Source organism: Veillonella parvula DSM 2008 (assembly GCF_000024945.1).
Taxonomy (GTDB): Bacteria; Bacillota; Negativicutes; order Veillonellales; family Veillonellaceae; genus Veillonella; species Veillonella parvula.
The window spans coordinates 697,843-1,159,215 of record NC_013520.1 but is presented as its reverse complement, the minus strand read 5'-3'; the positions used below and the strand labels follow the sequence as shown (position 1 = coordinate 1,159,215).

The following is a 461,373-nucleotide window of genomic DNA, read 5'->3' as shown; positions in this document are numbered from 1 at the left end:
GAGCGGGAGTTGCGCAAGAATAATGCATTAGATTTTGATGATCTATTATTAGTAGCCGTTAAATTATTACAGTCTAATGCAACTGTTCTTGATAAATATAGTCATCGTTTCCGTTATGTCATGATTGACGAGTATCAAGATACAAACCATGCACAATATTTATTGGCGAAATTATTAGCTTCACATTGGAAGAATATTGCCGTCGTGGGTGATGCTGATCAAAGTATTTACGCTTGGCGTGGCGCTGATATTCAAAATATCTTAGATTTTGAAAAGGACTATCCTAATTGTACATCTATTAAATTAGAGCAAAACTATCGTTCTACTAAGATTATTCTCGATGCAGCCAATGCTGTTATCGATAATAATGAAGGTCGCCCAGAGAAAAATCTTTGGACCGATAAAATAGAAGGCGCAAAAATTCAGCATTTTACGGCTCAATCCGAACATGAGGAAGCAGCTTTTATCGGTGACACAATCGCTAAAAAACATGATATTCACGATGTTCCATATGGGGATATGGCCATTTTATATCGTACAAACGCCCAGTCTCGTGTCCTTGAAGAAGCACTTATTAAGCGGGCCTTACCCTATACGATGGTAGGGGGCACAAAGTTCTATGATCGTAAAGAAATCAAAGACGTTTTAGCTTATTTACGCGTATTATACAATCCCTTTGATGATTTGAGCTTATTGCGCATCATTAATGTGCCAAAACGGAGTATTGGGGCCACTACAGTTGCTAAACTACAAGACTATGCTCGTGAAAAAGGAACGTCTTTGTTTATGACGCTTACGCAGTTACACTTAATTGATTCTATCAAGGGAAAAACTAAAGAAAAGTTAGAAGAATTCGGTATTCTCATCTTTACTCTTGTTTCTGAAATGGAAGATAAAACTGTACTCGATATCTTAGAGTCTATTCTAGATAGAACAGGTTATTTGGCACAATTAGAAGAGAGTACAGACCCACAAGATCAAGCTCGTGCTGAGAATATTGGTGAGCTTTTATCTGTGGCAAAAGACTTCCAAGATACAAATCCATCTGGTACTGTAGAGGACTTTTTAGAGCAAGTAGCACTTGTTAACGATGTAGACTCCTTCGAACAAGAAGAGGCTAAAGTGACATTGATGACATTACATGCTGCAAAGGGTTTGGAATTTCCTATCGTATTCTTATGTGGGTTGGAAGAAGGTTTATTCCCTCATAGTCGTACCTTGATGAACCCTGAAGAAATTGAAGAGGAACGTCGTCTTGCTTATGTAGGTATTACGCGTGCTGAAAAGGAATTATATATTTCTAATGCCACTACTAGAACCGTATTTGGCCGTACTAGTAGTTATTTACCATCTCGATTTATCGATGAAATTCCCGAAGAATTAGTAGATGGCTTACGTGCTAAGCGTAAAGTGCCTGACGATATTAAACGTCATGTACCCCAACATATGAGTGTTACTAGCCGCCCTGTGACGAAGCCAATTGTTCGTAATGAAGTAATTGCCGACTGGAAGGTGGGCGATACGGCTATTCATAGTAAATGGGGTAATGGTAAAGTAATCAACGTAACTGGTGAAGGGGCGGGTATGAAATTGACTATCGAGTTCCCTACACAAGGTGTACGTGTCGTAATGGCAAAATTTGCGCCTGTTAAAAAGGGATGATTCATCTAATTACGTTTATATTTAAATAGAAAACACATACAATCATATAACTAAATATATTTGTGTATAAAAGGGTGTAAAATGAATCCGAAAGATAGAATTAAAGAGTTGCAACAGGAGCTTACTCATGCGCAGTATTTATACTACGTAAAAGATGCTCCTACTATGAGCGACTTTGAATATGATAAAAAATATCGTGAGCTTGTGGATTTAGAAACAGCTCATCCTGAATATATTGTGCCATCTTCTCCAACACAACGGGTCGGTATGAAGGTAGAAGGCTCTTTTGAAAAGGTCGTTCATGGACGTCCTATGTTAAGCCTCAGTAATGTATTTAATGCTGATGAAGTACGAGCATTTGGAAATCGTGTAGAAAAGGAACTTGGCCATAAGCCATCTTCGTATGTTGTAGAACTAAAAATCGATGGCTTAGCGGTTAATTTACACTATGAAAATGGTATGTTTGTCCGTGCTGTTACGCGTGGTGATGGTCGCGTTGGTGAAGATGTAACAGCTAATGTACGTACCATTAAATCTATTCCATTATTTTTAGATAATGCGCCTGAGTTTATTGAAGTTCGTGGTGAAGCGTATATGCCTCATAGTGAATTTAAACGTATTAATGAAGAACGTGATGAAGAAGGTCTCCCGACCTTCGTAAATCCTCGCAATGCTGCAGCAGGTTCCTTACGACAACAAGACCCAGCTATTACTGCTAACCGGAATCTTGCATTTTTCGCATATGCTATAGGTTCTGAAGTGGGAGCCAATATTCATAGCCAAGAGGAATTGCTTAAGAGCTTAGAGAACTTTAAGTTCTCTGTAAATCCTCATTATCGTGTATGTAAAACAATTGATGAAGTAATTGAAGCCATTGATTATTGGGGTGATAAACGCCATGAACTTCCATATGATACAGATGGAATGGTTATTAAGGTAAATAACTTTGATGATCAAGAGGTTCTTGGTAGCACTGCAAAGGATCCTAAATGGGCCACTGCATACAAGTATCCACCGGAAGAAGTGGAAACAATCCTAAAAGATATTACAATTAATGTAGGCCGTACAGGTGTTCTAACACCTATTGGTGAGCTTGAATCCGTATTTGTATCTGGCACAAACGTAAGCCGTGTCACATTACACAACCAAGATTTCATCAATGAAAAAGACATCCGTATTGGTGACCACGTTATCATTCACAAGGCGGCGGAAATCATTCCAGAAGTTATCCGTGTTGTTCCTGAAAAGCGAAATGGCTCCGAAATTCCTTTTACAATTCCTAATACATGTCCTGTATGTGAATCTCCTGCAGTTCGTCGTGAAGGAGAAGCGGCAGTGCGATGTACGAATAAACATTGTCCAGCCATTGAAAAGGAACAAATTATCCACTTTGCCTCTCGTGATGCTATGAATATCGATGGCCTTGGTCCTAGTATCGTAGAAAATTTAATCAACAACAAGTTAATTACAAATGTGGTTGATTTATATCACTTAACTGTGGATCAACTTGTTACGATGGATCGTATGGGTAAAAAATCTGCAGAAAATTTGGTGAAGGCTATTAATGATTCTAAATCACGCGGTTTGGATCGAGTCTTATATGGTTTAGGAATCCGTTTAATTGGCTCCAAGGCTGCTACCACTATAGCTAATGTGGTCAAATCTATGGAACGGTTCATGACCATTACTAAGGATGAGCTAGTTGCAGTTGAAGAAATCGGGCCCACAATGGCAGATAGCATTATTGAATATCGTCAAGATCCATCACATGTGGCAATTATTGAAGGCTTAACTCAAGCAGGTCTTAAGATGACCGTAGATGTAGTAGAAGCTGCAGGCAATCAATTGGAAGGGGAAATTGTCGTTCTCACAGGCAAACTTGAGGTGATGGGACGCACTGAAGCGGGTAAAATCCTTGAAGCTCATGGGGCTAAGGTTACTGGTTCCGTTTCTAAGAAGACAACACTCGTCGTAGCTGGAGAAGATAGTGGTAGTAAACTCACTAAAGCAAATGAATTGGGTATTCGTGTGTTAAACGAAGAAGAGTTCGTAGAGCTATTAAAAGAACTCGGAGAAGATATTTAATTTTTGATGGGCCCCGTTTTATTAGCATTAATTAGTAAAAAAAGGAATTACTATACCTGATTGCTCCGTCCTACGTAAAGCCGCTGTACAGGTATAGTAATTCCTTTGAAAATAATACATCTATGCTTTATAATAAGTAATTATGAAAGGATGTGTTCCGATGAAAATCAGCCAAGAGGAAATAAAAAAAATCGCCTTGCTTTCACGTTTGGAAGTTAAAGAAGAACATATGGCACATGTAGAAAAAGAGTTGTCCGACATCTTGACCTATGTTGCTGAACTAGATGCATTAGAACTAGATGGTGTTGAACCAATGGCTCATGCTGTACCTTTACACAATGTATTTAGAGAGGATGAAAAGAAACCATCCCTTGATCATGAGTTAGCTTTATCCAATGCTCCAGAAGCAGAAGATGGGTACTTTAAAGTGCCTCGTGTTGTACAAGAATAGGAGATTTTGCTGTGTCGACAATTCATGAATTACATAAAAAACTTGTGAATAAAGAAATCAGTGCCGTTGAATTGACGAATGCTGTTATTGCTCATAAAGCTAAAGTGGAACCGACTGTGCATGCGTACTTGTCAGATTCTCATGACCGTGCTTTAACTATAGCTAAGGTTGTAGACGAAGCAATTGCTAAAGGTGAAGCGATTTCTCCATTAGCTGGTATTCCTGGTGCAATTAAAGATAATATTTGTATCAAAGACGAACTCGCAACTTGTGCGTCTAAAATGTTAGAAAACTTTGTGCCTCCATATAATGCGTCTGTTATCGAGCGCTTACAAGACAATCATTATATTAGCCTTGGTAAACTTAATATGGATGAATTTGCTATGGGCGGTTCTACAGAGAATTCTGCATTAGCAAAAACGACTAATCCATGGAATATTGACTGTGTACCGGGTGGTTCTTCTGGTGGTAGTGCAGCTGCTGTTTCCAGTGGTTCTGCAATTTGGGCTCTCGGTTCTGATACAGGTGGCTCCATTCGTCAACCAGCCTCTTTCTGTGGCGTAGTAGGTTTAAAACCAACCTATGGTAATGTATCCCGTTACGGCCTTATTGCTTTTGCATCTTCTTTAGATCAAATCGGACCTGTTACACGGGATGTAACGGATGCTGCATTGGTATTGAATGCTATTTCTGGTTACGATGCAAAGGATTCTACATCGATTCCAGGTGCTCGTGTGGATTACACTACAGCTCTTGTAAATGATGTAAAAAATCTTAAAATTGGTGTGCCAAAAGAATTCTTTGGTGAAGGTCTCAATAGTGAAGTTCGCAAAGCTATGGAAGAGGCTATCGAAACATATAAAAAATTAGGTGCTGAAATCGTTGAGATTTCCTTGCCTAACTCTAAATATGCGTTGTCTGCATACTATATCATCGCATTGGCAGAGGCAAGCTCCAACTTGGCTCGTTATGACGGCGTAAGCTATGGTATGCGCGTACCTGCAGATAATCTAGTAGACATGTCTACTAAAACTCGTACAGAAGGTTTTGGCCCTGAGGTACAACGTCGTATCTTGTTAGGTACTTATGTATTGAGTGCTGGTTACTATGATGCTTACTATTTGAAAGCATTAAAAGTCCGCCGCCTCATTAAAAATGAATTTGATGAAGCATTCTCCAAAGTGGATTTGATTTTAACACCAACGGCACCTAATACGTCTTATAAATTTGGTGAAAAAGCAAATGACCCATTGGCAATGTATTTAGAAGATATCTGTACGGTACCAGCAAACCTTGCAGGTATTCCAGGCATTAGCATTCCAGCAGGTATGAGCAACAGTAATTTGCCAATCGGCTTACAATTGCTTGGACCTGCTATGGGTGAAGAAACATTGTTACGTGCCGCTTTCACATTTGAACAAGCACGTCCAGACTGTCAATTAGTAGCACCAACTGGGGAGGTTTCTCTATGAGTAGTAAATACGAAACAGTCGTTGGTTTAGAGGTTCATACAGAGCTTAAGACTAAGTCTAAAATCTTCTGTGGTTGTACCACTGAATTCGGCGGTGATCAAAATACACATGTATGCCCAGTGTGCCTTGGCTTACCTGGTGCAATGCCTGTGTTAAATAAACAAGTAGTAGAATTTGCTATTAAAGTAGGTTTAGCATTGAATTGTGAAATCCTTAACTTTAACAAATTTGACCGTAAAAACTACTATTATCCTGATTTGCCTAAAAACTATCAAACATCTCAATATGATTTGCCAATTTGCTTAAATGGTCATTTAGATATTGAGGTTAATGGTGAAACTAAACGCATCGGTATTACCCGTATTCATATGGAAGAGGATGCAGGTAAACTCGTCCATAGTGGCAACACTATTTCCGACTCTAAATCTTCTAATGTTGACTACAACCGTACGGGTGTACCTCTTCTTGAAATCGTATCTGAACCAGATATCCGTTCCGGTGCAGAAGCGAGAGCATACGTTGAGAAATTACGTTCTATTTTGCAATATTTAGAAGTATCTGACGGTCGTATGGAAGAAGGTTCTTTGCGTGGTGACTGTAACGTATCCGTACGTTTACGTGGCACTACAGAATTTGGTACACGTACAGAAACTAAAAATGTGAACTCTTTAACTGCAATTCAAAAAGTTGTTGAATATGAAGCATTGCGTCAAGCTAAGTTAATCGAAGCTGGCGGCAAAGTAGATCAAGAAACACGTACTTGGGATGATGCACAAGGTATCACGCTTGGGATGCGTAAAAAAGACGAAGAAAACGATTACCGTTACTTCCCAGAACCAGATTTGGTACCAATCGTAATTACAGATGAAAAAATCGAAGAAGTACGTCGTGCACTGCCAGAATTACAAGATGCTAAGATTGAACGTTTTGTATCTGAATATGGCTTGTCTCGTGAAGATGCAACTATTCTTACTGTATCCCGTAAAACAGCGGACTTCTTAGATGCTACTGTAAAAGCGGGTGCAGATGCTAAGACTGTTGCTAACTGGATGCTTGGTGACTTGTCCAAGATGATTAATGAAAGCGGTTTAACATTTGCTGAATCCAAGGTAAGTCCTGAAAACTTGGCTGGTATGATTGCCCTAATCGACAAAGGTACAATTTCGGGTAAAATTGCGAAAAAAGTTATCGTATCCATGTGGGAATCCGGCAAGGATGCTGATACTATTGTAAAAGAGGAAGGTCTAGTTCAAATCACAGATACTGGTGCTATTGAAGAAATTGTTAAGCAAGTTATTGCTAATAATCCACAACCAGTAGCAGACTTCAAGAGTGGTAATGGTAAGGCTATAGGCTTCTTAGTTGGTCAAGTTATGAAGGAATCCAAAGGCCGAGCTAATCCTGGAATGGTAAATGAATTACTTAAAAAATTCTTAAATGACTGATATGAGTGTTAATATATATTAGCATTAATCAATATTAAAAAATACAATCCCTTCAGATATATGAGTTTATATCTGAAGGGATTTCTATTTGCCATTATGATGGTAAAATATGGTATAATAAATTGTATAAAATTTATTATTATTTGTTCATATAAAGGAAATACATATGAATGATCAACACAATATAAACAATAATCAATATACATATAGAAATGGTCAATCAGATGATACTTATAGTCGCAGTACTTATTCTGGTGAACCTAATACACGCGTATTATCCGATGATGAGAGACGAGAATTTGATGGTGTAACTATTGAAGAGGTAGGCGATTCCGTCCATGTAGATTCAACGCCAACCAATATCAATGACGAGCAACAATATTACGATGAAAACAATCAATATGAACCGAAAGTTAAGGTGTATAGCTTTACTAGTACAAGCTGGCTTAGTCGAATTGTCTTGTTTATTGTTTTAGCGATTATTTTGGCAGCTGTCGTATTCTTTGGTAGTGTCATTCTTACGGTAGTAACTGTTGTTATTTTAGTGGGTGCTATTATTTCTATTATCTTTAGTCTCTTTTAATGGTATAATACATATATTATGACTAGACGGTGGCTGAGTCATTCGATGATTTAAAGGGGACCTATGAACGTAGTTTTATCCACATTAAATTCAAAATTTATACATTCTTCTCTGGCTTTGCGTTATCTCAAAGCTTATGGGCAGGCTCACGGACAGGCATACGATATAGTAGAATATACTATTAATATGCCTGTTTTACATATTCTTAGTGATATTACAGAGCGCAATATTGATGTATTGGGCTTTGCTTGCTATATCTGGAATATCGAGATGACTTTACATGTAGTAGACATGGTGAAAGCTGTGCGACCAGATATTAAAATTATTTTAGGTGGGCCGGAGGTGTCTTTCACAGCCGATGAAATCTTAAATCGTTGTGCTGCGGTGGACTATGTCGTACAAGGTGAGGGGGAAGAAGCTTTTTATCAACTTATTAGTGCACTAATCGCTGGCAAGGATGGCTTAGAAGAGCAGATTCCTGGCGTACGTGGTCGCCACATTTCTGGCCGACTCCTGGGCTCTACTGATACGGTGGAGGTAAAAGATCTTAGTACCATACCATTCCCTTACGTAGAAGAGGATATGATAGATTTAGAACATAAAATCATCTACTATGAATCCTCTCGAGGGTGCCCATTCTCTTGTCAGTACTGTTTATCTGGCAATAAAAATACAGTTCGCTTTTTCCCGCAGGAAAGAACTTTTAAAGAACTACAGTGGTTTATCGATCATAAGGTAAAACAAGTTAAATTTGTTGATAGAACTTTTAACTGTGCGCCACATCATCATCGACCTATGATGGAATTCATGCGTGATGCTGATACGGAGACGAATTTCCATCTAGAAATGGAACCAGAGCTAATGACGAAATGGGAGACAAATATTCTCTGTGAAACACCACCAGGCCGTATTCAAATTGAGGTAGGGGTTCAAAGTACACATAAGAAAACCTTGGATGCTATTAATCGATATAATGATTGGCCGTATATTCAAAAGGCTATTCGTCCTATTATTGAAGCAGGCCGAACTCATGTGCACATGGATTTAATTGTAGGCCTGCCTTACGAGAATAAACAACGATTTGGATTATCCTTTAATGATCTTTTTAGTTTACAGCCACATGCGTTACAAATTGGTTTTTTAAAACTGTTAAAGGGTTCTGGTGTACGCCGTATGGAAGAGTATCAATACATTAGTGATCCCTTAGCGCCATATGAGGTATTAAGTACTCACGTGCTTCCTTATAGAGATATACGCTTCTTAAAACACTTTGAAGATGTCTTTGAACGCTTTTATAATAGTGAACGATTTAGAACTGTGTTTGGCTATATTGGTAGTAAGCTTATAAAAGAACATACTGATACATCTATAACTGGGGAAAATACAGAAACTAATCATGTACCACCTATGAAAAAGTACGATCCATCTAAAGTGGAGATAAAAAAAGATGCCTTTTCCTATTTCTGTGATATGACACAGGCTTGGCTCGATGCGGGTAATCATAAGATTAATTTAAAAGATATTGACCAAATTGAGTTCTTGTATAATTTCTTCTTAGCTAAAGGCGATACAGTGGCTGCCGAATTATTACAATATGATACACTCGTTAGCTATCGCGGTAAGGTTCGCAGTGAAGCTGTTGGTTTACCGAAGCAGACAAAGGAACTTTTACAAGAAGGGGAAGCATTCTGGCGCAATGAAGAAATTGCATCTCAATATATTCCAAACTATACATTTAAAGAGTGGCGCAAAATTCGCCAACAATATGTAGAAATGCCTATGTCTAAGGACACGGCTAAAGTGTTAGGTATAGAGAATGTACCAAATGTACCTTTTACAGTTGTAATCGACGTAAATAAAGAGGTAAAACCTTTTATACGTCCTGAAATAGAGGCTTGTTAATAGTATAAGAAAATAGTTAGCTAATTTATTGTTAGCCATAAAATACGTAATCTATGATAGTAGAAGTATTATATAACAAGCGATGATTGGTTAGTTTAATAGGAGTGTTATGACCGATACAACGAGACCAAAACGATACCGCATGGTATCTAAATATTATAAAGAAACCTATGGGGAAAAGGTTTATAAATTGCCTGTAGCATTACCATTGACTTGTCCAAACCGAGATGGTTCAGCTGGTGTTGGAGGCTGTACCTTTTGTGGTGAAATTGGGGCGGGCTACGAAAACCGTCCTGTGTGGATGACGGTACGCATGCAATTAGAGGAAAACATTGCTCACATAGGCCCTAAGTATAAGGCTAAAAAATTTATTCCTTATTATCAAAATTTCAGTAATACATACTTGAGTCTTGATGATTTTAAAAGCTATATGGAGCAAGGTTGCATTGACGAAGCCGTGGGCATTGCTATTGCAACGAGACCTGATTGTATTGCCGATGAATACTTAGAAATATTGGCGGATATTAGAGATCGCTTTCAAAAGGATATTTATATTGAGTTAGGTCTTCAAACGGTTAACTATGAGACATTAGAGAAAATTAATCGCGGTCATGATTTAGCTGAGTTTATTGATGCCGTATTACGGATTAAGCGCTATGGATTTAACATAACAACTCATATGATAGTTAATTTACCATGGGATACCATGAAGGATACTATTGAAGGGGCTCGCATTTTGTCAGCCCTTGGTGTAGATCAAGTTAAATTACATGCGTTGTATATCGTTAAAAATACATTGATGGCCAAGTGGTATCAAGAAGGTCAGTTCACCTTAATCAGTGCTGAAGAATATGCTGACCGGGTTGTTAATTTTGTACGTCATTTACACCCTGACATTGTATTGCAGCGCCTTGTAGGTAGAGCGCCTGAAGATAATACGCTTTTTACAAATTGGTCCATTGGTTGGTGGCGCGTACAAGATTTAATTGATGATAAGCTAGACGAACTGGATGCACATCAAGGTGATCTATGTGATTACCTAAATGGTAAAGCAGTTCGTAAATTTATAGATTAGGAGGTTGTATGAGCGAACAAATATTTACATTTCCTACATATGACCTAGCACAATCCATACTAGGTCAACATAATCGATATTTACATATGATGCTTGAGGTCATCTCCGCCGATGTAGTAGCTCGAGGTGATACGGTAGTTATCAAGGGTGATGAGGACCAAGTTAATGCCCTCTATCGTACTCTTGAAGAATTAGTATTTCTCTATCGTGAAGGCAGTACGATTACTGAGTCTCAGGTGCGTATTGCGGCTAAACTTGTCGCTAATGGTAAGGCTGATGCTGTACATAATATGTTTGAAGATACCTTATCTGTTAATATGCGTGGCAAAAATATTACGCCTAAAACGGAAGGCCAAAAATACTATGTAGACAGCATTCGTAAAAATACCATTACTTTTGGTATTGGTCCTGCTGGTACAGGGAAAACGTTCTTGGCGGTAGCTTTAGCTGCATTCTATTTAAAAAACCGTAATGTGGATAAAATCATTTTGACTCGACCTGCCGTAGAGGCTGGTGAACGATTAGGCTTCTTACCGGGTGAATTACAAGACAAGGTAGACCCGTATTTGAGACCTCTCTATGATGCATTACATGAAATGTTTGGAATCGAGCAAGTACAACGTTTTATGGAACGAGGAACAATTGAGGTCGCACCTTTGGCATATATGCGTGGACGCACATTGGAAAATGCCTTTGTCATTCTTGATGAGGCTCAAAATACGACGGCAGAACAGATGAAAATGTTCTTAACCCGTTTGGGTAATAATTCTAAAATGGTTGTAAATGGTGATAAAACGCAAATCGATTTACCAGCACGCATAGTATCAGGCCTTGGTGAGGCTGAAAAGGTATTGCGTCATGTGCCGGGTATAAATATGGTGTACTTTAGCGATCAAGACGTAGTTCGTCATGACTTAGTAGGTCGCATTGTAAAAGCATACGATGCGTACCATGAGCGTAAATTAGTGGGTGAAACTACAACGACTGAAGCACCTACAGAGAATGTAGCGAAAGGGTAACTATGTACATACATATTAGCTATGATGAAGGAATTGAAGAGGATTCTAATATAGAGGCCATTATCCGTAAGGTTTGTGACGAAGTGAGTCGCGTATATGGTCTCGAAGAAGATGAAATGAGTATTTTGCTGTGTGATAATGCAAAGATTCATGAACTTAATAAAGAATATCGCGGTATCGATAGACCTACAGATGTATTGTCCTTTGCTCTTAATGAGGGGGACGATTACGAAGGTAGTGAAGAGGAACATCATTTACTAGGGGATATGATTATATCCTTGGAGAGAACTCGTGAGCAGGCTATCGAATATGGACATAGTTTTGAGCGTGAGTTAGCATACTTGACGACTCATAGCTGTTTACATATCTTAGGCTATGACCATATGAACGACGAAGAAAAAAAAGAGATGCGCACAGAGGAAGAATTTATCCTAGGTAATCTCGGTTATGTGCGGGAGGATGCACCATATAATGAATAACAAGGAACATTTTAAATCAGGCTTTGTAGCCGTTGTAGGTCGCCCAAATGTTGGTAAATCTACCTTAATTAATGCTTTAATTGGTGATAAGATTGCTATCGTATCCGATAAGGCTCAAACGACTCGCAACCGTATCATCTGCGTATATACGGATGAATCCAAACAAATCGTATTTATGGATACACCAGGCGTTCATAAGCCAAAACATAAGCTAGGCGAATTCATGGTAGATGCTGCTATCGAGTCTTTAAAAGAAACGGAAGCCGTTTTATTTGTCGTAGCAGGCAATGAAAAACGTGGCCCTGGGGATAACTTCATTATTGAACAATTAAAACGAGTAAAAGTTCCCGTATTTTTAGTGGTCAACAAAATTGATACACTCAAAAAAGAAGAGCTTTTAGAAGCAATCGTTTCTTATCAAGATGCATATCCATTTGCAGGTGTAATTCCTATTTCTGCAAAAGATAAAGAGAACTTATCTGAAATTCTTAAGGTTCTAGAAGAAACATTGCCAGAAGGTCCACAATATTTCCCAGAGGATATGATTACGGATCAACCGGAACGCCTTATTATTTCCGATATCGTTCGTGAAAAAATCTTGTTAGCTACACGAGATGAGATTCCTCATGCTATTGCAGTAGACGTAGATGAAATGAAAACACGTGATGATGGTACTACCTATATCCGCGCTACAATTTACTGTGAAAGAGACTCTCAAAAGGGTATTATTATTGGTAAAAAAGGTGCTTTGTTAAAACAACTTGGTGCTGAAGCGCGTGCAGATATTCAAAAACTATTGGCTACAAAAGTTTACTTAGACCTTTGGGTTAAAGTTAAAAAAGATTGGCGAAATAAATCTGGTATGTTATCTGAACTTGGTTATAGAAAATAATTTGATATAATAAAAAGATAATAAGTATTTCCATAATCATATGAAAGGAATAAAGATGGATAGTGTAGATGGCCTGATACCCGTCGGGTTTGGTCTGTTATGTATTTTTCTAATTAACTTTTTTGTGGTTGCAAAGTTCTCCTTTGCCCGCCTTCGTAAAGAACATGTGGAGGATATGGATATCCTCTTAGAAAAGGATAGAGAGTTTTTATTAAAACTCTATCAAAATCCAGAGTATTTTCTAAATACTACACAGTTTTTGATTCTATTCTTTATCTTGGCTCTTGCAGGCACTGGTACCTTTGTATTCGATAATATCGTTGATCGTTTAGTGGCGGTTCTTAATATTCATAGTACCTGGATGCATTTGGGACTAGATGTTATTTTATTGCTATTAATTAGTTTAATCGTCTTAATCTTCGGCGAAATTGTACCTAAAGCATTAGGCTTATCCTTCCCTACGAAATACGTGAATACCTATAGCCGTATCGTGGTGGCTGCCGGTCGCTTGGTATATCCTTTTATTTGGATTGCTAGTAAAATCTCCAATGTTATTCTAGGCTTTTACAAAACAAAATATTTGACGGAGCTAGACCTTGTGTACTCTGAAGAAGAAATTCGTATGATGATTTCTCGAAGTCACGAGGAAGGGCAACTGGACCAAGTAGAGTCTGAGTTAATCGATAATGTCTTTAACTTCGTAGATCGCATGGCTAAAGAGGTTATGGTCCCTCGTCAAGATGTAGACTGCGTATTCGTTGAGGACGGTTACGATGAAGCTATGAAGGTTATCCGCTCTAAAGTACATACACGTTATCCACTCTGTGTAGAGGATAAGGATCACATTATTGGCCTTGTTCATATTAAAGATTTAATGGAACGCCCTAATCAAGCCCGTAAAGATTTGCGCAATATTAAACGAGATATCCTTACTGTTCCTGAAGTAATGAAATTATCTACCTTGTTGCAATATATGAGAACGCGCCGTATTTATCTAGCCGTTGTAGTAGATGAATATGGTGGCATGGTTGGTCTCGTAGGCTTAGAAGATATTATCGAAGAGTTGGTTGGGGATATACAAGACGAGCATGAGCCGCATTTACCGGCTACGATGTCCTATGCAGATGGTTCCTTTGAGTTTGATGGCAAGGTCCTCGTAGACGAAGTAGAAGAGATTATGAATATTGAAATTGATAATTCTGATTCTGATACGATCGGTGGCTATGTCTTTGGTTTATTAGAACGTACACCAATCGTAGGTGATACGGTGGATGCTCATGGTTATACCTTTGAAGTTACGCAAATGCAAGGCTATCGTATTTCTCGCATTAAAGTAACACCTATACCAGTAGAGGAACCAACGGAAGAAGAAAATGAAGAATCTTAATGGTGGTTTTAATACGCCAGCCATCGTCATAAGTCGAAAAAAGTATAAGTTGTATTCCGTATTTACGTTTATTACGCCTAGCTTGGGACTTATTAAAGCATCGATTCCACATAAGCGAATGATGACGATGCGTAACAGTTCCTATTTACGTCCATTTAGTGCCATGTATATTACAGTCGTACCTGATGGGGAATATGTTAATGTTACGCAAATTGATGGCTCCTATGTGGTGGAGTCCTTAGATGTAAACCTCGATAATATTGCTTATGCAGCGGTAGCGAGTGAGCTCATTCAAGAGTTATTTGCCATGTATGACGTAGACCGTAAGGTCTTTGATACGGTAGTAAATTACTCCAAGCAAATTCGTCGTCGCAATGTACAATTGGGAACGATAATGCTCGGATGGCAATTATTATCCCTCGCAGGAATTGTGCCTAGTGCTAATGCTTTTAGCCATCAAGATGGAATTGATCCATTTTGGATGCAGGTGAGAGAATCAACAAGTCTTACTATTTCGCCCTCTGTAAAAGCCGCATTACCTCAGATTCTTGCTTACCAGTGGGGCGAAGATACGCCTATAGAACTTCCTAAAACAATATGGAAGGAACTAGAAAAATTGCTATTTGCATACTGTGAGCAAGAAATAGGTAAGCCGTTACAAAGTGTTAAATTTTTGATGAGTATATAAAGATTTAATATATTTATTAAAAGAATTAATATATCTTTTGCTTATAATATTTTTTTCTTAATATTAAACCACTTGTCTAATAAAGGTCTTACAAATCTTTTTAAGTCAGGTGGTTTTCTTATATAGAAAAAAAGCAATTTGATACATCCACATTTATCTTATTTATGAGTTAGAAATATTAATTCAAAAAGTTTATACTACATACATAAGTTAGTTGTTTAATTGAATCTATAAGAATCTGTGTTGATAGAGTCTTTGTTTGAGACTCTATTTTTGTTTTTATACAGAATACTATAGAGTATAGAAAAATAATAAAGGTTACATAAGTTATGAATTTGGTAGAGTATTTAACGAGTCTTGGTAATATAGCAGTTGCCTTGTCAGGCGGAGTGGATTCATCCTACTTAGCATATGCGGCCAAACAATCTGGTATTCCATGCAAGGCATATACTGTGAAATCTCAGTTTGTTCCACAATTTGAATTAAATGATGCCAAGAAAATTGCAGAATTTATAGATATTCCCTTAAAAATAATAGATATTGATGTACTTGAATATGACGATATAACGAGTAATCCAAGTAATCGATGCTATTACTGTAAACATCATGTGTTTTCAACTATAAGTGAACATGCTAGACGTGATGGATTTACTATTTTATGTGATGGTACTAATGCTAGTGATGATGTAGATAATCGACCAGGAATGAAAGCTATTGCAGAGCTATCTGTTAAATCACCTCTGCGAGAATGTAATCTAACAAAGTCTATGATTCGAGATTTAGCTTATAAAGCTGATTTGTTTACTTGGGATAAACCATCTTATGCTTGTTTGGCTACAAGATTTCAACCAGGACAACAAATTACTATTAATGATTTGATTCATATAGAACAAGCTGAGGGATATCTTTTCTCGCTAGGATTATCTGATTTTCGAGTTCGTTTGATTGGAAATAATGCTAAAATTCAGGTTCCAGAAAATCAAATAGTTATAGTTATTAAAAATAGGAGTGAGATTCTCACATATTTTAAATCTATGTTTAGTGATGTTGTATTAGATTTAGAGGTGCGTTCATGAATGATAATATTAGAACTCTTTTAGAGCAAGTAAAGAATGGCCAGGTAGATGTGGATGCAGCCTTATTAAAGCTAAAGATAAAACCTCTAGAAGACTTAGGATTTGCTCATGTTGATCTTCATCGTCAAATACGACAAGGTGTTCCAGAGGTTATATATGGTGCCGGTAAAACTACAGAACAAATAATTGGCATTATCTCCTCTATGTTATCTTATGGGCAAGAGCAAATATTGCTTACACGTTTAGCACCGAATGTGGCCGCAGAGGTTCAAGAACAGCATCAATTGACCTATATAAATGCTGCTTATATTGGTTATATTGGAGATCTTCCAAGTCAAAAAACTGAATCCGCTATAGCAGTTATTACTGGTGGTACAAGTGACTATAAGGTTGCCGAAGAATGTGCTATTACGGCAGAGTTTTATGGTAATACCGTTCATAGAATTTATGACGTAGGCGTTGCGGGTATTCATCGATTATTACAACATTTAGATACTATTATGTCTGCAAAAGTTATCGTTGTCATTGCTGGCATGGAGGGGGCTTTAGCTAGCGTAGTTGGGGGACTTGTGGATGTGCCTGTCATTGCCGTACCTACCAGTGTTGGGTATGGAACAGCCTTTGGTGGCGTTACAGTGCTACTATCAATGCTTAATTCCTGTGCCAGTGGAGTTACGGTTGTCAATATAGACAATGGATTTGGTGCTGCCTATACGGCAAATATGATTAATCATATAGGTGAAAATAAATGAAACGATTATTTTTAGATTGCCAAATGGGCATTGCAGGAGATATGTTGACTGCTACATTACTCGGTTTAGTAGATAATCCTCAAACATGGATAAATCTACTAAATCAAATAGGAATACCTGATGTTACTTACTCACTAATATCTAAAGAAGATAAGGGAGTAAAAGGCTATCGCGTCGTGGTTACCATTAATGGTATAGAAGAATCTGAAAACCATAAAGGTAGTCCTAATGATCAGTATCATGGTGATCATCATAATAGTAATCATCATAATGGTCATCACCATCATGGTACTTATCATAAATACGACAAATATAATGAGATACATACGTATGGAGAGCATGCTCATAGTGAAGAGCATATTCATGGTAGAGGCCTACAGGAGGTAACAAATATAATTAATAGTTTATCTATTTCTGATGTTTGTAAACAAAATGCTATAAGCGTATATCATTTAGTAGCTCAAGCGGAGGCCAAGGTTCATAAATCGACAGTGACACAAATTCATTTCCATGAGTTGGGCATGCTCGATGCTATTGCAGATATTGTGGCCGTTTGTGTACTTTTAGAGAAATTGAAGTTTGATGAGATTATTATATCGCCTATACATGTAGGTACTGGAACTGTTCATTGTGCTCATGGAGAACTACCTGTACCTGCACCAGCAACGATGGAGTTATTAGCTGGCATTCCAATGTACGCAGATTATCAGATTAAGGGTGAGTTATGCACGCCTACAGGCGCTGCATTAGCAAAATATTTTGGTACATCATTTAGTATAATGCCTGTTATGACACCAACGATAGTTTCTTATGGATTTGGGACTAAACAATTTGAAAGACCTAATTGTATTCGCGCCTTTGTAGAAATGATAAATGATTCTGAAGATTCAATTATTGAAATGTCTTGTAATCTCGATGATATGACACCAGAAGAAATTGGTTTTTGTATAGAACAGTTACTACTTTCACCAGCACTAGAAGTGTTTACAACACCGATTATGATGAAAAAACAACGTCCAGGCACAATGCTAACTGTTCTATGTAAGGTTGAAGATATTGAGATCATACGAAATTTAATTTTCAAGCATACTACTAGCCTTGGTATTCGATACTATCGATGTGAACGATATATTTTGAATAGGTCTATAGGAGAAATAGACTGGGAAGGTAGTACGATTGCTTTTAAAAAAAGCAGTGGCTTTGGTGTAATAAGAAATAAATATGAATATGATTCATTAGCTGCTTTTGCTAAGCGTAATGATATGAGTTTATTAGACCTTAAACGACAATTGGGTAAGAAGGAGGATTGATTTGTCGTAGCGATCTATTTATAGTTTGGTAGTTTTTAGTTAAGGAGTGATTTTCATGAAAACATTTAAAGTACCCTATTCAAAAGGTTTTGTAGATATCAATATTCCTGATCAAAATATAGCAGGTATATTAGAATCTAAAGCACATTCTTATAAGGCTGAGCTATCACAAGAAGCATTAGTAGAACATGCGCTAGATAACCCTATTGGTAGCCAACGCTTAGAAGAGTTGGTTAAGGGGAAATCCAACATGGTCATTATTACAAGTGACCATACGCGTCCAGTACCTAGTAAAATTACGATGCCAATTCTACTTCGCCGTATTCGTGAAGCCAATCCATCTATCGATATTACCATTTTATTGGCAACTGGTTTCCATCGTCCTACTACTCATGAAGAAATGGTAGATAAATTTGGTCCTGAAATCGTAGCGAATGAAAAGATTGTAAATCATATTTCTGGCGATGCTAGTCAAATGGCAAAAATTGGTGTATTACCATCCGGTGGTGAGTGTATTATCAATAAACTAGCTGTAGAAACTGAGCTATTAGTTTCTGAAGGCTTTATTGAACCACATTTCTTTGCTGGTTTCTCTGGTGGTAGAAAAAGCGTATTACCAGGTATTGCTTCCGAAGTGACTGTAATGGCAAATCACTGTGCCGAATTTATTAACAGTCCTTATGCTCGTACAGGTATTATCGAAAATAATCCAATTCATAAGGATATGGTATACGCTGGTCGTACTGCGAAATTAGCTTTTATTTTAAATGTAGTCATTGATGCAGAAAAACATATTATCAATGCCTTCGCTGGTGATATGGAAGACGCTCATGAAACTGGTTGTGCTTTTGTGTCTGAATTAGCAAGTGTGAAAGCTGTACCAGCAGATATCGTCATCACTACAAATGGTGGTTACCCATTAGATCAAAACGTATATCAAGCTGTAAAAGGTATGACCGCCGCAGAAGCAACTTGTAAAAAAGATGGTATTATTATCATGATTGCCGCATGTAATGATGGACATGGTGGGGAATCTCTATACGAAAATCTTAAAAATGCGAAAACACCTCGTGAATTACTAGATCGCATTGCTAAGGTTCCTCGTAATGAAACAATTCCAGACCAATGGGAAATGCAAATCTTGGCTCGTATTTTAGATCAATTTACAGTTATTGTTGTAACAGATCAATGTGATCCTAAGATGCTTACAGATATGCATTTGCAACATGCTGATACATTCGATGAAGCATTGAATAAAGCTTTGACATTAAAAGGTAAAGATGCAAGCATTACAGTCATTCCTGATGGTATATCTGTTGTAGTAAAATCTTGATTTATATCAGTAGATTGAATTATTAGATTGTATTTTAGAGGTTAATTTATAAACCACCTATCTTTTATAGGTGGTTTATATTTTTATCTATATAATTATAATGATTTATTCAATTAGAATGCTAAAAACTATATACAGTAAAATTAATATATTTTATTTAAAAGAGAGTTTTAAATATTTACTTAATGATAGAATTAGAGCGTATTAAAAATTGTTCTAATTAAAAAGGTTTAGTTTTATACATAGATATAAATATAAAGTTGACTCTATAAATATAGATTATATATAATAAAATAATATTTATAGCATATTTTATAGGAGGTCATTATGCAGCTTTTGGGAAATCTCAAAATACATTTTCTAGCGCTTGTATTAACTGTAGTTGCTGAATTTATAGGCATAAAAAAACTAGGTCCTGTTGTATTGTTGCCATTATTGTACACATTGATTCTAGGTTTATTAATTTCTATTCCTAAGTTTAAAATTCTTACGATTAAACAGATGGAAAAATCTGCCGATTATATCGGTATTGCCGTTATGATCTTAATGGTAAAAGTAGGACTTGGTATTGGTCCAAATCTCGGTATTCTTACAAGTGCTGGCTGGGCATTGTTATTACAAGAGCTTGGTCATTTCTTTGGTACTATTGTATTCGGTTTACCGGTAGCTTTATTAGTAGGTATGCGTCGTGAAGCAGTAGGTGCTTGTTACTCTGTAGACCGTGAGCCGAATGTAGCGATTATTATCGATAAATTTGGCTTTAGCTCTCCTGAGGGCCGTGGCGTTATGGGCATGTACATCTGTGGCGTTCTTATCGGTGCTATGTGGTCCTCCGTATTGGCTGGCATGTTGGCACAATCTGGTTGGTTTCATCCATTAGCATTAGCTATGGGCGCTGGCGTAGGTAGTGCTAGTATGATGGCGGCAGCTACGGCTCCAATCATTGCAGTATATCCAGATTATGAACAACAAATTATGGCTCTTGCTGGGGCTGCAAACTTGTTGACTACCGTTCTAGGCGTATACTTTGGCCTATTTGTTTCGTTACCAGTTATGGAGAAAACATACAATTTCTTTACAGGCCGTACCCGTGAACAAGATTTAGCAGAGGAGGCAGCACATCATGAGTAAAAGTGAAAAATTAACACAATTTGTCATCGTTATTTGTATCGCTGCTATCATCACTGCAGTAGGTAACGTAATGGATGGTAAACATCTATTTAGCGATAGTTTAGTTGGCGTAGCTATCTTGGCAGTTCTTGCTACAATTGGTGCTTTAATCTCTAACTTGCCATATGCTAATAAATTACCTATGGTATTCTGGGTATCTTTAGTTGGTGTTATTGCATCATTACCAGGTATGCCTGGCCAAGAATGGATTATTGCTAAAACTAGTCAAGTTACATTCCTTGCAACAACAACACCTGTACTTGCTTATGCTGGTTTATCCTTAGGTAAAGATCTTGGTGCATTCCGTCGCTTATCTTGGCGCATTATTCCTGTTGCACTAGCTGTAACAGCAGGTACTTTCATCTGTGCAACAGCATTAGCCCAATTAGTACTTCATTTAGAAGGTTTAATTTAATACTAAATCATAATGTTAGATGTCTAAATTATGTTAAGATATAATTATAGATTTATATTTTATAAGATATCTATATATCATGATGACATGATCGACCGTATTTTATACGGTCGATTTTATAAAGGAGATATTATGAGCCGTATAACAAAGGAAGAAGTAAAACAACGTGTTTGTAAAGCTATTGTTGATGCACAACCGCGTTTACGAGAACTAGCAGAATCTATTATGGCTGAACCAGAATTGGGTTTTAAAGAGGTAAAAACCTCTAAAAAGGTTCAAGATATGTTTGATGAACTTGGCATTTCTTATACTACTGGTCATGCACTGACAGGTGTAAAAGGTAGAATGAAAGGCCGTGATAGCAAATATACGGTTGCCATGGTGGGGGAATTAGATGCTATTCTCTGTCCTCGCCATCCTCGTGCCGATGATTTAACAGGGGCTGCTCATTGCTGTGGTCATAATGTACAAATTACCAATATGTTTGCCGTAGCTATTGGCCTACAAGCTGTGATGGATGAGCTTGCTGGTGATGTCGTATTATTTGCTGTTCCTGCAGAGGAAATGATTGAAATTGATTACCGCAATAAATTGCGTGAGCAAGGAAAACTCAAGTATATGGGCGGTAAACAACAGCTTATCTATGAAGGTGCTTTTGACGATATCGATATGGCCATGCAAATGCATGTAGAGACAGCCAAAACACCAGCTGGTGAAATGGGGCTTGGTAGTACCTCCAATGGTTTCGTATCTAAACTGATTGAATATCACGGCAAGGTAGCTCATGCAGCTCAAGCACCTCATGAAGGTATCAATGCTCTTAATGCTGCTTTGATGGGTGTAATGGGGGTTAACTCTATTCGTGAAACTTTCAAAGAAAGCGATTATTTCAGATTCCACCCAATCATTAATCAAGGCGGTACATTGGTAAACTGTGTGCCTGATTATGTTCAAGTTGAAAGTTACGTGCGCGCCTCTAATATTGAAGCTATTGTAGATGGCAATCATCGTGTAAATCGTGCCCTAAAGGCAGGTGGTGATGCAGTAGGGGCCACATGTGTTATCAAGGACCTCCCTGGTTATTTACCGATGCGTAATGATGAACGTATGAATGCTCTATTGCGAGAAAATTCAAATCCTATCTTTGGTGAAGCCAATGTATACCAAGGTCCACATATTACAGCTAGTACAGACATGGGCGACGTATCTCACTTGATGCCGGTTATCCATCCATGGGTTGGCTGCATTAGTGGTGTATTACACAGTGCAGAATATGAAATCTCTGTACCTGATGTAGCGTATATTAAAACAGCACAAGCCTTGGCTATGACCATCGTAGACTTACTATACGATGACGCAGCAGGCGCTAAAGATGTATTAGACCACTTTACACCAGCCTTAAATAAACAAAGCTATATTGAACTCTTAGATCGTATTGCTAAGGGTGAATAAAATAAACCACCTATCGAAGATGAATTGATTATCTTTGGTAGGTGGTTTTACAGTTTAAACTCTCTATTGACTATCAAAATAAAAACATAATGAAATATAAAACAGGTTTATATTTTATTACAAAAGGAGAAATATGAAAAAGAGAGAATTATTATTCTGTCTAAGTTTAGTGTGTATGGTACCAATACATATTTTGGGTGCTAAACCTATTGATACTCAAGAACAACTAGATAGAGCGAGAGAACAACAACTAGCGAGAGAGGCGCGGCTTGGAGAGGGACGAATTACAGTACAAACAGGTGGAATAGATTTTTCATCTGGTTCTTTAACATCACAAGATGGTTATACAGTACCGGCACAACAGCCAGCACATGTAGAGCCATCTTTTTTTGTATCTCATATCCGTGTTGTTGAAGAACCTATTAGTCAGTCTGCAGAATTAACATATAGTAATATGATAAATACTACTATGGATCAGACGACATTTGTGGATAATAGTTCTGCAGTAAGTGTACGATTAATTAAAGGTCCATTGTATTATGAAGCACAAAAAAAGAAGATACAATTAGATGTGCCTAACGAGTTTACGTTTCTACGTAAAACAATTAAACCATTTGTAAATCGCAAACTTACAGTTGAAGATGTAAATAGATTATCTACTAGCTTAAATACTGCACTTATAGAACATGGATACGTCACGTCTCGGATTGGCATTCCATCCCAATCATTAGCTTCAGGTAATCTACAATTTAATTTACAACTCGGTCGCGTAGAGTCAGTCTTATATAAAACGTATGCACAACCATTGACATGGCAAAATGCATTTCCTATTCGTGAAGGGGATATCCTTAATATTCGAAATATAGAACAGGGTATCGAGCAAATGAAGCGAATTGGCTCTCAAAATGTGTCTGTTGAGCTTGAGCCAGGAACAAAACCGTTAGCTACGAATATTGTACTTGAAACTACTAAAAAAACACCAATTCACGGAATGATATCTATAGATGATTCTGGACTAAAAGATACTGGTAAACTACAGTGGACGGCCGCAATTGGAGTTGATAGGGTATTTAATGCTAATGATTCATTAAATTTAAGTATTAATCGAGATGCTGCTCAAGATGGTGAACGAAAAGGTAGTCGAAACCATACTATTTCTTATTCAATACCTAGAGGGAAGGATACCTTTAGTATTTCCTATAGTGATATGAAATATCATCAAACGATTAATTCTATGGCTACTCCATTTATTAGTTCTAGTCATGCAAAGGCTGTAAGAGGTTCGTGGAATCATGTATTTCATCGAGACCGAACGATTAAACGTAGTTGGGATATTATTATCAGCAAGCGTAATGCTAAAAATTATATTAATGATGTAGAAGTTGCTGTACAACGTGCTAATACAGCTTCTTTAGAAGTAGGTATATCAGAACGAAGATATATTAAGCAAAACACGTTATATTCTAGAGTGGCTATTAAACAAGGGGTTGGTTGGTTTGGTTCACAACCTGAATATGGTAATGGAGCACCTAGCACTCGATTTACACAATTTTTAGTAGATGTGGATTATCAAATTCCACGTATATGGGGACATAGACCAGCAAGTATCACTACATCTTTCCATGGACAATGGACATTAGGGGATAAACGTTTATTCTCTAGAGATATGATTAGCCTTGGTAATCGATATACTGTACAAGGATTTGATGGTGAAAATACACTAATGGCTGAAAGTGGCTGGTATATGCGTAATGAGGTTGCTAGTTACATCCCTAAATGGAAATCAAGTGTTTATGCTAATATTGATTTTGGCGCCGTATATGGTCCAAGTACGGAGGTATTAACAGGAAAATTTATTGTTGGAACTAGTCTTGGGATGAGAGGGCAATTTAAATCTGGATTATTCTATGATGTATTTGTTGGAGCTCCTTTATTTAAACCAAGTGGTTACAAAACTGATTCTATAACCGCAGGTTTCCAAGCAGGTGTGCGGTTCTAATATAGTATACGTATTAATTGAGAGAGTAAATATGAAACAAAAACGATTACAATATAAAATAGCAGTATGGCTTACTATGGGTTTAATGATCGTTGATCCTTTAGTCGTACCGTTTGTATATGCAGAAAATCCTATAGAGGTAGATCGAAATGCGCCACATGAAAGACAAGCCATGATCGGACAAGCTGCTAACGGTGTCACATTAGTAAATGTCGTTGGCCCTAGTGCTGGTGGAGTATCTAGAAATGATTATACTAACTTTAACGTACCACAAAATGGTGTAATTCTTAATAACTCTTACCAAATGTCTAATACTAAGCTTGGTGGTTATGTACCTGGTAATGCTAATATGATGCGTGGCTCTGCCAATGTCATTGTTAACGAGGTTACTTCACACAATGCAACTAATATGAACGGGTTTATTGAGGTAGCAGGTCACAAAGCTTCCGTAGTTATAGCAAATCCTAATGGTATTACTGTAGATGGTGGTGGATTTATCAATACAGATCGAGCAGTATTAACTACAGGTAAACCTGAATATGATTCAGCAGGAAATCTAAACTCATATCGTGTAGAGCGAGGAACTGTTGCTATTAATAGAAACGGTCTAAATGCCAAAGATGCTAACTCGCTACAAGTTTTAACAGAAGCAGCAAGTGTAAATGCTGGAGTTTGGGCAAATTCGATTGAAGCTCGCACGGGTAAGAACAAAATAGATGCTAATACATTAGACACACAAAAACTTGGTAATTCTAACAATATTGGCTTAGATGTATCTGCAATTGGGGGAATGTATGCAAACTCTATTACTCTGAAAGGAACCAATACTGGTCTTGGGGTAAATGTTAAAGGTGTAGTGAGTTCTTCACAGGCCTCTAGTATTACTAGTGATGGTCAAATTGTAGTTGATGGTGGTGTTACAAGTAATGGCAATACTATTTTAGATGGCCAAAGTATAGCAATTCATTCAAATGCTGTAGTACAAGGAGATTCTTCTACAACTGTATATAGTCAAGAAAAGGTAAACAATAGTGGTCTTGTAAACTCTGGAAATACTACAACTATAAATGCTAAATCTATAGATAATCATGAAGGTGGACGTATTTATGGTGATACAGTAGCTATTAAAGCTAATATAGTTACAAATCATACTAATAGTGAAATAGAAGAACGCTATCATAAAGCTGGTAAAGAGCTAGAAAAGGCAAAGAATGAACTTGATGCCGAATGGAATGCTGATATATCTAAATATAAGACCAAGCCTGAGCTAGAGGAACATCGTCAACGGATTAAAGATTTAACAAAAGCGTATGATGATGTACAAGAGAAGGTTACTGCTATTAAGGTAGAACTAGATTCTCATAAGTCTGGTGTAATTGCGGGTCGTAATCACGTTAATATAACTTCAGATACAATAGATAATACTGGTAAAGGTCTCATTTATAGTGGTGGAACTATGGACCTTATTGCTAAAGATGGTATTCACAATAAAGGGGCGACCATTAAAGCGACAAAGTCTATTAAACTAGATGCTCCTACAGTAGAAAATAATAAAAATGTTGCATTAGGTGTAAAGCGTGTTTCAGATGGCATTACTAAAAATCCAGATAAAATTAAAGTTACTCATCCACATCATAAATTAGAAGGACAGGTATTTGATAAGTCTGAGTTCCCATATGCTGATGATTCAAGTGGTTATGGTGTAGCACATATCAAACCAGTTAAAACGCCTGAAGATGAAGCCTATAATAAGGAAATGAATAAGAATGAGAACCGAATAAATCAGTTTACAATCATTAGAAGTGAAGCCGAACAAACTCACAAAAAGGTTACTAATGATGATCCAGGTATCATTAGTAGTGGTGGTGATTTAATAACTAGTGGTATACTTTATAATGATAATAGCAGAGTGATTTCAGGAGGAACTTTTAAGACAAATGGCTCGATACAAAACATATCAGATATGATTAGTGATAAGACTTTTATTACTGGCACTACTCAAGAAAGTAGAACAGAAAAGAAAAGGAAACGTCACGGTTATAGAAGTAAACGTATACGTGTTTGGGGCCCTGAAGTCTTTATGACACCATCGATTACTGAAGAAAATGTAAAACCAATTGGTACTATTAAAGAGCATGCTGAAGATAGAGTATCTAACGCAACTATTAAAAAGGTTAATGATAGTTTAGATCCCTATGGTCTGGGTGGGGGCAAAGGTAAAGCAAGTCAAACCATAAATGGTTTATCGCTACCAACAGAGGCACTATATCAAATTCATCCTGATATTACGGCTAATGCTTTGATAGAGACTGATCCTGCTTTTACTAATCGAAAGAATTTTTTATCATCTCAATTTATGATTGATGCCTTGGCAAATAATCCTGAAAGAAGATCCAAACGCTTAGGTGATGGATTCTATGAACAGCAACTTATTAATGAGCAAATTGTATCAGCTACAGGTAAACAATATTTAGAAGGTTATACAGATAATGAAGCTGAATATAAAGCTTTATTAGAGGCTGGTGTAGCTTTTGGTAAAGCTTTTAAATTAACACCTGGAATTGCTTTATCTAAAGAACAAATGGACGCTATAACAACAGATATGGTTTGGTTGGAAACTAAAACCGTTATAGTAGATGGAAAAGCGCAACAAGTTTTGTATCCTAAAGTGTATTTAGCCAAACAGTCTGCTAAATCTATGGATACAATGGGGGGAATTATAAGTGGCAAAGCTATCGTTAGCAATGCTAATACAGATATTCTAAATCAAGGCATTATGACTGCAGATACAATTGTATTAGGGGCTCTTGATGTAGAAAATACAGGGCGTATAGATGGACGTACAGTTACTATTAAAGCATCTCAAGATGTAATAAATACTGGTAATATTCATGGTGATAAACAAGTTTATATTAATGCTGGCCGTGATATTAATGTAGGTACTCAGGTAGATAGATTACAACATCAAGATGTTGTTGGTCGTCAAGGTACTATAGGTGTAGGAGAAAAAGGTGATTTAGTTTTATCTGCTAAACGAGATATTAACCTTAAAGGAGCTATTGTTCATACTGGAGATAATTCCAAAGTAAGTATTGATGCTGGTCAGAATATTAATGTAACAACAGAGGCATTATCTGCTAAAAAGGATATGACGGTTAATAGTGATAATTATAATCGTACTGACCGCCGTACAGAATTAGGTACAGCTATTTTAAGTGATAGCAATGTTACTTTACGAGCGGGAAATGATGTAAATATCCGTAATGGTATTGTTAATAGTGAACATGGCTTAACATCAGTTGAAGCGGGAAATGATGTTACTATCACTAATGGGAAAAGCTATAGCCGTGATGAATATGGTCTAAAGTATAAAGAAAAAAGTTTACTATCTCGTACAACTAATATCATACGTACAGATCACGAACACACAGGTGTGCTATCTTCAACTATTGGTGGCGATACGATTAATGTGAAAGCTAATCGTAATGTTTCGGTAACAGGTTCTAATATTTTAGGAACAAACGATGTATTAGTATCTGCGGGGAATGATGTGCGTACAGATTCAGGTGAAGAAACACAACGTGATGATGTATATCAATATAGTAAAAAATCTGGATTAATGGGTGCTGGTATAGGATTTACTATAGGTAGTAAAAAAGTGACTGATACAACAGATGGAAGGTATATAAATCAAGTTGCAAGTAACATTGCCTCCTCAGATGGAGAGATTAATGTTAAGGCTGGTAATGCAATTCATAGTACTACGACAAACTATTTTAGTAATCAACCTGCAGACCTTTCTGCTCAAAATGTAACTGTTGATGGGAAGCATAATACTGTACATATAGTTCAAAGTCACGAGGAGAAGCGTTCTGGTCTTACTGTAAGTGTTGGTGGTCAGATTGTTAATGAATTAAATAATGTTCAGCAACTTGGCAAGCGTGCTAACTCTAGAAAAAATAGCAACTTATCAACATTAGAGTATCTTGAGGCTGCAAATACTTTAAAACATGCTTATAATGATGGGACTTCTTATAAAAATGCTAAAATAGAAAAGCTTTTAGAAAAAGAAAAAGATATACTTGCTAAGGCTGATGAACTTAATAAAGCATATCAGGCAGAACATCCTGAAGAGAAAAATGCTATGCATCCAGATGTTAAAACTGCGATCAATAATATAAATAATAGAGCTAAAAAAGATCGTTTACTCAATGTACAAGTTGGTATTGGTTCGAGCAAATTCAAACAGCTTAGTGAACTTAAGCAAGAGAATTATATAGGTAGTTCTATAGGTAGCAAAAATAAAGTAAGTATTACTGCGAATAGTGACAATAGCGATAAAGGCAATATTCAGATTACAGGTAGTGTTATAGAGGCTCCAGAGGTTAATTTAAATGCAACAAATAACCTAAGTTTAGATGCAGGAACAAACTCTTCGGTACAACATGATACATATACAAGTTCTGGGTGGTCTGTTGGTGCTACAGTTAGTCCTCATGGTAATGGTGTTATTGGTTTAGAAGCTAATGTGTATAAAGGTAAAGAAAATGCATTAGAGACAACCAAGACACATACTGGAACTGTTATTCGTGGTAACCAAGTCAATACTATCTCTGGAAATGATACAGATATTATTGGTTCTAAGATCATCGGTGACAGTGTGTCTACAAAAGTTGGACATGATTTAAAAATTGAAAGTTTACAAGATACGAATGACTACCATAAAGTAAGTAAAAATAAAGGTATATCTGTATCCTATGGAATGAGTGGTCCTGCGAGAGTTGGATTTGATAATTCGAGAGGCACGACAGACAGTCACTATGCAAGTGTTACAAACCAGGCTGGCATATATGCAGGTGATGGTGGATATAATGTACAGGTAAATAATGCAACTACACTTACAGGTGGTATAATTAAAGGTAGTACTGATATATCTAAGAATAAATTATCCTCTAACTCTTTATCAATGAATGATATTCATAATGAAGCATCCTATTCAGCGAAGACATCTGGGTATAGTTTATCAACTACTAAACGCTCTAAAAATAATCCAATAGGTATTACTGGTAGCCCTAAAATGGGGATTCCTGTAAAAGGTAATTCTAAATCAACTACTCATTCTGCTATCAGTAAAGGTATCATCGAAGTTGCTGAGAAAGAATCTTTAGAAAAGATTAATCATGATACAGAACAAGCACTTAATAAATTAGCACCAATTTTTGATAAGAAAACAGTAGAAGAAAAACAAATTCTATTAAATAAGCTTTCTGAACATGGATATAAGTTAATTGGAGACGTAAGTGTACATCAACAAACGAGATTACTTGATAAAGCAGTGAAGGCAAAAATGAAAGGCGAAAATGCTAAAGCGGATAAGTATTATCAAGAGTCGAAAAAATGGGGGGATAATGGTATATATAAAATAAGCTTACATGCTAGCTTAGGAGGTTTTTTATCTAATTATTCAGGAAGTAATATTATTTCTGGTGTTAAAGCTTCTGCCGTGAATGAAAGTTTACAAAGTTTTATTAATAAATCCACTAATCCGGAATTTAGAAAAATTATAAGTTTAGTCATTGGTAAAGTTGTCAGTGGAGATACTGGCGGTGCTTTAGCAGAAAAGGCGACTACTTATAATTGGTTAGAGCATCAGAATCGTCAAGATTTAAATTATGATATTTCCCAACTGTTATTTACTAATGCTTATGGCTATGATGAAGATACACGGTGGAGTAAATTAAGAGAGAAGGTTGCTTATTATTATGCTTTAATGGAATATGAACGTGACTATCATGATTATTATGATTCTGATAATTTAGTACATACAACGGACGGAGGCCATATAGGAGAACCTTATTATACAGATGAATCTTACTCAGCATTACTTAATAATTTATTTGCGTATGTAGTAGGTAGTGACCCTAATAATATCAATTATTATACGCATTTAAAAGAGTATTATTATAATAAATTTGTTAGTGAAGAAAAATATATTCAAGATAAGGGCTATAATGTTCGCACTTATGATGCTGGATGGCAAGAAGATGATGGACAATATTATAATAAACTTATAAATGGTGGTACTGTACTAAATGGACGTTTTAGAGGTAAGCAACTTGAGCTTGAGGGATATCCTACAGTTTTAGGTGACGATGGACAAACTTATTATACTTTGGATGAGAATGGAAGACCTTGGTATAACCCTAATCCTAGTAATGAGGTGAAAATACAACTTTCTAAAGAAAAGCAACAATTATTAGTAACTCAAAGATTACATAAAATTAATGAAAATAGTAAGATTGAGAGTAATAATGAAAGTTATACTGTTCAAGATGGAGAAAAAGCTCTTGAATCGTTGTATAATCAAATTCCTAAAATTAGAAAGCAATATAATGGAGCTGCGGAAGCTACAGAAATATTTTTATATGCCGGGGATAAGAGCGATTTAATTGGTAAGTATGGTATAGTTGATGTCAAGGGTTCTACTAATGATATTCAAACTGTTGTCATAGATAAAGATAGTGTATTAGGACAAACAATGGTTCCCTCAGAACGCATGAAATTAGATGCTATCGTTGCATTTATGACTATCTTAAAAGAAAAAGGTATAAATATAGATAATACTGGTCAAAGCACTATTAATAGTCATCTTGGAGTACAAAGTGTTAATCAGTATTTAACTGTTGGAACATATCTTATTAGTCCACGTGTTTTTTATGATGAATATAATGATGTATATTATGGAACAATGATAGTTGCAGATAGATGGGATAATGGTGGTAAATTGGCTAAATTAGGCATAATAAGTTTTGGTGAATATAATAATCCTATTCATAATGCTTATGTTATTCAGGTGACTAATTTGCGTAAACCGTATAATAATGAGGTTCATGACATTCCGTTTTCAGTTAGTGGAAGAGCTGTTAGAGAAAGATTATAAAATGAAAAAAAAATATTTATATTATATATTTATTTCTATAATAGTAATATTAATCTTATATATCTTAGGTTATTCTTTTAGATATCAGTGGTTTATAAACTCTATTGTTGATCAAAAATATAAAATAGGATTAAATCGAGATATTAAAGGTTTTGCCGCTGAATACCCTTATGTTTATACATATGGAGATTATGGAATTTTAATTATTAATACTCTACCTAACGGTAGTATTAAGATTTTACCGAATTATAAAGGTTTTACCCATATAGATGGTGCTTATAGTATTGATGATAGCAGTATATATAGCCTCCAAAAAGTATATGGTGATAGACTATATATTTATTCCTCTATTGATGATTTTACAGAAGATGAACAATTAATTATAGATGAAATAACAAATAAACAACCTAAGAGATTTGATAAAAATGATTGGCTTTATAAATCTATTTAAATAAAAATGCTCAATGAAAATAAATTAGAAATTTTATAATAATTATTTTGTTTAATGGATTTGACATTAATCCCTCTGTATTGCTACAATATTGTGTATAATATATGCGATGAAGCAGAGTAGTAAACCTCTCTAGCGAGTGAGGATGGTGTAAGCTCACATTTGGTTGAAGGCGCTGTAGAGCATTGGCAGGAACGCAGGTATCTGTTAGTAAAGGCCAACATAGAAAAAAGAGGGCGCAAGCCAAATAGGGTGGAACCGCGGGTATACTCGTCCCTGTAACGTTTTTCGTTACAGGGACTTTTTTGTTTGTAACGAAATGGTTGATTTTATGTCGGTTGTGTAAAGTGGAGGCAGCAATGACATTTCAAGAGATTATTTTAAATCTACAAAAATTCTGGAGCGATCAAGGTTGTATCGTTCAAAATCCATATGACATCGAAAAGGGTGCAGGTACAATGAACCCTGCTACATTTTTGCACGCTATTGGTCCTGAACCATGGTCTGTATGTTATGTAGAGCCTTCTCGTCGTCCAGCAGACGGTCGTTATGGTGATAATCCTAACCGTTTGTTCCAACATCATCAATTCCAAGTTATCGTGAAACCATCTCCAGATAATATCCAAGAATTGTACTTACAATCTTTGGCTGCATTAGGCATTCACGCAGAAGACCACGATATCCGCTTTGTTGAGGATAACTGGGAATCTCCAACATTGGGCGCTTGGGGCCTTGGCTGGGAAGTATGGCTCGACGGTATGGAGGTAACTCAGTTTACATATTTCCAACAAGTTGGCTCCATCGACTGTAAACCAGTTTCCGTAGAAATTACATACGGTCTAGAACGTTTGGCTATGTACATTCAAGGCGTAGAAAATGTATATGACCTTAAATGGAATGAAAATGTTACATATGGTGACGTTTGGCATGCTAACGAAGTTGAACAATCCGTATATAACTTTGAATTAGCTGATACAGATATGCTTTTCAAATTGTTTGATATGTACGAAGCAGAAGCAAAACGCGTTTGCGGTGCAGGTTATGTATTACCAGCTTACGACTATGTATTGAAATGCTCCCACACATTCAACTTGCTTGATTCCCGTGGCGCTATTTCTATCAGCGAACGTACAGCTTTCATCGGTCGCGTACGTGCATTAGCTCGTATTTGTGCACAACAATACCTTGCTAAACGTGAAGAATTAGGTTTCCCACTTTTGAAAGGAGATAAATAAGATGGCAAAGGATTTATTATTTGAAATCGGTGCAGAAGAAATTCCTGCCGGCTTTATGCCAAATATCTTAGGTCAATTGAAACAATTGGCTGAAACAAAATTAAATGATGCCCATCTTCCTTTTGAAAGCATCGCAACATACGGCACACCACGTCGTTTGGCTCTTATCGTTAAAGGTCTTGCTGATACATCTGCCGAAATCAGTGAACGTCATAAAGGTCCATCTGCGTCCATCGCTTATGATGCTGACGGTAATGCTACTAAAGCGGCTATCGGCTTTGCTCGTGGTAAAGGTCTTGATGTAGCAGATCTCGTTGTAGAAGATGGTTATATTTACGCAGAAACTAAAACTGCAGGGGTTCCGGCAAAAGATATCGTTACAGAAATGTTGCCTCAATTGATTACAGGCCTTAACTTCCCTAAATCTATGCATTGGGGGAATTTAGATGCTAAGTTTGTACGTCCAGTACGTTGGCTTGTAGCATTACTTGATGAAGACGTAATTCCTGTAGAATTTGCTACTGTTCAATCTGGTAATGTAACACGTGGTCATCGATTCTTAGGTGCTGATGAAATCACTATTAAAAATGCAGCATCCTATGTAGACACATTAAAAGAAAACTTTGTTATGGTCGATCAAGATGCTCGTCGCGAATTGATCTCCAAACAATTACATGATATGGCAGCTTCTAAAAATGCATCCATCGTTTGGGATGATGATTTGTTAGAAGAAATCAACTATCTTGTTGAATGGCCTACAGCATTGTGTGGTGGCTTTGAAGAGTCCTACTTGGCACTTCCAGATGCAGCTATTATTACACCTATGAAAGACCATCAACGTTACTTCCCATTGGTTGACCAAGACGGCAAATTGTTGCCAATGTTCTTAACAGTTCGCAACGGCTCCGATCATTCTATCGAAGTAGTTCAAGCTGGTAATGAACGTGTATTGCGTGCACGTCTTGATGATGCTAAATTTTTCTTTAACGAAGACCGCAAGAAACCTCTTATCGACCGTCAAGATGGTTTGACTAAAATTGTATTCCAAGAAGGTCTTGGTAACTTAGCAGATAAAACTGAACGTTTACTTAAATTGGGCCGTGTGTTTGGTGAAGAATGTGGCTTGCACGAAGATACAGTTGTTGTATTGGAACGCGCTACAGAGCTTGCTAAGACTGACCTTACTACAGGTATGGTTACAGAGTTTACTGAATTACAAGGTGTAATGGGGAAAGAGTATGCTTTACTTGATGGTGAATCTCCTGAAGTAGCAGAAGCTATTTTTGAACAATATTTACCTCGTTTTGCAGGTGATGTATTGCCTCAAACGGAAGCAGGTAAAGTATTGTCCATCATCGATAAAGTAGATAATATCGTAGCTACTTTCAGTCGTGGATTAATCCCTACAGGCTCTCAAGATCCATATGCATTGCGTCGTCAAACAATTGGTATCTTGAACATCTTGCTTGGTAGCGAATGGAATATCAGCTTGCGTCCAATCTTCAAAGCATCTATGGAATTGCTTAATGTGCCAGCTGAAAAACAAGAAGAATTACTTGGTCAAGTAGAGGAGTTCTTCACACTTCGTTTGAAAAATATCTTCCTTGATCGTGAAGTTCCTCATCATGTAATCGACTTGTTGTTGTCTAACAATGAATTATCCGTTGCTGATGCTGAAGGTCTTGTAAATGCATTGTTAGCAAATCGCATCGATGAAAACGTTGAACTTGTTCAAGCTTATACTCGTATGTACAATCTTGTAAAAGATGTGGAATATACTGGTGTTAATAGCGATTTGTTGAAAGAAGATGCTGAAAAAGAATTGTTCGAAGCTGCTTCTAAAGCATCTGAAGCAAGTAGTGCTGCTTGGGAAGCTGGCGATTATGATGCAGTCGTGGCAGTTCCAGCTACTTTAGTTCCAGCCATCAACAAATTCTTTGAAGATGTAATGGTTATGGATAAAGATGAAGCTATTAAAGCTAACCGTTTACAACTCGTTCGTTTAGCATACAGTGTAATGGCTATTATTGGAGATATTAGCTCATTAAAATAATATATTATAGTAAAAATTTAAATTTTTACTATGATATACAAGAGAAGAGGTACCATGCGTACCTCTTTTTTGCTTTTACGAAGAATATGCAAATTTTATGCAGGATTTTTAGAGACTATAGCGAATACTTTATAATATACAAAGTTGTATGAGGAGATAGATGATTATGAATCATGATGAATTATATAAAGCCTTATGTAAGGTGCCAAGCGGCAAAGAAAAGTCTCGTGATAGAATTATTATTGAATTATATATGCGTTCTCAAGGAGCATCACAAAAGCAGTTAGTAGATGCTCTAAATATGCGTCCTGCTACTGTGTCGGAGCAGACAGACATACTCATTGAATTGGGATATGTTACAAAACATATTGATTATATGGACAAACGTATATCTGTAGTTACTTTAACAGATGAAGGGAAACGGTTAGGCAAATCTCTTTTACATACATATAACGAATTTCTTAATGTAATGTTCTCTGATTTATCGGATGAAGATCAGGAGAATTTATACCGCTTATTAGGTAAGTTAAAACGACCAATTATACGTAAATAATACGTAAATATTTGGATTATTAAAATAATATAGAAAATACTTGCTAACAGTACGTGATTTATGATACTATATTGCTGTTAATTTGAGACAGTCCGCTGCCTATAAGGTGTAGGTATTGAATGTCTGCAAACAGGAGGAAACAATGAACATTATTAACGTACTTGAACAAGAACAACTTCGTACAGACATCCCTACATTCCGTGCTGGTGACACAGTTCGTGTACACGTAAAAGTAGTGGAAGGTACTCGTGAACGTATCCAAGTGTTCGAAGGTTTGGTAATTAAACGTCAAAACGGTGGCGTACGTGAAACTTTTACAGTTCGTCGTATTGCATCCGGTGTAGGTGTAGAACGTACATTCCCACTTCATAGCCCACGTTTAGCTAAAATCGAAGTTATGCGCCGTGGTGTTGTTCGTCGTGCTAAATTGTACTACTTACGTAACCTTACTGGTAAAGCTGCTCGTATTCGCGAAAAACGCTAATGTTCATAAAAGGCTGCCGTTGGCAGCCTTTTATTTTTGCTAAAATTAGATATGAATAGTTCTATTTCATTATTATCTGAATTAAATTATTATAATAGAGAAATATAGAGCTATAAAAGATAGATAAAAATATAAAACATACATATAAATATAAATATAAAATATACTAAGTATTTCTAAGAGTTTAAGTATCTCTAAGAGATGTATATGAGTATGTAGAAAGGAAATACTATGGCAGATTCACCTATCGTACATTGGTTCCCTGGTCATATGGCGAAAGCCACACGTATGATTACGGAGTATATCAAAAAGGTAGACGTAGTTATTGAGTTACTAGATGCGCGTATTCCTCGTTCTAGTGCGAACCCAGTCATCACAGAACTCGTTGGTCAGAAACCTCATATCGTACTGTTAAATAAAGTAGATTTAGCAGATCCTAAAGCTACAAAGGAATGGACTGAGTTCTTTACAAAACAAGGCATCACCGTATTGGCTATCGATTCTAAGTCTGGCAAGGGTAATAAGAAGTTAATATCCACTGTAGAGCGTTTGAGTAAACCTATCATCGACCGTTGGGTTGCAAAAGGTATTCGTAGCCGTTCTGTACGTACTATCATCTTAGGGATTCCTAACGTTGGTAAATCTACATTGATTAACTCTTTAGCTGGTTCTGCTGCAACGCGTACAGCTAATAAGGCAGGTCATACACGTGGTCAACAGTGGGTTAAAATCGGTAAAAATCTTGAATTGCTTGATACACCAGGTGTATTATGGCCAAAATTAGAGGACCAACGTGCCGCGGCTCGCCTCGCTATGACAGGTGCCATTTCCGATGATGTTTATGATTTAGAGCATGTTATAAAACAGCTATTAAATTACTTATTGACGAACGCGCCAAATATTTTGGTAGAGCGTTATAAATTAAAAGAAGAAGAGATGACCGATGTTGATACGATTCTTGAAAGCATCGGACGTCGTCGAGGTTGTCTTGTAAGCGGTGGCATTGTAGATTTTGACAAGGCTCGCCGTATTATCTTGCAAGACTACCGCAATACTAAGTTAGGTACAATTACTCTCGATCAAGTTGATGAAGAACCGTACTACCCTGCAGATGGTGAGGAGAGTCATAATGGATAAGGATGTATTTTCTAAGTTAAAAGTAGCAGATATTAAAGCTCTCTTTGAAACTGAACAAGCCTTAGAGATTTTGTCTTTTGCTCAAGAGGATACACGTAGTTCTGTACAGAAATTGGCTGCGTCTTATATTAAGCGCCAAGAAAAAGAGTTAAAAGAACAGCAACGCCTCATGGGTATGTATGACTATGAAGGCATGTTCTACGATCAAGGTATCTATCATGTGGCTGGCGTCGATGAAGTGGGGCGTGGTCCTATTGCGGGGCCTGTTACGGTAGCTGCTGTTATCTTGCCACCTATGACATTAATTCCGGGGCTCAATGACTCTAAAAAACTAACAGAGGAAAAACGGGAAGCACTCTATGATATCATCATGGACGAAGCCGTTGCTGTTAGCTGTATTTCCTACGGCCCAGAAAAGATTGATGAGCTAAATATCTATGAAGTAACGCGACAAGCGATGTATGAGGCTATTCGTACGCTCAGCGTACCAGCTGAAGCAGTAGTGGCTGATGCCATGAAATTGCCTGATTTAACGATTCCTGTTGAATCCATTATTAAGGGCGATAGTAAAAGCGCTAATATTGCTGCTGCATCCATCATTGCAAAGGTTACGCGAGATCGATATATGAAGAGCCTTGATGATGAGTTCCCTGGCTATGGCTTTGGTATTCATAAAGGTTACTATACGGAATTACATAAAGAAGCTATCGAGCAACAAGGGGTAACACCGCTTCATCGTAAGAGCTTTGAGCCTATTAAATCTATTGTGCGTTGGGTTAAACCTGAGTAATTTCTAAGTATTTATTATGGATAATAAATTTATTTTATGATTAGACTATCAAGTTAAGTCCTATAGTTGTATTAGTTTTATTCGTATTATCACATTATAAATTGCATATAGTTCATAACTGTAAAGAGGTTCCTAATAGTCACCTATGTGAATATTAGGAACCTCTTTTGTATTTACTTTTACATCTTACGTATCTTACTCTACAAGTAAGTATTACCTGTTGAAAGATTAATATAGTGTAGATATTAAAATTCTATGAGTTATTGTTGCAGATACACCTTATTAGGAGGTATATATGAAAACGATTAGTACTGGTAAAGCATTTAATGAACTCGATTCAAAAGAACTGGGCAAATGGGGAGAACGAGTAGCCACTAACTATATTGAAAAAATAGGACTTACAGTAGTAGATACAAATTATCGAACGCGGTTAGGAGAAATTGACATCATTGCTAAACGTGATTTAGTCTATCATTTTATAGAGATTAAAGCTCGCCGAGGTATGCAACATGGACTAGCACGTGAGGCAGTTACCAAGAAAAAACAAAAGCATATTAAACGAGCTGCCATGTTGTTTCTATATGATCTAAATCAAAAAAAGCGCCGTTGGAAGGAAATATCCTTTGATGTAATAGAGGTGTATTTACACGAGGACTTTCAAAGTTCTATTCATTATTTACCACAGTGCTTTTAGTGAGGTCAGTTTATGTACGCAAAATTATATGGAGCCACCTTGCACGGCATTGATGGATGCATCATTACTGTAGAGGTCGATATATCACAAGGTTTGCCGGTTTTTGATATCGTTGGACTACCTAATCAATCTGTTAAAGAAGCTCGTGAACGTGTACGAGCGGCCATTAAAAATAGTGGATACGAATTTCCAATGAGACGCATCGTAGTCAATTTAGCTCCGGCTACAATTCGTAAAAGTAGCGCTGGACTCGATTTAGCTATTGCTTTAGGGGTTCTGCTTGCATCAGGACAGATAAAGGGGCGTAAAGCTAAAATTTCGGCTTTATTTGATAAGAGTTTGTTTATGGGAGAGTTAGCGTTAGATGGTTCGGTATTACCAACCTTTGGGACTCTAGCTATGTCGCTAGCAGGATTAGATGCTGATTATTCAAAAATTTATACAAGTATTGCAAATGTTAAAGTGCTACAGTCTATTCCTAATTTAACCATATATGGTGGATCATCACTACAAGAAATTATTACTATTTTAGAGGAACAAATTAAGCCAAAGGTAGTTGATAAAAATAAACAAATAAGTATCAAAAAAGAAAAAGTAGATAAACACAATGCCAATAAATCAATTCTAGGGTCTTTAGAGTCTATGCCATTAACTGGAACCAATGAAAATCTAGATACAATCAGTAAACCGCAAGTAACTATGATTAGTAATAATTGTGTTGATACGTCTGTTACGGATGAAAGTACAACTATAAAATCTAATCAAACATATACAGTTGATTTTGGCGATGTACAAGGTCAAGAATTAGGAAAACGAGCAATGCTCATCAGTGCTGCAGGTCATCATCATTGTATTATGATAGGACCTCCAGGTGGGGGTAAAACGATGATGGCCGAACGATTGCCGACCATATTGCCTTCTATGACTTGGAATGAAATCGTTGAAGTGAGTCGCATACAAGATGTAATAGGTTTACTCGGTGATAATGGGCTAGTTACATCTAGACCTTTTAGACATCCTCATCATACGGCAACTTTGGCTAGTATGGTCGGTGGAGGGATACAGGGGCGCCCTGGAGAGGTAACACTAGCTCATGGAGGCGTATTATTTATGGATGAGGCACCTGAGTTTCAACGTCAGGTAATTGATGCATTACGACAGCCACTAGAGTCTAGGACTATTACTATAAATCGGGCTCAAGGAAATTATATATATCCAGCTAATTTTATTTGTATTCTTGCGGCAAATCCTTGTCCTTGTGGTTATTACCATGATCCCCATAAGGAATGTGTCTGTACAGAAACGATGGTTAAAAATTACCAGCAACGGTTATCAGGGCCGATTATGGATCGTATTGATTTACATATTCCCGTTGAGAGACCGACCCTTGAACAGCTGTTAGATACATCAACTTCAAATATGACGAGTGAAAGTATGAGACAACAAGTTATCATGGCTACTGCTATGCAGCAAAAACGATTTGAAGGTTTTGACTTTAATTCGAATGGAGCAGTTCCTCATAAGGCAATTAGTGAACTATGCAATATTACAGATAAGGCCTGGAGTGTTTTAGGCAATATATTTGACCATTTTCATTTAAGTGGGCGAGCTTTTGATCGCATATTAAAGGTGGCTCGTACAATTGCTGATTTAGAAGAAAATCCAAAAGTAGAACCACATCATATTTCTGAAGCAATGTTATTTAGAACTGGCAAATAAAGTAATTATCTTATAAATTTAGTAGTTGTTTATTTGCCAAAAATAGTTGTTTAATTCTATATAAAACTAAGGCTTATATACATAGAAAGAATTACTAGGTGTTTATATGATTAGATACGATGACAATATTTATATTGCAGGATTACAAAGCTTATACAATGTTGGAGCCACATATGTAAGGCGATTTATAGAGGATTTTGGATCCCCTTATGATGCTTGGCAAGCCGTTAAGAAGGTTGAAAATTTAAAGCCTTATACACATATTTCTACCGCTGATAAACGTGCTATAGCATCATCGGCTAAGGATGAAAAGTTAGATTATATAATTCATAAAATAGACGAATATAAGATGGATGTTACTACCTTTTTAGATAAAGATTTTCCATCTATTTTGAACCATATTTATAATCCACCGGCTATATTGTTTATGCGAGGTAATAGAGTACTTTTAGATAAACGGCTAAATCGGATTGCTCTTGTAGGGGCACGGCGCTGTTCATTATACGGACGCAATGTGGCGAGAATGCTTGGTAAAGAGCTCGGTAAATACAGCACTATTATTGTCAGTGGAGGCGCACGAGGTATTGATACACATGGTCATGAAGGCCTTCTAGCTAGTCAGGGGTATGGAATCATTGTTATGGGATGTGGTTTAGATATTACCTATCCTCGAGAAAATGCAAAATTATTTGATCGTATGTTACAAAATAATGGGTTACTTCTATCCGAATACCCGCCGGGTACACCGCCGTCCGCAAAACATTTCCCAGCACGGAATCGTATTATTAGTGGATTATGCAGAGGTGTTATCGTAGTGGAGGCCAAGTCCAGTAGTGGTTCTTTGATTACGGCAGATATGGCGGTTAGTGAAGGTCGAGATGTATTTGTGGTACCATGTAATCTATTAGACCATACGGCTGATGGAAATAAATTTCTAATGAGAAATGGTGCATATGTACTTACTGGGTATGAGGATATAGTTGAACAATATCATTTAACATTGCGGGAATATTTTTCTAGTGAACAGAAACTTTTACCAACAAAAAATAAGGAAAATAAAGGTGTAAAAGATAGTGTAAAAATAGGGAATCATAGTCAAAGTGTTGATAGAAAAGGGTGCTCTATGTTAAGCTTTAATGTGGATAGGAGTGTAATATTGAGTGAAATACCTCATGATCGATGTATTACGGTTAGTGATATTTTGAAAGCGACTCGTATTCCATTACAACAACTACAGCCCTTATTACTAGAGTTAGAAATGGAAGGGGCTATAGAGAATCATCCGCCGAGAGGCTATATTAATATGACTAGGAGTGATATACTTGTCCATTAAACGATCTATCGTTATTGGCGAGCCGAAAGCAGCTAGTACTAGTAAAGACACAAAAAAGAAAAATACTAAGAAAGAAAGTACTACGATAAAGCGTAAGGTAGCTAAAGAATCCTTAACGCCTATGGGGATTGTACGGGATAAATCCGTACTACAAACTTCAGTGCCACCGGAGCAACGGGAACCACGTGTATATAATCCTGATGGCAAAGTTTTGGTTATCGTAGAGTCTCCTGCTAAATCTAAAACAATTGAAAAATTCTTAGGTCCTAACTACGTTGTAAAGGCGAGTATGGGCCACTTACGAGATTTGCCAAAGTCTCAAATAGGCATCGATATAGAGCATGATTTCACGCCGCGCTATAGTAATTTGGTAACACGTAAAAAGGTTATTGATGAACTAGTTTCTTATGCTGATGAAAGTAGTGCCGTATTACTCGCAACTGACCCTGACCGTGAAGGGGAAGCTATTTCTTGGCATTTAGCGTACATTCTAAATGTAGATCCTACGTCTACATGCCGTATTACGTTCAATGAAATCACTAAAAATGCTGTAGCAGAGGCTTTGGATTCTCCACGTACTATCGATATGAACATGGTAGATGCCCAACAAGCACGCCGTGTATTAGACCGTATCGTAGGTTATAAATTGAGTCCTTTGTTATGGAAAAAGGTTTGCAAAGGCCTTAGTGCAGGTCGTGTGCAATCCGTTGCAGTTCGCCTTATCTGTGAAAGAGAGCGCGAAATTCAAGCTTTCGTACCACAAGAATATTGGACTATTGAAGGCAATTTTGAAACGCCTAAAAAAGAGGCTTTCATAGCGGAATTAACCCATATTAAAGGTGAAAAAATCGATATTACTACTGAAAGTGATGCACAAGCCATAGTTGATGCTATTGGCAATGAAGATGCAGTAGTGACTAATATTGAAAAGCGCAAGCGTTCTCGTAAAGCGGTACCTCCATTTACAACATCTACCTTGCAACAAGATGGTGTGCGTAAATTGAACTTTGGTGCTAAGCGTACGATGATGATTGCTCAACATTTATATGAAGGTTTAGAAATTGGCTCCTATGGCCACGTAGGTTTGATTACATATATGCGTACAGACTCTACGCGTATCTCTAAAGAGATGCAAGCCATGGCTAAGGACTTTATTCTTCGCAATTATGGGGAAGACTATTATCCGTCTAAACCAAATGTGTACGGCTCTAAGGGTTCTGCACAAGATGCGCATGAGGCGATTCGTCCTACATCTCTCGAGTTAACACCTAAAATGGTGGAACCATTCTTGAGTCGTGATGAGCTTAAACTATACACGTTGATTTGGAATCGTTTTATGGCGAGCCAAATGGCACCGCAACAAAATGAATCTACAACGATAGAGTTGAATGTTAAAAATGACTACACATTTAAAGCTACTGGATCTCGTGTTATCTTCCCTGGTTTCAGTGCCGTTTATGAAGATGCGAAAAAAGAGGATGTACCTCAGTTGCCAGCTCTTAAAAAGAATTATGCTGCCCATACGGTAGAGGTATTGCCTGAACAACATTTCACACAACCACCTCCACGTTACTCCGAGGCGAGTCTTATCAAGACATTAGAAGAACTCGGCATTGGTCGCCCTAGTACATACGCACCAATTCTAGATACTATCGTAAGCCGTAACTATGTGGAAAATACGAATAAACAATTCGTGCCTACAGAGCTAGGCTTTGTGGTGGTAGATTTCTTGATTACATACTTTGAAAAAATCATCAATACTGGCTTTACCCGTGATCTAGAAGAAGAACTAGATGCTATTGCGTCTGGCAAGGATACGTATGTAAAAGTATTATCTGATTTCTACGAGGTCTTTGCGCAAGAGCTAGAAGATGCAAGTGACGTAGACCGCATTGAAATTGCATCTATGGAAAGTGATGAAATCTGTGAACTTTGCAATAGCCCAATGGTATATAAATTTGGTCGCTATGGTAAGTTCTTAGCATGTTCTAACTTCCCGGAATGTAAAAATACTAAACCTATTACAGTAGGAACTGGTGTAACATGTCCTAAATGTAAAGAAGGGGAAATCGTAGAACGTAAGTCTCGTCGCGGACGCATTTTCTATGGCTGTAATCGATACCCACAATGCGATTTTACACTATGGGATAAGCCAACTCATGATTTCTGTGAAACATGTGGTTCTATAATGGTTGAAAAGACATATAAAAATGGTACAGTTAAAAAGTTCTGTTCCAATGAAACTTGTCCGACTCGACCACCAAAGAAAACAAGAAAGAAAAAGAGCGAAGCTAGTGAAGAACCTGTAAAAGAATCTAAAAAGTCTAGTAAAGCTAAAAAAGAGGAAACTACAATTGAATCATAAAAATGTTATCGTTATTGGTGCAGGCCTTGCAGGCTCTGAAGCGGCTTGGCAACTCGCTAACCGAGGCATTTATGTAGACTTATATGAAATGCGACCTGTTAAGAGTTCTCCGGCGCATCAAACAGATCAATTTGCGGAGCTTGTATGTAGTAACTCGTTGCGCGCTGGTAATATTGAAAATGCGGTAGGTCTTTTGAAAGAAGAAATGCGTCGACTTGGTTCCATCATTATGGAATGTGCCGATGCAACTGCTGTTCCTGCAGGTGGCGCTTTAGCCGTTGACCGTCATTTGTTTAGTGAAATGGTGACGAAGAAGGTAAAGAGCCATCCTAATATTACAGTTCATCACGAAGAGGTAACTGAGATTCCTATAGAGGGAACTGTTATCTTTGCTTCTGGTCCACTTACGTCTGTAGCATTAGGAGATAAGATTAAGGCCTTAACTGGTGAAACAGGCTTTTACTTCTACGATGCTGCTGCACCTATTGTAACGGCTGAATCCTTAAACTATGATAAAGTTTTTGCTGCTTCTCGTTATGATAAGGGCGATGCGGATTATCTTAACTGTCCTATGACCGAAGAAGAATATAAAGCGTTCTGGCATGAGCTTACAACGGCTGAAGCCGTACAACCAAAAGATTTTGAAAAGGAAATCTACTTTGAAGGCTGTATGCCCGTAGAAATTATGGCGAGCCGTGGGGAAGATACATTACGTTATGGACCATTAAAGCCTGTAGGCTTAGTGGATAAACGTACCAATGAGGAATCTTACGCAGTGGTACAATTGCGTAAGGAAAATAAGGAAGGCACCATGTTTAACTTGGTAGGCTTCCAAACTCATTTAAAATGGGGCGAGCAAAAGCGTGTATTCGGTATGATTCCAGGCCTTGAAAATGCCGATTTTATTCGTTATGGTGTTATGCATCGCAATACGTATATCAATTCTCCTGAGTTGTTAAATCATGCATTCCAGCTTAAAAAGGAACCGCGTTTATTCTTTGCTGGTCAAATGACTGGAGTTGAAGGTTATTTAGAATCTGCTGCTAGTGGTCTAATGGTAGGCCTACAAGTAGACCGTTACTTAGAGGAACAACCATTTATTGAATTTCCTAAGACGACGGCTATCGGTTCCCTTAGTCACTATATTTCTAACTACGAAGGCTCTAATTTCCAACCGATGAATGTCAACTTTGGCATTATGGAGTCGTGGCCTCAAAAAGTACGTAAGAAAAAAGAAAAAAATGCACTGATTGCAAATCGTGCATTAGAAGAACTTGATGCTCTAAAAGCTAAAGAAAATTTATAAGAAATAGCCTTATAGAAAATAGCCTTTTAAGAAATAGTTTTATTTCAAAAAATAGTAAAAGTCCTACATTCAATGGTAAAACCAATGAATGTAGGACTTTTCTTTTTATATGTAATTTATTTACGCTTTTTAGTTTTAACTGTTGGCTCTGTAGCAACAATTATTTTTTGATTTTTCTTTTCTAGATAGCCTAGGTAGATAAATACACAGATGCCCACAATGATTGCTACAAGACTTGTCATTTGAGCAGATTTTAAACCTAATGTTAGATTTACATAATCGCCACGCAAGAACTCTAAGAAGAAACGAGCTGTAGAGTAGAGAATAGCGTATAGGACAAATACTTGACCTTTAGCATGTTTGAAAGATCCAAATAATAGAAGGGCTACAAAGATGAGAATATCAATTTGACCTTCCCATACTTCGGCAGGCCAAAGCGGCTGATTACCGTAGGTGCGATAGGCAAGGGTACTTTCAGGATAGATAATACCATAATTACCACCTGTAGGATGACCGAAAGCATCACCGTTTAAAAGGTTTGCCATACGGCCTACCGATTGAGCTAAAATCAATGCAGGGGCAAATAAATCGGCAAAAGCCCAAAAGTCAATTTTGTTTTTACGAAGATACCAATAGCCAGCAATTGTGCCTAGTACCACGCCACCTTGAATGGCCATACCTCCTTGCCAAACAAAGGGAATTTCTAATAAATGATTACCGTAATAATCCCAATCAAAGAAGAATACGTCCCATAGACGAGCACCGATGAGACCAGCTACGGCTACAGTAATGGAAAAGTCGATGATGTGTTCATGCCAACCGCGGCCATCCTTTTTCAAAAGTACATAGGCAACAGAGGCACCACAAATGATAGCCAAAGCTAACATGGTACCATAGGCTCTAATAGGGAAGTCCCCTATGAAAAATAAATATTGATGCATACAAAACTCCTTATGTGATAATTTTTTATTAGTACATAGATTAAATTATAAATTACATATATCCTTCATGCAAGAAAAGAGATGAACTATATATAATATGGTATAATATAGAGATTAGTATTGTATCCCAGTATGGGACCTAGAATTAGGAGAGTACATGATTCATAAATCTACTATTATAAAATCGTTAACAGCTTTAGTAATGTCTGCATTATCAAGTACATTCGTACAAGCAGAGGTATTGGTACCATTAGATCAATTTTTAGCCACTACTACACGTCATTACGAAGCAAATCAATATAAAACAGCATATACAGTATATGTTCCACAAAGTGAATTGCAAGGTGATACGGTTATTTTAAATCCTGCAGCCGTAGGTGAACCTGTTAAATTGCCCATTACTAAAAAAGATGGTATATCCTATGTAGATATTGAGTCTGAGCCAGCTATGCTGGGTGTTAGTTATACAAAAAATAATGGTCAACTTATTTTAGGACCTGCACCAGAAGCATCTACGGTGAAAGCACCTTATACATTGCAAACACCATTGGCTTGGGCTTTTGATCCATGGACAACAGAGGGAATTCCGTATCAGGCAAAACTCAATACGAGTGGTGATAATATTATTTCTCCAAGTTGGTTTAAATTGCATAGCTTAGGTTTAGAAGCAAGTTCAAATGTAAATATTGATTATGTGAAAGTGTATAAGGATAAAGGCTATCATATTTGGCCGTTGATTACTAATCGTTTTGACTCTAATTTTACAAGTGGTATTCTGGCGGATCAATCGGTATGGAAGAAATTTGCTCATAATCTTGTTCAATATGCCTATATATATGGGTTTGATGGTTATAACTTTGACTTTGAAAACATTGATTATGCTGACCGTGATCGTTTAACAACATTTGTAGCATATTTGTCTAATCATTTACATCAGTATAATATTAAAACTTCTATTGATGTGACTGGCTATTCTGATAGTCCAGAATGGTCATTAGTGTATAACCGTAAAGCTTTGGCAGATAAAGTAGACTATGTAGTTCTTATGGCGTATGACGAAACTTGGGCTAAGAGTACTACTGCAGGTCCTGTTGCAAGTTATCCTTGGGTTCGTAGCCATACAGAAAGAATGCTATCTGAAGTTCCTTCTCAAAAGTTAATATTAGGCGTACCATTCTATATGCGCTTATGGCATGACACGAATGGTTATGCTAAAAGCGAAACATTGGCTATGAAGAATACAAGTAATTACTTTGCTAATTACAGAGATAAAATGACTTGGGACGATCGATTAAAGTTATACTATTTATCTATTCCAACAGCTTCTGGTTCAGATCGTATTTGGTTTGAAGATAATACATCGTTAGGCTTAAAACTTGATCTGGTAAAAGAATTACACCTTGGTGGGTTTGCTGCATGGCGTAAAGGGTTTGAAGATTCTTCTACGATTACTATGATTCAAGAAAAAGACTTAGGACGTGGTATTCCTAAATCTTCTACAGCAGTTGTTCCTGAACCTGTAGTTCAAGAAGCTAAACCATTAACAAAGCTTGAACAATACAAATTACGCTTAGAAGAAAAAGAAAAAGAAAAAGCAGCTAAAGCGGAAGCAAAACGGAAAGCTAAAGAAGAGAAAGAGGCTGCTAAACGCAAAGCAAAAGAAGAAGCTGAAAAAGTAAAAGCTGAGAAAAAACGCTTAGAAGAAGAGGCTAAAGCTAAAAAAGAGCATAATAAACAAACAGTTAAAGAGCAAAATGATTTATATACTAGTTATAGTTCGAATCAAAATACAAGCCCTAAAAATGATTTAACAAAAACTATTCAAGTCGTAAAACGCTAGTGTTTGACTGCTTTTACAGTACGTAGTAAAATAAAAACATTAATTATAAAATGGCAACTTATGAGGTTGACCATATGAGGAGGCCCCTACATGAACGAAAAATATGTAGCCCAAGATATTGAAAAAAAGTGGCAACAGTATTGGGAAGATAACCATACGTTTAAAACAGAATATGATGAATCTAAAGAAAAATACTATGTATTAGAAATGTTCCCGTACCCATCTGGTAATTTACACATGGGTCACGTGCGTAACTATTCCATCGGTGATGTAGTAGCTCGTTTCAAAAAAATGAAGGGCTTCAACGTGTTGCATCCAATGGGCTGGGACTCCTTTGGTATGCCTGCTGAAAATGCGGCTATCAAACATGGTATTGCACCTAAAACATGGACTCTTGATAATATCGAGAACATGAAATTACAACAAAAAGCTCTTGGTTTGTCCTACGATTGGGATCGCGAAGTAGCAACATGTAAAGAAGATTACTATAAATGGACTCAATGGTTTTTTGAACAGTTCTATAAAAAAGGCTTAGCGTACAAAAAAGAAGCTAAAGTAAACTGGTGTGAAACTTGTCATACTGTATTGGCAAACGAACAAGTCATCGATGGTGCTTGCTGGCGCTGTGATAACCCAGTTGAGAAAAAAGACTTGTCTCAATGGTTCTTGCGCATCACTGAATATGCAGATCGCTTGTTAACTGATTTGGATACTCTTGATCACTGGCCACAACGCGTTAAATTGATGCAAAAGAATTGGATTGGCCGCTCAGAAGGTACGGAGTTTTCCTTTGAAGTACCTTCTATTAATGAACGTGTATCTGTGTATACGACCCGTGTAGATACAATTTATGGCGTAAGCTATGTAGTACTGGCTCCTGAACATCCATATGTAGAACGCATTATTGAAAACGCTCCTAATAAAGCTGAATTAGAATCTTTTATTACACGTATGCGGAATATGAGCGATATTGACCGTACATCTACAGAGGCACCTAAAGAAGGTATGTTCACAGGCTCTTATGCAGTAAACCCTATGTCTGGCGAACAAGTTCCAGTTTGGATTGCTAACTATGTATTAGTAGACTATGGTACAGGCGCTGTAATGGGTTCTCCTGCACATGATGAACGTGACTGGGAATTTGCTCATAAATACGATTTGCCAATTAAACAGGTTGTAGCTTGTGAAGGCGAAGAATATAGCCTTGAAAAATGGCAAGAATGGTACCATGAAGATGGCATTCTAGTTAACTCTGGCGATTATAACGGCCAAACATCTGCAGAGGCTCGTAAAAATATTACAGCTGCTCTTAATGAACGCGGTATTGGTGAAGGTAAAGTAAACTTCCGCCTTCGTGACTGGTTGATTTCTCGTCAACGTTATTGGGGCGTGCCAATTCCTGTAGTATATTGTGAAAAATGTGGTGAACAACTCGTTCCTGAAGAACAGTTACCAGTACGCTTGCCAGAGAATGTTAAATTTGAATCTGGTGCCGTATCTCCATTAGCTACATCTGAAAGCTTCCTAAATACTACATGTCCTAAGTGTGGTGGCCCTGCACGTCGTGAAACAGACACGATGGACACATTTATCGATTCCTCTTGGTACTTCTTGCGCTATACAGACGCTAAAAACGACCAAGCTCCATTCGATAAAAAAATTGCTAATTACTGGATGAATGTTGACCAATATATCGGCGGCATTGAACATGCTATCTTGCACTTGTTGTACTCTCGATTCTTTGTGAAAGTTATTCACGATTTAGACCTTATCGAAGCTAATGAACCATTCCGCGGCTTATTGACGCAAGGTATGGTTCTTAAAGAAGGCAGCAAAATGTCTAAATCTAAAGGTAATGTAGTTTCTCCTGAAGAAATTATCAATACCTATGGTGCAGATACTGCTCGTTTGTTTATTCTATTCGCGGCTCCTGTCGATCGTGACCTTGATTGGTCTGATCAAGGTGTTGAAGGCTCTTACCGTTTCTTAGGTCGTGTATGGCGTATCGTTGATACGTATAACGAAGAGGCTAAGAAGAATGTAACTGGTGAACTTACAAAAGACGAATTCGCTTTGCGTCGTGAGTTACACCGTGTCATCAAAAAGGTTACGGAAGACTTAGATAATAATTTCAACTTTAATACAGCAATTTCTGCAATCATGGAACTTGTAAATGCTATGTACGCTTATAAGGACAAAGCAGAGACTATCAATAGCGCATTAGCAAATGAATTGACTCGTTCCTTATTGCTTCTTTTAGCGCCATTCGTTCCTCATATTACAGAAGAGTTATGGCATGAATTGGGTGAAACTACATCCATTCATACTGAAAATTGGCCTGTATACGAAGAAGCTGCGCTTGTAGTAGACGAAGTAGAAGTAGTATTGCAAGTAAATGGTAAAGTTCGCGATAAACTTACTGTTTCCGTAAATATTACGAAAGAAGAATTAGAAACAATGGCTAAAGAGTCTAGTCGTGTTCAAGAGTTTACAGAAGGTAAAAACATTGTAAAAGTTATTTATGTACCAGGTAAACTTGTAAATATCGTTGTTAAATAAATATAAATGATGATATTTTTGGTTAATAATGTAAGCCCCCAACTACATAGGTAGATGGGGGCTTATTTTTAAGAGAGGTAACTATGGCAAAACGTAACGATTATATTTCCTGGGATGAATACTTCATGGGTGTTGCCATTTTAGCGGCACAGCGTTCTAAAGATCCAAACACACAAGTAGGTGCCTGTATTGTGAGCAATGATAATAAAATATTGTCTATTGGCTATAATGGGATGCCATTAAATTGTAGTGATGATGATTTCACATGGGAACGCGATACGGCGGATGATAATAAATACTTTTATACCGTTCATAGTGAACTGAATGCCATACTTAATTATCGGGGCGGTTCTTTAGAAGGTTCTAAAATATATGTAACACTTTTCCCTTGTAATGAATGTGCGAAAGCCATTATTCAAAGTGGTATTAAGGCCGTTATCTATCGTGATGACTTATATAAGGATACGAAAGAGGTAAAAGCTTCTAAACGAATGTTGAAAACCGCAGGTGTAGAAATTATTGAATACAAGCCTACAGGCCGCACTTTGAATATCACATTGTAATGTAATAAAAATTTAATTGCTTTTAAAATCCCCTATATACAGTTGTATATGGGGGATTTCGTTATCTTTTATTTATGTTTATACTTGTAAGCGACCATCGATCATGATGTCTACTTCTTGGCCATCACGTGTATAGCCTTTGATATTCATATGTTCATGACCAATCATAAAGTCTACATGTGTTAAAGAGTGGTTCAAACCACGTTCTTTTAATTCGTCGTCAGATAAACCATCACTGTTTTTGAGGCATGTAGGGTAAGAGGCTCCAATTGCTAGATGGCATGATGCATTTTCATCAAATAATGTTTCATAGAAGATTTGATTAGATTGGCTGATTGGACTAAAATGATCAACTAATGCAACTTCGCCAAGGTAGTGTGAGCCTTCATCTGTCTCAACTAATTCTTTTAGTACTTCATAACCTTCTTTTGCAGTGTATTCTACAATTTTACCTTCTTTGAAAGTGAAGGAGAAATCAGAAATCGTATTGCCATGATAAATTAAGGGTTTTGTGCTATATACAATGCCGTTTACACCATTGTACTGTGGTGCAGAGAAAATTTCTTCGGTAGGAATATTAGCATTGAAGATAGTACCATCTTTAGACGCTTCTTCACCGCCTTGCCAAATATGACCTTCTGGTAATTCTAGTAAGAGGTCAGTACCATTTTCACAAGTGTAACGTAATGCTTTTAAGTCTAGTTTATTAATTGCTTCGCGACGACGGCGTAATTTAGCCATGTGGTGACGGTATGTATCCTTTGCCTCAATGCCTTCGATGCGACAAAGTTTAAGCAAAGTTGCCCACAATTGGTCGATTTTTTCTTCATCGGTACCTTCATAACCGAGTGAATCTGCCCATAAAACAGTTGGCACAGAAGCAACGCACCAAGTAACAGAAGAATTCATAATGGCTGTGTGATAGAAGGATAAGGCTTTGTTTAAATTACGTGACTGTAAAGAAATACGTTCTGTCGGGATGCCAGCAAGGGCTTTAGGGTTGGCACTAATTAAAGATAAGAATGCCGCTTTATCATCGATGTATTGTTTGTAGAATTCAGGAATCCAGTTAGCAGGTTTTTCTAAGACTGTTTCTTTGGCATGTATTAAACGTTGACGTGCAATAGGTGAACAGCGCCAGTTGAGAACAACCTCTTTAGCCCCCAATTGATAGGCTTCTTCTGTAACGATAACTGCAAAGTCTTTATTTTCCACATCAACAGAAATAACTAAAGTTTGATCTTGTTGTAAATTTACGCCGTATTGTAATAATGTACGGGCATATTTTCTTAATGTATCTTGATTCATTGAGTCTCCTTATATTCGACATCAATTATAAAACTCCTGCTTGTGTGACCAATAGAGTCAACGGTAGGAGTTTACTTTTATATTGGAAAATCCTTTAGTAGGAGGTGCATTATGAAAGTAAAATTGAAGCCATATATGACAATTATATTAATCCTATGTGTTTTAGTAGGAATTTATTTCCTATGGCCTATTATAACAGATGAAAGCGATTCTGTCCTAGCTGAAGGAGCAATAGATGGAAATTCTTCTATATCAACTGTTGAACAAACATCCAACAAACCTATAGCTTATATTACGGGCGCCGTAGTTTCACCTGGTTTATATGAGTTTGAAAGTAGTGCTACTGTAGGTGATGTAGTTAAGTTAGCAGGTGGGTTATTACCTTATGCTGATGTAGAATCAGTCAATATGGCAAAGTCGGTTAATGCGGGAGATCATATCCACATAGTATTTAACTTCCATGGTAATCCAGAGGTTTTATTGCGCGGTAACAAAATTAATATCAATACGGCAACTGCAAAGGAATTAGATTCATTACCAGGTATTGGTCCAGCTATGGCGAAGAAAATTGAAGAATATCGTTCGCAAAAGGGTCCCTTTACATCCATTGAAGGTATTAAGGGGGTGAAGGGCATTGGTGACGGAGTATTTAAGAAGATTAAAGACAAAATTACAATTTAATCATCAAGATAGCAAGAATGATGAACCCTTTTTTGATGCAAATGATGTTAATTGGAACACTAAGGTTTTAACCCATAGTCAATGGGCACATACTATATTGGGTTCTATAATTATGGGTACAATATTAGGCTATGGTCAGTATTATCCTGTACTTATGCAGATGCACTACATCTTTGCTATTGGGTTAGCTATTATAGTTGTGGGTATTTTCAAAGCATTACAATCGTCTGAAAGATGGCATTCACTTAGCAAGTTAATCATCTTAGTCTTTGTTTTAGTTGGTTTATCTTATTATCAAACAGATTTACAAATTATTAATTATAATAGCTATACATCATACTATTTACAGCAAGAAGGAGAATATCTAGGTACTGTTGTATCATCCCCTGAAATAGTAAATCTAGATGGACAGGAATATTACAAATATAATGTTACTCTTCATGGATTATATCCTTATAAAGATACCGCAAAAAACTCCTATATAAAGGCTCAAGGACGTTTACAAGTATACTCTAAGGTATCAGCTACAAATAACAAAATAAGATTGGGAGAACAAGCCATTATTGAAGGAACTCCAAAGCCTTTATTTCTAATTGAAGAGGAAGGTCGGATCAATCTTCGAGGCAGATATATAAGTTCTAACACAAGAGGACGAATCTACGATGGAGTTTATCGACCTGCCAGTGCTAAAGATTTACAAACATTTTCATATAAAGAGAGTATTTATGAAGAAATATATAGGAGAAGTTTATATCTATGTGGTCAAATACGAGAATCTATAGAAAAGAATATTGCTAGTAATCTAGATGGACCACAAAAGGTATTAGCTCAAGCGTTAGCTTTAGGTGGTCATTATAGTGAACTAGGAGAAGAACGGATGAAAGATTTTGCTTATACTGGCCTCATCCACATTCTTTCTATATCTGGCTCGCATATTGCTTTATTATTAGCTTTAATTTATGGTCTAGGAAGGCTTGTTAAATTACGGAAGCGTACATGTTTAATTTGGGGTATATTAGTAGCTTGTATATATTGCTGTATCGTTGGTGGAGATGCACCAGTTGTACGTGCAACGATGATGAGTATACTCATGTGCATAGCTTATGTTAAAGGGCGATTATATCAAGCTAAACAAGCGTTATGTATATGCGCTATTTTATGTATCATATATGATCCGTTCTCCTTATTTGATGTAAGTTTTCAACTATCCTTCGGGGCGACTTATGGTTTACTCATATGGGGAAAAGTATTATATGAACGGATACAATGGTTACCAAGATGGATAAAAACACCTTTTGTATTATGTGTATCCGCACAGTTACTCATATTGCCATTACAACTCTATTATTTTCACTATATTAGCATTGCTAGTTTGCTAGCAGCCTGTATAGTAGCGCCCCTATTAGATATATCCATAGTTTTAATTTTTGTAAGTACTTTAGTCAGTTACGTATTCCCTATATCGTTAATATGGTCTTTAGTAGATCTACTATTGCGAATATCTTTATATTTAAATCATGTCTTAGGACGTAGTTATAGTCTACTTTGGCTTGGTATGATGCATCTTTATTGTGTTTATATATATTATGCTCTATTAGGTTTGTTTACGTATTTTTTGACACATAAGAATAAGTATACTGTATATATAGTGATGTCCTTATTATGTATAGTTGCAACCTTTGGTGCTTCATACTATGTGACTCAGCATCACAAGGACACAATAATCCATTATATTCCTATGAAACAGTGTAATGTGTTACTTTGCATAGACCCAAACCATAGAGGAGCATATCTATTAATCGATGCACCAGATTATATTAAAACTATACCTAATGAAAGACTTATTAATCAGGCCATAAGGGCATATGGTGTAAAGTCTAAAGATGTAAAAGTTGAGTACTTTCATAGTAACAGTTCTGTACAGGTGGTATATAAAAATGGTATGAACCAAATCGTCGTATATAATGGACAAAGTAGAGAAAAAAATCTAAAATTAAATGATAAGACTAATGTGTTATATATAACGAGTCGATCCAGTGTAATGAATGAAATAGGGCGTATTTCACCTCATAGTACAATTCTATTTGGCAGTCCCCACGGTGCGTTACGCGATGTGGATCCATCAACAGAACATATGTATATAATGGGATACGGCTATATCAAAGATATCTATCTGTGAAAGGAGAAAACATGGCACATATTCAACTCATTTATGGCGATGAGCCACAATTAATTGAAGAAGAAAAACGCAAATTTTTAAGTGCCTATCCAGACCTTCCAGTGACCGTATTAGACGATGAGGCGGGCCCACAGAAGATTAGTGAAAAGCTCTGTGAAGATTCACTCTTTGGAGATCAAAAGGTATTCTGTTTAGTTAATTTGCCCATTATTCGTAAAAGCGGTAAAAATAGTGATGCTTGGGTCCCATTATATGAGCTCATCATGGAATATAATGGGGATAATCCAATTGTTTTGATTTATCATAACATGATAGATAAACGAATCAAGCAGAATAAAGAGCTTTTAAATAAAATATCGAATCGTGAATGCAAGCGCCTTGAAGGGGCAGACCTTGTGATGTGGATTCGTCAATATTGTACATTTAATGGATTTAAAATGACTCCTGATGCACAAGAATATGTAGCTCATCTCATCGATTTGTGGCAAGATGTACCGGTTTCATTTATGAAAACCGAATTTGACCGTTATTTTTTACAGATAACAGGTGATAAAGTCATTACGAAAGAGTTCCTTGAAGAGAATGGTAGTGACTATGGTGCTAAAAATATTTTCACCTTTAAAGAGGCTTTGTTGAAACGAGATATTGATACATTGCTTGAATTATTTCCGTTTATGTTCGGCTATAAAGAATTAGATCGTGCTATGAGCTATATTGAGGGGCAGTTACGTTTGCAGCTACTGGTTAGCGAATGTCGCCAAGCGGGAATGTCTGTTCAAGCCATACAAAACTTATGTAAGGACCATGATTCGTCATTTAAACCATATCCGATTAAGTTGGCTTACGAAGCAAGTCCTAGAATTTCAGTTAAGGCCTTGCGAGCTTTATTAAAAGGGCTCTATGAGATTATTTTAGATAGTCGTAGTAGTAAGGGCGATATTTGGCGATTTAGAGATTTATGTATTACCTATTGTGGGTATAAAGGATAAAAATGAAAGTACGTTATCGTGTTGTACCAAAACGGAATAAGAAATCATCTTTCTATGTGAACTGTCATAGCCAACATGTGACGATTCAAGCAGCGGACTCTGCATTTTCCACATTGCTTAGTCTACGTGAAAGGTTGTCTGCATGGTACAAGGAAAAAAATATCTCTTTTGATGATATTCCAACAAATACAGATTCAGCTTGTTGCTTTGCGTGGAAGATAGATACTGAAACGGGTGAAGGGTTAGATACCTATTATTATGGCGGTGGCTGTGGTGCTGGTGAATGGATTGAAGCGGCTGAAGCACAACGTGAAGCTGAAGAGGCTAAAAATCAAGTACCTAGAGGTAAGTCTTTTGCAGGTTATGATCAACAAGATGAATATGATGATGTAGACGAAGATGATTTTGCCCCATTTGTAGAAGCTGTTGAATTAGGCTATTTCAACAATAGTCCAGTTGTTGTGTCTCGTTCTAATCATACGGCTGCCGAATCTAGCAGTAGCGATACTATCGCATCTGTGAGCAGTACACCTAAAGCAAGCAAAGGCTTTGGACCTAAAAAAACTACAAAATCTACGGCTAAAGGAAGTGAAGGGGATGGCAAATATCCTCGTCGTGCACCAAAGGATGCACCTACTGATGAAGGCATGATTTTAGGGCCAAAAATTCAAGGGGTCACCTCTAAAATCATGGGCACCGTGGATACACCTAGTGTAATTTTTGAAGGTGTCTTTGTAGGTTTAGATAAACGTGATACTAAGACTGGTAAAAGTATCGTTAATGGCAGCATTGTAGATGATACAAACAGCATTAAATTTATCAAGTTTACGAATAGCCCTGAAGAAGGGGATGCGCTACTTAAACAATTAAAAGGCTTACAACGCGTTCGTGTACAAGGTAGTGTCAACTTTGATGATCGTTTTGATAAAGATTATATCTTATCGATTCGCAGTATTGAAGCAGTGGAAACTACAAGTGTAGAGCGAACTGAAAACCGTCCAGATTCTCGTGTAGAGCTTCATTTACATACTAAGATGAGTGATAAAGATGCTCTCGTATCTGTTAAGGATTTATTTAAAACAGTTAAAAAATGGGGTCATCCTGCGGTTGCTATTACTGATCATGGTGTTGTACAAGCCTTTCCTGAAGCGCAAGCCCTTGGCAAAGAGCTAGGTGTTAAGGTTATCTATGGTGTAGAAGGTTATCTTATTGAAGATGAAACGGTAACAAAAGATGAGGAACTTGTACTAGATAAAAAGAAGAAGAAGGAAAAAGATAAACGCTATCATATTATTTTATTAGCTAAAAATATGGTTGGTTTGCGTAATTTATATAAAATGATTTCTATTTCTCACCTTGAACATTACAAGGTTCGTCCTCGTTTGCCTCGTTCCGTTATTGAAGAACATCGTGAAGGTATTATCATCGGTTCTGCTTGTGAAGCAGGGGAACTTATGCAATCTATTGTTCGTGGAGCTACAAAAGAAGAGCTTTTGGAAATAGCATCCTTCTACGATTATCTTGAAATTCAGCCACATACTAACAATATGTTTTTGGTTCGTAAAGGTCTCATGCCAGATGAGCAAGCCCTCATCGATATGAATAAGACCGTTATCGAATTAGGGGAAGCCTTGAATAAACCTGTATGTGCTACTTGTGACGTTCATTATTTGACACCAGAAGAGAAAATATATCGTGAAATCATGCTAACTGCATGTGGATATCCAGATGCAGACGAACAACCAGATTTACATTTACGTACTACAGATGAAATGCTTGCGTCATTCCCTTACTTAAGTGAAGAGAAGCGATACGAAGTAGTCGTTACCAATACACGTGCTATCAACGACAGCATTGAAGATATTAAACCAGTTCCTGATGGGACCTACTCACCTAAGATTGAAGGTGCTGACGAAGCTTTCACAGAAATGTGCTATAGAAATGCGAAGGCTATTTACGGTGATCCATTGCCGCGTGTCGTACAAGAGCGTCTCGACTATGAACTAGATTGTATTATCTCCAATGGTTATGGTGTATTGTATTATATCGCTCATAAATTGGTAAAAAAATCTCTTGATGATGGGTATCTCGTAGGTTCTCGTGGTTCCGTAGGATCTTCCTTTGCAGCAACCATGTCTGAGATTACAGAGGTAAATCCATTACCGCCACATTATGTATGTCCTAACTGTAAATATTCAGAATTTTTTGAAAAGGGTGAATATGCAGGGGGCTTTGACTTGCCTCGTAAAGATTGTCCTAAGTGTGGTCATGCGTTACAAACAAATGGTCACGATATTCCATTTGCAATTTTCCTTGGTTTTGAAGGTGACAAGGTTCCAGATATTGACCTTAACTTCTCCGGTGATTACCAAGCAAAAGCTCACAAATATACGGAAGAACTATTTGGTCGTGACAATGTATTTAAAGCCGGTACAATTGGTACTATAGCTGATAAAACTGCTTTTGGTTATGTTAAAAAGTACGCCGAAATTAGAGACATTCAAGCCCGCAATGGTTTCTTTGAACATTTAGCAAAGGGCTTTACAAATGTGAAGAATACTACGGGACAACACCCTGGTGGTATTATGGTATGCCCTCGAGATATGGATGTGCATCACTTTACGCCCATACAACATCCAGCGAATAAAAAGGAAAGTGGCGTATTAACGACACACTTTGATTATCACTCCATCGAAGGTCGTATGACTAAGCTTGATATTCTGGGCCATGATGATCCGACCATTATTCGTATGCTAGAGGATTTGACAGGTATCGACGCCAAAACAATACCATTTGATGATCCAAAAACATTGAGCTTGTTTTCCTCTACAGAGGGGATTGGCTTAACACCTGAACAATTGCAAGGTGACCAAGTAGCTAGCTTAGCTGTTCCAGAATGTGGCACGAAGTTTGTACGGGGCATGTTGGAAGACTCTCGTCCGCAAACCTTCTCTGACTTAGTACGTATCTCTGGTTTCTCTCATGGTACGAATGTATGGCTCGATAATGCGCAAGACCTTATTAAAAATGGTACTTGTAAGTTGAATGAAGCTATTTCAACTCGTGACGACGTAATGAACTTCTTGATTCATCGCGGCATGGATAGAAAGCATAGCTTCTTTGTAATGGAAAACGTGCGTAAAGGTAAGGGGATCGAAAAACGAAATAAACAAGGACAAGCTACGACGGAATTTGAAGCAGAAATGCGTGAAAATAATATTCCTGAATGGTTTATTGAATCTTGTAAAAAGATTTCCTATCTATTCCCACGGGCCCATGCGGTAGCTTATGTAATGATGGCTTTCCGTATTGCTTGGTTTAAGGTATATCATCCATTGGCATTTTATGCAGCTTACTTCTCCATTCGTGCGAAAGCCTTCGATCTACGAATCATGACAGGGGACCTCAAAACACAATTGACCGAGTTTAACCGTATCAAGGCTCTTGATCGTGCTGCCAGTCCTAAAGATAAGGACCTTATGAGTGCCTTGGAAGTATCTATGGAGATGTATCAACGGGGCTATCGTTTTATTAATGTAGATATTCAACATTCCGAAGCTAGACGCTTTAGTATTAAGGATGGCGCTTTATTGCCACCATTCTTAGCTATTGATTCTCTAGGTGAAACAGTGGCTGATGCTATCGTCGAGGAAAGAAATGAACGTCCATTTACATCTTTAAAAGACTTACAACGCCGTTGTAAAGTATCAAATACCATCATTGATCTTATGAAAGACCTCAAATGCTGTGGTGAACTACCTGAAGATGAACAAATGTCACTCTTTGGGGCATAATTTAATACAAAAAATTACTAAATACAAAGTAAGCACTATACACCTAAAAAGGTATATAGTGCTTATTTTTATGTAATTTGCTACAATATATTTAAGATATGTCTTTGATACTAGGGAGTGTTGAAATATGATTGAGCAACTTCAAAATCATGCTGATGAGATAGAATTTTGGGAGATTGAACCTGAAGATACTATTGAATTAGAAGAATCAGATATTCCAGGTGTATACATTAACGAATTCATGGAATATGTAGATGAAGAGGGGAATGTACTATCTCCATCAGAGGTCGATGCGATACGGTATAAAGACGATTATGAGGACGATTATTATAGATAGAAATAGTTAATGTGTTATATGTATATTGAATCGAGTTGGTGAATTATGAGAGTTCCAATATATGAAGCTTTCGCACACTATAAAAAGAATGAAGAGCTACCTTATACAGAATATTTTAGCTTGGGATTTTTTTCTGATATATCATTAGCTGAAGAGGCTCTAGTTGAATCTAAAATATTGTCTGGATTTTCTAAGTTAAATGATGATTCCTTTTCCATAAAAACTCACTATTTAAATGATTGTTCTCATATAAGTAATCAAGTTAGTTATGAAATAATAAATAATAAAATTTATGGTGTTTGGTATGATTACGATATAAATTCATATTATTCCAGTTCTGGATACATAGGTTTATTTAGCACTTTAGAATATGCAGAGAAAGCATTAAAGTGGTATAAGACCTGGGATATATTTAAAGTATATGGTTTAGATTGTTTAGGAATTGATACGATTACTCTCAATTTAAGGGGCTGGACTGAAGGTTTTATAACAGTATATGATTAAAATTATGCAATAAAAGAGGTATCATCGAATGATGACACCTCTTTTTGAAAGTTTTGCAGTTTATTTATTTTGGCAGATTTTGCAAATTTTGCAATATTAGTATAGGGATTTATATTTCATCCAGTTTGTTTTGGCCATTTCTTTAAGTTCTGTACCACGGCCATCAAGGATTGCATTGATTAAATATTTGCTGAAGCCTTTAGCTTGTTGGTAAGCGATTTTAGGTGGCATAGCAAGTTCTTGTTTATCTACGCGAACGTTAACGATGACTGGACCATTATGGTTAAGGGCTTCCGTGATTTTTTCATCAACTTCGCTAGAGTTATGAATGCTAACCCCTTTGATACCAGCAGCTTCAGCAAGTTTACCGAAATCTGGATTTACAAAGTCTGTAGCGTAGTCTAGATAGCCGGAAGCTTTCATTTCCATAGCGATAAAGCTAAGTTCTTCGTTATTGAATACAAAGATTTTTACAGGTAAGTTAAGTTGTTTTAATGTTAACATTTCGCCCATCATCATTGTAAAGCCACCATCACCAGAGAGGGAGATGACTTGACGGTTAGGACATGCATTTTGAGCGCCAATAGCATGCATCATAGCATTAGCCATGGAGCCGTGGCTAAAGGATCCTAAAATACGGCGTTTACCATTTGTTTTTAGATGGCGAGCAGTCCAAATAACTGGAGTCCCTACGTCAAAGGTAAAGATCGCGTCTTCTGCTGCTAGTTTATTGAGGCGATTTACGAAGTATTGAGGATGAATTGCTACACCATCTGGCTCGGCAACGGCATAACTATCTAAATCACCTCTAAATTTAGTGTACGCTTTACGCACTGTGTCGATAAATTGAGTATCACCACGTTGGCCTACAAGAGGTAATAATTCTTTTAATGTATCTTTTACAGTGCCAATAATACCTTGGGTGAGTGGAACACGACGACCTAATGCACTAGGATCTCTATCTACTTGTATTACTTTCGCATTTTCTGGATAAAATGGACGGTAAGGGAAGTCTGTACCAAGCATTACCAATGTATCACATTGTTCAATAGCACGGTAGCCAGATGTATAGCCTAATAGGCCAGTCATACCTACATCATATGGATTATCCCATTCAACCCATTCTTTACCTCTGAAAGCATGTACAACCGGTGCTTGTAAGCGTTTTGCTAATTCTACCACTTCGTCATGGGCACCTTCACAGCCGGCACCACAGAATAGGGTAATACGTGTGCCTGTTTCTAAATGAGCAGCCATTTCTTCAATATCTTCTCGTTGTGGAACAATATGAGGTAAACGAGGTGGGGTCCATACAGGTAATTCGTCAATTTCCATTTCCATAACGGCAACGTCCCCAGGAAGAACGATAACTGCAACATCTTGGTTACCAACAGCAGCGTTCATAGCACGGAATAGAATTTCCGGCATTTGTTTAGGATTGGATACAAGTTCGCAGAAACAAGAACATTCTTTGAATAGATTTTCTGGATGTGTTTCTTGGAAATAGTTCAAGCCTACTTCAGATTGAGGAATGTGAGAAGCAATGGCCAATACTGGAACACGATTGCGATGACAGTCGAAGAGACCATTAATCAAGTGTAAGTTGCCAGGACCAGAGCTACCAGCACATACAGTTAGTTTATGAGTTAGGGATGCTTCTGCACCGGCAGCAAAGGCTGCTGTTTCTTCATGTCGTACATGTTCAAAAGCAATTTTACCATTGCGGCGTAAACTATCATTTACAGAGTTTAGACTATCTCCAGTGATACCGTAAATGCGTTCGATGCCCGCATTGGCTAAGACTTCTATAAGTACATCAGAAATTCGTTTTTTTGCCATATTATCACCTATATTTAATAATTACTATCATTAAAATATGGTTATTCAAACCATATATACTATATTAGACTTGTTTAACTTGTAATTATGTGATAAAAGTTACTATTTACTGTATACATAGTTTATATATGTTTATATTAAAAGTAAATATATATTATTTTTTATATTGTTCTAGTATTTGTGTTCTAAAAATTATATTTTAATTAAATTATTTAATATTCTTTCTCAATACAAAACTCTTATTCTTGCATAACATTAATAAAAGTGTTACTATTAATTCATAAACAAAATAGATAAGTCTTTGGGGATAGGTGAAATTCCTTACCGGCGGTAAAGTCCGCGAACCTTTTTGGTATGAATCGGTGCAATTCCGATACCGACAGTAGAGTCTGGATGAGAAAAGACGAGGCACATTTTTTGTGCGCATTTATGATGACCCAAGGACTATATAATAGTCCTTTTTTTATTGAGGTGATATGGTGGATGACGTAGTATATATGAAGCGCGCCATTGAACTGGCAAAATTAGCCACAGGTCACACCTCACCAAATCCTTTGGTTGGTGCTGTTGTGGTAAAAGATAATACAATAATCGGTGAAGGTTATCACCATAAAGCTGGTACAGCTCATGCTGAGGTGCATGCACTAAATCAAGCAGGTGATAATGCCAAAGGTGCTACTTTATACGTAACATTAGAGCCATGTTCTCATTATGGAAAAACACCACCTTGTGCGCTTCGTATCATTGAGGCTGGCATAGCTAAAGTAATAGTAGGTAGTACAGATCCAAATCCACTAGTTTCTGGAAAGGGAATGGAGTTACTTCGTGAAGCAGGTATTGAGGTTGTTTGCCCCGTATGTAGTGATGAATGTGCTGAACTAAATGAGCATTTCTTTACCTATATACAGACAGGTAAGCCTTTTGTCACTATAAAAAGTGCTATGTCATTAGATGGGAAAATTGCTACATCTACTGGACAATCTCAATGGATTACAAATGAGTCCTCTCGTCGCGATGGACATGTGTTGCGTGCCACGCATGATGCCATGCTCGTTGGAATTGGTACAATTTTGGCAGATAATCCACAGTTAAATTGTCGTTTAACGGATAGTGAATTATCAGATGCGTTATTAGATAAAAGCATACTTGATGAACCGATTACGATTCATCAACCAGATGTAATTATCTTGGATAGTCTAGGTAGAACGCCTACTACCAGTCAGGTTTTTGACGTAGAAAATCGCAAGGTGCATATCTTAGTATCTAAAGGTTGTCCAAAAGAGCGAATTCAGGCTTTAGAAAACGTAGGTACCATTGTTACTGTAGTAGAATCTATTTCTACACGTAAAAGTAAGAGTACTGACGTTGTTATCGATATTAAGAAATTATCTATCGATGATATTCTTACAAAACTAGGTGAACTAGGTTACACATCTATTCTTGTTGAAGGTGGATCCGCAATTATCAGTTCTTTTGTGGAAACTATGAACTTTGATAAGGTCGTAACATATATTGGAAATACTATTATTGGTGGTAACGATGCTACACCAGCTGTAGGTGGCCGTGGTTTTGAAAGTTTAGAGGCTTCGCCGCAATTAACTTTTACCAAGACTAAAGTATTAGATAATAACATTCGCATTGAAGCATATCGTCAAGGAAGGAGGGGCGCTTATGTTCACGGGAATCGTTGAAGAAATTGGCCGCGTCGAGAACATTAAAAAGGGCCCTAAATCCTTAACCATAACAATTCGAGGAGAAAAAATTTTTAGCGATTTAAAAGTTGGTGATTCCGTAGCTGTTAATGGGGTGTGCTTGACGGCCACAACGATTGGCAATAGTATATTTACAGCGGATGTGATGCCAGAATCCATTAAGATGACTACGTTTACTAATTTGAAAGTCCATCAACCAGTCAATTTAGAGCGAGCTATGCTTGCGAATGGTAGATTTGGTGGTCATATTGTGGCGGGCCATGTAGATGGTACAGGTCGTATTATTAATCGTGAACAAACCGATAATGCCATTATCTTTACTATCGAGGCTCCAAAATCCGTTATGGATTATGTTATCTATAAGGGCTCCATTACCATCGATGGAATTAGCCTCACAATTATGCGACGAACAGAAAGTAGTTTTTCCGTCTCTATCATTCCTCACACTTTGAGTGAAACTATTTTAGGTTTTACTCATATTGGAACAGAGGTCAATTTAGAAACGGATATTGCTGGACGATATATTCGTCATTTTATGAATCTTGGTAGTGAACCTACCGAAGAAAAGCCTAAAAAATCTATGCAATCCCTCTTAGTAGAGAATGGATTTATATAAGTAAGGAGCGTTCCTATGAGCGAACAATTACATTCTATTAATGAAGTCTTACAAGACCTTAAAACTGGTAAACCTGTTATTATCGTTGATGATGAAAGCCGTGAAAACGAAGGTGATCTTATCATTGCTGCAGAGTTTGCGACGCAAGAAAACATTAACTTTATGGTTAAATACGCCCGCGGTATCGTATGTACGCCTATGCGCCGCGAAGCGTTAGAAAAACTTGGCATTCCTGCAATGGTTACCAAAAATACTGATAACCATGAAACTGCTTTTACTGTGACTGTGGATCATGTAGATACTACAACAGGCGTATCTCCTGCAGAGCGTGCTTATACAATTCAAAAACTATTAGATCCTAATGCGAAACCTCAAGATTTCCGTCGTCCAGGTCACGTATTTCCACTTGTATATAAAGAGGGCGGCGTATTGGTACGTCAAGGTCATACTGAGGCATCTATCGACCTTTGTCGCCTAGCAGGGTTACAAGAGGCTGCCGTTATTTGTGAAATTACTAAAGACGATGGCGATATGGCCCGTTTGTCAGATCTTATGAAATTTGCTAAAGAACATGATTTAAAAATTGCTTCTGTGGCGGAACTTATTGAATATCGTAAACAACATGAAGATATGGTTGAACTTGGTGCATGCTCTAAATTACCTACTAAGTTTGGTGATTTTAGTATCTTTGTATTTAAAAATGAATTAGATCATAAAGAGCATTTAGCTATTGTCAAAGGTGATGTTCAAAATTGTAACGATGTACTTGTACGTATTCACTCTGAATGTTTGACAGGCGATGTATTTGGTTCTAAACGCTGTGATTGTGGCGAACAATTAGACAATGCTTTACGTGCTATTGAAAAAGAAGGCAAAGGCGTTGTAGTATACATGCGTCAAGAGGGCCGAGGTATTGGGCTGACTAATAAAATTAAAGCCTATGCATTACAAGAACAGGGCCTTGATACGGTAGAAGCAAATGAACAATTAGGCTTCCCTGCAGATATGCGTGAATATTCCTTAGCGGCTCAAATTATTCGTTTCTTGGGTATTAAAAGCATCCGCTTATTAACTAACAATCCCGAAAAGCGTCATGGCTTAGAACATTGGGGAATTAATGTAACTAGTCGTGTACCACTTATTATTGCAGCAAATAAATTTAATGCAGGCTATTTGAAAACAAAAGAAGAAAAAATGGGTCATATGTTAGAAGACTAATAATGGTCTATCTTAAATTTAGAATGTTTTTATCACACATAGAAAATCTATGTACGGAATATAGGAGGTCATCATAATGGTAGTTCAAGAAGGTAATTTGTTAGGTTCTGGTAAGAAATTCGCTATTATCGGTTCTCGTTTCAACGAGTTCATCACATCTAAATTAATCGGTGGTGCTGAAGATTGCTTACTTCGTCACGATGTAAAAAAAGAGGATATTACTGTAATCTGGGTACCAGGAGCTTATGAAATTCCTTTGATTGCTAAAAAAGCAGCTTTATCTGGTCGTTATGATGCAGTTATTTGTGTAGGTGCAGTTATCCGTGGTGCCACTACTCATTATGATTATGTATGTAACGAAGTAGCTAAAGGGATTGCTCATGTATCTTTGGAAACCGGTATTCCTGTTATGTTTGGTGTAGTGACTACTGAAAACATCGAGCAAGCTATCGAACGCGCTGGTACAAAAGCGGGTAATAAAGGTTATGATTGTGCTATGGGTGCAATCGAAATGGTTAACCTTATCGATCAAATCTAAGAATTGTATATATAACACTCAGTATCTCATGATACTGGGTGTTTTTATATCATCGAAAATATGTTCTTTTAAATTTAAATCAGACTAGACGAACATATATTCTCTATTATTGAAAGTTAAATATTTGACATGATATACTATATAAGCAATATAAATGTAATATCTTATATAAAATAAGTAGAAATAAGGAATGATAGAATGGATTATATAAAACGTTTTACAACCCGAGAAGGGGTTCGTATGTCTTTAGCTGTAACAACCGATACAGTTGAAACAGCTCGTGTACGTCATGATTTATGGCCTGTAGCAACAGCTGCTTTAGGTCGTGCTATGACGGGAGCTATTTTATTAGCTGGTGATTTTAAAAACCATGAAAACGTAAGTCTTCGTATTAAAGGTGATGGTCCACTAGGTGTAGTTCATGTAGATGCATTCTCTGATAATACGGTTCGAGGCTATGTAGACGAGCCACATGTTGATGTACCTTTAAAGCATGCTGGTAAGCTTGATGTTGGTGCTGCCGTAGGTCATAATGGGGAAGTACAAGTTACGCGATTTACACAATTGGCGCAAGACTATACTTCTACAAGCCCGATTCAAAGTGGTGAAGTAGCAGAGGATTTGGCATATTATTTATATGCATCTGAACAAGTACCGTCAACGATTAGTTTAGGTGTATTAGTAGATCCAGATTACCATACAGTTGTAGCTGGAGGTTTTATCGTACAAGCCTTACCGGATGCTACAGATGAAGCATTAGCACAAGTAGAAAAGAATATTAATGAACTTGGTCCTATTACAGAATATTTGAAAGCAAATCCAGATGGTAAAGGTCTTATGGAACGCGTTCTCGATGGTTTAACTGTGAATCAAGTATATAATGAACCAATTCATTTCCAATGTCGTTGTGGTCGTGATCGCTTTGCCAGTGTGCTAATGACATTACGTGAAGAAGATAAGAATGCTATTTTGGAAGATGACGTAACAGAGCTTGTTTGCCATTATTGTAATGAAAAATATCATTTCACACGTGAAGAGTTACAAAATATGTTCACCTCAAAAGGTCCAATTCAATAAAAACTTTATAATATGTAGAAAAAATACAGGCTACTAGGTTTTTCCTATAGCCTGTTTTTCTATTCTATGAGAAAATAAAAGATAGAGTTATTAATAATAGGAGGTCACAATGAGTGCAATTGGCGTAATTGGTGGTACTGGTGTTTATGATCCGTCCATCTTTGAAAATATTCATGAAGAATCCTTAATGACACCATATGGTGAAATAGATTATGTACAAGGTACATACCATGGGAAAACTGTAATTTTTGTTGCTCGTCACGGCAAAGATCATACAATTCCTCCACACAAAATTAACTATCGTGCTAATATTTGGGGCCTCAAAAAACTAGGCGTTACATTTATTATCTCCACGACAGCAGTAGGTTCTTTAAATGAGAACTTTAAGCCAGGTCATTTCGTGTTGACTGACCAATTCTTAGATTTCACAAAGAACCGCATCACTACGTTTTATGAAGGCGGGGACCGTCCAGTGGCACATCTTGATGTAACAAATCCATACTGCCCTGAATTACGTAATATTCTTCAAAAGGTAGGTACGGAACAAGGCCTTACGATACACAATGGCGGTACCTATGTATGTACTGAAGGCCCTCGTTTTGAGACTCCTGCAGAAATCAAAATGTTCCACATGCTCGGTGGCGATACAGTAGGTATGACTAATGTACCAGAAGTAAACCTTGCTAATGAAGCTGAAATGGCATATGCTACGATTTCTATGATTACCAACTATGCAGCAGGTATTTCTGAATCTGCTTTGACACATGCGGAAGTTGTAGAAATGATGGGCAATATGGCGGCCCAACTAAAATCTCTTATCTTAGGTGCTATTGATGCAATCGATGTGGATGCTCGTTATGATGCTCATAATCGCATGCATGAATATGGTGGTTTTAAACTATAATCAACTCATAATGATACACAATAGTTCATCGAAGGAGAAGTTATGATTAATATTGAATGGCGTAAAGATACGCTGGTACTATTAGATCAAACTAAATTGCCTACTGAAATTACATACGTTCACTGTACAGATTGGCGCCAAGTGGCCGAAGCTATTAAAATGCTTCGCGTTCGTGGCGCACCTGCTATTGGCGTAGCTGCTAGTTATGGTCTCATTTTAGCTGCTATGGAAGCAGGACGTTTAGAGGCGCCATTTAGTGAACAACTTACAAGCTTATATGAGTTTAGTGAGACCTTAAAAGAAACTCGCCCTACAGCAATCAACTTAGCTTGGGCTGTAGATCGTGTCATTTCTCTTGTGAAAACTAATGTTGACAGTATGTCCTCAATGAGTGAAGTAGTAGACCTCATTACAAAAGAGGCTATTATCATTCACGAAGAAGATGTGTCTTTGAATAGACGTATGGCCGAAGCAGGGGCTACATTATTTGAAGGTAAAAAGAATATTCGCATCTTAACTCATTGTAATGCTGGTGCACTAGCTACAGGTGGTCTAGGAACAGCACTTGGTGTTGTTCGTAAATTACATGAAAATGGACAATTGGAACGCGTGTATGCTGATGAAACACGTCCATTATTACAAGGTGCTCGACTTACAGCCTTTGAACTTCACGAGGATGGTATTCCTATTACTCTTGAAACAGATAATATGGCAGCCTATGCGATGCAACATGGGTTAATTGATGCTGTTATCGTTGGTGCTGACCGCATCACTACAAAAGGGGATGTAGCCAATAAAATTGGTACCTATGGTGTGGCTGTACTAGCTAAATTCCACAATATTCCGTTCTATGTAGCCGCTCCTTATAGTACATTTGACTTTATTCTGGAAAATGGTGGAGATATTCCTATTGAGATGCGCAACGATGATGAAGTATCTGCTTTACACGGTGTTCAAACAGCCCCTAGTGGTATTGATGTACTTAATCCTGCATTTGATGTAACACCTCATGAACTTGTAACAGCGATTATCACCGAAGAGGGAGTATTGACTCCAAATTATGAAGAGTCAATCGATAAGCTACGCCAGATTGTAGAATCTAAATAGTCTATTATCTTAATGATTAGCTTATTAAGCATTCTATATATAAGAAATATATTATCTATATAATTAAGTATCTACAATGATATTAACAAAATTATATAGTATCAATAAATCTAAGTAGATTTACTATCAACTATTTATTTTATTGTATCTACTTGTATGAGTAAAAGGAGATATTATGCAATCTTTAATTAGAGACATAAATTTAGCAACAGAAGGCCGTAAAAAAATTGATTGGGTTTCTAACTTTATGCCTACCTTAAATACATTAGGCGATCGTTTTGAAGCTGAACAAACTTTTAAAGGCCAAACAATTGTTGTTAGTGTCCACTTGGAAGCAAAAACAGCATACCTCGCGACTGTATTAAAACGCGGTGGTGCAGATGTAATTGTAACGGGCTCCAATCCGTTGTCTACACAAGACGATGTAGCTGCAGGTCTTGTAGATATGGGTATTACTGTATATGCTTGGTATGATTGCACAGATGAAGAATATTTTGATTTCCTTCATAAAGCACTTGATCACAAACCACATATCATCATTGATGACGGTGGTGACCTAGTAAACTTGTTACATACTACACGCCAAGACGCTAAAGAACGTCTTATCGGTGGTAGCGAAGAAACTACGACAGGCGTACATCGTTTATATGCATTAGAGAATGCTAAACAATTAACATTCCCTATGATTGCAGTAAACGACTCTTACTGTAAATATCTTTTCGATAACCGCTACGGTACAGGCCAATCCGTTTGGGATGGCATCATGCGTACCACTAACTTGACTGTAACAGGTAAAAATGTTGTCGTTGCGGGTTATGGCTGGTGTGGTAAAGGCGTTGCTATGCGTGCTAAAGGACTTGGTGCCCATGTATATGTAACTGAAGTAGATCCAATTAAAGCAGTTGAGGCTGTATTTGATGGATTCAAAGTGTTACCTATGATTGAAGCTGCTAAAGTGGGCGATATCTTCTGTACTGTAACAGGTTGTAAAGATGTTATCGTAAAAGAACATTACGAAGTGATGAAAGATAAAGCAATCATGTGTAATGCAGGTCACTTCGACTGCGAAGTAAACGTAGCTGAATTAGCTGACCTTGCTGTAAGCCATGAGCGCGTTCGTCAAAATATCGAAGGCTATACTATGGCTGATGGCCGTAAACTATATGTATTGGCTGAAGGTCGCTTAGTTAACCTTGCAGCTGGTGATGGTCACCCTGCAGAAATCATGGACTTGTCCTTTGCTATGCAAGCCCTTGCTGCAGAGCATATCTTAAAAAACGGCAAAGAAATGGAGTCAAAAGTATATGTATTGCCTCATGAATTAGATGTGGAAATCGCTAAACTTAAATTGAACTCCATGGGTTATGATTTAGACTCTTTAACACAAGAGCAAATCGACTACCTTACAAAAGTAAACTAATACGTATTGAAATATAATGGTTTTTGGAAAAGATTTTGTATCTAAACTATTACTAGCTTTCAAATTAAACTAATATAACCGAGCTATTATGGCTCGGTTATACCTATGAGGGAAGACTATGTCTGATTTATTGATTACTCATGTAGACGTCCTCACTGATGAGGGTGTTCTAAAAAATCATGCCATTGAAATCAAAAATGGTTATATTACAGCTATTTTAAACGATAGTGAAGCTACAAAAGTAAAAGATTCTGCTAAAGAAGTGTTAGAAGGTAAAGGCCAATTGGCTGCGCCAGGTCTTATAAATACACATACCCATATTGCGATGGGCCTCTTTAGAAACTATGCAGATGATCTTGAGCTTATGGAATGGCTTGAAACAGCTATTTGGCCCACAGAAGCAAAGTTAAACGACGATTATGTACGTCATGGAACACAACTTGGCATTGCTGAAATGTTACGTACTGGTACCACAACTTTTAGCGACATGTATTTCTTTATGAATACTACAGCTGAGGTGGTAAAAGAAACAGGTATTCGCTCTGTACTGTCCCGTGGCTTAGCGGGTGTATCCCCAACAGCAGATCAAGCATTAGTTGAAAATGCTGACTTATTCCGCACGTGGAATGGCTTTGATAATGACCGCATCAAAGTATTGCTTGGACCACATGCACCATATACTTGCCCTGATGATTATATGGAAAAGGTGATTGCCTTATCTCATGAATTAAATTGTGGTATTCATATGCACTTGTCCGAAACAAAAGGAGAAGTGGAGAATGTTATGAAAGCTACTGGTAAGACACCAATTGCGCACATGCATGATTTAGGTTTATTCTGGAATACTACCTTAGCCGCACACTGTGTTCATGTTACAGATGAAGATATGGCTATTATGGCTGAAAATAATGTAGCAGTAGCTCATAATCCACAATCGAACCTTAAATTAGCCAGTGGTATTGCGCCAGTGCCTGAAATGATTGCCAAAGGTATCACTGTTGGTCTTGGTACAGATGGCTCCGCTTCTAATAATAATGCTGATATGCTTGAAGAAGTACGTCTTGCAGCAACATTACATAAAGCACGTCTTTATGATCCAAAGTCTATTCCTGCTCAAGCAGCATGGAACATGGGCACTGTAGAAGGTGCAAAGGCGTTGGGATATACAGATCTTGGAGTACTAGCTAAAGGCTATCGTGCAGATATCGTGTTATATGACGTATCTGGTATGCACTGGATGCCTCGTTACAATGATTTAGCAGCTCTTGTATACTCTGCTAATAGCTCCGATGTAAACACTACAATCGTAGGCGGTAAAGTTCTTATGAAAGACAAAGAATTGCTTACTATTGATGAAGAAAAACTTCGCGCAGAAATCACTAAGGCTCAAGCGTATTTCAGTAACTAATATATTAGAAAAAAACTATATCTGTAATTGATTAACTTCTTGTTGTCTATTGTAGTACTATTTAGGTTTGTATTTATATAATATAAGTTTGTATACGAGGTACTGCTATGCTAAAAAGAATACTTCAATACCTTTCACTCTGTATCGTGCTAGTTAGTTTATTTATATTAGCTGGTTGTAGTAGTAATAGTGCGTCTTCTCAGTCTAAAGGACCTGAAGGGGAATGGATTGCTTACTCAGGCTATACCGTTCAAAATGTAGTGAGTGCTGTAGACACACCAATTTTTATCCTTAATGTAAAGGCTCGTAACGATAGTAAGACGATTTATACAGCAGATATGAAAGCCTATAACTATCAATATACAACACCTGAAAAGAGACCTGTTATTGAATCTACCCAAATGGTAGGGGATATAAAGGAAGCTCGTCTAAATTATATTACGGCCCTTACACTTGTAATGAGTGCTAATGATATAGTTGGTAATTCAGAGAGCTCAAATCCAAATACAATCAAGATGGATATTAGGGACATACCAAATACTGATCTTATTTATGATTCAAAAACAGATACTATTAAATTTTCGGATCAAACTTTTAAACGTGTGAGCGATACGAATAATTTACGAACATTGGCTGATGCGTATAAGAAGGATCTTCAAGTAGCCTCTAATAAATATTTAGAAGAGGTTGGTAATGCAGCCAACCCTAAAACAAAATTTATAACAACCTATAGCTTTGACGACTCTATCATCAAAGACAATAAGAAATAATAAATAAAAGAAAACCCACTCATTTTATGATATGTTCCTTTACTAAATAACTAATAAAGGGGTACATATTATATGGAGTGGGTTTATTTTATAATGTTTTACTATAAATACTATTTTATTACTTTCACCAAGAACATTGGTACAGGAATATAAAATTCATCTTCTTCGCTGTAAATACGAGGGCCTACTGTGGGATCAATTAATACAGAGCTAGCACCTAATTTAGTGAGCAGTTCTTTATCCCATTCTGGTCGTGTATAAGAAGAAATCTCGAGCATATGATAAATGGTGTGACATCGTTCTTTTAATTCCTTACTAACATGTTCGTGAGCATGATGAACGGATTGCGGTAAATCATGGTGATTACGAGCATGTTCCGCATCATAATTGAGAATTAAACCACCTGAGCGAATAACGCGTAACCATTCGGCATAGGCTTTATCTGGATGAGGTAAGTTCCACGTCACATTACGAGCTACAACGATATCAAAGGTATTAGTATCAAAGCTAAGATTTTCTGCATCCATTACGGAGAAAGTTGCATCACAATCTAGCGACTGTGCTAGTTGATTCGCTTCATCTATCATATTGGGCGTAATATCAATACCATGCACTGTATGACCTAGTTGAGATAGGATGATGCTGAAAAATCCAGCTCCACAACCAATATCTAATATACGTAAAGATCTATCAGAATCAAATATATGACTTGTTAATTCGTCTATCCATAATTTTAGTTTTGGACTTTCCAATTCTTTAGCGCGTAAAGCACCAAAATCTTTAGCCCGATCTGTCCAATAGGATGTAATAAAGTCTTTATCATCCTTCATAGGGTGATTGCGTTCAAAAATATCGTTCATATTTTACTTCTCCTCATATTCTATAGTATTTATAGTATCATAAAATAATAACGAACTATACAGCAAAAATCACATTAATTCCATAAATACTAACTATGAGGTATGATATAATACTTCTATGTTTTATTTTAAGGAAAGGGCAGGGCTATGATATTACAGACTGGACAACGTACAGATATTCCTGCTTTTTATGGCCAATGGCTAATCAATCGTGTCCGTGAAGGGTTTGTAGATGTTCGTAATCCATATAATCCGCTACAGGTGACTCGGTATCCTATTAATCAAGAGGTAATAGATGGCATTGCATTTTGTACTAAGAATCCTTTACCATTTATTCCACTACTAAATGAAATTGTTGACTACAGACAATACTGGTATATGACAATAACGCCTTATGGAACTGATATTGAGCCCTATGTACCACCTTTTGCTTCTGTTATAGAGGGATTTAAACACATATCCAAACTGCTTACGCCACAATCTATGGTATGGCGCTATGATCCTATCATTTTAACCAATGAGTATACAATAGATTTTCATTTTGAAAGCTTTTATATAATGGCCAAGTCCCTTAAAAATTATACAGATACTGTTGTTGTAAGCTTTTTAGATATATTTGATAGGGTGGCTCAGAATTTTCCAGAAGGATATAGACCAAGTTTAGATGTTCAAACTAAGATCATTAAAGAATTTGTTTCCATAGCTCATTCCAATCATATGAGTCTTAAAACCTGTGGAGAAGGGGGTATCTTTAAAGAACTTGGTGCTGATACAGCGGGGTGTCTTACCTTAGATTGTTATGAAAGAGCCTGGAATATAAAATTAAAAGCACCAAAACGAACTCCAGCACGATCAGAATGTAATTGTTATTTACATGGTGATATTGGTGCCTACGATAGCTGTAGCCACTTTTGTCGTTATTGTTATGCTAATACTAATCAAGCGGTGGTTCGATATAATCGTTTACATCATGATCCAAATTCTAGCTTACTTATTGGAAGACTTTCAAAAAGAGAAATTATCAAAGAAAGTACGGAGAAGAGCTGGATTGTAGAGGAAACTATAACACAAGATAGCTTATTTTAAGCAAAATTACTAGAAATTACTAAATTAAATGAATTGACTTACCGTGTAAAATAGATACCAAAGGGGTTGTCAAGAAGGAATCTCAGGAATATAAGAGAGTGTAAATGTATTTTTGTTTAGTTTAAAAGGAGGTGCATTTATGATAACGTATAAGAAAGATAGTAAAGATAATTTACAATCATCTGACTCATCTATGCCCGTGTTAGCAATGTGTTACGACTTTGATAAGACATTAACCCCTGACGATATGCAGGCACAAGGTTTCATTCAATCGGTAGGCTATAACGAAGAGCAAATCAAACAATTTTGGCATGAATCAAATCAATTGGCTAAAAAACATGATATGGATAATAACTTAGCCTATATGTACAAAATGATTCAAGAAGCAGTAGGCCATTTCTATGTAACAAAAGATAAGCTCATGGAATACGGCAATCAAGTAGAATTATACGAAGGGGTACGGACTTGGTTTGAACGCATTCGTCAATATGGCTTAGAACAAGGCGTTAAGATTGAACATTATATTATTTCGTCTGGCTTAAAAGAAATGATCGAAGGCACTGAAATGGCAAAAGAGGGGGCTTTCACCAAAATCTATGCCAGTGCATTTATGTTCGACGATAAAGGTGTCGCTGTTTGGCCTGCACAAGCCATTAACTATACGAATAAGACACAATTTTTGTTCCGCATTCAAAAAGGAATTCTCGATATTAATGATACTGGTGTTAATGATTACATTAAGCCTGAAAATCAACGAGTCCCATTCCGTAACATGATTTATATTGGGGATAGCGATACAGATATTCCTTGTATGAGTCTTGTGAACGCTAATGGGGGCCATTCTATAGGTGTATATGATCCATTTAAGAAGGATAAAGAAAAGGTATATAAGATGATGCGTCATCATCGTATCCGTTATTATGCACCTGCAGACTATTCTAATGGTTCAAAACTAGATACATTAGTAAAGCAAATTATTCGTAAAACTGCAGCCTACGAAGTATTAGAAGGCGAATATATTCATTGTAAATACGAAGCCGAGGAGTAATATGGAACAATCTAAATTAACTAGCGAATGGATTCAAACCTTTAACCGATTAGGTTCTGAAGGTAAATTAAAACCTACCGTACCATATCATGATTTATTTAACCGAAAAGAGTTAAAAGGGTTTCCGTTACATACATTACCTATGTGGACGGTAAATTTTCCAACAGGATATATTACGTGTTGTGATCCTCTAGTAACATTGCCAAGCAAACCAGATACATATCTTAGACAGGTAACACCAGGTACGTATCTGTTAGAGACTAAGATAATCGAAATGGAACCAAATGAATATCGTTATGTAGCTAGTCGAGTTGTTTTTAGTAGCAATGAACCTGTATACTATGAATTAGCATTAAAAGGAACTGAAGACTTAACCGATTTAGATGATGGAGATACCTATATTGGGTTTCCTGTAGATTCAGGTTTAGCTACAATTGTAGATGCACAAACAATTGAAACATATAATAAGTTTTATGAACAATGGCATATAAACTATCCTGAAAAAAATATCTACGATGATTACTATAGTGATTTATTCCAATTAAATGCTATGGCATATCCACAATACCAACGTTCTAAAGGAGATTGGATTAACTTTACAATTCCTGATACGGAATTGACAGTACCGATGATTCAATCTGGGTTTGGCGATGGTTTATATCCAGTATACTGGGCATTTGATAAAGATGGCCAAATTTGCCAAATTATTATGGAATACATAGATTGCAGCGAAGCATATGAGTAATATATTAGCGCTGTAGTGAAGAAATTAACTAGATATAACTGAATATATAAAAATAAGGCGCTTAGTATAACTAAGCGCCTTTTAATATGATCGTATTATATTTTAAGATTTAAATACCAAAAGTCCAGTTTACTAATACGCGAATGATACTTAAACTAAGAATAATTTCAGCAAGAAATCTTAAAGAACTCTCCATGCCATTACCTAAATGTTTTAAACCGCCAATTTTGGCTTTACTTACAATATCACACCAGCACATATAATTCCTCCATAATAGTATGAGTAAATTAGATAATTTATATTACTATTTTACAATCTAATTCTAAAGATTTCAATATACAGTATTGGTTTAATAGTAAGTTTTTATTAGACAGTTATAATATGTAAGCGTATATAAAGGAATCGTTTAATTAAAAGAGTTAAATATGGTATTATAAAATTAATTATTATTGTGTTGTATAATATTATGGAGAGATATATGAGAAAATTTATATTAGGATTAGCTATAGCATTGGCTGCATGTAATATAACATCTGCAAAAGAATATATTACATTAGAATCCCCAACTGGTAATACTATCGTCGATGAAAAAGGGACTTGGATACTTGGTCCTTATGATAATTTACATGTAGAATATATAGACGAATATAATAATAAATACGTATATGGATCATTTTATGAAAATGGACAAAAGCGGTATGTAAACTTAGTTGAATTAGCCTATTTACCAGCAGGCTATGAATATCAATTTGATTATGATTTGGCTAAGGCATTGACTAATGGAGGGTTTAAACTAGTTAATTCCAATGGTACCTATGCTATTAATGATGTAGTAAATCAATATAGTACGATAAATGAAAATTTAATATTGGGAAAGAAAGGTGACTATTGGTATCTATATAATAAAACTAATGGTGTTCAAATTATGGGAAATCCTATAAAGGATGGTTGGGATAATATTGAATTTTACTGGTCAAAAAATGACAAGAAAAATTTATTTGAAATATATACTGCGGATGATTATATTAAATTTGTTACTGAAGAGGGCATTTTACTGACTGAAAATGAAGCACTAAATCTTATTCATACACATGACTATGAAAAGTCAACAACAGGGGCTGGACAAGGGACGAATGGATATTCAGATGAAAGTCTATATAGTAGAAAACCATCAGATACTTATCAATTATTTACTCAAATAGATAAAAAAGGAAATACTTTGTATGGATTGAGAACGAGTGAGAATGAAATAGTAATTCCTGCGAAATATAAATCTATACAACATCTAGGTAAAGAATTTTCTTATTTTATTGTATCTAATGAAAAAAATAAGTATGGTATTATTGATTCCTTAAATCAAACTGTAGTTGCAATGAACTATGATTCTTATGAAAGATTAAGTGATCGTAGTTTTGTATTAAAGGATTCGATTGGAAGCCATATATTTAATGCTGAGACGGGTGTTTTATTTGATGTGGTGTATGATAGTATAGATACATCTAAGCCTAATTATGTATTAAATAAAGTTACGACAGCAACTTATGATAAGACAAAATATGTGATTGCCACAAATTCAGTTTATAAACTATTCGAATTACCACATTTTGATGACGATATAACCTCATTTTATAAAGACTTATTTGTTTATAAGTCTGATAGTAAATATGGTCTAATGGATTATAAAGGCCATATAGTCGTTGAACCTAAATTTGATAAGATCACCATAGATGAACCATTATTAGCTGCATATATTAAAAAAATAGAATCCGTTGATAAATAATGAGTATGTATCTGGTTATTTTTAGAAGTAACTTACATAAACTAGCTTATAGGAATATAGGCTAGTTTTCTTTTGTCATTAAATTACTTCCGATAACGATATATTATCGGAAGTAATTTAATGTCAAAAATTGGGCCTAAATGGCCCAATCCCTTGTGTTATATAGTTTTTTGCTTATTTACGTTTAAATGTGTATGGTTCGTATTCTACATCATTATGGCGGTTAGTCCACCAGTTCCAGCCAATTCTTGCTAATTTCCAGGCAATAAATCCTACGATGATCCCTAATACTAGACCTGTTAATACATCTGTTGGATAATGCGCAAATAAGTAAACTCTAGAGAATGCTACTACTATTGAACCTAACAATGCTAAAATCCCTAAATATCGCTTCTGAGGCGCTATTTGAGTTAAGCCTAGGTAAATCGTCATAGATGATGCAAATGAACCAAAACTGTGGCCTGATGGGAATGAATAGCTTGTAGCTTTTGGTAGTGCAGATTCCAACGGCACCGTTACATTTGGAAAATCAACAAATGGTCTTAATCTCGCTACATTTGGTTTTAAACCTTGGTCGCCAATTATAAATACAAATCCTAAGGCAATAATAATTGCCACGCCTAAAACGCGGTATTTTTTTTGTAGCATTAATAATAATGCTATAATAATCCATAATGCGCCATTACTTGTAATTTTTGAAATAAATGCCATAATTGGTGTTAAAAAACTATATACAAAATGTTCATGTACATAGAAAATTAAAGAGTGATCAAATTGTAAAATTGTGTCCATAAGTTCCTCTTCCAGTCAACTTTTTTCTAAATGATAATTATTGAGAATGTCTTATTATGCTTTTTATTTTAATAATTAATCTATACTAATTTATTTACGTATATAATGATTTCTCATTTACAGCCCAAATAATAGCCTAAACTATTTATATACAATGGTCAATAGTTTAGGCTATATTTCATAAAAGCTATAGTTATGATTTCTTTTTATCTGTTTTCTTAGGTGGCACTTCAGGTGTTGCAGGCATTGTAATAATCGTATCTACAGGGTCATATACAGACTCAAAGGAATCAGTTTGAGTAACCCAGTTACCATATGTAATGGTTCTATACGTATTCATTTTTAAGCCTACATGGCCCTCTTGTACCTCTTTTTCTTTTAAAGATGGATCTACCTTAGTTATTGTTTTATTTGGAATCTCACCATAATCGCCTACAGAGATAGATACATTTTTTGGTTTATCTTCAGCTGTACCTATAATGTAAATAGTTAACGTACCATTATTCATAACACTTAAGATATAAATAGAATGTTGGTACGGATTTCTAAACTTAAAGTCTAAATAGCCCCAAGCTACCGTAGCATCTCTACCAGCTTGAATATATCCAACTGGTTCAAAATGAGGTGTACGTTCAACAATATTCATACCAGATAATAAAGCTGTATTAAAAATAGTAGAACTCACTTGGCAAATACCGCCACCAATGCCTGGAACTAATTTGCCATCAATCATAACAGGCGCATCATCATAGCCAGCTTCTGCAGTACGTTCGCCTACTACATCGTTAAAGGAGAATTGTGCACCGGGCTTAATAAGTGTACCATTTATCTTATCAGAAGCTAATTGGATATTATGTGTTCTGCTTTCATTACTTGGATTATACTCCGTTGTGAAAGATGCTAATACAGTATTTAAAGGTTTTAGATCAGTATTAGTAACTTTTACTGTATTCTGCGTAGTAAATACCATAGAAAGTGAATTTATACTATCGCCAGATTGTAAATCATCTTTCAGCTTTTTGAGGGTGGCATCGATATCAATACGTTTGCCTTCTTTTGACGGATGTATTACTACTTGTCCATTTTCAACAGTAAGATAGGCATCATGACCAGGTGTATCTATTGTTTTTGCTAACTCAGTGAGATATGTTTTACCCTTTACTTCGTCTAACTTATATTGTGGTTTAAAATGATGACCATAAAATAAACCATTAAATCTATGTGACAATACTGTCCACATATCATCCTCATAGCCGTATGTGGAAATAGCTTTTACCATAGCCTCTGTATCGAATTGAATACCTAAATCATGATATGTGACTTGTTGTTTTTTATTATTTCCCATATCGATAGATATAGTCTGAGGTATCTTATCATTCACCTCTTGTAAACGTGCTTGTAATTCGTTCTTTGGTGTATTTGATAGATCTGTATCATTATAATATACACCATAAGAAATATTTTCTGTTGGAATGTATGAGCAACCACTTGTACCCAAAAGAACAAGTACTGTTCCTACTAATATGTATTTCTTCGTCATGTATTCGTAAACGCTCCCGAATAAGTTATTATATTCTCTAATTATAGCATATAAAGATCTAATCTATGGTACAATTATATTGATATTTTATGGGTAAGGGTGAATTATGTCAGAGTCTAAGAAACAACAAAAGCATTTTTATTTGCGCAATAATGATGCGCTTATGAATAGTACAAAGTTGTCTATGAAAGCAAAACAAAGCATATTGTTATCTAAGGCTGAGAATACTGTTGATGCTTACGAATCGGATTGGGACGATTTCGTAGATTGGTGTACTTATCAAAAGGTATCTTATTTTCCAGCTACACCAGAAACAATAGTAAATTATATTAACGATCTAGCAGATTATGCAAAGGCAAATACAATTTCACGTCGTATTAGTGCAATATCTGAAAATTTTAATGCTTCTGGCCAAAGAGATAATCCATGTATGGCTCCTATCGTTAAACAGGCCTTACGTGGTATTAGACGATTAAAAGGTACATTCCAACAAGGAAAAACCCCAGTTTTGTTAGAAGATATTGAAGATATTATAGACTGTATGACTAAGCTAGATGTGCCGGAACTTCAATTATTGCGCGATAAAGCTATTCTTTTGATTGGCTTTATGGGTGCTTTCCGGCGCAGTGAGATTGCAGCTATTACAGTAGAAAATCTTCAATTTTCACCACAAGGTGTTGAAATCTTTGTAGCATCCTCTAAGGCCGATCAAGAAGGTCAAGGTGCAGTGGTAGCTATCCCACATTTATCTGGTTCTCCGTTAGATGCAGTACGAGCCTTACAACAATGGTTACGTGCTTCTGGTATTACTGAGGGACCTGTATTTAGAGGGTTTACAAAAAATATGTCTTTACGTAAAACAGCTATATCCGATAAGATGATTGCAGAAATCGTAAAGAAATATATTTCTCTTATTGGTCTAGATCCGACCATGTATGGCGCTCATAGTTTACGTCATGGCTTCGCAACGACTGCAGCAGCTTATGGTGTTGAGGAACGTAATATTATGCGACAAACTCGCCATCATAGTGTTAATATGGTTCGTCGTTATATTAATGAAGCAAATAAGTTTGTAGATAATCCTATCTCTACAATTTTTGAAAAGCGATTTAGATAACAATCATAAATCAGTTGATTTAGACAATAACTATAAATCGTTTAATAACATACATTAGATAACAAAAAGCAGCTATCTCTGTTAGAGTAGCTACTTTTTTGCGTGGGATTAACCCATATATATTTAGTTTTGAGCCACATAGTCCAAAGCTCTAACTGGACTATCAATTTTTTTAGCTGGCACTTTTAATACTGTACCAGGTACAAGCGCTCCGGAATCGCTAATATTGTTAAGTTCCTTCATGGCATATACCATTTCACGAACATCCATATCTTTATGAGCTGTACGTGCTGCAATGTCCCACATTGTATCGCCTACTTGAACCTTTACCTCACGTACATTATATGTATTTACCTCTGTTGCAGGATTTGACATATTATAACCAAATAATACTGTTAAGCACATTCCTACCATCATCAATATATTTTTCATCTCATACCTCACATTTACATCGAACATAATATCTGAGAACATTTGTTTGTTTACATGCTTATAATAGCACACGAACGAATGTTCGGTCAAGTGTTTTAGAACAAATGTTTGCAAAAACTTTTAAAATTGCCTATAATAGGTATATAAGTTAAGTAAATATCTTATATTTTTATTATATAGTACATTATGTGGTAATTTTTACGCATATATTGACATTAATCTGACATTAGATTGACTTTGGAGGTTTATCGTGAGACGCCCTGCTACAGATATTAATACAAAACAGCGCCGTATATTAGACTTTATAAAAGATTCATTACATAATGAATATCGTTGTCCTACAGTTCGTGAAATCTGTACACATGTAGGGCTAAGTTCCACTTCTACTGTTCAATCTCATTTGAATGCGCTAGAAAAATTTGGCTATATTAAACGTGATCCAAATAAAAATCGTGCTATTACCGTTTTAGAAGATACTAAACCTTCTATCTCAGTAACTGGTAATGAAACGTCTAGCTCTGATAACTTTGAGTTTTTAGGCGCAGGTCTTAAACAAGTACCTCTTATCGGTACTGTACAAGCAGGTATGCCTATTACTGCTGTGGAAAACTTAGAGTCCACGCTTACATTGCCAGTTCAATTGACTGGTGATTCCGATTGTTTCTTACTTCGTGTTCAAGGCGAATCTATGATGAATATCGGTATGTATGAAGGTGATATGCTCATCGTACGCCATCAAAATACAGCTAATAATGGCGACGTAGTTGTAGCACGTATCGATGATGAAGCTACAGTAAAACGTTTTTACAAAGAAAATGGTCACATTCGTTTGCAGCCTGAAAATGATGATTTTGATCCAATTATTGTAGATGATTGTCATATTGAGGGCCTCGTAATCGGTCTAGTACGAGATAGAATATAAACAAAAGAACGGCAACATATTGTTGCCGTTTTTTTGTTACATGTATAAAGTTTATTTTTAATGTAAACTATTTTCTCTCCGTAGAGTAGCAAAAATAGCACCTGATATATTATGCCATACACTAAAAATCGCCCCTACTAACGTTGCTAATGGATTTAATGCAAAATTTGTTGCTGCCAATGTTACGGCTAAACCACTATTCTGCATTCCTACCTCTATTGCTAGCGCTGTAGTTTTATCATATCTTAATTTAAGCAGTGCTCCTACACCTAAGCCTAGTAGTAGACCTAGTATATTATGTATACCAACAACAATAAGTGTTTCAAGTCCAGAAACCAATAGTTTATCCTTGTTGATAGCAATAATGGCTGCTATTAATAGTATAATAGCTATCATTGAGAAGATAGGACTAATACTAGTTAAAGTATTAATATGTGATTTACATACATATTGGATTACTGCACCCAATAAGATTGGCACAATAATAACTTTTACCATAGTAATCATCATAGGTAGTACTTGAACATCTACCCATGCGCCACCGATGTATAGGATTAATAATGGTGTAACTATGGGAGCTATTAATGTTGAAGTAATTGTCATTCCTACAGATAAAGGGACATCACCATTGGCAATATAGGTTATAACATTACTGGCTGTTCCACCAGGACAACAACCTACTAATATAACACCAATAACAATATCCGGTGATAAGGTAAATATATGGCAAATTCCCCAAGCTAATAGAGGCATTATTGTATATTGTGCAAGTACACCAATACAAATATCTTTTGGATGTCTAAGGATACTACATAAGCTTTCAAACTTAATAGTAAGCCCCATGCCAAACATGGCTATACCAAGTAAGAATGGTGTATAAGCGATTGCCCAAGTAAAGTATTCTGGTACTATATAGGCAATACATGAAAAGCCTAGGATTATAAAAATTAAGTATTTGGAAAGGACGTTGTTGAGTGTAAGTAAATGATTCATAACTTCTCTCCTTATTTTGGATCGTATGAGAAGTTATCGATAAGTCGTGTAGAACCAATATATATAGCCATAGCCACTAATACTGGGGCAGTAACCTCTTGTACAGGTTGCATAGTCTTAGCATCAACAACTGAAATATAATCTATTTTAGCAAGTGGTTCGGTTTGTATTATTTCTGTCATAGTATCAATAATATATTTAGCAGGACAACCATATTGTATAGTTTGTTTTCCTAATTGAATAGCTTTATACAATATGGTAGCGGCTTTCCGTTCTTTACTAGATAAATATGTATTACGAGAAGATTTTGCTAAACCATCTTCTTCACGAACAATGGGAACGCCAATAATATTGACAGGAAAATTTAAATCAAAGACCATTTTACGTATAATAGCTAATTGCTGTGCGTCTTTTTCACCAAAATACGCATTTGTTGGTTGAATAATATTAAAGAATTTTGCCACCACAGTGCAAACGCCTTTAAAGTGAATTGGTCTGCGAATACCACACAATGTATCAGATAAATCCGCAATGTTTACAAATGCCTTTTTATCTTGGTACATTTCCTCCGGATTTGGAGCAAAAATAAGATCGACACCATGTGATTCACATAACTTTTTATCGCTATTAATATCACGAGGGTAAGTACTTAAGTCTTCATTTTCTCCAAATTGAATAGGATTTACAAATATAGAGACAATGACCTTATCGTTATTTTTTCTAGCTTGATCTATTAATGCAGCATGTCCTTCATGTAAGAATCCCATGGTTGGTACAAAACCAATTGTGTAACCTTCTTTTCTCCAGCTATTTACTGTATTCCGTACATTTTCGATAGTTGTTATAAATTCCATTATATTCCTCCGTTATATTGTAAATACGAAGATAGTCTCCTATACAGTCTACTGTAATTCGATCAATGACAATTATTTTTGATCAACTAATAAACCATGTTTCTCATAGTTTTTTATATGACTTATCTTGTTATTGTTATCTACAAATACAACGAGAGGATTATGGCTCTCAACTTCGCTTTCATCAAGCTGTGCATAACACATGATAATTATCTTATCATGTACTTGCACATGTCGTGCAGCAGCACCATTTAAACATATAACACCACTACCTGCTTCTCCGGCAATAGTATATGTACTAAAACGTGCTCCATTATTGATATTTACAATTTGAACTTGTTCATATTCTCGTATTCCGGATGCATTCAATAAATCTGTATCAATTGTAATGCTCCCTACATAATCAAGCTCTGCTTGTGTCACAGTAGCTCTGTGAATTTTACCTTTTAACATTGTTAGTATCATGCTAAACTCCTTGTGTTTTAAATGTACCCGCCATATTGGTCGGTTCGAACTTTCACAATTTGTCTGTTTATCATGAATTAACAGTAGACTAGAGTATAGTTAAAAATACTATCTCCAGAGAAATTATACCATAATTATAAATTTTTACATTAAAATACAATTAATATAATACAAATAATGTCACTCTAATCAAAAATAACAGTAAGATTGTATTATAAAATAAAAACCAGTAGCTACAATGTAGTTACTGGTTTTTATTTTATACTGATATTTTATTTTAGATATTCTGCTAATGCTTTATCAATATATGCTGCTTCATCAGCCGTCGGTTCACACATTGGTAAATTAAATTTTCCCACAGGTAAGCCAATTTTACGGGCTGCATATTTGACAGGAATCGGATTTGTGGTGATGAACATTGCTTTTATGATTTCTGATAAGGCTTGATGAATACGAATCGCTTCGTGGTTATGACCAGATTCATAAGCTTGAATCATAGCATTCATATCTTTGCCTGCTACATGAGATACTACGGATACTACCCCACATCCTCCAATAGAAAGCATCGGTAATGTAAGACCATCATCCCCACTATATACCATGAAATCATCTCCAGGCATTAAGCGCTTAATTTCAGAAGCAATCATCAAATTACCACTTGCCTCTTTAATAGCACAAATATGTGGATATTCGTTATGTAGTTGAACTAAGGTAGTTGGGAAAATACCTGTCCCCACACGACTTGGAACATTATACACCATGATTGGCAATGTAGTAGCTTCTGCAATAGTTTTAAAATGCAAATATTGACCTTGCTGGTTAGGTTTATTGTAATAAGGTACTACAACTAGCAAACCATCGATACCATCGATTTTAGAGACTTCCTTTACAAAGTCTGCAGAAGCTTTTGTATCGTTACTGCCTACATTGGCAATAATCGAACCTTTATGTCCACATTCTTTTGCAATCGCATTAAATAGAGCTAATTTTTCGTCTCTAGACATAGTTGGGTTTTCACCCGTTGTACCACAAACTACAAGACCATCAGAGCCATTATCTAACAGATAATTGGCGATATCTATACAATTTTCAATATTTACAGATCCATCACTATTAAAGGATGTCACCATAGCTGTTAACACTCGACCAAAGGTTTTCATATATATCCTCCCCTTGATAGATTAAAATGCTTGTTTTTCCACCAAGTACTCAGCAATTTGCAACGCATTAAGAGCTGCACCTTTACGAATTTGGTCCCCTACAATCCAGAAGTTCATACCGTTGTCATTGTATAAGTCTTTACGAATACGACCTATTTCACAGTCGTTTTGATTAGATGTATACAATGGCATAGGGTAAATTTGTTCAGCAGGATTATCTTTAACTTGTAAACCAGGGAATTTTTCACATGCCGCCTTGAAAGCCTCTACAGATACAGGTTCTGCTGTTTCTACCAAGACAGATTCAGAATGAGAGCGATATACAGGAACACGAACTGTAGTTGGAACTACTTGAATAGTTTCGTCATGAAGAATTTTTTGCGTTTCGTAAACCATCTTCATTTCTTCTTTAGTATAATCATTTTCTAAGAACACATCAATTTGTGGCAATAAGTTGAATGCTACAGGATAGTGTTTAGGAGCAGAGCCAGTTGGCAACAGATTTGCTGTCATTTCTTCGCCTGCAGTATATTGTTTTACTTGATTTTCAAGTTCTTCAATACCTTCTTTACCTGCCCCAGATACAGCTTGGTATGTGCTTACAATTACACGTCTAATAGGAGAAATATCATGAAGCGGTTTTAAACCTAAGCTCATAATGATTGTAGAGCAATTAGGATTTGCGATGATACCTTTATGTTTCAAAATATCTTCTGGGTTAACTTCTGGTACTACGAGCGGAACTTCAGGATCCATACGGAATGCACTAGAGTTATCGATTACAATAGCACCGCGTTTAGCGGCTTCAGGCGCTAATGTTTTAGATATAGAGCCACCTGCAAATAATGCAATATCAATATTATCAAAAGATTCAGGTTTTGCTTCTTCTACAATATATGTTTTACCATTCACAGTAAGTTCTGTACCTGCAGAACGAGCGGAAGCTAATAGTTTTAAGTTTTCATAAGGAAAGTTACGTTCTTCAATAAGTGTAATAAATTCAGCACCTACTGCACCAGTAGCACCTAGAATAGCAACATTAGGTTTTTTCATTGATACATCTCCTTGCACAAATATTATAAATAATGTTCTAAACCGTATGTTAAGCCAGTTTTAGAACTAATTTTTTTACATGCTAATACTACGCCTGGCATAAAAGATAAACGGCTTAAGCTATCATGACGTATGGTTAATGTTTCATTATAACCACCAAATAATACTTCTTGATGAGCCACATAACCTGGAAGGCGTACACTATGAATTGTTACATCGTCAACCTTAGCACCACGAGCACCTGGTAAGCTTTCACGAGTCAAATCCTCATCAGCAGTTACCTTAGCAGCTTGTTTAGCATCGTTAATCAATTTAGCTGTTAAAATAGCTGTGCCAGAAGGCGCATCGTATTTGTGATTATGATGTAATTCTATAATTTCTACATTAGGGAAATATGGAGCGAGCTCTGCAGACACTTTCATCATCATTACCGCCCCAAGAGAAAAGTTTGGCGCCACTAAACAATTTGCTTGATTGGAACGACCTATTGTATCAAGTTCATCGCGTTGTTCTGCGGTCAATCCTGTAGTACCGATGACAACATGGATCCCAGCAGATAACATTTTTTTCGCGTTTTCATAAATAACAGCAGGATTAGTAAAATCTACAATAACATCAGGTTTATTTGTATCTAACACCTCATCGATGGAGGCATTCATCTTGATACCTAATTGTTTGATTCCTGCTACAGAGCCTACATCTTCCCCTGCCTTAGTTGGATCAATACCACCAACTAATGTTAATTCAGGATCATTATGTACTGCTTTAACTACTTCACGACCCATTTTGCCGCCAGCGCCATTTACCATTACTCGAATCATATATACCTCCAAAAAAGCCAGTGGATGCATCCACTGGCCTTATAGATTATATAGCTATATATACTCTTACGAAAAGCTCAATGATAGCACTCCACCAATACAAGATTGATGACAGTTGTCTATCTATTAAATAGACAACCAGAACGATGAGTCGCAATCATCGAACTTCGGCAAGCATCCCTTTTATCATGGATCAATGCATGCCTACTCCTCATGATTACTCTTAATACTCGCACCTCTATCAATATATTCATTTAACACTATTAGTATAAGTAATTATGCGATTTTAGTCAATTAAAATGGTCAATAAGTTCTTTCGCCGCCGCAAGTGCTGTAGCAGACATTCCCTTACCAGACATCATAGACGCGATTTGTGTTACTCGTTCTTCCTCATTTAAGACTACTAATGTAGAGATTGTACGATCATCTTCCTCGATTTTAGATAGATGATAGTGTTGTTTCGCAATACTTGCAGTTTGAGGCAGATGGGTAATACAAAATACTTGATTTGTTCTAGATAAATTAAGTATTTTTTCTGCCACCTTAAGTGCTATATCACCGCTGATACCAACGTCAATTTCATCAAATACCATCGTTTTAAAAGCGTCACTGCGGAATACTGATTTAAAGGCTAATGCAATGCGAGCTAACTCACCGCCAGATGCTACTTTATGTAAAGGTAATAACTGTTCCCCTTTATTTGCGGAGAATAACATTTCAATAGACTTTGCACCTAATGAGGATAATTCAGTTCCCTCTTCAATATGAAATTGAATATCCCCTTTGGGCATTCCTAGATCCATTAATTCTTGATGTAAGGCCGTAGCAATCTCTTTTGCATTTTTTTGACGTACCTCGTGTAAAACTGTTAACGCTTCTTCTGCTGCCCTTTTTGCTTCTTCAAGACGTGTTTCTAATTCATCTTGAGCAAATACAAGGCTTTCTAGTTCTTCTAAACGAGATTGCGCCTTTTCTTCGTATGCTAGAATATCTTCTACGGTTTCACCATATTTTTTCTTTAAGCTATAAATTGTGGTATCTCTGTCTTGGCAATACTTATAACGTTCTTCATCGTAGCTGATAGTATCCCTGTAACGATCTAAAGACTGTGCAGCTTCTTCTAGTTGGAAATAAGCAGAGTCCACCATTTCTGAGACTTCTTTTAACTCACTGTCATATTTTATTAGATCATTAACCTCTACCTTAATCGAGTTAATCATATCAAGTAATGGTTGACGTCCATTATAAAAAGCATCATAACAAGAACCTAATACCTTATCGATATGTTCAAAACTGTCTAGACGCTTAAGTTCTTCAGCAATAGTTACATCTTCACCAACACTCAGACCAGCATCTTCAATTTCGTCGATTTGGTATCTAAGCATATCAAGCTCCCGGGCTCGCTCAGACATATTTTCTTGTAAATGATCTACATCTTGTTTTGCTTTCTTATAAATTTTATACGCATCAGTATAAGCTTTATAGGCTTCTTTTCCTTCTTTATTAAAAGTATCTAAATATTCATGATGTGTATCAGTGTCTAGTAAACGTTGGTTGCTATATTGTCCGTGAATATCTGCTAAGTATTGACCAATCTCCTTTAAAGCTTTTAAAGGTATTGGTTGATCATTAGCCAATATACTAGATTTGCCATTACGATTAAAAGATCTAGATAGAATTAACTGGCCTTCTTCTATCATGATATTTTTAGACTCTAATAGGTCTTGAATACTTTGGTGATTAGCAATATCAAATATTCCATCAATAACAAAACTATCTTTACCGTGACGAATAAACTCGCTACTTGCGCGTTCTCCTAATAGGATACTAAAGGCATCCATAAGAATGGATTTCCCTGCCCCAGTTTCGCCGGTAAAGATAGTAATGCCATCATTAAATGAAATATTCATTTGCTCAATCAACGCAAAGTTGCGAATGCTCATTTGCGTTAACATATTATTAGTCCTTCATTAAATCTTGAATTTTCGCTAAAATTGCTGGAACTTCAGCTTCGGATTTTGCAATTAACAAAATAGTATCGTCCCCTGCTAATGTACCAATAATTTCAGTCCATTTTGCATGGTCGATAGAAAATGCTACAGATTGAGCAGAACCAGGGATTGTATGTAATACAACTTGGTTTAAACTGTGATCAACCTTAATCAAAGAATCTTGGAATAGTCGGTTAATACGGCTACGAGATAAAACTACATTTTCCTCTGGAGATAATGCATAACGATAATGTCCATCGCCTGTAGGAATTTTGATTAACATTAATTCCTTAATATCACGAGAAACTGTAGCTTGTGTAACTTCAATACCTTCTTCTAGTAAAGCCGCAGCTAATTCCTCTTGTGTTTCAATCGCCTTGGACTGCACGATCTCTTTAATTTTGTTATAGCGATAGCGTTTCATTTTGAACTCCCTTTTTTAAACCTTGCACATAAAAGAGAATAGTATCTTTCTGATAATATTATACCATATATTCATAATTAATATATGGTATAAATCGCATATATTATACGTCTTATGCATATTATATTAATATTTAAAATATTGTTAATATTCTATATATTGATAACGTACAAATTCATAGCTCATAAGGTTCATCTATTTATAGGGAATTAATAATTTAAAAATAGAAAAATATACATGTATAATTAAAATCCCCTATAAAGGGGAGTTTACTAACTGAGTATGAGTTTTATTCATAATGAATAAAGATATATTTCGTTTTATCGTTTTTGCAATATAAATAACTCAGGTGGATTATGTATTTGGTTCATCGGATGCCAATGGCATACATTATATATTTTCTGGTCTAAATCTGTTAAATACGATTTAAGAGACTGCATTTCTTCAAATCCCTCTGTTGTTCCAGGGTAAGCAACTATTGTAATAACTCCAGACTTGGAAAGTTTTTGTAAACCTTCATTTATGGCATCAATGGTTTGGTGCGGTTTTGTTACAACTTGGTGATCTCCTCCAGGTAAATATCCGAGGTTAAAAATCATTAAATCAATAACTTCATCTTTTAATTGATGAGCTACCGCCAAATCATGAGAGTCATGAATAAACGTTAAACTTACTTCTGGCGCAATATCATTTGATTGTAAAAGCTCCTTGCTAGTTTTAATAGCTTTCATTTGAATATCAATTCCATATAGATGGCATGCTTTTTGTGCCCGTTTAGAAAGGTATAAAAGATCATGGCCATTACCACATGTAGCATCTACTACCACTTTGGCATTTTCCATGCATCGATCCCAGATTAAATGTTGGAATTGAACAGCATTGTTAATGTTAATCACAAAACCACCCCACTTGAGATTTGGTTATAACAATTCATCTCGACGAGATGCTAACTTTTTAAATAGAGTACCAAAGAAACATTGATCCTTGAATCGTACAAATAAACAATATACAGGGTTAGAACTTATATGTAAGGTTTCTTTATTTGTAAAAGTATAGTCAAATGTACCATCAATACAAATATGTAATTGTGGTTCTCTTTCCGGCATTGTAATTTGAATCGTATCATGTTCCTCTAAAACAAGGCTTACACCTTGAATTAAATGTGGTGCTACTGGGGTGACAATAATTGATCGATTATCTGGTTTCATGATTGGACCACCAGCCGATAGATTATAGCCGGTAGAACCTGTAGCAGAGGAAATAATTAAACCATCCGATGGATACATTTGCGTGTGTTGATTATTTATGGACATATTAACTCGAGCCATTTTAGCAGGCTCAGCACGAGTGATAACAATTTCGTTAATAATAGGAACTAGTTCTTCCTCTTTACCCTCATGACGTTCTATATAAGCATATAAATGTCCACGCTTTTCAATATTATAATCACCATTAGCAATACGTTTAATATGACTTTGCATTTGATGAATTTCAATTTGATTTAAAAAACCTAGTTCGCCAAGATTAATACCACAAACAGGTACATTATATGGATAAATTTGTCTTGCAAGATGGATGATGGTACCATCACCACCAAAACTAAAGGCAATATCGATTTGTTTGAAGATTTCTGGGCGACTTAAAATATGAGTTTCAGGAATCTTAAGTACTCGTGCAGGTGCATCTGATTCGAGATCATCTGGCAAAAATACTTCGATACCTTCATCTTTACAAATATGTGCAGCCATTTTTAGAACTGCCATAATATTGCTTTTCCCCATATTGGGGAAGAATCCGATACGCATAGTAATCTCCTATAATGAATGGGCTTCTGCAACCACTGTATCAATCAAAGTATCATCAATGGTTAAGGCCCCTTCTTCGTACTTTTTAAAATAACCTAAAAACTCTATATTACCTTCCATACCTTTAATTGGTGAGAAAGTTAAGCCATGTGTATACAATCCACAATCATACGCAACGTGTAGAATACGATGTAAAACTTCTTTATGGATTTCACTATCTCGCACTATACCGCCCTTACCAACATTTTCTTTACCAGCCTCAAATTGTGGTTTTATTAAGGCCACAAGTGAGCCCGTATCTTTTAATAAATTAGTAGCTACTGGTAAAACTTTGTCTAAAGAAATAAATGCTACATCAATAGAAATAAAATCAACAAGTTCACCTATTTGTTCAACAGTAACTGTACGGATATTTTGTTTTTCCATATTGATTACACGTGAATCTTGGCGTAATTTCCAAGCTAATTGATTATATCCTACATCGATGGCAAAGACCTTAGATGCACCGTTTTGTAATGCGCAATCTGTAAAACCACCTGTACTAGCTCCTATATCAATCATCACAGTCCCATGTAAATCGATAGGGTAAGTTTGAATAGCCTTTTCTAATTTAAGTCCTCCACGACTTACATAAGGTAAAGTATTGCCTTTTACAATAATATTGGCATCCACAGGAATCTTGGTGCCTGCTTTATCTATACGTGTAGTATCCATAAATATAAGGCCCGCCATAATAGCTGCTTTTGCTTTTTCTCTACTTTCAAAAAGGCCTCGATTAACGAGGAGTATATCTAATCGTTCTTTATTGCTCATATTACACCATGATAAATACAATAAAACTGAATAAAGGCCACAAGAATACCGAGAATTAAACCACCAAATACTTCGATAGGTGTATGTCCCAACAACTCTTTTAATGCTTCTTTACGTGTAATGACAACAGGTATATTCTTTTTGGTAAAATAATCTACAATTTGATTAAGTATTTGAGCTTGTCGTCCTGCCTCTAATCGTACACCAGACGCATCATACATAACAACAATTGAAAATACTAAGGATAATATAAATAGATCCGTTACACCATTTTTAAGGTAAATCGCTGTTGTTGTAGCAATTACAAATGATGTATGTGAACTTGGAAAACCACCAGATCCAACAAGGCGCTCTGGTCGGAATTTACCATGTCTTAAGAGTTGCCATACAAATTTGATAGCTTGAGCCGTAAACCAGCCCCAAAATGCAGCTTGTGCGATATAATTATGTGCTATTTGTGGTAATATATCAATCATTGTTTATACCTTCTACAGGTAATACCCATTAATTCGTACGTTCTAAAAGATAATCAATTAATGCTGATAGTATAGTTGTATCATAAGAAACCAAGTTTAACGCATCATGAGCTTGGCTACCTACTAAGTAGGCTTGATGTTTTGCTTGCTCTAAACCTAGTAAAGATACATAGGTAGATTTATGTTGGCGAATATCACTACCGGGTGTTTTTCCTAATTCTTCAATAGTACCGGTTACATCTAAAATATCATCAGTAATTTGGAATAATAATCCCAGGCAATTAGAATATTCCATAAGGGCTGTTCGCGTAGTCTTATTAGCACTTCCAAGAATAAGACCTAATTCTACAGAAGCGTTAAATAGTGCACCTGTTTTACCAGTATGTAAAACCTTTAATTCTTCTAAAGGAATATGTTTGTCTTCGCTGAGCAAATCAAAGGCTTGTCCCCCAACCATACCTTCAGGGCCAGCCGCAGTAGCAACACATTTTATAGCATCTAGTTTTTGCTGTGCACTAGCAACTGTATTTGAAGTCATCAATTGAAAGGCATATGTTAATAATCCATCACCGGCTAAAATAGCAAGTCCCTCACCGTATACTTTGTGATTGGTCAAATTACCTCTGCGATAATCATCATTATCCATAGCTGGTAAATCATCATGAACTAATGAATACGTATGGATACACTCCATAGCACATAGAAATTCCTTATAATCAGCTGGCTCTTTATGAAGCATTTCCAACACAGCCTTAGTTAAAATAGGTCGTATTCGTTTGCCACCTTGCATTAAACTATAATTCATAGATTCATAAAGTTGTTCAAATTCTTGATTTGGGCTATTAAGTACTTCGCCTAACCATTGTTCAATATTTTGTTTGCTAGATGCTAAATAATCTTTGAACATAGAATCTCCTTATTCGCTGATGCGGACTTCTTCGATAATTTGTTGTACTTCATCTTCAACAGAGTCAAGCATATCAGCACATTCTTTTACCAAAGTTAAGCCCTTTTTATATTGTGATAAAAGCTCAGAAATGGTCATATCCCCATCGTCTAATTGCTTAACAATATCTTCTAAGGCCTTATATTTTTTCTCATAACTTTTTAGTGATGCGGCCATCCTTGTGCGCCTCCTTTACCGTAGCAGTAATATAACCATCAGCTAGTGTAACTCGTATATCGTCATTTGGTTGTAATTGGGCAACCGATGTAATAGGTTTGTTATCATACTCAACCTTTGCAAAACCTTTAATCATCATTTGTAATGGATTTAGCGACTCTAACTGTTGTGCCAATAATGCTAAGCTATGTCCCTCTGCATTACATCGTTCTTTAGTTGCATTAGTTAGAGTTTGTGAAAGCTCTTGTAAGTGTGATTTTTGCTTATGTAAAAACTGCAGAGCTGGAATGCCAAGTTTTCGATTAAAGAGCAATGTTAAATCTGTACGTTTTTGTTGTAGTGTATAGCGTATATATTCGTGTAAATACTCTTCTTTTTCTGTCAGCTGATCTTGTAATGTAGTAATTGGAAGTACTGCCATTTCTGTAGCATGGCTAGGCGTAGCCCCGCGTGCATCAGCTACATAATCACATAAAGTGTAATCTGTTTCATGACCTACCGCCGAAATAATCGGTGTATGAGCATTATAAATTGCCTCTACAACAGCTCTATCATTGAAACACCACAAGTCCTCCATAGATCCACCACCACGACCAACGATGATGACATCAATATCTGGATCAGCATCTGCCGTAGCAATTCCTTTTGCTATAATTGGGCCTGCGGTACTACCTTGTACAGGAACGGAAAACAATTTAAATTGAACTAGTGGATTGCGTTGTTTACTAACATGTAGAATATCATGTAATACAGCACCAGATTGGGATGTAACAATACCAATGCAACTCGCCATATAGGGTAAACCTACTTTATGGCTATCATCAAAGTACCCCAAAGCAGTTAACTCTCGTTTTAGAGCGTCAAATTCAAGCTGTAACGGACTTTTAGCACCTATCTGCATATCTGATGCAATGAGATTTAAACGGCCAATTTTATTGTAAAAGTTAACAGATGCTTTTACAGTTACTAATAAACCATTTTGAATGGCATTAGCTAGTCCCTTTTGCATGACTGTACTAGACCACATTGTCACATCAATAGCAGATTCCTCATCTTTTAAAGAAAAATACATGTGACCACTACTATGACGTTTTGCATTAATAATGGTACCACTTACATATACATTCTTTAATAGATATTCACGATCTAAGGTACGTTTTATGAGATTGTTTAATTGTGTAATGGTTAATACATTCACGATTATCCTCTAGATTCTTGTAAATAAGCAGCACCAAAAGCATTACCTGTGGCATTATCAACAGAGAATTGTGGCTGCGCCACATGTAATTGGAGATGATTTCGTTTACAATAGGTTTCCATCCGCTTACGAAGTAAACTATTACTTATCACACCACCTACAGCAATGAGTGCACGTACAGATTTCTCTTTAGTATGATAAGTAATCATTTTTTCTAGAGCATTTCCAATGGAAGTAAAAACAGCTCTAGCTAACTTAGATTTATCTATATCACTCATAGCGTTATTTATACGCCGCATAGCAGCACTACAAGGACCGGCAAAGCTAATCCATCCGTCTTTTACAGATGATGGCAATGGTTCATATTCTGTAGTTTGTAATGCTAAAGCCTCTAAATGTTTACCTGCAGGAAATGGTAAGCCCAATGCGACACCTATGCGATCAACATATTGCCCCCCTTGTAAATCTTTAGAACCACCAACGATGTGAGATTCAAAAATACCGTTTCCTTGATAATGGCAATATACTAGTTCTGTCGTGCCACCTGATAGATGTAATGCCAAAAATGGCTCATTAGGAATATTTTTTAAATCCCTCAAAGCAGCTAATATATGATTCTCTTGATGTGCAAAAATATGTAAAGGCACATTCATAAGATGACTCAAGGTTTGCCCCTGTCCTAACCCAACCATAAAGGCAGGCATATAAGAGCGTTCTTCACGGCGCGGAAAGCCACTAACACCTATACCGCTAATTGGTACCTGAGGCAACTCTGACATTAACTTAGGCAATGCCTTTGTATGCTGAAAGACCATATTTGATTGTTGTAGTCCTCGCTCACCTAGTTTTACCTCTAAGATTTTACGTGCTTCCCCTACTATGTGAAAGTCGTTATCTATAATGGCACAACTTGTAGTGTAACAACTAGTATCAATGCCTAAGTAATATCGTTTCATTATTTACTCTTATTATATGCGTCTAAGATTGCATTAATTAATTTATAAGATGCATCAGAGCCAAACTCTTTAGCTAATTGAATGGCTTCATTAATAGCAATAGATGGCTCTAAAGGTTCCACTTTATTGTTCATTTCCCAAACAGCAATACGTAAGATAGAACGATCCACCTTATCTAAATTTGCTACTTTACGAGATTTACAGAATGGCTGTAATGTAGCATCAATTGCTTCAGCGTTTGATAGTACACCCTCTATAATACTATTTGCATATGCCTTATCCATTGCTTTATGAATGTTTCCTTCGGGAAATTGAACATCATTTTGATCAGTATGAAATTCATTGGCATATAACATTTGGAATGCGTATTGACGAGCCTCTCGCCGATTTCGCTTAGTTACCATGTAAAACTGGCTCCTTTTCTTTTACAATACCTTCAATATGCACATCAACCTTAATATGATTAAGATCTAGCATATTTTTTAAGGTTTGTTTGATTTCTAATTGCAATTGTTTCGATAATTCAATGAGATTATATCCATACAATGCTTTAATATAAATATTAATTTCAATAAAACCTTTACGATGCTTTACATTGATACCAGGTAAGCTACGCTGACCAAAAGCATGGGTAATACCCTCTACCAACTCATCGTAAAAGCGTGGGCTTAAAGAATGAATACCAGGAATGGTTCCTAAAGTTTTTGTTGCTACATCAATGATGACAGAATCTGCAATATCAATGGTATCCGTGTCTAAACCATAATTTAATTGATTATCTGAACTCATAGAGATACCTCCTATGGCTGTTGAGGTGTTACTAAATCATCGAAAATAATGTCTTGTACAACTACATCAATAGTTTGAACCTCAATTTCTGTATAAGAGACTAAAGCAGTTTTAATGCGCTCTTGTAGACGTAAAACAACATCAGGAATACGATATCCATACTGAATGCACACATATAGTGTTACTGATATTGCTCCTTCATCGTTAAAGGATATCTTAACACCTTCATGATCGGATTTACGCCTAAAGAAAGTATTAACGCCATCATTAAAGGTGGAACTCATATGATGAATTCCCTTTGTGTCAAGCGCTGTCATTGTTACAATTGTAGCATACACATCATCGTTAATCTTAATTTTACCAGACTCTAGTTCAGTATTTTTCTTGGTCATACTGGCCTCTTTCAAAAAAAGCACCTGTCCCTATATATAATTACATAGACGACAAGTGCTTACAGTGCAAATGTTACGATATATGGGGAATAAGATTCCTTGAAAAGATCTTGCCCCAATACATATCAATGAGTATTAGGCACGTTCAATGTATTGTCCTGTACGGGTATCAATACGAAGTACATCATCTACTTCAATGAAGAGAGGTACTTTTACAGTATAGCCTGTTTCTAATACGGCTGGTTTATTACCACCAGTTGCAGTATCGCCACGGATACCAGGATCTGTTTCAACTACGCGAAGTTCAACAGCTACAGGTAAATCGATACCGATTACGATACCTTGGAAGAACATGATGGATACTTCCATATTTTCAAGAAGGAAGTTTTTAGCATCACCTAATTGTTCAAGGGTAAGTTCAACTTGATCATAAGTTTCGTTATCCATGAATGTATAAGAGCCATCAGATTCATATAAGTATTGCATACGACGACGATCAACATGTGCTTTAGGCACTTTTTCACCTGCATTAAATGTACGCTCAACTACAGAACCAGTTTGCAAGTTTTTCATTTTAGTACGTACGAATGCAGCACCTTTACCTGGTTTAACGTGTTGGAAATCAACTACTTGCCATACATTACCGTCAATTTCAACGGTTACACCTGGACGAAAATCATTACTGGAAATCATCTAACTCTTCTCCTTCTAAATACCTATTTCAATTAACTCTTTTGGACTATGTGTCAACACCTCATAGCCGTCAGATTTGACGATGACACTATCCTCTATTCTCAATCCGATAGTACCTGTTATATAAATGCCAGGTTCTACCGTAATGATCATATTTTCTGTAAATACCGTATCGGATTTAGTATTGGCTACTGGTTCTTCGTGAATCTCAAGACCTACGCCATGTCCAGTACCATGATTAAATTCCTTGGTATATCCATGTTCTTTAATATAATCACGACAAACTGCATCAAGTTCTTTACCAGTAATACCAGCCCGAACTGCAGCTACGCCACGTTTTTGTGCTTCTAAAACTATACCATACAGCTTCTTTTGTAATTCAGAGGCAGACCCCATTACAATAGTTCTAGTCATATCAGAATGATAACCCTTATATACTGCACCAAAGTCAAAGGTAACAAAATCACCTGCTTCAATGACCTTATCACTGGCTACACCATGAGGCATACTAGAACGATTACCAGAAGCAACAATGGTTGCAAAGGAAGGTTCCTCTGATCCACGTTTTAACATTTCTGATTCTAATATAATGCGCGCTTCATTTTCTGTCATCCCTACCTTTAGTTGTAGTAGCAAGGCAGCAAAAGCATCATCACCAATTTTAGCAGCTTTACGCAATAAGTCTAATTCGTCTTCACGCTTAACCGCACGTAGTTTTGCAAAATTGATAGATGTAAAATTAAAGCGTTCATCTAATGTATCACATAAAGTTTCATACGTATCCACAGGCATTTGTTTGCCTTCTATACCGAATAAACCTTCGTGAATATGATATTCATTGAATATATCTACAAGAGTATCCATAACAGTTGTTTCATATTGAATAACTGTGTACCCTTCACATTGTTTTGTTGCTTGTTCAGTATATCTGAAGTCAGTAATCATAAAAGCTTTATCTTGAGTAATGATAGCAAAGCCTGTAGTACCAGTAAAGCCTGCAAAATAATGTAAATTTATAGGGCTTATTAAAATGACGCCTGTTAATTCTTGCTCTTTAATATACTGTTGTAGCAGATTTAATCCATTCATAATCTTGCTCCTAGTCTATAAAGTACAATTAATCTTACCATAAAATGCCTATATTGAATAGAATTTTATGCTATTTTTTAAAGCCCTCTATCTGTTCAACGGTCAATTCCATTGCAGAACCAACCTCTTCAATGCCACTTAAATCAATATGACCAATCGTAAGACGTTTCAAATATGTTACAGTACCACCTGCAGCACCAATCATGCGCTTAACTTGATGATACTTGCCTTCTTCAATCGTTACATGTACTGAATGTAACGATACAAATTCAATTTCTGCCGGTTTACATTGCGTACCATCTCCAAGAAGAATTCCCTTTTTAATACGTTGTATACCTTCATCAGATAGCGTTCCTTCAAATTCTACGTAATAAATCTTAGGCACATGTTTATTACCATTGATGATAGAATGTCCCCACACACCATCATTAGTTAATAATAAAAGTCCTTCTGTATCCTTGTCTAATCTGCCTACTGGAACAACTCCCATTTTTATGAATTCTGGAGGGAGTAAATCCATAACAACAGGGTGATTAGAATCTTCTACCGCTGTAACATAGCCCTTTGGCTTATGAAATTTTACATAATATAGTTGAGTAGTACTAACAACCTTACCATCAACAGCAACTATATCAACATCAATATCAATGTGAGTATCTTTTTTCGTTGTTATACTACCATTGATGGTAACCCTTCTATCCTTTATGATTTGATGGACTTCTTTTCGACTACCATAAGCTTTATTGGCTAATAATTTATCTAGTCGCATTATGCATGACCTTGTAATATATCTACGTGTGCTGTATCATTGAGCAAGTTTAAAATATTATGATCAAATTCTCCCATGCCATTATAGAATATACGATTAATTGCTGTATTACCTTGACTAAAATTCCAACAATGACTAATGGAAATATCTAATAATTTACACAATAATGTTCGTATAGTTCCACCATGACAAGCAATGAGAAGTGTTTCCTCCTCATTATTAACATTGATAAATTCCTCTAGACCTGCCCATGCACGGTCTTGTAAATTCTTAAAGCTTTCACCATTAGGAACCTTAACTAGATGTGGTCGCAAATACATTTCATCTATCAAACCAGGCCAACGATCTTCGATATCTGAAAATAGCATAGCTTCCCAATCGCCAAAATTAAGTTCTCGTAAGCGTTTATCTACTGTTATAGGAGTAGTACGTTCCCCGCGAATGACTTCAGCTGTAACTAAAGCACGACTCAAATCACTAGATAATATGCGATCAAATTTAACATCTTTAAGAGCCTGACCACATGCCTTTGCTTGATTTAAACCATTTTCATTAAGTGGAACATCTGTGATGCCTTGGTATTTTCCCATTTTGTTCCAATCAGTTTCACCATGGCGCACAATATACAATGTCTTCATAGTCTTCCTATACTTTCAAAATATCTGTTAATTTTTCTACTAACTTAACATTAGTATCATGATCTTTAATTGCAACGCGAACCCATTGATTATTTAATCCCATATAAGAATCACAGTTGCGAACAATCATATTATCTTTTTTAAGAGCTTCATTAATCGACGCTGCTGTTATTCCTTCTTGCTCAATGTGGAACAACATAAAATTAGCTGAAGGCGGATATACAGTAATACCATCTATAGTATCTAATGAGTTATGCATAAAAAGTTGCTCTTCATGTAATACTTGTTTTGTTCGTTTCACATACTCTACATCATTCAAAGCCGCCTCTGTATAGGATTGAGCTAATGTGTTAACAGACCAAGTGGGAATAAAACTATTTAGTTGCTCAATGATAAGGGGATTGCTGAAAGCAGCGCCAATTCGTAGCCCTGGCACGGCATAGAATTTTGTAAAAGAATGAACCACGATAATATTATCAAACTCGTTAACTAGGGAGCGCATGGAGTATTCATTATCTTGTAATGTGTCGTTACCAACAAAATCGATAAAGGACTCATCTATAACAAGTAAACTATTAGCATCTTTCAGCATGCTTGCAATAGTACGAATATGGTTTTTATCAAGTAACGTACCATCTGGATTATTGGGATTACCTAGAAATACAATAATACGACCATCTTGCCCCTTTAACTCAGCTGCAAAAGTTTCTAATGCTAAATAAGGAACCTCAAAATAAGGTTTTCCATGTTCATCTTCCCGTGGTCGATAATAAATATCGCGTACTGGAATTCTACTTGCTTCTAAAGCTGCTTTATATTCAGAAAAACCTGGTGCGGGAACAAAAGCGCCCGTATAGCCAGGTAACCGACAAATTGCATATAATAGCTCTGCTGCTCCATTGCCAACTACAATTTGATTTTTATTCATACCATAGATATCAGCAATGGCATTTAATATATCATCATTTGTAGCATCCGGATAATGTGATATATATCGCAATTGAGATTCTAATGCAGATAAGCCACGTTGGCTAGGGCCTAGTGGATTAATATTAGCACTAAAGTCAATAACATCGTATGGTTCAATTCGTTGTTCATGGGCAAACTGAAAGATATTGCCCCCATGTATTTTAGACATACTATTCTCTTTCTATGAAATACTTTATCGTTTGATATAAGTTAATCCTTCATTCGTAGTTTCAACCGTATCTACATAGGTTAATTGTGGCAACTTACGCAAAATCTCATTCTTACAATCATCAATACGACCATAATCAACGGGGAATAATAGTCCCATAATGGTTCCGCTATGAGCGATGATTGTTCCCACACTATTATAAGAATTACCTACATCGTGAAAGTCATATAAATTAGGTTTATATAAAATACGCTGATTGCCAAAAGCACTTAATGTAGCAGCTTGGCCTATGAGCTTTATATCATGCGTTATAAGACCCTGTTTAAACAAATCAAAGGATTCTTGTATAATAGATTCTTTTTCTAAAATTTTATTTTGTAAATCTGCTTGTTTATTAAAGCTAACTGTATCAATGCTACCGCCTTCGTCAAAAACGAGGATTTTTAAAGGTGGGCACATACCTAATGGCTTAGAGATAGTCCCTTTAATATAATCAAACTGAGTTACACCTTGATAAAAAGAGGCATCTGTAGGCTCTACAGATAGACAAATTTGCTCAAGTTCTTTTAATGATAAATCATAGTCCATGGCCAAAGCTGTAGCCATAGCTGTTACAGAAATATCTGCCGAACTTGAAGCCATGCCTTTTCCTTGCAGAATATCGGATCTTACATACACAGGCGGGCAAATTTGATTTTTATTTTTTTGTTGGACCAATTCTTGTACTAATTTACGAGCTTGTGCAGATTTTGGTTGAAGTGCACAAAATTCTTTAGAAAAAGGTTGTATTACATTACTCAATGCGTAGGAGTATCGATTAATTGGACATGTCACTAAAAATGACTGACCATCAATAGAACCTTGTAGAAATTCCCCACATGTACCTGGGGCTCTTACATAATAGGTCACATTAAACTCCTTTCACATCAAATAAAGTATACGTTCTAAAAATATTAAAATTTTGAAAATCAAAAATTTAGAGTTAGAACATAGTTGGATTATTAACTACCGTAGCTGATAGTATAGATAAAATTATGCTATATACCAATATCAATAATACTTCAGTTACTTCCACAACAAATCCATATGTATCACCAGTAGTGCCACCTAACGCTTTTACAATATAGCGGTTTAATAATCGGTTAATAATATACGTAATAATCATGCTAACAATATTGATTTGGAAGATACCTATAGTAGCATATACTAACACACCTAATCCTACCAAATACCCTACATCAGGTACAGCAAAAATTGCATAAGCACCATATAAAAGTGTATATAATACGAAACCGATTAATAGTAATAGAATAGGCATAAAAAACGTAGATATTGTGTTATAAGTAATAACATGTTTAGGTGCTAAGTTAGCAAATGCAGCCCCCATCCCTTGCTCTCTAGCATATGGATAGGATCGAATACTAAAAACCATAGACCAGCGGCTCATTAAAGGCATCATAATGAGTGCCATAGGAATAAATTCAGCCGATGGAATCGAAGCTAATAATTGCCATTTCAAAAGTGTAACAAATACAAAAGCAACAACTCCAAAGGAGCCTATACGACTATCTTTCATGATTTCTAGTTTACGTTCTCTTTCACGGCCGGAGAACAAACCATCGCTTGTATCCATCAAACCATCAGCATGAAGGCCACCAGTTATTAAAAACTCAGCCACAACGATAATTAACATCAATGGCATAATCGGAATAAATGGCGACAATACGCCATATAATATAGCTAATATGAGACCAATAATAAGGCCCACATAAGGAAAGGCTACTACCGATTTACCAAAGTCCTCTACAGACCATTCAGTTTGATTTACAAGTTTTAAACGCGTTAAAAATTGTAGTGCTATAAAAAAAGGTGTCATTATACATTCATCCCATAGGTAATGACTGTACTAATGATGACCATTAGTATAGTCGTAACATACATCATATAAATAGTTCGTGTAATATGGTTGCGATTCAACTTTTCAATAGGGTCACCCATATATTCGCGAAAAGTCATTTTTTTGAAATATTGATTGTAACCACCTAAGCGAATATGTAAAGCTCCTGCAACTGGTGCTTCTGCGTAACCACCATTAGGGCTTGGATGTTTCTTAGCATCGCGCAAACCAATTTGGATCGCTTTTTTAGCATCAAAGCGTAAAAAGAATGCAGAAATTACAATTAATACAAAGGTAATTCGGGCAGGAATCCAATTTAATATGTCATCAAAGCGTGCAGCTACGCGACCAAAGTACAAGTACTTTTGATTCTTATAGCCTAACATAGAATCCATAGTATTAGCAGTTCTATAAAGAATAGCCCCCATAGGGCCACCGATAATAAAAAAGAAAAAAGGTGCAATGATACCATCTACCGTATTTTCCGCAATCGTTTCTACTGTAGCACGAGTGATTTCACTTTCATCTAGGTCTTCAGTATCACGTCCCACAATCCAGGATAAACGTTTACGAGCTTCTACGATATTACCTTGTTTTATTAACTGACTAATCGTAAAACCTGCGCCAGCCAATGAACGTGGAGAAATGGCGATGTAGAGGATCACTACTTCGAAAGCATAGTATACCCATTCGTCTACTACTCCACCTAGCCATAACAATAAAGATACTATGATATATACCGATATAAGAATTAAACCTACTGCAATACCACCGTACCACAATTTCTTCGTATCATTATCAGTGTCCTTATAAAGAACGGCTTCAAAAAAAGATATTATACGTCCAATAATGGCCACTGGATGATATTTACTATTAGGATCTCCAATAATTAAATCCAATAAAAATGCTAAAACTGGTATACACACAAAGTTATACTTCGAAAACCAGTGAAAAAATGTTAAATGTTCCATATATCTCCTCTACTATCCCAAAGTAGACATAATATAGTCCATATCTAAATGTTCCTCCACAATATCAGCTAAGCGATTATATGCTGTATTTTTATGGTCAAAATAATGGAATACTACATCTAATGGTTGTAATCCCTTACGTTCACGTAATTGATTGATAATAAATCGTCTAAACTCGTCATTATCAAATACACCGTGAATATATGTACCCATTACCTGATGATTGCCATCAATAAAACCATCAATAACATTGACAGCCTCTTCACTGCGACTTGTAATTGTAAAGCAACGAGACACTGTATCTGCTAGTGGTGTAGTATCCCCCATATGAATTTCATAGCCTACTAATTTTTCACCCCTGAAAGTACCATTTAAGAACTGTAAATTAGATACATTGAATTGTACTTGATGGGTAGTTTTTTGAGCCTTCATAGTCGTGGAGGATTCAACAAGGCCAAGTCCTTCAATTTCCTCGATATCACCTTCCATATGATGCGGATCATAAATAGTTTTACCTAACATTTGGTTACCGCCACAAACACCGATAACAGGTGTACCTTGAGCAGCCAATTTTTTGATTTCATCAGCAAAGCCTGTATCGCGTAAATATGTTAAGTCAGCCAATGTATTTTTAGAACCAGGTAATATAATTAAATCTGGTGTACCGATAACATCTCCAGGACCTACAAAACGGACAGATACATCTGGCTCATAATTAAGTGCATCAAAGTCTGTAAAATTAGAGATTTTAGGTGTTTGCATAACTACGACCTGAATATCTTTAGTCCCACTATTGCGTTTGTTCTCTAATGCAACAGAATCTTCTTCATCAATATCGAGGTTTTCAATGGCAGGAATAACTCCTACCACTTTTTTACCTGTTTTTTCTTCAATAAATGTAAGAGCTGGTTCTAATAGTTTGATATCACCACGGAATTTATTGATAACGATACCTTTGATAAGATCGCGTTCTTCTGGTTCTAATAGTTCTAAGGTACCAACAATGGACGCAATAGCACCACCTCGGTCAATATCTGCAATGAGAAAAACTGGAGCTTGAGTCATCTTGGCAATACGCATATTTACAATGTCATTTGCTTTTAAGTTAACTTCTGCAGGGCTACCAGCACCTTCGATAACCATCATATCAAAATTTGAATCTAAGAAATCGATAGATTCTTTAACCTTATCTAAAGCGGTTAGAGAATATTTAGTATGATATTCTTTAGCACTATATACACCAACAGGTTTTCCCATCAATACAACTTGAGACGATTGATTGCCTGTAGGTTTTAATAAAACAGGATTCATTTGAACTATTGGATCAATACCAGCGGCTTCGGCTTGAGCGACTTGAGCACGACCAATTTCATCGCCCCATTTTGTCACATAAGAATTGAGAGCCATATTTTGTGCTTTAAAAGGAACGGTCTTAAAACCTTTTCTATAAAAAATACGGCATAATGCAGTACAAAGAATACTTTTACCTACATTAGAACTCGTTCCTTGAAACATTATTTTCTTAGCCATTTATATGAACCTCCTGTGATTTCAATTCAATGGTAACACCACTAATTGTTAAATAGAGTTTATCTGCAACAGAAGCTACTGCTCGATTCACACGACCAGCAATATCTCTAAAATATCTAGCCAATTTATTATCCGGCACAATACCTAACCCAATTTCATTGGTCACAAATATAACTGTTTTACCTTCACATGATTGTATCGAGTCTAATAAAGTGTCTAATTCTGAAAGTATTGTCTGTTCTAACCTATTAGCATCTTCTTGACCACGAATGGAGCCATGAGCCATCATGTGATTGGTAGTGAACATGGTTAAACAATCTATAAGAATTACATCTGCTGATTGACTGATATTTTCCCATTCATCAGCTAAATGTAAAGGCACTTCAAAATTATTCCATATTTTTCCTCGTCGCTCTTGATGTTTTTTGATGCGATCCACCATTTCTTCATCAAAAGCTTGGCCCGTAGCTACATAAGCTTTTGGCCCCTTTGTAGCCAATGCTAAACGTTCAGCAAATTCACTTTTTCCACTGCGTGCCCCACCGGAACACAATATAATTTGTGATTTCATAATGCACCTATACAAGAATTTATAATTTCAGTATCATTATAAGTATAACAAAGGAGCGATACTATGGAAATTATGAATATGAAACTAAAAATGATGGCTACTTTATGGGATAACACATATCGTGTTGCCATCGATGACGGGCAAGGTAAATATATTGGTACTGCACGAGTAGTAGTAAATGTTCCGCTACCACCAGAAGCCTTACCAGAAAATGCACCTCAAGTTGAAGCACAACTCTTAGTATTAGTTGAAGACTTTGATTTCGGCGCTGATAAAATTATAAACTTTGAAACAACATTAGCCAATCTATTAAGAGAAAAATTCCGTTATGAAATTCCTCATATCTTTTTCTACTATCCTAGTCCTCAAGATGTTTTAAACCAAACAATTTCACAATAAGGTCTATAACGAGCAAAAAGCTATGTAAAATACATAGCTTTTTTTGTTTATTCTGCTCCAAGTTCTTCCTCTACACGACACAAGATAAAGCAAAGGTCGGATAGACGATTTAAGTATTTTAAATTAGATTCGTGAACACTTTCACCAGCGTCTAATACCCGCCATAAAGCGCGTTCCGCACGTCGAGTAATCGTTCTAGCTACATGTAAGTAAGCAGAAGATTGTTTTTCACCGGGAATAACAAAACTAGATAAAGGTTCTAATTTTGCATCAAAGCGATCTATAACTTTTTCTAAATGCTTTACATATTGCTCAGTAATTACCGGAGCGGCATTTAAACTTGCAATATCAGCCATTAATGTCCATAAGTTGCGCTCAATATCGTATAATTCAGCAGAAACACGTGGATTTTCAGCATAAGCGCGAGCCAATCCTAAAAAAGCTTGTAATTCATCGATTGTACCATAAGCTTCTACGCGTAAAGATGATTTCTGTACACGTTCGCCCGTGTATAAACCAGTTGTACCAGCATCACCTGTTTTTGTATAAACGCTACTTGCCATATGATTACCTCCTATAGATAACATGGATGTAGAAATAAAAGCTAAAGAATCCCAACCTTGAGATTATTTGTATTCAGGGAACCAAAGATGAATTTCACGAGCAGCGGCTTCTGGAGAATCAGAAGCATGTACTACGTTAGCATCCATTGTTAGGGCATAGTCACCACGAATACTACCAGGGGCAGCATCTACAGGATTTGTTGCTCCGTTTAAAGCACGTACGGATACAATTGCGTTCTCACCAGCTAACACAAAAGCAAGAACTGGGCCTGATGTAATAAAATCAACTAATTCACCAAAGAATGGCTTTTCCTTATGTTCTGCATAGTGTTCTTTCGCTAATTCACGAGGTACTTGTAAGAGTTTTAATGCTTTAACAACAAGGCCTTTACGTTCATAACGGCTAAGGATTTCACCACTTAATTGACGTTTAACTGCATCTGGTTTAATTAAAACTAATGTTTCTTGCATGATACCCTCCAGTAGATACTAATTATAATATTGCCTTTTCTTTATACTTTGGATTCATAGCTTGTTTCTTTAACTTTTGAATACGTTCTTCCGTGCGAGGATGTGTACTAAAAAGATTGCTCAAGCTTTCACCAATTCCCATCATAGGGTTAATAATAAACATATGGGCTGTAGCATTACTTGCATTAGGCAATGCACCATGTTTAGAGTAGTAGTCAATTTTTGCAAGTGCAGAAGCCAGTGCTAATGGATTGCGACACATATCTCCGCCCCCCTCATCAGCTAAAAACTCACGAGTACGGGAAATACTCATCTGAATAAGACCAGCTGCGATAGGTGCAATAATGATTGTACCAAGAAGCGCCAAAGGGTTAGTACCTTCTCGATCATCGGAACGCCCAAATATGGCAGTAAATTGAAGTATATTGGCTATCATAGAAATAGCACCAGCCATCATAGCTGCAATTGTACTAATCAATGTATCTCGATTCTTAACATGTGTTAATTCGTGTGCAAGCACACCTTCTAATTCTTCATCAGTTAATAGACGTTGGATACCTTCTGTAACAGCAACTGCTGCATGACTAGGATTTCTACCTGTTGCAAATGCATTCGGTACTTCACTGGGAATGATATAAACCTTTGGCATTGGTAAATTACCATTTTTAGCCAATTGCTCTACCATTGCATATAGTTTTGGATTAGACTGTGCAGTAACAGGTTGAGCATTGTATTGGGCTAAAACGATTTTATCGCTGTACCAATAGGACATAAAATTCATACCCATGGATATGACAAACATCATAATCATACCGCTTCTGCCGCCAATCATATCACCAATAACCACTAAAATGGCTGTTAGCGTCGCTAATAAAAGTGTTGTTTTTATATTGTTCATAGTTTCCTCCAATTATTGTTATGGACTATGCCTAACACTATAATTATACCATAAACTATATAATTAACGCTCCAGTTGTATCAGCTTCTAAGCAATATATTTTATTTTCAATCTCATTTGCTGTGAATACGGTCCCCATAGCCTTTGCTACCTCTTGTACATGAGTTTTATCAACATAGGCAATCAGAGTAGAACCCGATCCACTGATAGTAGCACCGTAAGCTCCAGCAACTTTTGCGGCTTCAAAAACTTCATCACAATGAGGGATCAATATCTTACGATAAGGTACATGCAAGTTGTCATCTAAGACAACAGATAAATTACTTAATTGATGCGTAATTAAGCTTGTTACAAATAATGAAGCATGACTTACATTTTGTACAGCTTCTTTAAATGGAATATGATTTGGTAGCACAGAACGAGCATATTCAGTAGATACCATGACTTCTGGTACTACAACAGCAAAATGTAGCTCCGGAGGAATAGAAATGACCGTGTTTAGTACCTTATTTTTTAAACCTGTAGCACAACATAAATTTCCGTAAATAGCTGGCGCTACATTATCTGGATGACCTTCCATACGATTTGCTATAACAAGTAACTCTTCTTTTGAAAGTGGATGCTTTACCAATGCATTTGCCAGTAAAAGCCCCCCTACGATAGCCGTACTACTACTACCTAGTCCACGAGATGGAGGAATTAAAGTTTCAGATGTTATATGACCATATCGAATTGGTTCTTGCGCAGTAGCAAAAACTTGATCCATAGCGAAGCCAATTAGATTCTTTTTAGGATCTTCAGCGCGTAAAATATCTGCGCCAAAGCCTTCAAAAGTATATGTATATTCTGTAGCATTTTCATCTGGTGTAAAGCTAAATATATTATAAAGATTAAGTGCTAATCCTAAGCAATCAAAACCTGGGCCACAGTTTGCACTAGTAGCAGGTACTTGTACACGAACAGTATTCATAATTAAGCTTCCATAATACGAATAACACTATTAACAGCCTTAACGGAACGCAAGCTATTAAAAGAGTCTATAAGATTTAAAATATAAGATCTTGGGCATTTAGATGTAACAATGGCAAGAACTGCAGTTTCTGGATCCATATTTCGTTGAACGATGGATAAAACAGAAATCTTTTGTTCTGCTAATTTTGCAGAGATTTTTGCTAGTACACCTGTTTTATTATCTACTGCTAAACGCAAGTAGTAGCTAGATTGAATTTTACCTGGAGAATAAATATCTTTTTGATCGTAATAGAACGGTTTCAAACGACCAGTTTCGTTATAAGAGACATTCTTTGCCACTTCCATAATGTCAGATACTACAGAACTACCTGTCGGTAAGCTACCTGCACCACGACCATATAACATGACATCGTCGATACCATTCCCCTTTACATAAATCGCATTATAGGATCCGCGAACAGATGCCAATGGATGTGTCGTAGGAATAAATGCAGGGTATACATTTAGAGATAATCCTTGAGCAGTTTCTTTGGCAATACCTAATAATTTAATATTGTAACCAAACTCTTTCCCAAATTTTATATCTTCAGTATCAATACAAGTAATACCTTCTACAGTTACATCTTCAAAGAAAATACGACGGTTAAAACTAATAGATGCAAGGATTGCCAATTTACGAGCTGCATCAAGGCCTTCAACATCAGCTGTTGGATCTGCCTCTGCATACCCCAAATCTTGTGCTTCTTTCAATACATCTTGATAGCTTAAACCTTCTTCAGACATTTTAGTCAAAATAAAGTTTGTAGTACCGTTCATAATGCCAATGATTTCAGTAATACGATTACCGGCTAACGATTCATATAATGTGCGGATTATAGGAATACCACCTAAAACAGATGCTTCAAAACGTAAGTCTACCCCATTTTTACTCGCTAAGTCTAATAAGTATGGACCAGCTTCTGCTAATAAATCTTTATTTGCAGTTACCACATTCTTCTTAGCTTTTAAAGCACCTTCTACGCAATCCTTAGCAAAGTTTGTACCACCCATCAATTCCACTACCATTTGGATGGAATCGTCTTTTAACACTTCATCAATATCAGTTACATATTTAGCTGTTTCTGGTAATGTAATATGACTATATTTTTCTGGATTTCGTACATAAATTTTTGAAATTTCAACATTGACACCTGTACGATTTTTAATTAATTCAGCATTGTCTTGCAATAAGTTAAAAGTACCTTGTGCAACAGTACCAAAACCTAATAAAGCAATTTTTATAGTGGTCATAATCGTCCTACTCTCTTAATTAGCCTATGCTTGGCCTAAAATTTCTACCTTGATAATACCCTTCATAGAGCGAATATCTAGCAATAAATCTTCTAATGAACCTTGTAAATCCTTGGTTTCAAAAGATATGCTACTATTCGCAATGCCTTGTAATGGAATATCTTGATTAATCGTTAAAATACTACCGTTACGTTCAGCAATGGCTTTCAAAACGCTTGATAACATACCAGATTCATTTGACATAGAAACATAAATACTAACAATTTTCCCTTGAGCAATTTCAAAAAATGGAAAAACATAATCCTTATATTTATAATACGCAGATCGACTTAAATCCATTTTTTCAACTGCTTCGTTAATTGTTTTAACCTCACCTAGTTTTAGAATTTCTTTTACTTTTATCGTCTTTTTTATAGCCTCTGGTAAAATATCTTCTTGAACCAGATAAAATTTATCTTTTTTTGGTTTAGACATAGAGCACACTCCCTTATTGTTTTCTCGAAGTTTCTTGGGCAACGAATTGTCGTCCATATAATGTTAATACTGCATACATACCGATGAAGAATGGCATATACTCAGCCACAACACGCCATCCTACAGCGATGATGCCCACTGTTCCATTAGGTACAAAGGCACTAAATAATACTACAAATAGACCTTCTGCAATGCCTGTTCCCCCTGGGGTTGGTGCAAAATACAAAATAAGATTTAATAAAATCATGCGATCTAAAATATCGATAATAGGAATATCTGGTGTGAAAGCATACATTAAGGCGGGTGCAATACAATATAAGCATAATAAACTCAAACCAGATTCAATAAAAACTATTAAAGATTGGACAGGTTGTTTATAAAGTAAACCAAGACCTTGATTTAGTGTTTCTAATTTAGAAAGCCAATCTTTAGTGTTATGTGCTTTAAATCGTTGTGCTAGATTATAGACAAATTGACGCATATACTTAGTCTGTAATATATAAGTTCCCACTAAGGTCGCTATAACAGCAAGCACGGCAAAAATTAAAAGCATATCACGAGAGATATATGGAATTTCAATAGCATCTCGTAAGAATACTAAAGGCAGCATAATGACCAAAAACATAATGGAAAATACGGTACGTATTAATACAATCGGTGTACCTTTAGATATGGGGACGCCATAACTTCTCAACACCAGTACTTGCGCGACAGCCCCCCCGCTAGCTCCAGGTGTCAACATAGCCATAAAATAATTACTAAAAATAACTCGTAGCACTGCTCGTATCGATAACTTGTAACCACCAATTTTTACGAGCCTTTGAAGTCGTAATCCATCAAAATACATACCTGCTACTAAAGCAACTAAAGCTAATAATAAAGAAATACTATTAAAAGATGATATGGCTTTCAATGCATCTAAATCAATAGTATAGTAAATAATACCAATTGATACAGCCAATAACAAGAGAAACATAAAGATGCCTCTCTTCATCATTTTACTCATACCAAGTCTCCATAATTAATGAGCTCTATATCATGTTGACTTATATATAATCGCGTATGACTGGAACAGAGTGCATGCAACTCATCTTCCCAATGATAACCCCAATTATAAAGCTTACTAAGAATACTACTATTACTACCTGGGTGAACCATCAATTCATGGGTACCAGAATTTTTATTTACCGCTTTTAATATACCCATTAAAGATTTCTGGTTTATATGACCTCCATTTGCCATGCCCCAAAAATATTGGGTTGTAGTCATACAATTATTTCGTATGATTGGTCGCGCATTAGCCGCAACCGTTGATAAACCAACTTTACCAAGAAATCGAATTGGGGAATACATATAATTCATAAAACCAGTAGACTCATCGGGTATACGTATAGCATGTATACCAAAGGATTTTGCCTGTTCAATCACAATTGGCAATACCGTTGGTAACACATGCAAATGTTGATGTCCATCAATATGAGTTACCCTTAAGCCGGTATCCATTATTTGAGCTATTTGTGCATGAATCTCTTTACGTAATTCACTATAATTGATTTTGCCAGAGTAAATACGTTTAATAAATTCTACATAGTTCTCTGGAAATACACCTTCTGGTGTGAGAAGTGATGAAACTTCTGATGGATCACATACTGGTTTGACCCCACCCACCAAGGTAATATGAATACCAATGCCCAACTTAGGGTTTTGTTTTGCCATACTTACGGCTTCTGTAAAAGCTTCTCCTCCTGCCATTAAAGAGGTACTGGTAATAATACCTCTACGGTGACCATCAATAATACCAGCATTAACTGCACTATGAAGGCCAAAATCGTCTGCATTTACAATTAATTTGGACATAGTTATCTTCCTTTTCATGAAAAAAAGGGAGAACTTTGTTCTCCCACAAAGGATATATGTTATTGTACCAAATACACAACTAAAAAATCAATACAAAAGCCCTCTACTTGTATACTAGTAGAGGACTTTTTATAAGGTCATAAATTTTTATCATATATACTAAGACATTAATTGTTCTTGTACTTTATACATACATAATGCAGCAGCTACGCTTACATTTAAGGATTCCATATCACCATACATAGGAATCATAATACGATTTGTACATAGATTCATAACCTCTGGTGTTACGCCATTCCCTTCGTTTCCTAATACTAGCATAGTTCGCTTAGCATAACGTACAGTATGATAAGGATTGGAATGTTCTAAAGCTGTTACATAGCTAGTCATATTAGACTCGGTTACCATATCATGTAACAGAGTTAACGTAATGTCTTCATATAAAGGTATTTTATGTAAGGCGCTCATGGTACTGCGGACTGTCTTGTCATTAAAAGGGTCCACAGTTCCTTTCATCAAAAATATCCCTTTAACACCTGCTGCAACAGCAGTACGAATAATGGTACCTAGATTGCCGGGATCTTGAACACCATCTAATGTAATATATAAACCATCCACAATAGAAATTGATTCAATATCATATGTAGGCTTTGATACAATAGCAACTACACCTTGTCCATTTACGGTATTATCTACTTTATCAAACACTGGATCTTGTGCGATATATTTAGGTACAGATTGAACAGTATCTAAGTCTAATAAATCTAATATATTTTTATCTTGCGCTTTAGATTCACGTATAACGATTGTTTTTACTGCACCCATAGCTGCAATATCTCGAATAGAGCGAATGCCTTCAACGATGTACTCTCCATTTTTTTGGCGATTTTTACGTTGCCTTAATGAGATAATTCGCTTAATCGTTTTATTATCTTTAGATTGGATAAATTCCATACTAACTCCCACTGTGTTGATTATTCCATAGATTATAAAAGGCCCCTTTTAAGTTAATGAGTTCATCAAAAGATCCTTTTTCTATTATTTTACCATATTCCATATACACTATTTTATTGGCATCTTCCACTGTTGAAAGACGATGAGCAATACTTACGATTGTTTTACTACCTCGAATACTTTCAATACTTGCTTGAATTTGTTTCTCCGTATGACTATCGATATTAGCCGTTGCTTCATCTAGCAATAGAATAGGTGTTTTTTTAATCAAGGTACGGCCAAAAGCCAATAATTGTTTTTGTCCATCAGATAATAAGGAGCCTAAATAACCAACCGGTGTATCATACCCTTCCGGAAGTTGTTCAATCATAGCATCCAAATTAACTTGTTTTGCTGCATTGACAATTTCCTCATTGGATATTGATGTATCAAAAAGTGTTAAGTTATCTCTAATGGAGCCCTTAAATAGATAAGCTTGCTGAAAAACATACCCCATTAAATGACGAAGTACAGAACTGTCATATTTAGCAATATTTATACCGTTAATATAGATTGCCCCTCTTGTTGGTTTGTAGACTCCCATCAACAATGATAAAAGTGTTGATTTACCACTACCAGAGGGACCTACAATCCCTATGAATTCTCCAGCCTTAATATTTAATGTAAAGTCTTCTAGCGCATAAATATCGTTATTATTATAGGAAAACCACACATGCTCAAATTCAATGGTCTCTATATGTTTAAATTCATCAGGAACTTCATCAGCCATCTGACGCTCTTCTTCCTCTAATAAGGGAACTAATCTTTCAGCACCAGCTAGTGCACTTTGTAGTGAGTTATATTTATCTGCAATTTCCTTTAATGGTTGGAAAAATCGGTCCATATATTGGATAAAGGCAAATACTGTACCAGCGTCAGCTACAGAGTCTATTAAATTCGTAGTTGTAAAAATAACAATTAACGCAACAAAGAATAGACCATCTACGAGTGGTCTAAAAATAGAAAACGTAATAACTTCAAAAAGACCTGCTTCTAAGAAACCTTTATTAACAGTATTATAACGTTCCTCAATGGCTTTTTCGCCACCATAGGATTTTACGATTACAATATAATTTAACAGTTCCTTGATACTCGCATTAGATGCAGCTACAGAGCGTCTTACCTGACGAAATGCTTTACGGGAAAACTTTTGAAACACCCAAATAATTCCACCCATTATAGGTAATAAAATTGTCATGATAATAGCTAGGGGTACATTAATAGCATACATAAATCCTAATATACCAATAATCATCAAACCGCTACTAGCTAAATTCAAAATTACATCTGTATATAATGTACGTAATGACTCTACATCATTAGTGATGCGAGTTACCCAATTACCGATTGGCAACTTATAGAATTCATCATGTGGTTTATTAAGAATCTTTTTAAAGACAATACTACGAATATTATAAATTATTTTTTGACCAAAACTTTTTAAAAAGTAATTCTCTACAAAAATAAATAAAACACTACCAATTATAGTAAGTCCATACATTAGAGCATAGTATTCAATAACAGCGATATCATTAGTGGCAAAGCCAAGATCGATGACTTGCTTTGTTATATACGGTCGTAAAAGTAATAATACTAAATTTCCTGCTAGCGCAACCGTTGCTAATAATAGAATACCTAAATAAGGCTTGATGTAGGCAGTTATATAGGAAAATAGAGCCCAGTCATTTCTTAGATTACGCTTCTTCATGATGGGCCTCTCCTTTCTGCGCTTCATATAAGGTGCGGTATAAACCATTGTTAGCTAATAATTCTTTATGAGTACCTTCTTCTACGATACGCCCCTCATCGAATACTAGAATTTTATCTGCTTTCTCTACAACCTCTAATCGCTGTGAAATACATAAAATTGTTTGTTCTTTTACATTATGTAATGTATTTAAAATAGTTGTAACTGTTACTGCATCTAAAGCAGAAAAACAATCATCTAGCAATAAATATGGTGCATTTTTATAAAAGCCGCGAGCCATATTGATTCGCTGCTTTTGTCCACCTGATAAATCATGACCTTCTTCAGCGAGCTCATGTAAATCATCATTTAACAAATCGCCTAAATCTCTATATAAGTCTGCCTTTTGTGCCGCAACCTCTACAGTTTCATGCATAGGTAAAATTTTACCAAATTTAATATTATCTGCAATGGTCGTACTTAAAAGGTAAGATTGTGTTGGCACATAAGCAATTGAGTTTCTAAGTTTTGATAAAGAAACAGCAGCTAAATCTTGATTACCAAAATAAATGGACTGTTTCGGACATTCTTGTAATCCAATAAGCAATTTAAACAATGTACTTTTACCAGAACCAGGTTTGCCAACCAAACCAATAAAAGAACCTTTCGGTATTGTCGTTGTCACTTGAGATAATGCATGGCCTTTAGAGTTTTCATAATTAAAATCTAAGTATCGGATGTGAATATCTTCAAGTGGCAATACCTCATCGGTATCATCTATTGTTTCAATGGGCAAATGCAAGAAATCCATGATACGATCTAAAGAAGCAAGACCTTTTTGTACAATAGAAATAAGGCCCCCAAAGCCTATTAAAGGCCCTACAATTAACATTATAAAAGAATTGATTGTAACAAATTCGCCTATAGTCATTTTACCTTCTACAGCTAAATGTCCACAAATAAAAATACTAATACTGATACAGATAAAGGGTGCAATCCTTGTTAACGGTGTTAATATTGCATCTAGTAGTGCAACATCCATATTCTTCTTATAATTAAGTTTATTTATTTTTTCAAAAGAATTAGATATAATGCTTTCACGATTAAAAGCGCGAATAACATCCATCCCTTGAAATAGCTCTTGTCCAAACTCTGTTAAATCGCTATAAGTAGCTTGTGCACTACGTTGTTTAATACGTAGCTTTCTGCCTAGTACAAATATAGCCACAATAATTAAGAATACAGGTGTCATAATTTTAAAAGCTAATACAGTATTAATCTTTTGAATTAATATTATGGAGCCCACAACGGAGTAGAAAATAATATCCACTACAATCATTACACCTAGACCAAGGGCAACACGTAACGATGTTACATCGTTAGTCATGAGCGCCATAACCTTACCAGGTCCATTAGCCTCATAGTATGTTGTTTTTACTTGTAATGCTTTACTACACAAAATCTCACGAAAAAGATACTCCATGCGACGAATAGATCCTAATAGGGTTCTACGTGAAATAACTTTCAAAATAGTGATAATAATAAATAATAAAATAAAATAATAAATATAAGTAACTAAACCTTCCTTATTATTGCTCAATGTATCTATAGCATTGCCAATGAATTGAGGAACAAATAAAAAAGCCACATCAATTGCCATCAACATAGTTAAGCCAATGGCATAGATCCAGCCTTCACGCCGGAAAAACTGCATAAATAAATCTATTGGTTTCATAGGTCCTCTCTAATATATTCTATTAAGTCTAATTAAAATCATTGCCTATATAATCATTAGTATTAGTATTATTATATTGTAATTGAATTTGAATCAATACTGTAAAAGCTAAATCAACAAACTTTATTATGTTAACTTTACTCTTTATAGTATACACATTTTTTATAATACATTAATACACCTATAAGTATAACAGTTAGATTAAATATTTTTATCACAGCAGCAGTTGTATTTAAACAATATAAGTTAAATGACCTCTTTAAATTTTAATGGTAATCAATCTTAAAGTTTTTTCTAAATTAATACTATATCGAATTTTTTAGTTTACTTATAGTAATGTAAATGTTATACTATGCATATAAAGAAATTTTATCTTACATAATTAGAATTAAAACTCTTAGGAGGAATAAAACATGGAAAAACGTACTGGCGTAGTAACATTTGCAGGTGGCCCTATCACATTAGTTGGCCCAGAAATTAAAGTAGGTCAACAAGCTCCAGACTTCACTGTATTGAGTAATGACTTGCAAGCTAAAACTTTAAAAGACTTCGAAGGTAAAGTAAAAGTTATCTCCGTTGTTCCTTCCCTTGATACAGGTGTTTGTGATGCTCAAACTCGTTGGTTCAACCAAGATGCAACAGCTCTTTCCGAAGATGTAGTCGTATTGACAATTTCTATGGACTTACCATTTGCTCAAAAACGTTGGTGTGGTGCTGCGGGCGTAGATAAAGTTATTACTTTGTCTGACCACAAAGATGCTTCCTTCGGTGAAAACTACGGTTTCTTGATTGAAGAGCTTCGTCTTTTAACTCGTGGCGTTGTAGTAATCAACAAAGATAACAAAGTAACTTATGTTGAATATGTACCAGAAGTAACTCAAGCAGTTAACTTTGATGCTGCATTAGAAGCTATTAAGGCTGATATCTAATCTTAAGATTTTGCTAATAGCTTAATATAGAGATAAAAAGACCGTACGGTGTACGGTCTTTTTATATGTCCTATTGTAAATTATTATTTTATTTGGAGTATGTATGTGGATTCGTATTTCTCAGCTTATTTTAACCATTAAAAATATTGCACTTATTGGTGTTGGCATTGGTTTATGCATTGCTTTAATCAATAGTTTAGTAAACTTTGGTTTTATTGCATGGGCCAATATTCAAGGCTATAGTACTTATTCATTATTGATTGAAGAGATAATTACCTTCTTTCTCTACTTTGAATTTATTGCACTCATAATTAAGTACTTTAAGAATAACTTCCATTTTCCTCTCGATTTCTTCTTATATATTGGCATTACCGCCATTGTTCGTTTACTAATTATCGATCATGAATCAGCTTTGGACATGTTATTATGGTCTATTTCTATTTTAGTTCTAGTTTGTTGCCTAGTACTGGTAGAAAAATTTCTTAATAACAAATCGTAATAGCATAAAAGAGACTCTACACATCAGTAGAGTCTCTTTTATTTTAACACTATCAACTAGCATCTTAGAAAATATTTTTAGCGTAATTAGCGTACTTAGTTTCTAATTCTTCCATTTTATCATTCATTTCGATTTGTAATTGGGATGCTAAATCATATTCACCATCATTAAGTGCATCGATTAAACGAGTGAATAAGGATTTACGATCGTCACTATCTTTAGCAAGGTAGAAACGTAAGTCATTAACTTCTGCAAAGCGTTTATCATCTACACTATTTCGGCTATCAGTATGAATTGCAACCATGCTACGAACTGTATCCAAATTATTTGGAATTAAGCGATTAGCCAATACTAGTTTCCAACGTTTAAGAATGGAGGCAATAAAGGAGTCCATTAAATCTTTAGCAAATGCATTGCCTTGAGCCAATGTTTCTACTAATTCAGGATTATTTTGGTAACCCTTTATGTTTTCCCATACAGTAGCTGGAGCAACACCAAACATTTGATTACGTTCTTCTTGTGTGAAATCATCAAACACATCTTTTTCAGTACGGTATGCACGATTTGTAGCAAGATAATCAGATGTTTCACCTACTTCTTTGGAAAGCTCTGCTTCCAATTGAGCTTGTGTTTTACCAGATGTAATGGCATATTTCATACCATCAAATGCAGAAATAAAGATCAATGCTAAAGCAGTATATGTATTGGTGTAAGGATTTGGAGAACGCAATTCATAACGTGTCGCCATAGGATTATCGATATCTCGAATTAAACCGCAAAGGATTGTACGGTTACGGCTAGGTTCAGATGGATCAGTACCTAAAGATGTAACAATACATACTGGCGCTTCAAACCCAGGTTTTAAACGATTTAAAGAATCTGTTGTAGAGCTGATGAATGGATTAATAGCTTCATAGTGTTTTAAAAGTCCCATAATTGCACCAATGCCTAAAGAGCTAGCAGATTCTTTTCGCATATCTTCTGGGCTAAATAAGTTAACAACTTTACCAGATTTTAATTTAGCCATAACACCAAAATGAGTATGTTCACCAGAACCAGCTACACCAATTATTGGTTTTGCATTAAATGTTACATCAAGACCATTTTCACGGAATACTTCACGAACAATAATACGAGCTTGTAATTCATTATCTGCTGTTTGTAATGGATTATTTGAGAATTTCCAGTCGATTTCTAATTGTTCTAATACAACTGCTTCATGACCATCTTCATCAAGTTTAGCTTTAACGCCACCTACTTCTTTATGACCCATTTCAGCAACCATACCATATCTATCAAGACGTTCAACAGCTTGTTCTAAAGCAGTGCGAACTGTACCATGAGTACGTTGCCAGTATTGTTCTTGTAATTTTTGGGATACGGATAATTCTTTTTTTGTAACTGTTCTAGATGGAGTTTTTACCCAGAATTCTAGTTCTGTTGCAGATGTGAAAATGATATCTACAACTTCATCAGCTTTCACATGCGGCATACCAGGTAAGCCATGTTCTTTAATCAAAGCCAATAATTCAGCACGAACATAGTCGCAGCTGCGTTTTAAAATAGAACGAGAATCTACATAGCGATAGTTATGCATCAAGAATGCAGGAATACGAAGTGTACCAGTTGGTAAGCCTGTAACAGGATCAATATTTTCGTAGTTGTAATCAACAAACCAGTTTACACTTGGATCGCCCCACATATCTACACGAGCATTATTTAATGTAGCAATATTTGTAAGTACTACAGAGGAACCATCTGTTTGAACAGCACGACCTTCAAAGAAAGATTCGTAGTCATCGAAGAATGCTGACATAGGAATCTTTTCATCAGTATCATTACCTGCTAAGTCAATACCTACAAGAGATACGAACTTGATTTCAGGATGTTGTTCTAATAATGCAAGAACCCCTTCTTTCCCATATTGACCCGCTGGAATGTAATATAATAATTCGTTAGTTGTCGACATATTTGTTCCTCCTAAAAGAAAAAGACTCCAACAAATAAATATATAAATCTATATATCTAAAGTGGAGTCTTCGTTGACCAATTATTTTATTGAGTTCATATTATCATATGTTGAAAATATATGTCAATAACTTTCTATAGAATTTCATTATGCTCTTAAAGTTACATCTAACACACCTATTACTATAAAATATAAATCAATTAGTATATATAAAATAGTCGTTGATATCTATTTATATTATCCAAGTAATTCTTTAACAATGTTATTAACAATCTTACCATCTGCACGCCCTTTTGTTTTTGGCATTACATGTTTCATAACATTACCCATATTTACGTTATCACCACATGCAGCAATGGCTTCTTGTACAATTATACGAATTTCATCTTCTTTCAATTGCTCTGGTAAGTATTTTTGCAATACAGCCATTTCTTCTTTTACATGACTAATTAAGTCCTCACGGCCTGCTTTTTCAAATTCTGTTAAGGAATCTTGACGAGTTTTCATTTCCTTAGCTAAAATGCCAAAAATGTCAGCATCATCTAGCTCAATTTTGTCATTGATTTCTGTATTTTTTATGGCACTATTGACCATACGAATTACAGATAACGCTGTTTTACCTTCTTCACGAGCTTTCATAGCTGCTTTCATATCTTCCTTTAATTGATCTTTTAAACTCATATTTCCTCCTTATGTATATAATAAAGAAACCCTAATTCTGGATTTCATAAAGCCATGAAAAGGCAGAATTAGGGTAATCATCTTATGCTCTGAATTTGCGTTTTCTTGCTGCTTCAGATTTTTTCTTTCTTTTTACGCTTGGTTTTTCATAGTGTTCGCGTTTTCTTACTTCAGACAAAACACCCGCTTTTTGGCAGGAGCGTTTGAATCGACGAAGAGCACTTTCAAGCGTTTCGTTTTTACCGACTTTGATTTCAGACATCTATATCCCTCCCTCCAAAAATAATCTCGGGAAGTGCTGATAATTTACATACGCACATATAATATTATATGTATAGGTATAGATGTTGTCAATATTTTCAAGTATATTTTATAGGTTTTTTAATGAGTATTATAAAAAGAATACATAATACTCAAAATTAGGCTTCTGGCCAGCCCATTTCTTCTCCACCTAAAAGGTGTGCATGCATATGGAATACAGTTTGACCGGCTTTTCCGCCAGTATTAAAGATCAAGCGATAACCATCTTTAGAAATACCAAGCTCTTTTGCTACATCACGAACAAATGGCAATAACCCTTCAACATAATCTGCATTCTTTTCATTAAGATGTGCAATATTAGACACGTGATTTTTAGGTACGATTAATACATGAACTTTTTTTACAGGTTGAATATCATGAAAAGCATAGAATTTATCATTTTCTAACACTTTTTTAGACGGAATTTCACCATTGATAATTTTGCAAAAAATGCAGTCACTCATAATCTAACTCCTTACTCAATAATTAAATAATTATCTTCTAAACCTACAACAGTTCCACCAACGAGATCACCAATTTTACGTGTCCCATCAGACTTAACTTTACCATTTATATATTCATTTGTTAAGCCCATGTAGTATCCATTCTCTTCCTTTTCGATGAGAATCTCACCAGGCTTACCAATGCGAGATTTTGCGTATCTTTCATAACCAGATTGGCTAAGACCATTTAAAAGTGCTACACGAGTCTTCTTAACAGCTTCTGGTACTTGATCCGCCATAGTGGCTGCAGGTGTACCCTCACGAATAGAGTATGGGAAGGCATGAATGTGCGTAAATCCAATTTCACGTACTGTATTCAATGTTTCTTCGAAGTCTTCATCAGTTTCTTGAGGGAAACCAGCAATAATATCAGTTGTAATTGATAAATCTTTAATACGAGAACGTAAACTTGTAATTAAATCTTTATATTCTTGTAATGTATAATGGCGTTTCATTAACTTTAATACGTGGTCAGAACCAGCTTGTAGAGGTAAATGTAAGTGTGGACAAACACGTTTATTCGTAGCCATTAATTCTACTAACTCATCAGAAACCTCTACGGATTCAATGGAGCCAAAACGAATGCGGTATAAATTAGGAATCTCTAATAAAGCTTTTACCACATCAGCTAATGTTGGACGACCTGGTAATTCGACACCGTAATTACCCAAATGTATGCCAGTTAATACGATTTCATGGAATCCATGATCTACTAAACGTTTTGCCTCCTGTACAATATCATCAACTTTACGAGATTTTAATTTTCCTCGAGTATAAGGAATGATACAAAAGGCACAATAGTTATTACAACCTTCTTGAATTTTCATGAAAGCACGAGTTTTGTCAGATTCATTACCAAATAACGGCATTTCCTCGAAGTTAGATTCCTTCATGATATCCCGAACAGCATTAATTTGTCGTTCTGTAGATTCTAATTGCTCTACTAATTCAACAATTTTAGAGCGATTATTGGTACCAATAACGAGATTAACACCATCTATAGCAGCAATCGCATCTGGATCAAGCTGAGCATAACAACCAGTTACAATAACATAGGCATCTTCATTTTGACGTTTCGCCTTGCGGATTAATTGACGGGATTTCTTTTCCCCCATATTCGTTACAGAACACGTATTAATTACATATATATCAGCTTTTTCATCGAAGTCTACCGCTTCGTAATTATTTTGTAAAAATAAACCTTTCATGGCATCTGTATCATATTGGTTTACGCGACACCCTAAGGTTGTAAAAGCAACGGTTTTCATTGCACCTCTCTATTCTTATTTAATTTATAATTCTAATTCATATTGAATCATCGCTAACGATCCAATAGCAGCAGTTTCAGCCCGCAAAATTGTATTTCCTAGCGATACTGATTTTCCACCATATTTTATAATAGCATTGATTTCCTTCTCTTGATAGCCCCCTTCAGGACCTATACAAATTAAAACATCAGTTACAGACTTATCGGAATGCAAAGTTTTAAGTACATCTTTGATAGTCTGCCCTGCTTCATTTTCATAGGCTACCAACTTCAACGCCTCAGATTCAATGTCTAATGCTTGTAAAAGCGTCTCTCCTACTACGAGTGTAGGCAAGTGTTTTCGTCCACATTGTTGAGCTGCTTCTAGCATTATTTTTTCCCAACGATTTACTTTTGATTGAAGCTTTTTTTCATCATATTTAGCTACGCAGTTAACTGTGGGCACAAGATAAATTGTATCCACATTTAACTCCGTCGCCTTTTGTAGAACCCACTCTAGTTTTTCACCTTTTAATAAGGATTGAACCAGGATAGTACGATAAGATGCTACATTTTCTTCTACATATTCAATCAGTTTTGCTTGCGCTTTACCATCTACTTCTGCTGTAATTTGATATATACCACAACGGTTATCGCTGCCGGTTACAGTTATGGGCTTCTCCATATTATGGCGGAATACATGTAGTACATGATGGGTCACATCTTTTGGTAATTCTATTATTTCATCTAATGGTGTAGGAATAAAAATCTTTTTCATCGTTTTTCTAGCGCAAACGTATGCCAAGGCCCTGCGACGCGCTCCTCAATAATATGCCAATGAGCCTCAATATATGGCATGATTTCATCATAACGATCATCAATAATGCCACTAATAATCAAAATGCCCTTATCATCCAGTTTCTTACCAATTTGAGGTAATAGTATTTTAAGCGGATCTACTGTTAGATTAGCTAAAATTAATTGGGCAGTACCATTGAAATCACTATCCAAATTACCACAAATGATTTCAGCAGATACATGATTATTATCACAGTTAATTCTAGCTTGATTTGCAGCATACTCTTCTATATCTATACCAACTAAATTTTTAATACCTAAATGGGCTGCTACTAATAAAAGAATACCTGTGCCAGTACCAATATCCAAACAAGTAACTGTATCAAGATCCATAGATTTACTATAGGATTTTAATAACTCTGCACAAGTCCGTGTTGTCTCATGAGACCCGGTACCAAAGGAAATATCTGAATCGATTTCAATAATAGTTTTATTATCTACATTATTGTATTCCTGCCATGCTGGTTTAATGACTAAGTTAGGTAAAATTTCTGTAGGTTCAATATACTGTTGCCAAGAGTTTAACCAAGTTGACCCATCAAGAATATCTGTATCTATTGATATAATCTTAATATTATCCTCTGTAAGGCGTTTTTCTAAATCCGCCTTAATCATATCCATATCGAATGATGAATCAGCGTACATAGTTAATTTTATTAAATTAGGCTGATTTTCAACATCTTCTTCTATAATCCCATTGTCTGTATAATCATCAAAAAGAGTAGTCACCTCATCGGTGGCTACTCTTTCACAGACAACGGAAATTTCTATCCATTGCATATATGCTCCTTTATAGGGAATGTGATGGAACAAACCATTCCTTCACATGAGCTGTTCATTTTGTTAAACAGTCCTTGATTTTTTCAAAGAGACTTTTACTCACTTGTAAGTTATTAACGTCTTCATTACTTTCATTTGCAAAGCGTAGCAATAGCTCACGTTGAGTATCTGTCAACTTCTTAGGCGTTTGGACAGTTACCACAATATGTTGGTCACCCCTTTGGTTAGGGTTACGCAAATATGGAATACCTTTGCCCTTTACGCGGAATGCCGTTCCCGTTTGAGTACCTTCCGGAATCTTTAACTCTACTTTACCATCTAAGGTGTTAACTTGTATAGTCGCACCAAGAGCAGCTTGAGCAAAGCTAATATTTACACGGCTAATAACGTCATTACCATTTCGTTCAAATTCCTTATGCGGACGAACAAAGATATATACATAAAGGTCCCCTTTAGGGCCGCCTAAAATACCAGGTTCCCCTTCATTAGCTACACGTAAGCGAGATCCGCTATCTACACCAGCTGGAATCTTAATGGAAATCTTCCGTTTCGCCAACATTTCGCCAGTACCACGACACTTTGAGCAAGGTTTTTCAATGCTTTTACCCGTACCATGACAGCGAGAACAAGTGCGAACGGACTGCATACGTCCAAATGGAGTATTTTGAATAACCGCTTCTTGACCAGAACCATGACAGTTTGGACAAGTATCGACACGAGAGCCTGGTTCACCACCAGTACCATGACAGTGATCACATTCTTCATGACGATGCACTTCAATTTCCATAGATTTACCAAAGGCTGCATCTTCAAAGGAAATATCGATATCTTCACGCAAGTCATTACCTTTTTGAGGGCCTTGTTGGCGTCCACCACCAAACATGCCACCAAAAATGTCGCCAAAGATATCACCAAAGCCTCCAGCTTGACCACCGAAACCGCCGAAGCCACCTTGGAAACCACCGGCACCAGCGCCGCCTCCTTGTTTGAAGGCGTCGTGGCCGAATTGGTCATATTGAGCTTTTTTAGTTTCATCAGACAAGACTTCGTAAGCTTCGTTAGCTTCTTTAAACTTTGCTTCAGCTTCCTTTGGATTGTCTTTATTTACATCTGGGTGGTATTGGCGGGCCTTTTTACGGAAGGCTTTTTTGATTTCATCTTGAGAGGCATTTTTACTAACCCCTAGGATGTCATAATAATCTCGTGCCATTCGTTACCAACCCTTCTTATTTCTTGTCGTCATCCACTACTGTGTAATCAGCATCAACTACATTGTCATCAGATTTTGTTTGTTGTTGACCTTGATCTGTAGCACCAGCTGCTTGTTGAGCTTGTTGAGCTGCTGCATACATTTGTTCTGCTAATTTATGTAATGGTTGTTCCAAAGCTTCACTATCTTTTTTGATGTCTTCGATATTGCTAGCTTCGATAGATTTTTTCAATTTATCTTTCGCTTCTTCTACTTCTTTCATCAAAGCAGCATCGCCTTTACCTTCAAGGTCTTTCAATGCTTTCTCAGCTTGATATACTAAGGAGTCCGCATTATTTTTAATGTCTAATTCTTCTTTTCTAGCTTTATCTTCCGCTGCATGAGCTTCAGCTTCTTTAACCATGCGGTCGATTTCTTCTTCTTTCAAGCCGCTAGAAGAAGTAATGGTAATTTTTTGTTCTTTTTGAGTACCCAAATCTTTAGCTTTTACATGTACGATACCATTAGCATCGATGTCGAATGTTACTTCGATTTGAGGAACCCCACGAGGAGCAGCTGGGATACCATCCAAGTTGAAACGACCCAATGTTTTATTATCTGCTGCGAATTCACGTTCACCTTGTAATACATGGATATCTACAGATGGTTGGTTATCTGCGGCAGTAGAGAATACTTGAGATTTAGATGTAGGGATTGTAGTGTTACGATCGATAATACGTGTGAATACGCCACCCATTGTTTCGATACCAAGGGACAATGGCGTTACGTCAAGTAACAATACGTCTTTAACTTCACCTACTAATACGCCACCTTGAATAGCAGCACCAATAGCTACACATTCATCAGGGTTAACATTTTTAGTTGGTTCTTTACCCAATACTTTTTTGATTGCTTCTTGTACAGCTGGAATACGGCTAGAACCACCAACTAACAATACTTTATCGATATCGGATGCAGATAAACCAGCATCGCTCATAGCCTTACGAGTAGGTTCAATAGTTGCTTGTACTAAGTCAGCAGTTAATTCTTCAAATTTAGCACGAGTTAATGTTACATCCAAGTGTTTAGGGCCTGTAGCATCAGCTGTAATAAATGGTAAGTTGATATTTGTGCTAGCTACACCAGACAACTCAATTTTTGCTTTTTCAGCAGCTTCTTTTAAACGTTGATCAGCTAATTTATCATTGGACAAATCGATACCAGTTTCTTTTTTGAATTCTTCGATAAGGTAGTTCATAATACGTTGGTCGAAGTCATCCCCACCAAGGTGGTTATTACCAGATGTTGCTAATACTTCAAATACGCCATCGCCAAGTTCAAGGATAGATACGTCGAATGTACCACCACCAAGGTCAAATACAAGAACTTTACCGTCTTCATCTTTATCTACACCATATGCAAGAGCAGCTGCTGTAGGTTCGTTGATGATACGAAGTACTTCAAGACCTGCAATAGCGCCAGCGTCTTTTGTAGCTTGACGTTGAGCATCTGTAAAGTATGCAGGAACTGTAATAACAGCTTGTTTTACAGGTTCGCCCAAGTAAGCTTCTGCGTCAGCTTTGATTTTTTGAAGAATCATTGCAGAAATTTCTTGAGGAGTATAAGATTTACCTTCTACAGTTACTTTGTAGTCTGTACCCATGTGACGTTTAATAGAAATGATTGTATTTTCTGGGTTGGATACAGCTTGACGTTTAGCCAATTGACCAACTAAACGTTCTCCATTTTTTGCGAATCCAACAACGGAAGGAGTTGTACGTGCACCTTCTTGATTTGTAATAACCGTAGGTTCGCCGCCTTCCATAACAGCAACACAAGAGTTTGTTGTCCCTAAATCAATACCAATTACCTTTGCCATAATATATACCTCCTAAAACTTTATAATCTATTCAACAACTTTTACCATTGCTGGACGTATACAACGACCATCAACAGTATAGCCAGTTTGCAATACTTCACACACCGTATCGGATTCATATTCATCTGACGGTACACGCATAATCGCTTGATGGAAATTTGGATCAAATGGTTGCCCCACAGCCTCAATAACCGCTAAACCATGTTTAGATAACATAGCCATCAAATTTTGATGAATCATAATGAATCCATCGAGGAATACTTTTGCTTCCCCCTCTGCAGGACTTTGAACAGCCCGTTCAAAGTTATCCAAGACAGGAAGAAGGTCTGTTAATACATCCCCTTTTACATATCCTGCAAGTTGCTCTTTTTCCTGATTAGTACGTCGTTTGAAGTTTTCAAAGTCCGCTTGTAACCGTTTATAGCGATTATCAAAGTCGGCTTTAAGTTCTTCTAACACTTGAGCAGCATCAGCCACAGCTTCTTCAGTTTTTTCAACAGTTGGTTCCTCTACATTCGTAGTATCCTCTGTTTCCTCCACTGTTTCTTGTTTAATGTCTTGTTCTTCAGCCATTATATGCCCTTTCTGTTTTGTTCTTTTACCATAGTTTCCATTATATGTTTCATATGGGACAACATGCCGATGATACGTCCGTATTCCATCCGCGTTGGACCAAGAATAGCAAGAGTTCCAATAGGCTGATCTTGATTCGTAAAATCAGCTTGTACCACACTCACTGAATGTAGCGCTTCAGTTTCATTCTCAATACCAATCTTGACCTTAACAGGTGTTGGAGAATCATCTTTTAATAGCTGTCCTAATTGATTTTGTTCTTCCACTAAGGAAAGCAAGGGTTGTACCTTCTCAACAGACTTAAACTCTGGTTGATTTAACAACTCTGTGGTACCTACCGAATAGAACAACTTACGTTTATTAATAGCTCGTAATAATGTCTCCGAAAGGATTAATAAAATTCCCTGTGGTCCTTCCATATGGACCAATATAGATCCTAAAGCCTCAGCCGTTACATGACCAATACTTACATTCTGTAGTGCATTGCTAAATTGTATGGCTAAACTCTGTAAAAGCTCTGGTGAAACGCTTTCACCAAAGTACATCAATTCATTATCGAGTGCTCCTGTTTCAGTAATAACTACCATAATGGCTTGATGACTATCTAGCGGTAATACATGAATGTATTTGATTAATGCTCTATCATGGGCTGGTGCTAAGAATAAACTCATGCTATGACTTACCTGTGAAAGTAGTTTAGCCATATTGAGAAAGAGTTCACTCGTTGATCCATTGGAACGTTTCCATAACATTTCAATTTTTTCAGCATCCTGTAATGGAACAGGTTGTCGACTCAGCATAGAATCAACATATAAGCGATAGCCCTTAGCTGAAGGAATACGTCCAGCCGATGTATGAGGTTGCTCTAAATAGCCTAATTCCTCTAAATCGGACATTTCGTTCCGCACCGTAGCAGGACTGATGCCAAGATCATAATTTTTAGCAATCGTTCGAGATCCTACAGGTTCTGCGGACTTAACATAGTCTTCAATTATGGCTCGCAAGATGCGCTGTTTTCTTTCATCCATAATGACACCTCTTGTTAGCACTCATAAACTTTGAGTGCTAATCGCATGTATAATATTATCATATTCAAAAAAAATGTCAAGCAGAAAAATCCTTAAAAAGTCAAATAATATCTATTTAGTCAAAAAGACAATTCAATATTTTTAATTAATTGGTCAAAAAATCAAAGTACAAAAATAAGAAAACACTTATACTATCTACATTTATGACATATCCCAAAATTTAAAGATTAGAATATGTTGGTCTAATAAAATTTCTATTATTAAAACCTGAAATAGTATAAGTGTTTATATTTGTAATAATTTTATTATAATTCTATTGTTAATGGACTCTTAGTTAGAATACTTTTTGGGCCCTGACTATTTACAGACTAAAACCATAAATCAATAAGTACTAGAAATATAATAATTTATAGTTCTATACCTTCTAATGGATTACCAAGTCGTTCTAACAATTGTCCCATACGTTCACGAGGTTCCCCATGTTCCGCATACCAATCAATCAAAATGTCTACAGCTTTTTTAGATTGCTCAATAGTTAGTTTTCTTGCTAAAATTTTTCCTGCTTCTGGTCTCATGCCTGTATTACCGCCAACAGCCAACATAAAACCTTGAGATGTACCAATAAAAGCAATATCTTTCACCATCGCATCAGGGCAGTTACGTCCACATCCACTGATGCCAATCTTGCACTTATGAGATGTTTTTCGGCCGTAGTGTTTTCTCTCTACATAATCAGCCAATTCTTTAGTTTCCATTTGTCCATTTTTACAATGGCCTTTACCTACACAGGCAATTAAGGAATTAACACCTCTATGAATAACAGTTGTCACGCCATCAGGCAATTCAGAAATTAGCTGTTCCTTATCATCTTTTTCAATACCTGTAATTTGTATACCTGTTACAACATGGCGAAAGGATCCGCCATATTTTTCAGCAAGTTCTATGCATGCTTTCATTTGATCTAAAGTAAATTCATTATGTAAACCGTGTAATATTACAGATGTCTTCATCGTTCCTCCTCAAATCTAGCATGCTTATTCATCATCATCCTATTTATACTAACATATTAGATTTTGAGAAACTGTGAGAAATTACTCACGAATAAATTGACTAAATACATAGTTTCCATGCTTGGCACCTTCAGCGGTTAAATGATAACTTCCACTTTGATATTCTAATAGATCTTTACTAACTAAATCCTCTAAAGTAGTACCAAATAAATTATGGACAGATACGCCAAATTTATCTTCAAATTTTCGCTCATCAAGGCCCCATTTAGTGCGAAGAGCTAAAAAGCAAAAATCCTCTTGAGCTCGCTCTAAAGTAATCGTCTCCGTATCAATAGTAGGCATAATATATCTGTCAACGGATTGTATATAGGGCATTACATTACGATTATTACTACGGCGTACTCCGTCATAGAAGGAATGAGCACCAGCACCAAAGCCTAAATAATCTACATAGTGCCAATATTTTAAATTATGACGGCTATAGGAATTAGTCTTGGCGAAATTTGAAATCTCATATCGTTCAAAGCCTAAAGCTTTTAATCCGTCCATCATCATGTCATACATGGATTCATCAATGGTTTCACTAGGAATAGAAATAAGGTTCTTTTGTACTAAATGATATAGATACGTTCCTACCTCAACTTGAAGTCCATACGTTGAAATATGATTAATCGGTAAGTCTTTTACAATATCTAAATTATATTGAATATCCTCTAATGTTTGTCGTGGCAAACCATAAATCAAATCAATATTGATATCAGTAAAGCCCGCCTCTTTAGCATCATAAACGGCTTGTTTTGCCTGTTCTCCGTTGTGACTACGATGAAGCATGGTAAGCAACTTATCGTCAAATGTTTGAACACCAAAGCTAATACGATTAAAACCAAGTTTAACTAATTTCGTTAAGTAATGTAAATTTACTTCCCCAGGATTCGATTCAATAGTCATATGACAATCGTCAGTAATTGTAAAAGTATTTTTAATTTTATCAAGAATCATCTGTAGTTGTTGAATCGATAATTCTGTAGGCGTACCTCCACCAAAATAAATTGTATCAATAGCTTTAGATGTAGACTCTGGATGTTCAGAGACCCATAAATCGATTTCTTGAACTAAAGCATATACATAGGTTTCGTAATAATCTTGTAAATTTTGATAAGCAGGAAAATCACAATACATACATTTCTGTTTACAAAAAGGGATATGGACATACAACCCCATATCCCTCAGTGTAGACAGATTCAGAATATCAGAATCTGTTTTCATTTTATTAGTCCTCAACCTTGAGAATCGCCATGAATGCTTCTTGCGGGATCTCTACGGAACCGACGGACTTCATGCGTTTCTTACCGGCTTTTTGTTTTTCAAGTAATTTACGCTTACGAGAAATATCACCACCGTAACATTTTGCCAAAACGTCCTTACGCCAAGCTTTTACAGTTTCACGAGCCACAATTTTTGTACCTACCGCCGCTTGAATTGGAATTTCAAACATTTGACGAGGAATCAATTCTTTCAATTTCTCAGCTAATGCACGTCCACGTGTAGCTGCACGGTCCTTGTGTACAATAATGGACAATGCATCTACAGGATAACCATTTAAGAGAATATCCATCTTAACCATTGGAGATTGTTTATATCCAATCAATTCGTAGTCAAGAGATGCATACCCCTTTGTAGCAGATTTTAATTTATCAAAGTAATCATAAATGATTTCACTCAATGGCAAGTGATAAACGACAGATACGCGTGTTTCATCCAAATATTCCATAGATTGATATTCACCGCGTTTATCTTGAGATAATTCCATGATAGTACCAACAAAATCTTTAGGTACAATTGTAGTCGCCTTTACATAAGGCTCTTCAATGTAATCAATTTCTGTTGGAGGTGGTAATTTAGCTGGATTATCGACTTCGAGCATTTCCCCATTTGTTTTGTACACTTTGTAATTTACCGATGGAGCCGTCGTAATAAGCGTCAAGTTATATTCACGTTCTAAACGTTCTTGAATTACATCCATATGCAAAAGACCGAGAAACCCACAACGGAAACCAAAGCCCAATGCCAATGATGTTTCTGCTTCATATTCTAAGGCAGCATCATTAAGCTGTAACTTTTCTAATGCATCCCGAAGGTTTTCATAATCTTTAGACTCTGTTGGGTAAAGGCCACAGTACACCATAGATACAGCCTTACGATAACCAGGCAATGGTTCTGATGCAGGATTATTAGCTAATGTTACAGTATCGCCTACATGGCAATCTTTTACATTTTTGATGCTAGCTGCAATACAACCTACTGAGCCACATGGTAATTCTTGCACAGGTACAAGATTTGGAGTAAAAATACCGAGTTCTGTAACATCAAAGTCCTTTTTGTCATGCATCATGCGAATTGTATCTTTTGCTTTTATGGACCCTTCTTTTACACGGACATAGGCAATAGCACCTTTGTACGCATCAAAACGGCTATCAAAAATCAAGGCTCTTGTTGGTTCATCAGATTTATCTGGTGGTGCAGGAACTTTATTTACAATAGCTTCTAAAATATCAGGAATACCGATACCTGATTTGGCAGAGCATAATACAGCATCAGATGCGTCTAAACCAATAATATCTTCAATTTCTTGTTTAACGCGATCAGGATCTGCTGACGGCAAATCAATCTTGTTAATAACAGGAATGATTTCAAGATCATGTTCTAAAGCGAGATATACATTTGCCAACGTTTGTGCTTCTACACCTTGAGCAGCATCGACCACAAGTAATGCCCCTTCACAGGCTGCAAGAGAACGAGATACTTCATAGCTGAAATCGACATGGCCCGGAGTATCGATGAGATTCAAAGTGTATTCTTCACCGTCTTGAGCTTTGTACAAAATGCGAACAGATTGTGCTTTAATAGTAATGCCTCGTTCACGTTCAAGGTCCATGGAGTCCAAAACTTGAGCCTCCATTTCACGTTTTTGTAATGTGCCAGTATATTCAATTAATCTATCGGCAATGGTTGATTTACCATGGTCAATATGGGCTATAATACAGAAGTTTCGAATCTTTTTCGTTGACATACTATGTGAACAAGTTCAAAGAACTTGCATTCTCCTTTCTAACATACGCGATCGATAACAGCACCTCCCAATAATTGAGTGCCATTATAAAAGGCTACAGACTGACCTGGGGTAATAGCCCGTTGTGGTTCTTCAAAAATAACCTCCATTGTATCGTCATCTAAAATACGTGCTGTGCAAGGAGAAGGGTTAGCTGCATAGCGAATTTTGCCTTCTGCCTTCAATTCCTTATGAATTGTATCATCTAAGAAGTTATAGAACTTACAAATCATACGATTTGTAAAGAGACGTTCATTAGGACCCACGATGACCTCATTACGATCCCCATTAAATCCAATAACATATAAAGGGTGTTTATAAGCAATACCAAGGCCTTTACGTTGACCAATCGTATAATTAAATAAGCCGTTGTGCTTACCTAATACCTCACCATCTTCGGTAACGATATTACCAGACTCTGGCTTACCCTTCATTTCTTCTACCACAAGCTTTTGATAGTTCCCATGAGGCAAGAAACAAATATCTACGCTATCTGGTTTTTTAGCGACTGGCAAATCATATTCAGCAGCTAATTTACGTGTTTCAGTCTTACATTGACCACCTAATGGGAACATAAGATGACTCAAAATACGTTGGTTCATATTGTACATAACATAACTTTGGTCTTTTGTAGGATCAACACCTTTATGTAACTCATATAGACCTGTTTCTTCATTGTAATTTACTTGTGCATAATGACCAGTTACCATATGTGTGGCACCTAATTCAAGAGCACGATTGAGCATCAAGTCAAACTTGATGTTCTTGTTACAAAATACACAAGGATTTGGCGTACGACCATAGGCATATTCTTTTACAAAGTAATCTACTACGTTTTCGTAGAATACATCACGAGCATCGATAACATGATGCTCGATACCAAGAAAATCACACATCTTCTTAGCATCAGTTACGGCAAGAGGCACCTCATCATAGGGCGTACCACTCACCCATAACCATAGGGTAATACCAAATACTTTATAGCCTTGTTTTAATAGCATTGCAGCAGTTAAAGAACTGTCTACGCCGCCACTCATAGCTACAGCGATAACTTTTTCCATACTTTCTCCTTTTAATGATCTCTTGATCATAAAACTAATCAGGGTGAAAGCCTGACGTGTAAAACACTAGTTCGGTGTAAAAGTCCGAGTAGTATTGCTATAAAATTATAGCAACTTATATTATAGCCTAGAAATAGGTATATTGAAAAGATTTGAAATAAAAAGAATCCCTTTCACAAAAGAAAGAGATTCTAAATATTATCTATGTTTTAATAGTTCTTCAGCAGCTCCTAAAATACCAAGCATGGAATGCTCAAACACTAGGCCACCCTGCATGAAAATTGTATACGGTGGACGTACAGGACCATCGGCACTGAGTTCAATAGAGGAACCTTGTACAAAGGTACCACCAGCCATGATGATTTTATCTTCGTACCCAGGCATATCCCCAGGAATAGGATGTACGTGAGCATCTACAGGAGAATAGGCTTGCATACCTACACAGAAATGCTCCATTTCTTCCCCATTTTTCAGATTAATGGCTTGAATCAAATCATAGCGATCAGCATTTACCTTAGGGAATACATCATAGCCTAGTAACTCACCTACAGCAGCCGTATATACAGCACCTTTAAGAGCTTGTAATACTACGTGAGGTGCCATAAATAAACCTTGGAAGAACAAGCGATAACCAGGAGCATATGAACCCATATGATCGCCAAGTCCAGGAGCTGTCAATTGATATGCTGCATCCTCTACAAGGTTTTCTCTACCAACAATATACCCACCAGTTGGTGCTAAACCGCCACCTGCATTTTTAATGAGAGAGCCAGCCATAATGTCAGCACCAGCTTCTAATGGTTCTTGCAGCTCTGTAAATTCACCGTAACAATTATCTACGAAACAAATCGTTTTAGAATTTTTAGCTTTTACAGCATCTACAATAACCTTAATATCTGCAATAGATAATGGTTCACGTGTGCTATAGCCTCGAGACCGTTGAATGACTACTACCCGCGTATTATCGTTAACAGCGTTAGCAATAGCTTCAACATCATAAGTATTATCTTTCAATGGTACCTCAGTATAGGTAAAGCCTTTTTCTACTAAAGAACCACGCACTTCACGAGATGAACCGATAACAGATTGCATCGTATCGTAAGGAGCCCCAACAGCATAAATAAATTCAGTACCTTTAGAACCATTGCCCATCAAAGAAATTAACGTCGTTGCTAATGCATGTGTACCAGAAACAAAGTGCGGCCGTACAATAGCCTTTTCACCTTTAAATACATAGGCAAATACTTCATCTAATTTCTCACGGCCTACATCGTTATAACCATAACCAGTTGTGCCCGTAAAATGATAATCAGATACTTGGCACTCTTTAAATGCTTCTAATACCTTTTTTGTATTTTCCAATGCAATAGGTTCAAACTTTTTGAATTCAGGTTCAGCCATTTCAAGGGCTTTACTGCGTATTTCTTCTAATGTCATGCTATTCCTTCTCTACGGATTAAATCCATAGCTTTATTAAATATAAAATCTTTAGATGTATTGCTATCAATATGTATCCATTCTATATATGGCATACGTTTATACCATGTAATTTGGCGCTTAGCAAAATGACGTGTATTCTTCTTAATTAAGTCACGACACTCATCTAATGTTATATTGCCATTTATATAGTCTACAACCTCTTTATAGCCAATACCTTTAAAAGCTTGGCAATCTGGATTCACTCCAGATTTTATGAGTTGTTCCACCTCTTCAATCAAACCTGCATCAAACATCATATCAACGCGTAAATTAATACGTTCATATAATTTATCACGATCTCTTATGAGACCGATAACAGGTCCTTTATAGGATACACCATTTTTTGTCTGATTTCGCAACGAATCTACATCACCATGATGCAATATCTCAATAGCTCGATACAAACGATGTTTATCGCTATATTGTATCTCTATATTATGCTCTTTACCTAATGTGAAAGCATAGTTTCGTAAGCCTTCAATACCTTTTGTACTATAGAGCTCATCGAGTTCTGCTCGCAAATATTCGTCAGGTTTAACATCATTAAAGTTGTAGTTCTCCAATAATGATTGGACATACAGGCCTGTACCACCAGACAGAATAGGAAGAATATTTCTATCTTTTAATCTTGCAATTATTTCTTTAGCTTGATCTTGAAAAATAGATACCGAATATGAATCATTTGGTTCCAGTATATCGATGAGATGATGTTTCACCCGATTAAGTTCATCCACCGATGGTTTAGCGGTACCAATATTAAGTTGTTTATAAACCTGATAAGCATCACCAGAAATAACCTCAGCATGCAGCTGTTCTGCTAGGTCCAAGGTAAGATCTGTTTTGCCTACCGCAGTAGGTCCAACGATGGTAATTAAGGGATTCACAATAACTCCTTCATATATACACCATAGCCTATGCGGCTATATTTTCCTCCTACCCATTTATGAGGTGGATATTTCTGAAAGACAGAACTAAATGGTCGTTCTTTAATGATAACACCATAAGAGGCAACACGCATAGCTTCCTCCATAATTTTATCATCAATATGACTTTCCACAGTATGTCCACGGAGTGGTTTAAATTGAGGACTATCCTCTACAGGGACCTCAAACATGGGGTCAAAATAAATAATATCTACACTTTCATCTGGTAGATTAGGTACATAATTTTCAAAGGTATCATAACTTACCTCAATACGACGTAATGCGTCCGTCACACTTTTCACATTATGCGAATAATGAGCTAAACCATAAGATGTGGCAAGCCATATAGGTAAAGAACCTTCTAGGCCTTTTATTTTAGCCTGAGGAAAAGCATAGCTCACCACGATACTGTCACTGCCAAGACCAATTGTACAATCAAGAAACGAAAATTCTTTTTTATCAGTTATTTCATTAGTACATAGTATTGTCTGAACAGCATTAATTAAATAATCTCCTTCTCCACGTTGCAAACGTAGTATACGTAATTGAGCCATGGATAAATGAAAGCTATGTTGCTGATTATCAGGAAAATGAATAGTTAAGCCATTACCAGAAAGAACCGCAATGTAATCACATAGATGTGCGTCAAATAATGCTGGTATAGATAATTTTCCTCTTTTTATATAAGTCATATGCATAGAGGAAGCCAACACTTTGGCTTCCTCTTGAATGGCCTCATTAGATTTTTGGGCTGTAGTTAATATATTCATGTTAAGACCGTAAGAATAATTTACCTAATTCATCAGGTGTAAATTTGATTATCGTAGGACGACCATGAGGACATACATATGGTTTTTCGGTACTAAATAAGTCCTCAATTAAAGTAGTCATTTGATACATATTTAAATTATGACCTGCCTTGATTGCCCCTCTGCAAGACGCATAGGCTAACATTTCATGTCGTAATTGAGCCTTAGTAGGCTGTTGATGATCATGTAAGTAAGAGAATACATATTGGAGAATTTCAAAAGCTTTTGACTCTACCAAATCTACAGGAGCTCCTACTAATTTTATCTTAGTAGGACCACCCAGCTCTACATCGAAACCAAGATCAAGTAATATTTCTCGTTCTTCCTCTACTAAATTCATTTCATCATCTGTGGCCTCATTATATTGAGGAACCAAAATAGATTGCATAGGAATCGATTCAGAAGACTTACACAACTTATCATAACGCACACGCTCATGCGCCGCATGTTGGTCTATGATATATAGATCATCACCTTTTTTTGCTAATATATAACAAGATGCAACTTGCCCCATTGGTAAAAAGCCCGAGTTATGAATTGTACGCTCTTCTACCTCTTCGTTACGAATATCATGAGACAAGGATTTAAACTTCTCTACATCTTCCGTAGTATAACTAGTGTATGCAGTAGGAACAGCTTCAAAACTTTCATCTACAAAAGAGGATTGTTCATAAGTAGCCTTAGGTGCAGGTGGTGTATACCCCTTAGTTTTAAGGTTTTCCACAAACTGCGAAGTTTCACCGCGCATGACTTCATAGCCTTTTGTACGGCGTCCACCAAAAACCTTATCATAATCTATAGCTGTTGCTATATGTTCAGCAGACTGCATCGAATCGTGTACAACAGTAGGTGTTTGATAAGAATCATAAGTAGTATTACCGGCTAAGGATGTACTATTAGAACTAAAATTCTTAATATTACTATCACTATTACTAGCAATATCATTACCATATTTATCGGATATATTATCAACTGTACCAGTCATATAAGATGATGACTCTCGTTCGTATCTCTCATGGAGTGGATTATTTAAAGCATTTAAGATACCGTGATATACGGCTTTAAATATAATCTTATCATCTGAGAATTTAACTTCACTCTTGCGAGGGTGTACGTTTATATCAACCATTCTCGCAGGCACAGTAATATTTAGTACCACCAAAGGATGACCATTTTTCGGTAATAGTGCATGGTATGCATTATCGATAGCCTTCATTATGGTTTTATCAGAAATCACTCGATTATTGACGATAATGGTCTGCCATATCCTTGTACTTTTAAGAAGTGTAGGCTTACTCACTACGCCATCGATATAGATAGAATCACTTTCATAGGCAACAGTAAAAATATCATCTTTAGTTTTATATCCATATAGTGCAGCTACAGTATCACTAATATCGCCATTTCCTGGTGTAATAATAGCTACCCGATCATCGATGATAAGCTTAAAAGAAATATGTGGATTACTTAGAGCTAATTTCCCTACAATATCTTGAATTTTAGAGGCTTCTGTACGCTCCGTCTTTAAAAATTTACGACGAGCCGGCGTATTATAAAATAAATCTTTAATTTCGATAGTTGTACCAGGTGCCGCACCATAAGGAATGCAATCGGTAAAAATGCCGCCATCAACAGTAATACGAGTCCCCAAATCAGAGTCTGCTTTACGAGTAATCAAAGAGAAATGAGATACAGAGGCAATACTAGCCAAGGCCTCCCCACGGAAGCCTAGGGACGCAATATCAAAGAGGTCCTCTACTTGTTGAATTTTAGAGGTTGCATGACGTAGAATCGCCAAGCGAGCATCTTCCTCCGTCATACCGATACCATTATCAGTAATCCGCATATAGGCCACACCGCCTTCACCAATTTCAACCTCAATATTAGTGGCAGACGCATCAATAGAGTTTTCTATGAGCTCTTTAATAACTGATGCGGGACGTTCAACGACTTCACCGGCAGCTATCTTATTGATTGTCGTTTCATCCAATACGTGAATGGTTGCCATTATTTCCCGCCTCCTTTACGAGCCTCCTCTTGTAGTTCATATAATTTATTTAATGCTTCAATTGGAGTCATACTCATTACATCGACTTCCAATAAGCTATCTACTACGGAATGTGTAAATAAATTGCCTAGTGGGGAATCACTAACTTGCTTAACAGCTGTTTTTGCTACATTAGTAAGTTGAGCCCCCATAACTCGATTATTTAAATCACTTGCATCGTGACTTTGATCTTCCAACGATTCCAAAATCACTTCAGCTCGTTTTAATACAGAGTTAGGTAGGCCCGCAAGTCTAGCAACATGGATACCATAACTGCGATCTGCACCACCTTTAATGATGCGGCGCAAGAAAGCAACATCCTTCCCTTTTTCTTTAACTGCAACGGTATAATTTTTTAATTTACTATAGCTTTCTTCTAAGCAAATCAATTCATGGTAGTGCGTTGCAAATAAAGTCTTGCTATGAATATGCTTGCAAATATGTTCCACTACGGCTTGTGCAATACTTAAGCCATCAAAGGTACTCGTCCCCCGACCAATTTCATCAAGAATAATCAAGCTATTGTGAGTAGCATTCTCTAAGATATAAGCTACCTCTTTCATTTCCACCATGAATGTACTTTGTCCAGTAGAAATATCGTCACTAGCACCGACACGTGTAAAAATACGATCCACAGGTGAGATAGATGCCTCACGAGCGGGAATAAAGGAACCAATCTGTGCCATAATCATTAAAATAGCCGCTTGACGCATATAAGTAGACTTGCCTGCCATATTAGGGCCTGTAATGAGTAAAAATTCTTCTTCATCATGATTTAAAACGATATCATTTGGTACGAATACCTCACGTTTTAAGAACTTTTCAATAACAGGATGACGACCATCGCGAATATTGATTTGACCATTCATTACAATAGTTGGACAAATATAGTTTTCTTCGTATCCAACTAATGCTAATGAGCATAATACATCAAGGTCTGCAAGAGCTCGAGCCGTTTCTTGTACCGCTTTGATAACGAGCTTAATATCATTACGCAATTGTTGATATAGTTCGTGCTCCAACGCAATGATTTTATCTTTTGCACTGAGAATTTTAATTTCAAACTCTTTCAACTCAGGTGTAATATAACGCTCAGCATTGGCCAAGGTTTGTTTTCGAATAAAATAATCTGGCACTTGTTCTGATTTACTATGTGATACCTCAAAATAGTAACCAAACACTTTATTATAACCAGTCTTAATTTTTGAAAGCCCTGTAGCTTCTTTAATATCCGCTTCCATCTTGGCGAGCCATTGCTCGCTATTAGTCGCTAAAGAACGTAGCTCATCTAAATCAGCATTAAAGCCATCTTTAATAACTCGACCATCTTTTAATGTCAACGCTGGTTGCTCTGCAATAGCACGACATAATAAGTCATAAATATCTTTATGATCATGAATGCGTTCATTAATCGACGTTAAAGCTAGACTTGAACATGTACTTAATACATTCTTAATATCCGGTAAAACTGCTAATGACTCACGAAGAGCTGTTAAATCTCTTGGAGATACAGATCCGGTTTCAACACGGCCAACGATACGTTCAAAATCGTAAATACAATCTAAAAAGCTTTGAATATGAGAGCGTTCAGCACCGCGTGTAATGAGTTCTGCCACGGCCGCTTGGCGACGTTGAATTTGATTTACATCAGTTAACGGGCTTTCAAGCCATTGTTTTAAAAGGCGTGCCCCCATTGGTGTCAACGTACGATCTAGCACATCAAGTAAAGTACCTTTTTGACCACCATCACGTAAATTGTGAGTAATTTCAAGGTGACGCAAAGAAGATGTATCAAGAATGAGGCGATTACCTACACTTAATTGATGTACATAGTTGATATGAGAAATTTCAGACTTAATTATATCTTCTAAATATAAAAGCATATAACCTAAAGCTTCCCATACGTCCTCTTCCATAAGGCCTAAATCACCAAAATGAGTGACAGCTTTTTCAGATACTTCACGCTGTGTATAGTAGGTAGAAAAAGGAGAAAATACGACATTACTAAATTGGTTTTCAATAAAATCTCGAATATCTTGCGGTAATATCGTTCCTTCAGGCAATATGATTTCACTTGGTCGATACATGCTAAGTGCATCGTACATATCACTGCGTTTTTCACAATTTGTAATGCGATGCCAAATAACTTCGCCTGTAGATACATCGGAAAACACAAGAATCCACGCATCTTTTACCATATAAAATAATGATAAAAAGTTATTTGACCTTGCATCGTTGCCATTCTCCGTCATCACCGTCCCCGGTGTAATGACTTTTATAACATCGCGCTTAACGATGCCCTTTACCGCTTTTGGATCCTCTAATTGCTCACAAATAGCAACCTTATACCCCTTTTTAACGAGCGTTTCAATGTAGCTTTCAGCAGCATGAAAAGGAACGCCACACATCGGTGTGCGTTCCTCATCTCCTGTAGGTCGACCTGTTAAGGTAATATTAAGTTCACGAGATGCAACTAAAGCATCATCATTAAATAATTCATAAAAGTCACCTAAGCGAAAGAACAGTAATTCTTCAGAGTATCTAGATTTAATATCTAAATACTGCTCCATCATAGGTGTTTGCTTTTTACTCATATTCACCTCATATATTATGAGTCATATCACAGATTCCGCTTATATTCGTATATACCCATGCGGTTATTGAACAAATATATGAACGGATACAACAATTTATAAACAATAGGCGCTAAGGACAACATACTTCTTGTAAAATTAATCAGTCCAGTTTGTTTAAGTTTAGGATTCATAATTACAATTTCATGACCATCCTTAGTTCCCCATTGAAAAGTAACATCCATCTTACTGAGCATATCATGTTGTTTACTACGTTTTGCCACGTAAGGAGAAATCATATCAAGATATAAGGTAAATTCTTCAAAAGAATCAGTCAGTAAGCCTAAGAATTGCTTCATTTCATCCAGTGTAAGATACATAACTACCCCTTCACTAACAAGCAATAGTTTTCGGCCATTTATCTCAATATTTTTAGTCCACAATTCATCAGTTATAGAGCTCACTACGTTATGTACTCGTTCATGAGGCTCAAAAAATTGTGAACGTGCCTCAATCACTCCGGCAAAATCGATATTATACCAATCAATATAACCGTTGTCGACTCGATAAAACATAGTATCTAAACCAGCACCTAATGATACGACGATACAATCTGGATAAAGAGATATAAACTTTCGTATCTCATTATCGATAACTTTAGCCCGTCCTAAAATGCCATAATAGGACATCTTAACATCTTTAAATTGATCAAAATCATACTCAATCTGATTTATAATCTCCAAGGATTTTTTATCCTTCAAAACGGATTGTTCAGACTCGTAATCTTTCGCTCTCGCATATAGTGTCAATAATGCCGTTTCGCCTACAGCGTTTAAATCAAGTTTCATAGTTACACCTTCTTTGTAGAAATACAAAATGTAAATGGTGTTCATACCTATGAATGTCTTCAAAATACAACTTTTATATTATTCTATTATTATAACACATATGATTTCTAATCAGCATCTATGGTAAAAAAGAACATCGCCACCACATGTTTAGCAAACTAATTTTAGATAAAAAATCTAACCTTAGAGTTAACATAATAGTGACGAGTTCTTTTTTGATTCTAATAGTTTATTTTAAAATACTACCATAACAAACCCATGTTTGAGCTTTATCGATATGAGCTGGTACAGTTTGACCAATTGATAGGGAGTCATCCTTAGGGAATAAAACCATTTTATTACCAGATGTACGACCGAACCACATATCTTCATCACGAGGACTTGGTCCCTCTACAATAATATCAAATACTTGTCCTTCCATAGGTTTATTTAATTCATAAGAGATTTCATTTTGTACATCCATCAATGTTTGTAAGCGAACGCGCTTAATCTCTTCTGGAATTTGATCATCCATAGTTGCTGCTGGCGTTCCAGATCGCTTAGAGTAAATGAACGTATACGCCATGTCATAACGCACATCTTTTAATAATTGTAATGTAGCTTGGAAATCATCTTCGGTTTCTCCTGGGAAACCTACGATGATATCCGTAGTCACCACCACATCTTTTATTTTTTCACGGCAATAAGAAAGCAATTCTTTATAATGCTCTACCGTGTAATGACGATTCATTTTCTTTAAAATACGATTGGAACCAGATTGAATAGGTAAATGTAAATGCGTCACAATATTGGATGACCTACCAAGAGCATCAATCATAGACTTACTCATATCTTGAGGATGACTTGTCATATAGCGAATACGTTCTATACCAGGAATACCATCAAGAGCATCAACTAATGTACCAAAATCTGTACCATCTTTAAAATCTAGGCCATAAGAGTTTACATTTTGCCCCAATAAAGTGATCTCTTTAAATCCTTTAACCCCTAGGTCTGTAACCTCTTTAACAATGGCCTCTACAGGTCGGCTAATCTCTCTACCACGTACATGGGGAACAATACAATAGGTGCAAAATTTATTACAGCCATTCATAATAGGTACCCATGCATAAAAAGAGCCATTTGGTTTTGCCTCTAATTCAGGTAATACAGTGTTATCCATATCTACGCTGATTTGATGCGTATGTCCATGTTGTACTTCTTCAATCATCTCGTTAATATGTTGAATATTATGAGTGCCTAATACAATATCAATATGAGGAGCTCGTTTAAACATTTCTGCTTGATTTTTTTGAGCCATACATCCTGTGACGGCGATAATCAAGTTTTTATTATTACGTTTTAGTCTTTTTAGCTCACCTATACGCCCATAAACTTTAGTTTCTGCATTTTCACGCACTGCACAAGTATTTAGCAGAATTAAATCTGCAGTTTCAACATTCTCTGTTGGTATATACCCAACAGATTCCAGCTGATGCGATAATCGCTCAGAGTCGGCAGTATTCATTTGACAACCATAGGTGTAAATATAATAAGACTTCATTCTAACTCCTACACTTTAACAATCTTACGTTTTGTTTCAATAATATTCTTAACTTTAATAGACATGCGTTCAATAGACATGCCGGTAATATATTCAATTTCATTGCGAACAGATTTTTGTACCTGTTGCATCAACGGTTTAACAGGATATCCATGTTCAATAACTACAGCCATATCAACAACAAGACCGTTTTGACCTTTGTCGCTTTTTTTAAAAGAAATTATACTGGTCTCATCGACACCAGCTACTTTTTTTAACCCATTTCTAATCAATTTAATAATTACTTCATCGTCAAAAGTGAGTCGACCATAGTAGCTAAAAGCAGGACGTACAACAGAACGTTCAAATCCTTCAGAACCAATTTGACCTAAGGTATCTTGATCTTGTTTTTTCAAAGTCCTGCGGCGCCACATGGTTTTGATTGGATCGATCAAATACCCCCTAAAGTGTGGCTTTAATTCCATAGTCGGCACAGGAATTATATGTTTACCCTCTTTAAGACGTGCATGTTGTGCCTTTTCAATTTCCTTAGGTGTTGCAACATCTTCTATACGAATATATCGATCAGGTTCTTGTAAGCCTAAAGCTTTAGTAATCTTCTTAACCATATTATCAGAAGTGCCGATAATCATAAGCTTATTAGGTTTAATCTTATCTAATTGTTCTCGTACGGATTTAACTTGTACTTCGTCTTGAAAAATAGCACGACGAACAGCTTTTAAACGACTAGACTCTTTTTTTGCAGAAAAGCCAGCTACAATTTTATTATCATGAATCAAAATACCATCATCGATGATACATTCAATTTTATTTTCATGAGCAACTACGAGGGCACGATGACTTTTACCTGTGCCACTACTACCAACAAATGCAACGACTTCCATAGCCTACCTCGTCATTTATAACAAACTAATAAATTCTGATACATCCTTACCAGATACTAAGTAATCACCAAATCTATCAGGTTTCTTGCCTACAATACCATGGTAATCAGAACCACCAGTAATAAATAGCTTATGCTTTTTAGCGAATTCTTTATATCGCTCCACATCATCATCATTATGCTTTGAGTGATATACCTCCATACCATCAAAATCATAATCTAACATTTCCAACACATATTCATCACTGGTAACCAATTTAGGATGAGCCATAACAGCAAGTCCTCCAGCTTTATGTATAATATCAATAATATAAGGAACCTCTACTTTTACCTTAGGAACATAGCAAGGACTATTTTTTCGAAGAATACCTTTAAATACATCATTAATATCCTTGGCATAACCACCATCAATTAAAAGTTTACCAATATGTGGGCGACCATAAGCTTTAGTATCAGGAAATTGTTTAATGAGCTCTTCTTTTGTAATATAATATCCTTCATTGTTACAACGACGAATAATTTCATCGATACGTTCTTCACGTTTTCCTTTAAAAAACGTAATAAAATCGATTAAATCTTTATTATTTTCATCAAAACAATATCCTAAAATATGAATTGACTTATCTTTATAATCAGCACTAAATTCACAGCCATTTACGATTTTAATAGATTCATTAGGATCTAACTCTTTTTGAGCAACACGCAATGCTTGAAGACCGTCTATTTCATCATGATCGGTTAAAGCCATCATAGATACATTACAGTCTATGGCATGTTGCAATAGATCTTTAGGTGTTTCAACACCATCTGAAAAGATGGAATGCATATGAAAATCTACAAGCATATAGCACCTCCATTCCAAATATTCTATCATTTAATTATGACTTATTTAATCTATTAATTCAAGTTTAGAAAGAAAAATTGCGACCCTAATGAACTTTCACTAGAATCGCAATTCTATTATAAGTCTTGAAGCAATTCTGTTACTTTATCAGCTACAGAATCAATAGCACATGGAAGAGCTTCTCCAGACTTACGGATTTGAATTTCTACTTCGTTATTCTCAAGAGTATTTTTACTTACTGTAATGCGAAGTGGATAACCAATCAAATCAGCATCTTTGAACTTAACACCTGCACGATCTTTACGATCATCTAACAATACATCTACACCAGCATTTTGTAATGCAGTATAAATAGTTTGACTGGTAGCCATTAATGCTTCGTCTTTTGCATTAATTGGGACAATAACTGCTTCAAATGGAGCAATAGAACGTGGCCAAATAATACCATTTTCATCGTGATATTGCTCAATAGCAGCAGCTAGTGTACGAGATACACCGATACCATAGCAACCCATAATCATTGGATTAGGACGACCATTTTGATCTAAGAATGTAGCTTGTAATGCTTCAGAATACTTTGTACCCAATTTAAATACTTGACCCACTTCGATGCCTTTAGCATGTTCTAAAGCGCCACCACATTTAGGACACACATCGTCCTTCGTGATCAAACGAATTGGAGCAACAATAATGTCTTCTACATTAAAATCCCGTTTTGGATTGATATTAACATAATGAGCATCTTTTTTATTAGCACCACCACAAACATTGTAAGTTTCCATAACAGATTCATCAACAACGATAGCAAATTCATCTGTTTGTTGTAATCCTACAGGACTGATAAAGCCAGCTGTTAAACCTACTTTTTCCAATTCTTCAGGGGTAGCCATCTCAGGCTCTACAGAGCCAAGTACGGCATGTTGTACAGCGACTTCATTTACTTCATGGTCACCACGAACAATGGCTAATACCACTTTACCATCAATAGAAAATACCACCGCTTTAATAGTTTTATGTAATGGTAAATTTAACATGTCTGCCACAGCTTCAATAGAACTCGCATTTGGTGTATCCACAACAGATAACTCATGAAGAACTTCTTCGTCTTGCTTCATGATACCAGGCTTGCCGATTTCAATGTTAGCTGCATAATCACACTTAGTACAATATACGATATCAGCTTCACCAGCTTCAGCAATGGCCATGAACTCATGCGTACCACTACCACCGATGGCACCACTATCAGCCTCTACTGGGCGGAATGTAAGACCACAACGTGTAAAAATACGTGTATATGCATCGTACATAGATTTATAGGATTCATCTAAACCCGCTTCATCTATATCAAAAGAATAAGCATCTTTCATAATGAATTCACGGCTACGCATCAAGCCATAACGTGGACGGCGCTCATCACGGAATTTACTTTGAATTTGATATAAGTTGACTGGTAATTGACGATATGAGTTAATCTCATTTTTAACGAGGGTTGTAATCATCTCTTCATGTGTTGGTCCTAGACAAAACTCATTATCATGACGATCATTGATACGCATCATTTCTGCGCCATATGCATTCCAACGGCCAGACTCTTTCCAAATTTCTGCAGGCTGTAAAATTGGCATCATAATTTCTTGAGCACTAGCACGATCCATTTCTTCACGTACAATAGCTTCAATCTTTTTAATACTTTTCCAACCCAATGGTAAAAAACTATATAAACCATTTGCAGTTTTACGCATAAAACCAGCGCGAAGCATAAGCTGTTGGCTTACTACATCAGCGTCAGATGGAACCTCACGCAATGTAGGTGCATATAATTTAGTGGCTAACATAAAGACTCCTCATCTAAATTTTCTAAATATTGGTCAATTTCTCTAAACAATGTATCTACTAATTCAGCTTCTGGTACAGTCTTAATAACTTTCCCTTTACGGAAAATAATACCTTGACCATCACCACCAGCAATACCAAAGTCGGCCTCACGCGCTTCCCCTGGACCATTTACAACACACCCCATAACGGCAACCTTAATAGGCGCTTTTATGGATGCTAGACGTTCTTCTACAATACCAGCCATATCAAATAAATTTACTTGGCAACGACCACATGTAGGACAAGATATCATAGTGGCCCCAAAATTTCTTAATCCTAAGCTACTTAAAATACTTCTACCTACTTCAATTTCGTGAATTGGATCTCCAGTTAAGGATACCCGTAATGTATCACCAATGCCATCGAGCAATAATGCACCAATCCCCATAGCAGATTTAATAGTGCCTTGTTTAATAGTACCAGCTTCTGTTACACCTAAATGTAACGGATAAGGAATCTTATCAGATAACTTACGATATGCTTCCACCATTAGAGGTACTTCCGTTGCTTTAATGGATAATTTCATTTGACGATAATCGAGTTTTTCTAAAATTCTTACGTGTTCTAAAGCTGTTTCAACCATACCATCCGCTGTAGGATGTCCTCCATGAGCATCGAGAATATGCTTTGGTAAAGAGCCTGCATTAACACCAATGCGAATTGGGATTTGTTTAGGTTTTGCCTTTTCAATAACGGCTAAAACCTTATCTTCACCACCAATATTTCCTGGATTAATGCGCAATCCATCAACATTATTTTCAATAGCTTCTAAAGCTAATCTATAATCAAAGTGAATATCGGCGATCAAAGGAATTGAAATGCCCGCTCTAACAGCCTTTAAAGCCTTTGCAGATGCCATTGTAGGAACGGCGACACGAACCAGTTCACAACCAGCCTCTGCTAAATGATTAATTTCTGCAATTGCCTTCTCTGTATGTACTGGATCCGTAGTAATCATAGATTGAATACTTACCGGTGCATAATCGCCGATTTTAACTGTACCTACATAGATACCATTTGTTGGTTTACGTACAATCATTGTAATCTCCCATCTGTCTTATAGTAAACGGAAAATATCCTGCGTTGTTACATATAAGAATAATGCTACCATTAAGGCAACCCCAACCATTTGTATATACATAAGAGCTTTAGCAGGTAATCTACGGCCTGTTATAGCTTCCGCCAAGATAATAATCAAGTGACCACCATCTAAAACAGGTAATGGTAAAAGATTAATAACCCCTAAGTTAATACTAAGGAATGCAGCAAAACTTAATAGTGGTGCAAATCCTGATTGTGCAATAGTACCTGCCATTTGGGAAATTCCTACTGGACCAGATAATTCGGCTGCTTGTGTGCCACGAATCATATCGTAAATCCCACTGACCATAGCAACAATAGTTTGCCCCGTCCGACTAACAGCAAGGCTCAAAGATTCACCAATACTATAAGTTTCACGAGTAAAGCTAGGGTAGATGCCAATCTTAGGACTATCTTGTTCCATTTTAGGTATTACCGTAGTCTCTATAGTTTGTCCTTCACGCTCTACAACAACAGTTACACCATGGTTTGCTGTGCCTTGTAAGCTAGGACGAATATCATCCCAAGTACTAATTTTTTTACCATCAATCGTAATAATTCTATCGTTAGCTTCTAAATGAGCCTGTTCTGCAGAACTACCCGCAATAATGTTACCAATTACAGGTTCATTTGTATATGTAAGATTTCCTACAGTCACATTTAGGCCAAAGAAAAGTACAATGGCTAATATAAAGTTAAATACAGCCCCTGCAGAAATAACAATAAATTTTTTCCACGCAGGTTTATTATAAAAGGAGCGCTCATTAAGAGGCTCGTCAGGTGTCATACCAGCAATACGATTAAATCCTCCAAGAGGAATTATACGAATAGAATATAAAGTTTCCCCTTTTTGTACTTTAAATATGGCTGGACCAAAACCTATAGCAAATTCATCAACTTGCATACCTGACATCTTAGCTGTAATAAAATGGCCTAATTCATGAATAAACACAATTAAACCAAATACAAATATTGTGGCTAATGCCGTAATCATATATTCTCCTATAACATCAACGATGTTGCCTTTTCACGGGCCCATCTATCGATGGATAATAAATTATCTAATGTAAAATCATCTTCTGGTCCCATAGATTCAAGAACAGAAGTAACGACTTTATAAATATCACCAAAGGCGATTTTATCTTCTAAAAAGGCATATACTGCCGTTTCATTAGCTGCATTAAATACAGCAGGTTTAAATCCACTAGCACGTCCCACCTCATACGCAAGTCGAAGTGCAGGAAAATCGTCATACCGTGGAGGTAAAAACTCCAAATGTAGTGCTTGACTAAAATCAAGATGATTCATACTTAAAACTTCACGTTTGGGATACGTCAAAGCATATTGAATGGGCTCGCGCATATCTGGATTACCCATTTGCGCTAATATCGCACCATCCTTCATACGTATCATAGAATGAACAATACTTTGAGGATGTACTACTACATCAATATGATCAAAATCAAAACCAAATAACCAATGAGCTTCTATTACCTCTAAGCCTTTATTGAATAAAGAGGCAGAGTCTATAGTTATTTTATTACCCATATTCCAGGTAGGATGTCGCAAACAATCTGCAGCAGTTGCAGTTTGAATTTTACTAGAATCCCATGTGCGTAAAGGTCCACCAGAAGCAGTGACAATTAAAGAATCAACATTATCACGTTTCTGTCCTTCTAAGCACTGAAATATAGCACTATGTTCACTATCGATAGGTAGGATTTGCACGCCATGTTCTTTAGCTAAAGCCGTAATTAATGGACCTCCAGCAACAAGAGTTTCTTTATTAGCAAGACCTATAGTTTTCCCTTGTTTTATAGCTTCCACTGTAGGCTCAATTCCCGCAGCACCTACAATAGCAGTAACAATCATTGTTGCTTCTTGAATTGTAGCTGCTGCAATGAGGGCTTCCTTACCACCTATCAATTTTGTAGGACCTGTATAGCGTGCTTGTAATTCTTTGAAAGCACCTTCATCTACAAGACCAGCCACCAAAGGTTTATATTCTTTAATCTGATGTTCTAAGAGGTCAATATTATGATGTGCCACTAAGGCAAGCACCTTGAATTGATCTGGATGTTGAGACACCACATCAAGCGTCTGTGTACCGATTGAGCCAGTACTGCCGATAATACTTAGGTATTTCATAAGTGTACCTCTATAAAATTAGTACGAAAATAGCAATATATATACTAATGTAATGGGAGCCGCAAATAATAAACTATCAAAGCGATCCAATACACCGCCATGACCTGGTAATAATGTACCAGAATCTTTTACATTACATAGTCGTTTAATCTTTGATTCAAACAAATCACCTAATGGTGCTAATATACCGCTAATCATACCTACATGGATTCCCATCCACCAAGGAATGCCAACGATATACGAAAATACTGCACCTGTAAGGATACAGCCGATAAATCCACCAATAAAACCTTCTAGTGTTTTATTAGGACTAATGGATGGTACTATTTTACGTTTACCAAAAGCTCGACCTGAAAAGTATGCAAAGGTATCGCTAGCCCAAGTAGTAAACAATAATAACCAAAGTGTAATAGTGCCCCAGTTATATAGTTCAAAAGGCATTGATAAATCCATGTAAATTGAGTCATGACGAATCAAGAGTAATGAAGTCATACCCATACCAATATATAATAAACCAAATACACTAAAGGATACACTAGACATCGAGTACTTACTTTCACCAAATGTACACAACATATAATTGGCAAATAAACTTAATACTAAAATAGCTATAGCTATAATATACTGATGACATGCAAGAGCAATCATTAGCAATAAAATACTAATATATCCCCATATAATGGATATCCGAACACGTTTAGCTTTACCAAGTAATACAAACTCACGCCACCCTAATAAAGCTAAAAGTGTAATTAGCACATCATATACTAATCCACCAAATGTAATGGCCCCTAAGGCAATAATAAAACCAATAACAGCGGTAATAACACGTGTTTTTAACATTTTTTATTCCTCATCACATAAGCCACCAAATCGGCGTTCTCGTTTCTGATATGCCGCCACAGCTTCAAGTAAAGTTTCCTTAGTAAAATCTGGCCAATGCAAATCGGTAAACCAAAATTCAGCATACGCTAGTTGCCATAACAAAAAATTACTAATTCTAAAATCACTACTAGGACGAATTAATAAATCTACATCACTAAACTCTTTAGTGAATAATTGAGAACTTACATATTCTTCAGTAATTTTGTCCATTGTAATAACGCCATCCGCAACGGATTTTACAATGTCGCGGATAGTTCTAACTATTTCATCACGCCCACCATAGTTAATCGCTAACTGTAATGTGAGGCCTGTATTATTCTGAGTTAATAATTCTGCATCTTGAATGATTTTTTGTAGGTTTTCTGAAAGCCCTCCAATAAAACCAATAAATCGAATGCGTACATTATGTTCATGCATATACTTAACATTATTATTTAAGTATTCTTTTATAAGAGACATAAGTAAAGAAACTTCCTGTTCAGGACGTTTCCAGTTCTCCGTGGAGAAACCATATACCGTAAGAGCTCTAATTCCGATCTCATCTGCGGCCATAACAATTTCTTTTAATACATCTGCACCAGCACGATGCCCCATGGAGCGCGGCATGCCTCTGCGTTTAGCCCATCGTCCATTACCATCCATAATAATAGCAACATGTTGTGGAATTATATTACGATCAATGACAGGCGTATCAGAACGTTTACGGTTAAATAATTTCTTTAGCATAGTCTACCTCGATAGAATTTCCGAAGTCGCTGGCAATCATTGGTCTATATAGTAGTATATGTAAGCACTCATCAACCTTTGTAATACGTGCCACATAAAATCCTTTATCTGAAATTTCAAAGAAGCGATTAAAGGATCCACCAATCATTACCTTAAAAGGAATGTGGGCAGCCTGCAAACGAGACTTTGCAAGCTGCCATGGTATTCCAATAAGGCTATTAGAATCAAACATTATACTTCTAATACGTCCTTTTCTTTTACTACTTTTAACTCATCGATTTGCTTAACTTTAGCATCGGTAAGCTTTTGGATTTGATCTAAACCGTCTTTAGCATCATCTTCAGTAATCGTTTTAGCTTTCTCTTCTTTTTTTAATGCTTCATTTACATCGCGACGAATGTTGCGCACTGCAACTTTTGCATCTTCAGCCTTTTTATGAACTACTTTAACGATTTCTTTACGACGTTCCTCAGTTAATTGAGGAATACTTAAACGAATTTGTGCACCATCATTACCAGGGTTCAAACCTAAATCAGATTGTAAAATTGCTTTTTCAATAGCACCAATCATTGTTTTATCCCAAGGTGCAATCACAATCATGCGAGGTTCAGGCACGGAGATATTCGCAACTTGATTAATGGGTGATGGACTTCCATAGTAATCAACCATTACTTTATCAAGTAGTGCTACACTAGCACGGCCTGTACGAATAGATGCGAATTCATGTTTTAAAGCCTCAATAGACTTATTCATGCGGTCTTCTGCTTGTTGTAACAATTCTTTAATTTCCATATGAATTATTCTCCTCGAACAATGGTCCCTATTTCTTCACCTTTAGCAGCTTTTGTAATATTACCAGGAATATCCATGCTAAATACAATAATAGGAATATTGTTATCTTTACATAAAGTTGTAGATGTAGCATCCATTACTTTTAATTCTTTTGTGATAATCTCGTTATATGTTAATTCATCAAATTTAACAGCATTAGGATTTGTCTTAGGGTCAGAATCATATACGCCATCTGCAAATTTCTTTGCCATTAAAATAGCATCGGCTTCAATTTCAGCGGCCCGTAATGCAGCTGTTGTATCTGTAGAGAAGTAAGGTTTACCAAGGCCAGCACCGAAGATAACGATACGTTTTTTTTCTAAATGACGAATAGCGCGACGACGAATATAAGGTTCTGCAATTTCTTGCATTTCAATAGCTGTTTGAACACGTGTATCTACACCAGCTTGCTCTAATGCATCTTGCAATGCTAAGGAGTTCATCACTGTTGCTAGCATCCCCATATAGTCAGCAGTAGCACGATCCATACCTTGATTGCTACCAGCTAAACCTCTCCATAGGTTACCGCCACCAACAACAATCGCGATTTCTAAATCAGTGGATTTTGCTAAAGCAGCAATTTCTTTTGCAAATTCTTCGACAACATCAGGATTAATACCAAAACCTTGTTCACCTGCTAATGCTTCACCACTCAACTTTAAAACAATACGTCGAAACTTTCTTTTTGCCATATTTTTACTCCTCTATTGCAAAATAAGAGAACACTGTACGGTGTTCTCTTATTGTTTATTAATTATTTACCAACAGATGCCATTACTTCTGCTACGAAGTCATCTTGGCGTTTTTCAATGCCTTCACCTAAACCATAGCGAACAAAACGACGTACGTTGATGTTTTCACCGATTTTTGCAATACTTTCATTAATGATGTCTGTAACAGTTTTATCGCCATCTTTAATGAATACTTGTTCTAATAGGCAATTTTCTTTATAGAATTTTTCAATACGACCTGCAACCATTTTTTCTAAAACAGCTTCAGGTTTTGGTTTACGACCAGCTTTAACGTCTTCTTCAGCTTCTACTTTAGCTTGTTCCAATAATACTTGTTTTTCGTGTTCAATGACTTCAGTAGGAACTTCTTCACGGTTCAAGTATGTAGGATTTACAGCTGCAATTTGCATTGCGATGTCGCGTGCTAAATTTTGGAAATCATCAGTTTTTGCAACGAAGTCAGTTTCACAGTTAACTTCCACTAAAACACCGATACGACCACCAGCATGAATGTAGGATTGTACTACACCTTCAGCTGCAATACGACCTGCTTTTTTAGCTGCCGCAGCCAAACCTTTTTCACGAAGAAGGTCAACCGCTTTATCGATATTACCATCAGTCTCAACCAATGCTTTTTTAGCGTCCATCATACCTGCGCCAGTCATGTCGCGCAATTCTTTTACCAAAGCAGCAGTAATTGCCATTATTATGTTCCTCCTAGTATTAATTAAGGTAAGGATATAGTCCTTACCCCAATTATATATGTTATAGATTTATCTTTCAAATGCTAATCAAATATATTAATTAAGCACGACCATCTTGAACCATTTGAGCAGAATCTGCAACCATATGATCTACAGCTTTTTGCGCTTTAACACTCATGCCTTCTTCCGCTTCACGTTTTGCATACGCAACATCAACAACTTTATTTGTACCAGCTTTCACGGCCACATTTTCTTCGAAGGATTCGCCTTGACGACCTTCAAGAACAGCGTCAGCCATTTTACCAGCCAACAATTTAACAGCGCGAATAGCGTCATCATTTGCTGGGATTGGGAAATCAACTTCGTCTGGGTCGCAGTTAGTGTCAACTGTTGCAACTACAGGAATACCCAATTTTTTAGCTTCTGCAATAGCGATTTTTTCTTTTTTAGGATCTACTACGAAAAGAGCGCCTGGCATTTTAGGCATATCTTTGATACCGCCAAGGTATTTTTCCAATTTATCCATTTCATGACGAAGACCGATAACTTCTTTTTTAGGCAATACTTCGAAAGTACCGTCTTCTGCCATAGCTTCCAATTGTTTTAAACGTTTAATACGAGTTTCAATTGTTTTGAAGTTAGTCAACATACCGCCCAACCAACGTTCGTTAACGAAGAACATGTTAGCACGGATAGCTTCTTCTTTAATAGCTTCTTGAGCTTGTTTTTTAGTACCTACGAACAAGATTACTTCGCCTTGGGAAGCAACTTCACGCAAGAAATTGTAAGCTTCTTCTACTTTTTTAACTGTTTTAGACAAATCAATGATATAAATACCATTGCGTTCAGTGAAGATGAATTTCGCCATTTTAGGGTTCCATCTTCTAGTCTGATGACCAAAGTGTACACCAGCCTCTAATAATTGTTTCATTGATACTACTGCCATTGTGGCACCTCCTGTTAATTAACCTCCGCCGCTTCATCCTTCGGGTCACCCAAAATTAGGCACAGTACCGAAGTCCACTGACGTGCATATTTTTCATACCTAATAATTCTAACAAAAAATCATGGCAAAAGCAAGCAAGGAGTGAGGAATTCTTTAAGTATTCCTCACTCCTTATTTTAAATACATTCTCTTTCTTATTGATGTACGATCTTATGTTCAAATTTGAATTATAGAATATTATGAAAATATTTATTTAATTATTGCGAATGGATTCAATCATACTTGCACGATCTTCAACACCAAATACTGCAGAACCAGCAACTAAAACTGTAGCCCCTGCCCTTTTAATCGGTACACAAGTAATATCGTTAATACCACCGTCCACCTCAATGACTGCCGTTGAATTGTCTACTTCTTCTAACAATATCTTAGCTTGTTTAACTTTTTTTATGGCATTCTTAATAAAAGATTGTCCTCCAAATCCTGGATTCACAGACATAATTAAAATCATATCTAAATCTGCAGCTACATCTTCTAGTAGAGATACAGGTGTACTAGGATTCAATGCTACACCAGCCTTCATCCCACACTGCTTGATATGTTGAATCAAACGATGCATATGAGGTACAGTTTCTTGATGAAAAGTAAAATATTCTACACCAATTTTTGCAAATTCTTCTACATAATCACCAGGATTAGTAACCATCAAATGCACATCAAATGGTAATTTTGTATATGGACGAATGGCTTTCACAATGGGAGCACCAAAGGTTAGATTAGGAACAAAGTGTCCATCCATGATGTCGATATGTAATAAATCAGCCCCCGCTGCTTCAATAGATTTTAATTCCTCGCTTAACACCGCAAAATTTGCGGAAAGCATAGATGGTGCAATTTTTATCATATTAAAACCTCTTTCGTTGACTTTCTATATCATTACGTATAGACATATAAGCATCATATCGTCCTTGATGAATATGACCAGCTTCTAGAGCAGCTTTAATCCCACAAATGGGTTCATGTTCATGATAGCAAGGACTAAATTTACAAGTATCAACATATTCACCAAATTCTGGGAATAATGTAGGCAATCTTTCAAGGGAAACATCATTAAATTCAATAGCACTAAATCCAGGTGTATCCATGATAAAAGAATCTGCATCTAAACTATATAAAGAAGCGTGACGAGTGGTGTGTTTGCCACGTTTAATCTTATCACTTACCTCCCCAGTCTGGAAGGCGAATTTTGGGTCTACTGCATTTAAAAGACTACTCTTACCAACACCAGATGGACCTGCAAAAGCTGTTACCTTATGTTGAAGCACATGACGTAAATCATCGATGCCTGTCATATTATATGTGGATGTCATCAAAACCTTATAACCAATTGATTTATAAAGATCAACCATAGTTTCCGTCTCTGAATCCATCAGGTCACATTTATTGATACATAGCACGATAGGTATATCCGCATGTTCAATCATAACGAGCATTTTATTAAGTAATAGCTCATTAATATCTGGTTCATGGGCAGCCACAACTAATACAACTTGGTCAATATTAGCTACTGCTGGACGTACCATCGAATTATGACGTCCATGGATGGATTCAACGAACCCATCCTCCGAAATCGTAACGCGGTCACCCACAAGTAAACTATAACGACCTTTCTTAAGTCTGCCACGAACCTTACATTCATGAATGGTGCCCGTATCATCTTGTACATAAAAGTACCCATTCATATTTTTGACAACAATGCCTGTAATCATAGTACCTCTTATAATGCAGTTTCTTGCACTAATGCACCATTGAGGTATACCTCAATACGTACATTACCTACACCGGACACTTTTCGAACAATACGATCTCCAGGTTTATTGGTATCATCATAAATTACTGCGGAACCTTCATCATCTTTTACGACAATTTTAAGTTCTTGATTTTTAGAACCAGCTGGTACAGTAACATCTATAGTACCAGTTGTTTTATTACCACTGTTTCCATCTTTTTTATCAGATTTCTTTTTATCATCTTTGAACTCAGTCGTAAGATTTAATGTGGAGCCTTCGTCAATTTCATCGCCAGCTTTAATGCTTTGCTCTATAACCACAGATTTTTCTTCCACAGATCCAGATACTTGGTTTACACCTAGTTGAATATTACTCAATGTATCACGAGCATCTTTTAATGTCATACCAACAAGATTAGGTACTTTGACTTTCTTAGCCTTCGCTTTATTTACAACGAGATCAATTGTTGTCCCTTTAGACACTTTAGAATCTCCGGAAGGACTCTGAGCAATGATTACACCATCTTTTTTACCATCTACAGATTGCTGTGTTATTTTCCCCACAACTAAACCTAAATCTTTAAGTCGTTGACGGGCTTGATCCACAGTTAAATCAGTTAAATCTGGCACCGTAATATCGCCTACACCTTTAGAAACCACAAGATGGATTGTTCGTTGCTCTTTAACCTTCTCTCCAGCTCCAGGAGTTTGAGAAATAACTTGACCAGCTGGCACATCTGGATTTGTGACTTCACTTGTAGACACACGCAAATGTTTATCTTCTAAGATATTTTTTGCTACAGAAACTTGTTTGCCTACCACATTAGGTACATCTACTGTTGTATTACTCCAGAAATTACCGTAGCTTAAGAAAGCACCTAAAAATGCTACTAAGAAAATGACAGCAGCACCTAGAACGATGTATTTTTGTGGAATCGATGCAATTTTACTTAACATACTCTTCTTTTTACCCTCTTCTTTTCGTTCTTCTTGAATCGTACTAAGATCTTCAAGTGCTTCAGGATCAACAGCAGGAATCATTTGTGTAGCAAAGTCATATGGTTCATGACGTTGTGTTTTGCCCATCGTAAAACCTTGAGATAATCGCAAATCACTGATCATATCAGAGATAGAATCAAATCGATCAGCAGGATTTTTAGATAATGCTTTCATAACAACAGCTTCTAAAAGCGGAGGAATTGATGGATTATATCGTGTTGGAGGTTCTACCTTCTCACGAACATGTTTTAATGCTACCGCAATTGGCGTTTCCCCTTCAAATGGTACACGACCTGTAAGCATTTCATACAATACGACACCCAGAGAATAGATATCTGTATTGCCGTCTACCGGTTTACCACTAGCTTGCTCTGGTGATAAATAGTGTGCTGAACCCAAAATCGAATTCGTATACATAACTGTGTTAGTTGCATTTATTGCACGAGCAATACCAAAGTCAGTTACTTTAACGCGCCCCGTATTGGTAATAATAACATTATGTGGCTTTATATCACAATGAACAATGCCCATTGTATGCGCGTGTTCTAAGCCTTCAGCTATGGCGATAGTAAATTTAACAGCCTCATCTATGGACAGTCTTCCATGACGAGTTATATATTTTTTTAAGGTTTCACCATCTACATATTCCATGACAATGTAATGTAGATTTTGATCAAAACCTACATCATACATATTTACAATATTTGGATGATTTAATTTACCTGCCGCTTGTGCTTCTCGTTTAAATCGAGTCACAAATTCGTCATCATTTGCAAAATTAGCATGCAATACTTTTATTGCTACTTGTCTACCTAGTAAGGTATCTTCTCCAAGGTATACATCAGCCATTCCACCAACGCCAATTTTATCAACAATTCGGTAGCGGTTATCTAGAAGTATGCCTTTTATATTCATAGTACTCATTATTTCTCCATTTCTAGATTAGATTGTTCCCACCACAATGGTCACATTATCTCCTGCTCCGACTTCATATACAGCTTCCATCAATGATTCAATAACCAACATATCATCATCCGTTGATTGTAATGCAGAGGCAATTACATCATCGGATACATAGCCACTTAATCCATCAGTGCAAAGTAAAATACGATCACCGGGAAGAATAGATTCTACGCCACTATCAACCTCTAAGATTTCATCAACACCAACTGCGCGAGTTAATAAATTCCGTTGAGGGTGATTTAGCATTTCATCCTTTGTAATCTCTCCAGCTGTTAATAATTCTTGTACCATAGAATGATCCGTAGTAATTTGTCGTAAATGACCATCTCTATATACATACAAACGACTATCACCAACACTTGCCCAGTAAAGTTGATTACCATTTATAGCTGTAACTACAGCGGTAGTACCCATACCAGCAAGACGTTCTTCACAAGCAACGCGATTTACAATACGTTGATTAGCGTGAATAATAGCATCACATAAGTCTTGTTGACCTATCGTTTCAAGGGAGGACAAATATTCTTTTATTTCATCTACAGCATAGGTACTTGCAATTTCACCACCGCTATAACCACCCATGCCATCAGTAACAGCACAAATATGGCCATCAATGAAGAAACGGTCCTCGTTACGCTGGCGCACAAGCCCAATTTTACTTAAACCAACAAAATTATTCATGATTCTCCTTTTTCCGACCATGAGCAGCCTTTAACTGCCCACATGCGGCTTGGATTGCATCGCCCATTTCCTTTCGTACCGTTACTGATACACCATAGGAACTGACGATGTCTTTAAATGTATTCATATTCGTAATAGATGGTTTATATAATTCAATATGTTCATTGCCATTAACTGGGATCAAGTTAACATGACAATTTGGGAAATCTTTACAGATTTTCCCCAAAGCATGAGCCTCATCCATAGATGCATTTACAGAATCTATAAGAATATACTCAAAGGTAACACGACGCTGTGTCGTATTATAATAGTATTTTACCGCATCTAAGACTTCCGTCAATTCATAACGTGCCCCAACGGGCATAATACTACGACGAACTTCATTATTTGTAGCATGTAATGAAAGTGCTAAGGTTATTGGCAAAGCTTCATCAGCTAATTTATAAATATTAGGAACCCAACCACAAGTGGAAATCGTCATCTTACGATAACTAATATTACAAATCATAGGATCATGTAGTAGTTGTAATGCTTGTAATACATTATCATAATTTTGTAACGGCTCCCCTGCGCCCATAACGACAACAGAATGTATTTCCTCTTTAGTAAGAGCCCCAAATATGACAACTTGTCCAATAATCTCAGCGACTGTTAAATCTCTGTATAAGCCACCTTGTGTAGAAGCACAGAATACACATCCCATAGCACACCCCACTTGAGAGGAAACACATACAGAATACCCATAGTGTTGCTCCATCAAAACTGCTTCCACACGACTTTGATCTGTCATCTCTACAAGAATTTTGCGAGTCTTTCCATCAGGAGCAATAGACTCTGTAATTAATGTAGGTAAAGAAATAACACAATTATCATTTAGCCATTGACGCAAGTCTTTCGGAAATTGTGTCATGTCTTCAAAATCAAAAATATATCTATGATAGATATAGTCAAATAACTGTTTCGCTCGAAACTTTTGTATATTATGGGTCTTAAAGATAGATTGTAATTCTTCTAAAGACTTACCCAATAATTCTATCATGGTGCTCCATTTCTTATATTATGATAAGCGTTTCATGCGAGCCATAAAGAAACCATCCATATGATCTCGCGGTGGATAGGTTGTAATCATACCATCTATAGCTTGTGGTGCCCCTTTATATGATACAGGATCGATGATAAAGTTCTTATGAATTGCCAAGAATTTATTTAGAACAGCTTCATTTTCACCACTATTCATAGTACATGTGGAATATACTAAATATCCATTAACCTTAACCATTTTAGAAGCTTTTTCTAATATTTCAAGCTGTAACGGCGGCAACTCAATAAGTAAAGACTCTGTTTTACGCCAACGCATATCTAATTTCTTTTGTAATATACCTAGACCAGAACAAGGAGCATCAACTAAGACGCGATCAAATTGTTCTTTCCAATTATCAGGTAGATAACGACCATCTTGAAGCTTAGTAGAAATAATAGATACACCTAATCGCTCAGCATTTTGATTAATCAGTTCTAATTTATGGTCGTAAATATCACAACTCATAATAGCTCCTGTATTGTTCATAAGACTTGCCATATGCATAGACTTGCCACCTGGTGCAGCACAACAGTCTAAGATACGCTCTCCTGGTTGAGGATCCACCACATGGGCTACTAACATAGATGCTTTATCCATAAAAGTAATATGACCATCTAAAACAGGTTTGGCTTTTTCTAAATGACCTTGATGTCCATCAATATAAACTACTTCAGGAATATATGTATCCTGTTCTACAATCCAATCTAAATCTTCTAATTCTTTTAAACAATCCTCAATAGATACTTTCACTGTATTTATGCGAGACGTCAAACGAGGTTGTTCATTAAACCAAGCACAAAGATCTACGGTCTTATCTTTTCCCATTTCTTTTATCCAAAAGTTGACAAGCCATAATGGTTGATTGTAAATAAAGGAAATTTCTTCAGCTTCGGACTTAGCTAGTTCACCGATAGAAATGCTATCACTTTCACGTAAAACCGAACGTAAAACAGCATTTACAAAACCAGATAAACCTCTAGTTAGCTTTTTGGCAAGTTTAACAGATTCATTAACAGCCGCACTTTCAGGAACCTTATCCATATAGATAATTTGATAAATACCAAGTCTAAGAATTTCCAGAACCATAGAAGATAGTTTCTTTATGGGGCGCTTTGCAAAGAAAACAATAATAGCATCCAAGTAATTTTTTCTACGAATGACTCCATACACAAGTTCAGTAAAGAATCTTCGATCTAAATCGGATAGATGATATTTCTGTAAATACTCTTGCAACTTTATATTTGCATAAGCACCATTGCGATTAATTTCACTCAATGCTTTTACAGCGAGCAATCGAATATTTTGTTGTTGATTAGTCTTTACCTCTATCATTACTATTCCTACCAATCAATTGTTCTACTACTGCTCGAACACGTTCAGAATCGACTGTTGTATTACAACATGGCCCATTAGGACGTTCATTTAATACCCCAATAACTGGGATGGGAAATACATCAGCCATTCCACTTGCTAAATCTCGTTCGCAAGCTATTGCTACAATAGCTTTTGGGCGTGCTTCCTTTACCTTCATCCGCGCTAAGGTGCCTCCAGTGACAACTATAAATTGACAACCATAGTCCTTAGCCACTTGCAACAAATTACCAACCTGGCATCGCCCACACTGCTTACAATTATATACATCATGTGTAACCTTATGAACACACGAACTTTCTTGTAAACAGTGAGGAGTTAATAATAATATACGTTCTGGATCTACCGTATACATATCTAACATTACTAAATGATTGATTAAATCAATCATAGACTGGCGGAGTTGATCCTTAGTAACCCCTCTCACCTTACCAATCGCCAAAGTTAATGGAAATAATCCATAAATAAACTGATTGGCTAGTCTTAAAACAATAGGATGTAACCGTATAATACCTGTGCTAGCAACAATTAAAGATAAGCACAAAATCCATATAATAGCAATAAGTATAGATATAACTACACTACTTATAATTGATGCAAATGGATGCAATTGTAAAAGTCCTGGTTCTAATATATACATTAGAAAGGCTAGTACTGCTGTGAGCAAAGCACATGTAATAGTTGATAAAATCAAGTATAACGGATACGTTTCGTACTGCTTATATTGAGTCCCCAAAAACGATACCTTCCTTTATTTGATGACCATTTATAAAATCAATTGCAGAAATGCGTTTTTTATTTTCTGGTTGGACTTCTGTTAATAGAATTATATTTCCATCACCACAAAATACACCTAAACCGGCTATTTTAGATACGATTGTACCAGGCACAGTTGTGGCTGATATAGCAATTGGTACATGTTTACCATGAACATCTATCAAACAGTGAGTCGTATCACTGGGAACCACTTCTCCAGACCATACTTTTAAACGTTTTCCATCGAGATATGTATAACATCCAGGTGCTGGATTAAGTCCTCTAATAAGGTTTGCAATTTCATTAGCCGGCTTAGACCAGTCGATCTGCCCCATTTCCTTTGTAATCTTAGTAGTATGTGTAGCCATTGTATCATCTTGTGGTGTAGCCACAATTTCTCCATTAACCCAACGAGTTAATACAGGTACTATAGTTTCACCCCCCAGTACAGCTATACGTTCAAATAACTGTCCTGTCGTTTCACCGGGTAAAATATCTGTCTCCACAATGTCGATGATATCACCTGTATCAAGTCCATCATCCATATGCATTATGGTAACACCCGTTTTAGAGTCTCCATTAAGAATTGCATAGTGAATTGGCGCAGCGCCTCTATAACTAGGTAAAATAGAGGCATGAACATTAATACAACCATATTGCGGCAATCGAATAAGCCAAGGAGGTAAAATTTTACCATACGCAATAACAATCACTACATCTGGTTGTAATGCTTCTAATTCGGCTCTCACTTGTTCATCACGCAAAGTGACTGGTTGATATACAGGCAAGTCATGCTCTAAAGCAGCTACTTTTACAGGGGGCATTTGAACTTGTTTACCACGCCCTTTTTGTTTATCAGGCTGGCAATACACACCGACAATAGAATGACCAGCTTGAATCAAAGCCTCTAAGGTAGGCACAGAAAAGTCTGGTGTCCCCATAAAAACGATGCGTAATTGTTTATTATCAGACAATTTCTTTCTCCTCTGGATGATCAGTAATTAATCGTAAGTTAGTTGCTTTTTCAATAAACAAATGACCTTCCAAGTGATCAATTTCATGTTGGAAAATACGCGCCAAAAAACCTTCAGCTTTTATAGTTACCTTCTTATTATGTGGATCAATACCTTTAACGGTGACTTTATTAAATCGTTCCACATCTCCGAAATATCCTGGCACACTTAAGCATCCTTCAGGTCCAACTTGAGAACCTTCAGCATGAGTGATTTCAGGGTTAATTAGCGCAATAAGACCACTACCAGATTGGTCATCTACAACGATAATACGTTTAGCTACAGCCACTTGAGGTGCTGCAAGACCAACTCCTTCAGTCTTATACATAGTTTCAGCCATATCATCGATAAGGACTCTAAGTTTTTTATTAACATGTTCTACAGGTTCCGCCACTTGTTTTAAAACGGGATGACCTGCTTTCACAACATCTAATACAGCCATTGATACTCCTACACTACACGGGATCCACGTCAATCAGCAGTCCTTCTTGCGTGAAAATCCATGAGTTATATATATATTCTTTCAAATTTGTTAAATCTGTACCGCGAATCATAATAGCTAAACGATACATATCGCGCACTTTTTTTATAGGCGCTTCATAAGGACCATTAATCAAAATATCCTGATTTCCTTTATAAGACTCCAAGTCATCGACAATACGATTTGCTATAGACTCTAATGTTTTCATATCTTGATGACGCACTACCATATGAATCATTTCGCGAAATGGAGGATATCCTAAAGCTTTACGATTTTTAATTTCTTCATTGTAAAAGCCTATATAATCATGAGCCTTGCTCTTTATTATAGCATAATTTAAAGGATTATATGTTTGTATTACAACGCTACCCGGTTTTTCACCCCTACCGGCACGTCCAGAGGTTTGAGTAAGTAAATCAAAAGTTCGTTCTGAAGCTGTATAAACAGGAATATTCAAAACTGAATCGGCTGTTAAAATACCAACAGCTGTTACATCTTTAAAGTCATGACCTTTAGATACCATTTGTGTTCCCAACAAAATATCGTATTTATGAGCCCCAAAGTCATGTAAAATATCTTCTGCTAATTGCTTATTTTTTGTCACATCTTGATCAAGACGAGCAATGCGGGCCGATTTAAAGTGACGACGTAACTCTTCCTCTACCTTTTGTGTGCCTGAACCAAAAAACTTAATCCTCTTACTATTACATTTGGGACAAACAGTTGGAATTGGTTCATGATGTTCACAATAATGACAACGCAATTCTTCACCAGCTTGGTGATAAACCATAGCTACATCACAATGAGGACACATAATAGTTTCCCCACAATCCCGGCACATAACAAAAGTACTATAACCGCGTCTATTTAACAGAATAATCATTTGATTATGCTCATCCAATGTATGTTGAATTAAGCGACTCATGGCATCAGAAAAAACGGAGTAATTTCCATGAAGAATTTCTTCCTTCATATCTACTATAGTAACCTTCGGCATAGGTTGCTCAAAAATGCGATTTGGCAACTCTAGTAAATGATACTCCCCTTGCTTAGCTTTATAGTACGAAGTAACAGATGGTGTAGCAGAACCTAAAATAACGGGACAACCATGTGCCTCAGCACGCCACAATGCCACGTTACGTGCATGATATCGAACCATATCCTCTTGTTTATAAGATGGATCATGTTCTTCATCGACCACAATAAGGCCGATATCCTCAGCTGGCGCAAATACGGCAGAACGAGCGCCAATAATAATGTGACTATCCTTACGACGCAAACGCTCCCAATTATTGTTCCGTTGTTGTACCGTCAATTTACTATGAAATACTACGACTTCGTCACCAAAAGTTTCTACAAATCGTCTCACAATTTGATCAGTCAATATAATTTCAGGTACTAAAATAATAGCCGTCTTATCCTGACTAATACATTTTGCTGTAGCACGTAAATATAATTGAGTCTTACCACTACCAGTGACACCATGAAGTAAAAAGGTTTTATGTTCATGGCTATTCATTGCAGCTTGTATTGGTCCATATACAGCTTGTTGAGCTTCAGTAAGAGGAATATTAACTTCTTCTGTTAAAAGCTCATCAAATGTTGTTTTTGTGGCTTTAAAACGAGCTTCAACGACAATACCTTTAGCTTCACTCACTTGTTTAATGACTATACGAGAATAGCCTTTAGCTAGCAGTAATGCCTTAGATGCTCCGCCCACTTCAAGTAAGTATTTTGCTAATTCTCGTTGTTTCTTTTTCCGTTCACTAAATTGTGCCACCGAAAATTCTGGCATAACTACTAACCATTCTTCCTTTGGTGCCTCGTAAGATTTTAATGTCTTATTCACTGTAAACAATCGCAATGCATCGCCATAAGAGAATAAATAATACTCATTTAGACGACGGGCCGTATCCATCATTTCCGGTGTAAACCAAGGTTCACTATCTAATACTTGCACAATATTTCGTAAAGTGAACTCTGGTGGCTCAACTAACTCGTCGTAACCAATAAGAATGCCTTCTTCACGACTATGTCCTAAAGGAATGAGTACGCGCGTACCAGGTAAAACATTACCAAACTTTTCAGGCATTAAATAGCTCAAAGGTTTATGAAGTTGTTTGGCTGGTCTGTTAATTATAACTTGTGCTACGCGCATACATTATTTCCTTTCGTTTATTATAAAAGGTCTCAGTAGAAATTCTACCAAGACCTTTTGTATTATAAGCCAGCTTCTTCTTTTAGAATTTGTGCTTTATCTGTACGTTCCCAAGGTAAATCCACATCAGTTCTACCAAAGTGACCATACGCTGCAGTTTTGCGATAATGAGGCTTTAACAAATCAAGCATTTCAATGATTCCTGCTGGACGAAGGTCGAAATGTTTTTTAACAAGCTCTTGAATTTTTGTTTCCTCTATGCGACCTGTACCAAAAGTATCAACTAAAATAGATACAGGATGAGCAACCCCAATTGCATAAGCAACTTGCACTTCACATTTATCAGCAAGACCTGCTGCTACAACATTTTTAGCTACATAACGCGCTGCGTATGCTGCAGAACGGTCCACTTTAGATGGATCCTTACCAGAAAATGCACCGCCACCATGACGGGCCATACCACCGTATGTATCTACAATAATTTTACGGCCAGTTAAACCAGCATCACCATGAGGGCCTCCAATTACGAAACGACCAGTTGGATTGATGAAGTATTTAGTATTTTCATCAACGAATTCAGCAGGCAACGCTGCGTCAATTACATAACGCTTCAAATCGGCTTTAATTTGTTCTTGGGTCACTTCAGGGCTATGTTGCGTAGAAATAACAATTGTATCAATGCGCTTAGGTTTACCATCAACATATTCTACAGTAACTTGAGTTTTACCGTCTGGACGTAAGTAAGTTAAAGTCCCATCCTTACGAACTTCTGTAAGTCGACGAGATAAACGATGTGCCAAGGAAATTGGCAAAGGCATGAGTTCAGGTGTTTCATTAGATGCATAGCCAAACATCATACCTTGGTCACCAGCACCGATTTTATCAAGCACTTCACCATTGCCATCTTTTGATTCAAGTGCTTCATCAACGCCCATGGCGATATCCGCAGATTGTTCATCGATGGATACAAGTACACCACAAGTATCACAATCAAAACCAAATTTTGCACGAGTATAACCAATTTCACGAATTGTATCACGTACGATGCGAGGAATATCAACATATGTATGAGTAGAAATTTCACCTACTACATGAACTAAACCAGTAGTAACTAAAGTTTCACAAGCCACACGAGCAGTTGGATCCTTTTCAATAATCGCATCCAAAACAGCATCAGAAATTTGGTCAGCTATTTTATCTGGATGGCCTTCAGTAACAGATTCAGAAGTAAAAAACATATGTTTTTCAGCCATTTTATCCTCCTAATACGAAAAAAAGTCTCTCATGCACTCATGAGAGACCCTCCCATCTAACGACATTTGTCATAGGAATTAGCACCTTTTCCGCTTGGAATGGTTGCTGTAGCTTCACAGGGCCTATCCCTCCACTACTCTTGATGAGTTACAAAAATATTATAGTGTATTTACAGTGAGAAAGCAAGTCATTATTATACCTCTCTTGCCTCTTTTAAAGCTAAATCATGTTCGACCTTATGAAGGGCACTTTCAAACTGACGATACATATGATGACGGCCCAGAATATCCAAGAAATCAGATTTATACATCTCTCTACGTATATCGTAACTCACATCACTAAGCAAAACTTCTATGCCTCTTTTTTGAAGTTCTTCAATAATACCTCGTAAAATACGTAAACCCGTTAAATCTACAAATGGTACTTTTACAAAACGAATGATTAAATATTTAGGATCTTTATGTATAGAGTTTAACGCTCTATCAAATGCACTTATAGCACCAAAGAATAATGGGCCATCTACAGTGTATACCATTATTTCTGGATGGATTGTAATCTCATGCCTAATCTGAGCTGATAATTCGGCACTACTTGCTTCATGCACATCAATTGTATTAACCATTTTACGCATAAACTGCAACACTGCAAGTACTACACCTACATTTACAGCTACTACTAAATCCGTAAAAATAGTCAGGAAAAAGGTAAGCAATAATATTATTTGATCTGGACGAGGTGCGAGAATAAGCATTCGTATAAAACGTGGTACATCACTCATATTGTAGGCTACTACAAATAATATGGCTGCCATAGATGCCAACGGAATATACACTGCATATGGGGCTAAAAATAAAAGAATGGCACCTAATGTAATGGCATGAACAATACCTGCCACCGGAGAATTACCACCTTGACGAATATTTGTGGCAGTTCGCGCAATAGCACCGGTTGATGCAATTCCACCAAACAATGGCGCAAATATATTAGCTAATCCTTGTCCAAATAATTCAGTATTAGATTCATGCTTGGTTCCACTCATACCATCAGCAACAACTGCAGACAATAAGGATTCAATAGCGCCTAGCATGGCAATTGTAAAAGCCGGCCCGATTAAGGATAAGATTTTATCAAAACTCAATTTTGGTACAGAAAATTCTGGCAAACCTTGAGGTATGCCACCAAATGCACTACCAATGGTTAAAACCGTAGGAAATTGGTAGATGGCTTGAATAACCGTAGCAACAATCATAGCTACAATGGGAGCTGGAACTTTATTAATATATGGGATTTTAGGTGAAACTAACAGTAGACTTAAGCTTAAGATCGCAATCCCCAATGTAGGTAAGTCAGAGTATGGTAAGGACTGAATCATAGCCCATAATTTTTCATGGAAATGAGCCATATAAGGCAACGATGGAAATCCAAAGAAATATGGCCATTGCCCCACCCAAATTGTAACACCAATACCCGCTGTAAAACCCATAATAACAGGTGTGGGTATAAACCGAATGACGGTCCCTAACTTTGCAACACTCATTAAAACCAGAATAACCCCTGCCATCATGGTCGCAATTTGTAAACCTTCAAAGCCATAATTGACAACGATACTGCTCAATAGAACGATAAATGCCCCTGTAGGGCCCGCAATCTGAACAGGGGAGCCACCAAACAAGGATACAAATATACCTGCAATGATTGCCGTATAAATGCCCGCCTGCGGTGTAACTCCACTAGCAATAGCAAAGGCCATTGCTAAAGGAAGAGCCACAACCCCTACGACCAATCCAGCAATAATATTATTACTCCATTTTCCTTTTCCTAATGAGCCGTCTAAATATGCTTTTTGTATAGCAAACATGTAAAAAAAATACACCCTTCTTAAAACAACACACACAAGAATTAATTTATGTCAGCTTTGTTTGCTACTAAATCAATAACTTCTATAAGGATATGTCGAGCAAGATCAGATTTTTTCATATTAGGCATTTCTTTAGGCTCTTTATCAGGATATAAAAAATAGCCTTCATTTGTATCTACATTAAAACCTGCATTCGATTTGCTTACATCATTGGCTACAAGCATATCTAGATTTTTTTTAGCCACTTTATCCTGACCATACTTGATTACATGTTCTGTTTCTGCCGCAAAACCAACAAGAATTTGATGACTTTTTTTAGAGCCCAACCCTTGTAGAATATCTGGATTTTTTACAAGTTCTATGGTCATAGACTCCATTTTTTTTATTTTTTGCTCTGCTTTATGAAGGACTCTAAAGTCAGAAACAGCGGCAGCCATAATAACTACATTAACATCATTAAAACGAGCTTCAACAGCCTCCTGCATAGATACCGCGGAATCTACAGAAATAAAGTCTACGCCATTTGGTATAGGCAAGGATGTGGGAGCACTTACTAATATCACCTTAGCCCCCATGCGTGCAGCCTGTTCTGCAATGGCATACCCCATCTTACCGCTAGAACGATTTCCAATATACCGAACAGGATCAATACTCTCCTGTGTTCCGCCAGCTGTAACAAGTATAGTAGTACCTTCAAGCTCATTGGTGCTGCACATTTTAGCTTCTAGCCAATCCACAATTGCTTCGGGCTCCGGTAAACGTCCTACACCAGTGATGCCACAAGCTAACCAACCTTCTGCAGGGTCCATAATATGGTAGCCCAAAGAACGTAATCCTTCTAAATTGCGTTGAGTAATAGGGTTATTATACATTTCTGTATTCATAGCAGGACAAAGGTACTTAGGTGCTGTGGTGGCCATAATTGTTGTAGTTAACATATCATCAGCAATGCCTGCATAAATTTTTCCGATCACATTTGCTGTTGCAGGCACAACTACATATGCATCTGCCCAAGTGGCCAGTGCAATATGTTCTACATCCCACTGATGAACTTGTTCAAACATGTCTAAAGCTACAGGATGTCCACTAATTTCACCAAATGTTAAAGGTGACGCAATATGCGTTGCATTTTGTGTCATTACAACCTTTACTTCAGCACCTTTTTTACGAAGTCTGCTTACCACTTCAATTGCCTTATACGCTGCAATACCTGCAGATACTGCGACAATGATATGTTTTCCGCGCATGTTCTTCTCCTTTTAAAAATTCCTTGTATCATTGATACAAGGAATTGATTTTTTATTTAATGCCTTCTTTAGTGCGTTTATATGTCACTTCACCTTCAGCAATTTCATAAAATGCCAAAGATACAGGCTTGTCAGTCGCATGTGTAGATTCTGCTAAGCAAGGTTCGCCATCTGTTAATTCGCGAGCGCGTTTAGCCGCTAAAGTCACCAATGTATATTTGCTATCTACTTGGCTTTCCAATTTTTTTAATGGAGGTTTTACCATCATACTATCACTTCTCCTTAGACTCTTGATATTGTTTATAAATATATTGAATTTGCTCTTTATTACGACTAATCTTACAAGACTCAGCTCGCAAGATAGAGGCAACCTTTTCAGAAGCCTCTGCTAAATCATCATTTACGACGATATAGTCATAACGATGAGCTAAGGCTAATTCTGAACAAGCCAATGACAATCGTTTATCAATGACTTCTTTAGCATCTGTGCCACGATTATGTAAACGTTCAGATAACTCCGATAGTGACGGCGGTACAATGTAAATAAATACAGCATCGCTAAAACGTTCCTTAACCTGCATAGCGCCTTGAATATCGATTTCTAATAGTACACTTTTCCCATCATCTAATAAATCCATTACATGCTGTTTTGGAGTACCATAGTAATTATCATATACCTTAGCATATTCTAAGAATGCGTCTTCACTAAGCAAAGACTCAAATTCCTCTTTAGAGCGGAAGAAATAGTTAATTCCTTCCCTTTCACCCACACGTGGAGCACGGGTTGTCATAGAAACGGAATAAACTAAATTAGGCATTTCTTTACGAATATTCGCACAAATCGTACCTTTACCTGCGCCAGATGGCCCGGATATAACGATTAATAATCCTCTGTCTGACATATGCACTCCTATGATTCCACTGTATCTACATCCACATCATGTTGCACAAGTCGATGTGCTACGGTTTCAGGTTGAATTGCAGATAATACAATTTGACCACTATCCATAACTAATACAGCACGTGTCTTACGACCATATGTGGCATCAATGAGCAATCCCTTATCTCTAGCATCTTGAACCATCCGCTTTATAGGGGCGGATTCAGGACTAATAATAGCCATAACACGGTTAGCAGATACCATATTACCAAAGCCTATATTCAGTAATTGAATACTCATTCATAGACCTCCTATTACTCTACATTCTGTACTTGTTCTCTAATTTTCTCTAACTCACATTTAAGTTGAACCACAAACTCAGTAATAATCGAATCCATTGCTTTGGAGCCAATTGTATTTACCTCACGATTCATTTCTTGCAAAATAAAATCAATCTTACGACCGATTGAATTTGTATCTGCAAGTGTATTTTTTAATTGTACCACATGAGAGGTAAATCGGACAATCTCTTCCGTAATATCCGTCTTATCAGCTAATAGAGCAATTTCTTGTATAAAACGATCTTCACTAATACTCGCTTCTAAAGAAATTAAATATTCCTGAATCTTAGTTTTTATATGCTCCCGATATGCTTCTACAGCACCAGCTTTATTAGTGTCTATTTTAGTAATTATATATTCAAGTGTTCCGATACGTTCTAATAAATCCTGATTGATATGTTGACCTTCCGCAGTTCGCATTGCTATTAAAGCATCTAATGCTTGAGTAGTTGCTTCTTTTACAATATCTGAAAGTACCTCTTCAGCAATTGGTGTATCTTGTTGTTGAATCCATTCGTTAGAAATCGAATTTACAGCTTGTAAAGGTACCTTTTTGGGGTTATCATAGAACTCCTCTTGTACCAATAACTCTTGTATCTGCTTTCTCAATACACTATTAATAGTGAAAGTTTTAGGTCGCTCTCCTGCATCTAGAATAGAAACTGATACCTCAACCTTACCACGAGTAATGCGATCTTGTATCATTCCACGAATAATACTTTCAAAAGGATTCATTTGTTTTGGACTACGAATAAATAGATCCAAGAAGCGTGCATTTACGGACTTAATTTCTACAGTACAGGTAATACCATCTTTGGTTGCTGTGCCAGAACCAAAACCGGTCATACTTTTCATAAGTCATCCTCCTTAGTAGTTTTTATTATTGTACCACGAATTACACAATCCGTGTTAAATACTAAGAATTATATGTACACTATGGTATACTAAACTATACTTCTAAATATATTTGAAAGGAGTACTATGAATTTAGACGGACTCACCATGTCTGTACTTGCTAAAGAAATAAACGAGCGATTACAAACAGGTCAAATACAAAAACTATATCAAATAGATAAAACTACATTATTATTTAAAATTCGAGCACTCAACGAAGACCAAAACTTGATCATTACCGTAGGTGCTACACCAGCAATGTATCTTAGTCAACCACTGCAAGATTTACCAAAAGAACCAAGCTCACTTTGTATGTTTTTACGAAAGCATATTGAAGGTAGCCGCATTGTAAAGGTGGAACAAATCAATGGCGACCGAATCATGTGCATCCAAACGGATAAACTTGAAATGGACGGTTCCATTACGAGTACATATATTTATGTTGAATTAATGGGCAAATATTCCAATTGTATTTTTGTACAAGACGGTATTATTTTAGAATCTTTAATTCACGTCTCTCCACTCATGAACCGTGAACGTTCTATTAGTCCAAAGCTACAGTATGATTTACCACCAAATGCTAATCGCGTAAGTTTAATGGACTTTGATAATAATGAAATAAAAAATCTACTTACTTCCTTTGGTAATGGCTCCGTGCAACAATCTATTCGATCTATCTTTAACGGTTTTGGTAAACCTTTATTGGATGAACTTTTATATATTTCCAATCTAAGTGGTGAAGAAATCATAACCGATTTAGATACTTTCCAACTAGATACACTTGCTAAAGCCTTGTACGACCTCAAGGTAAAACTCCAAAATAGCAAAGGTTTGTTTACTTTAGTCAACGATAACAATAAAAAAGCTTACGCAAGTATTTTATTACATAACTATAAGGTATTAAAAGAATACAACACTATTTCTGAAGCCTTAGAAGAATCCATTCATAATACAAAAGCAATTCATACAGCTGATAAAGAGTTAGAAAAAATCTTAACAGCAGCCATCAAAAAGGAAGAAGGTCGCCATCAAAAGATCAAAGATGAATTAGAAGATACTAAGAAAATGGAAACCTATAAATTATATGGTGATCTTCTAATGATAAATGCACACCTTCAAGTGCAATATGAGCCTTCTATTGAATTGCAAAATCTTCTTTCCGAAGAAAACGAAATCTTAACGATTCCTTTAAAGCCAAACTTAACGATTGTGGAAAATGCACAATGGTATTATAAGCTTTATACAAAACTAAAAAATCGTATGGTTAGCGGCGAGTACCAACTCAATGCTAGTACCACAAAACTAGCATACTTACAATCCATTCTGTACAGTATCTCTTTAGCCACCACTCGTGAAAGTTTAGAAGAAATACGCAAAGAATGTATGGATGCAGGCATTATAAAAAAATCAAAAAAACCATTATCTTACAAACTAGGTAAATCTAACTACATTCACTTAACAATTGATGAAGGTGAAATATTTATCGGTCGTAACAATCAGCAAAACGAATATTTAACACACCGATTTGCAAAGCCAACTGACATTTGGTTCCATACACAAGATATCCAAGGTTCCCACCTTATTTTAAGACTCAATGTTGAGCCAGACGATATGATTTTATCTAAAGTAGCACAATATGCAGCCTACTTTAGTAAAGCTCGTGATACTAGTAAGGTCCCGGTAGATTATACATACATTAAAAATATCAAAAAGCCACCTGGATCTCCTTTGGGATTTGTTATTTTTAATACCCATCAAACTATGATTGTGGAGCCTAAAAAACCAGAAAACTATAGAGAATGATAAAAGCGAAGGTATCCCTTCGCTTTTATTTCTGGCTTATTATTTTGCTCACATTATTTTTTACATATTAATCTGAAATTTGATATTACTTATCTTAAATTTTCTATGGACTTTAAAATATAAAAAGAGGCTAGATATAATATGATATCTAGCCTTTGTTTAAACTATTGATTTTCTTCTGTACGTTGTTCAGTTTGTTTCAAACTTTCACGATTTTGACGCAAGCTTTCCAATGTTTTCTCCAAGTTGTTTTCAACATATTTAAGAACATCACCAGCATATTGAATAGAGCTAGCTTTCAGCTCATCAGAGGATTGATTTGCTGCATTAATAATTTGATTAGCTTGTTCTTGAGCTTGTTTTACAAGTTCACTTTCAGCTGTCAATTTAGCAATGTAGTCTTTAGCTTGATCGATCAAAGTTTCAGCCTGACGTTGAGCATCAGCTAACACTTTATCTTTATCTGCTACAATACGACGAGATTCTTCAAGTTCCAAAGGTAAGGATTCCTGAATAGAATCAATAATACGCATAATTTCGTCTTCCTCAACCATACGTTTTGTAGTCATAGGAATACGGCTGCTAGATTCAATAAGAACCTCTAAATCTTCTAATAATTTTTCTGTTTTCATACAATTCACCCCTATTTATTATGGACCGTATTAAAGCGTTCTTCAAGTTTTTCCTTAACATCATCCGGAACAAGACCATCTAGCTTACCACCAAATTTAGCTAGTTCACGAATACCCGTGGAGCTGACAAAAGAGTATTTGTTATTTGTCATAATAAATACTGTTTCAATGTCATCATCCAAATATTTTGCAAATAATGCGCGCTGAAATTCATATTCAAAGTCGCTCAATGCACGTAATCCTCGAATAATAATAGTAGCATTCTTGGATTTAACATACTCATTGAGCAAGCCACCTGTACAATCAATTTCAACATTAGGAATATGTTTGACAGAATTTCGAATCATCTCAACCCGTTCTTCCATAGAAAATAAGGAATTTTTATTCGGATTTGAGCTGACAGCAATGATTAATTTATCAACCAATCGGCTGCCCCGTTCAAAAATATCAACATGTCCATTAGTAACTGGGTCAAAACTACCCGGACATACACCTATACGCACAGGTTTAGCTCCTTTCGGCTGTCTTTACAAAATAGGAAACTACCGTATAACCAAATTTCTGTTCTTTTATACATTCCCATAATTCTGGTAAGGTAAAAACCTCATCCTTATGATGTTCTAATAATAAAACACCTTCAGGTTTTAACAAATCATAGTTTACAACCAAATCTATGGTATCTTGTATAAATCCATTATCATATGGCGGGTCAGAAAATATATAATCGAACTGTCGCCCTACCATATAATTTTTTAATTGTGAAAGTTTCCTCGGAATAATTTCTAACCGATCATCCACACGACAATGTTTAGCATTCTCTAAAATTAGTTTTCCCGTTTTAAAGTCCACTGCTACTGCATGTGCTGCACCACGACTTAAGGCTTCAATTGCTACTGCACCAGTGCCAGAAAATATATCTAGTACATCAGAACCAAATATACCTCTATTTGCTAATACATTAAATACACTTTCACGAACACGATCAAGTGTAGGTCTAGTATCTAATCCTTTAGGTGCTTTTATAACATGTCCCTTAGCAGTTCCGCCAATAATTCGCATACAACCCTCACAAGATTATACTCATTAATTATAGTATATAAATAACCAAATTAAAAGTATCTTTTATTTATGATACTTCAATTTTAATATCACGCCCCATCAACTCAGCTAATGCTATGGATGGAGATTTTTTTTCGTATAAAACCTCATATAAAGCCTTCGTTATAGGCATTTCAATTTGATGTTTACAAGCCATTTTATAAATAATTTCTGTTGCGAAAAATCCTTCTACAACCATATTAGTATGATCAACAATAAAATCCATCGTCTTACCCTCGGCTAGTTTTTGACCAGCCGCACGGTTACGACCATGTGGGCTCATACAAGTAGCAATCAAATCCCCCATACCAGCAAGACCAGCATAAGTTTCTTTTTGGGCCCCTAAGGCCACCCCAAAGCGAGTCATCTCATGAAGACCACGTGTTAATAGTAAAGCCTTACAATTATCCCCTAAAGCTAAACCATCTGCAATACCCGCTGCAAGGGCAATGATGTTTTTCGTGGCTCCTGCTAGTTCAACACCAATCATATCAGTATTTGCATAAATTCTAAAGTTTTGACTACATAATGCCTTTTGCAATGTTGTAGCCACTTCTAGATTCTCTGTACTCAACACAGAGGCAGCAGGCAAATTACGCCCAATCTCTTCTGCATGATTAGGTCCAGACAAAACCGCTAAATTACACCCTATGGTAGCAAAAACCTCTTTCATCACAGTCGTCAAAAGTTTCCCACTGCTTCGTTCTACACCTTTTGAACATAGAATATAGGCTTGATTTTTATGAGCATACGGTTTAATAGCCTCTAAACTGGTACGTACATGTACAGAAGGAGTAACCATTAATACCACTTCAGCATTACTAATACAAGCCTCTAAATCAGAACTATATTGTAATTCTTCTGGAAGTTTTACACCTGGTAAATAGTCTTTATTCTCTAAGTCTTTTGCAAGTTTATCCGCAAATTCTGGACGACGACAATATATAGTTGTAGTATTTCCAGCTAAAACGGATTTAATAGCAAGGGCCGTCCCCCAACTACCAGAGCCGATAACAACAACATTCATTCTTTAATCCTTTTTAATACGCTCTACTTTTAACTCGTTTCCAGCAAGTAGACGCTTAATATTATCCCAGTGACGTACAATGACAAACAAAGCTGCTAACCCGCCAAAGCCAACAAACCAGAAGGATTCTCCAGTGAAATACATCAGTACTGGTACTAATGCAGCGGCAATGATAGAGCCTAAAGATACAAGTTTAGTGAAGTATACGATAACACCCCATACCAAAAAGCAAATCAATGCTACTATTGGAGAAAGTGCAACAAGAACACCTAAACCCGTGGCAACACCACGACCACCCTTAAACCCCAGGAAAACAGACCAGTTATGTCCCATCATCCCAAGAATACCACCTAAGATCATAAACATAGGCCCATAAGGTGAGAGTAGCACAACTCCTGCTGCCCCTTTTAAAGCATCACATAAAAATACAGGTAAGGCTGCTTTAAGTCCGATAACTCGATATATATTAGTAGCGCCAATATTTTTAGAGCCATATTGTCGTACGTCTGTATTAAAGAAAAGCTTACCTATAATTAATCCACTAGGAATTGATCCGATAAGATATGATAATACAGCATATACAATAATCATAATATCCATTAGTCTTCATCATCCCGTTTCTTGCCACGTAATACTAAACGAATCGGAGTTCCTTCAAAACCAAAGGACTCACGCAATCGATTCTCTAAGAAACGCATATAAGAGAAGTGAATTAGCTCTGGTTCATTTACAAATAAAATAAATGTAGGCGGCTTAACACTAGCTTGCGTCATATAATAGATTTTTGGAATTCTACCATTGCGAGATGGTACAGGATTTACGGTTTGTGCATCTTGTAATAATTGATTTAACGTCCCAGTAGATACACGGCGGTATTGTTGTTCAGATACAAACTTCAACATATCAGCTAAACGGTGAATACGTTGCTTAGTTAAAGCAGAAGCAAACAGGATAGGTGCAAACTGTAAAAAACCTAATTCATCATAAATATCTTCAGTAAATCGCAATGTTGTTTTGTCATCTTTTTTAACAAGATCCCATTTATTCACAACAATGACTACGCCTTTACCCGCTTCATAAGCATAACCTGCAATTTTTTTATCTTGTTCTGTAACACCATCTTGAGCATCTAGTACAAGAACTACAATATCAGCACGATCTACTGATCGCAAAGATCGGACAATACTATATCGTTCAACGGCTTCTTCGATTTTAGACTTACGACGCATTCCCGCCGTATCAATAAGTACAAATTTTTGGCCCTCATGAGTCCAATACGTATCAATGGAGTCTCGAGTAGTACCTGCTACATCAGATACTATTACACGATCTTGTCCTAATAATGCATTAGTCAAAGAAGATTTACCTACATTTGGACGACCAATAACGGCAACATGAATAGTATCTTCATCATCTACATTAGTGCCAACTGGTGGAAAATGTTTAACAGTATCATCCAGCAAATCACCTAAATTCATAAGATTTTTAGCGGAAATGCCAATGGGGTCTCCCAAACCAAGATTGTAGAATTCATAAATATTCGGCTCTTGATTTACACTATCAATCTTATTAACTACGAGTACAATAGGTTTTCCACTAGCTCTAAGAATATTTGCAACTTCTTCATCAGCAGGTACAATACCTTGTTTACCATCGACGACAAATAAAATTACATCCGCTTCTTCAATAGCTAATTCAGCTTGTAATCGCATCATCTTAGGAATAACATGACTATTTTCAGTAATGAACTCGATACCACCAGTATCGATCATTGTAAACTCACGATTTAACCACTCTGCATCGAAGTAAATACGGTCCCTTGTTACCCCCGGAATATCTTCAACGATAGAGATACGTTTATTAACAATGGCATTAAAAAGTGTAGATTTACCTACATTTGGACGGCCTACAACAGCCACTAATGGTTTTGCCATAGTTTCACCTCATTATCTAATCTAATACATTACTATATTTTATCATATTCTAAGTAAAGTACGCAAAAAGGCTAACCAAGGAAACCTTGGCTAGCCTTTTATTAGACAATGAATTATTCAGCGTCTTCTGCAGTTTCTTTTGATTCCATCAACTCAGTCAAAGCCAAACCCAATTTCTTTTCATCTTTGTTAAGAGAAATGATTTTAACTTCAACTTCTTGACCACGGTTCAAGTAATCTTCAACTTTCGCATTACGTTGTTTTGTAATTTGGGAAATGTGAAGTAAACCTTGGATGTCGTCATTAACAGCTACGAATGCACCGTAAGCTACTAAACGAACAACTTTGCCGTTAATAACATCGCCAACATGCAATGTTTCTTCAGCAACGTCCCATGGGCTCTTAGATAAAGCTTTTAAGGACAAGGATAATTTATTGCTTTCAGCGTCGAAGGATTGTAATTTAACTTCGATTTCTTGGCCAACGGAAAGAACATCTTCCACTTTTTTGATTTTTTGCCAAGAAATATCGGAAATGTGAAGTAAACCTTCAATACCGCCGATATCTACGAATGCACCATAAGGCATGATTTTACGAACGATACCTTTATAGTTTTCGCCAACGTTGATATTTTTCAATGCTTCAGCTAATTTAGCTTGACGTTCCACTTCCAATACTGCACGACGAGAAAGAACCAAACGGTTTTTCTTTTCATCGATTTCAAGTACTTTAGCTTCAAATTCTGTACCAACCAAGTTGTCCAAGGATTTCACGAAATGAACATCACCTTGGGACAATGGAATGAAACCACGAAGGGATTTAACTGTTACTACTAAACCTGCTGGGATAGCATCAATACCTTTACATACGATAGCTTCATCTTTTTCTTGTGCTTCGATAACATATTGCCAATCTTCATCTTTAGCCAAGCGAGTCATGGAAAGATAAATAGGATTATCTTCTTTGATGTGATTCATGATAACTGCTTTAATTTCATCACCATTTTTTAACACATCTTTGGCAGATTCTGGTGCTGGATAAGAAATTTCAGTTCTGTTCAAAATGGCTTCAGTTTTGTAGCCAAAAGATACATAAGCTCGTTCATCTTCGACTTGAACTACTGTACCTTCTACAACGTTCCCTTTCTTAAATTCTTCTTGACCTTCGGCTGCTAATAATTCTGCAAAATCTTTCATTGTCTCAATGACCTCCTTAATAATCCAGTCGGGAGTCGATGCTCCTGCTGTTACTCCTACCGTCTGTACTCGGTTAAACCATTCCAGTTGTAATTCAGTAGAAGTTTCAATGTGATACGTTGCACATCCAACGTCACGACAAACCTCTGCCAATCGGTTTGTGTTGCCGCTGTTCTTACCGCCTATCACTATCATAAGATCTACATTACGTGCTAAATCAACGGCAGAATTCTGTCGTTCTTGCGTTGCATTGCATATCGTTTTGAAAACCTTAAGATTCTTAGATTTTTTCTCTAATATGTCTATTATACTGTTAAATTTGAATTGTGAAAAGGTTGTTTGTACAACAACGCCCATTTTTTCCACAACTTGTAGTTTTTGGGCGGATTCTTCATCTTCGATGATTATTCCTTCGTTATTTGCCCATAAATTAATGCTTTTGACCTCAGGATGGTTTTTTTCTCCCAAAATCACCAAAGTCATACCTTCATCTATAACAGACTTTGCATCTTGCTGTGCTTTTTTTACATATGGACATGTGGCATCCACAACATGTAATCCTTTTTCTTCTGCCTCTTCGTAAATAGCAGGTCCTACACCATGAGAGCGAATAATCATTGTGCCTTCAACGATATCAGACACTTCTTGAACAGGGCTTACCCCTTTGTCTTCAAGACGACCTACAACTTGAGGATTATGAATAATAGGACCTAATGTATAGCTTTTACCATCGTTATTTGCAGCTTCATTTGCCATTTCAACAGCCCGTTTTACACCATAGCAAAAACCATGGTTTTCAGCCAAAATTATTTCCATAAAGTCTCCTCTATACAATTGTTATGATAAGAATCTATCATTCGTTGGATTTCACTTTTAACACTATCATTTACTTTTTGAATCGCTTCTGGAGTCACTTTAGCTTTTTCAACTGGAATCGGTTTACCAATAATACAAGCCACTTTATTACGTTCCATATTGTGAGAGCCAATGATAGCAACAGGCACTATGCTAACACCTGTTCTAAGAGCAATTGATGCTGCACCATCATGGAATTTACCAAGTTTACCACTTTTTTGACGATTTCCTTCTGCAAATATGCCTAAAACCTTATTGTCTTTAAGTAGTCCCATGGCATGACGAATAGCAACTTTATCAATAGCACCGCGATTTAACGGAAATGCACCAAGCCATGTACAAAAAAAACGTGAAATGGGATTCACAAATAATTCTTGTTTAGCCATAAAGTGTACATGTCTAGGCAAAGCATAGCCACAGATAGGGGGATCGTTATTACTTAAATGATTAGGCACCACGATAACGGGTCCTTCCATTGGAAAATTATCGCGACCATATACTTTCAACCCATACCCTACCTTATAGCGAAACCAAAAAGCGGTACGCCATAACCAGGTAGAAAATTTATTCATGATTGATTGTCTCCTGTACTAAATTCAATATATATGCCACAGTTTCATCGAAATTCATATTACTAGAGTCTATAACCACTGCATCTTCAACGCATACTAGTGGAGACTCTTCACGATTTTTATCCATTTCATCACGACTAACAACATTCTTTTTAATTTCGTCTAGTGTTTGCTCGTTTGATGTACCTTGTACTTCTAACCATCTACGTTTTGCACGTGCATCTACAGAAGCGGTTAAATAAATTTTTAGCTCTGCATTAGGTAATACGACAGAACCGATATCACGTCCATCTAATATAACTCCACCAACGGCGGCCATCTCTTGTTGGCGTTCTACCAAATATTGTCGAACCCCTTTATAAGAAGCTATAGCCGATACATTATCATTAATTTGCTGCTGGCGAATTAATGATGTAACATCTTTACCTTTAATATAGACCTTGCATGCTGTTGCAGTAGGCTCTAAAGTCAAATTTAAAGAAGGTAATAAAGCTTCTACAGCAGCTTGATCCTTAACATCGATTTGACTATCAAGAACTGCCCATGTAACACCGCGATACATGGAACCTGTATCGATATATAAATACCCTAATTCATTCGCCACTACTTTAGAAATGCTACTTTTACCAGCCCCAGCAGGACCATCAATAGCAATGGCAATTTTTTTAGTGCTCATAATAACCTCTATTCTTCATCACCGTGTACGGCATGCATAGCCGCCACATAGCCTGTGGAAAAGGCAGCTTGTAAATTATAGCCTCCTGTAAAAGCATCAATGTCTAGTACTTCGCCAGCACCATATAAACCGCCAATCAATTTAGACTCCATAGTTTTAGGATTAAATTCTTTTAAGGAAATACCACCAGCTGTTACAATAGCCTCCGCTACTGGTCGTAATGCCTTAACTGTTAATGTCATATGTTGCAACACATGACATAAGCGCAAACGCTCTTCCTTTGTAATTTGATTAATTGGTTTAGTAGAATCTAGCTCAGCAAGCTTTATAACAATTGGAATAAGATTCACCGGCAATAAATCCTTCATACCATTAGCCAATTGTTTTTTTGAGTATAAATCAAAGTCCTTTTGCAAGCGCTTGTTCAATACTTCTGCAGTCAAGGCAGGCTTAAGATTAATTTCAATAGTAATTTGAGGATTCTTCTTCCGAAGCAACTTACCTACCGTGTGACTTAACGATAGAATTGTAGGCCCCGTAAGACCAAAATGGGTAAACATCATCTCCCCAAATTGTTTAGCTTGCACCTTATTTTTAGAAACTACAGAAACCTCAACATTACGAAGACTAAGCCCCATAATTTCCTTTACCCACATTTCGTTTGTAACGATAGGTACCAAGGATGGACGAATATCAGTAATAGTATGTCCCACTTTTTCGGCTAAAACGTAACCATCACCAGTAGAACCGGTCAATGGATAGGAGGCGCCACCAGTACAAATGATAGCAGCATCACAAGCATATTGTTCCTTATCCGTTGTAACACCAACTACACGATTATCCTTTACAGTAATCGATGTAACAGGTTCATTTAAGTGAACTTGAACATTATACTTTTTTAGAATTTTCATAAAGATATTGCGTACTTCTAATGCAGAATCGGATTCAGGAAACACTCGTCCCCCACGTTCTACTTTAGTTTTTAACCCCCAGCTATGCAATAGGTCCAGAAGATCTTCATTACTAAAGCGTTCATAGGCACCGTACAAGAACTTACCATTACCAGGCGTATTTTTTATAAATTCGGCCATATCTGCACTATTCGTAATATTACAGCGACCTTTACCGGTAATGCCCATTTTCTTGCCAACCATATTCATTTTTTCCAATAAAATGACGCGTGCTCCTTCACGGCCTGCTATAACAGCTGCCATTAGACCTGCCGCACCACCGCCAATGACTATGATTTGCTTCATGCCTTATCTGTCCCCAATGCTTTTAGCGCTTTTACTTCACGAATTGTTAGTTGACGAGAAGCGCCTCGTTTCACACCACCTAAAGTAAGACCAGCATACGCAATGCGTTTTAAATTATGAATACGATAGCCAAAGTGTTCAAACATACGACGAACTTGACGATTACGACCTTCATGAATTGTAATTTCTACTTCATGTACACCATTATGATCATCAAAACCTAAATCTACAATTGTTGCAGGTGCAGTTATACCATCTTCAAGCTCTACACCATTTGCAATAATTTGCAAATCATCATCGCGAACACGACCTTTGATACGAACTTCATAAGTCTTTTCCACGCCTTTAGATGGATGCGTTAGATTTTGTGCAAACTCTCCATCATTCGTAAGCAGTAACAAACCTTCTGTATATAAATCGAGACGACCAATAGGGTAAATTCGTTTCGTTTCATTTTTTATATAATCTAAAACCGTTTCTCGACCTTGAGGGTCAGACACAGATGTAATGACCCCCTTTGGCTTATTTAACAAATAATATACTGGTTTCTCTTGAGCCAATAATTGCCCATTAACCTTAACCTTATCTTTTTGTGGATTAATTTTGACCCCTAATTCGGTTACCTTGCGACCATTGACCTGTACTTTACCTTCTGTAATTAGTTCTTCTGCCTTACGCCGTGATGCAATACCACAACTGGCAATATATTTTTGTAATCGTTCCATGCTACCCTTCTGTTTCCGAAACTTCTTGATGTAAGGCTTCTATCGATTCTACACCAGCACTTCTCAAAAATTCATCAGTCGTGCCATATAGAATCGGTCTACCTACAGTATCCTTATGACCTAATTCAGCTATAAGAGATCGAGTCAATAATTGTTTTATAATTTTATCGCTATTTACACCGCGCACCTCTTCGATTTCAGCCTTTGTAATAGGCTGCTTATAGGCGATAACAGCTAATGTTTCCATAGCCGCATTAGATAATTTATCTTCTCTTTTACGAATATGCCCAACATAATCAGCACATTCAACAGCGCTTACTAATTCAACACCGGCTCCAGATATACGTATTCGAATACCTCGATTCTGTTCTTCTAGTTCACATTGTAATTCTTCTATATATTTTTGTGTCTCCTCTGTGGAAAGCCCAAACACTTCTGCTAACATATCTATCGATATAGGCTTTGCCGATGAAAACAAAACGGCTTCTAAATGCATTGTTGGTAAGCTCATATAGCCCCCTTTCTACACGGCCCGCTCTAAGATAGCAGTGAATATAATATCATCATCTTCATAACGCATTTCCATAACTTGTTGTTTTAACAATTCTAAAACAGCCATAAAGATGGTTACCATACCACTTTTCGTTTCAATTGCTACTAATAACTCCCTAAAATATAGACATTCGCCACGATGTATACGACTAGACAAGGATATAATCATGTCCTCTAAACTATACGTATCCTTTTCAACCTTTACCTCACGAATCGTCTCTTCTTCTGATAACACTTTAGCTCGTTTTATAGTTTGATAAAAAATTTGATATAACTGTGAAAGTTCCAAATTATATACACTATCTAATCCAAGCACACTCGTTTCTTCAGGACGACTAAATATATTCGCAGATACAGCGGTACGCTCCATTAATAGAGATGTAATATCCTTAATTTTCTTAAATTCTACTAATTTTGCTACCAACTCATCACGTGGATCCTCTGCTTCATCAGGCTCAGGTTCAGCCTTAGGTAATAACATGCGTGATTTAATCTGTAATAAGGTAGATGCCATAACAAGAAATTCACTACTATAATGAATATCAAAATGGTTCCAATTGTCTAAATATGCCAAGTATTGACTCGTTATTTCAACGATAGGAATATCGGTAATTTCTATTTTATGTTTTTCAATGAGATGCAAGAGCAGATCAAGGGGACCTTCAAAAACGTCCAACTTGTAGTTATAATCTCCCATAAAACCCAATCCTCAGAAAAAATGTTTTTAACTATATAATTATAAAGCATTTATAGTAGTACTTTCAAATAATTGTTTTTTTTACACTCATCTGCTATCTTTATTATTGTAATTATTTTATATTAAAAAAAGATACGTTATTGTGTATTCCTTTTAGAGAGGATTTATTATGTCATCGAGTGTGAGGCAAATTGGGCGAAATCCAATTTTTCGCTTTGGTATTATAGGTATTGTTTTATATATCATCTTATTTTTAATTTATGAGCCCATAACTTTAGGGCTTGATGTAGAGGATATTACGATTTTAGCTGTACCAACAATTGTAGGTACCTTTTTATTTCAATATTTTATGGGGTGTACCGTTTTCCACAGGCCTTTTTTAGGGTATGGCCTAGTCGGAATCTTATGGGCACTTACCTTTCCTCTTTTATTCCATTGGTCCTATGTGAAGCCATTATACTTCTATGAATTTGCTAATGATTTTTTATTTGGCTTATTAATTTTCATGGGATTATCAGGCATTCAGTTTTTACTGAACCAAACAAATCGCTTCCATAAAACAACATCCTTAATCATGGCTATCATTTCCATGATTCTGAGCTTAATACCATTCTTACAAATTGGCTATTACATGACTACTTGGCATTGCTTAACGCCAGCCAGTCTGCTAGCCGTATATATGACCAATCCAGAAGAAGCATTTGGTTTTTTAAAGAATGCAGCTGGAATACCTGGTCTTATAGCAATAAGTATTGGTCTTATCTTATGGACTTATTTATTGTACTGGTCTAACTTAGGAATGAAAGCAGTAGTAAACTTAAATACTACACGTCCTATGCGGTCAGCTATGCTCATCGCATCCCTTGTAGCTTTTTTAGTATATGTACCATTCTTCTTGTTCCCTCAAACCTGTATTGTGGCGAACTGGATTGCTGCAGGCGATTATGTAAAACAAATGCAACAATATAATGATAATCACCACTTAGTATTTGATTCCTTTAATTTAGACACAAAGGAAACAGCGGTGAACAAAACACCTGGTACTATTATTCTAGTCATTGGCGAATCTAGTTCTCGAGATTATATGAAAGTATATAATCCAAACTTCCCATATGACGATACTCCATGGCAAGGCAATATGCGTTCGGACAATAAAGACTTTGTCTTCTTTGATAATGCCTATTCATCGTACGTACAAACAGTACCAACCTTGGAGCGTGCACTATCTGAACGAAATCAATATGATGATAAACCATTTCTTGATTCAGCCAATATCTTAGATATTGCTAAAAAAGCGGGATACACGACTTCTTGGTTTAGCAATCAAGGTGTATTCGGTGAATATGATACAGCTATTTCATTAATGGCTAAGACTGCAGACACAACAAAATGGGCCCATGAATCTTATGCATTCTCAGATCGATATGATGAAGCTCTATTGCCATTATTAGAAACTGTAGATCCTACCAAAAACAACTTTATCGTTATACATATTATGGGTAGTCATATTTATTACAATGACCGTTACCCTCATGAATTTAGCAAGTGGAAGCAAGGTCCGTATCCTGATGGTCAAGAAGCATATGCTAACAGCCAATTATACACAGACTGGTTATTACAACAAATTTACAATTATGGCAAAGACAAATTAAACTTACAAGCCATGGTGTATTTCTCCGATCACGGTGAAAGTTTAGACAAATCGCATAACCCTGATACATTTGATTTTGTTATGACACATATTCCATTCTGGGTATACCTATCTCCACAATATCGCTCAACCTATCCACAGACTGCTGAGGTACTTGCAAAACACGAGCATCAATTCTTTACTAATGATTTGCTATACGATACATTAGTTGGTCTCATGCATGCTCCAAGTCAACGATATGATGCAACACGAGATTTTAGTAATGCTCAATATCGATTTAATCTACATAACTTAACTACATTACTTGGTGAACAACCATTAGCAAATGATCCTGTTAATGCAAACAAGTAGTCTTTAATTGATATTGTAGCCATTATTTTTCTATTGTATTAAGTTATTTTAATAGTAAAACAACTTAATATAACCAAAAAGAGATGAGTTTAACTCATCTCTTTTTTTCTGCAAGCAAAAGCTCTATATCATTTTCCGTATAAATTCTTATATTCTTTTCTAATAGAGCCTCTACAGTACATCCATGACCATTTTTCAATGTTCTAGTAAAAGTTCCATCATAAATGCACTTATATCCACAGCTAGGACTTTTCGCCTTCATCAAAGCTTGCTTGCAACCATATTTTAGTGCAATATCAACTGTTAATAGAGCACCTCTTACAAACTCATCTGTAACATCAGCTCCATTAACAGTACATATACGTTTACCCTGCCGCTCCGCAGGATCACGAGGCGTACTAAGTCCCCCTAACACTTCCGGACATACAGGTACTAATTCATAATATTCCTTTAGAGCCTCTATCGTTTCTATATAATTGTCTTTGCCATCATATCGACAAGGTACACCAAATAGGCATTCACTAATTAATAACTTAGGTTTCTTATTCATAGATTTATCTATCTCTTATATATTTATACGTAACTTATAGTAATAATTTTCACAAATCGTTTTAATTGTATATAAGAAAAAAAGACTAACCCAAAGTTAGTCTTAATTGGTGCCGAGGACCGGAATCGAACCGGTACGGTTGTTTCCAACCGACGGATTTTAAGTCCGTTGCGTCTGCCTGTTCCGCCACCCCGGCATGGGTAACGATTGTGGAGGCGGCACCCAGAATCGAACTGGGGAATAAAGGTTTTGCAGACCTCTGCCTTACCGCTTGGCTATGCCGCCATATAAAATTGGAGCGGGAAACGAGATTCGAACTCGCGACCCCCGCCTTGGCAAGGCGGTGCTCTACCGCTGAGCTATTCCCGCATATAAATGGTGCCTCAGGACAGAATCGAACTGTCGACACACGGATTTTCAGTCCGTTGCTCTACCAACTGAGCTACCGAGGCATAAATGGCGACCCCGATCAGATTTGAACTGACGATCTTCGCCGTGACAGGGCGACATGTTAACCGCTACACCACGGGGCCGTAACCAAAGTACTTGCTTAGTATATCGGTTATCAGGACTTTTGTCAACACTATACTACAATATTTTTAATAAATTCTTCCTCATGTTTTAATATAGTAGATTCCCTATGTCCAGGCTCAACAATTAACTCCTTAGACAAAGTTAAAAGATGATTCAAACTCTTAATCAAATCAGCTGGATTACTGTTATAATTATCTGTATTTCCCACATTTTGTTTAAATAAAGTATCACCAGTAAATAGATGGCCTTCAATTTCTAAACAAACCGATCCAGCACTATGCCCAGGTGTATGATGAACTATTATATTAAAAGAATCTAACTGTAATTGCCCCTCTACTAAATCATTACAATGTGTATACATTTTTTTCTTATATACACTTGGTCTCCGTCGAATTAACTGTAACAATTCTTGATCTAAAGGATGTAAATAAGCGGGAATATTATAATGTGTACATACTTCATCCAAGGCTGACACATGATCACAATGACCATGTGTCAATAAAACTGCTATAGGTTCAGAATCTGCAACCATATCAATAATGTGGTTACAATGAAAGCCCGGATCAATGATTATAGATTTTCCCTCTTTGATAAGTACATAACAATTTGCTTTATAAAGCCCTAGAGGACGTTTTATAACTTCCATATAGTTCCCGCCCTCCTATAGAATACGATATCGTTTAGGAACCTCTTTTTTAATAAAATACCCTTCCCAAAACTGAGGGTGAAGCATAACTAAAATCGTAAATAACTCCAAACGACCTAGTAACATGTCTACAATAGCAATACATTTAGCAGTATCCGGCATAACATTAAAGGAATCAGTAGGACCAAAGCCACCAAACCCTAGTCCTACATTGCTAAGAAAGGCCGTGACCACTTGCATAGAATCATATGTATTAAGACCAGTACAAGTCATTAGAAAAACAGATACCACATAAATCATTAAATATAAAAATAAAAATTGATGTGTCATCTGGATCCATTTAGTAGGCATCGGTTTGCCATTAATACGTACTACTTGAACCATATCAGGATGAATTGATTTTCGCAGATAAATTATAGAACTCTTAATCAAAATAATAAGTCGTATAATTTTTACACCGCCCGTTGTAGAACCACTACATCCACCAAAAAATGTACAAATAAATAACATCATCTGTGCTGCAGCAGGCCACAAATCATAATCACTAATAGCAAAACCACTACCAGTTTGAAGCGAAACTAAATTAAAGGCAGCATTTCTAACAATCTCTAAAGGACTAGAATAGCTAGATTGTAATGCTAGAGATATTGATACAATGGCAATACCAATAAACACTACAAGCCAGTACATACGTGTTTCAAAATCATTAATTAAAACGCGAATTCCTTTTTGAAGTGCATTGTAATACACAGAGAAATTGCCACCAGCAAGAAACATAAAGAATATAAATACGAAACAAATATAATTACTTTGTTCATAAATAAAAGCCCCTGCTGATGTCGGTGCAAATCCACCCGTAGCAATAATAGAAAAGGCATAGTTTAACGCATCAAAAGGTTCAATGCCTCCAGCCCAAAGCATAAGAAAGCAAAGAGCAGTAAAAGCAATATACAACTGCCAAAGCTTGGTGGCCATTGATTGAATACGCGGCATTACAATACCAGGCTTTGGTACAGATGCCTCTGCATTAAAGAAATGTGCTGCATCTGCTCCTAAATTCTTTAAAAATGATAAGATAAGGACGATGATCCCCATCCCTCCAACCCAGTGCATAAGACCACGCCATAATACAAATGTATTTGGTAACTCATCAACACTATAAATAATAGTGGCACCAGTTGCAGTAATACCCGAAGTGGCTTCAAATAGAGCATCAAAAATATTCGTCAATATGCCACTCCCCAAAAAAGGCAAAGACCCCAAAATAACCGTAAATATCCAAGTAGCGGATACAACTAAGAACCCGTCACGAATACTAAAGCTTTGACTTTCACAACCGTAATAAGACAAAAATGTCCCCAAAACTAAAGAAAGGCTTGTAGTTATAAGGAATGACCAATATGCAGTTTCAAATACGACACTATATATAAAGGGGATTAAAGTAAAAGCCCCGAATATATAGAGTAGCCGACCCACTAAGGACATAACGATTTGAATTCGCATAGCCCCTCCTTACTAAGTAAGATATTTAAGCAATTTGCTTACCGATTCAGGTAATGTAAAGAGAACGATATGATCACCATCTAAAATTTGAGTATTACCACGAGGTACGATAGCTTCATTTTCCCGTAAAATTACACCTACTAAGGCCTTCCCAGGTAAACGAATATCTTTCAATTGTTTACCTGCTACAGGTGATTCATTGGTAATTTCAATTTCGATAGATTCGGCTTTACCACCTTCAAAGGTGGAAATAGATACAACCCCTTCTCCACTTCGTACAAAGCGCAAAATTTGACTTGCAGTTAATAAACGTGGAGAAAATACTACATCAATACCTACTTGCTCCATCAGCATAATATATTCTGGCCGTCCCACACGAACAACGGTTTTTGGGATGCCCATATGCTTCCCTACAAGTGCTACAAGTAAGTTAAGTTTATCATCATCTGTTAGAGCAATAATTACATCGCTATCAGCAATTTCCTCAGCTTCGAGCAAATCAAAATCAGTACCATCCCCATTGATAACCATGGCTTTATCCACTTGATTTGCCAGTTTCTCACAACGGTCAAAATCTTTTTCAATAACCTTCACAGAAAAACCAGCTTTTTCTAGTAATACAGTTAAGTTACGACCTAAGAGACCTGCCCCAATGATTACAGCCCGTTTATAGAATGTATTATAATTATGGAACCAAAGTTTCTCCACTTCAGAAACGGACTCTTTCAAACCTAGGAAAAATACACTATCATCAGCCTGTAAGCGACTTTCACCATGCGGAATAATCATTTCACCATAGCGCAAAATACCAACTAATAGAACACCTTCAGGAAAGCGAATTTCTTTTAGTGGCTGTTCTAATAGAGGAAATTCATTATTCAATTTGAATTCCATAAGGCGCACAGCACCCTGACCGAACTCCTCAACATCTATAGCTGATGGTGTTTCTAAAATTTGTAGTAACTCTTGAGCTGTAACCATTTCAGGATTGATAAAAAGATCAACACCTAATTGAGCTCGTATCTCCTCATCCATATGTTCCGCCACACTATTATCACGAACGCGTGCAATAGTCGTAGGCACACCTTTTATTTTAGCTACCGAACAGGATAACATATTAACCTCATCTGAATCAGTAACAGCAATAAACATACCAACATCAGACATATCGATTTCATTCAATAATTGAACATCACTGCCATTCCCTAAAACTAGGCTAACATCTAATGTATTTTCAAGATTATGAATGCGTTCTGGTGAGCGATCGATAACATATACATCATGATCGTCTTGAATAAGACGTTGTGCTAATGAATAACCAACCTTACCAGCGCCTACAATGACAATTTTCATCGTCTTTATTCCTCATCTTGGGACTCATCACTAACAAGAGGTGTCCATTGGCGACCTATGTCGGTAAGCAATGTCCAACCATCCTCCTGAACAATTTTTTTCTCTTTCATTAAATGCCCTAAGGCACGTTTGAAAGCAGCCTTACTAATATTGAACTTATCTTTAATCAACATCGCTGAAGACTCATCACTATATGGCATCTTTCCACCGCGATTTAAAAGATATTCCATAATAATATCACCATCTGAAACAAGAGCTTTTTCCTTTGTAGGGCGCATAGATACATTGACACGACCATCATCGCGTTTGAAAGTAATACGACCTTCAATCATTTCCCCTACTTTTAACTTTCTCGTCATTTCAGAACGATGTAAAAAGGCAATCCAACGCTCAGGAGTGATAAAAAATGCCCCCTCACTCGTTAAGTTATAGATAGCACCTTTTACAAGTTGACCAACCGTAGCTTCAGTAGCAGCTTTAGAGGCACGACGCATTTCATCATCTACATCCATGGAGACCGCAAAACGGCCAGATTTATCTGTATAAAGACGAACCCACACCTTTTCCCCTACCTGAGGGCGACCACGCATCTCCGCATGAGGCATAAAGATACCACGTTCTGTGCCAACCTCAACGAAGCAACCAAAATTTGTCGTATTGATGACCTCAACATAACCAATTTGGCCAACCTTCATAGCTGGTAAACGCATAGAAGCAGTTAAACGCCCCTTTGGATCGCGATATAAAAATACTTCTACCTCATCTCCTATAGTAACTGGTGAAGTTTGTTGATCTTTATGAAGCAAAATATCATCATTTGTATTACCTGTTTGACCATCTAGAAAAGCACCTTGGTCACTAGTACGCAATACTTTCAATGTGGCAATTGTATTTTCCAACAATTCTGTAGCCATATTATACTCCTTCAAATGGAACTCGACCAGCGTCATTCCACAATTCTTCTAAACCGTAGAATTCACGCAATTCATCACCACCAAAGACATGACAAATTATATCGCCAAAATCCAATAAGATCCATTCACCTTCACGATAACCTTCTCTATGCTGTACTGTTATACCTAATTCGGCTGCTTTATCTTCCATTTCATCAGTAATACTTTGAGATTGCTTACTATTATTTGCACTAATAATTAAGAAATAATCACCTAACATAGAAATTCCATCTAAATCAAGAATCTCAATATCTCTGCCCTTTTTATCAAATGCAGCTTGTGCAAGTTCTAATACAATTTGTTTAATATCTTCTTTCTTTTTCATTATATTGCCTCTTATCTTATCGCTTACTACCGCTCTCCTCACCTGGTTCTGTGGGCTTTGTAATAGTGCCACCATTATGTTCCGATTCAGGTGCAACTTTCGACATACTATTTGTTGGTGCAGATATAAATTGCGTCATTTCATTAGCTGGTAAATTACCCATTGTAATACCCACTAAACGTTGAGCTTCCGTAGGGTTTACCTTCCAATAAGTCGTTTCACCTATAAGCTCTTTTTCTCCAGGAAGAATATAGAAGTGAATTTCTTCCTTATTAATTTTGCTCGCATTGTATACCAACTTAATAGCATCTAAAGTAGAAATATTACTATCAAAATGCTCCCAAATACGCCAAATATGCCATGCGTTTGTTAAGAAAAATGCATTATGTTCTTGTTCCACCCACAATTTTAGGAATCTTTCTTGTCGTTGCACACGAGTAAAGGTATCGTGTTTAGGATCTGAATATCGTAAATACGCTAAGGCATTATTACTATCTAAAGTTTGGTAACCACGTCGCAAATCAATATCTATATTGCCTTCTGCATCAATATGTTCCATCGGTTGTTCTACATAAATTTGCTGATTTCCTAACACATCATTAGTTTTCTTGAAGGCAGTTTGATTAACTACTACATAATACGGGATTGAAATATGGAACATATCCTCAATTACAGCTTTAGTAAGTTCAATACCTCCTTTTTCATAAATACTATTTAACATAGTCGCATCGGTTTGATCACGATTATCGATTTTACTATTACTTGGAATGCCGATAACGTCCATCGTTTTTTGATCAAGGTTTACAGATAATAGGAATAGACTATCACCTTGACTAGGATTATTGTCATCAGTGCCGATAACCAAAATATATAAAGGTTTATCTAAGCCTTTTTGCTCTACTGATATAGTATTTGCGTCCTGTTTATTTTCACTATCTATCACGGCTTCAGTAGCTTCAGTAGTTCCGACAATTGCTCTATATGCATAAGATACACCACTATATATGCCATACCCTATCCCACCGAGCAAAGTAAAAACTACAACAATAGCCAGAATAACTCTGGGCCACTTCACAGATGACTTTTGTTGACGTCTTTTTCTACGTCGGCGAGCTCTTGCTCGTTCACGTTCGTCCATATAAAACTCCATTATTTACAAGATTTTAATACATCATTACGACCAAGAATGGTCAAAGGATAAATAGAAAGATGTTGCTCAATAAGGTGATTAATAGTATTGTCAAAACCAAGCAATACAGCCTTATTTAGATCTTTTTTAGCTACCGTTCGAAGTTCATCAACACCTGGGAAATCACGATTGGGTTCAATATAATCTGCTAAGAATATAACTTTATCTAATGTAGACATCCCTACCTTACCAGTTGTATGAACACGAATAGCTTCTAAAATTTCTGAATCGGTTATAGAGAACTCAAGTTTAGCTCGAATCATACCTGCTAATCCATGTAAAAGATTACCATTGGCTAATAATTCTTCATCAGCTTTGTAATCATTCTCCTTCACCAAATCTTGCATCTCTTTCAAAGGCATTTCTTTAGCACAATCATGTAGCAATGCCGCTAATCGTGCTTTTTCTACATCAACATCGTAAAGTTTAGCCAACTGAGTTGCAGATTCAACAACACCCAGGGTATGCTTAAAACGTTTTTTCCCCATCCATTGGCTTACCCTATGTTGTATTTCATCAAACGATAACATCATTTATTCCTTCCCATATATATGGTTTTCTTCTATATAATCCACTACACATTTAGGCAACATATAACGAACTGTCTTTCCAGACCGTAAGCGCTCTCGTAAATACGTAGCAGACAATTTCATTTCAGGCACTTCCATAACATGTATTTTTTCACGTGCTTTAGATCCTAACTCATCCAAAGTAGAATCAATAGCACTTGATCCATCTGGCCTAGTAGCTCCAATAAAATGAACCTCATCTATAAGTTCATCTATAAATTTCCAAGTCGGTAATGCACGAATAGTATCAGTCCCTGCAATAAAGTAAAATTCAACAGTAGGACCATATAGTTTTTTAAAATATTGAATCGTATCAACGGTATACGAAGGGCCTTCTCGGCGCATCTCTACATCAGAAATTTCAAAATTTGGATTATCCGAAACTGCGGCCGCCGTCATAGCATAGCGATGATGACTATCTATCACATCATATTGCTTATGTGGTGGAATATGAGCAGGTACAAAGATAACCTTTTCTAAATTAAAGCTTTCACAAGCCACCTCTGCAATCATTAGATGACCTAAATGAATGGGATTAAATGTTCCACCAATTATACCTATACGACGTTTATCTACCATAATGTGGTCACTCCCTTAATGACAATGACACAAATAATGATGAATATGAGCAATGCTTTTATATAGGATATCCATTCATATCGTCCCTTTGGTGTTTGAATGTATCTATAATATGCTCTTATAAAATAATATAATTTCTTCACGTCCGTACTTGGCCTTCTCCAAATACAAAGTATTTATAAGATGTTAGAGCTTGTAACCCTATAGGCCCTCGAGCATGGAGTTTTTGTGTACTAATACCGATTTCAGCACCAAAGCCAAACTCAAAGCCATCTGTAAAACGTGTAGATGCATTATGATACACAGTAGAGCAATCTACTAAATTCATAAACACATTAGCTCGCATAGGTTCATCTGTGATAATAGCCTCAGAGTGATGTGTAGTATACCGATTCACATGTTCAATAGCTTCTTCAAGATTTTCAACGATACGCACATTTAAGTCCATATCATTGTATTCTGTGCTGAAAGACTCTTCTGTTAAAGGAATTGTATTCTCCATATATTGAGCTACAGCCTCATCACCATGAATACGAACACCATATTCTAGTAGTGCTATATTAAGGCGTGGTAAAAACTCTCTAGCCACAGCTTGATGAACTAGTAAGGTTTCCATAGAGTTACATACAGATGGACGTTGAACTTTAGCATTGACTGCAATTTCTAAAGCCATCTCTAAATCAGCAAATTCATCAACAAAGGTATGACATACACCGCTGCCAGTTTCAATAACAGGAATGCTACTATCTTCTACAACACGACGAATAAGTCCAGCACCCCCACGTGGAATGATTACATCAATATATTCCCGTTGTTGTAAAAGTACTCCAACCAGATCTCGATCAAGCACCTCAACGAGTTGAATAGAGTCACCATTAATACCTAACGACTCTAAGGTATCCCGCATGATAGACACGATGATTTGATTCGTGTGAAATGCCTCCTTACCACCTCGTAAAATTGTAGCATTTGCTGTCTTTAAACAAAGAACACCTGCATCTATGGTTACATTTGGACGGGCTTCAAAGATGATACCAATAACACCAAAAGGTACTGATCGCTTTTCAATAATCAAACCATTAGGCCGAGTGATTGTTTCTATAATGGAACCTACAGGACTTTCAAGAGCAGCCACTTGACGCACCCCTTCTGCCATTTGAGCAATGCGACTAGGTGTCAAAGTCAATCGATCTATCATAGTTCGAGGTAAATTATAATCAACAGATTTTTCTAGGTCTAACTCATTAGCCGCCATAATTTCATCTGTTTGTGCTTCTACAGCATCAGCAATTGCTAACAATGCAGAATCTAAAGTTTCTTGGTCGAGTTGGGCTAATTCAAAAGATGCCGTTTTAGCTCTCTGGCCCATATCTTTACAAATTTTTTCATACTGGTTCATAGGATTTCCTCAGTGTAATAAAACTAGATTATTACGATGTACAGCCTCATCATAGGTCGTATTAATACCCAGAATCTCGGCTATATCATTTGTATTGTGACCTTTAATCGCCTTCATATCATCAATACTATAATTAATAAGTCCACGACCAATTTCCTTATGATCATGATAAATGGAAATTGTATCACCAGGTCCAAAAGTCCCCTCTACTTCAATAATACCAGCGGGCAGAATGCTAGCACCATTATCTAAAACAGCGCGAGCACATCCGTCATCAATCGTAATGGATCCTTTTAATCGTTTACCAAAAGCCAACCAATGATGTTTACCAGATAAACTTGCATCATGGGCTTCAAAGAGTGTCCCAATTTGTTCACCCTTACATACACGACGAACAGAATCCTCTACTTCACCTGAGGTGATAACCATTGGTACACCAGAATTTGTTGCCATATGAGCAGCTTTAATTTTTGTATACATACCCCCCGTTCCCATATTAGAACCAGCACCACCTGCAATAGCATACGTTTCATCGTTAATTTCAGAAACAGTCTCTATCAAAGTAGCATCTGGATTGATGGCTGGGTTAGCTGTATATAAGCCTTCAATATCTGACAAAATGATAAGTAAATCTGCATCTACAATACCTGCAACAGTAGCAGATAATGTATCGTTATCACCGATTTTAAATTCTTCGATAGCAACCACGTCATTTTCATTAATAATAGGAATAACGTTAAGTTGCAATAAAGTATGTAATGTATTACGCAAGTTAAGATAACTATGTCGTCCAGTACTATCCTCTTTCGTTAAAAGAATTTGCCCTACGGTGCGACCATATTCTCGGAACATGCGCTCGTACATATGAATGAGAATACCTTGACCTACTGCAGCAGCTGCTTGTTTTAATACGAGATCTCTAGGCTTTTCTTTAAAGCCTAAAGGGGCAAGACCTGCACCAGTAGCACCAGAGGAAACAAGAATAATCTCTTTACCTTGGTTAGCCAAATCTGATAATTGGCGCACTAATCTTTCAATACGCTCCAAATTTAAATGTCCGTTAGTGTAACAAAGCGTACTGCTACCAACTTTGACTACAATTCGTTTTGCATTAACGATAGCGCTGCGCATAGACTAACCTCCTAAGGTTGAAATTCTTAACTACGATGTATACAAATTTTTATGATTTACTAGATTATAAAATTATTTTGGCAAAATGATTTTAGGTTCTTTTTTAGCTTTATATAAAACACCATTAAAGCCAATCACTTGAACTAATTCAGCGCCAAGCATATCTGCTAAGTCTTGAAAAATTGTCTTATCTTCAGGACTATTATTATGTAATTTAACCTTAATAAGTTCACGTGCTGTAATCGCTGCACGAGCACTATCTATAACACTATCCTCTAAACCATTTTTACCAATTTGGACAACTGGTGGTATTGTAGCCGCCAATGAACGTAAATACCGTTTTTGTTTTCCTGTCATTATTACTCCTACTCTTGGAAAGTAAAGCGCTGATCGCCGATTACAACTTCATCACCGTCTTTACAGCCTTTTTCCTTCAATTTTGCATCAAGCTCCATAAAGCGCCAAATGCGTTGGAATCTACGAAGAGATTGATCATCGTCAAGATTTGTCATAGCTACTAATCGTTCAATACGTTTACCAGTAATGTAGAAAGCAGCATCATCACCGCGAGTAATGACAAATTCTACATCTTGTTTTGCTTCGTATACAACTGTATCATCATTTGCTTCAGGCTCTGGTTCGTAGTTTTCTACATAGTAGTAAGCTCGTTCCATAAGCTCTGACAAACCTTCACCACTTAAGGCGTTAATGAGAAATACTTCATAGCCTTTGTCTTCAAAATATTTTTTTGTTTCGGGAATCGTCGTATCATCAAAGACCATATCGATCTTATTGAGAGCTACAATTTGTTTCTTATTAGCCAATTTTTCAGAGTATTTACGTAACTCTTCATTAATCGCATCAAAGTCGACCTTAGGGTCTCGGCCTTCCATACCAGATACATCTAAAACATGAATTAAAATATTCGTACGTTCAACATGACGTAGAAAATTGTGACCTAAACCTACACCTTCACTAGCCCCTTCAATAAGGCCCGGAATATCGGCCAAAACAAAGCTACGATCTCCAGAAATTGTAACTACCCCGAGTACTGGTGTTAGTGTAGTAAAGTGATATGCTGCCACCTCTGGTTGAGCTTTAGATACTTTTCGCAAAATACTAGATTTACCAACAGATGGATAACCTAATAAACCTACATCAGCTAATACTTTAAGCTCTAATTGTAACCAGAATTCTTCACCAGGTTCACCCTTTTCTGCAAAGGTTGGTGCACGGTTAGCACTAGTTTGGAATCGAGCATTGCCACGGCCGCCACGACCACCTTTGGCAATAACAAAGGTATCGCCATCGTTAACAAGGTCGCAAAAGATTTTTCCTGTTTCCTCATCTATAATTACTGTACCCAATGGAACTGGAATGATAAGAGGATCAGAACCTCGACCGTGCTTATTAGAGCTTTCACCATTACCGCCAGCTGGTGCCTTAAACTGACGTTTATATCTAAAGTCTACAAGCGTATTAATATTCTTGTCAGCTTTAAAAACAACATCCGCACCTTTACCACCATCACCACCACTAGGGCCGCCATTTGGCACGTATTTTTCTCGACGGAAGCTGGACATACCATCCCCACCGTCACCAGCTTTAACAAAGACACGCGCTCTATCTATAAACATAATTTAACTCCTATGCATTATTGCTGTAATAGCTCTAATGCCTTTTTAATTTGAATATCATCTAATGTACTAGATGGATGTACACCTTTTGGTAAATCGATTTCTACATCAGGTTTAATACCTGTTCCATCAATAACACGATCACTTGGCGTGTGGTACTTAGCAATAGTTACTTTAATTCCTTCATCATCTAAACTAGGGAAAATAGTTTGAACGGTACCTTTACCATATGTATTAGTACCTACGATAGTGCCTAATTTACGATCTTGAACAGCGCCTGCTATGATTTCTGATGCACTAGCAGAGCCCTTATTAACTAAAACAACCAATGGCATAGCTACATCAGGTCCATCTGACTTATAAGTATCCTTTTTACCTGATCGATTTTGTACTGTTACGAGTGTACCTGGAGGCATAATATAGTTAGATATCTTTTCAGTAGTAGATAATAAACCGCCTGGATTATCTCGTAAGTCCAAGACAAGGGCCTTCATACCTTGAGATTGAAGCTCTTTATATTGAGTGGCAAAATCTTCTGCGGTATTTTCTGCAAACTGACTAATACGAATATACCCAACTGTGCTAGTTAGCATTTTACTTTTAACAGTAGGCAAAACAATGGATTCACGAGTGATATCAAAATGCAACTTTTCACCATTACGCTCAATATCAAGAGCTACAGTAGTACCTGCTTCGCCACGAATACGAGAAGATGCTTCCTCTACCGGAATTTCAGTAGTAGATTGTCCATCGATAGCAATAATGTGGTCTCCAGGTTTAATTCCAGCTTTGAAAGCTGGTTGGTCTTCCATAACGCTAACAGCATATAGACCTTTATCATCAGTACCAAGGACCATACCGACACCAGCATATGTTGCAGATGTTTGCATTTTCATGGACTTATATTCTTCTGCATTTAAATAAACACTATGCGGTTCTCCCAAAGAGTCAATTAACCCCTTTAGCATACCATCATAAAGGGTACTTTTAGCCATAGGTGTCATAAAAACTTGACTCGCAGTATAATAGGCTATAAATAATCTTGGCAGACCCCAAAATGAACCGGAAAGGTACCAAAATGTAAGCCACATAATAACGATGCCAGAGCCTATATATTTCAATAGACTCCATAACACCGTACGTGTATCAAATTTCATATTATAAATATCCCATAGGATCCACAGGATCCCCACTTATACGAACTTCAAAATGTACATGTGGCCCTGTACTATTGCCTGTGCTACCAGCATAGGCAATAACTTGACCCTTACCCACATCTTGCCCTTCAGAGACAGCAAGTTCAGAATTATGTCCATAAAGAGTAGACATGCCATTACCATGATCGATAACTACGGCATAACCATAGCCACCCATCCAACCCGACCAAGCAACAGTACCACCATCTGCAGCATGAACAGGTGTACCTTCATCAACACCAATATCAATGCCAGAATGATAAATTGTAGTGCCCCAAATCGGATGTGTACGATAGCCATATGGAGAGGTAATTTCACCACTTACAGGCCACCCAAGTTGACCAGACCCTTGTACCCAAGAGTAAGTTGGTGAAGATTGTTGAGCCGCTGCCGCAGCACGAGCAGCGGCACGCTCTGCTTGACGTGCTTTCAATAACGCTGTAATCTGTGCAGAAGATGCATTTAATTCTTCTACTGCTTGCATTGCTGTAGCACGATCATTTTGAGCCTTTTGAAGAACTACCTCACGTTCTTTCTTCTTTTGCTCTATTTCAGCTCGTTTTGCCGCAGCTGCTTTTTCAATCTCAACTAGTTTTGCACGAGACTGTTCTAGTGCTTGCTTTCGAGCCGCTATTTCAGCGCGCTCTTTTTTGATTTCCTCAATTAATTTAATATCAGAATCAATAATTCGTTTTAAAATTTCTAAACGATTAGCAAAGTCTGTAAAATCTTTAGATCCAATAACTACATCTAAATAACTTAAACGACCGTTAATATAAATATCACGTACACGCTTATAAAATACGGCTTCTCGCCCTTCTAGTCGCTTTTGTGCTTCAGCAAGTAATTTTTCATTCACTGTAATATCATTTTCAACAGATATACGTTGTTGTTGAATAGAATCCAATTGTTGCTGAGCCTGACGTAATTGTTCTTCGATTTGACGTAACTGTTCGGATACACTGACTATTACAGTTTCAGCATCTGCCTTTTTAGCATTTTGTTGATTAACTTGTTGTTGAATTGAATCAAGTTGATTTGTTAAATCTTCGTCCTCTGCAACGATGTATAATGGTGTTCCCAATACCACTATACCAGTCAAAATTGCCGCTACGAAGCGAGATTTAAATATACTATTATTCATAAACATTACACCTTCATGTATTGTTTCAAAGAAATAGTACTACCAATAGCACCTACTACTATGCCGCCACCTAAGATATAAAGGGCTACATCATAGAAGAATGGGAACATTGGTACTAAAGGGAAGAATGCTAATGATTCAGAAACTTCCAGTGTGATGAAGTGATAAAATTCACCAACGCAAAGAACGGCAATGATAGCACCAATTAAGCCTAACAACATGCCTTCAATCAAAAATGGCCAACGAATAAATCCATTAGTAGCACCTACATATTTCATGATTGCAATTTCTTTACGACGTGCGAATACAGTCAACCGAATTGTATTTGAAATGATGAATAGTGTTGCAGCTGCTAGGAAAGCAATCAATACAATCCCACCAATACGAATTACTTGCGTAATGCGGAAAAGCTCTTCTACAATATCTTGACCATAATGTGTACTTTCTACGCCTTGGAATGTCGTAGCTAATTTTGCAGTTGCTTTTACATCGCTAGGATTATCAAAGGTCAACACATACGAGTTAGGCAACGGATTAACATCACCTAAAGCATTTACCAATTGTTGCTGATCACCAAGGCGTTCTTTAAACTCCTTCATAGCTTGCTCTTTATTAACAAATTCTAAATGCTTTAAGTTAGGTATAGCCTTAATTTGCTTTCCTACTGCCATAATTTGATCAGTTGTTAAACCATCCTTTAAGTAAATACTTAACTGTACTTGATTTTCTAGACTGGATGCCATGTTATTCAAATTAATGACACCACAAAGGAATACACCGAGCATAAATAAGGATAAAGCCACTGTAGAAATGGACGCTAATGTCATAAGTCCATTACGTTTCATAGACTTCAGTGCTTCTTTAAAATAGTATTTTATCGTTCTAGGCTTCATTAATTTCTGCACCTCTCATATTATCACTTTGAACACGGCCGTCTTTTAAACGAATAACGCGTTTATTCAAGTATGAAACAAGATCCATATTATGGGTAACCATAATAACGGTAGTGCCGAAATTGTTAATATGCTTAAACAATTCAACAATATCCTTACTAGTATCAGGATCAAGGTTACCAGTAGGTTCATCAGCAATTAATACTGTTGGGCGATTAACAATTGCACGCGCAATAGCAACACGTTGTTGTTCCCCGCCAGAAAGATCCTCTGGTAAGTCATTAGCCTTCTCAGATAAACCAACAAGGTCTAATACATGACTCACCTTTTCTTTAATGATTTTTGGTTTTTCTTCAATAACTTCAAGAGCAAAAGCAATATTCTCTGCTACTGTTTTATTAGGCAATAAACGGAAGTCTTGGAATACAACGCCAAGCTTTCTCCGCAATTTAGGAATTTTACTGCGCTTCATACGCGTAACATCAAAGTCATCAACAATGACAGTACCAGCATCTGGCACTACTTCATGCGTTAATAACTTAAATAAAGTTGATTTCCCTGCACCACTGTGACCACAAACGAGAACAAATTCACCTTCGTTAATAGTTAAACACACATCGTCTAATGCAACAGAACCATTATCATAGACTTTACTAACATTCTTAAATTCAATCATGGGATCCCCTTTGATTATTTACGAGCGATTACACGTTTTACTGCTTCTACAATGTCATTTGCAGTTAAGCCATATTTTTTCATCAATTCTTTTGGTGTTCCACTCTCCCCAAATGTATCTTGAACACCAACGAATTCCATAGGTACAGGCTTATTAGCTACTACTACTTCGGATACTGCAGAACCAAGACCGCCAATGATATTATGTTCTTCGGCTGTAACAATAGCACCAGTTTCAGTAGCCGCTTTTACAATTGCTTCAGCATCAATAGGTTTAATAGATGCCATATTAATAACGCGAGCAGATATATTAGATTCAGATAAAGTTTTAGATGCCTCTACAGCAGGTCCAACTAATGCACCACAAGCAATAATTGTAGCATCAGAACCATCTACCAAAATAGTAGATTTACCTGGCACAAATGAGTAGCCTTCTGTTGTTACATCATCTACACCAGCACGCCCCAAACGAACGTATACTGGGCCGTTATAAGATGCAGCCCATTCGATAACAGCCTCTGTTTCACGCTCATCAGCAGGTACCACTACAGTCATATTTGGCAATGTACGCATACAGGAAATATCCTCTAAACTTTGGTGCGTTGCACCATCCTCACCAACAGTAATGCCCGCATGTGTAGCACATACTTTCACGTTTAATTTAGGATAGCATACAGCATTGCGGATTTGTTCAAATGCACGTCCTGTAGCAAACATGGAGAAAGATGATACAAATGGTATCTTACCTGCCGCTGCAAGTCCAGCACCAACAGAAATCAAGTTTTGCTCTGCAATACCTACGTTAAAGAAACGTTCTGGGCACACAGCTTTAAATGTGTCTGTTTTGGTAGATTTGGATAAATCCGCATCTAGTACGATAATATTAGTATTCTCTTTACCAATGCGAGCTAGCGCATTACCATATGCTTCACGTGTTGCTTTACCCATTATTGCACCCCCATAATTTCATTAACAAAGGCTACACCTTGCTCTTCACTTGGTGCTTTACCATGCCAGCCTGCTTGACCTTCCATCTCTTCAACGCCTTTACCCTTTACAGTATGCATGATAATACATGTTGGGCCTTCTGTAAAAGCTTTCGCAGTTTCAATAGCATTATGAAGCTCATCAAGATCATGACCATTAACTTCAATAACATTCCAATTGAAAGCTTTGAACTTTTCTGGAATTGGTAATGGAGAAAGAACTTTAGTAATATCACCATCAATTTGAAGACCGTTAAAATCGACAAAAGCTGTCAAATTATTCAGTTTATAAAAACCAGCAAACATTGCAGCTTCCCACACTTGACCTTCTTCAAGCTCACCATCACCAAGAATAGAGTATACACGGTAATCTGCATTATCAATTTTGCCTGCCAATGCCATACCACAAGCTGCAGAAATGCCTTGTCCTAAAGAACCTGTAGACATATCTACACCTGGTGTGTGTTTCATATCAGGATGGCCTTGTAACATATGATTAATTTTACGTAAGTTCAAGAGTTCTTCTTTAGGGAAATAACCTTTTTCAGCCAATGTAGCGTATAGTGCAGGCGCTGCATGACCTTTAGAAAGGACAAAACGATCTCTATTAGGAGCTTTTGGATTTGCTGGATCTACATTCATCTCAACATAGTACAACAAGGCCATCACATCGGCGATGGATAATGAACCACCTGGGTGACCGGATTTCGCTGCCGTTACAGACTGTACAATACCAACGCGAATAGCTTTTGCCTTCTCTTGAACTAATTGTTTAACATCTTGTGTTAATGTAGCCATAGAGACCTCACTTTCTGGATAAAATCCAATATATTAATAATCTTTAAGTAATGAAATAGCAATTTCTGCATTGCGTTGGGAATCTACACGCAATGATTCAATGCGATCATAAGATGCTTGATACTCCTCACGAGAATTCAACAATTTATGACACCATTGATATAAGGCTTCTTCACGCAAATGAGTCATTGTGCCAATAGGCTCTTGACCAATCATATGTAAAAAGCTTGTAATTTTAGGATCATAGGAAATACCAATAACTGGTTTTCCCATTAAAGAACTAAAAACTAAAGCGTGAAGACGTATACCAATCATGAGGTCCACATTTCCAGATAATGACACTTGTTGCTCTGTAGAGAACGGACCTTCTAGCACAATAGCGCCATTCGGCATATAGCTGGCAATGATCTTAGCCTCTTTTGTATCCTCAGGATGTGACATAGGAATAAAGATAATTTCCACATTATCTTGTTCTTGTAATCTGCTCAATACATTAGCTAAGGATTCTCTATACTCTGTATCCTCTTTCCAACTACGAACCGCCACACCAATTCGTTTACGTTGTTCATCTGCTTCAGATATTTTAGATATATACCCTTTCAGAATATGAGAGCCAATTGAAAGATCTGCTGGTTGCATGGCCAATACCGCATCTGCAGTAACTTCTACATCTTCAATTCCCAAAGAAACTAGTTCATCCTTTGAAATAGAATCTCTAACTGTAATAGTATCTACAAAACGCAATACAAATCCAACGGCACGACGTGTTGATGAACGATTTAAAGGACCAATACCTTGGGAGTATAGCATTACTTTTTTCCCAAGCAACTTTGCTAGCGCCATAATACTTAAGTAATAGTAAGTATTGCGAATACTAGTAGCATCTTGTAATAAACTACCACCACCACTAATAACAAGATTCGAATGAGCAATTGCTTTTAAGATACCCAATGCAGAGAATGTACCTACAGCATTAATATTATGCTTTTTACTAGTCTCTTTAGGATTACCAGAAATTACAGTAATATGTGCATCAGCCTCTTCTTTACGAATAGCATCGATAATAGCACAAAGCATGGCCTCATCACCAGCATTACCAAAGCCATAATAACCAGAGATAACAATATTACTCATGGTCAACCTCCCTAGCTTGGAACCATTGTGTTACGTACATCATAAACCGTACTGCGATGATAAGAAGCACTCCAAAAAGGGCGCCAATTAACAAACCATCATAACCACGCATGATGGACATGAACACTGGCGTTCTAAGATGACAGAAGGTTTCAACCATTGAAGCAATGCCAATAACACCAGCTAGAGTTAACAAGAAATGAATTACTGTAGGCCACTTACGCATGAACGCAAAGGTAGCTAGCATTAAAGCAGGATGACCAATAATGAACTCTTTTTCACGCGGTCTCGCATACATTGCATTTTCAAGAAAACGACGTAGCATAAGTTCAAAGCCTGGTACAGGAACACCTGCAGTGTGTCCACTACGGCCAACAAATACCCATACTGCGCCACCAAGTGCTGCTATTATAAAGAATACATATAATTTAACATCCATAGTTAAGAATTCCACTACAAATGTTTTCGCTTCTTCTTTGGAATTAATCATGCGGCCGTTCCACAATGGGAATCGTTGAAGGTACGCAATAATAACTAAAATAATTGGCAGAACAAAGGTCAACTTAACACCTCTAAAGAGAGCAAACTCCATAAAGAATTTCGTATTGCCCAATAAAGATGCGATATACATACCGCCAATAGCAGCAAATAATGCAGCAATTACAAGGTATAATAAGGCAAGAATAGTAGACTTAATGGCACCTAATGGACGTGCACCATCATAACGGCGCCACTCTTCCATCAAGCGTATCATAGCACCTACTGGAGCCATAATAGCACTAGATAGAGCCCATATTTGAGTAATTAAGGTACCACTTGTAAGAATAAATACAACAATGGATGCCAAAGAAATGCCAAAAAAGGCCACAAGTTGCGTATGCTTAGACATTGGTAACATCATTTGTAGAACATATACAAAAAGTGCGATAGCCCCGATCATTGTAATAACTACTAATAATGGATTTGGTGTATAAGCAGGATAAATATCCGCTGGACCAAATTCATAACCTTTTACAGCCAATTTCTCTGTAGCTATATTAATATAGTTGATTGTAGTCTGTAAAACAGTTTCATTATTTATACCTGTTTCATACATCGGAAACAAGTTAAAACGAATATTTCGTTCTATATCACTAATGTAAAAGCGTTGTGCCGCTTCTTCAGGGGTAATTTTCTTTAACTCCTCTTTAGCGATAGTATACACACGACCTACACTATAATTATTTTTGGCCGCCATTTCCAAGAAACCTTGTTGTGGCTCATACTGCAACTGATTTACAGCTTCGATACCAACTAGTTGAATATGATTTTTATTTAGTAATGCTAATGTTTCATCCGTTAAATTAGGTGCACCTAGAGCTTCTTTACCAGCAAAAATCATCCCTGTTACATGAGGAATGCCTTCAAGTCGTTTAAATACATATTGAATATCTTCAGATGTTACGTTTCTATAGTTTGTTGGACGAACGATAACATTGAAACCACGATCTGCAACCTCTTGTGCTTGCAACTTTGAAATACCAAGATTCATCTTTGCATAGCTATCTGCTGTTGCACCATACAATTCAAGAACAGGACCAATACTTGTATTAAGCTCTTTCACCTTGTCCTTGCCAATACGGTGGTATAAATCCTCTCGAATTTCTTTATAATAACCTTCTTTACCTGAAATTAATGCCACATAAGTCGCCCCAGGTTTAATCGCAGCGCCATTAACACGAACAGAGTCCATCTCTTCAGAGCTTAATACTTTAACTTGGCCCGCATCTTTTGCTTTTTCTAACGTGCGATCATAAATAGCAAAAGCAGTCACACCAGCATTACGTAATGCATCAAAAGCTTCTTGTTGACTACGCTTTTCAAAGGCGCTGGCTCGTAAAACTGCATCATAGTCTACAATATTTTCAATATGATTTTGAGATTTCTCAATCTGATGGCGTTCAAATACTAAGTATAAGGAAGATAAAAGACCTATAATAATACAAAGTATAAGAATCCATGAGTACTTACTTTTTTGTGTGTTCCGATGATTCACGACAAATCCTTTCTAGTTGAGTACAGGTTTAACTTTAATGAGAATTTCACCATTATCAACAGTCAAACTTTCCGCTTTTACAGGAATTGGAAAATTGTTGAAGTCATAAATTTGAGTACTTTCTAACACATTAGATGTCATACCAGGAATTGTAGCACCATTTATGGTGAACTTTTTAGGTGAAAACAATAATGTATTGCCCTTTAATTCTAAATTCCCATCTAATTTAACATCTCCTTTAAACACCATGCCTACATTCATTTTACCGGTTAGGCTGATATTATCTTTACTAATGTCAACTTGTACGTCTTGAATATCACTACCTGCTTCATTACTTAAGAAAGTCGCTAAATCAGCTTTATTAATAGTCCCATCAATACTAGCAGTCCCAACACTAACGATATCAATTTGTTGACTAGCTAATAAAGAAATTGGATTAACAAGAATTTGTTTAGCATCATATCGGAAGCTAGCAAAATTCAATTTACCCAGTTTAATATTCTCCAAAGTGCCATAAACACGATCCACCTCACCATATAAAATTTTGAAAGCAGGTTGAGCCTCAACATTTACTGTTTGAGCCGTTGGTTTCAATGTTTCATTTAATTGACTTTCAATACGAGAGCCAATAAAAGATGGTAATAAAAATTGGGATGCCACTACAAGAGCAATAATTAGCACTAATAGGAATAGTAAAAACTTTTTCATAGTATCTCCTAAATTGTTAAGTTAGCCTCTTTTTTTAAGAAACCTTCGATAAATGGGTCTAAGTTGCCATCCATAACAGCTTGAACATTACCAGTTTCTACACTAGTACGATGATCCTTAACAAGATTATATGGATGGAATACATAGGAACGAATTTGACTTCCCCACTCAATTGCTTGGTAGGTACCTCCAATCTGTTCTTTAAGTTCAGCTTGCTTTTCGAGCTCTAACTCAAATAGTTTCGCCCGTAACAAACGTAAAGCTTGTTCTCTATTCTGCATTTGAGAACGTTGTGTTTGGCATTGTACTACAATACCTGTCGGCTTATGTGTCATGCGAACAGCAGAATCGGTTTTATTAATATGCTGACCACCAGCGCCACTAGCACGATATGTATCAACTTGAACGTCTTTCATATCGATATTAATTTCCACAGTATCATCGATTTCAGGCATTACATCGACAGCAGCAAATGATGTGTGACGTCGAGCCGCAGCATCAAATGGTGAAATACGAACGAGACGATGTACACCTTTCTCAGACTTCAAGTAACCAAAGGCATTTTCACCTTTAACAAGGAATGTAGCAGATTTTATTCCTGCTTCATCACCAGGTTGTTCATCCATTAACTCGATGGAAAAGCCAGATTTTTCAGCCCAGCGCAAGTACATGCGAATTAACATAGAACACCAATCTTGTGCCTCAGTCCCACCAGCACCGGCATGAAATGTTAAAATAGCATTATTTGCATCATATTCACCACTTAACAATAAAAGTACTTCTTGCTTTTCCAAGGTTTCTTCTATTTGCTTAACATATTCCTTGATTTCACTCTCCATGGAGAGATCATCTTCATCTATAGCCATTTCAAGCATCACATTAGCATCTTCAATATCACTAACAAGTTGCTTATAGCTTTCTACAGCATTTTTTAATTGTGTGGCCTCTTGAGAAATCTCACGAGCTTTATCTGGATTATCCCAAAATGTAGGATCACTCATCTGTACATCAAGTGTAAATATTCGGTCTTCCTTTTGAGCGATGTTAAAGTGAATCCCTCATCCCATAAATACGTTCTTCTAAATTAGAAATAATCGGTTTTAGATCTTCTAACAATTTATGTTCACCACCTTTAGTTAATTAGTCTATTACATCAATAAACTATTACCTTAACAAAATAGAAAAATGGCCGTTGCCCAGTGGAAATCCCTTTGAGCAACGTGCCATTCACAAATCTTAATCTATGTTTTGTGGCTCCAACACATCTTCATGATGGGATTGTGCACCTTCTAAGTGATCAACTGGTTCTTCGATTTCTTGAATCAATTGTGCACGAATTTTGTATAATGCCATGATTGTCTCATCTTGAATAGCTGCAATCATGTTTTGGAACATATCAAAAGCTTCAAACTTATATTCTACCAACGGATTCTTTTGACCATATGCACGAAGGCCAATACCTTCTCGTAACATATCCATATTATCCAAATGTTCCATCCATTTATTATCAACAACGCGCAACATAATCGCCTTTTCAAGTTGACTAAACATAGCCTCTCCAAGCATATCAACGCGATCTTGATACTCTTCATGAGCAATTTCTAATAAGCGTTCTAATAAGTCTTGACGACTATATTCTTCCATATCTTGAGAAGACATAATCTCTTCTGTTAAGAAATATTGACTTAAATGTTTATAGAGACCTTCATAATCCCATTCTTCTGGATAGAGCTTTTCATCAGCATAAGCATCTACAGATTCGGTAACAAGCTTGTCAATCATTTCATTAATTGTTTCACGCAAGGATTCGTTACGTAAAATACGGCGTCGTTGTTCGTATAATACTTCACGTTGTTGATTCATAACATCATCATACTCAAGTACATATTTACGAATATTATAGTTATGATCCTCTACTTTCTTTTGAGCACGTTCAATAGATTTAGTAATCAAAGAATGCTCGATAGGTTCATCCTCTTCCATACCAAGTTTATCCATGATACCTGTAATATTGTCAGCACCAAAGATACGCATTAAGTCATCTTCTAATGATAAGAAGAATTGAGAAGAACCAGGATCCCCTTGACGACCAGCACGTCCGCGTAATTGATTATCAATACGTCGGCTTTCATGGCGTTCTGTCCCCAAAATGGCTAACCCACCTAGTTCTGGCACACCTTCTCCAAGAGTAATATCAGTACCACGGCCAGCCATATTAGTAGCGATTGTTACCATTCCCATTTGGCCAGCAGCTGCAACGATTTCTGCTTCTTGTTCATGATGTTTAGCATTCAATACTTTATGAGGTACACCTGCACGCAACAACATATCTGAAAGTTCTTCAGACTGTGTAATAGATGTAGTACCAATCAAAATAGGTTGCCCTATTTGGTGGCGTTCTACTGCATTACGTACTACGGCACGATATTTAGCAGCTTTAGTTTTAAAAATCTGATCTGGCAAATCCATCCGGATTAAAGGCTTATTCGGTGGAATTGGTATAACCTCTAATCCATAAATATCGATAAATTCTTTTTCTTCTGTTTTAGCAGTACCTGTCATACCTGCTAATTTATCATACATACGGAAATAGTTCTGGAATGTGACAGATGCTAAAGTTTGGCTTTCGCGTTCAACTTTCAAACCTTCTTTAGCCTCAATAGCCTGATGCAAACCATCAGAATAACGGCGTCCAAACATCAAACGGCCCGTAAACTCATCGACGATAACAACTTCACCATCTTTAACCACATAATCAGTATCACGATGCATCATAGCATAAGCACGCAAAGAAGCACCAAGCAAATGATTCAACTCGATATTTTCTGCATCATATAGGTTTTCAACGCCAAGCATTTTTTCAACCTTTGCGATGCCAGAATCTGTAGGGGCAATAGTTTTTTGTTTTTCATCGATAACATAGTCTTCATCTTTTATAAGGTGAGGAACAATTTTAGCCAATTTATAATAATTATCAGTGGAACGTTGACCAGGGCCTGAGATAATTAATGGTGTTCTTGCTTCATCAATAAGAATGGAGTCTACTTCATCCACAATGGCATAATTCAATGGTCGTTGTACCATTTGAACAACATCGGTTACCATGTTATCGCGTAAATAGTCAAAACCAAACTCATTATTTGTACCATATGTAATATCACACGCATAGGCTTCTTTACGTTGATTAAAGTCAAGATTAGCCACAATAAGACCCGTGGAAAGTCCTAAGAAATTATATAAACGTCCCATTTGCTCGCTATCACGAGTCGCCAAATAATCATTTACTGTTACAACGTGTACACCCTTACCGGTCAATGCATTCAAATATACGGGCAATGTAGCTACTAATGTTTTACCTTCACCAGTACGCATCTCCGCGATATTACCATTATGCAGGCAAATGCCCCCCATTAACTGTACATCGAAATGACGCATGCCTAAAACGCGTTTAGATGCTTCACGAACTACAGCGAATGCTTCTGGCAATAGGTCGTCTAACGTTTCCCCTTTTTGTAAACGACGTTTAAACTCATCAGTTTTTGCCACTAAGTTAGCATCACTTAATTTAATATAATTAGGTTCAATTTCATTAATATGATCTGCAATAGCACGCATTTTTTTAATTTCTTTTGCGTTATTATTGCCTAATAGCCTTTGTAAAAAGCTTAACAAACAAATCACTCCTCTACGGGACATCTTACATTATTTTATCTAACTTATTATAACGAAAAAGCCTTGAATAGTCAAAGAATTCAAGGCATTTCAAGATTATTTATAGTATTATTTTTGCAAAAAAGGTGGATGACTATTTTAAGTCATCCACCTTAATATAATAATCGGCTGATTTAAAGTAGAAAGGAGTTAGGATTAAGTTCAGCCGACATTATATATTATTGAAGTTCTGGCTCGATCAAACCATAGAAACCATCATGTCTACGATAAACAACGTTCATCGCTTCAGTTTCAGCATTAAAGAACATAAAGAAATCGTGACCAATAAGATTCATTTGTAAAATCGCTTCCTCAACATCCATAGGGCGCACAACAAAGTGTTTGCGTTTTACAACTTCAATAGTTTCTTCTTCCACAGGAGCTGCCAAAGCTTCAGGATGGAAAGCTTCTTGTTTTTTGAAACGTTTAGCTAAACGAGTTTTATATTTATGGATTTGACGAACAATTTTATCTACTACTAAATCAATAGCTGCGTACATATCATCGTTAGTTTCCACACCACGAAGAACGATTTTATCAACAAAACATGTAAGTTCAATTGTAGATTTATCTTTTACAACGGATAAAACCGCTTGTGCATCTAACTCATCATCGAAGTAACGAGTCAATTTACTCAATCTTTTTTCGATATATGCTCTTAAGGCATCTGTCACTTCAATGTTTTTTCCTCTAATTGCTACTTTCATAAGTCAACACCCTTTCTAAAAATCATCCACGAGATGCGAGTGTGTGGTATTATATAACCTTATCTCTCGTGTTATATTTAGTATTTCTACATCTAACTGTAAAACTCCTTCTTTTTTATCTAAAAATTTTATATTTTTTGTAGAATTATGTATAAAATGTATATAGAAAATCAAAAAACCCCGATAGTATATACTATCGGGGTCCAATTATATATTGTTTTTATAATTTTTTTGGTATGTAGTTACGCTTTAACAACGTTAGCGGCTTGAGGTCCACGGTTTCCATCAACAATCTCAAATTCTACATTTTGACCTTCAGTCAAAGATTTGAAACCTTCGTCTTGGATTGCAGAGTAGTGTACAAATACATCGCTACCGTCTTCACGTTCAATAAAACCATAACCTTTTTCTGCGCTGAACCATTTTACTTTACCTAACATGGTAACATCCTCCTAAAAATATATATATTGTCTTACTGTCTTGCTCTATATGTGTATCATAACACAGCATGTATAAAATATCAAACAACAATATTTACATTTTTAATGAATATACAAACACTAGAAATAAGAATATCATTTGCTGTAAATCTCAAAAATCCCTATATCTATACATGTCATAAATAATTATATAAGCTCTATAAATTAATTGTATATTTTTATAATCATAAAAATATGTGAATTAAAAATTATTGTTTTTAAAAATGACTGTATAAATTATTGTTATATCACAAATATTTATAGCAATAATCGTGTTTTTCAGATTAATCTACCCTGTAAATCTTTATACAAACTCTTTATAATTAATAAATTCACTCTAAAGGTTATCAAATATATTAATAGATATTAAGCTATACATATATAATATAAATAGATAGGTTAAATTTAATGTAAAAAAACAGGAAGCAATTTCTAATTCTAGAATTTGCTTCCTATAATTATATTATTTAATCTAACAAAATTTTATCTAAGAATGATTTTGTTCTTTCATTCGTAGGTGCATCAAATACGCGTTCAGGTGTATTATCTTCTAAAATCAAGCCACCATCAACAAATAACACTCTATCCGCTACCTTTTTCGCAAAGCCCATTTCATGAGTAACGATGACCATCGTCATACCTTCCTCAGCTAAAGACTTCATAACATCTAGCACTTCACTAACCATTTCAGGATCAAGAGCTGAAGTAGGTTCATCAAAAAGCATTACTTTTGGTTTCATAGCTAAAGCGCGAGCAATAGCAACACGCTGCTTTTGACCGCCTGACAAAGAATCAGGGTATGCGTTGGCTTTATCCGCCAAACCTACTCGATCAAGTAAAGCTTGACCTATCTTCTTAGCCTCTTCCATAGATGTTTTACGAACCTTAGTTTGTGCTAAGGTAAGGTTTTCCATAACCGTCATATGTGGGAACAAATTAAAGTTTTGGAAAACCATTCCTACTTCAGCACGAACGTCATTTAACTTTTTCTTATCAGAAAGATCCATGCCATCTACGATAACCTTACCAGATGTAGGTTCCTCCAAGTAGTTCATAGTGCGCAGTACCGTACTTTTACCAGAACCAGAAGGACCGATGATTACAACAACTTGACCTTGTTCAATATGTAAATTAATACCTTTTAGTACTTCATTTTTACCAAAAGATTTATGTACATTTTCTAATTTAATCATTTAATGCTATATTTCCTTTCAAGATATCCAACTAATTGTGAGATAGTCACTGTCATAATAAGGTAAATCACAGCAACCGTACCCCAGATTTCAAAGGATGCATAGGTTTTAGCAATGATTAATTGACCACGACGTGTCAACTCCTCGAAACCGATAACAGAAACTAAAGAGGAATCTTTCAACATGGCAATAAATTCGTTCCCTAACGGAGGAATAATTGCTTTAAAAGCTTGAGGCATAATGATGTAACGCATGGTTTGTCCCCAAGTTAAACCAAGAGAACGACCGGCCTCCATTTGACCTTTATCAATAGATTGAATACCAGCACGGAAAATTTCAGATACATAAGCACCAGAGTTAATACTACATGCGGTAACAGCCGCAATATATGGATCAATCCGTTGACCTGTAATCATAGGCAAGGCAAAATAAATTAGGAAAATTTGCACCAGTAATGGTGTACCACGAATGATATCTACATAACATTTTGCAAGCAATCTAACTAATTTAAATTTAGATAAATTTGCTAAAGATACTAAAAGACCGATAAAAAAGCCACAACCTACAGACATGGCTGTAATTTCTACAGTCACTAGAGCACCTTGTAGCAAGAGCGGTAAATTATCCGCAATTAACCCCCAATTAAAACTCATAATCTCTCCTATTATTTAAATTCTAAAACTACTGGCATATCAGCAGGTGCATCTACATTAAACCATTTTTTATATAATGTATTAAATTCACCATCAGCCTTCATATCAGCAATTGCTTTATTGATTTCTTCTTGCAATGCTTTGTTATCCTTATTAATTGCTAAGCCCAAGTATTCTTTAGTATTTGGATATGCCATAAATTTAATATGTTGGTCAGGATGCTTAGTACTGTAATATTGAGCTACAGGTAAATCGATTACAGTTGCATCTACTCCACCATTTTGTAATTCTAACAAAGCTTCATTACTATGGTCAAATTCTTTTACAGTAGTACCTTCAATTTTATGAGCTAAATCTGCACCAGTAGTACCTAATTGGGCTGCAATTTTTTTACCCTTTAAGTCATCAAGAGAATTCACAGCCGTTCCATCTTTATATACTACTGCTAAGGCATTTTCATAATAAGGAGAAGAAAATAATACTTTTTCACTTCTCGCTTTTGTAATAGTCATACCAGATGCAGCAACATCAATATCATGTGTGTTCAAAGCTGGAATCAAAGCATCAAAAGCTACATTTTTTAGCTCTACATCTTTATTAATACGTTTACCGATCGCACGAATCAATTCAATATCAAAACCTGTATAATCTTGAGTTTTTTCATCTTTAAACTCAAATGGAACAAATGTAGCATTAGTGCCAACGATAAGTTTATTAGATGTAGGTTGATTAGAGGAACCACATCCACCAACTAAAGAAGCAGCCATCACTAACATACAACCGCCAAGAATTATTTTTTTTACTTTGCTATTTAACATATTATCAACCTCATTATTTTAACTTACTACTACTTTATAATAGTATATAGATTAAGTATAATTATGTCAATAATTTTGTATATAATTTTAGATATAATCGCAAAATCACTATATTTATATTTTAAGTTTATGCATTATTTGTATAAATATTACGGCTATGTATAAAAACTTTCCCATAGTTAGTGGTTTTCTATAGATTTTATAATATACAACTGTATAAAAAAAGCACATGAGAAAAGCCTCATGTGCCCCTATACGGCTGACCTGGTCTTTGCCCCCACACTCGCCTGCTGGAAGGTTCGCTCATAAGTCCAAGACTCCCCACTACTACCTCTCTCGATTTTATCGGCAGGACTTACACCTAAGCCGCACCATGCTCACAACCCTTTGGGCTGCTTATGTGGATCGTTTTGCCTGCGACTAGCCTCGACTTTCAACCACAGACCCGTATAGACGTATTATAAAGAATAACAGTATTCATGTCTAGTTTTACTATTATTTTAAAAAATTTTGATTATATAGTTAAGTAGCCAAACATATTTTTTTACCAAACATACTATCGCATAATTCTTAGAACAATGAGAATAAATTTTGCAACCCCTATTTGTTGATGTATAGAAAATTGGAATAGAAAACCTAAAATATTCTTCATAATATTTTAATATTTCTAAAATCACATTTTTTAAGTACCATATCTAGTGGATTCTTAAATTGTCAATTAGTTTTTGTATGCCAAATATGAATACAACATATTTGTAAGAACATACGTATCATACACAAAAAATTATTTATGGTGTATAATTTGTATACTGTTAAATTAGAACGGCCTAAAGTTGTACGATATGAACATAAGTACGAGGGGTTGTACCATATGTTCAGTTTGTTAGTTAGAGGGGTTTATTATGTTTATGTTATCATTGATGCAACCATCAGGTTTGTATGAACTGGAGAAAGACAGTTTAGAAGCCATAAGCGCACAACTTTTACAGATGATACAAATGAAAAGCTATCATCTCTATACACATTCTATTCAGGTTTCAAACTATGCTGTTAGCATCGCAGCTAAAATGGGTTTACCATTAAATGAAATTGAACAGATTCGTCACGCAGCTTTACTTCATGACGTGGGTCTATTAATGGTTCCTAATGCATTAATCCAAAAATCTCCATATCTTAATAAGCAAGAAATGTCTAAGTATAAACAACATGCTGCAAGTGGTGCCAATATGATTGAAAACTATCCTTGCTGCCAACAAATTTTACCTTATATTCGTTATCATCATGAAAAATGGGATGGTTCTGGTTATCCCAAACATTTACGTGGTGCCAATATTCCGTTAGGAGCTCGAATTATTGCTGTAGCAGATTACTATGATACAACAGTTAATCCTTCTACTGAATTTTGGGCTAAAACAAAAGCTAAAGCAAAAGAAGAACTTTTTAGTGCGTCCGGTTCTCTCTTTGATCCAGATGTTGTTAAAGCATTTATTGATGTACTTGGCTAATATGTTAATTAAGCGTTCACCTTCAGGTGAACGCTTTTTTATATACTAAGTTAACTATTTCTTTTAGAAACATTATCGCCATAATTTGATATGAATACATTTTATAATGCTACTATAAAATCAAATATTATATTCCTACATTTAATAGTAAAGATTAGAAACTACCACTAGCTAGCGTAAGGGCATCAACGCGTAAAGCGTTATGTTTTTGCAAGACTTTTGCTACGGCTTCAATTGTAGCACCTGTAGTATATATATCATCTACGATTAAAATATTCTTATTTGTCAAATCAATATCCTTGTAATCGGCGCGTATAACAAAAGCATCATCAATATTTTGATGTCTTTCTTTATTTGTTAATCCCCACATATCTCGAGAAGTATCAAACTTGTATATACAATCTAACCATTTAAAGTTTTTTCTATCTATCTCCCATAAAGAATGAGCCCATTCAAGAAAGAATAAATCTACTTGATTATATCCTCTCTTAGCTTTTTTCTTTTCGCTAGATGGTACGGGAACAATATAATCATACATAATTTTACAATTACTGTTCACAATGTTAGACTCATTATATTTCATGTAAAAGTTGTACGATACTAAAAAAGGAGCGGCCCCTTTGGACTGCTCCTTTTTTTCATTAAATTTTACATCGTAAATCATAGACTTTAGACCACCACGATATTCGGCCAACACACATACATCATCTACATAGTGTAAAAATTTATGTGGTATATGACGAATATGTAATAAATCTGTAAAACAAGCTTTACACCAATCCCCTTGTGTTGCCACAGGTGCACCACAGTGAGGGCATACAGGTGGAAATAGGAAATCCCAAAGACTCATTACGAATCACATCTCCCTTGTAGTCGTTCTTTAAACAATGTGTAACGTTCATCGGCATTAACAGTACGCACAGCACGTTCAACTGCGCTCGTAGTACCAACGATGATTACTTTACGCTTTGCCCGTGTAACAGCAGTATACAACAAATTACGTTGTAACATGCCACCATAACGTGGAACAAATGGAATAATAACTACACCATACTCACTACCTTGACTCTTATGAACTGTAATAGCATAAGCAGGCATAATCATATGTGCTTCATCGATAGGTAGACGAACCTCTTTATGGATAAATCGAATACAAATATCGGTCCGCGTAATAGCATAGATAACGCCAATTTCGCCATTAAACACTTCTAACTCATAATCATTGAGAATTTGAATAACCTTATCCCCAACGCGATACGTAATGCCATTGACACGAACTTCTCCCTTATAGCTGTCTGGAGGGTTTACGGCTTGTTGTACATATTGTGATATCAATGTACTACCTGCTTCACCACGGCGCATAGGAGAAATAATTTGAATATCTAATTCATCCTCTATCGTCTCTTGTTCACGTTTATATACATCAATGATGGCTTTCATCATCATATCATAAGATTTAACAGGAATAAAAGAAAACTCTTCGCTCACACCTTCCAGGTTAGGCATTTCACCACGGTTAATTGCGTAAGCACTTTCAACGATAGTATTACCAGAGCTTTGACGATAAATCTGATTAAGTCGTGTATAGGGCACACAATCACTATCTAATAAATCTTTTAATACGAACCCAGCACCTATAGGTGGTAATTGATCTACGTCACCCACAATAATGACATGGGCTTCCTTTGGAATAGCAGCCATCAAAGAATAGAATAAACGCACATTAAGCATAGATGCTTCATCGATGATAATGACATCTATATCTAGAGGATCATCTTCATTCTTTGTAAAGTCATAGGAGTCACTACCTTGAACAGGTACCAATAGACGATGAATTGTAGTAGCTTCAAACTCAGTGGCCTCGGTCAGACGCTTTGCAGCACGTCCCGTAGGAGCACAAAGTATAATGCGCCCCAATCCACCGAGTTGGAAACCTTTTACTAGCGCCTTGATGATAGTTGTTTTACCTGTACCAGGACCACCAGTTATAAGAGAAAACTTTTCAAAAAATGAGAGCTGTATAGCTTCTTTTTGAGCATCACCAAAAGTAATGTAGTTGTCTCGTTCAAACTTTTCAATAAAACTAGAAATATCTAATGCTATTGGATCAGCTTGTAATAGAAACTCACGAGTATAGTGGACCCCTTCCACTTCAGAAACATACATCTCTGGCGGATAGATATATAAGATGTCTTCATAATACGTACTATACAGTGCACCTTGTTCCAGCAAACTTTCAATAAAGTTCGCAATATCATCTACATCAGTTTGTAATAAATCGTCAAGTCGACCGATAAGTTGGTCTACTGGTAAACATGTATGACCTTGATTATCTAAACTACGTAGAATCCATTCTAAACCAGCCTCTAAACGGCGTGTATCACTACCATTAATACCAAGATGCTCTGCTAGTGTATCGGCCGTACCAAAGAGCATATCCGGTGCTACACGTAATAATGTATAAGGATTATCCTCTATAACTGCAACTGACTGCACACCATAATAGGTATATACAATGCGACTCCATTTCGATGAAATGTGATGACTTTCAAAAAAATGATTTAAATCGGATAAAATACCTTCACCAAGTAAGGTATTAAATAATTCATCCTTAACACTCTTTCGGAGACCTGGAACATCCTTAATCTCTTCTGGACGTTCTTCCCGTAAAATTTCTAAAATACGAATACCGAAATACTCTAGTACCTTCTCTACGGATTTTTCACCAAAACCTTTTATTCCTAGATTCAACAAATAAGTCTTGGCAGCACCCATATTATCAGGTTTTAACTTTTCAACACTGCTCGCATCAAATTGGCGGCCGTACTTTTCATGTTCTACATAGCGGCCCCGTACTTCGATGTCTTCCCCTTCTTTAGGAGACTCAAATTTGCCAGTACAAGTAATGTATTCCTCATTATAATCTTTTAGGATAAACACGCAATATGTACGTTGTGTATTCTCATATATAGTTCGGTATACAAATCCTCGTATGGCGTCCATTATTTCTCCGTATTCGGCAAGGCTTCAATAATTTCTTGCACTGCATCGGTAATACTGCCTTCGTTACCAATTTTAATATGTGCTACTTTTTCATATAAAGGATATCGTTCTTCATATACATTAAAAATATATTCGATACTTTCTTTTACAAGCGGACGAATCTCTAGATCCAAATCATCTAAAATATGATTTACATCGCGGTTAACAAATACAACAAGACCATTATTGCGCATCAATTTAACAGTTTTGTTATAGGTAACCGTACCGCCACCTGTAGCAATGACAGATGGTTTATTATGAATTAATTCTTTAATTGTAGCATATTCATATTCACTGAAAGCATCTTTACCATCGTAAATATAGATATTTTGAACAGATTTACCCACTTTGTCTTGAATCGTTTGGTCTAAGTCAAAAAAATCTCGCCCCAACTCTTTAGCTAGAACCTTACCAACAGTAGTCTTACCTGCGCCAGGCATACCAATGAGAAAAATATGCTTATGCATGTGTTCTTTTAAGAACTCATTACTCATAGAAACGACGGTTTTTATATAATTTTCAACATAAGGTGCTAAAACTTTATCTTTACAATTTTGAGTATGTAAAGCAATGATACTTTCGTCCCGTTCTTCATCAATAAGTGGTAAATGATGTTCATCCTTATATTTACCAATTTCTTTAATCAATGTGAGTCGCTTTTCAAACTCCGTAACTAATACAGAATCAATACTATCTATCTGTTTTCGAGCTTCTTTAATATCCATGAGAACCCCCTTTTTATGCATTAGCTAAAATAGCTAGAGCCTGTTCTTCATCTACCTTCATTTGATCGATAAGGTCTTGTAAGTTATTAAATTTAACTTCTCCTCTAATATAAGAAATGAACTGTACAATCACTTCTTTTCCATATATATCCTGGTCAAAGTTAAAAACGTGTACTTCACATCTATGGTACTGATTTCTAAAGGTTGGATTATCTCCAATATTGCCTACCCCATCATACCAAATACCACCAATACATACACGATTAGCATAGACTCCATCTGGAGGTGTAGCCATTTCATTAGGAAGTAATAGATTTAATGTTGGAAATCCTAATGTGCGTCCCCGTTGATCACCTTTAATCACAGTTCCTTTAAACTGGAATGGCCTACCTAGCCAATGATTTGCATCCTCCAAACGTCCTTCATGAATAGCCTTTCTAATTTCTGTACTAGAAATAGGTGTACTACGACCATCACATGGCAGTAAAGGCTGTACAAGAACTCGTATATTCTTATCCGCTACCACTTTTTTCATATATTCTGGATTGCCAAGCCCCTTTGCACCAAATGTAAAGTTTTCACCAATTACAATAGCTTCCACATTCATATCATTGCAGAGATCATGTAAGAATTCATCTGCAGTCATTTTTAATAATGCTTCAGTCATAGGTAATCGTAAAATATAGTCAACTTTGAGCTCTTCTAGCACAGTATCCATAATCTCTTCTTGAATCACCCGTTTAGGTACTCGTTCTGGATGTAATATAGTCAACGGATGATGTTCAAAGGTAATGATAATACTTACGCCATTGATTGATGTAGCCTCTTCAACAGCCTTACGTATAACTCGTTGATGACCTCGATGAATGCCATCAAAGGTACCAAGGGCATATACTTTTGTATCTTTGATTTGACGTAGTTCATCAAACGAATGTATTTGCTTCATACTTATCCTTCAATAAAAATATTTTTTTCCACCTTTAATGAGTGGTTTGTTCGTCTCATAATACCTATGAAACCAAGAGGTCCATAGGCTCTATAAAAATTATCTGGCTCGGTAAAAGAAAATTCCCTTTCAATAGGTAATTCCTTCCCTTGCACCATCATCCTTAATTGTACACTATTTACAGTCACTTTTGAAAGATGAGAAACCGCCGCATCCGTTGGTAACAAAAGGCTTTTACCATGTAGCATTATCTCTTCAGCCATCTTAGCGGAACCGATGTCAAAAGGCCCTACTTGAGTACGTGCCAAAGAAGTCATAGTGCCAGGAATACCTAAAGCAATACAAATATCGCGTAATAATGAGCGAATATAAGTCCCCCCTGTGCATGTCACGCGAACCGTGAAAAAAGGGAATCCATAAGCAATGAGCTCAATATTTTTAATATGAATTTGGCGTAATGGTAGCTCCACAGGAATACCTTTACGGGCATATTCATAAGCTCGAATGCCGTTTACTTTAATAGCTGAATACTTAGACGGTCTTTGGTCCTGAATACCTGCAAATTTTTTCAAGATACTAACCAGTTCTTCAAAGCTTGGTTTAACCATAGTTGCTGAGATCTCTGTAGATTGAATAGCTTGATTCAATACAACGCCATCACGCAATACCATATTAGTATCTGGCAATACAGTTTGTCCTGAGCTATCTTCAGTATCTGTAAAAGTACCCAATTTACATTCTGCTACATAAGTTTTATCAAAATCCTCGGTGTATTCTATAAGGCGAGTAGCCTTGCCAAGAAATACAGGCAATACACCATAAGCCATAGGATCTAATGTACCACTATGACCAATGCGCTTTTCTTTTAAAATACGACGACAAATAGCAACGGCATCATGACTCGTAATACCAGGAGGTTTTAAAAATGGTAAAATGCCATCCATTATTAAATCACCTCAATGAGAGCCTGTTTTGCTTCTTGTAACGGCAAATTAATAGTACATCCAGCAGCACGAATGTGACCACCTCCACCAAAATGGCTTGCTACAGCGTTCACATCAATACCTTTAGAACGTAAACTTACACGTGTTCTATTATCAGCTTCTGCTTTTAATAAAATTGCCACATCTACAGTATCAACATTTCTAATAATGTCTACAAAACCATCTGTATCATCGCCAAGAATATTCATGGCATCACGATTTAGCTCGATAGTGGCCACTGTATTATTTTTATGAAACTCGATAGTTTGCATAACTTGTTTTGTTAATTCTAAGCGACTGGCAGATACGGCTTCAATGGTTTCAGAAATAACATTTGGTCTAGCCCCTGCAGCTACACATTTAGCAGCCATCTCAAGGGTATTCGCCGTAGTATTACTAAACTTAAAGAAACCGCAGTCCGTAGCTATCGCCATATATAACGCGATACCCATAGACTCAGTGATAGGCCAATTCCATTTTGTACATAAGTCGGTAACAATTTCACCAGTAGCAGCAAAGTCAGGCTTTAAATATAGATAATCCGCAAATTCCGTATTAGAAATATGGTGGTCTATATTAAAAATAGGTGCACTCCAGAGTGCACCTACTTTGCCAATTCGCTCATACGTGCTAGCATCCAAAACCATTAGCATATCAATATCAACTTGATTAGTTTCAAAATAGGCGACATCATGGATGTGGTCCGTATACCGTAAGAATGAGTACTTCTCAGGAACTACATCATCTACTACCATATATACAGTTTTACCTTGCCCCACAAGGGCTTCGTAAAAGGCAACCATGGATCCGATAGCATCGCCATCAGGTCTAACATGGACGGTTAGCATAATAGAATTAGCTTCACACAGAGCCATATGTAATTGATTAATAGTAATCTTACTCATGTTCTGTATCCTCTGTTTTAATTTGTTTCTTCGTCCTTTTTAATTTCGTTCAAAAGGGATTCAATATGCATGCTATAGTCCAAGGACGTATCCTTATCAAAAGTGATGGAAGGAATATGTCGCAATTTAAGTACCTTTCCAAGCTCGGTACGAATATGTCCAGCCGCATGCTTTAATGCGATAAGGGTATCTTGTTTTTCCTTATCGGAACCAAACAAGGAAACATAAATCGTAGCTTCACGCAAATCACCTGTTACATGAACATCAGTAATTGTGGTAAAACCGATGCGAGGATCTTTCAATCCACGCATCAACATTTGACTTACCTCTTGTTTGATAAATTCTTGTAATTTTCTGACACGAACATCACTCATATAAACCTCCTATAATTGAGGTGCAATTTCTTCCATCAAGTAAGCTTCAATAACGTCGCCTTCCTTAATATCGCGGTATCCTTCTAAGGAGATACCACATTCAAAGGATGTTTTAACTTCCTTAACTTCATCTTTAAATCGACGTAAAGAATCAACCTTACCTTCAAATACAACGATGCCGTCACGAATTAAACGAACTTCAGAGTCGTTAGTAATACGACCTTCTGTTACATAAGAGCCAGCTACAATAGCCTTTGGTGTGGAAATAACCTGACGCACTTCTGCACGACCTACGACAACCTCTTTAAATTGAGGCGCCAACATACCGCGCATAGCAGATTCAACGTCATTGATAGCATCATAAATTACACGATATGTACGCAAGTCAACCTTTTCTTGTTCCGCTGCACGTCGAACATTAGCATCAGGGCGTACGTTGAAGCCCATTACAATCGCATTAGATGCAGATGCCAACATGATATCCGATTCATTAATGGCACCTACTGCAGCATGAACAATAACAATACGAACCTCAGGGTTTTTGATGCCTTCTAAAGATTGACGCAATGCTTCTACAGAACCTTGAACATCGGCTTTGATGATAATATTAAGATCCTTCAACTCGCCTTGTTGAATTTGGTTGAAAATATCATCTAATGTAACTTTATGTGTAGCTTGCAATTCTTGAACCCGTTGCTTAGCAACACGTTTTTCAGCAATTGCACGTGCTTCGTTGTCATCCATACCATTTATAATTTCACCGGCTTGTGGAACTTCGGAGAAGCCCAAAATTTCTACCGGCATAGATGGACGAGCAACTTTTACTTTTTCACCGCGCTCATTTGTCATGGCACGTACTTTACCGTATGCAGTACCAGCAAGTACTGTATCACCTACACGAAGAGAACCTTTTTGTACCAAGACAGTACATACGGCACCACGACCTTTATCAAGTTGAGCCTCGATAACTACGCCATATGCCTTACGGTTAGGGTTCGCTTTCAATTCCATAACTTCTGCTACGAGCAAGATATTTTCAAGTAAGTCATCAATACCTTGTTTTTGTTTAGCAGATACTGGAACCATAATTACATCGCCGCCCCATTCTTCTGGTAAAAGGCCATGTTCAGACAATTGTTGTTTAACATGGTCTGGGTTAGCACCTGGTTTATCCATTTTGTTGATGGCTACAATAATAGGTACATCTGCAGACTTCGCATGATTAATAGCCTCGATAGTTTGCGGCATTACACCGTCGTCGGCAGCGACTACAAGAACTGCAATATCCGTAGATTTCGCACCGCGTAGACGCATAGCAGTAAATGCTTCATGACCTGGTGTATCAAGGAATGTGATTTTATTATCCTTGTAGCGAACTTGGTACGCACCAATATGTTGAGTGATACCACCAGCTTCGCCAGCTGTTACATTAGTTTGACGAATTACGTCCAACAAGGATGTTTTACCATGGTCAACGTGACCCATGATAGTTACTACAGGAGGTCGTGGTTTTAATGTTTCTGGTGCATCTTCAATTTCAATAACATCTGTAGGGTCTTCTTCAGGTTCTACTTCAGTTACAGTTACACCGAACTCTTCAGCCACGATAGTAGCTGTATCTACATCAACCTCTTGGTTAATGCTGGCCATAACACCTAAAAGCATCAATTTTTTGATGATTTCAGATACTTCGCGACCCATTTTTTCAGCTAAGTCTTTAACAGTTAGAGGCCCGCTCAATTCAATTTCTGTAGCAATTGCTGCTTCAGCTTTACGTTCAGCTTCTGCTTTTTGTTGTAGGTACTGCTCGTTACGATGTTTTACGCGATTTTTCTTTTTTTGCATAGATGTAGATAACAAGGATTGGGGGCGGTTATTACCACCTTTTTTATTTTTCTTGTTACGGCGATCATTATTAGAATTGCGGTTATCGTTATTGCGGTTGTCGCTATTACGATTATCGTTGTTTCGACTGTCATTGTTACGCACATCATTAGAACGACCGTTATTACGGTTATCATTATTGCGGGTATTATTAGGGCGATTGTTAGCACGGTCTCCACCATGTTGCTTACCATCGGATTTGCGTGTAGGCTCAGAGATTTGTACATGACGGACATTGCCTTTTTTATGGTCCTTTTGTTTAGATTGATCGTCTTGTTTTTGACCAGCTTGTTTGTGTTTATCTTTTTTCTGTTCGTTAGAACGATTTGAATGCTGTTGTTTATGTGATGCAGCTTCCTGTTTATGGGCTGCAGTTGGAGCAGATTTCGATTCTACCTTTTTTTCTTTTTTTTGTGCTACTTTAGGAGCTTCAGATTTTTTACCTAATTGTTTTTTTACAATTTCATAACCTGAATCATCTACAGAATTAACTGCTTTAGTAACATTAATATTATGTTGTTGCAAGATAGAAATGACCTGCTTACTTTCAACGCCGAACTCTTTGGCGATTTCATGAACGCGTTTTTTGGACATCTACATACCCCCTTATTATCGATCAATCTCTTTAAGTAATGCCTTTGCAAATCCATCATCTAGTACGGCGACTACTACCCGAACTTCCTTACCAATGGCCGTTCCTAAAGCCTCTTTATCGGCAATACTGTGAAGTGGAATGTGATGGGTTTCTGCTAATTGAGTATATTTCTTTTCATTATTGGCTGCACAATCACTAGCGAGAAGTACTAATTTCGGTTCCTTTCTCTTTATAGCTTTTTCTACGATAAAATCACCAGAAATAACTTTTCCTGCTCGTTGCGCTAAGCCTAAGAGATTTAAAATTTTATCTTCATTCATGTATATCAGTGATTACTCATTCTCTTGTAAATCACGTTGTAACGCTTCATATATCTCTTTAGATACGCTATGCTTTAAGGACCGTTCTAATCGTTTTGCCTTATAGGCCTGCTCAAAACATGACATGGATTCACATAAATAAGCTCCACGTCCTGGTGCTTTACCGCTGCGATCAATAGTGATATTGCCGTCAGGACTCAAGGCTAAGCGAATCAATTCTCGTTTTTCCTTAGGTTCACCACATCCTACGCAAGTACGCATAGGTTGGGATTTTGGTTTCATGACTATTCACCATCCTCAGCATTGCCGAAACCTGTAAAAGGTTCTTCAGCAGCTTGAGTTTCACTTTTAATATCGATTTTCCAGTTAGTCAACTTAGCCGCCAAACGAGCATTTTGACCAGCCTTACCAATAGCTAAAGATAATTGGTAATCAGGTACTACTACATATGAAGATTTTTCTTCTTCGCTTACATCTACCGATACAACCTTCGCAGGGCTTAAGGAGTTAGCAATGTAAATTGCTGGATCTTCATCCCATTTTACAATGTCTATTTTTTCATCGTGTAATTCATCAACAATATGTTGTACACGTTGCCCTTTAGGACCTACGCAAGCACCTACAGGATCAATATTTTCATCACGACTATATACAGCGATTTTAGAACGCATCCCCGGCTCACGAGCTACAGACTTAAGCTCTACTACGCCTTCAAAGATTTCTGGAACCTCTAGCTCAAATAGACGTTTCAATAAACCTGGATGTGTGCGAGAAATCATAATTTGAGGGCCTTTCGTAGTTTTCTTAACCTCTACGATATAGCATTTAATACGATCTCCTTCACGGTATGTTTCTGTAACAATTTGCTCAGTTGGAGGCAAAATCGCTTCCGTTTTACCAAGATTGATAAATACATTTTTACCTTCAACGCGAGTAATAACGCCAGTGATGATATCTCCTTCACGGCTGTAATACTCTTCGTATACTACACTCCGCTCAGCCTCTTTTAAACGTTGAATGAGCATTTGTTTAGCAGTATGGGCAGCACTACGGCCAAAGTTGGCAGGAGTTACATCTACTTCTACTACATCACCAATCTCAAAACGTTTATCTTTTTTGCGAGCGTCCAATAAGCTGATTTCTGTTTCAGGTAATTCAACAGTTTCCACAACTTGTTTTTTAGCCATTACTTTATAAACGCCTGTTTCGCGGTCAATCACAACGTACGCATCTGGGTTAGATGTTGGTTCTTTGCGATATGCTTGCAACAATGCAGCCTCTAAGGATTCAAAAATAACCTCAGGAGCAAAACCTTTTTGCTTTGTAAGCACCATTACCGCTTGAATTAATTCTTGACTCACTCGTATGCCTCCATATATTAAAAATCAAGATGTAATCGAATTTGTGCAATGGTAGAACGTTCAAATGTCATGCTTTCACCATTGATAGTAAATTCGATAGTTGTGTCTGTAAAACCTTGTAATGCACCAGTAAATTGTTTACTACCATTAATAGCCTTAAACAACTGAATATCTACATCACGGCCATTATAGCGAACTAAGTCCTTGTCTTTCTTAAGAACTCGATCAAGACCGGGAGAAGATACCTCCAATAAATAGTTTTCCGTAATTGGATCCTTTTCGTCGAGGACAGCACTTAATTTTTCGCTCACCAACTGACAGTCATCCAAATCTACACCACCTGGTTTATCAAGGTAGACACGTAAATACCAATCCCGTTCACGTACATAGTCTACATCGACGAGTTCCATATCGGTGCCGGCTATAATACCTTCAACCACAGAGGATACAAACTCCTCCACTGCTTCTCTTTTCATAGCCATCGCCTCCTTACTTACTACATCTTGTATATATCTCTTGATAAAAACACTATAAAATTGAGCTAATCATAAATGAAAGAGTGGACATACGCCCACTCTTTTAAAAGATTTATATAAAAGTCATATATAGTATATCACATTTACTGCGTATATACAAATTCTACGTTTTCTAATGGGCATTAAAGAAACCAATCCCACATAAGTCATTTTATAAAAACAAACAAATGATAAAAAATAGCATAGTTAAATCTATCCAAACTTTAATCAATGCGCTCATTCAAACCTTTTAATATAGCACCTAAATGCTCGCGCAATAACAATGCTAAATCATCTAGATTTTTTGCATCTAAATGATGGTCAATTTCTGGATAGCTTTTATAACGAAGTTCCGCAAAGTATTCATCACGCAATTCATTATAATACAATAGTAAGCCTGTACACTCATCCATCTTGCGGTATTCGCCGATGATAAAAGACCCATTAATCATGTGAATCGCATGGGCTGGATCAATATCGCGTACAAAACCTTCTAACTCTTCAGGCATAGCTTGTGAAAAGTCCCATTCAGGAATCCCTCGGCGACGATAAGTAAAGGTAAAATTATTAGCAGGTTCTATTAACATATTGGTTAACCCTTTTACACATCGTTCTTGTAGCCCGATCCAAAAAGTCTCTAAATCGGCTCGCACAAAAGAAATGTCCACAAAGGAAAATAGTGGCATTTCTATATGTACTGTATAGTCCTCTACCTCTTTATCATATAAGGCTGACCAACGCCATCCTAAATCGTTTTGATAGTGGAAAATAGGTACCTTCAATACGTCTTCACCAGCACTAATACGATTAGCTAACTTTGTATAGTCAGTTTCAGTAGAGGTAACTAGTGTAAAGCCTTCAATAGATTGAGGCAACCATGAATAGTCTAAGGCTTTACAAGCTTCAATAATCGTTTCCATATAATGCCTCATATCTTTCTTGATACTGTAAGACTGCTTTTACATAGCTACGAGTCTCAGGAAACGGAATCGTATCAACCATTCCATTCCAGTTATTTTCGTGAATCCACGATTCCACATGACCACGACCAGCATTATAAGCGGCTAATGCTAGTACTTGATCCCCATTAAACTCCTTCAGCAAATGACCTAGGTACCAAGTACCTAGCTCAATATTTATAGTAGGTTCTTTTAATTGACGATCTGTATAATTGCCATGCCCAACTTGTTGTGCCACCCAACGAGCTGTATCTGGCATGAGTTGCATCAATCCAAGAGCACCGGTTTCAGACTCCGCTGTGTTTTTATACTTGCTTTCAGCTAAGATAACACTGGCCACCAAAGACGGAGGTACCTGCTCTTTCTCAGCTGCGGCTATAACTTCCTCTTTATAGTTAAAGGGATACGCGATTTGACGCGCGAAATGGTCATCTAGATATGTAAAATAAAACCATCCTAGTACGACACAGGATAGTGCCGTTGCCGTTGCACGTTTCATATATCCCCCTTTCTACATACAAACTGAAAATAGTCATCAAAATCTAACATATAACAAATGCTAAACTAATATTATGCTAAGTTTTATGGGCTTATTATACCATTTATTACTATTATTTATATACCAAATTTGACACATAAAATGGCAATTATCAATTTTCTTATAGAACTGATTCAATACGCTCATTCCAGATGGTATCTAATTGTTTCTTTAAATCCAAAGTTGTACCATTATTATCAATGATTACATCCGCATAAGTCCGTTTGTCATCAAGACGCATTTGACTCTTAATACGAGCCAATGCATCCTCTTTGGTAAATCCATTGCGGTTCATTAAGCGCTCAATTTGAGTTGACTCATTCACATATACGAGCCACACCTCGTCCATCATGGTATACCACTCTCCTTCGATAAGTAAAGGAATGTCATATAGTAAAACTGGTGTATGCAGTGCCTCATAATGAGCTGTGAGCTCCATGATTCGATTTTGAATATGCTCTTTTAAACAACCATTCAGTTGTTGGCGTTTTTTTTCATTGTGAAAGATAATAGCCCCTAATGCTTCTCGGTTTAATGTCCTATCATCGTGCAATACATCGGTTCCAAATGCAGCTACAATTGCTTCTAGCCCTTTTGTACCAGGCTCTACAACTTCACGAGCCACAATATCAGCATCGATATACGGTATACCTTTATCCTTAAAATATGTAAGAACTGTACTTTTGCCAGATGCAATGCCACCAGTTAAGCCAATTTTAAACATATATACCTTCTATTAATTATAAATATATATTACTTTACTAATGCCCAGTTTTCTGCATGATGTACGTCTACAATAAGAGGTACTTGTAGCTCTACAACAGATTGCATTGTATTACGTAATAATTCCTCTATAGCTTCTAATTCAGAGTTCACCACTTCAAGTACTAGTTCGTCATGTACTTGTAATAAAAGTCGAGACTTAAAGTTTTGTTCTTCTAATTTTTGCTCCATTTGGTTCATGGCTAACTTAATAATATCTGCGGCAGTACCTTGAATTGGCGTATTCATTGCAGTTCGTTCAGCAAAGGAACGACGGTTAAAGTTACGACTATTAATATCAGGTAACTCGCGTTGACGACCAAACATAGTGCGAACCTTCCCTGTTTCATGAGCCTCTTGAACCATTCGATCCATATACTCTTTAACCTTAGGATAACGGCTAAAATAAAGATCAATATAGTTTTTAGCTTCACCCCGTGTAATACCAAGGTCACGAGATAAACCAAAGTCAGAAATACCGTAAATAATACCGAAATTAATCGCTTTCGCATGAGAACGTTCTTCGCTAGTTACATCATCTTGAGCTTTACCAAGCACCTCTGCAGCAGTAAAACGGTGAATATCCTTGCCTTCTACAAAGGCTTTAATCAATGCTTCATCACCAGATAAATGGGCTAAAATGCGCAACTCAATTTGGGAGTAATCGGCACTCACCAATGTATCATATCCAGCACCCGGATAGAATAAGGCACGAATTTCACGGCCTTTTTCGGTACGAACAGGAATATTTTGCAAGTTCGGATCAGATGAGCTAAGTCGACCTGTAGCCGTAACCATTTGATTGAAAGTCGTATGAATACGACGAGTCTTATCATTGATAAGAACTGCCAAACCTTCACAATAGGTAGATACTAATTTAGCAACAGAACGGTATGCCAAGATTTTTTCAACAATCGGACTTTCGTGACGAAGCATATCCAGTACTTCCGCATCTGTAGAATAGCCGGTCTTAGTTTTCTTGATGATTGGCAAGTTCATCTTTTCAAACAAGATTACACCCAATTGTTTAGGTGAATTGATATTGAAATTTTCTCCAGCTAATTCATAAATCTCTTGTTGTACTTGGGCTAGTTCCTCTTTAAAACGAGTTGTTGTTTCCGCTAACTTCTCTGTATCGATATAGATACCATTCTTTTCCATCACTACTAAAGTATGAATCAAAGGCAACTCAATCGTTTCATATAAAGACCATAACTCTTCACGACGAGCAGATTCACAAGCTGCTTCGTTCATGGCGAGTAATGCTTTCACCATGGATACGCATTCTACATCTACACTACCGCTAGCAATGCTAGGTACAGAGAAGCGCTCAGTTAGATATAGATATCCATAATTAGTACGCGTAGGATCTAATAAATACGCAATGAGAGACATATCGTGAACACGAGCAGTTTTATCAGCATTAAATAAAGAAATCTCAGCTGGCACATCTGCACCAAAGGCTTCGATAATCTCCTTGGTCTGAGTTGTAACGATGGCTTTAGCACCTTGTAAAACAGCTAAAACAGCTTTAGTATCGTCTGTTTTTACAATAGTATCACCATTAGATAGATACGTATTCGTTACCGTTCTAAATGGTGTTTTTCCATCTAATATAACATGTACTGCTACCGTTTTATCTTTATAGAAGTCGGCTGTTAATACTTTAGCATCTGCTAAATCATCTAAGGAAATCTCCTCTTGTGGTGCAAATAATGAGCCTGGATCTCCAAAAGCTGCTTCCTCGCCCCCCATTACTTGAACAATGCGAGGTGTTAATTTAGTGAAGCCTAAAGTTTCAAATAAAGGCTGTACTTCAGAGGTATGGAAGTTTTGTACAAAATCTTCTACTTTATAAGATAACTCCATATCTGTTTTTATTGTTGCCAACTCACGAGATAAAAAGGCTAACTCTTTATTCTCTACGAGACGCTCTTTTAATTTCTTACCAGAAATGTCTTCAATATGTTCGTATACAGATTCAAGATTGCCATATTCGGTAATTAATTTAAGCGCTGTTTTCTCACCTACGCCTGGTACACCTGGAATATTATCGGAAGAGTCACCCATAAGCGCCTTCATTTCGATAACCTTATCAGGACCATAACCATAAAGCTCCTCCATATTATCTAGAGTAACTTCTAACATATCAGAAATACCTTTTTTAGTTAAGAACACATGACTATGTTCTGTTACAAGCTGTAAATTATCACGATCACCTGTAATAATTTGGACAGCCATTTCAGGGGCTCCAAACTTTTTACTTAAAGATCCAAGAATATCATCCCCTTCAAAGCCTTCTTCTTCGATGACACAAATACCCAACGCTTTTAATACATCTTGAATTAAACTAAATTGTGGACGCAAATCCTCAGGTGCATCTGGACGATTTCCTTTGTATTCACTATACATTTCAGTACGGAATGTTTGACGACCTTTATCAAAAGCTACGGCAATATAGTCAGGATTAATTTCTTCATACAATTTAATGAGCATTGTCAAGAAACCATATACTGCATTGGTTGGTGTTCCCAAAGCGGATTTTAATGGTGGTAATGCAAAAAATGCACGGAATAACAAACTGCTGCCATCTATAATCATTAATTTTTTCATAATACACCTCACTTAATTCTATTCTTCATTATAACATAAGGACACTTTTAACTTTCATAAATAAAAATTAATATATTGTTACACTAGAAAATGAGTAAGTAATTTGATTTTAAAAACCACATATATGCTTTCCTTAATAAACAGTAGAAAATGTTTTACAAATCATGTCATTAAGGAAAATATTGGGCTGAAAAGTCCTTGCGTATCAATATTTGGTATGATATAATCATTCAGGTATAAGAAACGATTTTTAAGGAGGTGACTCAATTGCCAAACATTAAATCCAGTATTAGAAGCGTAAAAACGGATGCTGAACGTCGTGCGAAAAACGCCGCTGTAAAATCTCAAATTCGTACAGCAGCTCGTAAAACCGTTGAAGCTGTTCAAGCAGGCGCAGTAGAAGAAGCAAAACAAGCACTTGTTCATGCTACTAGCGTAATTGATAAAGCAGCCTCCAAAGGTGTACTTCATAAAAACACTGCAGCTCGCAAAAAATCTAACCTTGCAGCTAAAGTAAACGCTTTATAATTTTAAAAGCAAGCAAGACAGTCTCTCGGATATCCGTTGAGACTGTTTTTTTTATGCCCTTTTCTTATTTAATTATAAAATAATTTTTCGTTTATTATACAATTATATTTTTTTTACGCCCTATGGGCAGATTAGAGGACTATTACTATGAGAACACTATTATTAATGCGTGGTGCTCCTGCTAGTGGTAAGTCTCAGTGGATTCGTGATAACAATCTTGAGGCTTACACCCTTGAAGCCGATCATTTCCGTATGCTTTTACGTAGCCCTTCCCTTAGTGAGAATGGCTGGTATATTTCACAAGAGGATAATGGTCCAGCATGGAAGCTCCTACTAGATTGTTTAGAAAAACGAATGAGTAATGGCGACTTTGTCGTCTTAGATGCTACCCACACTACATCTAAAGCTGTTAATGCTTACAAAGAATTACTTAACAAATATAAATATACTGTATATTACTATGAACCAGATACATCCTTAGAGGATTGCTTGGCCCGTAATGCGACTCGCGCCGATTACAAACGCGTGCCAGAGCAAGTCATTCATCGTATGTACAAAATGATTAAAACAAGTACATTACCAAAGTTTTGTAAAAAAATTAACTCTATTGATGAAATCAACAATTACTTCACTGTTAATCTAACAAATAGATATGATCGTGTGCGTGTTATCGGTGATATTCACGGTTGCTACACCGCATTACAACAAGCTATTACACCATGGGATGAAAAAACATTATACATCTTCTGCGGTGACTATTTAGAACGCGGTATTGAAAACAAAGAAATGATGTACGAAATGATGCGTCTCAGCACATTACCTAATACAATTATGTTAGAAGGCAATCACGAGCGACATATTGCAAACTTTGCATTCCATACAAGTTTAGATCGTTCCAAACGCTTTATGAAAGATGTGGTAGCACCTATCATAAAGAATATGACGAAAAAAGAAGTGGAATCACTCCAACGAGAACTGCGACTCTTTTATAAATCACTTCATCAATGTTATCCATTTAGCTTTCATGGCAAAAAATATTTAGTTTCCCATGGTGGTATCTCCTATGTGCCTAATATGACCTTCATAGCTACCTCAACCTTTATTAATGGGTTTGGCGCTTACGAAACAAATATCGCTAATATTTATGATACTAATTACGAGCAAAATATGTGTCAGGACTTCATTCAAATTCACGGTCATCGTGGCGTTCCAGATGGAAAGTACTCCTTCTGTTTGGAAGGAGAAGTTGAGTTTGGTGGAGAGCTAAAATACATCGATATTACAGCTAATACTTTCACAAAAAATGGAATAAAAAACGATGTATATGATAAAGATTATATGCGCCATGAATTCCAAAATATGACACAACATGTCATCTTCACACAAAATGAAGATATTAATATTATTGGCAATTCAAAATTAGTAAAAGTAAAACAATGTTTTCCTAACCTATATTCCTTGAACTTTACCTCTCGTGTATTTCATAAACGATTATGGAATGAAAGTACAGTACAAGCTCGTGGATTATTTGTGGATCGAATAACAGGAGATGTGAAATTACGTAGTTATAATAAATTCTTTAATCTTGGTGAGCGTCCAGAAACTGAGTTAGATAATCTAGCTAATACTCTCTCCTTCCCAGTTGAAATTAGAACTAAAGAAAATGGTTACCTTGCCATTCTTGGCGTTATCAACGAAGAATTAGTATTTGCCTCTAAATCTACAACAGATGGTGTACATGTAGATTTATTTAAAAACCTATTCCATAGATTACCGGAAGGCTTACAAGCAGAAATCAAAGATTTATTAGCACGTAATAGCTGCTCTATGATATTTGAGGTCATCAGCCAAGAGGATACTCATATCATTAAATACGACCAAGACCATCTCTATGTACTCGATATGATTCAAAATACTCTAGACGTAAATGGTAAGCATATAGATGTACCCTTCTCTAGAGAAAAATTAGCTGAACTTTATACGATTTTACAAAAATATGACACTGACTTGATTTCCATTGTTAAAACAGTTCAACAAGTTTCTACCATGGATGAACTCCAAGGCATTATAAATAAGGAACTAAATTCATTCCATGAATCTGAAGGCTTTGTATTAGTCGATAGCAATGGTTTTATGACTAAATTCAAAGGTCCTTATTATAATACGTGGAAGCACAGACGAAATCGCATTCTAGAGCCATATCAAAAATTTGGTAAAATTCCATATGGAAACTGTAAAAATGAAGATGACACTAAATTTGCAGACTTCCTTGGTTCATTAGATTATGATGTAGTATGTAAATCTACCATACTTGATATTAAAGATATGATGGAAAATCAAGGCTTGCTATAATTAAATAAACTCATCCTGTTTCAAGGATAAAAGCAAAAGGGACTGCAACTAGAATGTGGTAAAACCACATTCTGTTACAGCCCCTTTTTATATTAGCTTTTCATTAAACTTAACACTAGAACTCCATCACACCTGTAGTAGTGATTCTAATTTCTGGAATTACAGTTAATGCAAGGAAACTCAAATTAATAAAAGGATCTAGGCCTTTCGGCACGCCCATACCGTAAGCAATATCTTTCATCTTAGCTACTTTTGCATCTACTTCTTCGTGAGGTCGATTTGTGATTAAGCCCATTACTTCAAGAGCTAGTTCCTCTACTACTTTGCCTTTACTAGCAATGACATATCCGCCGCCAATTTCGCGAATACGCTCAATAGCAACCATCATATCTGCATCGTTGTCGCCAACAACAATCAGATTATGTGAATCATGTGCAAAGGATGACGCAATAGCACCATTTTTTAAATTGAAGCCTTTCAAAATACCAATACCATTTCTACCAGATGCTTTATACCGCTCGATACAAGTAATTTTATTGTACTCAGCATTAGGCTTGAACAGTCCATTTTCAACAGGAACCTCTTCAACAGTTTTTTGTGTAACTATTTGCCCAGGTACGATATTAATAATCGCTTGCGGACCTTCAACAAAAACATCTAATTTATTCTTTGTGAAAGTACCTATATTAATCGTATGCAGTAATTCAGCTGGTACAACCTTCTCTTCTCTTACGAGAACACGTTCAATCGTTTTTCCTTTATAAAACACCTCGTGAATATCTACGCGTTGTTCATCATTAAGAATTACAAGATTAGCACTATAGCCGGGTGCAATAGCGCCTAAATGTTTCAAACCGTAGCATGATGCCGGATGAGTGGAGGCCATTTTATAAGCTTGGATTGGTGTCAGTCCCAGTTCAATAGAACGACGAATATTATAGCTGATATGGCCTTCTGAACGAATATCCTCAATATGTTTATCATCTGTACAGAAACCATAACGTTCCGTATTCCCTTGCTCTTCTACGAGCCCTTTCACAATGGAGTCTAGATTATGAGCCGCACTGCCCTCACGAATCCATACATAGATACCATTTTTAACTTGCTCTTTTGCTTCTTTGTAGGAAATACATTCATGATTTGTAGTAATGCCTGCCAAACGATAACTTACTACTTGCTCTGGTGAAAGTCCAATAATATGTCCATCCATAATTGTATCTTTAAAGTAATCTAACTTTTTCATCATGTAAGGATCACTATTGATAACACTATAACAGTCCATGACTTCACCTAATCCTAAAATACGTGGATTAGCTTGTAGCTTATGTAACATATCTCCATCTAAAATAGCGCCATTATCTTCACCTGGTACAGCGGGCACACAGGATGGAGCCATAACATATACATCACCTTGAGCCGATGCAGTTTCATTGATCATGTACTCAACACCTGCAATACCTGCAACATTGCCTGCTTCATGAGGATCTACTATAAAGCCTAAAGTCCCTACTTGAGAGGCTTCAAAGACTAATTCCTTAGGATTTACTAATGTAGACTCTAAATGTAGATGACTGTCGATAAAGCCAGGTACTATATATTTACCACTATAATCATATTCTGTTTCACCGCTATAGGTACCAACGCCTATAATCGTATCATCATGAATCGCAACATCCGCTTTTACCCATTCATCGGTGAATACATTTAAAACAGATGCCCCCTTTAATACGACAGTAGCCTTATCCAACCCCTGTGCCTGTCGAGAAATTTTTTCATTAAATTGTATCATATAAGGATCCTCCTTACATAAAGATTTCTTTCAAAATGAAAATAAGTGCCAAGAAATACATGACACCGGAAACATCTCGATATTTCCTAGTCAAAACCTTAATTAATACATAACTGATGAGACCCCATTCAATACCTACACCTATGGAATAAGCAAAAGGCATCATGATTATAGTTAAAAATGCTGGTAATCCTTCAGAAATATCACCGAAGTTTATATCTTTAACAGAGGCCATCATAAATAGACCTACTACGATAAGTACCGGAGCAGTAGCCGCTATAGGAATAACCATGAGTAACGGCGCTAAAAATAAGGATGCTATAAAGAGTCCTGCAATAGTTAAAGCGGTCAAGCCTGTACGGCCTCCCTCTGCGATACCTGCTGCCGATTCAACCGCTACGATATGAGGAGATGTACCTAGTGCACTACCAATGATAGTACCTAATGCAGATACTTTCATACAAGAGCTTTGTACGCCCAACTGTTTATCTTGAGGCACCTCAGCTTGATTTGTAAGACCAATCAATACGCCAACTACATTAAATAAATTAACGAACAAGAACGTAAAGGCCACAAATACCATATCTACAGATAAAAGTTCGCTCATATCATAATGAAACCAAATCGGTGCCAACGATGGTGGCATAGAAAATATCGTCGACGGCAACTTTGTAATCCCACAGAAGAACCCAACAACCGCAGCAATGATAACGGCTAGAAATATTCCTCCTTTTACATTGCGTCCCGTAAAAACGGCGATTAATATGATTCCCAAAATGGATATCAAGCTAGATGGTGCCTGTAAGTCCCCAATGCTCACAATAGTAGCAGGATTGCTGACGATAAGCCCAGCACTACTAAGACCAATGAGAGCGATAAACAAGCCGATACCCGCTGTTACAGCCAATTTAATTGTATGAGGTATGGCATTAAACAGATATTCTTTTAACGGTGTAACTGCGATTAGTAAAAATGCTAAACCTGCGATTAATTGAGCCGTTAACGCAAAGGCAAAGCTATGTCCCATTTGGACCACAATAGTGTAAGCAAAAAATGCATTGATACCCATACCGGATAAGCCGGCGAATGGCATATTGCTATACAAAGCTAGCAATAATGTCATAATGATAGCACTAACAGCCGTTGCCGTGAATACGGCGCCTACATCCATACCGGCAGCGCCAAGAATAGCAGGATTTACAGCTAATACATAAGAAACGCAAAGAAATGTAGTGGCTCCCGCAAATAACTCTCTCGATACGGATGAGCCTCGTTCTGATATTTTGAATACTTTGTCCCATACACTACCTTGAACTTGTTCTCTCATAATAATTCCTCCTCTCGTACTTACAATCATGGGCGTATTCTCCTATACTTATATATTTCCACATATAAGTAAGAATTTCCTGTTCTTTATTAAAATCTACTCTATAAAAAAATACCGCAGTATGTATTTAACTCAATTAAAGTAAATATATACTGCGGTATTTCGCATATGTAATCATTTATAAAATCAATAATGTAAATCTATTCAACTCTAAATAAATATAAATTCTAGATTTATCCCTTCAGGGAATCTAAAAATGAAGTCCCAATCCCCCATTGTTTCAATCCAAAGTTTTGCAATATGGTTTCCCCTATATCTGCAAAACTATGTCTATCTCCTAAAACTACTGAACAATTCATACTTGGACTATAAGCTAGCAAAGGCACCATTTCTCTCGTATGATCTGTACCTTTCCAAGTCGGATCATTCCCATGATCTGCGGTGATAAGAAGTAAATCATCATCCTTAAGCAAGTCCAACAAACCACCTAATTGGTAATCAAAGTCTTCAATAGCACGCTTATACCCTTCTACATTACGCCGATGACCGTACAGACTATCAAATTCAACAAGGTTGACCATCATGAACCCCCGTGCAAAGCTTTGGCCCAATAGATAAGGAACTACGTTCATACCATGCGCGTTAGACTTTGTCGGATATGATGCATCCCAGCCAACATGAGCATAAATATCACCGATTTTGCCAACTGCCACTGTCGGAATGTTTGCGTCTTGTAACTCTTGTTGCACCATTTTCTTTTCAGGCATGCGACTATAGTCATGACGATTTGAAGTACGTACAAAATGCCCTGGTGTACCAACAAAAGGTCGAGCTATGATGCGCCCCACATAATAATCACCGACACATACCTTATCACGTGTAATTTGACACATGCGATACAACTCTTCTAAAGGAATGATATCCTCATGAGCAGCGATTTGAAAAACAGAATCCGCCGATGTATAAACGATTGGCTTACCTGTTCTTATATGTTCTTCTCCGAGGCGTTCAATAATTTCTGTACCAGATGCTACCTCATTACCAAGAAAGCCATAACCCGTTTCCGTCGTGAAAGTATCCATCAATTCCTTCGGAAATCCTTCATAAAATGTCGGAAATGGTACCGTTACAGGATGTCCCATCATCTCCCAATGTCCGCTTGTCGTATCTTTACCGGTACTCATTTCCGCCATACGACCATAAGCACCAATAACAGGCTCATCAAACGCTGAAATATCGGCAATATTAGCTAAACCTAGAGATTTTAAATTTGGACAGCGAATAGGTCCTGCTACAGCTTCGATATGTCCTAATGTATTCGAACCTTCATCGCCGAATTTAATCGCATCGGCTGCATGCCCTATACCGACACTATCCATTACTAGTAGAATAATTCGATTATACATATGTACTCCTAAATCTATATGAGATTAGTTACTCATATAATGTAAAAATACTTTGTAACACATTACAGTTAAAATCATCAATATGAATTAATAAAATACATAATATATTGAGAGATAAAATTTCTAAAACTTACTTAAGATATGGCATAGCAAGCATAAGGGCCGCCAAAGATTTGCTATCCTTAATAGTCTCATTCTTGATAGCCTCCAATAGTTCTGGCAATGTGTAGTATTCTAACTCTACATATTCATCAGGATCCCAATTAGTTTCCCCCATGGTAAGCTCCTTAGCAAGATATAAATGTAATACTTCATTACAGAAACCAGGACTCGTAGCAATAGTCCCTAGTGAGATCCATTGAGCTGCACGATAGCCTGTTTCCTCAGCAAGCTCCCGTTTAGCACAAACAATGGGTTCTTCATTTGGATCTAGTTTTCCTGCAGGTACCTCCAGTAATGGCTGCTGCAAAGCATATCTAAATTGACGTTCCATAACGATCTTATTATCCTCTGTTAACGCCACAATAGCGGTAGCTCCAGGATGATGCACCACTTCACGCCATGCATCTTTGCCATTTACATCGGCAATATCATAGGTAACTTGAATCAATTTACCATCAAATTTCACTTCACTAGACTTCTGTATTTCCTTACTAATTGCCATATATACCTCTAATCTTCTATTTTATGTAAAAACCCGAGCATTCTTATACGTTGTAAAATTTCCTCTAAGTACACTTTATTAGGAACAATAAAATCAATATTATCCCGCGTATGACGCTGAACTGTAATATTGTCATCCATAATAGCAAGAATCTTTTCTCTTGTTGTAGGCTCCACCATTTGCTTTATTACAAAGAGAAATCCATTATCTATATCTTGTTGTACTTTATTGTACATGTCGCCTATACCAATATAGGAGCTGCCTTCCTTTTCTACTATAGTAGAAATAAAATCTATAAAACGTTGAGGTATATACACCTTATTATCTTCAAAAGCAACTCTTTCATATGGTTCGGCATACATATCAAGATTATCTACAATGATTAAATATAGTAAACGAGAATAAACTCTGTCCATTTCTATAGTATAACCAGGTAGCTTTCTATGTATATGATCTACTATATCCTGAATAGTAAATATATCACCCCGATCCATAACCTCTTTAATAGCAATATGGATACTATCCGTCATATTGGAAGGAATACCTGTATTAACAACGCTGCAATAATATAATTTTGATAATACATCTATACTAACTCGTTCATTACGAACAATTTTTTTAGTATGTTTATTTTTCGTTAACAGGGACATTCTAAACTGCGTATCATAAATGTAATCATAATATTGCTCTTTTGCAATATAATCATCATTTGCCAATTGAGCTATATTATCGTGAATATCCTCCGGTAACCAACTTATGAAAGATCGTGAAAGAAATACATCCCCTATATATGCACAACCTTGGTCATTGGCACGTTTTATAAATTCATGTACATATACAGGATCATTAAAAGGCTCTAAATATTCATGGGCCACATAATAATCGTTAGAGCTTAACACATTTTGGATATTATCAATTTTATAGCTCGCTTTTTGACTTATCCGATTATCCATCCCCATCGTATCAGCTACAAGTTTCAATATATTCTTCGTATATAAAGTCCGTTCCATCAACGGTAGCTCTAACTCTTTTTGCTCTGCATATTGCATGATTTCTCGATACTGCTCTAATCGTTTCCATCCAGGATAGGTATTATACGATACATAAGCTACACCGTTATCAGATAAATTCTTATTACAGATAGATAGAATTTTATCTTTTACCACATCTGGAACCCAGGACCAAATACCATGTACAATAATATAGTCAAAAATACCGAACGATTCATCAATATCCAGAATATCCTTCTCAATCAAATGTATATTGGTAAGTCCCATCGACGCAATCAGTTCATTTCCCATCTTAATCTGGGAAGACGATAAATCGATGCCCGTAAAAGATGCTTCAGGATAATATAAAGCTTGGGAAATAATATTTCCACCAAACGAACATCCGAGCTCAAGGACACGAGCCTTTTTTAAAGATACAGGATTTAATCCAAATAACAAAGCTCGCGCTGCTAATGTGTTCAATGAGGTCGCCCCAAAAGGTTGAGAAATATATACTACATCTTCATAACTCTTTTTAAGAACCTTATTCTCATCCAATACATGCATGGTATTTTGTGTAGTCTCAATGTCATTCCCCGTAACTGATGTACCTACGTTCTTATTTTGTTTAGACTCCTGTTTCATAAAGCCTCCCGAATTTTCTACTAACTATAATAATTATTATATAGTATTATGTAAAAGAATTACAGCTAAAGTGATTATTTGACACACAAAAACCGCCCAACAAAGTTGAGCGGTTTTTACTATTTTATACAAAACCATATATTATTTACATAGTCCCGGTGCTTCCAATGCCACCAGTTCTTACACCTGTAGCATCATCATCGTTTGTAATAAGGTATTTAGAGAATATACCTTGAGCAACGCGTTCCCCTTTATCAAGGGTAACTATTTCTTTGCCAAAGTTTAGAAGGGCAATCATAATATGACCTTCATTGTCCTCATTATTGTAGTAATCACTATCGATAATACCTGTGCTATTCACAAGTGCCAGATGACGTTTAATAGCCATACTAGAACGAATGTGAATGGCAAGATATTCATCGTATGCCATAAAAGCTTTAATACCCGTTGGCACCAAAACCACTTGACCAGGTTCTAAAGTAACAGCTTCAGCACATTCAATATCATAACCTGCGCTTTCAGTTGTTTTACGTGTTGGTAAGTTGATATCTTGTTCTTCAAAAGCAGAAACTACTTCAAAGCCGCGAATATCCATGTAACACCTCTTATTTTAAACAATCTTTACGGGACAAATTCACACGTCCTTGTTTATCGATTTCGATAACTTTTACCATGATTTCATCCCCTACACTTACTACGTCTTCTACATTTTCAACGCGTTCTTTCGCGAGTTTAGAAATATGTACAAGACCTTCCTTACCTGGTAATACTTCTACAAATGCGCCAAAAGCCATTAGACGAGTTACTTTACCAAGATATACTTCACCTACTTCAACCTCTTTAGTAAGGTTTGTAATAATTTCTTGAGCTTTTGCAGCCCCTTCTTGTTCTACAGAGGCGATAAATACTGTACCATCATCTTCTATGTCAATTTTAGCGCCTGTTTCTTCGATAATACTGCGAATTACTTTACCGCCAGAACCGATTACGTCACGAATCTTATCAGGATCAATTTTCATTGTAATAATACGTGGAGCGTATTGGGACATTTGTTGACGTGGTTCAGCAATTGTATCAAGCATGATACCCATGATATGCATACGACCTTTGTGAGCTTGTTCTAATGCTTCTTGAAGGATTTCACGGGATAATCCAGAAATCTTGATATCCATTTGAATTGCTGTTACGCCTTTAGCTGTACCAGCAACTTTAAAGTCCATATCTCCGAGAGCATCTTCCATGCCTTGAATATCTGTTAAAATTGTATAGTGTTCCCCTTGAGTTACAAGACCCATAGCGATACCAGCTACAGGCGCTTTAATAGGTACACCAGCATCCATCAAAGATAATGTAGAACCACATACGGAAGCCATGGAGCTAGAACCATTAGATTCCAATACTTCAGATACTAAACGCAAAGCATATGGGAAATCCTCTTCACTTGGAATCACAGGTACCAACGCGCGTTCAGCCAACGCACCATGACCAATTTCACGACGCCCAGGGCCACGGGAAGAACGAGTTTCCCCTACGGAGAAAGATGGGAAATTATAATGATGGATATAACGTTTTTCAGTTTCAACACCAAGGCCATCGATGGTTTGTTTTTCGGATAAAGGCGCTACTGTTATGACATTCAACACTTGAGTTTGACCACGTGTAAACAAGCCAGAGCCATGTGTACGTGGTAATACACCTGTACGGCAAGAGATTGGACGAACTTCATCAAGTTGACGGCCATCTGGACGGATTTTTTCAACAGTAATCATATGACGCACGATTTCTTTTGTCATTGCATCAAATGCTTTATTTACATCAGCCAAGTTATCTGGGTAGATCTCTTCAAAGTGAGCTAATACATCTGCACGTACTTCATTTTCTTGTGCATCACGTTGTTGTTTATCTGCACAACGAACTGCAGCATCAAGTTTATCATGACCATAGGCACGAACTGCATCACTGATTTCAACAGGAACATCTTTACATTCAAATACGCGTTTTTCCTTACCTACTTTTGCAGTCATATCTTCTTGGAATGCTACGATTTTTTTGATTTCTTCGTGAGCTGCCATGATAACTTCAAGAATGATATCTTCCGGTACTTCTTCAGCGCCACCTTCAACCATGAGGATAGCATCTTTAGTACCAGCCACAACGATATTAAGATCTGTTTCTTCTAATTGTGCTTTCGTTGGATTTACAACAAATTCACCATTGATACGTCCCATACGAACGCCTGCAATAGGACCATTCCAAGGAACATCAGAAATAGACAATGCCGCAGAAGCACCAATCATACCACAAATGGCTGGATCACAATCTTGGTCCACAGACATAACTGTTGCTACTACGTGTACTTCGTTACGTACACCTTTATTAAATAATGGACGAATAGGACGGTCAATCAAACGGCTATTCAAAATCGCAGACTCAGGTGGGCGTGCTTCACGTTTAATGAAGCCCCCTGGTAAACGACCAACCGCATACATTTTTTCTTCATAGTCTACTGTAAGTGGGAAGAAGTCAATATCCTTCGCCTCTTTAGAGCCTGTAGCAGTAACGAGTACACGAGTATCGCCATAACCAACCATTACGGCACCGCCAGCTTGTTTTGCAAGTTCCCCAGTTTCAATCGTAAGCGTACGACCAGCTAGGTCCATTTGGAATTGTTCCATTCCTATTCCTCCTAAAAATCTTCTTATATGTATACCTTCTAATTATATATCAATTAAAGCTAAATAGCCAATTCAAAATAAAAAAGCCGTCCTTTAGGACGGCTAATTTTATTATTTACGAAGACCAAGGCGTTCAATAAGAGAACGATAACGTTCGATATCTTTACGACGAAGGTAGTCAAGCATGTTACGGCGTTGACCAACCAATTTCAACAAACCACGACGGGAATGATGGTCTTTTTTGTGCTCTTTCAAGTGCTCAGTTAAGTATTGAATGCGACTTGTTAAAATCGCAACTTGTACTTCTGGAGAACCAGTGTCACCTTCATGAGTAGCGTATTCTTTAATTACTGTTAATTTAGCTTCTGTAGTTAACATTAATGTTACCTCCTAAAAAATTATAATCCCGATAAGCTTAAGTAACCGTTGGAGAATCGAATACTTCGCTTACGATATGTCTTACGACCTAATTTAGTATACAGTATCTGCCCTATCTTGTAAAGCAAAATACAGTAATTGAACAAAAAATAGATTAGAACTTCCTTCTATTATTTAGCACCTAGCACCATGCGGTCGCTCAGTGCATTTTCACCAGCTACCTCAAACTTTTGAAGTAAGTCCGCAACAGTTAATTGTTTCTTTTCTTCTCCTTTTACATCATAGATAATTCGACCAGCGTCCATCATGATGAGGCGATTACCAAAGCGCAATGCATCACGCATATTATGAGTAATCATAAGAGTTGTTAGATTATGCTCTGCAACAAGTTTATCTGTTAGTTGCAATACATTTTCTGCAGTCTTAGGGTCAAGTGCCGCAGTATGCTCATCCAATAGCAAAAGCTCTGGACGAAGCATGGTAGCCATTAATAATGTAATAGATTGGCGTTGACCACCAGATAGTAGGCCCATACGAGCAGATAAACGTTCTTCAAGTCCTAAACCTAATAATGCAAGGCGTTCCTTAAAGAATGCTTGTTCGCTATCTTTGAAAGCCCATTTAAGGCCTAAGCTTTTACCACGGCGCATAGCAAGAATCAAGTTTTCTTCAATTTGCATATTACCAGCAGTACCTACCATAGGATCTTGGAATACACGGCCAATGTATTTAGCACGCTTGTATTCTGGCATTTTTGTTACATCAATATCATTAATTGTAATGGAGCCTTCATCTACTGGGAATACACCGGCGATGGAGTTTAGTAAAGTACTTTTACCAGCACCATTACCACCGATTACAGTACAGAAATCTCCTTCTTCTAGGCGAAGGTTGATGCCTTGTAATGCAGTCTTTTCATTAATTGTGCCCTTAAAGAAGGTTTTTACCATATTTTTTACTTCTAACATAGTGTCCTCCTTAACGAGCCAACCATTTTGCTTTCAATGTAGGTAGGGAAAGCGCTATGGCAACAAGAATTGCAGTGAATAATTTCAAATCATTTGGTGGCATACCCATGTAGAGAACGGCAGCAATAACGATACGATATACTATAGAACCAAGTACTACAGCGATGAGACTGCGTACGAAGGATTTCGTACCAAATACTACTTCACCGATGATTACAGAAGCCAAACCAATAACGATGGTACCAATACCCATGCCTACATCAGCAAAGCCTTGGAATTGACCGATAAGAGCTCCAGACATACCAACAAAGCCATTGGAAATCAAAAGACCAAGAACGATCATATTATCAGTATTTACGCCTTGAGCGCGAATCATTTGAGGGTTAACACCTGTAGCACGTAAGGCTGTACCAATTTCGGTACCGAAGAACCAAAATAAGAGCAAACATACAACTACAGCAACGATAATACCTACGATAGCTGCAGACCACATATTCGGCGTGTGGAAAAATCCACCAAGAATCGTATAAATTGTATCCATTCGAAGCAAAGATACATTAGCTTTGCCCATGATGTGAAGGTTTACAGAGTACAGTGCAATCATTGTCAAAATACCGGCCAATAATGCTGGAATTTTTAATTTTGTATGTATCCAACCTGTTACAGCACCGGCTATCATACCACCCACACCGGCAAGTAAAATGGAAAGGATTGGATTCATACCACTTGTAATTAAAATAGCAGAAATGGCTGCCCCCATTGGGAACGTACCTTCCACGGTTAAGTCAGCCACATCTAATACGCGGAAGGTTATGAATACACCGACCGCTAACAAAGACCATAAAAGGCCTGTGGTTATGGTGCCTACCACTAAATCTAACATCAAATTCTCCTCTATTGTTTCATATCTTTACGAAGAGCTTCAGGAATCGTAATACCTAATTTTTTAGCACGTTCTTCGTTAACAGTTAACTTAATCTCTTTTTGTGTCTCAATAGCTAAGTCTGCAATTTTTGCTTCTCCTGCAAGAACTTTAGCAGCCATTAAACCTGTTTGATAACCCAATTGATAGTAATCAACAGAATAAGTTGCTACACCACCAGTCATTGTCATACCTTCATCGGCAGCAAATACTGGAATTTTAGCAGCATCTGTAATTTGTGCTAAGTTAGCCATAGCAGATGCCAATACATTATCTGTTGGCGTATAGATAGCTTGTACATCTTGGTTCACAAGATTGGTAGCGGCTTGTTGGATATCATTTACATTGGAAACAGTTGCCTCTACAACAGTAATACCTTTTGTAGCAGCATACGCTTTCATTTTTTCAACTTGCAATTGGGAGTTGATCTCAGAGGATGTATAAATGGCACCAATACGCTTTACATTCGGTACTAATGCTATGATAAGATCAACCTCTTTTTCAACAGGTGTCATATCAGATGTACCAGATACATTACCACCAGGGTGTTCGTTAGATTGAACGAGTTTAGCTGTCACGTAATCTGTAATAGCTGTACCCATGATTGGCATGTCATGAGAAGCATTTGCCATCGTCTGAGCCGCAGGCGTTGCAATAGCTAATACTAAATCCTTTTTATCAGATACGAAACGTTGTGCAATACTATTTAGATTAGATTGATCGGCCTGTGCATTTTGTTGGTCAATTTTAATGTTTTGACCATCCTTAAATCCTTTAGCTGCTAAACCATCTACGAAACCTTTATTAGCAGCATCAAGAGATGGATGTTCTACTAATTGAATAACACCAATTTTCTTTTGGTCATTAGTTGCAGTATTGGAACCACAACCGCCTACCATTGCCATAACAGCAATGGCACTAAGTGCCACTGCAATACTTTTTTTCCAGTTCATGTATAACTCCTTACCAGTTATGTATTAAATCATAGTCGCCTTGTTCATCAAATCCTCTGGTAAGGTGATGCCCAATTTTTCTAATTTATCTTTTCCCACAACTAATTTAAATTCTTTCTGCATTTCGATAGGCATATCTTCAACTTTAGCTTCGCCAGTTAGAATTTTAGCTGCCATCAAACCAGTCTGGTAACCAAGTTTGTAGTAATCTACAGACAAGGACATAACTGCCCCACCTTTTACGTGGTTATCTTCACCGCCAAACACAGGAATTTTTGCTGGATCGGTAATAGCTACAAGATTGCTCATCGCAGAAGCTACCACATTATCTGTTGGCACATAAACTGCATCCACACGTTGAGATACTAGGTTTTGTGCCGCTTGTTGAATATCGTTTACATTGGAAACTGTAACTTCTTCAACTTTAATACCCTTTGTAGCTGCATAAGCTTTCATCTTCTCCACTTGAATTTGAGAGTTTACTTCGCTTGAGCTATAGATAGTACCAATTGTTTTCGCATTTGGCATTACTCGTAAAATTAGATCTACTTGTTGCTCTACTGGATTCATGTCAGACGTACCAGATACATTACCACCAGGTTTTTGATTGGATTTAACAAGTTTAGCTGCCTCGTAATCAGTAATTGCTGTACCTAAGATTGGAATATCATGAGTTGCATTCGCCATGGATTGAGCCGCTGGCGTAGCAATTGCTAAAATCAAGTTTTTCCGATCGGATACGAAACGCTGTGCAATACTATTCAAATTAGATTGATCAGCTTGCGCATTTTGTTGATCAAAAGTAATCTTTTCTGCCAAACCTTTTTCTTTTAGCGCATCAACAAAGCCCTTATTTGCCGCATCTAGTGCAGGATGTTCTACCAGCTGTACAACACCAACTTTATATTCACCATTCGATGTAGTTCCATTTGAGCCACAGCCTGTAAACGCCAACAATGCTGCCGCCGTGAGCGCTAGGGCAATACCTTTTTTCAAGTTCATGGGGATTTCCTTCCTATCTGCAATGACTATAATACATCTATTATAAACAAATTTCTTTACTACATCAATGTAGCAGGTTAAAGTATTTTACATTTGTCCATTTATAGAACACATTAAGATACGAAATCCTTTTACTTTTCAAGAGACGCTAACATGTCTTCTGTTAAATCATTAGCTGCTAAAATATAGTCCTTAAGAGTCCCTTTATCAAGAGCTACCTTCATAACAGGCACTTCAAATGGGTCCAAGATGACGCACATTAGAATTTCACCCGTTATATAGTAACCAACCACTGCTTCCCCTTCTTCAGGATCTAAAGTTTCACGTTTTACAGTAACACAGTATGATCTCATAACCTGTGCTGCTGCTTCTGCTACCTCTTTACGATTAGCAATATATTCCTCAACCTTCGTTTCAGGGATGTCAAAAATATCTACCTTTACAGTCTTGACCTCTGTAGCCTCTCCTTTCGCAGACTCTATAGCTGCGCCTAATTCTGTTTGCTTCATATACACCTCACAAAGAATGGACTTTTACCATTGGTGAAAGCCCCATTATCTTAGATTGATTCATCAGCTGCATTTAAGAACGCTACATAGCATTGTTTAGCCTCGTAAATATCAGCCTTAGATGTAACCTCCCAAGGAGCATGCATGCTAAGAACGGCTACACCACAGTCGATGACATTCATACCATAAAGAGCCATGATGTACGCAATGGTGCCACCACCACCTAAATCAACCTTACCAAGCTCTGCCGTTTGGTATGTTACATTGTTAGATTCCATGACACGACGGATAAAGCCCATATACTCAGCATTAGCATCGTTAGAACCAGCTTTACCACGAGAGCCTGTAAATTTATTGAATACTACGCCCATGCCAAGGTAGGAAGCATTTTTCTTTTCATATGCAGACGCATAGAGTGGATCATAACCGGCACTTACATCGGAGGATAACATACGAGATTTCTCCAACGTACGACGTACACTTACAGAATTAGGTTTACCCATAAGTGTTAAAATTTCAGCCACTGCATTTTCAAAGAAGCGTGATTGCATACCTGTAGCACCTACAGAACCAATTTCCTCTTTATCTACAAGTAAGCAACAGGTAGTACGCTTTACATTATCCACTTCAAGCATTGCTACCAAGGATGTATAGGCACACACGCGATCATCTTGGCCATACGCCATTACCATGGAACGATCAAAGCCCATATCACGTGCTTTACCAGCTGGTACAATTTCTAGTTCTGCAGACAATAAGTCACGTTCAATAAATCCATACTCTTTTTCAAGAAGGCTATTAATAAATTTAGTAACCCCTTCTTTTTCTTCGTCTTTAACTGGACGGCTACCGATGAGTAAATCAAGAGCTTCCCCTTCAATTACTTTAGCTGCATTCTTTTGCATTTGTTCTTGTCCCAAATGAGGTAACAAGTCAGTAATGCAAAACACAGGATCTGTTTCTTTATCACCAATGTTGATATTAATGCGGGTGCCATCTGTTTTTACCACAACACCATGAATAGCAAGAGGCATAGCTACCCAATGATATTTTTTAATACCTCCATAGTAATGAGTATCCCAAAATACTAAATTACTATCCTCATATTGTGGATTTTGCTTTACATCGATGCGTGGAGAATCAATATGAGCACCTAAAATATTCATACCCAATTCAATATCATCAGTACCAATATTAAATAAAGCAATAGATTTATCCATATGTGTGTAATAAATCTTATCACCAGCTTTAATTGACGTATTGCTTTTAATAATGTCATTTAGATTTATATAGCCCTTTGCTTCTGCAAATTCTACAGCTTGCACAACACATTCACGTTCTGTTTTACCATTATCTAAAAATTGACGATATGTATCACTTAAAGCATATACCTTTTCCATAGTGGCATCATCATAATTATGCCATGCATATTTACGTTCCATAATCTATCCTTTCTAAAAGTTCATATCCTAATATATAGTACAATTCAGAAAACGAACTTGAATTTACATAACTATTTTTGGCGGACTTTTTCTTGTTCCGCCTTACGATACTCTAAATATTTTCGCTCTTTTTCGCGATTGATTTCAGACTTCTGAGTATATAGAGAACGAATTTCATCCGTACAATGGGTCAGTACCTTAGTAACATAGAATTTACTACTGCCGGACTTAATCGTATACTTTCCAACTTTAAGTTGCACCGCAAAATCACCATGTTTAGGACATACTCCAATGGCTAGGTGCTTATCCCCTTGTAATCGTTCAGCTCTTGTCATTTCTAAACGTGTTTGACAGTACGGACAGAAGGACATACGTACTCTTCTATCATGAACAATACGTTTTTTCTCAGAAAAATTTTCATACATAAAAAAGGTAAGAATAGGAGGATATAGGAAAGGATTACTACTTTCCTTGCGAATTAGATCATAATGCAAAATTCCTTGTGCAATATCTAAAGTCTGACAAATGTGAGCTGTAAAAACTGCATCATGCAAGGCATTATGAGCAGATAAATGCTCCGTTGATATATTAAGATCCTCCATAGCATGCGCCACAGAATACTGTTGACTTGTTCCATAGCGTTGATAAGAATAAATTATTTGCGCATCTACCCATTGATCATAAGATAATGCTTTCATCTTATGAAGCATAAGATTTTCTCGAAGGATAAGAATATCGTCTGATCCCCAAGAAAGCAGCATATATTCATCACCACACCATTTTTGAAAGTACTGCATAGCCGTCTTGAATGGCACACCATGATTGAGCTCATGGGTGGTTATCCCTGTCAACTCGCGCACATGTTTATGCATCCGTGGCAGATATTGAGGTTTGATGAACATCGTAAAATGATCTATAATGTCCATCTTTTCATTCAGTTTTACCGCTCCGATTTGAATGATTTCCCCTGTCAACGGCATTTTTGTGCGCTTCATAAAGCTAATGTCATTGCTATAGGGTTGGTTCCATTCTAAATCAAATACAATATAGTTCATACGTTTATTTCGATTCTAAAAGCAATGTTTCCGCTGCTTTAATAACCTGTTCTTCAGAAATTACAGATAAACCTTTATAATTTCCTTCTTTAATAATTTTTTTCATGCTTTTACCAATCTCATAAGAATCCATCGTTTCTAAAACGATAGCATGAGCTTGATAAGGTCCATAAAAGAATGGATTTGATGGACCATACAGTGCCACAATTGGCACACCTTGACTGATTCCTACATGCATTGGTCCAGAGTCATTAGTAATTAATAGATTACAACGGTTCATAGCCGCTGCCAAAGGACCTAACTGGAATTTTCCGGTAGCCACAATAGGCTTTGTTTCCATTTGTTCTACTACGGGCTGCACCATTTCAAGGTCCATAGGTCCGCCAAAGAAAACCGTCTTATAACCTAAACGACCAAAGTAATCTGCTACATGCGCAAATCGTTCAGCTGGCCAACGTTTCTCAGGAACGGCGCTACCGATATTAAATCCAATGAGTATATCAGTATCAGTTAATCCATGACTAGAATAAAACTCTTGAGCCTGACAACGCCATTCTTCACAGATTTCAATATGTAAACCAGAGTTGGAAGTATCTGTTACACCTAATTGCTCTAGTACATTAATGTACATATCCGCAGCATGACGAGTTTTACGATCTAAGCGCGTATACTTTGTCATGAATGGTCTAAAGAGGAAATGGCTCATACCAGTTGTAATAGGTGCATGAATCTTCCAGGCTAAATATGAAGTACGCTCATTAGGATGTAAATTAATGACTATGTCAGTTTTTCCCTTAGCATTGATTTCACGAGCCACTTCATTGAGACCTGAGATGCTATTATGGCGCCCTTTTTTATCTACAACAATAAGTTCATCAATATTTGGATTATATTCCATTACTTGTTGTAATTTTTCATCTATTACATACGTAATATGACTATGAGGAGCCGCTTTGCGAAGCACTTCTAAAAACGGAGTCGTTAATATAACATCGCCTAAATGCATTAAAAAGGTTACCACAATGCGCTTATAATCTAGTTCCATTATAGTTCCTTTCCAAGTACTTGTTCATACACTGACCATACCGCGTCTACAGGAATTTGTGCCATACAATCTGGATCATCTACTAGTGGTTGCTCAGGTGTAGCCTTAGAAGTAGGTGAAATAATGAGATGTACATGACTACCACCATAAGGACCTGTACGCTTAGGTGATGTTGTACCAAACATGGCAATCAAAGGACGCTTCAAAGCATTTGCAATATGCAATGGTCCCGTATCGGCACTAATAAAAATCTGACAATGACGAATCAACTCAATGAGTTCAGGCATGGTTGTAGATCCAACTAAATTGATGAGATTCTTATGTTTTACATAATTTTCTATGAAAGCACCTTTATCTACATCATCAGGAGCACCAACAATAACAACCTTCTTACCAGATTCACATAAACGAATACAAAGTTCTCCAAAATTTAGAAGTGGCCACTCCTTAACAATCCATCGTGCCCCTGGTACAACTACAATATATTCATCATCTACACCATGGCATTTCAACTTTTGTTTTATGGATTTTTCAGCCTCAACGTAAGCTGGCATCGGAAATTCAATCTCCTCCACCTCACCACCAAGGGCGCGTACGGTATCCAGATAGCGTTCAATAACATGGTCGTATTTATGCTCACCTACTAATGCTTTATTAACAAGATTACTGCCCTCACGAAGCTCCCAGTAGCCATATTTTTCAGGGGCACCAGATAATAAAGAAACAATAGCACTTTTTGCGATGCATTGAAGGTCTAAGGTCATATCAAAATGACGACTATGTAGCTCCTTGCGCAATTGATATAAATACGTAGGCTTCTTTAGTTGTTTTTTGTCAATGATAATCACGTCATCAACCCATGGTGTACCAGGTAAGAGGCTAGCGAATTGCTCATGAATAGCCCATGTTATACGCGCATTAGGCCAATTCTTGCGCACAGCATACAAGGTAGGCAATGCGTGAATTACATCACCTAAGGAACTCATCTTGATGATGAGTATATTCTTGTAATCTTTCATAAAGCCTCCCCAAATACAACACAACAAACCCAAATATATTCTTCCGAAATAAACTAAATGGAATAAATGATTAAATTATTGTTTTAATGAAATCCAATAGATTAGAGCCTTTAAATAGATACCCCTTAATGCCAGCAGCCTCAGCTGCATCAACATCACGCTGACTATCACCGATAAGAAAACTATTTGATATATTTACATCATAATCCTTAATGGCTTGCTTAATCATGCCAGGTTTAGGCTTTCTACATTCACATTCTACTGCATAGAGAGGAACAATACCTTCTTTATGATGTGGACAGTAATAGAAATGTAAAATCGGTGCTCCACTGCGATCTAATTCATGAGCCATATAGTCATGTAAAATCTGAACATCAGATTCTTTATAATAACCACGAGCTACACCACTCTGATTTGTCACTACAATGAGATCATAGCCCTTACTATAAGCATAAGCAAGGGCCTCTTTTGCACCATCTACCCACTCTAAATCGCTGATTTTATATAGATAACTAACATCCTTGTTAATAACACCATCGCGATCTAAAAATAATACCTTGCGCATTAGCGTAAATACCCTTCGTTATTATCTAATAGTTCACAATATTCTTTAACGGCATCTTCCATTTTATGGAACCCTTTGTCATAGCCAGCGGCTAACAATTTAGTAGTATCAGCCTCTGTAAAGCTTTGGTATTTACCCTTTAACACCTCTGGGAATGGCACATATTCAATTTTGCCTTGACCATTGTAGTCGATAACAGCTTGCATGAATTGGTTAAAGCTATGAGCATTACCTGTACCACAGTTGAAAGTACCAGAGATTTCAGGATGCTCCCAGAAATAGAAGTTTACATTAACTACATCTTTTACATAGATAAAGTCACGTGTTTGACCACCATCTTCGTAGCCATCTGTACCTTCAAAGAGATTAATAATACCTGTTTCTTTATTTTTGTAGAACATTTGACGTACTAAAGAAGCCATTTTATCTTTATGGGCTTCATTAGGACCATATACATTAAAGTAACGTAGCCCAACAACTTGCGCAGTATATTCACCTTCATATTTGCGTACATAACGGTCGAATAACAATTTAGAATACGCATATGGGTTAAGCGCTTCTTCAGCTTCCGGTTTTTCTACGAAACCATTTGTACCATTACCATAGGTAGATGCAGAGGAGGCATAGATGAATGGAATGCGACGGTCTTGGCAATAATGGAATAGATTTTTAGAACCTTCATAGTTGTTCTTCATCATGTATTTGCCATTATATTCCATTGTGTCTGCACAAGCACCTTCATGAAATACGACTTCAATAGGGCCAACGTCGAATGTACCATCAGCAATAGCACAATCAAAATCATCACAATCGATGTAATCTAGAAATTCTAGATTTTGAATATTGCGAATCTTACGACCATCTGTAAGATCATCTACGATGAGAATATCTGTACGACCACGATCATTCAGTGCTTTCACAATATTACTGCCAATAAAACCAGCACCACCTGTTACGATAATCATAATTTGCCCTCCTTAGCCATAGTGGCTATTTTCCCTACAATATCTGATGTAGAGTAACCTTCTTTAAATGAAAGAACCTCTACATTGTCAACGGACTCGCGTCCAATAATATCTTCTATTTTGTAATCTCCGCCCTTAACAAGAGTATTGGGACGTAGGTACGCCAGTAATTCAGCCGGTGTATCCTCTTCAAATAGTACTACACCATCAATACATTGCAACGCACTCAACAAGGCCGCTCTATCCGCTTCACTTACGATGGGCCGTGTTTCTCCTTTTAAACGTCGAACAGATGCATCAGAATTTAATCCAATGATTAAATGATCACCTAGCTGCGCAGCTTCTTGTAAATACGTGATATGTCCACGGTGAAGAATGTCAAAACAACCATTTGTAAACACTACAGTTTCACCTTTGCTTTGCCATTGTGAAACGAGTTCTTTCATCTCTTCCTTCGTATATAATGGCTTAGATTGAATACTATGTTTATAGGAATGCCATAAGTCTAATAACTCAGAACGATGTATTGGATACGTACCAACCTTAGATACTACGATACCCGCTGCACCATTGGCGATATGTAAGGCTAAACGCATCGATAAACCACTTGCAAGACAAGTCATCATCATGGATACAACGGTATCTCCAGCACCACTCACATCGAATACCTCTTGTTGAGTAGCAGGATTATGCCATGTACGGCCATCCTTTGCAATAACCGTAATACCCTTAGCAGATCGAGTGGCCACAATATAGTCTAAATCTACAGTAGCAAGTACAGACTTAGCAGCCTCTACGATAGTAGCGTCATCATTTTCTAATGTACGGCCTACACATTCACCGAGTTCTTTCACATTCGGTGTAATACATGTCGCACCATTGTATTTAGACCAGTCTGCACCCTTAGGATCTACGATAGTTTGAACACCATATTCCTTAGCCAAACCAAAGATTGTCTTCAACAAGGTAGGTGTACAAACGCCTTTACCATAGTCAGATACGACAATACCATCTATCCCCGTTTTACATAGATTTTCCAACCAAACAGACAATTTTTGCTCTTCTTGATTTGTTAAATTTGTAATCGTTTCAAAATCAAGGCGCATCATCTGTTGACGATCACCTAATATGCGCATCTTAGTAATAGTAGAGCGGTCATCACTAGTGATTAAACCAGTCGTATCGATTTTATCAGTATCAAGTAAATGTTGTAACAAACGGCCATGATCATCATTACCTGCTAGTGCACCAAGATATACTTTACAGTCTAAATTAGACAGATTAGATGCAACATTACCAGCTCCACCAAGAACCTCTTTCATCTTGGACACGCGGTTTACAGGAACCGGTGCTTCCGGAGAAATACGACTTACATCACCAAAAACATAACGATCTACCATTACATCGCCTACAACGGCAATCTTCAAGTTTGGCAGTTGCTTTGTTAAAAACTGACTAATGGTAGTATTTATCATAATCCACCTATTCCTTATCAAAATTACATATGTTCCTAATTTAAATAAATTTTTAATTGAAACAATGTGTATCTATGAGTAAAAACCTATCGGTTAATAATCTTCTTCAATAATTTCGCACATAATGTGCCCAGCTAAGATATGCATTTCTTGAATGCGCGCTGTCACATTACTGGGAATAGCCAGCGTAATATCACATAGTTCTGCTAGTTTGCCACCGCCTTCACCGGTGAAAGCAATGGTATGCATACCGATAGAACGGGCCATTTCTACAGCTTTTACAACATTCTTGGAGTTACCAGATGTAGAAATACCGATGAGAACATCACCTGTACGGCCTAAGCCCTCTACTTGACGTGCAAAAACAGATTCAAAATCATAGTCATTCGCAATAGCTGTTAATGCAGATGTATCAGTAGTTAATGCAATGCCTGCAAGAGAGCGCCGTTCCTTTTTAAAGCGACAAATCAATTCAGCTGCTAAATGTTGAGAGTCCGCCGCAGAGCCACCATTACCACAGAACAAAATTTTATTACCATTTTCTAAAGCCGCTTTACAGCGATATCCGATTTCTTGAATGGTATCCATATGTTCCATCGTTTTACCAAACACTTCAAGATGCTCTGTAAAACGATCAGCAATGATTGGATTTAAATCAGTCATTATAAAATCTCCTTTAATAGTCTATCTGCATTTTTCCAGAATAACTTTTCACATTGTTCCACAGATAAACCTGCCTCTTTAAAAGCATCATAAAGACGACTCATTTGAGACATATCTGCAATCTCTGTGTCGGGTGGAATCCCATCGAAATCAGTTCCTAATGCCACTACATCTTCACCGCCCTTGTCGATGAGATATAGACCATGTTTAACAATATCTTCAATGCGACTAATTGGCGATGTGCCGAGAAAATTCTGTGCAAAATTAAGTCCTATAATACCTCCCTTATTAGCGATAAGTCTAATAAGATTATCTGGCAAATTTCGCGTATGAGCCCGAACTTCCCGTGCATTTGAATGAGATGCTATAAAAGGAACCTCTAGAATATCCCCTAATTGCTCTGTACCAGCATCGTTAAGATGAGAGCAATCAACAATTATCCCTAACTCTTGCATAGCTTCTACAAATTCAACACCTTTAGATGTTAATTTTTTATGTTGCTCACCACAATGTGGCTCGCCAAGTCCATTTGGATAGTTCCATGTTAGCGTTATAAGTCTGACTCCATCTTGGTAAGCTTGTTTAAGTTTATTTAAATCGCCACCTAGTACGCCACCTTCCTCAATAGACATAAGTGCCCCAATCTTACCAGTCTTGTATACAGACTCTACATCTTGATAAGAGAGCACATGTTGTATGTGCTCTCCATAGTGATGAATTTGTGATACACACAAATTACGCATCTCTTCATAGCGGCCATAAGGGTCATTCGTCTCACCCATATTAATAAAGAGTGCAAAGTCTTGTATCTTGCTATGAGCCTTTTGTAATTTTTCTATATCTATTTTCCAAGTATTACAATATAAACCACCACTATGAGGATGATCTAGCAATTGCATCATCGTATCACAATGTAAATCTATCATAAAGCCTCACACATCGCTAATTTCAAAACTATGTATAACCAATCAGTAATACAGAATCAATTATTCTTCTACGACAGGTTTGCGTTTTGGCTTTTTAGCGTCTAACTTCTTCAGAGCTTTTAACTCTTCCATAAAGCTATCAATATTATCAAACTTACGATATACACTGGCAAAACGAACATATGCAACTTGATCTATATCTTTCAATTGTTGTAACACGAGCTCACCAATGCGATCAGTTGTAACCTCTTGGTTAATTTCATTTCGAATGTCACGCTCTACATCATTAACTACTTGCTCCATCACGGACATAGGAACTGTACGCTTATCACACGAGCGCAATAACCCATTCAGGAGCTTACCGCGGTCAAATAATTCACGTCGTCCATTTTTCTTCAATACCATTAGTGGTACTTCTTCTATAATTTCATAGGTAGTAAAGCGACGGCCACAATTGATACATTCACGGCGACGGCGAATACTATTACCTTCATCAGTCGTTCTAGAGTCTGTTACCTTCGTGTCTGTGTGTTGGCAATAAGGACATCTCATCTGTTACTACTCCTTTTCTACTAATCATTCTAAAATAACGCATAATACGCCCATTTTCTCTATATTATATAGTACCATGAAACCCTTGAAAATACAAAGAATCCCTAGGATTTCCTAGGGATTCTTCCATTATTCTTCAATTTTTCATTTTATGAAATATTTGAAAAATAATATTTTTAATTTTAAATGATTGTTAGCTTATCGTTTTAAAGCATCTTCAATACGAAGCAAGCAGTCACCAGATTCGATACGGCTACCTTCACGTACAAGGATTTCTTCTACGATACCATCAATAGGAGCTGTAATTGTTGTTTCCATTTTCATCGCTTCTGTAACGATCAATGGTTCACCTTTAGTTACAGATTGACCATTCTTAATAAGGATCTTAACAACGGAACCAGACAATGTAGCACCAATTTCACCAGGGTTAGATTCATCCGCTTTGCGACGAACAACACCAGTTGTCTTAGCATGTTTATCATGAACCTTAATGCTACGAGGTTGACCATTAAACTCGAACAATACGATGCGGTTACCATCTTCATCAGGTTCAGAGAAACCATTCATCTTGATAATCAGTGTTTTACCTTTTTCAATGGTTACTTGAATTTCTTCGCCCCGTTTCATACCAAAGAAGAATGTTGGAGTATCTAATACAGATACATCGCCAAAGTCTTTTACAAATTTATTGTAATCTTGGTAAACCTTAGGATACAAGCAATATGCACTAATATCTTCATCAGTTGTTTGGGCTCCCATTTCGCTTAATTCATGACGAATATGTTCAAAATCTGTTGGAGGTAATACAGCACCAGGGCGAACTGTGATTGGGCGAGCACCTTTCAAGATGATTTTTTGTAATTTTTCAGGGAAGCCTTGATATGGAGTACCAAGACGGCCTTCAAAGAATTCAACTACGGATTGAGGGAAATCCAATACATCGCCTTTTTCGTATATATCTTTTTCAGTTAAGTTGTTTTGTACCATATACAATGTCATATCCCCTACCACTTTAGAGGATGGTGTAACTTTAATGATATCACCAAACATCATATTTACTTGGTGGTACATTTTCTTAATATCTGTCCAACGATCACCAAGCCCTACCATTTTAGCTTGTTGTTGCAAGTTAGAGTATTGTCCACCTGGCATTTCATGTTGATATACTTCAGTATTAGGATATGCTTCTGCTTTATCTACACCTTTGTAATATGGTCTGATACTACCAAAATAATGAGACATTTCTTCCATATAGTCGATGTTCATTTCTGGTTGACGTTCATGACCGGACAACGCATAGTACATGGAATTCATACTAGGTTGAGAAGTACCATTAGCAAAAGCAGAGTACGCTAAGTCGATTACATCAACACCAGCATCTACAGCGCGGCCATATGTATAGATAGAGTTACCGGAGCCTTCATGAGTATGTAAGTGAATTGGAACAGAGACAGCATCTTTCAAGGCAGATACCAAGTTATAAGAAGCTTGTGGTTTTAAAAGGCCGGCCATATCTTTAATGGCAATAATATTGGCACCAGCTTTTTCAAGCTCTTTTGCCATATTTACATAATAGTCCAAATTGTATTTTGTACGAGCACCATCAAGGATATCGCCAGTGTAGCACAATGCAACTTCAGCTATTTTATTTTGTGCACGCACTTCATCGATAGCAACATGCATATTATCGAGGCTGTTCAAGCTATCAAATACGCGGAATACATCAATACCATTAGCAGTAGCCCGTTGAATGAATTGACGAACTACGTTGTCTGGATACGATGTGTAACCTACGGCATTTGCACCACGAAGAAGCATTTGAAGCAATGTATTTGGCACTTCACGACGGAACATGCGCAAACGCTCCCACGGATCTTCATGTAAGAATCGGTATGATACGTCAAAAGTAGCACCCCCCCAACATTCTAAGGAGAATAAGTTAGGTACACCTTTTGCAGCATGACCAGCTACGCGAGCCATATCGATTGTACGAAGACGTGTAGCAAACAAGGATTGATGGGCATCACGCCAAGTGGTATCAGTGAAGAATACTTGTTTTTGTTCCGATAACCATTTACTGAATTTATCTGGTCCAAGTTCATCAAATTTTTGTTTTGTACCAGATGCTGGACTTACATCTAAAGTAGATGGCATTTGAATCGGTTCAAAGTCAGGAACCTCTTGAGCTCCTGCACCAGAATAGCCATTAATTGTAACATCAGCAATGTAACGTAATAATTTAGTACCACGGTCGCGATCTGGTTTCAATTCGAATAATTCAGGATGTTCTTCAATGAAGTTTACATTGTAAGAACCACTTTGGAATTCAGGATGTTCCAATACATTAATCAAGAAGTGAATATTTGTTTTTACACCGCGAATACGGAACTCTTTTAAGCAACGAAGCATTTTACGAATAGTTTCTTCGTTGTTAGGACCAAATGCTGTCGCTTTCACAAGCAAGGAGTCATAGTAAGGTGTTACAACGGCACCTGTAAAAGCATTACCAGAATCAAGACGGATACCAAAACCACCGGAGCTACGGTACGCTAAGATTTTACCGGTATCAGGCATAAAGTTGTTTTTAGGATCTTCTGTGGTAATACGACATTGGATAGCAGTGCCTTTACAAGGAATTTTATCCTGCTCAGGAATACCTACTTCAGGGCTATGTAAACTAAAGCCTTCAGCGATTCTAATTTGAGCATGAACAATGTCAATATCTGTAATCATTTCTGTTACAGTATGCTCTACTTGAATACGTGGATTAACTTCGATAAAGTAGAAGCTACCATCAGCAGTTACCAAAAATTCTACAGTACCTGCATTCACGTAGCCAACATTTTTCATGATTTTAACGGCAGCATCACATACAGCTTTACGAGTTTCTAATGACAACGCAAAGGCTGGCGCCATTTCAACTACTTTTTGGTGACGACGTTGAACAGAGCAATCACGTTCATGCAAATGAACTACATTGCCATGTTCGTCACCTAAGATTTGAACTTCAATATGTTTAGGCTCTACGATAAGTTTTTCTACATATACATCATCATCACCAAACGCAGCTTTCGCTTCAGATTTAGCACGATCATATGCATCTCGAAGGTCTTCTTTATGATGAACTTCACGCATACCACGACCGCCGCCGCCATTAACGGCTTTAATCATCAATGGAAAACCATGTGTATCAGCAAATTCTTCTAGTTGAGCATAATCTTTTAAAGCCCCATCAGAACCTGGGATCATCGGAATTTTTGCTAATTTAGCTTGCTCACGAGCATTTACTTTATCACCAAACATATTCAAATGCTTGATTTTAGGCCCAATAAAGATAATTCCTTCTTCTTCACAACGACGAGCAAAGCCTTCATTTTCAGATAAGAAGCCATAACCTGGATGGATAGCATCGATGTCATGTTCTTTTGCAATACGGATGATATCTTCAATATCAAGATATGCGTCAACTGGTTTTTTACCTTCCCCTACGAGATAGGCTTCATCGGCTTGGTTACGGTGCAAGGATAATGTATCCTCTTTAGAGTAAATGGCTACAGTTTTAATCCCCATTTCATTACATGCACGGAACACGCGGATCGCAATTTCTCCACGGTTGGCAACCAATACGGATTTAATTTTTCTCATGTATTGCCTCCTACTAGCTTCCACAAATGTGAACTATCAGCTTTCATTTTTATTAATATATGAATATTTCCTATACTTATAGATAAATCAATATTGCGGAAAGCCTCATCAAAATTTATGATGAGGTTTTATATTCATAATAATATATACTTATTATACAATATTTTCATTATATTTAAAGGATTATACCAATTATGAAAGTATAAAATATATTTTTTACTGTTCATTACAAAAAATCATATGTCTTTCAATAATGCACATCGAATAAATTCCATTTTATATTACTTACCACCTAGAAAATGATTCATTAATCGATTTAATTGCTCTTGATCAGCTGCCCCCATCAATTCTCTAGCTGAATGCATTGCTAATAGAGGCAATCCTACATCAATAGTACGCATTGGTAACATAGCTGATGAAATGGAACCTACTGTAGATCCACCTGGAATATCCGAACGATTTACATAAATCTGATACTGTGCATCCGCTTCTTCACAAAGGCCTTTAACGATAGCAATTGCCTTAGCATCCCCAGCGTAAGATTGGCTACATGCAATCTTAAGGGATAGCCCTTTATTAAGTACAGGAATATTCGTAATGTCATTTTTCTCTGGATAGTTTGGGTGTAATCCGTGTGCTACATCGGAGGAAATCATAAAGCCTTTAGAGATGAAGCTGTCCATCTCTTGATTAGAATATCCTAATGCGTCATACACGCGTTTAACAAGATTTGGTAATATCATACCGGCCCCACCTTGTTTCGTACGACTGCCCACCTCTTCGTTATCAAAGAGTATAGCACAGCGAACACCATTAACATTCATTTTTTTGGCTTGAATAATACCAGATAATACACTAAAGCAAGATGTTAAATTATCTAAACGAGGTGAGCTAATGAAATCACCTTCCGTACCGAGTACACAGCCTTGTTCCGTAGGATATAAAGTCATTTCATAAGATAATATTTCGGAAGGATCGCAATCTACTTCATCAGCTAAAAACTTTGTCCACTCATCGTATTGAGTATCTGATTCTGGGAATAAACTTGGATTATTTCTATTATTTAAAGGTTTTGTAGGATTATCTTCATTATTACGTTCCATCATCAATATAGGAAGCATTTCTTTTTGACGATTTAGTTTAACCCCATCATTAACAGAGCGATTCATATGAATAGCTAGGTTTGGAACAATAGCGATAGGCCGTTTTGTATCGACTAGAACAGAATCTACGTCAAAGGCATTTTTTCCTTTTAACACAACCGTACCTGCTGCACCTAATGGACGATCAAGCCATGTATTTTCTATAAGACCGCCATACATTTCTACATTTAACTTTGTGTATCCTTTCATAGAGGTTATAGGGTTTGGTTTAACACGAATAGCAGGAAAATCTGTATGAGCCGACGCAATACGTAATGTATGTTCTGGTTTCTTCCCTATATGAAAGGCAAATAAGGTGGTGCCGAACACGTTAACTACATAAGAACCAGAGTCTAACTGCCACTCATCTTCTAAACTGAGCTCTGTAAATCCTGAGTCCAATAGCATTTGTAAACTTGTATCTACTGTGTGATACGGAGATGTACAAGCGCCAATATACTTTAATAATTGTTCATTATCAAACTTCATAGGTCCCTCCTATGCACAAATCATATAAAATTTGTACAATTAGCTTGAATAATTTATTATGTATACTATTTTACAATATTTACATTAATTATCTATTAACTACTCATATTTTATCACAAAAAGCCGCCCCTATCGGGACGGCTTTTTATATACGATGTAAATGCATAGTACACTAAGTCTGATAGGTTTAAAGTACATGCATTACAATCCTATAAAATTGTCAGTACTAAATTTTACCACATACCAATCAACTTCATCCATACAGAGCCAAGACCCATGAAGATAATTAAGTTGATTACAGATGTGAAGAAACCAAGTTTCCACCATATATTTTGAGGAACATAACCAGTATTAAAGATTACTGGAGATGGACCTGCTGCATAGTGAGTCAAAGACATACACAAGTTAGATGTGAATGCAATCATCAACAATGTCAACATAGGTGGGGCACCTGCAGAAATAGCGATTGCAGAGAATGCTACGAACATCGCAGAAATATGCGCTGTTAAGGATGCAAATACATAGTGAGCATATGTATTAACAAGAACAGCTACAACAAAGGCAATTACCCAAGAGCCTTCTGGAATATAACCACCCACTTGAACTGTAGCCCATTTGATAAAGCCCAATTTGGAAAGGAATCCGGCAAAGCCCATCAATGTACCCATCCAAACCAATGTATCCCAAGCACCCTTTTCACTCTTAACATCGTCCCAAATTAGAACGCCTGTAGCAAGTAAAATAGAAATACCTAAGAATGCAACAGTTGTAGCATCAAGTTTTGTAAATTGAGACGTAGCCCACAATACTAATGCTAAAATAAATACGCCAAGCATTACCCATTCTTGGAAAGAAATCTTGCCAAGACCTTTTAACTCTTCACGAATCATTTGTTGAGCTTCACGAGCATCTCTGATTTCCGGTGGATATACTTTATAAATGAAATACGGCATAATAATCAATGCAATAATACCAGGTACGATAGCTGCCATAGCCCAGTCGCCCCATGTAATACCAATACCAAAAGATTGAAGCGCTAATGCTGCAACCAATGTATTACCAGCCATGGATGTTTGGAACATCGCAGATGTAATCGTATTTACTTGGTAAATAGATTGCATCAAGAAAGAACCAATTTTACGAGGTCCATCTTGTGGTTCAGAACCGAAAGCTTTTGCTAAGCTAGTTGTAATTGGCATGATTACACCGCCTACACGAGCTGTGTTAGATGGTGTTGCGGGAGCTAAAATCAAATCAGACAAAGCCAATGCATAGGCCAAACGCAAGGAGCTACTACCAAAAGCAGAAATCAAATTATAAGCAATACGTTTCCCCAAACCAGTTTTAATAAAGCCACGAGAGAATAAGAAAGCACCTACAATTAGCCAGATTGCAGAGTTAGCAAAACCTGAAATACCTTCACTAATCTTTAATGTGCCTGTCAATGCAGCAACAGTAATAACAACGATAGATACGCCACCAATCGGTAACGGCTGAGTAATGAAGCCTACGATAGTAGCTACAAAGATTGCAAATAAATGCCATGACTGAGGAGTTAATCCCTCTGGAGTTGGAACAAACCACAGACCTAAACCAAAGGCTGCTGGAATGATCCAGTTCAATAGTTTTTTCATACACATACGTCCTACATAGGAAAACATTAAAATTAAACCAATATATGCCAATACATCCTATAGTATCATGTTAAGAAAAATAAAAATCTATACTAACTATGTTCAGCATATCTGTAGTAAGAGAATTAAAGATATAATTCTATCTTCTTACCATAAATATAACATAATTCACCATAAAAAGATGTGATAAAAAGCTGTGCATTTATAAATACACAGCTTTCATCATCATATGAATCCTATTCAGGTAGAGATACGTCTTCTAAATTTGTTTTTTCGATAGACTCAATATTACCTTTATCGCAAAGGTTTGCAATAGTTGGGTCAATTGGTAAACGGTTTAACAATAATAAACCGTATTTTTGAAGGATTTCTTCAATATGGCTTTCACCGAAAATTTGATAATCCTTACCATTATCTGGGCAATGGAAGTAAGAGTAGTTTTCCACCACACCAATAATAGGCACTTGCATTAAATCAGCCATTTTAACGGCTTTTTCAACAATCATGGATACCAAGTCTTGAGGAGATGTAACGATAATAATACCGTCCAATTTCAAGGATTGATATACAGTGATTGCAACGTCACCTGTTCCTGGTGGCATATCAACAAATAAATAGTCGATATCTTTCCAAATAACATCTGTATAGAATTGTTTTACTACATTACCTAAAATAGGACCACGCCATAAAACAGGATCTGTATCGTTTTCCAAAAGAAGGTTAACAGACATTACGTCGATACCACCTTTGGATTTTACAGGATACATACCGATTTCGTCAGCATATGCCTTTTCCTTAATGCCAAACATCTTAGGAATAGAAGGGCCTGTAATATCCGCATCGAGGATACCTACTTTGTAACCTTTACGCGCCATTGTAATGGCCATCAAGCTAGTAACGGAGGATTTACCTACGCCACCTTTACCAGATACTACGCCAATTACATGTTTAACAGAACTAAGCTCGTGTAATTGAGCTGTAAGATCTTGAGGTTGTTGAGGCGCACCACCACCGCAACCAGAAGATTGAGATGGGCATCCGCCACAATCGCTGCTGCTACCGCAACCCATAGTAAACACCTACTTTCTTTGAGGCTATACCTCACATCTATATTAAAAACTTTTTTATATGGTAAACACAATGTATCTACGCTTACATTGTATCATGTTATATCAAAAATTATCAATATATTACTCACCACAAAATTCTTTAGTTAACCCGCCGAGAATTTCCATCCCCTTTGTAATTTCCTCTACTGTTGGCACTGTATAGCTCAAACGAAATGCATGACCTTCTCCTGCTCCATCTGCTGCAAAGGCACCACATTTAATAATCCCTACATTGCGGTCCATACAAGTTTCAAAGAATACATCACAATCTACATCCTCAGGCATCGTCATCCATGCAAACATACCACCTGTAGGCTGTGTCAATCGAACTTTAGAACTCGCATACTTATTAAAAGCATTAAGTAAAGCCTCACATTTCATTTTATACACTTTTCGTACATTTTCTAAATGAGCATCGTAGTCAATGGTATCAAGAACCTTCGCTACTACCTTTTGAGTTACTAATGGCATTTGTCCTGCCGTATTATTCTTTAATGCTTGAATAGCCTCAATTACCTTAGCAGGACCAAATAAGAAGCCTACACGCAAGCCTGCAGATAACGTTTTAGAATAAGAACCTGCATATAGAACACGGTCTTCTGTGTCGAAAGATTTGAATGTCGGAATGTATTCTCCGGCGAAACGAATTTCACCATATGGATCATCTTCATAGATAAATAAATCATATTTAGATGCAATAGCATAAATCTCCTTACGACGCTCTAAAGGCATAGATATGCCTGTTGGATTCTGGAAGTTAGGAATAAGATAAATGTATTTGCCTTTTCCAGATTGAGCCGCTTTTTCTAACTCACTTGGTATCATACCGTGTTCGTCAGTCTTTATGCCTAATGCTTTACCACCCATATTGCGTACAGAGTTAATGGCACTGGTGAAAGTAAATTCATCCATATACACTTCATCGCCTGGTTCTAATACGGTGATTGGTACAAGACCTAATAATTGACCTGCACCATTGGAGATAATGAGACCCTGTCCTTCTGGATTCATCTTATGAGTTTGTACTAAACGATCCATTGTTAATTCTGCTAAGCGTGCATCACCTTGCATTGGACCATATTGTAAAAGGCTCATAGGATTAGAATGTACAACTTCATCAAAAGCATTTTCGATGACTTCTACCGGAATCGCTTCTGGCGCAGGATTACCAATACCAAAGCTAATAAAGCCTTCCACACCTACACCACGTTCAAATACTTCACGAATAAAATTAGGACCTTTCAAGGTTACACGTTCAGGAAGAGAAAAGCTCATACTATCACCTCTTTCATATATACTAAATCTTAAATTACGCGTTGGGATCGTGCTCTTGTTCAGCATTTTTCTTGTTCATATAACGCTTGTACACTTGCCATAGAATAAAATACACTACACCAGCCACAATAACGATAATGCCTAAGCGTCCCATATTTTCTTGGAAATTTACAATATCAGTACCGATGGCAACTTCTAAAGCCGTGGATGGGAATTTACCAATCAAGTTTGCCAATATATAATCTCTAGGTTTAATTTTACTAATGGCCCCTAAGGCTGTAATAACGCCAGATGGGAAATACGGTAAGGATCGTGCAAATAACATAACCACAAAACCGTTTTTACCGGAAAAATCATCTACTTTCATCAATACCGTACTCTTAGCAATCAACTTGTCCGCTGTATCACGTAAGAAGTAACGCATAATGTAAAAGCTAATGACTACACCAATCGTCTCAGCAAGCCAAGAAATAATAATCCCAGGCCACATGCCAAATACTAAACCGTTTGCTGTAGATATGAAAATTGATGGTAAAAAGCCTACGGCGTTAACAAAAATATCGAGGACCATACTCACCAACATGGCCATAGGGCCAAAACTTTGAATATACTCCGCTACCTCTTCCATAGAGCCACTTGTTGCTAAGTGCCACATGGTCGGATAAAACGTAGGATCTACTATATTTATGACAATTAATAAAACAATAAAACCAATGCCCGCTATTAACTGTACCCAACCTTCACCAGAAGGTTTTAAATTTCTATTACTCATATATACCTCGTATTAAAAAGACTAGCTTCATTATATCACGTATTCTATAGAACAGTTATAACTAGTTACATTTCTTTAATTCTAATCTGAATAGCTTTTTTAATATATTTAAAATTGGTAACCGATATAGCTTTAGAAGCGTATACATATATCTATAAAATATGTATCATTACATTAGCATAAAAATTATCGAAAGATGTATAATACTATTATAACGAGAATTTTCTTAATGAAAGAAGGTATAATATGGTATCAGCAGGTCAAACAGCTACGGCTACTGTAACAGTTACAGAATCTAATATTGCTAAAACAATGAAATCCGGTTCTTTAGATGTCTTTGCCACACCAGCGATGTGTGCACTTATGGAGGAAGCTGCACAAGCTGCAGTACAGCCATATTTAGAGGACGGTGAAGGTACTGTAGGCATTTCCCTCTCCATTACTCACGAGGCCCCAACTCCACTTGGTGCAACAGTAACAGCAAAAGCTATTGTAAGCGCCGTAGAAGGTCGCAAAATCACATTCGATATCGAAGCTTCTGATGGCATTGGTATTATCGGTCGTGGTACACATGAACGCTTTGTCATTAACAACGAAAAATTTATAGCTAAAGTGCATAGTAGAGCAAACGCTAACTAAATATAGCTAGAATATTTATCAATCAAAATCATTAGTTTACTAATATCTTTAGCAGAATAAAAAACGGCATCTATCATACGGTAGATGCCATTTTTATATACTTTCATGTTTGCATAATTAAATCATATTTGCATAGTTAAATAATTAGCAAATTTTAACTACCCAGCCTTCAGGAGCTTCGATTTCACCATGTTGAATGCCAAGTAATGTGTCATATAATTTTTTAGTGATAGGACCCATATCATCCATGCCAGCAGGAACATTAATAGTGCCTTCTGGAGTATCGATTTGACCTACTGGAGAAATAACAGCCGCTGTACCACAAAGACCAATTTCAGCAAAGTCTTTTAATTCATCTTTATGAACAGGACGATGTTCTACAGTCATACCAAGGTAGTGTTCTGCTACATACATCAAAGAACGACGTGTAATGGATGGCAAAATACTATCAGATTTAGGTGTAACTAATTTACCATCTTTAGTAATAAAGATGAAGTTAGCACCACCAGTTTCTTCTACATGTGTACGAGTAGCCGCATCAAGATACATATTTTCTGCATAGCCTTCATTATGAGCATCAGTGATAGCATACAAACTCATAGCATAATTCAAACCAGCTTTAATATGGCCAGTACCATGAGGAGCTGCACGATCAAAATCAGTAATACGAATTTTGATTGGTTTAGCACCACCTTTAAAGTAAGGGCCTACTGGTGTTGTAAACACACGGAATTGATATTCATCAGCAGGTTTTACACCGATAACGGAGTTTGTACCCATCATGTAAGGACGAATATAAAGGCTTGCACCATGACCATATGGAGGAACAAAGTCTTTATTTGCTTTTACAACTTCTTTTACAGCTTCGAGGAAACGACCTTCAGGTAATGTAGGCATTACAAGGCGTTCACAGGATTGATTCAAACGTTCTGTATTCAAATCTGGACGGAAGCATACGATGTGACCATCTTTTGTATAGTATGCTTTCAAACCTTCAAAAACAGTTTGAGCGTATTGGAATACACCAGCACATTCATTAAGGACAACGTTAGCATCAATAATTAGACCACCTTCGTCCCATTTACCATCTTTATATGTAGTCAAATAACGGTAGTCGGTTTCTACATAACCAAAACCGAGATTATCCCAATCGATATTCTTGCTCATAACAATAACCTCCATTTATATTGATATACACTTAATCTTATCACTATCATCTTGTATTTTCAATAGATTCTATAGAGATGATAAATTATATATACAGATATAGTATCTATTAAGATATATCATCTATATATAGGTAACATATTAATAGATATGTATATTATCAAATAGGCCCCTAGCTATACTATCGTTGAATATAAAAATTGTTTTTTACAGTATAGCTACCGCCCTATTTATATTATAATAATTTCAGATATACATTATCCTATTTTACTAGAGGTCCCTATTATGAACGAAAATAAAAATTTTTTAATTCCTAATCCTAAAAGTATCATTTGTATCGGCCTTAACTACGCTGATCATATTGCTGAAACTAGTCTAGCTACACATGATTTTCCAGAAATCTTTATGAAAACATCAAATGCTCTTGCAGGTAATCATGATACAATTACTATTGAAGACGAAACTTTCCATTACGATTATGAAGGAGAATTAGTTATCATCATCGGTAAATCTGGTAAAAACATATCTCCTGAAAAGGCAATGGAACATATCTTAGGCTATACCATTGGTAACGACGTATCTGCCCGTACATTACAATTTAGAGGTTCTCAATGGATTCTTGGCAAATCGCTTGATCACTTTGCTCCTATTGGTCCTAATATTGTATCTCCTGATGATTTTGACTTTGAAAGTGCTACTATTACGACAACAGTAAATGGTGAAATACGTCAACAAGCAAAGCTAGAACAAATGATTTTTAAGCCTTATAACATTATTGCCTTCTTATCAACATATATGACACTCCAAGAAGGTGACATTATCTTTACAGGTACGCCTAGTGGTGTAGTATTAGGTAAGAACGAAAGTAAGTATTCTTGGTTAAAACCAGGAGATATTGTTACAGTTTCCATAAGTGGTATTGGTACCTTAGAAAACAAATTTATTTAAAATAAGTACATTGTTAAAGTATTGTATTTGCTCGTATTCTTATTATTACGATATCTATTTACATTACAACTAAATATATCTAAACACAAAAAAGAGATTACTTCTATGTATGTCTAACTATACATAGAAGTAATCTCTTTTATTATTATCTATGTTTTATATTTACTATTACTTTATTTATGCTCTGACTCTAGGTCTAGCATATATTTCTTGCGTTCAATGCCCCCTGCATAGCCCGTTAACTGGCCATTACTACCAATAACACGGTGACAAGGAACGATGATAGAAATTGGATTATGCCCTACAGCCCCCCCTACGGCTTGAGCAGAGAATTTCTCTTTACCTTGTTGCTGTGCAATCTGTTTACCAATATCTCCATATGTTGTAGTTTCACCATAAGGTATGGTTTGTAATATAGACCATACGGATTTACGGAACTCAGTACCTTCTAACTGGATGAGAGGTGTAATAAAGGGCTTTTTACCATTAAAGTATTGATTTAGCCACATAATTGTTACTTCAAATGGACCTGTTAGTTGCTCTATATACTCCGCATCATCATAACTAGGTGCATAAGCTTCATCAATAAAAAATAAATCTGTTAAGTATGATAATGTACCAAGCATAATCATAGTTCCTAATGGACTTTCATAGGTGTATTTATAATTCATAGTACATTAACTCCTTCTTTAGATAACAAATCATTCAATACCTTTTGTATGTCATTATTAAATAATACTGTATTTTGCTGAATATCAAATGGAATCGATTGTTTTTCAATATTAACTGGTACATATAGTGTGTCTATATTATCATGTGCCATCCGCATAAATGGATATTTGATAATCATCGGCGTATTATAGCCAACACCAAGTTCTAACAATACGGTTTTCTTATCTTTATAATTCTCTATAAAACTTGCATATCGTTTTTGAGCTGCATACCAACCTTCGTCTTGCACAAAGGCACCGTCGACACGTAAATTCATCGTCATTAGTTCGCCACATCTAGGACAGTGAGGAATTAATTCTGTGGGAATTTTCATATCCTTTTGTTCTTTCACCATACGACGCACTTGTTCTTCATTATCATAAGTCTTTTGATGACATGGCTCAGAGCATTGCCACAAGCCATAATCACCTTGCATGTAATAAAATCTATTTTTATCCACTCCAGCAAATTGCATTTGATGATCTACATTAGTGGTAATCACAAAGTAATTCTTATTTTGTAACAACTCCATCAACCGAATATAAGGTTCACCTGCTGAAATATCATAGCGATTATAGTAGATATGACGGCTCCACCATGCCCAATATTCTTCCATGCTTTCAAATGAATAGAATCCACCAGAATACATATCTGTAATACCATACTTTTTGTGAAAGTCATCAAAGTATTTATGAAAACGCTCACCACTATAGGTCAGACCCGCTGCAGTAGACATACCTGCCCCGATACCAACGAGTACCGCATCAGCAGTATTCAAAAATTCTTTTACACGTTCTATATTATCCCAATAATTTGTTGTAGATGTCATAATCTATATCCTTAAATACGTTAAATACCACTTGGATTTTACTATTTGTTTCTTTTAAATACCTACGTACCGTATCGATAGCAATTTGGGCCGCCAATTCATTAGGAAATCTAAACTCGCCTGTAGAAATGCAGCAAAATGCAATGGACTTCAAACTATAAGCATTAGCTAGCTCCAAGCAAGATCTATAGCACGATGACAATTGTTCTTTTTCTAAGTCTGTAACAGTATCATAAACAATAGGCCCTACCGTATGGATAACATGACTGGCAGGTAAATTAAAACCATAGGTCATACGAGCTACACCTGTCTTTTCAGGCATATCCATATACTCAGTCATCCTAGCACAGGCCATACGTAACTCAATACCAGCAAAAGTATGAATGGCATTATCAATACATTTGTGATTCGGTAGAAAACAACCGAGCAACTGCTCATTAGCTGCATTGACTATAGCCTTTACCGCTAGACGCGTTATATCCCCTTGCCACAAATATATCTGAGGTTCTCGCTCTTCCATATCGTTAATCGTAACGATGCCTTTTTCATGAGCCAATGTATTTAAGTATTCATCCTGTATCTTCATCCATTCCGCGGGCATGGCTCCTGCTGGACGAATATTACATAGTGCTCTAAATAGAGTAAATTGTTCTTCTTCATTTACTGGAATATCTATATGTTCGTTATATTTCTCTTTATATTCTGTTACCAATCCCTCTAAAAGATAGCGCAATCGTTCTTGTTGTGTCATATATAACTCCTAAATAGAATTAACTAGATTATAACCTATTATATAGCAAAAAACTGCTAGCACATAATATGCTAGCAGTAACTTTACTGATTAGTATTTTATCAAAGACTAAGGTCTAACAAAAGCTTGACCACCATGGTTTACGAGGATATCCCCATCTAATACTTTAGTAGTAACCCCTTGTAGACTACCTTGGATTTGGCTCATCATAAAGCGATAGCCTGGGCTGTTCAAGTGTTTAGTAAGGGCTTCCTGATTGCTATAGATCTGAATGATGTACCAGCGATTTTTTGCGTTTCTTTCACGAAGCACATAACCAGCCTTATAACCCACATCATCCCGAACGGCACGTTCCATATCGAGTTGATATTGTCGTTGTACCGTATCGATTTCATTGCTATCAACAGTAAACTCAGTTAAGGTAACTACTGCCTTACCATCATTTACAATGGATAATGCATCTTTCTTTTCAAATAAAAGTACAGACTGTACATCATACATCTTACGATTTGTTAATTTAGAACCTACTTCATTAACAAAGGCTTGATAATGGTCAGATTTGCGATGTGTCTCAATAGCAGCTAAATCTTTATAGATTTCAACTACATAAGACTCCGAAGGATTACCCTTTACATGCGCCACATTCATGGACAATGTATTAGGTTCTTTTTCCATAGATGCTGTCAGATTAGCTACACCTGCACTATTATAAGTTCCTTGTAACTCTACAGGTACTTCGAAACGATACATACCTACGCTAGGTGCTGTATCTACAGATTGATCCCGTTCCATAACAAGAGCTGCAAAAGATGTGCTTACACCTAATACGGCAATAGCAGATGTTAATACAATACGTTTTAACAAATTTTTGTTCATAAAAGACTCCTAAATCACAATGTAATATATTCTACTATTGTACCATGCTCTTCAATGAGTTTAACTAGTTCTTTACCTTGAAACCACACAGTCGCATCATTTTGGTTCGGATGTATGCCGATTAAATTATTCTCGTAGTCCGCGTCAATATAGTAATGGACCTTGCGTTCCTCATCATGGAGCAAGCAAAATGGAGATACGTGACCTGGTTTAATCTTCAATATATTCCATAGCTCTTCTTCAGAGCCAAAGGAAATCTTTTTCAACTTATGGTCCTTACGGAACTGTTTTAGATCCACACGCTTTGAACCACGAACGGTAATTAAATAGTAATGCTCTCGTTTATGATCTCGTATAAATAAATTCTTTGCATCCCACTCAGGATAGGGCAACTGCACATTTGGCTTATCGTCCATACTAAATAATGGTGCGTGATCTGTAATTTCAAAATCGATATGATGGTCACGTAAACAATCATATACGCCTTGTTTATCTAACATGTAATACCTCTAATATATCGTTTCTACTTGGTGAAAGTTACTACATAATAAAATCGATTAACATAGTGAAAGTACCAGTTGTACCAGTTGTACCAGTTGTATCGGTTACATCGATTATATCTTGTTAAATATATCCCAAGCTTATTCTGGAATCGTATAGGTACCATCAAATACAAATAATTCAGGATGTTCATGTACGAATGTATCTTCATAAATTCCATCATATTCATACACTACATCATCTTTTTTATCGAGAAAATCGAACAATTCCTCTTCATTTTCCCAGTCTTGTAAAATAGTCCATCGTTCAGCTCTATCAAATAGAACTGAACCCCCAAAGTAATCGATAACTGATTGTAAATTATCTGCTAGCTCATCCATCTTGAAGAGGCGTAAGCCAGCAAGAGCATCTTCCCATACAATGCCTGTTGAGTTATATAAAAACTGATGATGACCACCATTATTAACCTCAGCAAAATACCAACATATTGCATTGAGATATCTTTGCTCTAAGGTAAAACCTTTTGCAGATTCTAAATAATCATCATGAGAGCCATAAATATTGATAGTCCAATACATGGGCTCATTAATGGTCCACATATCATCTGTAGCTTGGATTTCTTCAATAGTAATGGTCCGATGACGAGGTAAACCTTCTCGTTTCTTCTTTTTCTCTGCTACATAATTGCTATAAGCTTTACATAACTCAGGATACTCTGCTTCACACTGTTCAAAGTCCATCTGCATATAGCACATATCAATGACTTCAAAACAATACGATTTTATATCATCCAGATTCTTTTCCTGAGCTAAACGTACGCCCTGATCTACTAATCTTAGCATCTGTTTCATAGTATCTGATGTATACGATTCATTATTGTCTAAAGCAACAGCTCCATACGCATAGGCACAACGATAATACCACACCGCATCACGATACTCTTCATCAATAGACTCTAATACCTTTATTGCCTCTTTTTCATTGCCATTATTGTTATAAGCTCTACCAAGCTCACCTAACAGAGGTATAGATAAATTTTCTATGCCTACACGAGTTAACACATCAATAATAGTTTTTACGTTTCCAGTATCATTAAGCTCTTTAACAGTTTGTAATTGCTCACTTTCAGAAAAAGATAAAAACTGTTCAATAGTTATAGACATACAATACACTTCCCCTCATATTATCAATATGTATATGAACTCATCTTAGCATAATAATAACAAACAACACAAAACAATAAATTACAGATTTTAAAATAATAGTTTATGACAAAAAAGACTATTTAACTAGCTACCAAGCCATACAACAAATACAGGAATACCTTCATCATTATCGTCAATATCTTCAATTTCATCAGCTTCAAATTCGTGATCATCATAGACTAGATTTTCAAAGAATACATGATCACCGAGCTCTTTATTGGCCATTAAGTTATGTATCTTGAAAAGAAGCTCTTCAGTAGTAAAGTACTGACCATTATCTGCTTTAAGGCGAGCATAGATTTCAACTTGCCACATATCATCCTCTTTATCGTCTTCTAGTAATTCATCTACCTCGTATAAGTGTTCATTAGGGTGAAGCTGACTTTTGCTTTCAATCCAAGCTTCATAGCTTACAAAAATTTCAGGCTCTACTAATGGCGGTAAATTATCAGGATTAACGTTATGCGCTTCTAAGCATGTATAAAACTCCTTAGCAAACTCTTCTTTAGTATAGGTAGTTTTATTAAAAACCCAAGGAATTCCCTTAAACTCATGATAATAACCTTCATATATTTTATTACCATCTTTATCAACACCAAGATATTCAATCTTTTCCGTGTTCTCATTTTTGTTAAAAAGGTTTTTGATCATTTCAAAAATCATAATATAATCCTCCTTGTAATCTTTTAAACAATGCTTTGATTTCATTATTCCTAATATATTTCTCAATATTCTACATTAATCCCCTATAAAATAACGTAGCCCGAAGCACAAAAGTATATAATTTCTACGTGTATAGTAAAAGCCCCTCGTATAGCGAAGGGCTAATCTATTATCGTCTTATAATGTTCTATACTAACTAGCTACCACAAACAATAAAGAATACAGGTATACCATCTTCATTATCTATAAGTCCGTACCCTTCACATTCATGACCTTCGTATTCAATACCTTCAAAGAATACGTGATCTCCTAATTCTTTATTGGCCATTAAATTGTGTAATTTAAAAAGCAATTCTTCTCTAGTAAAATATGTACCATTATCCGCTACAAGATGAGCCATAATTTCTACCTGCCACATACCATCTTCTTTATCTTCTTCCAGCAATTCTTCGTCGGTAACATGTTCATTATCAAAAAGTTGGTCATCACTTTCAATCCAAGCTTCATAGGTTACTAGAATTTCAGGTTCTTCTAATCTATCGTCGTCATCTGCTTCATCATCTACATATTTCTTTACATTTTCATTGTATTCTTTGGTAAACTCTTCTCTGCTATATGTTTGCTTATTAAATACCCAATGCACTACATCATATGTAGGATAGTTATCCTCTTCGCGTTCATTAATGTCTCCAATAGCTTTACCTTCTGTAGTAATTTTACTATTTTTCTTATCAAAGAGATTCTTAATGGTATCAAAAATCACAGGGTAATCCTCCTTGTAATCTTTTGGCTTGATTTGAGTTAATAAGTATTTTACAACTTCGCAACACCAGCCCAACTGTTTATCTAAATGGGACTCTTTCGCCATTTTCATACCTGCTTCTATTAACTGTAATGCTTGCTGCACATGTTCAGATTCGTAGCTTTCACCACATCCCAAAAATGCATGAGCATAGCCACAACGATAATACCAAGACCAATCGCGATATGCCTCATCAATACGATTAAATAAATCAATAGCCTCTGCTGCGCGGCCATTATTGTTATACATACGTCCTAAGGTGCTTAATAGTATAGGAGACAAATTATCGATACCCATATTAGTTAACAGTTCCATCGCACGCTTGATATCAATGCCCTCTTGTTCATTAAGGAGCTTAACCTTTTCCGCATCACTTAACGATTGAAACTCTTCATCCGTAATTTCTTCTATACTGATATATAAGTTCTTAATAAAGTCACCAAAATTATCTGCTAAGAGAGTAATTGAATAATCACCTTCTTGGTCTACACGTACAACCTTAGGTTCACCGGTAGGACCACAGTCACGATAATCAAGGAAAATCATATCGTGACCACCAGAAATCGTATCGGCTACAACGACACCGATAGGGGGATATTTTACTTTCGAAATCCAAAATTCATTCCCCATCTCACCTAAAAGAGAGTATTTTTTATCTCTATCGATGCCATATATTCCTGTTATATATACACAATCGTCATCATCATTAATAAAACAATTTTTCTTTACTACACCACCATTATGGTTTTTAAGTAGCTCAATATATGCAGCAGGCAATGTATAACCTAATTCTGCTTCAGCTGCTTTAATATCCTCATCAGTAACCGGTTTACCAATATAGGATTCAAATGCATAGTCAACATCGTTCCAAAATCCAGTCCAATCAAAGTCTTTCAGATTACTCATAATACCCTCTCCTAGTTTAAACCGATATAATCTAAATTCTTAATTACTCATTTATAGAATAAGTTTTGATTAAAGCTTTTACCTCATGTCGTATCAATATGGTATCTACAATATAAGAAAAAATGATATAAGGAGATGCATTTATAATCGCTATAGGCGCTAATATAATTGCTACCCATAATAGATCTAGAGGATATGCATACCACTTAATATCTATGGTATTTAAAATGGGTATCACATAGTCTATGACTCTTAATTCCCATTGCATTAACGGATTTAACTCCTCACTTGTTCCTACTAGCCAAGCGAAGATAACCCCAAAAAGCCAAAAATATAATATACCAACTGGAATTAATATCTTCGCTCTCTTTTTTAATAGATTACGACAAATCTCATCTTCTTCCTCTGGTTCTATTTCATATAACATATTGCACTGAATCTGAATCCGTCTAAATCGATAGCGAATATACTTATACAAAAGGTTATTCGGTGTATATAGCATAATAAGCTCCACAGTATCCTTTACAGGCTTTCCATCTCAGGTCTTAAATCTAACACGATTTCCCAATCATCTAACGATGGTACCTTATGATGTGCAATAAATTCTTCTATGATCTGGAATGTCTCTTGATGTCCCAGCTCATTTTTACCATATATAATAGCGCCCTGCTCACCATCATTAGTTACACTAAGCTCTATATGTAATAAATCGGTATCTTGATCACTACAAACTTGTACAAAGTTATACTTTTTAGTATCTATTGAGATTACATTTGATGGTGATATGACTACAAAATCTTGCTCTTGATCCTCAATAGCGTAGAGATTTTGCTCAACCTCATTCAAGGTAATTCCTTCATACTTATAGTCACCTACATCAATTGACCAGCCTGTATAAGTTTTCTCAACTGCATCTGCCATATGTATCTCCTCAACTTTACAATATACATTAGAATAAGGTTTCTAATTGACCTGCCATATCTGCTATAAACTCATCAAACCTGCAAAGTTCTCGTAACTCTTGATGCTCTATATCATAACAACCGATCTTTTTAGACCTAGGATCCCATACAATTTGCCAATCATTATACTCGCCTAGCTCTTTAGATAAACGCAATAGGTTACGGCGGCCTACTTTAAATGGAATTGTATCAATTAGAGGGAAAAATTCTATGGATATAAAATCAGAATCTGGCAATTCAAAGTAGAGATTATCTCCCTCTAAAAATAATACTAACGCCTTTGGTAGTTTAAAAGGTTTCAATTGATTCATTTTATTTTGTATATCATGGTACTCAACTGGCTCTAGATTTTTAAAATACTCAGCCATTTCCATATCGCCCTTTTCAACAGCAATGCTATAGGGACGCATGCCATCCTTTTCCGTAATAGTCACATCAGCGCCATATTCTACCAAGTATTTACACATTTTTAAATCTACGTACCGAGCAGCTACACATAGTGGAGTTGGCTTAAAAGGATATACAGAATCTGGTTTATTGTAATTAATATCTACACCATGATTGATAAAAAAATCTAGGACCTCATAATTTCTATCTGTAATAGCATTTCTAAAAGCTGGACTACCATATTTCTGAACTGTATGGCCTAAGTCATGAATTATCTGTAAGTGCTTATATTGCTTACCATATAAGGCAGCCTGAAAAGCATCTACTTTCACACAATTTAAAGCATGTATATTGGCCCCATGTGCGACAATGTATTCGATAATCTCTTTTGTTCCATATCGCACGGCTAATAAGAAACTTGGATTTTCTTCTTCATTTAGATCTGCACCATGTTCAACTAACCATTGAACACTTGGTAAACAATTCATTACTAACGCCAATTCTAGAGGGGAATACTCACTACAATTATCCAATTGTATAGGTTTATGAATATGCCAACCATCTACTAATGCGTTTTCTAAAGCTATAATATTTCCTTTTACAATATCTGTTACTATATCAGGCACAGATTCAAATGTACCTAAATCTTTTATCTGTATCATAGCTCTCTCCGTAAAATAATATTTTTAAAATGATTATCACTAATTACATTATATTACATTTATAAGTATGAGTGTATAGTAAAAGCCCTTCGCATAAGCGAAGGGCTAATCTATTATTTCTCTTGTACTTGTTTACCATTCATGGCTAGAATACCTCGACGATTAGATTGTAATGAAGCTTCTGTAGCAGTGCGATCTATTTCATTTATCTTTTTGCGAATTGGTTTAAACATAATATATCTCCTAATTTTATTTACTAATCGTATTTACAAGATACATAAAAGTACCACTATTAGTATCATCAACTTTAGAATATTCTTTCCAATTTATAGGATACATACCAGTTAATACTATAGGCGCTTCCATTCCCCGCATTGTTCCTTTCCCTGTATTATCGGACCAATTCATGCATCCAGTTTTAATAGAACCATCATTAATAGAAAATTCAGCGTATGTACAATTTGCTTTTATGGGAGGTTTTAAATAAGACATCTCACTAGTTATCTTAATCGTATAACCTTCAATAAATTTATCACTCTTATCTCTAAATTCCTCTATACGCATTATATCTTTTAAATAGTTATAACAACCTTGATCCTTAGCACCTTGCTCCTTCAACACATACACTTCATCATTTATAGTTTTAATACATTTTTTTGTCGTATATTTAAGCTCAATAGGAATCCATTTACCATCTACTATTACAAGAATATCAAGATGTAAATTAGGATTAAATTCAGGTACAAACTCTAGTCTGATATCACAATTCGGATATTGTTCTTTAATCATCCAAGCTAAGCTAAATTGAAAATCTGCTTCTGAATGAAATATTGGTCGCCACTTACTCAACTGGTACATTATCTCATCAATATCTAAGGTTAATCCCATACCATATACCTCATTCAACATGATTTAACTACTTATGTTAATTATATTATATTTCTATATATGTTTGTATCATAAAAGCCCCTCGCAAAATTCGAAGGGCTAACACTAATATACTTACTACCAAACTTTATCTTATTTAATCTATTCATTAAAGTACTAGTGATTCTTTTAAAGATTTCCTTCAACTACTATAATCGATGTATGTTAAAGTGCTTCCTTTATCCAAGCAATATATATCTTTAAAAACTCTTGTTCATCTTTCCTAAGGTTTATAAGATCAACTTCGATATTATGAATTATTTTAATCCAGTCGTCTTGCTTAATCCAATTATCAAAACATACATCAAAGCTATCTCTTTCGCAATTATCTGATGCATCTATAAGAGGATATACTTTATTAAAATAAGAAACTAAGATATCAAAATCTGGACTATAAACCCGTAATGGATCTCTATAATAATGCCAATTCTTCATACTGGCTTGCTCTACGTGTAAATGTCAATATAAGAATGTACAATTATTTTAATACACTATTCAATTACCAGCTCTACATAATCCCCATCTTCCTTATTGTATACATGCTTATTTACGATTCCAAGTAGTTTCTGTATATCCTCCATATCTGAAGCCGAAAATTCCAAATAACAAGTCTCATCACTGGTATAATTCAAATCTTCATAAAAATCCTGAATCGCCACATAAAATTTTTCTAAAACATCTTCCAATGGATATTGGGAAATATTCCTCGGACTATCTCCTTCTCCTAATTCTGGTTCTTGAACAAATTTTAATGAAGTAACAAAGCAATCAATTTTCATAAAATCGTCATACGTTTTATAGATATGTTCTGCTACCTTTTCGTAATCAGCTTTGTTATATTTTTCATCTCAACCTCCTTAATGTGGTGTGAAAATTATCATTAGTCCCCTACAACTTCAAATTTACGTATCCACATAAATTTATATTTTGTACCATTTCAATATTATACAATTATTACTTATTCGTTTTCCTTATAGTAACTGGGATAAAGAGGGTGTTCAAATACACCATCATCAATCATTTTCTCAATCTTCGATGGCAAATCAACTTTATATACTTTTTTATAAATAGCTGTGCTTAAACATTCAAATCCTCCTCCCGAAGAAATATCACCTAAAAAATTTTGAATTGCTTCTATATCGGGATAATGATCAGGATTATGTAGATAACGCATATATTCCTCTAAAACTCGTCTAATGTATAGAAAGTCTTTCAGGCTCATTGTTATTTTTTCCTTATCAGAAATATTATTTAACCCATATTCAATTATATCTTTTATATCTGCATATTTTCTCATATCTGAATTCATTACATCTTTTCTCCAAATAAACCGAGAGTTTCATTAAATTTCTAATGAAATTATCTCCATAAATTTTGATTTCTCTTTGCTTAAAAATAAATACCATTATATAATTCCATAAACTCTTTAGCAAACTTTGCGATAAGTTCATGATCAAGTGTAGTAGCTAAGATTTCTTCACTATCATTAGCTGTTGATGTCCAAGATTCGCTGTTACAGAAATGCTATCGCATAAAGCATTCGTAATTAAGGACTTCGGTCTATTCCCTTGTCATTAATACAACCGTCTCCTCAACAAATTCAAGTTAGCAAGTACACATTATATCAATAAGAACTTCACGAATGTCCATTATTGGCTATTTAATTTGGTTGTCAAGCTCAATACCCTGTTCCGCTAAACCAAAAACTAACTCCTTAAAACTTTCTGCAATAATTTCTAAATCATCAACCGATGTCACATATACATCATGTGGCAAAACAACAATTTTGTCTGTTTCCTTTAAAATACAAACTAAACTTCCATCACCTAAACCGCCAATAGGAAAAACAGTATTATTTGATATGTTGCTTTCTTCGTCGTCGCTATAGTTTGCAATAAAAGCAGGGTATACACAACCTAATTCCTCTAAAGTGAAAATCCATGGATCAACAAAATGGCAGCCACCAAATTCCTTGAGTAAATATCGATATTCTGACGGAATTGGTTCGAATTTGTTTTCAAACTCAGATATGTCTTTTTCGGACTCCGGGTGATATTTGCTGTGCGTGTCAGCCATAACGCTATAAGCTTTTCTTAGTAATTTAATCTCTGCTTTTGTTAATTCCATATGCTTTCTCCAATCAATACGATGAATTATCTTTTGTTCACCTTATCCGCCTTTGAAAATCAGCCCAACAAACGGGAATTGGTTATCCTTTTCCGCAAGCTCCTTTTCCAATATTGCCCTCAACATTATGATAAAATATCCGGCACTTTTCCTGCGTAAATACTTGCACAATTCCATTCAACTACTGAAAATCCATATTCTTTAATAAAATCTTCAATAAAACAATTTTTCTTTACTACACCACCATTATGGTTTTTAAGTAGCTCAATATATGCTGCAGGCAATGTATACCCTAGATTTGCTTCAGCTGCTTTAATATCCTCATCAGTAACAGGTTTACCTATATAGGATTCAAATGCATAGTCAACATCGTTCCAAAATCCGGTCCAATTAAAATCTTTCAGATTACTCATAATACCCTCTCCTAGTTTAAACCGATATAATCTAAATTCTTAATTACTCATTTATAGAATAAGTTTTGATTAAAGCTTTTGCCTCATGTCGTATCAATATGGTATCTACAATATAAGAAAAAATGATATAAGGAGATGCATTTATAATCGCTATAGGCGCTAATATAATTGCTACCCATAATAGATCTAGAGGATATGCATACCACTTAATATCTATGGTATTTAAAATGGGTATCACATAGTCTATGACTCTTAATTCCCATTGCATTAACGGATTTAACTCCTCACTTGTTCCTACTAGCCAAGCGAAGATAACCCCAAAAAGCAAAAAATATAATATGCCAACGGGAATTAATATCTTCGCTCGCTTATTTAATAGATTACGACAAATCTCATCTTGTTCCTCTGGTGCTATATCATATAACATATTGTACTGAATCTGAATCCGTCTAAATCGATAGCGAATATACTTATACAAAATGTTATTAGGTGTATATAACATAATAGACTCCACATATAAGTCATACTAGCAAAATCATGGAAAATATATCATCCATCTATGGCAAAATAATGTAAATCTTTGAATTCATCATCCCAAAATGTAAAAGAAAAGATATGGGTATCATCAAAGGTTTGCTCGCAATAGGTCACAGCATCACGTTCTGGTTCAATAATAGGCATACCAATGCGTGTTTTCACGTCATCAATAGTTACATCCCCATACCAATCTTGTATTTCGTTATAAATGAAAGTTACAATTGCATCTATATTTTTATGGTAATTAACAGCTAATAGCTTTGCCGTATCTAAATTAGTATCTGTTGGTTTCTCATCCCAGCAAAACTGTATTCCTTCGTAGGATATGGTATATTGCCTTAACTGTTCATCATACATTACAGGATTAGTCATCGTTTGTACCCTTTACATAGCTTTCCATCTTCGGTCTTAAATCTAGTACGACTTTCCAATCATCTAATGATGGAGCCTTATGATGTGCAATAAATTCTTCTATGATCTGGAATGTCTTTTGATGTCCCAGCTCATTTTTACCATATATAATAGCGCCCTGCTCACCATCATTAGTTACACTAAGCTCTATATGTAATACATCGGTATCTTGATCACTACAAACTTGTACAAAGTTATACTTTTTAGTATCTATTGAGATTGCATTTGATGGTGATATGACTACAAAATCTTGCTCTTGATCCTCAATAGCATATAAATTTTGCTCAACCTCATTCAAGGTAATCCCTTCATACTTATAGTCACCTACATCAATGGACCAATCTGTATATGTTTTCTCAAAAGTATCTATCATATGTATCATAGCTCTCTCCCCAAAATAATATTTTTAAAATGATTATCACTAATTACATTTAATACATCTTATAAACTAAGTTCGTATATCTCATAATCCGTTAAACCTGTATCTTCATAATACATGGGTAATGTACAAATATACTTAAAGCTCATACTAGAATATAGCTTTTCAGCAGGAACATTGCCTTTAAGGACATCAAGACGTATTGACTTTTGCTTATTTTCTTTAGCATATTTAATGGCAAATCCAACTAATTCTTTAGCATAACCATGTCCAGCCTATTGAGGACGAACTTCAAGAGCATGAATACCCATAACTTCATCTACATTGGCTTTTGTGGGTCAGTCAATATTCTGATACCCTTCATTTGATTCATGGTTAATAACCATAGCTACTATAATATTATTATCAATTAAGCCTATAAATAATTCTCCCTTAGTAATGGAAGACATTAGATATTCAGGCTCAGGATAAATATCCTTTTTCCAACCTATATCGTAAATAGAGTCTTGTAATCCATCTATAAGGAAATGATAAAAAGCCCTAATAGCTTCATATTGTTCTATAATTGCTTTTTCTATGATCATAAATGTATATTACTTTCTATTTCTTATCTTTAGTTACTGTGTTAACAAGATACATAAAAGTACCACTATTAGTATCATCAACTTTAGAGTATTCTTTCCAATTTATAGGATACATTCCCGTTAATACATAGCATATGCCTCATTAACTACAATACAACTATTTATTCTAATTATATTACATTTGTAAGCACGATTGTATAGTGAAAGCCCTTCACATAAGCGAAGGGCTTTAATCGAATAGTATATAAATTTATAATATATCTTAAAACATTGCATGAGCAATAAAGTAACCCACCACACAGCTTGTGAATACACCAATACAACCAGGTAGTATAAAGCTGTGGTTAATTACGAACTTACCAATGCGCGTTGTACCAGAACGGTCAAAACCAATACATGCAAGGTCTGATGGATAAGTTGGTAAAATAAAGTAAGCATAACAAGCTGGCACAAAGGATAAAATAATTAGAGGATCTACTCCAACACTAAGGCCCATTGGCACTACAATAGCAAGTGCTGCCGCTTGCGAGTTTACCAGTTTAGAAATCAAGAATAGCACAAAAGCATATGTCCATGGATACGCTACAACGATACCAGACAATGTAGTTTTAAATTGTGGAATGTAAGCACCGAAATATGTTTCTGCCATCCAAGCTACACCATAAACAGAGATAACTGCAATCATACCAGATTTAAATACAGAACCATTCGTTACATCACTAACTTTTACCTTGCACACAAGAAGAATAATCGCAGCAATTACAAGCATAGAAATTTGAATAGTTGGTGTCATGGATAATGGTTTCCATACGCCTTTAGCATTTGGAACAAGTGGTAACAATTGTTCAGGGAAACTACCAAAGAGAGCAATAATAAGAATACCTAGTAGAAAAATTGTTGTTGCCCAATATGCAGTATGTGGAAGTTCAGTTTTAACACTTGCTTCTTTGTTTTCTTCATAAATGTACGCACGTTGCTCAGGATTTTTAATACGTTCTTGAAAGTCTGGATCATTTGCAAGATCTTTGCCACGACGCATGCTCCAAATACCAGCAACAATAACACCACAGAAAGTAGCTGGAATTGTAATTGCCAAGATTGTTACTACACTAGCTGGGAAGTTAGCTGCTACCAACATAGCAACAACGGATACGACTGCAACGGATGCCGGTGAAGCACATACCCCCATTTGAGAAGCAATAGATGATACAGCCATAGGTCGTTCTGGACGAATACCTTCTTTGATTGCAATATCATAAATAATTGGGAACATTGTATATACAACGTGACCCGTACCGCAAAGAACAGTCAAAAACCAAGTTGTTATAGGTGCCAAAATTGTAATCTGCTTCGGATTTTTACGTAGAAGTTTTTCAGCATAAACTAGCATTACATCTAAACCTTTAGAAGCTTGTAAAAAACCAGAGCATGTAACAACCGCCATAATAGTCAACATTACATCAATAGGTGGTTTTCCTGGAACCAAACCAATTACAAATACAAAAAAGGCAAGACCTAAACCTGATATAGCAGCAAGTCCTAGGCCACCATATCTAACACCTACAATTAAGCAGGCTAATAAAACAATAAAACCTAATAAAATAATCATGAAACTTATCAATCCTTTCAAAACCATACATAATAATACAAATCAACTATATTATATATTACTATTAAGAAAAATAGTAGATAAAATAGTCCAAATTAATAAGTTATAATAATGATATTTTTTTATTTTTACTAAAAATAATATTATTTCTAGTATATATGGTTATATTTATTTAGTGCGCTCTAAATAAAACTAGCTTCTTTACAATTTAGTTTCACTTTTAAATCCTTAAAATATATTCTTTGTTGTCGTTTCAAATACAAACTTATAAAGGGCTTAAATATTAGTTTTTTGGAGACAACATTTTCTGTAAAATCTAGAATCGTTTTATCATCCTCCATATAGAACTTTCCGACCCAAGTCCCCTTAATATTTTTGTTTTCTATCTCAAATATCCATGACTGGTATTTGATACATTCTGTGATTCTAAAATAAGTTTCAACTCCATTCTTAGTAATCTCTATAAAGTTATTCTCATCTATAATTCTTACATCTTTTAAATCACTTCTCCAGGAAAAATCATTTAGATTCGTCACTGTATCCCACACTACTTCTATTGGATATAGTAATGTAGCTCTCATATTAGACACTGCCATAATAATCACCTCAAATATATTAGAAAAACACATAATCAATAAAAGATGGATTAAACTCTTTAACCTACTTACATATCTCTACAAGCCTATTAGTAATATTCATATTAATATAAGTAGTATTCATAATATGATAATATTCAGAAACATATTCCAATGCTATACTTAAAATAGTGTATTTTTATTTATTTTTAAAAAGGGTTGTGTGTATGAGAAACAGTAAATATGAGAAAAAAAACAGCGCTTGGAATCAAACCATTACATCGAAAGCTCTATTATTTTCCATGATTTTAACGGCTATGAGTGGTCAAGTTGTAAATGCGATTGACAAGAATGTAACAGATGAACCTGTGACATTACCAACTTATAATGTGACTGTGACCGCTACAAGAACAATGGAAGACATTGTAAAAACACCTAGTTCTGTTTCTGTTGTAACAGCGGAAGATATTGAAGCACGAAGAGCTGATACTGTAGCAGATGCTCTACAAATGTTGCCTGGTGTTTATAAAAGCCAAAAAGCCAATGGCGGCTTACAAATCCGTGGATTTGACTCTACCAATACATTAGTACTACTTAATGGTGTACCAATGAATAATACATTTAATAATAGTGTTGATTGGGAAGCTATACCGGTACATTCAATTGAACGAATTGAGTTAGTACGTGGTCCTAGCTCTTCTTTATATGGTGGTAGAGGTGTAGCAGGTGTTATCAGCATACAAACGAAACAATCAGACCCAAAAAAATCCGTAAAAGACATTCATTGGCATGGTCAAATTGGATATGGCTCTCATGGAACACTGAATAACGAGTTAGGCTTTGACGCTCGTGTATCAGATCGTGTTGCTGTTGGTATGTCTTTTGAACAAAGACGTACTGATGGATATCCAGGTTTCTTCATTACTGGCAAAGCAACAAAAATTAAACCTAATACAAAAACAGTTACACCTGATAATCCTGTACCACAAACCAAAGATGGTGCCTACCTATTAGGTAGTCGTGGTAATAAGTCATATAATAATAAAAGTCTTTCCACCTATATAACGATGAATCTACGTGACAGGGAATCTTTAACATATTCATATCTATACACAAAAAATAGATATGCCTATGAAAATCCTATGAGTACGATTACGGTAAATGGTAAACCAGTTTTCTCAGGAAACATCAAAATAAATGATCAAAAATATGTGGCTCTTAGAACAAGTAGATATTTAGGCTATGATGGATTGAAAGAATATCACGCTCATAACTTACAATATAAAAATGACAAGAGCAAATTACAAGTTACTTTTAATGTATTGGATCGCAAGAAAGACGGATTCTCTAGCCCTAATAGTCCAAACACACCAAACTATAATGGACCTGGCGATGACTCCTTCTACCCTGGAAAAACAATTAACTTAGATGCACAAAAAATATGGGACCGTATGGGTAAACATAGTCTTGTTGCTGGATTAAACTGGAAAAAAGAAAATTTTGATCAAAAACGAAGAGAACTAACAAATTGGAGAAATCATTCCTCTTTTGATTCTACAACATATCCAGGTGGATTGTATGAAATTAACAAAGGCGCTACTAACAATCTAGCATTATTCATACAAGATACCTATCGACCTAATAATGATTGGGCAATTTATACAGGGCTTCGTATAGACCGATTTAAAAAGTACCATGGACAACACGTTACTTATGATAAGGTTAATAAAAAATATGACACCGTAAATCATGGAGAAGGCACCTATACAGAATTGAGTCCTAGATTGGCTATTGAACATTATTTGAATGACTCTTTGAACGTGTATGCTTCTTACGGTCACTCCTTTAACCCACCTCCATTGAGTCAAGTGTATCGATATAGTGATATTGTAAAAGCCAATCCTAACTTAGATCCAGAACGGTCTGACTCATTTGAAATTGGTCTAAAAAAAGAATGGAATACCAAAACAACATTAAATGTATCTGGATTCTATGTTAAAACAAAAGACAAAATAAAATATGTAACCTATTATGATCGTAATGGTGATGTAGATTATAAAATGTATAATAATGTGGACCTAGAAACTCGCCGTGGTATAGAACTAGAAGTTCGACATAAATTATCATCAAAATGGTCTGTATTTGGAAATTATACTTGGCAAATGGGCCGTATTAAACACAAAGAACTTCCTAATACAAATACTAACGAATATACAGAAATAAATTATGATATTCCTAAACATATATTCCATGCAGGGCTTGAATATACTAGTGGCAAATGGAATGCCCTTTGGGATACTCAATATGTAAGTCGTCGTCAATCTGTAGATGACATTACCGGTCAATACGGTTCAGAAGATAGCTACTTTATTTCTAATGTAGCTGTGAATTATATATGGTCTAAAGAGGCGACATTACAGCTTGGTATTCAAAATGTATTTAATCGCATTTTTTATAATGACGAAGCCACAGCAGGACGTACTTACTCTGCAAGTATGAAATTTAAATTCTAGTGATCTTTTTTTAGAAATATTAATTAATATTCTTTAGTAACTTATATCTACCAATATTTAAATACGACGTAAAAGCCCTTCGCATATTGATATGTACCCATTTTCCTGGACACATATTATTTACTAGCCTAAACACATGGATGCTTCCCTGTATTTTACAGGGGGCATCCATTTTGTTTTTTTCTAGATCCTTCTGTTGTTGTAATAGTAATAGCTACTGATCTTAACCCTTGACCAGAAAGAGCTTGGCATACCAACTCATATTTTTCTTCTGAAGACCAATACTTATTAGTCCTTCGACATTTATTAATGTCCGAACCATGAAGTCGTTCTAATTTAACCCAGTCTCTTATTAGATTATGAAATGTATCTGTCCTCACACCGTTAAGTGTCTTGGGCTATTTACCTTGATAGAATAATTCAATTGCTTTTCTTTTAAATTCATAACTATATCTCATGAAAATACCCCCTTTACTGGTTGTCCAGTAAAGGGGGTACATATCAATAAGCGAAGGCCTTAATTATTATTTTTCTATTTCAATTCCATTAAGATATGCAAATTTAATCATAGCAGAGCCATAAAACTCACTTTTATCTAATGAAATATTTTCTTTTGGCATGTCTTTCAACTGATTATAAAAGCCAATATATCTAGTTTTTAACTTATCCTTTTGAATTATTTTATTAAAATACTGTTGCGCTTTGGCTTTTCCACCAAAATGATAAATATAATACAGTAGATTATGATTGATTAAATCTCCATCTATAAGCTTTTCAATATTGCGTTCAATATCTTCAAAAGCCTCAAATAATGGTATGATATGTTCTTCGAGCAATTTACTAACTTCATCGACCGTATATTGATAACTTGCACCTGCTAATTGATACCAGTGCCATTCATTTCGATTTAACAAACGCCCCAATTCTCCGCCATAAACAAAACCGTTATGAATTTTAGCTTTTGTCATGGATTTAGAGTAGATTGCAATATGTGGAACAAATTCTACGCTATATGCATAGTTATTTCTATTGGCCTGAAAGTATATCTCAAAAGTAAGGTCTTTATTTTTAGATAATTTCTTTAACTTCTGACCTTTACTAACTACCTTAAAATCTGGGAATTTACTTGCAATCTCTTGCCAAGCTTTTTCACATAACTCTCTAGGTTTCATGATTATAAAAGTACTCCCCCACTATTATACGGTTAATTATTTTATAGATTTCCCTCAACTACTATAACAGATGTATGTTGAAGTGCTTCCTTAATCCAAGCAATACATGTGTTTAAAAACTCTTGCTCTAATTTACTAAAGTTTATAAGATCAGCTTCAATATTATTAATAAATTTAACCCAGTCGTCTTGCTTAATCCAATTATCAAAGCAAACATCAAATCTCTCTCTTACCAAATTATCTGATGCATCTATAATAGGATATACTTTATTAAAATAAGAAACTAAGATATCAAAATCTGGACTATAAACACGTAATGGCTTTCTATAACAGTGCCAATTCTTCCAGCTTGGTGAAGAATTAGAAATATCATTAATTTTTAAAGGATTAAAGTCTAATCGTATGTGCTCACCTAACGGTGCATTAAGCCTTAATACCATATACTCTTGCTTTTTATAATCCGTGGGATTCAGCCATACCATATATAGATCACTCCATAAACTTATAAAACAAGGTATTATTTTATCTTTTTGTTTCTAGTGTGCAAAGCTATTATGTCGTGAGTTCTCACGAACGTTAATACTGGCTTGCTCTACGCTCCAAATACCTATATCAATCTTTCTCTTCCCTATATCCAGCATAATTTTATCTGTAAAAAATAGAGTTTATTTTTTTATACGATACACCATGTCCCCGCTATTCCAAATATACATAATGGCGGATACTGGAGATTTTTCATCGACCCAAAGCCAGACTGTATATGTAGTTGTATTGGCAAAATAGCCTTCAGTAATTATTTCAAATTCTGAGTCTACATACTCATTCATAAATTCATGTAAACAAATGGACTTGCCATAAAATCTACCTTCGCCTAACGTTTTGTTAAATATTAGTACCTTACACAAGTCCACATCACAGTCTTTAAAAGATATTTCACCAGAAAATACTCTTTCCTCACCGTCAACCAATTGATACATTTCGTCAACTGTTAATGTTAATGTTTTATTATGAATTCTGATTCCATTTACTTTACTACCATAAAGACTGAAAAGGATGTTACTCTTTTTATCATATATAAACTCCATATTATTCCTCATAAAGCAAAATCTAGAATTATAGTTCATCACACTTCGTCTTCGTCTCGTGTTCTTGGACGCCTATCACATGGGCGGTGCTATCACTCACTGCGTCGCTTTACTCCTAGTGAGCAAAGCCACTGCTTCGACATGCGCTGTCATAGGGAACATGTCTACAGGTTGTACTTCTTTGAGTTCATAGCCGTAGTGTGTGAGGATTTCAATGTCTCGTGCCATGGTTGCAGGGTTACAAGATACGTAGACAATGCGTTTTGGTTCCATGCTAGCTGCAGAGGTTAGTACTTCTTCTTTACAGCCTGCGCGAATTGGATCGAATACGATAACGTCAGGTCGTACGCCTGCTTTATAGAGTTTTGGAATTTCTACGGCCGCATCGGCGACGATAAACTCTGTATTATCATAGCCATTGCGTCGGGCATTTTCACGAGCATTGGTAATAGCTGGTTCTACGATTTCTATACCGATAACATGTTTTGCTTTATACGCAAGGAATAATGAAATAGTACCCGTACCACAATACGCATCGATAACGATTTCGGTTCCTTTTAGGTCTGCATACGCTAGTGCTTGATCATAAAGCACCGTAGTTTGTTCAGGATTAACTTGGAAAAAGGAATGTGGAGATAAGGTAAATCGTAAATCTTTGATATGGTCTGTAATCGTTCCATCCCCATAGAGAACACTATTTTTAGGCCCTAATATAACATTAGTACGCTTCCCATTTACGTTATGAACGATGGTTTCCACTTGGGGAACTCGTTCAGTTAATTTTTCAACCCACTTCTCTTGATGTGGCAAGTGTTCTGTCGCGGTTACAAGGATAATCATCCATCCAGATTGTCCGATACGACCGATAACATGACGTAGTACACCCTTACCAGTATGTTCATCATACGGTTCGATATCAAATTCTTTAGCAATTTGATAACATGCTTGAGCAATGATATTATTGCCCTCATCTTGTATAGGACAATTCGTACCTTGCACGATATCGTGAGATCCCATCGCATAGAATCCCATTTGGATATCACCTTTAGTACCGCCTACAGGCATTTGCATCTTATTGCGATATGCCCAGGGATTTTTAGGTCCTAGAGTAGGTTTAACAAGATCTGGATTTTGATGAGCAATGCGTTCGATAACGTCCTTCACCTTTTGTGTTTTTAGTGAAAGCTGGCCTTCATAGGTAATATGTTGCAACTGACATCCACCACAAAAGCCATAGAGATCACAGTGTGGATCGATACGATTAGGAGCAATGGTGACAATTTCTAATAAGCGTCCTGTAGCATACGTTTTTTTCACCATAGTAATAGATACTTTCACCGTTTCTCCAGGTAAGGTAAAGGGAACAAACACTGTAAAGTCCTCTACGCGACCTACCCCTTCGCCACTACTGCCAATACCGTGAATGGTAACTAATACTTCCTCCCCAAGTTTAACAGGAGCATTCAACATAGCTTGTTGTTTTTTAGATATAGAAGTGCTGGTATTTTGTTGTCCATTATAATGATTGGAATTCTGTTGCCCATTAGAACGATTTTTATTCTGTTGTTTAACTTTAAATTTATTCTTACGAGATGTACGACTTGTACCGTTCATTACGAGTCTCTTTTCTTCCAAATTTTAATCATGCCAGTTACGATAAGTACAAAGAATACAGTGCCAAATTTCACGAGTAATTCTTCACCTTGAATATATGGCATAAGAAGTGGATCTTCCACAATCATTTCACCAGCAACCCAACCTAATAAAGCACCACCAGCCCAAAGGATGACAGGAAACTTATTAATGATACGAGCAAATAGTGTAGAGCAGAATACAATGATTGGAACAGTGATTAACATACCAACAATAACGAGCTCTAAATGTCCTTTAGCGGCACCAACTACGCCAATTACATTATCGATACTCATCATCGCATCAGCCACAATGATTGTCCAAATGGCTCCCATTAAGGAATTCTTAGCTTCAATATGTGCATCTTCATCTCCACCTTTTAAGAGTTGAATGGCAATCCATATAAGTACAAGGCCACCACCTAAGTGAATAAGAGGAATTAAAGTAAGTGCTTCCACTAAAAGAGTAGCAAATAGAAGGCGCATTCCAATAGCCCCTACTGTACCCCAGATAACGGCTTTCTTTTGTAATTCTGGTGCCAATTTACCCGCTGCCATACCAATAACAACGGCGTTATCTCCTGCCAATAAAATATCGATCAAAATAATTTTACTAATCGTTATCCACGTTGCAGCTTCTAAAAATTCCATTCTATACTTACCTCAATTCACTCTGCTAATTCTATAACTATCCCTTAACTATACCACAAATTCTCTATTTTCTCATCTAAAAGAAAGCTCTTAGACTACCACAATTATTCTTAATTTTAGCCTATAAGGGTCTTTATAATGACTATACTTTTACGAAAAAAAAATATCTCTCCTCCTACGACTAGAAGAAGAGATATATTACATTATTTTTTAAGTTTCTTAGCTAACAAAGATGCCCCTACTACGAAAATAACAGCACCAATTTTAATGAGTAATGCATACGGTGCTACGGTATGTGAAATTAATTTATCTTCCACACTCATTGCTGCACCCACCCAGGCAAGGATACCGCCACCAACGTAAAGGATAATTGGAAAGCGTTCGATAACTTTTACAAATAAAGTACTACCATAAATGATAATAGGTACTGTAATAAGCATACCGACAGCAACTAATGTCATATTGCCACTAGCGGCACCAACTACACCAATAACATTATCAATACCCATAATTCCATCTGCAATAACAATGGTCATGATAGCAGCGCGCAAGTTATCTTTAGCCTCGATATTGTGCTCGCTATCATCATCAACAACAAGCTTGTAACCGATCCATAAAAGAAGGATACCACCAACTAAACGAAGAGCAGGAATATTGTTCAAGGCCTCTACAAATAGGAATGCCATAACAAGACGTAAAATAATAGCGCCAGCTGTGCCCCAGAAAATCGCCTTCTTCTGTAAATGTGCAGGTAGGTTGCGAGCCGCCATACCAATAACGATGGCATTATCACCAGCTAATAAAATATCAATAACGATGATTTGAAGCATCGCTAATAAGCCTTGTACAGTTAAGATGTCCAATGTATCCTCCTTAGAATAAAATAATAGTATATATATTATAATCGATATAGTAAAGTAGTGTAAAATTCAATTATCAACATATATATACGTTTTTATCATAATTCTTTCTTATTAAATAAGATAGTTTATATAAGGTCATTTCTCCCCTTACATAATCACAATATGGGCTCTATTTTTTTTATAAATTTAATTCCTTTTTCCCTTAGGTTTTGGCTATTAAATTAAGCTACTTTATGGTATGGTATAGTATATCATTACTAGGGAGGTTAGTATGTATCAAACATATTCTATACTGCAAAAATTATGGTTGTTTATAAAACTATTTACTCCAATGTGCATCACTCAATTTTCCCTGATTGGGGCGACCTTTATCGCCATCTTTTTAACGGGGCAATATAGTACGACTGATTTAGCTGGTGTTGCTACGGGATATAATTTGTGGCTCCTCTTCTATATCTTTGCACAAGGTACATTAATGGGTATCACACCAATCATTTCTCAACTATTAGGAGCTAAGAAAACAGATGATATTCCAATAATCTTTCATCAAGGTCTTTTCATCGGTACAGGACTAGCATTTTTAATTTTACTAATCGGTATATTCGGCTTACGCCCTTTATTGACATATTTAAATCTTGAGCCGGCTGCCACCGAGGTATGTATTAGTTATCTGAAAGCCTTTGCACTTGGTTTATTCCCATTACTCTGGGTAAATACCTTGCGTAATACTGTCGATTCTCACGGATTAACGCATTACTCCATGGCCATCGTCTTTACAAGCTTTGTGATTAACGTATTCTTAAATTATGCACTCATCTTTGGTCATTACGGTTTTCCTGAAATTGGTGGTGTTGGTGCTGGCTACGGTATTGCTGGTGCCTGTTGGACAAACTTCGTTCTATTTAGCTTAGTCATTCTATTGCATCCTAAGTTAAAAGGCTATCGCATCTATAAAGATTTCCATAGCCCGAATTTTCACTATATCCGTGAACAATTACAAGTTGGTATTCCCATAGGTTTTTCTATCTTTTTTGAAGCTAGTATCTTTAGCATTGCTGGGCTCTTAATGGTTCACTTTGGATCTGCTGTAGTAGCAGCTCATCAATCTGTCATTTCTTTTACTAATGTATTCTACTGCTTACCATTAAGTATCGCCATGTCCTCTACCATTGCCGTTGCTTATGAACTCGGTGCAGGACGAAAAAAGGAAGCCATCCAGTACTCTTATATTTCTCGTGTATTAGCCATCATCATAGCCGTTCTCATTTGTGCCTTTACATTCACTCATATGGATAATATTGCGGATTTATTTACAAACGATGATGAAGTATATGAACTTATTTATCACTTCCTTGGGTATGGCGTATTTTTTGCAGCTATTGATGCCATAGGTACTCCATTACAAGGTATTCTAAGAGCCTACAAGGATGTAAAAGTAGTTCTTTACATCTCTCTCATTTCTTATTGGGGCGTATGTTTCCCAACGGCTTATACCCTTGCCAAAAATCCTAATTATGGACCATTTGGCGTATGGATTGGTTTGTTGGCTAGCGTAGTAGTTGCGGGTATATTATTTACACTTCGCACATACTACATACAACATTACAAACCTAGAACTATTGCAAAATTACAAACCTAAAACTATTGCAAAATAATAAAAGCACCTATTGATTACGCTTAAGTGTAAGTAATCAATAGGTGCATTTTTATTGTAAAAGATTCCAAATACATAATCTATTAGTATATGGGCCCTTTAAAATAGACTAATATTTTAATTAGGTATATGACTATGAAAGTCTTATTTTAAAGCTTCTTGTTTCTCTACTTTGGACATACGGAAAAAATTATATAGCGTTTCTGCCGTCTTATAATTCATAGATTCTACATTTGCAAGTTCATCAATAGATGCCTCTTTCATGGCCTCTAAACTATTAAAGTGAGCCCATAAGGCCTTACGGCGTTTAGGCCCGATTCCTTCAATATGGTCAAGAATAGATTCAAGATTTCGCTTACCGCGCAACTTACGGTGATAGGTAATGGCAAAGCGATGCGCTTCATCACGAATTTGTTGAAGTAATTGAAGCTCCGGCGTATGATGACTCAAAATGATACTTTCAGATTGTCCCTCTACAAAGACCTCTTCAATACGCTTAGCCAAGGAGATAACTGGCACATCTGTAACACCAACAGCACGGATTAACGGCAAAGCCGCATTGAGCTGACCTTTACCACCATCGATGATAATAAGATCTGGCATAGGCCAGTCTGTTTCATTACCGTAACGACGTTCCATAATTTCAGCCATCGATTTAAAGTCATCAGGTTTACCTTGTGTGGTTTTCAGTTTAAAGCGGCGATATTCCTTTTTTGCTGGCTTACCACCTTCAAAAACAACCATGGAAGCTACCGTTTCAGCCCCTTGTGTATGAGATATGTCAAAGCACTCCATACGTTCAGGTAAACGTGGCAAGTCGAGGATCTCGGCTAGCTTCTTAACCGCCCCGCCAGTCTTATCGATTTGGTGCTGCCACTGACGACGACGTTCTTCAAGGAAAGTTTCTGCATTTTCATGAGCCATCTTAATCATATCCATCTTATAGCCACGTTGTGGCACAGATACATCTACATGTTGGCCTTTGAGCTGTGTAAACCATTCTGTTAATAAGTCTCTATCTGTACTCTCCATAGGTAGTAACAACTCTTTAGGAATAAAGTTTGTATCTCCATAGTATTGCTTGATAAAGTCTGTCATAATGGTTTCTGAACTATCTCCATCATGTTGCACAAAGTAATTCTCACGGCCTAACAGACGACCACCGCGGATGAATAGCAACTGTACACAGGCCATCGATGTATCTACAGCCAATCCTAAGACGTCTAAGTCGCCACGTTGAGTAACCATGCGTTGCTTTTCTTGTATCTTTTCAATGCTAGACAATTGATCACGATAACGTGCAGCATCTTCAAAGCGCAAATCTTCTGCAGCAGCCTCCATCTTTGATTTAATTTCCTTTAGCAATGGTATAGGTTTACCTTCAAAAAGTTCTATGATTTCGTCAATATACTTTCGATAATCCGGTACAGATATTTTGTTAAAACACGGTGCCTCGCAGTAATGCATATGATACTGCAAGCATGGGCGTTCTACCTTCATAGACTTACAGGTACGCAATGGATAGTACTGTCGTATTAATTTCAGTACCACATGAACAGATGTGACATCTGTAAAAGGGCCAAAGTACTTGGCTCCATCACGCTCTAGGCGACGCGTCATATATACGCGTGGGTAATCCTCTTGCACTGATATTTTAACATAGGGATACGTCTTATCATCACGAAGCCTAATATTATATTTCGGTTCATGCTCCTTGATAAGTGTATTCTCCAAGATGAGCGCTTCCATCTCCGTTTTTGTTTGAATAACTTCCACATCGACGGCTCGTTTCATCATGGCCGTAACCTTTGGTGCGCGATTTGCATCGTTACGCACATAGGAACGCACACGATTTCGCAAGTTAATAGCCTTACCTACATAAATAATTCGGTTATATTGATCACGCCACAAATATACGCCTGGTGTAGTTGGCAAATGACTAACCTTTTCCAGTAATTCTTCAGACGGCATATTTCCTCCTTTCCTTGTAGATTACAAGAGAATAGATTACACACTTCTTTAAGTATTGACCTTTATAAGTTGAAGGATGTAGTCTATTCTCTTTATGATTTTTCTTTTATAGAAACTTAAATATATGTACTATTTTATTTCTTATGCTTCGCTGCTTTCATAAATTTCTTAGTCTGTTCCAATACAGGGCCTAAGAATTTCCCGGTATAGCTTTCTTTCACCTTAACAATTTCCTCAGGCGTACCAATTGCCACGATAGTGCCTCCGCGATTACCACCTTCAGGACCAAGATCAATAATGTGATCAGCCATCTTAATAACATCTAAATTATGTTCGATAACGACAACTGTATCGCCACCCTCTACGAGTTGTTGCAATACGTGTAATAACTTGCGAATATCCTCGGCGTGAAGACCTGTAGTAGGTTCATCTAGGATGTATAGCGTTTTACCTGTGCTGCGACGAGCTAATTCAGTAGCTAATTTAACGCGTTGTGCTTCACCACCAGATAATGTTGTAGCCGCCTGACCTAAACGAATATAGCCAAGACCTACCTCTTGCAAGGTAACCATTTTACGATTGATCTTCGGAATAGCGCTGAAGAACTCAACCGCATCATCTACCGTCATATCTAGTACATCTGCAATAGATTTACCTTTGTATTTAACCTCTAAGGTTTCTCGGTTATAACGGGCTCCCTTACAAACCTCACAAGGTACATACACATCTGGTAAGAAGTGCATTTCAATTTTAATGATACCGTCACCACGACAAGCTTCACAACGGCCACCTTTTACGTTAAAGCTAAAGCGCCCTTGTTTGTAACCGCGCATCTTTGCTTCCGGTGTTTGACTATATAGTTCGCGTATGGCATCAAATACACCTGTATATGTAGCTGGATTGGAACGAGGTGTACGTCCGATAGGGCTTTGATCAATATTGATGATTTTATCGATATGTTCAAGACCACGGATTTCTTTATGAGCCCCTACTTTGTGGTTAGAGCGATATAATTGATTAGCTAAACCTTTGTAGAGAATTTCATTAATCAAGGTAGACTTACCAGAACCGCTGACACCAGTAACAACATTAAACAAGCCAATAGGGAATTTTACATTTACATTTTGTAAATTGTTTTCCTTAGCACCGCGAATTTCAATGCAGTTCTTACCTGGTTTGCGGCGTTCTTCAGGAAGGGCGATAAATTTACGACCACTTAAGTACTGACCAGTAATAGAGTTTTCTACCTTCATCACTTCCTCAACAGTACCTGCTGCAATGATTTGACCACCATGTTCACCTGCTCCGGGACCGATGTCTACTAAATAATCAGCAGCGCGCATCGTATCCTCATCATGTTCTACAACAAGCAAGGTATTTCCTAAATCACGTAGCCCTTTTAATGTATCGATGAGGCGATCATTATCGCGTTGATGTAAACCGATAGATGGCTCATCTAGGATATATAATACACCTACTAAGCCTGAGCCAATCTGTGTGGCCAACCGAATACGCTGTGCTTCACCACCAGATAATGTGCCTGCACTACGGTTCATTGTTAGGTAATCGAGACCTACATTATTAAGGAAACCTAGACGAGCATTGATTTCCTTTAAAATTTGAGCACCAATCACTTGTTCACGTTCAGTTAACTGTAGATTACCAAAGAAATCGAGTGCTTCTTTAATAGTTAACTGCGTTACTTCGTTGATATTCTTATCCCCTACAGTAATAGCTAATACTTCAGGTTTAAGACGAGCCCCATGACATGTAGTACACGGCTTAATAGACATAAACTTTTCAAATTCTTCACGCATAGAGTCTGTAGAGGCTTCACTATGACGGCGCTTAACCATCGGTAAAATACCTTCGTACTCAGTAAAGAATTCCTTTATCTCACCTCTCATATTTTCATAGGTGAAATTTACCTTATCCGTCGTACCGTACATCACCTTTTTCTGTAATGCTTTCGGCAATTCATCATAGGTGGAGTCTAAGGAATATCCATTAGCTTTTAATAGACCTTCTACTTGACGTATAAACCAAGCATTAGGATTGGAGCTCAAGGCTTGCACGCAACCATCGGCAAAGCTAATAGATCCATCTGGAATAACGCGCTCCTCATCAACCTCCATAGTAGAACCAATCCCTAAACAAGATGGGCACGCACCAAACGGACTATTAAAAGAGAACATACGCGGTTCAATTTTAGGTAATGAAATATGACAATCTGGGCACGCAAAATGTTGGCTATACATGTGTTCAGGTCCGTCTACCTCTTGAATCACAACGATGCCTTCTGCCCATTTTGAAGCGGTCTCCATAGAGTCAGCCAACCGAGATTCAATGCCTTCTTTTACAACGAGACGGTCCACAACGATATCGATGGAATGCTTCTTATTTTTCTCTAATACAATTTCTTCGTCCAAGGTACGCACTACACCGTCTACTCGAGCACGAACAAAGCCTTCTTTGCGAAGTTGTTCAAACACCGATTTATGTTCCCCTTTTTTACCTTGAATCATAGGGGCCAGCACTAAAACCTTTGTACCTTCGGCAAAGCTCATTACATCGTCGGTCATTTGTTGTATTGTTTGCTGGGTAATAGGCTTACCACACTCTGGACAGTGTGCATGACCTACGCGTGCAAATAAGAGACGTAAATAGTCGTAAATCTCCGTTACGGTACCAACCGTAGAACGAGGGTTGCGACTCGTCGTCTTTTGGTCGATAGAAATGGCTGGAGACAAACCTTCAATATAATCGACATCGGGTTTATCCATTTGTCCCAAAAATTGACGTGCATACGCAGACAGGGACTCAACATAACGTCGTTGCCCTTCTGCGTAAATCGTATCAAATGCTAGGGATGATTTACCAGAACCACTGAGGCCAGTTAAGACGATAAACTGATCACGTGGCAAGGATATATCAATATTTTTTAGGTTATGCTGACGCGCACCTTTTACAATCAATTGATCTTTCATTATCTTTCCTATTTAAAGAGATGATACCAAACGGCATCATCTCTCCGATTACTAACATGAAATAATATATGTATATTATCGCACATATAGTCTATATAATCTATGTGTTTTCTTACAATCTTTTAAAATTGCTCCTAAGATTTACTTTTTGGACTCGTCCGCTTTCTAGATTTGGTAGAAGCAGGCTTCTTCAACTTGCTATCTCCTGCACTATGCATATCGGACCATTGTTGACGTAATACGCCCAATTGATCACGTAATTTAGCAGCGGATTCAAATTCAAGCTGCTTGGCGGCGGCCTTCATTTGACGATCTAGCTCTTCAATCTTATTGTACAATTCTTCCAGTGTTATATCTGCCACCTTAGGTGCTGATGTATCTTGAACATATGATTCGTGTCCATGGTCCATGCCCTCTGAGGATTTTTTTTGTTTTCCTTTTTTCGGTGAAAGTCCCTTTCCCTCGGTAACCATATCTTCTTCGATTTTCGTTAATTCGATAAGCTCTTTTACATCTTTAGATACAGATTTAGGCGTGATATTATGTTCAATATTATAAGCCTCTTGCACGGCACGACGACGATCGGTTTCATCGATAGCTCGTTGCATGGAACCTGTTACACGATCTGCGTACATGATAACATGACCATTCACATTACGAGCCGCACGACCTATAGTTTGAATCATGGCCGTATCGGAACGCAAGAAACCTTCCTTATCCGCATCTAAGATAGCAACCAAGGAAACCTCTGGCATATCGAGACCTTCACGAAGCAAGTTAATACCAACTAATACATCGAATACGCCAGCCCGCAAATCACGAATGATTTCAGCCCGCTCAATAGTAACAATATCGGAATGAAGGTAACGAACTCGTACGCCCATTTCCTTCAAAAATTCCGTTAAGTCCTCAGCCATCTTCTTCGTCAATGTCGTAACAAGAACCCGTTCATTCTTGGCAGCTCGTTTGTGAATTTCTCCAAGCAAGTCATCCATTTGCCCCTTAATAGGACGAATTTCTATAGATGGATCTAATAGGCCCGTAGGACGAATGATTTGCTCTGCAATATTCGTTTCTACTTCCATTTCGTATGGGCCAGGTGTAGCCGATACGTATACAATTTGATTGATACGCTCTACAAATTCATCGAATTGAAGAGGTCTATTATCTAATGCAGAAGGAAGACGGAAACCGTATTCGATAAGAGATTCTTTACGGGCACGGTCACCATTATACATAGCACGAATTTGAGGCATCGTCACATGCGATTCGTCCACCATGATGAGGAAATCATCTGGGAAATAATCAATCAATGTAAACGGTGCTTCCCCAGCCTTACGTTCAGACATATGACGGGAATAGTTTTCGATGCCCGAGCAATAGCCCATTTCTTGCATCATTTCTATATCGTAACGGGTACGCTGTTCTAAGCGCTGAGCCTCCAATAGACGGTCAGCAGCTTTTAACTTCGCCAACTGCTCATCTAATTCGGCTTCAATACGCTCTACAGCAATATTCATCTTCTCTTTCGTCGTTACATAGTGAGATGCTGGATAGACAGCAACGTGTTTTCTTTCCGCAATAACTTCACCCGTCAAGGAATCTACCTCTACGAGGCGGTCGATTTCATCACCAAAGAGCTCCACACGAATGGCTCTTTCACTATAAGCGGCAGGGAAAATATCAATTGTATCCCCTTGTACACGGAAGGTACCGCGGATAAAGTTCATATCATTTCTCGTATATTGAATATCTACGAGTTTAGATAAGATTTCATCGCGCGATTTAGTTTGACCTAAGCGCAAGGACAATACAAGATCAGAATAGTCCTCAGGGTCACCTAAGCCATAAATACAGCTAACAGAGGCAACGATAATGACATCGCGGCGCTCAAAAAGGCTCATCGTAGCACTATGTCGCAGTTTATCGATTTCATCATTAATAGACGCATCCTTCTCGATATATGTATCACTAGAAGGAATATAGGCCTCCGGTTGATAAAAATCGTAGTAAGATACAAAGTATTCTACCGCATTATTTGGAAAGAAACTTTTAAATTCACTACATAATTGAGCCGCCAAGGTTTTATTATGAGCAATGATCAAGGTCGGCTTTTGAACTGCTTCAATAACCTTAGCCATTGTAAAAGTCTTACCAGTACCAGTGGCACCGAGCAAAACTTGCGCCCATTCACCACGTTCAATACCTTCTGTTAAAGATTGAATCGCGGTAGGTTGGTCACCTGTAGGCGTAAAGGGCGCCTCCACTTTAAATGGTTGGCCCCCCTCGTAATTATATGTACTATGCTTCATTACTGTTCATCCTGATGTTTACGGATGGCTTTCATTTCTTCATCCGTCAAACGACGACCTACATTTTCCGCTTGATTCAACGTATCCTCACCTTCTAAGACTTCGATGAGCATAGCAATAGAAAAGCGATCTAGTGTAGGTGTGGTCTTCTGGATTTCATCAGCCATCATCCAATCTGATTCAGTATAGTTATTAATACGTTCTGTAATTTCTTCCCAGTTTGAAAGTAGCAATCTCGTAATGGGGCGATATAGTTCAATACCGAAGTACTCGATTAAGCTAACTATCTTATTCATATTTTCTAGGCTAACATTACATTCATTTTTTTTATTTTCAGATTCTACATATTCAAGTAAGAATTCCCGGTTATATTTATTTGTCACCTTGAATCATTCCTTTATTAAATAGTGCATTAGCAAATTCTTTTGCATTAAATGGACGCAAGTCATCCATACCTTCGCCAACGCCAATCCAGCGTACGGGTACGCCCAGTTCCTCTTTAATAGAGATAACTACGCCGCCTTTTGCTGTACCATCTAGTTTAGTTACTACAATACCATTTACTGGTACAGCTTGACCAAATAATTTAGCTTGGCTTACTGCATTTTGACCCGTAGTACCATCTAAAACGAGCAATGTTTGATGCGGCGCACCTTCTACGTGGTTATTCGCTACGCGCCCCATCTTTTTAAGCTCTTCCATAAGGTTAACCTTAGTATGTAGACGACCAGCCGTATCTACGATAACAAGGTCTGCATTACGAGCTTTCGCAGCTTCCATTGCATCATATACAACGGCAGCAGGGTCTGCGCCTTCTTTATGTTTAACAATCGGCACACCAACGCGATCAGCCCAAATGGATAATTGGTCAGCTGCAGCGGCACGGAATGTATCACCTGCAGCAATGATAACCTTTTTACCTTCTTTAGTATAATAGTTAGCCAATTTAGCGATTGTCGTTGTTTTACCAACACCATTTACACCAACTACGAGGATAACCTCAGGATGGTGCAAAGTAATTTCATCTTCTTGATCGATGAGCATTTCCGTGATGCGGTCTTCCATAAACGGCATTACATCGCCTGTATGATTAATGATACCTTCTGTTACACCACGACGAATTTCTTTCATCAAGTATTCTGTCGTCTTAGGGCCTAGATCACTAGTAAGCATAACTGCTTCTAAATCATCTAAAAAATCATCATCGATTTGCGCATAACCAATAACGATGCTTTCTACATTTTTTACAAAAGACTTACGAGTTTTCTCTAAACCGTCTTTAATTCTATCAAAGAATCCAAATGCCATTATGCTAGATCCTCCTTCACATCTTCAAATGCTACTGTTAATAATCGCGATACACCGCGTTCCACCATGGTTACCCCTTGAAGTACTTCGGCAGCTTCCATCGTCTTTTTACGGTGAGATACAACGATAAATTGTGTTTCTTTATTTATTCGATTTAAGTAAGAGCTAAATCGTTCAACATTAGCTTCGTCAAGCGCCGCGTCAACTTCGTCAAGCACACAGAACGGAGCTGGACGATAGTCAAGGAATGAGAACAATAAAGCGATAACCGTAAGAGCACGCTCACCACCCGATAAAAGTGTCAATTGTTGACGCTTTTTCCCTGGTGGTTGAATGTAGAAGTCGATACCACCCGTCAAGATATTATCTGGATCAGTAAGTACAATTTGCGCAGTACCACCGCCAAACAATTGGCTGAATACTTCTTGGAATCTACGGCCTACCACATCCAATACATCATATAGCTGTGTACTCATAGCCTTATCCATTTCGGCAATAACCGCCTGTAATTGCGCCTTTGCCGTATCTAAATCAGCTAATTGTGTGGTTAAGAAATCATAGCGTTCTTTAGTCTCTTCGTATTCCTCAACGGCATTTGGATTGACTGGACCCAATTCGGCAATTTCGGCTATCAAACGAGCTTGCTCATCCTTCCAATCGCTAACGGAGCCTTCAATGCGAAGGACTTGAGCATCTTCCAAAGTAAAGCCTAGCTCTTGTAATTCTTCTACAAAGCGCTCACAGTCCATGCGATGACGTGTAATTTTACCTTCCATATCAACAAGGCGACCTTGCACCACTTTGTAGCGTTGATTCAATCGGTCTTGCTCACTGAGGATAGATTCCATTTCCTCGCGCCCCGTAGATGTTTTATCATAAGCTTCATCGCGAAGGGCACGTAATCGTTCAACCTCAGCCGTAGCAGAGGTCAACTCTTGTTCTGCAACTTCCTGAGCCAGAGGGATATCCTCTTCATAGCGTTGTGTAGTACTAACTAACAAATTACGAAGTGGTGTTAAACGCTCAATAATACTAGAAATAGACTGATTACGCTGTTCACGTTGTGATTCCCGTTCCTGAATGGTATGTCGCAAGGTATCACAAGTAAGGCGAGCTTCTGTAAAAGCTTCATACGCCTCTTGTTGCACCTTTTGCAACACGGTTAATCGACCCATCAACGCCCCTTGATTACCATCCATACCATGATCCTCTTGCAAGGAAGCTAATGCTGTTTCTTGATCTTTCAAGTTAGCTGTTGTAGTAGCCAAATCAATATCAATTTGTACTAAACGTTGCTCTTCTTCATGGAGAACACGTTTCTTACGATCCAGCTGATTTTGTATATTTTGTACCTTTGTTTCACTAGCCACATAGAGTAAGTTCGTATGTTGATAGCTTTCATCAAGAGTCGCTTGATCCTTTTCAGTCTCTTCAACCCGTTTTTCAAGGCTTTCTAAGTTAGCTATTAAGGAGCGAATTTGACCTTCGATTTGTACCAGTTCTTGTTCAAGACTAGCAGCCTCTTCCTTGCGGCTCAATACAGAAGCACGCTTACGTTTTGTGGCACCACCGGTTAGAGAACCACCAGGTTGAAATTGTTCCCCTGTAAGAGTTACGATGCGCAATTGCTGATTGTATTTTTTCTGTAATCCAATGGCATCATCCATGGAAGACACTACCAAGGTGCGCCCCAATAAGTATTGGAAAATATGGGCGTATTTATTATCAAAAGAAATACAATCAACAGCAGTGCCTAATACACAGCTTTCATGTAAAGCCGGTGTATCATATGGTTTACCTTTAACAGAATCCATCGGCAAGAAGGTTACGCGACCACCTTGGATAGATTTCAAATAATTGACACCCTCCGCAGCAGCGCGAGCTGTAGTAGTTACAACGTGGTTAACACTACCGCCTAAGGCCGTTTCGATAGCCGTAGTATATTTCTCCTCTACCGTAAAGAGATCGCCAACAGCGCCCGTGATCTGTTCGCGCCAAGAACCTTTACCATTGAGGATGTTCTTTGTGCCTTCTAAGTAACCTTCGTGCTGTTCCTCCCACTGTGCTAATAGTTCTAATCGACCTTTTGCACGTTGTTCTTGAGTGCGCAGCTTTTGTAATTCCTTACGCTCTTCACGCGCTTTCATGACCGCATCCTTAGCATCATCAACGAGGGCTTGTCGTTGAGCAGATAAGGCATTAAACTTTTGACCTAGCGCTTCAAATTCAGAACGAGCGACTTGTAGTTCACTATCTACCTGTGCTATTTCAGATTCTAGAATAGCACATTGATTTTTACTTTCCCCCTTGCGAGCTTCTAAGCTCCGAATACTAGCCTTAGCCGTTTCAATAGCACTCACAACTTCTAATTGACGTTTCTCAAAAGCCTCTCGATTGGATTGCAAGGATTGGAACTTAGCTTGTTCTGACCTTACATCTTCAACAGCCTTTTTGTAACTCGCTTCTAATTCTTCTAGATTAGACTCTTTTTCTACTAATTGAGCACTTTCATCTTGAATCAATTGATTTAAGATGCGCAATTGTTGCTCCTCGCCCTTTTGCGTAGCCTCTAGCTCGCTAATGCGCATAGACGTTTCATCTAATTCACGGCGCGCTGTTTTTAGTTGCTCTTCTAAGAGACGTAAATGACCAGATAAGCGTTCTTCATCGCGTTGCTTTTCAGTATATTGAGCCTCCCACAACTTAAGCTGTTCCTGCTCTTTTGACGAGGACGATTGCAATTCGTGACGACGAGCCTCTAATTTAGACAATTCAGTTTGAAGCTCAATTTCTTCATCTTTAAAGGCAATATTATCGTTTTCAAAACGTGTTAAAAGACGATCAGAGGTCTTATAATTGTGGAAGCCTAATGCCCCATCATAATCGCGCTTTGCGCGGCTTAAGGTCATATATTTTTTAGTCTTTTCCGCTTTTTCAGACAAAGGTCCTAATTGCTCTTCAATGGTAGCCATTACGTCTCGTACACGCTCCATATTACGATCTGTACTGGCAATACGACGCAATGCATCTTCTTTATTGATCTTAAAGCGAGAAATACCTGCTACATCTTCAAAGATAAGGCGCCGTTCTTCAGGTTTAGAATTTAAAATAGCATCAATTCGGTTCTGCCCAATGATAGCCATGGAGTCTCTACCAAGACCGGTATCTGCTAGTAAAAGATGTATGTCCTTTAAACGACAAGATCGCTTATTAATGAGGAACTCACTTTCACCAGTGCGGTATATACGGCGTGTAATGGCTACCTCAGCCATATCTATATCTAATTGTTGGTCACTATTGTCAAACACAAGTGTAACCTCAGCAGCGCTCATAGGTTTGCGCTTTTCCGTACCAGAGAAAATAATATCCTCTGCTTTTTGACCGCGCAAATTACGGACATTGGATTCTCCCAATACCCATTTCATAGCATCCGTAATATTACTTTTACCACTTCCGTTAGGACCAATAACGGCAGTCATTCCTGGTGAGAATTTTACAATCGTTTTATCCGCAAACGATTTAAAGCCCTTTAATTCCAACCGAAGTAATTGCATGACTGCCTCCTTTCTACCAACAACCCTAAATAATCATATTTTTTATTATAACACATATTGCAGGCCATCAATACAGCAACGAACGGTATTTCTCGTGCGTTCTTCACACCATTCAAATGCATACTGCGGATACTGAATCTGAAAGTATTTAACGTTTCGATTATTAAGGCCTCGCACCTTAGATGTTAAGCATCTCGGATAAGAAATAACAATATTATGCTGTACTGCAATACCATTATTCCTAATATAATTTGTTCTATCATTATTAGTGTTATCTATATATCCACTATTATCAGCATTATAAGCACTAACTCCACTAAATCCTAGATTTTCATAAGTAGCGTAGTCAGTTAGATTAAAACAATCGTTACTTAGTGCGTACGTATACTGAGATGCATGCTCATCAATACAACGTTCAATTCGCTGCTTATACTGTTCGTTCACAACCAGCTCCCCCATAGCGGGCTCATATGGCCCCGCTACTAAGCTATTGCCGGAATCTAATTCTTCTGTACTTTGTAAACCCGTGCGAATGACTTCAATGCCATGCTGTTCAAACCAATCTTTTAAAAATGAACAATACTGTATAGCTAGCTCAGTACTTAGTGGTTTATATTCTCCAGCTCTATACTGTTCGGCTAGCTCTGTATTTTCTATAACTAGTACGGGATAGATACGTACAAAATCAGGTCGTAATGCGGCTACTGCAATGGCCGTTTCTATTATGGTTTGCCAAGTCTCTCCTTTTAGTCCCGGTAAAAGTTGAACCCCAACGGTCATATCACGATGTTTTAATCGTGTAACAGCCTCTACTACCTCTTGTGCCGTGTGCCCCCTCTTAGCATCGACTAAAATACCATCATTCATAGACTGCACACCAAGTTCCACAGTTTTTACTCCATAAGACTGTAATAATGTAATCGCTTCATCTCCTACAGCATCGGGCCTTGTAGAACAGCGTATGCCATCAATGAGGCCCTGTTGAAGCATTTCATAGGCAGGCATTAATAATTTATGTTGTAAATCTTTAATAATAGCCGTAAATGATCCACCATAAAAGGCAACCTCCCAAAACTTTTCATTCCGCTTTGTTCCTACATAGTCTTTGATTGTTTGTTGTATATATTCTGGAGTTAGGTGACTAATACCAGATTGGCCTGTAATACGAGATTGATTACAAAATGTACACACATAGGGACAACCTACGTGAGGTATAAAAAAGGGAATCATACCAAATGGTTTCATAGACACCTCCTCTTCTTATGTAAAAATTATTATTCATCTATTATTATATAGATTATTGTTCATCTATCATTATATAGATCATTATTCATCTACCATTATATAGATTATTACTCACATACTATATATTACTCACATACTATTATACAAAAAAAGCGCCATTCGGCGCTTTTCTATTTATCAGCCATCAACTTTTCTAAAGTCAATTGAGCCGCATGTTGTTCTGCAATTTTTTTACTTTTACCAGAGCCGGCCTCGTAAGTAACACCATTAATTTCAACCTCCATATGGAAGGTTTTAGCATGATCGGGACCACTTTCACTGAGCAAATGATAGACAATATGTTTATCCCCATCTCTTTGCACATATTCTTGTAATAACGTCTTATAATCTTTGCCCCGCTTACCTTCTAAGGCTTGCATGATATAGGTAGTTAAATGCTTTAAAACAAAGGCCATAGCCGTTTGATAATCTGTAGAAATATAAATGGCACCGATGAGAGACTCAAAGGTATCCGCTAATATAGAGTTTCTATCGTTACCACCGGAAGCGCGTTCTCCATGACCGAGCAATAAATATTGTCCTAGTTGCAAAGAACGACTCACAGATGCTAAAGAATCCTCACACACTGTAGCGGCCTTAATTTTCGTTAAATTACCTTCAGCCATATCTGGATATGTCTTAAATAGGTATTCCCCAATAATAAGATCCAAAACAGCATCGCCTAAAAACTCTAATCGCTGATTGTGATGAATATGCTTTGATTTATGTTCATTCGCATAAGAAGTATGTGTAAAAGCACAATCTATAATGGATATATCTGACACAGGTATGTCTAAACGAGCAACAAGCTCATGAAGAGATTCTTCACGAGCTTGTGTTATCTTACTCTTATGCGTTTCGATAGTAACCATTAAGCTTCATAACGGCGAATGCAAAGTGTACCGTTATGACCACCAAAACCGAAAGAGTTAGAAAGTGCACATTTTACTTGAAGTTCACGTGCGCCTTCACGAACATAGTCCAGATCCAAACCTTCATCAGGATTGTCACAGTTAATTGTAGGGTGAACTTTACCAGTTTCAATCGCCATTGCCATTACGATAGTTTCAATAGCACCAGCAGCCCCCAATAAGTGACCTGTCATGGATTTAGTAGAGTTAACAGCGATATTTTTAGCGTGATCGCCGAACAATTCTTTAATAGCCAATGTTTCATTTTGGTCATTAAGGCCAGTAGATGTACCATGAGCATTGATGTAGTTAACGTCTTTAGGATCAATACCTGCATCTTTAATTGCTAATTCCATACATTTACGAGCTTGAACACCACCTGGAGCTGGTGCAGTGATATGGTAAGCATCACCATTGCTACCATAGCCCACAACTTCAGCATAGATATGCGCACCGCGTGCTTTTGCGTGTTCTAATTCTTCAAGAACTACGATACCAGCACCTTCACCCATTACGAAACCATCACGGTCACGGTCAAATGGACGGGACGCCTTTGTTGGCTCATCATTGCGTGTAGACATAGCTTTCATAGCCGCAAAACCAGCTACAGCAGCCGGAGATACCGCAGCCTCAGTACCACCAGCAAACATCACATCAGCATCTCCACGTTGGATGATACGGAATGCATCGCCAATCGCATTTGTACCAGAAGTACAAGCAGTTACGTCTGTAATAACTGGACCTTTAAGACCAAGGCGAATAGATACGCGTGCAGATGTCATATTTGCAATCATCATAGGTACTGCAAATGGACTTACACGGCCAGGACCTTTTTCGAATAATGTTTCATACACCTCATGGATAGAGTCAATGCCGCCTATACCTGTACCAACTACAGTACCACAGCGATCTAAATCTGCTTTATCTAAATCAAGATCAGCATCTTCACAAGCAAGAACAGCTGCACCGATAGCAAATTCTACAGAACGGTCCATACGACGAGCTTCTTTCTTGTCTACCCCATAGTTTGTAATATCAAAGTCTTTTACTTCACCCGCAATGCGTGTTGCATAGTCAGATGCGTCAAAGCGTGTAATCGGCCCAATACCAGATTGACCTGCCAATAACGCATTGTAGAAGTTCTCTTTACCGATACCTACAGGAGTCACTGCCCCTAAGCCAGTAATTACTACACGTTTTTCCAATTATTCCACCTCTTATAGCTATACAGCCCTTTAAATTAATCAATCTCTGCTACTTGCTGTTTTAATTGAGCAAAGATATCTTTAACTGGCATAATCCTATCGACTTTTCTCATATTATTGCCAGAGAACACCAACCCCGTTTCCACATCACCTTGTTGTGCGCGAGAAAGAGCACGGATAATGCAGAATTTATGGGAACAATGTTTTAAACAGTTATCACACACCGTTGGAGGCGCTACAGTACCATCTAAAACAGATTCAGCAAATTTGTTTTTTATTGCTTGACCAGGCAAACCAACAGGACTTTGAATCAATACTATATCCTCAGGGTTTGTAGCTCGTACATACATTTTTTTCAATTCATCAGATGCATTACATTCATCAGAAGCAGCAAAACGGCTACCCATTTGAACACCACTAGCGCCGATTTTTAACATTTCAACGATATCATGGCCATCTAGAACACCACCAGCAGCAATTACTGGAATGTTTTTTACCGCTGCTACAACTTCGGGAACGATTTCTCGAGCGGAACGATCCGTCCCCAAGTGTCCACCAGCTTCACAGCCTTCTACGATTACAGCTGCAGCACCTAAACCTTCAGAAATGCGAGCTAATTTTGCGGACGAAACAATTGGTACAATAGGAGTACCAGACTCTTTGCCCATTGCGAACATATCTCTTGAAAAACCAGCACCTGCTACTACAAGATCAATGCCTTCTTCGATGGCAGTCTTTACTAAGCCAGCAAATTGAGTTGCTGCTACCATCGCATTTATACCAATAATACCCGTAGGTGATAATTTTCTAGCTAATTGTATTTCGTATCGTAATTCATCGAAAGGCAAGCCCGATGCCGCAATAAGGCCGATACCACCTTCATTTGCAACGGCTGCTGCCAAGCGAGCTGTAGACAATCTAATCGCCATACCACCTTGAATAATAGGTACTTTGGCCACTAGATTCCCAATGCGAAGTTCAGGGAGCTTCACTATCAAATCCTCCTGTAAATAAAACCGGTTGGGAGGCCACTCGGCCTCCCGTTCGGTTGAATTGTTAGCTTTACAGCTTATTTAGCAGAATCAATATATTCTACTGTATCCTTAACGGTTTTAATTTTTTCTGCAACGTCGTCAGGGATTTCAACATTGAATTCTTCTTCAAATGCCATGATCAATTCAACGATATCTAAGGAGTCAGCGCCTAAGTCGTCGATGAATGTAGAATCAATGGTAACTTCAGCTTCATCAACGCCTAATTGTTCCACAACGATTGCTTTAACTTTATCGAAAGTGTTCATTAGTGGTTCACCTCCTTTCAAAGTGTATTTATATATAGTCTAATTTTACAACTACATTACCATGCCACCATCAACATTGATGACTTGACCCGTAATATAATTAGCAAAATCGCTAGCAAGGAATGTTGCTACTGTTGCTACTTCTTCGGCATCAGCCATACGGCCCAACGGAATTTGAGTAACCATAGCTTCTTTAACTTTTTCTGGTAATACATCAGTCATATCTGTATTGATAAAGCCTGGTGCAATAGCATTAACTGTAATACCACGGCTAGCCAATTCTTTAGCACAGGATTTAGTAAAACCAATTACGCCCGCTTTAGAAGCAGCATAGTTAGTTTGACCAGCATTACCTATAACACCAACAACAGATGTCATGTTAATAATATGACCAGAACGTTGTTTCATCATGATTTTAGATACTGCTTTAGTTACCAAGTAAACACCTTTTAAGTTGATATCGATAACAGCATCAAAATCTTCGTCTTTCATTCGCATTAACAAACCGTCACGCGTAATCCCCGCATTATTCACGAGAATATCAATGTGACCAAATTCTTTATGAGCTTCTTCCACCATGGAAGCAACTTCATCAGCATTGGCTACATTAGCTTTAATTTTAATGGCTTTGCGGCCTAACGCTTGTACAGCTTCAACAGTTTCTTGCGCTGCACCTTCGCTACCGCTATAGTTTACAACAACATCAGCACCAGATTGTGCTAGATTGATAGCTACAGCGCGACCAATGCCACGGGATGCGCCAGTTACAATGGCTACTTTACCCTCTAAATGCATTTTATCGAACCCCCTTCAAAAATTCAAGCGTTTTCTCTAAGGATGCAATGTCTTCAACATTGGCTAATTCCATATCTTTGTTAATCTTTTTAGTAAAACCTGTAAGTACTTTCCCAGGCCCCACTTCAACAAAGCGAGTAACACCAAAGTTTACCATTTCAGCTACACAATCTTCCCATAAAACAGGGTTAGCGGCTTGAGTAACTAAGGACTCTTTAATGTCATTGGCATTAGTCAAAATCTTACCAGTAACATTTGCAACTACAGGAATTTGTGCATCACTCACTTGGATCTTATCCAATTCTTCCTTTAACCGAAGAGCTGCTGGTTCCATCAAACGGCTGTGGAATGGAGCACTCACCGGAAGCATTACTGCACGTTTCGCTCCTGCTTCTTTCATTTTTTCAGCTGCTGTTTCCACCGCTGCAGTTTCACCGGCAATAACGATTTGTCCAGGGCAATTGAAGTTAACTGCTTGTACAGAACCTACAGAAGCATTTACTTCTTCACAAATTTCTACAACTTGCTCACGAGGTAATGCCAAAATTGCCGCCATAGCGCCTTTACCCAATGGCACAGCTTCTTGCATATATTCACCGCGTTTATGAACTACATATACTGCGTCTTTAAAGTTCAATACACCGGCTGCTACTAGAGCACTATACTCACCAAGACTATGCCCGCCTACGATATCAGGCGTAAAGCCTTGTTCTTTTAGAATTTCATAACAAGCTACGGATGCAGTCAAAATAGCTGGTTGTGTATTTGCTGTTTTAACGAGCTCTGTATCAGGACCTTCGAAGCATAATTTACTGATGGAATAACCAAGTGCTTCGTCAGCCTCTTCAAAACGTTGTTTTACAATAGGATACGCATTATACAAATCTTGTAACATGCCTACTTTTTGAGAACCTTGACCAGGAAAAACAAATGCCGTTTTCATTAGGGGCCTCCTTATTTACTAAGACCTTGAAGATTCTTAATCACTGTTTCAGCTTCAGTCATGATATCTTTAATGATAGTTTCACATGGTTTAACATCTGTTAACATACCAGAAATTTGACCGATCATTACAGAACCTTCTTTTATATTACCATCAATAGCAGCTAAACGAAGTGTGCCAGCGCCTAATGCTTCCAATTCCTCTTTAGAACCACCACTAAATTCAAGGGATTTATATTTATGAGCTAACGCATTATCTATAATACGTACAGGATGACCTGTTGTTAAGCCAGTCATAACTGTAGCACGATCTTTTGCTTTCAATACAGCATTTTTATAATTTTCATGGGCAATACATTCTTCGGATAATACGAATCGTGTCCCCATTTGTACCGCTTTAGCACCTAATGCAAATGCCGCAGCCATACCACGACCATCTGCAATACCACCAGCAGCAATAACTGGTACATCTACAGCATCAACTACTTGAGGAATTAATGCCATAGTTGTAATATCACCTACGTGACCACCAGACTCTGTACCTTCAGCAATAATTGCATCAATACCGCCACGTAATAAGCGCTTTGCAAGTAATACTGATGCAACTACAGGAATAACTTTTGTACCAATTTCTTTCAAAGCGGGAACATAAACACCAGGATTACCTGCACCTGTAGTAATAACAGGAACACGTTCTTCCACAACTACTTCCATAACCTCTTTTACAAATGGAGACATGAGCATAATATTACAGCCAAAAGGCTTGCTAGTGCGCTCTTTTAATTTATGGATTTCATTACGGAAAATATCAGGAGGCATATGACCAGCACCAATAATCCCAAGGCCACCAGCTTCAGAAACGGCTGCCGCTAATTCTGCAGTACCGAGCCAAGCCATACCACCTTGAAAGATTGGATACTCAATCTGCAATAAATCACAAATGTCAGTCTTAATCATCTTGATGTGTCCTCCTTAATACCATTTCAAGACCAGGCTTGCCCATGTTAGGCCTGCACCAAATCCTGCAAACGCAACATTATCACCGCGTTTGAAACGTCCCTCGCGATTAGCTTCATCAAGTGCAATCGCTACAGACGCGGCAGATGTATTACCATACTTATGTAAATTAACAAAAACTTTTTCCATTGGCAGATGTAAACGTTTGGCTGCCGAATCAATAATACGAATATTCGCTTGATGAGGAATGAAGTAATCTAATTCGTTTAACTCCATACCAGCGCGTTCTAAGGATTTTAAAACCGTACGCCCCATCGTTTTAACGGCAAATTTATATACTTCAGGGCCATCCATATGAATAAATGTTAAGCCCTCTTCTACGCGTTGATCATTTGCCACCACAGCAGTGCCACCTGCAGGAATGCAAAGCGCTGGTCCGCCAGTGCCATCGGCGCCCATGTCAATACCTTTAATGCCATAGCCTTCAGGTACTTCAGATACTACTGCAGCCCCAGCACCATCACCAAAGAGGATACATGTACCACGATCATTCCAGTTTACTCGACGGGAAAGGATTTCCGCCCCCACGACGAGTACTTTTTTATAAATACCAGAACTAATATAACTAGCGGCAGTAATCAATCCATATACAAACCCAGAGCATGCCGCTTGTAAATCATAGGCTGCAGCGTTTTTGGCGCCTAAGTTCGCTTGCAATACACAAGCTGCCGAAGGAATAATCATATCTGGTGTTAAGGTAGCAAAGATAATCATGTCGATTTCCTCTGCAGTGACATTAGCCATTTGCATAGCTTTTTTTGCTGCCTCTGTCGCCATATAGGATGTATTCATACCTTCCGGTGCAATGCGTCGTTCTTCTATACCCGTACGCTCTCTAATCCATTGATCATTGGTATCAACCATTTTTTCAAGATCAAAGTTTGTTACTACATTGTCAGGAAGGAAGCTCCCAGTACCAATGATTCCTACAGGTTTATTCATCATAGTCATACTTTAAGGCTCCTTCAATATCCATCGTTTCTCTTATGTGTTGAATAATTTTACGCTCTACTAAATCACTAGCAATTTCAATAGCAGTTTTTATTTCTTTTGCTTTAGAACTACCATGAGCAATCATGAATACCCCATTAACTCCCAAGAGCGGAGCACCACCATTTTCTGTGTGATCCAAACGTTTTGCCATCTTTTTCAAAGCTGGCTTTACAAGCATAGCTCCTATCTTGGCGAAAATACTTCCTGCCATGATACTATCCTTTACTAATTGCGTAAGACCTGTTACTAAACCTTCCGCAAATTTAAGTACCACATTGCCTACGAAGCCATCACATACGACAACATCAACGGCACCTTTAGGAATATCACGACCTTCAATATTTCCTTTAAAATTGATAGTCTTCATACCCTCCAAAATCGGATACGTCGCCAATACGACATCGTTCCCCTTTGTGGCCTCTTCACCAATATTTAACAATCCTACAGTAGGATTTTCTTTTCCTAATAAAAGCTTAGCGTATTCAGACCCCATTAAAGCACCTTGTACAAGATGTTTAGGTTTACTATTAGAATTTGCACCAGAGTCTAACATAACTGTTATACCACTTACCGTTGGCATTGGAGTTGCAATGACAGGGCGGTCAATGCCCTTAATGCGACCGAGACCAAACAAAGCCGCTGCAACAGCAGCTCCCGTACTCCCCGGAGCAATTACAGCATCACAACGATTATCGCGAACCAACGAAGTAGCGACCACAACAGATGCATCTTTTTTCTTGCGCAATGCTTGACCTGGATGTTCATCCATGCCGATTACCTGGCTAGCATGATGTACAGAAATACGTGGATTCTTAGCTTCATTATTAGCTTCTAATATATCAAAAATTTGCTGCTCATCGCCGACGAGCACCACTTCAATGTGTTGATTTGCTCGTACGGCTTCAATGGATCCAAGTACAGTCTCCATTGGAGCAAAGTCGCCACCCATGGCGTCTATTGCAATTTTCATAATTTACACCCTATTCTCTACGGATTCCATAATAAATTTTGCGCGAAACACTTCTTTTATTTTATCTCTTATTATAACCCAAATAAAGAACTTATTACCTCGGCGACGAACAATTTCTGCTTTCGCTACCAAATTAGTACCAGATCCTACCGGGTTTTTATATTTTATATTTCCAACTTCCGCAGAGCAAACAGTCGTCCCCATAACCACTTTTGCAAGGGAATTTGCTTGCGCATATAAATACTGCGGTTCTACATATCCGAATTGATCTTCCATATCAGCCGTAGTACGCAACATAGATAATGCTTGGTGCCCCTCGGTGACATCAATCAATTCGCCAACCACTTCATATGATACATGTTCTGCCATTTCATGTGATTGACCTGTAGCCATAACACGAATGCGTTCACGCAATTCAGGAATACCCAATTCTAGTCGATCGAGACGAATTGTTGGCACACTTACACCAAAGTGTGTTGCCAATTCTTCATCAGTAAGAAATGGCGTAATATTCAGTTTTTCTTGTAACTGCTTCTGGCGCTCTTGCTTCTTTAACCGACTCATGGGACCACCTTTTATGACCTAGTATTAATATTACATCCTAAGTATATACAATAATTCCCTTATTGGCAAGACTTTTCATACATATAGTAAGATATTTTCATAGCATATACAAAATATAGTTGTTTTTTTATATTTTAGTATTATTGTTTATAAAAAATAAAAATGTGTCACCATCTTATAGAATAATCTTACTATAAAATAGTGACACTTGTTATTGATAACGAAACATATAAAAATATGAGTGTATATTTTGAAAGCATATAAAAAAGACGCCTACAAAGTAGGCGTCTCTCTCTGCTCACATATTAAGCATTAGCTACTACTTGTTCACCTTTATAGTGACCACATGTAGGGCAAACACGATGAGGCATCTTAGGTTCGTGGCATTGTGGACATGCTACATAACCAGGAGCTTCTAATTTCCAATTAGCACGACGACGATCGCGACGGCATTTAGACAATCTACGTTTAGGTACTGCCATTATCTGCACCTCCTTAGTACAATCATTAGGATAATCTATCATCTTTCTCATCAAGCAAAGCACGTAACTCTGCAAATCGAGGATCCACCACAAAGGATTCACAAGAACAAGGTGAAACATTTAAATTTGCTCCGCAATGAACGCACAATCCTTTGCAATCATCCTGACATAACACTTGAGAGGGCTCATTGATGATTAATGTATCCCTAATTAGTTCAGTTAAGTCAATTTCTTCTCCATCAAAAGAATTCACATCATCTGCAGCATCTCGACAATCACTAAAGATTTCCTCAAAGAAATCTTTTCGATAATGTTCTGTGGTATTTAAACAACGGGAACAATCATAATCGCCTTTAGACTGAATCGAACCTTGAACGATGTAATTTTGACCATCAAACCAAAACTCACCACTAATGGTTATATCATGACGGCTCCAAGGAAAAGCAGTTACGTCACCAAGCTCAGAGGCTGATATCGTATAGCTATAAGGAAATTTCTTTCCTATATGTTCTTTTGCTTGCTCTACTTGCAGTTTCATAATCTTACCTCGACTCATAATATTATAAACATGACATGGTGCTTTGTCAAATAAAAAAGACTATCTCAAGTGGACTCAAGATAGCCTTTTGGTAAGTCAATTACATTTTTTCGAATTGGTCTTTACCAACACCGCAAATTGGGCAAACATAATCAGCTGGTTGATCTTCGAATTTTACGCCTTCAACAGCTTCGTCATAAACCCAACCACATACTACGCATACATATTTTTCCATGTGTATTTCCTCCTTCACTTGAAAATTATTGTTTAATGTTTATCTTTAATTAATTCAGATACTCTATCTGTAATGTAGTATATCAAAGACATCGAAACTTTTCAATACTCATTTTCTTATTTTCTCATTTTTTATAATATTTAATAATCATAGATACTATGCGGTTTTCTACTACTTAACTCATTTGAAATATATTATCATTTAGTTTTTTTATCTTTAGACTACTGCTGAATATTTTATTTTAATCTAATAATTGGAAATTAATTTTGAAAGCATATTGTTTAAATAAATAACTATAATAACCTTATCTAAGGTGTACATAATTACTATATTATACTATTATATAGAGAAGAGATTATGTGACTACATATAATCTCCAAATAATATTACGCTTAATCTCTTTAGTATATAAGTATATACTGATGAATATTCTTGACTTTATTAATACTCTAATTTTATATAAGAAAATAAAATCATTCTTATATAAAATTCTCGTATAAAGGTATAATAAAGTTTCAGTAAATCTAATTGTTATCATAGGAGGCTTTATGAGAACAGCGTTAACACAACTTTTACAAATCGAATACCCTATCATCCAAGGTGCTATGGCTTGGGTATCTGAACACAAACTAGTTGCTGCCGTAGCTAATGCAGGTGCTACAGGTGTAATTGCTCTTGGTGGTCGTGATGCAGAATGGACGCGCAACGAGATTCGTGCCTGTAAAGACTTAACGGATAAGCCTTTCGGAGTCAATCTCATGTTAATGGCTCCCAATAAAGACGAATTAGTGGATATTATCATTGAAGAAAAGCCTGCATTTGTAACACTTGGAGCAGGCAATCCTGTACCATATATTAAACCATTGCAAGATGCAGGCATTAAAGTTATCCCTGTTGTCCCATCTCTAAAACTTGCTAAACGCATTGAAGAAGCTGGTGCTGATGCAATTATTATTGAGGGTATGGAAGCTGGTGGACATATTGGTAGCCAAACAACCATGTCCTTGATGGAAAATATTTTACCTGAGATTTCCATTCCTGTTGTTGTAGCAGGCGCTATCGTAGATGGTCGTGGTATTGCAGCAGCATTGTTGATGGGTGCTGAGGGTGTACAAATGGGTTCCCGTTTTTTGTTAGCTGAAGAATGCCAAGCCCACATAAATATGAAAGAAGCAATTATCAAAGCCACAGATACAGACTCTGTTGTAACGGGTCTCCTCTCCGGTCACGGTGGAGTACGTAGCTTGAAAAACGAATTCACTACACGTTACTTAGCTGCCGAAACAGATGGTGTCACTACTCCTGAAGAACGCACCAAAATGTCCCAAGGTACTAACAAACGTGCTGCTATCGATGGTGATGTTATAAATGGTGCTGTACAAGTTGGACAAGGTTTAAACCGACTTACTACTATTGAACCTGCTCACACTATAGTACAAACAGTAATGAACGAAGCTATCATGTCTATTCGTAAAGCACAACGTCTTATTGAAATCGTATAGTTAATAAATTAGGAGTTCCTTATGTTACCATTTCACGGAAAATACCCCAAATTAGATCCCAAAAGTTGTGTTATGCCTGGTGCAGAACTTGCAGGTGATGTTGAACTAAAAGAATATGCTTCAATTTGGCAAAACTGCGCACTTCGCGGTGATGTAAATAAAATTGTAGTAGGTCGCTATTCCAATGTACAGGATAACTCTGTATTACACGTTGATGACGACAGGGCTTGCATTCTTGGAGATTACGTAACAATTGGCCATGGTGCAATAGTACACGCTAGTACCATTGAAGATAATGTATTAGTTGGAATGGGCGCTATTGTATTGAGCGGTTGTCATATTGGCTCTGGCTCTATTATTGCTGCTGGTGCAGTCATAAAGGAGAACACTGTAATCCCACCTAATTCTTTAGTTGTTGGAATCCCAGCTCGCATAGCTCGTACAGATGAAACGCAAATCGAACGTATTCACAATCAAGCACTAAAATATAAACACTTGTGGACTGTAGAATATGGCATGCTTCCTGATGCGGGTGGCGAGGAATACGATAAGAACGCCAAAATCGTATAATTACATATACATTAAAAGCGGATAGCTGATTAACTCAACTATCCGCTTCTTTTCTATATATTATATTTAACTTTTATTAACTGTTATTTATTGCTACTTAGCGCTATTTAATTTTGATTGAATAATTTGCTCTACCATAAGGGCTGTCCCCATTGTTAAAGCTATAGGAAACAACATCTCTACAGAGAAACGAGATAATTCAAGCATAAATACACAAGATGTCATAGGCATTTTTTGTGCAAGGCCTAAGAATACTACGGCCCCCACAAAAGCAGACATTCCCAAAGATACTGGCGCTATAGCAATAGCCCATACGGTACCAAATACGATCCCCAAAGTACTACCTAACATCATAGATGGTGTAATACGACCACCATATGCACCAGCGGCCAAAGCAAGTAAAACAGCTACCCATTTGGATCCAAATAAACCCAATGCATATGTCCATGTGATATCGTTCGTAAAAGTCAACTCATTGCCTGCTTTACCATTTCCAAGAATTTCAGGAAAATACATAGCTAAAACACCAATTAGTGTAAATGCTACGATAGAAATGGGAATCATTACAGGACTACTACGATGAATGGCGGGTAGCTTACTTTGTGTAATATTAAATAAAACAACACCAATTGCAATAATAGCGCCTAAAACGATAGAAAACTCTACATAATGACTTCCCAAACTGGGTTGTGCCATTGTATATTGTATAACATCTCCTACACCAGCTTGTCGCGTCACAAATGTAGCCAAACCACAACATAAGAGGGCTGCACTCATAGCCCGTATATTCCAAGTAAGAAGCAAAGTTTCTAATGTGAAAATTGCCGCAGATAATGGTGAATTATAAACTGCAGCTAAACCAGCGCCTGCAGCACATGCAATTAATAATTGACGGTCTTCTTGTTTTATATCAAAATGTTTAACTAAAAAGGTAGTAATACCAGCGCTAGCCTCACGTGGTGCAACTTCTCGACCTAATGGAGAACCAATACCTACCGTAATTATTTGCAGTGTTGCATGTAAAACAGTAGTAATTGGATTCATATCCATTTTACCAGAAACTGCCGTTTTTATATCTACAACGCCTTTACCATATCTGTGAATCAAAACCCAACCTACGCCACCTATCACGCCACAGACGATTAAGGGTATTAATCGTTCTATCGGTGATACTCGGGCCACAGCTGCACCAAAGCTCAGATGATCAGCAGAGGAGTAATTATATACGAAATGTTGGATTCCATGTAATAAATACGTATAGGAAGCCCCTACTAGCCCTGCTATAAAGCCAACTATAATAATGAGTCCTATAAATCGTTTATCATATATCATATTTACTCCATCGCTAATACAATTTCCCCAGCCGCTAATGTCTTTTTAACATCAATGATACGCTGATTTGAAGAACCTCTGAAGCGCAAAGCAGGATCCTTAAGTTCATCTACAAAGCGGCCATCTACGAGAATGTCGATTTCTTGTAATAAAGCACTTCGCAACTCATCTTCTAAGATATCATCTATTTCATAGCCGGAATAGGCCCAAATCTTCTTTTTTGGCGCCGCTGCTCGAACAGCTCTCACCACCGGTAATAAGCCTTGTACATTTTGAAATGGCTCCCCACCTAATAATGTTAAACCTGAACATGTAGGATTCTTCACATAGGAAACCACTAAATCTGTCTCAGCTTGCGTCCATACCTTACCAGCATTAAAATCTTGGTATTCTTCATTAAAACAATTATAACAACAATGTGTACAACCTGTTACAAATATAGATGTACGAATCCCTTCTCCATTGGCAATATCATATTGTCTTATTTGCCCATATCTCATCATAACCTCCATAGTAGTGCCTATCAACTTTAATCAACACTATATAGATATATTTCAATTTCTCATATATACAGTAAAAGCTGTGCCTTAGGCACAGCTTTTACCATTTAAAACTATCGTATTTAGAACTCTAAAATCGTATCTATTAACATACCCACATCATTAGATGTCTATGATAATTATATTAATCTATATAACAGTTTATCTTAATATGCTTAATATACAGGATAATTATTAAAACTATACCTCTAATAATCTTAAATGTGCATTACACGATCTTTAATTTCCTTTGTGCGCCCTTCATTCCAGAAGTTTTCGCCAAGGTATCCACAAGTACGACGGATAACAGTTAATTTATCGCGATTTGTATTGTGGCAACGAGGGCATTCCCACTCGTTATGTTCATTTACCTTAATTTCTCCATCAAAGCCACATTCGTGACAATAGTCAGACTTGGTATTAAATTCAGCATAAGAAATATGATCATAAATATATTGAATCATAGTCAAAACAGCTGGAATATTATTAGTCATATTAGGAATTTCTGCATAGGAAATACAGCCACCTGTAGATTTCTTTTGGAACTCAGATTCAAAGGAGAACTTATCAAATACATTAATCTCTTCTCGTACGCTTACATGATAACTATTAGTATAATAACCCTTATCCGTAATGTCCTCAATAATACCAAAACGAGCGCGATCCAAAGAAGAGAATCGATGGGTTAAACTTTCAGCAGGTGTACCATATAATGCAAAGCCCATGTTATGTTTAACTCGCCATTCATCAACAGCTGCATTTAAGCGATCCATAATCTTCATCGCAAAAACGCGACCTTTCTCGCCCGTATTCGATTCACCGGTAATTAAGCGAGTTGCTTCATAAATACCAATATATCCCAAGGAAATAGTCGCATAGCCGCCAGTCAAGAATTTAGCAATTTTCTCGCCTTTTTTAAGTCTTGCAATAGCACCGTGTTGCCAATGGATTGGCGACACATCGCTCACTACGTCCTTAAGTAATTCATAACGAAGCATTAGTGCTTTTTCTGCCAACTCAAGTCGTTTATCTAAAATTTCAAAATATCGTTCTTCACTACCGCGAGCTAGAATGCCAATTTGAGGTAAGTTTAAACTTACTACACCAATGTTAAAACGTCCATCAAACTTGTATTCACCATTTTCATCCTTCCAAGGAGATAAGAAGGATCGACAGCCCATAGGACTAAAGACATTACCTGAGTAGTTTTCCTTCATTTTCTTTGCAGAAATATAGTCAGGGTACATGCGCTTAGCCGTACATTGTGCTGCCAATTCAGTTAAGTAATAGTATGAACTATCTGGTGTTACATTATGCTCATCAAGAACATAAATCAACTTAGGAAAGGCTGGTGTAATATATACATCGGCTTCGTTTTTTACACCTTTAATACGTTGGCGCAAAATTTCTTCTGTAATAAGAGCCGCTTCCTTCGCGTATTCATAGTCTGGTTGGAAATACATAAATAATGTAACAAATGGAGATTGACCATTTGTGGTCATCAATGTATTGATTTGGTATTGAATAGTTTGGATACCATCTTTAACCTCTTTACGCGTACGTTTCCACGCTATTTCACGAGCCTTTTCCATATTAGGCTCCATGCCATAAATCTCAACTTGCTCTTCAATAACATTATTGAGGATTTTTTCATAAGATTTACGTACAAATGGTGCCAAAATACGGTCAATACCATTAATACTTTGACCACCATATTGACCAGATGCTACTTGTGCAATGATTTGTGTTGTTACAGTACAAGCAACTTGGAAAGACTTAGGTGTATCGATTTTTTTACCATTGATTACTGTGCCATTTGTAAGCATATCTTCCAAATTAATCAAGCAACAGTTAAACATAGGTTGAATAATATAATCCATATCATGGAAGTGGATAGCTCCACTATCATGGGCTTCCAAAATATCGGTAGGAATCAATTTACGACGAGCAATATCCTTAGATACTTCACCAGCAATTAAATCCCGTTGGGTAGATACAATAGCAGCATCCTTATTAGAATTTTCATCAAGAACACTGATATTACTACGATCTAATAAACCAATTACATCATCATCAGTTGTATTTTGACGGCGTTTAAAAGCTTGAACAGCTTTGTAACCTTCATAGGCACGTGCCGTTGCAGGATTATGATACTCAATCAACTTATAATACACTTGATCTTCAATAGCATAAATTGTCATGTCTTTTTGAAGCTTAGTAGCATATTCCTCAATTTCATTTGCAATACGCTGTGCCAAGCCCTCTTCGTACAACCCAGTACTACTATGTTCAGCTTTTTCAATAGCCAAAGCAATCTTGTTTTTGTCGAATGGTACCTTCGTGCCATCACGCTTAATGACCTGCAACATATTGGCAACCTCCCCATCTTGTTACTGCCAAAATATATGTTAAGAAGTATAAAAAGTATGTCTAATCACACTTTTTATAAATTTATATGTAAAAATGTAAAGAATTATTAGAAAACCCCTCTATTTTTACCGCCCTCTCAGTATACTATATATGGTGGTTGTTTTCAACCCTAAATACAATATAAAGTAAAAATAGGTCCCTCTATCTATGCCAATATGACATGGATAAAAGAACCTATATAAATTATAATGCAAAGCCAAATAGACGAGTTAAGAAATTACCCTTTTTCCCCACCCAACTAGATGGGACAGAAGGATAAAATGTGCGATTAGCTAAGAGGTCGCGTTCATTAAGATGGATATTTGGCAACAAATCTTTTTTATACGTATTGTCTAATTCAGAAATTGCTTCCACATAACCTTGGTACGCCTCAACATCACAGCCATCGCTGTAACCAGTACCAAAGAAATGAATTAAACCATTTCGATATAATTCAATAGCCCTATCATAGTTAGCGTTACCATGATCAAAAGATGCCATATTACATTGAATCAAAATACCTCTATCAACCCATGCTAGTAATTGTTCAGGTTTAGTAAATAATTGTCCATAAGTTTCTACTTCACTAATAATAGGTACAAGCCCCATATCTAGTAGACTTAATAACCACGCATTAATATGATGCACTTTGCTATTTTGTGGAAGAGCAACTAATATAAAATGGCTATCTCCCAACGTATATTGATTGCGATGAGAAGCTATATATGCAACCATTTCATCACAAAGCATTACGCGAGCTCCACTGTGAATAGTTATATCTACTTGTTGCTCCTTAACCATAACTTTTACTTCATTAACTAAAGAGTTTATAGCATTCCATGTGTTCAGATCCATAGATACTGTTACATCAGGCGTACTAAAAATATCTGTAATACCTTGTTCAGACAAGGACTTAATCATTTTTACTGATTCTGCCATTGTTTGAGGCCCTTGTGGGCCTAACACAGCTGGCAAAATGCAACCATGTAAATCAACCACGCGACTCATAATCTTTCCCTTCTACTTTCGATTTTCTTTTCAAAATCGACCTCTTTTATAAAGTTCATGTTCTTCTCATTTAAGTTTATAATTCATTTTACATTCACGATTATAACAAGGGACCAGTCGCTTGTATAGTGGTTTTTCTATAAAAATAAATAAATTATTATATGTTCATTTAATACAATTTTTATATATTCATTTATCCTTCATAAAATATGACCCATAATTTCTACAATTATGAGTCATATTTTACACATTATTATATTAATAATTATTTAATTTTTAAATGTACTTTTATCTTTTATCATGACTAATATAATAAGTTAATTTCACTACCGATATACCGATGATTATACCAACTGTATCAATCAGTACATCAGACAGTTGAGAGCTGCGTCCTAGAGAAAATAATTGTATAAATTCATCTAGACTAGCTATTACTATACCCACTACTATTGTTTTTACTACTGTGCCATATTCAATATAGCGGCGTAGAACTACATATAAAACACCACCAAGGATTGTGAACTCTGTAAGGTGGGCTAATTTTCGAATAATCCTATTTAAGGCCCATATATTTCCGTAAAAGCCTAATTTATTAGCTATAGGGGCAATCCACTTTGCAAAAATAAGACTAAACCCATCAGAGGTTCCTCCATTTTGCAAGGAATTATCCCATATAAAAAACACAATTAGACATAACACAATATATAGTATCCAACGTTTCATACTACTCTCCTAAACGCCACAATACATATAGCTGTATTAATCTCTATCAAAAATATCTCGTGTATAAACTTTATCTTTTACACCTTCTAAGCTACTATCCCAGCGATTAGCTACAATGACATCACTAACACGCTTAAAATCTTCAAAATTACGTATAACTGGCGAATTAAAGAAATCTTCTGCATCTAGTGTAGGTTCATATACTACCACAGCAATCCCTTTCGCCTTAATACGTTTCATAACACCTTGAATGGCTGATGCTCTAAAATTATCAGAGTTCATCTTCATGGTCAAGCGATAGATACCAACAATTTTCGGATTTTTAGCAATAATAGTATCTGCCACATGATCTTTACGTGTTCTATTCGCATCAACAATGGCAGAAATTAAGTTTTGTGGTACATCATTATAGTTAGCTAATAATTGCTTTGTATCTTTTGGCAAGCAATAACCACCATAACCAAAGGAAGGATTATTATAAAAATCTCCAATACGAGGATCTAAACAAACCCCTTTGATGATTTGACTTGTGCTAAGGCCACGTACTTCAGCATAGGAGTCTAACTCATTGAAATACGCTACACGTAATGCTAAATACGTATTAGCAAACAATTTAATTGCTTCCGCTTCCGTAGAATCAGTATATAATTGTGGAATATTTTCTTTAATAGCACCTTCCGCTAATAATTGTCCAAAACGACGTGCTCTGTCAGAATCCTCGCCCACAACAATACGGGATGGATATAAATTATCGTATAAGGCTTTACCTTCCCGCAAGAATTCTGGCGAAAAAATTAAATTCTCCGTATTAAATTCTTTACGCATTTGTACCGTATAGCCTACCGGTACAGTTGATTTAATAATCATTACTGCATCAGGATTAATCTCTAGCACAGTTTTAATGACTTGTTCAACAGAAGATGTATCGAAAAAGTTTTTTTGAGGATCATAATTTGTAGGTGTCGAAATGATAACATAATCTGCACTGTTAAAAGCTTCTACTGGGTCAAGTGTAGCTTTGAAGTTTAACTCCTTAGTAGCTAAATACTCTTGCAATTCAGCATCTACAATAGGTGTCTCTTTGCGATTTAACATATCTACTTTTTCTGGGATGATATCGAGGGCCACCACTTCATTGTGTTGAGCTAACAACACACCATTGGAAAGGCCTACATAGCCTGTACCAGCAATTGCAATTTTCATTTATTTGCCCTCCATCATATAGAAATCTTTATACCATATGGCAAAACGCTTTAACCCTTCTCGTAAGGTTGTATTAGGTTTAAAGCCAAAATCTGCTTCTAACGCACTTGTATCAGCATATGTAACAGGCACATCCCCTGGTTGCATGGGTACTAATTCTTTATGCTCCTCAAAATTATAATCTTCTGACAATACGCCAGCAGAAACCAATTCCTCTGAAAGAATGCGCACAAAATCAAGTAAATTTTCTGGGTTGCTATTGCCGATATTATAAATAGCGTACGGTGGAACCGGCAAGCCATCCGCACCATTGCGACGCTCTGGTGCAGTAGATATAACCTTAGAAACGCCTTCTACGATATCATCGATATAGGTGAAATCACGCTTACAATTGCCGTAGTTAAAAATTTTAATTGTCCCACCATTACGTAATGTATTTGTAAAACCAAAGTATGCCATATCTGGACGACCTGCAGGGCCGTATACAGTGAAGAAACGAAGCCCTGTGCTAGGGATGTTATATAATTTAGCATACGAATAAGCCAATAACTCATTTGACTTTTTTGTAGCTGCATAAAGAGATACAGGATTATCTACTTTATCATCTGTAGAGTATGGGATTTGTTTATTTGCACCATATACAGAAGAAGATGATGCATACACTAAATGCTCTACACCTCTTTCACCATCGTCATAAGAATGACGACAAGCTTCTAGAATATTATAAAATCCAATAATATTAGACTCGATATAGGCGTCGGGGTTAGTAATAGAGTAACGAACCCCTGCTTGAGCTGCTAGATTCACTACAACTCGTGGTTTATAGATAGCAAAAATTTCATCAACAAAGGACTTATCTGCAATATTCCCTTTTTTAAAAATCCATATATTCTTATTATCTTTGCTAAGTTCATCAATCTGTTGCAATCGATACTCTTTCAATGCTACATCATAGTAATCATTAACAGAATCTATGCCAATAATTTGAGTCCCTTCTGCTTCAGATAGTAAGGACATAACTAGATTAGCCCCCACAAATCCAGCGGCACCCGTTACAAGGATTACCGTGTTGTTTAAATCTACATTTTTTGAAAGCATATGTACTCCTTTCATAGTTCTGTTAATTATGTCGTTTTACTTTACTTAAGACTTTTTTATAGCCAGAAGCAATAATTATGCGCTCAGATGGAATGACGTATAAAATAGCCACATATAATACAACACATAAAAGCATACAGACGACGGTCCACCATACTGCATCATAGAGATGTAAAATACTATAGGCAATTAACCCAACTATAGATGCTGTAATGAGATATACACTGATATTAGATATTATGCGAAATGCACTCATATTGACAAATAAAGCCAGTAGCAACATAGAAGCTGCTAGCATTTCCATTCTTACTAACGATCGAGCATATACAAAGGTACTGAAATCATATTGAATACAAATATAAATAACTGGTATTAAAACTACTAGATGTAATATTTGAGTCCAAAATGATAGATTAGGCATCCCTTTTGCACGAAATATTTCGGAAATCAAATTAGCTGTTACAGTCATAATAGCCGAACTCAATGCCCAGGAACCTAATACAATGCCCGCTAACGTCCATTGTGGCCCTAGTAAAAGCTGAACAACAAAGTCTTGAAATACAAATAAGCCTACACCTAGAGGTACCAAAAATAGAGCCATATAGCGTTGGAATGTAAAGAATGTATTCGAAAAGGCCTGTTGATTATTTTGCACACGACTTAAAGCCGCGAATAATACAGGAGCCAAAGATGCTGTAGCCATAGCCATTACAGTCGTAACAATAGCCATTGGCATCTTATATATACCCAAATAATAGGCATCTAAAAAACGGCTAATAATGAATGTATCCACCCAAGCAGTGAGCCATATAGAAAATGCTTCAGCTAAAGACCATGCACTATAGTTAAACATGTTCATAAAGACGCGACTACTAAAAAACAGATGAATTTGATTCTTCCGACTCTTTAATAATGCCAACGCCGTAAATAGCTGAGACCCTAGCATACCAGCAATTAAAGACCAATAATCGTACCCCATAAGCGCCATTGGTATAGATATCAATATAGGTGTAAGAATTGTTATGAGCCTAATATTTAAAAGAAACTTGAAATTAAAATCTCTTCGATACAATGCCATTTGGACACTACTAAAAGCAGATAAAGGAATCATAGCGCCCATCACGGCTAAAGGTATACCTAAGCCATCATTACCTACTAATACGGCCAATTCATCACGACCGATTATGATAGCGCCCCATAAAACTAGAGAAAACACTAGGTTGGCAATAAAGGCCACATCTGTGGCCTCTTGCTTATCTTGGGTACTTTCAAACTCATGCTGAACAAGAAATTTTTGAAAACCCGCATCAGCAAGCATTTCCGCAAAAGATATAACCATCATAATCGTCGCCAATATGCCGAATGCAGTCGGTGCTAACATATGAGCCAATATTATATTTGTCAGTGGTGTGATAAGCTTTGCCAAAACCTCTGTAATAACAGACCATTTAGCAGCAGCTACGATTTTAGTATCCATTATTTCTTATTGATATTCTTAATGCCTCTCAAGAATAGTTCATGATGAGCTTCACATTCCAAATAATTTTGTATTGCTAAATAACTCATTTTGCCCAAAATAAGTTCTACCAATTTTCGGCCCAATAAAGCATTAATAGCGCGTACAATAAATGATCTACCTAAAAACTCACGCAAATAACGTTTTACATGTGTATCAGCAAAGGCCTTATAAGCTTGAGTCACAAAGTGAGGGTCTTTAATTTCTTCACTACGTTTTCTATAAGCCTCTAATGTTTCTGTAGCTTCAACTTCTGTGGCTAGTCGTGTACCATTATCGGTTCTACGAATAGGCAATTCAGACACCACAAAATCATCCTTAGTTACGTCTATAGTAACTAGTATTGCATCTTTCACAAATTCCTGATGATTTACATAAAAGTCAGAGTTAAAAATAAAGTTTCCCTGTCCATAAATGATAGTGCCCCCCTGGTAATCTTCGCGAGACCCTACACAATGATTATGTTGACAGATAACGAGATTCGCTCCACTATCGACAAATTTATGGCAATATTTCTGTAGCATAGGAGATGGATAGCGATAGAATTCCTTGCCGCCGTGATATAGAACAATGACGTAGTCGCATTGTGCCTTTAAAACTTTCACTTCGTCAAAGCTTTCTAGCACATCAAAAGGATTAGCCCCCATTGTATGACAAGTAGCTATAGTAAACTCGTTCTCTGTACAAAGATAAAATCCAATACGTACATTATCTTTTTCAAAGATAAATGGCTTCTTAGCCTCTTTCAAATTAGCTCCAGCTCCAGCATGAGCAATCTTATGCTGCTTCAACAAATTTAATGTTGTCGTCAACCCTTCCACCCCTTGATCTAAGGAGTGGTTATTAGCCAGTGTTAAAAATAACGGCTCTAATGCCTTATATCCATTAATTGTTTTTGTAGGCGCAATTAAATTATTACCAAATTTTACGATGGGTGTCTCTATATCAGTAAGAGGAACCTCTAAATTGAAAACATTTAAATCCGATTGCTTCAAAATTTCATAAAGCTCTTTTCCTACAAAAGCTTCTCCATTACCGTTTTCAAATAATGTTTTATTAATATCCGTAGGAACTAAATCAGCCCCGATGTACATTCTCAAGATGTAACCACTCTCCTAATTCATAATCCTTTGACATAGGACGAAATCTTTCAAATCCAGCACCAGGAAAAAATGTTAATTCTCCAATAAATATATGCCCTTTAATTTCATAAAAATCAACACGCAAAAATGGACACCCTTTGCTAAGCTCCATCGCAACCTGTTGCATTTCACCATATGTATCTGGCTTTGGAAACTCTGTAGGTAACGGTGGATAATGTCCAAAATGAATTCCCATAGGATTCCAATCGATATCATAGAAGTTCATACGCGTTCCTGTTTTAGAAAAACGATTAGAACATACTACTGTTAACTTTGGTTCACCATGAAAGCAATACATCTTATAATCTAATATGTCATTGCTACCTAATTCCGACAAATATTCCTCTCCGATAATACGTCGAGGAACATTCTTATAAGGCCACTCTCTAGCAATACGTGAATAATCCCGTTTTAAGAATGTTCTTAATTTAGCTTTTGCTGCTTCCCAATCAAGTGTTGATTTATCTTTACAAATAACGATGCCTCCACTATCATGTGTACATTTCAAAACGAATTGATTAGGCAACCTATCAAGGTCAATATCATCTACAGAGTTCCATACGGAAATCGTAGGTATTATATACTGATTACCTACACGTTGAGCAATAAGATGTTTAGCTTCATGTTTATCAACCATCACTGTTTGTATTGGGTCTCTAAAATTAACCTTAAGCCATTGTAACTTTTCGCTGAAAGTTTTTGGATTTTCTAAATCTAAAGGGTATCCCATATACTTAGGAAATACCTTCTTCAAAAAGTCTTCATCAGACAAAGAGTCATAATAACCCGATTTAATTAATACTCTCGTTCGATAGTAAGGTTTTGTTAAAAAGGACATACCGACCCTAAACAGTTTGCTGAACTTCATGTTTACGTCCTTTCCGAAGAATTTGTACCTCTAAATAAAACAACATCATATAAAAATAGGTACTCTTACTTTCATAAGAAACCATACCCATATCCATAACAATTTGTGAAAGGAATAAAATAAGTACCATTATATATTCATTACTATGTATATCGCGATAGCGAATTAAATTATATGCTACATATAGATACATTGAATAATATGCTATTAAACCAATAACACCCGTGCCAGCTAATAACTCAATATAATTATTATGCAAGTAGTAATTATCTTTACCATACACGAAAAAAGTATATACAGATGGATTATTGATACCTACACCAGTTATGGGAGATTGATAAAATAAGTCCCATCCAATATCTACCAAAGCTAAACGAATAATAGTGGATGAGTCCCCCCCTGTGCCTGTAAAGGCTTCCATCATGTTAGACATTCGGTCTAATACTTCAGAGAACATCGGCAATTGCAAGACCGCAATACCTATAATGGTAAGACCTAATAAGGAACCAATAACTTTTACAATAGAATTGACCGCATTAGCACTACGAAAACTTTTAAAAATAAAGAGTAATACTGTACCAACACCAACAAAAACTAAGGCCTTACGACTACCTGTAGCCGCTAAAATACCAAGTGTTGGTAATGCAATAATATGCCACCAACGAGGTCGATCGTATAGCATATAATACAAGGTCATAACAATAGCATTGGCCCCCAATAGCCCTACCGTATTCGCATTCAATGCATCATTAGCAATACGCGCTGAGGATGATAAAACAGTAATAAAATAATCTAAACCGTAGAAATAAACAGTATAGAAACAAACTATATAGCCTGTCCACATGCCAATCTTTAATAATGTATCCACCGATTTCTTATCTTGATAACACATGTATAAAATGATGAGCATAAAAAATATCTTGACCATATCAAAACTTCGACTCATCGCCACAGCTGTATCTGTGGCATTAATCGCACTCAAATAACAAGCTCCAATAAAGAGTAGCATATAACCATGCATCCAATTAAGCCGTAGTTTAATAACACCTTGCTCTCTTATTAGATAAAAAATAATGAGCCCAAATAAGCATACAAACAATACATACGCACCATAGTTCGCTTCGCCAAGGGCAAAGGAAATGGTCAACGACAACACTAAAAAGATTAGAGTTATGAACCATATCATGCGATCAGCAAGAGCCGTAATATTTAACTTCAATGGTTCTCCTCCTTACAACTCATAAAACTTCTAACCAATGTTTAGCGATTTTCCATAGTGGAAATTCATCGCGTACTTTGATTGCTTCCTGTGAAAGCTTAGCTGCTAGTGCAGGATCTTTTAATATACTGCGCATAGCTTCATACATAGCCTGCGTATCACCTACAGGCACAAGGATACCATTCTCACCACTTTTAATTACCATGCGAGCACCGCCTACAGGACAGTCTGTGACTACTGCCGGTAAACCCATGCCCAATGCTTCCAACATAGAATTTGAAATGCCTTCAAAATCAGAAGATGATACAAACATGGAACAAGGAGCTACCTTATCTAAAATATTGCTAGCAAAGCCAGGCAATAAAACGCGATCTTCTAAATTAAGAGACTTAATTTGAGCTCGTAGTTCATCCTCTAATACACCTTGACCATAAATAACGAGTTTATATTCTGGAAACTCATCTGCCAACATACTAAAGGCATTAATCATCATAGGCAAATTCTTTTGTGGATGCAAACGACAAGCTGTAACGATTGTCTTTTCTCGTTCCCCTTCTATGGGTGGCGGCAATTTACCATTAATAGGATTGGGGATAATAACACCACGATTTTGCACAGATTTTGGAAAATAAGAACGAGCATCTTCCGTCTGAAATACTAGTGCATCTGCAAATCTAAAGGCAAAGTTGCGCAATGCTTGTTGATGCCAACCAATGGGAACTTTACGTGGATTATTGCGCTCAGAAAACACAATGCGATTTTTTATAAACCAAGAGCTAATCGCTAAGATAAAACTAGATGCAGACAAAAAAGATAAGCATGTCGCATTTGGTCTAGTCTTTAAGATTTTGATTAGTTCTTTTATTTCTTGCATAAAGCGAATGACTTTATTAGAGCTTGTAGTATGAATTTCAATTTGTTCAATACTTTCCTCTAACGCATATTCATTACCATATCGATTAGGGCTTGTTTGGATAACTGTAATATGATGACCATCATGTACCCACTGACGAGCCAACTCTGTTAAGATTCGTTCAGCCCCATCGTTACCAAGGGAGATGGTGACAATTATTATTTCCTTTTTCATAAGCCTTCCTCTTGGATATATTCTGCCAGTCTTACATAGGCTTGTGCCATTGATACCTTAGGTTGCCAACCTAGGGATTTTAACTTCTTAGAACTTAAGAACATATGCACTGTCGGTGCATAGCCAAACCCTTGCACATCGTTTGGAATATCAAAGATGACTTCACTCTTATCATTGCTAACATGAGTTGCCACTAAATGAGCAATGCTTGCAATAGAACGCGTCTCCTCATCATGACAAACATTATATGCTTCACCAGGTACCCCTGCTTTTAAAAGAGTTAAAAGCCCAGTTAAGGCATCAGTAATATAGCAATAATTCGACATAGAATCGCCCTTTGTATGAAGTATAATGGCTTCTTTTTTAATAGCACTCTTAGTGAACTGCATAAAAACGCGATTATCAGCTACTGGAACACCTGGCCCAAAAGTTTGAGCTAGTCTAGCTATTACAACAGGAACGCCATACTCCACAGCATAGGACTTGCAATAACATTCACAAAGTCTTTTACTTTCGGAGTAGGAGCTACGAACGTTTAGATGATCCAAATAGCCTATTCTTTCCTCTGTCATAACTTGGCCAGACTCATAAGGTACCCCATATTGCTCCATACTGGATAAGTAAACTAGTTTCTTTACCTTTTGACGGCGACCTAACTCAAGCATGGCCTCCGTACCATAAATAGAGGTACGGATAGTTTCTACTGGATATTCTACAAAAAACTTAGACTGTGTCGGTGCAGCACCATGCAAAATATAATCACATGGCACATCAATAGATTCTAATGAGCCATCTACTATGGTTAACGACTTATTGTCTAAATACTCACCAAGAATATTTTTTGCCTTTTCATGGCTTCGCACATGACCAATCACTTTTAAATCCAGGTCATGAGTCTCATTGGCAAGTATAAGTAATTTTATAAACATAGATCCAATAAGCCCCGTTGCACCAGTTATAAGAATGCGTTGATGACGGAGGAAATGAAAGTAATTTTTTTCCTGTACTAAAGCCGTTAACTCGCGTTGAATAACGGAATTACTCATCTTTTAATCCTCCTAGCTCACGATTTTTAATAATCCCTGTGAACATATAATAATCAGATGGAGTTGTAATCTTTATATTTTCAGTTTCCCCTAACACAGGGTATAAAGTATAACCATAGTGCATCATCATCGATGCGGAATCAATAAAGTCATGAATGCCCTCATCTTTTGCACGATTATGAACTGATATAATATCATCCAATCTAAAACTCTGCGGAGCTTTAGCCATAAGACATTCATTACGATTTAAAATGCGGTTAATAGAACCATTTTGGGTAACCATAACCGTTTCGATAGCTGGAGTAACAGTAATGGCAGAACCCTTTGACTCAACAGATTCTATGTTTCTCTCTATGGTAGAGTTATCTACAAGTGGACGAACCCCATCATGAATCAATACAGTCACCGCGTCATCAGGGAATAAACGCTTAGCCTCTACTAGCCCATTATATTGGGATTCCAAAGCACTTTCACCACCAGGCACAATGGATAATACCTTTTGTAACCCCGCCTTTTCTATGAGTTGTTTAGTATGATCAATCCATTCTACTTTACAGGCAAGAACAATCCCATCAATAGTCTTCGTTTGTTCAAATACATCTAAGGTTTGAATCAAAATCGGTCTACCGTTCCATTCTAAAAATTGTTTTGGCGTCTTACTGTTTTTCATACGAGCACCTACGCCACCCGCAAAGATTACTGCTATTCGTTTCATAGGCCCTCCTTATGGTTGAGCTTCTTTCTTAGCATAATGTATGCCTTTATACTCCTTGTAAGGTGTGTGTAAATCAGCAAATACTGCATCATGTTTTGCTACACGTTGCTCTACAGGTGGTAATTGCATATAATCGCCCCAAATGAGATGCAAATATCTCTCATACCCTTTCATAACAGGTATTTGATGACCTTCAAAGTCTTTATATACAACAGAAGCAAAGTCCTCTCTAGGATGACGTAGCTTCATACCTTTTAAGCTACCGATTAACTCCGTACACTCATCACTCGTATCAAAGTCGTATTGAGTCATTCTCTTTTCTGCAAATCGCCAAATATGATAGCGTATAGATTGACTGGAAAAAATCTTATAAATATAACCCGCTAAAGCACGATATGTAGGCCCTTTATTATCTGGTAAACGCTGTGCATTAAAAAGTGCAAAAGTCATGGCCCACATCAACTGCAATGCACGACTAATTTTGCCGGGTGCACAACCATCGATAGGCATAATTTCAAGTGCCAAACCATGACAAACATCTTCATGCATACTATGACGATTGATAAAGGTCGTATGATTATCTCTAATAGATGCTCCTGCATCATGATAGATGTGATTGCGATCGGTACGACAATACGTAAATCGTTCAGTATCAGCATATTTTGGCCATAATTCAGCTAACTTTTCATAGTCTGGACGAGGCATGAAAAGATCTAAATCATCATCCCAAGGGATAAAGCCGTTATGACGTATAGCCCCAATGAGACCACCGCCGCAAAGATAAAAGCGCAAATTATGTTTATCACAGAACTCTTTAAAGTACAGTAACATATTCAGCTCTTTTTCTTGTATTTCCTTTGTCATAGATGTACTCATAGGGACCTCTTTCAACGTAATACAGCTAATACTGTATCAATCATCGTTTTTATATCTTGTAAAAAAGAAAACTCCTTAATACTCCTTAAATTCCAAGTCATCTTACCCGGTAAAACCTCATTTATATAGACTTCATCAACATTCTGAGCATTTTGTAAAAGTTGATCTTCATCTTTATAAGTAATACTGGCAACACTGGTAACACCAGCAGGTAATAATAAGGTAGCTTTCATTTCATCTGTATAAGCAGCCACATAACGTGGAACCTCAGGTCTTGTACCGACAAAGCTCATATCTCCTAAAAGGATATTAATAAGCTGAGGCAATTCATCGAGACGACAGTTGCGAAGCATATTGCCTACCTTCGTAACACGCATATCATTTTGTGATGTCACTTGTGCACCTAAAGATTCCGCATTCTTTACCATAGTACGGAACTTATAGATGCCAAAGGTACGACCGTACTGTGTCACTCGAGTTTGACGAAAAAAAACCTCTCCCTCACTATCTCGTTTAATCATGATGGCTAGTACCAAGAATATAGGGCTTAATGTAATAAGCATTCCCGCTGCCATTACGCGGTCAAAAATGCTTTTACAAAGAAGGCTTATACGCCTTTGATTTAATATTTCAAAATAGGGACGAACCGCTTCACACTGAAGCTCTTTTGGTAGATCATGAAAGTTTTTTACTAGCATTCGGTAATAATCCTTTTAAACTGCTCAATGATATATTGCACTTCTTCATCTGTAAGGAGCGTATGAAGTGGCAATGTAATTTCATTCTTAAACTGGTCATAAGCATTTGGATAGTCATCGATTGTAAAGCCTAAGTTTTTATAAGCCGTATGCATTGGGATTGGCTTATAATGGACATTCGTCGCAATGCCAGCCTCAGCCATAGCTTCAATAACCTTGTTGCGGTATTGCGCATCACGGCCGTCTAAACGGACTAAATACAAGTGACCACTACTTTCATGCTTATCTGTATAATGGTTCAACAATGTAACAGGTAAATCCTTAAATGCTGTATCATAAGCTTCAATAATTTCTTTACGACGTGCCAAAAGTTTTGGGTATCTTTCAAATTGAGCTAGCCCAATAGCCGCCATAATATCCGTCATATTACATTTATAATAGGTACCTTTAATATCATATTCCCAAGCACCTGCTTTTGTTTTTGCAAGAGCATCCTTATCTTGACCATGCAAAGATAGCAATTGGAATTGCTTGTAGATAGCTTCATCGTCATAACCATCTATGTGGCGCCATGTAGCACAACCACCTTCAGCAGTAGTAAAATTTTTTACTGCATGAAAGGAAAAGCTACTAAAATCGGCTATATTACCTGTTGGCACCCCTTTATAAGAAGCACCAAAAGAATGCGCACAGTCCGCTACGATAGGAATATGACCTAATGCTGATTGAATATCATTAGATGGTATAAAGAGAGATTTCTTTTCCTCTACAATGGATCGCAAACGTTCATAATCACAAGGCACACCCGCAATATCTACAGGGATGATAGCCTTTGTTTTTGGTGTGATAGCCCGAGCGACTGCATCGTAATCCATTTCATAGGAGTCTTTTTGTGTATCAACAAGCACTAATGTAGCGCCCACATGAACTACAGGACTCGCACTAGCGGTATATGAGTAAGCACTAGTTATGACTTCGTCTCCAGGTCCAATTCCCAATACGCGAAGGGACATTTCAAGCGCTGCCGTAGCAGAGTTTAAACAAACGGATTTAGGTGTACCTAATTGGTGAGCTATCTTTTTTTCTAATTCTTTAGTACGAGGACCTGTCGTAATCCACCCACTTTTTAAGGCTTCAACGACTTCATTGATTTCTAACTCTGTAATATCTGGAGGAGAAAAATTAATTCTCATATAAATCACCTCAATACTTTCTGTACCATATTGATACGCTTGATTTATCACATAGAATACTGATTAAAACAGTTATATTAAGCATCAATTACGATAGATCCTAAAAGAGAAATACCTACTTGTGAAAGGCGTTTCTTAGCTTCAATCAAATCTTTTAGACTAGCTACTTCATTTTTAACAACTAACACAACACCATCTGATTTTTCTGCCAATACAACGGCATCTGTAACAGACAATACGGATGGTGTATCAATGATAACCACATCATATTCATCACGTACATACTCAAAAATCGTAGGTAATTTGCTAGAATCTACAATATCAGATGGATATTCAACAACTTCACCCGCCGTAAGAACATCCAAATGAGGCACTACATTACGATGAATCGTCAAATCTTCATCCATCATCACCGCATTTGTAAGGCCCTTATTTTGTACATTAAAGGCTATATGTTGTGCTGGATTGCGTAGATTACCATCTACTAGAAGAACTTTATTATTATTTTTAGATAAAGCTAATGCTGTATTAGCTGCCACTTTAGAAGTTCCTTCACCACTAGTAGCTGCAGTAATGCAAATAAGTTTACATTTATGTTGGTTACATACATATTGAAGATTGCTACGCAATGTACGGTATGCTTCCACAAGTGGTGTATCACCACGTTCATTAGAAATTAGTCTAATCATATTAACCTCTCACTTTGCGCAACAATGCTACGATACGATTACTAGGCTCTTCGTATTCTTTTTCTTTATAATTTGGAATCACACCCAAATTTTGAATGCCAAGAATATCATTAATCTCTTGTACAGATTGAACTTTGCGATTACCAAAGAATTGGCCCAATGTATAGAGGCAACCAAAGATGAGGCCTAAAATGGCAGAGCCTAATATAATAAGAATCTTACGTGGTGCAATCGCCTTTTCTGGCAATGTAGGAGGATCAACGATTTGAACTTCATTCGGTACCATAACCTCTGCTACCTTCGCTTCTTCTAAGCGAGTGGATAACATTTGATAGATATCTTGTGCCACATCTACATCACGTTTTGCTTGGATATAACCACGTTCTTTTTCAGGTAGTCCTTTTATAGCTTCTTCGTTTGCTTTATCTAGCTCAACTAATGTAGATTGTTTACCTTGAGCTACTGCTAAAGCAGCTTCATTTTTAAACTTATCCGCTAGCAAGCCTTGTTGTGCAGAGTTGCTTGAAGGTGCTTGTTGAGATGCAATAGCGTTGATTTCAGCATTTAAACCACTTTTAGCCTCTTCAATTTGTTGGTTAATCTCTTTCATCGCTGGATGTTCATCAGTATATTTACCAATATAAGAAGCTTTACGAGATTCTAGGTCTGCTAACTGCCCCTTGTAGGCTTGAACCGTGGCGCTATCGGCGATACTTTTACCAGCAGAACCTAATTGTTCATTGATACTGCCAAGTGCAGCTTGTGCCGTTTCTAAATCGAGTTGATTTTGAGCCTTCTCACGATCGATAAGAGTAATTTTATCTGTTAAGCCTTTCATCTGATCAGCGGTGGAGTACACCTTATTATCTATTTGAAATTGTTGCAATTTATTTTCTGCTTGTTCTAATTCAGATTTCGCAGTAACAACGCGTTTTTGTAAGAATTCACGAGTAGTTCGTTGTTCAACATGAGAAATTTCGGCAAGACGTTTCAAGAAGGTATCAATAAGTAATTGATTAGCTTCTTGTGCTTGCTCAGGACTCTTACCAGTTACGCTTACTTGTAATAACTCGGTTTCTTTATACGGTTTAGTTTCAATACGAGTTTTAACAAAATCTTCATATGTTGGCGCATTACCAGTACCTTCAGGATCTTCTATAGCAGTAATTACTGGCTCTACCACATTACGACTTTTTAAAATTTCTGCATCTGTGTTCATCAATTGACGAGACATAGAATCAGAATAGGCATTAGCACTAGATAATACAGAATTGCTCAAACTTTGAGCTTGTTTAATGCGCAACATCGATGTAGATTGATATGTAGATGGTGCAAGAAAGGCATACGCACCACCTAAAACCATACATGCTACCGTAATATTAATGATTTTACGGCGCTTTTTAATGAGGACTCTACCCACCTCTTTTAAATCAATAATTTGTTCCACCCATATACCCCTTTCTGTAAAAGTATACAAACAACAGGGTCTCTCCCGCTTAGAATATTAACTGTACCAAACCCTCTCAATAAAGGCACAATGTATCAAAATTAAAATAGTCTTATACATATATTGGGTAATAAATGTATCGTCCAGGACCTATACATTATGATTTGGATCGTATGTAGGAATGATATCCTGCAATACATTAATTACATCTATATCGGTTTTACATGTATCAAAGCGCTCTATTTCACGACTCAGCCATTCTTGATTAACATCTTCTAGAGCTGCTTCAAAAATTTTCTTATGCGTAGTAGTATTCGTACCTTCTTCGGCAGTCAATAATTCTTCGTATAACTTTTCACCTGGACGTAATCCAGTAAATTCAATACGAATATCCTTATTAGGCTCAAAGCCAGAAAGGCGAATCATATTCTTAGCCAAATCGACAATTTTAACCGGTTCACCCATGTCTAAAAGAAACACTTCGCCTCCATTCCCCATGGCACCAGCTTGAAGTACTAATTGACTGGCTTCAGGAATAGTCATGAAATAACGTGTCATTTCTGGATCTGTAACGGTTACAGGGGCACCTGCTTCAATTTGTTTACGAAATAAAGGAATAACCGAACCACGGCTACCAAGTACATTACCAAAACGAACTGTTATAAACTTAGTATCATATGTGTGATTCATACCAAGCACAACTTTTTCAGCAACCCGTTTTGTAGCGCCCATAACGCTGGTTGGATTCACCGCTTTATCCGTGGAAATCATAACAAATCGATCTACTCCATGAGCTCCGGCTACATCCGCAACATTACGAGTACCATAAATATTATTTAATACCGCAGCAATTGGCTGGATTTCCATAAGCGGCACATGTTTATGAGCTGCCGCATGAAATACTACATCAGGATTATAGTTTTTAAAAATTTGCTCTAGTTGATTCTTATCACGAATATCTGCAATGATTGGAACCAAGGTACCTTCAGGCGCAATACTACGTAATTCTTGATGAATAAGATAAATACTATTTTCACCATGACCAAGGAGCAATAGCTTTTTAGGTTTTACACGTAAAACTTGACGACAAATTTCAGAACCAATAGAGCCCCCCGCACCAGTAACTAAAACCACTTTATCCTTAAGATATGTTTCAACCTTAGACGTATCGAGCTGAATCTCATCACGCTCCAACAAGTCCTCGATTGAAACAGGATGTAAATGAGATACAAGAACTTCATCATCAAGTAATTGATACATCCCCGGTAAAATATTGATTTTACATTTTAAAGGAGAACAGATTTCCATGATTTCTTGAATAATATCTCGCTTCACGGAAGGCATGGCAATAATAATTTCTTCTACCTTATACTTAGCAACTAATGCTGGAATATCTTCACGATTACCAAGAATTCTAAAACCATTCATAAGACGATTATGTTTAAACATGTCATCATCAACATAACCAATCACTCGACGAGAACGCTTATGATATCGTTCAATTTCACGAGCTATAGTTGCACCTGCATCACCGGCTCCTATGATCAATGTATTCACTTGGCCACTTTCACCATCGTCCCCACTGCTATAGTGAAGTGCCACATAATGAAGCAACATACGTCCCATACCAACAGCACCTGTAGTGAGGAACCATGTAATAAAATAGATGGAACGTGGTAATGACTTACCAAATACAAACATAGAGGAATAGAATAAAGCCGTACCAATTGTAGTCGCTACAAATACTGCTAATACCTCTCGCATCCCTGCATAGCGCCAAATACGTGTATATAAATGCATTATCAAGAACATCAACATATACGAAATAAGTAATAACGGAAGTGCATCCACCATTTGATTAATATATTGAGGTTCTATGTGTCCATCAAATCGAATAAAAAGACTGATAAAAGCAACGATTACAATCGTCACAATATCGGTAATAAACAATATGGATGGTAATAAATATGAACGCAAAAAAACGCCCCCTTATATGATAGATATCGCCTTATCTTTAATCCTTACCTATTCGTGATACCATATAAGCCCCTGTTAAGATTGGAGCAATATCACGAGCAAAGTTGATACGACTATTCTTAGTTAAGTAAAGAATATCACCTTCACGCATGATGTAGTTTTCAGACATATCTCCAGTTTGTAAAATACGATTCAAATTGATAGGAATCGGTTTCTCTGGATTATCTTGATGAATCAAGTAAATTTTCTTCTTTGCTGTATCCCAGTTAAAACTACCTGCAGCCCCAATGGCATCAATAACTGTACTAGATTTAGTCAACGTATAGGCGCCAGGCTTATTAATTTCACCAAATACATATACGCGAACGCCGCCCAATTTCGATACATTTACTGTGATATCAGGATTAATGATATAACGAGACAAACCTTGCTGTAACTCAGCTGTAAATTCATCTACAGTTAAGCCATCTGCTTTTACGGCACCAACCATAGGGAACGATACATATCCATCTGGTCTGACGGTATACACAATGTCGTTACCATTACGCGTACCAAGCTCTGCCTGCTGAACCACTTGAATATTTAGTTCATCTCCTTGGCGCAGACGATATTCTTTATCAGAGCTAATTACAGATGCGCTAGTTTCCAATGGTGCATGACCGTCCATTTGTACATTCTTAGCATTATAAGGCTGATTAGTATTTATACTAACTGGTGCAGCCATAGCCATTGTTGTAGTACATAAGAATGCAGCCATCATCATATACTGTTTCTTCTTCATACTTACCTCTTTTTTATTCAACTTATTTAATTCATCACTTAATTATTGATGTATCTTATATCTAAAAAATCAGTCATGCTATTTTATCATTTTTTTAAATGTTCTTCTACAAATCTAGTATGTTCCAAGCGAACTTCATAAAACCTTCAACAATAATCCCTTAAAAATACAGTATTTTCAATATATGCTCATTAATTATTATTTGCTTTTTTCATTCCTAATTCACTAGTTTTATCATTGAACTTCTTAAAAATAATAAAAAATATATAAACTCACTTCATTATTAGCTCACATAGTTTTTCTATTTATATCAGAATTAGTAATAAAAAAATAAGGTGTATATACTAGAAATCTAGTATATACACCTTATTCAAAGTTTTTGACACTAATGATCGCTCTATATAATTAATTATTCAACACGACCGCCTAAATAAGCTTCCATAACGCGAGGATTATGGCGAACTTCATCAGCAGAGCCAGATAATACCATTTTACCAGTCTCCAAAACATACGCATAATCAGCAATCTTCAATGCTTGACGCACATTTTGTTCTACTAAAAGAACTGTTGTTCCATCGGCGCTGATTTCTTTAATGGTTTCAAAAATCTCATTTACTACTAAAGGTGCAAGACCCATAGATGGTTCATCTAATAATAACAATTTTGGACGAGCCATAAGTGCACGACCAATAGCTAGCATTTGCTGTTGACCACCTGATAAAGTACCACCCAATTGATAACTTCGTTCATCAAGAATAGGGAATCGTTTAAATACCTTTTTGATATCTGCTTCGATTTCTTTATCTTTACGTGTATAAGCACCCATTTCAAGGTTCTCATAAACACTCATATCTTGTAGAATTTGACGTCCTTCAGGAACTAAGGAGATACCACTTTGTACAACTTGATGGGTTTGGCGACCTGTAATATCTTGATCTTCAAAAATCACTCGACCAGATGTGGGTTTTACAAGTCCCATAATAGTCTTCATCGTCGTAGTCTTACCAGCACCATTAGCACCAATAAGAGATACAATGGAACCTTGTGGAACTTCTAAACTTATATCTTTTAAGGCTGTAATATGTCCATAACCAGCCACAATATTTTCTAGTTTTAACATATTACACCTCCTCTTTACCTAAGTATGCTTCAATTACAGCTTCATTATTTTGAATTTCTTGAGGTGTACCTTCAGCAATTTTCTTGCCAAAGTTAAGTACTACCAAACGATCACAGATATTCATCATCAATTCCATGGCATGTTCGATAACCACAACGGTAATACCTAGGTCACGAATCTTGCCAATCAATTGACGCAGAACTTCAGTTTCACTATCATTCATACCTGCTGCCGGTTCATCAAGCAAGATTAACTGAGGGTGTGTCGCTAAGGCACGAGCGATTTCAAGACGACGTTGCTTACCATACGGTAATGATGTTGCAACCTCTTCTGCATCTGCTTCAAGACCTACAAGCTTTAAGAACTCATAAGCAATACCACGACAACGCTCTTCTTCAATGCGTTGACGTTTTGTTTTCAAAAAACTAGATAAGAAGCCAGAGCCAGTACGACAATGCATACCGGTTAAAACAGTTTCAAGAGCTGTCATATTGCCAAAGAGACGAATATTTTGGAAGGTACGAGCAATCCCCATTTCAACAGTTCTATGAGGCTTGATGCCTACAACAGACATACCATCAAATACAATTTCACCAGAACTTGCAGGGAATACACCAGTAATCAAGTTGAAGAGTGTAGTCTTACCAGCACCATTTGGACCGATGACACCAAATACCTCACCTTGTTTAACACCAAAGGATACACCTGTGAGAGCTGCAACGCCACCAAAGCTTTTACTTACTTCATTTAATTCTAATAGCATTCAGTTCCCTCCTATCCTTGTTTTTCCTGTTGTTTACGCTTATATGCTTCAAAGCGTTCTGTTAATACTTGTGATTCTGGAATATATGGAGCTTTCTTAAAGCCTAATTTACGGCTAATTTTATCCACCATGGATTCTGTTAAAATACCATCTGGACGAACAGCCATCAAGATTACTAGCAAAGCACCATAAATAATATCGCGATAGTCGGATAAGAAACGCAATACTTCTGGTAGTAATGTAAGAATAAAGGAACCTAGTACGGAACCCCATACTACATTGGAACCACCAAATACAGGGAATAACAAAATTTGTACTACTTTATGGTAGCTGAAATCTGTAGGATTAATAAAGTTTGTAATATGCGCATACAAACCACCACCAATACCAGCGATGAAAGCGCCGATAATAAAGGCCATCATCTTGTAGTATACAACGTTGATTCCCATCAATTCAGCTGCATGATCATCAGCCTTAATCGCTGCAAAGGCACGACCCACACGGCTATTATTAATCCGTACACAAAAGGCGATAATCAATACTAAAATAGCTAACAAAATAATAATAGCCATTAGATTGCCCCATGCAACAGCATCAATGCCCATTAAACCATCGAGATCAAATTCATAGGCATAATTTGTCAATTCTTGAGGAATGGATGGAATACCAGAAAGGCCTAATGCACCATTTGTAATATCCAAATTCAAGAAAATAACACGCACAACTTCGCCAAATCCAAGTGTAGCGATGGCAAGATACAAACCTTTAAGACGTGTTGTTGGCAAACCGATAATAACAGCCACAAGACTAGCAACTAAGCCACCAATAATAATGCCTACAACGATAGGCAAATCAGCTTTCAAAGAAAGAATAGCGCCTACGTATGCACCAACACTCATAAAGCCAGCAGCCCCTAAAGAAAGCTGTCCACTTGCCAGTGTGAAATAAATTGAAATACCCATGATGGCATTAATGATGAAAAACATCACGATCTGTAGATAATACGGGTTTAATAATTCCATTACGGTCTACCCCCTTTATCTTTAGATCCAAACAAGCCTTGTGGGCGCCAGAATAATAATAGGATAATGAGACCAAAGGCCACAGCATCACGGAATGTAGATGCACCATAAGCAACAGAGAAGATTTCTGCTACGCCTAAAATAAAGCCGCCAACCATGGCGCCTGTAATATTACCAAGACCACCTAAGATAAGTACTGCCAGACCTTTAAACCCTATAATAACACCCATAGTAGGCTCAATAGCATTAAAGGACAACCCTACCAATACACCTGCCGCTGCACCTAAAGCAGATGCAATCATAACAGTAATAGATATAATCATTGTTGGATTGATACCCAAGAGAGCTGCTGTTTCCGTACTCATGGATACAGCGCGAATAGCCTTACCAATCTTAGTTTTCTTAATAACTACATTTAAAATCAGCATTAGCACAACAGAAACGCCTAAACCAATAATTTGTACCATAGAAATTTTGAAAGCTCCAAAGTCGATTAAGCCACCAATATAGTCTGGTGGGAATGATCTAGTTTGAGGGCCCCAAAGCAATAATGCCAAACTTTCAAGGAAAATAGAAACACCAATGGTACTAATAAGTGGTGCCAAGTGAGACACCTTTTTCTTGCGTAGTGGACGAAGCGCCACAAATTCTAAAAGATAACCGAGGATAGCACCTACAGCCATAGCTACGATAAGGGCTACAAAAATGTTAACGTTAAAAATTGTTACCATAAAAAGACCAACGAAGGCACCTATCATAAAGATGCCTCCGTGAGCCATGTTGATAATATTCAAAACACCGAACACAAGTGTTAAGCCAATAGCGAGTACAGCATATAAGCTACCGAGGGTTAACCCGTTAACTAATTGTTGTAAAAACACTATACTACCTCAACTTATTTTGTTAATGCGTCAAATTGACCGTTTTTAATTTGTAATACTTGAACTTCCATGGAAGGATCGCGTTTTTCGTTGAATTTGAATTGGCCAGTTACACCAACGAAGTCAGCAATATTTTTCAATGCTTCCCGGAATTTTTCGCGATCTGTTGTGGACCCTGCTTTTTTCAAAGCTGTTTCATAGAGATATACTGCATCATATGCTTGAGCAGCGAATTGGTCAGGTTCTTTACCGTATTTTGCCACATAGGCTTTACGGAAATCTTTAACCTTTTGGTCTTCTTTGTTAGGGAACCATGGCGTACCAACAATAACACCGTTAGCAGCATCGCCAGCAATTTTAATGAATTGTGGGCTGTTGAAACCATTGGAGCCAACTACAGGTTGATTCATACCCATTTCACGCATTTTTTTCATGATTAATGCGCCTTCTTGGTAAAGAGAAGCAACTACAATTACATCAGGTTTTGCTTGTTGAATTTTAGTCAATTGTGCAGAGAAGTCAGTATCTTTATCTGCAAATGTTTCAGTATCAACGATTTGTACACCTTCAGATTCCAATGCTTTACGAGCTGTATTATTTACAGATACCATTTGGTCATTGTTGTTAGAGTACATGATAGCTGCAGTTTTGAAGCCTAAAGTTTTATGTGCTTCTTTAATTGCAGTATCTACTGCCAAGGATTCAGGTACAGCATTACGGAAAATGTAATCGCCGATATCCGTAATACCTTCAGCCGTTGTAGATGTACCAAGAGCAACTACTTTACTCTTGTTTGCTACAGGACCAGCAGCCATCATTTCACCAGATAGCATAGGTCCAATAACTGCTACTACTTTATCTTTTGCAATTACTTTATTCATCGCATTGATAGCTTCATTTTTATCACCTTTAGTATCTTCTACTAATAAGTTAATTTTTACAGCGTTTGCATCAGCATTGATTTCGCTTACAGCCAATTCTGCACCAGCTTTAATAGATTCACCATAAGCTGCTGCCCCACCAGTTGTTGTTGTTAACAATGCAATTTTAGCTTCATTACTATTCGCACTACCTGCATCTTTATTTCCACCACAGCCAGCAGCAACTGCCATTACACCGGCAAGGCCAAAAATGGCTGCTTTTTTTAACATGGATTTATTCATATTACACCCTTCCTTTAAAACATAAAACTTTGATTCTATACCTATATTATGGGAAATTTCAATCTTTTGTCAATTAAAAGAAAATGATTTTAATTCCTTAATAATATATAAATTAAAAAGCTATTCACATAGCCGTTCCCACTTCTCATACAATAAATTCAACTCAGTTTGAGTCTCTTCAATTTGTGTGGAAATTTTAGACATTTCATCTAAATCTTGCTGAACTACAGGATTCGCTAATTGCACTTCATACATCTTCATCGTCGCCTCTAAACGAGCAATTTCAGCTTCTACCTCAGCCAATTGTTTTTCTACCATATAAGCATTTGGCTTCTTCTGATTTTCCTCCGTAGTTTCTGATACTGAAAGCATTGACTCATTAATAGGAGTAGCTTTACTATCACGCTTACTGCTATCAGAGTTTTTCTCATTAGCCAATGCTAATAAGTCTTCTTGCTCTTTCAGCTTTTCCTTATAGTATGAATAGTTACCGAGATACTCTGTAATTTTACCTTCATCTAGAATTACTGTTTTTGTAGAAACTTGATCCAAGAAATATCTATCATGAGAAATAATAAAACAAGTCCCTTCAAATTGTTGCAATGCTTCCTCTACAATTTCTCGTGTAGGAATATCTAAATGGTTTGTCGGTTCGTCTAAAATTAGGAAATTATCTCCTTGAAGAAATAATTTAAGCAAAGCTAAACGAGCGCGCTCACCACCAGATAATTCACCTACTAACTTAAATACATCGTCCCCTTTAAACAGGAAAGCCCCCAGCACATTACGAGCCTTATCCTCGCTGTAGTTAAAGTGATTCATGATCTCTTCCACTACCTGCCAAGAATCATGCAATTCTTCGTGTTCTTGTGAGAAGTAACCGACTTGTACGCGATTGCCAATATCCACATGACCATCTTTAGGGAATAGTTCTCCTACAATGGTTTTCACCAGTGTAGACTTACCCGCGCCATTAGGTCCAATAAGCGCTACTGATTCACCTCGTCGAACAACAAGAGAGATATCATCAATAATGCGACTTTCACCATATCTGACAGATAAGTGATCTAAGACTAAAACCTTATCAGCACTCATCGCAGCAGGAGGAAAAGAAAATTGTAAATGATGTGAAGTAACAGGTGCCTCTAGCCGCTCTAATCGATTTAGTTGAGACTGACGACCACGAGCCATTTTAGACTTGATACCAGCGCGGTATTTATCTATATAAGCCTCTGTTTTCTTAATATACTCCTGCTGTTTTTCATAGGCCACCATATCAGCCTTTAAACGTTCATCACGTTGTTGAATATAGCGACTATAGTTACCACGATAGGTTGTGGCTTTGTGATTATCTAACTCCACAACACCTGTGACGATACGATCTAGGAAATATCTATCATGGCTGACAATGAGAATACCACCTTGATAGGCAGATAAGTACCCCTCTAACCACTCCAGCATATCCATATCTAAATGGTTAGTCGGTTCGTCTAAGAATAAAAAATCAGGACTACGTACTAACGCTTTAGCTAAATTGATACGCGTTTTTTGACCACCTGAAAAAGCATTAGCAGGCTTATCTAAGTCATCATCAGTAAAACCAAGACCATAGACTATGCGCTTTGTCTTTTGCTCGTAATCATAACCACCTAGCCATTCTAGACGATTCTGTAAATAATCTAAGCGTTGTAAATCCGATTCGCTAGCCTCTTCGGTTTCCAAGCGACTAGTGAGCTCTTTTAATTGTTTTTCCAATACATGAACATCAGCCCAAGCCTTTTCGATTTCCGTAGCAAGGCTATCATCTCCAAGATTTACATCTTGTTGTAAATAGCCAATACTAGCAACAGGCGACTTGACTACATTACCTTCATCGAGTTCTTCATACCCTAATATGCACTTTAACAAGGTAGATTTCCCAGCCCCATTAGGGCCTACCAATGCGAGTCGATCCCCTTCTTTTATCTCAAAAGACACATTGGAAAATACTTGGCGCACTCCAAATGATTTTCCAAGGTCTATCATTCGAATGCGTTCCATTCACAACCTCCTAATCATTTACTCTTCATTATACCACAGTTGCCCTCACTAACATTAACATTTCTATAGAATCTTTTGTTTTTCGACTATGACGGAATAATTTTCCTAACAAAGGGATATCTCCCAAAATAGGTATTTTTTGTATTTGATGTTGATCTCGATTATCCATGAGTCCACCAATAACTAGCACTTCTCCTGGTTGTAATCGTACTCTTGTATGTGCTTGACGTGTGCTTATTTTGTAGGCTTTCATTTCAGATACCATAATAGGTGTACTCACTTCTGCATGTATTTTAGCATCTACACCACCATCAGCGGTAATGATAGGAGTGTAATTCAACTTAATGCCCACCTCTTCATAACGAGTAGAACGCTTTCGTTCGCCATTCACTTCTGACTCCTCTATAACAGGTATTCTTTCACCTATCAAGATATGCGCAGTCTCACCATTGAGAGCCATGATAGATGGTTTTGCAATTAGAACGGCCTTACCTGAGCTTTCCATAAGACTTAGCTCTGGCTTTACAAAGAACTTATAGGCTTCCCCAGTCGGTGTTTTGCCAAAGGTAACGGCACCATAGGAATGTGTTTTATCTTCTCCATGACCGGTCAAGCTAAGCCAAGACCATCTAAAACCTTGTTCCTTAGCATAGGATTGTTCCATAGCAATGATGGTAGCTTCCAATTGCACTTGTTTTGGTTCCTTGTCGATAGCACATACTAAGGTTTCTACGCGTCGCTTTTCTCCGCTCGTCAAATGCATAATTACTTCATTTTGTTCTGAAAGCACTGCCATTTTATCGTTTTTCACCACTGTGCCTACCACATTTTTCAAAGACTCAGCCGGTAAATGTTCAGGTGATATAACATATAGTTCTCTTTTTTCAAGTGTTTCATCATCAGAATCAATAAGAAGTGTGTTATGCTCCTTCAATACGGAGAAATGATATAACTTACCTAGTTCATTAATAATCCCTTCTGGGGATTCTCCCGTTACAGTGGCCGTAACAGTCCCTTTTAACGACTCTACACCAATTACGGATATACCGTAACTACGACAAATTCCTAAAACGGTTTCCTTTAAGGATGCATTGCGTACAGAAATCGTTATGAGTTTGTTCTCAATATTTTTTTCATTTTTAGCTACTTCACCACTATTTACGATATTTTCAGAACTACTAGTAGTTATCCTATCAGTACCATTAGCAAATACCATGAAGGGAGTTACAAGCATTACGACCATCCATAAGCTTATTTGCAATATAACTGTCACTATAATCTTATCTATACATTTTAGACCTATAAAGCTTACTCGATTCTTAGCCACCGTGATGAACCTCCTTCAATAATTTCTACACCACTTGCAGTTATCTTAGATACTGATATTTCTTTCCACACACTTCCTATACTAACCATTTGTTCCTCTGTACCTTTTCGTAAAATAGCAATATTCTGTTGTCCCTCAATAATACCTATAAGCTCTATGGGATGTTGTTTGGTAGGATTACTTATAGAAGGTTGTATACTAGATTCAACTCGTCTAGCACTAATATCTTTAGCTTTTAATTCAATATAATTACCACTATGCTTTTTATTATTTCTTATTTGTTGATATTTTTCATTTCTACGACTTTCATCTACCTTTTTCTCAAAAGTCTTCATTGAATCATCTGACTCATGTAAATCATTATTTATATCAACGAAATTGCCATTGCTATCTTTAGTTATCTTATTCTGACCAAGTAATTCATCTATAGGAATATCTTTAAAAACCTCTCGCCAAGGATTTGCTCGCTCAACACCGGTAATATCATATAATAATCGTCCATGAACATCGCTTTTTACCTCTCTATCCTTTACATTTTTTATATCACTTTCATCTTTAAAATAGTTCTTTCCTTTCCCATTTCTATTATCATGTGTTGTTTCTTTTGATAATTTTTCTGAGCCTCGTTCAATTTGATTAGCATCTCTACCATTAGATTGATCTAAACTAATATGAACATTTTCCTCCTCATGTGGATAAAAAATACCAATGCCTAAAAGGGCAACCGTAATGATAAAGAAAATACCAAGTGCAAACTTATAGTGGCGCATAATAAAATGCTGCTTATCAATCCACATTTTCATACGTTCTATATAGTCTTGTAAGTTCATAATCCACCTCCTGCTGACATATTCTAGGAGGCTCTTTTAAAATCCTACAAAAAAATGACTCTACCAGTCACCAAGGTGACTAATAGAGTCATTCATTATATTGACAAATCAAAACAATTTGTTCTTTATTTACTATTAAATCCATCTGGATGAGATGTATGCCAATGCCATGCATCTTTGATAACATCAGCAACATTACTAAATTTAGGATCCCAACCAAGTAAATTTTTGATTTTTTCAGAGGAAGCAATTAATGTTCCTGGATCACCAGCACGGCGATCACCATATTGAACAGGAATATCGATACCCGTAACCTCTTTTGCAGTCTCGATGATTTCCTTTACAGAGAATCCATTACCACTACCAAGATTAAATACTTGAGATTCTCCGCCTTTACGCAAGTAGTCCATAGCCAATACGTGAGCAGCTGCTAAATCATTGACATGAATATAGTCGCGTACACATGTGCCATCAGCTGTATCATAATCAGTCCCAAATACAGTTATATGCTCTCTTTTACCGCGAGCCGCATCTAACACAAGTGGAATCAAATGAGTTTCAGGATGATGGTCTTCTCCAATCATACCAGACGGATCCGCACCGGCCGCATTGAAATAACGCAACGCAACATATGTAGAACCATAAATCGAACTATAATCAGATAACATTTTTTCTATCATCAATTTAGTGCGACCATATACATTTGTTGGTTGTAGCTGAGCATCCTCACAAATAGGAGCTACCTTAGGCTCACCATACACAGCAGCCGTACTAGAAAATACAAAATGCTTTATACCTGCGGTACGAGCAGACTCAATAAGGTGATAAGAACCAACTACATTATTTTCATAATAAATAGCTGGATTTTGCATGGATTCACCAACTTGTGAGTGAGCAGCAAAATGCATTACACCTAGGATGTTATGTTCTTTCATAATACCTACTAGTTTAGGATCAGCAATATCCATATTGTAGAACTTTACCCCCTCAGGAATAGATTCTACATGCCCACGAGATAAATTATCTACAATAATTGGTGTATATCCTGCTTGTTGTAAAGCACGTACAGTATGACTCCCAATATAACCAGCACCACCTGTTACTAAAATATTCATAGTTCCCCCTCATGAATTATGTACTTCCTTTGCTCGAGCCAATTTGGGTCCGATGAGACGCTTATAAACCTCTACCCCTGGTTGATCAAAAGCATCAACGCCCGCAAAAATGGACTCAAAATAAACGGCCCAACAATGCATAAACATAATTTCTCCTAAATGGAATGCGTTTAATGTTGGTACAGTTATAGTCATGTTAAAACGATTGTCACTAGACAAGGCTTCTCTATTAGCATCTAAAGCAATGTTTAAAATATCACAAATGCCTACATCAGATAGAGAGTGTAAGCATTCATATTGACTATAGGAATCTGGAACAATGAGATTATGTTTCCAATCCTTAACCTTAATAAATTGAACTACCTTATTTAGGCGCCCCTCTTGATGCTCTTGAACTTGAGCATGCATATCCATAGTACCTACTGCAGCAACTGGCGTACGGCCATATGGTAGACAAGTATTACTCATTTTTCCAAGAGACTCTGATAAGAGCTGCACATACCAATCAGATAATGAGTGGAGTGCTTCACTATAAGGCATAAACACCTCTATAATACGACCATATCGTTCAGATGCGATATATTTCAATAATGCACTTAAAAGGCCTGGATTTTTAAAAATGTCTTCTTCTTGACATGCTGCATCCATAGATGCAGCACCAGCTAAGAATCCTTCAATATCAAATCCTACAAGAGCGGCTGTTACAAAACCAACTTCTGTAAATACAGAGAAACGACCACCTACACCATAAGGAATGCTATAGGTCTTCCAATTATTTTCTATCGCCATAGATCGTAAAATTGTAGGATGTTCATCATCAGATACATCTGTAACAGCTATCACTTCGTAGTTAATATTACGATCTTGTAAAGCCTTCTCCAAAATCATGAAGTTAGCCATTGGTTCAATGGTAGATCCAGACTTAGAATTAATAACGAGCATCACCTTATAATCAGGACCTTTTTTCTGAGCTTGACACTCTAACGTACGAATTAGCCCTACTAAGTAATCACCATCCACATTAAAGCCTGCAAAGTACATCCTAGGATAGCCGCCACGTTCCTCTGCACTGTAGTTATTCCAAAACGCTCCACACTGCACATCAAAAATAACTTTGCTCCCCAAATAGGAGCCCCCAATACCTACGGATACAACTGTATCAATATTATGGCGTGCGTAGTCACGTAATTCGTAAAGCCGCTCTAACATATCTGGTGTATTGATACCATCTTCTGAAATATATGGAAGTTGGTAAAACAACACAGGTTCAGGTAAACCATCTTTAGAAACATGACCTTCTTCGAAGCCTGTAGAACGCAAAATATTTGTATGACGCCATACATTTTGTATAGCCCGTTCAAAATTATTCACATCACGTTCTTGTATGCAACTTTCATTATATATATTAGCATAATCTAACTCAAAACCTGATTGTAATCGCAACATCAAATATCTCCTTCACTGACATTTTATGTACAATATTCTTTTATTATACCATAAAAGAATGAATAAAATATTAGTTTATACAATCATTTTACCCACAAGCCATAACCGAATCCAACCGCATATACAGACCAAAGTAATGCAAAAGGAATGGCTAATTTAAATTTTAATGTCTTATGACGCCATAGGACCATGCCTAATAAAGCACCAACACCCCCAAAGGCAAACGCTAAAAATAATAATGTAAACTCTGAAATTCGATCATATCCATTAATGGCACATAATTTATCATATCCATACAGACTAAATACGATAAGATTCCAAATACCTACGGTCACCCAAAATTGCGTATCACTCATATCCCCAAACCTTATTTTTCTTACTTATGATGAGCTTTAAAATATTCCAATGTCTTTTGTAAACCAGCTTCTAATGTTGTAGTGGCAATAAAACCAAAATCACGTTCAGCTTTCACATTACTTAAGCGCGAATGTTTAATATCCCCTATACGTTCATTTTCATAATAAACCATAAAATCTGTCCCACTAATAGCCCGGAATCGCGTAATCAACTCATTCACAGATGTTCCCTTATTGGTAGATACATTATAAATACCTGTGCATTGACCATTCTCCATAGCCTTAATATTAGCATCTACCACATCATCTACATAAATGAAATCTCTAGTTTGCTCACCATCACCAAATACAGTTAATGGTTGCCCTTCGACAATCAAGCGGTTGAAAATACTGATAACGCCACCTTCACCGCCATCACCTTGACGTGGTCCATATACATTAGCATATCTAAAGCATACTGTATTTAATCCAAAAGCTTCATGATAAATACGCAAATAACCTTCTGCAGTAAGCTTTGTCAAGCCGTAAAAAGACGAAGGCATACCACTCAAGTCTTCAGTCAATGGCAATACTGCCAAGTCACCATATACAGCAGCTGATGAAGGCATTAAAAATTGTTCAACTTTCACTTTACGACAAGCATCGAGAACATTAATAAGCCCTATTAGATTTACATCACAGTCATAACTTGGGTTCTCCATGGAGGATTGAACCATTGTTTGTGCCGCTTCATGAAATACGATAGCCGGCTTAAACTCTTCAAATACAGATAGTAATTTTGGATCTCGTACATCCATCTCAATAAATCGAGCATCTTCATGTACAAAGGAGCGCATACCTGTAGATAAATCATCTATAACGAGTACATCGTGCCCTAATTCAATTAATCTATCAACTAAATGGGACCCAATAAATCCGGCCCCACCAGTAACACATATATTCATAGCGCCCTCCCTTCTAACATCTTTAAATACCTGCACCTTGTTTTGCTAGTGCATCAGCCATTTCATTATATGTATCGCCTGTATGAGCAGCCACCTTGTGAAAGTAAACTCGCACACGATTTTTTATAGAATCATAAAATGCTGAGTACTCTTGGGTTAGCTCATTATTACGTTTCCATCCCTTAGTAGCCCACATTTCTATGCCCATATAATCATAGTAAAGTGAACATTCAGAAATCCCACTATCAACCGCATATTTCATAACATGCATAGCAGCCAACAACTCGCCAGCTACATTCCAAAACGATGTATATCGTTTATCAGTAGAGGAAAAAGAAAAAGTTTTCCTCTTGCCATTCAAAAAGATAACCCCACCTGCCCCAACAGTATTGGTCTCTTTATTATAACTACCATCGATATACGCAACCATATAGTTTGGAGTAGTAAAATCTGGTTTCACAACACTTGCTGATACTTTACTTTGAATACTAGAACTAGAAACTATAGGCCTAGAATTTATAGATTTAAACTTCACTTCTTGTGGCAATTTAAGTTCACTCTTTTTAGCGCTCATAAAATCACTTAAAGACAAACCTGAATTCTCTACAAAAGCACGTGCTTCTACTTCTGTCGAAAATGATTTGTAGATAGCACCACCATAGCCCTTTACTTGTTTCTCACAGTCAGACCATGTAGTATAAACTCCTGGTACACGGCCCTGACGAACAGCATAAAACTTTTTTGCCATACGTCCCCCTTAATGGTCCATTGTCAGTTCAACAAATTCAGCATTTACGACAGATGCCAAATCCTTTGGATTTACCTTCATTTGCATCCCGCGTAAACCTACGCTTACATATACAAACTTTTGGGGTTCCATAGTAGCATCAAAATAGGTAGGAAATGCTTTTTTCATGCCTACTGGAGAACATCCACCGCGCAAATAACCTGTAATACTTAACAAATCCTTAACATGAACAAGCTCTACAGACTTATTATGACTAACACGTGCTGCCTGTTTCATATCTAACTCTTCAGCCACAGGAATACAGAATACTACATATCCAGTTTTGTCACCTTTGCCAACTAATGTTTTAAAGACTTGTTTCTCATCGAGTTTTAATGCTTCTACTACATGAAGGCCAGCAGCACGCTCTTCAGACCACTCATATTCGCTAATACTATAAGGTATCTTATGAGTATCTAAAATACGTAATGCGTTTGTTTTTTTATGTTTCTCTTTACTCATCATAACCTCCATATACTAGCATAGCAAATAAATTTAATCATTACATAATATATTTCTATAGACAAATATAATTTTTCATTACTATTTATTTACGATTTTATTAATATTTTTTAATTCAATACGCAAAGTACCATCATCATTAGTTTTTATCTCAATAAACTCACGATTTTTCATATATTCTACAGGAAATGAAATCTCAATACCTGTATCTGTTTTAATCTTATGATGCTCTCCAACCTTCGTGGCAAACTCACGATTTACTGGCAAAGGACGCAGCATATCCGCATCAGCTAATTCTTTCTTTGCCGCCTCTTGTTGAATAGGATTCGCTTTAAATACCTCTTCTACAATACGAACAGGATCAACGGTATCTGATACTTCTGCATTTTTAGCAATCATAGATTTAGCCGTTGTCAACTCAACAACGCCATCAGACTCATGAGCTTGAGCCACCTTATCTACGATAGTCTTTACCTTTCTCACCGTATCTCGCGAGGATTGATTAGTCCCTAATTGCAAGACCTTATCTGCTAGGATATAGGATACCTCACCATCAAATTCACCTTTAGGTTCAAAAATACGAACACTAAAATTAGAGAGATTAATAGATGCAAAGGCCCGTAATTTTTGTGATGGCATAGGTAGTACTGCCTTATGAGAAACGAGTTCTGTAGCCAATGTACCATCATCTTCACTGAATAATTGATGGGTAAAAGCATCATGAGCTTGACACAAAAGAATACAAACATAAGGCGTATCCGTAACGGCTTCACAGATAATTGTATCAATAACAACAGAATCAGTAGCTTGTTTCATATATGTAAACAAGCTTTCACCTAAATTCTTAGATAAATCAATAAACTTAAGCGCTCCATTTTTATAGTCTACTAATTGTTTGCCTACAGGACTCGCATCATGTAAGGTTCCGGTTCTAGCCCCTGGATCTTTGAAAGCCTTAACTACATGATTTGCAATATAATCTTGTATAGCTTGATCCCCAACCTTTAATTCATGTTCAGAATATACAGCTAACGAGGATGTAAAGTCAAAAATCTCTAGCGCCGCCTTATTAATCTGCATGATGCCTCCTTGTAGTACAAAAAATGTTTACCCTTTATTATACCACTCTTTTAACTTTCGTTTATCAACTTTTGAGCATTCCGTAAGGGGTAACATAGGAACTTCTATTATAGCTTTTGGCCACTCTACAGGAGGTCTTTTATTATGAATAAGTTCTATAACTTCACTCAATCTAACCTCACCATCTAGCACCATATAAACTACATAGTCTTCCCCTCGTATCTCATCAGCAATATCGATAATAGCAACCTCGGAAACCCCTTGTAAAGATTGTAAATACAATTCCATCTCTGGGATAGAAATTTTATATCCCCCTTTATTGATTACGTCACCTGCTCTCCCATTAAACATAAGATACCCGTCACTATCAATGTATCCACAATCATTTACAGTATACGTATTGGGAATTCCTTCAATACGATAATTTGTTGTCACATAAATGACATTATCATTCTCTGCGATTTTCACGGTTGGAAATGGTCTCCCTACCGTACCTTCTCGCGCTAACCATTCTTTACCAGTGCAATACGTTATATAGTTAAGCTCTGATGCACCATAGTACAAGATAAACTCCATATCAGGGCATATATGTTGTAACTGTTCCATTAATTGTCGATCCAGAGCTTGAGATCCTGCAATGATGTATTTAATGGATGATAATTTACTTTTACAATGTCGAACCAATAATCGTAGTTTCGTTGGTAATGCATATATATGGTCTACATTGTATTCCTCTATAAGCTGCATCCATCTACTAGGACGCAAGGAACTCGTTGTAACCACGGTCCCTCCAGTCCATAAAGAGGCAATGACCATATTGCTAACACCTGTGAAACTAAAGCTTCCCTGTAAAAAGATTTTAGTATCTTTGTTTATATGAAAAATATCATTTTGAATATCAAAAAAATCGCGCCAAGACATTTCTCGTCTCCACAAAGATTTTGGTCGTCCCGTAGTCCCCGATGTAAGTACCCCAAAATCAGCTAATGGCGGTACACCTTCATAGGCTATAATACGAGCTAGCTCATCTACATAAGCCGTATCCATCTCATTGTGACATACCATAGGAATATTACCTTTATGTAATGCCCCAAGCCACTGTGTAAGTTGTTCAACAAACGACAGTTCCTGAATTAAAAGAATCTTAGTATTTAATGTCTTTTTAGACTGAGTAAGATTTACAATGCGACTTGTATTATTAATACCGACCGATAGAATAGCATCATATAGTTCACCATATGTATATTGTATGTCATCTACGATTAAAGCCATTTTATGGGGCTCTAAATCTTTATGCTGTTGTAAGCGTTCAATAATTGTCATATTACATGCGTTCCATAATTAAAGCCGTACCTGTGCCCCCTGCACCAGCAATAGCACATAAACCATAACGACCACCACAAGATTCTAAAGCAGCCATACAGTGAAGCACTAATATGGCACCAGAACATCCATAGGGATGTCCATAAGCTAAGGCACCTCCAAGCATGTTATATTTTTTAATGTGATTAGGGTACGCCTTGTTAAAAAGAACATCAATGATGGCAAAAGCTTCATTCCATTCCACCACATCAATATCATCCATAGTTAAACCTGTACGTTTTAAAATGGCTTCTGTACTTTCAAGAGCGCCCTCCGGACTAAACTGAGGATTTCCTGCCCAAGGTTTAACGCTATGAATTTTAAAAGGACCCTTTTTATTAGATAAATATACAAAGGCCGCTCCATCATGAGTTAAACACGCATTACCTGCATTTGTAATAGAGTCAGCTCCCAACAAAGGCTTCATCCTAGACAAGAGTTTCTCGTTCATCGTAGGTCGAATACATTCATCTATACATCTTTTACCATCTATAGTAATAGGCATAATATATGACTGTAAATATGGGTTATCTAAAGCAGCTGATGCTCTTTGATGACTGCCAATAATATGTGGATATAAATCCTCCTTTGTTACATTGTGTTTATGGATAGTCCGCTCAGCCCCTTCGAGCATGGCTAAAAGAGATTGATTTTGGGGCGTAAATTGAGCTACCTTATAGGTTCCTTTTCGATCATCCCCTGATGCATACACCCGCTCTGGCTGTAACGAAGAACTTTCAATACCACCCGCAATGACAGCATTCATAACACCTGACACAATATGTGTATACGCCATCTCAATACTCATTAATGCCGAGGCACATTGCATATCAACGGTGATAGCAGGCACAGAATTTGGTAAATTACACATAAGCCCCATGAGACGGCCAAGGTTACCACCAGTACCAACCGCATTACCACAGAAGATTCCATCTATATGTGAAATAGTATAACGATTAATTATTTCATCAATTACTTGAGAGCCCAAAATCTCGGGTCTCATATGTTTATATTGTCCATTTAAAACGCCGATAGGACTTCTAAGCCCACCATGAATATATACTGACATATATACTCCTTCTATTAAAAGCAAAAAAGAGACATCCCGCAGAATGCCACTTTAATTGTATTCTAAATTTTAACTTTAGTTGCTAACCAAGAAGCAACCAGACATTTTACGATATCTCCAGGAATAAATGGGAACATGACTACAGGCAAGGCCGCCCAAAGTTCTGTTTTTGTAACAATCATAAAACCTGCTACACCAAAGAGGTACACTACAGGAATGGTAATCACAAGAGATCGCCAGGCATAAGAGAAAAAGCTTTTTTTAGAACCTTTAAAGATACTTAGTAATGTATAGGCAACTGGCCAAGAAAAAATAAAGCCACCTGTTGGTCCCAACAATTTGCCAAGACCAGCCGTACCGCCAACAAATACTGGTAACCCAACTGCACCAAGCAAAATATAAATGATAAATACGATAAGTGCATCCTTAGGCTGTAACAATAAGCCGATTAATGTGGCTACCAAAGTCAAAGCCGTTACCATAGCGGGACTAAATGGCAATGGGAAAGAAATATATGCTGAAATACATAATAAGGCTGTTAATAAAGCCATTTTTGTTAAACGTCTTGTTTCCATAATTACCTCTAACTAATACATCTTTGTTTCAAAGATGATGAATCTTCATTTTCACCGAAAAACGTAGCCGAAAATGCCAATGTATCACCAATATAACCTTCTACATGAGCATCTTCAGGATATTCCACCAAAGTTACCTTGTCATCTGCAATAACTGGTGCATGAAAATAAATCGCCATTTGCAGAGCAGATTTACTAATATTCCAAAAATCCCACATCGTTTCTAAAATCATGCAGCCAGGAACAACATAAGGATTCTCACGATGGATTGGATTCGTATCATTAATATCATTTACAAATCGTATGACCTCTTCCTTAGAGAAAGATATAGCACCATCTGTTCCCTGTTGGTTTATAGTAGAACGAATGTTAAATTGTTTTGGCACTGGTCGTAAATCAACCATCAAGAAGCCTGAGCGATCCATAATACCAATTGTGGTGGTTTTAGCCACCTTCGATACGATTTCACATACCGTTCTATCACTACCTGAGGAATCATAATGCATATGTTTAATAACGCTGTGTCCTGGTAGATTCAAATCATTATTACATAATGCTTTAAATAATGTTCTCATATAATCACAGTCCTTTTATTTATTCAATATCTTGATTATAATCAACATTATTTCATTCGTCAACAAAAGGCATTGTTCATATGTTAACAAATATCAAATGAGTTTGAAACTATAAACAAAAAGAGCCTATGATACATATCATAGGCCCCTCACGTGGAAGTTTCATAGATTATCTATTTTAGATCCAATTCCTTTAGGTAAGCTTTAAAGCTTTCACCCAATTCTTCGTTGCGCAATGCATACTCAACAGTGGCTTTTAAATAGCCCAATTTATCCCCTGTATCGTAGCGAATACCTTCATATGCTAATGCATACGTATCCGTTTTAGAGGCTGCCAATGCATCAGTTAATTGGACTTCATTACCTACACCAGGCTTAGTAGCTTCTAAGATATTGAAAATATCTGGTGTTAAAATATAACGACCTAATACAGCGAGTCGAGATGGAGCATCCTCTTTCTTAGGTTTTTCCACCAAGTTATCAACGCGATATAAATTATCAGCCAATGCTTCACCAGATACAATACCATAAGAACTAACTTTATCTTCCGGTACAAATTGAGCGCCTAAAATAATACCAGGATGCTCATTATAGCAATCAATCAACTGTTTTAAGCATGGATTTTCTGGATTGTAAACAATATCATCACCAAGTAACACTGCAAATGGCTCATCACCAATAAATGCTTTTGCACACAATACAGCATCACCAAGTCCACGAGGTGCTTTTTGACGAATAAAGTGAACTTTAATGTCCGCCAAATCCTTGATCATAGCCAATGGTTTATTTTTACCTTGACTTTGTAATAACAATTCTAATTCAACACTACTATCAAAATGGTCCTCAATAGCACGTTTATTACGACCTGTAATAATTAGAATTTCTTCAATCCCAGAATCTAAAGCTTCTTTTACAATGTATTGGATAGCAGGTGTATCGACAATAGGAAGCATTTCTTTTGGTTGTGCCTTGGTAGCTGGTAAGAAACGTGTACCAAAACCAGCTGCTGGAATTACAGCTTTTCTAATGCGTTGCATAGTATTCTCCTAACTAAAAGTCTTTACCTACAAATTTAATTTTCCATTGATCATTTTTATTTTTATGTCCATCTTTATATGTTAAGTACATATCGAAGGAGTGTAAATCACGATGCCATGTATAATAGACAGAATCAATATCCCCACTCATCATGTTATTCTTAACACTTACAGAAATATCATCTAGGCGAGTCAATTTATACGTACCGCCATAAATAAGCTCTTTTGGAAGTTCTGTCGTGTCAAAACGATAAGGGGAATTATTGTAGGTTATATTTCGTTGATTATAGCTAACCCATACATTAGCACGATTACCAACTTTAGATTGGAATCTAGCACCCCAATAAGGCATGCTACGGATACTACCATCATAACCATAGTAGTCACGTTGGTAACCACCTAAGAAGCGTAAATCAGCATTTTTACCAAGCTTAATCGGATCATGAGAAACCTCTGCATAATATTCTTTATGAGAACCTTTTACAGAGCCCTCTTTCCAATAACCAGCATTAACCCCACCACGTACAGTAATTGGAGAATTTCCTACATGATATGTATGAGTATCCAAACGAGCTTCACCGATTTTTTCTACCCATACTGTTTCATCATTATATTCATTAGATTCCTTGCTATAACCAACAGAAGCAGTCCCCCAAGGTAAATAATGACGATATCCCACCTGTGGTTTAAAACCAGATTTAGAATACCAACGATAGTCAATATAAGCTTCACCATTTTTACCGATAGGATATTCTGTACTACCATGTAAGCCAATACCATCATCGTTACTATACGTAGGTTTTGGTATTAAGGAAAAAATACTAAATTTGCCTTCTTTGTCATGACGCAATGAAGTCGTATAAGATGGCAAGGATAATACTTTAAAGTTTTTAATATAAAAGGATGGTTTTTTAATAACGACTTTATCACCAGGATATACCTGAATATCTTGACCCTCCACACGATAATCTGGAGTATGAACAAAAGCCATTGCATGTTTTGTAGTGACCATGCCCTTTTCCATATGGCCTATTTGTCCATCAAAAGTGGCGTTATTGCCCTTTACATAATAGGGATCGCTCCATCCCATGGCTTGGTCTGCCTCAAAGTGACGATCGCTAGTGCGATACGTCATATTTTGACCTGTAATATCTTTTGTTTTACCGCCATCTTCCAAATAGCGATAGCCCCCAACAGTACGATATTCTGTGGTTTTAGTATTACCTTCAATACGGGGGGCCATCAAAGTTTGATTGCCTTGAGACACCACAACATCGCCTTGAGCATATACATCACCTGTAGAGCCAGTATAAGACATTTTATTAGCATCGATACGTGTAGGCAACTGTTCAGCAGGAGCAGCAGATTTCGCTTTTTCACCACGACGTACAACACGGATATTACTATATTCAGGTGTAGATGCTTTAGAAATTTCTCCTGCATAGGATTGACCTACGCTATCCAATGTATCTTGATATACAATAGTTGACTCAGTAGCGGCCCATACAGGTTGTGCTAAACAAACAACACATGCCGCTGCCAGCCATTGTACTTTACGTTTCCTCATGGTTACTAGAACTCCTATTACTTTAAGAATTTGTTAATTATTGATTACGCTTTACAACAACGATAGGTTGAGAAACATTTTCTATAGGTTCTTCTGGCTCCTCAACTGCTGTAGTATCTTCAGCTACAGCTGCATTTTCATCAGTATCATTATTTTCTACATATTCTTCAGATTCACCTGTTGTATTAGGTACAGTTACAGCATCAGCTAATTCATCATCACTATGAGCTAAACCATCGCCACCAATAACAAGACCTTGAATTGTTACGGAATCTTGAGGTTGTACATATACAGTAGCACCAGCTGGGTACTCAATATTTTTACCTTTGATGAAAGCGCCCCCTACAAGCCCAACAGGACCGAGTAGAACTGCGCCCGCTACAGATGCACCTGCTGCTTTAACTTCACTACGGGTTTTATCCTTAGCCTCTTTACCTTGTACAGCAGTAAATTCTGTACCATCAATAGCTGGGATTGTATCAAATGTAATATCTAACACACCATTACGACCAAAGGAACGAGCCTTTTTCAAAGAAGTAATTGTTCCGGAACCTACAGTGCCCGCAGGTACTAATAAGACATTGCCATCCATTACATTTTCTGCAACAGTAAAGGATATAGTGTCACCTTCATGACTAGTTTTAGAAGAAACCGCTTCATTTAGAGTCACTTTGAACACTTGATTACCAGACAATGTACCTACTTGGTTAGTAAGAGCCACATTGCTACCATATACCTTTGTCTTCAAAGAAATAATACGTTTTTGTAAGGACCCGCTACCAATGCGACCATTAACGCTACGTTCCATCTTTTCTACACGGTCTACAAGAGATCCTGCGTTAATGCTATTTTGATATGTATATTCCAATGCATCCATTTCTTCGCGCAAAGAAATATTAGTACCACTGCCTTCTACAGAATTGTAGAGGGAGTCAACACGTTTACTCAATGTTGCGGAATTACCATTGAAACCAGTACCATACACGGTTTCATCAAGTTGATTAATGCGGTCCACAACAGCACCATCTTGTACGGCTCCATATACAGTAGTTTCTAAAACATTTGTTTTTTCAGTTACTGTACCAGGAGCGGCAAATGCAGTGCCTGAAATTAGGGATGCCATTAAAAGTGTAAGTACTTGTTTCTTCATAAATTCCTCCACAATGTATCTAATGTATAACTGTTATACAACAGAATAAGCACGGGCCTAAGACCGTGCTTATTCCCTGAGTCTATCAATTTATATGCTCAGTGGCCATTAAATTTTCAAATCAATAATCGCAGATACACCTACGCCTTGAACACGAGATGCACCAACTGGGTTTGTGCTATTAACAGGAACTAATCCTTTTACACGAACCATACCATTAAAGCTACCTTCTACTTGAGCAACAGCTTTAACTTCTTCAATGCTAGAAGCAGGCCCAGTAACTTGAGCCGCACCGATATAACCTTTTGTACCAATACTGATAATAGGAACTACTTTAGTTGTATATTCAGTACTCAAGTTATTTTGTTTCAATAATTTATTTAGGAAAGAGTCAATTTGTGGACCAAATTTGTTAACAACAATGCCGATACCACCAATTTTAGCTGCACCACCAAGAATGCTGCTAAGTCCACCAGCTTGAGTTGTCAAGATACCACCAAATGCAGTTGTAGTTAAACAAATCCCTAGAACAGCTGTAATAATCTTCTTTTTCATAATAAGCCTCCTATAGATACTTATATTTTAACAAATTCTATACATAGATTCTAGTGAAAGTATAAGAACTTACACATAAAGATACTAACATAATATAGATTTTCGATGAATTCTTAATGAATTTTACGCAACTTAATTTAATGCTACCATCAACGATAAATCGTGTCAACATCTAATACAAGCTACATCTAGAAAGCTCAAAAATTGAAATAAAAAGATTAACAAAATGATATAGTTTAATTACTTTTATTAATTATAAATTTAACAAATTCGTGGAACCTGATCTTCGCCTAATAAATCAATCAGACGAACACCTCCAATAGCCGTTTGTAGACCAACCTTACCAATATTTTTATCTATAGTCTTACCAATTAAAACAGCTTCACTGCCCTCTTTAAAGCTATGAAGAATCTTAAGGACTTCGTTCGTAATAGATGGCTCTACAATAAGAACCACTTTCCCTTCATTCGCTAAATATAAAGGGTCATACCCTAATATATTACATACTGACTGTACCTCTTCATGAATTGGTATAGCCGTTTCTTCAACCTTAATGCCTACTTGACTCTGATCAGCAATCTCTTTTAAAACGGTACCTAGGCCACCACGAGTGGGATCTCTCAACAAAGCAACTTGAGTTCCTACTTTATCTAATACTGCTTGAACCATCTTATTTAGTGGTGCACAGTCAGTTGTTAAGGAGTCAGATAAATCTAAACCAAACCGTTGCCCCATAACGGCAATGGAGTGATCTCCAATAGCACCTGACAAAATGATATCTAGCCCTGCTTTTACGCGATGTGGACCAATATCTATTCCATCTGGAATCATACCAATACCAGCAGTATTAATGTAGATTTTATCTACTTCGCCCTTTTTAACGACCTTTGTATCACCTGTAACAATTTGAACATTTGCGGCTTTTGCCATTTCTGACATAGTGCGAAGAATTTCATCTAGCTCTTCAAAGGCCAAACCTTCTTCTAAAATAAGACCACAACTTAAATATTGAGGTATCGCACCATTCATGGCTAAATCATTCACAGTTCCACAAACAGCCAACTTGCCAATATTACCACCAGGAAAGAACGCAGGTTGCACCACATAAGAATCTGTAGAGAAGGCCATGCGCCCGGCTGTAACAGGAAACTGGGCACCATCGTGTAGGGGCGCCAATAAATCATTTGTAAAATATTTCAAAATAAAACGGTCCGTCAACTCATGACTAAATCGTCCACCATTACCATGGACTAAGCGAACTCGTTCCATATTAATCCTCCCACGTCGATCCACCACTAGAATAACCATATTTATACCATGCAGCACAGCTACCCTCTACAGATACCATACAGGCACCTACTGGATGATCTGCGGTACAGCTTTTACCAAATAACAGACATTCACTAGGTTTAATAAGGCCTTGTAAAACACGTCCACATTGACAGCCTTTAGGATCAAGGGATGGTTTATCTAAGTTAATAGGTAGGACAAGCTCTACATCGTAAGCTGCATATTCACCCTTTAATGCTAAACCAGAGTTAGGAATAACACCAATACCACGCCATACATCATCGCATACTTCATACACTTCCTCGATCATAGCTTGGGCTACAGGGTTTCCCTTCTGCATAACTACAGAATGATACGTATTGCCCACCACAATATTACCAGACTTACGTTGCTCTAAAATATTAGCTATGGCAGATAATATTTCTAAGCCATCAAAACCAGCGATACAAGATGGGATACCGTATTCTTTGGGCAAAAATTGGTATGGTTCTTCACCAATAATAACGCTAACATGACCAGGTAGAATAAATCCATCGATATGACCTTCTTGTTTATCTAATAATGCACGTAATGCTGGAGGCACTAATTTATGAGATACTAAAAAGAATACATTCTTAAGTCCTGCTGCGTGAACGGCTTTCACAGTAGCACATATAATCGCAATAGTTGTTTCAAAGCCAATAGCTAAGAATACTATTTTCTTTTCTGGATATTTTTTGCTAAGTTCTATTACCTCTAAAGGCGTATAAATAACATGGATATGAGCGCCTTTTGTTTGAGCTTCATTGAGACTACTATAGCTACCTGGAACCTTTAACATATCCCCAAAGGTAGCAATAATAACATCCTCACATTCTGCATAGGCTAAAGCCTTATCCATATAAGTTTGATCAGTTACACATACTGGACATCCTGGTCCACTAACAAGTTCTATGCCACATGGCAATAATTGACGAAGACCTTCTCGGAAAATCGATACTGTATGCGTACCACAGACCTCCATAAGCCGTACAGTTTCACCGGGCTTATGAAGCGCATTGATGCGCCTTAACAAAGCATCAGCTGTGTGCTGCTTTTCCTGCAAAGTAAGCTTCTTCAAGTTCTTCTAACTCCTTAAAGGCCTCTAATGTTTTTTGAGCCTCTTCTTCATCAACAATTTGTACAGCAAAACCTGCATGAACTAACAACCAATCCCCGACCTTTGCATCTGGTACGAGGAGCAAACTGCAGTCACGGGTAGCACCTGTCAATTCAACGGTACCAATAGCATCATTCACAGCAACCAATTGCGCTGGTACAGCTAAGCACATAGTATCTCCTTATCTATATCATTTATAACAAGTTTTATATACATTTACTTTAATAAAATATCTCCAAAATATATGAATAAAATTAATATTATTGTATCACAGTTACACTCATTATTTAGTGATAGTGGCCACAAACAACTAGAGCTTAAACTGGCTATACAACTCATATGGATTAAACAATATTCAAAACATTACTAAATAAATTTGTCTAAGAATAAGAGTTGCATGACAATTTATAATTGATTTCCTAACCACAATTGTCCTAAAGCAAGTCCACCATCATTAGAAGGAACTGCTTCATTCATATATAAATTACCTATATGCCACGTCCTATATATGAATTCTAATAATTTACGATTTTGAAATACACCACCAGACATGGCCGCATCACTAATATTATATCGCTCCATCAAGTCTGCCGCCGTTTCACATAGTGCTATTGCAATTGTTTTATGAAATGAAGCGGCTAAATGAGCTCGACATTCACCACGAACAACACCATCCATAATAGATTGAACTGTAGGTGTAAAATCAAGAATATGTCCATCATAATGGTAAGTAAGTAATGATCCTTTTTCATCACCACATAGAGTTTCTAAAGCAATGGCAATTTGTGCATCATAACTATGGACCATACCAAGACCTAATAAAGCACCTACAGTATCAAATAATCGCCCACAGCTTGTAGCTTGAATCATGGGCATTCTAGATTGTAATGCTTTATCTAAAATTTCCCATCCCTTTGGAAGTTCCTTCATCCATTCTTGATATACAAAAGGGATATCATCGCCATAATAATTACGAATATACCATAAGGCTTGTCGCCAGGGTTCAGAAACAGCCTTTTCTCCGCCAGGTAATGGAGCTGCATGAATATGTGCCAATCTCTGATATTGATTGCCTTTACAAAGGAGAAATTCTCCCCCCCATATAGTTCCATCTGGACCATAGCCAGTACCATCCATAGCAATCCCTAGTACAAGCCCCCTTAAATTGTGTTCCGCCATAACAGACGCTATATGAGCATGATGATGCTGAACAGGTACAACAGAAAGATGGAAACTTTCACCTATTTTTTCACCTAACCGAGAAGAAAAAAACTGGGGGTGACTATCTATGATAATTTTATCTGGTTGCACAGAAAATAAGCTCTTATATCGTTTAATAGTCCATTCTAGTGTTTCATGAGTTGATATATTTTCTAAATCACCAATATGGGGCCCTACAAGAACTTCACTACCTTTATTCATAGCAAAAGCATTTTTTAAATCACTGCCCATAGCTAATATCGAAGTTTGTTCTAAACCATCACAATGAATAGGTTCAGGCACATAACCACGACTGCGACGAATAAATCGAGGTTTATTATTGATGACCACTACCACTGAATCGTCAAGGGGCGCATAGATTTCACGATTATGAACGAGGAAATAATCTGCTACCTCACCTAGTTCATTAAACGCTTGATCGTCGTTATATAATACGGAATCACCGCTTTTGTTACCACTGGTCATTATCCATGCCGCATCAAAAGGTAATAACACCTCATGCATTGGTGAATAAGGTAACATAACCCCTAACATGCGATTATCAGGAGCCACATAAGAGCTTAAATGAACAGAACTATTATGATTTTTTTCTAATAACACAATAGGACGTTCCATCCCCGTCAATATATCTAGTTCTACATCATTAATATGTACTAACTCAATCGCCATATCTAGAGTTCCCACCATTATTGCTAATGGTTTATGCGGCCTATTCTTCCGCTTACGTAAGCGTTGTACAGCAGCGTCATTTCTAGCATCGCAAACAAGATGATATCCTCCTACACCTTTTATTGCGATAATACTACCTTCATTAATCAATTCCCGCGTAGTATTCCATATATTCACTGTATCCACAGCCTTGCGATCTGGCTTATACAATGTATATTGAGGACCGCAGCGAGAGCATGCGTTTGGCTCCGCTCTATAGCGACGCCCCTCTATATCTTCATATTCAGCCTTACAATCTTCACACATGGGAAACTCGTTCATCGTCGTCCGCTCCCGATCATAGGGCAAAGATTTGATTATCGTATATCGTGGGCCACAATTTGTACAATTGATGAAAGGATAGTCACGTCTGCGTTTATCCTGCTGTAGTTCTTTAATGCAGTCATCACAAGGCGCCGTATCGGCGCTAATAAAGGTACTCACGGATTCACCTAATGGAGATGGCGCTACTATAAAGTCGATTTCATCACCTTTTACAGTAAGATGTTGTACAGTTTGACTTGTAATGCGACATAAACGAGGTTGCTCCGCTTGAACAGCATCTAAAAATAGTTGCAATGCTCCTAGAGGACCTTGTATTTCAACATATACACCGCGGCTATCATTATATACAAAACCAGTTAAACCTAGAGAATGGGCACACATAGAAACAAGGGGCCGGAATCCGACCCCTTGAACTATACCGGTATAGCGAATTCCCCAGCGTTCTGTAGTTTGATTACTATTTTGTTTCATATAAACTCCTACTATACTCGGAGAATCAAGTGTAATTAACCTAATGCAACAGGAATACTTCCATCAATACCAGCTTGTTCTAATTCGGCTTGAATCATAATAGCACATTCGATGCGTTTCTTCTGTAAACGACAACCAAATTCATAAGGTGTTTCTAGATCGCCACCCAATGTAATGTTGTTAGCATGACAACCACCGGAACAGAAGAATTTCGCCCAACATTCAGCACAAGTTGGTTTGGAGAATACATGTGTATTGCGGAAATCTTTAGGAATTTCTGTATTTTGTAAACCATCATACACATTACCAAGCACGTATCCATCTTTACCTACAAATTGGTGACATGGGTAAATATCGCCATTAGGTACGACTGCCATATATTCATGACCTGCCCCACAACCGCGAAGGCGTTTCGCCATACATGGCCCACGATATAAATCCATGCGGAAGTGGAAGAAGTTAAACTTCTCACCCCAGCCTTCTAACTGGCGTTGTAAATAAATATCTGCTAATTTTTCATATTCTTTCTCTAGAGCTGGCCAATCTTCTTCACGAAGCACATAATCCCCTTCTTCACCGACAACAGGCTCCATGGACAAATGCTCAAAGCCAAGATCAGACATTGCCATAACGTCTTTAGTAAAGTCTAAGTTTTTATGAGTATATGTACCACGTACATAATATTCAAGACCGTGACGTTGTTTTACTGCATTGATAAGGTTTTTAGCAATATATTTATAAGACTCTGCACCACTACCTGCTACTGGACGCATTGCATTATGTACGGATTCACGACCATCCAACGACAATACTAAACTCATCTTGTGTTTGTTTACATAGTCGATTTTATCTTGTGTTAAAAGCATACCATTCGTAGTCAATGTAAGCTTAAATATCTTATTGTGCTTTTCTTGAATGGATTCAATGTATTCAACCGTTTGCTTAACAACATCCCAGTTCAACAATGGCTCACCACCGAAAAAGTCAATTTCACAATGTTGGCGAGGTCCACTCATTTTAATAAGAAAGTCCACAGCTCGTTTTGCTACATCAAAGCTCATCAATTCTCGTTTAACACCGCCGTAATCACCTTGACTAGCAAAGCAATATTTGCATGCTAAATTACAATCATGAGCAATATTTAAGCATAATGCCTTAACAATAGGTTTCTCACCTACTACAAGTTTAAACTCTTTACTCATCGGTGCAAATAATTGCTCCGCTTTGATGAGCTCATCTAACTCGTCCATAATCTCATCTAGTTCTACTGCATCTTCTTTAGCATCTAACGCAGCATGTACAGCATCGCGATTAGTGCCATCATATATGTCAAGAACTCTATCGATGAGTTCGTCGATAACATGGATAATACCGCTATTTACGTCTAAGCAGTAATAGTTATCCTTCATCCGAAACTTATGGATCATTGGTTTTAATTCTAACATGGTACCTCCAATTGATTTGTATGGTAAAAGCTCTAGTATATAGAACTTTCTAGATAATTGTACCACATTTCCACACTAAACGTTATAAAAAGAGTCATAAAGATATACTATACAATGTATGTCTTTAAAACATAAATAAAAAAGGCCCGCTAAGCGAGCCTCTTCATTATTTTTGTTTGCAAACTTGGTTACCAACTGTGCAGCTTGTTTTACAAGCGGATTGGCAAGATGTTTGACATTCCCCACAACCGCCAGTTTTAGCAGTTTTTTGTAAGGATTCAGTGTTGATAGTACGAATACGTTTAGCCATGATTATCCTCCTCAATACTTATCGAATGATATTTATTTTATCATATTTATAAAAAGCCTGTAAAATACTATTTCGTTATATTTTCGTCTACAACTTCAGCTTATTTGGTTTCTACCACTTCAGTTTCTCCTAATTGATGGTCTGTAACTTTTGCGTCTCGCATAGCTTCACCTTTAGTTTTCTTAGGAGCATCCTTACGCAATACTTTTCGTAAAGCCATTGCCACCGGTGTTACAATTACAGCAGCAAAAACTGCTTCTGGAATACCATGTGTAACAGACAAGAATACAATAGAGCCTAATACTTGATCTGGACTAAGATTCATTTTAAGAGCAAACATATCTGCATAGAGTAAGAAGATTAATCCCATAACCATGATCGTATGAAATACAGTCCCCATAAAAGCAGAAACAATAATACGCGGACCTTGCGGTGCTTTCCACAATAATAGATATACCAAATATGCTAATACTGGGAAAAGTATACGCGGTAATACGGAAATGATTGGATTAATAAATAGTGGGGATAAAATATTAGGAGCTGTAATATTTTGCCACAAACTATAGCAACCAAAGATAAAGCCAACAAAGGCCCCCACTTTTGGTCCTTCTACAATAGCACCAATTAGAGTTGGTACATGTAAAGTTGTTACATTTAGCGGCCCTAATGGAATAATACCATAACCAGAAAGCCCTAATGCAATAGTGATACCTGCTAGTAGACCAATAATTGTCAATTCTCGAATCGTAATGCCACTTTTTTTCTCTTTCTTGGCCTCTTTACGTTCAACTTGCTTCAGTTTTTCATTGTCGTGGATTGATACAGTTGAGTTATCATCCAATGGACGTTCAATGTTGTTCATAGATCCTCCTTCGCTCTCATTCCTTACGGATATAAGTCGAAACTAGAAATTAAATACGTTCACGGCGTCGTGAAATAATACCACGCTCTACCAATGCACCTATAATCACTGCTCCACCTGTCATACCAGCTTCTAATAAAGTTGGAGTTACAAACACTAGTGGATTACCTTGGTACGTTGGAAAAACGGTGGGAACTAAAGATAATATAAATTCTGGAATATAACCACCATACAAGATATGGGCGTTCATAGCAAGCCATATGCCTGCAGTAATAATGATACGCAACAAACGTACACCCTTATATGCTAAATCTCTTGGATACAAATAGAATACAAAGACCAATAAAGAAACTAATAATAATACAAGTTCAGCAAATAATATATTTACATTCATGGATGATGCATACATAAAATATACCATCGGATCTTGTAAATCTATATATAGGATTGAGCCAATATACAAGAACGGAATCGGTATAGTATAGGCAATTATATCTAATGCTTCATCAATCATACCCCATCGATAAGTACGATTGAAAAACTTCGTAGCTAATAAACCACATAACTCAATGAGAACTTGAACGATAAAATACACCACAAATAAAAGTAATGCTTTTGCTAATCCATTATCTACATTAAAGCTAAATGGTGTATGAAGAAACGAAAATACCGTCCACCAAGCCCAACTATAAGCATGATACCCCATGCTTAGCGGTAAATCATCGTTAAACTTGGCATTCTTTAGTCGTCGCACCATAATTGGTATGACTAGCGACAAAACTGGAAACACTAAAATGAATAATGATAATGCCCCACTTAATGAAAGTACTGTTGTAATAGCACTTACAAAAAGTGAACAAATTAACGTAAATAGCCAAAAACTTTTATTCATTACAGTCTCCCACTAATCGAGTTAAGCCATAAGCTATAAGCAAGCTAAATGTGACACTTAAATACATAGCTAATAAAAAGGCTATATCACGACCTACTGTTGGCCATCCCCACAACATGGATAAATCAACACCTAAAAAAATACCTTTATAGCTGATACCATGAACGACAACCCAACTCACTACATAAGCAATGCGACTTATAGATTTACCATCATCAAAGGTACTGCTTTTAAATGATAAATAGGCCCAAGGCATACATAAGGATAACAACAAATACCATACTAGTGCTACGGTCGCACTCGATCCATTATGAATCATATATGCAATAATGGGGATTACCACAATAAATAGATTCAAATAGAAGGAGCGTTTACAAATATCTATCAAAATGTTCATATAAATCTCCTACAATATGTAATCTCCTTGTATTTTACAATAATCATAGATAAATGTCATCAAAAAAGAAAAACCTCCATACAGGTAAATCAATACCTATATGGAGGTTCTTTGATTAAGCTACTACAGAATCAGCTGTTACATCAATTGTAGGAACAGTTTCCTTTTGTTCTTCTTTTTTCAACAATGGGGTCATGCTTTCAAGCCCTATTCCCAATGTGAATAGGTTATGCAACCATGCTGTTTGGCTTGGCGGCATAATACCGAGTACGCCACCACCTACAAGAGCACCATTGAAACCAACGATACCATTGTAATTTGCTTTGATACGTTTCATCAATGCAATAGAAATGCGGCGCAAATCTACAAGAGCTTGTAGATGGTCGGAAGAAATAGTAACATTAGCAATCTTTTGAGCGATTGGAGCGCCTTCATTCATAGCGATACCAACATGAGCTTCAGAAATTGCCGGGGAGTCATTGATACCGTCCCCTACCATCATAACAGTATAGCCATCAGCTTTAGCTTGTTTTACATAACTTGCTTTATCTTCTGGCAATACTTCTGCATGCACTTCATCAATACCAAGTTCATCAGCTACACGTTGTGCATTACGCTTAGAGTCACCAGTCATCATGACAACCTTTTTAATACCTAATGCATGCAAATCAGCTATAACTTGTTTTGCCTCTTCACGTACAGGGTCTTTAATGCAAATAACCGCTGCTAATGTACCACCAATAGCGAGGTAAATATGTGAAGATGTATTTGGTAAATTATTGAATTTTTCTTGTTCATCAGCAGGAATCTTTGTTTTTTCATCATCAAAGATATAATGAGCACTACCAATGCGTACACGATAGCGACCAACCTTAGATGCAATACCATGAGCCACAACGTATTCTACGTCAGAGTGCATTTCCTTGTGAGGTAATGCATGATCCTTAGCAGCGCGTACAATTGCTTTTGCCATGGAGTGAGGGAAATGTTCCTCAATACATGCAGCTAATTTCAACATTTCATCTGCATCATGACCGTTGAACGGAATGATTTGTTCAAACTCAGGTTCTGCTTTTGTAAGAGTACCAGTTTTATCGAACACAATCATATCTGCTCGTGCAATTTGTTCTAAGAACTTACCACCTTTAACAGTGATACCGCGTTTAGATGCTTCTTGCATAGCGGAAAGTACTGCCAATGGAATGGATAATTTTAGAGCACAAGAGAAGTCAACCATAACGAAAGACAATGCTTTCATCACATTTCGAGTCAACAAATATGTTAAACCAGCACCGATAAAGCTAATAGGCACTAATTTATCAGCCATGCGGTATGCTTGTTGTTCCATACCGGATTTCATTTGTTCAGATTCTTCGATAAGGTTAACGATTTTTTCGTAACGAGAAGATTTAGATGTGCTACGTACTTCTACAATAGCTTTACCATCTTCAACAACAGTACCAGCATAAACAGAAGTATCTTTATCACGACGAACTGCTTCTGGTTCACCAGTCATGGAGCTTTCATTTACAAGAACAACACCATCGATTACAGTGCCATCCAATGGAATTACTTCACCTTGACGAATGATAATTTGATCACCAGCTACAACCTCGTTAACAGGTTTGCTTACCTCAATATCATCCACCAATACCCATACTTTATCTACGTTCAAGGACATGCTTTGAGCGAGATTCAATACGGATTTACGGTGAGTCCATTCTTCTAAGATATCACCAATACCCAATAGGTACATAACGGCTCCAGCTGTAGGATAATCTTTTTGAAGTAATGCAGCACCAATAGCTACACCATCAAGTACTTCTACAGTTAACTTACGTTGCCACAATGTTTTAATCGCTTTACCGATAAATTTAATCCCATCAAACCATGCCCATGCAGCCGCAATTGGTGCAGGTAACACTGCTTTTTTACCTAAGTAAACTGCTGTGCGGTTAATCATCATTTCACGGTATTTTTTATTTACCAAGCGTGGAGAGTATTCGTTCAAAGCTGGAGCTTCAGACAAATCTAAATCGCGTAGACCTAACACTGCATCACGCACAGCATCAACATCGCCAGTATGTTTAATGGCGATTTGACTGCTACGAGTGTAGAAGGTTACATCTACAATTGCATCATTAAGGAGTAATGTATCCTCTACATAAGCTGCTTCAGCCTCTGTAAAGTGATGACCAGTTACCTTAACATGCAAGCGATTTCTGAGTTTTTTTACTACAGAAAATTGTAACATATGTGCAATCCTCTAATTATTTGTTTTCTTCAAAGATTTCTTCGTTGCGTGCTTCGTTGATTTCTTGAGCTTCTGCCAATACATCAGATGCGGATGCTTGTACTTTTTCAGCTGTTTCTAATACAGTTTCTTTAGCGCGAAGACCAGCTGCTACGATACCAGCATATACTTTTTTTGCGTCTTTGGAAGTTAACACTTTAAGACCTACAGTACCCAATGCAAGACCTGCTGCGAATAAGTTAGCGTTTTTAAGATTGTTTTGGTTGAAGTTGAACATGATAATATCCCTTTCTACTAAATATATAAAAATTTACTTACTATATTTTGAAAAGAGGATCCTATTATAGAGACCCCTCTTTCAAATTCAGAATTCGTATTAGCTTACTTAGCGGTACGTTTAATGCCTAGTGCCTTATTGGAACCATCACAGCTGCAGTTACCACCGCAACCAGAAGATTTTTTAGAGCCAGACTTGGAGCCACCGCTACCACAGCCGCAGCCACCTTTACCAGACACTTGTTTATAAATTTTTGTACCAAGATAAGCCAATGCTAATATCACTATGAGTCCTATAACAAGATTATCCATTACTATACCTCTTTCTCAATATCCACCAAATTTTCACAAATTGATATATGATAAATGAGTTAAAAGCAATATATTTGGATATTTCCCTTTTCTCATTATCATTTAACCATAAATAATGATAATTGGCAAGAATTATTTTAATTTTTTCTATAATTAAATCACATTATGTCAATACAATTTAGTTCTAGGTATCTAAGGAATGTAAACCATAGTGATTAGCTACGCTTTAATTAGAAACCTAGTGCCAAACCGATATTGTAGAAAATAAAGCATGCAATCCATGCGAAAGCATTTTCATAGAAGAACATGAATAGCATCCATTTCCAAGAACCAGTTTCGCGTTTAATAACTGCTAGCGCTGCGATACATGGAGGGTAAATCAAGATGAATAGCATTAATGTTAATGCAACCAATGGTGTAAAGTCTGGATCATTTTGTAAGTAATCAGTCAATGCTTGAGGGTGAAGTGTATCGCCACCTACTGCATAAATTGTACCCAATGTAGATACAACAACTTCTTTAGCCGCTAAACCAGCCACAAGAGATACACCGATTTTCCAGTCAAAGCCTAATGGTTTAAGAACTGGGTTGATTGCTTTACCGAACATAGCAGCATAGGATTGTTCCAATTTTTCAGAATTTTGTTCTTGGTCAATTTTTTGATTTTCATCATCTAAATTAACGCTATTTTTGTACATAGACCATGCTACTGGGAATAATTGTTCATTTTGTTCTTTAATGTCATTGAACAATTCAGGTGCTTCGGAATCATCTTCTACTTCGATTTCAGGAGCATCTTCTCCAGCATCCTCTGCTTGTGTAGTGGCATCTGCTACAGTAGATTTCATATTATCAACAATTTCATTTACTTGATCTTTTTGTTCATCTGTAGTGATACCAAAATGAGCCAAAGTTTCAGCATCTTTCATTTCATATGTTTGAGCTACTTGATCATGCAATGCATCATAATCTTTGGAGTATTCCACATCCATTGGATATGTTGTGATGAACCATACGAGGATGGAAGCAGAAAGGATGAAAGTACCTGCTTTTTTAAGGTACATAATACCACGTTCAAACATATGAGTTAATGTAGCTTTTAAAGTTGGTAAATGATATGGAGGCAATTCCATTACGAATGGTTCTGCTTCGCCAGCAAATAAATATTTGCGGAAAATTTTAGCAAATACGATACCAAATACAATACCTAATGCATACACACCAAATACTACAGTACCAGCCCATTCAGGAGGGAAAAATGCTGCAGCAAACAAAGTATAAACAGGTAAGCGTGCAGAACAACTCATGAATGGAGTAATTAAGATTGTTACCATACGATCTTTGTAGTTATCAAGGATACGTGCACCCATTACGGATGGTACGGAACAACCAAAACCTAATAATAAAGGAATAAACGATTTACCATGTAAACCACAAGCGCGCATTACACGGTCAATAACGAAGGCTGCACGTGCCATATACCCTGTATCTTCCAAGAAAGAGATACCAAGGAATAATAATAGAATTAATGGTACGAAGGATAATACAGCACCTACACCGGCGATGATACCATCAGAAATAAGTGATTGTAACTGACCTTCTGGAATAACTGTTACTACCCATGCCTGTAATGCAGTAAAGCCATCTGTAATCCAAGTTTGAGGAATAGCACCTACAGTATTTACGAAGTTAAATAGTAACCACATTACAACCATAAAAATTGGCAAACCAAGAATACGGTGAGTCAAAATTTTATCATAACGGTCAGAACGCGTTTCTAATTGTGTAGGAGCCTGTGTTAAACATGCATTATATACTTCTACTGCGAAGCGGTGACGATATTCTTGGAATACTACATCAAGATCGACTTGATCTTTGATTTCTTCACGAATCGCTTTCGCTTTTTCAATAACAGTTTCTGTATTTTCAAAGCGCATAACTTTGCCAATAACGTCCGCATCTTTTTCTAACAACTTAACAGCAACCCAACGAAGTGGATATGTAACAGTACCAGCTTGTTTTAGTTCTTCTACAAGTTCACTAATTTTGCCTTCTAACAAATCACCATAGTTAATTGTTACACCAGGAGCTTTTTGAGAAGCAGCTACACTAACTGTTGCTTCTAGCAACTCTTTTGTACCAATATTAGTACGACCTACTGTGCTAACAATTGTAGCCCCTGTCATTTCTGCCATTTTTTTTAGGTCGTATTTGATACCCATATCTTCAGCAACGTCCGCCATATTTAAAGCGATAACCATTGGCTTTTCAAGTTCCACTAATTGTGCTGCTAAATATAAGTTACGTTCTAAGTTAGATGCATCAAGTACGTTAACGATAACATCAGGATTATCATTTACAATAACATTACGAGCTACCAATTCATCCAAGGAACGTGCAGTTAAGCTATATGTACCTGGTAAGTCAATAAACAATAACTCATGGCCATCAAATTTCGTATAGCCTTCCTTTTTTTCTACTGTAACACCGGCATAGTTACCAACGTGTTGTTTCGCCCCTGTGATATTGTTAAACATTGTAGTCTTACCACAGTTAGGGTTACCTGCTAAGGCAATGCGAATTTGCCCATTTTCTGCCATGTGAACCTCCTATTAAACCTCTACATCAATCATGTCCGCTTCGCTATTACGAAGTGCTAATTCAAAGTTTTTTACTTTGATTTCCACCGGATCGCCCAACGGAGCAAATTTCATGACATGAATTTTCGTACCGTGTACAAGACCCATGTCAACCAAACGGTGCTTAACATTACCGCTGCCATGAAGAGCGTTAATAACGCCAGATTCACCAGGCTTCATGTCCTTCAATTTCTTGATAGCCATACGACACCTCCTAATTATTGTACCTAACAACCTCATATTAACCACACAAAATAATAATGCGTATTAATATCTTAAATTATTATATCAAATCAAGCATTAATTTCAACAATTATTATCATTTTTATGGTTTATTTTTATCTCATATCTATATTTTATTATCATATTTAATATGAGATTATTTATATGATTATCTAATAAAATACTGAATACTAGCTGAAATTTAATATTTCATGGCTATATATTTAGATACAGTAATCAATAAACACTACAAAGATTATCATTTACAAATGCTAACACATTCTCAATTAACAGTTTATAAATAATTTAAATGTAGTTATTTTAATGTTTTCATTTCTCATTTCACTTAATTATATCAATATTTTTCTATATATTATCAAAAAAATATATTCGAAAGTACTATAATATTTTTTTGAGTCTAGAATATATTAAGACTATAAATCTTCCAAGTTCAATTCATTTGCCCCTAGTATGTGCATACTGTATAATTAATATAATATATATTATAGAAAGGACAATCCATGAAATCTTTTAAATCTTTAGGTGTTTGTGATGAGCTCATCATAGCCCTACAAAAACAAGGTATCAAGGAGCCCACGCCAATTCAAGAACAATCCATTCCTGTCGTCTTTAAAGGGAATGATGTCATAGCAAAAGCTCAAACAGGCACGGGGAAGACACTAGCCTTCTTACTGCCAATTTTACAACGTGTACATACTGATGTTCATCAAGAACAAGTGCTTATCATTGCACCTACACGGGAACTAATTAAACAAATTTCCGACGAAGCGAAGGAACTAGGTTCTATTTTAAATGTAGATATCCTCCCTCTCATCGGTGGTAAAACTATTGAAGCCCAACTACAGCAACTGGGACGTCGTCCTCAAGTTATTCTAGGTACACCTGGTCGATTATTAGATCACGCAAAACGCGGTTCCCTACATTTAGATTGTATTCGCCGTGTTGTACTAGACGAAGCAGACCAAATGTTGCATATGGGTTTCTTACCAGATATTGAAAATCTCATTAGCCAAACAGACGCTAATAGGCAACTGTTGCTATTCTCTGCAACAATTCCAGATAAAATCCGAAATCTCGCAAAGGCATACATGTCTAAACCTATTTCTGTAACAGCAGAAGGCAAACATATCACGCTCGAATCAATTGATCAACGAGTGTATATGATGAATCCTGAAGAAAAAACACAACGTCTCATCAAAATGATTGAAGATGACAATCCATTCTTAGCAATTGTATTCTGTAATAAACGGGAAGGTGCCATTCGTTTATCCTACGAGTTAACCGCAGCAGGGCTTAATATTGCAGAAATGCACGGTGACTTGACACAAGGTCGTCGCACACAAATTCTACGAGACTTTGCAAAAGCTAAAACACAAATCTTAGTGGCTACCGATATTGCGGCTCGCGGTATCGACATTGAAGGTATCACACATGTATATAATTACGACGTACCTCGCGATGTAGATTACTATATCCATCGAATTGGACGTACAGGTCGTGCTGGTAACTCAGGTATTGCTGTAACATTTGCAACTCCACAGGATGAGGCTTGGTTAAGACGTATTGAACGAGCTATTCAAGCTACGCTTACCAAATATACAAAAGATGGTCAGATTAAGACTAAGGGCAACGCCAGTACTGCTCCGAAGCGCACAAAATTAGTTAGTAAACCTAAGGTTACAAGCACTTACCAATCAACTAAGGCTAAAGCTCACAAGGCACGAGGTCACAAAGGCTCAAATACACGCCAACGCCGCGCTTCTACGTCTCAGACTGGGCGTCGTGGCAAACGCAGATAAAATTCAGCTTAATATCCTAAACTAAATGAAGAAATTTTTCTTCTACAAAAGCAGTTTTAAACAAAAAAGACGCGTACAGCTTAGCTGTGCGCGTCTTTTTATTATTTACAATAAAAACAATCATTTCTAAGTAATGTTAGATTTGTTAACATAAATACTCGGTACCCCATCTACATCAGAACATTGGGTCTTACATTGAGATCGATTGCTACAAATCCAGTTTGTTCGACCTCTCACCTCTTGTTTCACAAAGTAACCTACGTTACATCTAGGGCATTTATATTGTTTATCTTCATCAGATACTTCAATATTACCTTCAACACTAGAAGTATCCCCTTCTACTGGCTGCGTATGTTTACACGTAGGATAATTCGTGCACCCTAAAAAGGCACCAAATTTACCATTCCGCTGTTGCAAACGTCCTTTTTTACATTTAGGACATACAGGTAAGGAAGACAAGTCTACGCTTTCACTATCCATAGGGCGCTTACGATTTTGACTCGTTATAGTTCGTACCACATTTGGCATCATTTGATCAGAGTTTATTACTTTATCAAAACCAAGTTTATCAATTAATAATTTTAAAAACTTAATTTGATCTGCTAAGAAGGAATCTAATGTATCCTCTCCTTCGCTCATAAGTGCTAAGCGTTCTTCCCAAACAGCTGTTTCATCAGGATAAAGCAGCTCTTCTGGCAGAGCATCTACTAAGAGATAGCCCGTTTCCGTTGGAGATAAGACTTGCTTCTTCCCTGACGTTTTCATAAAGCCTCGACTGATAAGCTCATCAATTATGTTTGCCCGCGTTGCTTCTGTACCAATACCAGATACAGCCTTTAATTGTTTTTTCAAATCTTCATTTTTTACGAATTTATGAATTTCCTTCATCGCTTGTAGTAATGTGGACGGCGTAAAACGGGATGGTGGCTTTGTTTGTTTAGCCTCTACAGAAGAATCCGTATATAAAACAGTATCGTTCTTTTTAACTGCTGGCAAGTGGTCCGTTTCTTCAATAATCTCTTTTTTAGGGTCTGACTCAGCCCCACGCTCATCGGTTAGATCGGGCTCGTCATTGTCCGTCGTAGATTTAGACTTATGTCGTTTATAAAGCAATTTCCATCCTTCTTCGATAACTACACGACCATTAGCTACAAACTCTTCCTTACATTGTTCTACTACAATTTTAGTTTGCTCGTAAATATGCTCCCCATAAAATTGAGCAATATAAGCTTGACTGATGAGGAAATAAATATTTCGCTCCTCTTGGGACAAACTATTTATATTACAAGCCACCGTTGTAGGAATAATAGCATGATGGGCGGTAATTTTCTTTTCATTCCAAGCACGGCTCTTAATAGAACGATCTGCATCGGCAGCCCACTGTGCTAATCTCTCATCACCTGCATTTTGTAGATTGTTGAGGATTGCATTGCGATCATCATATTGATTGGGTGGTAAATATTCACAATCAGAACGTGGATAGGTAGTTAATTTCTTTTCGTATAATTTTTGCGCTGTATCAAGTACAGTCTGTGGATCATAAGAAAAGGCTTTACCTGCCAGTACCTGTAAGGATGACAGGGATAACGGTAAACGCTGTACATCTTTCTTTTTGGATTTAGTAACAGCTTTAATAACACCATCAGGTCCACTTTGCAATTGTTCAACTAATGAATCAGCTATAGCCTTATTAATAAGACGACCATCAGGATCTAATCCTTTTTGCTCATCTGTCGGCTGCCAAGTGGCCCAAAACACCCCATTAGGATGGTTATATAATACCTTTACAGTAAAATAGTCTACTGGTTTAAATGCAGCTAACTCTCGTTCTCTACGTACAACAAGAGCTAAGGTTGGCGTCTTTACACGACCAATTGGCAATGTTACCTTATTACCTTTATAACGTTCAGATAATGTATATGCCCGAGATAAATTCATCCCAATGAGCCAGTCTGCCCGTGCTCTTGCCAATGCAGATTGATATAGATTGTGAAAGTCCTTGTTATCTCTCAAATCATCAAGAGCGGAACGAATGGATTTTTCATCGAGGGCATTTAATAGAATACGCTGTACTGGTTTTGTATTACCTACATAGTACAAAACTTCATCAACTAAGAGTTGCCCTTCCCGATCCGGGTCACCTGCGTTGACGATGACATCAGCTTTGTCGATAAGGTCTTTTACAATCTCAAACTGTTGACGGCTGCTATCTGTGACAAGCAATTTCCACTCAGCTGGCACGATAGGCAAATCTTGAGGACGCCAACGGATATATTTATCATCGTAATCTCCGGGCTCAGCCTGATGCAGTACATGACCTACTACCCAGGTCACCACATCGTCACCCTGGATAAAATAGCCATTCCTCTTTTGGATATTCTTATTTTCTGGCAAGCATTTACTGATTTCGCGAGCCATGGATGGCTTTTCCGCAATAAATAACCGCATGGTCCCCTCCTTAACCTAAAGATAACGGCTAAACCCCAAGCCGTTCTATGAAATCTCATTATACTACAATTTAGTGGTCATAACTAGAAAAATCATGTATAATTTTTACGATATATAGACTGTGAAAGTAGAACCTAAAGATTTATCTGCTTTTACAAACATATTAATAGAGGTGAATCATGACATTTTTAGAAGAAGTACAACGTCGTCGTACGTTTGCTATCATATCTCACCCGGATGCGGGTAAAACAACATTAACGGAAAAATTACTATTATATGGTGGTGCTATTCACTTAGCAGGCTCCGTAAAGTCTCGTAAAACTGCAAAACACGCCGTATCCGACTGGATGGAAATCGAGAAACAACGTGGTATCTCTGTAACAAGTTCCGTGTTGCAATTTGACTACGATGGTTGTCGCGTAAACATCCTTGATACTCCTGGTCACCAAGACTTCTCTGAAGATACATACCGTACATTGATGGCTGCTGACAGTGCTGTCATGCTTATCGACGTAGCAAAAGGCGTAGAGGCCCAAACAAAGAAACTATTTGCCGTATCAAAAGAGCGCGGTATTCCTATCTTTACATTTGTAAACAAAATTGACCATTTCGGTCGTAGCCCATTCGATCTAATGGAAGAAATCGAAAATGTTCTGGGCATTCGTACATGTCCTATGAACTGGCCTATCGGTATTAATGGCGAATACAAAGGCGTCTACGACAGAGAACACGAAACTATCGAGCTCTTTGCAAAAGACGAAACTCATGGCCAAGAAAAACTTGCATCCGAAAAAGGTGCTTTAACGGATCCGCGCATGAAAGAGCTATTAGGTGACGATGTATACCAAGCATTGCTTGACGATATTGAGTTGCTCGACGTTGCTGGCGATCCATTCGATTTTAATAAGGTTCGTGCTGGTGAATTAACACCTATGTTTTTCGGTTCTGCTATGACTAACTTCGGGGTAAAACCATTCTTAGAAAAATTCTTAGAACTAGCTCCATCCCCTGCTCCACGACAAGCGGTAGAGGAAATGGTACAGCCTACTAGTGAAGACTTCTCTGCTCTAGTATTTAAAATCCAGGCTAATATGGACCCAAATCACCATGACCGCATCGTATTTATGCGTATTTGCTCTGGTAAATTCGAAAAAGGTATGTCCGTATTACATCGTCAATCTAATAAAACAATCCGTCTATCTCAGCCGCAACAATTCTTAGCTACGGAACGTACCATTGTGGAAGATGCGTATCCAGGCGATATTATTGGTGTTTTTGATGCAGGTACTATGGGAGTAGGCGATACACTTTGTGCACAAAAACACAAAGTAACTTTCGGTGACTTCCCTGTATTCCCGCCGGAATTCTTTGCCCGTGTATCCCCGAAAGATACTATGAAACGTAAGCAATTCCAAAAGGGTATGACTCAATTGGCTCAAGAAGGGGCTGTTCAAATCTTTGAACAACCAGGTGCCTTTGATTCCTTCGTAGTCGGTGCCGTAGGTATGCTTCAATTTGAAGTTCTTGAGTACCGCCTCAAAAATGAATATGGCGTTGATTTATTAAATCATACATTGCCATATGGAGTAGCCCGTTGGATTGATGGCGAAGTTGATATTGCATCATTAAAAGGTGTTGATAATGCGATGATTGTAAAAGATAATCGGGATCGCACCGTTGTTCTTATTTCCAATGAATGGCAAATGGGTTGGGTTCAAGAGCGTAATCCGGATGTAACATTCTTAACAACCCCTAAATTACACCATGAGCTATAACTTCTAATTAGCTTATTGCTAGGTATATATATTTTAGTTATAACTTAACATGCATTTATAGAACGAATTTATCGCATTTATAATTTAGAGCCTTACGAAATAACATAAAAATATTAAATTTTAAAACTGGAGTATATTTTATATAATTATAAATATAAAAAATATATTCCAGTTTATTTTTTTATAACAAGAAGGAAAATCACAGATTTAAGTCGAATACATATAGTATGATTATGTACATAAGTAATATATACTATTACTTTTCTATATTTATATGTATAATCATAAAAATAGCTTTATTAATATTATTGTTTTTTTGTGTTGTTATGAGTGTTTAAAGATAAAAATGTAAACTTTTTATACGTTATATATTCTATAGTATTTTTTGACCATTCATGATACCATAAAATTCAGATTTATTTTTTATTTTAAAGGAGTGATTTTATGCCACTTATTGACTTAGCCCTAGTCAACAATGTATGGACCTTAAAACTGTCCATGATTCAAACTGTAGGTCTTGCTGTAATTACCTTATTCATCGGTACTTGGATCAATAAGCATTCCAAGTTCTTACAACGTATGTGTATGCCTGCACCAGCCGTAGGCGCTCTTCCATTTGCATTTTTAACTGCTATTTTGTCTTATTATAAAATCTTAAACATTACCTTTGAAGGTTCCTTACAAACATTTCTAATGCTTGCCTTCTTTACCACTATCGGTTTAATGGCATCCTTAAAAGTCCTCAAAAAGGGTGGTATCTTCATTATTTTCTTCTTCTTAGCATGTGCAGTGTGGATTGTAGTACAAAATACTGCAGGTATTATGATTGCTAAAGCATTAGGAATTGAGCCAATTATTGGCATCATGGCTGGTTCTGTATCTATGATTGGTGGCCTTGGTACAGCTGGTGCCTTCGGTCCATATTACGAACAATTACTTGGTATCCCTGGTACCGCTTCCGCAGCAGTTGCAGCTGCAACATTTAGCATGGTAGCTGGTACAATCCTCGGTGCGCCTGTAGGTGAACGCATTATTAAAATGCATAAAGTTAAAACACCTTATGAAAATCCTGAGCTAATGGAGGATGAAGGCATCGATATGATCGAAGATCACGTTGAAAGTGGTGGCAAACAGTTCAACTCTCAAGATCTTTTAACAATTTGTATGTGGATTGGCCTTGCATTAGGCATCGGTACCATCGTAAGTGCTGGATTATCTGTTCTTACTCCACTACCTGCATATATTGGTGCTATGATTTGTGCAGCAGTAATTCGTAACTTTGGTGATTTTACTAAAGCATACAAAATCAACGATGCAGCTCTTGATGCGGTATCTAATGTAGCATTATCTTTATTCGTAACAATGGCTATCAACAGCTTAAAGTTAGTTCAATTAATTGATCTTGCTTTACCACTTATTACAATCTTAGTTGTACAAATGGGACTTATCTGTGTATTTGCATACCTTATTTACTTCCTCTTTGGTCGCAACTACGATGCAGTTATGCTTGGTTCCGGAGCTATCGGTTTCGGTTTAGGTGCTACACCAAACGCATTAGTTAACATGTTATCCTTAGCAAGTAAACACGGTCCATCCCCTCTTGCCTGGCTCGTAGTTTCCTTAGTAGGTGCCTTCTTAATCGACTTTGCAAATGCTTTCCTCATTACAACCATGGCTGGCATTCTTTACTAACTAAAAAGGACCCATTTGGGTCCTTTTTTCATGAAAAAGAGCTTATTGAAATGATATTTTATCAGTACAATAAGCTCTTTATGTATTATACTATTTGATTAAAGTCGCCCACGCGTTGGCTACATCGGCAAATTCTTGAAGGGTAAAGGTCTCACCTCTTCGTTGACCATCAATATTTGCTTTTGCTAATAACTCTTCAATTCTATCCCTTGTTAAGCCCGTTGTTTTCATCGTATTAGAGAATGTTTTACGGCGTTGCGCAAAACCTGCTTTCACAACGCGAAAGAATAGTTTCTCATCAATCACATCTACAGGTGGTTTATCACGCAATACACAACGGATAACAGAACTTGTCACCGCTGGAGCTGGCAAGAAAGATTTAGGCGGTACATCTAGAACAATATCTGGTTCCGTATAATACTGAACAGCAACAGATAATGCACCATAATCCTTTGTGCCCGGCTTTGCTACCATGCGTAAAGCTACCTCTTTTTGCACCATCACAACGAGACGTTCAATAGGTAATTTACTTTCCAACAAAGACATAATAATAGGTGTTGTAATATAGTATGGCAAATTAGCAACTACTTTAAATGGTTTGTGATTCATAATCGTTGGCACATCAAGCTTTAACACGTCACCATGAATGATGCGTACATTGTTATAAGATGCCAATGTCGTATCGAGTACCTCTAATAAGCGACGATCTAGCTCGATAGCCGTTACATCTGCCCCACTTTGAGCTAAACCTTGTGTCAACGTACCAATGCCAGGGCCAACCTCTAGGACAGGTTCCCCTACGGTTAATTCCGCAGCATGTACAATTTTATCAACTATGCCTCGCTTAATAAGAAAATTTTGCCCTAGCTTTTTGCTCATTTTAATATCAAAGCGCTTACATATATAATGCACAACCTCTGGGCTTGCAATTACTGATTCTAACATCTTAACTCCTATTTTAACAATTTACTGCCTCTTCATAAGCATCTCGAGTTATACCATAATGATTTAAACGGTACAAAAATTGTTTACCATTACCGTATCCAATACCTAATTTAGCACCAATAACTGCTCGACGAGCCGCACTATCAGGCATACCAGACAGTCCGTGACGCACTAAGTCCACCATAGTAAATTCGTTGGATGATTCTAAAGACTCTACGTGTAATGTAGATAAAGCCTTTCTGATTGACTCTGGAGATGCTTGTTCTATGCCAATATCATCATTTGCAAACGCTTCGTCACGAGGCACAAAAGCATGTTGTGCATTAGGGAATTTTTTAGTTAAAACGCGTCGGATTCGCTCCCCTGCTGTATCAGGATCAGTTAATATAATAATGCCACGTTTCTCATAGGCAACGCGAATCATATCGATAACACCTCTTCTGAGGGTAAATCCTTCTGTAGCAATGCAATCAGCGTCTACAGCTTGAGCGATACGTTGTATATCAGATTTTCCTTCTACGACAATGACTTGTTTTAACATATATCCCCCTTTTATTCTATTAATACATTGTAACATATATATAACATTGCTTAAATACTTATAATCGAGTAGTATTAATAGTGTAATATATAAAAGGAGGCCAATTATGACCTTACAACAATTAAAGTATGTCACAACAATTGCCAATATAGGCAGTATTAGTGAGGCAGCCAAGAGATTATTTGTGTCTCAACCGAGTCTCACCAAGGCTATTAAAGAACTAGAGAAAGAAATGGGTATTACCATTTTCGATCGTACTAATAAAGGAATTACTGTATCTAAAGAAGGGGAACGCTTCCTCGGCTATGCGCGCCAAGTGTTAGAACAAGCAGCCCTTTTAGAGGAGCAATATAAGAGCCAAAGCGGTGGTAAAAAACAATTTTCTGTGTCTACTCAACATTACTCCTTTGCAGTCAATGCATTTGTAGAGCTTTTAAAAGGCGCTGAAATCGATCAATATGATGTATCCTTACGAGAAACACAAACCTATGAAATTATCGATGACGTAGCTCATATGAAGAGTGAAATTGGTTTGCTCTATTATAATGATTTCAACCGTCCTGTATTAGAAAAATTAATTCACACTAACGAATTAACCTTTACTGAATTATTTACGGCCCATCCTCATATCTTTATTGGTAAAACGCATCCACTAGCCCATAAAGAGGTAGTCTCTATGGACGAATTAGAGGAATATCCATATATTTCCTTTGAGCAAGGCGATCACAACTCCTTCTACTTCTCTGAAGAAATCTTCAGTACTGTAGTACGCCCAAAACATATCCGTGTTCGCGATAGAGCATCTTTATTTAGCCTATTACTTGGCCTTGATGGATACACTGTATCTAGTGGTGTAATCGATAAAGAGGTAAATGGTGAAAATATCATTTCCGTTCCACTTGCCGAAGAAGGTTTAATGCACATTGGCTACATTACTAATAATAAAATGCAACGTAGCCGTTTAGGTCAAGAATATATCCACGCCCTAGAACAATACGTTAGTAATTACGGTAGACATATTCAATTACCGGAAAACAAAAAATAATTATATATCATATTATTTATAGAGCGATACAACACTATTGTTCAATTTAGATGTATTAGATAATCCATAAAGAAGGCACTCTCTATTTTAGAGAGTGCCTTCTTGGGTATAACTTAAAGCATAAAATCACTCATAGACATAACTTCAAACTATATACAACTCAAACATATTGATATTTTTATATATAATCATACTTAGCTATAATTAACCTATCAAAATTATCGATTTAATCGTTTATATAAGGAGGATTATTATGTCCAAACATACAGCACCATTCCACTTTGATATCGTAGGTTCCTTCCTACGCCCAGCAGAATTAAAAGAAGCACGCGAAGCTTTTAATAAGGGAAATATTACTCGAGAAGAATTAACAGCCGTTGAAGATCGTCTTATTACAGACCTCATTCAAAAACAGAAAGCAGCTGGCCTACCAGTGATTACAGATGGCGAATTCCGTCGTGCCTATTGGCATCTAGACTTCATGTGGGGCTTTAACGGCGTAAAAGAAATTGAACTGGAACACGGTTACAAATTCGTCGGTCAAGAAACAGCACCCGGCTCCCTCGCCCTTACTGGCAAAATTACGGGAACAAACCACCCATTCGTTGAACATTTCAAATTTGTAAAACAATTTGAAGACGAAAATACTACGGCGCGTCAAACGATTCCTGCTCCCTCTCAGTTTTTGGCAGAGTTATTCCGTGAAGACAATGGCATTACAACGCGCTCCTTCTATCCAGATTTAGAAGAATTGATTCAAGATATTGCTGCCGCCTATCGCCAAGTAATTAAAGACCTTTACGATGCAGGTTGCCGCAATATTCAATTTGATGATTGTACTTGGGGTATGTGTTGTGACCATGCTTACTGGACAGGTCGTCAAAAGGATAAAAGTGTAACCATTGAAGGTGAAACCGCTAAATATTTACGTTTGAATAACTTAGCTCTTGAAGGTCGCCCTCACGACTTAGCATTTACTACACATGTATGTCGTGGTAACTATAACTCTACATGGGCGGCTAGCGGTGGGTACGAACCTATTGCCCCTATCCTATTTGCCAAGGAAAATGTAGACGCTTATTACCTAGAATTTGATGATGATCGCTCTGGAGGTTTTGAGCCATTGCGTGAAGTTTCTCCTAATAAAAAAGTTGTATTAGGCCTTATCACATCTAAACGCCCTGAGTTAGAAGATAAAGAAGTCATCAAAGAACGTATCAAAGAAGCAACAAAATATATCCCTCTCGAAAGACTTTGCTTATCCCCTCAATGTGGCTTTGCATCCTGTGAAATTGGCAACCAATTGACCGAGGAAGAACAATGGGCTAAACTCGCATTAGTCAAAGAAATAGCTCATGAAGTTTGGGGTGATTAAATGAGTGAACATACTATTTATTTAGGCGGTGGTTGCTTCTGGGGCCTTCAGGGGTATATCAAAAAGATCTCCGGTGTCCTTTCTACTGAGGTAGGCTATGCTAATGGTCCTACAGAAAATCCAAGTTATGAAGATGTATGCCACAATAGTGGGCACGTAGAAGCCCTCAAGGTCACTTACGATGCTGATATATTATCTTTAAATCACTTAATTCAATATTTCCTACGTGCTATTGATCCCTTTAGTGTCAACAAACAAGGTGGTGACGTAGGAATTCAATATCGCACGGGTATTTATTATACTGATCCAACAGATAAGGGCGTTATTGAAAGCACCTTAGCTCATGCTCAAGCCTTCGAAGGTAAACCATTTGCTATTGAAGTATTGCCTTTAGAGAATTACTACTCTGCTGAGGAATACCATCAAGATTACTTAGACAAAAATCCTAATGGCTATTGTCACATTCCATTGGGGTTATCTGATGAACCACTCATCGATGATAATACATATGCTAAACCTTCCCAGGAAGATTTAGAGGCATTAACGCCACAAGAATTTGAAGTAACTCAAAACTCTGCTACAGATGCACCTTTCAGCCATGAACTAACAGATGAGTTCAAAGCAGGTCTCTACGTAGATATTACAACTGGAGAACCCCTTTTTGTATCAGCCCATAAATTCGATTCTCATTGTGGCTGGCCTAGCTTTACTAAGCCAATAGCTAAAGATGTTATCAAATATTACCAAGATGACTCACATGGTATGAATCGCATAGAAGTTCGTAGCCGCATCGGTAATGCTCATTTAGGTCATGTATTTGAAGATGGGCCTAATGGCTCTCTTCGCTACTGTATCAATGGATCAGCTTTAAGATTTATCCCTAAAGAAGAATTAAAGGGTACCAAATACGAATACTTAATTCCATATATTGAAGACTAGTTAAAATAAAAGGACGCCTTACATATGTAAGGCGTCCTTTTATTATATTAATCTAAAACGTACACTGTAACGTCTTGACGACCAAAGTCCATAGCCTCCCCATAAGAGTCCATTACAAGATCGATTTTGTTACCTACTATAGCACCACCTGTATCGGCAGCAATAGCTTCACCGTAACCAGGAATAAATAAACGTGTACCCAATGGAATAACATCTGGGTCAACTGCTGCTATGCCACGTACTGCAGGTACACCCGTAGCTGTAATACCAGCACCATCACCATCGCCAGCAAGATAAGCAGATGCTTCCATTACGATAGCGCGAGATGCACGACCCGCCACATTACGAGATGTAGTCACTTCACGAGTGCCCTCTTTAATAATTGTAGGAATCATTGCACGTTGTGTTACTTTAGATACGTCATTAGTTTTAATAACGGTACCATTACTATATAGTGTTTCACGTTGTACTCGTTCTAAGCCAGGTTGACCAACTTGAACAACCTCTTCTTCGCCCTTAGCCATAGTATCATCTTTTTGACGAACCACTTCAACAGCAACTTCTTGATCTACTGTAGATAGAGAGCGGCTTGTTACTTGAGCAATTGTTATACGTGTACCACTTAAAACAGATCCATTTTCATCGCCCACTACTACATAGTTAGGTGCTTTGAAACCAAGCTCATTAGCAACACCTTGAGCAGTTGTTTCTGTAGTGAATACAGCTCTTGTTTTACCATTTACAGTTACATAAACTGGAATAGCACGAACAACCGTTAAGGTTGTTCCATTTTGAACTGTAGATGAACTAGAAATAACTTTATCATTTGGATTTAACTTAACCCCAGCATCGCGTACAATGCCTTCGTTAGAATTTAAATGCGTTCTAACAGTGTGTGCTGCACCATCTACCATAACGGTAACGGTTTTATCATTATAAGAAAAACCGGTCATGGTTACAGCTGTTACAATCAATCCGGCAACAACAGACGAAATATATCGCTTGTGTGTCTTATGAATTCTCATGTTGTAATCCCTCCTGTAATGGTATTATTCTACTACAGATAGATACAACCTGTCAAACGCCGTAAGTTAACAATAAGCCAAAGCCCTTTATAAACACTCAATTTATAATAGTTTGTATTTTGTATTTTTTAATAAAAGTCCACTGTATGCGTACATATCGATATTTTTAAATACTATACAATATATTCCGAATTGTGTACATATATACAACACTAATACCACATATAGTATATACAGATTTTTTATTACTAAATTTGTATTTTTATGTGTTTTTCAATTGTTACCAACATTTTCTAGAACACTCAAAACTTCACTTTACCCTCATCTTTAAATGTATAAGAAAGTAAAAAAGCCCATATAATGGGCTTTTTATATGTTATGTAATTGTATTAAAATTCATTACTTAATATATTAAGGTTTCTTCATCATCTATTCATTTTTAACATTGGTTGTAACCGTTCAATGACCGTCATTGACTCTCTGTTTTCATGCTCAATAGCAGCTTTCATTAGCTCCTCTTGAGCAGATATAGGATTCTCTCGATCATTGATTTTATGATACGAACCATCAGCTCTCATAAAATGAGCTTTTAATGTATCATCTAAATATAAATCTAAAATACTTTTTACCCGTTCTTTATGGCGTTTATCTTCAATAGGAATCATAAGCTCTACACGTTCATTCAAATTTCGAGGCATCCAATCTGCACTAGATAGGTACAGACTTTCATTCCCTCCATTACGAAAGTAGAACAAACGATGATGTTCAAGAAAACGCCCCACAATAGAGCGTACTGTGATATTATCACTAACACCGGCAATGCCAGGGCGAAGCGTACAAATACCACGCACGATAAGATCGATACGAACTCCAGCAGAAGAAGCTTCATACAACTTGGCAATGACCTTTTTATCGAGCAGAGAATTCATCTTACCAATGATATAGGCTTCTTCCCCATTCTTAGCAAACTCGATTTCACGGTCAATAAGTTCCATAATTTTTTCACGTAAATTTAAAGGCGCTACAATAAACTTATTCCAAATCGGTGGGTCAGAATATCCAGAAATCAAGTTAAAAAAACGTGACGCATCATCACCATACTCATCATTACAAGTAAATATACCACAATCAGTATACATCCGAGCTGTTTTACCATTATAGTTTCCCGTTGCTAGATGGACATACCGCCTAATACCATCCGTTTCCCGGCGTACCACCATAGTAATTTTAGAGTGTGTCTTAAGACCTTTTAAACCATAAATAACATGACATCCCGCTTTTTCGAGTCGACGAGCCATATGAATATTGTTTTCTTCATCAAACCGCGCCTTAACCTCCATAAGGACGGTTACTTGTTTCCCATTATCTGCCGCTTTTATTAAGGACGCAATAATCGGAGAATCCCCACTAACGCGATATAATGTTTGTTTAATAGCCAATACATCAGGATCTATCGCTGCTTGTGCAATAAATTGCTCAACCACTGCAAAAGATTCAAAGGGATGATGAACAAAAAGATCTTGCTTCCCAATAATAGAAAATAAGCTATCACCTTCATAATCAACTAATTCACTAGGAATCTTAGGATCAAACGGTTCATATCGGAGCTTATCATAACCTGGATAATTACAGAAATCAAAATACATACGGCAATCCAAATGTCCATCAATGCGATATACGTCCTTTTGCTCTAATTCTACACTTGTAAGGACAAAATCTAATAAGTGATCCTTTATCTCTCCACAAACTTCAAGACGTACCGCATCACCACGACGGCGACGCCGCAAGGATGCCTCTACTTCAGATAGCAAATCTGTTGCTTCTTCCTCATCTATTTCAAGATCTGCATCACGAGTAATACGGAAAACCATATAATCTTCAATACCATAACCTTGGAAAAATTGATTTGCATAATAAGTAATGACATCTTCTAGATAAACAAATCGATGTTCCTTATTGCCACGGCTTGGAACTTCAATGATTCGATCTAATACAGATGGTATTGGCAAGATAGCAATCTTGTAATCCTTAGTCCCATCCTCTTGTATTTGAAAGATACGTACAATTGCATTAATGGTATGATTTGTTAAAAATGGAAATGGGTGCCCCGAGTCAACAGCCAATGGTGTTACTACGGGGTATATATGTTCCTCAAAATAATGGCGTAGCCAGGCTTTTGTTTTTACATCTAGTGTATCAGGATGGGTAAAGAAAAAGCCATGAGCCTCTAGTTCAGTCAAAACATTATTTAAATACATACTTTGCATAGCAACAAGGCGTTGTACAGATTCATCTATCGCCTTTAATTGTGCCTTTGCATCCATATGAGCCGCATCATATTTAACAATGCCATTCACAACTTGATGACGTAACCCCGCCACGCGAATCATAAAAAACTCATCTAGATTAGAACTAGCAATAGCAATAAAACGCAACCGCTCCAAGAGCGGAGTATTTGTATCTATGGACTCTAATAGTACACGCTGATTAAATTTTAGCCAAGATAATTCACGATTAAAATAATATTTAGCATTACTGAACATGGCGGTCACCTCCTCTTACAAGCATAAGTTCCATACCAAATACTTCTGTAAAATATTCAGCATCTCGATTAAACGTCCACCATTCTAGTGAAATATCCTCATTAGTGCGACAGAATACATACAATACATTATCGCGCTCTTCCAATATAACATCTGAGATTTTTTGGTTACTCCCTGCATCGAGAGCACAGGCCACACGAATGATAGCTACTAACTTTGTAACTTGAATCTTTTGTAATTCTGTCAAAGAATTAAAATATGTATCATCATCTGATGGAGTTCCCTTATAGTGATAAAATACGACATTTGCCACTACTTGTTTTTCTTCTTCTGAAAGCCCGAAAATATCTGTGCCCATCACAATATGATACGCATGCTCTCCATGGTTTCGTAAATTAACAAACTTACCTACAGAACACAATATAGCTGCAATGCGGCATAAGTAACCCCACCGCTCCGGTAAACCTTTATGGCGTAATGTTTTACAAAACAAAGAACTGAAACGTTCCACCTCAGCATCATGAATGCTGTCAGTATGATATCTAGCGGCAACAGCACGAGCTAGCTGAGCATTTTGCTCACGCAATTGGTACATAAAGGGATTATTTTCAGCTTCAACTCCATAGAACCAGCTTATTCCTTGTGAAAAGGAGAAGCTACTAAAAATCAACGATTTAGGCTCTATAGCCGTTATAATTTCATTAAATAAAATCATAGTAGGCATCAAAATATTCGCCTTATATTCAGGTAGTTTATATCGATTGATCAACTTAGTGGCTGTTACACCATCAAAGGATTTGATGAAGCCCTTAAAACGTTCTGGTTCAATGGTAATAATATCGTCCTTATTACTGCCATCTCCCATGAGACGCGCCATATATTGAGCTTCATCGCCAGATAAAATGACACTATTAATATTAAAAGTTTTAAGCTCCTCCCGCAATGGGCCTATCATGCGATGTAAATACTCAGTAATAGCCATTGGAAACGATGTAGAGGAACGTTGGTTGCGATTAAAAGATTCCATAACACGTAATGACCCGCTATGCATATTGCGCTGGAATAATAAGCTTTCACCACGCCAAACAGTCAAGCCTACACCACCAGAAGTAATATCAAGGAATAATGTTGCCTTTGTAGGATCCGTCAAGCGGTACTGATTAGTCATCTTGTAGTATAGTAAGGCATATTTGTAATACACCTCTTTAGGCATGTCGATAACCTCAACACGCATACCTGTTTGAATATAAATTTGATCGAGAATACTACGACGATTAGCGGCTTCACGTATTACAGTAGTGCCATATAATCTAGAGCGACTCACACCGTAATCGGCCATTAATTGTTTATATCCCTTTAGGATATGACAAATTTCCTCAATTGTTTCAAAACTCAAACGAGAGGTTTGGAATAATTCTTCCCCAAAGGTTACCTCCCTAGCGGCATAATCTATAACGCGTACATCATCGATGCCCTTGTATTCTAAAATAGTAATACTCATGCTACTGGAGCCTACATGTAGCACTGCATATCGTAATGCTTTTGGTAATGCCATTATGCCTCCTTACGAGCTTCCTTCCACTCTATTTCTAATGTTTTCTTAAATTCTTTTTTGAAAGATTTTCCTAATTTCTCTACAGCCGCTTTTGTTACACTTATATCGCGACCGTTCAAATAGGTTACTACTAATAGTACACTAGTATATTTTAGATTCACGGATAAATGGCGAATAAATTGTTCATGACTTTCATCAAGAGCTTCAGCCAAGGCCAGAATAATAGATATTTTTTGACCCAACAAACGCTGCTCTTGATCTAACAATTTACCGTATAAGAAGTTTTTATACTCTTTTGGTGTCAAACCATGAGAGTTCATAACAAGGAACGCGCTAAAAGCTTGTTCAACATGAGAAAGCCCATATAAATTACTATTGACAAGCATATAGCAGCCATGTCGGGCATGACTATAATAGTTAATTCGTTTACCAATATCATGTAATAAACTAGCAGCAATCAAACAACGTCTTGTTTTTTTATCAGCTCTATGAAGTGGCTCTAATACATCATACAGTTTAATAGCTAAACCTGTAATATATTTAGCATGAACTAACTCATGTTTAGTCATACCTAACAAGACATTCTCTGCAGAATGTACTAAAATATCATCAATAATAGAGTTACCACCTAAGTAGTGCTCTCCATAATAGTCGTAAAATAAGCCTTCACGCAGACCACAACCACCAACAACGAGTGTTTTAGTATTTACGTAGTTAAATAATTCTTCTACGATAGTGAGGCCGGCAATAATGATATCAGCGCGCTCCGATGATAAACCACTAATCTTTTTGCGTTCCTCTAGAGATTTACCTTTTACTTCTTCCAAAATCTCATGTAATCTATGATATGGAATTTCATAATTATGTAGCTTTGTAATAGGATAAGATAACTTGCGTTGATCCATTTTAGCAATATTACGAGCAGTGCCGCCGATACCAAGGAGCGGTAATTTCACATTGCGAAGCCATGTATGTTCTTTAATCGTTTTCTTCACAACCTTCGTCAGTTTATCAAGTTCTTTAGGAGTATATTCATCCCCCTTCTGATAGGTGCCTGTTAAGGTAAGGGCCCCTATCGGCAAGCTCACCGATTTTGTAATATGACGATTTCGTACAAGGGTTATCTCGGTACTGGCACCACCTAAATCAAAAATAATAAAATCCTTAAGTCCAATGGTATTGATAACGCCAAGAAACCCCAGGCGAGCCTCTTCTTCACCAGCAATACATTCTAAATCCAAACCCGTTCGTTCTTTTACAGATTTAATAAAAGCATCCCCATTTTTAGCCAAACGTACTGCTGCGGTAGCAACAGCTTTAATCGTATTTGCCTCCATTGCATCAGCCATGTGTACAAAACCTTTTAGAGCACGCAAAGAGCGTTCCATAGCTTCTTTGGTCAGTTCGTGAGTTCCCCACATATTCTCACTGAGACGTACACTTTCTTTCTCTTGATATATCAGTCGATAACTACCAGTCTTAGAAATTTCATATATGACAAAACGAACTGAGTTCGAGCCTAAATCTATAAATGCAATACGTTTCATGTTGCTATCCTCATCTTACTTCTGTTCAGTATGAATATACTTTAGTATACCATAGAAAAACGCGATTCTCACCGATAAGGGAGAACCGCGTTTTATAATTTATAATTCTAATTTATTTTTATCGTGCATTCTAATACTTTAGCACAGAAAATCTTAGTGATTAGAATCCAACAAATATTTTATTCGCTAATAATCTTATGAACTAGTTTCTACATTTACTCGATGCCAAATACTCGTTTACCATTATTGAACGTAATTTCACAAAACTCATCTACATCGAGCCCTTTAAGGCTTGCAATTTCTTCTGCCACAAACTGAGTTTTACTTGGATCATTACGACGGCCTCTAAATGGTGGTGGTGTCAAATACGGTGAATCGGTTTCAATGAGGATTCGTTCTAATGGCACTTGTCTTGCCACTTCCTTAAGATTTGTAGACTTAGGAAATACTACAGGACCTGCAAAGGAAATATAAAAGCCCATTTTAATGGCTTCTTTTGCCATCTCCCAGCTACCAGAATAGCAATGGAAAATGCCCCAGTTATCCTTCCCTTCATTGCGCAAGATATTCATAATATCACCATGTGCATCGCGGTCATGGATAATAATCGGGAGATCTACTTCACGAGCAAGCTCTAACTGACGAATAAATACGCGTTTTTGTGTTTCACGGTCAGAAAAATCATAGTAATAATCTAGTCCAATTTCACCAATAGCACGTACCTTATCATTGTTAAGAGCTTGTTCCTTATAAAACTCGTAGTCTTCTTCTGTAAAGTCCTTTGATTCATGGGGATGAGTCCCTACAGCAGCATATAATCGATCATATTGTTTAGCCAAAGCTAAACCTGACTCAACAGTACCTCTGTCGACACCAGGAATCATAATATATTCTACACCTGTATCAAAACAGGCTTGTAACATCTCATCACGATCATTATCAAAGCGCTCATCATTCACATGAGCATGTGTATCAAAAAGTTTCATTATTTAACCACACTTCCTGCCGGTAATGATTCGATATTTGTTACCTCTAAATGTTCTTCCCAATCAGAGGCGGACAAAATCATACCATAAGACTCGATGCCCATCATCTTTTTAGGAGCCAAGTTAGACAAATAAATTACCTTTTTACCAACCATAGCCTCCGGTTCGTAATATTGAGAGATACCGCTTAACACTGTACGCTGTTCAATCCCGATATCCAATACAAATTTCAACAGTTTCTTAGACTTAGGCACTTTTTCACAGCTTATAACTTTAGCTACACGAAGATCGAGTTTCTCAAAGTCATCATAGGTAATATTTTCTTTTAATGGTGGAATATTAGATGTATCTACAGCTTCTTCGACTTCTTCTGTAACAACTACATCTACCATTTCAGGAACTTCAAAACGTGGATAGATAGGCTCACCTTTTACAACTTTAGTACCTGTTGCCAATAATCCCCAAGTTTTAGCATCTTCCAACGTAGCCGCTTCAAAACCTGTAAGCCCTAATTGTTCCCAGATTTTTGGAGCTCCTACAGGAATTACAGGGCTTACCAAGATGGCAATGATACGCAATGCCTCTGCCAAGTGATACATAGCAGATTGCAAGCGCACTTTATCATGAGCATCTTCAGATTTAGCCAATACCCAAGGCATTGTTTCATCAATGTATTTATTCATGCGACCAATAAAGGACCATACAATTTTGATAGCTTTATTAAGCTCCATATTTTCCATCGTCGCTTCAAAATCTTTTACAGTTTGAACGGCTAATGTAGATACATCACGATCTAAATCATCCATATCATCGCATTTTGTAATCACACCACCATGGTATTTTTCAATCATCGCAATAGTACGGTTTAATAAGTTACCTAAATCATTAGATAAATCTGCATTAATTTTTGTAACGAAGTTAGGTAACGTAAAGTTGCCGTCATTACCTAACGTAATCTCGCTTAATAAGTAATAACGCAAAGAATCTGCACCATATGTATCAATCAATGGGATTGGATCGATTACGTTCCCCAAGGATTTACTCATCTTTGTACCATCTACAATCATCCAACCGTGTCCAAATACCTTTTTTGGTAATGGCAACTCAAGGCTCATGAGCATCATAGGCCAAATAATAGTATGGAAACGTACGATTTCCTTACCTACTAAATGGAGATCTGCAGGCCAGTATTTTTTATATAGTTCACCATCACCATCAAATGGAGAGAGTGCACTAATATAGTTCACTAATGCATCGAACCAAACATATACTACATGTTTAGGATCAAATGGAACCTTGATTCCCCAATCAAAGGATGTACGAGACACTGCCAAGTCTTCTAGACCTTGCTTTACAAATTGAATCATCTCATTACGCCGAGATTCAGGCTGAATAAAGTCAGGATTCTCTTCAATAAACTTAAGCCATTGATCCGTATATTTACCGAGTTTGAAGAAATAACTTTCCTCTTTAACACGCTCTACAGGGCGACCGCAATCCGGACAAGTATGATTAGGTCCTAGCTTCTGCTCTGTCCAAAAAGTTTCGTCTGGTGTACAATACCAGCCTTCATATTCGGCTTTGTAAATATCGCCCTTTTCATAAGCTTTTGTAAATAACTCTTGAACAACCTTTTCATGACGTTCATCAGTAGTCCGAATAAAATCGTCATTGGAAATATGCATTTTTTCCCACAATGCTTTAAAACCATTTACAATATTTGTAGTATATTCAAGAGGAGTAATGCCTTGTGCTTCTGCAGCACGTTGGATTTTTTGGCCATGTTCATCTGAACCAGTCAAAAAACGTACATCATAACCAGCCAATCGTTTAAAACGTGCGATTGTATCGGCTACAGATGTACAATACGTATGACCAATGTGCAACTTAGCACTTGGATAATAAATAGGTGTCGTAATATAATACGTTTTCTTTGTGTCTCCCATGATGAGCCTCCTTCTAACCTTCGAATGGGAAGGTTTAACGTTCTACAATATTATATACATCCCGGCGGGAAACGTTAAAACGCTTTGCCACCTGGCGAATAGCTTCTTTTTTAGGTACCCCAGTATCTACAAGGGCTTGCACAGCATCTTCATAAGATACTGGTTCATCCAACACTCCACTAGTATCGGACTCCACTGTGTCAGCACCGCTTACGATGAGGACGAATTCACCTTTATAGGTGAGCTGTTCTAAATCCTTTACAAGGCTTTCCAGATCCGTGCGTACAAAGGTTTCAAACTTCTTCGTCAATTCCCTTGCCACCACAATGGAACGATTGCCAAAGGCTTCATACATATCTTGTAACACCTCTTGCAATCGATGTGGTGCTTCATAAAACAGCAAGGTTCCCATCACTTGTGAAAGTCGTTGTAATTCTTCAACCCGATGTTTACCCCGTTTAGGTAAGAACCCTGCAAAGGTAAAGGATTTAGTATCTAAACCTGATGCAATAAGCGCTGTTAACGCTGCATTAGCACCTGGCAAAGGTACTACAGTTATGCCTTCTTCAATAGCCTTTGTTACAAGGTCTGCCCCTGGATCAGAAATAGCAGGCATGCCTGCATCACTGACACAAGCTACCGACTGTCCTTCTAATAAGAGACCTATAATATAGGCCCCCTTCTCCTCCTTATTATGTTCATGATAAGAAATCAAAGGCTTTTTAATATCAAAATGTTTTAACAATATGCCCGTATGACGCGTATCCTCAGCCGCGATAGCATCTACCTCACCCAAAATACGAACAGATCGATACGTCATATCTTCTAAATTACCAATCGGTGTAGGCACCAAATATAAGGTGCCCCATTCATTATCGTTCATACCAAGAGGACACCTCCTTCGTGTACACATTCGTTTTTTTGTAAACGATGAGTGGTGGCTCAAGTACAAGACCTGCCTGACCTTGAAAAATAGACTCTATCAAAACTAATTTTGCTGGTTTATCTAGCATACCATAAACAAACCGAATTCGTTTTGCTTGAAAGTTAAACCTTTCTAGTTCATGTAATACATATTGCAACCGACTAGCACTATAAATCATCCACAAGCGACCTTTACATTTAATAAAGGACTGTACCGCTTTCAGAACATCACATAAAGTTGTATGTCCATCATGAAGTGCTAAATTACGCTCTTCAGATGTAGGCTTTGCACCGCTTTCACAATCATAAAAAGGGGGATTAACAATAACACCATCAAAAGGCTTATCTTGTATATCGCGATATGTCATATGCCGATAATCACCACATAACATATTTACCACATCTTGTTTACGATTATGTTCTACGCTACGCTTAGCCAACTCAACGAGAGTTTCATTAATTTCTATACCTGTAATATGACCTGCCCCTAATGACGTACCTATAAGCGGCATAACCCCTGTCCCAGTTCCAAGATCAACATAGCTATGACGACCATTAAAACGACAAAAATGAATGAGTGCTATAGCATCAAATGAAAAGCGAAACATATCAGAACGCTGGTAAATCTGTAAGCCATCGATAATTAAATCATCAAGTCGTTCTTGATCATTCATCAGGCAATGCCACCTCGGACCATTTTAAATCGATAGTACGACCCGCTTCAAGCTGTACCTTTACAGTATGTTTGTGATGATTTACCTTTAAAACTTTACCAACACCTTCGTCAGTAACAACATCCTTTCCAATACCTGGAGGAGCTACCTCTTGTGGAACTTGTGGACGTTCCTTTTTTACATAAAGATCGCCACCTTTTTTATATAAATCATCTTCGTAGTTAAGACAACACATCAATCGACCACATACACCAGAAATTTTCGTAGGATTTAAACTCAAATTTTGATCCTTTGCCATGCGAATCGATACAGGCGTAAAGTCACCTAAGAAATTTGAACAACACAAAGATCGACCACAAGCACCAATACCATTTAGTACTTTAGCCTCATCACGGACACCCACTTGGCGTAACTCGATGCGTGTTCTAAATATAGTTGCCAAATCTTTAACAAGCTCACGGAAATCGATACGACCATCCGCAGTAAAGAAGAATATAATCTTATTCATATCGAATGTATATTCCACATTGATGAGTTTCATCGGTAACTTGCGTTTTTCAATTTTTTCGAGACAAATTTCAAAGGCTTTTTCTTCGCGCTCTTTATTCTTCTCGATTTGTTTTAAATCTTTGGATGTTGCCTGTCTAATAACAGGTTTAACAGGGGCAACAACAGAATCTTCGAAAACCTCTTTCGGTCCAATCACAACCGTGCCGTATTCTACACCACGAGCTGTTTCAACGATAACTCCATCCCCAACGGATAGTTCTAATTGTTCAGGCTGAAAATAATAAATCTTTCCCGCCTTTTTAAAGCGTACGCCAACTATGGTTAGCATTTAATCCTCCTCCCGAGCATCATGAAGGGCGATACAGAGACCGTCCACCACGAGAGCGGTTTTTATATGTAAGCGCAAAGCCCGTTCTGCTTGCAATGTTTCGGTAATAACCTCTGACAATACTTGCATGGACCAGCGCGGTAATAATCGTAATAATTGAGTCTTGTACATAGGCACTTGTAATTGCGTGTCTTGAGCCCCCATTTTAAGAGCCATCATATCTCTACTTATAAGGCGTAACCAGTGCATCAATTCCGTTAGATTTTCACGAGATAAGCTTTCACAAGCTAAGGAAATCATAGAAAACCATCGTGTTTCAAAAGCTAATATGTCCATCACCTTAACGGCTAACTCTAGCATTTCAATGCGACCTTGTGTCGCCAGTTTTTCCACCAATTGTGGATTACCATGACCAGCTAATAAAGCCTGTTCTATATCACCGGTAATTCCACGCGCTACAAGAACGGTGCGAATCGTATCTACATCAACACTGTTAAAACCAACTCCCATACATCTAGAAATGATGGTAGGCAATACGGTGTTAATCTTGTTCGTAATAATGATGAAGTACACCTGTTCAGGTGGCTCTTCAATGGTTTTTAGCATAGCATTTGCCATAACTGCATTGGCTGTGTGAAAGTCCTCCACAATGACAACGCGGTTCCCATTGCCCGCCACAGACAGATGATCTTGTAATAATGAATACCACTGCTCTACCTTTAAGGTTGTTTTCATAGGGCGAATCCAAAAGGCATCACCCTTATCCATATAGATAGGTAATCCTTCGGCTTCGATACGTTTTTCCGTATCCCCATTTGCTAAACGGGCTTCCTTAACCTCTGCTAAATAAGATTCCCCCTTAGGTTGAGAGAATACTTGACGTCCTAGTAATAAAGACGTTAGGCCTATGGCCATATCTAGCTTGCCAAGACCAGATTCGCCATAAAACAAGAGACTATGAGGTAATGCATTACGACTTACAAGTTCAGATAGGTGTGCCTTAATCGAATCTTGACCAATTATAGAATCAAAATATGTCATAGCGCCTCCTATCAATACATGCTCAATATTAATATTATATAGGAAAAAGGCGACTTTTAAAAGAGTCGCCTTTTTCTAAGGTAGTAGATTTTCTACTACACTATATACATCATTATGAATTTCTTCAATAGTACGCAACGTATACTGACTAGACTTAGCTTTATCCACACAAGGTATGCGGTGCCATTGATAACGCTTTACTAATTCTTCATACGCATCGTGAACGGCTACTAAATATGTATGATTCCCTTCGTGAATATCACCAGTATTGCCCCCAGTTTTACCAGTACGCTCAGCCATAAGGGCTTCGCTCACTTCAAGAGGCATATCCAAAAGGCATACCGCATCAGGTTTAGGCAAGCCAAATTTTTGGAACTCAAAATCTTCAAGCCAATCTAAAAATGCAGTCCGTTCTTTCGAATCGTCATATTTTACCATTTGGTGTACCATGTTTGATGTGGTGTAACGATCTGCAATGATGATGCCACCATTTTTATAAAACTGTTCCCAATCAGTTCTAAAGGAAGCAAATCGATCGATGGCGTACATGGAGCTTGCCACATAAGGATTTACATCATGTACATCTTTACCAAATTCACCGGCTAAATACATTTTAATAGGCATAGCGGCGCCGCTATCATAGTTTGGAAAGCTCACAGACTTAACGGCATGCCCTTCTTTGGTCAAGCGCTCTACTAAGAGTTTAGTTTGTGTAGCCTTGCCGCTGCCGTCTCCGCCTTCTAATATAATCAAAGTCCCCATAATTACTCCTGTAACACCCAAATTGTTTCCAATGTCATATCATCAGCCCCATTCGGTACATAACCTAGAGCCTTGCGATTCTCTATATATTGTAACACAGAGTCACTAATCTCTTCACCTACTGCTACACATGGAATACCTGGTGGATAATAAGCAATGGTCTCCCCTGCAATGCGATGAAGTGCTTCTTTTAAAGGTACTTGCTCACGATTTGCATACATAGCATTACGAGGGGTTACGCGCACAATAGGCGCTGGCAGCAGCGCAGAATCTTTACTAATGTCTTGCAATTGCTCTTCCTCTGTATTATTAAATTCTTTAAATGTACGTAAAACCTTTTCACTTACAGCTTGTACAGCCTTAATAAGAGCAGTTACAGACTCTTTTGTATCACCTATGGTAATGAGCACTAGCACATGATGAGCTTGTACTAACTCCACCTCAATATGATGTTCTCGTAACATCCGTTCAAAAGCAACACCTGTGAGCCCTAATTCTTTAGCATCAATCAGCACCTTAGTACAATCATAATTTATTACCCGCTCTTGAATATCTGTGTATTCCATAGTAGCAATACCAGAAATTTTATTGAGTTCCTCACGTAAGTACACACTCAACTCTACTGCACGACTTACTAAATCATTACCTGCTGTGGCTAATTGATGGCGCGCCATATCTAAGGAAGCAAGGAAAATATAGTTTGGACTCGTACTTTGTAGCATTTGATGCATTTGCGTAATACGCCGCTTATCAATTTTTTTACCTTGCCCTAATAGCCAAGATGTTTGTGTCAAAGAGCCAACAGATTTATGTGTGCTTTGAGCCACCAAATCTGCTCCAGCCTCTATAGCTTCTATAGGTAAACTTTCAGAGAACGGCAAATGAGGACCATGAGCTTCATCAACAAGTACAATAAGTCCCCGCTTATGAGCTTCTTTTACAATATTAACAATATCTACCCCTATGCCATAATAGTTTGGATATACCAAAAGAATTGCCTTTGCCTCAGGATGTGCCTCCATTGTTTTGATTGCATTTACTAGGGATACACCTAGGGGAATACCCCAGCGTTCATCAAAATTACAGTCCATATATACTGGTTTGGCCCCAGATAAGACAAGACCACTAATGACAGATCGATGTGCCTCACGAGGAATGATAATGGTTTCATCAGGGCCTACAGTGCCCATGATCATGGCTTCAATCAAAGCTGTAGTGCCATTAATTGAAAACCAACAGTACTCAGCACCATATAGTTCAGCCGTTAAATCTTGCGCTTCTTTTAATTCCCGTTCAGGTTCATGTAAATCATCTAAAGCATACATAACACCTAAGTCATAGGGTAACGCTGGCCCCATCCAATTCTTTAATAGTTGAGGTGCTTCAACGCCTATCTTATGACCTGGCGTATGAAAGGGCACGAAATGTTGTTCTTTATATGATTCTAAAGCCTCTACAAAAGGCATTTTTTCTTGATTACTCATATGTACCTCGTAAAAAGGGCATGAATCTCAATGAGACTCATGCCCTTATGCATGTATTTATCGCTGTGGACGACGTTTAGGATTGAATTGATTCATGCCTTTATCAATGCCTACCTCTAGGGTGCCTAATACGGCTTTTACCGTATCCTTAATACCTTTTTGTACCTTCTCTTGCGACTCTTCACTAAATGGTGCTAAAACGTGATCAATGACAGTCCATTGTGGTAACGGACGTCCAATTCCCACGCGGAATCGAGGAAAATTTTCTGTTCCTATATGGGAAATTAAGGATTTAATCCCATTATGTCCACCCGAACTACCATTTGGTCGAATACGCAACTTACCTATAGGTAAATCCATGTCATCATAGATACAATACACATCAGATGGATCAATTTTGTAGTACCGCATTAACGGTCCTACAGACTCACCACTTAGATTCATAAATGTTTGCGGCTTTACAAGCAATACTTTTTCACCATCTACGGTAATACTGCATACCTCAGCACGTTGCTCCTCTCTCCAAGGCGTGTGAGGGGCACTATCGGCAATGGCATCAATAACCATAAATCCAATATTATGTTTTGTCTTTTCGTATTGCTTGCCGGGGTTACCGAGGCCTACTACTAATTTCAAAAATCACCTATTATTTATCAAATAAATTACTTACAGACACTTCATGGAAGATACGCATAATTGCTTCACCCAACAATGGAGCTACGGATAATTGCGTAATATTTGGTAAGTTGCAATTTTCCGGCAATGGAATAGTATTAGTAACGATAAGTTCCTTAATATTGGAATTTGCAATTCGTTCACTTGCCGGATCTGTCAACACTGCATGTGTAACAGCGGCGGTAACGGATTTAGCACCGAATTCTTCTAATGCTTTAGCACCTTCAACCAAGGATCCAGCCGTATCTACGATATCATCGATAATAATACAGTTTTTACCTGCCACATCACCAATGAGATTCATAACTTTAGCCACACCTGGTTCAGGGCGTTTTTTCTCAATGATTGCAATCGGTGCACCAATGCGGTCAGCCAAATCACGAGCTCTTGTAACACCTCCAAGGTCAGGAGATACAACGATAACATCTTCCATATTTTTTTCATTGATATATTTAGCTAAAATAGATGCGCCGAACAAATGATCTACAGGCACATCAAAGAAACCTTGAATTTGGCCTGCATGCAAATCAATTGTTACAAGACGTGTAATACCTGCCGTTTGCATCAAATTAGCTACTAACTTAGCTGTAATGGGCTCACGACCGCGAGTCTTACGGTCTTGGCGAGCATAGCCATAGTAAGGAACTACTGCAGTGATATGACGTGCAGAAGCGCGTTTTAATGCGTCAGCCATAACCATGAGTTCCATTAAATTATCATTTACAGGATAGCTAGTTGGTTGAATGATAAATACATCTTTGCCACGTACGCTTTCATCAATCATTATTTGCACTTCGCCATTATTAAAACGACCTACAAATGCTTCACCTAAAGGCAACCCTAAATAATCACAAATTTCCTTTGCCAATGCAGGATTTGCATTACCTGTGAAAATCTTGAGTTTTTTGCCGTCTTCAAATGCCATTTTGTTACCCTTTCATTTGCTCCTATACTGGTTACTTATCCATAATCTATACATTACAGATACACACTATTGCCTTTTTATTGTATACTATTTTGACCTAATTGTGTTAAAAAATATGAGATTTTTTTTATTTCTTTTTGAAAGTATCCTCTGTTACCCAATTTTCTTTCACAATCTGCTTACTGCGACCTACAGCCAAGGCCTTATCTGGTACGTTTTTAGTAATAGTAGAGCCCGCACCTACATAGCTATAATTACCTATTGTTACGGGAGCAACTAAGTTACTATTACAACCAACAAATGCGCCATCACCAATAGTCGTACGATGCTTAACTTTCCCATCATAATTTACGGTAATAGTGCCACAGCCAATATTAACACCAGCCCCTACATCACTGTCGCCGATATAGGAGAGATGTGGGAACTTAGTACCTTCCCCAACATTAGAGTTTTTAACTTCTACAAAGTTACCTACATGAACCTTGTTACCTAAAACTGTATTTGGACGCAAATGGACATATGGACCTACATCTACACCGTCTTTTACTTCACAGTCATGACCATATGTGAAGTGAATAATCGTATCATTACCAACTTTTACATTCGTCAAACGAGTATGTGGTCCAATTTCACAACGTTCACCAATCACGGTGTCACCTTCAAGGATTGTACCAGGATGTAAAATGGTATCCGCTCCTACGGTTACCTCTGGAGCTACATAAGTGTTATCTGGGTCAATAATTGTTACCCCTGCAGTCATTAACTCAACATTTTTACGATGTTTTAATATAGCTTCAGCCTCTGCTAATTGCAAACGTGAGTTTACACCTAAAGATTCTTCAAAATCCTTAGTCATGTATGCACTTACCTTGTCGCCACCATTTACGAGAATACCAACTACATCAGTAATATACAATTCACCTTGGGCATTATCATCAGATAATTGATCTAAGCAAGGCCATAATTTTTTACTATCAAAAGCGTACATACCTGTATTTACTTCTTGAACCGCTAATTCTTCAGGTTTACCATCTTTCTGTTCTACGATACGAACTACAGAACCCGCTTCATTGCGAATGATACGTCCATAACCAGTTGGATCGGGCATATGAGCAGTTAAAATTGTAGCTGCTGCACCAGAATTTTTATGTTCTTCTAAAAGTGCTTCTAAGCTTTCTTTTGTAACTAGAGGAGTATCACCGCATAACAATAAGATTGTACCATCATAATCACCAAGTACTGGTTGAGCCATCTTAACTGCATGACCTGTACCATTTTGTTCTTCTTGACGAACAAATTCAGCGCGCTCCCCCAAGTAATTTTGTACTGCATCGCCGCCAAATCCAACGATAACAACATCGCGATTTGTACCAATGGATTGAACCGTTTCAAGAACGCTTTCTACCATCGCCTTACCGCCAACCTTGTGCAATACTTTTGGTAACTTAGACTTCATACGCGTGCCCTTACCAGCAGCTAAAATAAGGCTTGCAATATTCATAGTAATCTCCTATCTGTTATCTGTTATCTCTTATATCTCTAAACCATTTTAAATATTATTATTTACGTCATTATTTAGCCCATAGGTCAATACTCAATATAAACCATTATATCAGCCTATAATCTTCCTAATATTAATGATTTACTCTGTATCTAACACAGGCTCTATACTAATTTTCTTTGTATTTTCATCGATACCATAAAAAGTAAATAGTGATTCATAATCATCGATCAACTTCGGACTTGGTTCAGCTGTAGCTACAAGAACACCTGTGCCAACAACGACCCCACTCATTTCAAGAACTAATTCTTTAAGCCCCTTAGCGGTACCGCCAGCTTTCATAAAATCATCGATAATTAACACTTTCGCATTTGGAGGAATTGCCCGTTTAGTTAGAGTCATAGTTTGAATGCGCCCAGAGGAACCTGTTACATAATTGATACTAATAGCAGAACCTTCTGTTACCTTACTATCACGTCTAGCAATAACAAGTGGTTTATTGAAAGCTCTCGCTACCATTACAGCCAAAGGAATCCCCTTTGTTTCTACAGTCAAAATATAGTCTGGTTCACGGTCCACGAAACGAGTCATAATAATCTCACCCAGACGTGTCATTACGTGCCAATCATATAAGATATCAGACATATAAATAAAACCACCTGGAATGATGCGATCTGGCTCCATTAAACGAGCTTGCACATCGCGTAGAATATCGTTCGCTTGTGCGCCCTTGCGATGCGGAATAAATCGTACCCCACCAGCTACACCGGCCACCGTTTCTAAGGTCCCCAGTTGAAAGTGTTCCATAGACTGCCTTACACATGTTAAATCTTCACTAACCGTTGATTTAGCCATGCCAAAAAAGTCGCAAAAGTAATTTAAAGGAATCAATTTTTGCGGTGAATCAACTAACAGTTTCGTCATTGCCACCATTCGTTCTACACGCCGTACTTTATCCATAGATTTTCCTTTACCATTCATATTATAACTATTGATTACACTCATCACTTCAAAATCATGAGTCATCACTTAATATATCTATTATTTATTATACCATAATCTCCGAATATTCGAGGTTTTGAATACATTATAATTCGGTAAAAGAAAAACTCTCTAGCATTTTATACAAGAATATGATTTTAGTCTATAAACCTATCATATAGTTATATAAAGCTAGAGAGTCATCATTATAAAATATAAACCTTTACAGATTGACGTCCAAACTGCAATGCTTCTGCACGAGAATCAAAAGCTAAATCAATGCGATGCCCTTTAATAGCACCACCTACATCGTCAGCTACAGCATAACCATATCCTTCAATGTATAATCTCGTACCTAATGGAATTAATTTTGGATCTACAGATACAATTCCTTTCTTCAAGCGACTACCTGTAGCCGTATAATTTCCATTTCCAGGATCTTGAGCAGAATAAGCACTAGCCTGCATAGTTAACACTCGAGAGTATTTATTCGGCACACCATCATGACTTAATGCTGTACCATGACCACCATATCGAGTCTCCATCTTTTCTAAAGCATTCATTGTTGCAGGACCAACTCGCCCATCGACAGCGAGTCCCTTTGACTTTTGAAATTTTCGTACGGCCTGTTCTGTATTATGACCGTAAATGCCATCTATAGAATCATGTAAAAAACCTTGATTCTTTAACATGGTTTGCACCTTACTAACGTGATGCCCTCGTTGCCCCCGATCAATAGTTTTTGCTAATGATACAGAGGATACCATTACAATCATACAAACAAGCGTACATGCAATAATTATTTTTTTTATCATATATACCTCACCTTACATTAAGTAGTATACTATATAGGTTTAAATAATCTATAAACCATAGATGTACTATTAATATCAAAAATGCATATATATTAAGCGCTAAATAGCAATGTTCATCTTAAAGACGTATTACATATATACCATATAAATATAAGATATCAATGAAAAATCTCCATCATATCTTGATAGAGACTCCACTTAGTTTATCTAAGTTTAAAAGCCTCACCAGTCAACAATGGAGATTTAAGAATTTTATTTGATTTTAGCAGTTATGATATACACCAATATGACATTCTTTTCGATTTGCCCCAACAATTCTTAAGAAGATATAGCCGTATATTGCCGAAATTAATGAACCAAGGATTACTCCACCTTTTGCCATTTCTTGAGCATGACCTGGATCAAATGCCAAGATAGATACGAAGATACTCATTGTAAAGCCAATACCACATACAATAGCAGTACCATATACATGCTTCCAATTAGCTTCCGTTGGCATTGGTACAAGACCACATTTCACCATTGCAAATACAGCGCCAAAAATACCTAATTGTTTCCCTATAATAAGACCTAATGCAACCCCAAGTACTACAGGATGCGTCAAATCATTTATAGATACGTTACGTAAATCTACGCCGGCATTGAAGAAGGCAAATATTGGCACAATTAAGAAACTAACCCAGTTAGATAATAAGTGTTCCCAATGTTGCATCGGACGAACATACTTACGACCGCGCTTACCTTTTGAAGGAATTGTCATAGCCAAGATTACACCAGCCATAGTTGCATGTAGACCAGATTTTAATACACAATACCAAAGGATAAAACCAAGGATGATATATGGTAGAGGTCGTACATAACCTTGCTTATTACAGTAGATTAATGCACCTACAACTACGGCAGCCATACCTAAATACATGATTTGGATACTTGATGCATAAAAAATGGCAATTACGATGATAGCCATTAAATCATCTATGACGGCAAGGGCTGTTAAGAATACTTTCATCGAATTCGGCACTCTAGATCCTAATGCAGATATGATACCGATAGAAAATGCAATATCAGTAGCAGTCGGTATCGCCCAACCATGAATATATTCAGGATGAAAACCTGCAATTAAGTAGTATATAAAAGCAGGTGTTAAAACACCAAACAATGCAGCAATACCAGGCATTACACGCTTAGCATTAGTATTAAGTTCACCTGCTACTAATTCTCGCTTAACTTCTAGACCTACAAATAGGAAAAAGATTGCCATTAATGCATCATTAACCCATTCTAAAATCGTTAGATTTCCTATATGGTGATTAACGATATGGAAGTATTGTTCAGATGATGGAGAGTTCGCTAAAATTAAAGCGAGTACTGTTGCTCCTAGCAATACAGACGTAGCTGCACCTGGAGAACGTAAGAAGACAAAAATGCGTTCCATTTGAATCCTTTCTATACTTTCAAAAAGATTATATTATTAAATTTTACCACGCATCTTGCGTATTTGGTAAGCAATAATTAGAACAATCGCACCTAGCAAACCTGCCATGATAGATCCTATAAAAATACCTACCTTAGCCATTTCTTGAGTTATACCAGGCGGGAAAGCCAATGTAGCAACAAAGAGGCTCATAGTAAAGCCAATACCACACAGAATTGCGGTACCGTAAATTTCAGGCCACGTTGTATTTGTAGGCATCTTAATCGCCTTAGATTCAACTAAAATATATACGGCAGAGAATATGCCTAATTGCTTACCTAAAATTAAACCTAATGAAACACCTATAATCACTGGATGGAATAAGTTTTCCATAGAGAAATCAGCAAAAGATACACCAGCATTCAAGAAACTAAATAGTGGAATAATAAAGAAGTTTACCCAATTTTTTAAAGCATGAGCCCACTCCTCCATCGGATATACTACTTTATCCAAAACTTTACCATCCAAAACTTTACCTTTAAATGGAATCGTCATGGCTAGTACAACACCAGCAATAGTAGCATGAACACCGGATTTTAAAACAAGATACCAAAGAACTAGACCAAGTACACAATACGGTAATGGTCGTAAATAGCCTTGCTTATTAGTATATACCAATAGACCTGTTACCGCAGCTGCAGCTATTAAATCCATAAAATTGACGCCTGCTCCATAAAAGAGAGCAATAACCACTATAGCAATTAAATCATCAATAACAGCTAAAGCAGCTAAGAAGGCTTTCATCGCTGAAGATACCATATTCCCAAGCATTGTAATAACGCCTATAGCAAATGCGATATCTGTAGCAGTTGGAATCCCCCAACCATGTCTAAACTCTGGCATATACCCAGCGGCAAAGTAATATACTATAGCTGGAGTAAAAACACCCGCAAATGCAGCTAATACAGGAAGTACTCGTTTTTGTTTAGTATCTAGCTCGCCAGAAATCATTTCCTTCTTAATCTCTATACCAACATATAGGAAAAATAACGCCATTAATGCGTCATTTACCCATTCTAATATGGTCATAGGACCAAGATGTATTTGCATAGTAGCAAAGTACTGATCAGCCATTGGTGAATTAGCAACGAGCACACCTAAAATAGCCGCGGACAGGAGCGATATCCCACCTGCAGACTCTGATTGGAAAAATGCTTTTATATAATTCATAGTAACTACCACTTAATCAATCATAATATAAATACAGGTTTAATACATAAAAAACCTAGTTGATATATATTATTATATCATTTTAGTTCGAAATCAATCAATAAACTAATGATGAGGCAGGCTGATTAGATACATGAAGAATATAATAACTTAATGATTAAATCCTCTAATTAAAGAAATAAAAAATACTACTAGAGGAATAGTTAAACAAATACCTGCTATAGTATTTGTAACTGGATTGGACCAAAGTGGCATAATAAATCCAAGTAATACTAAGGTACCACAACAGATTGGTGTACGCCAAACATGTTTTATCTCAACCGATACTTTAGATTCTGTAGCACTAGCTCTGCCAAATTTCTTTTTAATAGTCATAATAATACCAGTCAAAATGCCTACAATAAGAACAATATCCCAGATGGCCCATAATATTTTAAGAGCCATCGTATTATGATTATGAATATGGAGATTAATCATTGTAGTCATGCCCGTAAAATACCAGGGGATATTTTTTGTAGAATACATATCCTTAGTAGAATCAGTATATAAATTAGCATAGACTGGTTGGCCCAAGAACATAGCTGGATCATCATCATTTGCAGCACCTAAATAAAATGCATAATGATGATTATTAAATTTAGATGGATAATCTATAGATATAAGCTGACGATCTGGGTATGCTTTCATAATTCGAGAGATAGCTTCAGATGGCTGTAAAATGTCAGATTGACCAACTGAAAGTTCTTGCTTTGCAGTGTGTAGTACATCTGCATTATAGCTGTCATTAGCAATAAAAAATCCACCTACCCATACACCTGTAATGCATAATATGAATCCCCATACAGTGGCAACCATAGCAAATTCTCGATGTAATGTACTTAATTTCATATAGTTAGACAATACAGTAGATTTTGCAAAGCTTTTACGAAATGGACCATATAAAAAAATACCAGAAATAATAGATAAACTACATATAAAAGATAAAATCGTTACAATATAAATTCCTGTTTTGCCAAGATCTAATCGAGTATGTAATTGATGAAGCGTATGTAACACACTTCGAACCCAAGGATGCGTAGGCGTTTCATGATGCGTAGTAATAAGCCCCTTTGTTTCAGGATTATATAATGCATAATCCCCTCCCATCCCCATACGCGCTGGAGGCGCTACAGTTGCGGAAGAATCAATAATACGATACCGTAAAATATGTGTAGCCCCCATAGCTGGAGAAATATTTAAAATATCCTTAGACGGATATTTTTCTTTCACTAATAGGGCACCTTCATCAGCATAATTAAAAATAGACATTTCTTGTTGGCTCATCGCCATTGATAACGAGGAATGATGTGACCCTCCTTGAGCCCATGCATTTAATTCAGTTCTGAACATAAGGACAAGACCTGTAATACAGAACATTAAGAAAAATAGCACAGAAACTATAGATAACCATTTATGAATTTTATAAATTTTTGACATACATATGCCTCCTTTCTCATTATTTTATACATCAATTCTTATATCAATACAATACAGCAACCACTATGGGTATAGAGTATATAAACAAGCTCTACTTGAATGTATATATTATAGTATGATACAATATGTACATCATGCGGGCGTAGTTCATTGGTAGAATGCGAGCTTCCCAAGCTTGAGAGGAGGGTTCGATTCCCTTCGCCCGCTCCATATATAAAACAACTGTGATATATTATATATCACGGCTATTATTATGTATAATAATATAAAAATCATATATTTGTTTGTATATTTAATACAAGGAGTTAAACATGAAATTAAGTGCAAGAAATCAATTAAAAGGTACTATCGTTGAGATTCAAGAAGGCGCTGTAAACGCAATCGTAAAAATCAATGTAGGTAATGATAACATCGTTACTGCTGATATTACAGTTCAATCTGTTAAAGAATTGGGCTTAGCAGTTGGCAAAGAAGCTGTCGCTGTTATCAAATCCACTAGCGTAATGGTTGGTGTAGAATAATAATTTAGAGTCGCTTCGGCGGCTCTTTTTTTGTATATAGTTAATTTTGTATTAAATGGGTATAAATAAATTCTGTAAACTATTTTAAATTAGATTATATGGCTTTATATATGCTTTTATATAGTTGATATAAAAGAAGTTATATATCCATATAATTGATTCAACTCAACTAGTTTACGGTTCGGTAACATTGGCACGTTGTGCCGCGTTACCATAAAGATATAGTTTGCGTCCTACCAATAGCCGCAACTTCCTATCAATCCTCACTGTGGATTTCCCTTCACTGCTTTGCAGCTCGGTAAATCTTACGTTCGGAAGAAAGTGATGCAGTGAATCTGTCGTCGTTTCACTCCTCCATCTTCTACTGCCCTACTTTTCCCACTCCGTCTGTATTGATAAATACACATAGACGATACTTCTACAACCTTGGCTGGAGACGGTTCTAGCAAGGTTAGCTAGTCGAAGACTAGCAAAAAGAAAAGGCCTACCATTCGGTAGACCTTTTCTTTTCGTTAATCAGCAGCTTCCTATCCTCCCAGGCCGTCTCCAGCCAAGTACTTTCGGCGTTTATGAGCTTAACTACTGTGTTCGAGATGGGAACAGGTGGATCCTCATAGCCATCGCCACTGAATCTGTCAGAGTTTGTACTCTGAAAACCACATAGAAGTATATATATTTGTTGCACATTCTGCTTAATGTTTTGTTATATGTTGCGTCCCATACTCAAAGTACACGTCTAGAGGATTGCGTCGAAGCCTGTGGATTTCACATCGTGAAATCTTACGTTTCGACGTAAGCGACTCCACGCAACTTGTGCGTCGCGTTGCTCCTTCAAGTTGGTTACGCTGCTTAAGTAAAGCCCTCGATCGATTAGTACCAGTCAGCTCCAAACCTCACGGCTCTTCCACACCTGGCCTATCTACCATGTCGTCTACATGGGATCTTACTAGCTTATGCTATGAGAAACCTCATCTCAAGGCTGGTTTCACGCTTAGATGCTTTCAGCGTTTATCCGTCCCGAACGTAGCTACCCAACTGTACCCTTGGCAGGATAATTGGTACACCAGCGGTTCGTCCACTCCGGTCCTCTCGTACTAGGAGCAGCCCCCTTCAAGTTTCTTGCGCCCGCGATGGATAGGGACCGAACTGTCTCACGACGTTCTGAACCCAGCTCACGTACCACTTTAATCGGCGAACAGCCGAACCCTTGGGACCTACTTCAGCCCCAGGATGTGATGAGCCGACATCGAGGTGCCAAACCTCCCCGTCGATATGGACTCTTGGGAGAGATTAGCCTGTTATCCCCAGGGTAGCTTTTATCCGTTGAGCGATGGCCCTTCCACTCGGCACCACCGGATCACTAAGCCCGACTTTCGTCCCTGCTCGACCTGTCCGTCTCGCAGTCAAGCTCCCTTCTGCCTTTACACTCTTCGAGCGATTTCCGTCCGCTCTGAGGGAACCTTTGGGCGCCTCCGTTACTCTTTTGGAGGCGACCGCCCCAGTCAAACTGCCCGCCTAAGACTGTCCGGCCGGTCGTTACTCGGCCCGTTAGAAATCAATTAATGAAAGGGTGGTATCCCAACAGCGACTCCCCTAAAACTAGCGTCCTAGGTTCTACGTCTCCCACCTATCCTGTACATTCATTAACTAAGTTCAATCTTAGGTTGCAGTAAAGCTCCATGGGGTCTTTCTGTCCAGTCGCGGGTAACCTGCATCTTCACAGGTACTTCAATTTCACCGGGTCCCTCGTTGAGACAGTGCGCAAGTCGTTACACCTTTCGTGCGGGTCGGAACTTACCCGACAAGGAATTTCGCTACCTTAGGACCGTTATAGTTACGGCCGCCGTTTACTGGGGCTTCAATTCAGAGCTTCGACCGAAGTCTAACCCCTCCTCTTAACCTTCCAGCACCGGGCAGGTGTCAGCACCTATACATCAGCTTTCGCTTTAGCAGGCACCTGTGTTTGTGGTAAACAGTCGCTTGCGCCTCTCTTGTGCCACTCATTCATGCTCCAAGCGTTGCTGCTCTTCACACTACATGAGTCCTCCTTTTCCCGAAGTTACGGAGGCATTTTGCCGAGTTCCTTAACGAGGGTTTTCCCGCGCACCTTAGGATTCTCTCCCCGCCTACCTGTGTCGGTTTTGGTACGGGCGATGTGTCTCTACCTAGAAGCTTTTCTCGACAGTGTAGGATCAATCACTTCGCGACTATTGCTAGTCACTCGTCATCACATCTCAGCTTTTAGAACTACGGATTTGCCTATAGCTCAACCTACCTGCTTAAACACGCTCTTCCAATCGCGTGCTGACCTACCTTACTGTGTCACTCCATCGATCAAACGATTCACACCGGTACAGGAATTTCAACCTGTTGTCCATCGCCTACGCTTTTCCGCCTCGGCTTAGGTCCCGACTTACCCTGAGACGACGATCGTTGCTCAGGAACCCTTAGGCTTTCGGTGGAATGGATTCTCACCATTCTTTTCGCTACTCATACCGACATTCTCACTTCTCATCAGTCCACAACTCCTTACGGTACTGCTTCAGCCCGATGAGAACGCTCCCCTACCCATATACATTGCTGCATATGACACGACTTCGGTTTTACACTTTAGCCCCGGACATTTTCGGCGCAGAGTCTCTCGACCAGTGAGCTATTACGCACTCTTTAAATGGTGGCTGCTTCTAAGCCAACATCCTGGTTGTTTTGGAAATTCCACATCCTTCGCCACTTAGTGTAACATTAGGGACCTTAGTCGGTGTTCTGGGCTGTTTCCCTCTTGACAATGGACCTTATCATTCACTGTCTGACTCCCGAGTATAAGTATAGCCATTCGTAGTTTGACTAGGTTCGGTAACCGGTATGGCCCCTAGCCCGATCAGTGCTCTACCGCCTATACTCTCTACCTCGAGGCTAGCCCTAAAGCTATTTCGGGGAGAACCAGCTATCTCCGTGTTCGATTGGCATTTCACCCCTATCCACAACTCATCCCAAAGCTTTTCAACGCTCACGAGTTCGGTCCTCCACACAATTTTACCTGTGCTTCAACCTGGCCATGGATAGATCACTACGGTTTCGGGTCTACTATTACTAACTGAACGCCCTGTTCAGACTCGCTTTCGCTGCGGCTCCATGTTTTCCACTTAACCTCGCTAGCAACAGTAACTCGTCGGTTCATTCTTCAATAGGCACGCCGTCGTCCTGATATATATACAGACTTCGACTGTTTGTAGACATACGGTTTCAGGTTCTCTTTCACTCCCCGCCAGGGGTTCTTTTCACCTTTCCCTCACGGTACTATGCGCTATCGGTCGATATCAGTATTTTGGCTTGGAGGGTGGTCCCCCCTGCTTCCCACAAGGTTTCACGTGTCTCGTGGTACTCTGGATACAGTCCCATGTATGCAAGGTTTCGATTACAGGGCTTTCACCTTCTGCGGCTGAGCTTTCCAGCTCCATTCTTCTACCTCATTTACATTTGATGACTGTCCTCAACCCCGGTGCGGTTGCCCGCTCCGGTTTGGCCTCTTTCCCGTTCGCTCGCCGCTACTAAGAAAATCTCGTTTGATTACTGTTCCTCCGGGTAATTAGATGTTTCAGTTCCCCGGGTGCCCTCCTCATAGTCTATGCTATGGGTGACAGTGCATAACCACTGCCGGGTTCCCCCATTCGGATATCTACGGGTCACAGGTTGCTTGCACCTCTCCGTAGCTTATCGCAGCTTACCGCGTCCTTCTTCGGCTGATATCGCCAAGGCATCCACCGTACGCCCTTATTATCTTTACTTATTTTGCGTTATCATTTGCGCCTATCGTCGTCGCCTCACGCTCGATTTTGCCTTACGTACAATAGTACGCGGCGGCTTCATCTCGCTCAGGCTCCTAGATATGCATCAAATGCTAACGAAAATCTCATGATTGAATACATGAGAGATAATATTGACATGCATTAGATACATTGTCGTTTTTTGTAGCCGTACATTTTACATGTACGTCACCATTAAGTCAGAGAATTATTTCCTATGTGCTCGGGTCAACCTACTTAGAAATTCTAAGAGATGACCTTACAAATATATATAATTATCTTCTATGCAGTTTTCAAAGAACAAACAATTCATATATTTCGCGTCTATCGTCGTTGCATTCGCTTCACTTGTCTTGCGTAATTACCATTACGCGGCGACGTCGTTCATCTCATGCGCCTAGATAGCCATCGAAATCTATTAAATTGTAAATGGTATTAAACCATCTGAGAGTCTTTACAGATCTCTCAAAACCAAACAATGATAAGTATGTAAGTACAGCTAGCGCTTATGCTACGTCTACTTACTCGCCAAAGTGTCGACCTAAGTGACATCCAAGCTCTTGGCTCGGTGTATGTCTCCCTAGAAAGGAGGTGATCCAGCCGCACCTTCCGATACGGCTACCTTGTTACGACTTCACCCCAATCATCGACTTTACCTTAGACGGCTGGCTCCCGAAGGTTACCCCACCGGCTTTGGGCACTTCCGACTTTCGTGGTGTGACGGGCGGTGTGTACAAGGCCCGGGAACGTATTCACCGCAGTATGCTGACCTGCGATTACTAGCGATTCCGACTTCACGTAGGCGAGTTGCAGCCTACGATCCGAACTGAGAGAGTGTTTCTCGGGTTTGCTCCATCTCGCGATCTCGCTTCCGTCTATTAACTCCCATTGTAGTACGTGTGTAGCCCAGGTCATAAGGGGCATGATGATTTGACGTCATCCCCGCCTTCCTCCGCATTGTCTGCGGCAGTCTCTCATGAGTTCCCACCCAAAGTGCTGGCAACATAAGATAGGGGTTGCGCTCGTTGCGGGACTTAACCCAACATCTCACGACACGAGCTGACGACAACCGTGCACCACCTGTTTTCTGGCTTCCGAAGAAGAGGAACCATCTCTGGTTCTGTCCATCAATGTCAAGACCTGGTAAGGTTCTTCGCGTTGCGTCGAATTAAACCACATACTCCACCGCTTGTGCGGGCCCCCGTCAATTCCTTTGAGTTTCAACCTTGCGGTCGTACTCCCCAGGCGGGGTACTTATTGCGTTAACTCCGGCACAGAAGGGGTCGATACCTCCTACACCTAGTACCCATCGTTTACGGCCAGGACTACCGGGGTATCTAATCCCGTTCGCTCCCCTGGCTTTCGCGCCTCAGCGTCAGTTTTCGTCCAGAAAGTCGCCTTCGCCACTGGTGTTCTTCCTAATATCTACGCATTTCACCGCTACACTAGGAATTCCACTTTCCTCTCCGATACTCTAGATCAGCAGTTTCCATCCCATCACGGGGTTAAGCCCCGAACTTTTAAGACAGACTAACTGATCCGCCTGCGCGCGCTTTACGCCCAATAATTCCGGACAACGCTTGCCACCTACGTATTACCGCGGCTGCTGGCACGTAGTTAGCCGTGGCTTTCTATTCCGGTACCGTCAATCCTTCTAACTGTTCGCAAGAAGGCCTTTCGTCCCGATTAACAGAGCTTTACAACCCGAAGGCCGTCATCACTCACGCGGCGTTGCTCCGTCAGACTTTCGTCCATTGCGGAAGATTCCCCACTGCTGCCTCCCGTAGGAGTCTGGGCCGTGTCTCAGTCCCAATGTGGCCGTTCATCCTCTCAGACCGGCTACTGATCATCGCCTTGGTGGGCCGTTACCCCTCCAACTAGCTAATCAGACGCAATCCCCTCCTTCAGTGATAGCTTATAAATAGAGGCCACCTTTCATCTTTCCTCGATGCCGAGGTTAGATCGTATGCGGTATTAGCAGTCGTTTCCAACTGTTGTCCCCCTCTGAAGGGCAGGTTGATTACGCGTTACTCACCCGTTCGCCACTAAGATTGATAGAAGCAAGCTTCCATCGCTCTTCGTTCGACTTGCATGTGTTAAGCACGCCGCCAGCGTTCGTCCTGAGCCAGGATCAAACTCTCCAAGATATCTTGAAGCTATTTGAATAGCTCATTATTTGTTGTCGTTACATTGAAGTAACTTTGAATTATGGTTGGTTTTGACTGTGTCAAAACCCGCACTCTGGCATATGTTCAATCATTATGATTGATTACCTATCATTGTTCAGTTTTCAAAGATCTGTACCAGTCTACACACTCTTTCTTCGAAGTGTTTCATCAACTGGCGACTTGATTATTCTATCAAGTTAAGCTCATTACGTCAAGTGCTTTTTTTAACTTTTAAGAATTTTTTTATACTTATCATTTGAGCTGTGTCCTAATGACTTGTATTAGTATAGCATAAATATAATAAACGTCAATATATAAAATTGCTACCTTATCATTTTCATCTTTCTTTCATTATTTTTTTAACATTCTATATATAATATCTCATTAGAACCCATTTTAACTTGTTAAATACTTCTTTATCCAATTTTTACCTTAAAATATCTATAGTTCTAAAGGAGTATATCTTTTTACCCATATATGATACAAAGCAAGTGCTATCACCATAACCAATGCAGTGAACATATATAAATATTGATAGCCCCACGCACTAGCTAATACTGCAAGTATAACCGATCCAGCACCGACACTTATATCTAAGGCTAGAAAATAAGTTGCTGTTGATACACCCGCACGCTCAATAGGAGCTGATTGTATAGCCAGCGCTTGGAATGCAGGTTGTGCTGCACCATAGCCTAACCCCAACAACGGAGCGGTGAATAGAATAGCTAATGGGGTTATAGCCAATCCCAATACAAATAAGCCTAGTATAAATACTCCTAATCCTGTATAGATAATAATTTTTGAACCATATCGAGCATATATTTTTCCTACTATGGGTCGACTAATAATAATCATCAACGCAAAAATAGCAAAGAAAGCACTTCCCCATATTCCTGCCCCCATGCTATTAAGTTCTATAGGTATAAAAACTAAAACACCAGAATAGGTAAACCCAATAAATAAGCCCATTAAAGCCCAAGGTAAACTTTTATTTTCTATAAACTGGGAAATATGCCAACCTTTATATGTTGATTGTTTAGGTAATGCTAACTCTTTTGATAAGGAAATAATATTACTTAAGACCATAGCGAATCCAGTCATAACCGTTAAAAATATGTACAATGCCATACTACCGTATGACGATAAAGCATATAGGCCGATAGCAGGTCCTAATACCATTGCTATATTTGAAAAGATAGCAAACATATTAACTCCCTCACCTTTTCGACTAGGAGGTAATACTAATACTGCTAGAGTAGCCATCACAGTTGTTCCAAGGGCAAACACAACACCATGTAACCCACGTAGTACGAAAATAGCCTCTAAGGATGTAGTAAAATTAAATAATCCCATAATAATGAAAAACAAGGCTGTTGATATTAATAGAACAATACGCTTATTAAAACCATCTATTAATCGTCCTGCAAAAATCCTACATAAAATTGTACCAATTTGAAAATATGTCATCGCTAAGCCCGCATCAAGATCACTGCCACCTAGCTCAGACGTAATTACAATTGGCAATGCCGCTACGAGAACATATTGAGTCATATATAAAATGCCACTACTAATACCATAATTAGTAAAAGCAGGGCTCCATAATCTATTTGAATCCATATTTGTATCTCCTTTTGTATCGTGTCACCTAGCCATTTTACGTCTCTATCTTATAGAATTCAAGAACAAGCCTTTTTTAAATTTATATAGTTAAAAATGACTATTATCTGTAAAATACCTATACCGTTTTACATAATAAAAGATAGCAAAATAAAAGAACCTCTCTAAAAATAAATCCAGAGAGGTTCTTATACTTTAATCATTAACACAATAATAATTTATAACTTATTATTGATTACGTACGTCATTTTTATTGCGGCTCTTCCACATAACCCACAAGGATGTAGCTACACAGATAGAGGAGTACGCACCGCTAGCAAAGCCGATAATCATGCAAAGAGCAAAGTTCTTTGTAGTATCTCCACCAAATAAATAAAGGGATACACAAGCAAACATAACTGTTGCCAATGTATAGAAACTACGATGAATACTTTGTGTAATAGATGCATTCGCAAGATCTGCAAATGTATCAGAACGCTTGTGAGTATGCGTATTTTCTCGAACACGGTCAAAGATAACTACGGATTCATTCATAGAGTAACCTACAACCGTAAGAATGGCAGCTAAGAAGGATGCATCAATCTCTAATTGGAAATAAGAGAAAACACCAAGAACCATAATCAAGTCATGAAAAATAGCAACGAGCGCAGAAATGGCAACCTTATATTCAAAACGATAAGAAATATATAGCGCTAATGCTGCGAATGCTATAACAAGATTTAATAACGCATGTTCTGTAACCTCAGAGCCAATTACAGCACCTACAGTTTCAATACGTTTAACTGTATTGTTACCAATAGATTTAGTCAAAGAATCAACAACAGCTGCACTTTCACTAGACTCAAGATTGCGTGTACGAATCATTACGTCTTCGCCAGCTGTATCACCAGTAGTATCACCGGAAAGCTGAATTTGTGCATTTTCAAGATTATATTCTTTTAGAACGTCACGAACTTGACTAACCTCTACAGGTTGATCAAATACAACTTCAACAATAGTACCACCAGTATAATCAATACCAAAGTTAAACCCTTTAGTAAATATGGAAATTAAGCTGATAATAACAAGTGTGGAGGAAATAGCAAACCACCAACGATGATGCTTAATTACGTCTAATGTCATTTGCGTTTACCTCCTTTCAACGATTTTGGTGCAAATGCGTCAGCACTTGTGCTTGGAGAGATATTCGCACCAAACCAGAATGGATGGTTCGTAAAGTTACAGTCAATAAGTAAGCGCAACAAGAAATGACTCACCGTAATCGCTGTAAACATACTTACAACAACGCCTACGCCTAAGCTGATAGCGAAGCCTTTTACAGGGCCAGAGCCTAAAATAGTTAAGATACCAGCTGTAATAATAACGGATACGTTCGCATCTGTAATTGTTGCTAAAGCACGACTGAAACCGGCTTCCATAGCTACACGCATGGACTTACCAGAGAACACCTCTTCTTTAAAACGTTCAAAGATAAGAATGTTCGCATCTACAGCAACACCCATAGACAAGATAATACCCGCGATACCTGGCAATGTCATAGTCGCATTAAAGCCTTTGCCTAATACGAGCAATAAGAGCATAACATATACAAGTAATGCAATATTAGCTACGATACCAGAAAAACGATATAAAATAACCAAGAAAATCATGATCATTGCAATACCAGCACTGAAGGCTACAACAGATTTATCCTTGGAGTCTTGACCCAAAGAAGGACCAACTGTACGCACTTCTAATACATTAATTTTAACAGGTAATGCACCGGAACGTAATAAAATAGCTAAGTCTTTAGCTTCTTCTAAACTTTGACTACCAGAGATAGTGGCTTTACCACCTGTAATTGCTTGTTGTACTACAGGATTAGTCAATTCTTTACCATCCAATGTAATGGCAATACGACGACCAATATTTTTAGATGTTAAATCAGCAAACTTCTTAGCCCCTTCATCACTTAATTCAATAGCAACGAGTGGTTGTTTATTTTGACCTAACTCTTCTTTCGCATCTTTTAAGTCATCACCAGTCATAACGGTTTGACCTTGGTCGTTTTTAAATTCCAAGACCGCAGTTTTACCGATACGTTTAATCGCTTCGTCAGGATCTTTTACACCTGGCAATTCAATGATAATACGACGAGCACCTTCACGTTGTACCAATGGTTCAGATAAACCCATTTCATTAATACGACGTTCTAAGATTTGCTTCGCCCGTTCCACTGCATCATTGTCAGCTGTACCAGTCGCAGAGTCCTCTGCTTCCAATACGATATGCGTACCACCTTGCAAGTCTAGGCCTTGTTTCAAAGAGCCTGCTAATGGTTGAATACAATACGCAAATAATCCAATGATGGCAGCAATGACTACTAAAAACTTGATAATAGCTTTACCGTTCAAAATAGTTGCTCCCTTCTGCTATACACAATGTATAATGCCTTGCTCTGTCACAATTTTACTCATTCGTTGGTCTAATGCTTCCATTGGGATTGGTGTTTCCCATAATTGTACAGTCCAACAAACGCCCATAAATGTACTTGGTGAAAGTTCCTTGAGAAATCGATCATAATACCCATTCCCCATTCCCATGCGACCACCTTGACGGTCAAAGCCAGCACCAGGCACTAAAATCAAATCCAAATCACACGGATCAATAATATCGTATGGCTCAGCAGGAATACGTATATTTAACACACCCTGAGTGATAGATTCTAGAGACTTAAGACGAACTGCAATCATAGTCGTCTTATCAGTACATACTGGAACGTATACAGATTTATCATGTTCTAAAGCATGACGAATCACATCGTCTAAATTGGCCTCTTTAGGCATCGCCAAATAGGCCATAATATTTTTTGCCGATATATACTCAGGACTATTGACGATTTGATTCGTCAATATCGACGTCCACTGCCTACAATCAGCAACGGATAAAGCAGCGCGCTGAGACTTACACGCCTGGCGCACTGCTTCCTTTGTATTCATTATTTTTCTTCCTTGTTTTTCTTAGACAGTACGTTAGCAACTGCTGTACGAGCAAATGTTAATTCAACTTTTTCAGATACCTGTACCTTGACTTTTTCATCATCAAGTTCAACAATTTCACCATAAATACCACCAATAGTAACGATTTTTTGGCCTTTTTTTAAGCTACCTAACAAACTAGCACGCTCTTTTTGTTGTTTCTTTTGTGGACGCCACAATAAAAAGTAAAAAATTACTACCATTAACAAAATAGGCCAGCTAGTTTGCAAGATTTGTTGAATATCTCCCATGTTATCCTCCTAGGTTAATAAATATGTATTTCTTTTCTAGTATAGCCACCTAATATAAATTTGACTAGACTTAATTACTATTTTTTAAAGCTATCCCAAAATTGCATTCTAAATTGCGGGAACCGATCTTCTAAGATAGCTTGTCTCATTTGACGCATAAACTCTAATAAGAAATAGAGATTATGATACGTTACAAGGCGTAATGCCAAAATCTCTTCTGCCTTATATAAGTGACGAATATATGCACGGGAATAATTTTTACATGTATAACATTGGCAACCTTCTTCTAAAGGGCCCCAATCATGAGCAAATTGAGCATTTCGAATATTAAGGCGACCATTCCAGGTCATGGCCATCCCATTTCGAGCAACACGAGTTGGATATACACAATCAAACATATCAACTCCACGTGCTACACCTTCTACCAGACAATCTGCGGTGCCAACGCCCATCAAATAACGAGCCTTGTTAGTTGGCAATAATGGCGTAGTATATTCTAAGATTTCATTCATTAAATCATGAGGTTCCCCAACGGATAAACCGCCGATGCTATAACCTTCAAAATCCATAGCTACAAGTTCTTCCGCACTTTGTTTGCGCAAGTCTTTGTACATGCCACCTTGAACGATACCAAACATGCCTTGGCGGTCATGAGCTTTACGAGACTCTTGGCAACGATGCGCCCAACGCGTGGTACGCGCCGTAGAGCGTTTCGCATAATCATGATCCGCGGGATACGGAATACATTCGTCAAAAGCCATCGCAATATCAGAACCTAATTGTTCTTGTACCTTTGTAGCCACTTCAGGAGATAGAAACTGTTTTGATCCATCAATGTGGGATCTAAATGTAACACCATCCTCAGTAATTTTGCGCATATCGCCTAAACTAAACACTTGGAATCCACCACTATCAGTAAGAATCGCTTGATCCCAATTCATAAATTTATGTAGGCCCCCAGCCTCTTCTATAAGCTCCGGCCCTGGGCGAAGAAATAAATGATAGGTATTACTCAAAATAACTTGAGAACCCATAGCCTTTAGTTCTTCTGGTGTCATAGTTTTAACTGTCGCTTGCGTGCCTACAGGCATAAACATCGGTGTTTGAAAGGTACCATGTGGCGTATGCAATAAACCTGCCCGTGCCCCCGTATGAGGACATGTCTTTTGTAATTCATAAGTAATACTCGGCATAGTCCCTCCTAACGTATAAACATAGCATCGCCGAAGCTAAAGAAACGATAACGTTCTTTAACAGCTTCTTCGTAGGCCGCCAAACAGTGTTCACGACCAGCTAGTGCACTAATCAACATTAACAATGTAGATTGAGGCAAGTGAAAATTCGTTACCAACGCATCAATCATCTTAAATTTATAGCCAGGATAGATAAAAATTTGAGTCCAACCACTCATACCTTGTAATACACCATCATCATTCGTAGCAGACTCGAGTGTACGTACAGATGTAGTACCTACCGCAATAATACGGCGTCCGTTTCTCTTAGCTGCATTAATACGGTCAGCGGTTTCTTGAGATACAACGAAGAACTCACTATGCATCTCATGATCTTCAATAGTCTCTGCCGATACAGGTCTAAAGGTGCCAAGTCCAACATGTAAGGTTACAAACTCAAGCTCTACACCTTTAGCTTTAATCTTTTCTAAGAGGTCAGGTGTAAAGTGAAGTCCTGCAGTTGGTGCCGCAGCAGAGCCTTTTTCCTTAGCATATACCGTTTGATAACGGTCTTTATCTTCTAACTTTTCATGAATGTATGGAGGTAATGGCATTTCACCAATTTCTTGAATCACATCATCAAACACACCATTGCAAGTGAACTCAATGATACGACCTCCAAATTCAGTCTTATCAATCACAATCCCTCTCAGGCGGTCATCAAACTCAATAACTTGACCAACAGGACACTTTTTACCAGGTTTAACAAGGCATTCCCATCGATTTTCACCACATGGTGTGAGTAGAAGTACCTCTACTTTACCACCAGAGCCTTGTCGATGACCATATAATCTCGCAGGGATAACCTTCGTATTATTAAATACGAGTACATCACCTTCGTGAAGTTCTTCAAGCAAATCGTAAAAATGCTCTTTATGACTAACTTTACCACTTACCTTATCCAAGGTTAAAAGCCGTGCTGTATCACGAGGCTCTATGGGATGTTGAGCAATCAGTTCCTCTGGCAATTCATAATCAAAATCTGTAACTTTCATCGTTATCCTTATTAATACATTTTCTTCAATGTAATGCCACTATAGTAGTGACGCAAAATAGTTTGGTAATAATTTGTGTCTCCAGGGTTAGCACGCTTTGCCATTTCTGCAGCGCCCCATTGAGACATACCAAGACCATGTCCCCAACCGTGGCCTTTAATATAGACAGTATCATTCTTTCCAGTAAAGTTATGATAGGCCTTACCCGTACCTTTAGCAGGATTATGATTTACGTAGAAATCAAATAGTGTAGATTTTAAACCTAAAATACTACGCAATGCATCACCGTCTACAGTAGTTTTTCCAGAGGTGCCTATGAAAGTTGCACTCTTAATGCGACCAGATACACCACGGTCAGATGTTTGTTGCCCTGGTTTACCAAGAGGGGTCAACTGAATGCTCTTCAATTTACCTACCCCTTTGCTTGCCGCATTAAGCTTACTTTCAAGAGCTTGACGAGAGGTAGTAACAGTCCAATTCGATGTAGATGTACCAGTACTAAAGTCTTTTACCCCTTTCAAGTATGGCACATCACTTCCCCAAACATTTACACTATCCTCTGTATAGCCACCGCCATCAGAATGGAATAAGGCATTAATAGGACGTTGATCATAAAGCATAACTACGCCTTTAGTTTTATTTACTGCATTTGTGGTAGCTTGAGATTCACCACTCACACCACTGTATACTTGATGATCCGTGGAATTACTCACATCGTAGAATTTACCTTTATTTTGTTCCATCGTATGAAGAGCATAAGTACGAGCTGCTACGGCTTGTGCCTCTAATGCAGCAGCCGGCCAAGACGGTACTACCTCTTGTGGGACAACACCATACAGGTAATCCTCAAGGGGCACAGAATTAATGACCATCATGGTTCCATTATTGGCACGTAATGTTAAACCGCCACGATAACCTTTACCTTCGAACAAGAATGGTGCATCACCATTCGCAGGCTTCAATGTAACCACACTATCAATAGCCTTTCCATTTACAGCAATCTTGCCGCCGCGAACGCCAATAGATGTACCACGATTAGCACTGATTGTGCTAACTTGACCATTACCGCTGTTCAATACAACCATATTAGCTGTAGATGTAACAGTAGCATCGGAGCTACGACTACCTAGTAGAACACGTACATTTGGCATGTTTTCTTTACGTTCTGTAGCAGGCGTCACTACGGAGCCCACTTTGTTGCGAGTAATAACTGCTGTATTGGCTTGAATGCTATTCACATCCGTTGTTTTTACTACCTTTTTAGTAGCTGTTTTTTCAGTAGCTCTTTTTTGTGCTACAGGTTTATCACCAGTAACTGCAGGTTTAGTAGCTGGCTTTGCAGTAGCAGAAGCCGCAGGTTTTGTAGCCGTTGTAGCTTTACTTGTAGCAGCTGATTTCGTAGCTGTTGCATTAGTACTAGATTTTGCAGTACTAGTTGATTTTGTTGCACTAACTGGTTTAGCCATCGTTACCGGCTTTGTAGCTGTAGCAGGCTTTGCTACATTAACCGGTTTTGCACTAGGTTTAACCACCGTAGATGTAGCAGTTGACTTAAAAACCGTTTTAGTTGTTGCGACCGGCTTTGCAACTGGTTTAGTAGCAAGTGGACGAAAACTAGATTTCTTCGTCGTATTTACTTTCGATGCAGTTGTATTAGATACTGTTGATTTTGGCGTTGGCTTTTTCGTTACCACTGCACTTTTATTTTGCAGCGTCGCTCCATGTGCTATAGAAGCACCACCAATGTTTACACCTAAAAATAAAGTGACCATTATCATTAATTGTAATCGTTTCGTTTTCATTGTTATTTCCCTGTCTGTGAAATACCTAAATGCTCATAGGCTAATTTAGTAGCTACCCTCCCACGCGGTGTGCGTCCTAAAAATCCTAATTGCATCAAATATGGTTCATACACATCTTCGATGGTATCTCTCTCTTCGCTGATGGCCGCCGCAATGGTATCAATCCCTACAGGACCGCCATCATATTTTTCAATAATACATTCCAACACACGTCGATCAATTCGATCAAGTCCCATTTTATCTACATATAAACGTTGTAATGCTTCATCTGCAATTTCTTGAGTGATAACCCCATCACCAATGACTTGTGCAAAGTCGCGTACCCGTTTAAGCAGACGATTTGCGATACGCGGTGTTCCTCTTGAACGACGCGCAATTTCGCTTGCCCCAGTCGGCACAATACCAATATTAAGTATTTCTGCGGCTCGAGACACAATAAATTCTAACTCTGGCTGTTTATAATATTCCAACCGATTAATAATACCAAATCGGTCCCGTAATGGAGCTGCCAAAGCACCCGCTCGAGTCGTGGCACCTACCAAAGTAAATTTTGGCAAGTCAATACGCACAGTTCGAGCACTTGGGCCCTTACCGATGATAATATCAATAGCATAATCTTCCATAGCAGAGTACAACACTTCCTCTACGCTACGAGACAAGCGATGAATCTCATCGATAAATAATACATCATGATCATCTAAATTTGTTAAAATCGCAGCCAAATCACCAGACTTTTCAATAGCAGGACCAGAAGTTATGCGAAAATTAACACCCAATTCATTCGCAATAATTCCTGCTAATGTTGTCTTACCAAGACCTGGAGGCCCATAGAGAAGCACGTGATCCAATGCTTCACCACGTTGCTTTGCAGCCTGAATATACACATTTAGATTGCCTTTAGCCTCTTCTTGCCCTACATACTCATTAAAGAACTTAGGTCGAAGGCTATATTGCCATATATCCTCTTCGTGCTCGCCATTGCCGACAAGGCGTACTTCTTCATTCATCCTTATCGTCCTTTCCCAAGCTCAATCAAGCTGACTTTTATCAACTCAGATACATCACGCTTACCATCATCTAAAGACTCAACAATATCAGCCACATCTCGCTCGGAGTATCCTAATGATACGAGAGCTTCAATAGCCTCCCCTGCGGCACCACTAGCAGTGACACCAATAGGCTGAATAGCCGCAGGTGATTCTGCAGAAATATGTGTCATCTTAGCAATCTTATCCTTCAGTTCTAAAACAAGTCGCTCCGCAGACTTCTTACCAATGCCAGGTAACTTAGTTAATTGCTGTACCTGTCCATTGATAATCGCTAATTTGAAAGCCTCAGGTGTCATGCCTGACAAGATGCCAAGCCCCACCTTGGGCCCGATACCAGAAACAGAAATGAGGAGTATAAACAACTCATATTCTTCTTCCGTCCAAAAGCCATAAAGTTGCATTGCATCTTCTCGTACATTAAGATACGTGAATAGCGTCGCCTCATGGCCCTCTGTCAGCTGTTGACGCGTAGTGGTCGGCACATATACGCGATACCCTACGCCATGTACATCAACATAGCACGATTCTTTAAAAAGATGTGTTACGATACCTCGCACATACCCTATCATTATACCAACCTCTTTAATCTATCATTGTGAGAACTATGAGCCGTACAGATAGCAACAGCTAATGCATCTGCCGTATCATCAGGCTTAATTTTCTCACGAATCCCCAAAATATTCATCGTCATATAAATGACCTGATTCTTATCAGCTTTACCATAACCTGTGACAGCTTGTTTAATTTGTAATGGTGTATATTCATAAATAGGAATCCGTTGTTGTTCAGCAGCTAATAAAATAACACCACGTGCTTGCCCTACCTTAATGGCTGTTGTTACATTACGGTTAAAAAATAATTCCTCCACACCGAACTTATCAGGCCTATATTCCTCCAATAAATCACTAAGATCATTAAATAGAATTTCCAGTCGCTGTGAATCAGTTAATTCCTTAGGAGTTGTAATAGCCCCATAGGCTACTGGTGTTAGTTTACTACCCTTCACGTCAATAATGCCGTATCCGCATATAGCCGTACCTGGGTCAATTCCTATAATTCGCACCCCAACCCCCTTAGTTTAAAAATGAGATAAGCTGCCGCCTACCTCCATTACATAATCTATTTTATTATAGCATAATTTCACATCGAAGTTCATGAATTCCCCTATGAATTATATATGAGACATATTAATTTTCTTAACTTTAATAAATATCCGAGTTTAATTTCAATAGAAAAGGAGCACCCCATAGAGTGCCCCCTTTATTATTATTCTTCTTCATCGTCCGGCAAAATACCATTATGATATACGTTTTGTACATCATCAAGATCATCCAATACGTCAAGCATTTTCTGCATTTTTACAGCATCATCACCAGTCAACTCAATTGTTGTATCTGGAATCATCGTGATTTTAGCTACTACAGTTTCGATACCCGCATCAGCAAGCGCTGCTTCTACCGCATCAAAATCCTCTGGTGTTGTATAAATTTCAAATACATCATCTTCAGACTTAAGGTCTTCTGCTCCAGCTTCAAGAGCTAGCATAGTTACCTCATCTTCATCATGACCTTCTTTATCGATAACAAATACGCCTTTAGATTTGAACATCCAGCCTACACAGCCGCTTTCACCAAGATTACCACCTTGTTTAGAGAATGCATGGCGCACGTCTGCAGCAGCACGATTACGATTATCAGTCATCACCTCAACAGTAACGGCAACACCGGCAGGGCCATAACCTTCGTATACGATTTCTTCATATGCATTCATGTCCGTAGCACCGATACCTTTGTCGATAGCACGTTGAATGTTATCCTTAGGGATATTATTTTCACGAGCTTTTTGCAAAGCCAATTTCAAACGCATATTACCAGTTGGATCTGCACCACCCATGCGTGCTGCAACGGTAATTTCACGACTGATTTTTGTAGCCAATTTAGCTTTTAATGCATCGGTTTTACCTTTTTTATGTTTAATATTTGCCCATTTAGAATGTCCTGACATAGACGCCTCCTATTTATTCCACCATGCTTCGCCCCGCAGCCGATCTAAGATGATTGATACGGCGCTACGCACGGATAAATGATTGTATTCACCATGGCCATATATAGGTTCTAAAATATAGTCAAAGCTTTCCATCGTTTCTTTTGTCATACCATAACCGGTACCAAATAATACTAACACAGGGTGCCCCTCATTTTCAAGGTGTTCACGCATCCGTGCATAGGAAATTGTATTATCATAAGTTCTAGCATCGGTAGTTGCTACGATAGGTTTTACCCCTTCCAGTTCCTCGATAGTACGCACCGCAACAGCGATAGAATTAACGAGTTCAACGCCTGTGAAAGCATCTTTTCTGTCCGGATTATAGGTACTACCAAAGCCTGACTTCCAATGTTCCATAATAGTGGCTGCTAACTCTCGTTGAGCCGGTATATTGTGAATCACAAAATATTTAGACACATCATAGGTAATAGACGCTCGTGCAATATCATGAATATCATAATTTGTAATGGCCGTCGTAATGACCTCTTTATGCTTGTTCATAATCGGATAATGAACAAGTCCGATATATAAATTAGCCAATACTATATCTCCTAAATTCTAAACTAACCTTCATTAACATGCATTGCCATCATATCCATTACGAAGCACTAGACCGTGCGCCAGCACTACCAAATCCAGACTTCTGTCCTATGGAAGACGCCTTTTTACTTCTATTGCGTTCATAAGTTCTATAAAAGCTCCGCCCCATAGCGCTATGTACATTCGACCCTGATGCGGTATATACATAGGGCTCCTCATACGTTTGTAATGGTGCTGCTATGCGATATGTCATGGTTCGTCCATCCATGCGTGCAGTAGGTGGATTAAAACCGTGAAATATATAATATCCTGCAGCAATACTTGGTAAGAGCCCTGCTAGCCCCGCATCCCACACCAAATTGCCACTATTATCTCGGTGAAAGGTAACGGATCGATTATCGTCGTATAAGGCTGTTTCTTTACCATCACCATGATTTAATAAAGAATATCGGTTTCCTTGGTTATCCTTTAATCGAACCTCCCCTTCATTTGCTTCTGGGTAAACCTTGTCGCACACAGCATAGGAGATATCATTCCAGTAGGAATATACACCTACAAGACCAGCAACGGCAGCGAAAGCACCTGTAAGGTATATGGTTTTCTTACTTGGCTTATACATAGAACACTCCCTTAGTGCACAGCACCGCTAATAACAAGGGCAAGACCTACGAAGATGCCAAACACAAGAATGCCTGCCGCTGTATTACCGCGTATAATTTCTTCGGACAATTTATATTTACGATGCCAAATATTGATAAACATATAGCCTGTCACAAATAATATAATACCAAGCACAGCATATATAACACTGGCTACGATACCATATAACAAGGAAGTATCAGCTGTAGTCACGGCTGGTGACATGATAACAGCGCGCAAAATTTCACCGATACCGATAAATGATCCCGCTGAAAGCCACGCCACAGCACAATTACCACGCTTAATTTCTTCACTAAATTTACCAGGTACGAAGAAATCGATAACCGTATTCGCCGTTAACATCAGTATAATGCCAAAGCAAGCATAAAAAATTGTCAATAATACATCTGGTATATAAATCATAATAAGCCTCCTAATAATATAATTTTGTATTGGATGTGTTGCCAGAATTGGTAGTAGGATACAATCGTTCGCGTCCCGTATTATCCCCTAGGCGAACCATGGTCGCATAGTTATCGAGTATATGAGAGCTGATTAATGTACGATCAATAATTTTCCAATCCTCTTGTGTCAATTTTGATTGTTCACATACCTTAACCTTAGTTTGTCCATCCGTATTGGTAATGATATACACCAAGTCCCCAGAATAAAATACAATAACTTCATGTCCCTCTTCTAAGTTATCCCGCTCATTCTTAATATCACCATTCACAGAATCAATCAAGTCTAATGCGGTGCTAACAGGATCTAGTGTAGACGTGTATACATAGTCACTATCCGAATCTGTTTTTGTATAATATGCAGATGTGTCATGCATATGTTCTTTTGCCGTATAAGGCACTCCAAACATAGCGCGTATACTATGCCAAGACAAATCATTGTCCGACCAAAACAGAAATAGTAAAAATAGTACAGTATACCCCACACCAACAGCAATAGATCCAAACCTCTTTTTCATAAATTTGTTACGCATCTTTTGCTTAATGGCTTGAGCAGCTGCATCATTACAAAGGCGAATATTCACTAAAGGCACTCGTGACCCTTCGGCAAACATTTTTTTACCTTCAAACCACTCTTCTTCAAAGAATACACTAGCACCACCTTCACAAGGCAGCTGATATTCTCGATATCCTGCGCGGTCCCCTACGGAGGCACCACTTTCACCATCGACATCGACAACCTTTTCTAATCCGATTTGATGTAATGTAAAACCCTTACCTGGCCGTGTATGATAGGATGTTCTAGATACGGTACACCATTCATTATCATTATACTCAATAGTTAACCATATCTTATCAATTCCCTCAACAGCCTCCAGTCCATATTCATGCCAATAATCACCTGGTGATTTTGTCATAGACGGCTGGCCCCTATAGGATTGTTCCTTATCTGCTTTTGGAATAATCTCTATGTATTTAATTTTCTCAGTGATTACATAGCGGCTGCCATGAACCTCTAAGACATCATAACAATTAAACTCCATACACACCCTCGCTAAAGTAGACATAAGCACGACTGCTGCTAAATACACCTATTATCATTCGTTTGCTCATACTATATGGTCACAAATTTCATAGTATTTCGCTTACTCTATTAATAATGGTACAAAGTATGCTTCTGTACCAGCTATCTCTTCCGGAGAAAAACGGCATCCTACCGCGGAAGCTTGATCACCAAGCATAAAACAGGATAAAGTTAAAAATCCATCTTTCACTCCACAATCCACTGTATGAGTAAAATGTTTCTGCTGTATAAAATCTTGATACATAACCTTTTTACTATCGCGACAAATGATATCGTCATAGTTATCAACTAGCTTTTCCATATAAAGCTCAGATGTATCACCACGCTTTTGAACAACTTGTACATGCTTTCCTTCACGCCCCCAAATCTCCTTTTGAATATAAAGGCCATCATCAAGAGAGGAAAAATCATTTTCAAAATAGGATGGTGCCAAATATCGTTCGATTATATCTCGATCTGGTTTCGTAAAAAATTGATCTGTTAAATACAATGCATATACTAAGGACATAAAGGATTTATTTTGTAAAATAATTGCCTCTGGCGGATTAAAAAGAGCAAATGTATTATCCTCGTAAAGATCTAAGAACATCTCACCCAAAGGTTCATCATCAAGCGTCCTCTCATCAATCAAAAGCTCCATGGGATGTAATCGATACAATAGGGTCGCATGACTACCATCTGCTAAAGGAATGCCCTCATCATCAATCTTCATATCATAAAAGGATATAAAGCGCGTGTCAGCCTCAGGGCAGGCTGTTTTTAGCTCATTCATAAGAAACTGTGTTGTTCCATAATCTTCAAAATAATCATGAAAGCAGGAGAATACAAAGGGATCCTTAGGTAGTCTTTCTCTATTTGCCAGCATAGACTTATATTGATTTCTACCATACTTAGCTGATAAAACAGCATCATACATGCGCTTTAAAAATGTATGTAATTCTTTTCGGCATTCTTTATTAGGATGTTTTCGTCCTACATAATTAGCTGCAACTTCATTAGCATAATAGCTCTCAATAAGAAAACACGGCGTATCTGCATTAAGTTCTACCATGCGCAAATTGCCATTTACATCAAGAACAAAATCAAAGCGAGATAACCACGTTGGTAAACCTAAGGCATTCGACTTATGTAAGTATGGAATTAAATTGTCTGGCATATCCATGTTTCGTGCAAAATCATCTGGGGCCATTTGAAATACTTTTGCAGCTTTACAAAATATTTGAAATAATCTACGTGAAACATGACGAATTTCATCGTAAAAGTCGGATGAAAAGGCCTGCATAGACAAGGAAGGATACCGATCATCATACCCTTCATATTCCACGAAATTAAATATATTTCTATCAAGCTCATCAATATAGGATTTCATTGTTCATCCTTTCATTAAGAGGCACCGCTCGAAGTTCTAGCCCCTACACTACCAAAGCCATACTTTTCACCAATTCTATGTGCCCGACTACTCGTTTTAGTATTGTAACGATTTCTAGTCATCTCATTAATAGTCCTAGCCACTCTTGCACTATTAGATTTGCTATCGTCTGTATTTGCATCAAAAGATGTAAGTGGCGATGTAGCACGATAGGTCATACTGGGTGCATCCATATATGCCGTTGGAGCTGAAAAGCCATGGAACGCATAGTAACCTACCGCCAAAGTTGGAATCAAACTGGCTAAGCCTGCATCCCATATAATATTTCCTTTCTCATCACGATGAAAGGTAACAGATTTTTCTGCATCATCATAGAGCGCAGTTTCTTTTCCATCACCGTGATTAATCAAGGTATAGCTTTTACCTTCATCATCAACGAGCCGTACTTCACCATTATTTAATTCTGGTTTGACCATATCACATAGAGCATAGCTAACATCGTCCCAATACGAATAAGCGCCTACTAGAGCTGCTATAGATGTAAAGGCTATGGCTATGTAAACAGTATTCTTACTTGGTTCATACATATAAATTCCTTCGTTTGATTTCGTAACTGAAATCAATACTATATCAATCTTTTATTATATTTGATAACGTCTTACGACCCTGCTTATTCTTTAACTCCACCATATACGCATATCGTAACAATATTTCACTGTCATTTCTAATAGTCGCTATACGCCTATCCTCCGAATCTGACAAGTTTTTTAATTGCCCCACTTCAACATACGTAGTGCCATTAACCACACTAATAACAGATACATCTTTAGTCGTATAAATGACAATCCACTGCTCAGGGGACTTAGTATCTTGTTTAATGGTATAAACCTTGCCATACACAGCATCGATAAGATCGATAGCCGTTGCATTTGGATCTTGCTTTGACGTATATACCATCAAACCGTCTTTTGTACCTTGCGGTTCATAATAATAGGAATCTTTAATGCGCTCTTCCATGGTATATGGGAATCCTACTTCATCACGTAATTCATGCCAAGACATATCTCCTATAAACAAATATCCCAAAAAGAATAAAATGATTCCCCAACTCAGACCCAATCGTGTCCATTCTTTTCTGCGAGCTGCATTACGAATCTTTTTACTCGCTGTTTGAGCAGCCTGATCTCGCCGTCGATGTACATCAGACAAACGAATCCTCTCACCTTGAGCTTGGTCCGTCAAACCACCATGCCAGCCCTCAATAAAGAATACATAGGTTTTATCCTTTTTAATTGATCTATATTCTTTATAATCTGCTTCGTCGCCACTTCTAGCCTTCGATTGTCCCTCCACAGCTACGACACGTTCTATACCTTTATCATGTAATCTATATCCTGCAGGAGGGGTTGAACGTAAAACTGTTTCAGAAAAAGTGCAATATTCTTTTTCACCGTTTACAATGGTAAGCCATTTTTTATCCGTCCCATTAACGGGCATAAGACCATATTCGGTCCAAGACTGAGCTCCTTTGGAAACACCCAGTTCTTTTTTATAATTTTCATCATTAAGGTCATAACGTATTGTTTTATCAACGATAAACTCTTGATAAGAAATGACCTCCCCGACTACATATCGTTTTCCCTGAATCTCTACAACATCATAACACTTAAATTTCATAGCCTAGACTCTTCTGCAACAATTTCTTTTAACAGTTTAACTTCCTCTTTTGTTAATGGTCGTTCTAATAAGTCAGGCCGTAATAATCGTGTTCTTTTTAGTGCTTCCTTTTGACGCCATGCGGCAATATTTTTATGATGACCACTACGCAATACATCTGGAACAGTCCAACCTCTAAATTCTGGTGGTTTTGTATATTGTGGGCATTCTAAAAGTGACTCATAAAAAGAATCCTCTTGTGCCCCACTAGCCGCACCTAATACACCAGGTATCATGCGAGCCACTGCATCAGTAACTACCATAGCTGGCAACTCACCACCGGTCAATACATAATCACCAATAGAAATCGTTTCATCTACAAGATGTTTCTCTACGCGATAATCTACACCTTCATAATGACCACAAATAAGGACCACTTGATCATAGCTAGCCAATTCACGAGCCTTCTCCTGTGTGAAAGGCTGTCCTGTAGGTCCCATAAAGATAATACGACGTCGTATACTTTCATTAGGATTACCAATAAGACTCATTTCATCACACATCTCATCTGTGGTATAAGTATCATTAATATCACTATCATATTGAGCAATAACGGATTCTACAGCTTCAAAAATAGGAGGTGCCATCATGAGCATACCAGCCCCACCACCATATGGTGTATCATCTACTTGACCATGCTTATTATGGCTAAAATCTCGAGGATTCGTTACATCTACAGATAGACGTTTTGCCTCGATAGCTCGTTTTATGATGGAATGATTAAAAAACGCATCAAAAAACTCTGGAAATAAAGATACAATATCAATACGCATATACCGTCCCCTGTACTTATTAACTCACATTAACTCATTAGTATTATCTATATATAGCTATATTATATAACTTTTACGATAATATACCTATATGTAGATAAAACAAAACCGCCCAAATGATTATATCCATTCAGGCGGATCTACGATCATCAATTTATTTTTCACATTGATGTCTTTAACGACCTCTTCAATGGCTGCAAATAATTGATCTGGTTCCCCATCTTTGGAGACCACATAGACATCATTAGCACCTGGTTGTAATACATCAGTAACTGTGCCAAGCACGTTACCCATAGTATCTTGTACCTCAAGACCAATGATATCAAAAATATAGTAACGACCTTCTGGCAATTCCACTAAATCTTCACGACGAACTTGAATTGCTTTCTTAGTGAATAGTTCAGCCGTATTGCGATTAGGAATTTCCTTAAAAGATGCTAAAACAAATTGCTTGTGAAATCGTGCGGATGCAACGTGGTATTCTTTACCATCGATGTAACAGGCATCCATATGCATAAACCGTTCTGGAAAATCGGTTTGAGGCATAATACGAAGATCACCCCGCACACCGTGCGGGGCGATGATAACACCTATTGTGATGAAATCGTTATGCTTCATTATTGACGAAACGCAACGATCTTACCGTCTTCTAATAGGATTTCAGCGCCCATCAAGGCATCCAAATTATCTCCGATTTTAACGGTAACTGTTTGCTCTAATGTACCTTGAGGAATTTCAGTTCCTAAAGACAACTCCTTAGCATCCTTCAATTTAGCTGTTACTTCTTCTTTGAAAGCCAAGCGTTTATTTTTTTCTTCGTCGATTTGTTGACGAATAGCAGTAAGACTTGTAGCATCAACTTTAGCTGCATCAGCTAAAATACGTTGGGCTTGAAACTCAATTGCTTCCAAATCTTTATTTACCATATCAAGGCGAGTTTCAAGATCGGATACAATTTTCGCTTTCAAGTCGTCTGTTACTTTTGCTTTTACTGCTACAGGGACACGTAATGTCATTTCTTCCATTGGAATACTCCCTTTTAGACAATATCAACAGATATCTTTTTGTTCTCTTTAATAGCCGCCGCTTTCACCACAGATCGAATCGCTTTTGCAATTCTACCTTGCTTTCCGATGACTTTGCCCATATCCTCTGGGGCTACATGAAGTTCGTAAACTTCAACATTCCCCTTTTGGACCATGGTAACAGAAACGGCATCAGGCTGCTTCACTAATGATTTCGCAATTAATGAAATTAATTCTATCATCACAGTATGCCTCTCTATTAATTACTTTTTAGCGTCTGCAAATTTTTGCATAACGCCTTGTTTTTTGAACAAGGAGCGAACAGTGTCAGTAGGCTGAGCACCTTTAGCTAACCAAGCCAAAGCTTTTTCTTCGTCTACATTAACGATAGCTGGTTGTTTAGTAGCATCATATTGACCAATTGTGTCAACAGGACGACCTTCACGTGGAGCACGTGCGTCAGCAACTACAATACGGTAGAAAGGAGCTTTTTTAGCACCTAAACGAGTCAAACGAATTTTTAACATTGTGAAATTCACCTCCTTATACTGATGTAAATGGACAAGTTCAGCGCCCCTGCCCATGTATTACATAAACGGTAATTTAGGCATTCCAGGGAAGCCGCCCTTACCGCCACGTAAACCTTGCATGCGCTTCATCATCTTCCGCGCTTCTTCAAATTGTTTCAACAAGCGATTTACATCTTGAACCTGTGTACCAGAACCTAATGCAATACGCTTGCGACGAGAACCATTAAGAATACTTGGATTTTCTCGCTCTGCCGCCGTCATGGATGTAATGATAGCCTCAATACGACGCACCTCTTTACTATTCAAATCAAGGTCCTTTAATTGATCCTTAATTTGCCCCATGCCTGGCAACATGCCAATAATATTTTGTAATGGCCCTAACTTTCTCACCTGATTCATCTGTTTTAAGAAGTCATCCAAGGTGAAATTGTTTTTTGCCATTTTCTTAGCCATTTCACGAGCTTCTTCTTCATCGATAGCGCCTTGTACATTTTCAATCAATGTTTTAAAGTCGCCCAAGTCGAGAATACGAGAAGCCATGCGGTCTGGATAGAATACATCAAAACCATCCATTTTTTCGCTCACACCAGTGAACTTGATCGGCAAGCCTGTTACAGCTTTGATAGATAATGCAGCACCACCGCGCGCATCACCATCAAGTTTAGTAAGGATAACACCATCAACACCTAATTTTTCATTAAATGTTTGCGCTGTTGTTACCGCATCTTGACCGATCATAGAATCTACAACGAGTAGAATTTCATGAGGTCGAACAGCAGCTTTGATATTGGACAACTCATCCATGAGGACTTCATCAATTGCCAAACGACCTGCTGTATCGATAATAACAACATCTTTCAACATATGCGTACTTTGCTCTACGGCACGACGCGCAATATCTACTGGATTTGCACCAGGTGTTTCATCCGAAAATACTGGAATATCAATTTGCTTACCTACAACTTGCAACTGAGTAATCGCAGCTGGACGATATACGTCGGCAGCGACAAGCATCGGACGTTTACCTTGTTTGCGTAAGTATACAGCTAGTTTACCAGCTGTTGTGGTTTTACCAGCACCTTGCAAACCAACGAGCATAATAATTGTTGGTGGCTTGCTAGAAATCATGATACGACTTTGTGTACCACCTAAGAGAGCCGTTAACTCATCATTTACGATTTTAATAACCGTTTGGGCTGGATTCAAGGAACCGAACACCTCTTCACCGAGGGCCTTTTCCTTAATGGACTTAACAAAGTCCTTCGCTACCATAAAATTAACGTCCGCTTCTAATAGAGCCGTACGTACCTGACGCAACGCAAGATTGACATCATCTTCTGTAATTTTGCCCTTCCCTTTTAAGGATTGAAAGGCTTCTTGCAGTTTTTCTGACAAGCTATCAAATGCCATAATATCCCTCCATTTGCGCCAATACTTGTTGCACCTTAGTTTCGGACAACACCTCTTTAGGCAATGTTGCTTTCAACTGTGAAAGCAAGCCTTCCCGTTGTTCATATTGTGCCACCAAGTGCAATTTTGATTCGTAATCATTTAAAATGTGTCGAGCACGCTGTAAATTATCGTATACAGCCTGTCGTGATACGCCTAATTCCTCAGCAATCTCGCCAAGGGACATATCATCTTCGTGGTGAAGTTGTAAGGACATGCGTTGCTTGTCCGTCAACAATGGCCCATAGAAATCTAAGAGCAAACTTATGAGCACTCGTTCTTCCATTTCGCCACCTCCATCACTGTCAAGTCATATTACTTTACATATACTACCGTACATAAAGAAATGTGTCAAGTAGAAATACTTAACACACTTAATTTATTGCTATAATCACAGATATACAAGCTATCTCATCCCCTTGAACCAAAAACCAATAAACTAATTGACTACCTTAACATAATCATTCTAGACAAATTTAATTCATAATCAATGATAATTAATTCTAATTTCTACTTTTATATCTATAATAATATGCTATAATATTAATATCTAATATTTTCAATATAAAACATAGGAGGTATTGTATGAATACCAAACAATATGACATTATCGTCTTAGGTTTCGGCAAAGCTGGTAAAACCTTAGCCGCAAAATTTGGCTCTATGGGCAAATCTGTAGCCATGATTGAAGAAAATCCTCTAATGTACGGTGGTACATGTATTAATATCGCATGTATCCCTACTAAGACGATGATCATTGCCGCATCAAAAGGCTTATCATACGATCAAGTATTAAACCAACGTGAAGTTGTTACATCTCGCTTACGCAATAAAAACTTCGGTATGCTAGATACAAATGAACATGTCGATGTCTATACTGGGCATGGTGCATTTATTAGCAATAAAGAAATCGCCGTTACCGCTGGCGAGGATAAGATTATATTATCTGCTGACACTATCGTTATAAACACTGGTGCTGTAGCGATTAAACCTAATATTTCTGGCATTGATACGGCTACAGGTTTCTATAATAGTACAGAGATTCAACAATTACCTACTCATCCTAGTACATTAGGTGTTATCGGCGCTGGTCCTATCGGTCTTGAATTTGCCAGCCTATATGCTAAACTAGGTGCAAAGGTAACAGTATTTAATATTGAATCTGGTATCTTAAAACGAGAGGAACCGATCGTACAAGAATTAGCTAACGAGTACTTGACTGAGCAAGGTATTGCTATTCTTAATGATGTAACATTAAACTCTGTATCCAATGATGGCGACAAACCAGTTATCACCGCTAATAATCAAAACTATACTTTTGATGCTGTTCTATACGCTACAGGTCGCAAAGCCAATACAGCTAATATTGGTTTAGAACATACGGACATCGCTACTAACGAACGCGGTGCTATTGTAGTTAATGATACTTGTGAAAGCTCCGTCCCTGGTGTATACGCAGTCGGTGATGTAAACGGTGGTCCTCAATTCACATATATATCTCTTGATGACTTCCGTATCGTATTTGGCGCACTTACTGGTAACAGCCAGTATACCTTAAAAGATCGTAAAAATATTCCTTATACTACCTTCTTAACACCTCCACTTTCTCGTGTAGGTCTTACAGAAGAAGATGCAATCAACCAAGGATATACGGTTAAAACGAAAGAAATGCTCGTAGCTACCATGCCTAGAGCACATGTAAACGACTATTTAAAAGGCGCCTTTAAAATTGTTGTGGATGCGGATAACGACTTAATCCTGGGCGCTACACTCTATTCCCAAGGCGCAGAAGAATTGATTAACTTAATTAAAATGGCTATGGATAATAACATTCCATATACATATTTCAAAAATCAAATCTTCACACACCCTACAATGGCAGAAAACTTAAACGACCTTTGTAATTTCTAATAATTTAATAGCTAATACAATCACTAATTATAAAATAATAACCTAACCAAAAAGCCTTTAGACGCTAAACTAATTTAGCAACTAAAGGCTTTTTTATTTATCGATATGATAGTTTATTTATCAATGTATCAGATTATTATAGCTTTTTTAGCAGTGCCTAACTAAAACATGCTAAGACATTGTAGCAATTAATTTTTAGTAAACAATCTGCGCACTATCATTTGTAATTTAGGGGTTAATACAATAGCAACCACAATTCCTGCGGCACTTGTAATCAAAGAGTATTGAATTTTACTAGCCGCCACGACCGCACTTTCAAGAACGAACCACCACGCAAGGAAGTAGCCAAAAGCGGTCCAAACAGCACCAATAATAAGGGCTACTAAAATACGACCAAAGGATGCAGTTGGTTTTGTAATAGAGGGTGGCAAATAGCCTGCAGTCATACCACCTACGATAAGTCCTGCAATTCCTTTAATAAAGAAAGAAAATACGATGTACTGTGTATGACCACCAAAGAGATCAAATAGTGCAGATCCAATTGCCGCACCCAAGCCTCCATATAATCCACCAAAAAGTATAGATGTTGTAAAGAGTGCAGCCGATCCTAAATGAACCATAGCGCCACCTGGTATTTCAATGCGAATTGTAGTAGCCACTGCACATAACGCGGCAATAAAACCAATATAGACAATGTCTCGAGTACTTAATTTCATAATCATGAACCTCTCTTTTAAATCAATTACTATATTCAGTATAACAAATCATAAGCCGTCTAAAAACACCATTATCGTAGGAATTAAATATCCATTTCACGTCTCAATATAAGATATAAATATATACTTAACTATATGTCTGTAGATATAATAAAGCACCTATACATCTGTATAGGTGCTTTATAGTATTCAATTATATGTATAATCTTAAATTTTAGCTCGCTTCAAACGAAGTGAATTACTTACAACTGTAACAGAGCTAAATGCCATCGCTGTACCAGCAATCATAGGATTTAACGCACCAATAGCGGCCAAAGGAATGCCAATACAGTTAAAGATCAATGCCCAGAATAGGTTTTGTTTAATGTTGGTCATTGTCTTACGGCTGAGTCGTACTGCTTGTACCAAGGTATGTAAATCATTTCGTACAAGGACGATGTCGGCTGCTTCTACCGCAATATCTGTACCACTGCCAATAGCAAAACCAATATCTGCCGTAACGAGAGCAGGAGCATCATTGATACCGTCACCAACCATCCCCACTACAAGACCTTTATCTTGTAATTCTTTTACCTTGCTAGCCTTGTCTTGAGGCAATACTTCAGCTATAACATGGGAGATACCCGCCTGTTTAGCAATATATTGAGCAGTTCGACGATTATCACCAGTAAGCATCC

427 protein-coding genes, 6 tRNA genes, 3 rRNA genes, 1 pseudogene and 3 riboswitches (2 of these 440 cut by a window edge) are annotated in these 461,373 nt (G+C 37.2%); of the genes and pseudogenes, 82 read left to right on the top strand and 355 right to left on the bottom strand.

The features are described from left to right. The 34 genes from pcrA to trmFO all read left to right on the top strand — a co-directional run. Positions 1 to 1,662, top strand: partial view of a DNA helicase PcrA gene (gene pcrA / locus VPAR_RS05055; protein ID WP_004695971.1) — the 3' portion only. The gene continues 528 nt to the left of window position 1, outside the view; 1,662 of the gene's 2,190 nt are visible here — the last part of the coding sequence; the start codon falls outside the window, past its left edge; it ends in the stop codon at positions 1,660 to 1,662. Between the two features lie 81 nt (positions 1,663 to 1,743). Continuing rightward, on the top strand, positions 1,744 to 3,747 hold the full coding sequence (gene ligA, locus VPAR_RS05050; RefSeq protein ID WP_012864425.1) for an NAD-dependent DNA ligase LigA: 2,004 nt from the start codon (positions 1,744 to 1,746) through the stop codon (positions 3,745 to 3,747). 160 nt (positions 3,748 to 3,907) lie between these two features. Next, the gene (gene gatC / locus VPAR_RS05045; protein WP_004695967.1) at positions 3,908 to 4,198 is read left to right on the top strand and encodes an Asp-tRNA(Asn)/Glu-tRNA(Gln) amidotransferase subunit GatC; all 291 of its coding nucleotides are present in this window, start codon (positions 3,908 to 3,910) and stop codon (positions 4,196 to 4,198) included. A gap of 11 nt (positions 4,199 to 4,209) precedes the next feature. Beyond that, entirely contained in the window at positions 4,210 to 5,670 is a 1,461-nt protein-coding gene (gene gatA, locus VPAR_RS05040; protein ID WP_012864424.1) for an Asp-tRNA(Asn)/Glu-tRNA(Gln) amidotransferase subunit GatA, read from the top strand. Beyond that, positions 5,667 to 7,115, top strand: a complete 1,449-nt coding sequence (gene gatB, locus VPAR_RS05035) for an Asp-tRNA(Asn)/Glu-tRNA(Gln) amidotransferase subunit GatB (protein WP_012864423.1) — start codon at positions 5,667 to 5,669, stop codon at positions 7,113 to 7,115. Before gatA ends, gatB begins: the two co-directional genes overlap by 4 nt. Positions 7,116 to 7,281: 166 nt before the next feature. Further along, positions 7,282 to 7,698: a hypothetical protein gene (locus VPAR_RS05030; RefSeq protein ID WP_012864422.1), complete on the top strand. Its 417-nt coding sequence runs from the start codon at positions 7,282 to 7,284 to the stop codon at positions 7,696 to 7,698. Positions 7,699 to 7,761: 63 nt separating this feature from the next. Next, positions 7,762 to 9,600: a B12-binding domain-containing radical SAM protein gene (locus VPAR_RS05025; protein WP_012864421.1), complete on the top strand. Its 1,839-nt coding sequence runs from the start codon at positions 7,762 to 7,764 to the stop codon at positions 9,598 to 9,600. A 109-nt stretch (positions 9,601 to 9,709) separates the two neighbouring features. Further along, entirely contained in the window at positions 9,710 to 10,675 is a 966-nt protein-coding gene (gene mnmL / locus VPAR_RS05020; RefSeq protein ID WP_012864420.1) for a tRNA modification radical SAM protein MnmL/YtqA, read from the top strand. Positions 10,676 to 10,683: 8 nt separating this feature from the next. Further along, entirely contained in the window at positions 10,684 to 11,694 is a 1,011-nt protein-coding gene (locus tag VPAR_RS05015; protein ID WP_012864419.1) for a PhoH family protein, read from the top strand. Positions 11,695 to 11,696: 2 nt separating this feature from the next. After that, the gene (ybeY, locus tag VPAR_RS05010) at positions 11,697 to 12,173 is read left to right on the top strand and encodes an rRNA maturation RNase YbeY (RefSeq protein ID WP_012864418.1); all 477 of its coding nucleotides are present in this window, start codon (positions 11,697 to 11,699) and stop codon (positions 12,171 to 12,173) included. Then, positions 12,166 to 13,065, top strand: a complete 900-nt coding sequence (gene era, locus VPAR_RS05005) for a GTPase Era (RefSeq protein WP_012864417.1) — start codon at positions 12,166 to 12,168, stop codon at positions 13,063 to 13,065. Before ybeY ends, era begins: the two co-directional genes overlap by 8 nt. A 55-nt stretch (positions 13,066 to 13,120) precedes the next feature. Next, a complete protein-coding gene (locus VPAR_RS05000) occupies positions 13,121 to 14,452 on the top strand; it encodes a hemolysin family protein (RefSeq protein ID WP_012864416.1) in 1,332 nt (443 codons plus the stop codon). Beyond that, on the top strand, positions 14,439 to 15,140 hold the full coding sequence (recO, locus tag VPAR_RS04995; protein ID WP_012864415.1) for a DNA repair protein RecO: 702 nt from the start codon (positions 14,439 to 14,441) through the stop codon (positions 15,138 to 15,140). Before VPAR_RS05000 ends, recO begins: the two co-directional genes overlap by 14 nt. Positions 15,141 to 15,469: 329 nt before the next feature. Further along, positions 15,470 to 16,216, top strand: coding sequence for an ATP-dependent sacrificial sulfur transferase LarE (gene larE / locus VPAR_RS04990; protein ID WP_012864414.1), 747 nt, complete (start codon positions 15,470 to 15,472; stop codon positions 16,214 to 16,216). After that, positions 16,213 to 16,968: a nickel pincer cofactor biosynthesis protein LarB gene (gene larB, locus VPAR_RS04985; protein WP_012864413.1), complete on the top strand. Its 756-nt coding sequence runs from the start codon at positions 16,213 to 16,215 to the stop codon at positions 16,966 to 16,968. The genes larE and larB overlap by 4 nt, the downstream gene beginning before the upstream one ends. Next, complete coding sequence (larC, locus tag VPAR_RS04980; RefSeq protein ID WP_012864412.1) at positions 16,965 to 18,278, top strand: nickel pincer cofactor biosynthesis protein LarC; 1,314 nt, start codon at positions 16,965 to 16,967, stop codon at positions 18,276 to 18,278. Before larB ends, larC begins: the two co-directional genes overlap by 4 nt. Before the next feature lie 55 nt (positions 18,279 to 18,333). Next, a complete protein-coding gene (gene larA, locus VPAR_RS04975) occupies positions 18,334 to 19,611 on the top strand; it encodes a nickel-dependent lactate racemase (RefSeq protein WP_012864411.1) in 1,278 nt (425 codons plus the stop codon). 327 nt (positions 19,612 to 19,938) lie between these two features. Next, on the top strand, positions 19,939 to 20,742 hold the full coding sequence (locus tag VPAR_RS04970) for a DUF3100 domain-containing protein (RefSeq protein WP_012864410.1): 804 nt from the start codon (positions 19,939 to 19,941) through the stop codon (positions 20,740 to 20,742). Further along, on the top strand, positions 20,735 to 21,196 hold the full coding sequence (locus tag VPAR_RS04965) for a hypothetical protein (protein WP_004695934.1): 462 nt from the start codon (positions 20,735 to 20,737) through the stop codon (positions 21,194 to 21,196). Before VPAR_RS04970 ends, VPAR_RS04965 begins: the two co-directional genes overlap by 8 nt. 132 nt (positions 21,197 to 21,328) lie before the next feature. Next, positions 21,329 to 22,648 carry an amidohydrolase gene (locus tag VPAR_RS04960; RefSeq protein ID WP_012864409.1) on the top strand — a complete coding sequence of 440 codons (1,320 nt, stop codon included), beginning with the start codon at positions 21,329 to 21,331 and terminating at the stop codon, positions 22,646 to 22,648. A 133-nt stretch (positions 22,649 to 22,781) separates the two neighbouring features. Beyond that, complete coding sequence (locus VPAR_RS04955; RefSeq protein ID WP_012864408.1) at positions 22,782 to 24,647, top strand: ShlB/FhaC/HecB family hemolysin secretion/activation protein; 1,866 nt, start codon at positions 22,782 to 22,784, stop codon at positions 24,645 to 24,647. A gap of 31 nt (positions 24,648 to 24,678) precedes the next feature. Next, complete coding sequence (locus tag VPAR_RS04950) at positions 24,679 to 31,587, top strand: two-partner secretion domain-containing protein (protein ID WP_012864407.1); 6,909 nt, start codon at positions 24,679 to 24,681, stop codon at positions 31,585 to 31,587. Continuing rightward, positions 31,538 to 32,038, top strand: a complete 501-nt coding sequence (locus VPAR_RS04945) for a hypothetical protein (protein WP_231968110.1) — start codon at positions 31,538 to 31,540, stop codon at positions 32,036 to 32,038. The genes VPAR_RS04950 and VPAR_RS04945 overlap by 50 nt, the downstream gene beginning before the upstream one ends. A 359-nt stretch (positions 32,039 to 32,397) precedes the next feature. Next, positions 32,398 to 33,273 carry a glycine--tRNA ligase subunit alpha gene (gene glyQ, locus VPAR_RS04940; RefSeq protein WP_012864405.1) on the top strand — a complete coding sequence of 292 codons (876 nt, stop codon included), beginning with the start codon at positions 32,398 to 32,400 and terminating at the stop codon, positions 33,271 to 33,273. Position 33,274: 1 nt separating this feature from the next. Further along, positions 33,275 to 35,326 carry a glycine--tRNA ligase subunit beta gene (glyS, locus tag VPAR_RS04935; RefSeq protein ID WP_004697286.1) on the top strand — a complete coding sequence of 684 codons (2,052 nt, stop codon included), beginning with the start codon at positions 33,275 to 33,277 and terminating at the stop codon, positions 35,324 to 35,326. A gap of 166 nt (positions 35,327 to 35,492) precedes the next feature. Further along, positions 35,493 to 35,879: a MarR family winged helix-turn-helix transcriptional regulator gene (locus VPAR_RS04930; RefSeq protein ID WP_004697491.1), complete on the top strand. Its 387-nt coding sequence runs from the start codon at positions 35,493 to 35,495 to the stop codon at positions 35,877 to 35,879. A gap of 142 nt (positions 35,880 to 36,021) precedes the next feature. Then, complete coding sequence (rplS, locus tag VPAR_RS04925) at positions 36,022 to 36,363, top strand: 50S ribosomal protein L19 (protein ID WP_004695921.1); 342 nt, start codon at positions 36,022 to 36,024, stop codon at positions 36,361 to 36,363. A 231-nt stretch (positions 36,364 to 36,594) separates the two neighbouring features. Further along, entirely contained in the window at positions 36,595 to 37,500 is a 906-nt protein-coding gene (gene ylqF / locus VPAR_RS04920; protein ID WP_004697388.1) for a ribosome biogenesis GTPase YlqF, read from the top strand. Then, on the top strand, positions 37,493 to 38,290 hold the full coding sequence (gene rnhB / locus VPAR_RS04915; protein WP_012864404.1) for a ribonuclease HII: 798 nt from the start codon (positions 37,493 to 37,495) through the stop codon (positions 38,288 to 38,290). Before ylqF ends, rnhB begins: the two co-directional genes overlap by 8 nt. Positions 38,291 to 38,585: 295 nt before the next feature. Then, positions 38,586 to 38,984, top strand: a complete 399-nt coding sequence (locus tag VPAR_RS04910; RefSeq protein WP_004695915.1) for a YraN family protein — start codon at positions 38,586 to 38,588, stop codon at positions 38,982 to 38,984. Between the two features lie 12 nt (positions 38,985 to 38,996). Then, positions 38,997 to 40,703, top strand: coding sequence for a YifB family Mg chelatase-like AAA ATPase (locus VPAR_RS04905; RefSeq protein ID WP_012864403.1), 1,707 nt, complete (start codon positions 38,997 to 38,999; stop codon positions 40,701 to 40,703). Between the two features lie 106 nt (positions 40,704 to 40,809). Then, positions 40,810 to 42,036, top strand: a complete 1,227-nt coding sequence (gene dprA, locus VPAR_RS04900) for a DNA-processing protein DprA (RefSeq protein ID WP_012864402.1) — start codon at positions 40,810 to 40,812, stop codon at positions 42,034 to 42,036. Further along, the gene (gene topA, locus VPAR_RS04895) at positions 42,026 to 44,401 is read left to right on the top strand and encodes a type I DNA topoisomerase (protein WP_012864401.1); all 2,376 of its coding nucleotides are present in this window, start codon (positions 42,026 to 42,028) and stop codon (positions 44,399 to 44,401) included. Before dprA ends, topA begins: the two co-directional genes overlap by 11 nt. Then, positions 44,391 to 45,707, top strand: a complete 1,317-nt coding sequence (gene trmFO, locus VPAR_RS04890) for a methylenetetrahydrofolate--tRNA-(uracil(54)-C(5))-methyltransferase (FADH(2)-oxidizing) TrmFO (RefSeq protein WP_012864400.1) — start codon at positions 44,391 to 44,393, stop codon at positions 45,705 to 45,707. Before topA ends, trmFO begins: the two co-directional genes overlap by 11 nt. 116 nt (positions 45,708 to 45,823) lie before the next feature. On the opposite strand, the gene lgt is transcribed toward trmFO, so the two are convergent. Then, positions 45,824 to 46,648 carry a prolipoprotein diacylglyceryl transferase gene (lgt, locus tag VPAR_RS04885; protein ID WP_012864399.1) on the bottom strand — a complete coding sequence of 275 codons (825 nt, stop codon included), beginning with the start codon at positions 46,646 to 46,648 and terminating at the stop codon, positions 45,824 to 45,826. Positions 46,649 to 46,805: 157 nt separating this feature from the next. On the opposite strand from lgt, the gene VPAR_RS04880 reads away from it, so the two are divergent. The 3 genes from VPAR_RS04880 (at position 46,806) to VPAR_RS04870 (ending at position 51,610) form a co-directional block, all read left to right on the top strand. Then, positions 46,806 to 48,488: a glycosyl hydrolase family 18 protein gene (locus tag VPAR_RS04880; protein WP_012864398.1), complete on the top strand. Its 1,683-nt coding sequence runs from the start codon at positions 46,806 to 46,808 to the stop codon at positions 48,486 to 48,488. A 90-nt stretch (positions 48,489 to 48,578) separates the two neighbouring features. Further along, positions 48,579 to 51,047, top strand: coding sequence for a leucine--tRNA ligase (gene leuS, locus VPAR_RS04875; RefSeq protein ID WP_012864397.1), 2,469 nt, complete (start codon positions 48,579 to 48,581; stop codon positions 51,045 to 51,047). An 83-nt stretch (positions 51,048 to 51,130) separates the two neighbouring features. After that, on the top strand, positions 51,131 to 51,610 hold the full coding sequence (locus tag VPAR_RS04870) for a deoxycytidylate deaminase (protein ID WP_004697136.1): 480 nt from the start codon (positions 51,131 to 51,133) through the stop codon (positions 51,608 to 51,610). A 78-nt stretch (positions 51,611 to 51,688) separates the two neighbouring features. Here VPAR_RS04870 and VPAR_RS04865 read toward each other — a convergent pair whose 3' ends face one another. Continuing rightward, on the bottom strand, positions 51,689 to 52,918 hold the full coding sequence (locus tag VPAR_RS04865) for an aminopeptidase (RefSeq protein ID WP_012864396.1): 1,230 nt from the start codon (positions 52,916 to 52,918) through the stop codon (positions 51,689 to 51,691). 111 nt (positions 52,919 to 53,029) lie between these two features. Between VPAR_RS04865 and VPAR_RS04860 the strand changes: the two genes are divergently transcribed. The 6 genes from VPAR_RS04860 (at position 53,030) to VPAR_RS04835 (ending at position 61,402) form a co-directional block, all read left to right on the top strand. Next, complete coding sequence (locus VPAR_RS04860; protein WP_012864395.1) at positions 53,030 to 53,599, top strand: ComEA family DNA-binding protein; 570 nt, start codon at positions 53,030 to 53,032, stop codon at positions 53,597 to 53,599. After that, on the top strand, positions 53,556 to 55,778 hold the full coding sequence (locus VPAR_RS04855; RefSeq protein WP_012864394.1) for a ComEC/Rec2 family competence protein: 2,223 nt from the start codon (positions 53,556 to 53,558) through the stop codon (positions 55,776 to 55,778). Before VPAR_RS04860 ends, VPAR_RS04855 begins: the two co-directional genes overlap by 44 nt. Before the next feature lie 11 nt (positions 55,779 to 55,789). Then, positions 55,790 to 56,767, top strand: coding sequence for a DNA polymerase III subunit delta (gene holA, locus VPAR_RS04850; RefSeq protein WP_012864393.1), 978 nt, complete (start codon positions 55,790 to 55,792; stop codon positions 56,765 to 56,767). Between the two features lie 2 nt (positions 56,768 to 56,769). Continuing rightward, complete coding sequence (locus tag VPAR_RS04845; protein ID WP_012864392.1) at positions 56,770 to 60,561, top strand: PolC-type DNA polymerase III; 3,792 nt, start codon at positions 56,770 to 56,772, stop codon at positions 60,559 to 60,561. A gap of 127 nt (positions 60,562 to 60,688) precedes the next feature. After that, positions 60,689 to 60,898 carry a hypothetical protein gene (locus tag VPAR_RS04840; protein WP_008713956.1) on the top strand — a complete coding sequence of 70 codons (210 nt, stop codon included), beginning with the start codon at positions 60,689 to 60,691 and terminating at the stop codon, positions 60,896 to 60,898. Between the two features lie 45 nt (positions 60,899 to 60,943). After that, entirely contained in the window at positions 60,944 to 61,402 is a 459-nt protein-coding gene (locus tag VPAR_RS04835; RefSeq protein WP_012864391.1) for a hypothetical protein, read from the top strand. 96 nt (positions 61,403 to 61,498) lie between these two features. On the opposite strand, the gene poxB is transcribed toward VPAR_RS04835, so the two are convergent. Further along, entirely contained in the window at positions 61,499 to 63,241 is a 1,743-nt protein-coding gene (poxB, locus tag VPAR_RS04830; RefSeq protein WP_012864390.1) for a ubiquinone-dependent pyruvate dehydrogenase, read from the bottom strand. Between the two features lie 293 nt (positions 63,242 to 63,534). Next, a riboswitch (FMN riboswitch) is annotated at positions 63,535 to 63,650 on the top strand. A gap of 67 nt (positions 63,651 to 63,717) precedes the next feature. Between poxB and ribD the strand changes: the two genes are divergently transcribed. From ribD to VPAR_RS04780, 10 genes are all read left to right on the top strand, one after another. Beyond that, the gene (gene ribD / locus VPAR_RS04825) at positions 63,718 to 64,932 is read left to right on the top strand and encodes a bifunctional diaminohydroxyphosphoribosylaminopyrimidine deaminase/5-amino-6-(5-phosphoribosylamino)uracil reductase RibD (RefSeq protein ID WP_012864389.1); all 1,215 of its coding nucleotides are present in this window, start codon (positions 63,718 to 63,720) and stop codon (positions 64,930 to 64,932) included. Beyond that, positions 64,913 to 65,569: a riboflavin synthase gene (locus VPAR_RS04820; RefSeq protein WP_012864388.1), complete on the top strand. Its 657-nt coding sequence runs from the start codon at positions 64,913 to 64,915 to the stop codon at positions 65,567 to 65,569. The genes ribD and VPAR_RS04820 overlap by 20 nt, the downstream gene beginning before the upstream one ends. 15 nt (positions 65,570 to 65,584) lie before the next feature. Beyond that, a complete protein-coding gene (locus tag VPAR_RS04815; protein WP_012864387.1) occupies positions 65,585 to 66,787 on the top strand; it encodes a bifunctional 3,4-dihydroxy-2-butanone-4-phosphate synthase/GTP cyclohydrolase II in 1,203 nt (400 codons plus the stop codon). 76 nt (positions 66,788 to 66,863) lie between these two features. Next, positions 66,864 to 67,325, top strand: a complete 462-nt coding sequence (gene ribH / locus VPAR_RS04810) for a 6,7-dimethyl-8-ribityllumazine synthase (protein ID WP_012864386.1) — start codon at positions 66,864 to 66,866, stop codon at positions 67,323 to 67,325. 198 nt (positions 67,326 to 67,523) lie between these two features. Next, positions 67,524 to 68,402, top strand: coding sequence for an Hsp33 family molecular chaperone HslO (gene hslO / locus VPAR_RS04805; protein WP_012864385.1), 879 nt, complete (start codon positions 67,524 to 67,526; stop codon positions 68,400 to 68,402). A 109-nt stretch (positions 68,403 to 68,511) separates the two neighbouring features. Further along, positions 68,512 to 69,306 (top strand): S-methyl-5'-thioadenosine phosphorylase, encoded by a 795-nt coding sequence (gene mtnP, locus VPAR_RS04800; protein ID WP_012864384.1) that lies wholly within the window; start codon positions 68,512 to 68,514, stop codon positions 69,304 to 69,306. Positions 69,307 to 69,348: 42 nt separating this feature from the next. Next, positions 69,349 to 70,413: an S-methyl-5-thioribose-1-phosphate isomerase gene (mtnA, locus tag VPAR_RS04795; protein WP_012864383.1), complete on the top strand. Its 1,065-nt coding sequence runs from the start codon at positions 69,349 to 69,351 to the stop codon at positions 70,411 to 70,413. 175 nt (positions 70,414 to 70,588) lie between these two features. Next, positions 70,589 to 71,833: an adenosylhomocysteinase gene (locus VPAR_RS04790; protein ID WP_012864382.1), complete on the top strand. Its 1,245-nt coding sequence runs from the start codon at positions 70,589 to 70,591 to the stop codon at positions 71,831 to 71,833. A 118-nt stretch (positions 71,834 to 71,951) separates the two neighbouring features. Next, a complete protein-coding gene (locus VPAR_RS04785; protein WP_012864381.1) occupies positions 71,952 to 73,241 on the top strand; it encodes an amidohydrolase in 1,290 nt (429 codons plus the stop codon). A 107-nt stretch (positions 73,242 to 73,348) separates the two neighbouring features. Beyond that, a complete protein-coding gene (locus VPAR_RS04780) occupies positions 73,349 to 74,011 on the top strand; it encodes a hypothetical protein (protein ID WP_012864380.1) in 663 nt (220 codons plus the stop codon). A gap of 110 nt (positions 74,012 to 74,121) precedes the next feature. On the opposite strand, the gene VPAR_RS04775 is transcribed toward VPAR_RS04780, so the two are convergent. Beyond that, the gene (locus VPAR_RS04775; RefSeq protein WP_012864379.1) at positions 74,122 to 74,871 is read right to left on the bottom strand and encodes a class I SAM-dependent methyltransferase; all 750 of its coding nucleotides are present in this window, start codon (positions 74,869 to 74,871) and stop codon (positions 74,122 to 74,124) included. A 147-nt stretch (positions 74,872 to 75,018) separates the two neighbouring features. Between VPAR_RS04775 and VPAR_RS04770 the strand changes: the two genes are divergently transcribed. From VPAR_RS04770 to VPAR_RS04760, 3 genes are all read left to right on the top strand, one after another. Continuing rightward, a complete protein-coding gene (locus VPAR_RS04770; RefSeq protein ID WP_012864378.1) occupies positions 75,019 to 75,957 on the top strand; it encodes a DUF1848 domain-containing protein in 939 nt (312 codons plus the stop codon). A 139-nt stretch (positions 75,958 to 76,096) separates the two neighbouring features. Further along, on the top strand, positions 76,097 to 77,005 hold the full coding sequence (locus VPAR_RS04765) for an HAD family hydrolase (RefSeq protein WP_012864377.1): 909 nt from the start codon (positions 76,097 to 76,099) through the stop codon (positions 77,003 to 77,005). Between the two features lies 1 nt (position 77,006). After that, positions 77,007 to 77,750, top strand: a complete 744-nt coding sequence (locus VPAR_RS04760) for a DUF4241 domain-containing protein (protein WP_012864376.1) — start codon at positions 77,007 to 77,009, stop codon at positions 77,748 to 77,750. A gap of 109 nt (positions 77,751 to 77,859) precedes the next feature. On the opposite strand, the gene VPAR_RS09640 is transcribed toward VPAR_RS04760, so the two are convergent. Continuing rightward, positions 77,860 to 78,009: a hypothetical protein gene (locus VPAR_RS09640; RefSeq protein ID WP_012864375.1), complete on the bottom strand. Its 150-nt coding sequence runs from the start codon at positions 78,007 to 78,009 to the stop codon at positions 77,860 to 77,862. 219 nt (positions 78,010 to 78,228) lie between these two features. On the opposite strand from VPAR_RS09640, the gene VPAR_RS04755 reads away from it, so the two are divergent. After that, positions 78,229 to 79,530 carry a WG repeat-containing protein gene (locus VPAR_RS04755; RefSeq protein ID WP_012864374.1) on the top strand — a complete coding sequence of 434 codons (1,302 nt, stop codon included), beginning with the start codon at positions 78,229 to 78,231 and terminating at the stop codon, positions 79,528 to 79,530. Positions 79,531 to 79,704: 174 nt separating this feature from the next. Here VPAR_RS04755 and VPAR_RS04750 read toward each other — a convergent pair whose 3' ends face one another. Both VPAR_RS04750 and VPAR_RS04745 read right to left on the bottom strand, forming a co-directional pair. Beyond that, positions 79,705 to 80,322 carry a phosphatase PAP2 family protein gene (locus tag VPAR_RS04750; protein ID WP_004695848.1) on the bottom strand — a complete coding sequence of 206 codons (618 nt, stop codon included), beginning with the start codon at positions 80,320 to 80,322 and terminating at the stop codon, positions 79,705 to 79,707. A 193-nt stretch (positions 80,323 to 80,515) separates the two neighbouring features. Next, positions 80,516 to 81,862 (bottom strand): VanW family protein, encoded by a 1,347-nt coding sequence (locus tag VPAR_RS04745; RefSeq protein ID WP_012864373.1) that lies wholly within the window; start codon positions 81,860 to 81,862, stop codon positions 80,516 to 80,518. A 106-nt stretch (positions 81,863 to 81,968) separates the two neighbouring features. Here VPAR_RS04745 and VPAR_RS04740 point away from each other — a divergent pair, with 106 nt between their 5' ends. Beyond that, positions 81,969 to 82,979 carry a site-specific integrase gene (locus VPAR_RS04740; protein WP_008600957.1) on the top strand — a complete coding sequence of 337 codons (1,011 nt, stop codon included), beginning with the start codon at positions 81,969 to 81,971 and terminating at the stop codon, positions 82,977 to 82,979. 123 nt (positions 82,980 to 83,102) lie between these two features. On the opposite strand, the gene VPAR_RS04735 is transcribed toward VPAR_RS04740, so the two are convergent. Continuing rightward, positions 83,103 to 83,411 carry a LysM peptidoglycan-binding domain-containing protein gene (locus VPAR_RS04735; RefSeq protein WP_012864372.1) on the bottom strand — a complete coding sequence of 103 codons (309 nt, stop codon included), beginning with the start codon at positions 83,409 to 83,411 and terminating at the stop codon, positions 83,103 to 83,105. A 250-nt stretch (positions 83,412 to 83,661) separates the two neighbouring features. Here VPAR_RS04735 and lexA point away from each other — a divergent pair, with 250 nt between their 5' ends. After that, complete coding sequence (lexA, locus tag VPAR_RS04730; RefSeq protein WP_012864371.1) at positions 83,662 to 84,333, top strand: transcriptional repressor LexA; 672 nt, start codon at positions 83,662 to 83,664, stop codon at positions 84,331 to 84,333. A 57-nt stretch (positions 84,334 to 84,390) separates the two neighbouring features. On the opposite strand, the gene VPAR_RS04725 is transcribed toward lexA, so the two are convergent. The 29 genes from VPAR_RS04725 to cobU all read right to left on the bottom strand — a co-directional run bounded on the left by VPAR_RS04725 (position 84,391) and on the right by cobU (position 108,942). After that, positions 84,391 to 85,326 (bottom strand): bile acid:sodium symporter family protein, encoded by a 936-nt coding sequence (locus VPAR_RS04725; RefSeq protein ID WP_012864370.1) that lies wholly within the window; start codon positions 85,324 to 85,326, stop codon positions 84,391 to 84,393. 11 nt (positions 85,327 to 85,337) lie between these two features. Beyond that, entirely contained in the window at positions 85,338 to 86,180 is an 843-nt protein-coding gene (gene panC, locus VPAR_RS04720) for a pantoate--beta-alanine ligase (protein WP_012864369.1), read from the bottom strand. A 72-nt stretch (positions 86,181 to 86,252) separates the two neighbouring features. Continuing rightward, positions 86,253 to 86,645 carry an aspartate 1-decarboxylase gene (panD, locus tag VPAR_RS04715; protein ID WP_004695834.1) on the bottom strand — a complete coding sequence of 131 codons (393 nt, stop codon included), beginning with the start codon at positions 86,643 to 86,645 and terminating at the stop codon, positions 86,253 to 86,255. Positions 86,646 to 86,917: 272 nt separating this feature from the next. Next, positions 86,918 to 87,805 carry a 4-hydroxy-tetrahydrodipicolinate synthase gene (dapA, locus tag VPAR_RS04710; protein WP_012864368.1) on the bottom strand — a complete coding sequence of 296 codons (888 nt, stop codon included), beginning with the start codon at positions 87,803 to 87,805 and terminating at the stop codon, positions 86,918 to 86,920. A 21-nt stretch (positions 87,806 to 87,826) separates the two neighbouring features. After that, positions 87,827 to 88,858, bottom strand: a complete 1,032-nt coding sequence (locus VPAR_RS04705) for an aspartate-semialdehyde dehydrogenase (RefSeq protein WP_012864367.1) — start codon at positions 88,856 to 88,858, stop codon at positions 87,827 to 87,829. 23 nt (positions 88,859 to 88,881) lie between these two features. Then, on the bottom strand, positions 88,882 to 89,679 hold the full coding sequence (gene dapB / locus VPAR_RS04700) for a 4-hydroxy-tetrahydrodipicolinate reductase (protein ID WP_012864366.1): 798 nt from the start codon (positions 89,677 to 89,679) through the stop codon (positions 88,882 to 88,884). A 76-nt stretch (positions 89,680 to 89,755) separates the two neighbouring features. After that, positions 89,756 to 89,928: riboswitch (Lysine riboswitch) on the bottom strand. Positions 89,929 to 89,969: 41 nt separating this feature from the next. Then, a complete protein-coding gene (gene recN, locus VPAR_RS04695; RefSeq protein WP_012864365.1) occupies positions 89,970 to 91,634 on the bottom strand; it encodes a DNA repair protein RecN in 1,665 nt (554 codons plus the stop codon). Positions 91,635 to 91,638: 4 nt separating this feature from the next. Continuing rightward, on the bottom strand, positions 91,639 to 92,094 hold the full coding sequence (argR, locus tag VPAR_RS04690) for an arginine repressor (RefSeq protein WP_004695825.1): 456 nt from the start codon (positions 92,092 to 92,094) through the stop codon (positions 91,639 to 91,641). Positions 92,095 to 92,414: 320 nt separating this feature from the next. After that, entirely contained in the window at positions 92,415 to 92,990 is a 576-nt protein-coding gene (gene mnmM, locus VPAR_RS04685) for a tRNA 5-(aminomethyl)-2-thiouridylate-methyltransferase MnmM (RefSeq protein WP_012864364.1), read from the bottom strand. Between the two features lie 24 nt (positions 92,991 to 93,014). Beyond that, positions 93,015 to 93,899: an NAD(+)/NADH kinase gene (locus VPAR_RS04680; RefSeq protein WP_012864363.1), complete on the bottom strand. Its 885-nt coding sequence runs from the start codon at positions 93,897 to 93,899 to the stop codon at positions 93,015 to 93,017. Positions 93,900 to 93,908: 9 nt separating this feature from the next. Further along, positions 93,909 to 94,712, bottom strand: coding sequence for a TlyA family RNA methyltransferase (locus VPAR_RS04675; protein ID WP_012864362.1), 804 nt, complete (start codon positions 94,710 to 94,712; stop codon positions 93,909 to 93,911). Further along, a complete protein-coding gene (locus tag VPAR_RS04670; RefSeq protein ID WP_004695814.1) occupies positions 94,709 to 95,188 on the bottom strand; it encodes a divergent PAP2 family protein in 480 nt (159 codons plus the stop codon). Before VPAR_RS04670 ends, VPAR_RS04675 begins: the two co-directional genes overlap by 4 nt. Positions 95,189 to 95,216: 28 nt before the next feature. Next, positions 95,217 to 96,095, bottom strand: a complete 879-nt coding sequence (locus VPAR_RS04665) for a polyprenyl synthetase family protein (RefSeq protein ID WP_012864361.1) — start codon at positions 96,093 to 96,095, stop codon at positions 95,217 to 95,219. A gap of 9 nt (positions 96,096 to 96,104) precedes the next feature. Further along, positions 96,105 to 96,311, bottom strand: coding sequence for an exodeoxyribonuclease VII small subunit (gene xseB / locus VPAR_RS04660; RefSeq protein ID WP_012864360.1), 207 nt, complete (start codon positions 96,309 to 96,311; stop codon positions 96,105 to 96,107). Continuing rightward, the gene (gene xseA / locus VPAR_RS04655; RefSeq protein ID WP_012864359.1) at positions 96,286 to 97,509 is read right to left on the bottom strand and encodes an exodeoxyribonuclease VII large subunit; all 1,224 of its coding nucleotides are present in this window, start codon (positions 97,507 to 97,509) and stop codon (positions 96,286 to 96,288) included. The genes xseB and xseA overlap by 26 nt, the downstream gene beginning before the upstream one ends. Before the next feature lie 2 nt (positions 97,510 to 97,511). Continuing rightward, the gene (locus VPAR_RS04650) at positions 97,512 to 98,465 is read right to left on the bottom strand and encodes a Kae1-like domain-containing protein (protein WP_012864358.1); all 954 of its coding nucleotides are present in this window, start codon (positions 98,463 to 98,465) and stop codon (positions 97,512 to 97,514) included. Beyond that, positions 98,465 to 98,869, bottom strand: coding sequence for a transcription antitermination factor NusB (gene nusB / locus VPAR_RS04645; RefSeq protein WP_012864357.1), 405 nt, complete (start codon positions 98,867 to 98,869; stop codon positions 98,465 to 98,467). The genes VPAR_RS04650 and nusB overlap by 1 nt, the downstream gene beginning before the upstream one ends. Further along, entirely contained in the window at positions 98,859 to 99,254 is a 396-nt protein-coding gene (locus tag VPAR_RS04640; RefSeq protein ID WP_012864356.1) for an Asp23/Gls24 family envelope stress response protein, read from the bottom strand. Before VPAR_RS04640 ends, nusB begins: the two co-directional genes overlap by 11 nt. An 11-nt stretch (positions 99,255 to 99,265) precedes the next feature. Continuing rightward, on the bottom strand, positions 99,266 to 99,646 hold the full coding sequence (locus VPAR_RS04635; RefSeq protein WP_004695801.1) for an Asp23/Gls24 family envelope stress response protein: 381 nt from the start codon (positions 99,644 to 99,646) through the stop codon (positions 99,266 to 99,268). Between the two features lie 135 nt (positions 99,647 to 99,781). Then, positions 99,782 to 100,339, bottom strand: coding sequence for an elongation factor P (efp, locus tag VPAR_RS04630; protein ID WP_004695799.1), 558 nt, complete (start codon positions 100,337 to 100,339; stop codon positions 99,782 to 99,784). Positions 100,340 to 100,354: 15 nt separating this feature from the next. Continuing rightward, positions 100,355 to 101,428: a M24 family metallopeptidase gene (locus tag VPAR_RS04625; protein WP_012864355.1), complete on the bottom strand. Its 1,074-nt coding sequence runs from the start codon at positions 101,426 to 101,428 to the stop codon at positions 100,355 to 100,357. A 70-nt stretch (positions 101,429 to 101,498) separates the two neighbouring features. Further along, a complete protein-coding gene (locus VPAR_RS04620; RefSeq protein WP_012864354.1) occupies positions 101,499 to 102,197 on the bottom strand; it encodes a pseudouridine synthase in 699 nt (232 codons plus the stop codon). Continuing rightward, positions 102,197 to 102,835 (bottom strand): alpha-ribazole phosphatase, encoded by a 639-nt coding sequence (gene cobC, locus VPAR_RS04615; RefSeq protein WP_012864353.1) that lies wholly within the window; start codon positions 102,833 to 102,835, stop codon positions 102,197 to 102,199. Before cobC ends, VPAR_RS04620 begins: the two co-directional genes overlap by 1 nt. A gap of 7 nt (positions 102,836 to 102,842) precedes the next feature. Further along, positions 102,843 to 103,973 (bottom strand): pyridoxal phosphate-dependent aminotransferase, encoded by a 1,131-nt coding sequence (locus VPAR_RS04610; protein WP_012864352.1) that lies wholly within the window; start codon positions 103,971 to 103,973, stop codon positions 102,843 to 102,845. Between the two features lie 24 nt (positions 103,974 to 103,997). Beyond that, on the bottom strand, positions 103,998 to 104,882 hold the full coding sequence (locus VPAR_RS04605; protein ID WP_012864351.1) for a GHMP family kinase ATP-binding protein: 885 nt from the start codon (positions 104,880 to 104,882) through the stop codon (positions 103,998 to 104,000). Between the two features lie 73 nt (positions 104,883 to 104,955). Next, positions 104,956 to 105,849: an adenosylcobinamide-GDP ribazoletransferase gene (gene cobS, locus VPAR_RS04600; protein WP_012864350.1), complete on the bottom strand. Its 894-nt coding sequence runs from the start codon at positions 105,847 to 105,849 to the stop codon at positions 104,956 to 104,958. Next, positions 105,849 to 106,841 carry an adenosylcobinamide-phosphate synthase CbiB gene (gene cbiB / locus VPAR_RS04595; protein WP_012864349.1) on the bottom strand — a complete coding sequence of 331 codons (993 nt, stop codon included), beginning with the start codon at positions 106,839 to 106,841 and terminating at the stop codon, positions 105,849 to 105,851. Before cbiB ends, cobS begins: the two co-directional genes overlap by 1 nt. A 12-nt stretch (positions 106,842 to 106,853) precedes the next feature. After that, positions 106,854 to 108,371 carry a cobyric acid synthase gene (locus tag VPAR_RS04590; RefSeq protein WP_012864348.1) on the bottom strand — a complete coding sequence of 506 codons (1,518 nt, stop codon included), beginning with the start codon at positions 108,369 to 108,371 and terminating at the stop codon, positions 106,854 to 106,856. Then, positions 108,364 to 108,942, bottom strand: a complete 579-nt coding sequence (gene cobU / locus VPAR_RS04585; protein ID WP_012864347.1) for a bifunctional adenosylcobinamide kinase/adenosylcobinamide-phosphate guanylyltransferase — start codon at positions 108,940 to 108,942, stop codon at positions 108,364 to 108,366. The genes VPAR_RS04590 and cobU overlap by 8 nt, the downstream gene beginning before the upstream one ends. A gap of 63 nt (positions 108,943 to 109,005) precedes the next feature. Between cobU and VPAR_RS04580 the strand changes: the two genes are divergently transcribed. Then, positions 109,006 to 109,341 carry a hypothetical protein gene (locus VPAR_RS04580; protein ID WP_004695781.1) on the top strand — a complete coding sequence of 112 codons (336 nt, stop codon included), beginning with the start codon at positions 109,006 to 109,008 and terminating at the stop codon, positions 109,339 to 109,341. A 47-nt stretch (positions 109,342 to 109,388) separates the two neighbouring features. Here VPAR_RS04580 and VPAR_RS04575 read toward each other — a convergent pair whose 3' ends face one another. The 11 genes from VPAR_RS04575 to VPAR_RS04525 form a co-directional block, all read right to left on the bottom strand. After that, positions 109,389 to 109,904, bottom strand: coding sequence for a cob(I)yrinic acid a,c-diamide adenosyltransferase (locus VPAR_RS04575; protein ID WP_012864346.1), 516 nt, complete (start codon positions 109,902 to 109,904; stop codon positions 109,389 to 109,391). Between the two features lie 63 nt (positions 109,905 to 109,967). Next, entirely contained in the window at positions 109,968 to 110,375 is a 408-nt protein-coding gene (gene ndk / locus VPAR_RS04570) for a nucleoside-diphosphate kinase (protein WP_012864345.1), read from the bottom strand. A 22-nt stretch (positions 110,376 to 110,397) separates the two neighbouring features. Then, the gene (gene htpX, locus VPAR_RS04565) at positions 110,398 to 111,273 is read right to left on the bottom strand and encodes a zinc metalloprotease HtpX (protein ID WP_012864344.1); all 876 of its coding nucleotides are present in this window, start codon (positions 111,271 to 111,273) and stop codon (positions 110,398 to 110,400) included. A 55-nt stretch (positions 111,274 to 111,328) separates the two neighbouring features. Next, the gene (thrB, locus tag VPAR_RS04560; protein ID WP_012864343.1) at positions 111,329 to 112,243 is read right to left on the bottom strand and encodes a homoserine kinase; all 915 of its coding nucleotides are present in this window, start codon (positions 112,241 to 112,243) and stop codon (positions 111,329 to 111,331) included. A gap of 2 nt (positions 112,244 to 112,245) precedes the next feature. After that, complete coding sequence (locus VPAR_RS04555; RefSeq protein WP_012864342.1) at positions 112,246 to 113,535, bottom strand: homoserine dehydrogenase; 1,290 nt, start codon at positions 113,533 to 113,535, stop codon at positions 112,246 to 112,248. 24 nt (positions 113,536 to 113,559) lie between these two features. Further along, on the bottom strand, positions 113,560 to 114,009 hold the full coding sequence (locus VPAR_RS04550) for an ACT domain-containing protein (protein WP_004695770.1): 450 nt from the start codon (positions 114,007 to 114,009) through the stop codon (positions 113,560 to 113,562). A 13-nt stretch (positions 114,010 to 114,022) separates the two neighbouring features. Next, on the bottom strand, positions 114,023 to 115,015 hold the full coding sequence (locus VPAR_RS04545) for a lysylphosphatidylglycerol synthase transmembrane domain-containing protein (RefSeq protein ID WP_012864341.1): 993 nt from the start codon (positions 115,013 to 115,015) through the stop codon (positions 114,023 to 114,025). Next, a complete protein-coding gene (locus VPAR_RS04540; RefSeq protein ID WP_012864340.1) occupies positions 115,012 to 115,866 on the bottom strand; it encodes a ChbG/HpnK family deacetylase in 855 nt (284 codons plus the stop codon). Before VPAR_RS04540 ends, VPAR_RS04545 begins: the two co-directional genes overlap by 4 nt. Positions 115,867 to 116,025: 159 nt before the next feature. Continuing rightward, complete coding sequence (locus VPAR_RS04535) at positions 116,026 to 116,820, bottom strand: TrmH family RNA methyltransferase (protein WP_012864339.1); 795 nt, start codon at positions 116,818 to 116,820, stop codon at positions 116,026 to 116,028. Between the two features lies 1 nt (position 116,821). After that, the gene (locus tag VPAR_RS04530; RefSeq protein ID WP_012864338.1) at positions 116,822 to 118,567 is read right to left on the bottom strand and encodes an ABC transporter ATP-binding protein; all 1,746 of its coding nucleotides are present in this window, start codon (positions 118,565 to 118,567) and stop codon (positions 116,822 to 116,824) included. Then, positions 118,554 to 120,281, bottom strand: a complete 1,728-nt coding sequence (locus VPAR_RS04525; RefSeq protein ID WP_012864337.1) for an ABC transporter ATP-binding protein — start codon at positions 120,279 to 120,281, stop codon at positions 118,554 to 118,556. The genes VPAR_RS04530 and VPAR_RS04525 overlap by 14 nt, the downstream gene beginning before the upstream one ends. 413 nt (positions 120,282 to 120,694) lie before the next feature. On the opposite strand from VPAR_RS04525, the gene tpx reads away from it, so the two are divergent. Together tpx and VPAR_RS04515 are read left to right on the top strand one after the other, a co-directional pair. Further along, positions 120,695 to 121,210 carry a thiol peroxidase gene (gene tpx, locus VPAR_RS04520; RefSeq protein WP_008600893.1) on the top strand — a complete coding sequence of 172 codons (516 nt, stop codon included), beginning with the start codon at positions 120,695 to 120,697 and terminating at the stop codon, positions 121,208 to 121,210. A 103-nt stretch (positions 121,211 to 121,313) separates the two neighbouring features. Next, complete coding sequence (locus VPAR_RS04515; protein WP_008600892.1) at positions 121,314 to 121,709, top strand: phosphate-starvation-inducible protein PsiE; 396 nt, start codon at positions 121,314 to 121,316, stop codon at positions 121,707 to 121,709. Between the two features lie 64 nt (positions 121,710 to 121,773). On the opposite strand, the gene VPAR_RS04510 is transcribed toward VPAR_RS04515, so the two are convergent. The 52 genes from VPAR_RS04510 to VPAR_RS04255 all read right to left on the bottom strand — a co-directional run bounded on the left by VPAR_RS04510 (position 121,774) and on the right by VPAR_RS04255 (position 177,497). Then, positions 121,774 to 123,678 carry a type I glutamate--ammonia ligase gene (locus VPAR_RS04510; protein WP_012864336.1) on the bottom strand — a complete coding sequence of 635 codons (1,905 nt, stop codon included), beginning with the start codon at positions 123,676 to 123,678 and terminating at the stop codon, positions 121,774 to 121,776. Between the two features lie 237 nt (positions 123,679 to 123,915). Further along, positions 123,916 to 124,359 carry a GatB/YqeY domain-containing protein gene (locus tag VPAR_RS04505; protein ID WP_012864335.1) on the bottom strand — a complete coding sequence of 148 codons (444 nt, stop codon included), beginning with the start codon at positions 124,357 to 124,359 and terminating at the stop codon, positions 123,916 to 123,918. A gap of 82 nt (positions 124,360 to 124,441) precedes the next feature. Then, positions 124,442 to 124,621 carry a 30S ribosomal protein S21 gene (gene rpsU / locus VPAR_RS04500; protein ID WP_004695751.1) on the bottom strand — a complete coding sequence of 60 codons (180 nt, stop codon included), beginning with the start codon at positions 124,619 to 124,621 and terminating at the stop codon, positions 124,442 to 124,444. Positions 124,622 to 124,778: 157 nt separating this feature from the next. After that, complete coding sequence (locus VPAR_RS04495; protein ID WP_012864334.1) at positions 124,779 to 125,123, bottom strand: histidine triad nucleotide-binding protein; 345 nt, start codon at positions 125,121 to 125,123, stop codon at positions 124,779 to 124,781. An 11-nt stretch (positions 125,124 to 125,134) separates the two neighbouring features. Further along, positions 125,135 to 126,430 carry a tRNA (N(6)-L-threonylcarbamoyladenosine(37)-C(2))-methylthiotransferase MtaB gene (gene mtaB, locus VPAR_RS04490; protein WP_012864333.1) on the bottom strand — a complete coding sequence of 432 codons (1,296 nt, stop codon included), beginning with the start codon at positions 126,428 to 126,430 and terminating at the stop codon, positions 125,135 to 125,137. Positions 126,431 to 126,454: 24 nt separating this feature from the next. Continuing rightward, the gene (locus VPAR_RS04485; RefSeq protein WP_012864332.1) at positions 126,455 to 127,186 is read right to left on the bottom strand and encodes an RsmE family RNA methyltransferase; all 732 of its coding nucleotides are present in this window, start codon (positions 127,184 to 127,186) and stop codon (positions 126,455 to 126,457) included. Then, positions 127,183 to 128,046: a 50S ribosomal protein L11 methyltransferase gene (locus VPAR_RS04480; RefSeq protein ID WP_012864331.1), complete on the bottom strand. Its 864-nt coding sequence runs from the start codon at positions 128,044 to 128,046 to the stop codon at positions 127,183 to 127,185. The genes VPAR_RS04485 and VPAR_RS04480 overlap by 4 nt, the downstream gene beginning before the upstream one ends. 55 nt (positions 128,047 to 128,101) lie before the next feature. Further along, positions 128,102 to 129,256 (bottom strand): molecular chaperone DnaJ, encoded by a 1,155-nt coding sequence (gene dnaJ, locus VPAR_RS04475; protein WP_012864330.1) that lies wholly within the window; start codon positions 129,254 to 129,256, stop codon positions 128,102 to 128,104. A 16-nt stretch (positions 129,257 to 129,272) separates the two neighbouring features. Then, entirely contained in the window at positions 129,273 to 131,114 is a 1,842-nt protein-coding gene (dnaK, locus tag VPAR_RS04470) for a molecular chaperone DnaK (protein WP_008600875.1), read from the bottom strand. Between the two features lie 27 nt (positions 131,115 to 131,141). Continuing rightward, the gene (gene grpE / locus VPAR_RS04465) at positions 131,142 to 131,687 is read right to left on the bottom strand and encodes a nucleotide exchange factor GrpE (RefSeq protein ID WP_004696996.1); all 546 of its coding nucleotides are present in this window, start codon (positions 131,685 to 131,687) and stop codon (positions 131,142 to 131,144) included. Continuing rightward, complete coding sequence (hrcA, locus tag VPAR_RS04460) at positions 131,687 to 132,715, bottom strand: heat-inducible transcriptional repressor HrcA (RefSeq protein ID WP_004697456.1); 1,029 nt, start codon at positions 132,713 to 132,715, stop codon at positions 131,687 to 131,689. The genes grpE and hrcA overlap by 1 nt, the downstream gene beginning before the upstream one ends. A 407-nt stretch (positions 132,716 to 133,122) precedes the next feature. Beyond that, the gene (locus tag VPAR_RS04455) at positions 133,123 to 133,725 is read right to left on the bottom strand and encodes a nitrite/sulfite reductase domain-containing protein (protein ID WP_012864329.1); all 603 of its coding nucleotides are present in this window, start codon (positions 133,723 to 133,725) and stop codon (positions 133,123 to 133,125) included. Positions 133,726 to 133,806: 81 nt separating this feature from the next. Next, positions 133,807 to 134,991, bottom strand: coding sequence for a radical SAM family heme chaperone HemW (gene hemW / locus VPAR_RS04450; protein WP_008600870.1), 1,185 nt, complete (start codon positions 134,989 to 134,991; stop codon positions 133,807 to 133,809). A gap of 4 nt (positions 134,992 to 134,995) precedes the next feature. Further along, entirely contained in the window at positions 134,996 to 136,795 is a 1,800-nt protein-coding gene (gene lepA / locus VPAR_RS04445) for a translation elongation factor 4 (protein WP_012864328.1), read from the bottom strand. A 38-nt stretch (positions 136,796 to 136,833) separates the two neighbouring features. After that, a complete protein-coding gene (gene mnmA / locus VPAR_RS04440) occupies positions 136,834 to 137,895 on the bottom strand; it encodes a tRNA 2-thiouridine(34) synthase MnmA (protein WP_004695727.1) in 1,062 nt (353 codons plus the stop codon). A gap of 198 nt (positions 137,896 to 138,093) precedes the next feature. Further along, positions 138,094 to 139,332: a methionine gamma-lyase family protein gene (locus VPAR_RS04435; RefSeq protein ID WP_012864327.1), complete on the bottom strand. Its 1,239-nt coding sequence runs from the start codon at positions 139,330 to 139,332 to the stop codon at positions 138,094 to 138,096. Then, entirely contained in the window at positions 139,329 to 140,258 is a 930-nt protein-coding gene (gene miaA, locus VPAR_RS04430; protein WP_012864326.1) for a tRNA (adenosine(37)-N6)-dimethylallyltransferase MiaA, read from the bottom strand. Before miaA ends, VPAR_RS04435 begins: the two co-directional genes overlap by 4 nt. Then, positions 140,255 to 141,067, bottom strand: coding sequence for a class I SAM-dependent methyltransferase (locus VPAR_RS04425; RefSeq protein WP_012864325.1), 813 nt, complete (start codon positions 141,065 to 141,067; stop codon positions 140,255 to 140,257). The genes miaA and VPAR_RS04425 overlap by 4 nt, the downstream gene beginning before the upstream one ends. A gap of 1 nt (position 141,068) precedes the next feature. After that, entirely contained in the window at positions 141,069 to 143,114 is a 2,046-nt protein-coding gene (gene mutL, locus VPAR_RS04420) for a DNA mismatch repair endonuclease MutL (RefSeq protein WP_012864324.1), read from the bottom strand. After that, the gene (gene mutS, locus VPAR_RS04415; RefSeq protein WP_012864323.1) at positions 143,114 to 145,747 is read right to left on the bottom strand and encodes a DNA mismatch repair protein MutS; all 2,634 of its coding nucleotides are present in this window, start codon (positions 145,745 to 145,747) and stop codon (positions 143,114 to 143,116) included. The genes mutL and mutS overlap by 1 nt, the downstream gene beginning before the upstream one ends. Before the next feature lie 26 nt (positions 145,748 to 145,773). Next, positions 145,774 to 146,574, bottom strand: coding sequence for a class I SAM-dependent methyltransferase (locus tag VPAR_RS04410; protein ID WP_012864322.1), 801 nt, complete (start codon positions 146,572 to 146,574; stop codon positions 145,774 to 145,776). A 229-nt stretch (positions 146,575 to 146,803) separates the two neighbouring features. Then, complete coding sequence (gene miaB / locus VPAR_RS04405) at positions 146,804 to 148,117, bottom strand: tRNA (N6-isopentenyl adenosine(37)-C2)-methylthiotransferase MiaB (protein WP_012864321.1); 1,314 nt, start codon at positions 148,115 to 148,117, stop codon at positions 146,804 to 146,806. A gap of 8 nt (positions 148,118 to 148,125) precedes the next feature. Continuing rightward, entirely contained in the window at positions 148,126 to 149,001 is an 876-nt protein-coding gene (locus VPAR_RS04400) for an Asp23/Gls24 family envelope stress response protein (protein WP_004695710.1), read from the bottom strand. A 15-nt stretch (positions 149,002 to 149,016) separates the two neighbouring features. Further along, a complete protein-coding gene (locus tag VPAR_RS04395; RefSeq protein WP_012864320.1) occupies positions 149,017 to 149,844 on the bottom strand; it encodes a PHP domain-containing protein in 828 nt (275 codons plus the stop codon). 116 nt (positions 149,845 to 149,960) lie between these two features. Continuing rightward, entirely contained in the window at positions 149,961 to 151,679 is a 1,719-nt protein-coding gene (locus VPAR_RS04390) for a proline--tRNA ligase (protein ID WP_012864319.1), read from the bottom strand. Further along, positions 151,673 to 152,758: a flavodoxin-dependent (E)-4-hydroxy-3-methylbut-2-enyl-diphosphate synthase gene (ispG, locus tag VPAR_RS04385; protein ID WP_004695704.1), complete on the bottom strand. Its 1,086-nt coding sequence runs from the start codon at positions 152,756 to 152,758 to the stop codon at positions 151,673 to 151,675. Before ispG ends, VPAR_RS04390 begins: the two co-directional genes overlap by 7 nt. Positions 152,759 to 152,776: 18 nt before the next feature. Then, entirely contained in the window at positions 152,777 to 153,793 is a 1,017-nt protein-coding gene (gene rseP / locus VPAR_RS04380) for an RIP metalloprotease RseP (RefSeq protein ID WP_008600853.1), read from the bottom strand. An 8-nt stretch (positions 153,794 to 153,801) separates the two neighbouring features. After that, the gene (locus VPAR_RS04375) at positions 153,802 to 154,947 is read right to left on the bottom strand and encodes a 1-deoxy-D-xylulose-5-phosphate reductoisomerase (protein WP_012864318.1); all 1,146 of its coding nucleotides are present in this window, start codon (positions 154,945 to 154,947) and stop codon (positions 153,802 to 153,804) included. An 18-nt stretch (positions 154,948 to 154,965) separates the two neighbouring features. Further along, positions 154,966 to 155,790, bottom strand: a complete 825-nt coding sequence (locus VPAR_RS04370; RefSeq protein WP_012864317.1) for a phosphatidate cytidylyltransferase — start codon at positions 155,788 to 155,790, stop codon at positions 154,966 to 154,968. 3 nt (positions 155,791 to 155,793) lie between these two features. Then, complete coding sequence (gene uppS, locus VPAR_RS04365; protein ID WP_008713849.1) at positions 155,794 to 156,558, bottom strand: undecaprenyl pyrophosphate synthase; 765 nt, start codon at positions 156,556 to 156,558, stop codon at positions 155,794 to 155,796. Further along, entirely contained in the window at positions 156,539 to 156,790 is a 252-nt protein-coding gene (locus VPAR_RS04360; RefSeq protein WP_004697100.1) for a hypothetical protein, read from the bottom strand. Before VPAR_RS04360 ends, uppS begins: the two co-directional genes overlap by 20 nt. Continuing rightward, positions 156,790 to 157,350: a ribosome recycling factor gene (gene frr, locus VPAR_RS04355; RefSeq protein ID WP_008713847.1), complete on the bottom strand. Its 561-nt coding sequence runs from the start codon at positions 157,348 to 157,350 to the stop codon at positions 156,790 to 156,792. Before frr ends, VPAR_RS04360 begins: the two co-directional genes overlap by 1 nt. 5 nt (positions 157,351 to 157,355) lie before the next feature. Then, complete coding sequence (gene pyrH, locus VPAR_RS04350) at positions 157,356 to 158,081, bottom strand: UMP kinase (RefSeq protein WP_008713845.1); 726 nt, start codon at positions 158,079 to 158,081, stop codon at positions 157,356 to 157,358. Positions 158,082 to 158,143: 62 nt separating this feature from the next. Next, entirely contained in the window at positions 158,144 to 158,824 is a 681-nt protein-coding gene (tsf, locus tag VPAR_RS04345) for a translation elongation factor Ts (protein ID WP_004695689.1), read from the bottom strand. Positions 158,825 to 158,924: 100 nt separating this feature from the next. Further along, positions 158,925 to 159,770 carry a 30S ribosomal protein S2 gene (gene rpsB, locus VPAR_RS04340; RefSeq protein ID WP_012864316.1) on the bottom strand — a complete coding sequence of 282 codons (846 nt, stop codon included), beginning with the start codon at positions 159,768 to 159,770 and terminating at the stop codon, positions 158,925 to 158,927. Positions 159,771 to 160,023: 253 nt separating this feature from the next. Further along, positions 160,024 to 160,674 (bottom strand): ribulose-phosphate 3-epimerase, encoded by a 651-nt coding sequence (gene rpe / locus VPAR_RS04335; RefSeq protein WP_012864315.1) that lies wholly within the window; start codon positions 160,672 to 160,674, stop codon positions 160,024 to 160,026. Between the two features lies 1 nt (position 160,675). Continuing rightward, a complete protein-coding gene (rsgA, locus tag VPAR_RS04330) occupies positions 160,676 to 161,539 on the bottom strand; it encodes a ribosome small subunit-dependent GTPase A (RefSeq protein WP_012864314.1) in 864 nt (287 codons plus the stop codon). An 8-nt stretch (positions 161,540 to 161,547) separates the two neighbouring features. Then, positions 161,548 to 163,473: a Stk1 family PASTA domain-containing Ser/Thr kinase gene (pknB, locus tag VPAR_RS04325; protein WP_042466902.1), complete on the bottom strand. Its 1,926-nt coding sequence runs from the start codon at positions 163,471 to 163,473 to the stop codon at positions 161,548 to 161,550. A 27-nt stretch (positions 163,474 to 163,500) separates the two neighbouring features. Next, positions 163,501 to 164,202, bottom strand: coding sequence for a Stp1/IreP family PP2C-type Ser/Thr phosphatase (locus VPAR_RS04320; RefSeq protein ID WP_004697417.1), 702 nt, complete (start codon positions 164,200 to 164,202; stop codon positions 163,501 to 163,503). Beyond that, on the bottom strand, positions 164,195 to 165,241 hold the full coding sequence (gene rlmN / locus VPAR_RS04315; RefSeq protein ID WP_012864312.1) for a dual-specificity RNA methyltransferase RlmN: 1,047 nt from the start codon (positions 165,239 to 165,241) through the stop codon (positions 164,195 to 164,197). The genes VPAR_RS04320 and rlmN overlap by 8 nt, the downstream gene beginning before the upstream one ends. An 18-nt stretch (positions 165,242 to 165,259) precedes the next feature. Further along, complete coding sequence (gene rsmB / locus VPAR_RS04310) at positions 165,260 to 166,615, bottom strand: 16S rRNA (cytosine(967)-C(5))-methyltransferase RsmB (RefSeq protein ID WP_012864311.1); 1,356 nt, start codon at positions 166,613 to 166,615, stop codon at positions 165,260 to 165,262. Next, on the bottom strand, positions 166,596 to 167,390 hold the full coding sequence (locus tag VPAR_RS04305) for a DUF116 domain-containing protein (protein ID WP_004695673.1): 795 nt from the start codon (positions 167,388 to 167,390) through the stop codon (positions 166,596 to 166,598). The genes rsmB and VPAR_RS04305 overlap by 20 nt, the downstream gene beginning before the upstream one ends. Further along, positions 167,374 to 168,384 carry a methionyl-tRNA formyltransferase gene (fmt, locus tag VPAR_RS04300; protein WP_012864310.1) on the bottom strand — a complete coding sequence of 337 codons (1,011 nt, stop codon included), beginning with the start codon at positions 168,382 to 168,384 and terminating at the stop codon, positions 167,374 to 167,376. Before fmt ends, VPAR_RS04305 begins: the two co-directional genes overlap by 17 nt. Continuing rightward, on the bottom strand, positions 168,377 to 168,865 hold the full coding sequence (gene def, locus VPAR_RS04295; protein ID WP_012864309.1) for a peptide deformylase: 489 nt from the start codon (positions 168,863 to 168,865) through the stop codon (positions 168,377 to 168,379). The genes fmt and def overlap by 8 nt, the downstream gene beginning before the upstream one ends. A 13-nt stretch (positions 168,866 to 168,878) precedes the next feature. Then, positions 168,879 to 171,062, bottom strand: coding sequence for a replication restart helicase PriA (gene priA, locus VPAR_RS04290; protein WP_012864308.1), 2,184 nt, complete (start codon positions 171,060 to 171,062; stop codon positions 168,879 to 168,881). A gap of 62 nt (positions 171,063 to 171,124) precedes the next feature. Then, positions 171,125 to 172,315: a methionine adenosyltransferase gene (metK, locus tag VPAR_RS04285; RefSeq protein ID WP_004695665.1), complete on the bottom strand. Its 1,191-nt coding sequence runs from the start codon at positions 172,313 to 172,315 to the stop codon at positions 171,125 to 171,127. A 49-nt stretch (positions 172,316 to 172,364) separates the two neighbouring features. Beyond that, positions 172,365 to 172,465, bottom strand: a riboswitch (SAM riboswitch). A 44-nt stretch (positions 172,466 to 172,509) separates the two neighbouring features. After that, positions 172,510 to 174,174, bottom strand: coding sequence for a SulP family inorganic anion transporter (locus tag VPAR_RS04280; RefSeq protein WP_012864307.1), 1,665 nt, complete (start codon positions 174,172 to 174,174; stop codon positions 172,510 to 172,512). Between the two features lie 41 nt (positions 174,175 to 174,215). Then, positions 174,216 to 175,421, bottom strand: coding sequence for a bifunctional phosphopantothenoylcysteine decarboxylase/phosphopantothenate--cysteine ligase CoaBC (gene coaBC, locus VPAR_RS04275; protein WP_012864306.1), 1,206 nt, complete (start codon positions 175,419 to 175,421; stop codon positions 174,216 to 174,218). A gap of 52 nt (positions 175,422 to 175,473) precedes the next feature. Continuing rightward, a complete protein-coding gene (gene rpoZ / locus VPAR_RS04270; RefSeq protein WP_004695660.1) occupies positions 175,474 to 175,689 on the bottom strand; it encodes a DNA-directed RNA polymerase subunit omega in 216 nt (71 codons plus the stop codon). A gap of 4 nt (positions 175,690 to 175,693) precedes the next feature. Then, positions 175,694 to 176,323, bottom strand: a complete 630-nt coding sequence (gmk, locus tag VPAR_RS04265) for a guanylate kinase (RefSeq protein ID WP_012864305.1) — start codon at positions 176,321 to 176,323, stop codon at positions 175,694 to 175,696. 8 nt (positions 176,324 to 176,331) lie between these two features. Beyond that, entirely contained in the window at positions 176,332 to 176,601 is a 270-nt protein-coding gene (gene remA, locus VPAR_RS04260; protein WP_004695657.1) for an extracellular matrix/biofilm regulator RemA, read from the bottom strand. Between the two features lie 14 nt (positions 176,602 to 176,615). Beyond that, positions 176,616 to 177,497, bottom strand: coding sequence for a YicC/YloC family endoribonuclease (locus tag VPAR_RS04255; protein ID WP_012864304.1), 882 nt, complete (start codon positions 177,495 to 177,497; stop codon positions 176,616 to 176,618). Between the two features lie 126 nt (positions 177,498 to 177,623). Here VPAR_RS04255 and VPAR_RS04250 point away from each other — a divergent pair, with 126 nt between their 5' ends. Continuing rightward, positions 177,624 to 179,339 (top strand): Rqc2 family fibronectin-binding protein, encoded by a 1,716-nt coding sequence (locus VPAR_RS04250; RefSeq protein ID WP_012864303.1) that lies wholly within the window; start codon positions 177,624 to 177,626, stop codon positions 179,337 to 179,339. Between the two features lie 164 nt (positions 179,340 to 179,503). Here VPAR_RS04250 and VPAR_RS04245 read toward each other — a convergent pair whose 3' ends face one another. The 13 genes from VPAR_RS04245 to VPAR_RS04185 form a co-directional block, all read right to left on the bottom strand. Beyond that, positions 179,504 to 179,971, bottom strand: a complete 468-nt coding sequence (locus tag VPAR_RS04245) for a hypothetical protein (protein WP_004693228.1) — start codon at positions 179,969 to 179,971, stop codon at positions 179,504 to 179,506. Between the two features lie 11 nt (positions 179,972 to 179,982). Then, positions 179,983 to 180,474: a pantetheine-phosphate adenylyltransferase gene (gene coaD / locus VPAR_RS04240; RefSeq protein WP_004693226.1), complete on the bottom strand. Its 492-nt coding sequence runs from the start codon at positions 180,472 to 180,474 to the stop codon at positions 179,983 to 179,985. Positions 180,475 to 180,478: 4 nt separating this feature from the next. Further along, entirely contained in the window at positions 180,479 to 181,030 is a 552-nt protein-coding gene (gene rsmD / locus VPAR_RS04235; RefSeq protein ID WP_012864302.1) for a 16S rRNA (guanine(966)-N(2))-methyltransferase RsmD, read from the bottom strand. A 67-nt stretch (positions 181,031 to 181,097) separates the two neighbouring features. Next, positions 181,098 to 182,096: an NAD(P)H-dependent glycerol-3-phosphate dehydrogenase gene (locus tag VPAR_RS04230; protein ID WP_012864301.1), complete on the bottom strand. Its 999-nt coding sequence runs from the start codon at positions 182,094 to 182,096 to the stop codon at positions 181,098 to 181,100. Between the two features lie 3 nt (positions 182,097 to 182,099). Next, complete coding sequence (gene plsY, locus VPAR_RS04225; protein WP_012864300.1) at positions 182,100 to 182,696, bottom strand: glycerol-3-phosphate 1-O-acyltransferase PlsY; 597 nt, start codon at positions 182,694 to 182,696, stop codon at positions 182,100 to 182,102. Continuing rightward, positions 182,696 to 184,030: a ribosome biogenesis GTPase Der gene (gene der / locus VPAR_RS04220; RefSeq protein WP_012864299.1), complete on the bottom strand. Its 1,335-nt coding sequence runs from the start codon at positions 184,028 to 184,030 to the stop codon at positions 182,696 to 182,698. Before der ends, plsY begins: the two co-directional genes overlap by 1 nt. 113 nt (positions 184,031 to 184,143) lie before the next feature. After that, positions 184,144 to 186,042, bottom strand: coding sequence for a bifunctional 4-hydroxy-3-methylbut-2-enyl diphosphate reductase/30S ribosomal protein S1 (locus VPAR_RS04215; protein WP_012864298.1), 1,899 nt, complete (start codon positions 186,040 to 186,042; stop codon positions 184,144 to 184,146). Beyond that, positions 186,033 to 186,653: a lysophospholipid acyltransferase family protein gene (locus VPAR_RS04210; protein ID WP_012864297.1), complete on the bottom strand. Its 621-nt coding sequence runs from the start codon at positions 186,651 to 186,653 to the stop codon at positions 186,033 to 186,035. Before VPAR_RS04210 ends, VPAR_RS04215 begins: the two co-directional genes overlap by 10 nt. After that, positions 186,646 to 187,329: a (d)CMP kinase gene (gene cmk, locus VPAR_RS04205; RefSeq protein WP_012864296.1), complete on the bottom strand. Its 684-nt coding sequence runs from the start codon at positions 187,327 to 187,329 to the stop codon at positions 186,646 to 186,648. Before cmk ends, VPAR_RS04210 begins: the two co-directional genes overlap by 8 nt. Positions 187,330 to 187,337: 8 nt before the next feature. Continuing rightward, positions 187,338 to 188,585: a BaiN/RdsA family NAD(P)/FAD-dependent oxidoreductase gene (locus tag VPAR_RS04200; RefSeq protein ID WP_012864295.1), complete on the bottom strand. Its 1,248-nt coding sequence runs from the start codon at positions 188,583 to 188,585 to the stop codon at positions 187,338 to 187,340. Then, entirely contained in the window at positions 188,582 to 189,310 is a 729-nt protein-coding gene (locus tag VPAR_RS04195) for a pseudouridine synthase (RefSeq protein WP_012864294.1), read from the bottom strand. The genes VPAR_RS04200 and VPAR_RS04195 overlap by 4 nt, the downstream gene beginning before the upstream one ends. Position 189,311: 1 nt before the next feature. Next, the gene (gene scpB, locus VPAR_RS04190) at positions 189,312 to 189,821 is read right to left on the bottom strand and encodes an SMC-Scp complex subunit ScpB (protein WP_012864293.1); all 510 of its coding nucleotides are present in this window, start codon (positions 189,819 to 189,821) and stop codon (positions 189,312 to 189,314) included. A 12-nt stretch (positions 189,822 to 189,833) separates the two neighbouring features. Then, on the bottom strand, positions 189,834 to 190,559 hold the full coding sequence (locus VPAR_RS04185) for a segregation and condensation protein A (protein ID WP_012864292.1): 726 nt from the start codon (positions 190,557 to 190,559) through the stop codon (positions 189,834 to 189,836). 169 nt (positions 190,560 to 190,728) lie between these two features. On the opposite strand from VPAR_RS04185, the gene VPAR_RS04180 reads away from it, so the two are divergent. Further along, entirely contained in the window at positions 190,729 to 192,561 is a 1,833-nt protein-coding gene (locus tag VPAR_RS04180) for a phosphoethanolamine transferase (protein ID WP_004693202.1), read from the top strand. 94 nt (positions 192,562 to 192,655) lie between these two features. Here VPAR_RS04180 and VPAR_RS04175 read toward each other — a convergent pair whose 3' ends face one another. The 34 genes from VPAR_RS04175 to VPAR_RS04010 all read right to left on the bottom strand — a co-directional run bounded on the left by VPAR_RS04175 (position 192,656) and on the right by VPAR_RS04010 (position 222,059). Then, positions 192,656 to 193,111 (bottom strand): 2-thiouracil desulfurase family protein, encoded by a 456-nt coding sequence (locus VPAR_RS04175; RefSeq protein ID WP_012864291.1) that lies wholly within the window; start codon positions 193,109 to 193,111, stop codon positions 192,656 to 192,658. 107 nt (positions 193,112 to 193,218) lie between these two features. Next, positions 193,219 to 193,307 (bottom strand) — tRNA-Leu (locus VPAR_RS04170). A 14-nt stretch (positions 193,308 to 193,321) separates the two neighbouring features. Then, positions 193,322 to 193,396 (bottom strand) — tRNA-Cys (locus VPAR_RS04165). 9 nt (positions 193,397 to 193,405) lie between these two features. Further along, positions 193,406 to 193,480, bottom strand: a tRNA-Gly gene (locus VPAR_RS04160). A gap of 7 nt (positions 193,481 to 193,487) precedes the next feature. Further along, positions 193,488 to 193,563 (bottom strand) — tRNA-Phe (locus VPAR_RS04155). A 5-nt stretch (positions 193,564 to 193,568) separates the two neighbouring features. After that, a tRNA-Asp gene (locus VPAR_RS04150) sits at positions 193,569 to 193,644 on the bottom strand. Between the two features lie 50 nt (positions 193,645 to 193,694). Continuing rightward, complete coding sequence (locus tag VPAR_RS04145; protein ID WP_012864290.1) at positions 193,695 to 194,291, bottom strand: MBL fold metallo-hydrolase; 597 nt, start codon at positions 194,289 to 194,291, stop codon at positions 193,695 to 193,697. Between the two features lie 15 nt (positions 194,292 to 194,306). Beyond that, positions 194,307 to 195,794 carry a TrkH family potassium uptake protein gene (locus tag VPAR_RS04140; protein WP_012864289.1) on the bottom strand — a complete coding sequence of 496 codons (1,488 nt, stop codon included), beginning with the start codon at positions 195,792 to 195,794 and terminating at the stop codon, positions 194,307 to 194,309. Between the two features lie 12 nt (positions 195,795 to 195,806). Continuing rightward, on the bottom strand, positions 195,807 to 197,147 hold the full coding sequence (trkA, locus tag VPAR_RS04135; protein ID WP_008600796.1) for a Trk system potassium transporter TrkA: 1,341 nt from the start codon (positions 197,145 to 197,147) through the stop codon (positions 195,807 to 195,809). A 5-nt stretch (positions 197,148 to 197,152) separates the two neighbouring features. Further along, positions 197,153 to 198,061 (bottom strand): CvfB family protein, encoded by a 909-nt coding sequence (locus VPAR_RS04130; RefSeq protein WP_004693192.1) that lies wholly within the window; start codon positions 198,059 to 198,061, stop codon positions 197,153 to 197,155. Position 198,062: 1 nt separating this feature from the next. Then, positions 198,063 to 198,425, bottom strand: coding sequence for a ribosome silencing factor (rsfS, locus tag VPAR_RS04125; RefSeq protein ID WP_012864288.1), 363 nt, complete (start codon positions 198,423 to 198,425; stop codon positions 198,063 to 198,065). A 16-nt stretch (positions 198,426 to 198,441) separates the two neighbouring features. Then, positions 198,442 to 199,563, bottom strand: a complete 1,122-nt coding sequence (locus VPAR_RS04120; protein WP_012864287.1) for an LCP family protein — start codon at positions 199,561 to 199,563, stop codon at positions 198,442 to 198,444. An 11-nt stretch (positions 199,564 to 199,574) separates the two neighbouring features. Next, positions 199,575 to 200,144: a bis(5'-nucleosyl)-tetraphosphatase (symmetrical) YqeK gene (yqeK, locus tag VPAR_RS04115; RefSeq protein ID WP_012864286.1), complete on the bottom strand. Its 570-nt coding sequence runs from the start codon at positions 200,142 to 200,144 to the stop codon at positions 199,575 to 199,577. Between the two features lie 3 nt (positions 200,145 to 200,147). Further along, positions 200,148 to 200,762, bottom strand: a complete 615-nt coding sequence (nadD, locus tag VPAR_RS04110; protein WP_012864285.1) for a nicotinate-nucleotide adenylyltransferase — start codon at positions 200,760 to 200,762, stop codon at positions 200,148 to 200,150. 139 nt (positions 200,763 to 200,901) lie between these two features. Further along, positions 200,902 to 202,161: a glutamate-5-semialdehyde dehydrogenase gene (locus VPAR_RS04105; protein WP_012864284.1), complete on the bottom strand. Its 1,260-nt coding sequence runs from the start codon at positions 202,159 to 202,161 to the stop codon at positions 200,902 to 200,904. Positions 202,162 to 202,170: 9 nt separating this feature from the next. Next, on the bottom strand, positions 202,171 to 203,292 hold the full coding sequence (proB, locus tag VPAR_RS04100; RefSeq protein WP_012864283.1) for a glutamate 5-kinase: 1,122 nt from the start codon (positions 203,290 to 203,292) through the stop codon (positions 202,171 to 202,173). 72 nt (positions 203,293 to 203,364) lie between these two features. After that, a complete protein-coding gene (gene yhbY / locus VPAR_RS04095) occupies positions 203,365 to 203,649 on the bottom strand; it encodes a ribosome assembly RNA-binding protein YhbY (protein WP_004693176.1) in 285 nt (94 codons plus the stop codon). 8 nt (positions 203,650 to 203,657) lie between these two features. Next, on the bottom strand, positions 203,658 to 204,929 hold the full coding sequence (gene obgE / locus VPAR_RS04090; protein WP_012864282.1) for a GTPase ObgE: 1,272 nt from the start codon (positions 204,927 to 204,929) through the stop codon (positions 203,658 to 203,660). Positions 204,930 to 204,946: 17 nt separating this feature from the next. Further along, the gene (locus VPAR_RS04085) at positions 204,947 to 206,086 is read right to left on the bottom strand and encodes a S41 family peptidase (protein WP_012864281.1); all 1,140 of its coding nucleotides are present in this window, start codon (positions 206,084 to 206,086) and stop codon (positions 204,947 to 204,949) included. A 1-nt stretch (position 206,087) separates the two neighbouring features. Further along, positions 206,088 to 207,269, bottom strand: a complete 1,182-nt coding sequence (locus tag VPAR_RS04080; protein WP_012864280.1) for a murein hydrolase activator EnvC family protein — start codon at positions 207,267 to 207,269, stop codon at positions 206,088 to 206,090. Positions 207,270 to 207,274: 5 nt separating this feature from the next. Continuing rightward, a complete protein-coding gene (ftsX, locus tag VPAR_RS04075) occupies positions 207,275 to 208,162 on the bottom strand; it encodes a permease-like cell division protein FtsX (RefSeq protein WP_012864279.1) in 888 nt (295 codons plus the stop codon). Then, positions 208,152 to 208,838 carry a cell division ATP-binding protein FtsE gene (ftsE, locus tag VPAR_RS04070; protein ID WP_012864278.1) on the bottom strand — a complete coding sequence of 229 codons (687 nt, stop codon included), beginning with the start codon at positions 208,836 to 208,838 and terminating at the stop codon, positions 208,152 to 208,154. The genes ftsX and ftsE overlap by 11 nt, the downstream gene beginning before the upstream one ends. A 14-nt stretch (positions 208,839 to 208,852) precedes the next feature. Further along, positions 208,853 to 209,785: a transketolase family protein gene (locus tag VPAR_RS04065; RefSeq protein WP_012864277.1), complete on the bottom strand. Its 933-nt coding sequence runs from the start codon at positions 209,783 to 209,785 to the stop codon at positions 208,853 to 208,855. Beyond that, positions 209,785 to 210,621 carry a transketolase gene (locus tag VPAR_RS04060; protein ID WP_012864276.1) on the bottom strand — a complete coding sequence of 279 codons (837 nt, stop codon included), beginning with the start codon at positions 210,619 to 210,621 and terminating at the stop codon, positions 209,785 to 209,787. The genes VPAR_RS04065 and VPAR_RS04060 overlap by 1 nt, the downstream gene beginning before the upstream one ends. A 33-nt stretch (positions 210,622 to 210,654) precedes the next feature. Beyond that, complete coding sequence (gene csaB / locus VPAR_RS04055) at positions 210,655 to 211,755, bottom strand: polysaccharide pyruvyl transferase CsaB (RefSeq protein ID WP_012864275.1); 1,101 nt, start codon at positions 211,753 to 211,755, stop codon at positions 210,655 to 210,657. Then, entirely contained in the window at positions 211,748 to 213,790 is a 2,043-nt protein-coding gene (locus VPAR_RS04050; RefSeq protein ID WP_012864274.1) for a DUF5693 family protein, read from the bottom strand. The genes csaB and VPAR_RS04050 overlap by 8 nt, the downstream gene beginning before the upstream one ends. A gap of 12 nt (positions 213,791 to 213,802) precedes the next feature. Next, a complete protein-coding gene (locus VPAR_RS04045; RefSeq protein ID WP_012864273.1) occupies positions 213,803 to 214,498 on the bottom strand; it encodes an LmeA family phospholipid-binding protein in 696 nt (231 codons plus the stop codon). Positions 214,499 to 214,506: 8 nt separating this feature from the next. Continuing rightward, positions 214,507 to 215,614 (bottom strand): peptide chain release factor 2 gene (prfB, locus tag VPAR_RS04040; protein ID WP_012864272.1). Its coding sequence is split into 2 segments (ribosomal slippage): positions 214,507 to 215,556 and positions 215,558 to 215,614, totalling 1,107 coding nucleotides; the frame shifts between segments, so codons are not numbered across the junction. Positions 215,615 to 215,734: 120 nt separating this feature from the next. Beyond that, positions 215,735 to 218,170 carry a preprotein translocase subunit SecA gene (secA, locus tag VPAR_RS04035; RefSeq protein ID WP_012864271.1) on the bottom strand — a complete coding sequence of 812 codons (2,436 nt, stop codon included), beginning with the start codon at positions 218,168 to 218,170 and terminating at the stop codon, positions 215,735 to 215,737. 218 nt (positions 218,171 to 218,388) lie between these two features. Beyond that, complete coding sequence (gene hpf / locus VPAR_RS04030; protein ID WP_012864270.1) at positions 218,389 to 218,916, bottom strand: ribosome hibernation-promoting factor, HPF/YfiA family; 528 nt, start codon at positions 218,914 to 218,916, stop codon at positions 218,389 to 218,391. 242 nt (positions 218,917 to 219,158) lie between these two features. Beyond that, positions 219,159 to 219,356: a cold shock domain-containing protein gene (locus VPAR_RS04025; RefSeq protein ID WP_004693056.1), complete on the bottom strand. Its 198-nt coding sequence runs from the start codon at positions 219,354 to 219,356 to the stop codon at positions 219,159 to 219,161. 506 nt (positions 219,357 to 219,862) lie between these two features. Next, positions 219,863 to 220,588, bottom strand: a complete 726-nt coding sequence (locus VPAR_RS04020; protein WP_012864269.1) for an amino acid ABC transporter ATP-binding protein — start codon at positions 220,586 to 220,588, stop codon at positions 219,863 to 219,865. Next, a complete protein-coding gene (locus VPAR_RS04015) occupies positions 220,585 to 221,241 on the bottom strand; it encodes an amino acid ABC transporter permease (RefSeq protein ID WP_012864268.1) in 657 nt (218 codons plus the stop codon). Before VPAR_RS04015 ends, VPAR_RS04020 begins: the two co-directional genes overlap by 4 nt. Positions 221,242 to 221,252: 11 nt before the next feature. Then, positions 221,253 to 222,059, bottom strand: a complete 807-nt coding sequence (locus tag VPAR_RS04010) for a basic amino acid ABC transporter substrate-binding protein (protein WP_012864267.1) — start codon at positions 222,057 to 222,059, stop codon at positions 221,253 to 221,255. Between the two features lie 902 nt (positions 222,060 to 222,961). On the opposite strand from VPAR_RS04010, the gene VPAR_RS04005 reads away from it, so the two are divergent. Then, a complete protein-coding gene (locus tag VPAR_RS04005) occupies positions 222,962 to 223,564 on the top strand; it encodes an HD-GYP domain-containing protein (protein WP_004693025.1) in 603 nt (200 codons plus the stop codon). Positions 223,565 to 223,718: 154 nt separating this feature from the next. Here the strand turns inward: VPAR_RS04005 and VPAR_RS04000 are convergent, their stop codons facing one another. The 16 genes from VPAR_RS04000 to polA all read right to left on the bottom strand — a co-directional run bounded on the left by VPAR_RS04000 (position 223,719) and on the right by polA (position 240,086). Then, entirely contained in the window at positions 223,719 to 224,414 is a 696-nt protein-coding gene (locus tag VPAR_RS04000; protein WP_012864266.1) for a ComF family protein, read from the bottom strand. Next, complete coding sequence (recD2, locus tag VPAR_RS03995) at positions 224,414 to 226,567, bottom strand: SF1B family DNA helicase RecD2 (protein ID WP_012864265.1); 2,154 nt, start codon at positions 226,565 to 226,567, stop codon at positions 224,414 to 224,416. Before recD2 ends, VPAR_RS04000 begins: the two co-directional genes overlap by 1 nt. After that, complete coding sequence (locus VPAR_RS03990) at positions 226,567 to 227,331, bottom strand: shikimate kinase (protein ID WP_012864264.1); 765 nt, start codon at positions 227,329 to 227,331, stop codon at positions 226,567 to 226,569. Before VPAR_RS03990 ends, recD2 begins: the two co-directional genes overlap by 1 nt. Positions 227,332 to 227,344: 13 nt before the next feature. After that, entirely contained in the window at positions 227,345 to 228,277 is a 933-nt protein-coding gene (locus tag VPAR_RS03985) for a bifunctional riboflavin kinase/FAD synthetase (protein WP_012864263.1), read from the bottom strand. A gap of 2 nt (positions 228,278 to 228,279) precedes the next feature. Beyond that, on the bottom strand, positions 228,280 to 229,221 hold the full coding sequence (locus tag VPAR_RS03980) for a tRNA pseudouridine synthase B (protein WP_012864262.1): 942 nt from the start codon (positions 229,219 to 229,221) through the stop codon (positions 228,280 to 228,282). 2 nt (positions 229,222 to 229,223) lie between these two features. After that, a complete protein-coding gene (locus VPAR_RS03975) occupies positions 229,224 to 230,165 on the bottom strand; it encodes a DHH family phosphoesterase (RefSeq protein WP_012864261.1) in 942 nt (313 codons plus the stop codon). Between the two features lie 17 nt (positions 230,166 to 230,182). Then, positions 230,183 to 230,539 carry a 30S ribosome-binding factor RbfA gene (rbfA, locus tag VPAR_RS03970; RefSeq protein ID WP_012864260.1) on the bottom strand — a complete coding sequence of 119 codons (357 nt, stop codon included), beginning with the start codon at positions 230,537 to 230,539 and terminating at the stop codon, positions 230,183 to 230,185. A 9-nt stretch (positions 230,540 to 230,548) separates the two neighbouring features. Next, the gene (gene infB, locus VPAR_RS03965) at positions 230,549 to 233,017 is read right to left on the bottom strand and encodes a translation initiation factor IF-2 (RefSeq protein WP_012864259.1); all 2,469 of its coding nucleotides are present in this window, start codon (positions 233,015 to 233,017) and stop codon (positions 230,549 to 230,551) included. 15 nt (positions 233,018 to 233,032) lie between these two features. Then, positions 233,033 to 233,338 carry a L7Ae/L30e/S12e/Gadd45 family ribosomal protein gene (locus VPAR_RS03960; protein WP_012864258.1) on the bottom strand — a complete coding sequence of 102 codons (306 nt, stop codon included), beginning with the start codon at positions 233,336 to 233,338 and terminating at the stop codon, positions 233,033 to 233,035. A 12-nt stretch (positions 233,339 to 233,350) separates the two neighbouring features. Next, positions 233,351 to 233,620, bottom strand: coding sequence for an RNase P modulator RnpM (gene rnpM / locus VPAR_RS03955; protein WP_012864257.1), 270 nt, complete (start codon positions 233,618 to 233,620; stop codon positions 233,351 to 233,353). A 2-nt stretch (positions 233,621 to 233,622) separates the two neighbouring features. Beyond that, positions 233,623 to 234,699: a transcription termination factor NusA gene (nusA, locus tag VPAR_RS03950; RefSeq protein ID WP_012864256.1), complete on the bottom strand. Its 1,077-nt coding sequence runs from the start codon at positions 234,697 to 234,699 to the stop codon at positions 233,623 to 233,625. A gap of 17 nt (positions 234,700 to 234,716) precedes the next feature. Further along, positions 234,717 to 235,175: a ribosome maturation factor RimP gene (gene rimP, locus VPAR_RS03945; RefSeq protein ID WP_012864255.1), complete on the bottom strand. Its 459-nt coding sequence runs from the start codon at positions 235,173 to 235,175 to the stop codon at positions 234,717 to 234,719. 263 nt (positions 235,176 to 235,438) lie between these two features. Next, positions 235,439 to 236,134 carry a hypothetical protein gene (locus VPAR_RS03940; RefSeq protein WP_012864254.1) on the bottom strand — a complete coding sequence of 232 codons (696 nt, stop codon included), beginning with the start codon at positions 236,132 to 236,134 and terminating at the stop codon, positions 235,439 to 235,441. Beyond that, positions 236,118 to 236,672 carry a lytic transglycosylase domain-containing protein gene (locus VPAR_RS03935; RefSeq protein WP_012864253.1) on the bottom strand — a complete coding sequence of 185 codons (555 nt, stop codon included), beginning with the start codon at positions 236,670 to 236,672 and terminating at the stop codon, positions 236,118 to 236,120. Before VPAR_RS03935 ends, VPAR_RS03940 begins: the two co-directional genes overlap by 17 nt. Before the next feature lie 160 nt (positions 236,673 to 236,832). Beyond that, positions 236,833 to 237,435 (bottom strand): dephospho-CoA kinase, encoded by a 603-nt coding sequence (gene coaE, locus VPAR_RS03930; protein WP_012864252.1) that lies wholly within the window; start codon positions 237,433 to 237,435, stop codon positions 236,833 to 236,835. 29 nt (positions 237,436 to 237,464) lie between these two features. Continuing rightward, complete coding sequence (gene polA / locus VPAR_RS03925; RefSeq protein WP_012864251.1) at positions 237,465 to 240,086, bottom strand: DNA polymerase I; 2,622 nt, start codon at positions 240,084 to 240,086, stop codon at positions 237,465 to 237,467. A gap of 267 nt (positions 240,087 to 240,353) precedes the next feature. Here polA and rpsT point away from each other — a divergent pair, with 267 nt between their 5' ends. Continuing rightward, complete coding sequence (gene rpsT, locus VPAR_RS03920) at positions 240,354 to 240,614, top strand: 30S ribosomal protein S20 (RefSeq protein ID WP_004692998.1); 261 nt, start codon at positions 240,354 to 240,356, stop codon at positions 240,612 to 240,614. A gap of 147 nt (positions 240,615 to 240,761) precedes the next feature. Beyond that, the gene (locus VPAR_RS03915) at positions 240,762 to 242,966 is read left to right on the top strand and encodes an RNA ligase (protein ID WP_012864250.1); all 2,205 of its coding nucleotides are present in this window, start codon (positions 240,762 to 240,764) and stop codon (positions 242,964 to 242,966) included. Positions 242,967 to 243,081: 115 nt separating this feature from the next. On the opposite strand, the gene ade is transcribed toward VPAR_RS03915, so the two are convergent. The 29 genes from ade to VPAR_RS03770 all read right to left on the bottom strand — a co-directional run bounded on the left by ade (position 243,082) and on the right by VPAR_RS03770 (position 276,966). Beyond that, positions 243,082 to 244,755 carry an adenine deaminase gene (gene ade, locus VPAR_RS03910; RefSeq protein ID WP_012864249.1) on the bottom strand — a complete coding sequence of 558 codons (1,674 nt, stop codon included), beginning with the start codon at positions 244,753 to 244,755 and terminating at the stop codon, positions 243,082 to 243,084. A 13-nt stretch (positions 244,756 to 244,768) separates the two neighbouring features. Continuing rightward, positions 244,769 to 246,082, bottom strand: a complete 1,314-nt coding sequence (locus VPAR_RS03905) for an NCS2 family permease (protein WP_042466735.1) — start codon at positions 246,080 to 246,082, stop codon at positions 244,769 to 244,771. A 233-nt stretch (positions 246,083 to 246,315) separates the two neighbouring features. After that, entirely contained in the window at positions 246,316 to 247,488 is a 1,173-nt protein-coding gene (locus VPAR_RS03900) for a phosphopentomutase (protein WP_012864247.1), read from the bottom strand. A 130-nt stretch (positions 247,489 to 247,618) separates the two neighbouring features. After that, entirely contained in the window at positions 247,619 to 248,152 is a 534-nt protein-coding gene (locus VPAR_RS03895) for an NUDIX hydrolase (protein ID WP_012864246.1), read from the bottom strand. An 8-nt stretch (positions 248,153 to 248,160) separates the two neighbouring features. Then, entirely contained in the window at positions 248,161 to 249,786 is a 1,626-nt protein-coding gene (locus tag VPAR_RS03890; RefSeq protein WP_012864245.1) for a class I SAM-dependent methyltransferase, read from the bottom strand. Positions 249,787 to 249,931: 145 nt separating this feature from the next. After that, a complete protein-coding gene (gene dut / locus VPAR_RS03885) occupies positions 249,932 to 250,381 on the bottom strand; it encodes a dUTP diphosphatase (RefSeq protein ID WP_012864244.1) in 450 nt (149 codons plus the stop codon). A 10-nt stretch (positions 250,382 to 250,391) separates the two neighbouring features. Beyond that, positions 250,392 to 252,461 (bottom strand): polyribonucleotide nucleotidyltransferase, encoded by a 2,070-nt coding sequence (locus VPAR_RS03880; RefSeq protein WP_012864243.1) that lies wholly within the window; start codon positions 252,459 to 252,461, stop codon positions 250,392 to 250,394. Between the two features lie 111 nt (positions 252,462 to 252,572). Further along, positions 252,573 to 252,839 carry a 30S ribosomal protein S15 gene (gene rpsO / locus VPAR_RS03875; RefSeq protein ID WP_012864242.1) on the bottom strand — a complete coding sequence of 89 codons (267 nt, stop codon included), beginning with the start codon at positions 252,837 to 252,839 and terminating at the stop codon, positions 252,573 to 252,575. A gap of 170 nt (positions 252,840 to 253,009) precedes the next feature. Then, positions 253,010 to 253,807 (bottom strand): ABC transporter ATP-binding protein, encoded by a 798-nt coding sequence (locus tag VPAR_RS03870; RefSeq protein ID WP_004692990.1) that lies wholly within the window; start codon positions 253,805 to 253,807, stop codon positions 253,010 to 253,012. Positions 253,808 to 253,817: 10 nt separating this feature from the next. Next, positions 253,818 to 254,690 (bottom strand): ABC transporter permease, encoded by an 873-nt coding sequence (locus VPAR_RS03865; RefSeq protein ID WP_004697183.1) that lies wholly within the window; start codon positions 254,688 to 254,690, stop codon positions 253,818 to 253,820. A gap of 11 nt (positions 254,691 to 254,701) precedes the next feature. After that, positions 254,702 to 255,682 carry an ABC transporter substrate-binding protein gene (locus tag VPAR_RS03860; RefSeq protein WP_012864241.1) on the bottom strand — a complete coding sequence of 327 codons (981 nt, stop codon included), beginning with the start codon at positions 255,680 to 255,682 and terminating at the stop codon, positions 254,702 to 254,704. Between the two features lie 24 nt (positions 255,683 to 255,706). Continuing rightward, a complete protein-coding gene (locus VPAR_RS03855; RefSeq protein WP_008713786.1) occupies positions 255,707 to 256,684 on the bottom strand; it encodes an ABC transporter substrate-binding protein in 978 nt (325 codons plus the stop codon). Between the two features lie 131 nt (positions 256,685 to 256,815). Further along, positions 256,816 to 257,193, bottom strand: a complete 378-nt coding sequence (locus VPAR_RS03850) for a hypothetical protein (protein WP_012864240.1) — start codon at positions 257,191 to 257,193, stop codon at positions 256,816 to 256,818. 50 nt (positions 257,194 to 257,243) lie between these two features. Next, entirely contained in the window at positions 257,244 to 258,635 is a 1,392-nt protein-coding gene (locus VPAR_RS03845; RefSeq protein ID WP_012864239.1) for an aminopeptidase, read from the bottom strand. Positions 258,636 to 258,706: 71 nt separating this feature from the next. Next, complete coding sequence (locus VPAR_RS03840; protein WP_012864238.1) at positions 258,707 to 259,690, bottom strand: 3'-5' exonuclease; 984 nt, start codon at positions 259,688 to 259,690, stop codon at positions 258,707 to 258,709. Between the two features lie 4 nt (positions 259,691 to 259,694). Beyond that, positions 259,695 to 260,735 carry a glycosyltransferase family 9 protein gene (locus tag VPAR_RS03835; protein ID WP_012864237.1) on the bottom strand — a complete coding sequence of 347 codons (1,041 nt, stop codon included), beginning with the start codon at positions 260,733 to 260,735 and terminating at the stop codon, positions 259,695 to 259,697. Further along, positions 260,735 to 261,754, bottom strand: coding sequence for a glycosyltransferase family 9 protein (locus tag VPAR_RS03830; RefSeq protein WP_012864236.1), 1,020 nt, complete (start codon positions 261,752 to 261,754; stop codon positions 260,735 to 260,737). The genes VPAR_RS03835 and VPAR_RS03830 overlap by 1 nt, the downstream gene beginning before the upstream one ends. Before the next feature lie 70 nt (positions 261,755 to 261,824). Beyond that, positions 261,825 to 262,319: a D-glycero-alpha-D-manno-heptose-1,7-bisphosphate 7-phosphatase gene (locus VPAR_RS03825; protein WP_012864235.1), complete on the bottom strand. Its 495-nt coding sequence runs from the start codon at positions 262,317 to 262,319 to the stop codon at positions 261,825 to 261,827. After that, positions 262,319 to 263,284, bottom strand: coding sequence for an ADP-glyceromanno-heptose 6-epimerase (rfaD, locus tag VPAR_RS03820; protein ID WP_008713773.1), 966 nt, complete (start codon positions 263,282 to 263,284; stop codon positions 262,319 to 262,321). Before rfaD ends, VPAR_RS03825 begins: the two co-directional genes overlap by 1 nt. Further along, positions 263,281 to 264,759, bottom strand: a complete 1,479-nt coding sequence (gene rfaE1, locus VPAR_RS03815) for a D-glycero-beta-D-manno-heptose-7-phosphate kinase (protein WP_012864234.1) — start codon at positions 264,757 to 264,759, stop codon at positions 263,281 to 263,283. Before rfaE1 ends, rfaD begins: the two co-directional genes overlap by 4 nt. A gap of 93 nt (positions 264,760 to 264,852) precedes the next feature. Next, entirely contained in the window at positions 264,853 to 265,422 is a 570-nt protein-coding gene (gmhA, locus tag VPAR_RS03810; protein WP_012864233.1) for a D-sedoheptulose 7-phosphate isomerase, read from the bottom strand. Further along, on the bottom strand, positions 265,422 to 266,348 hold the full coding sequence (locus VPAR_RS03805; protein ID WP_012864232.1) for a dipeptidase: 927 nt from the start codon (positions 266,346 to 266,348) through the stop codon (positions 265,422 to 265,424). The genes gmhA and VPAR_RS03805 overlap by 1 nt, the downstream gene beginning before the upstream one ends. A gap of 60 nt (positions 266,349 to 266,408) precedes the next feature. Then, positions 266,409 to 266,900 carry a transcriptional regulator NrdR gene (gene nrdR / locus VPAR_RS03800; RefSeq protein WP_004692976.1) on the bottom strand — a complete coding sequence of 164 codons (492 nt, stop codon included), beginning with the start codon at positions 266,898 to 266,900 and terminating at the stop codon, positions 266,409 to 266,411. Between the two features lie 198 nt (positions 266,901 to 267,098). Next, the gene (locus VPAR_RS03795; RefSeq protein WP_012864231.1) at positions 267,099 to 270,545 is read right to left on the bottom strand and encodes a pyruvate carboxylase; all 3,447 of its coding nucleotides are present in this window, start codon (positions 270,543 to 270,545) and stop codon (positions 267,099 to 267,101) included. A 281-nt stretch (positions 270,546 to 270,826) separates the two neighbouring features. Next, on the bottom strand, positions 270,827 to 272,176 hold the full coding sequence (locus VPAR_RS03790; protein WP_012864230.1) for a M18 family aminopeptidase: 1,350 nt from the start codon (positions 272,174 to 272,176) through the stop codon (positions 270,827 to 270,829). Positions 272,177 to 272,409: 233 nt separating this feature from the next. Continuing rightward, positions 272,410 to 273,810, bottom strand: coding sequence for an anion permease (locus VPAR_RS03785; protein ID WP_012864229.1), 1,401 nt, complete (start codon positions 273,808 to 273,810; stop codon positions 272,410 to 272,412). Positions 273,811 to 274,046: 236 nt separating this feature from the next. After that, positions 274,047 to 274,880, bottom strand: a complete 834-nt coding sequence (locus VPAR_RS03780; protein ID WP_012864228.1) for an Mrp/NBP35 family ATP-binding protein — start codon at positions 274,878 to 274,880, stop codon at positions 274,047 to 274,049. Between the two features lie 120 nt (positions 274,881 to 275,000). After that, positions 275,001 to 276,194, bottom strand: a complete 1,194-nt coding sequence (locus VPAR_RS03775; protein WP_012864227.1) for an aminotransferase-like domain-containing protein — start codon at positions 276,192 to 276,194, stop codon at positions 275,001 to 275,003. Positions 276,195 to 276,228: 34 nt separating this feature from the next. Then, positions 276,229 to 276,966: a TVP38/TMEM64 family protein gene (locus tag VPAR_RS03770; RefSeq protein ID WP_012864226.1), complete on the bottom strand. Its 738-nt coding sequence runs from the start codon at positions 276,964 to 276,966 to the stop codon at positions 276,229 to 276,231. A gap of 246 nt (positions 276,967 to 277,212) precedes the next feature. On the opposite strand from VPAR_RS03770, the gene VPAR_RS03765 reads away from it, so the two are divergent. Beyond that, complete coding sequence (locus VPAR_RS03765; protein ID WP_012864225.1) at positions 277,213 to 277,605, top strand: thioesterase family protein; 393 nt, start codon at positions 277,213 to 277,215, stop codon at positions 277,603 to 277,605. 144 nt (positions 277,606 to 277,749) lie between these two features. On the opposite strand, the gene VPAR_RS03760 is transcribed toward VPAR_RS03765, so the two are convergent. Continuing rightward, positions 277,750 to 278,772 (bottom strand): branched-chain amino acid aminotransferase, encoded by a 1,023-nt coding sequence (locus VPAR_RS03760; RefSeq protein WP_012864224.1) that lies wholly within the window; start codon positions 278,770 to 278,772, stop codon positions 277,750 to 277,752. Positions 278,773 to 279,057: 285 nt separating this feature from the next. Here VPAR_RS03760 and VPAR_RS03755 point away from each other — a divergent pair, with 285 nt between their 5' ends. Beyond that, positions 279,058 to 279,720, top strand: a complete 663-nt coding sequence (locus VPAR_RS03755; protein WP_004697151.1) for a fumarylacetoacetate hydrolase family protein — start codon at positions 279,058 to 279,060, stop codon at positions 279,718 to 279,720. A 173-nt stretch (positions 279,721 to 279,893) separates the two neighbouring features. Here the strand turns inward: VPAR_RS03755 and VPAR_RS03750 are convergent, their stop codons facing one another. The 24 genes and pseudogenes from VPAR_RS03750 to VPAR_RS03640 all read right to left on the bottom strand — a co-directional run bounded on the left by VPAR_RS03750 (position 279,894) and on the right by VPAR_RS03640 (position 296,558). Then, a complete protein-coding gene (locus tag VPAR_RS03750) occupies positions 279,894 to 280,391 on the bottom strand; it encodes a methylated-DNA--[protein]-cysteine S-methyltransferase (protein ID WP_012864223.1) in 498 nt (165 codons plus the stop codon). After that, a complete protein-coding gene (locus VPAR_RS03745; protein ID WP_012864222.1) occupies positions 280,388 to 281,260 on the bottom strand; it encodes an SIR2 family NAD-dependent protein deacylase in 873 nt (290 codons plus the stop codon). The genes VPAR_RS03750 and VPAR_RS03745 overlap by 4 nt, the downstream gene beginning before the upstream one ends. Further along, entirely contained in the window at positions 281,232 to 282,011 is a 780-nt protein-coding gene (locus VPAR_RS03740; protein WP_012864221.1) for a protein-ADP-ribose hydrolase, read from the bottom strand. Before VPAR_RS03740 ends, VPAR_RS03745 begins: the two co-directional genes overlap by 29 nt. Before the next feature lie 108 nt (positions 282,012 to 282,119). Beyond that, the gene (locus tag VPAR_RS03735) at positions 282,120 to 282,887 is read right to left on the bottom strand and encodes a putative quinol monooxygenase (RefSeq protein WP_012864220.1); all 768 of its coding nucleotides are present in this window, start codon (positions 282,885 to 282,887) and stop codon (positions 282,120 to 282,122) included. Positions 282,888 to 282,901: 14 nt separating this feature from the next. After that, on the bottom strand, positions 282,902 to 283,387 hold the full coding sequence (locus VPAR_RS03730; RefSeq protein WP_012864219.1) for a prolyl-tRNA synthetase associated domain-containing protein: 486 nt from the start codon (positions 283,385 to 283,387) through the stop codon (positions 282,902 to 282,904). A gap of 141 nt (positions 283,388 to 283,528) precedes the next feature. After that, positions 283,529 to 284,551, bottom strand: a complete 1,023-nt coding sequence (locus tag VPAR_RS03725) for a DMP19 family protein (protein WP_012864218.1) — start codon at positions 284,549 to 284,551, stop codon at positions 283,529 to 283,531. A 126-nt stretch (positions 284,552 to 284,677) separates the two neighbouring features. After that, a complete protein-coding gene (locus VPAR_RS03720; protein ID WP_012864217.1) occupies positions 284,678 to 285,256 on the bottom strand; it encodes a hypothetical protein in 579 nt (192 codons plus the stop codon). Positions 285,257 to 285,452: 196 nt separating this feature from the next. Continuing rightward, on the bottom strand, positions 285,453 to 286,964 hold the full coding sequence (locus VPAR_RS03715; RefSeq protein ID WP_012864216.1) for an SMI1/KNR4 family protein: 1,512 nt from the start codon (positions 286,962 to 286,964) through the stop codon (positions 285,453 to 285,455). 43 nt (positions 286,965 to 287,007) lie between these two features. Beyond that, positions 287,008 to 287,466, bottom strand: coding sequence for a hypothetical protein (locus VPAR_RS03710; protein ID WP_012864215.1), 459 nt, complete (start codon positions 287,464 to 287,466; stop codon positions 287,008 to 287,010). Positions 287,467 to 287,486: 20 nt separating this feature from the next. Continuing rightward, positions 287,487 to 287,885: a glycosyltransferase family protein gene (locus tag VPAR_RS03705; RefSeq protein WP_012864214.1), complete on the bottom strand. Its 399-nt coding sequence runs from the start codon at positions 287,883 to 287,885 to the stop codon at positions 287,487 to 287,489. Positions 287,886 to 287,913: 28 nt separating this feature from the next. Further along, positions 287,914 to 288,975: an ankyrin repeat domain-containing protein gene (locus tag VPAR_RS03700; RefSeq protein ID WP_012864213.1), complete on the bottom strand. Its 1,062-nt coding sequence runs from the start codon at positions 288,973 to 288,975 to the stop codon at positions 287,914 to 287,916. A gap of 249 nt (positions 288,976 to 289,224) precedes the next feature. After that, positions 289,225 to 289,863, bottom strand: a complete 639-nt coding sequence (locus VPAR_RS03695) for a hypothetical protein (protein WP_012864211.1) — start codon at positions 289,861 to 289,863, stop codon at positions 289,225 to 289,227. Positions 289,864 to 290,067: 204 nt separating this feature from the next. After that, positions 290,068 to 290,337 (bottom strand): hypothetical protein, encoded by a 270-nt coding sequence (locus tag VPAR_RS03690; protein WP_012864210.1) that lies wholly within the window; start codon positions 290,335 to 290,337, stop codon positions 290,068 to 290,070. A 56-nt stretch (positions 290,338 to 290,393) separates the two neighbouring features. Continuing rightward, a complete protein-coding gene (locus VPAR_RS03685; protein ID WP_012864209.1) occupies positions 290,394 to 290,681 on the bottom strand; it encodes a hypothetical protein in 288 nt (95 codons plus the stop codon). Positions 290,682 to 290,860: 179 nt separating this feature from the next. After that, the gene (locus VPAR_RS03680) at positions 290,861 to 291,211 is read right to left on the bottom strand and encodes a hypothetical protein (RefSeq protein ID WP_012864208.1); all 351 of its coding nucleotides are present in this window, start codon (positions 291,209 to 291,211) and stop codon (positions 290,861 to 290,863) included. 347 nt (positions 291,212 to 291,558) lie between these two features. Continuing rightward, the gene (locus tag VPAR_RS03675; RefSeq protein WP_012864207.1) at positions 291,559 to 292,029 is read right to left on the bottom strand and encodes an SMI1/KNR4 family protein; all 471 of its coding nucleotides are present in this window, start codon (positions 292,027 to 292,029) and stop codon (positions 291,559 to 291,561) included. 125 nt (positions 292,030 to 292,154) lie between these two features. Continuing rightward, positions 292,155 to 292,442 carry an SMI1/KNR4 family protein gene (locus VPAR_RS03670; RefSeq protein WP_012864206.1) on the bottom strand — a complete coding sequence of 96 codons (288 nt, stop codon included), beginning with the start codon at positions 292,440 to 292,442 and terminating at the stop codon, positions 292,155 to 292,157. A 43-nt stretch (positions 292,443 to 292,485) separates the two neighbouring features. Further along, positions 292,486 to 292,944: a hypothetical protein gene (locus VPAR_RS03665; RefSeq protein WP_012864205.1), complete on the bottom strand. Its 459-nt coding sequence runs from the start codon at positions 292,942 to 292,944 to the stop codon at positions 292,486 to 292,488. Positions 292,945 to 292,991: 47 nt separating this feature from the next. After that, on the bottom strand, positions 292,992 to 293,351 hold the full coding sequence (locus tag VPAR_RS03660; protein WP_012864204.1) for a hypothetical protein: 360 nt from the start codon (positions 293,349 to 293,351) through the stop codon (positions 292,992 to 292,994). Further along, positions 293,344 to 293,763, bottom strand: coding sequence for a bacteriocin (locus VPAR_RS03655; RefSeq protein WP_042466892.1), 420 nt, complete (start codon positions 293,761 to 293,763; stop codon positions 293,344 to 293,346). The genes VPAR_RS03660 and VPAR_RS03655 overlap by 8 nt, the downstream gene beginning before the upstream one ends. Before the next feature lie 68 nt (positions 293,764 to 293,831). Then, a pseudogene (locus VPAR_RS09760) lies at positions 293,832 to 294,029 on the bottom strand (GNAT family N-acetyltransferase); the annotation flags it as partial. A gap of 78 nt (positions 294,030 to 294,107) precedes the next feature. Beyond that, on the bottom strand, positions 294,108 to 294,353 hold the full coding sequence (locus tag VPAR_RS09580; protein ID WP_021148019.1) for a hypothetical protein: 246 nt from the start codon (positions 294,351 to 294,353) through the stop codon (positions 294,108 to 294,110). Between the two features lie 262 nt (positions 294,354 to 294,615). Next, a complete protein-coding gene (locus VPAR_RS03645; RefSeq protein WP_004693486.1) occupies positions 294,616 to 295,962 on the bottom strand; it encodes an anaerobic C4-dicarboxylate transporter in 1,347 nt (448 codons plus the stop codon). A 182-nt stretch (positions 295,963 to 296,144) separates the two neighbouring features. After that, positions 296,145 to 296,558, bottom strand: a complete 414-nt coding sequence (locus VPAR_RS03640) for a hypothetical protein (RefSeq protein ID WP_012864202.1) — start codon at positions 296,556 to 296,558, stop codon at positions 296,145 to 296,147. A gap of 206 nt (positions 296,559 to 296,764) precedes the next feature. Here VPAR_RS03640 and VPAR_RS03635 point away from each other — a divergent pair, with 206 nt between their 5' ends. Continuing rightward, entirely contained in the window at positions 296,765 to 299,050 is a 2,286-nt protein-coding gene (locus VPAR_RS03635) for a TonB-dependent receptor (RefSeq protein WP_012864201.1), read from the top strand. A gap of 524 nt (positions 299,051 to 299,574) precedes the next feature. On the opposite strand, the gene VPAR_RS03630 is transcribed toward VPAR_RS03635, so the two are convergent. The 6 genes from VPAR_RS03630 to VPAR_RS03605 all read right to left on the bottom strand — a co-directional run bounded on the left by VPAR_RS03630 (position 299,575) and on the right by VPAR_RS03605 (position 304,452). After that, positions 299,575 to 300,222 carry a DUF4304 domain-containing protein gene (locus tag VPAR_RS03630; RefSeq protein WP_012864200.1) on the bottom strand — a complete coding sequence of 216 codons (648 nt, stop codon included), beginning with the start codon at positions 300,220 to 300,222 and terminating at the stop codon, positions 299,575 to 299,577. A 41-nt stretch (positions 300,223 to 300,263) separates the two neighbouring features. Next, the gene (locus VPAR_RS03625) at positions 300,264 to 300,704 is read right to left on the bottom strand and encodes a hypothetical protein (RefSeq protein ID WP_012864199.1); all 441 of its coding nucleotides are present in this window, start codon (positions 300,702 to 300,704) and stop codon (positions 300,264 to 300,266) included. A 183-nt stretch (positions 300,705 to 300,887) separates the two neighbouring features. After that, on the bottom strand, positions 300,888 to 301,307 hold the full coding sequence (locus VPAR_RS03620) for a hypothetical protein (protein ID WP_012864198.1): 420 nt from the start codon (positions 301,305 to 301,307) through the stop codon (positions 300,888 to 300,890). A gap of 96 nt (positions 301,308 to 301,403) precedes the next feature. After that, entirely contained in the window at positions 301,404 to 302,921 is a 1,518-nt protein-coding gene (rlmD, locus tag VPAR_RS03615) for a 23S rRNA (uracil(1939)-C(5))-methyltransferase RlmD (RefSeq protein WP_042466731.1), read from the bottom strand. Beyond that, complete coding sequence (locus VPAR_RS03610) at positions 302,921 to 303,589, bottom strand: TerC family protein (RefSeq protein ID WP_012864196.1); 669 nt, start codon at positions 303,587 to 303,589, stop codon at positions 302,921 to 302,923. Before VPAR_RS03610 ends, rlmD begins: the two co-directional genes overlap by 1 nt. Positions 303,590 to 303,792: 203 nt before the next feature. Further along, positions 303,793 to 304,452, bottom strand: coding sequence for a TerC family protein (locus VPAR_RS03605; protein WP_012864195.1), 660 nt, complete (start codon positions 304,450 to 304,452; stop codon positions 303,793 to 303,795). A 271-nt stretch (positions 304,453 to 304,723) separates the two neighbouring features. Between VPAR_RS03605 and VPAR_RS03600 the strand changes: the two genes are divergently transcribed. Further along, on the top strand, positions 304,724 to 306,091 hold the full coding sequence (locus VPAR_RS03600) for an MATE family efflux transporter (RefSeq protein WP_012864194.1): 1,368 nt from the start codon (positions 304,724 to 304,726) through the stop codon (positions 306,089 to 306,091). A 159-nt stretch (positions 306,092 to 306,250) separates the two neighbouring features. Here VPAR_RS03600 and uvrC read toward each other — a convergent pair whose 3' ends face one another. From uvrC to VPAR_RS03500, 20 genes are all read right to left on the bottom strand, one after another. Next, the gene (uvrC, locus tag VPAR_RS03595) at positions 306,251 to 308,077 is read right to left on the bottom strand and encodes an excinuclease ABC subunit UvrC (protein ID WP_004693462.1); all 1,827 of its coding nucleotides are present in this window, start codon (positions 308,075 to 308,077) and stop codon (positions 306,251 to 306,253) included. 134 nt (positions 308,078 to 308,211) lie between these two features. Then, positions 308,212 to 311,064: an excinuclease ABC subunit UvrA gene (gene uvrA / locus VPAR_RS03590; RefSeq protein WP_012864193.1), complete on the bottom strand. Its 2,853-nt coding sequence runs from the start codon at positions 311,062 to 311,064 to the stop codon at positions 308,212 to 308,214. A gap of 134 nt (positions 311,065 to 311,198) precedes the next feature. Continuing rightward, complete coding sequence (gene uvrB, locus VPAR_RS03585) at positions 311,199 to 313,376, bottom strand: excinuclease ABC subunit UvrB (RefSeq protein WP_012864192.1); 2,178 nt, start codon at positions 313,374 to 313,376, stop codon at positions 311,199 to 311,201. Next, positions 313,376 to 313,672 carry a hypothetical protein gene (locus VPAR_RS03580; RefSeq protein WP_227036835.1) on the bottom strand — a complete coding sequence of 99 codons (297 nt, stop codon included), beginning with the start codon at positions 313,670 to 313,672 and terminating at the stop codon, positions 313,376 to 313,378. Before VPAR_RS03580 ends, uvrB begins: the two co-directional genes overlap by 1 nt. Before the next feature lie 76 nt (positions 313,673 to 313,748). Beyond that, entirely contained in the window at positions 313,749 to 314,684 is a 936-nt protein-coding gene (ftsY, locus tag VPAR_RS03575) for a signal recognition particle-docking protein FtsY (RefSeq protein WP_004693455.1), read from the bottom strand. Further along, positions 314,684 to 318,238, bottom strand: a complete 3,555-nt coding sequence (gene smc, locus VPAR_RS03570; protein WP_012864191.1) for a chromosome segregation protein SMC — start codon at positions 318,236 to 318,238, stop codon at positions 314,684 to 314,686. Before smc ends, ftsY begins: the two co-directional genes overlap by 1 nt. A gap of 45 nt (positions 318,239 to 318,283) precedes the next feature. Beyond that, entirely contained in the window at positions 318,284 to 319,483 is a 1,200-nt protein-coding gene (locus tag VPAR_RS03565; protein WP_012864190.1) for an elongator complex protein 3, read from the bottom strand. A gap of 170 nt (positions 319,484 to 319,653) precedes the next feature. Then, a complete protein-coding gene (gene rnc / locus VPAR_RS03560; protein WP_004693448.1) occupies positions 319,654 to 320,394 on the bottom strand; it encodes a ribonuclease III in 741 nt (246 codons plus the stop codon). Continuing rightward, positions 320,394 to 321,638, bottom strand: a complete 1,245-nt coding sequence (gene fabF / locus VPAR_RS03555) for a beta-ketoacyl-ACP synthase II (protein ID WP_004693446.1) — start codon at positions 321,636 to 321,638, stop codon at positions 320,394 to 320,396. Before fabF ends, rnc begins: the two co-directional genes overlap by 1 nt. A gap of 35 nt (positions 321,639 to 321,673) precedes the next feature. Next, positions 321,674 to 322,630: an NAD(P)H-dependent flavin oxidoreductase gene (locus VPAR_RS03550; protein WP_004693443.1), complete on the bottom strand. Its 957-nt coding sequence runs from the start codon at positions 322,628 to 322,630 to the stop codon at positions 321,674 to 321,676. A 77-nt stretch (positions 322,631 to 322,707) separates the two neighbouring features. Next, positions 322,708 to 322,938 (bottom strand): acyl carrier protein, encoded by a 231-nt coding sequence (locus VPAR_RS03545; RefSeq protein ID WP_004693441.1) that lies wholly within the window; start codon positions 322,936 to 322,938, stop codon positions 322,708 to 322,710. A gap of 51 nt (positions 322,939 to 322,989) precedes the next feature. Further along, positions 322,990 to 323,733, bottom strand: a complete 744-nt coding sequence (gene fabG / locus VPAR_RS03540) for a 3-oxoacyl-[acyl-carrier-protein] reductase (protein WP_004693439.1) — start codon at positions 323,731 to 323,733, stop codon at positions 322,990 to 322,992. Position 323,734: 1 nt separating this feature from the next. Continuing rightward, complete coding sequence (fabD, locus tag VPAR_RS03535) at positions 323,735 to 324,676, bottom strand: ACP S-malonyltransferase (protein ID WP_004693437.1); 942 nt, start codon at positions 324,674 to 324,676, stop codon at positions 323,735 to 323,737. An 11-nt stretch (positions 324,677 to 324,687) separates the two neighbouring features. Beyond that, the gene (gene fabK / locus VPAR_RS03530) at positions 324,688 to 325,632 is read right to left on the bottom strand and encodes an enoyl-[acyl-carrier-protein] reductase FabK (RefSeq protein ID WP_004693435.1); all 945 of its coding nucleotides are present in this window, start codon (positions 325,630 to 325,632) and stop codon (positions 324,688 to 324,690) included. A 15-nt stretch (positions 325,633 to 325,647) separates the two neighbouring features. Further along, positions 325,648 to 326,643, bottom strand: coding sequence for a beta-ketoacyl-ACP synthase III (locus tag VPAR_RS03525; RefSeq protein WP_012864189.1), 996 nt, complete (start codon positions 326,641 to 326,643; stop codon positions 325,648 to 325,650). Further along, a complete protein-coding gene (gene plsX, locus VPAR_RS03520; RefSeq protein ID WP_004693432.1) occupies positions 326,627 to 327,655 on the bottom strand; it encodes a phosphate acyltransferase PlsX in 1,029 nt (342 codons plus the stop codon). The genes VPAR_RS03525 and plsX overlap by 17 nt, the downstream gene beginning before the upstream one ends. Before the next feature lie 3 nt (positions 327,656 to 327,658). Continuing rightward, positions 327,659 to 328,219, bottom strand: a complete 561-nt coding sequence (gene fapR / locus VPAR_RS03515) for a transcription factor FapR (RefSeq protein WP_004693429.1) — start codon at positions 328,217 to 328,219, stop codon at positions 327,659 to 327,661. Between the two features lie 305 nt (positions 328,220 to 328,524). Next, positions 328,525 to 328,701, bottom strand: coding sequence for a 50S ribosomal protein L32 (gene rpmF / locus VPAR_RS03510; RefSeq protein ID WP_004693428.1), 177 nt, complete (start codon positions 328,699 to 328,701; stop codon positions 328,525 to 328,527). Between the two features lie 25 nt (positions 328,702 to 328,726). Further along, entirely contained in the window at positions 328,727 to 329,239 is a 513-nt protein-coding gene (locus VPAR_RS03505; protein WP_004693424.1) for a YceD family protein, read from the bottom strand. A gap of 100 nt (positions 329,240 to 329,339) precedes the next feature. Next, positions 329,340 to 329,474, bottom strand: coding sequence for a rubredoxin (locus VPAR_RS03500; RefSeq protein ID WP_004693422.1), 135 nt, complete (start codon positions 329,472 to 329,474; stop codon positions 329,340 to 329,342). 548 nt (positions 329,475 to 330,022) lie between these two features. Between VPAR_RS03500 and VPAR_RS03495 the strand changes: the two genes are divergently transcribed. Both VPAR_RS03495 and VPAR_RS03490 read left to right on the top strand, forming a co-directional pair. Then, complete coding sequence (locus tag VPAR_RS03495) at positions 330,023 to 330,976, top strand: nitronate monooxygenase (protein WP_012864188.1); 954 nt, start codon at positions 330,023 to 330,025, stop codon at positions 330,974 to 330,976. A gap of 21 nt (positions 330,977 to 330,997) precedes the next feature. Then, entirely contained in the window at positions 330,998 to 331,546 is a 549-nt protein-coding gene (locus VPAR_RS03490) for a gamma carbonic anhydrase family protein (RefSeq protein WP_004693416.1), read from the top strand. A gap of 93 nt (positions 331,547 to 331,639) precedes the next feature. On the opposite strand, the gene VPAR_RS03485 is transcribed toward VPAR_RS03490, so the two are convergent. The 58 genes from VPAR_RS03485 to VPAR_RS03205 form a co-directional block, all read right to left on the bottom strand. Beyond that, entirely contained in the window at positions 331,640 to 332,878 is a 1,239-nt protein-coding gene (locus VPAR_RS03485) for a chloride channel protein (protein ID WP_012864187.1), read from the bottom strand. 2 nt (positions 332,879 to 332,880) lie between these two features. Beyond that, positions 332,881 to 333,378, bottom strand: a complete 498-nt coding sequence (nrdG, locus tag VPAR_RS03480) for an anaerobic ribonucleoside-triphosphate reductase activating protein (protein WP_012864186.1) — start codon at positions 333,376 to 333,378, stop codon at positions 332,881 to 332,883. Positions 333,379 to 333,635: 257 nt separating this feature from the next. Beyond that, positions 333,636 to 335,786, bottom strand: a complete 2,151-nt coding sequence (gene nrdD / locus VPAR_RS03475) for an anaerobic ribonucleoside-triphosphate reductase (protein ID WP_012864185.1) — start codon at positions 335,784 to 335,786, stop codon at positions 333,636 to 333,638. A 244-nt stretch (positions 335,787 to 336,030) separates the two neighbouring features. Continuing rightward, positions 336,031 to 336,834 (bottom strand): tyrosine-protein phosphatase, encoded by an 804-nt coding sequence (locus VPAR_RS03470; RefSeq protein WP_012864184.1) that lies wholly within the window; start codon positions 336,832 to 336,834, stop codon positions 336,031 to 336,033. 288 nt (positions 336,835 to 337,122) lie between these two features. Then, positions 337,123 to 337,557, bottom strand: a complete 435-nt coding sequence (locus VPAR_RS03465; protein WP_008600642.1) for a VanZ family protein — start codon at positions 337,555 to 337,557, stop codon at positions 337,123 to 337,125. 36 nt (positions 337,558 to 337,593) lie between these two features. After that, on the bottom strand, positions 337,594 to 338,760 hold the full coding sequence (locus VPAR_RS03460) for a nucleotide sugar dehydrogenase (RefSeq protein ID WP_012864183.1): 1,167 nt from the start codon (positions 338,758 to 338,760) through the stop codon (positions 337,594 to 337,596). Then, positions 338,761 to 339,858, bottom strand: coding sequence for an NAD-dependent epimerase/dehydratase family protein (locus VPAR_RS03455; protein WP_012864182.1), 1,098 nt, complete (start codon positions 339,856 to 339,858; stop codon positions 338,761 to 338,763). A 22-nt stretch (positions 339,859 to 339,880) separates the two neighbouring features. Next, a complete protein-coding gene (locus VPAR_RS03450; RefSeq protein ID WP_004697227.1) occupies positions 339,881 to 341,335 on the bottom strand; it encodes a lipopolysaccharide biosynthesis protein in 1,455 nt (484 codons plus the stop codon). Further along, positions 341,335 to 342,468: a CapA family protein gene (locus VPAR_RS03445; protein WP_229055787.1), complete on the bottom strand. Its 1,134-nt coding sequence runs from the start codon at positions 342,466 to 342,468 to the stop codon at positions 341,335 to 341,337. Before VPAR_RS03445 ends, VPAR_RS03450 begins: the two co-directional genes overlap by 1 nt. After that, the gene (locus VPAR_RS03440; RefSeq protein ID WP_012864181.1) at positions 342,452 to 343,384 is read right to left on the bottom strand and encodes an ATP-grasp fold amidoligase family protein; all 933 of its coding nucleotides are present in this window, start codon (positions 343,382 to 343,384) and stop codon (positions 342,452 to 342,454) included. The genes VPAR_RS03445 and VPAR_RS03440 overlap by 17 nt, the downstream gene beginning before the upstream one ends. Further along, positions 343,362 to 344,603, bottom strand: a complete 1,242-nt coding sequence (locus tag VPAR_RS03435; RefSeq protein WP_012864180.1) for an O-antigen ligase family protein — start codon at positions 344,601 to 344,603, stop codon at positions 343,362 to 343,364. Before VPAR_RS03435 ends, VPAR_RS03440 begins: the two co-directional genes overlap by 23 nt. Before the next feature lie 19 nt (positions 344,604 to 344,622). Then, positions 344,623 to 345,690 (bottom strand): glycosyltransferase, encoded by a 1,068-nt coding sequence (locus VPAR_RS03430; RefSeq protein ID WP_012864179.1) that lies wholly within the window; start codon positions 345,688 to 345,690, stop codon positions 344,623 to 344,625. After that, a complete protein-coding gene (locus tag VPAR_RS03425; RefSeq protein ID WP_012864178.1) occupies positions 345,687 to 346,736 on the bottom strand; it encodes an NAD-dependent epimerase/dehydratase family protein in 1,050 nt (349 codons plus the stop codon). The genes VPAR_RS03430 and VPAR_RS03425 overlap by 4 nt, the downstream gene beginning before the upstream one ends. Beyond that, positions 346,729 to 347,451 (bottom strand): IspD/TarI family cytidylyltransferase, encoded by a 723-nt coding sequence (locus tag VPAR_RS03420; RefSeq protein WP_012864177.1) that lies wholly within the window; start codon positions 347,449 to 347,451, stop codon positions 346,729 to 346,731. The genes VPAR_RS03425 and VPAR_RS03420 overlap by 8 nt, the downstream gene beginning before the upstream one ends. Before the next feature lie 9 nt (positions 347,452 to 347,460). After that, the gene (locus VPAR_RS03415) at positions 347,461 to 348,327 is read right to left on the bottom strand and encodes a LicD family protein (RefSeq protein ID WP_012864176.1); all 867 of its coding nucleotides are present in this window, start codon (positions 348,325 to 348,327) and stop codon (positions 347,461 to 347,463) included. Positions 348,328 to 348,338: 11 nt separating this feature from the next. After that, positions 348,339 to 349,025 carry a sugar transferase gene (locus tag VPAR_RS03410; protein ID WP_012864175.1) on the bottom strand — a complete coding sequence of 229 codons (687 nt, stop codon included), beginning with the start codon at positions 349,023 to 349,025 and terminating at the stop codon, positions 348,339 to 348,341. Beyond that, positions 349,019 to 350,218: a DegT/DnrJ/EryC1/StrS family aminotransferase gene (locus VPAR_RS03405; RefSeq protein WP_012864174.1), complete on the bottom strand. Its 1,200-nt coding sequence runs from the start codon at positions 350,216 to 350,218 to the stop codon at positions 349,019 to 349,021. The genes VPAR_RS03410 and VPAR_RS03405 overlap by 7 nt, the downstream gene beginning before the upstream one ends. A gap of 77 nt (positions 350,219 to 350,295) precedes the next feature. After that, positions 350,296 to 350,907 carry a CpsD/CapB family tyrosine-protein kinase gene (locus tag VPAR_RS03400; protein WP_012864173.1) on the bottom strand — a complete coding sequence of 204 codons (612 nt, stop codon included), beginning with the start codon at positions 350,905 to 350,907 and terminating at the stop codon, positions 350,296 to 350,298. Position 350,908: 1 nt separating this feature from the next. After that, on the bottom strand, positions 350,909 to 352,354 hold the full coding sequence (locus VPAR_RS03395) for a GumC family protein (protein WP_012864172.1): 1,446 nt from the start codon (positions 352,352 to 352,354) through the stop codon (positions 350,909 to 350,911). A gap of 150 nt (positions 352,355 to 352,504) precedes the next feature. After that, entirely contained in the window at positions 352,505 to 354,331 is a 1,827-nt protein-coding gene (locus tag VPAR_RS03390; protein WP_012864171.1) for a polysaccharide biosynthesis protein, read from the bottom strand. A 37-nt stretch (positions 354,332 to 354,368) separates the two neighbouring features. Beyond that, positions 354,369 to 355,112 carry a polysaccharide biosynthesis/export family protein gene (locus VPAR_RS03385; RefSeq protein ID WP_012864170.1) on the bottom strand — a complete coding sequence of 248 codons (744 nt, stop codon included), beginning with the start codon at positions 355,110 to 355,112 and terminating at the stop codon, positions 354,369 to 354,371. 409 nt (positions 355,113 to 355,521) lie between these two features. Then, complete coding sequence (locus tag VPAR_RS03380) at positions 355,522 to 356,232, bottom strand: ABC transporter ATP-binding protein (RefSeq protein ID WP_012864169.1); 711 nt, start codon at positions 356,230 to 356,232, stop codon at positions 355,522 to 355,524. A 1-nt stretch (position 356,233) separates the two neighbouring features. Then, positions 356,234 to 356,995 (bottom strand): ABC transporter ATP-binding protein, encoded by a 762-nt coding sequence (locus tag VPAR_RS03375; RefSeq protein ID WP_008713656.1) that lies wholly within the window; start codon positions 356,993 to 356,995, stop codon positions 356,234 to 356,236. An 11-nt stretch (positions 356,996 to 357,006) separates the two neighbouring features. Next, on the bottom strand, positions 357,007 to 358,017 hold the full coding sequence (locus VPAR_RS03370) for a branched-chain amino acid ABC transporter permease (protein WP_008713655.1): 1,011 nt from the start codon (positions 358,015 to 358,017) through the stop codon (positions 357,007 to 357,009). Then, a complete protein-coding gene (locus tag VPAR_RS03365) occupies positions 358,017 to 358,898 on the bottom strand; it encodes a branched-chain amino acid ABC transporter permease (protein WP_012864168.1) in 882 nt (293 codons plus the stop codon). Before VPAR_RS03365 ends, VPAR_RS03370 begins: the two co-directional genes overlap by 1 nt. Before the next feature lie 14 nt (positions 358,899 to 358,912). Next, complete coding sequence (locus VPAR_RS03360; protein WP_008600618.1) at positions 358,913 to 360,061, bottom strand: ABC transporter substrate-binding protein; 1,149 nt, start codon at positions 360,059 to 360,061, stop codon at positions 358,913 to 358,915. 120 nt (positions 360,062 to 360,181) lie between these two features. Continuing rightward, positions 360,182 to 362,101: an ABC-F family ATP-binding cassette domain-containing protein gene (locus VPAR_RS03355; RefSeq protein WP_012864167.1), complete on the bottom strand. Its 1,920-nt coding sequence runs from the start codon at positions 362,099 to 362,101 to the stop codon at positions 360,182 to 360,184. Between the two features lie 28 nt (positions 362,102 to 362,129). Beyond that, positions 362,130 to 363,428 carry a type II secretion system protein GspD gene (locus VPAR_RS03350; protein ID WP_012864166.1) on the bottom strand — a complete coding sequence of 433 codons (1,299 nt, stop codon included), beginning with the start codon at positions 363,426 to 363,428 and terminating at the stop codon, positions 362,130 to 362,132. Beyond that, entirely contained in the window at positions 363,410 to 364,258 is an 849-nt protein-coding gene (locus tag VPAR_RS03345) for a hypothetical protein (RefSeq protein WP_008600615.1), read from the bottom strand. The genes VPAR_RS03350 and VPAR_RS03345 overlap by 19 nt, the downstream gene beginning before the upstream one ends. Positions 364,259 to 364,383: 125 nt before the next feature. Beyond that, positions 364,384 to 365,373, bottom strand: a complete 990-nt coding sequence (galE, locus tag VPAR_RS03340) for a UDP-glucose 4-epimerase GalE (protein ID WP_012864165.1) — start codon at positions 365,371 to 365,373, stop codon at positions 364,384 to 364,386. A 9-nt stretch (positions 365,374 to 365,382) separates the two neighbouring features. Then, on the bottom strand, positions 365,383 to 366,819 hold the full coding sequence (locus VPAR_RS03335; RefSeq protein WP_012864164.1) for a phosphoglucose isomerase-related protein: 1,437 nt from the start codon (positions 366,817 to 366,819) through the stop codon (positions 365,383 to 365,385). Between the two features lie 83 nt (positions 366,820 to 366,902). Continuing rightward, entirely contained in the window at positions 366,903 to 367,175 is a 273-nt protein-coding gene (locus tag VPAR_RS03330; protein WP_012864163.1) for a DUF1294 domain-containing protein, read from the bottom strand. Positions 367,176 to 367,195: 20 nt separating this feature from the next. Then, positions 367,196 to 368,119, bottom strand: a complete 924-nt coding sequence (locus VPAR_RS03325) for an NAD-dependent epimerase/dehydratase family protein (protein ID WP_012864162.1) — start codon at positions 368,117 to 368,119, stop codon at positions 367,196 to 367,198. A gap of 22 nt (positions 368,120 to 368,141) precedes the next feature. Beyond that, a complete protein-coding gene (locus VPAR_RS03320) occupies positions 368,142 to 368,867 on the bottom strand; it encodes a ribonuclease H1 domain-containing protein (protein WP_012864161.1) in 726 nt (241 codons plus the stop codon). A 9-nt stretch (positions 368,868 to 368,876) separates the two neighbouring features. Continuing rightward, a complete protein-coding gene (gene ybaK / locus VPAR_RS03315) occupies positions 368,877 to 369,368 on the bottom strand; it encodes a Cys-tRNA(Pro) deacylase (protein ID WP_012864160.1) in 492 nt (163 codons plus the stop codon). 81 nt (positions 369,369 to 369,449) lie between these two features. Continuing rightward, positions 369,450 to 370,448 (bottom strand): nucleoid-associated protein, encoded by a 999-nt coding sequence (locus tag VPAR_RS03310; protein ID WP_012864159.1) that lies wholly within the window; start codon positions 370,446 to 370,448, stop codon positions 369,450 to 369,452. Positions 370,449 to 370,475: 27 nt separating this feature from the next. Then, the gene (locus VPAR_RS03305; RefSeq protein WP_012864158.1) at positions 370,476 to 371,771 is read right to left on the bottom strand and encodes an AMP-binding protein; all 1,296 of its coding nucleotides are present in this window, start codon (positions 371,769 to 371,771) and stop codon (positions 370,476 to 370,478) included. Between the two features lies 1 nt (position 371,772). Further along, on the bottom strand, positions 371,773 to 372,879 hold the full coding sequence (locus VPAR_RS03300; RefSeq protein WP_012864157.1) for a thiolase family protein: 1,107 nt from the start codon (positions 372,877 to 372,879) through the stop codon (positions 371,773 to 371,775). 62 nt (positions 372,880 to 372,941) lie between these two features. Beyond that, positions 372,942 to 373,454, bottom strand: a complete 513-nt coding sequence (locus tag VPAR_RS03295) for a biotin transporter BioY (protein ID WP_004693338.1) — start codon at positions 373,452 to 373,454, stop codon at positions 372,942 to 372,944. A gap of 8 nt (positions 373,455 to 373,462) precedes the next feature. After that, complete coding sequence (locus VPAR_RS03290) at positions 373,463 to 374,029, bottom strand: hypothetical protein (protein WP_012864156.1); 567 nt, start codon at positions 374,027 to 374,029, stop codon at positions 373,463 to 373,465. Between the two features lie 173 nt (positions 374,030 to 374,202). After that, entirely contained in the window at positions 374,203 to 375,066 is an 864-nt protein-coding gene (gene galU / locus VPAR_RS03285) for a UTP--glucose-1-phosphate uridylyltransferase GalU (RefSeq protein ID WP_004693334.1), read from the bottom strand. 13 nt (positions 375,067 to 375,079) lie between these two features. Next, positions 375,080 to 376,633, bottom strand: coding sequence for an LPS-assembly protein LptD (locus VPAR_RS03280; RefSeq protein ID WP_004697340.1), 1,554 nt, complete (start codon positions 376,631 to 376,633; stop codon positions 375,080 to 375,082). A 37-nt stretch (positions 376,634 to 376,670) separates the two neighbouring features. Further along, positions 376,671 to 377,783 (bottom strand): hypothetical protein, encoded by a 1,113-nt coding sequence (locus VPAR_RS03275; protein ID WP_012864155.1) that lies wholly within the window; start codon positions 377,781 to 377,783, stop codon positions 376,671 to 376,673. A gap of 108 nt (positions 377,784 to 377,891) precedes the next feature. Continuing rightward, positions 377,892 to 378,338: a hypothetical protein gene (locus tag VPAR_RS03270; RefSeq protein WP_004697051.1), complete on the bottom strand. Its 447-nt coding sequence runs from the start codon at positions 378,336 to 378,338 to the stop codon at positions 377,892 to 377,894. A gap of 261 nt (positions 378,339 to 378,599) precedes the next feature. Then, complete coding sequence (hypE, locus tag VPAR_RS03265) at positions 378,600 to 379,607, bottom strand: hydrogenase expression/formation protein HypE (protein ID WP_004697095.1); 1,008 nt, start codon at positions 379,605 to 379,607, stop codon at positions 378,600 to 378,602. A 1-nt stretch (position 379,608) separates the two neighbouring features. Then, positions 379,609 to 380,727, bottom strand: coding sequence for a hydrogenase formation protein HypD (gene hypD, locus VPAR_RS03260; RefSeq protein WP_012864154.1), 1,119 nt, complete (start codon positions 380,725 to 380,727; stop codon positions 379,609 to 379,611). Then, complete coding sequence (locus tag VPAR_RS03255) at positions 380,687 to 380,938, bottom strand: HypC/HybG/HupF family hydrogenase formation chaperone (RefSeq protein WP_012864153.1); 252 nt, start codon at positions 380,936 to 380,938, stop codon at positions 380,687 to 380,689. The genes hypD and VPAR_RS03255 overlap by 41 nt, the downstream gene beginning before the upstream one ends. A 233-nt stretch (positions 380,939 to 381,171) precedes the next feature. After that, entirely contained in the window at positions 381,172 to 383,451 is a 2,280-nt protein-coding gene (gene hypF / locus VPAR_RS03250) for a carbamoyltransferase HypF (RefSeq protein WP_012864152.1), read from the bottom strand. Positions 383,452 to 383,486: 35 nt separating this feature from the next. Further along, entirely contained in the window at positions 383,487 to 384,896 is a 1,410-nt protein-coding gene (gene scfB / locus VPAR_RS03245) for a thioether cross-link-forming SCIFF peptide maturase (RefSeq protein ID WP_004693319.1), read from the bottom strand. Between the two features lie 166 nt (positions 384,897 to 385,062). Continuing rightward, positions 385,063 to 385,206, bottom strand: a complete 144-nt coding sequence (scfA, locus tag VPAR_RS09525; RefSeq protein WP_004693318.1) for a six-cysteine ranthipeptide SCIFF — start codon at positions 385,204 to 385,206, stop codon at positions 385,063 to 385,065. Between the two features lie 100 nt (positions 385,207 to 385,306). After that, positions 385,307 to 386,068 (bottom strand): ECF transporter S component, encoded by a 762-nt coding sequence (locus VPAR_RS03240; RefSeq protein WP_012864151.1) that lies wholly within the window; start codon positions 386,066 to 386,068, stop codon positions 385,307 to 385,309. Between the two features lie 49 nt (positions 386,069 to 386,117). Then, the gene (locus tag VPAR_RS03235; RefSeq protein ID WP_012864150.1) at positions 386,118 to 386,960 is read right to left on the bottom strand and encodes a hypothetical protein; all 843 of its coding nucleotides are present in this window, start codon (positions 386,958 to 386,960) and stop codon (positions 386,118 to 386,120) included. After that, on the bottom strand, positions 386,953 to 387,357 hold the full coding sequence (locus VPAR_RS03230; RefSeq protein WP_012864149.1) for a hypothetical protein: 405 nt from the start codon (positions 387,355 to 387,357) through the stop codon (positions 386,953 to 386,955). The genes VPAR_RS03235 and VPAR_RS03230 overlap by 8 nt, the downstream gene beginning before the upstream one ends. 115 nt (positions 387,358 to 387,472) lie before the next feature. Beyond that, positions 387,473 to 389,611 (bottom strand): heavy metal translocating P-type ATPase, encoded by a 2,139-nt coding sequence (locus VPAR_RS03225; protein ID WP_012864148.1) that lies wholly within the window; start codon positions 389,609 to 389,611, stop codon positions 387,473 to 387,475. 16 nt (positions 389,612 to 389,627) lie between these two features. Then, on the bottom strand, positions 389,628 to 389,888 hold the full coding sequence (locus VPAR_RS03220) for a DUF6110 family protein (protein ID WP_005376730.1): 261 nt from the start codon (positions 389,886 to 389,888) through the stop codon (positions 389,628 to 389,630). 104 nt (positions 389,889 to 389,992) lie between these two features. After that, entirely contained in the window at positions 389,993 to 390,199 is a 207-nt protein-coding gene (locus VPAR_RS03215) for a FeoB-associated Cys-rich membrane protein (RefSeq protein ID WP_012864147.1), read from the bottom strand. A 230-nt stretch (positions 390,200 to 390,429) separates the two neighbouring features. Further along, the gene (feoB, locus tag VPAR_RS03210) at positions 390,430 to 392,799 is read right to left on the bottom strand and encodes a ferrous iron transport protein B (RefSeq protein WP_012864146.1); all 2,370 of its coding nucleotides are present in this window, start codon (positions 392,797 to 392,799) and stop codon (positions 390,430 to 390,432) included. Positions 392,800 to 392,811: 12 nt separating this feature from the next. Then, complete coding sequence (locus VPAR_RS03205) at positions 392,812 to 393,042, bottom strand: FeoA family protein (protein WP_012864145.1); 231 nt, start codon at positions 393,040 to 393,042, stop codon at positions 392,812 to 392,814. Positions 393,043 to 393,581: 539 nt separating this feature from the next. Here VPAR_RS03205 and VPAR_RS03200 point away from each other — a divergent pair. Beyond that, positions 393,582 to 394,880: a DEAD/DEAH box helicase gene (locus VPAR_RS03200; RefSeq protein ID WP_012864144.1), complete on the top strand. Its 1,299-nt coding sequence runs from the start codon at positions 393,582 to 393,584 to the stop codon at positions 394,878 to 394,880. A 126-nt stretch (positions 394,881 to 395,006) separates the two neighbouring features. Here the strand turns inward: VPAR_RS03200 and VPAR_RS03195 are convergent, their stop codons facing one another. Then, positions 395,007 to 397,328, bottom strand: coding sequence for a DNA topoisomerase 3 (locus VPAR_RS03195; protein WP_012864143.1), 2,322 nt, complete (start codon positions 397,326 to 397,328; stop codon positions 395,007 to 395,009). A 179-nt stretch (positions 397,329 to 397,507) separates the two neighbouring features. Here VPAR_RS03195 and VPAR_RS03190 point away from each other — a divergent pair, with 179 nt between their 5' ends. Both VPAR_RS03190 and VPAR_RS03185 read left to right on the top strand, forming a co-directional pair. Beyond that, positions 397,508 to 399,103 (top strand): peptide chain release factor 3, encoded by a 1,596-nt coding sequence (locus tag VPAR_RS03190; protein ID WP_012864142.1) that lies wholly within the window; start codon positions 397,508 to 397,510, stop codon positions 399,101 to 399,103. A gap of 444 nt (positions 399,104 to 399,547) precedes the next feature. Next, on the top strand, positions 399,548 to 400,795 hold the full coding sequence (locus VPAR_RS03185; protein ID WP_012864141.1) for a sodium/glutamate symporter: 1,248 nt from the start codon (positions 399,548 to 399,550) through the stop codon (positions 400,793 to 400,795). A 90-nt stretch (positions 400,796 to 400,885) separates the two neighbouring features. On the opposite strand, the gene rsmA is transcribed toward VPAR_RS03185, so the two are convergent. Together rsmA and rnmV are read right to left on the bottom strand one after the other, a co-directional pair. Beyond that, complete coding sequence (rsmA, locus tag VPAR_RS03180; protein ID WP_012864140.1) at positions 400,886 to 401,740, bottom strand: 16S rRNA (adenine(1518)-N(6)/adenine(1519)-N(6))-dimethyltransferase RsmA; 855 nt, start codon at positions 401,738 to 401,740, stop codon at positions 400,886 to 400,888. 13 nt (positions 401,741 to 401,753) lie between these two features. After that, positions 401,754 to 402,281, bottom strand: coding sequence for a ribonuclease M5 (rnmV, locus tag VPAR_RS03175; RefSeq protein WP_004697202.1), 528 nt, complete (start codon positions 402,279 to 402,281; stop codon positions 401,754 to 401,756). 106 nt (positions 402,282 to 402,387) lie between these two features. Between rnmV and VPAR_RS03170 the strand changes: the two genes are divergently transcribed. The 3 genes from VPAR_RS03170 (at position 402,388) to msrB (ending at position 405,640) form a co-directional block, all read left to right on the top strand. Next, positions 402,388 to 403,326 (top strand): LysR family transcriptional regulator, encoded by a 939-nt coding sequence (locus VPAR_RS03170; RefSeq protein ID WP_004697127.1) that lies wholly within the window; start codon positions 402,388 to 402,390, stop codon positions 403,324 to 403,326. Between the two features lie 253 nt (positions 403,327 to 403,579). Then, positions 403,580 to 404,701, top strand: a complete 1,122-nt coding sequence (locus VPAR_RS03165; RefSeq protein WP_012864139.1) for a 5-methyltetrahydropteroyltriglutamate--homocysteine S-methyltransferase — start codon at positions 403,580 to 403,582, stop codon at positions 404,699 to 404,701. Next, positions 404,702 to 405,640, top strand: coding sequence for a peptide-methionine (R)-S-oxide reductase MsrB (gene msrB / locus VPAR_RS03160; protein WP_012864138.1), 939 nt, complete (start codon positions 404,702 to 404,704; stop codon positions 405,638 to 405,640). It abuts the gene before it with no gap. 47 nt (positions 405,641 to 405,687) lie between these two features. On the opposite strand, the gene VPAR_RS03155 is transcribed toward msrB, so the two are convergent. From VPAR_RS03155 to VPAR_RS03060, 20 genes are all read right to left on the bottom strand, one after another. Beyond that, positions 405,688 to 406,665, bottom strand: coding sequence for a resuscitation-promoting factor (locus VPAR_RS03155; RefSeq protein ID WP_012864137.1), 978 nt, complete (start codon positions 406,663 to 406,665; stop codon positions 405,688 to 405,690). Between the two features lie 425 nt (positions 406,666 to 407,090). Continuing rightward, on the bottom strand, positions 407,091 to 409,208 hold the full coding sequence (gene ppk1, locus VPAR_RS03150; protein ID WP_012864136.1) for a polyphosphate kinase 1: 2,118 nt from the start codon (positions 409,206 to 409,208) through the stop codon (positions 407,091 to 407,093). Beyond that, positions 409,198 to 410,763: a Ppx/GppA phosphatase family protein gene (locus tag VPAR_RS03145; protein WP_004697172.1), complete on the bottom strand. Its 1,566-nt coding sequence runs from the start codon at positions 410,761 to 410,763 to the stop codon at positions 409,198 to 409,200. Before VPAR_RS03145 ends, ppk1 begins: the two co-directional genes overlap by 11 nt. After that, entirely contained in the window at positions 410,763 to 412,310 is a 1,548-nt protein-coding gene (gene ppx, locus VPAR_RS03140; RefSeq protein ID WP_012864135.1) for an exopolyphosphatase, read from the bottom strand. Before ppx ends, VPAR_RS03145 begins: the two co-directional genes overlap by 1 nt. A gap of 215 nt (positions 412,311 to 412,525) precedes the next feature. Next, positions 412,526 to 413,296, bottom strand: a complete 771-nt coding sequence (locus VPAR_RS03135; RefSeq protein WP_012864134.1) for a TatD family hydrolase — start codon at positions 413,294 to 413,296, stop codon at positions 412,526 to 412,528. Beyond that, on the bottom strand, positions 413,296 to 415,242 hold the full coding sequence (gene metG, locus VPAR_RS03130; RefSeq protein ID WP_012864133.1) for a methionine--tRNA ligase: 1,947 nt from the start codon (positions 415,240 to 415,242) through the stop codon (positions 413,296 to 413,298). The genes VPAR_RS03135 and metG overlap by 1 nt, the downstream gene beginning before the upstream one ends. A 34-nt stretch (positions 415,243 to 415,276) precedes the next feature. Continuing rightward, on the bottom strand, positions 415,277 to 416,125 hold the full coding sequence (gene rsmI / locus VPAR_RS03125; RefSeq protein ID WP_012864132.1) for a 16S rRNA (cytidine(1402)-2'-O)-methyltransferase: 849 nt from the start codon (positions 416,123 to 416,125) through the stop codon (positions 415,277 to 415,279). Then, positions 416,115 to 416,840, bottom strand: coding sequence for a tRNA1(Val) (adenine(37)-N6)-methyltransferase (locus VPAR_RS03120; RefSeq protein WP_012864131.1), 726 nt, complete (start codon positions 416,838 to 416,840; stop codon positions 416,115 to 416,117). The genes rsmI and VPAR_RS03120 overlap by 11 nt, the downstream gene beginning before the upstream one ends. Beyond that, positions 416,833 to 417,678 (bottom strand): PSP1 domain-containing protein, encoded by an 846-nt coding sequence (locus VPAR_RS03115; RefSeq protein ID WP_012864130.1) that lies wholly within the window; start codon positions 417,676 to 417,678, stop codon positions 416,833 to 416,835. The genes VPAR_RS03120 and VPAR_RS03115 overlap by 8 nt, the downstream gene beginning before the upstream one ends. Continuing rightward, complete coding sequence (locus VPAR_RS03110) at positions 417,679 to 418,719, bottom strand: DNA polymerase III subunit (RefSeq protein WP_012864129.1); 1,041 nt, start codon at positions 418,717 to 418,719, stop codon at positions 417,679 to 417,681. 75 nt (positions 418,720 to 418,794) lie between these two features. Continuing rightward, positions 418,795 to 419,481, bottom strand: coding sequence for a dTMP kinase (locus VPAR_RS03105; protein ID WP_012864128.1), 687 nt, complete (start codon positions 419,479 to 419,481; stop codon positions 418,795 to 418,797). Positions 419,482 to 419,483: 2 nt separating this feature from the next. Beyond that, positions 419,484 to 420,965: an aminotransferase class I/II-fold pyridoxal phosphate-dependent enzyme gene (locus VPAR_RS03100; protein ID WP_012864127.1), complete on the bottom strand. Its 1,482-nt coding sequence runs from the start codon at positions 420,963 to 420,965 to the stop codon at positions 419,484 to 419,486. Between the two features lie 57 nt (positions 420,966 to 421,022). After that, the gene (pth, locus tag VPAR_RS03095; RefSeq protein ID WP_012864126.1) at positions 421,023 to 421,601 is read right to left on the bottom strand and encodes an aminoacyl-tRNA hydrolase; all 579 of its coding nucleotides are present in this window, start codon (positions 421,599 to 421,601) and stop codon (positions 421,023 to 421,025) included. Positions 421,602 to 421,611: 10 nt separating this feature from the next. Then, positions 421,612 to 422,565 carry a ribose-phosphate diphosphokinase gene (locus VPAR_RS03090; protein WP_004693255.1) on the bottom strand — a complete coding sequence of 318 codons (954 nt, stop codon included), beginning with the start codon at positions 422,563 to 422,565 and terminating at the stop codon, positions 421,612 to 421,614. 127 nt (positions 422,566 to 422,692) lie between these two features. Further along, positions 422,693 to 424,066: a bifunctional UDP-N-acetylglucosamine diphosphorylase/glucosamine-1-phosphate N-acetyltransferase GlmU gene (gene glmU / locus VPAR_RS03085; RefSeq protein WP_012864125.1), complete on the bottom strand. Its 1,374-nt coding sequence runs from the start codon at positions 424,064 to 424,066 to the stop codon at positions 422,693 to 422,695. Between the two features lie 141 nt (positions 424,067 to 424,207). Further along, a complete protein-coding gene (purR, locus tag VPAR_RS03080; RefSeq protein WP_012864124.1) occupies positions 424,208 to 425,026 on the bottom strand; it encodes a pur operon repressor in 819 nt (272 codons plus the stop codon). A gap of 227 nt (positions 425,027 to 425,253) precedes the next feature. Continuing rightward, on the bottom strand, positions 425,254 to 425,862 hold the full coding sequence (locus VPAR_RS03075) for a peptidoglycan-binding protein (protein WP_012864123.1): 609 nt from the start codon (positions 425,860 to 425,862) through the stop codon (positions 425,254 to 425,256). 262 nt (positions 425,863 to 426,124) lie between these two features. Continuing rightward, positions 426,125 to 427,297: a Na+/H+ antiporter NhaA gene (gene nhaA, locus VPAR_RS03070; RefSeq protein WP_012864122.1), complete on the bottom strand. Its 1,173-nt coding sequence runs from the start codon at positions 427,295 to 427,297 to the stop codon at positions 426,125 to 426,127. Positions 427,298 to 427,333: 36 nt separating this feature from the next. After that, positions 427,334 to 428,506 (bottom strand): Na+/H+ antiporter NhaA, encoded by a 1,173-nt coding sequence (gene nhaA / locus VPAR_RS03065; RefSeq protein ID WP_012864121.1) that lies wholly within the window; start codon positions 428,504 to 428,506, stop codon positions 427,334 to 427,336. A 150-nt stretch (positions 428,507 to 428,656) separates the two neighbouring features. Then, a complete protein-coding gene (locus VPAR_RS03060; protein ID WP_012864120.1) occupies positions 428,657 to 429,982 on the bottom strand; it encodes a PepSY-associated TM helix domain-containing protein in 1,326 nt (441 codons plus the stop codon). A gap of 136 nt (positions 429,983 to 430,118) precedes the next feature. Between VPAR_RS03060 and VPAR_RS03055 the strand changes: the two genes are divergently transcribed. Together VPAR_RS03055 and VPAR_RS03050 are read left to right on the top strand one after the other, a co-directional pair. Next, positions 430,119 to 430,192: transfer RNA gene (locus tag VPAR_RS03055), tRNA-Gly, on the top strand. A 101-nt stretch (positions 430,193 to 430,293) separates the two neighbouring features. Then, entirely contained in the window at positions 430,294 to 430,503 is a 210-nt protein-coding gene (locus VPAR_RS03050; protein WP_012864119.1) for a TOBE domain-containing protein, read from the top strand. Positions 430,504 to 431,017: 514 nt separating this feature from the next. Here VPAR_RS03050 and rrf read toward each other — a convergent pair. The 29 genes from rrf to ylxM form a co-directional block, all read right to left on the bottom strand. Next, positions 431,018 to 431,134: ribosomal RNA gene (rrf, locus tag VPAR_RS03045) — 5S ribosomal RNA — on the bottom strand. Between the two features lie 219 nt (positions 431,135 to 431,353). Continuing rightward, positions 431,354 to 434,288: ribosomal RNA gene (locus VPAR_RS03040) — 23S ribosomal RNA — on the bottom strand. A 602-nt stretch (positions 434,289 to 434,890) separates the two neighbouring features. Then, a 16S ribosomal RNA gene (locus VPAR_RS03035) occupies positions 434,891 to 436,453 on the bottom strand. The 16S, 23S and 5S rRNA genes sit together here, the layout of an rRNA operon. Positions 436,454 to 436,915: 462 nt before the next feature. Beyond that, positions 436,916 to 438,091 carry an MFS transporter gene (locus VPAR_RS03030; RefSeq protein ID WP_012864118.1) on the bottom strand — a complete coding sequence of 392 codons (1,176 nt, stop codon included), beginning with the start codon at positions 438,089 to 438,091 and terminating at the stop codon, positions 436,916 to 436,918. Positions 438,092 to 438,319: 228 nt separating this feature from the next. After that, positions 438,320 to 439,213, bottom strand: coding sequence for a protein translocase subunit SecF (gene secF, locus VPAR_RS03025; protein ID WP_004695602.1), 894 nt, complete (start codon positions 439,211 to 439,213; stop codon positions 438,320 to 438,322). Continuing rightward, a complete protein-coding gene (gene secD, locus VPAR_RS03020) occupies positions 439,210 to 440,484 on the bottom strand; it encodes a protein translocase subunit SecD (RefSeq protein WP_012864117.1) in 1,275 nt (424 codons plus the stop codon). The genes secF and secD overlap by 4 nt, the downstream gene beginning before the upstream one ends. 18 nt (positions 440,485 to 440,502) lie before the next feature. Further along, a complete protein-coding gene (locus tag VPAR_RS03015) occupies positions 440,503 to 441,069 on the bottom strand; it encodes a 5-formyltetrahydrofolate cyclo-ligase (protein ID WP_012864116.1) in 567 nt (188 codons plus the stop codon). Then, positions 441,069 to 441,359, bottom strand: a complete 291-nt coding sequence (gene yajC / locus VPAR_RS03010; protein ID WP_004695596.1) for a preprotein translocase subunit YajC — start codon at positions 441,357 to 441,359, stop codon at positions 441,069 to 441,071. Before yajC ends, VPAR_RS03015 begins: the two co-directional genes overlap by 1 nt. A 77-nt stretch (positions 441,360 to 441,436) precedes the next feature. Then, positions 441,437 to 442,552 (bottom strand): tRNA guanosine(34) transglycosylase Tgt, encoded by a 1,116-nt coding sequence (gene tgt / locus VPAR_RS03005; protein ID WP_012864115.1) that lies wholly within the window; start codon positions 442,550 to 442,552, stop codon positions 441,437 to 441,439. Between the two features lie 8 nt (positions 442,553 to 442,560). Then, positions 442,561 to 443,586, bottom strand: coding sequence for a tRNA preQ1(34) S-adenosylmethionine ribosyltransferase-isomerase QueA (queA, locus tag VPAR_RS03000; RefSeq protein ID WP_012864114.1), 1,026 nt, complete (start codon positions 443,584 to 443,586; stop codon positions 442,561 to 442,563). A gap of 11 nt (positions 443,587 to 443,597) precedes the next feature. Then, entirely contained in the window at positions 443,598 to 445,388 is a 1,791-nt protein-coding gene (locus VPAR_RS02995) for a SpoIID/LytB domain-containing protein (protein ID WP_012864113.1), read from the bottom strand. Positions 445,389 to 445,390: 2 nt separating this feature from the next. Beyond that, the gene (ruvB, locus tag VPAR_RS02990; RefSeq protein WP_012864112.1) at positions 445,391 to 446,395 is read right to left on the bottom strand and encodes a Holliday junction branch migration DNA helicase RuvB; all 1,005 of its coding nucleotides are present in this window, start codon (positions 446,393 to 446,395) and stop codon (positions 445,391 to 445,393) included. 2 nt (positions 446,396 to 446,397) lie between these two features. After that, positions 446,398 to 447,006 (bottom strand): Holliday junction branch migration protein RuvA, encoded by a 609-nt coding sequence (ruvA, locus tag VPAR_RS02985; RefSeq protein WP_012864111.1) that lies wholly within the window; start codon positions 447,004 to 447,006, stop codon positions 446,398 to 446,400. Continuing rightward, complete coding sequence (ruvC, locus tag VPAR_RS02980; protein ID WP_004695586.1) at positions 447,006 to 447,500, bottom strand: crossover junction endodeoxyribonuclease RuvC; 495 nt, start codon at positions 447,498 to 447,500, stop codon at positions 447,006 to 447,008. The genes ruvA and ruvC overlap by 1 nt, the downstream gene beginning before the upstream one ends. A gap of 203 nt (positions 447,501 to 447,703) precedes the next feature. Beyond that, positions 447,704 to 448,441 carry a YebC/PmpR family DNA-binding transcriptional regulator gene (locus VPAR_RS02975; RefSeq protein ID WP_012864110.1) on the bottom strand — a complete coding sequence of 246 codons (738 nt, stop codon included), beginning with the start codon at positions 448,439 to 448,441 and terminating at the stop codon, positions 447,704 to 447,706. A gap of 9 nt (positions 448,442 to 448,450) precedes the next feature. Beyond that, on the bottom strand, positions 448,451 to 449,023 hold the full coding sequence (locus VPAR_RS02970) for an RNA methyltransferase (protein WP_012864109.1): 573 nt from the start codon (positions 449,021 to 449,023) through the stop codon (positions 448,451 to 448,453). A gap of 58 nt (positions 449,024 to 449,081) precedes the next feature. Further along, complete coding sequence (locus tag VPAR_RS02965; protein ID WP_008603403.1) at positions 449,082 to 449,642, bottom strand: hypothetical protein; 561 nt, start codon at positions 449,640 to 449,642, stop codon at positions 449,082 to 449,084. Positions 449,643 to 449,653: 11 nt separating this feature from the next. Next, on the bottom strand, positions 449,654 to 450,085 hold the full coding sequence (locus VPAR_RS02960; protein ID WP_012864108.1) for a DUF350 domain-containing protein: 432 nt from the start codon (positions 450,083 to 450,085) through the stop codon (positions 449,654 to 449,656). Between the two features lie 10 nt (positions 450,086 to 450,095). Next, on the bottom strand, positions 450,096 to 451,166 hold the full coding sequence (locus VPAR_RS02955) for a hypothetical protein (protein ID WP_012864107.1): 1,071 nt from the start codon (positions 451,164 to 451,166) through the stop codon (positions 450,096 to 450,098). 102 nt (positions 451,167 to 451,268) lie between these two features. Further along, positions 451,269 to 452,576 (bottom strand): glutathionylspermidine synthase family protein, encoded by a 1,308-nt coding sequence (locus VPAR_RS02950; protein WP_012864106.1) that lies wholly within the window; start codon positions 452,574 to 452,576, stop codon positions 451,269 to 451,271. A gap of 14 nt (positions 452,577 to 452,590) precedes the next feature. Then, positions 452,591 to 453,163, bottom strand: a complete 573-nt coding sequence (locus VPAR_RS02945; RefSeq protein WP_012864105.1) for a hypothetical protein — start codon at positions 453,161 to 453,163, stop codon at positions 452,591 to 452,593. Between the two features lie 43 nt (positions 453,164 to 453,206). Next, entirely contained in the window at positions 453,207 to 454,253 is a 1,047-nt protein-coding gene (locus tag VPAR_RS02940) for a DUF4178 domain-containing protein (RefSeq protein ID WP_012864104.1), read from the bottom strand. Continuing rightward, positions 454,250 to 455,065 (bottom strand): tRNA (guanosine(37)-N1)-methyltransferase TrmD, encoded by an 816-nt coding sequence (trmD, locus tag VPAR_RS02935; protein ID WP_012864103.1) that lies wholly within the window; start codon positions 455,063 to 455,065, stop codon positions 454,250 to 454,252. Before trmD ends, VPAR_RS02940 begins: the two co-directional genes overlap by 4 nt. A gap of 120 nt (positions 455,066 to 455,185) precedes the next feature. Continuing rightward, positions 455,186 to 455,683 (bottom strand): ribosome maturation factor RimM, encoded by a 498-nt coding sequence (rimM, locus tag VPAR_RS02930; protein WP_012864102.1) that lies wholly within the window; start codon positions 455,681 to 455,683, stop codon positions 455,186 to 455,188. Beyond that, the gene (locus VPAR_RS02925) at positions 455,683 to 456,090 is read right to left on the bottom strand and encodes a YlqD family protein (RefSeq protein WP_004695569.1); all 408 of its coding nucleotides are present in this window, start codon (positions 456,088 to 456,090) and stop codon (positions 455,683 to 455,685) included. Before VPAR_RS02925 ends, rimM begins: the two co-directional genes overlap by 1 nt. A gap of 14 nt (positions 456,091 to 456,104) precedes the next feature. Then, the gene (locus VPAR_RS02920; protein WP_004695567.1) at positions 456,105 to 456,332 is read right to left on the bottom strand and encodes a KH domain-containing protein; all 228 of its coding nucleotides are present in this window, start codon (positions 456,330 to 456,332) and stop codon (positions 456,105 to 456,107) included. 21 nt (positions 456,333 to 456,353) lie between these two features. After that, positions 456,354 to 456,617 carry a 30S ribosomal protein S16 gene (gene rpsP / locus VPAR_RS02915; RefSeq protein ID WP_004695565.1) on the bottom strand — a complete coding sequence of 88 codons (264 nt, stop codon included), beginning with the start codon at positions 456,615 to 456,617 and terminating at the stop codon, positions 456,354 to 456,356. Positions 456,618 to 456,677: 60 nt separating this feature from the next. After that, entirely contained in the window at positions 456,678 to 458,030 is a 1,353-nt protein-coding gene (ffh, locus tag VPAR_RS02910) for a signal recognition particle protein (protein WP_012864101.1), read from the bottom strand. Further along, positions 458,020 to 458,355 carry a YlxM family DNA-binding protein gene (gene ylxM, locus VPAR_RS02905; RefSeq protein ID WP_012864100.1) on the bottom strand — a complete coding sequence of 112 codons (336 nt, stop codon included), beginning with the start codon at positions 458,353 to 458,355 and terminating at the stop codon, positions 458,020 to 458,022. Before ylxM ends, ffh begins: the two co-directional genes overlap by 11 nt. Positions 458,356 to 458,654: 299 nt before the next feature. Between ylxM and VPAR_RS02900 the strand changes: the two genes are divergently transcribed. Beyond that, complete coding sequence (locus tag VPAR_RS02900) at positions 458,655 to 459,980, top strand: FAD-containing oxidoreductase (RefSeq protein ID WP_012864099.1); 1,326 nt, start codon at positions 458,655 to 458,657, stop codon at positions 459,978 to 459,980. Positions 459,981 to 460,168: 188 nt separating this feature from the next. Here VPAR_RS02900 and VPAR_RS02895 read toward each other — a convergent pair whose 3' ends face one another. Together VPAR_RS02895 and VPAR_RS02890 are read right to left on the bottom strand one after the other, a co-directional pair. After that, positions 460,169 to 460,696, bottom strand: coding sequence for an ECF transporter S component (locus VPAR_RS02895; RefSeq protein WP_012864098.1), 528 nt, complete (start codon positions 460,694 to 460,696; stop codon positions 460,169 to 460,171). Positions 460,697 to 460,903: 207 nt separating this feature from the next. Further along, positions 460,904 to 461,373, bottom strand: partial view of a heavy metal translocating P-type ATPase gene (locus VPAR_RS02890; RefSeq protein WP_012864097.1) — the 3' portion only. It continues 1,705 nt past the right edge of the window; the window shows 470 of its 2,175 coding nt (coding positions 1,706–2,175); the start codon falls outside the window, past its right edge; its stop codon occupies positions 460,904 to 460,906.

What these genes read in the sequence shown, in the direction of transcription:
- ligA (WP_012864425.1), top strand. Translation starts at nt 1,744, where the DNA reads ATGAATCCGAAAGATAGAATTAAAGAGTTGCAACAGGAGCTTACTCAT.
- gatC (WP_004695967.1), top strand. Translation starts at nt 3,908, where the DNA reads ATGAAAATCAGCCAAGAGGAAATAAAAAAAATCGCCTTGCTTTCACGT.
- gatB (WP_012864423.1), top strand. Translation starts at nt 5,667, where the DNA reads ATGAGTAGTAAATACGAAACAGTCGTTGGTTTAGAGGTTCATACAGAG.
- VPAR_RS05030 (WP_012864422.1), top strand. Translation starts at nt 7,282, where the DNA reads ATGAATGATCAACACAATATAAACAATAATCAATATACATATAGAAAT.
- VPAR_RS05025 (WP_012864421.1), top strand. Translation starts at nt 7,762, where the DNA reads ATGAACGTAGTTTTATCCACATTAAATTCAAAATTTATACATTCTTCT.
- mnmL (WP_012864420.1), top strand. Translation starts at nt 9,710, where the DNA reads ATGACCGATACAACGAGACCAAAACGATACCGCATGGTATCTAAATAT.
- VPAR_RS05015 (WP_012864419.1), top strand. Translation starts at nt 10,684, where the DNA reads ATGAGCGAACAAATATTTACATTTCCTACATATGACCTAGCACAATCC.
- ybeY (WP_012864418.1), top strand. Translation starts at nt 11,697, where the DNA reads ATGTACATACATATTAGCTATGATGAAGGAATTGAAGAGGATTCTAAT.
- era (WP_012864417.1), top strand. Translation starts at nt 12,166, where the DNA reads ATGAATAACAAGGAACATTTTAAATCAGGCTTTGTAGCCGTTGTAGGT.
- VPAR_RS05000 (WP_012864416.1), top strand. Translation starts at nt 13,121, where the DNA reads ATGGATAGTGTAGATGGCCTGATACCCGTCGGGTTTGGTCTGTTATGT.
- recO (WP_012864415.1), top strand. Translation starts at nt 14,439, where the DNA reads ATGAAGAATCTTAATGGTGGTTTTAATACGCCAGCCATCGTCATAAGT.
- larE (WP_012864414.1), top strand. Translation starts at nt 15,470, where the DNA reads ATGAATTTGGTAGAGTATTTAACGAGTCTTGGTAATATAGCAGTTGCC.
- larB (WP_012864413.1), top strand. Translation starts at nt 16,213, where the DNA reads ATGAATGATAATATTAGAACTCTTTTAGAGCAAGTAAAGAATGGCCAG.
- larC (WP_012864412.1), top strand. Translation starts at nt 16,965, where the DNA reads ATGAAACGATTATTTTTAGATTGCCAAATGGGCATTGCAGGAGATATG.
- larA (WP_012864411.1), top strand. Translation starts at nt 18,334, where the DNA reads ATGAAAACATTTAAAGTACCCTATTCAAAAGGTTTTGTAGATATCAAT.
- VPAR_RS04970 (WP_012864410.1), top strand. Translation starts at nt 19,939, where the DNA reads ATGCAGCTTTTGGGAAATCTCAAAATACATTTTCTAGCGCTTGTATTA.
- VPAR_RS04965 (WP_004695934.1), top strand. Translation starts at nt 20,735, where the DNA reads ATGAGTAAAAGTGAAAAATTAACACAATTTGTCATCGTTATTTGTATC.
- VPAR_RS04960 (WP_012864409.1), top strand. Translation starts at nt 21,329, where the DNA reads ATGAGCCGTATAACAAAGGAAGAAGTAAAACAACGTGTTTGTAAAGCT.
- VPAR_RS04955 (WP_012864408.1), top strand. Translation starts at nt 22,782, where the DNA reads ATGAAAAAGAGAGAATTATTATTCTGTCTAAGTTTAGTGTGTATGGTA.
- VPAR_RS04950 (WP_012864407.1), top strand. Translation starts at nt 24,679, where the DNA reads ATGAAACAAAAACGATTACAATATAAAATAGCAGTATGGCTTACTATG.
- VPAR_RS04945 (WP_231968110.1), top strand. Translation starts at nt 31,538, where the DNA reads ATGACATTCCGTTTTCAGTTAGTGGAAGAGCTGTTAGAGAAAGATTAT.
- glyQ (WP_012864405.1), top strand. Translation starts at nt 32,398, where the DNA reads ATGACATTTCAAGAGATTATTTTAAATCTACAAAAATTCTGGAGCGAT.
- glyS (WP_004697286.1), top strand. Translation starts at nt 33,275, where the DNA reads ATGGCAAAGGATTTATTATTTGAAATCGGTGCAGAAGAAATTCCTGCC.
- VPAR_RS04930 (WP_004697491.1), top strand. Translation starts at nt 35,493, where the DNA reads ATGAATCATGATGAATTATATAAAGCCTTATGTAAGGTGCCAAGCGGC.
- rplS (WP_004695921.1), top strand. Translation starts at nt 36,022, where the DNA reads ATGAACATTATTAACGTACTTGAACAAGAACAACTTCGTACAGACATC.
- ylqF (WP_004697388.1), top strand. Translation starts at nt 36,595, where the DNA reads ATGGCAGATTCACCTATCGTACATTGGTTCCCTGGTCATATGGCGAAA.
- rnhB (WP_012864404.1), top strand. Translation starts at nt 37,493, where the DNA reads ATGGATAAGGATGTATTTTCTAAGTTAAAAGTAGCAGATATTAAAGCT.
- VPAR_RS04910 (WP_004695915.1), top strand. Translation starts at nt 38,586, where the DNA reads ATGAAAACGATTAGTACTGGTAAAGCATTTAATGAACTCGATTCAAAA.
- VPAR_RS04905 (WP_012864403.1), top strand. Translation starts at nt 38,997, where the DNA reads ATGTACGCAAAATTATATGGAGCCACCTTGCACGGCATTGATGGATGC.
- dprA (WP_012864402.1), top strand. Translation starts at nt 40,810, where the DNA reads ATGATTAGATACGATGACAATATTTATATTGCAGGATTACAAAGCTTA.
- lgt (WP_012864399.1), bottom strand. Translation starts at nt 46,648, where the DNA reads ATGCATCAATATTTATTTTTCATAGGGGACTTCCCTATTAGAGCCTAT.
- VPAR_RS04880 (WP_012864398.1), top strand. Translation starts at nt 46,806, where the DNA reads ATGATTCATAAATCTACTATTATAAAATCGTTAACAGCTTTAGTAATG.
- leuS (WP_012864397.1), top strand. Translation starts at nt 48,579, where the DNA reads ATGAACGAAAAATATGTAGCCCAAGATATTGAAAAAAAGTGGCAACAG.
- VPAR_RS04870 (WP_004697136.1), top strand. Translation starts at nt 51,131, where the DNA reads ATGGCAAAACGTAACGATTATATTTCCTGGGATGAATACTTCATGGGT.
- VPAR_RS04865 (WP_012864396.1), bottom strand. Translation starts at nt 52,918, where the DNA reads ATGAATCAAGATACATTAAGAAAATATGCCCGTACATTATTACAATAC.
- VPAR_RS04860 (WP_012864395.1), top strand. Translation starts at nt 53,030, where the DNA reads ATGAAAGTAAAATTGAAGCCATATATGACAATTATATTAATCCTATGT.
- holA (WP_012864393.1), top strand. Translation starts at nt 55,790, where the DNA reads ATGGCACATATTCAACTCATTTATGGCGATGAGCCACAATTAATTGAA.
- VPAR_RS04845 (WP_012864392.1), top strand. Translation starts at nt 56,770, where the DNA reads ATGAAAGTACGTTATCGTGTTGTACCAAAACGGAATAAGAAATCATCT.
- VPAR_RS04840 (WP_008713956.1), top strand. Translation starts at nt 60,689, where the DNA reads ATGATTGAGCAACTTCAAAATCATGCTGATGAGATAGAATTTTGGGAG.
- VPAR_RS04835 (WP_012864391.1), top strand. Translation starts at nt 60,944, where the DNA reads ATGAGAGTTCCAATATATGAAGCTTTCGCACACTATAAAAAGAATGAA.
- poxB (WP_012864390.1), bottom strand. Translation starts at nt 63,241, where the DNA reads ATGGCAAAAAAACGAATTTCTGATGTACTTATAGAAGTCTTAGCCAAT.
- ribD (WP_012864389.1), top strand. Translation starts at nt 63,718, where the DNA reads ATGGTGGATGACGTAGTATATATGAAGCGCGCCATTGAACTGGCAAAA.
- VPAR_RS04820 (WP_012864388.1), top strand. Translation starts at nt 64,913, where the DNA reads ATGTTCACGGGAATCGTTGAAGAAATTGGCCGCGTCGAGAACATTAAA.
- VPAR_RS04815 (WP_012864387.1), top strand. Translation starts at nt 65,585, where the DNA reads ATGAGCGAACAATTACATTCTATTAATGAAGTCTTACAAGACCTTAAA.
- ribH (WP_012864386.1), top strand. Translation starts at nt 66,864, where the DNA reads ATGGTAGTTCAAGAAGGTAATTTGTTAGGTTCTGGTAAGAAATTCGCT.
- hslO (WP_012864385.1), top strand. Translation starts at nt 67,524, where the DNA reads ATGGATTATATAAAACGTTTTACAACCCGAGAAGGGGTTCGTATGTCT.
- mtnP (WP_012864384.1), top strand. Translation starts at nt 68,512, where the DNA reads ATGAGTGCAATTGGCGTAATTGGTGGTACTGGTGTTTATGATCCGTCC.
- mtnA (WP_012864383.1), top strand. Translation starts at nt 69,349, where the DNA reads ATGATTAATATTGAATGGCGTAAAGATACGCTGGTACTATTAGATCAA.
- VPAR_RS04790 (WP_012864382.1), top strand. Translation starts at nt 70,589, where the DNA reads ATGCAATCTTTAATTAGAGACATAAATTTAGCAACAGAAGGCCGTAAA.
- VPAR_RS04785 (WP_012864381.1), top strand. Translation starts at nt 71,952, where the DNA reads ATGTCTGATTTATTGATTACTCATGTAGACGTCCTCACTGATGAGGGT.
- VPAR_RS04780 (WP_012864380.1), top strand. Translation starts at nt 73,349, where the DNA reads ATGCTAAAAAGAATACTTCAATACCTTTCACTCTGTATCGTGCTAGTT.
- VPAR_RS04775 (WP_012864379.1), bottom strand. Translation starts at nt 74,871, where the DNA reads ATGAACGATATTTTTGAACGCAATCACCCTATGAAGGATGATAAAGAC.
- VPAR_RS04770 (WP_012864378.1), top strand. Translation starts at nt 75,019, where the DNA reads ATGATATTACAGACTGGACAACGTACAGATATTCCTGCTTTTTATGGC.
- VPAR_RS04765 (WP_012864377.1), top strand. Translation starts at nt 76,097, where the DNA reads ATGATAACGTATAAGAAAGATAGTAAAGATAATTTACAATCATCTGAC.
- VPAR_RS04760 (WP_012864376.1), top strand. Translation starts at nt 77,007, where the DNA reads ATGGAACAATCTAAATTAACTAGCGAATGGATTCAAACCTTTAACCGA.
- VPAR_RS09640 (WP_012864375.1), bottom strand. Translation starts at nt 78,009, where the DNA reads ATGTGCTGGTGTGATATTGTAAGTAAAGCCAAAATTGGCGGTTTAAAA.
- VPAR_RS04755 (WP_012864374.1), top strand. Translation starts at nt 78,229, where the DNA reads ATGAGAAAATTTATATTAGGATTAGCTATAGCATTGGCTGCATGTAAT.
- VPAR_RS04750 (WP_004695848.1), bottom strand. Translation starts at nt 80,322, where the DNA reads ATGGACACAATTTTACAATTTGATCACTCTTTAATTTTCTATGTACAT.
- VPAR_RS04745 (WP_012864373.1), bottom strand. Translation starts at nt 81,862, where the DNA reads ATGACGAAGAAATACATATTAGTAGGAACAGTACTTGTTCTTTTGGGT.
- VPAR_RS04740 (WP_008600957.1), top strand. Translation starts at nt 81,969, where the DNA reads ATGTCAGAGTCTAAGAAACAACAAAAGCATTTTTATTTGCGCAATAAT.
- VPAR_RS04735 (WP_012864372.1), bottom strand. Translation starts at nt 83,411, where the DNA reads ATGAAAAATATATTGATGATGGTAGGAATGTGCTTAACAGTATTATTT.
- VPAR_RS04725 (WP_012864370.1), bottom strand. Translation starts at nt 85,326, where the DNA reads ATGAATCATTTACTTACACTCAACAACGTCCTTTCCAAATACTTAATT.
- panC (WP_012864369.1), bottom strand. Translation starts at nt 86,180, where the DNA reads ATGGAATTTATAACAACTATCGAAAATGTACGGAATACAGTAAATAGC.
- panD (WP_004695834.1), bottom strand. Translation starts at nt 86,645, where the DNA reads ATGATACTAACAATGTTAAAAGGTAAAATTCACAGAGCTACTGTGACA.
- dapA (WP_012864368.1), bottom strand. Translation starts at nt 87,805, where the DNA reads ATGAAAACCTTTGGTCGAGTGTTAACAGCTATGGTGACATCCTTTAAT.
- VPAR_RS04705 (WP_012864367.1), bottom strand. Translation starts at nt 88,858, where the DNA reads ATGAAAAAACCTAATGTTGCTATTCTAGGTGCTACTGGTGCAGTAGGT.
- dapB (WP_012864366.1), bottom strand. Translation starts at nt 89,679, where the DNA reads ATGATTCGAGTAATGGTAAATGGCGCTGGCGGCAAAATGGGTCGTGAA.
- recN (WP_012864365.1), bottom strand. Translation starts at nt 91,634, where the DNA reads ATGTTAACGCAAATGAGCATTCGCAACTTTGCGTTGATTGAGCAAATG.
- argR (WP_004695825.1), bottom strand. Translation starts at nt 92,094, where the DNA reads ATGAAACGCTATCGCTATAACAAAATTAAAGAGATCGTGCAGTCCAAG.
- VPAR_RS04680 (WP_012864363.1), bottom strand. Translation starts at nt 93,899, where the DNA reads ATGCGTATCGGATTCTTCCCCAATATGGGGAAAAGCAATATTATGGCA.
- VPAR_RS04675 (WP_012864362.1), bottom strand. Translation starts at nt 94,712, where the DNA reads ATGAGCAATAAAGAACGATTAGATATACTCCTCGTTAATCGAGGCCTT.
- VPAR_RS04670 (WP_004695814.1), bottom strand. Translation starts at nt 95,188, where the DNA reads ATGATTGATATATTACCACAAATAGCACATAATTATATCGCACAAGCT.
- VPAR_RS04665 (WP_012864361.1), bottom strand. Translation starts at nt 96,095, where the DNA reads ATGTTCAAAGATTATTTAGCATCTAGCAAACAAAATATTGAACAATGG.
- xseB (WP_012864360.1), bottom strand. Translation starts at nt 96,311, where the DNA reads ATGGCCGCATCACTAAAAAGTTATGAGAAAAAATATAAGGCCTTAGAA.
- VPAR_RS04650 (WP_012864358.1), bottom strand. Translation starts at nt 98,465, where the DNA reads ATGAAACGATATTACTTAGGCATTGATACTAGTTGTTACACTACAAGT.
- nusB (WP_012864357.1), bottom strand. Translation starts at nt 98,869, where the DNA reads ATGGTAACTAAGCGAAATCGGCGAGAGGCTCGTCAATACGCATTCCAA.
- VPAR_RS04640 (WP_012864356.1), bottom strand. Translation starts at nt 99,254, where the DNA reads ATGAGTTCAGATAATCAATTAAATTATGGTTTAGACACGGATACCATT.
- VPAR_RS04635 (WP_004695801.1), bottom strand. Translation starts at nt 99,646, where the DNA reads ATGACCAAGAAAAATACTGAACTAGAGTCTGGTAAAATTAAGATTAAC.
- efp (WP_004695799.1), bottom strand. Translation starts at nt 100,339, where the DNA reads ATGATTTCCAGTAATGATTTTCGTCCAGGTGTAACCGTTGAAATTGAC.
- VPAR_RS04625 (WP_012864355.1), bottom strand. Translation starts at nt 101,428, where the DNA reads ATGAATGGATTAAATCTGCTACAACAGTATATTAAAGAGCAAGAATTA.
- VPAR_RS04620 (WP_012864354.1), bottom strand. Translation starts at nt 102,197, where the DNA reads ATGCGACTAGATAAATTATTAGCCAATAAAGCTTATGGTAGTCGAAAA.
- cobC (WP_012864353.1), bottom strand. Translation starts at nt 102,835, where the DNA reads ATGAAGACATTGTATATTGTGCGCCATGGTGAAACTGATTGGAACAAA.
- VPAR_RS04610 (WP_012864352.1), bottom strand. Translation starts at nt 103,973, where the DNA reads ATGTCTAAAATACATGGGGGCAATATCTTTCAGTTTGCCCATGAACAA.
- cobS (WP_012864350.1), bottom strand. Translation starts at nt 105,849, where the DNA reads ATGACACCTTTTTTTATAGCACTACAATTTTTAACGCGTTTAAAACTT.
- cbiB (WP_012864349.1), bottom strand. Translation starts at nt 106,841, where the DNA reads ATGGAACATTTAACATTTTTTCACTGGTTTTCGAAGTATAACTTTGTG.
- VPAR_RS04590 (WP_012864348.1), bottom strand. Translation starts at nt 108,371, where the DNA reads ATGGCTAAGAAAATAATGTTTCAAGGAACGAGTTCTAATGTAGGTAAA.
- cobU (WP_012864347.1), bottom strand. Translation starts at nt 108,942, where the DNA reads ATGAAATCACAAATTATATTGTGTTCCGGTGGGGCACGCAGTGGAAAA.
- VPAR_RS04580 (WP_004695781.1), top strand. Translation starts at nt 109,006, where the DNA reads ATGGAAATTATGAATATGAAACTAAAAATGATGGCTACTTTATGGGAT.
- VPAR_RS04575 (WP_012864346.1), bottom strand. Translation starts at nt 109,904, where the DNA reads ATGGCAAGTAGCGTTTATACAAAAACAGGTGATGCTGGTACAACTGGT.
- ndk (WP_012864345.1), bottom strand. Translation starts at nt 110,375, where the DNA reads ATGCAAGAAACATTAGTTTTAATTAAACCAGATGCAGTTAAACGTCAA.
- htpX (WP_012864344.1), bottom strand. Translation starts at nt 111,273, where the DNA reads ATGAACAATATAAAAACAACACTTTTATTAGCGACGCTAACAGCCATT.
- thrB (WP_012864343.1), bottom strand. Translation starts at nt 112,243, where the DNA reads ATGAATACTGTTCGTGTACAAGTACCTGCTACTAGTGCAAACTGTGGC.
- VPAR_RS04555 (WP_012864342.1), bottom strand. Translation starts at nt 113,535, where the DNA reads ATGACCACTATAAAAATTGCTTTATTAGGTTTTGGTACTGTTGCACAA.
- VPAR_RS04550 (WP_004695770.1), bottom strand. Translation starts at nt 114,009, where the DNA reads ATGTCTAAACCAAAAAAAGATAAATTTTATCTGGTTCAAGAAGATATT.
- VPAR_RS04545 (WP_012864341.1), bottom strand. Translation starts at nt 115,015, where the DNA reads ATGAGTAAAATGATGAAGAGAGGCATCTTTATGTTTCTCTTGTTATTG.
- VPAR_RS04540 (WP_012864340.1), bottom strand. Translation starts at nt 115,866, where the DNA reads ATGTCCAAATTAATTGTAAATGCAGACGATTTTGGCCTTCATAGTGCA.
- VPAR_RS04535 (WP_012864339.1), bottom strand. Translation starts at nt 116,820, where the DNA reads ATGGAATTTATCCAATCTAAAGATAATAAAACGATTAAGCGAATTATC.
- VPAR_RS04530 (WP_012864338.1), bottom strand. Translation starts at nt 118,567, where the DNA reads ATGAAGAAGCGTAATCTAAGAAATGACTGGGCTCTATTTTCCTATATA.
- VPAR_RS04525 (WP_012864337.1), bottom strand. Translation starts at nt 120,281, where the DNA reads ATGAAACCAATAGATTTATTTATGCAGTTTTTCCGGCGTGAAGGCTGG.
- tpx (WP_008600893.1), top strand. Translation starts at nt 120,695, where the DNA reads ATGGAAAAACGTACTGGCGTAGTAACATTTGCAGGTGGCCCTATCACA.
- VPAR_RS04515 (WP_008600892.1), top strand. Translation starts at nt 121,314, where the DNA reads ATGTGGATTCGTATTTCTCAGCTTATTTTAACCATTAAAAATATTGCA.
- VPAR_RS04510 (WP_012864336.1), bottom strand. Translation starts at nt 123,678, where the DNA reads ATGTCGACAACTAACGAATTATTATATTACATTCCAGCGGGTCAATAT.
- VPAR_RS04505 (WP_012864335.1), bottom strand. Translation starts at nt 124,359, where the DNA reads ATGAGTTTAAAAGATCAATTAAAGGAAGATATGAAAGCAGCTATGAAA.
- rpsU (WP_004695751.1), bottom strand. Translation starts at nt 124,621, where the DNA reads ATGTCTGAAATCAAAGTCGGTAAAAACGAAACGCTTGAAAGTGCTCTT.
- VPAR_RS04495 (WP_012864334.1), bottom strand. Translation starts at nt 125,123, where the DNA reads ATGAGTGACTGCATTTTTTGCAAAATTATCAATGGTGAAATTCCGTCT.
- mtaB (WP_012864333.1), bottom strand. Translation starts at nt 126,430, where the DNA reads ATGAAAACCGTTGCTTTTACAACCTTAGGGTGTCGCGTAAACCAATAT.
- VPAR_RS04485 (WP_012864332.1), bottom strand. Translation starts at nt 127,186, where the DNA reads ATGAAAAAGATTTTTATTCCTACACCATTAGATGAAATAATAGAATTA.
- VPAR_RS04480 (WP_012864331.1), bottom strand. Translation starts at nt 128,046, where the DNA reads ATGCAATGGATAGAAATTTCCGTTGTCTGTGAAAGAGTAGCCACCGAT.
- dnaJ (WP_012864330.1), bottom strand. Translation starts at nt 129,256, where the DNA reads ATGGCACGAGATTATTATGACATCCTAGGGGTTAGTAAAAATGCCTCT.
- dnaK (WP_008600875.1), bottom strand. Translation starts at nt 131,114, where the DNA reads ATGGCAAAGGTAATTGGTATTGATTTAGGGACAACAAACTCTTGTGTT.
- grpE (WP_004696996.1), bottom strand. Translation starts at nt 131,687, where the DNA reads ATGGCTGAAGAACAAGACATTAAACAAGAAACAGTGGAGGAAACAGAG.
- hrcA (WP_004697456.1), bottom strand. Translation starts at nt 132,715, where the DNA reads ATGGATGAAAGAAAACAGCGCATCTTGCGAGCCATAATTGAAGACTAT.
- VPAR_RS04455 (WP_012864329.1), bottom strand. Translation starts at nt 133,725, where the DNA reads ATGAAGACATCTGTAATATTACACGGTTTACATAATGAATTTACTTTA.
- hemW (WP_008600870.1), bottom strand. Translation starts at nt 134,991, where the DNA reads ATGAAAACAGATTCTGATATTCTGAATCTGTCTACACTGAGGGATATG.
- lepA (WP_012864328.1), bottom strand. Translation starts at nt 136,795, where the DNA reads ATGTCAACGAAAAAGATTCGAAACTTCTGTATTATAGCCCATATTGAC.
- mnmA (WP_004695727.1), bottom strand. Translation starts at nt 137,895, where the DNA reads ATGGAAAAAGTTATCGCTGTAGCTATGAGTGGCGGCGTAGACAGTTCT.
- VPAR_RS04435 (WP_012864327.1), bottom strand. Translation starts at nt 139,332, where the DNA reads ATGACATTAGAAGAAATACGCAGTAAAGCCCTTGAAATGGCTGAACCT.
- VPAR_RS04425 (WP_012864325.1), bottom strand. Translation starts at nt 141,067, where the DNA reads ATGAATATATTAACTACAGCCCAAAAATCTAATGAGGCCATTCAAGAG.
- mutL (WP_012864324.1), bottom strand. Translation starts at nt 143,114, where the DNA reads ATGGCAACCATTCACGTATTGGATGAAACGACAATCAATAAGATAGCT.
- mutS (WP_012864323.1), bottom strand. Translation starts at nt 145,747, where the DNA reads ATGAGTAAAAAGCAAACACCTATGATGGAGCAGTATTTAGATATTAAA.
- VPAR_RS04410 (WP_012864322.1), bottom strand. Translation starts at nt 146,574, where the DNA reads ATGAAACTTGATTTAAACGCTGTAGGCGAAACGGCATTATTGACACTA.
- miaB (WP_012864321.1), bottom strand. Translation starts at nt 148,117, where the DNA reads ATGAAGTCTTATTATATTTACACCTATGGTTGTCAAATGAATACTGCC.
- VPAR_RS04400 (WP_004695710.1), bottom strand. Translation starts at nt 149,001, where the DNA reads ATGGAAGTCGTTGCATTTGTTGGTAGTAGTGGCACAGGTAAAAGTCAT.
- VPAR_RS04395 (WP_012864320.1), bottom strand. Translation starts at nt 149,844, where the DNA reads ATGCTTGTAGATTTTCATATGCATTCCATCTTTTCAGATGGTGTTGAA.
- VPAR_RS04390 (WP_012864319.1), bottom strand. Translation starts at nt 151,679, where the DNA reads ATGTTAGCCACTAAATTATATGCACCTACATTGCGTGAGGTTCCATCT.
- ispG (WP_004695704.1), bottom strand. Translation starts at nt 152,758, where the DNA reads ATGATTGTACGTAAACCAACAAATGGTATCTATGTAGGTACAGTTAAA.
- rseP (WP_008600853.1), bottom strand. Translation starts at nt 153,793, where the DNA reads ATGATTACGGCATTAGCCACAATATTTGTATTTGGTTTAATTGTGTTT.
- VPAR_RS04375 (WP_012864318.1), bottom strand. Translation starts at nt 154,947, where the DNA reads ATGAAATACCTAAGTATTATCGGCAGTACTGGCTCAATCGGTACACAG.
- VPAR_RS04370 (WP_012864317.1), bottom strand. Translation starts at nt 155,790, where the DNA reads ATGTTAAAAACACGTGTTATTACCGCTGTTATTGGTTTTATTATTGCC.
- uppS (WP_008713849.1), bottom strand. Translation starts at nt 156,558, where the DNA reads ATGCTAAAGAAATTATTTAACCGTAAACGTTCTGATACGCCTGTCATT.
- VPAR_RS04360 (WP_004697100.1), bottom strand. Translation starts at nt 156,790, where the DNA reads ATGTTTGATTCTAATAGCCTTATTGGAATACCATGGCAGCTTGCAAAG.
- frr (WP_008713847.1), bottom strand. Translation starts at nt 157,350, where the DNA reads ATGGAAATTAAAGAATTGTTACAACAAGCAGAAGACCGCATGAATAAG.
- pyrH (WP_008713845.1), bottom strand. Translation starts at nt 158,081, where the DNA reads ATGGCAAAAAGAAAGTTTCGACGTATTGTTTTAAAGTTGAGTGGTGAA.
- tsf (WP_004695689.1), bottom strand. Translation starts at nt 158,824, where the DNA reads ATGGCAATTACTGCTGCTTTGGTAAAAGAATTGCGCGACATGACTGGC.
- rpsB (WP_012864316.1), bottom strand. Translation starts at nt 159,770, where the DNA reads ATGGCAGTAGTATCAATGAAACAATTATTAGAGGCTGGTGTACACTTT.
- rpe (WP_012864315.1), bottom strand. Translation starts at nt 160,674, where the DNA reads ATGATAAAAATTGCACCATCTATGCTTTCCGCAAATTTTGCGGTGTTA.
- rsgA (WP_012864314.1), bottom strand. Translation starts at nt 161,539, where the DNA reads ATGATTACAGGCATTGTTGTCAAAAATATGAATGGGTACTTTTATGTA.
- pknB (WP_042466902.1), bottom strand. Translation starts at nt 163,473, where the DNA reads ATGAATATAAAAGGCATACTTCTAGATAACCGCTACCGAATTGTTGAT.
- VPAR_RS04320 (WP_004697417.1), bottom strand. Translation starts at nt 164,202, where the DNA reads ATGAATAATTTTGTTGGTTTAAGTAAAATTGGGCTTGTGCGCCAGCGT.
- rlmN (WP_012864312.1), bottom strand. Translation starts at nt 165,241, where the DNA reads ATGATAGAATTATTGGGTAAGTCTTTAGAAGAATTACAATCTATCTTT.
- rsmB (WP_012864311.1), bottom strand. Translation starts at nt 166,615, where the DNA reads ATGATAGAGGTAAAGACTAATCAACAACAAAATATTCGATTGCTCGCT.
- def (WP_012864309.1), bottom strand. Translation starts at nt 168,865, where the DNA reads ATGGCTGTATTAGATGTTGTGAAAGCAGGTCATCCCGTTTTAAAACAA.
- priA (WP_012864308.1), bottom strand. Translation starts at nt 171,062, where the DNA reads ATGCGCGTAGCACAAGTTATAATTAACAGACCAGCCAAACAACTTCAT.
- metK (WP_004695665.1), bottom strand. Translation starts at nt 172,315, where the DNA reads ATGGCTGAAAAACATATGTTTTTTACTTCTGAATCTGTTACTGAAGGC.
- VPAR_RS04280 (WP_012864307.1), bottom strand. Translation starts at nt 174,174, where the DNA reads ATGTTTGCTATACAAAAAGCATATTTAGACGGCTCATTAGGAAAAGGA.
- coaBC (WP_012864306.1), bottom strand. Translation starts at nt 175,421, where the DNA reads ATGCGCGGAAAACATATCATTGTCGCAGTATCTGCAGGTATTGCAGCG.
- rpoZ (WP_004695660.1), bottom strand. Translation starts at nt 175,689, where the DNA reads ATGATGGTAAAACCTCCATTAAAAAAATTGGAAAGCCAAGTAGATAGC.
- gmk (WP_012864305.1), bottom strand. Translation starts at nt 176,323, where the DNA reads ATGTCAGACAGAGGATTATTAATCGTTATATCCGGGCCATCTGGCGCA.
- remA (WP_004695657.1), bottom strand. Translation starts at nt 176,601, where the DNA reads ATGAGTATTCAATTACTGAATATAGGCTTTGGTAATATGGTATCTGCT.
- VPAR_RS04255 (WP_012864304.1), bottom strand. Translation starts at nt 177,497, where the DNA reads ATGAAAAGTATGACCGGTTTTGGTTCTGGCACAGCAACCAAAGATGGT.
- VPAR_RS04250 (WP_012864303.1), top strand. Translation starts at nt 177,624, where the DNA reads ATGAATTTAGACGGACTCACCATGTCTGTACTTGCTAAAGAAATAAAC.
- VPAR_RS04245 (WP_004693228.1), bottom strand. Translation starts at nt 179,971, where the DNA reads ATGAAAACAGAAAAATTATTAGAAGATTTAGAGGTTCTTATTGAATCT.
- rsmD (WP_012864302.1), bottom strand. Translation starts at nt 181,030, where the DNA reads ATGCGAATTATTGGCGGAACTGCTAAGGGACATGTTATAAAAGCACCT.
- VPAR_RS04230 (WP_012864301.1), bottom strand. Translation starts at nt 182,096, where the DNA reads ATGAATGTTGTTGTTATCGGCTCTGGTAGTTGGGGGACGGCCCTTGCT.
- plsY (WP_012864300.1), bottom strand. Translation starts at nt 182,696, where the DNA reads ATGGATATTATGATTATTGTATATGCTGTATTATCATATCTTATCGGA.
- der (WP_012864299.1), bottom strand. Translation starts at nt 184,030, where the DNA reads ATGGCAAAACCATTAGTGGCTGTTGTAGGCCGTCCAAATGTAGGTAAA.
- VPAR_RS04215 (WP_012864298.1), bottom strand. Translation starts at nt 186,042, where the DNA reads ATGGAAATAATTTTGGCTGAAAACCATGGTTTTTGCTATGGTGTAAAA.
- VPAR_RS04210 (WP_012864297.1), bottom strand. Translation starts at nt 186,653, where the DNA reads ATGAATAAATTTTCTACCTGGTTATGGCGTACCGCTTTTTGGTTTCGC.
- cmk (WP_012864296.1), bottom strand. Translation starts at nt 187,329, where the DNA reads ATGAGCACTAAAAAAATTGCCATTGCTATTGATGGTCCTGCTGGGGCT.
- VPAR_RS04200 (WP_012864295.1), bottom strand. Translation starts at nt 188,585, where the DNA reads ATGAAGCAAATCATAGTCATTGGCGGTGGTGCGGCAGGTCTAATGGCA.
- VPAR_RS04195 (WP_012864294.1), bottom strand. Translation starts at nt 189,310, where the DNA reads ATGGAACGATTACAAAAATATATTGCCAGTTGTGGTATTGCATCACGG.
- scpB (WP_012864293.1), bottom strand. Translation starts at nt 189,821, where the DNA reads ATGAGCTTACCAACAATGCATTTAGAAGCCGTTTTGTTTTCATCGGCA.
- VPAR_RS04185 (WP_012864292.1), bottom strand. Translation starts at nt 190,559, where the DNA reads ATGGGAGATTATAACTACAAGTTGGACGTTTTTGAAGGTCCCCTTGAT.
- VPAR_RS04180 (WP_004693202.1), top strand. Translation starts at nt 190,729, where the DNA reads ATGTCATCGAGTGTGAGGCAAATTGGGCGAAATCCAATTTTTCGCTTT.
- VPAR_RS04175 (WP_012864291.1), bottom strand. Translation starts at nt 193,111, where the DNA reads ATGAATAAGAAACCTAAGTTATTAATTAGTGAATGCCTATTTGGTGTA.
- VPAR_RS04145 (WP_012864290.1), bottom strand. Translation starts at nt 194,291, where the DNA reads ATGGAAGTTATAAAACGTCCTCTAGGGCTTTATAAAGCAAATTGTTAT.
- VPAR_RS04140 (WP_012864289.1), bottom strand. Translation starts at nt 195,794, where the DNA reads ATGCGAATTCAAATCGTTATGTCCTTAGTGGGTCGGCTACTCTATATA.
- trkA (WP_008600796.1), bottom strand. Translation starts at nt 197,147, where the DNA reads ATGAAAATTGTCATTGTAGGCGCTGGTAAGGTTGGTTATTCATTAGCA.
- VPAR_RS04130 (WP_004693192.1), bottom strand. Translation starts at nt 198,061, where the DNA reads ATGGCTACAGAATTGTTGGAAAATACAATTGCCACATTGAAAGTATTG.
- rsfS (WP_012864288.1), bottom strand. Translation starts at nt 198,425, where the DNA reads ATGAAAAAGAAAGAAGATATTAAACAAATTGTATTAGAACTTGCACAA.
- VPAR_RS04120 (WP_012864287.1), bottom strand. Translation starts at nt 199,563, where the DNA reads ATGGACGAACGTGAACGAGCAAGAGCTCGCCGACGTAGAAAAAGACGT.
- yqeK (WP_012864286.1), bottom strand. Translation starts at nt 200,144, where the DNA reads ATGTTATCGTTTGATGAAATACAACATAGGGTAAGCCAATGGATGGGG.
- nadD (WP_012864285.1), bottom strand. Translation starts at nt 200,762, where the DNA reads ATGGTAGATAAACGTCGTATAGGTATAATTGGTGGAACATTTAATCCC.
- VPAR_RS04105 (WP_012864284.1), bottom strand. Translation starts at nt 202,161, where the DNA reads ATGAACCAGTATGAAAAAATTTGTAAAGATATGGGCCAGAGAGCTAAA.
- proB (WP_012864283.1), bottom strand. Translation starts at nt 203,292, where the DNA reads ATGCGCAGCGCTATCGTTAATGCAAAACGAATTGTAGTCAAAGTTGGT.
- yhbY (WP_004693176.1), bottom strand. Translation starts at nt 203,649, where the DNA reads ATGACAGGAAAACAAAAACGGTATTTACGTTCATTGGCGGCTACAATA.
- obgE (WP_012864282.1), bottom strand. Translation starts at nt 204,929, where the DNA reads ATGTTTATAGATAGAGCGCGTGTCTTTGTTAAAGCTGGTGACGGTGGG.
- VPAR_RS04085 (WP_012864281.1), bottom strand. Translation starts at nt 206,086, where the DNA reads ATGAAATTTGATACACGTACGGTGTTATGGAGTCTATTGAAATATATA.
- VPAR_RS04080 (WP_012864280.1), bottom strand. Translation starts at nt 207,269, where the DNA reads ATGAATAATAGTATATTTAAATCTCGCTTCGTAGCGGCAATTTTGACT.
- ftsX (WP_012864279.1), bottom strand. Translation starts at nt 208,162, where the DNA reads ATGAAGCCTAGAACGATAAAATACTATTTTAAAGAAGCACTGAAGTCT.
- ftsE (WP_012864278.1), bottom strand. Translation starts at nt 208,838, where the DNA reads ATGATTGAATTTAAGAATGTTAGTAAAGTCTATGATAATGGTTCTGTT.
- VPAR_RS04065 (WP_012864277.1), bottom strand. Translation starts at nt 209,785, where the DNA reads ATGGGTAAAGCAACACGTGAAGCATATGGTAATGCGCTAGCTCGCATT.
- VPAR_RS04060 (WP_012864276.1), bottom strand. Translation starts at nt 210,621, where the DNA reads ATGGCTACATTAACACAAGATGTTAAACAATTAGTTCAAGAGAAGGCA.
- csaB (WP_012864275.1), bottom strand. Translation starts at nt 211,755, where the DNA reads ATGAGTAATATTGTTATCTCTGGTTATTATGGCTTTGGTAATGCTGGT.
- VPAR_RS04045 (WP_012864273.1), bottom strand. Translation starts at nt 214,498, where the DNA reads ATGAAAAAGTTTTTACTATTCCTATTAGTGCTAATTATTGCTCTTGTA.
- hpf (WP_012864270.1), bottom strand. Translation starts at nt 218,916, where the DNA reads ATGAAAGTAGCAATTAGAGGAAAAAACATTGAAGTGACAGATGCCTTA.
- VPAR_RS04025 (WP_004693056.1), bottom strand. Translation starts at nt 219,356, where the DNA reads ATGTTAGGTAAAGTAAAATGGTTCAGCGCAGAAAAAGGTTATGGTTTT.
- VPAR_RS04020 (WP_012864269.1), bottom strand. Translation starts at nt 220,588, where the DNA reads ATGATTAAATTAGAAAATGTACATAAATCTTTTGGTAAAAATGAAGTA.
- VPAR_RS04015 (WP_012864268.1), bottom strand. Translation starts at nt 221,241, where the DNA reads ATGAGTTTTAATTGGGGGTTAATTGCGGATAATTTACCGCTCTTGCTA.
- VPAR_RS04010 (WP_012864267.1), bottom strand. Translation starts at nt 222,059, where the DNA reads ATGTTAAATAGCAAAGTAAAAAAAATAATTCTTGGCGGTTGTATGTTA.
- VPAR_RS04005 (WP_004693025.1), top strand. Translation starts at nt 222,962, where the DNA reads ATGTTTATGTTATCATTGATGCAACCATCAGGTTTGTATGAACTGGAG.
- VPAR_RS04000 (WP_012864266.1), bottom strand. Translation starts at nt 224,414, where the DNA reads ATGAGTCTTTGGGATTTCCTATTTCCACCTGTATGCCCTCACTGTGGT.
- recD2 (WP_012864265.1), bottom strand. Translation starts at nt 226,567, where the DNA reads ATGGACGCCATACGAGGATTTGTATACCGAACTATATATGAGAATACA.
- VPAR_RS03990 (WP_012864264.1), bottom strand. Translation starts at nt 227,331, where the DNA reads ATGGATATTAAAGAAGCTCGAAAACAGATAGATAGTATTGATTCTGTA.
- VPAR_RS03985 (WP_012864263.1), bottom strand. Translation starts at nt 228,277, where the DNA reads ATGAAGCAAATACATTCGTTTGATGAACTACGTCAAATCAAAGATACA.
- VPAR_RS03980 (WP_012864262.1), bottom strand. Translation starts at nt 229,221, where the DNA reads ATGGATGGCATTTTACCATTTTTAAAACCTCCTGGTATTACGAGTCAT.
- VPAR_RS03975 (WP_012864261.1), bottom strand. Translation starts at nt 230,165, where the DNA reads ATGAGTAAGATTACTATTAATCAATTACATATGGCTCTGTGTGAAGCT.
- rbfA (WP_012864260.1), bottom strand. Translation starts at nt 230,539, where the DNA reads ATGAGTGATGTTCGTGTCAGAAAATTACAAGAATTTATCAAACAAGAG.
- infB (WP_012864259.1), bottom strand. Translation starts at nt 233,017, where the DNA reads ATGTCCAAAAAACGCGTTCATGAAATCGCCAAAGAGTTCGGCGTTGAA.
- VPAR_RS03960 (WP_012864258.1), bottom strand. Translation starts at nt 233,338, where the DNA reads ATGAATGAAGATAAAATTTTAAATCTCTTAGGCTTAGCGCAACGAGCA.
- rnpM (WP_012864257.1), bottom strand. Translation starts at nt 233,620, where the DNA reads ATGAAACCAAAATCCCAACCTATGCGTACTTGCGTAGGATGTGGTGAA.
- rimP (WP_012864255.1), bottom strand. Translation starts at nt 235,175, where the DNA reads ATGAAAAGAGAAGCAGTGGAGGAGTTTGTATCCTCTGTGGTTGAAGGT.
- VPAR_RS03940 (WP_012864254.1), bottom strand. Translation starts at nt 236,134, where the DNA reads ATGGAAACGATTATTGAAGCTTGTAAAGCCTTAGACTATTCATGGTTG.
- VPAR_RS03935 (WP_012864253.1), bottom strand. Translation starts at nt 236,672, where the DNA reads ATGAAACGTGCAACGGCAACGGCACTATCCTGTGTCGTACTAGGATGG.
- coaE (WP_012864252.1), bottom strand. Translation starts at nt 237,435, where the DNA reads ATGTTTAAAATTGGCTTAACTGGTGGCATTGCATCTGGCAAAAGTACA.
- polA (WP_012864251.1), bottom strand. Translation starts at nt 240,086, where the DNA reads ATGAAAAAATTAATGATTATAGATGGCAGCAGTTTGTTATTCCGTGCA.
- VPAR_RS03915 (WP_012864250.1), top strand. Translation starts at nt 240,762, where the DNA reads ATGAGAACACTATTATTAATGCGTGGTGCTCCTGCTAGTGGTAAGTCT.
- ade (WP_012864249.1), bottom strand. Translation starts at nt 244,755, where the DNA reads ATGATACAATTTAATGAAAAAATTTCTCGACAGGCACAGGGGTTGGAT.
- VPAR_RS03905 (WP_042466735.1), bottom strand. Translation starts at nt 246,082, where the DNA reads ATGAGAGAACAAGTTCAAGGTAGTGTATGGGACAAAGTATTCAAAATA.
- VPAR_RS03900 (WP_012864247.1), bottom strand. Translation starts at nt 247,488, where the DNA reads ATGTATAATCGAATTATTCTACTAGTAATGGATAGTGTCGGTATAGGG.
- VPAR_RS03895 (WP_012864246.1), bottom strand. Translation starts at nt 248,152, where the DNA reads ATGGCAATTAGTAAGGAAATACAGAAGTCTAGTGAAGTGAAATTTGAT.
- VPAR_RS03890 (WP_012864245.1), bottom strand. Translation starts at nt 249,786, where the DNA reads ATGAAACAGGAGTCTAAACAAAATAAGAACGTAGGTACATCAGTTACG.
- dut (WP_012864244.1), bottom strand. Translation starts at nt 250,381, where the DNA reads ATGGATATTCGCGGCTTTGAAGTAGTTTCTGCTTTTGAAGAACAAGAT.
- VPAR_RS03880 (WP_012864243.1), bottom strand. Translation starts at nt 252,461, where the DNA reads ATGGAACAATTCCAAATGGACCTAGCTGGTCGTACGCTTACGATTGAA.
- rpsO (WP_012864242.1), bottom strand. Translation starts at nt 252,839, where the DNA reads ATGTTAACTACAGAAGCTAAATTAACAGTAATTAAAGAATACGCTACT.
- VPAR_RS03870 (WP_004692990.1), bottom strand. Translation starts at nt 253,807, where the DNA reads ATGTTAGAAGTAAAAAATATGGTAAAAACCTTCTTTAAGGGCACAATT.
- VPAR_RS03865 (WP_004697183.1), bottom strand. Translation starts at nt 254,690, where the DNA reads ATGTTAGATTTAGTGGTAGGCACCATAACCACAGGCCTTTTATGGTCT.
- VPAR_RS03860 (WP_012864241.1), bottom strand. Translation starts at nt 255,682, where the DNA reads ATGAACTGGAAAAAAAGTATTGCAGTGGCACTTAGTGCCATTGCTGTT.
- VPAR_RS03855 (WP_008713786.1), bottom strand. Translation starts at nt 256,684, where the DNA reads ATGAACTTGAAAAAAGGTATTGCCCTAGCGCTCACGGCGGCAGCATTG.
- VPAR_RS03850 (WP_012864240.1), bottom strand. Translation starts at nt 257,193, where the DNA reads ATGAAGCAAACAGAATTAGGCGCAGCTATAGAGTCTGCGAAAGGAGAG.
- VPAR_RS03845 (WP_012864239.1), bottom strand. Translation starts at nt 258,635, where the DNA reads ATGGAACGTAAATATGCATGGCATAATTATGATGATGCCACTATGGAA.
- VPAR_RS03840 (WP_012864238.1), bottom strand. Translation starts at nt 259,690, where the DNA reads ATGAACTATATTGTATTTGATTTAGAATGGAACCAACCCTATAGCAAT.
- VPAR_RS03835 (WP_012864237.1), bottom strand. Translation starts at nt 260,735, where the DNA reads ATGGAACTAGATTATAAGCGCATTGTGGTAACCTTTTTAATGCATTTA.
- VPAR_RS03830 (WP_012864236.1), bottom strand. Translation starts at nt 261,754, where the DNA reads ATGAAAGATTACAAGAATATACTCATCATCAAGATGAGTTCCTTAGGT.
- VPAR_RS03825 (WP_012864235.1), bottom strand. Translation starts at nt 262,319, where the DNA reads ATGCGCAAGGTATTATTTTTAGATCGCGATGGTGTTATTAACAAGGAT.
- rfaD (WP_008713773.1), bottom strand. Translation starts at nt 263,284, where the DNA reads ATGATTATCGTAACAGGTGGTGCTGGTTTTATTGGCAGTAATATTGTG.
- rfaE1 (WP_012864234.1), bottom strand. Translation starts at nt 264,759, where the DNA reads ATGATAAATACTACCATTAGTCAGTTTTTAACAAAGCAACTGCCAAAC.
- gmhA (WP_012864233.1), bottom strand. Translation starts at nt 265,422, where the DNA reads ATGACTGATTTAAATCCAATCATTGCTGATCGTTTTACAGAGCATCTT.
- VPAR_RS03805 (WP_012864232.1), bottom strand. Translation starts at nt 266,348, where the DNA reads ATGATAGATTTACATTGTGATACGATGATGCAATTGCTAGATCATCCT.
- nrdR (WP_004692976.1), bottom strand. Translation starts at nt 266,900, where the DNA reads ATGAGATGTCCTTATTGCCAACACACAGACACGAAGGTAACAGACTCT.
- VPAR_RS03795 (WP_012864231.1), bottom strand. Translation starts at nt 270,545, where the DNA reads ATGAGAAAAATTAAATCCGTATTGGTTGCCAACCGTGGAGAAATTGCG.
- VPAR_RS03790 (WP_012864230.1), bottom strand. Translation starts at nt 272,176, where the DNA reads ATGAAGTTTGATAATGAACAATTATTAAAGTATATTGGCGCTTGTACA.
- VPAR_RS03785 (WP_012864229.1), bottom strand. Translation starts at nt 273,810, where the DNA reads ATGAAAAAACTATTGAACTGGATCATTCCAGCAGCCTTTGGTTTAGGT.
- VPAR_RS03780 (WP_012864228.1), bottom strand. Translation starts at nt 274,880, where the DNA reads ATGGGTTGCGGTAGCAGCAGCGATTGTGGCGGATGCCCATCTCAATCT.
- VPAR_RS03775 (WP_012864227.1), bottom strand. Translation starts at nt 276,194, where the DNA reads ATGAGCTTTTCTCTTCCTGAACGTGTAACCTTGAAAGGTCCTAATTTT.
- VPAR_RS03770 (WP_012864226.1), bottom strand. Translation starts at nt 276,966, where the DNA reads ATGAGTAATAGAAATTTAAAACCTTCTGGTGAAGGTTGGGTACAGTTA.
- VPAR_RS03765 (WP_012864225.1), top strand. Translation starts at nt 277,213, where the DNA reads ATGGTATCAGCAGGTCAAACAGCTACGGCTACTGTAACAGTTACAGAA.
- VPAR_RS03760 (WP_012864224.1), bottom strand. Translation starts at nt 278,772, where the DNA reads ATGAGCAAGAATATCGATTGGGATAATCTCGGTTTTGGTTATGTAGAA.
- VPAR_RS03755 (WP_004697151.1), top strand. Translation starts at nt 279,058, where the DNA reads ATGAACGAAAATAAAAATTTTTTAATTCCTAATCCTAAAAGTATCATT.
- VPAR_RS03750 (WP_012864223.1), bottom strand. Translation starts at nt 280,391, where the DNA reads ATGAATTATAAATACACCTATGAAAGTCCATTAGGAACTATGATTATG.
- VPAR_RS03745 (WP_012864222.1), bottom strand. Translation starts at nt 281,260, where the DNA reads ATGACATCTACAACAAATTATTGGGATAATATAGAACGTGTAAAAGAA.
- VPAR_RS03740 (WP_012864221.1), bottom strand. Translation starts at nt 282,011, where the DNA reads ATGACACAACAAGAACGATTGCGCTATCTTTTAGAGGGATTGGTAACA.
- VPAR_RS03735 (WP_012864220.1), bottom strand. Translation starts at nt 282,887, where the DNA reads ATGAACAAAAATTTGTTAAAACGTATTGTATTAACATCTGCTATTGCC.
- VPAR_RS03730 (WP_012864219.1), bottom strand. Translation starts at nt 283,387, where the DNA reads ATGTTAGATAAACAAGGCGTATATGATTGTTTACGTGACCATCATATC.
- VPAR_RS03725 (WP_012864218.1), bottom strand. Translation starts at nt 284,551, where the DNA reads ATGTCTATAACTATTGAACAGTTTTTATCTTTTTCTGAAAGTGAGCAA.
- VPAR_RS03720 (WP_012864217.1), bottom strand. Translation starts at nt 285,256, where the DNA reads ATGATTTTTGAAATGATCAAAAACCTTTTTAACAAAAATGAGAACACG.
- VPAR_RS03715 (WP_012864216.1), bottom strand. Translation starts at nt 286,964, where the DNA reads ATGAGTAATCTGAAAGACTTTGATTGGACTGGATTTTGGAACGATGTT.
- VPAR_RS03710 (WP_012864215.1), bottom strand. Translation starts at nt 287,466, where the DNA reads ATGCTATATACACCGAATAACCTTTTGTATAAGTATATTCGCTATCGA.
- VPAR_RS03705 (WP_012864214.1), bottom strand. Translation starts at nt 287,885, where the DNA reads ATGGCAGATGCAGTTGAGAAAACTTATACAGGCTGGTCAATTGATGTA.
- VPAR_RS03700 (WP_012864213.1), bottom strand. Translation starts at nt 288,975, where the DNA reads ATGATACAGATAAAAGATTTAGGTACATTTGAATCTGTGCCTGATATA.
- VPAR_RS03695 (WP_012864211.1), bottom strand. Translation starts at nt 289,863, where the DNA reads ATGGGATTAACCTTAGATATTGATGAGATAATGTACCAGTTGAGTAAG.
- VPAR_RS03690 (WP_012864210.1), bottom strand. Translation starts at nt 290,337, where the DNA reads ATGAAGAATTGGCATTATTATAGAGATCCATTACGGGTTTATAGTCCA.
- VPAR_RS03685 (WP_012864209.1), bottom strand. Translation starts at nt 290,681, where the DNA reads ATGAAAATTGATTGCTTTGTTACTTCATTAAAATTTGTTCAAGAACCA.
- VPAR_RS03680 (WP_012864208.1), bottom strand. Translation starts at nt 291,211, where the DNA reads ATGAATTCAGATATGAGAAAATATGCAGATATAAAAGATATAATTGAA.
- VPAR_RS03675 (WP_012864207.1), bottom strand. Translation starts at nt 292,029, where the DNA reads ATGGAATTAACAAAAGCAGAGATTAAATTACTAAGAAAAGCTTATAGC.
- VPAR_RS03670 (WP_012864206.1), bottom strand. Translation starts at nt 292,442, where the DNA reads ATGAGTAATCTGAAAGATTTTAATTGGACCGGATTTTGGAACGATGTT.
- VPAR_RS03665 (WP_012864205.1), bottom strand. Translation starts at nt 292,944, where the DNA reads ATGTTATATACACCTAATAACATTTTGTATAAGTATATTCGCTATCGA.
- VPAR_RS03660 (WP_012864204.1), bottom strand. Translation starts at nt 293,351, where the DNA reads ATGACTAATCCTGTAATGTATGATGAACAGTTAAGGCAATATACCATA.
- VPAR_RS03655 (WP_042466892.1), bottom strand. Translation starts at nt 293,763, where the DNA reads ATGATAGATACTTTTGAGAAAACATATACAGATTGGTCCATTGATGTA.
- VPAR_RS09580 (WP_021148019.1), bottom strand. Translation starts at nt 294,353, where the DNA reads ATGATCATAGAAAAAGCAATTATAGAACAATATGAAGCTATTAGGGCT.
- VPAR_RS03645 (WP_004693486.1), bottom strand. Translation starts at nt 295,962, where the DNA reads ATGATTATTTTATTAGGTTTTATTGTTTTATTAGCCTGCTTAATTGTA.
- VPAR_RS03640 (WP_012864202.1), bottom strand. Translation starts at nt 296,558, where the DNA reads ATGGCAGTGTCTAATATGAGAGCTACATTACTATATCCAATAGAAGTA.
- VPAR_RS03635 (WP_012864201.1), top strand. Translation starts at nt 296,765, where the DNA reads ATGAGAAACAGTAAATATGAGAAAAAAAACAGCGCTTGGAATCAAACC.
- VPAR_RS03630 (WP_012864200.1), bottom strand. Translation starts at nt 300,222, where the DNA reads ATGAAACCTAGAGAGTTATGTGAAAAAGCTTGGCAAGAGATTGCAAGT.
- VPAR_RS03625 (WP_012864199.1), bottom strand. Translation starts at nt 300,704, where the DNA reads ATGGTATGGCTGAATCCCACGGATTATAAAAAGCAAGAGTATATGGTA.
- VPAR_RS03620 (WP_012864198.1), bottom strand. Translation starts at nt 301,307, where the DNA reads ATGGAGTTTATATATGATAAAAAGAGTAACATCCTTTTCAGTCTTTAT.
- rlmD (WP_042466731.1), bottom strand. Translation starts at nt 302,921, where the DNA reads ATGAACGGTACAAGTCGTACATCTCGTAAGAATAAATTTAAAGTTAAA.
- VPAR_RS03610 (WP_012864196.1), bottom strand. Translation starts at nt 303,589, where the DNA reads ATGGAATTTTTAGAAGCTGCAACGTGGATAACGATTAGTAAAATTATT.
- VPAR_RS03600 (WP_012864194.1), top strand. Translation starts at nt 304,724, where the DNA reads ATGTATCAAACATATTCTATACTGCAAAAATTATGGTTGTTTATAAAA.
- uvrC (WP_004693462.1), bottom strand. Translation starts at nt 308,077, where the DNA reads ATGCCGTCTGAAGAATTACTGGAAAAGGTTAGTCATTTGCCAACTACA.
- uvrA (WP_012864193.1), bottom strand. Translation starts at nt 311,064, where the DNA reads ATGAAAGATCAATTGATTGTAAAAGGTGCGCGTCAGCATAACCTAAAA.
- uvrB (WP_012864192.1), bottom strand. Translation starts at nt 313,376, where the DNA reads ATGAAGCATAGTACATATAATTACGAGGGGGGCCAACCATTTAAAGTG.
- VPAR_RS03580 (WP_227036835.1), bottom strand. Translation starts at nt 313,672, where the DNA reads ATGAATAAGATAGTTAGCTTAATCGAGTACTTCGGTATTGAACTATAT.
- ftsY (WP_004693455.1), bottom strand. Translation starts at nt 314,684, where the DNA reads ATGGCATTTGGATTCTTTGATAGAATTAAAGACGGTTTAGAGAAAACT.
- smc (WP_012864191.1), bottom strand. Translation starts at nt 318,238, where the DNA reads ATGCAATTACTTCGGTTGGAATTAAAGGGCTTTAAATCGTTTGCGGAT.
- VPAR_RS03565 (WP_012864190.1), bottom strand. Translation starts at nt 319,483, where the DNA reads ATGAAACCATTTGGTATGATTCCCTTTTTTATACCTCACGTAGGTTGT.
- rnc (WP_004693448.1), bottom strand. Translation starts at nt 320,394, where the DNA reads ATGGTTACTATCGAAACGCATAAGAGTAAGATAACACAAGCTCGTGAA.
- VPAR_RS03545 (WP_004693441.1), bottom strand. Translation starts at nt 322,938, where the DNA reads ATGAACACTTTCGATAAAGTTAAAGCAATCGTTGTGGAACAATTAGGC.
- fabG (WP_004693439.1), bottom strand. Translation starts at nt 323,733, where the DNA reads ATGCATTTAGAGGGTAAAGTAGCCATTGTAACTGGCGCATCCCGTGGC.
- fabD (WP_004693437.1), bottom strand. Translation starts at nt 324,676, where the DNA reads ATGAAAACGGCATTTGTTTTTCCTGGTCAAGGTTCTCAAAAAGTAGGC.
- fabK (WP_004693435.1), bottom strand. Translation starts at nt 325,632, where the DNA reads ATGATTAAGACTGACATTTGTGATTTATTGCAGATTGAGTATCCAATC.
- VPAR_RS03525 (WP_012864189.1), bottom strand. Translation starts at nt 326,643, where the DNA reads ATGACTATGATGAATAAACCTGTAGGAATCATTGGTACTGGGAGCTTC.
- plsX (WP_004693432.1), bottom strand. Translation starts at nt 327,655, where the DNA reads ATGAAAATTGCAATAGACGCCATGGGTGGCGACTTTGCTCCAATGGAG.
- fapR (WP_004693429.1), bottom strand. Translation starts at nt 328,219, where the DNA reads ATGAGTCGGTTAAAGAAGCAAGAGCGCCAGAAGCAGTTACAAGAAAAA.
- rpmF (WP_004693428.1), bottom strand. Translation starts at nt 328,701, where the DNA reads ATGGCAGTACCTAAACGTAGATTGTCTAAATGCCGTCGCGATCGTCGT.
- VPAR_RS03505 (WP_004693424.1), bottom strand. Translation starts at nt 329,239, where the DNA reads ATGAAACTGCAAGTAGAGCAAGCAAAAGAACATATAGGAAAGAAATTT.
- VPAR_RS03500 (WP_004693422.1), bottom strand. Translation starts at nt 329,474, where the DNA reads ATGGAAAAATATGTATGCGTAGTATGTGGTTGGGTTTATGACGAAGCT.
- VPAR_RS03495 (WP_012864188.1), top strand. Translation starts at nt 330,023, where the DNA reads ATGAGAACAGCGTTAACACAACTTTTACAAATCGAATACCCTATCATC.
- VPAR_RS03490 (WP_004693416.1), top strand. Translation starts at nt 330,998, where the DNA reads ATGTTACCATTTCACGGAAAATACCCCAAATTAGATCCCAAAAGTTGT.
- VPAR_RS03485 (WP_012864187.1), bottom strand. Translation starts at nt 332,878, where the DNA reads ATGATATATGATAAACGATTTATAGGACTCATTATTATAGTTGGCTTT.
- nrdG (WP_012864186.1), bottom strand. Translation starts at nt 333,378, where the DNA reads ATGAGATATGGGCAAATAAGACAATATGATATTGCCAATGGAGAAGGG.
- nrdD (WP_012864185.1), bottom strand. Translation starts at nt 335,786, where the DNA reads ATGTTGCAGGTCATTAAGCGTGATGGCACGAAGGTACCATTCGACAAA.
- VPAR_RS03470 (WP_012864184.1), bottom strand. Translation starts at nt 336,834, where the DNA reads ATGAGTCGCGTGGTTGATTTACATGGTTGCATTTTGCCAGCTGTGTTA.
- VPAR_RS03465 (WP_008600642.1), bottom strand. Translation starts at nt 337,557, where the DNA reads ATGAAACGTTGGATACTATATATTGTGTTATGTCTAATTGTGTTTTTT.
- VPAR_RS03460 (WP_012864183.1), bottom strand. Translation starts at nt 338,760, where the DNA reads ATGAAAATTGCAATTGCTGGTACAGGCTATGTAGGCCTTTCCAATGGT.
- VPAR_RS03455 (WP_012864182.1), bottom strand. Translation starts at nt 339,858, where the DNA reads ATGCTTTCAAAAAATGTAGATTTAAACAACACGGTAATCCTTGTAACG.
- VPAR_RS03450 (WP_004697227.1), bottom strand. Translation starts at nt 341,335, where the DNA reads ATGGATACTAAAATCGTAGCTGCTGCTAAATGGTCTGTTATTACAGAG.
- VPAR_RS03445 (WP_229055787.1), bottom strand. Translation starts at nt 342,468, where the DNA reads ATGTACATCGGGGCTGATTTAGTTCCTACGGATATTAATAAAACATTA.
- VPAR_RS03440 (WP_012864181.1), bottom strand. Translation starts at nt 343,384, where the DNA reads ATGAAGTTCAGCAAACTGTTTAGGGTCGGTATGTCCTTTTTAACAAAA.
- VPAR_RS03430 (WP_012864179.1), bottom strand. Translation starts at nt 345,690, where the DNA reads ATGAAAAAGGAAATAATAATTGTCACCATCTCCCTTGGTAACGATGGG.
- VPAR_RS03425 (WP_012864178.1), bottom strand. Translation starts at nt 346,736, where the DNA reads ATGAGTAATTCCGTTATTCAACGCGAGTTAACGGCTTTAGTACAGGAA.
- VPAR_RS03420 (WP_012864177.1), bottom strand. Translation starts at nt 347,451, where the DNA reads ATGAAACGAATAGCAGTAATCTTTGCGGGTGGCGTAGGTGCTCGTATG.
- VPAR_RS03415 (WP_012864176.1), bottom strand. Translation starts at nt 348,327, where the DNA reads ATGAGTACATCTATGACAAAGGAAATACAAGAAAAAGAGCTGAATATG.
- VPAR_RS03410 (WP_012864175.1), bottom strand. Translation starts at nt 349,025, where the DNA reads ATGCTAGTAAAAAACTTTCATGATCTACCAAAAGAGCTTCAGTGTGAA.
- VPAR_RS03405 (WP_012864174.1), bottom strand. Translation starts at nt 350,218, where the DNA reads ATGAGAATTAATTTTTCTCCTCCAGATATTACAGAGTTAGAAATCAAT.
- VPAR_RS03400 (WP_012864173.1), bottom strand. Translation starts at nt 350,907, where the DNA reads ATGATTAGACTAATTTCTAATGAACGTGGTGATACACCACTTGTGGAA.
- VPAR_RS03385 (WP_012864170.1), bottom strand. Translation starts at nt 355,112, where the DNA reads ATGAAGAAGAAACAGTATATGATGATGGCTGCATTCTTATGTACTACA.
- VPAR_RS03380 (WP_012864169.1), bottom strand. Translation starts at nt 356,232, where the DNA reads ATGTTAAAACTAGAAAATATTGTGGCTGGTTATGGACATATTACAGCC.
- VPAR_RS03375 (WP_008713656.1), bottom strand. Translation starts at nt 356,995, where the DNA reads ATGCTATTAGAATTAAATGAAGTAAGTAAAAGCTTTGGTGGCGTTGCA.
- VPAR_RS03370 (WP_008713655.1), bottom strand. Translation starts at nt 358,017, where the DNA reads ATGGAATTATTAAACCCGTATTATCTACAGATCGTGATGTTTTTCATC.
- VPAR_RS03360 (WP_008600618.1), bottom strand. Translation starts at nt 360,061, where the DNA reads ATGAATAAATCCATGTTAAAAAAAGCAGCCATTTTTGGCCTTGCCGGT.
- VPAR_RS03355 (WP_012864167.1), bottom strand. Translation starts at nt 362,101, where the DNA reads ATGGAACGCATTCGAATGATAGACCTTGGAAAATCATTTGGAGTGCGC.
- VPAR_RS03345 (WP_008600615.1), bottom strand. Translation starts at nt 364,258, where the DNA reads ATGAACTTACAAGACTATATAGAACGTATGAAAATGTGGATTGATAAG.
- galE (WP_012864165.1), bottom strand. Translation starts at nt 365,373, where the DNA reads ATGAATATTTTAGTAACAGGTGGTGCTGGTTATATTGGGAGTCATACT.
- VPAR_RS03335 (WP_012864164.1), bottom strand. Translation starts at nt 366,819, where the DNA reads ATGTTGCGATTACAATCAGGTTTTGAGTTAGATTATGCTAATATATAT.
- VPAR_RS03330 (WP_012864163.1), bottom strand. Translation starts at nt 367,175, where the DNA reads ATGAGTGATACGCAATTTTGGGTGACCGTAGGTATTTGGAATCTTATC.
- VPAR_RS03325 (WP_012864162.1), bottom strand. Translation starts at nt 368,119, where the DNA reads ATGAATATATGTGTTACTGGTGGGGCCGGATTTATTGGGTCCCATTTA.
- VPAR_RS03320 (WP_012864161.1), bottom strand. Translation starts at nt 368,867, where the DNA reads ATGGCAAAAAAGTTTTATGCTGTTCGTCAGGGCCGTGTACCAGGAGTT.
- ybaK (WP_012864160.1), bottom strand. Translation starts at nt 369,368, where the DNA reads ATGAGTAAAGAGAAACATAAAAAAACAAACGCATTACGTATTTTAGAT.
- VPAR_RS03310 (WP_012864159.1), bottom strand. Translation starts at nt 370,448, where the DNA reads ATGCAGATTAATAAGGCGGCGCTAGAGATTTTTGACTTTACATCCTCG.
- VPAR_RS03305 (WP_012864158.1), bottom strand. Translation starts at nt 371,771, where the DNA reads ATGACAATTATTGAACGCTTACAACAGCATAAAGATTTAGAGCCCCAT.
- VPAR_RS03300 (WP_012864157.1), bottom strand. Translation starts at nt 372,879, where the DNA reads ATGTCAGTATATATTCATGGTGGGCTTAGAAGTCCTATCGGCGTTTTA.
- VPAR_RS03295 (WP_004693338.1), bottom strand. Translation starts at nt 373,454, where the DNA reads ATGGAAACAAGACGTTTAACAAAAATGGCTTTATTAACAGCCTTATTA.
- VPAR_RS03290 (WP_012864156.1), bottom strand. Translation starts at nt 374,029, where the DNA reads ATGAGAACATTATTTAAAGCATTATGTAATAATGATTTGAATCTACCA.
- galU (WP_004693334.1), bottom strand. Translation starts at nt 375,066, where the DNA reads ATGCAACGCATTAGAAAAGCTGTAATTCCAGCAGCTGGTTTTGGTACA.
- VPAR_RS03280 (WP_004697340.1), bottom strand. Translation starts at nt 376,633, where the DNA reads ATGAGGAAACGTAAAGTACAATGGCTGGCAGCGGCATGTGTTGTTTGT.
- VPAR_RS03275 (WP_012864155.1), bottom strand. Translation starts at nt 377,783, where the DNA reads ATGAAGAAACAAGTACTTACACTTTTAATGGCATCCCTAATTTCAGGC.
- VPAR_RS03270 (WP_004697051.1), bottom strand. Translation starts at nt 378,338, where the DNA reads ATGAAAAAGAAGATTATTACAGCTGTTCTAGGGATTTGTTTAACTACA.
- hypE (WP_004697095.1), bottom strand. Translation starts at nt 379,607, where the DNA reads ATGGAACGAGTTCGCTTAGTCCATGGTAATGGTGGACGATTTAGTCAT.
- VPAR_RS03255 (WP_012864153.1), bottom strand. Translation starts at nt 380,938, where the DNA reads ATGTGCTTAGCTGTACCAGCGCAATTGGTTGCTGTGAATGATGCTATT.
- hypF (WP_012864152.1), bottom strand. Translation starts at nt 383,451, where the DNA reads ATGAAACAAAATAGTAATCAAACTACAGAACGCTGGGGAATTCGCTAT.
- scfB (WP_004693319.1), bottom strand. Translation starts at nt 384,896, where the DNA reads ATGTTAGAATTAAAACCAATGATCCATAAGTTTCGGATGAAGGATAAC.
- scfA (WP_004693318.1), bottom strand. Translation starts at nt 385,206, where the DNA reads ATGGCTAAACGTATTCGTACTATCAACACTGAATCCTTACAAAAAACT.
- VPAR_RS03240 (WP_012864151.1), bottom strand. Translation starts at nt 386,068, where the DNA reads ATGAACAACATTGAACGTCCATTGGATGATAACTCAACTGTATCAATC.
- VPAR_RS03235 (WP_012864150.1), bottom strand. Translation starts at nt 386,960, where the DNA reads ATGAATAAAAGTTTTTGGCTATTTACGTTAATTTGTTCACTTTTTGTA.
- VPAR_RS03230 (WP_012864149.1), bottom strand. Translation starts at nt 387,357, where the DNA reads ATGAACATTTTGATAGATATTTGTAAACGCTCCTTCTATTTGAATCTA.
- VPAR_RS03225 (WP_012864148.1), bottom strand. Translation starts at nt 389,611, where the DNA reads ATGTTACAATTTTCTGTAGTAAAAAAACTCAGAAATCGCTTGCATGTT.
- VPAR_RS03220 (WP_005376730.1), bottom strand. Translation starts at nt 389,888, where the DNA reads ATGTTCAACTTCAACCAAAACAATCTTAAAAACGCTAACTTATTCGCA.
- VPAR_RS03215 (WP_012864147.1), bottom strand. Translation starts at nt 390,199, where the DNA reads ATGGATAATCTTGTTATAGGACTCATAGTGATATTAGCATTGGCTTAT.
- feoB (WP_012864146.1), bottom strand. Translation starts at nt 392,799, where the DNA reads ATGGCAGAAAATGGGCAAATTCGCATTGCCTTAGCAGGTAACCCTAAC.
- VPAR_RS03205 (WP_012864145.1), bottom strand. Translation starts at nt 393,042, where the DNA reads ATGGCTATCAAGAAATTGAAGGACATGAAGCCTGGTGAATCTGGCGTT.
- VPAR_RS03200 (WP_012864144.1), top strand. Translation starts at nt 393,582, where the DNA reads ATGAAATCTTTTAAATCTTTAGGTGTTTGTGATGAGCTCATCATAGCC.
- VPAR_RS03195 (WP_012864143.1), bottom strand. Translation starts at nt 397,328, where the DNA reads ATGCGGTTATTTATTGCGGAAAAGCCATCCATGGCTCGCGAAATCAGT.
- VPAR_RS03190 (WP_012864142.1), top strand. Translation starts at nt 397,508, where the DNA reads ATGACATTTTTAGAAGAAGTACAACGTCGTCGTACGTTTGCTATCATA.
- VPAR_RS03185 (WP_012864141.1), top strand. Translation starts at nt 399,548, where the DNA reads ATGCCACTTATTGACTTAGCCCTAGTCAACAATGTATGGACCTTAAAA.
- rsmA (WP_012864140.1), bottom strand. Translation starts at nt 401,740, where the DNA reads ATGTTAGAATCAGTAATTGCAAGCCCAGAGGTTGTGCATTATATATGT.
- rnmV (WP_004697202.1), bottom strand. Translation starts at nt 402,281, where the DNA reads ATGTTAAAACAAGTCATTGTCGTAGAAGGAAAATCTGATATACAACGT.
- VPAR_RS03170 (WP_004697127.1), top strand. Translation starts at nt 402,388, where the DNA reads ATGACCTTACAACAATTAAAGTATGTCACAACAATTGCCAATATAGGC.
- VPAR_RS03165 (WP_012864139.1), top strand. Translation starts at nt 403,580, where the DNA reads ATGTCCAAACATACAGCACCATTCCACTTTGATATCGTAGGTTCCTTC.
- msrB (WP_012864138.1), top strand. Translation starts at nt 404,702, where the DNA reads ATGAGTGAACATACTATTTATTTAGGCGGTGGTTGCTTCTGGGGCCTT.
- VPAR_RS03155 (WP_012864137.1), bottom strand. Translation starts at nt 406,665, where the DNA reads ATGAGAATTCATAAGACACACAAGCGATATATTTCGTCTGTTGTTGCC.
- ppk1 (WP_012864136.1), bottom strand. Translation starts at nt 409,208, where the DNA reads ATGTTCAGTAATGCTAAATATTATTTTAATCGTGAATTATCTTGGCTA.
- VPAR_RS03145 (WP_004697172.1), bottom strand. Translation starts at nt 410,763, where the DNA reads ATGGCATTACCAAAAGCATTACGATATGCAGTGCTACATGTAGGCTCC.
- ppx (WP_012864135.1), bottom strand. Translation starts at nt 412,310, where the DNA reads ATGAAACGTATTGCATTTATAGATTTAGGCTCGAACTCAGTTCGTTTT.
- VPAR_RS03135 (WP_012864134.1), bottom strand. Translation starts at nt 413,296, where the DNA reads ATGAAACTTTTTGATACACATGCTCATGTGAATGATGAGCGCTTTGAT.
- metG (WP_012864133.1), bottom strand. Translation starts at nt 415,242, where the DNA reads ATGGGAGACACAAAGAAAACGTATTATATTACGACACCTATTTATTAT.
- rsmI (WP_012864132.1), bottom strand. Translation starts at nt 416,125, where the DNA reads ATGAACGATAATGAATGGGGCACCTTATATTTGGTGCCTACACCGATT.
- VPAR_RS03120 (WP_012864131.1), bottom strand. Translation starts at nt 416,840, where the DNA reads ATGAATGATCAAGAACGACTTGATGATTTAATTATCGATGGCTTACAG.
- VPAR_RS03115 (WP_012864130.1), bottom strand. Translation starts at nt 417,678, where the DNA reads ATGCTAACCATAGTTGGCGTACGCTTTAAAAAGGCGGGAAAGATTTAT.
- VPAR_RS03110 (WP_012864129.1), bottom strand. Translation starts at nt 418,719, where the DNA reads ATGACATATTTTGATTCTATAATTGGTCAAGATTCGATTAAGGCACAC.
- VPAR_RS03105 (WP_012864128.1), bottom strand. Translation starts at nt 419,481, where the DNA reads ATGGGGACTTTGATTATATTAGAAGGCGGAGACGGCAGCGGCAAGGCT.
- VPAR_RS03100 (WP_012864127.1), bottom strand. Translation starts at nt 420,965, where the DNA reads ATGAGTAATCAAGAAAAAATGCCTTTTGTAGAGGCTTTAGAATCATAT.
- VPAR_RS03090 (WP_004693255.1), bottom strand. Translation starts at nt 422,565, where the DNA reads ATGGCATTTGAAGACGGCAAAAAACTCAAGATTTTCACAGGTAATGCA.
- glmU (WP_012864125.1), bottom strand. Translation starts at nt 424,066, where the DNA reads ATGAATATTGCAAGCCTTATTTTAGCTGCTGGTAAGGGCACGCGTATG.
- purR (WP_012864124.1), bottom strand. Translation starts at nt 425,026, where the DNA reads ATGGATAAAGTACGGCGTGTAGAACGAATGGTGGCAATGACGAAACTG.
- VPAR_RS03075 (WP_012864123.1), bottom strand. Translation starts at nt 425,862, where the DNA reads ATGATAAAAAAAATAATTATTGCATGTACGCTTGTTTGTATGATTGTA.
- nhaA (WP_012864122.1), bottom strand. Translation starts at nt 427,297, where the DNA reads ATGGAACGCATTTTTGTCTTCTTACGTTCTCCAGGTGCAGCTACGTCT.
- nhaA (WP_012864121.1), bottom strand. Translation starts at nt 428,506, where the DNA reads ATGAATTATATAAAAGCATTTTTCCAATCAGAGTCTGCAGGTGGGATA.
- VPAR_RS03060 (WP_012864120.1), bottom strand. Translation starts at nt 429,982, where the DNA reads ATGTCAAAAATTTATAAAATTCATAAATGGTTATCTATAGTTTCTGTG.
- VPAR_RS03050 (WP_012864119.1), top strand. Translation starts at nt 430,294, where the DNA reads ATGAAATTAAGTGCAAGAAATCAATTAAAAGGTACTATCGTTGAGATT.
- VPAR_RS03030 (WP_012864118.1), bottom strand. Translation starts at nt 438,091, where the DNA reads ATGGATTCAAATAGATTATGGAGCCCTGCTTTTACTAATTATGGTATT.
- secF (WP_004695602.1), bottom strand. Translation starts at nt 439,213, where the DNA reads ATGACATTAGACGTAATTAAGCATCATCGTTGGTGGTTTGCTATTTCC.
- VPAR_RS03015 (WP_012864116.1), bottom strand. Translation starts at nt 441,069, where the DNA reads ATGAATACAAAGGAAGCAGTGCGCCAGGCGTGTAAGTCTCAGCGCGCT.
- yajC (WP_004695596.1), bottom strand. Translation starts at nt 441,359, where the DNA reads ATGGGAGATATTCAACAAATCTTGCAAACTAGCTGGCCTATTTTGTTA.
- tgt (WP_012864115.1), bottom strand. Translation starts at nt 442,552, where the DNA reads ATGCCGAGTATTACTTATGAATTACAAAAGACATGTCCTCATACGGGG.
- queA (WP_012864114.1), bottom strand. Translation starts at nt 443,586, where the DNA reads ATGAAAGTTACAGATTTTGATTATGAATTGCCAGAGGAACTGATTGCT.
- VPAR_RS02995 (WP_012864113.1), bottom strand. Translation starts at nt 445,388, where the DNA reads ATGAAAACGAAACGATTACAATTAATGATAATGGTCACTTTATTTTTA.
- ruvB (WP_012864112.1), bottom strand. Translation starts at nt 446,395, where the DNA reads ATGAATGAAGAAGTACGCCTTGTCGGCAATGGCGAGCACGAAGAGGAT.
- ruvA (WP_012864111.1), bottom strand. Translation starts at nt 447,006, where the DNA reads ATGATAGGGTATGTGCGAGGTATCGTAACACATCTTTTTAAAGAATCG.
- VPAR_RS02975 (WP_012864110.1), bottom strand. Translation starts at nt 448,441, where the DNA reads ATGTCAGGACATTCTAAATGGGCAAATATTAAACATAAAAAAGGTAAA.
- VPAR_RS02965 (WP_008603403.1), bottom strand. Translation starts at nt 449,642, where the DNA reads ATGTATAAGCCAAGTAAGAAAACCATATACCTTACAGGTGCTTTCGCT.
- VPAR_RS02960 (WP_012864108.1), bottom strand. Translation starts at nt 450,085, where the DNA reads ATGATTTATATACCAGATGTATTATTGACAATTTTTTATGCTTGCTTT.
- VPAR_RS02955 (WP_012864107.1), bottom strand. Translation starts at nt 451,166, where the DNA reads ATGGAGTTTAATTGTTATGATGTCTTAGAGGTTCATGGCAGCCGCTAT.
- VPAR_RS02950 (WP_012864106.1), bottom strand. Translation starts at nt 452,576, where the DNA reads ATGAAATCCTATATTGATGAGCTTGATAGAAATATATTTAATTTCGTG.
- VPAR_RS02945 (WP_012864105.1), bottom strand. Translation starts at nt 453,163, where the DNA reads ATGTATGAACCAAGTAAGAATACTGTTTACATAGCCATAGCCTTTACA.
- VPAR_RS02940 (WP_012864104.1), bottom strand. Translation starts at nt 454,253, where the DNA reads ATGAAATTTAAGTGTTATGATGTTGTAGAGATTCAGGGAAAACGATAT.
- trmD (WP_012864103.1), bottom strand. Translation starts at nt 455,065, where the DNA reads ATGCGTATTGATATTGTATCTTTATTTCCAGAGTTTTTTGATGCGTTT.
- rimM (WP_012864102.1), bottom strand. Translation starts at nt 455,683, where the DNA reads ATGAAGCATAACGATTTCATCACAATAGGTGTTATCATCGCCCCGCAC.
- VPAR_RS02925 (WP_004695569.1), bottom strand. Translation starts at nt 456,090, where the DNA reads ATGGAAGAAATGACATTACGTGTCCCTGTAGCAGTAAAAGCAAAAGTA.
- VPAR_RS02920 (WP_004695567.1), bottom strand. Translation starts at nt 456,332, where the DNA reads ATGATAGAATTAATTTCATTAATTGCGAAATCATTAGTGAAGCAGCCT.
- rpsP (WP_004695565.1), bottom strand. Translation starts at nt 456,617, where the DNA reads ATGTTAAAAATTCGTTTGACTCGTTTAGGTGCTAAAAAAGCTCCTTTC.
- ffh (WP_012864101.1), bottom strand. Translation starts at nt 458,030, where the DNA reads ATGGCATTTGATAGCTTGTCAGAAAAACTGCAAGAAGCCTTTCAATCC.
- ylxM (WP_012864100.1), bottom strand. Translation starts at nt 458,355, where the DNA reads ATGGAAGAACGAGTGCTCATAAGTTTGCTCTTAGATTTCTATGGGCCA.
- VPAR_RS02900 (WP_012864099.1), top strand. Translation starts at nt 458,655, where the DNA reads ATGAATACCAAACAATATGACATTATCGTCTTAGGTTTCGGCAAAGCT.
- VPAR_RS02895 (WP_012864098.1), bottom strand. Translation starts at nt 460,696, where the DNA reads ATGAAATTAAGTACTCGAGACATTGTCTATATTGGTTTTATTGCCGCG.